Origin of the sequence: Spirosoma aureum (assembly GCF_011604685.1) — a bacterium.
Taxonomy (GTDB): Bacteria; Bacteroidota; Bacteroidia; order Cytophagales; family Spirosomataceae; genus Spirosoma; species Spirosoma aureum.
The window spans coordinates 642,501-1,103,873 of sequence record NZ_CP050063.1 but is presented as its reverse complement, the minus strand read 5'-3'; the positions used below and the strand labels follow the sequence as shown (position 1 = coordinate 1,103,873).

Annotated in this window: 377 protein-coding genes, 5 tRNA genes, 2 rRNA genes and 1 pseudogene (2 of these 385 running past the window's edge); 197 read left to right on the top strand and 188 right to left on the bottom strand. The window is 47.7% G+C overall.

Annotated features, from left to right (window positions below):
- The 5 genes from G8759_RS04500 to G8759_RS04480 all read left to right on the top strand — a co-directional run.
- Window positions 1-637: the 3' portion of an isoprenyl transferase gene (locus tag G8759_RS04500; protein WP_167205616.1), read on the top strand. The gene continues 101 nt to the left of window position 1, outside the view; 637 of the gene's 738 nt are visible here — the last part of the coding sequence; its start codon lies beyond the left edge, outside the window; it ends in the stop codon at window positions 635-637.
- Between the two features lie 102 nt (window positions 638-739).
- A complete protein-coding gene (bamA, locus tag G8759_RS04495; RefSeq protein WP_167205614.1) occupies window positions 740-3,331 on the top strand; it encodes an outer membrane protein assembly factor BamA in 2,592 nt (863 codons plus the stop codon).
- Between the two features lie 169 nt (window positions 3,332-3,500).
- Entirely contained in the window at window positions 3,501-4,112 is a 612-nt protein-coding gene (locus G8759_RS04490; RefSeq protein WP_167205611.1) for an OmpH family outer membrane protein, read from the top strand.
- A 19-nt stretch (window positions 4,113-4,131) separates the two neighbouring features.
- Window positions 4,132-4,794 (top strand): OmpH family outer membrane protein, encoded by a 663-nt coding sequence (locus G8759_RS04485; RefSeq protein ID WP_167205609.1) that lies wholly within the window; start codon window positions 4,132-4,134, stop codon window positions 4,792-4,794.
- A 268-nt stretch (window positions 4,795-5,062) separates the two neighbouring features.
- The gene (locus G8759_RS04480) at window positions 5,063-6,634 is read left to right on the top strand and encodes a hypothetical protein (RefSeq protein ID WP_167205607.1); all 1,572 of its coding nucleotides are present in this window, start codon (window positions 5,063-5,065) and stop codon (window positions 6,632-6,634) included.
- A 95-nt stretch (window positions 6,635-6,729) separates the two neighbouring features.
- Here the strand turns inward: G8759_RS04480 and G8759_RS04475 are convergent, their stop codons facing one another.
- Together G8759_RS04475 and G8759_RS04470 are read right to left on the bottom strand one after the other, a co-directional pair.
- Window positions 6,730-7,530: a lipoprotein signal peptidase gene (locus G8759_RS04475; protein WP_167205605.1), complete on the bottom strand. Its 801-nt coding sequence runs from the start codon at window positions 7,528-7,530 to the stop codon at window positions 6,730-6,732.
- A gap of 80 nt (window positions 7,531-7,610) precedes the next feature.
- On the bottom strand, window positions 7,611-8,867 hold the full coding sequence (locus G8759_RS04470; RefSeq protein ID WP_394353297.1) for a proline dehydrogenase family protein: 1,257 nt from the start codon (window positions 8,865-8,867) through the stop codon (window positions 7,611-7,613).
- Between the two features lie 255 nt (window positions 8,868-9,122).
- Here G8759_RS04470 and G8759_RS04465 point away from each other — a divergent pair, with 255 nt between their 5' ends.
- Window positions 9,123-10,226, top strand: coding sequence for a chorismate mutase (locus tag G8759_RS04465; RefSeq protein ID WP_162388713.1), 1,104 nt, complete (start codon window positions 9,123-9,125; stop codon window positions 10,224-10,226).
- A gap of 92 nt (window positions 10,227-10,318) precedes the next feature.
- Here the strand turns inward: G8759_RS04465 and G8759_RS04460 are convergent, their stop codons facing one another.
- Window positions 10,319-11,224, bottom strand: coding sequence for a DUF4249 domain-containing protein (locus G8759_RS04460; RefSeq protein WP_167205603.1), 906 nt, complete (start codon window positions 11,222-11,224; stop codon window positions 10,319-10,321).
- Window positions 11,225-11,232: 8 nt separating this feature from the next.
- A complete protein-coding gene (locus tag G8759_RS04455) occupies window positions 11,233-13,653 on the bottom strand; it encodes a TonB-dependent receptor (RefSeq protein WP_167205601.1) in 2,421 nt (806 codons plus the stop codon).
- A gap of 224 nt (window positions 13,654-13,877) precedes the next feature.
- Between G8759_RS04455 and G8759_RS04450 the strand changes: the two genes are divergently transcribed.
- Window positions 13,878-15,218, top strand: a complete 1,341-nt coding sequence (locus tag G8759_RS04450) for an NAD(P)/FAD-dependent oxidoreductase (RefSeq protein ID WP_167205598.1) — start codon at window positions 13,878-13,880, stop codon at window positions 15,216-15,218.
- A 67-nt stretch (window positions 15,219-15,285) separates the two neighbouring features.
- Here the strand turns inward: G8759_RS04450 and G8759_RS04445 are convergent, their stop codons facing one another.
- Window positions 15,286-15,468, bottom strand: coding sequence for a hypothetical protein (locus tag G8759_RS04445; RefSeq protein ID WP_167205596.1), 183 nt, complete (start codon window positions 15,466-15,468; stop codon window positions 15,286-15,288).
- A gap of 194 nt (window positions 15,469-15,662) precedes the next feature.
- Here G8759_RS04445 and G8759_RS04440 point away from each other — a divergent pair, with 194 nt between their 5' ends.
- From G8759_RS04440 to G8759_RS04425, 4 genes are all read left to right on the top strand, one after another.
- Window positions 15,663-17,837 carry a S46 family peptidase gene (locus tag G8759_RS04440; RefSeq protein ID WP_167205594.1) on the top strand — a complete coding sequence of 725 codons (2,175 nt, stop codon included), beginning with the start codon at window positions 15,663-15,665 and terminating at the stop codon, window positions 17,835-17,837.
- A 217-nt stretch (window positions 17,838-18,054) separates the two neighbouring features.
- A complete protein-coding gene (locus G8759_RS04435) occupies window positions 18,055-18,615 on the top strand; it encodes an RNA polymerase sigma factor (RefSeq protein WP_162388707.1) in 561 nt (186 codons plus the stop codon).
- 15 nt (window positions 18,616-18,630) lie between these two features.
- Window positions 18,631-19,254 carry a hypothetical protein gene (locus G8759_RS04430; RefSeq protein ID WP_167218689.1) on the top strand — a complete coding sequence of 208 codons (624 nt, stop codon included), beginning with the start codon at window positions 18,631-18,633 and terminating at the stop codon, window positions 19,252-19,254.
- A complete protein-coding gene (locus tag G8759_RS04425; RefSeq protein ID WP_197933090.1) occupies window positions 19,238-20,293 on the top strand; it encodes a hypothetical protein in 1,056 nt (351 codons plus the stop codon). The genes G8759_RS04430 and G8759_RS04425 overlap by 17 nt, the downstream gene beginning before the upstream one ends.
- Before the next feature lies 1 nt (window position 20,294).
- Here G8759_RS04425 and G8759_RS04420 read toward each other — a convergent pair whose 3' ends face one another.
- Both G8759_RS04420 and tpiA read right to left on the bottom strand, forming a co-directional pair.
- A complete protein-coding gene (locus tag G8759_RS04420) occupies window positions 20,295-20,813 on the bottom strand; it encodes a cupin domain-containing protein (RefSeq protein ID WP_167205591.1) in 519 nt (172 codons plus the stop codon).
- Between the two features lie 156 nt (window positions 20,814-20,969).
- A complete protein-coding gene (gene tpiA / locus G8759_RS04415) occupies window positions 20,970-21,734 on the bottom strand; it encodes a triose-phosphate isomerase (RefSeq protein WP_167205589.1) in 765 nt (254 codons plus the stop codon).
- 239 nt (window positions 21,735-21,973) lie between these two features.
- On the opposite strand from tpiA, the gene G8759_RS04410 reads away from it, so the two are divergent.
- A complete protein-coding gene (locus G8759_RS04410) occupies window positions 21,974-23,239 on the top strand; it encodes an aspartyl protease family protein (protein ID WP_167205586.1) in 1,266 nt (421 codons plus the stop codon).
- Window positions 23,240-23,268: 29 nt separating this feature from the next.
- On the opposite strand, the gene G8759_RS04405 is transcribed toward G8759_RS04410, so the two are convergent.
- Together G8759_RS04405 and G8759_RS04400 are read right to left on the bottom strand one after the other, a co-directional pair.
- Window positions 23,269-24,303, bottom strand: a complete 1,035-nt coding sequence (locus G8759_RS04405) for a sensor histidine kinase (RefSeq protein ID WP_167205584.1) — start codon at window positions 24,301-24,303, stop codon at window positions 23,269-23,271.
- 96 nt (window positions 24,304-24,399) lie between these two features.
- On the bottom strand, window positions 24,400-25,107 hold the full coding sequence (locus G8759_RS04400; RefSeq protein WP_162388701.1) for a response regulator: 708 nt from the start codon (window positions 25,105-25,107) through the stop codon (window positions 24,400-24,402).
- Window positions 25,108-25,393: 286 nt separating this feature from the next.
- Here G8759_RS04400 and G8759_RS04395 point away from each other — a divergent pair, with 286 nt between their 5' ends.
- From G8759_RS04395 to G8759_RS04355, 9 genes are all read left to right on the top strand, one after another.
- Window positions 25,394-26,545 carry an AI-2E family transporter gene (locus G8759_RS04395; protein ID WP_167205582.1) on the top strand — a complete coding sequence of 384 codons (1,152 nt, stop codon included), beginning with the start codon at window positions 25,394-25,396 and terminating at the stop codon, window positions 26,543-26,545.
- Between the two features lie 175 nt (window positions 26,546-26,720).
- A tRNA-Arg gene (locus tag G8759_RS04390) sits at window positions 26,721-26,792 on the top strand.
- A 463-nt stretch (window positions 26,793-27,255) separates the two neighbouring features.
- On the top strand, window positions 27,256-27,816 hold the full coding sequence (locus G8759_RS04385; protein WP_167205580.1) for an RNA polymerase sigma factor: 561 nt from the start codon (window positions 27,256-27,258) through the stop codon (window positions 27,814-27,816).
- 75 nt (window positions 27,817-27,891) lie between these two features.
- Window positions 27,892-28,989 (top strand): FecR family protein, encoded by a 1,098-nt coding sequence (locus G8759_RS04380; RefSeq protein ID WP_167205578.1) that lies wholly within the window; start codon window positions 27,892-27,894, stop codon window positions 28,987-28,989.
- 155 nt (window positions 28,990-29,144) lie between these two features.
- The gene (locus G8759_RS04375) at window positions 29,145-32,147 is read left to right on the top strand and encodes a TonB-dependent receptor (RefSeq protein ID WP_167205576.1); all 3,003 of its coding nucleotides are present in this window, start codon (window positions 29,145-29,147) and stop codon (window positions 32,145-32,147) included.
- Between the two features lie 46 nt (window positions 32,148-32,193).
- Entirely contained in the window at window positions 32,194-33,741 is a 1,548-nt protein-coding gene (tcuA, locus tag G8759_RS04370; protein WP_167205574.1) for an FAD-dependent tricarballylate dehydrogenase TcuA, read from the top strand.
- Window positions 33,738-34,895, top strand: a complete 1,158-nt coding sequence (locus G8759_RS04365; protein WP_197933089.1) for a 4-oxalomesaconate tautomerase — start codon at window positions 33,738-33,740, stop codon at window positions 34,893-34,895. The genes tcuA and G8759_RS04365 overlap by 4 nt, the downstream gene beginning before the upstream one ends.
- On the top strand, window positions 34,882-35,781 hold the full coding sequence (locus G8759_RS04360; RefSeq protein ID WP_167205572.1) for a DMT family transporter: 900 nt from the start codon (window positions 34,882-34,884) through the stop codon (window positions 35,779-35,781). The genes G8759_RS04365 and G8759_RS04360 overlap by 14 nt, the downstream gene beginning before the upstream one ends.
- Window positions 35,782-35,785: 4 nt before the next feature.
- The gene (locus G8759_RS04355) at window positions 35,786-37,066 is read left to right on the top strand and encodes an MFS transporter (protein WP_167205570.1); all 1,281 of its coding nucleotides are present in this window, start codon (window positions 35,786-35,788) and stop codon (window positions 37,064-37,066) included.
- A 51-nt stretch (window positions 37,067-37,117) separates the two neighbouring features.
- Here G8759_RS04355 and fbp read toward each other — a convergent pair whose 3' ends face one another.
- Window positions 37,118-38,149, bottom strand: a complete 1,032-nt coding sequence (gene fbp, locus G8759_RS04350; protein ID WP_167205568.1) for a class 1 fructose-bisphosphatase — start codon at window positions 38,147-38,149, stop codon at window positions 37,118-37,120.
- Window positions 38,146-39,753 carry a phosphoenolpyruvate carboxykinase (ATP) gene (pckA, locus tag G8759_RS04345; protein ID WP_167205566.1) on the bottom strand — a complete coding sequence of 536 codons (1,608 nt, stop codon included), beginning with the start codon at window positions 39,751-39,753 and terminating at the stop codon, window positions 38,146-38,148. Before pckA ends, fbp begins: the two co-directional genes overlap by 4 nt.
- Window positions 39,754-39,902: 149 nt before the next feature.
- Between pckA and G8759_RS04340 the strand changes: the two genes are divergently transcribed.
- The gene (locus G8759_RS04340) at window positions 39,903-41,408 is read left to right on the top strand and encodes a helix-turn-helix domain-containing protein (protein ID WP_167205564.1); all 1,506 of its coding nucleotides are present in this window, start codon (window positions 39,903-39,905) and stop codon (window positions 41,406-41,408) included.
- Window positions 41,409-42,538: 1,130 nt separating this feature from the next.
- Window positions 42,539-43,516 (top strand): OmpA family protein, encoded by a 978-nt coding sequence (locus G8759_RS04335; protein WP_167205562.1) that lies wholly within the window; start codon window positions 42,539-42,541, stop codon window positions 43,514-43,516.
- Between the two features lie 94 nt (window positions 43,517-43,610).
- On the opposite strand, the gene G8759_RS04330 is transcribed toward G8759_RS04335, so the two are convergent.
- Together G8759_RS04330 and G8759_RS04325 are read right to left on the bottom strand one after the other, a co-directional pair.
- Window positions 43,611-45,227, bottom strand: coding sequence for a tetratricopeptide repeat protein (locus G8759_RS04330; protein ID WP_232074127.1), 1,617 nt, complete (start codon window positions 45,225-45,227; stop codon window positions 43,611-43,613).
- A gap of 327 nt (window positions 45,228-45,554) precedes the next feature.
- Window positions 45,555-46,337 carry a phytanoyl-CoA dioxygenase family protein gene (locus tag G8759_RS04325; RefSeq protein WP_167205558.1) on the bottom strand — a complete coding sequence of 261 codons (783 nt, stop codon included), beginning with the start codon at window positions 46,335-46,337 and terminating at the stop codon, window positions 45,555-45,557.
- A 382-nt stretch (window positions 46,338-46,719) separates the two neighbouring features.
- Here G8759_RS04325 and G8759_RS04320 point away from each other — a divergent pair, with 382 nt between their 5' ends.
- Together G8759_RS04320 and G8759_RS04315 are read left to right on the top strand one after the other, a co-directional pair.
- The gene (locus tag G8759_RS04320) at window positions 46,720-47,691 is read left to right on the top strand and encodes an MBL fold metallo-hydrolase (protein ID WP_167205556.1); all 972 of its coding nucleotides are present in this window, start codon (window positions 46,720-46,722) and stop codon (window positions 47,689-47,691) included.
- Window positions 47,692-47,810: 119 nt separating this feature from the next.
- Window positions 47,811-48,173: a VOC family protein gene (locus G8759_RS04315; RefSeq protein ID WP_167205554.1), complete on the top strand. Its 363-nt coding sequence runs from the start codon at window positions 47,811-47,813 to the stop codon at window positions 48,171-48,173.
- 318 nt (window positions 48,174-48,491) lie between these two features.
- On the opposite strand, the gene G8759_RS04310 is transcribed toward G8759_RS04315, so the two are convergent.
- Window positions 48,492-48,998 carry a hypothetical protein gene (locus G8759_RS04310; RefSeq protein ID WP_167205552.1) on the bottom strand — a complete coding sequence of 169 codons (507 nt, stop codon included), beginning with the start codon at window positions 48,996-48,998 and terminating at the stop codon, window positions 48,492-48,494.
- 404 nt (window positions 48,999-49,402) lie between these two features.
- Here G8759_RS04310 and G8759_RS04305 point away from each other — a divergent pair, with 404 nt between their 5' ends.
- From G8759_RS04305 to G8759_RS04290, 4 genes are all read left to right on the top strand, one after another.
- The gene (locus G8759_RS04305) at window positions 49,403-51,556 is read left to right on the top strand and encodes a M3 family metallopeptidase (RefSeq protein ID WP_167205550.1); all 2,154 of its coding nucleotides are present in this window, start codon (window positions 49,403-49,405) and stop codon (window positions 51,554-51,556) included.
- Between the two features lie 459 nt (window positions 51,557-52,015).
- A complete protein-coding gene (locus G8759_RS04300; RefSeq protein WP_167205548.1) occupies window positions 52,016-52,366 on the top strand; it encodes a DUF6686 family protein in 351 nt (116 codons plus the stop codon).
- A 22-nt stretch (window positions 52,367-52,388) separates the two neighbouring features.
- On the top strand, window positions 52,389-52,739 hold the full coding sequence (locus G8759_RS04295) for a hypothetical protein (protein ID WP_167205546.1): 351 nt from the start codon (window positions 52,389-52,391) through the stop codon (window positions 52,737-52,739).
- Window positions 52,740-52,747: 8 nt separating this feature from the next.
- On the top strand, window positions 52,748-53,092 hold the full coding sequence (locus tag G8759_RS04290; protein WP_167205544.1) for a hypothetical protein: 345 nt from the start codon (window positions 52,748-52,750) through the stop codon (window positions 53,090-53,092).
- 73 nt (window positions 53,093-53,165) lie between these two features.
- On the opposite strand, the gene G8759_RS04285 is transcribed toward G8759_RS04290, so the two are convergent.
- The gene (locus tag G8759_RS04285; RefSeq protein WP_167205543.1) at window positions 53,166-53,534 is read right to left on the bottom strand and encodes a hypothetical protein; all 369 of its coding nucleotides are present in this window, start codon (window positions 53,532-53,534) and stop codon (window positions 53,166-53,168) included.
- A 468-nt stretch (window positions 53,535-54,002) separates the two neighbouring features.
- On the opposite strand from G8759_RS04285, the gene G8759_RS04280 reads away from it, so the two are divergent.
- The 7 genes from G8759_RS04280 (at window position 54,003) to G8759_RS04250 (ending at window position 63,002) form a co-directional block, all read left to right on the top strand.
- Window positions 54,003-54,338, top strand: coding sequence for a PadR family transcriptional regulator (locus G8759_RS04280; RefSeq protein WP_167205541.1), 336 nt, complete (start codon window positions 54,003-54,005; stop codon window positions 54,336-54,338).
- A complete protein-coding gene (locus G8759_RS04275) occupies window positions 54,335-56,983 on the top strand; it encodes an ABC transporter permease (protein WP_232074126.1) in 2,649 nt (882 codons plus the stop codon). The genes G8759_RS04280 and G8759_RS04275 overlap by 4 nt, the downstream gene beginning before the upstream one ends.
- A gap of 209 nt (window positions 56,984-57,192) precedes the next feature.
- Window positions 57,193-57,561 carry a LytTR family DNA-binding domain-containing protein gene (locus G8759_RS04270; protein ID WP_167205539.1) on the top strand — a complete coding sequence of 123 codons (369 nt, stop codon included), beginning with the start codon at window positions 57,193-57,195 and terminating at the stop codon, window positions 57,559-57,561.
- A 204-nt stretch (window positions 57,562-57,765) separates the two neighbouring features.
- Window positions 57,766-58,695 carry a PfkB family carbohydrate kinase gene (locus G8759_RS04265; protein WP_167205536.1) on the top strand — a complete coding sequence of 310 codons (930 nt, stop codon included), beginning with the start codon at window positions 57,766-57,768 and terminating at the stop codon, window positions 58,693-58,695.
- A 48-nt stretch (window positions 58,696-58,743) separates the two neighbouring features.
- Complete coding sequence (locus tag G8759_RS04260) at window positions 58,744-59,679, top strand: pseudouridine-5'-phosphate glycosidase (RefSeq protein ID WP_167205534.1); 936 nt, start codon at window positions 58,744-58,746, stop codon at window positions 59,677-59,679.
- Window positions 59,680-60,242: 563 nt separating this feature from the next.
- The gene (locus G8759_RS04255; protein ID WP_167205532.1) at window positions 60,243-61,721 is read left to right on the top strand and encodes a M48 family metalloprotease; all 1,479 of its coding nucleotides are present in this window, start codon (window positions 60,243-60,245) and stop codon (window positions 61,719-61,721) included.
- A 231-nt stretch (window positions 61,722-61,952) separates the two neighbouring features.
- Window positions 61,953-63,002 (top strand): sensor histidine kinase, encoded by a 1,050-nt coding sequence (locus tag G8759_RS04250; protein WP_232074125.1) that lies wholly within the window; start codon window positions 61,953-61,955, stop codon window positions 63,000-63,002.
- A gap of 190 nt (window positions 63,003-63,192) precedes the next feature.
- Here G8759_RS04250 and G8759_RS04245 read toward each other — a convergent pair whose 3' ends face one another.
- The 6 genes from G8759_RS04245 to G8759_RS04220 all read right to left on the bottom strand — a co-directional run bounded on the left by G8759_RS04245 (window position 63,193) and on the right by G8759_RS04220 (window position 68,432).
- Window positions 63,193-63,903: a hypothetical protein gene (locus tag G8759_RS04245; protein WP_167205530.1), complete on the bottom strand. Its 711-nt coding sequence runs from the start codon at window positions 63,901-63,903 to the stop codon at window positions 63,193-63,195.
- A 484-nt stretch (window positions 63,904-64,387) separates the two neighbouring features.
- Window positions 64,388-64,849 (bottom strand): hypothetical protein, encoded by a 462-nt coding sequence (locus tag G8759_RS04240; RefSeq protein ID WP_167205528.1) that lies wholly within the window; start codon window positions 64,847-64,849, stop codon window positions 64,388-64,390.
- 257 nt (window positions 64,850-65,106) lie between these two features.
- Window positions 65,107-65,682 (bottom strand): hypothetical protein, encoded by a 576-nt coding sequence (locus G8759_RS04235; protein WP_167205526.1) that lies wholly within the window; start codon window positions 65,680-65,682, stop codon window positions 65,107-65,109.
- A 187-nt stretch (window positions 65,683-65,869) separates the two neighbouring features.
- On the bottom strand, window positions 65,870-66,445 hold the full coding sequence (locus tag G8759_RS04230) for a helix-turn-helix domain-containing protein (protein ID WP_167205524.1): 576 nt from the start codon (window positions 66,443-66,445) through the stop codon (window positions 65,870-65,872).
- 202 nt (window positions 66,446-66,647) lie between these two features.
- The gene (locus G8759_RS04225; protein ID WP_167205522.1) at window positions 66,648-67,553 is read right to left on the bottom strand and encodes a helix-turn-helix domain-containing protein; all 906 of its coding nucleotides are present in this window, start codon (window positions 67,551-67,553) and stop codon (window positions 66,648-66,650) included.
- A gap of 108 nt (window positions 67,554-67,661) precedes the next feature.
- Entirely contained in the window at window positions 67,662-68,432 is a 771-nt protein-coding gene (locus G8759_RS04220; protein WP_167205520.1) for an SDR family NAD(P)-dependent oxidoreductase, read from the bottom strand.
- 204 nt (window positions 68,433-68,636) lie between these two features.
- Between G8759_RS04220 and G8759_RS04215 the strand changes: the two genes are divergently transcribed.
- Complete coding sequence (locus G8759_RS04215; protein ID WP_167205518.1) at window positions 68,637-69,707, top strand: helix-turn-helix domain-containing protein; 1,071 nt, start codon at window positions 68,637-68,639, stop codon at window positions 69,705-69,707.
- A gap of 107 nt (window positions 69,708-69,814) precedes the next feature.
- Window positions 69,815-72,040, top strand: a complete 2,226-nt coding sequence (locus tag G8759_RS04210) for an outer membrane beta-barrel family protein (protein WP_167205516.1) — start codon at window positions 69,815-69,817, stop codon at window positions 72,038-72,040.
- A gap of 239 nt (window positions 72,041-72,279) precedes the next feature.
- Here the strand turns inward: G8759_RS04210 and G8759_RS04205 are convergent, their stop codons facing one another.
- The 4 genes from G8759_RS04205 to G8759_RS04190 form a co-directional block, all read right to left on the bottom strand.
- Window positions 72,280-73,377: a DUF1326 domain-containing protein gene (locus G8759_RS04205; protein WP_167205514.1), complete on the bottom strand. Its 1,098-nt coding sequence runs from the start codon at window positions 73,375-73,377 to the stop codon at window positions 72,280-72,282.
- A gap of 299 nt (window positions 73,378-73,676) precedes the next feature.
- On the bottom strand, window positions 73,677-74,726 hold the full coding sequence (locus G8759_RS04200; RefSeq protein WP_167205512.1) for a sensor histidine kinase: 1,050 nt from the start codon (window positions 74,724-74,726) through the stop codon (window positions 73,677-73,679).
- Entirely contained in the window at window positions 74,723-75,772 is a 1,050-nt protein-coding gene (locus tag G8759_RS04195) for a sensor histidine kinase (RefSeq protein ID WP_167205510.1), read from the bottom strand. Before G8759_RS04195 ends, G8759_RS04200 begins: the two co-directional genes overlap by 4 nt.
- Window positions 75,773-76,092: 320 nt before the next feature.
- Window positions 76,093-76,731: a Pr6Pr family membrane protein gene (locus tag G8759_RS04190; protein WP_167205508.1), complete on the bottom strand. Its 639-nt coding sequence runs from the start codon at window positions 76,729-76,731 to the stop codon at window positions 76,093-76,095.
- 249 nt (window positions 76,732-76,980) lie between these two features.
- On the opposite strand from G8759_RS04190, the gene G8759_RS04185 reads away from it, so the two are divergent.
- Window positions 76,981-78,684, top strand: a complete 1,704-nt coding sequence (locus G8759_RS04185; RefSeq protein WP_167205506.1) for an AMP-binding protein — start codon at window positions 76,981-76,983, stop codon at window positions 78,682-78,684.
- 82 nt (window positions 78,685-78,766) lie between these two features.
- Here G8759_RS04185 and G8759_RS04180 read toward each other — a convergent pair whose 3' ends face one another.
- Window positions 78,767-79,234: a LytR/AlgR family response regulator transcription factor gene (locus G8759_RS04180; RefSeq protein WP_167205504.1), complete on the bottom strand. Its 468-nt coding sequence runs from the start codon at window positions 79,232-79,234 to the stop codon at window positions 78,767-78,769.
- 259 nt (window positions 79,235-79,493) lie between these two features.
- On the opposite strand from G8759_RS04180, the gene cysM reads away from it, so the two are divergent.
- The 4 genes from cysM (at window position 79,494) to G8759_RS04160 (ending at window position 84,995) form a co-directional block, all read left to right on the top strand.
- On the top strand, window positions 79,494-80,366 hold the full coding sequence (gene cysM, locus G8759_RS04175) for a cysteine synthase CysM (protein ID WP_167205503.1): 873 nt from the start codon (window positions 79,494-79,496) through the stop codon (window positions 80,364-80,366).
- 51 nt (window positions 80,367-80,417) lie between these two features.
- Entirely contained in the window at window positions 80,418-81,491 is a 1,074-nt protein-coding gene (locus tag G8759_RS04170; RefSeq protein WP_167205501.1) for a quinone-dependent dihydroorotate dehydrogenase, read from the top strand.
- Window positions 81,492-81,612: 121 nt separating this feature from the next.
- Window positions 81,613-84,213 (top strand): FtsK/SpoIIIE family DNA translocase, encoded by a 2,601-nt coding sequence (locus G8759_RS04165; protein ID WP_167205499.1) that lies wholly within the window; start codon window positions 81,613-81,615, stop codon window positions 84,211-84,213.
- A gap of 140 nt (window positions 84,214-84,353) precedes the next feature.
- Complete coding sequence (locus G8759_RS04160) at window positions 84,354-84,995, top strand: LolA family protein (RefSeq protein ID WP_167205497.1); 642 nt, start codon at window positions 84,354-84,356, stop codon at window positions 84,993-84,995.
- Between the two features lie 74 nt (window positions 84,996-85,069).
- Here G8759_RS04160 and upp read toward each other — a convergent pair whose 3' ends face one another.
- On the bottom strand, window positions 85,070-85,717 hold the full coding sequence (gene upp, locus G8759_RS04155; protein WP_167205495.1) for a uracil phosphoribosyltransferase: 648 nt from the start codon (window positions 85,715-85,717) through the stop codon (window positions 85,070-85,072).
- A 131-nt stretch (window positions 85,718-85,848) separates the two neighbouring features.
- On the opposite strand from upp, the gene G8759_RS04150 reads away from it, so the two are divergent.
- A complete protein-coding gene (locus G8759_RS04150) occupies window positions 85,849-87,645 on the top strand; it encodes a hypothetical protein (RefSeq protein WP_167205493.1) in 1,797 nt (598 codons plus the stop codon).
- Between the two features lie 114 nt (window positions 87,646-87,759).
- The gene (gene lpcA / locus G8759_RS04145) at window positions 87,760-88,335 is read left to right on the top strand and encodes a D-sedoheptulose 7-phosphate isomerase (protein ID WP_167205491.1); all 576 of its coding nucleotides are present in this window, start codon (window positions 87,760-87,762) and stop codon (window positions 88,333-88,335) included.
- 1,008 nt (window positions 88,336-89,343) lie between these two features.
- Here the strand turns inward: lpcA and G8759_RS04140 are convergent.
- Entirely contained in the window at window positions 89,344-89,538 is a 195-nt protein-coding gene (locus G8759_RS04140; RefSeq protein WP_167205489.1) for a hypothetical protein, read from the bottom strand.
- Window positions 89,539-89,744: 206 nt separating this feature from the next.
- On the opposite strand from G8759_RS04140, the gene G8759_RS04135 reads away from it, so the two are divergent.
- Window positions 89,745-90,248, top strand: coding sequence for a DUF6265 family protein (locus G8759_RS04135; RefSeq protein WP_167205487.1), 504 nt, complete (start codon window positions 89,745-89,747; stop codon window positions 90,246-90,248).
- Window positions 90,249-90,269: 21 nt separating this feature from the next.
- On the opposite strand, the gene G8759_RS04130 is transcribed toward G8759_RS04135, so the two are convergent.
- Window positions 90,270-90,833, bottom strand: coding sequence for a hypothetical protein (locus G8759_RS04130; RefSeq protein WP_167205485.1), 564 nt, complete (start codon window positions 90,831-90,833; stop codon window positions 90,270-90,272).
- Window positions 90,834-91,099: 266 nt separating this feature from the next.
- On the opposite strand from G8759_RS04130, the gene G8759_RS04125 reads away from it, so the two are divergent.
- The gene (locus G8759_RS04125) at window positions 91,100-91,528 is read left to right on the top strand and encodes a GNAT family N-acetyltransferase (protein ID WP_197933088.1); all 429 of its coding nucleotides are present in this window, start codon (window positions 91,100-91,102) and stop codon (window positions 91,526-91,528) included.
- A 41-nt stretch (window positions 91,529-91,569) separates the two neighbouring features.
- Here the strand turns inward: G8759_RS04125 and G8759_RS04120 are convergent, their stop codons facing one another.
- Window positions 91,570-94,857, bottom strand: a complete 3,288-nt coding sequence (locus G8759_RS04120; protein WP_167205483.1) for a S41 family peptidase — start codon at window positions 94,855-94,857, stop codon at window positions 91,570-91,572.
- 133 nt (window positions 94,858-94,990) lie between these two features.
- A complete protein-coding gene (locus tag G8759_RS04115; RefSeq protein ID WP_167205481.1) occupies window positions 94,991-95,440 on the bottom strand; it encodes a hypothetical protein in 450 nt (149 codons plus the stop codon).
- A 79-nt stretch (window positions 95,441-95,519) separates the two neighbouring features.
- Between G8759_RS04115 and G8759_RS04110 the strand changes: the two genes are divergently transcribed.
- Window positions 95,520-96,005, top strand: a complete 486-nt coding sequence (locus G8759_RS04110) for a VOC family protein (protein WP_167205479.1) — start codon at window positions 95,520-95,522, stop codon at window positions 96,003-96,005.
- A 20-nt stretch (window positions 96,006-96,025) separates the two neighbouring features.
- Here the strand turns inward: G8759_RS04110 and G8759_RS04105 are convergent, their stop codons facing one another.
- Window positions 96,026-96,874: a 3-keto-disaccharide hydrolase gene (locus tag G8759_RS04105; RefSeq protein WP_167205477.1), complete on the bottom strand. Its 849-nt coding sequence runs from the start codon at window positions 96,872-96,874 to the stop codon at window positions 96,026-96,028.
- Between the two features lie 110 nt (window positions 96,875-96,984).
- Between G8759_RS04105 and G8759_RS04100 the strand changes: the two genes are divergently transcribed.
- Window positions 96,985-98,082, top strand: coding sequence for an SMP-30/gluconolactonase/LRE family protein (locus G8759_RS04100; RefSeq protein ID WP_167205475.1), 1,098 nt, complete (start codon window positions 96,985-96,987; stop codon window positions 98,080-98,082).
- A 36-nt stretch (window positions 98,083-98,118) separates the two neighbouring features.
- On the opposite strand, the gene G8759_RS04095 is transcribed toward G8759_RS04100, so the two are convergent.
- The 3 genes from G8759_RS04095 to G8759_RS04085 all read right to left on the bottom strand — a co-directional run bounded on the left by G8759_RS04095 (window position 98,119) and on the right by G8759_RS04085 (window position 100,863).
- On the bottom strand, window positions 98,119-98,715 hold the full coding sequence (locus G8759_RS04095) for a 3-keto-disaccharide hydrolase (protein ID WP_162388621.1): 597 nt from the start codon (window positions 98,713-98,715) through the stop codon (window positions 98,119-98,121).
- Window positions 98,716-98,790: 75 nt separating this feature from the next.
- Window positions 98,791-99,921 (bottom strand): lactonase family protein, encoded by a 1,131-nt coding sequence (locus G8759_RS04090; protein ID WP_197933087.1) that lies wholly within the window; start codon window positions 99,919-99,921, stop codon window positions 98,791-98,793.
- A 45-nt stretch (window positions 99,922-99,966) separates the two neighbouring features.
- Window positions 99,967-100,863, bottom strand: a complete 897-nt coding sequence (locus G8759_RS04085; protein WP_167205473.1) for an aldo/keto reductase — start codon at window positions 100,861-100,863, stop codon at window positions 99,967-99,969.
- A gap of 209 nt (window positions 100,864-101,072) precedes the next feature.
- Between G8759_RS04085 and G8759_RS04080 the strand changes: the two genes are divergently transcribed.
- Entirely contained in the window at window positions 101,073-101,957 is an 885-nt protein-coding gene (locus G8759_RS04080; protein ID WP_167205471.1) for an OmpA/MotB family protein, read from the top strand.
- Between the two features lie 98 nt (window positions 101,958-102,055).
- Here G8759_RS04080 and G8759_RS04075 read toward each other — a convergent pair whose 3' ends face one another.
- From G8759_RS04075 to G8759_RS04055, 5 genes are all read right to left on the bottom strand, one after another.
- A complete protein-coding gene (locus G8759_RS04075) occupies window positions 102,056-102,925 on the bottom strand; it encodes an aldose 1-epimerase family protein (protein ID WP_167205468.1) in 870 nt (289 codons plus the stop codon).
- Window positions 102,926-103,011: 86 nt separating this feature from the next.
- The gene (gene rpsG / locus G8759_RS04070) at window positions 103,012-103,479 is read right to left on the bottom strand and encodes a 30S ribosomal protein S7 (protein WP_162388617.1); all 468 of its coding nucleotides are present in this window, start codon (window positions 103,477-103,479) and stop codon (window positions 103,012-103,014) included.
- 160 nt (window positions 103,480-103,639) lie between these two features.
- The gene (rpsL, locus tag G8759_RS04065; RefSeq protein WP_162388616.1) at window positions 103,640-104,071 is read right to left on the bottom strand and encodes a 30S ribosomal protein S12; all 432 of its coding nucleotides are present in this window, start codon (window positions 104,069-104,071) and stop codon (window positions 103,640-103,642) included.
- A gap of 190 nt (window positions 104,072-104,261) precedes the next feature.
- Complete coding sequence (locus G8759_RS04060; protein WP_162388615.1) at window positions 104,262-104,585, bottom strand: DUF3467 domain-containing protein; 324 nt, start codon at window positions 104,583-104,585, stop codon at window positions 104,262-104,264.
- A 66-nt stretch (window positions 104,586-104,651) separates the two neighbouring features.
- Window positions 104,652-105,044, bottom strand: coding sequence for a DUF3887 domain-containing protein (locus G8759_RS04055; RefSeq protein WP_167205466.1), 393 nt, complete (start codon window positions 105,042-105,044; stop codon window positions 104,652-104,654).
- A 236-nt stretch (window positions 105,045-105,280) separates the two neighbouring features.
- Here G8759_RS04055 and G8759_RS04050 point away from each other — a divergent pair, with 236 nt between their 5' ends.
- Window positions 105,281-106,039, top strand: a complete 759-nt coding sequence (locus tag G8759_RS04050; protein ID WP_167205464.1) for a hypothetical protein — start codon at window positions 105,281-105,283, stop codon at window positions 106,037-106,039.
- A gap of 52 nt (window positions 106,040-106,091) precedes the next feature.
- On the opposite strand, the gene G8759_RS04045 is transcribed toward G8759_RS04050, so the two are convergent.
- From G8759_RS04045 to G8759_RS04035, 3 genes are all read right to left on the bottom strand, one after another.
- Window positions 106,092-107,747: an OmpA family protein gene (locus G8759_RS04045; protein ID WP_167205462.1), complete on the bottom strand. Its 1,656-nt coding sequence runs from the start codon at window positions 107,745-107,747 to the stop codon at window positions 106,092-106,094.
- A 145-nt stretch (window positions 107,748-107,892) separates the two neighbouring features.
- Window positions 107,893-110,187, bottom strand: coding sequence for an ATP-dependent helicase (locus G8759_RS04040; RefSeq protein WP_167205460.1), 2,295 nt, complete (start codon window positions 110,185-110,187; stop codon window positions 107,893-107,895).
- Window positions 110,188-111,312: 1,125 nt separating this feature from the next.
- The gene (locus tag G8759_RS04035; RefSeq protein WP_167205458.1) at window positions 111,313-112,719 is read right to left on the bottom strand and encodes a sulfatase-like hydrolase/transferase; all 1,407 of its coding nucleotides are present in this window, start codon (window positions 112,717-112,719) and stop codon (window positions 111,313-111,315) included.
- A gap of 961 nt (window positions 112,720-113,680) precedes the next feature.
- Here G8759_RS04035 and G8759_RS04030 point away from each other — a divergent pair.
- The 4 genes from G8759_RS04030 (at window position 113,681) to G8759_RS04015 (ending at window position 118,388) form a co-directional block, all read left to right on the top strand.
- The gene (locus G8759_RS04030; protein WP_167205455.1) at window positions 113,681-114,202 is read left to right on the top strand and encodes a DinB family protein; all 522 of its coding nucleotides are present in this window, start codon (window positions 113,681-113,683) and stop codon (window positions 114,200-114,202) included.
- A gap of 86 nt (window positions 114,203-114,288) precedes the next feature.
- Entirely contained in the window at window positions 114,289-116,496 is a 2,208-nt protein-coding gene (locus tag G8759_RS04025) for a S9 family peptidase (RefSeq protein ID WP_167205453.1), read from the top strand.
- A gap of 103 nt (window positions 116,497-116,599) precedes the next feature.
- A complete protein-coding gene (locus tag G8759_RS04020; RefSeq protein WP_167205451.1) occupies window positions 116,600-117,466 on the top strand; it encodes a phosphodiester glycosidase family protein in 867 nt (288 codons plus the stop codon).
- Between the two features lie 241 nt (window positions 117,467-117,707).
- Complete coding sequence (locus G8759_RS04015; protein WP_167205449.1) at window positions 117,708-118,388, top strand: NUDIX hydrolase; 681 nt, start codon at window positions 117,708-117,710, stop codon at window positions 118,386-118,388.
- A gap of 53 nt (window positions 118,389-118,441) precedes the next feature.
- Here G8759_RS04015 and G8759_RS04010 read toward each other — a convergent pair whose 3' ends face one another.
- The 4 genes from G8759_RS04010 to G8759_RS03995 form a co-directional block, all read right to left on the bottom strand.
- Window positions 118,442-119,071, bottom strand: coding sequence for an LON peptidase substrate-binding domain-containing protein (locus G8759_RS04010; protein ID WP_167205446.1), 630 nt, complete (start codon window positions 119,069-119,071; stop codon window positions 118,442-118,444).
- A 22-nt stretch (window positions 119,072-119,093) separates the two neighbouring features.
- A complete protein-coding gene (locus G8759_RS04005) occupies window positions 119,094-119,879 on the bottom strand; it encodes a cysteine hydrolase family protein (RefSeq protein WP_167205444.1) in 786 nt (261 codons plus the stop codon).
- A 24-nt stretch (window positions 119,880-119,903) separates the two neighbouring features.
- Window positions 119,904-120,113, bottom strand: a complete 210-nt coding sequence (locus G8759_RS04000) for a hypothetical protein (RefSeq protein WP_167205441.1) — start codon at window positions 120,111-120,113, stop codon at window positions 119,904-119,906.
- A gap of 93 nt (window positions 120,114-120,206) precedes the next feature.
- A complete protein-coding gene (locus tag G8759_RS03995; protein WP_167205439.1) occupies window positions 120,207-121,100 on the bottom strand; it encodes a DMT family transporter in 894 nt (297 codons plus the stop codon).
- A gap of 237 nt (window positions 121,101-121,337) precedes the next feature.
- Between G8759_RS03995 and G8759_RS03990 the strand changes: the two genes are divergently transcribed.
- The 13 genes from G8759_RS03990 (at window position 121,338) to G8759_RS03930 (ending at window position 133,589) form a co-directional block, all read left to right on the top strand.
- A complete protein-coding gene (locus tag G8759_RS03990) occupies window positions 121,338-121,880 on the top strand; it encodes a YceD family protein (RefSeq protein WP_167205437.1) in 543 nt (180 codons plus the stop codon).
- Window positions 121,881-121,986: 106 nt separating this feature from the next.
- The gene (gene rpmF / locus G8759_RS03985) at window positions 121,987-122,181 is read left to right on the top strand and encodes a 50S ribosomal protein L32 (RefSeq protein WP_162388958.1); all 195 of its coding nucleotides are present in this window, start codon (window positions 121,987-121,989) and stop codon (window positions 122,179-122,181) included.
- Window positions 122,182-122,327: 146 nt separating this feature from the next.
- A complete protein-coding gene (plsX, locus tag G8759_RS03980; protein ID WP_167205435.1) occupies window positions 122,328-123,269 on the top strand; it encodes a phosphate acyltransferase PlsX in 942 nt (313 codons plus the stop codon).
- A 96-nt stretch (window positions 123,270-123,365) separates the two neighbouring features.
- A complete protein-coding gene (locus G8759_RS03975; RefSeq protein WP_162388960.1) occupies window positions 123,366-124,349 on the top strand; it encodes a beta-ketoacyl-ACP synthase III in 984 nt (327 codons plus the stop codon).
- Between the two features lie 99 nt (window positions 124,350-124,448).
- Window positions 124,449-125,012, top strand: coding sequence for an elongation factor P (gene efp, locus G8759_RS03970; protein WP_162388961.1), 564 nt, complete (start codon window positions 124,449-124,451; stop codon window positions 125,010-125,012).
- Window positions 125,013-125,098: 86 nt separating this feature from the next.
- Window positions 125,099-125,584 (top strand): acetyl-CoA carboxylase biotin carboxyl carrier protein, encoded by a 486-nt coding sequence (accB, locus tag G8759_RS03965; protein ID WP_167205433.1) that lies wholly within the window; start codon window positions 125,099-125,101, stop codon window positions 125,582-125,584.
- Window positions 125,585-125,671: 87 nt separating this feature from the next.
- Complete coding sequence (gene accC / locus G8759_RS03960; RefSeq protein WP_167205431.1) at window positions 125,672-127,015, top strand: acetyl-CoA carboxylase biotin carboxylase subunit; 1,344 nt, start codon at window positions 125,672-125,674, stop codon at window positions 127,013-127,015.
- A 98-nt stretch (window positions 127,016-127,113) separates the two neighbouring features.
- Complete coding sequence (locus G8759_RS03955; protein ID WP_167205428.1) at window positions 127,114-128,745, top strand: sodium/sugar symporter; 1,632 nt, start codon at window positions 127,114-127,116, stop codon at window positions 128,743-128,745.
- A 10-nt stretch (window positions 128,746-128,755) separates the two neighbouring features.
- Complete coding sequence (locus tag G8759_RS03950) at window positions 128,756-129,847, top strand: serine hydrolase domain-containing protein (RefSeq protein WP_167205426.1); 1,092 nt, start codon at window positions 128,756-128,758, stop codon at window positions 129,845-129,847.
- Between the two features lie 83 nt (window positions 129,848-129,930).
- Window positions 129,931-130,785: an inositol oxygenase family protein gene (locus G8759_RS03945; RefSeq protein ID WP_167205424.1), complete on the top strand. Its 855-nt coding sequence runs from the start codon at window positions 129,931-129,933 to the stop codon at window positions 130,783-130,785.
- 57 nt (window positions 130,786-130,842) lie between these two features.
- Entirely contained in the window at window positions 130,843-131,145 is a 303-nt protein-coding gene (locus G8759_RS03940; protein WP_167205422.1) for a hypothetical protein, read from the top strand.
- A 100-nt stretch (window positions 131,146-131,245) separates the two neighbouring features.
- Window positions 131,246-132,622, top strand: a complete 1,377-nt coding sequence (locus tag G8759_RS03935) for a sodium:solute symporter family protein (RefSeq protein WP_167205420.1) — start codon at window positions 131,246-131,248, stop codon at window positions 132,620-132,622.
- 172 nt (window positions 132,623-132,794) lie between these two features.
- The gene (locus G8759_RS03930; RefSeq protein ID WP_167205418.1) at window positions 132,795-133,589 is read left to right on the top strand and encodes a metallophosphoesterase family protein; all 795 of its coding nucleotides are present in this window, start codon (window positions 132,795-132,797) and stop codon (window positions 133,587-133,589) included.
- A gap of 24 nt (window positions 133,590-133,613) precedes the next feature.
- Here G8759_RS03930 and G8759_RS03925 read toward each other — a convergent pair whose 3' ends face one another.
- From G8759_RS03925 to lhgO, 4 genes are all read right to left on the bottom strand, one after another.
- The gene (locus G8759_RS03925; RefSeq protein ID WP_167205415.1) at window positions 133,614-134,060 is read right to left on the bottom strand and encodes a DinB family protein; all 447 of its coding nucleotides are present in this window, start codon (window positions 134,058-134,060) and stop codon (window positions 133,614-133,616) included.
- Between the two features lie 50 nt (window positions 134,061-134,110).
- Window positions 134,111-134,563 carry an NUDIX domain-containing protein gene (locus tag G8759_RS03920; RefSeq protein WP_167205413.1) on the bottom strand — a complete coding sequence of 151 codons (453 nt, stop codon included), beginning with the start codon at window positions 134,561-134,563 and terminating at the stop codon, window positions 134,111-134,113.
- A 105-nt stretch (window positions 134,564-134,668) separates the two neighbouring features.
- Complete coding sequence (locus tag G8759_RS03915; protein WP_167205411.1) at window positions 134,669-135,106, bottom strand: Dps family protein; 438 nt, start codon at window positions 135,104-135,106, stop codon at window positions 134,669-134,671.
- 141 nt (window positions 135,107-135,247) lie between these two features.
- Window positions 135,248-136,444: an L-2-hydroxyglutarate oxidase gene (lhgO, locus tag G8759_RS03910; protein ID WP_167205408.1), complete on the bottom strand. Its 1,197-nt coding sequence runs from the start codon at window positions 136,442-136,444 to the stop codon at window positions 135,248-135,250.
- 309 nt (window positions 136,445-136,753) lie between these two features.
- Between lhgO and G8759_RS03905 the strand changes: the two genes are divergently transcribed.
- Window positions 136,754-137,152: an OsmC family protein gene (locus G8759_RS03905; RefSeq protein WP_167205406.1), complete on the top strand. Its 399-nt coding sequence runs from the start codon at window positions 136,754-136,756 to the stop codon at window positions 137,150-137,152.
- Between the two features lie 119 nt (window positions 137,153-137,271).
- On the top strand, window positions 137,272-138,033 hold the full coding sequence (gene map, locus G8759_RS03900) for a type I methionyl aminopeptidase (protein ID WP_167205404.1): 762 nt from the start codon (window positions 137,272-137,274) through the stop codon (window positions 138,031-138,033).
- Window positions 138,034-138,214: 181 nt separating this feature from the next.
- Here map and G8759_RS03895 read toward each other — a convergent pair whose 3' ends face one another.
- The gene (locus tag G8759_RS03895) at window positions 138,215-139,501 is read right to left on the bottom strand and encodes an anthranilate phosphoribosyltransferase (protein WP_167205402.1); all 1,287 of its coding nucleotides are present in this window, start codon (window positions 139,499-139,501) and stop codon (window positions 138,215-138,217) included.
- Window positions 139,502-140,222: 721 nt separating this feature from the next.
- On the opposite strand from G8759_RS03895, the gene G8759_RS03890 reads away from it, so the two are divergent.
- Entirely contained in the window at window positions 140,223-143,792 is a 3,570-nt protein-coding gene (locus G8759_RS03890; RefSeq protein ID WP_167205400.1) for a DEAD/DEAH box helicase, read from the top strand.
- A 108-nt stretch (window positions 143,793-143,900) separates the two neighbouring features.
- Here G8759_RS03890 and G8759_RS03885 read toward each other — a convergent pair whose 3' ends face one another.
- On the bottom strand, window positions 143,901-144,836 hold the full coding sequence (locus tag G8759_RS03885; RefSeq protein ID WP_167205398.1) for a CPBP family intramembrane glutamic endopeptidase: 936 nt from the start codon (window positions 144,834-144,836) through the stop codon (window positions 143,901-143,903).
- A 96-nt stretch (window positions 144,837-144,932) separates the two neighbouring features.
- Here G8759_RS03885 and G8759_RS03880 point away from each other — a divergent pair, with 96 nt between their 5' ends.
- Entirely contained in the window at window positions 144,933-145,709 is a 777-nt protein-coding gene (locus G8759_RS03880) for a glucose 1-dehydrogenase (protein ID WP_167205396.1), read from the top strand.
- Window positions 145,710-145,711: 2 nt separating this feature from the next.
- Here G8759_RS03880 and G8759_RS03875 read toward each other — a convergent pair whose 3' ends face one another.
- The 3 genes from G8759_RS03875 to G8759_RS03865 all read right to left on the bottom strand — a co-directional run bounded on the left by G8759_RS03875 (window position 145,712) and on the right by G8759_RS03865 (window position 147,683).
- Window positions 145,712-146,644: a polysaccharide deacetylase family protein gene (locus tag G8759_RS03875; RefSeq protein ID WP_167205394.1), complete on the bottom strand. Its 933-nt coding sequence runs from the start codon at window positions 146,642-146,644 to the stop codon at window positions 145,712-145,714.
- A 34-nt stretch (window positions 146,645-146,678) separates the two neighbouring features.
- On the bottom strand, window positions 146,679-147,092 hold the full coding sequence (ybeY, locus tag G8759_RS03870) for an rRNA maturation RNase YbeY (protein WP_167205392.1): 414 nt from the start codon (window positions 147,090-147,092) through the stop codon (window positions 146,679-146,681).
- Window positions 147,093-147,161: 69 nt separating this feature from the next.
- The gene (locus G8759_RS03865; RefSeq protein ID WP_167205390.1) at window positions 147,162-147,683 is read right to left on the bottom strand and encodes a GNAT family N-acetyltransferase; all 522 of its coding nucleotides are present in this window, start codon (window positions 147,681-147,683) and stop codon (window positions 147,162-147,164) included.
- 87 nt (window positions 147,684-147,770) lie between these two features.
- Between G8759_RS03865 and G8759_RS03860 the strand changes: the two genes are divergently transcribed.
- The 4 genes from G8759_RS03860 (at window position 147,771) to bioA (ending at window position 152,062) form a co-directional block, all read left to right on the top strand.
- A complete protein-coding gene (locus tag G8759_RS03860; protein ID WP_167205388.1) occupies window positions 147,771-148,817 on the top strand; it encodes a zinc-binding dehydrogenase in 1,047 nt (348 codons plus the stop codon).
- Between the two features lie 182 nt (window positions 148,818-148,999).
- Window positions 149,000-150,178, top strand: coding sequence for an aminotransferase class I/II-fold pyridoxal phosphate-dependent enzyme (locus G8759_RS03855; RefSeq protein WP_167205386.1), 1,179 nt, complete (start codon window positions 149,000-149,002; stop codon window positions 150,176-150,178).
- On the top strand, window positions 150,175-150,816 hold the full coding sequence (gene bioD / locus G8759_RS03850) for a dethiobiotin synthase (protein WP_167205383.1): 642 nt from the start codon (window positions 150,175-150,177) through the stop codon (window positions 150,814-150,816). The genes G8759_RS03855 and bioD overlap by 4 nt, the downstream gene beginning before the upstream one ends.
- Entirely contained in the window at window positions 150,764-152,062 is a 1,299-nt protein-coding gene (bioA, locus tag G8759_RS03845) for an adenosylmethionine--8-amino-7-oxononanoate transaminase (protein WP_167205382.1), read from the top strand. Before bioD ends, bioA begins: the two co-directional genes overlap by 53 nt.
- A 57-nt stretch (window positions 152,063-152,119) precedes the next feature.
- Here bioA and G8759_RS03840 read toward each other — a convergent pair whose 3' ends face one another.
- A complete protein-coding gene (locus tag G8759_RS03840; RefSeq protein WP_162391888.1) occupies window positions 152,120-152,785 on the bottom strand; it encodes an AlbA family DNA-binding domain-containing protein in 666 nt (221 codons plus the stop codon).
- 251 nt (window positions 152,786-153,036) lie between these two features.
- On the opposite strand from G8759_RS03840, the gene G8759_RS03835 reads away from it, so the two are divergent.
- A complete protein-coding gene (locus G8759_RS03835; protein ID WP_167205380.1) occupies window positions 153,037-153,513 on the top strand; it encodes a sterol desaturase family protein in 477 nt (158 codons plus the stop codon).
- Window positions 153,514-153,618: 105 nt separating this feature from the next.
- Here G8759_RS03835 and G8759_RS03830 read toward each other — a convergent pair whose 3' ends face one another.
- Window positions 153,619-153,840, bottom strand: a complete 222-nt coding sequence (locus G8759_RS03830; protein WP_009284883.1) for a DUF2795 domain-containing protein — start codon at window positions 153,838-153,840, stop codon at window positions 153,619-153,621.
- A 353-nt stretch (window positions 153,841-154,193) separates the two neighbouring features.
- Here G8759_RS03830 and G8759_RS03825 point away from each other — a divergent pair, with 353 nt between their 5' ends.
- Window positions 154,194-154,928: a copper homeostasis protein CutC gene (locus G8759_RS03825; RefSeq protein WP_167205378.1), complete on the top strand. Its 735-nt coding sequence runs from the start codon at window positions 154,194-154,196 to the stop codon at window positions 154,926-154,928.
- Here G8759_RS03825 and G8759_RS03820 read toward each other — a convergent pair whose 3' ends face one another.
- Both G8759_RS03820 and purU read right to left on the bottom strand, forming a co-directional pair.
- Window positions 154,929-156,593: a sodium:solute symporter family transporter gene (locus G8759_RS03820; RefSeq protein WP_167205375.1), complete on the bottom strand. Its 1,665-nt coding sequence runs from the start codon at window positions 156,591-156,593 to the stop codon at window positions 154,929-154,931.
- 169 nt (window positions 156,594-156,762) lie between these two features.
- Window positions 156,763-157,575, bottom strand: a complete 813-nt coding sequence (gene purU, locus G8759_RS03815; RefSeq protein ID WP_232074293.1) for a formyltetrahydrofolate deformylase — start codon at window positions 157,573-157,575, stop codon at window positions 156,763-156,765.
- Between the two features lie 110 nt (window positions 157,576-157,685).
- Here purU and G8759_RS03810 point away from each other — a divergent pair, with 110 nt between their 5' ends.
- From G8759_RS03810 to G8759_RS03770, 9 genes are all read left to right on the top strand, one after another.
- Window positions 157,686-158,651, top strand: coding sequence for an isoaspartyl peptidase/L-asparaginase family protein (locus G8759_RS03810; protein WP_167205371.1), 966 nt, complete (start codon window positions 157,686-157,688; stop codon window positions 158,649-158,651).
- Between the two features lie 93 nt (window positions 158,652-158,744).
- Window positions 158,745-160,562: a glycosyltransferase gene (locus tag G8759_RS03805; protein WP_162388992.1), complete on the top strand. Its 1,818-nt coding sequence runs from the start codon at window positions 158,745-158,747 to the stop codon at window positions 160,560-160,562.
- Between the two features lie 75 nt (window positions 160,563-160,637).
- Window positions 160,638-161,162, top strand: a complete 525-nt coding sequence (gene mog / locus G8759_RS03800) for a molybdopterin adenylyltransferase (RefSeq protein ID WP_167205369.1) — start codon at window positions 160,638-160,640, stop codon at window positions 161,160-161,162.
- 733 nt (window positions 161,163-161,895) lie between these two features.
- Window positions 161,896-164,199, top strand: a complete 2,304-nt coding sequence (locus G8759_RS03795) for a TonB-dependent receptor (RefSeq protein WP_232074124.1) — start codon at window positions 161,896-161,898, stop codon at window positions 164,197-164,199.
- 68 nt (window positions 164,200-164,267) lie between these two features.
- A complete protein-coding gene (locus G8759_RS03790) occupies window positions 164,268-165,650 on the top strand; it encodes an HmuY family protein (RefSeq protein WP_167205367.1) in 1,383 nt (460 codons plus the stop codon).
- A gap of 59 nt (window positions 165,651-165,709) precedes the next feature.
- Entirely contained in the window at window positions 165,710-166,585 is an 876-nt protein-coding gene (locus G8759_RS03785; protein WP_167205365.1) for a heme/hemin ABC transporter substrate-binding protein, read from the top strand.
- Window positions 166,586-166,590: 5 nt separating this feature from the next.
- A complete protein-coding gene (locus G8759_RS03780; RefSeq protein ID WP_167205363.1) occupies window positions 166,591-167,700 on the top strand; it encodes a FecCD family ABC transporter permease in 1,110 nt (369 codons plus the stop codon).
- Window positions 167,701-167,712: 12 nt separating this feature from the next.
- A complete protein-coding gene (locus G8759_RS03775; protein ID WP_167205361.1) occupies window positions 167,713-168,534 on the top strand; it encodes a heme ABC transporter ATP-binding protein in 822 nt (273 codons plus the stop codon).
- The gene (locus G8759_RS03770) at window positions 168,531-169,556 is read left to right on the top strand and encodes a hemin-degrading factor (protein WP_167205359.1); all 1,026 of its coding nucleotides are present in this window, start codon (window positions 168,531-168,533) and stop codon (window positions 169,554-169,556) included. Before G8759_RS03775 ends, G8759_RS03770 begins: the two co-directional genes overlap by 4 nt.
- A 97-nt stretch (window positions 169,557-169,653) precedes the next feature.
- Here the strand turns inward: G8759_RS03770 and G8759_RS03765 are convergent, their stop codons facing one another.
- From G8759_RS03765 to G8759_RS03725, 9 genes are all read right to left on the bottom strand, one after another.
- Complete coding sequence (locus G8759_RS03765; RefSeq protein ID WP_167205357.1) at window positions 169,654-170,754, bottom strand: ABC transporter ATP-binding protein; 1,101 nt, start codon at window positions 170,752-170,754, stop codon at window positions 169,654-169,656.
- A 2-nt stretch (window positions 170,755-170,756) separates the two neighbouring features.
- Window positions 170,757-172,061 carry a glycoside hydrolase family protein gene (locus G8759_RS03760; RefSeq protein ID WP_167205353.1) on the bottom strand — a complete coding sequence of 435 codons (1,305 nt, stop codon included), beginning with the start codon at window positions 172,059-172,061 and terminating at the stop codon, window positions 170,757-170,759.
- A 42-nt stretch (window positions 172,062-172,103) separates the two neighbouring features.
- Complete coding sequence (locus G8759_RS03755) at window positions 172,104-172,913, bottom strand: carbohydrate ABC transporter permease (protein ID WP_167205349.1); 810 nt, start codon at window positions 172,911-172,913, stop codon at window positions 172,104-172,106.
- A gap of 77 nt (window positions 172,914-172,990) precedes the next feature.
- On the bottom strand, window positions 172,991-173,842 hold the full coding sequence (locus G8759_RS03750; protein WP_167205346.1) for a carbohydrate ABC transporter permease: 852 nt from the start codon (window positions 173,840-173,842) through the stop codon (window positions 172,991-172,993).
- Window positions 173,843-173,908: 66 nt separating this feature from the next.
- Window positions 173,909-175,237, bottom strand: coding sequence for an extracellular solute-binding protein (locus G8759_RS03745; RefSeq protein ID WP_167205344.1), 1,329 nt, complete (start codon window positions 175,235-175,237; stop codon window positions 173,909-173,911).
- Between the two features lie 363 nt (window positions 175,238-175,600).
- On the bottom strand, window positions 175,601-176,083 hold the full coding sequence (locus G8759_RS03740; RefSeq protein WP_167205342.1) for a heme-binding domain-containing protein: 483 nt from the start codon (window positions 176,081-176,083) through the stop codon (window positions 175,601-175,603).
- Window positions 176,084-176,262: 179 nt separating this feature from the next.
- Window positions 176,263-176,985: an ABC transporter ATP-binding protein gene (locus G8759_RS03735; protein ID WP_167205340.1), complete on the bottom strand. Its 723-nt coding sequence runs from the start codon at window positions 176,983-176,985 to the stop codon at window positions 176,263-176,265.
- Window positions 176,986-176,996: 11 nt separating this feature from the next.
- The gene (locus tag G8759_RS03730; protein ID WP_167205338.1) at window positions 176,997-177,521 is read right to left on the bottom strand and encodes a hypothetical protein; all 525 of its coding nucleotides are present in this window, start codon (window positions 177,519-177,521) and stop codon (window positions 176,997-176,999) included.
- Window positions 177,522-177,597: 76 nt separating this feature from the next.
- Entirely contained in the window at window positions 177,598-180,633 is a 3,036-nt protein-coding gene (locus tag G8759_RS03725; protein WP_167205336.1) for a tetratricopeptide repeat protein, read from the bottom strand.
- 216 nt (window positions 180,634-180,849) lie between these two features.
- Here G8759_RS03725 and G8759_RS03720 point away from each other — a divergent pair, with 216 nt between their 5' ends.
- Window positions 180,850-181,842, top strand: a complete 993-nt coding sequence (locus G8759_RS03720; protein ID WP_167205334.1) for an aldo/keto reductase — start codon at window positions 180,850-180,852, stop codon at window positions 181,840-181,842.
- Window positions 181,843-181,894: 52 nt separating this feature from the next.
- On the opposite strand, the gene malQ is transcribed toward G8759_RS03720, so the two are convergent.
- The gene (malQ, locus tag G8759_RS03715) at window positions 181,895-183,487 is read right to left on the bottom strand and encodes a 4-alpha-glucanotransferase (protein ID WP_167205331.1); all 1,593 of its coding nucleotides are present in this window, start codon (window positions 183,485-183,487) and stop codon (window positions 181,895-181,897) included.
- A gap of 288 nt (window positions 183,488-183,775) precedes the next feature.
- Here malQ and atpD point away from each other — a divergent pair, with 288 nt between their 5' ends.
- The 8 genes from atpD to G8759_RS03675 all read left to right on the top strand — a co-directional run bounded on the left by atpD (window position 183,776) and on the right by G8759_RS03675 (window position 190,569).
- Window positions 183,776-185,302, top strand: a complete 1,527-nt coding sequence (gene atpD / locus G8759_RS03710) for a F0F1 ATP synthase subunit beta (RefSeq protein ID WP_167205329.1) — start codon at window positions 183,776-183,778, stop codon at window positions 185,300-185,302.
- A 111-nt stretch (window positions 185,303-185,413) separates the two neighbouring features.
- Window positions 185,414-186,085, top strand: coding sequence for a hypothetical protein (locus tag G8759_RS03705; protein ID WP_167205327.1), 672 nt, complete (start codon window positions 185,414-185,416; stop codon window positions 186,083-186,085).
- Window positions 186,086-186,121: 36 nt separating this feature from the next.
- Window positions 186,122-186,367, top strand: a complete 246-nt coding sequence (gene atpC, locus G8759_RS03700) for an ATP synthase F1 subunit epsilon (RefSeq protein ID WP_167205325.1) — start codon at window positions 186,122-186,124, stop codon at window positions 186,365-186,367.
- Window positions 186,368-186,543: 176 nt separating this feature from the next.
- Complete coding sequence (locus tag G8759_RS03695) at window positions 186,544-187,653, top strand: sensor histidine kinase (RefSeq protein ID WP_167205323.1); 1,110 nt, start codon at window positions 186,544-186,546, stop codon at window positions 187,651-187,653.
- Window positions 187,650-188,357, top strand: a complete 708-nt coding sequence (locus G8759_RS03690) for a LytR/AlgR family response regulator transcription factor (RefSeq protein WP_167205321.1) — start codon at window positions 187,650-187,652, stop codon at window positions 188,355-188,357. Before G8759_RS03695 ends, G8759_RS03690 begins: the two co-directional genes overlap by 4 nt.
- A 127-nt stretch (window positions 188,358-188,484) precedes the next feature.
- On the top strand, window positions 188,485-189,231 hold the full coding sequence (locus tag G8759_RS03685; RefSeq protein WP_167205318.1) for a dioxygenase family protein: 747 nt from the start codon (window positions 188,485-188,487) through the stop codon (window positions 189,229-189,231).
- A gap of 61 nt (window positions 189,232-189,292) precedes the next feature.
- Window positions 189,293-189,823, top strand: coding sequence for a hypothetical protein (locus G8759_RS03680; RefSeq protein ID WP_167205316.1), 531 nt, complete (start codon window positions 189,293-189,295; stop codon window positions 189,821-189,823).
- Between the two features lie 2 nt (window positions 189,824-189,825).
- Complete coding sequence (locus G8759_RS03675; RefSeq protein ID WP_167205314.1) at window positions 189,826-190,569, top strand: pirin family protein; 744 nt, start codon at window positions 189,826-189,828, stop codon at window positions 190,567-190,569.
- A 94-nt stretch (window positions 190,570-190,663) separates the two neighbouring features.
- Here G8759_RS03675 and gcvP read toward each other — a convergent pair whose 3' ends face one another.
- Complete coding sequence (gene gcvP, locus G8759_RS03670) at window positions 190,664-193,582, bottom strand: aminomethyl-transferring glycine dehydrogenase (protein WP_167205312.1); 2,919 nt, start codon at window positions 193,580-193,582, stop codon at window positions 190,664-190,666.
- 394 nt (window positions 193,583-193,976) lie between these two features.
- Here gcvP and G8759_RS03665 point away from each other — a divergent pair, with 394 nt between their 5' ends.
- The 5 genes from G8759_RS03665 (at window position 193,977) to G8759_RS03645 (ending at window position 199,223) form a co-directional block, all read left to right on the top strand.
- Window positions 193,977-195,800, top strand: a complete 1,824-nt coding sequence (locus tag G8759_RS03665; protein ID WP_167205310.1) for a hypothetical protein — start codon at window positions 193,977-193,979, stop codon at window positions 195,798-195,800.
- 114 nt (window positions 195,801-195,914) lie between these two features.
- A complete protein-coding gene (locus G8759_RS03660; protein ID WP_167205308.1) occupies window positions 195,915-196,751 on the top strand; it encodes a glycosyltransferase family 2 protein in 837 nt (278 codons plus the stop codon).
- Window positions 196,752-196,757: 6 nt separating this feature from the next.
- A complete protein-coding gene (locus G8759_RS03655; RefSeq protein ID WP_167205306.1) occupies window positions 196,758-197,525 on the top strand; it encodes a DUF268 domain-containing protein in 768 nt (255 codons plus the stop codon).
- A 4-nt stretch (window positions 197,526-197,529) separates the two neighbouring features.
- Window positions 197,530-198,321, top strand: coding sequence for an FkbM family methyltransferase (locus G8759_RS03650; protein ID WP_167205304.1), 792 nt, complete (start codon window positions 197,530-197,532; stop codon window positions 198,319-198,321).
- A 29-nt stretch (window positions 198,322-198,350) separates the two neighbouring features.
- Entirely contained in the window at window positions 198,351-199,223 is an 873-nt protein-coding gene (locus G8759_RS03645; RefSeq protein WP_167205302.1) for an alpha-1,2-fucosyltransferase, read from the top strand.
- 28 nt (window positions 199,224-199,251) lie between these two features.
- Here G8759_RS03645 and G8759_RS03640 read toward each other — a convergent pair whose 3' ends face one another.
- The 3 genes from G8759_RS03640 to G8759_RS03630 are packed head-to-tail and all read right to left on the bottom strand — an operon-like array spanning window position 199,252 to window position 202,407.
- Window positions 199,252-199,641, bottom strand: a complete 390-nt coding sequence (locus G8759_RS03640) for a DUF2304 domain-containing protein (RefSeq protein ID WP_167205300.1) — start codon at window positions 199,639-199,641, stop codon at window positions 199,252-199,254.
- Window positions 199,641-200,321 carry a glycosyltransferase family 2 protein gene (locus G8759_RS03635; RefSeq protein WP_167205298.1) on the bottom strand — a complete coding sequence of 227 codons (681 nt, stop codon included), beginning with the start codon at window positions 200,319-200,321 and terminating at the stop codon, window positions 199,641-199,643. Before G8759_RS03635 ends, G8759_RS03640 begins: the two co-directional genes overlap by 1 nt.
- On the bottom strand, window positions 200,314-202,407 hold the full coding sequence (locus tag G8759_RS03630) for a DUF7657 domain-containing protein (RefSeq protein WP_167205296.1): 2,094 nt from the start codon (window positions 202,405-202,407) through the stop codon (window positions 200,314-200,316). Before G8759_RS03630 ends, G8759_RS03635 begins: the two co-directional genes overlap by 8 nt.
- Before the next feature lie 125 nt (window positions 202,408-202,532).
- Between G8759_RS03630 and G8759_RS03625 the strand changes: the two genes are divergently transcribed.
- Window positions 202,533-203,546, top strand: a complete 1,014-nt coding sequence (locus G8759_RS03625) for a lysylphosphatidylglycerol synthase transmembrane domain-containing protein (RefSeq protein WP_167205294.1) — start codon at window positions 202,533-202,535, stop codon at window positions 203,544-203,546.
- Window positions 203,547-203,586: 40 nt separating this feature from the next.
- Here the strand turns inward: G8759_RS03625 and rhaM are convergent, their stop codons facing one another.
- From rhaM to G8759_RS03605, 4 genes are all read right to left on the bottom strand, one after another.
- On the bottom strand, window positions 203,587-203,901 hold the full coding sequence (gene rhaM, locus G8759_RS03620; RefSeq protein ID WP_167205291.1) for an L-rhamnose mutarotase: 315 nt from the start codon (window positions 203,899-203,901) through the stop codon (window positions 203,587-203,589).
- Between the two features lie 13 nt (window positions 203,902-203,914).
- Window positions 203,915-206,773 carry a glycosyl hydrolase gene (locus G8759_RS03615; RefSeq protein WP_197933086.1) on the bottom strand — a complete coding sequence of 953 codons (2,859 nt, stop codon included), beginning with the start codon at window positions 206,771-206,773 and terminating at the stop codon, window positions 203,915-203,917.
- A complete protein-coding gene (locus G8759_RS03610) occupies window positions 206,770-207,900 on the bottom strand; it encodes a glycoside hydrolase family 88/105 protein (RefSeq protein ID WP_167205289.1) in 1,131 nt (376 codons plus the stop codon). Before G8759_RS03610 ends, G8759_RS03615 begins: the two co-directional genes overlap by 4 nt.
- Before the next feature lie 555 nt (window positions 207,901-208,455).
- Window positions 208,456-210,084, bottom strand: coding sequence for an amidohydrolase family protein (locus G8759_RS03605; RefSeq protein WP_167205287.1), 1,629 nt, complete (start codon window positions 210,082-210,084; stop codon window positions 208,456-208,458).
- Between the two features lie 80 nt (window positions 210,085-210,164).
- On the opposite strand from G8759_RS03605, the gene G8759_RS03600 reads away from it, so the two are divergent.
- The gene (locus G8759_RS03600) at window positions 210,165-211,115 is read left to right on the top strand and encodes a hypothetical protein (protein ID WP_167205285.1); all 951 of its coding nucleotides are present in this window, start codon (window positions 210,165-210,167) and stop codon (window positions 211,113-211,115) included.
- 20 nt (window positions 211,116-211,135) lie between these two features.
- Window positions 211,136-211,927, top strand: a complete 792-nt coding sequence (locus G8759_RS03595; RefSeq protein ID WP_232074123.1) for a hypothetical protein — start codon at window positions 211,136-211,138, stop codon at window positions 211,925-211,927.
- Between the two features lie 5 nt (window positions 211,928-211,932).
- Here G8759_RS03595 and G8759_RS03590 read toward each other — a convergent pair whose 3' ends face one another.
- The 10 genes from G8759_RS03590 to G8759_RS03545 all read right to left on the bottom strand — a co-directional run bounded on the left by G8759_RS03590 (window position 211,933) and on the right by G8759_RS03545 (window position 228,405).
- The gene (locus tag G8759_RS03590) at window positions 211,933-212,808 is read right to left on the bottom strand and encodes a metallophosphoesterase family protein (RefSeq protein WP_167205283.1); all 876 of its coding nucleotides are present in this window, start codon (window positions 212,806-212,808) and stop codon (window positions 211,933-211,935) included.
- Window positions 212,809-212,904: 96 nt separating this feature from the next.
- Window positions 212,905-213,627 (bottom strand): hypothetical protein, encoded by a 723-nt coding sequence (locus G8759_RS03585; RefSeq protein WP_167205281.1) that lies wholly within the window; start codon window positions 213,625-213,627, stop codon window positions 212,905-212,907.
- A gap of 4 nt (window positions 213,628-213,631) precedes the next feature.
- Window positions 213,632-214,873 (bottom strand): glycerophosphodiester phosphodiesterase, encoded by a 1,242-nt coding sequence (locus G8759_RS03580; RefSeq protein ID WP_232074122.1) that lies wholly within the window; start codon window positions 214,871-214,873, stop codon window positions 213,632-213,634.
- 20 nt (window positions 214,874-214,893) lie between these two features.
- Window positions 214,894-215,643, bottom strand: coding sequence for a hypothetical protein (locus tag G8759_RS03575; RefSeq protein WP_232074121.1), 750 nt, complete (start codon window positions 215,641-215,643; stop codon window positions 214,894-214,896).
- 124 nt (window positions 215,644-215,767) lie between these two features.
- Window positions 215,768-219,163 carry a VCBS repeat-containing protein gene (locus tag G8759_RS03570; protein ID WP_167205277.1) on the bottom strand — a complete coding sequence of 1,132 codons (3,396 nt, stop codon included), beginning with the start codon at window positions 219,161-219,163 and terminating at the stop codon, window positions 215,768-215,770.
- Window positions 219,164-219,257: 94 nt separating this feature from the next.
- Window positions 219,258-221,111: a RagB/SusD family nutrient uptake outer membrane protein gene (locus G8759_RS03565; RefSeq protein ID WP_167205275.1), complete on the bottom strand. Its 1,854-nt coding sequence runs from the start codon at window positions 221,109-221,111 to the stop codon at window positions 219,258-219,260.
- 18 nt (window positions 221,112-221,129) lie between these two features.
- The gene (locus G8759_RS03560) at window positions 221,130-224,414 is read right to left on the bottom strand and encodes a SusC/RagA family TonB-linked outer membrane protein (RefSeq protein ID WP_167205272.1); all 3,285 of its coding nucleotides are present in this window, start codon (window positions 224,412-224,414) and stop codon (window positions 221,130-221,132) included.
- A 439-nt stretch (window positions 224,415-224,853) separates the two neighbouring features.
- Window positions 224,854-226,323, bottom strand: coding sequence for a TonB-dependent receptor (locus tag G8759_RS03555; protein ID WP_167205270.1), 1,470 nt, complete (start codon window positions 226,321-226,323; stop codon window positions 224,854-224,856).
- Window positions 226,324-226,514: 191 nt separating this feature from the next.
- Entirely contained in the window at window positions 226,515-227,948 is a 1,434-nt protein-coding gene (locus tag G8759_RS03550; protein ID WP_167205268.1) for a S41 family peptidase, read from the bottom strand.
- A 103-nt stretch (window positions 227,949-228,051) separates the two neighbouring features.
- Window positions 228,052-228,405 carry a YraN family protein gene (locus tag G8759_RS03545; protein ID WP_167205266.1) on the bottom strand — a complete coding sequence of 118 codons (354 nt, stop codon included), beginning with the start codon at window positions 228,403-228,405 and terminating at the stop codon, window positions 228,052-228,054.
- A 101-nt stretch (window positions 228,406-228,506) separates the two neighbouring features.
- On the opposite strand from G8759_RS03545, the gene lipB reads away from it, so the two are divergent.
- From lipB to rnr, 4 genes are all read left to right on the top strand, one after another.
- Complete coding sequence (lipB, locus tag G8759_RS03540) at window positions 228,507-229,256, top strand: lipoyl(octanoyl) transferase LipB (protein ID WP_167205264.1); 750 nt, start codon at window positions 228,507-228,509, stop codon at window positions 229,254-229,256.
- 28 nt (window positions 229,257-229,284) lie between these two features.
- A complete protein-coding gene (locus tag G8759_RS03535) occupies window positions 229,285-229,689 on the top strand; it encodes a hypothetical protein (protein WP_167205261.1) in 405 nt (134 codons plus the stop codon).
- An 81-nt stretch (window positions 229,690-229,770) separates the two neighbouring features.
- Window positions 229,771-230,508 (top strand): 3'-5' exonuclease, encoded by a 738-nt coding sequence (locus G8759_RS03530; protein ID WP_167205259.1) that lies wholly within the window; start codon window positions 229,771-229,773, stop codon window positions 230,506-230,508.
- Between the two features lie 128 nt (window positions 230,509-230,636).
- Window positions 230,637-233,099: a ribonuclease R gene (gene rnr / locus G8759_RS03525; RefSeq protein WP_167205257.1), complete on the top strand. Its 2,463-nt coding sequence runs from the start codon at window positions 230,637-230,639 to the stop codon at window positions 233,097-233,099.
- Window positions 233,100-233,244: 145 nt separating this feature from the next.
- Here the strand turns inward: rnr and G8759_RS03520 are convergent, their stop codons facing one another.
- Window positions 233,245-235,578, bottom strand: coding sequence for a carbohydrate binding family 9 domain-containing protein (locus tag G8759_RS03520; RefSeq protein ID WP_167205255.1), 2,334 nt, complete (start codon window positions 235,576-235,578; stop codon window positions 233,245-233,247).
- Between the two features lie 156 nt (window positions 235,579-235,734).
- Window positions 235,735-237,924: a tetratricopeptide repeat-containing sensor histidine kinase gene (locus G8759_RS03515; RefSeq protein WP_167205253.1), complete on the bottom strand. Its 2,190-nt coding sequence runs from the start codon at window positions 237,922-237,924 to the stop codon at window positions 235,735-235,737.
- Window positions 237,925-238,400: 476 nt separating this feature from the next.
- On the opposite strand from G8759_RS03515, the gene G8759_RS03510 reads away from it, so the two are divergent.
- The 3 genes from G8759_RS03510 to nth all read left to right on the top strand — a co-directional run bounded on the left by G8759_RS03510 (window position 238,401) and on the right by nth (window position 239,980).
- Entirely contained in the window at window positions 238,401-239,000 is a 600-nt protein-coding gene (locus G8759_RS03510) for an RNA polymerase sigma factor (protein WP_162389048.1), read from the top strand.
- Window positions 238,975-239,226, top strand: a complete 252-nt coding sequence (locus tag G8759_RS03505) for a hypothetical protein (protein WP_167205251.1) — start codon at window positions 238,975-238,977, stop codon at window positions 239,224-239,226. The genes G8759_RS03510 and G8759_RS03505 overlap by 26 nt, the downstream gene beginning before the upstream one ends.
- A gap of 106 nt (window positions 239,227-239,332) precedes the next feature.
- Window positions 239,333-239,980, top strand: a complete 648-nt coding sequence (nth, locus tag G8759_RS03500) for an endonuclease III (protein WP_167205249.1) — start codon at window positions 239,333-239,335, stop codon at window positions 239,978-239,980.
- Window positions 239,981-240,032: 52 nt separating this feature from the next.
- Here the strand turns inward: nth and G8759_RS03495 are convergent, their stop codons facing one another.
- Window positions 240,033-240,452 carry a nucleoside-diphosphate kinase gene (locus tag G8759_RS03495; RefSeq protein WP_167205246.1) on the bottom strand — a complete coding sequence of 140 codons (420 nt, stop codon included), beginning with the start codon at window positions 240,450-240,452 and terminating at the stop codon, window positions 240,033-240,035.
- A 134-nt stretch (window positions 240,453-240,586) separates the two neighbouring features.
- Here G8759_RS03495 and G8759_RS03490 point away from each other — a divergent pair, with 134 nt between their 5' ends.
- From G8759_RS03490 to rdgB, 3 genes are all read left to right on the top strand, one after another.
- On the top strand, window positions 240,587-241,618 hold the full coding sequence (locus tag G8759_RS03490) for a DHH family phosphoesterase (protein ID WP_197933085.1): 1,032 nt from the start codon (window positions 240,587-240,589) through the stop codon (window positions 241,616-241,618).
- A gap of 116 nt (window positions 241,619-241,734) precedes the next feature.
- Window positions 241,735-242,655: an FKBP-type peptidyl-prolyl cis-trans isomerase gene (locus G8759_RS03485; protein ID WP_167205242.1), complete on the top strand. Its 921-nt coding sequence runs from the start codon at window positions 241,735-241,737 to the stop codon at window positions 242,653-242,655.
- A gap of 71 nt (window positions 242,656-242,726) precedes the next feature.
- The gene (rdgB, locus tag G8759_RS03480) at window positions 242,727-243,308 is read left to right on the top strand and encodes an RdgB/HAM1 family non-canonical purine NTP pyrophosphatase (protein ID WP_167205240.1); all 582 of its coding nucleotides are present in this window, start codon (window positions 242,727-242,729) and stop codon (window positions 243,306-243,308) included.
- Between the two features lie 84 nt (window positions 243,309-243,392).
- Here the strand turns inward: rdgB and G8759_RS03475 are convergent.
- The 4 genes and pseudogenes from G8759_RS03475 to G8759_RS03460 all read right to left on the bottom strand — a co-directional run bounded on the left by G8759_RS03475 (window position 243,393) and on the right by G8759_RS03460 (window position 247,878).
- Window positions 243,393-245,506, bottom strand: a pseudogene (locus tag G8759_RS03475) (peptidylprolyl isomerase).
- A 70-nt stretch (window positions 245,507-245,576) separates the two neighbouring features.
- On the bottom strand, window positions 245,577-246,293 hold the full coding sequence (locus G8759_RS03470; RefSeq protein ID WP_167205238.1) for a DUF3291 domain-containing protein: 717 nt from the start codon (window positions 246,291-246,293) through the stop codon (window positions 245,577-245,579).
- 294 nt (window positions 246,294-246,587) lie between these two features.
- Window positions 246,588-247,139 (bottom strand): sll1863 family stress response protein, encoded by a 552-nt coding sequence (locus tag G8759_RS03465; protein WP_167205236.1) that lies wholly within the window; start codon window positions 247,137-247,139, stop codon window positions 246,588-246,590.
- A 118-nt stretch (window positions 247,140-247,257) separates the two neighbouring features.
- Window positions 247,258-247,878: a thioredoxin family protein gene (locus tag G8759_RS03460; protein WP_167205234.1), complete on the bottom strand. Its 621-nt coding sequence runs from the start codon at window positions 247,876-247,878 to the stop codon at window positions 247,258-247,260.
- A 426-nt stretch (window positions 247,879-248,304) separates the two neighbouring features.
- On the opposite strand from G8759_RS03460, the gene G8759_RS03455 reads away from it, so the two are divergent.
- The 5 genes from G8759_RS03455 to G8759_RS03435 all read left to right on the top strand — a co-directional run bounded on the left by G8759_RS03455 (window position 248,305) and on the right by G8759_RS03435 (window position 255,064).
- Complete coding sequence (locus G8759_RS03455; protein ID WP_167205232.1) at window positions 248,305-248,916, top strand: TetR/AcrR family transcriptional regulator; 612 nt, start codon at window positions 248,305-248,307, stop codon at window positions 248,914-248,916.
- A gap of 64 nt (window positions 248,917-248,980) precedes the next feature.
- Complete coding sequence (locus G8759_RS03450) at window positions 248,981-250,351, top strand: TolC family protein (RefSeq protein ID WP_167205229.1); 1,371 nt, start codon at window positions 248,981-248,983, stop codon at window positions 250,349-250,351.
- A 36-nt stretch (window positions 250,352-250,387) separates the two neighbouring features.
- On the top strand, window positions 250,388-250,822 hold the full coding sequence (locus tag G8759_RS03445; protein WP_167205227.1) for a DUF3995 domain-containing protein: 435 nt from the start codon (window positions 250,388-250,390) through the stop codon (window positions 250,820-250,822).
- The gene (locus G8759_RS03440) at window positions 250,819-251,901 is read left to right on the top strand and encodes an efflux RND transporter periplasmic adaptor subunit (protein ID WP_167205225.1); all 1,083 of its coding nucleotides are present in this window, start codon (window positions 250,819-250,821) and stop codon (window positions 251,899-251,901) included. Before G8759_RS03445 ends, G8759_RS03440 begins: the two co-directional genes overlap by 4 nt.
- Before the next feature lie 85 nt (window positions 251,902-251,986).
- Window positions 251,987-255,064 carry an efflux RND transporter permease subunit gene (locus tag G8759_RS03435; protein WP_167205223.1) on the top strand — a complete coding sequence of 1,026 codons (3,078 nt, stop codon included), beginning with the start codon at window positions 251,987-251,989 and terminating at the stop codon, window positions 255,062-255,064.
- 53 nt (window positions 255,065-255,117) lie between these two features.
- Here the strand turns inward: G8759_RS03435 and G8759_RS03430 are convergent, their stop codons facing one another.
- From G8759_RS03430 to G8759_RS03420, 3 genes are all read right to left on the bottom strand, one after another.
- Window positions 255,118-256,209 carry a T9SS type A sorting domain-containing protein gene (locus G8759_RS03430; protein WP_167205221.1) on the bottom strand — a complete coding sequence of 364 codons (1,092 nt, stop codon included), beginning with the start codon at window positions 256,207-256,209 and terminating at the stop codon, window positions 255,118-255,120.
- Window positions 256,210-256,279: 70 nt separating this feature from the next.
- Complete coding sequence (locus G8759_RS03425) at window positions 256,280-257,452, bottom strand: AIR synthase-related protein (protein WP_167205219.1); 1,173 nt, start codon at window positions 257,450-257,452, stop codon at window positions 256,280-256,282.
- A gap of 198 nt (window positions 257,453-257,650) precedes the next feature.
- A complete protein-coding gene (locus tag G8759_RS03420; protein ID WP_167205217.1) occupies window positions 257,651-258,616 on the bottom strand; it encodes a Gfo/Idh/MocA family protein in 966 nt (321 codons plus the stop codon).
- Between the two features lie 106 nt (window positions 258,617-258,722).
- Between G8759_RS03420 and G8759_RS03415 the strand changes: the two genes are divergently transcribed.
- Window positions 258,723-259,574: a DUF481 domain-containing protein gene (locus G8759_RS03415; protein WP_232074120.1), complete on the top strand. Its 852-nt coding sequence runs from the start codon at window positions 258,723-258,725 to the stop codon at window positions 259,572-259,574.
- A gap of 43 nt (window positions 259,575-259,617) precedes the next feature.
- Here the strand turns inward: G8759_RS03415 and G8759_RS03410 are convergent, their stop codons facing one another.
- The 4 genes from G8759_RS03410 to G8759_RS03395 form a co-directional block, all read right to left on the bottom strand.
- Window positions 259,618-260,463, bottom strand: a complete 846-nt coding sequence (locus G8759_RS03410; protein WP_167205215.1) for a LysM peptidoglycan-binding domain-containing protein — start codon at window positions 260,461-260,463, stop codon at window positions 259,618-259,620.
- 18 nt (window positions 260,464-260,481) lie between these two features.
- Window positions 260,482-260,979, bottom strand: a complete 498-nt coding sequence (purE, locus tag G8759_RS03405; RefSeq protein ID WP_167205213.1) for a 5-(carboxyamino)imidazole ribonucleotide mutase — start codon at window positions 260,977-260,979, stop codon at window positions 260,482-260,484.
- A 132-nt stretch (window positions 260,980-261,111) separates the two neighbouring features.
- A complete protein-coding gene (locus tag G8759_RS03400; RefSeq protein ID WP_167205211.1) occupies window positions 261,112-262,314 on the bottom strand; it encodes a DUF1501 domain-containing protein in 1,203 nt (400 codons plus the stop codon).
- A 97-nt stretch (window positions 262,315-262,411) separates the two neighbouring features.
- Entirely contained in the window at window positions 262,412-263,848 is a 1,437-nt protein-coding gene (locus G8759_RS03395) for a DUF1800 domain-containing protein (RefSeq protein ID WP_167205209.1), read from the bottom strand.
- 651 nt (window positions 263,849-264,499) lie between these two features.
- Between G8759_RS03395 and G8759_RS03390 the strand changes: the two genes are divergently transcribed.
- On the top strand, window positions 264,500-268,522 hold the full coding sequence (locus tag G8759_RS03390) for a S8 family serine peptidase (protein WP_167205207.1): 4,023 nt from the start codon (window positions 264,500-264,502) through the stop codon (window positions 268,520-268,522).
- Window positions 268,523-268,606: 84 nt separating this feature from the next.
- A complete protein-coding gene (locus tag G8759_RS03385; protein WP_232074119.1) occupies window positions 268,607-271,375 on the top strand; it encodes a S8 family peptidase in 2,769 nt (922 codons plus the stop codon).
- 116 nt (window positions 271,376-271,491) lie between these two features.
- Here G8759_RS03385 and G8759_RS03380 read toward each other — a convergent pair whose 3' ends face one another.
- The 7 genes from G8759_RS03380 to fucP form a co-directional block, all read right to left on the bottom strand.
- A complete protein-coding gene (locus G8759_RS03380; protein WP_167205205.1) occupies window positions 271,492-272,487 on the bottom strand; it encodes an ankyrin repeat domain-containing protein in 996 nt (331 codons plus the stop codon).
- 179 nt (window positions 272,488-272,666) lie between these two features.
- Complete coding sequence (locus tag G8759_RS03375) at window positions 272,667-273,350, bottom strand: DUF1963 domain-containing protein (RefSeq protein WP_167205203.1); 684 nt, start codon at window positions 273,348-273,350, stop codon at window positions 272,667-272,669.
- 15 nt (window positions 273,351-273,365) lie between these two features.
- Window positions 273,366-273,779 (bottom strand): SGNH/GDSL hydrolase family protein, encoded by a 414-nt coding sequence (locus G8759_RS35780; protein ID WP_232074118.1) that lies wholly within the window; start codon window positions 273,777-273,779, stop codon window positions 273,366-273,368.
- Window positions 273,779-274,324: an SGNH/GDSL hydrolase family protein gene (locus G8759_RS35775; protein WP_232074117.1), complete on the bottom strand. Its 546-nt coding sequence runs from the start codon at window positions 274,322-274,324 to the stop codon at window positions 273,779-273,781. Before G8759_RS35775 ends, G8759_RS35780 begins: the two co-directional genes overlap by 1 nt.
- Before the next feature lie 40 nt (window positions 274,325-274,364).
- Entirely contained in the window at window positions 274,365-275,381 is a 1,017-nt protein-coding gene (locus G8759_RS03365; RefSeq protein ID WP_167205201.1) for a zinc-binding alcohol dehydrogenase family protein, read from the bottom strand.
- Between the two features lie 77 nt (window positions 275,382-275,458).
- The gene (locus G8759_RS03360) at window positions 275,459-276,247 is read right to left on the bottom strand and encodes an L-fucose dehydrogenase (protein ID WP_167205199.1); all 789 of its coding nucleotides are present in this window, start codon (window positions 276,245-276,247) and stop codon (window positions 275,459-275,461) included.
- 20 nt (window positions 276,248-276,267) lie between these two features.
- Window positions 276,268-277,521, bottom strand: coding sequence for an L-fucose:H+ symporter permease (gene fucP, locus G8759_RS03355; RefSeq protein ID WP_167205197.1), 1,254 nt, complete (start codon window positions 277,519-277,521; stop codon window positions 276,268-276,270).
- 169 nt (window positions 277,522-277,690) lie between these two features.
- Here fucP and G8759_RS03350 point away from each other — a divergent pair, with 169 nt between their 5' ends.
- On the top strand, window positions 277,691-278,566 hold the full coding sequence (locus G8759_RS03350) for an AraC family transcriptional regulator (protein ID WP_167205195.1): 876 nt from the start codon (window positions 277,691-277,693) through the stop codon (window positions 278,564-278,566).
- Window positions 278,567-278,596: 30 nt separating this feature from the next.
- Here G8759_RS03350 and G8759_RS03345 read toward each other — a convergent pair whose 3' ends face one another.
- The 3 genes from G8759_RS03345 to G8759_RS03335 all read right to left on the bottom strand — a co-directional run bounded on the left by G8759_RS03345 (window position 278,597) and on the right by G8759_RS03335 (window position 282,255).
- The gene (locus G8759_RS03345) at window positions 278,597-279,253 is read right to left on the bottom strand and encodes a GDSL-type esterase/lipase family protein (protein WP_167205193.1); all 657 of its coding nucleotides are present in this window, start codon (window positions 279,251-279,253) and stop codon (window positions 278,597-278,599) included.
- Between the two features lie 166 nt (window positions 279,254-279,419).
- Complete coding sequence (locus tag G8759_RS03340) at window positions 279,420-279,965, bottom strand: hypothetical protein (protein WP_167205191.1); 546 nt, start codon at window positions 279,963-279,965, stop codon at window positions 279,420-279,422.
- Window positions 279,966-280,158: 193 nt separating this feature from the next.
- Entirely contained in the window at window positions 280,159-282,255 is a 2,097-nt protein-coding gene (locus G8759_RS03335) for a PAS domain-containing sensor histidine kinase (protein ID WP_167205189.1), read from the bottom strand.
- A 341-nt stretch (window positions 282,256-282,596) separates the two neighbouring features.
- On the opposite strand from G8759_RS03335, the gene G8759_RS35770 reads away from it, so the two are divergent.
- Both G8759_RS35770 and G8759_RS03330 read left to right on the top strand, forming a co-directional pair.
- The gene (locus tag G8759_RS35770) at window positions 282,597-283,295 is read left to right on the top strand and encodes a TonB-dependent receptor plug domain-containing protein (RefSeq protein WP_232074116.1); all 699 of its coding nucleotides are present in this window, start codon (window positions 282,597-282,599) and stop codon (window positions 283,293-283,295) included.
- A gap of 2 nt (window positions 283,296-283,297) precedes the next feature.
- Entirely contained in the window at window positions 283,298-284,605 is a 1,308-nt protein-coding gene (locus G8759_RS03330; RefSeq protein ID WP_232074115.1) for a TonB-dependent receptor plug domain-containing protein, read from the top strand.
- A gap of 97 nt (window positions 284,606-284,702) precedes the next feature.
- Here G8759_RS03330 and G8759_RS03325 read toward each other — a convergent pair whose 3' ends face one another.
- Together G8759_RS03325 and G8759_RS03320 are read right to left on the bottom strand one after the other, a co-directional pair.
- Window positions 284,703-286,235 (bottom strand): FAD-dependent monooxygenase, encoded by a 1,533-nt coding sequence (locus G8759_RS03325; RefSeq protein ID WP_167205187.1) that lies wholly within the window; start codon window positions 286,233-286,235, stop codon window positions 284,703-284,705.
- Between the two features lie 40 nt (window positions 286,236-286,275).
- Complete coding sequence (locus tag G8759_RS03320; protein WP_167205185.1) at window positions 286,276-287,097, bottom strand: AraC family transcriptional regulator; 822 nt, start codon at window positions 287,095-287,097, stop codon at window positions 286,276-286,278.
- A gap of 367 nt (window positions 287,098-287,464) precedes the next feature.
- Between G8759_RS03320 and G8759_RS03315 the strand changes: the two genes are divergently transcribed.
- Window positions 287,465-288,316 carry a sugar phosphate isomerase/epimerase family protein gene (locus G8759_RS03315; RefSeq protein WP_167205183.1) on the top strand — a complete coding sequence of 284 codons (852 nt, stop codon included), beginning with the start codon at window positions 287,465-287,467 and terminating at the stop codon, window positions 288,314-288,316.
- A 361-nt stretch (window positions 288,317-288,677) separates the two neighbouring features.
- The gene (locus G8759_RS03310) at window positions 288,678-289,658 is read left to right on the top strand and encodes a ThuA domain-containing protein (RefSeq protein WP_167205181.1); all 981 of its coding nucleotides are present in this window, start codon (window positions 288,678-288,680) and stop codon (window positions 289,656-289,658) included.
- A gap of 86 nt (window positions 289,659-289,744) precedes the next feature.
- Here G8759_RS03310 and G8759_RS03305 read toward each other — a convergent pair.
- Window positions 289,745-289,817 (bottom strand) — tRNA-Met (locus tag G8759_RS03305).
- Between the two features lie 144 nt (window positions 289,818-289,961).
- Here G8759_RS03305 and era point away from each other — a divergent pair.
- The 4 genes from era (at window position 289,962) to G8759_RS03285 (ending at window position 293,814) form a co-directional block, all read left to right on the top strand.
- Window positions 289,962-290,882, top strand: a complete 921-nt coding sequence (gene era, locus G8759_RS03300) for a GTPase Era (protein ID WP_167205179.1) — start codon at window positions 289,962-289,964, stop codon at window positions 290,880-290,882.
- A 108-nt stretch (window positions 290,883-290,990) separates the two neighbouring features.
- A complete protein-coding gene (gene der / locus G8759_RS03295) occupies window positions 290,991-292,298 on the top strand; it encodes a ribosome biogenesis GTPase Der (RefSeq protein ID WP_167205177.1) in 1,308 nt (435 codons plus the stop codon).
- A gap of 74 nt (window positions 292,299-292,372) precedes the next feature.
- Window positions 292,373-293,296 (top strand): DMT family transporter, encoded by a 924-nt coding sequence (locus G8759_RS03290; RefSeq protein ID WP_167205175.1) that lies wholly within the window; start codon window positions 292,373-292,375, stop codon window positions 293,294-293,296.
- Between the two features lie 209 nt (window positions 293,297-293,505).
- Complete coding sequence (locus G8759_RS03285; RefSeq protein WP_162389109.1) at window positions 293,506-293,814, top strand: ArsR/SmtB family transcription factor; 309 nt, start codon at window positions 293,506-293,508, stop codon at window positions 293,812-293,814.
- 89 nt (window positions 293,815-293,903) lie between these two features.
- Here the strand turns inward: G8759_RS03285 and ruvB are convergent, their stop codons facing one another.
- Together ruvB and G8759_RS03275 are read right to left on the bottom strand one after the other, a co-directional pair.
- Window positions 293,904-294,932, bottom strand: coding sequence for a Holliday junction branch migration DNA helicase RuvB (ruvB, locus tag G8759_RS03280; protein WP_167205173.1), 1,029 nt, complete (start codon window positions 294,930-294,932; stop codon window positions 293,904-293,906).
- A 100-nt stretch (window positions 294,933-295,032) separates the two neighbouring features.
- Complete coding sequence (locus G8759_RS03275) at window positions 295,033-298,707, bottom strand: PKD domain-containing protein (RefSeq protein WP_232074114.1); 3,675 nt, start codon at window positions 298,705-298,707, stop codon at window positions 295,033-295,035.
- A 235-nt stretch (window positions 298,708-298,942) separates the two neighbouring features.
- Between G8759_RS03275 and G8759_RS03270 the strand changes: the two genes are divergently transcribed.
- The gene (locus G8759_RS03270; protein WP_162389111.1) at window positions 298,943-299,974 is read left to right on the top strand and encodes a PorP/SprF family type IX secretion system membrane protein; all 1,032 of its coding nucleotides are present in this window, start codon (window positions 298,943-298,945) and stop codon (window positions 299,972-299,974) included.
- Between the two features lie 109 nt (window positions 299,975-300,083).
- Here G8759_RS03270 and G8759_RS03265 read toward each other — a convergent pair whose 3' ends face one another.
- The 6 genes from G8759_RS03265 to lpdA all read right to left on the bottom strand — a co-directional run bounded on the left by G8759_RS03265 (window position 300,084) and on the right by lpdA (window position 308,953).
- The gene (locus G8759_RS03265) at window positions 300,084-301,325 is read right to left on the bottom strand and encodes an aspartate kinase (RefSeq protein ID WP_167205171.1); all 1,242 of its coding nucleotides are present in this window, start codon (window positions 301,323-301,325) and stop codon (window positions 300,084-300,086) included.
- An 80-nt stretch (window positions 301,326-301,405) separates the two neighbouring features.
- Entirely contained in the window at window positions 301,406-303,340 is a 1,935-nt protein-coding gene (gene dxs / locus G8759_RS03260; protein ID WP_167205169.1) for a 1-deoxy-D-xylulose-5-phosphate synthase, read from the bottom strand.
- 313 nt (window positions 303,341-303,653) lie between these two features.
- Window positions 303,654-304,577 (bottom strand): rhomboid family intramembrane serine protease, encoded by a 924-nt coding sequence (locus tag G8759_RS03255; RefSeq protein ID WP_167205167.1) that lies wholly within the window; start codon window positions 304,575-304,577, stop codon window positions 303,654-303,656.
- Window positions 304,578-304,579: 2 nt separating this feature from the next.
- Window positions 304,580-305,359 carry a rhomboid family intramembrane serine protease gene (locus G8759_RS03250; protein WP_167205165.1) on the bottom strand — a complete coding sequence of 260 codons (780 nt, stop codon included), beginning with the start codon at window positions 305,357-305,359 and terminating at the stop codon, window positions 304,580-304,582.
- 38 nt (window positions 305,360-305,397) lie between these two features.
- Window positions 305,398-307,377, bottom strand: coding sequence for a DNA mismatch repair endonuclease MutL (gene mutL, locus G8759_RS03245; RefSeq protein ID WP_167205163.1), 1,980 nt, complete (start codon window positions 307,375-307,377; stop codon window positions 305,398-305,400).
- Window positions 307,378-307,552: 175 nt separating this feature from the next.
- Window positions 307,553-308,953: a dihydrolipoyl dehydrogenase gene (lpdA, locus tag G8759_RS03240; RefSeq protein ID WP_167205161.1), complete on the bottom strand. Its 1,401-nt coding sequence runs from the start codon at window positions 308,951-308,953 to the stop codon at window positions 307,553-307,555.
- A gap of 580 nt (window positions 308,954-309,533) precedes the next feature.
- Here lpdA and prfB point away from each other — a divergent pair.
- Window positions 309,534-310,611, top strand: a protein-coding gene (gene prfB / locus G8759_RS03235; RefSeq protein WP_167205159.1) for a peptide chain release factor 2 whose coding sequence is annotated in 2 segments (ribosomal slippage) — window positions 309,534-309,593 and window positions 309,595-310,611 — 1,077 coding nt in all. Because the reading frame shifts where the segments join, the coding sequence is not laid out codon by codon here.
- Here prfB and G8759_RS03230 read toward each other — a convergent pair.
- Window positions 310,583-310,735, bottom strand: a complete 153-nt coding sequence (locus tag G8759_RS03230; protein ID WP_167205157.1) for a hypothetical protein — start codon at window positions 310,733-310,735, stop codon at window positions 310,583-310,585. The genes prfB and G8759_RS03230 overlap by 29 nt on opposite strands.
- On the opposite strand from G8759_RS03230, the gene G8759_RS03225 reads away from it, so the two are divergent.
- Window positions 310,734-311,456: an SGNH/GDSL hydrolase family protein gene (locus G8759_RS03225; RefSeq protein WP_394353288.1), complete on the top strand. Its 723-nt coding sequence runs from the start codon at window positions 310,734-310,736 to the stop codon at window positions 311,454-311,456. The genes G8759_RS03230 and G8759_RS03225 overlap by 2 nt on opposite strands.
- A 6-nt stretch (window positions 311,457-311,462) precedes the next feature.
- Here G8759_RS03225 and G8759_RS03220 read toward each other — a convergent pair whose 3' ends face one another.
- From G8759_RS03220 to G8759_RS03195, 6 genes are all read right to left on the bottom strand, one after another.
- Window positions 311,463-312,161 (bottom strand): DUF2306 domain-containing protein, encoded by a 699-nt coding sequence (locus G8759_RS03220; RefSeq protein ID WP_167205155.1) that lies wholly within the window; start codon window positions 312,159-312,161, stop codon window positions 311,463-311,465.
- A 135-nt stretch (window positions 312,162-312,296) separates the two neighbouring features.
- The gene (locus tag G8759_RS03215) at window positions 312,297-313,205 is read right to left on the bottom strand and encodes a LytR/AlgR family response regulator transcription factor (protein ID WP_167205153.1); all 909 of its coding nucleotides are present in this window, start codon (window positions 313,203-313,205) and stop codon (window positions 312,297-312,299) included.
- A gap of 18 nt (window positions 313,206-313,223) precedes the next feature.
- The gene (locus G8759_RS03210; RefSeq protein ID WP_167205151.1) at window positions 313,224-313,847 is read right to left on the bottom strand and encodes a rhomboid family intramembrane serine protease; all 624 of its coding nucleotides are present in this window, start codon (window positions 313,845-313,847) and stop codon (window positions 313,224-313,226) included.
- 90 nt (window positions 313,848-313,937) lie between these two features.
- Entirely contained in the window at window positions 313,938-314,909 is a 972-nt protein-coding gene (locus tag G8759_RS03205) for a polyprenyl synthetase family protein (RefSeq protein ID WP_167205148.1), read from the bottom strand.
- A 62-nt stretch (window positions 314,910-314,971) separates the two neighbouring features.
- On the bottom strand, window positions 314,972-315,799 hold the full coding sequence (locus tag G8759_RS03200; RefSeq protein WP_232074113.1) for an outer membrane beta-barrel protein: 828 nt from the start codon (window positions 315,797-315,799) through the stop codon (window positions 314,972-314,974).
- A 141-nt stretch (window positions 315,800-315,940) separates the two neighbouring features.
- Entirely contained in the window at window positions 315,941-316,375 is a 435-nt protein-coding gene (locus tag G8759_RS03195) for a nucleoside deaminase (protein ID WP_167205146.1), read from the bottom strand.
- Window positions 316,376-316,657: 282 nt separating this feature from the next.
- On the opposite strand from G8759_RS03195, the gene G8759_RS03190 reads away from it, so the two are divergent.
- From G8759_RS03190 to G8759_RS03140, 11 genes are all read left to right on the top strand, one after another.
- Entirely contained in the window at window positions 316,658-317,218 is a 561-nt protein-coding gene (locus tag G8759_RS03190) for an RNA polymerase sigma factor (RefSeq protein ID WP_167205144.1), read from the top strand.
- Between the two features lie 205 nt (window positions 317,219-317,423).
- Window positions 317,424-318,524: a FecR family protein gene (locus G8759_RS03185; protein ID WP_167205142.1), complete on the top strand. Its 1,101-nt coding sequence runs from the start codon at window positions 317,424-317,426 to the stop codon at window positions 318,522-318,524.
- A gap of 187 nt (window positions 318,525-318,711) precedes the next feature.
- Window positions 318,712-322,356, top strand: a complete 3,645-nt coding sequence (locus G8759_RS03180) for a SusC/RagA family TonB-linked outer membrane protein (RefSeq protein WP_232074112.1) — start codon at window positions 318,712-318,714, stop codon at window positions 322,354-322,356.
- Between the two features lie 21 nt (window positions 322,357-322,377).
- Window positions 322,378-324,186: a RagB/SusD family nutrient uptake outer membrane protein gene (locus G8759_RS03175; protein ID WP_167205140.1), complete on the top strand. Its 1,809-nt coding sequence runs from the start codon at window positions 322,378-322,380 to the stop codon at window positions 324,184-324,186.
- 173 nt (window positions 324,187-324,359) lie between these two features.
- Window positions 324,360-325,904 (top strand): FG-GAP repeat domain-containing protein, encoded by a 1,545-nt coding sequence (locus tag G8759_RS03170; RefSeq protein ID WP_167205138.1) that lies wholly within the window; start codon window positions 324,360-324,362, stop codon window positions 325,902-325,904.
- 125 nt (window positions 325,905-326,029) lie between these two features.
- Complete coding sequence (locus tag G8759_RS03165) at window positions 326,030-326,938, top strand: DnaJ C-terminal domain-containing protein (protein ID WP_167205136.1); 909 nt, start codon at window positions 326,030-326,032, stop codon at window positions 326,936-326,938.
- 78 nt (window positions 326,939-327,016) lie between these two features.
- Window positions 327,017-327,319 (top strand): chaperone modulator CbpM, encoded by a 303-nt coding sequence (locus tag G8759_RS03160; RefSeq protein WP_167205134.1) that lies wholly within the window; start codon window positions 327,017-327,019, stop codon window positions 327,317-327,319.
- A gap of 96 nt (window positions 327,320-327,415) precedes the next feature.
- Window positions 327,416-328,030 (top strand): sulfite oxidase-like oxidoreductase, encoded by a 615-nt coding sequence (locus G8759_RS03155; RefSeq protein ID WP_167205132.1) that lies wholly within the window; start codon window positions 327,416-327,418, stop codon window positions 328,028-328,030.
- A gap of 18 nt (window positions 328,031-328,048) precedes the next feature.
- Window positions 328,049-328,789, top strand: coding sequence for a ferredoxin reductase (locus G8759_RS03150; RefSeq protein WP_167205130.1), 741 nt, complete (start codon window positions 328,049-328,051; stop codon window positions 328,787-328,789).
- A gap of 38 nt (window positions 328,790-328,827) precedes the next feature.
- Window positions 328,828-329,121, top strand: a complete 294-nt coding sequence (locus G8759_RS03145; protein WP_167205128.1) for a DUF6510 family protein — start codon at window positions 328,828-328,830, stop codon at window positions 329,119-329,121.
- A gap of 133 nt (window positions 329,122-329,254) precedes the next feature.
- Window positions 329,255-330,319 carry a DmpA family aminopeptidase gene (locus G8759_RS03140; protein WP_394353318.1) on the top strand — a complete coding sequence of 355 codons (1,065 nt, stop codon included), beginning with the start codon at window positions 329,255-329,257 and terminating at the stop codon, window positions 330,317-330,319.
- A 12-nt stretch (window positions 330,320-330,331) separates the two neighbouring features.
- On the opposite strand, the gene G8759_RS03135 is transcribed toward G8759_RS03140, so the two are convergent.
- A complete protein-coding gene (locus tag G8759_RS03135; RefSeq protein ID WP_167205124.1) occupies window positions 330,332-332,395 on the bottom strand; it encodes an OPT family oligopeptide transporter in 2,064 nt (687 codons plus the stop codon).
- A 99-nt stretch (window positions 332,396-332,494) separates the two neighbouring features.
- Between G8759_RS03135 and G8759_RS03130 the strand changes: the two genes are divergently transcribed.
- The 4 genes from G8759_RS03130 to G8759_RS35650 all read left to right on the top strand — a co-directional run bounded on the left by G8759_RS03130 (window position 332,495) and on the right by G8759_RS35650 (window position 335,164).
- Window positions 332,495-332,570 (top strand) — tRNA-Gly (locus tag G8759_RS03130).
- A gap of 507 nt (window positions 332,571-333,077) precedes the next feature.
- On the top strand, window positions 333,078-334,184 hold the full coding sequence (locus tag G8759_RS03125; protein ID WP_232074111.1) for a TolB-like translocation protein: 1,107 nt from the start codon (window positions 333,078-333,080) through the stop codon (window positions 334,182-334,184).
- A 78-nt stretch (window positions 334,185-334,262) separates the two neighbouring features.
- Window positions 334,263-334,817, top strand: coding sequence for an alpha-amylase family protein (locus G8759_RS35655; RefSeq protein WP_197933084.1), 555 nt, complete (start codon window positions 334,263-334,265; stop codon window positions 334,815-334,817).
- A gap of 179 nt (window positions 334,818-334,996) precedes the next feature.
- On the top strand, window positions 334,997-335,164 hold the full coding sequence (locus tag G8759_RS35650; protein WP_197933083.1) for a hypothetical protein: 168 nt from the start codon (window positions 334,997-334,999) through the stop codon (window positions 335,162-335,164).
- Between the two features lie 494 nt (window positions 335,165-335,658).
- On the opposite strand, the gene G8759_RS03115 is transcribed toward G8759_RS35650, so the two are convergent.
- From G8759_RS03115 to G8759_RS03085, 7 genes are all read right to left on the bottom strand, one after another.
- The gene (locus G8759_RS03115; protein ID WP_167205121.1) at window positions 335,659-336,804 is read right to left on the bottom strand and encodes an ice-binding family protein; all 1,146 of its coding nucleotides are present in this window, start codon (window positions 336,802-336,804) and stop codon (window positions 335,659-335,661) included.
- Between the two features lie 257 nt (window positions 336,805-337,061).
- Window positions 337,062-337,622 (bottom strand): helix-turn-helix domain-containing protein, encoded by a 561-nt coding sequence (locus tag G8759_RS03110; RefSeq protein WP_167205119.1) that lies wholly within the window; start codon window positions 337,620-337,622, stop codon window positions 337,062-337,064.
- A 599-nt stretch (window positions 337,623-338,221) separates the two neighbouring features.
- Window positions 338,222-338,305 (bottom strand) — tRNA-Leu (locus G8759_RS03105).
- An 82-nt stretch (window positions 338,306-338,387) separates the two neighbouring features.
- Entirely contained in the window at window positions 338,388-339,725 is a 1,338-nt protein-coding gene (locus tag G8759_RS03100; protein ID WP_167205116.1) for a dihydroorotase, read from the bottom strand.
- Window positions 339,722-340,693 (bottom strand): porphobilinogen synthase, encoded by a 972-nt coding sequence (hemB, locus tag G8759_RS03095; RefSeq protein ID WP_167205114.1) that lies wholly within the window; start codon window positions 340,691-340,693, stop codon window positions 339,722-339,724. Before hemB ends, G8759_RS03100 begins: the two co-directional genes overlap by 4 nt.
- A 105-nt stretch (window positions 340,694-340,798) precedes the next feature.
- Window positions 340,799-341,497, bottom strand: a complete 699-nt coding sequence (locus tag G8759_RS03090; RefSeq protein WP_167205112.1) for a response regulator transcription factor — start codon at window positions 341,495-341,497, stop codon at window positions 340,799-340,801.
- Between the two features lie 72 nt (window positions 341,498-341,569).
- On the bottom strand, window positions 341,570-343,474 hold the full coding sequence (locus tag G8759_RS03085) for a sensor histidine kinase (protein ID WP_167205110.1): 1,905 nt from the start codon (window positions 343,472-343,474) through the stop codon (window positions 341,570-341,572).
- A gap of 212 nt (window positions 343,475-343,686) precedes the next feature.
- On the opposite strand from G8759_RS03085, the gene G8759_RS03080 reads away from it, so the two are divergent.
- Both G8759_RS03080 and G8759_RS03075 read left to right on the top strand, forming a co-directional pair.
- Window positions 343,687-344,517: a T9SS type A sorting domain-containing protein gene (locus G8759_RS03080; RefSeq protein ID WP_167205108.1), complete on the top strand. Its 831-nt coding sequence runs from the start codon at window positions 343,687-343,689 to the stop codon at window positions 344,515-344,517.
- Window positions 344,518-344,727: 210 nt separating this feature from the next.
- Window positions 344,728-344,976, top strand: coding sequence for a hypothetical protein (locus G8759_RS03075; RefSeq protein ID WP_167205106.1), 249 nt, complete (start codon window positions 344,728-344,730; stop codon window positions 344,974-344,976).
- A gap of 1 nt (window position 344,977) precedes the next feature.
- Here the strand turns inward: G8759_RS03075 and G8759_RS03070 are convergent, their stop codons facing one another.
- The gene (locus G8759_RS03070) at window positions 344,978-345,478 is read right to left on the bottom strand and encodes a rhodanese-like domain-containing protein (RefSeq protein WP_167218655.1); all 501 of its coding nucleotides are present in this window, start codon (window positions 345,476-345,478) and stop codon (window positions 344,978-344,980) included.
- Window positions 345,479-345,754: 276 nt separating this feature from the next.
- On the opposite strand from G8759_RS03070, the gene G8759_RS03065 reads away from it, so the two are divergent.
- From G8759_RS03065 to G8759_RS03035, 7 genes are all read left to right on the top strand, one after another.
- On the top strand, window positions 345,755-348,820 hold the full coding sequence (locus G8759_RS03065) for a glycoside hydrolase family 3 N-terminal domain-containing protein (protein ID WP_167205104.1): 3,066 nt from the start codon (window positions 345,755-345,757) through the stop codon (window positions 348,818-348,820).
- A 150-nt stretch (window positions 348,821-348,970) separates the two neighbouring features.
- Complete coding sequence (locus tag G8759_RS03060; protein ID WP_167205102.1) at window positions 348,971-352,639, top strand: Ig-like domain-containing protein; 3,669 nt, start codon at window positions 348,971-348,973, stop codon at window positions 352,637-352,639.
- A 114-nt stretch (window positions 352,640-352,753) separates the two neighbouring features.
- Complete coding sequence (locus tag G8759_RS03055) at window positions 352,754-353,191, top strand: nucleoside deaminase (RefSeq protein WP_167205100.1); 438 nt, start codon at window positions 352,754-352,756, stop codon at window positions 353,189-353,191.
- A 58-nt stretch (window positions 353,192-353,249) separates the two neighbouring features.
- On the top strand, window positions 353,250-353,864 hold the full coding sequence (locus G8759_RS03050; RefSeq protein WP_167205098.1) for a superoxide dismutase: 615 nt from the start codon (window positions 353,250-353,252) through the stop codon (window positions 353,862-353,864).
- A 95-nt stretch (window positions 353,865-353,959) separates the two neighbouring features.
- Window positions 353,960-354,035: transfer RNA gene (locus G8759_RS03045), tRNA-His, on the top strand.
- A gap of 85 nt (window positions 354,036-354,120) precedes the next feature.
- Window positions 354,121-354,768 (top strand): carotenoid biosynthesis protein, encoded by a 648-nt coding sequence (locus G8759_RS03040; RefSeq protein ID WP_232074110.1) that lies wholly within the window; start codon window positions 354,121-354,123, stop codon window positions 354,766-354,768.
- Window positions 354,769-354,956: 188 nt separating this feature from the next.
- The gene (locus G8759_RS03035) at window positions 354,957-355,835 is read left to right on the top strand and encodes a MerR family transcriptional regulator (protein WP_167205094.1); all 879 of its coding nucleotides are present in this window, start codon (window positions 354,957-354,959) and stop codon (window positions 355,833-355,835) included.
- A 145-nt stretch (window positions 355,836-355,980) separates the two neighbouring features.
- Here the strand turns inward: G8759_RS03035 and G8759_RS03030 are convergent, their stop codons facing one another.
- Window positions 355,981-356,952, bottom strand: coding sequence for a YheT family hydrolase (locus tag G8759_RS03030; RefSeq protein ID WP_167205092.1), 972 nt, complete (start codon window positions 356,950-356,952; stop codon window positions 355,981-355,983).
- A gap of 52 nt (window positions 356,953-357,004) precedes the next feature.
- On the opposite strand from G8759_RS03030, the gene G8759_RS03025 reads away from it, so the two are divergent.
- Complete coding sequence (locus G8759_RS03025; RefSeq protein WP_167205090.1) at window positions 357,005-357,451, top strand: hypothetical protein; 447 nt, start codon at window positions 357,005-357,007, stop codon at window positions 357,449-357,451.
- Between the two features lie 54 nt (window positions 357,452-357,505).
- Here the strand turns inward: G8759_RS03025 and G8759_RS03020 are convergent, their stop codons facing one another.
- The 8 genes from G8759_RS03020 to G8759_RS02985 all read right to left on the bottom strand — a co-directional run bounded on the left by G8759_RS03020 (window position 357,506) and on the right by G8759_RS02985 (window position 366,474).
- Complete coding sequence (locus tag G8759_RS03020; RefSeq protein WP_167205088.1) at window positions 357,506-358,276, bottom strand: glycosyltransferase family 2 protein; 771 nt, start codon at window positions 358,274-358,276, stop codon at window positions 357,506-357,508.
- An 80-nt stretch (window positions 358,277-358,356) separates the two neighbouring features.
- On the bottom strand, window positions 358,357-359,313 hold the full coding sequence (locus G8759_RS03015) for a glycosyltransferase family 2 protein (protein WP_167205086.1): 957 nt from the start codon (window positions 359,311-359,313) through the stop codon (window positions 358,357-358,359).
- A gap of 82 nt (window positions 359,314-359,395) precedes the next feature.
- Complete coding sequence (locus tag G8759_RS03010) at window positions 359,396-360,220, bottom strand: hypothetical protein (RefSeq protein WP_167205084.1); 825 nt, start codon at window positions 360,218-360,220, stop codon at window positions 359,396-359,398.
- A 71-nt stretch (window positions 360,221-360,291) separates the two neighbouring features.
- Window positions 360,292-361,224, bottom strand: a complete 933-nt coding sequence (locus G8759_RS03005) for a glycoside hydrolase family protein (protein ID WP_167205082.1) — start codon at window positions 361,222-361,224, stop codon at window positions 360,292-360,294.
- A 72-nt stretch (window positions 361,225-361,296) separates the two neighbouring features.
- Window positions 361,297-362,976: a hypothetical protein gene (locus G8759_RS03000; RefSeq protein ID WP_167205080.1), complete on the bottom strand. Its 1,680-nt coding sequence runs from the start codon at window positions 362,974-362,976 to the stop codon at window positions 361,297-361,299.
- 57 nt (window positions 362,977-363,033) lie between these two features.
- Window positions 363,034-364,107, bottom strand: a complete 1,074-nt coding sequence (locus tag G8759_RS02995) for an NAD-dependent epimerase/dehydratase family protein (protein WP_162385908.1) — start codon at window positions 364,105-364,107, stop codon at window positions 363,034-363,036.
- 243 nt (window positions 364,108-364,350) lie between these two features.
- Window positions 364,351-364,629, bottom strand: coding sequence for a hypothetical protein (locus G8759_RS02990; RefSeq protein WP_162385909.1), 279 nt, complete (start codon window positions 364,627-364,629; stop codon window positions 364,351-364,353).
- A gap of 96 nt (window positions 364,630-364,725) precedes the next feature.
- Window positions 364,726-366,474 (bottom strand): M3 family oligoendopeptidase, encoded by a 1,749-nt coding sequence (locus tag G8759_RS02985; RefSeq protein WP_167205078.1) that lies wholly within the window; start codon window positions 366,472-366,474, stop codon window positions 364,726-364,728.
- Window positions 366,475-366,727: 253 nt separating this feature from the next.
- Between G8759_RS02985 and G8759_RS02980 the strand changes: the two genes are divergently transcribed.
- On the top strand, window positions 366,728-367,108 hold the full coding sequence (locus tag G8759_RS02980) for a BlaI/MecI/CopY family transcriptional regulator (RefSeq protein ID WP_162385911.1): 381 nt from the start codon (window positions 366,728-366,730) through the stop codon (window positions 367,106-367,108).
- Between the two features lie 30 nt (window positions 367,109-367,138).
- Window positions 367,139-369,340, top strand: coding sequence for a M56 family metallopeptidase (locus tag G8759_RS02975; RefSeq protein ID WP_167205076.1), 2,202 nt, complete (start codon window positions 367,139-367,141; stop codon window positions 369,338-369,340).
- 58 nt (window positions 369,341-369,398) lie between these two features.
- Here the strand turns inward: G8759_RS02975 and G8759_RS02970 are convergent, their stop codons facing one another.
- The 3 genes from G8759_RS02970 to G8759_RS02960 all read right to left on the bottom strand — a co-directional run bounded on the left by G8759_RS02970 (window position 369,399) and on the right by G8759_RS02960 (window position 371,761).
- Window positions 369,399-370,469 carry a ferredoxin--NADP reductase gene (locus tag G8759_RS02970; protein ID WP_167205073.1) on the bottom strand — a complete coding sequence of 357 codons (1,071 nt, stop codon included), beginning with the start codon at window positions 370,467-370,469 and terminating at the stop codon, window positions 369,399-369,401.
- 127 nt (window positions 370,470-370,596) lie between these two features.
- The gene (locus G8759_RS02965; protein WP_167205071.1) at window positions 370,597-371,451 is read right to left on the bottom strand and encodes a BadF/BadG/BcrA/BcrD ATPase family protein; all 855 of its coding nucleotides are present in this window, start codon (window positions 371,449-371,451) and stop codon (window positions 370,597-370,599) included.
- 58 nt (window positions 371,452-371,509) lie between these two features.
- Entirely contained in the window at window positions 371,510-371,761 is a 252-nt protein-coding gene (locus G8759_RS02960) for a cytochrome b5 domain-containing protein (protein WP_167205069.1), read from the bottom strand.
- Between the two features lie 107 nt (window positions 371,762-371,868).
- Between G8759_RS02960 and G8759_RS02955 the strand changes: the two genes are divergently transcribed.
- The 5 genes from G8759_RS02955 (at window position 371,869) to bla (ending at window position 375,848) form a co-directional block, all read left to right on the top strand.
- Window positions 371,869-372,318 carry a hypothetical protein gene (locus G8759_RS02955; protein WP_162385916.1) on the top strand — a complete coding sequence of 150 codons (450 nt, stop codon included), beginning with the start codon at window positions 371,869-371,871 and terminating at the stop codon, window positions 372,316-372,318.
- Between the two features lie 153 nt (window positions 372,319-372,471).
- Entirely contained in the window at window positions 372,472-373,503 is a 1,032-nt protein-coding gene (thiL, locus tag G8759_RS02950) for a thiamine-phosphate kinase (RefSeq protein ID WP_167205066.1), read from the top strand.
- 53 nt (window positions 373,504-373,556) lie between these two features.
- On the top strand, window positions 373,557-374,072 hold the full coding sequence (locus G8759_RS02945) for a DinB family protein (protein WP_167205064.1): 516 nt from the start codon (window positions 373,557-373,559) through the stop codon (window positions 374,070-374,072).
- Between the two features lie 50 nt (window positions 374,073-374,122).
- Complete coding sequence (locus G8759_RS02940; RefSeq protein ID WP_167205062.1) at window positions 374,123-375,007, top strand: cyclase family protein; 885 nt, start codon at window positions 374,123-374,125, stop codon at window positions 375,005-375,007.
- Window positions 375,008-375,098: 91 nt separating this feature from the next.
- Window positions 375,099-375,848 carry a subclass B1 metallo-beta-lactamase gene (gene bla / locus G8759_RS02935; protein ID WP_167205060.1) on the top strand — a complete coding sequence of 250 codons (750 nt, stop codon included), beginning with the start codon at window positions 375,099-375,101 and terminating at the stop codon, window positions 375,846-375,848.
- 5 nt (window positions 375,849-375,853) lie between these two features.
- Here the strand turns inward: bla and G8759_RS02930 are convergent, their stop codons facing one another.
- The 9 genes from G8759_RS02930 to G8759_RS02890 all read right to left on the bottom strand — a co-directional run bounded on the left by G8759_RS02930 (window position 375,854) and on the right by G8759_RS02890 (window position 387,186).
- Window positions 375,854-376,771, bottom strand: a complete 918-nt coding sequence (locus tag G8759_RS02930) for a serine hydrolase (protein ID WP_167205058.1) — start codon at window positions 376,769-376,771, stop codon at window positions 375,854-375,856.
- 69 nt (window positions 376,772-376,840) lie between these two features.
- The gene (locus tag G8759_RS02925) at window positions 376,841-377,377 is read right to left on the bottom strand and encodes a hypothetical protein (protein ID WP_167205056.1); all 537 of its coding nucleotides are present in this window, start codon (window positions 377,375-377,377) and stop codon (window positions 376,841-376,843) included.
- 159 nt (window positions 377,378-377,536) lie between these two features.
- Window positions 377,537-378,622 (bottom strand): mannose-1-phosphate guanylyltransferase, encoded by a 1,086-nt coding sequence (locus tag G8759_RS02920; protein WP_167205054.1) that lies wholly within the window; start codon window positions 378,620-378,622, stop codon window positions 377,537-377,539.
- A gap of 193 nt (window positions 378,623-378,815) precedes the next feature.
- The gene (locus tag G8759_RS02915) at window positions 378,816-380,312 is read right to left on the bottom strand and encodes a TolC family protein (RefSeq protein ID WP_232074109.1); all 1,497 of its coding nucleotides are present in this window, start codon (window positions 380,310-380,312) and stop codon (window positions 378,816-378,818) included.
- The gene (locus G8759_RS02910; protein WP_167205052.1) at window positions 380,309-381,409 is read right to left on the bottom strand and encodes an efflux RND transporter periplasmic adaptor subunit; all 1,101 of its coding nucleotides are present in this window, start codon (window positions 381,407-381,409) and stop codon (window positions 380,309-380,311) included. The genes G8759_RS02915 and G8759_RS02910 overlap by 4 nt, the downstream gene beginning before the upstream one ends.
- Window positions 381,406-381,729, bottom strand: coding sequence for a DUF952 domain-containing protein (locus tag G8759_RS02905; protein ID WP_167205050.1), 324 nt, complete (start codon window positions 381,727-381,729; stop codon window positions 381,406-381,408). Before G8759_RS02905 ends, G8759_RS02910 begins: the two co-directional genes overlap by 4 nt.
- A 2-nt stretch (window positions 381,730-381,731) precedes the next feature.
- Complete coding sequence (locus G8759_RS02900; RefSeq protein ID WP_167205048.1) at window positions 381,732-384,908, bottom strand: efflux RND transporter permease subunit; 3,177 nt, start codon at window positions 384,906-384,908, stop codon at window positions 381,732-381,734.
- A gap of 169 nt (window positions 384,909-385,077) precedes the next feature.
- On the bottom strand, window positions 385,078-386,010 hold the full coding sequence (locus tag G8759_RS02895) for a helix-turn-helix domain-containing protein (protein WP_167205046.1): 933 nt from the start codon (window positions 386,008-386,010) through the stop codon (window positions 385,078-385,080).
- A 255-nt stretch (window positions 386,011-386,265) separates the two neighbouring features.
- On the bottom strand, window positions 386,266-387,186 hold the full coding sequence (locus tag G8759_RS02890) for a bifunctional helix-turn-helix transcriptional regulator/GNAT family N-acetyltransferase (protein WP_167205044.1): 921 nt from the start codon (window positions 387,184-387,186) through the stop codon (window positions 386,266-386,268).
- A 162-nt stretch (window positions 387,187-387,348) separates the two neighbouring features.
- Here G8759_RS02890 and G8759_RS02885 point away from each other — a divergent pair, with 162 nt between their 5' ends.
- Both G8759_RS02885 and G8759_RS02880 read left to right on the top strand, forming a co-directional pair.
- Window positions 387,349-387,786, top strand: coding sequence for a peptidylprolyl isomerase (locus tag G8759_RS02885; protein ID WP_167205042.1), 438 nt, complete (start codon window positions 387,349-387,351; stop codon window positions 387,784-387,786).
- A 336-nt stretch (window positions 387,787-388,122) separates the two neighbouring features.
- Window positions 388,123-389,544 carry a hypothetical protein gene (locus tag G8759_RS02880; protein WP_167205040.1) on the top strand — a complete coding sequence of 474 codons (1,422 nt, stop codon included), beginning with the start codon at window positions 388,123-388,125 and terminating at the stop codon, window positions 389,542-389,544.
- 36 nt (window positions 389,545-389,580) lie between these two features.
- Here the strand turns inward: G8759_RS02880 and G8759_RS02875 are convergent, their stop codons facing one another.
- Window positions 389,581-390,387, bottom strand: a complete 807-nt coding sequence (locus G8759_RS02875; protein WP_167205038.1) for a TspO/MBR family protein — start codon at window positions 390,385-390,387, stop codon at window positions 389,581-389,583.
- A gap of 105 nt (window positions 390,388-390,492) precedes the next feature.
- Window positions 390,493-392,493, bottom strand: a complete 2,001-nt coding sequence (locus tag G8759_RS02870; RefSeq protein WP_197933082.1) for an OmpA family protein — start codon at window positions 392,491-392,493, stop codon at window positions 390,493-390,495.
- A gap of 199 nt (window positions 392,494-392,692) precedes the next feature.
- On the opposite strand from G8759_RS02870, the gene glpK reads away from it, so the two are divergent.
- Complete coding sequence (glpK, locus tag G8759_RS02865; RefSeq protein ID WP_167205036.1) at window positions 392,693-394,192, top strand: glycerol kinase GlpK; 1,500 nt, start codon at window positions 392,693-392,695, stop codon at window positions 394,190-394,192.
- Between the two features lie 182 nt (window positions 394,193-394,374).
- Here glpK and G8759_RS02860 read toward each other — a convergent pair whose 3' ends face one another.
- Window positions 394,375-395,643 (bottom strand): hypothetical protein, encoded by a 1,269-nt coding sequence (locus G8759_RS02860; protein ID WP_167205034.1) that lies wholly within the window; start codon window positions 395,641-395,643, stop codon window positions 394,375-394,377.
- Window positions 395,644-395,817: 174 nt separating this feature from the next.
- On the opposite strand from G8759_RS02860, the gene G8759_RS02855 reads away from it, so the two are divergent.
- Window positions 395,818-398,280 carry an ABC transporter permease gene (locus G8759_RS02855; protein WP_167205032.1) on the top strand — a complete coding sequence of 821 codons (2,463 nt, stop codon included), beginning with the start codon at window positions 395,818-395,820 and terminating at the stop codon, window positions 398,278-398,280.
- A 57-nt stretch (window positions 398,281-398,337) separates the two neighbouring features.
- Here G8759_RS02855 and G8759_RS36335 read toward each other — a convergent pair whose 3' ends face one another.
- The 3 genes from G8759_RS36335 to G8759_RS02840 form a co-directional block, all read right to left on the bottom strand.
- Window positions 398,338-398,469, bottom strand: coding sequence for an LCCL domain-containing protein (locus G8759_RS36335; RefSeq protein WP_394353317.1), 132 nt, complete (start codon window positions 398,467-398,469; stop codon window positions 398,338-398,340).
- Window positions 398,470-398,588: 119 nt separating this feature from the next.
- The gene (locus G8759_RS02845; RefSeq protein WP_167205030.1) at window positions 398,589-399,698 is read right to left on the bottom strand and encodes a mechanosensitive ion channel family protein; all 1,110 of its coding nucleotides are present in this window, start codon (window positions 399,696-399,698) and stop codon (window positions 398,589-398,591) included.
- 281 nt (window positions 399,699-399,979) lie between these two features.
- Entirely contained in the window at window positions 399,980-400,780 is an 801-nt protein-coding gene (locus tag G8759_RS02840) for a LytR/AlgR family response regulator transcription factor (RefSeq protein WP_167205028.1), read from the bottom strand.
- 446 nt (window positions 400,781-401,226) lie between these two features.
- On the opposite strand from G8759_RS02840, the gene G8759_RS02835 reads away from it, so the two are divergent.
- From G8759_RS02835 to G8759_RS02805, 7 genes are all read left to right on the top strand, one after another.
- Window positions 401,227-401,625, top strand: coding sequence for a hypothetical protein (locus G8759_RS02835; RefSeq protein ID WP_167205026.1), 399 nt, complete (start codon window positions 401,227-401,229; stop codon window positions 401,623-401,625).
- Window positions 401,626-401,676: 51 nt separating this feature from the next.
- Complete coding sequence (locus tag G8759_RS02830) at window positions 401,677-402,612, top strand: hypothetical protein (RefSeq protein WP_167205023.1); 936 nt, start codon at window positions 401,677-401,679, stop codon at window positions 402,610-402,612.
- A gap of 98 nt (window positions 402,613-402,710) precedes the next feature.
- The gene (locus G8759_RS02825) at window positions 402,711-403,187 is read left to right on the top strand and encodes a hypothetical protein (RefSeq protein WP_167205021.1); all 477 of its coding nucleotides are present in this window, start codon (window positions 402,711-402,713) and stop codon (window positions 403,185-403,187) included.
- Between the two features lie 21 nt (window positions 403,188-403,208).
- Window positions 403,209-403,727: a CsgE family curli-type amyloid fiber assembly protein gene (locus tag G8759_RS02820; RefSeq protein WP_167205019.1), complete on the top strand. Its 519-nt coding sequence runs from the start codon at window positions 403,209-403,211 to the stop codon at window positions 403,725-403,727.
- Between the two features lie 97 nt (window positions 403,728-403,824).
- The gene (locus tag G8759_RS02815; RefSeq protein ID WP_167205017.1) at window positions 403,825-404,244 is read left to right on the top strand and encodes a curli production assembly/transport component CsgF; all 420 of its coding nucleotides are present in this window, start codon (window positions 403,825-403,827) and stop codon (window positions 404,242-404,244) included.
- Between the two features lie 52 nt (window positions 404,245-404,296).
- Window positions 404,297-405,691, top strand: a complete 1,395-nt coding sequence (locus tag G8759_RS02810) for a CsgG/HfaB family protein (protein ID WP_167205015.1) — start codon at window positions 404,297-404,299, stop codon at window positions 405,689-405,691.
- A gap of 64 nt (window positions 405,692-405,755) precedes the next feature.
- Window positions 405,756-407,240: a carboxypeptidase-like regulatory domain-containing protein gene (locus G8759_RS02805; protein ID WP_167205013.1), complete on the top strand. Its 1,485-nt coding sequence runs from the start codon at window positions 405,756-405,758 to the stop codon at window positions 407,238-407,240.
- Window positions 407,241-407,356: 116 nt separating this feature from the next.
- Here G8759_RS02805 and G8759_RS02800 read toward each other — a convergent pair whose 3' ends face one another.
- A complete protein-coding gene (locus G8759_RS02800) occupies window positions 407,357-409,654 on the bottom strand; it encodes a tetratricopeptide repeat protein (RefSeq protein ID WP_167205011.1) in 2,298 nt (765 codons plus the stop codon).
- A 529-nt stretch (window positions 409,655-410,183) separates the two neighbouring features.
- On the opposite strand from G8759_RS02800, the gene G8759_RS02795 reads away from it, so the two are divergent.
- Entirely contained in the window at window positions 410,184-412,964 is a 2,781-nt protein-coding gene (locus G8759_RS02795) for an FG-GAP-like repeat-containing protein (protein WP_167205009.1), read from the top strand.
- 217 nt (window positions 412,965-413,181) lie between these two features.
- On the opposite strand, the gene G8759_RS02790 is transcribed toward G8759_RS02795, so the two are convergent.
- The 4 genes from G8759_RS02790 to G8759_RS02775 form a co-directional block, all read right to left on the bottom strand.
- Entirely contained in the window at window positions 413,182-413,595 is a 414-nt protein-coding gene (locus G8759_RS02790; RefSeq protein ID WP_167205007.1) for a hypothetical protein, read from the bottom strand.
- Window positions 413,596-413,685: 90 nt separating this feature from the next.
- Complete coding sequence (gene adhP, locus G8759_RS02785) at window positions 413,686-414,714, bottom strand: alcohol dehydrogenase AdhP (RefSeq protein ID WP_197933081.1); 1,029 nt, start codon at window positions 414,712-414,714, stop codon at window positions 413,686-413,688.
- Between the two features lie 257 nt (window positions 414,715-414,971).
- Window positions 414,972-416,075: a response regulator gene (locus G8759_RS02780; protein WP_167205006.1), complete on the bottom strand. Its 1,104-nt coding sequence runs from the start codon at window positions 416,073-416,075 to the stop codon at window positions 414,972-414,974.
- Complete coding sequence (locus tag G8759_RS02775) at window positions 416,053-417,669, bottom strand: sensor histidine kinase (RefSeq protein ID WP_167205004.1); 1,617 nt, start codon at window positions 417,667-417,669, stop codon at window positions 416,053-416,055. The genes G8759_RS02780 and G8759_RS02775 overlap by 23 nt, the downstream gene beginning before the upstream one ends.
- Window positions 417,670-417,859: 190 nt before the next feature.
- Here G8759_RS02775 and G8759_RS02770 point away from each other — a divergent pair, with 190 nt between their 5' ends.
- Window positions 417,860-418,186, top strand: a complete 327-nt coding sequence (locus G8759_RS02770) for a thioredoxin domain-containing protein (protein ID WP_167205002.1) — start codon at window positions 417,860-417,862, stop codon at window positions 418,184-418,186.
- Window positions 418,187-418,235: 49 nt separating this feature from the next.
- On the opposite strand, the gene G8759_RS02765 is transcribed toward G8759_RS02770, so the two are convergent.
- The 7 genes from G8759_RS02765 to ccoS form a co-directional block, all read right to left on the bottom strand.
- Window positions 418,236-418,949, bottom strand: a complete 714-nt coding sequence (locus tag G8759_RS02765) for a sulfite exporter TauE/SafE family protein (protein ID WP_167204999.1) — start codon at window positions 418,947-418,949, stop codon at window positions 418,236-418,238.
- A gap of 6 nt (window positions 418,950-418,955) precedes the next feature.
- Window positions 418,956-419,381, bottom strand: a complete 426-nt coding sequence (locus tag G8759_RS02760) for a FixH family protein (RefSeq protein ID WP_167204997.1) — start codon at window positions 419,379-419,381, stop codon at window positions 418,956-418,958.
- Between the two features lie 58 nt (window positions 419,382-419,439).
- Complete coding sequence (gene ccoG, locus G8759_RS02755) at window positions 419,440-420,903, bottom strand: cytochrome c oxidase accessory protein CcoG (protein WP_167204995.1); 1,464 nt, start codon at window positions 420,901-420,903, stop codon at window positions 419,440-419,442.
- Between the two features lie 12 nt (window positions 420,904-420,915).
- Window positions 420,916-421,752: a cbb3-type cytochrome c oxidase N-terminal domain-containing protein gene (locus tag G8759_RS02750; protein ID WP_167204993.1), complete on the bottom strand. Its 837-nt coding sequence runs from the start codon at window positions 421,750-421,752 to the stop codon at window positions 420,916-420,918.
- A 15-nt stretch (window positions 421,753-421,767) separates the two neighbouring features.
- Window positions 421,768-421,938, bottom strand: a complete 171-nt coding sequence (locus G8759_RS02745; RefSeq protein ID WP_167204991.1) for a hypothetical protein — start codon at window positions 421,936-421,938, stop codon at window positions 421,768-421,770.
- Window positions 421,939-422,019: 81 nt separating this feature from the next.
- Window positions 422,020-424,218 carry a cytochrome-c oxidase, cbb3-type subunit I gene (ccoN, locus tag G8759_RS02740; protein ID WP_167204988.1) on the bottom strand — a complete coding sequence of 733 codons (2,199 nt, stop codon included), beginning with the start codon at window positions 424,216-424,218 and terminating at the stop codon, window positions 422,020-422,022.
- A 15-nt stretch (window positions 424,219-424,233) separates the two neighbouring features.
- Window positions 424,234-424,401, bottom strand: a complete 168-nt coding sequence (gene ccoS, locus G8759_RS02735) for a cbb3-type cytochrome oxidase assembly protein CcoS (RefSeq protein ID WP_162385961.1) — start codon at window positions 424,399-424,401, stop codon at window positions 424,234-424,236.
- A 198-nt stretch (window positions 424,402-424,599) separates the two neighbouring features.
- Between ccoS and G8759_RS02730 the strand changes: the two genes are divergently transcribed.
- Together G8759_RS02730 and G8759_RS02725 are read left to right on the top strand one after the other, a co-directional pair.
- Complete coding sequence (locus G8759_RS02730) at window positions 424,600-425,025, top strand: hypothetical protein (protein WP_167204986.1); 426 nt, start codon at window positions 424,600-424,602, stop codon at window positions 425,023-425,025.
- Window positions 425,026-425,065: 40 nt separating this feature from the next.
- The gene (locus tag G8759_RS02725) at window positions 425,066-425,815 is read left to right on the top strand and encodes an acyl-CoA desaturase (RefSeq protein ID WP_167204984.1); all 750 of its coding nucleotides are present in this window, start codon (window positions 425,066-425,068) and stop codon (window positions 425,813-425,815) included.
- A gap of 29 nt (window positions 425,816-425,844) precedes the next feature.
- On the opposite strand, the gene G8759_RS02720 is transcribed toward G8759_RS02725, so the two are convergent.
- Both G8759_RS02720 and G8759_RS02715 read right to left on the bottom strand, forming a co-directional pair.
- The gene (locus G8759_RS02720; RefSeq protein WP_167204983.1) at window positions 425,845-427,032 is read right to left on the bottom strand and encodes an MFS transporter; all 1,188 of its coding nucleotides are present in this window, start codon (window positions 427,030-427,032) and stop codon (window positions 425,845-425,847) included.
- Window positions 427,033-427,068: 36 nt separating this feature from the next.
- Window positions 427,069-429,594: a heavy metal translocating P-type ATPase gene (locus G8759_RS02715; RefSeq protein ID WP_167204981.1), complete on the bottom strand. Its 2,526-nt coding sequence runs from the start codon at window positions 429,592-429,594 to the stop codon at window positions 427,069-427,071.
- A 154-nt stretch (window positions 429,595-429,748) separates the two neighbouring features.
- Between G8759_RS02715 and hemN the strand changes: the two genes are divergently transcribed.
- Window positions 429,749-431,113: an oxygen-independent coproporphyrinogen III oxidase gene (hemN, locus tag G8759_RS02710; RefSeq protein ID WP_167204979.1), complete on the top strand. Its 1,365-nt coding sequence runs from the start codon at window positions 429,749-429,751 to the stop codon at window positions 431,111-431,113.
- 168 nt (window positions 431,114-431,281) lie between these two features.
- Here the strand turns inward: hemN and G8759_RS02705 are convergent, their stop codons facing one another.
- From G8759_RS02705 to G8759_RS02680, 6 genes are all read right to left on the bottom strand, one after another.
- A complete protein-coding gene (locus tag G8759_RS02705) occupies window positions 431,282-432,094 on the bottom strand; it encodes a universal stress protein (protein WP_167204977.1) in 813 nt (270 codons plus the stop codon).
- 82 nt (window positions 432,095-432,176) lie between these two features.
- Complete coding sequence (locus G8759_RS02700; protein ID WP_167204975.1) at window positions 432,177-432,512, bottom strand: hypothetical protein; 336 nt, start codon at window positions 432,510-432,512, stop codon at window positions 432,177-432,179.
- Between the two features lie 285 nt (window positions 432,513-432,797).
- A complete protein-coding gene (locus G8759_RS02695; RefSeq protein ID WP_167204973.1) occupies window positions 432,798-434,264 on the bottom strand; it encodes a DUF1501 domain-containing protein in 1,467 nt (488 codons plus the stop codon).
- Window positions 434,265-434,325: 61 nt separating this feature from the next.
- Window positions 434,326-437,784, bottom strand: coding sequence for a DUF1553 domain-containing protein (locus tag G8759_RS02690; RefSeq protein WP_167204971.1), 3,459 nt, complete (start codon window positions 437,782-437,784; stop codon window positions 434,326-434,328).
- A gap of 183 nt (window positions 437,785-437,967) precedes the next feature.
- Window positions 437,968-441,450, bottom strand: coding sequence for a PVC-type heme-binding CxxCH protein (locus tag G8759_RS02685; RefSeq protein ID WP_167204969.1), 3,483 nt, complete (start codon window positions 441,448-441,450; stop codon window positions 437,968-437,970).
- Window positions 441,451-441,460: 10 nt separating this feature from the next.
- Window positions 441,461-442,714, bottom strand: coding sequence for a GDSL-type esterase/lipase family protein (locus tag G8759_RS02680; RefSeq protein ID WP_167204967.1), 1,254 nt, complete (start codon window positions 442,712-442,714; stop codon window positions 441,461-441,463).
- Window positions 442,715-443,332: 618 nt separating this feature from the next.
- On the opposite strand from G8759_RS02680, the gene G8759_RS02675 reads away from it, so the two are divergent.
- The 15 genes from G8759_RS02675 (at window position 443,333) to G8759_RS02605 (ending at window position 459,334) form a co-directional block, all read left to right on the top strand.
- Window positions 443,333-443,863: a DUF6252 family protein gene (locus tag G8759_RS02675; protein ID WP_167204965.1), complete on the top strand. Its 531-nt coding sequence runs from the start codon at window positions 443,333-443,335 to the stop codon at window positions 443,861-443,863.
- 286 nt (window positions 443,864-444,149) lie between these two features.
- Window positions 444,150-445,850 (top strand): dihydroxy-acid dehydratase, encoded by a 1,701-nt coding sequence (gene ilvD, locus G8759_RS02670; protein ID WP_167204963.1) that lies wholly within the window; start codon window positions 444,150-444,152, stop codon window positions 445,848-445,850.
- 85 nt (window positions 445,851-445,935) lie between these two features.
- Window positions 445,936-447,696: a biosynthetic-type acetolactate synthase large subunit gene (gene ilvB, locus G8759_RS02665; RefSeq protein ID WP_167204961.1), complete on the top strand. Its 1,761-nt coding sequence runs from the start codon at window positions 445,936-445,938 to the stop codon at window positions 447,694-447,696.
- Window positions 447,697-447,769: 73 nt separating this feature from the next.
- Entirely contained in the window at window positions 447,770-448,303 is a 534-nt protein-coding gene (gene ilvN, locus G8759_RS02660; RefSeq protein ID WP_167204959.1) for an acetolactate synthase small subunit, read from the top strand.
- 157 nt (window positions 448,304-448,460) lie between these two features.
- Entirely contained in the window at window positions 448,461-449,504 is a 1,044-nt protein-coding gene (gene ilvC / locus G8759_RS02655) for a ketol-acid reductoisomerase (protein ID WP_167204957.1), read from the top strand.
- A 129-nt stretch (window positions 449,505-449,633) separates the two neighbouring features.
- Complete coding sequence (ilvA, locus tag G8759_RS02650; RefSeq protein WP_232074108.1) at window positions 449,634-450,899, top strand: threonine ammonia-lyase; 1,266 nt, start codon at window positions 449,634-449,636, stop codon at window positions 450,897-450,899.
- A 52-nt stretch (window positions 450,900-450,951) separates the two neighbouring features.
- A complete protein-coding gene (locus G8759_RS02645; RefSeq protein ID WP_167204955.1) occupies window positions 450,952-451,269 on the top strand; it encodes a nucleotidyltransferase family protein in 318 nt (105 codons plus the stop codon).
- Window positions 451,250-451,600: a HepT-like ribonuclease domain-containing protein gene (locus G8759_RS02640; RefSeq protein WP_167204953.1), complete on the top strand. Its 351-nt coding sequence runs from the start codon at window positions 451,250-451,252 to the stop codon at window positions 451,598-451,600. Before G8759_RS02645 ends, G8759_RS02640 begins: the two co-directional genes overlap by 20 nt.
- 6 nt (window positions 451,601-451,606) lie before the next feature.
- On the top strand, window positions 451,607-452,494 hold the full coding sequence (locus G8759_RS02635) for a helix-turn-helix transcriptional regulator (protein ID WP_167204951.1): 888 nt from the start codon (window positions 451,607-451,609) through the stop codon (window positions 452,492-452,494).
- Between the two features lie 140 nt (window positions 452,495-452,634).
- Entirely contained in the window at window positions 452,635-454,035 is a 1,401-nt protein-coding gene (gene leuC, locus G8759_RS02630) for a 3-isopropylmalate dehydratase large subunit (RefSeq protein WP_167204949.1), read from the top strand.
- Window positions 454,036-454,049: 14 nt separating this feature from the next.
- Window positions 454,050-454,646 carry a 3-isopropylmalate dehydratase small subunit gene (leuD, locus tag G8759_RS02625; RefSeq protein ID WP_167204947.1) on the top strand — a complete coding sequence of 199 codons (597 nt, stop codon included), beginning with the start codon at window positions 454,050-454,052 and terminating at the stop codon, window positions 454,644-454,646.
- 103 nt (window positions 454,647-454,749) lie between these two features.
- Window positions 454,750-456,270: an alpha-isopropylmalate synthase regulatory domain-containing protein gene (locus tag G8759_RS02620; RefSeq protein WP_167204945.1), complete on the top strand. Its 1,521-nt coding sequence runs from the start codon at window positions 454,750-454,752 to the stop codon at window positions 456,268-456,270.
- Window positions 456,271-456,272: 2 nt separating this feature from the next.
- Window positions 456,273-457,352 carry a 3-isopropylmalate dehydrogenase gene (gene leuB, locus G8759_RS02615; RefSeq protein ID WP_167204943.1) on the top strand — a complete coding sequence of 360 codons (1,080 nt, stop codon included), beginning with the start codon at window positions 456,273-456,275 and terminating at the stop codon, window positions 457,350-457,352.
- A 262-nt stretch (window positions 457,353-457,614) separates the two neighbouring features.
- Window positions 457,615-458,754: a 2-isopropylmalate synthase gene (locus G8759_RS02610; RefSeq protein WP_162385985.1), complete on the top strand. Its 1,140-nt coding sequence runs from the start codon at window positions 457,615-457,617 to the stop codon at window positions 458,752-458,754.
- A gap of 118 nt (window positions 458,755-458,872) precedes the next feature.
- Window positions 458,873-459,334: a hypothetical protein gene (locus tag G8759_RS02605; RefSeq protein WP_167204941.1), complete on the top strand. Its 462-nt coding sequence runs from the start codon at window positions 458,873-458,875 to the stop codon at window positions 459,332-459,334.
- 183 nt (window positions 459,335-459,517) lie between these two features.
- Here the strand turns inward: G8759_RS02605 and rrf are convergent.
- A 5S ribosomal RNA gene (rrf, locus tag G8759_RS02600) occupies window positions 459,518-459,628 on the bottom strand.
- Between the two features lie 123 nt (window positions 459,629-459,751).
- A 23S ribosomal RNA gene (locus G8759_RS02595) occupies window positions 459,752-461,373 on the bottom strand (it continues 1,210 nt past the right edge of the window).

The window sequence follows — 461,373 nt, the reverse complement described above, 5'->3', positions numbered from 1 at the left end:
TGGCCATCGGAATGCCATTAAGGCTGTGCGCGAAGTAACGGAGGGCTGTGCCGAGCTGGGCGTTAAGTTTTTAACGCTGTATGCCTTTTCAACAGAGAACTGGAATCGACCAAAATTTGAAGTCGATGCGCTCATGACACTGTTGGTTCACACCATTAGGGGTGAAATAAAAACCCTCATGGATAACAACGTGCGACTGACGACCATCGGCAACACGGAGAGCTTACCGTCTGACTGCCAGCGCGAACTGGCAGAAGCGATGCGCGAAACATCGGGGAATACTGGTCTAACGCTGGTATTGGCATTAAGTTATAGTGGACGCTGGGAAATTCTGGAAGCAGTTCGGCAGATTGCTACAGATGTAAGCAATGGCAGGCTGGCAATGAGTGAAATAAATGAGTCGCTATTCGGAAGCTATCTCACAACGGACGGCATCCCCGATCCTGAGCTGATGATCCGAACGAGTGGCGAAATGCGTATCAGTAACTTCATGCTTTGGCAGCTGGCCTATTCGGAACTTTACATGCCCGATGTGCTCTGGCCCGATTTCCGGAGAAACCATTTGTATGAAGCCATTTTGAGTTATCAACAACGAGAACGCCGGTTTGGCAAAACCAGCGAACAACTAGTAAAATAAAGTTTTCAGTTTACAGTGCTGCCGTCTTCAGTTGCTCTGCAGAGCACCATTAACTGGAAACATTGCCCCTGAAAAACTGAAAACTGAAAACTGAAAATCCACTTGGAACACCGTATAAAACTCATACTGGGAGCCATTTTATTGCTCATTAGTTTATATCCGTCCACACTTAAGGCACAGGTACGGGTAGGCGTCGGGCGAGGTACAGAAACGCCACTCAGCAACGATGAACTGCTGAACTACGCCAGTCCCAAAGATTATGAAATTGCCGGATTAACCGTAACAGGTACTCGCTACCTCGACCCCAATTCGCTTGTATCACTGGCTGGTCTAAAAGTCGGCGATAAAATTCGTATCCCTGGCGAAGCAGTTGGCTCATCGGTCCGCAAACTGATGGAATCAGGTCTGCTCGATAATGTTGAGTTGTTCGCGAATCACGCTGGCGAAGGCAAAGTTTCCCTCATGTTCCGGGTTCAGGAACGCCCCAGGCTTTATAGAGTCAGTTTCCTTGGCGTCAAAAAAGGCGAGCAAGATCAGCTTAAAGACAAGGTAAAACTGAATCTGGGTAAGATTGTCTCCAATACAATCACCAAAAACACCCAGATGGCCGTCCGTAAATTCTTCGTAGACAAAGGCTATCTCAATACGAAAGTTAAAATTACGACCGTACCCGATAGTGCCCGTAACAACGCAACGATGCGGGTGCTGGTCGACAAGGGGCAGAAGGTAAAAATTGCAAAAATCACATTCGAAGGCCAAACTGAACTCGATGAATCAGCCGTTCGGATGAAAATGAAGAGTACAAAGGAGAAACGGTTCGGCCGTTTGTTCACACCGTCGAAATTCGTTCCTAAAAAATACGAGGAAGACAAGCAGAAACTGATCGAATACTATAATAAGCTCGGCTATCGGGATGCTGTTATCGAAAAAGATACCATCATTCATAACAGCGACAAAACGATCAATATCAACATGGCTCTGAACGAAGGGCATAGATACTACTACCGTAATATCGACTTTTCGGGCAATTACCTGTATCCGGCTACCCGGTTACGTGATGTGCTCGGCGTTCAGAAGGGCGATGTCTATAACCCGGAAGACCTGGAGAAAAAGCTGAATGGTAATCCCGGACAGGACTTGAGTTCGCTGTATATGGACGATGGTTATCTGTACTACAATGCCCAGCCTATCGAAAAAAGCATCGATGGTGATTCGATAGACCTCGAAATTCGAATTTTTGAAGGAAAGCAGGCCACGATCAATCGTGTTATTCTGAACGGCAACTCCAAAACCAGCGATCACGTTGTCATGCGCTCCATCCGGACGCTGCCCGGTCAGAAATTCTCTAAAACGAACCTGATTCGTACGCAACGGGAACTGGCTACTCTGGGCTACTTTGATCCCGAGAAAATTGGGATCAACCCTGTTCCGCAGAGTGATGGTACGGTAGATATTGAGTACACTGTTGAAGAGAAACCTTCTGACCAAATCGAATTATCGGGCGGTTGGGGTGGCTATGTGGGTTTCGTTGGCACGCTCGGTCTGACCTTTAACAACTTCTCAGCTCGTAATATTCCGAACTTTAGCGCCTGGCGTCCACTACCCGCTGGCGATGGACAGCGCGTTCAACTGCGTTTTCAGGCCAATGGTAGCCAATATCAGGTGTATTCACTCTCGTTCACCGAACCCTGGCTTGGTGGCCGGAAACCAAATGCACTTACCGTCAGTGCCAGCCACACCGTCTATAAAACGTTCTACGATCCAAGCAACCCATATAGTATTTATCAAAGTCTGCAAGGCCGGACCCCAACCGGATCGTATACCAATACCGCAATTACCCTTGGGTTAGGCCGCCAGTTGAAGGTTCCTGATGACTATTTCTCGCTGAGCAATTCGTTATCGTATCAACGGTACGACCTGAATAACCTGGATTTGTTCTATATCGGCTATAAAAACGGTATATCGAACAACTTCACATTTAACACAACCATCTCGCGAAACAGTATCGATAACCCGCAGTTCCCGCGTTCGGGTTCGTCGTTTACGTTAAGCGGCTCGTTTACGCCCCCTTACTCGGCTTTCCGGACAACCACAACGAACGAGAAGCCAGAGGACAAATACAAGTTTGTCGAATACCACAAATGGATGTTTGACGCAAGCTGGTTCCAGACGGTGTTTGGGAAGCTGGTCTTGAACACACGGGCTCATATGGGCTTTTTGGGAAGCTACAACAAGCGCACAACGATCGGGCCATTTGAGCGGTTTGTACTGGGTGGATCAGGTCTGGCAGGACAAGGTCAGTTTGCGCTGGCACAGGACATTATCGGTCTACGCGGTTACGATGACCGTAGCGTCTATACCGCCGATTATGACCGGGTTCCCGATGGCAATGCCCGCAGTCAGGGTGGGGTTGTTTATAATAAATTCGTTGCTGAATTACGGTATCCGGTTTCGCTTAACCCATCCGCTACCATTTTCGTGCTAACATTCCTTGAAGCCGGCAATAACTGGGCGAGTTATAAACAATACAATCCATTCGACCTGAAACGGTCGGTTGGTTTTGGTGCGCGGATCTTCATGCCTGCCTTTGGCCTGATCGGTATTGACTATGGATATGGTTTCGATAAGATCCCAGGCATCAAAGACAAGGCATCGGGTCAGTTCCACTTCACGATTGGTCAGCAATTCAGATAAGATTCAGACATTCTGAGCGTTAATTATAGATAACGATTTTTCTTTGCTGGTCTGGCTAACTGATTGAATAAGCACTGAATTAAACCTTATCGTGCATTCGAGATCAAATTAACCGCTTGGCTCTATAATTGACAATCAATTAGTTCGCGTAAAAATTGATCGGCTAATAATGAAAAAGGGCCTTTTTTTTATACTTTTGTGCGCCGTTTGTCTAGCCATACCCGCACAGGCACAAAAGTTTGGGTATGTAGATTCAGAATTCATTTTAGGCAAGATGCCCGAATACCAAAAGGCATTGAGCGAAATTGATAAGTTTGCAGATAAGTGGTCGAAGGATATTCAGGATAAATACGTCGAGATTGAGAAACTCCAGAAGGGGTATCAGGCTGAAGAAATCCTGCTGACCGAAGACATGAAACGCGACCGGCAACGAGTGCTTAGCGAAAAGGAACGTGAAGCGCGCGAATACAATAACAAGGTATTTGGCTATCAGGGACTGCTTTTTGAGAAAAAGAAAGAACTAATGAAAGCCCCGATGGAATTAATCAATCGGGCCATCGAAAAAGTATCCTTGCAGAAAAAGCTGGACTTTATGTTCGACAAAGCATCTGATTTTGTGATGCTGTACACAAATCCACGCCATGATTACACGGACTATGTGATGGAAGAACTGGGTCTGGATGCAGCCAATAAACCGAAACCAACTGCTGCTGCTCCCACTACCCCAACACAACCAGTAGGTAACAGTCCAGATAATAAAACAACCACAAAACCGAAGTAGTACAAACTAGTAAACTGAGATGAACAAAAACCTCGTCATGGCATTCGCAACAGCCCTTTTAGTGGGCGGTCTGAGTGCACAGGCACAAGCTCAAACAACAACGGCGGCTCCGACCACAACCGCAGCTGGCCCGCTGAAGTTAGGCTATACGAATATCGACTATATCCTGGCTCAAACGCCTGAAGCAAAAGACATCCAGAATCAATTGACCATCCAGCGCACACAGTCTGAAAACGAACTGAAGCGGATGCAAAAAGAACTGGAAGATAAATATGGTGCCTACGAAAAAGGCGCAGCTCAGATGACCGATGTCATCCGTAAAGACCGTGAAACCGAACTGCAGGGATTGCAGGCACGGATTCAGGAATTTGGCCGGACAGCTGAGCAATCTTTGCAAACAAAATACGGACAGCTGGTCAATCCGGTTGTGCAAAAAATTCAGAAGGCAATTGATGCTGTTGCGAAAGAAAACGCATACACGTACGTCTTCAATCTGGACGCAGGTGCCAACACGACGCCAATTCTGCTAGTTGCCCCCGAAGACAACAACATTACCGAGCTGGTATTGAAAAAGCTGGGTATTGACCCTGCTAAAATTGCAGCACCGGCAAACAATGCCAATAAACCGGCTAATGCTGGTACAGGATCAACGGCAACACCCGCTGCCCCTAAGAAAAACTAATTTATAAAGGCCAGATTTTGCCTGATAGTATGGTCGCTCCCTGATAAACAGGGAGCGATTTTTTATTGAACATTGCCTGATTCTCATGAAGGCTATACGTTGCTCCATTTATCCACAACATTATTTTTTCTCAGAAAAACATAATTATTACTATACATTATAGGGATTTAACTAAGAAAAGTATCAAAACTGCCATATTGAATTAGTCAGACGAAATCTTCGCCGTACTTTTACGTTTTCCAAAACAGACCACCTCTCATTGTTGCTTATGAACCGAACTGCCGGTACTATAGCGTGGGTGCTGATAATTCTTTCAGTTGTTAGTAGCTACGCGCAGGACTCAAAACCGCTTCAATTACTTCTGCCCACGCAAGCCAACTGGAACGTGGTAGCCGAAGGAAACACAATTCAATTTGACCTAAAAACAAATGCATCCTCAAGTGATACAGTAACTTATTCGTTCGGCCGCTATAAACAGGAGGGCATGCATCTTGACTCACTCGGTCATTTTAACTGGACACCTGGTTTTGACCTGGCCGACCGGATTCAAACGGCTAAACCATACCCGGTAAGCTTTGAAGTTCGAAATCGACGTGGCCAAACGGCTTCGCAAACCATCGATTTTAGCGTACTGCATGTCAATCGTCCGCCAACTGTTGGCGATTTACAGCCTTTTTATGTCAGTTATCGTACGCAGAACACCTACAAAATAGATCCAGAGGTCGTACACGATGACGATGGTGACCCGATTGCCTTCGTTCCAATTGCCGACCAGATGCCAGAAGGAAGTAAACTTTCCTCGCAGGGCGAATTAACCTGGACACTGTCATTGAATCAGTTCAATAAACTAAAGCAAAGCCCGCAGTATATTGAGTTTTGGGTTGAAGATCAGCCGGCCAAAACACGTACCAAAGGCCGACTTAAAGTACAGGTAACAGAAATGGACCTGCCTCCCATCATTGCGGTTATTCCTAAAGAGTCGCACTACAGGCTAAAAGAAAACGCAACCGTTAACCTCAAATTTTACCTTTCCGACCCGAACGGTGAAGATGACGTTTCTACGTTTGGTTTCCTGTCAGACAACCAGCAAATTCCTAAAACGGCCCTGGTGAAGAATACAGATAATCAATTTGAGTTTATCTGGCAGCCTGGCTATGACTTTGTAAAAGACCCTTACGACTCGCTGAACGTACAGATTACATTTTATGCGCTTGATCGGGCCAAAAACCGGGAAGAACGACGAATTACGTTCACAATTTTCAATACGGTCAACGAATTCGAAAAAGACAGGTATTACTATTCGCTTTATCGTCAGGCCCTCGTTCAGGCATGGGGCTTGATTGAGCAATTAGGTGATAAAGAAGAGCAGCTCAAGCATGATTACAAAAGAGCCAAAGGCGGCAAACGCAATCGGTCTGTTGCCAATGCCTCATTAGGGGCTGTTACAGGTGTCTCGCCAGCGATTACGGCAAATGACCCCAGTTCACAACGCCTGATTTCGGCTGTAGGTGGCACCGCTGTGCTAACTATGGGAACGCTTGAAGCAACCGAAGTTATTGGTAAATCGATGAAAGACCTGCTTGATCGCTATAACTACGTGCTGGGTAAAAAATCGGAGCTACAGAATAAGGGGGATGTGTTCTCCAGAGAGTTCTCTTTGAAATCATCCCGTAGAAATAACGAATTTGTTAAAAAGCTGGACGACTTCCGAAATACAATGAGCCTGAGTGGCCTGGTTGCACTGGAACTCGATGCCAACTGGCAGAGTAAGAAAGAAGCAACCGATAAAGCCATTAAACGCACCTTTAAGGACTTTACTCCGCTTGAAGAAACCCAATAGGTCAAACGAAACGAACACCCATTAAAAAGCCTGGAATTTCTCATGAAATTCCAGGCTTTTTAATGGGTGTTCGCTAAGGCCAGAATGCAGAAAGCTTAATCCCGATCCTTTTGCTCTTCCGATATAACAGATTCTGACGACTCGGGTGAAGCAGAGGCTTTTAATTCATCCTCTTTATCTGTCGCAGCCGATGGCTCATCAACATCGTTAGATTGATGTTCGTGCTGTTCATCGTCAGCCAGTTCAGACATTGGTAAAACCTCTGCCTGGGTAGCATCAGGCCCCGATATGGGCAATAATCCGTCTTCGATCGTATGGCCACCAAAAAAACGACGCTGAAATAGCAGAATCAGGCAGACACCAATAAAGATACAGGAATCAGCAATGTTGAAAATTGGCGTAGAATAGTACTGTCCGCCCCAAACAGGGACCCATTCAGGAATAAATCCCTCCCAGACATCAATAAAAACCATATCGATCACTTGCCCGTGAAACCAGGGTGTTGGCGATCCATACGGTGCATTGTTCAGAAAGACCCCATAAAATGTGCTGTCGATGACATTGCCAACTGCGCCGGCCAAAATCATTGCCATTGCCCATAGTAAACCATTCGGTGCTCCTCGGTGTGCCAGATGAACCAAATAATAACCGATACCAACCATGGCAAAAAGTCGGAATACGCTTAGCAGTAATTTGCCGTATTCATATCCCAATTGCATGCCAAACGCCATGCCTGGATTCAATACATAATGCAATTTGAGCCAGTCTCCAACCAGTTTTATTTGCCCGGCAAAGCCAGGAGCCATATAAAAATGAACGGCTAATTTCACACCCTGGTCAATGGCAATCAGAATCAGGGTGAGCAGAAAAAATTTTAGGGGACTTTTCTTAATCATAAAAGGCAGGCACAGCATTGCTGCTGTGCCGTTATAAAACAGTAAAGCACAGCAAAAGATACTGTGCCTATCCGCAAAAATCAATTACAACCTTTACGGCGTTTCAATTCATCACTAACCAGCGTAAACTCCCGGCTACTCTGCCCGGCGATGGATTTATTTTCATCGGCCCGACGGAACAGGTAAGGCATTACAGCTTCAACGGGTCCATAAGGCACATACTTGGCCACATTGTAACCCGCATTGGCAAGGTTATAGGATATATTATCACTCATTCCGAGTAATTGCGCGAAATAAATGTGCGGATCACCCGGTTCAATACCTAACCGCTTCATCTGCTGAATACAATACTCGCAACTGTATTCGTTGTGGGTTCCTAAACAGAATGACACAATATCCCGATTCTCCAGACAAAAGTCAATCGCTGCATTAAAATCCCGATCTGTATCTTCTTTCGTAGCCTGAATTGGGTCTTGATATTCCTCTTCGTGTGAACGAAGCCGTTCTTTTTCCAGATACGCGCCCCGAACTAATTTAGCTCCAAGGAAATAGCCTTTAGCATGGGCTTCGTTAACATCACGACGAAGACGATCCAGACTCTCCCAGCGATACATCTGATACGTATTATAAACGACTGGCCGCTCATGATTATAACGATCCATCATCTCATACGCCAGTGTATCGATCGTATCCTGAATCCAGCTTTCTTCGGCATCAATGAAAACACGAACATTACGTTCGTAGGCCCGTCGGCAAAGAGTATTGACGCGATTTAAAACCTGATCGAACTGCGTTTTTTGTTCTTTATTGAGCGAATCGCCGATTTGAACAGCTTCAAGGAGATCGGTCGAAGCAAGGCCCGTTATTTTGAAAACAGAAAATGGAATATCATCCGATTTGCTGGCCCGCTCAATTGTGCGCAGAATTTCGAGTGTTGTTTCATCGAAACTTTTTTCGTTCTCCTCACCTTCAACCGAATAGTCAAGGATTGTTCCGACATGAACGTCGTGCAGGTGCTTGATGGTTTTTTCAGAATCCTGAATACTTTCCCCTCCGCAGAACTGTTCAAAAATCGTATTTTTAATGAGGAATTTGATGGGGAGATGAAGGCGTAGGGCAATCTTTATAAAAAAAGTCCCTAAATTTACCAGCCATCCCTGATTCATCAACGCAAATAACCAGTAAGTCTTTCGTAGTTTGAAATTCGACTGGGAAGAAAAAGCAATCGAAGTGTCCTCGAAAGAGACAGGCTTTAGTTGGCTCGTACGCGGCCCAGCCTGAAATGAACCATTGAACCGTTCGACGGTCTCCGGCATTACATTACTTCGGTTCGACATATCAGTGCTCCGTTCTGACGGCGCTCCATCTATAGCTTAGGTTCGTATTCGTCTTACACGACCGAAATATATAACGAAATTTCGGTCAATAAGTTAAAATTACGAATACGACCTGTTTGATAAAGTAAAAACAGTTTTAGACAAATGAAGGAACTAGCTTGACTGACAGCTGGTTCCTTCTGCAAATATACTATAAATTTGCATTGAAAGTTCCCCATAGAGTAGAGGTGTTACTCGCAGATTAGCGTTTAGAGTATGAAAGTAGAATTAGCCGTAGAACCGCTTGGATCGTGGATTGAGACCAACGGCAAGCCCCTGATCATCGCTGGCCCATGCAGCGCCGAGACCGAAGATCAGTTAGTTGAAACCGCCCGCCAGTTAAAAGAACTAGGGGCCGTTCACGTCATTCGAGCTGGCGTTTGGAAGCCTCGTACCCGGCCGGGCAGTTTTGAAGGTATGGGCGAAGCTGCTCTACCCTGGATTCAGCGGGCCAAAGCCGAAACGGGTTTACCCTTTGCGGTTGAGGTAGCCACGCCTGAGCACATCGAACTGGCTCTGAAATATGGCGTTGACATTCTGTGGGTAGGTGCCCGCACAACGGTTAACCCATTCAATGTGCAGGAAATCGCCGATGCGCTGCGTGGTGTTGACGTACCTGTATTAGTGAAAAATCCGGTTAATCCGGATCTGGCGCTATGGGTAGGCGCTTTTGAGCGTCTGGCAGGAGCAGGCATTAAAAAACTGGGCGCTATACACCGTGGATTTGCTACGGGTGAAGCCAGCAAATATCGGAACGTGCCCATGTGGCAAATGGCGATCGAGCTGAAGTCCATTTTCCCACAATTGCCCATTATCGGCGATCCGAGCCACATGGCGGGTAAACGGGCTTATCTGAACGAGTTAGCTCAGATGGCAATGGACCTCAACTACGACGGTCTGATTGTTGAGTCACACATCGATCCGGATAAAGCATGGAGTGATGCGGCTCAACAGTTAACACCAGCAGCTTTTGGTGAGATGCTCGATCATCTGCAAATTCGCCAGGTTGAATCACAAAACCTTGAATTTCAAGGTTTCATGGAGCAATCACGGCGCAGCATTGATAACGTAGATCGGCAGATTGTTGAAATGCTGGCAGCTCGCATGGCTCTCGTTGAGCGACTGGCAGAGTATAAGCGCGACAATAATGTGACCTTATTTCAGCCTGATCGCTGGAAAGAAATTTTGAAAACCCGTACTGATTTAGGGCAAAAGCTGGGTTTATATCCTGAGCTTGTGGAAGAAATTTACAAAATCATCCACATGGAATCGATCCGGAAACAGACCGAAATCATCCATAGCGCTGTTCAGGGCGTCTAGTTTTTAGGTAACCAATATAAATGGGTAATCAGGGCAACTGGTCTCTGATTACCCATTTGTTTTTATAATCAATCACCCTGATTACCTGATAACTACTTCAGTTTAAGCAAAAATGTTGCATTATTATAACCGGCAAAACAACCCAATCCGCCCTGTATATTACTGGGAATCAGCACCGGTTCTGCAAAAGGATTATTACGTACCCGTCTTTGGCGCAGCACGGCTGACCAATATTGGTAATACGATTGCTCTACACTAAATAAATTGATGGTTACCGAAGCTGTTTTATATTGCTTGAAAAAGCCTACAGACTGATCGCTCGTCGACAAAGTCGATCCATTAAGATAAGCTCTTCCGGTAATCATCGCATTGCCATCAATTCCAGTATCTGAGAACAAACCTCGATTATCATCGTCAAACGACAGATTACTGAACTCCACCTGGTTTTTTACAACAAACAGAAAAACGCCTGCAGCCTGATAATAATTAGCCTGTCCAACTGGGTCCTTCCATCGAGGCTGCACAAAATAACGCTGATTTCTACCACTTGCCAGCGAGTCAAAAGTTACCGCACTTACGCTAACTGGTCCAGGTATAGTACAAGTGCTCGTCGCTCGTTCACCTTTAGGCGTTTGAACCGTAAGCGTATAGGCCTTCCCTACTACAATAGGCAATTGTTTGGCAGCTACACTATAATAAGGCTGATTATCTGCTTTATAACGTAGGCCAACCGATCGACTCCCATCCGACAGCGTAACGGTAGCGTCCATAACGTTCTCACCGTCGATCGATCCGCCAATACTATCGCCCACGACAGTGCGGGAGCGTGTTAGCTTTACCGTTAATAGAGAATCTTGTGGTGATAAGAAACTACTAACGACCAGTTTAGCCGTTTCGGCACCTAATTCGCCCGGATCAACTTCATTCCGCAGACTACCGCATCCCCAGAAAAGAGACGTAGTGAGTAGTAGACCAATCAAAAATAGGATAACCTTCATACGGTCAATCAGAATTTAAAATTGTAACTGACAGATGGAACAATTGGAAAAACAGAATATCGGAACAAAGCCGTACGGCCTGGGTCGGTTGCCGTTGAGTTCACGGCTTCAAGCCGGTAGAAATACGGGTTCCGACGATTGTAGAGATTATAAAAGCTGACCTCCCAGGTCCGTTCGTGATGTTTCTTCTGCTTATGAAACTGTATGCTTACATCGAATCGGTGATAGGCTTCGGCCCGGAAACTATTCTTCTGATTACCATAATCTTCGACAATACGCCCATTCTGGAAAAGGCCCTGAATCAGGCCACTTCCGCCATCTACAGACGAAAACGACATGCCTGGCCGGTCGGCATTGTATCGGCTAAGTGGCATTGTCAGAGCGTTGCCCGTACCATAGACCCAGGTAGCCGACAAGGTAATACGCTTATTTAGTTCATAGATGCCAACCAACGAAATATCGTGCCGCCGATCATAGCGCGGATAAAAGGATTGGCCGTTGTTTAGCTCGGCAAATTGCCACTGCGTCCACGAGAGTGTATAACCCGCCCAGCCCGAAAAACGGCCCACTTTCTTTTGCAACAGAAACTCAGCGCCATAGGACCAACCCCGCCCAGCCGTAACGTTGTCTTCCCAACGAACGCTGTTTGCCGAAGTCGGATCATTAATTAACAGAAAACTAGCGCCTTCTTTATAATTAATGATGTTGTTCATGTCCTTGTAATAGCCTTCCACCGTTAACGTTAACCCCTTATCGACAAAATCTTTGGCAACACCTACGGCTACCTGTTGCGATTGCTGGGGCTTTACGCGATCGGTAGTTGGCACCCACAAGTCTGTAGGTAACCCAATACCCGTATTCGACAGCAAATGAACGTACTGATTCATGAGCGCATACGATGCCTTGACCGACAGATCAGGTTTAATCATAAAAGCGCCAGACAATCGAGGCTCCGGCCGAAAATAGCCAACATCTTTCTGCTTGAAATAACTTAATCGTAACCCGCCATTCACGCGCCAACGGCTGGACGGACGCCAGGTATCCTCTGCATAAACACCCGACTCAACAACATCGATTGTACTGACATTACTAGTCAACTGGCTGATGGCGGAGTTCTGCAAAACAACCGCGCTGGGTGTAAATCGGTGGTAGGTACTTTGTAGGCCTGCCCTTACCGAATGGTCGGGCGATGGGTAATAATCCAGATCATATTTCAGAGAAAAATCACGGATACCGGAATTATACTGGAGCGAATAAAGCTGGTTGTCGGTGGTGCCGCGCTCTACAGAGGCAATTTGAAACTTGTAATCACTGAAAATCAATGAAGTATTTGAAAATAGCTTCTGATTGAACAGGTGGTTCCAGCGCAGCGTCCCGGTGGCATTACCCCAGCTTAAATCGGTATCTGAATTTTCTACTTTATCGCGGGAATGAAATTTGTCGCGGCCAAAATAGCCACTCAGATAAAGCTTGTCTTTAGCTCCAAGATCATAGTTGGCCTTGGCATTAAGGTCATAGAAATAATACCCAATTTTGGTTTGTCCCCGCGTTTCGGCATTGATCAGTGGAGCGGCCAGAATATCCAGGTAGGTACGACGACCCGATAGCAGAAACGATCCCGAACGCTGGCCCGTTTTTTTACTTCTCGTTAATGGCCCTTCGAGGGTAAGTCTTGAGGCAATAAGCCCAATACCGCCTTCGCCGTGGAGTTTTTCGCGGTTACCATCTTTTAGGTTCAGCTCAATAACCGACGATAATCGTCCGCCGAAGCGAGCAGGAAAGCCGCCTTTTATTAATTCGACACTTTTGATAGCGTCCCCATTGAACACGGAGAAAAAGCCGAACAAATGGCTGGCATTATAAACAATCGCATCATCCAGTATAACCAGATTCTGGTCTGGTCCACCGCCACGTACATAAATACCGGTTTGCCCTTCCGAACCTTTCTGTACACCCGGCATCAATTGTATTACTTTCAATACGTCTTTCTCGCCCAGAAAGGCCGGAATCTTCTTGACTTGCGCTATGGGTATGTCAATCGTACTCATCTGCGCGCTCTCACTGACTTTTTCACCTCTTGGCCCGGCCTTCACATCAACCTCCGCCAGTGCCTGCCCCGGCGTCAAATCCATGTTTATCGTCTGGCTGGTCCGCAATTGGCTCGTACGTAGAACCGTTTCGTAACCAACAAACGAATACGCTAACCGCAGGCTGTCCTGCATAGGCAACGTCAGTGAATAGAAACCGTAAGTATTGGTCGTTGTACCGGTCGTTGTGCCGGGCACATACACATTTACGCCAATCAGAGCCTCCTGGCTACCAATTTCGCGAACATAACCGCTAATCGTAGCTCGCCTGGACGGATTCTGCCCCTGTATACAATGGCAAAAAAATAAAAAGCTTATCAGACCACATAGACCTAAACGCATACAAACTAATCAAAAAGCAGATTGGACCGTAGGGAGGCTTGATAACGTTGGTCGGGAGAACAACAAAGCTACTTAATATATTAACCTTTTCTGCTAAAAAAACGTATATATAGTAGAAGGTTATCGTTTTCTGCTCGCTTACTTTCCGGTCGTTCTATGAAACAAAACACCTGATTATTAGGTAATACAAGCAGAAACAACCTCCGGACAAAAACTTCACGACGATGCTTCAATTCGATAAACTTTCGCTCAACATACCCGATACGGCTAAACCGCGCGTCGTCATTATAGGTGGAGGGTTCGGCGGCATGAATTTAGCCAAGAGCCTGAAAGGTAAGGATGTGCAGGTAGTGTTGTTCGATAAACAAAATTATAACGGTTTCTGGCCGTTGCTGTATCAGGTAGCAACTGCCGGTCTGGAGCCGGATGCCATCGCCGAACCTTTCCGAAAGATGTTCGATGGACACACCGACTTTCATTATCGGATGGTGCGGGTCAACAAGATTGATCCTGCCACCAAAACAGTGACTACGCTGATCGGTGACCTGCATTACGATTACCTGGTTATTGCTACTGGATCGAAATCTAATTTTTTCGGGAATGAGCAAATCCAGAAATACTCATTCCCGCTTAAAACCATTCCGGAAGCCCTCAACGTCAGGAGTCAGTTTCTCCAATGTTTTGAACAGGCCAGCGTCACTACCGATTCGGCGGAACGACAAAGTCTACTGACGTTCGTCATTGCCGGGGCGGGACCAACCGGTGTTGAAATGGCAGGATCACTGGCCGAAATGCGTAAACACGTCCTGCCAAACGATTATCCTGGACTCGATTTCAGTGAGATGAAAATCTATATCGTGGAGGGCTTAGGCAAGGTATTGCCGCCTATGTCGGATGAAGCGGGACAGAAAGCACAACGTTATCTCGAAGACCTTGGTGTTGTTATTAAATTAAATACGCTGGTCGAATCGTACGATGGCGAGACGGTAACCTTCAAAGGTGGAGAACAGATTAAAACCCAGACACTGGTATGGGGCGCTGGTGTTACAGGAGCACTGATTGAGGGGATTCCAGCCGAATCCATTGAAAAAGGACGAATTCTGGTCGATCCCATTAATCGTATCCAGGGGATGACCGATGTATTTGCCATCGGGGATATTGCCTTTATGAAGCTGGAAAAATACCCGAAAGGCCACCCCGGCGTTGCCCAGCCTGCAATTCAGCAGGGCGTTCATCTGGCCAAAAATCTGCGTCGACTAATGAAGAACGAGCCTACTGAGCCATTCGAATACTTCGATAAAGGATCGCTGGCCATTGTTGGGCGCAGTCGTGCCGTAGCCGACTTACCGGGCAATGTGCACCTCGGCGGGTTCATTGCCTGGATGGCCTGGCTGTTTGTTCACATCTGGTATTTAGTGGGGTTCCGTAGTAAACTGATCGTTTTCAGCAACTGGATCTATCGGCTCTTCACCTATCAGCGCGGAACCCGGATCATTATTCGGCCTTTCGTTCGAAAAGACGATAAGGTTGGGCAGGAAATTATGCTAAAAAATGAAATGAGTTAATAAATCTGGTGTCAAATGCGACGGGGCGCTTCTGAAGCGCCCCGTCGCATTTGACACAAAATCTGATCTACCAGCCCGGATGCCCATAGCCTCCATAAGGCCGGGCTGGAACCGGGCGAGCCGCATATGGATGATGATGCCGTCCGTGATAACTGCCGTAACGGTTACCATAATAGGCCGGAACACAACCGGCCACAGATACGAGCAGAACTAGCGCTGTCAGGAGTCCAAGCAATTTATTCGTTTTCATAACTAAGGATCTGTTTTTTTACGCAATTCATAGGTTAGATGCGTATGATCAGCAATCGATTAAAGGCGTACAATTAAGCTTCGGTTAAAAGTTTTTGACCTCTCAAATGACCCATTGCCGAAGGATAAAATAACTTCCGGTAAAACGTTTGCCCTTAAATTCACGTTTTATTGACTAATAGCTCCTTTTCTCTGATGCATAGGATCAACCTTCGCTCCACTTTGCTGACTGCTGCATTGATAGCCAACCTGGTCGGCCCACTCTCTGCACAAACGACTCAATCCTATTCTGTAACCGCGTCGGCAGATCAACCCGATAGCGCCATAGGTGGCCCGCTCGACCTGGGGAAAATGTGGACCTTCGACAGTCCACCCAAGGACTATTTTACGAAGACGTACAATTTTAAACCCGACGAAAAATGGTTTGATGAAGCCAGGCTGGCTTCCTTACGTTTTGCCGACTACTGCTCGGCATCATTCGTATCGGCCAATGGCCTGGTGATGACAAATCACCATTGTGCCCGCGAGTCGGGCACGGGCGTTACCCGTAAAGGCGAAGATCTGAATGCCACTGGTTTCTACGCAAAAACTCTAACCGAAGAGCGGAAAGTAGATGGCCTGTTCGTCGATCAGCTGGTCAAGATCGACGATATTACGAAACGGGTTCAGGACGCGATGAACGGTGCTGGTTCCGAACAGGCACAGTTGCAGGCTCGTGAACAGGCATTTACGACCATAAAACAGGAATATGGAAGCAAGGAAGGCTGGCAGGGTCTGGAACTTCAAACGATCACATTCTATGACGGTGGTCGATATGCACTCTATGGCTTCAAACGCTATACCGACGTTCGGCTTGTATTCATGCCCGAGTTGCAGCTAGGTTTTTTCGGTGGTGATTATGACAATTTTACGTATCCTCGCTATGCGCTGGACTGTTCTTTTTTCCGGGTTTACGATAATGGTAAACCACTGCAAACGACCCATTTCTTTAAATTCAACACGAACGGCATCCGCGACGGAGAACCCATTTTTGTGATTGGTAATCCGGGGCATACCGAGCGGCTCAAAACCGTAGCCGAACTCGAATTTGACCGGGATCTACAGACGCCAGCAACTATCCAGCTACTGACTAATCGGTCTGCGGCCCTGAAGGCCTATAATGCAACCGCCAAAAATGACAGTATTTTAAATGAGATTTTCAGCTATGATAATAGTCTTAAAGCGTATGGAGGCCAATTGGCAGGGCTGCGCGATGCGGGCCTATTAGCACGTAAGGCGACCTTTGAACGCCAATTTCAGGCCGCAGCAAAAGCCAAAAATCTCCCCACCGATCAATTGAAGACCTGGGATGATCTTGCCGCTAATACAGCACAGTTGCGGAGCTTATTCAGAGATGCCAACTATTTGGCTCCGAGCGAGCGAATGATGGGTGAACTGCTCACATTTGCCAACGTTCTAACACAATTTGGCGAGTTACTAACCTCGCGTCCGCAGGATGCCGAAAATGCACGCTCTCTGGTTGTTACACCAAACGTCAAAAGCGCTGTACTGGAAGAGGCCTACCTGGCCGCTCACCTGGCAGAAGCGCAAATTGGCCTGGGTAACGACGACCCTTACATAAAAGCGGCATTTGAAACAGCTTCCGGCAAAAATCGAACGCCTAAAGAAGCGGCTGCTTATCTGCTTAAAACCACAAAGTTGAAAGATCCGGCGTTTGTTAAAGAACTGGCTACCCGGCCGGGAGCCATAGCCGCTTCCAATGATCCGCTATTAGCCCTGGCTCGTATCGGTTTTCCCCGTTATGTAACGGCGGCACGGCAGGCACGGCAGATCACACAACGACAGGAAGTGCTGCGCGGTCAGCTGGGTCGAATGCTCTACGATGTTTATGGTTCTGCCGTACCGCCCGATGCAACCTTCTCGCTCCGGATTAATGACGGTGTCGTGCAGAGCTATGATTATAACGGAACAAAAGCGCCCATTCTAACCACATTTGCCGGACTCTATGACCGCAATTACTCGTTTGCAGATAAAGCTCCCTGGAATTTACCCGCCCGCTGGAAAAACCCACCCGCTGAATTGCTTAAACAGCCCATGTGTTTTATTTCCACGAATGATATTATTGGCGGAAATTCAGGTAGCCCCATGATCAATAAAAATCGGGAAGCGGTCGGACTGGCCTTCGATGGTAATATGGAAAGTTTGCCGGGAGAATTTATTTTTGTACCAGATGCCAACCGGACAATCTCGGTTCATACAGGAGGGATCGTAGCGGCCATGCGCTATATATACAAAGCTGATCGGATCGTCAGTGAATTAACCGGAACGCTCCCCGGCAGTTCAGCCAATAAAATTTCTACAAAAAAATAATTCAGTGTGACAGACAGGTTTTTGAGCTAAAAGCCTGTCTGTCACACTGAATCAGCTGTATATAAACGATAACAACGGAGCTAAATCTACTTTATTGCACGCCTGACACCATCTATTTAGCGTAGCTACATTATTTTTTACATATCAGTGCAACATTCGCTTTTTTCTTCCATCTTTTCTGTGATTACAACCTAAACCACAGAATACGCTGAAGCTGTTGGAACCAAAACCATACCCGGATCGCCATGCTGAACTGGTCAAACGCTGCCAACAGGGTGAGCGACGGGCTCAGTATGAACTCTACCAGCAGTACGTCAAAGCGATGTATAACGTCTGCCTGCGCATTCTCAACCATGAGGCCGAAGCAGAAGATGTATTACAGGAAGCGTTCATGGATGCATTCAACCACATCGGGTCTTTTCGGGGGCAGAGTACATTCGGTGCGTGGCTGAAGCAGATTGTGGTTAACCGGGCCATTAATCACCTGCGAAGCCGTCGGCTGGAGCTTGTCGATCTGGAATCAAATCGATTGGGGGAAGACGATGGACCCGACTTTGCCGATCCAGAGCCTTATGACGAAGAAGGAACTCAGCTGGAAGTCGAGCGGGTTCGGCGGGCGATGCAACAATTGCCCGAAGGATATCGCGTTGTCTTATCGTTGTATTTGTTCGAAGGTTACGACCACGAAGAGATCGGTAACGTATTGAAAATCAGCGAAACAACTTCAAGAACTCAGTATTTACGTGGAAAAAAAAGGTTGCTGGAACTATTGCAATAAACAACAAAGCCAATGATGAGAAAAGATAATTTAGAACGCTTCGTACGCGACAACCGTGAGGCCTTTGATGACAAAGAACCTCCGCTTGATTTGTGGCGAAAAATAGAAGCCGGGTTGCCTGAACAGCAATCGACCGGATCCACCATGGGTGAAACTCGGCCAACTAATACATCACCGTTTCAGACTATACATAAAAATCCGTCGCGGTTTGGCAGCATGCAAATAGGCTGGCCTGGCTTGGACTGGCGGGTAGCAGCATCCATTGCCGTGTTGTTGCTGGCCGGTAGCTTTCTATACATGAACTATCAGTATGGCGTTACCCATCAGCCCGAGGTGGTAGCCGTTGGACCGACCTATGCTAAAGAAGTGGTTCACTACACCCGCCTGATTGACGTCAAACGCGATGAACTGAAACACATGACCGAAGATAATCCCAGTCTCTATCAGGAATTTGCAACGGATCTGAATCGGCTCGAAAATTCATATCAATCCCTGAAAGCCGATTTGCCTAAAAATCCGAATCAGGAAATGCTGATAGAAGCAATGATTCAAAACCTGCAACTTCAAATCAACCTGCTCAATGAACAGTTGCGCGTTATTAAGCGTATTAAACAGCAAACTAATGAAAACCCTGTATAGCCTGCTGCTTGTCCTATGCCCTTTATTGACGTGGGCAGAGGATCCGATTGAAACCGGCGCGATTGAACGAAAGAAAACCATTATCAAGCTGTTCGATGTCGACGCTAAAGATAACCTGGTCGTTGACAATCAATTTGGCCAGATATCAGTTGGACTGTGGGATAAAAGTGAAATCCGCGTTCAGATTACCATCGTAGCCAATTCAGATTCTGATGAACGAGTACAACGGTTTTTAGACGCCGTCTCTATTGAAGAAAAACGGAATGGCAACCAGATCCTGATTCGGACGAATTTTAGCCAGAATAGTCTGTCGAACTGGAGCATGAATAGCTGGAAAAGCAACGGTGAACGGAACTTTGTAAAGATCAATTACGAGGTAATGATGCCCAAGCAAAACGCTCTGACAATTCGGAACAAGTTTGGCAATACGAGCATACCTTCGTTTCATGCACCACTCTCTGTTCACTGCCGTTATGGCAACTTCAGTGCCGATGAACTTACTGGTCGTCAGAACGATATTGATGTGGCCTATGGCAAAGCCGATATCCGTAATCTCGACGAGGGTAAACTGGACATCGCTTATGCAAGCCTTGATCTGGATCGGGTAAACGTTCTGACGCTGAATAATAAATTTGGTAAAATGACGATTGGTAATGTTGGCAAGCTCGACGCCGATATCAATTACTCAGGCGCCAAGATTGGAACTCTGCGCGAATCGGGACGGATTAAGCTTGATTTTTCGGGTGGATTCCGGATCGATCAGCTGCCGAAGACGGTCGACAATGTCGATATTCAGGCCAATTATTCCTCTGTTGCGCTCCCCATGGAAAGCGGGAACAACTGTGACTTCGACGTGACTGTCAGCTATGGAAATTTTAACTATTCATCAGGGCAGTCAATGCACTTTACGAGCCAACCCGAAGATAAAAACGGGCATTCTGGCCCACGATTGACCAAACAGTACATTGGCAAAATTGGTAGCGGCTCCGGCACTAAAGTCCGGGTTGTATCGAAGTTTGGTAATGTAAATTTCAGGTAATCTAAACCGCCTGTGGCCCAGGCGGTTTAGATAATTTCTCGATCACCTCCCGGTGTTGAGGATAGGCCTGAAGTAATGTATCCTGTTCGGCCATTTCAAAGTCAGCAAAGTCGAAACCGGGTGCAACAGTGCAGCCAACCAGCGAAAAAGCACTTCCATCAGCCGGTTTTGAGCCAAACCAGCAGCCGGCAGGCACAACAGCCTGAAACACATCACCCTGATCGATATTACTGCCTAGTCGTATGACGTTCAGTTCGCCGGCTGGCGAAATCACGAACACTTCCAGTGGTCCGCCCGCGTAGAAATGCCATATTTCGTCAGCCTGAATTCGATGAAGCGCCGAAACATGGTGGCTTTCCAGCAGGAAATAAATCGCGGTCCCGAACGTACGTGAACCCGTGAATCGATCGGGTAAAGCCGACTGTGGAATCGTTTCCGATGAGCGATAGGTTTCGGCAAAGTAGCCACCCTCAGGATGGGGTTGCATAGTAAATGCCCGGACAAAATAGGCTGCTGTCATACTGATCAGGTCAGACTCGATACGATTCCTGGTGTTTTTTAGATTGGCTTGGCCAGGTTATGAACCAATTTCCCGTCAGGGCCAGAGCATACATAGGTTTAGCCCATTGCTCCTCTATGTTCTCTGGCCCGCAGGAAAACAGGTTGGCGCAATTAATTACTGACGCGCCTTAACAACGGTCAGAAACTCCCGCGACTTGAGCGAGGCTCCACCAATGAGGCCTCCATCAACGTCGGGTTGTGCGAAGAGTTCGGCAGCATTTTTCTCATTAGCGCTACCACCATAAAGGATCGTGATGTCCTGAGCGATAGCATCCCCATATTGGCTGGCAATGTGCTGACGAAGCTCAAAGTGCATGTCCTGCGCCTGCGCCGACGAAGCCGTTAAACCAGTACCAATGGCCCAGATGGGTTCGTAGGCAATGACGATTTTAGCAAAAGATTCAGCCGACAGGTGAAAAAGGCTTTCAGTGACCTGATCTTTAACGAAACCAATATAATCCCCATTTTCACGCAGATCGCGTGACTCACCGCAGCAAAAGATTGGTGTCAGCCCGTTTTCGAGAACGATGTTTACTTTTTCTGCCAGGAGTGCATTGGTTTCGCCAAAATACTGCCGGCGTTCGCTATGGCCCAGAATAACATAGTCAACACCGATCGACTGGAGCATTGGGGCGGAAATTTCGCCCGTGTAGGCACCCGATGCCTTCTCATGGCAATTTTGTGCACCCAGTGAAACCTTACCGCCCGACGTGATATACTGACGCGATGCGGCCAGGTACAACGCAGGCGGGCAAAGCACCACCTCGACATCGCCCGTAACTTCATCACTAATCATATTGACAACCTCCGACAGCAGGGCTTTTGCTTCCTCGAAGGTTTTGTTCATTTTCCAGTTACCGGCAACTATCTTTTTACGCATAATAGAGGGAATAATGTGCTAATAATCAACTGATACGAATTAAACGAACAGGACTCATGTTCATCAATTACGGGCGAAATTAGGGGTTTTCAGCCGAACACTCCACCCGGCCCAGCGCTAAATTTTACGCAGTTGGCCAGATACTCCGTTGACCGTTTGTTAACTCAGTAAACCAGTCATCTATTTTTTGTGTTATTCAAGTAAAAAATACGTAATTTCAATGCCATAAACACATTTACATGAAAGCGGTGATCCTGATAATCTGCATGCTTTGCACCGGTCTGGTGGCTTGGGGTGATGATCACCATAAGCATACTCCAGATCGGGACCGCTACGGCTTTTATATCGCCGGTAATCGTTCATGGACCCGAATTCCTTTCCAGCTGCATTCAAATCTCATCATTGTACCCGTCCAGATCAATGATTCCGATACGCTGCAATTTATTTTAGATACGGGAGTTGGTAATACAATCATTACTGACCCCAGCATTTTCCGCAAACAGCCGCTCACACTCTCACGCAAAGTGAAGCTGACCGGCGCGGGAGAAGGCGGCAACTTAACGGCTTCTATCGCGATCAATACGAACCTGAGTATGGGTGGTATGCGTGCTTCGCACCATAACCTTGTTATTCTGGACGAAGATATTTTAAAGCTATCGGAATATGTCGGAACCCCGGTTCATGGCATTTTTGGTTATGAGCTCTTTGCCAATTTCGTGGTAAACGTTGATTTCCAGCGCCGGGAGCTTATGATCATGCAGCCGAAAAAGTACCGGTATAAAAAACGAAAAGGTGATCGATATCCGATCACCATTCAGGATACCAAAGCCTATACCGATGCGCTGGCTGTTTTCGACGGCGATAAATCAATGCCGCTTCGGGTAGTTTTAGATACGGGTGCTGGTCATGCGCTCCTGCTCGATCGTTCGAGAAGCACGTCAGCTATGCCATTGCCGGCAAAAGTTGTTCGGGCTCAATTGGGCCGCGGCTTAAATGGTGTTATTAACGGCAGTATGGGCCGAATTCAGAAAGTAAAATTTGGGCGTTATGAGCTGGATAATATTCTGGCGTCGTTTCCTGACAGTGCCGCTTTTGGCATGAAACTCGTCGATATGCCCGAACGTCAGGGAAATGTTGGCTGCGAGTTATTACGTCGGTTTAACGTCACGTTCAATTATCCGGATCGCTACATTGTCATGAAGCCAATCAAACGTTTAATGCGTGAATCGTTTGAGCACGACATGAGTGGATTAGAACTCCGCGCTAAAGGCGAGCGATTCCGTAACTATTACGTAGGCAAGATCATTGAAGGCTCACCGGCTGCTTTGGCTGGAATTGAGGAAGGTGATGAAGTTTTGTTTGTTAACAATAGCTCAGTTAGCGAACTGACGATCAGCGATATTTACAAAATACTCCAAAAAGGAGAAGGAAAAGAAGTGTCGGTGCTGGTCAGACGCAACGGTCAGATTTTCGTCGCCAATTTTGCCTTAAAACGACTGATTTAAGCGAACTCGAAGGGATAATCATGCCTCAGCTATTCCATTCGTTCTAACTTAAACCGAAATGTCGTGCCTCTTTCCAGTTTGCTCATCACCGTAATCTTGGCTTTGTGGGCATTCAGAATATGCTTGACGATTGCCAATCCCAAACCCGTGCCGCCCCGATCTTTGGAGCGGCTTTTTTCGACCCGGTAGAATCGTTCAAAAATCCGGCTTAAATGTTCGGGCGGAATACCGGGGCCATCGTCGCGAATTGAAATCAGCGTGTGTTTCTTATCTTCTTCCAGGCTGACGATAACCTTGCCGTTTTCATTACCATATTTTATCGCGTTTTCAATCAGGTTGGTCATGACCTGGGTAATGCGTTGCATATCGGCCTTGACCCAAACCGGGCCAGGCCGGTCGAGACGCATCTTAAGAGACGCCCGTTTCGCCTGTGCAATTTTCTCCAGTTGTTCAAACACCTCCTGAGTCACGTGAGCAATATCAATCCGCTCGAAACTCATTTTCACTTCGCCGGTTTCCAACTGCGAGAGCGCGACTAAATCTTTAACCAGCGCATCGAGTCCATCCAGGCTTTTGGCGGCTTTCGACAGAAACTTATCCCGAACATGTTCATCGTCTACCGCTCCGTCGATCAGCGTATGAATGAAGCCCTGAGCAGCAAAAATGGGCGTTTTTAATTCGTGCGAAACATCGGCCAGAAATTCGCGCCGAAATTGCTCCAGACGCTTTAGCTCATCAATCTCTTTCTGTTTTTTAGCGACATAGACAAAAATTTCGTCGTTGAGCTTTTTGAAAGGATTGGTGTTCTTGATTATTGTTTTACGGGAGATCGTAAAATCGCGGATCTTAAGTTTGTGGATCGTTTTGTACATCTTATTGACCTCCCGGAATACCAGCAGTTCAATCGCGTATAACACTAGAAAAAACGAGATGACAAACGACGATACACCAACCACAAACAGCATGTTGTTGGTTACGCCTTCTACAAATGTCAAAAACGCCAGCGTCAGCGCCGAAATTAACGACGCCAGCAACAGGGCAATAAATCGGGGACTTAGGGACATTAGACGAATAAGTGAATAAGTGTCTGCATGAGTTTCTTATTCATGCAGACACTGTTCAATAAACAGATTCGCCCATTCACTAATTCACTCATTCGCTTATTCGGGTTGGTCTGTAAACATATACCCTACCCCTTTGAGGGTTCGGATATGTGTATCCCCGATTTTCTCGCGGAGTTTACGAATATGAACGTCTACCGTACGTTCGAGGACATAGATATCTGCACCCCAGATTTTTTGAAGAAGTTCTTCGCGACTGAACACCTTATTAGGGTGCTGTGCCAGAAAAAACAGTAATTCAAATTCTTTTTTTGGAAGAATCACCGACTTATCGTCCTGAGTGACCGAATAATTTTTGCGATTAATCGTCAATTCGGCAATATTGATCTGTTCGCCTGGATCAGCTTTCTGCGCTTCCCGGCGGAAAAGAGCATTTACCCGGCTCATCAAGGCGCGTGGTTTGATGGGCTTGGTGATATAATCGTCGGCTCCTACATCAAAAGCGGCCACCTCGGAATATTCCTCTGAGCGGGCTGTCAGATAAAGAATGTAGGTCTGGCGTAACTCCGGAATGTCACGCAATTGTCGACCAGCCTCGATGCCGTCTAAATGCGGCATCATAATATCGAGCATAACCAGCTCGGGTAAATAAGACCGTGCAATTTCGACGGCTTTACGTCCGTCAGTTGCCGTACGGACATCATAACCTTCTTTGGCGAGATTGTATTCGAGCATCTCGACAATGTCAGCGTCGTCGTCTACGACTAAGATGCGATGCAGCGGTTGAGCAGCTTTAGCAGCACTCATGTGAAGCAGAGTTGGTGAGAAAAGCCTATTTTTAGCTTAGGCTGCCCCGAAGTTACGTGGCTTATCCACAACGTTACGCCTAAGGAACACATACTTAACAATAATTTAACAAGCCAACAAACTTTTTTGCGCTTACCTACTAACTGACTTCTAGTCGATTAGCCTTCTGCGTTACGCTATGCCACTTAAGAAACAAAGCCGTTGAAAATCAGTTAGCTCCTCATTAATCTATCGAATCACAAAAAGAAAATAACGATTAGTCTCTAAATAGCGTTTATGCAGCATCATGGATACTCGCGCACGGGAGGTTAAGCTCCCCTCATACGCTAAAATTGCCTGCGTATTACTGTCATTAGTTATCATTATTTACGGATTGCATGCTCTACAGGGATTACTGATTCCACTGGTCTTCGCAATTCTCTTCTCTGTTCTTCTCTTCCCATTAGCACAACGGCTCGAAAATTGGCGGGTGCCACGCATCCTGGCCATTGCGTTGTGTTTAATCCTGACACTGGCCGTTATTGTCGGTATTCTTTACGCTGTCTCTATGCAGATCAGCAGTTTTGCGGAAGTAATACCCCAATTAATTAAGCGGGGCAATGAGTATCTGGCACAACTTCAAACCTATGCCGATGAACGCCTGAACATCGATCGTCAGCGGCAAGTCAATGAAGTTCGCAAGTATCTGAACCAAGCCCTGTCTGAAGGTGGCACCATTCTGACCAGTACACTTTTAGCCACAACCAGTACATTGACGGATGTTTTTCTGGTACTATTATTCATTTTCTTCTTTTTGCTCTACCGCGACTTTTTCCGGTCGTTTTTCTACAGGGTATTTCATGGTACACGACGGTCGAAGATCGATTCGGTTCTAAGTGGCATTTATAATGTAGTGAAAGACTACCTTGCCGGATTAGTTCTTGTCATTCTGATCATTGGCACATTAATGACGGTGGGATTGCTTATTCTGGGCATTGACTACGCTATTTTCTTTGGCTTCTTCGGAGCCTGTTTAGTGCTCATTCCTTATTTTGGCATTTCACTAGGCTCGCTTCTACCAGCAGCTTATGCGCTCGTTACGGAAGATAATCCTCTGAAAGCACTGGGGGTGATAGGTGTGTTTCTATTTGTCCAAACTCTGGAAGGCAATTTTATTACACCTTACATCGTCGGTTCGAAAGTAAGTATCAATCCATTGGCAGCCATTATTGTGCTCATTTTGTGGGAAAATGTGTGGGGGTTTCCCGGCTTGGTTCTGGCTTTACCGATGACGGCCATTTTAAAAGTTATTTTTGATGCGGTCGAATCGCTAAATCCTTATGGCTTCCTGATCGGTGAAGCCGAAAAACCTCGCCCTCCTATCAAGAACTTTCAGCAATTGGCGGAACATTTGCCTAAACGGGCTAAAAAGATTGGTGAGATCGAAGAGAAAACCTAGCCCTAACTACTATGCACTCATTTATAGCTCGTTGCGCAAAAAATTACCTAATCGACAGCGAAGAAAGTCAGGTTGCATATGGGCTTAATCGTTCTCCGGTTAAATCATCTTAGGCATCCACTTGCGTTTTTAGCGCAAAAGCTAGTATATTTGCACTCCCAAATAGGGAAATCCTGCTTCCGTAGTTCAATGGATAGAATTTCGGTTTCCGGTACCGACGATAGGGGTTCGAATCCCTTCGGGAGCACAGATAGTACAATTTCAAAGCCTTGCAACTCTCTGGTTCGCAAGGCTTTTTAGATGATCTACAGTATTAAAGTAATAGGTAGATTTTATTCTGTTGGGAACAATTACTCAGAATGTTTCCACTTTACGGCTTTTGTTCGGCAATAAAGATGCACAGCTTATCCACTAATTCTGCAGCCAGGACTCGTTAAAGCCGATGAGCTTGAATGAGGTTATTGGTGAAGTGCTGCCAATAAATTGCTGTTTACCTATTTCGCAACTAATGATCAAGATACGTATTTATATTGGTTTCTGGGTTTTAGTACCGTGTCATACTGCATTTGATTTGTGTTATTTCCACTAGTTTACAAGACTGCTCTTATCATTTAGTAAAATCTCCTGAACGATATAGTCACCTTATCTTAAGTTATGTGACTTAAAAAGCCTACCTTTATTGGCAACTTTACATTATTCTTATTTTATCCATGAATAATGCAGAAAATGGTCAATATGTAGATGCTCTGATTCTTCAAGCCCTCAGGCAAAATGATGAGAAGGCGCTTCAGTATCTATTTAATACGTATTACAATCCACTTTTTCGGACTGGGATAAAATGGTCATTTGACAGTACCCTAACCGAAGAAGCCATTCAGGCGATCTTTCAGGATCTCTGGCAGTACAGGCACACACTAGGCGACGTGGTGTCGTTTGAAGCCTATCTGAAAGGTTCGTTAAAAAAAAGGCTTGCGAAAGCCGTAATCAAACTCCAGCGGACAGCTACAGAGCCGCTTGATGGGGTTTATCTACCTGTAACATCTTATGAAGAAATTCTCGTGGCACAGGAAGAAGATGCTATTCGGCGCAGTCAGCTTGTACAGGCGATGAATGAACTGACCTCTCGCCAGAAACAGATCATTACACTCAAATACTTTGAAGAACTGTCGTATAAAGAAATTTCAGAGCAGACAGGCCTCCAAATCGACAGTATTTATAAGACGTTACACGAAGCATTGAAGCGTTTAAAAACGCTGCTGAAGCCAATCTGAGCAATTAGTATAAATTTTCTACAATTTTTTCTACAAAAAACAGGAAGATTCAGACGATAAGGTTCCTCTGTATAGATGAAGACCAACCGATGCGTCGTGGTGAAACCAACGTACCCGCTTATTCTTGACGACCTGCTAACCAACGAAGGCTTTCTGAACTTTTATTTTCAAAAAAACGAAGCCGACGTTTGGGAGTGGAATGAGTTTCTGGAAGACCATCCCGATCAGTTGCCGACGGTCGATGCCGCTGTTTCGATCTTAAACCGACTCTCACTCAAGTGGTCGGAGGAATACATCCGCCAGCAATTCCTTCAGATGCAGGACAGCCTGACCAACACAATCCACCATCCGATCGCTCGGCCACTCTGGGACAACAACTGGGTGCGGTGGGGGCTGGCCGCGTCGGTGCTGCTCGCCGTAGGCATATGGACCTACGTGTACCAAACCACCATTCCTGCTTCGCTTTACACCCAGCAGGTAAGCCAGAAAGATCTTATCGAGCAAGTCAACCCCAACAGTGAGCCGCTCCGCGTCGACCTGCCTGATGGTAGTTGGATTCGGCTGGCTAAAAACAGCCGACTAAGCTATCCCGCCCGGTTCACAGGAGCAGTCCGGGAGGTATATCTGGATGGTGACGGTTTTTTCGACGTGGCCCGGAATCCGAAGCAGCCCTTTCTGGTCCATGCTGGCGAAATTGTAACAAAGGTATTGGGAACCAGCTTTTTGGTGAAGGCTCGAACTGATCAGGAAGGAGTTGAGGTGGTGGTTCGGACGGGTAAAGTATCCGTCTATCGCGAAACAGAGGTTAGCCGATCGGTGGCTGTCAAAAAGCTTCAGGGCGTTATTATCACGCCCAATCAACAGCTTGTTTACAACCGAAAGACTGACAGTTTTGCCCGGAGCATCGTCGGGAGTCCGCAATTGATTCAGCCCGAAGCAGTAGTCGTTTTCGATTTTCGCAATACACCAGCTTCCACTGTCTTTGAGCGTATTCAACGAGCCTACGGGATTCCCATTGAATACGATGCTGATCTTATGAGCGATTGCCCGGTTACAGCGTCGCTGGCCGACGAATCACTATACGGTAAGCTGAATCTGGTCTGCCGGGCAATCGAAGCTCAGTATGAAGTCGTCGATGGACAGATCATCGTCAATGGAAAAGGCTGTAAATAAATGTAAACAGTGTTAAAAAAAACGGCAACTCTGTTAGCGCAGAGCTGCCGATAGCAAGCTCCCCTAAACCCGTTTCCAGCGCAGTTAAGGGGGTTTTTACTCATCTCCCGATGGGCGTCAGGTTTTTATTGCCAATACTAAACCCCCTTAAATCTATGCATTTTTTCATTACCCGGCATTCACTGTTGCTCAAACTCATGAAATTGAGTTGCGCCCCGTTACTCGTCACTCTACTATTTTCCGGACTGACCTACGCTACCGAAATCAGAGCCCAGGAAGTACTTGACCGAACCGTAACGCTTCAATGCTACAATCAGCAGCTCGAACGTGTGCTGGCCCAGCTTGAAACGCTTGCGCAGGTAAAGTTTGTCTTCAGTTCCCGGCTGATTCAGAGCAATCGGCTGGTGACATTCAGTATTCGACAGGAACCTCTATCAAACGTACTGAATCAGTTACTACAACCCCTGCAACTGAGCTACGAAGTGAGCGGCAACAAAATTATCCTGAACCGTTCGACCGGCGCACACCCAAACGCACCTCGGCTCGCCAGTATGGAAACTATGACTGGAAAAGTATTGGACGAGCGGGGCGAAGCCATGCCGGGCGTCAGCATAGTGATCAAAGGAACCCAACGTGGTACGGTCACTAGTCCCGAGGGCCTTTTTAGCATCGACGCCAACATGGGCGAAACGCTAATCTTCTCGTACATCGGCTATAGTAGCCGGGAGCTGGTCATCGAAAGCTTTACTCCGCTCACCATTGGGATGAAACAGTCGGAAGCCAGCCTGTCGGAAGTCGTTGTGGTAGGATCGCGGTTTGCCCAACCCCGTACGGATGTCGACAGGCCCGTGGCTATTGACGTTATAAACGCCAAAGAACTTCAAACGTCAGGACAAGTCGATCTGGGGCAGGCTATTACGTTCGCAGCTCCCTCGTTCAACGCCGTTAAGTTCGGGATCAATGATGCGGCCCCTTTTGTCGATCCAGCTACGTTGCGTGGCCTGGGCCCCGATCAGGTGCTGGTGCTGGTTAATAATAAGCGTCGGCACAAAGTATCGTTTCTGAGCATCAATGATGGTGTCGGAAAAGGACAAGTGGGAACGGACATTAACGCCGTGCCAGCTTTATCACTAAAACGGGTCGAGGTACTGCGCGACGGAGCGGCTGCTCAATACGGCTCCGATGCCATTGCGGGGGTTATCAACCTCGAACTCAACGATGCCGCCGAAGGAGGTTCGGTCAATGTATTCACGGGAATCGGCTATTCCAAACCGAATCTGGACGTGACCAGACATACGCCACCTGCGCTTATCACCGACGGGGCCACGTATAACCTGAACGCTAATTTTGGACTAAAACTGGCCCGACGCGGCTTTGTTAACACCACGCTTACCTACTCGCACACGGATGGCTACGATCGATCGGGTTCATACAAAGCATCAAGCGGCTTCTTTGTCGCAGACCCCGTACAGGATGCACTGCTTGTCAAACAGAACAACATCGACCTGAAACAGGCCGTGCTGGGATCGGCCCGCAATACCACCTATGGGTTGTTCATCAACGCGGGCCTGCCGCTCAACAACAACTGGCAACTCTACGGCTTTGGCGGTTACACGCACAAGCACGTCGTAACGGGTGTGTTTACCAGGGCTCCGTCAAACACTCGCCGATCGGTGCTGTCTATCTTTCCGAACGGCTACAACCCGGAAGCACCAGCCAATCTGCTGGATTACTCGCTGACGGCTGGAATAAAAGGGAAACCGGGAAACTGGAATAGCGATTTCAGCCTCTCACAAAGCATGAACCAGGTCGACTGGTATGCCAATAATACGGTAAATCCCAGTTTGGGCGATCAGTCGCCGACGTCGTTCTACGTTGGGCAAACCCGCATAACACAATCCCTGTTCAATGCCGATATTGCCCGTACTTTCCGCCAGGGAAGTTATCCGAACTTCAACCTCGGTGCGGGTACGGAAATACGCTACGAAACCTACCGGTTGCGCTCTGGCGATCCGTCTTCCTACGAAGCTGGTCCACTCCGACAAACCAAAGATGTAGGGTCGTCGGGGCGGGAAGGCTTCAGCGACCGGGCAGCCGGTCAGTGGGGGCGCACCAATGTTGGGGTGTATGTCGAAGGAGAGAGCGATCTGACCCGGAAACTATTGGTAGGAGCCGCCGTACGGTTTGAAAACTACAGCGACTTCGGCTCCAACCTGTCGTACAAACTCAACTCCCGCTACAAGATCGCTGAACCATTTGCTGTTCGAGCCTCGTTCAGCCGGGGGTTTCGAGCGCCGTCCATGACGCAGACTTACTACAGTAACTACATTAATATCTCGTTCGATAACAACAACAATTCGATCATCAATCCCATTATTCCAGCTTCGTCGGTTCTGGCGCAAAAGTTGGGTGTCGACGGGCTGAAGCAGGAAATCTCGTGGGATTATTCGGCGGGGATCACTTCGAAAATCGGCCAGCATTTTACCCTTACAGCTGACCTGTATCAGATCGACGTTAATAACCGCATCATGCTCTCAGGCAATATCAATGTCTCAAAAATTACGCAGTTCGTAGCCGCTGGTTTCCCGCAATCGGCCAATGTATTCGTCAACGCCATCGACACGCGTACCCGTGGTTTTGAGCTGGTCACGACTTACAATCGGCTTTTGGGAGTGAAGAGTAAACTGGGTATAAATCTGGCCTACTCGTCAATGAATACAACATTGCGGGCAACGCGCAAAACCTCGACAGGCGTCGAGGTAGCCGATCAGGTAGCAACGCTGTATATCACCGAAGGGCTGCCCAAAGGCAAGTTTATTGGAACCCTTTCCTATGACTTCGGTAAAATCGGGCTGATGCTGCGCGGGTCACGATTTGGGCAGGTATCGGACCCACTGGCGACACTGGCCCAGAAACCCACCGATATTAATGCACCGACTTATCAGGTGTTTGGGGCCAAGACTCTGTTTGATGCATCAGTAACGTTCCGGCCTACCCGGAAGCTGTCGATCATCGGCATGGCTAATAATATTTTCGACGTCTACCCTAGCCTGCTTCAGGTACCTCAAACGGCTAACGAAGTGGTATTCTCACGACGGACCAATCAATTCGGTATGCAGGGACGGTTTCTGAATCTGACCGTTAATTACGCATTTTGATACCAGACCCCGGCCCGATTTGCCGGGGCCTCTACCTATCTATCTGATGACGATTATACCTAACCAGGGCGAATTGCCAGGTGTCGACGTATTAATTATCGGGAGCGGAAGTGCGGCCATGTGCGCAGGCATTTCGGCCCTCGAAAACGGTGCTCATGTGTTGATGGTCGAAAAGGCCGATGCCCTGGAGTGGGGAGGCAATAGCCGCTACACAGCCGGAGCTATGCGCTTCGCCTTCGATTCTTACGAGGATCTGAAGCCCCTGATCCGCGATCTGACCGACGATCGGTTGGCAAATACTGATTTCGGCAGCTACCCGAAAGAGCAGTTCCTAGCCGACCTCCAGTATTTTAACCAGGGCGAACCACCCACCGAAACCCAGCAGTTTCTGGTCGATGAAAGCCTGAGCGTCATGCAGTGGCTATCGAGTCATAATATTCGTTTCGACCCAAGCTATGCCCGGCAGAGTTTTCTGAAAGACGGGCGGCATACGTTCTGGGGCGGGTTGGCCCTTGACGTAGAAGGTGAAGGCGACGGGCTGGTACGAGCCGAACGGGCGGAGTTTGAACGATTGGGGGGAACGATCCTGTACAATTGCTCCGCGGAAGAAGTCGTGATGCAGAATGGAAAAATGGGGGGCGTGCGATGCCTGCGCTCCGGAATACCTCTCTGGATTCCGTGCCGGACAGTGGTGCTGGGCTGCGGGGGATTTGAAGCCAGTAAAGAACTACGAACGCAGTTTCTTGGCGATGCCTGGACCGACGCCAAGGTGCGGGGCACGCGCCACAACACGGGTAAGGGTCTCGAACTGGCCACTAAACTGGGGGCGGCTCTGCGAGGCAATTTTGGCGGATGCCATGCCGTGCCGATGGATAAGAACATGCCCGACTATGGCAACACCGACCTGCCGCACAACGAACGCAAGCACTACCGAAAAATATCATACCTGTACGGATTGATGCTCAACGCGCTCGGAGAGCGGTTCGTCGATGAAGGGTTGGATATGCGAAACTACACCTATGCCCAGTTCGGTAAAGCAATCATCGAGCAGCCAGGAAACGTAGCCTGGCAGCTTTTCGACGCCAGTGTCGAACCATATCTCTACGCTGACTATCGATTCCGGTTCGCAAGCGTAGTGGAAGCCGATACCCTGAGCGACCTGATCGGGAAACTCGACGGCATCGATCAGGCTACTGCCTTGAGGACCGTTGACGCGTATAATCGGGCCACTGAAATCAGTCATCACATACCGTTCGATCCCACCCGAAAAGATGGAAAACGAACCCAGGGCCTTTCTCCCGAAAAAACCAACTGGGCTAATCCGCTTACCACTCCGCCGTTCAAAGCCTATCCCGTTACATGCGGTATTACCTTCACGTACGGTGGCCTGGCCGTAAATCGAAACGGCGAAGTGCTAAACGCTACTGATGAACCGATCCCAGGACTGTTTGCCTGTGGCGAACTTGTGGGGGGCGTTTTCTTCCACGGGTACCCTGGCGGCTCCGGCCTGACTTCTGGTGCAGTTTTCGGGCGGTACGCGGGCAAGTCGGCAGCACAATACAGCCTTCAGAAACCATCTTCGCTAAACTCATGAAACGCCTTACCGCACTCCTGATTGGACTTCTGTACTGGAACGCCGGTATATACCCAATGCTGGCCCAGTGCCAAGCGATTGCACCACCCGCCAACGCCATTCCATGCGTGTTTATGCGTGGAGGCACATCGCGTGGCCCGTTCCTGGACCTACGCGATCTGCCACGCAACCGCGCCGAGCGCGACGCGATTCTACTGCGGATCATGGGGTCGCCTGACGCCCGGCAAATTGACGGACTGGGTGGAGCAGAAACCGTAACGAGTAAGGTCGTAATGGCCCAGCCGTCGACTCGCCCCGGCATCGACGTCGATTACCTGTTCGCTCAGATCGATCTGGAAAATCCACTCGTCGATACCCTCCCACCTTGTGGTAACATGATGGCGGGCGTTGGTCCGTTTGCCATCGAGAAGGGCTGGGTAAAGGTCACCAATCCCGAAACGAAGGTGATGATCTACAATATCAACACGAATTCTGTCATTGAGGAGATCGTGCAGACTCCCAACGGTCGGGTGCAGTATAACGGTACGGCCCGGATCGACGGTGTGCCGGGAACGGCGGCCCCCATCCTCATGAACCTGTTTGATCAGGTCGGTAGCAAAACAAAGAAACTTCTTCCCACTGGCCACCTCAAAGACCGAATCGACAGCCTGGACGTGTCGATTCTGGACGCGGGCACGGTGATGGTGCTGCTACGGGCCGATGCCATTGGCCTAACGGGGGGCGAAGACGAAACTTTTTTTAAAACGAACCGGGCATTGATGGAACGGCTGGAACGCATCCGCCGGGAAGCTGGTCGGCTGGCGGGGCTGGGTGACGTATCGAACAGTGTACTACCCAAGATTGGTATTCTCTCGACACCCCAGACTGAAGCAGCCAATATCCGGTCACGATATCTGACTCCACATAGCTTGCACCCCAGCCACGCGGTTACAGGGGCTATCTGTATCGGTACGGCCTTGAAGATCAAAGGCACCGTAGCCAGTGAAGTTGGCCGCGAAAACGGCAAACCGACCGAACTTGTCGTAATCGAGCATCCAGCGGGCGTGATCGAAGTCAACATTGAACTCGACAGACAGGGCGATCAGATTCAGGTTCGGAAGGTCGGTACGATGCGAACAGCCCGCAAATTAATGCAGGGATATGTCTTCTACTAACCCACCCTGTCTGAATGGAATCAGCCGATCCATTCAGTATATGGTTCTGAGCACGCTCTGCTTCACCATTATGCAGTCGCTGATTAAGCTGTTGCCTCAGTTCAACAGTGCCCAGCACATCTTTTTTCGGTCAATGATCGGCTGGTTGATGAGCGTGGCCTGCCTGCGCTATACCGGGGTATCGCTAGTGGGTAAAAATCAGTCTATGCTGGTTTTTCGGGGGCTGGTGGGGTCAATCTCGATGTTTTCATTTTTCTACATTCTCACTCACATTCCGTTTGGATCGGCGGTAGCGTTCAAATACCTGTCACCAATCGCCACTGCTGCCTTCGCGGTGGTATTTCTCGGCGAACGAGTGTCGAATCGGCAGTGGTTGTTCTACGCCATTACGTTTTCGGGAGTGTTGCTTCTAAAAGGGTTCAACCCACGCATCAGCGTGTTCGACATGGGCATTGGGCTGCTGTCGGCGGTGTCGGGTGGATTATTGGCCATTATCATCCGGCATATCGGCGACGACGATCATCCACTGGTCATTCTGCACTACTTTATGGCTATTTCAGCCATGCTGGGTGGAGTAGGCGCGTTGACTGACTGGCACACGCCAACGCTGGCCGATATAGGCTGGCTGCTGCTGATTGGTATAGTGGGGTTCTGGGCCCAGAACTTCATGACCAAATCCATCCAGGCACCTACCGAAGACATTAGCTTTCTAGCCATTATCCGCTATTCTGAAGTCTTTTTCGCCATTATCGTTGGGTACGTTGCGTTCGATGAGCACTATTCCTGGCAAAGTATTCTGGGTATGGTTTTGATTTTTACCGGCCAGCTATTGTCGTTTCGCCGACGGGCCCGGCCTGCTGACAACGCAAAACAGCTCGACCTCTAATATCATGAAAAAACGCTATCAACTCATTCTTGTATTCGTCGTTTTTGCGATTATCACCTACCTCGACCGCAATTCCATTTCGTCAGTAGGCGACGATATCACGCGCGAACTTGGCCTGTCTGACCAGCAGTGGGGCATAGTTATGTCGGCGTTTTCGCTGGCCTACGGAGCTTTTGAAATTCCAACCGGCTTGCTGGTCGACCGGGTGGGACCCCGTAAGACCCTTTTCCGCATTGTACTCTGGTGGTCGGCTTTTACGCTGTTGACAGGTCTTGCTACTGGCTTTTACTTCCTGTTGATCGTTCGGTTTTTGTTCGGGGCAGGCGAAGCAGGTGCGTTTCCGACCGTATCGGTAGCCATTGCCCGATGGTTCCCGTCGATCGAACGGGGCCGTATGCAGTCGATTGTCTGGATGGGTAGCCGAATGGGTGGAGCAATGGCACCTATTATGTCGATCCAGTTAGCCGAAAGTTTTGGCTGGCGGGGCGTGTTTTACCTGTTTGGCGGGTTGGGGCTGCTCTGGGCGGCTTACTGGTTCTGGTGGTTCCGCGACGAACCTCGCGACATCAAGGGGATCACTCCCGACGAAATTATCGAAATCGAAGCCAGTCGCACCGTAAAGGCCGTATCACACAAGCTACTTTCCTGGAAAATGGTATTCGGTAACTCCAGCATCTGGGCGCTGATGGGTATGTATCATTGCCTGCTCTACGGAGCTTATTTCTACATGTCGTGGATGCCCAAATATTTGCAGAACGGGCGGGGTATTCCCAAATCGCAGTTGGGATGGATGGTATCGCTTCCGTTCATATTAGGGATATTCGGCTGTCTGGCCGGTGGATTTGCCTCCGATTATTTCACAAAAAAACGGGGACTAACCTTTGGTCGTCGCTACGTGGGTATGTTTGGGCTAGTCATGGCGGGCATCTGCATGATTGCCGGTTCACTCACCAAAGATAGTAGCATCGCTATTGTACTGTTGGGGTTGGGACTTGCCTTTAAAGACTTCACGCTGCCCGTGTCGTGGTCGGCCGCGACCGACATTGGTGGGCAACATGCCGGGGCAGTGTCGGGTACGATGGGCCTGGCCGGACAGTTGGGATCGGCCATTATGGCTACTGCCTTCGGCTTCATCCTACACACCACAGGGAGCTACGAAATTCCGGTTCGGCTGATCGGCGGCATCGTTATAGTGGGCGGTCTGCTATGGTTCAGGATCGACGCCAGCCAGCAACTCCGCGACGAACCAGAACTGTCCGTAAAGCCGAAAGAAATTGTTGCCTGATGTCGCACTATCATAAGCGAAGACAGACCTGAAACTCAGGTCTGTCTTCGCTTATATTGTCGTAAGCAACTCGTCGATCAGATCAGGCGAACCTACATACAGCACCAATCGCTGGTGCAAATCTGTGGGGGTAATGTCGAGAATAGCCTGCCTGCCGTCGGTTGCTTTTCCACCAGCCTGTTCGGCAATGAACGCCATTGGGAAGCATTCGTACAGCAGCCTGAGTTTCCCTCCCGGTGATTTACGCGTAGACGGATAAAGGTAAATACCGCCTTTAATTAGATTTCGGTGAAAATCGGCCACCAGCGAGCCAATGTAGCGACCTGTCATCCGGCGTTGTCTGCAGGTATTCAAATACGTCTGGATCTTATCCGGGTATTCCGCTACGTTCCCTTCGTTGCACGAAAAAATCGAACCTGTCCGGGGCTGCTTTATATCAGTGTGAGAAAGAATATATTCGCCCAGCGACTGATCGAGTGTAAAGCCGTTGACACCCTGCCCGGTCGTAAACACCAGGATGGTCGATGAACCGTATAGTACGTACCCGGCCGCCACCTGCTGCCGACCACCTTGGAGCAAGTCGGCAAGTGTAGGTACGGAGCCGACGGGCGACACTCGACGGTAAATGGAGAAAATCGTCCCAATAGAAACGTTAACGTCGATATTGGAGGATCCATCCAGCGGATCGATGGCTACGACGTATTTACCATTGGGGTTGCCCGTCAGAATTATATCATCTTCTTCTTCCGAGATAATGGCGCAGACTTCGCCACCATTCTTGAGTGCACGAATAAACCGAATGTTAGCAATAACGTCGAGTTTTTGCTGCGATTCGCCCTGCACGTTATCCGTTCCGGTGGCACCCGTCACATCGATTAATCCCGCCCGATTAATTTCACGGTTAATAATCTTGCTGGCCAACGCAATGTCACGCAACAACTGCGACAGTTCTCCCGTAGCAAACGGAAATGCACTCTGTTCACTCAGGATGAAGCGATCCAGGGTGGTGCCAACCGGAAGAGCCAGATCCGGTTGGGTAGATTGCGCCGTTATGGGTACAACCGTATCTACAAAGGTAATCATACAGTAGCTGACGTAGGGTTGGTTATGGATTCTCGTTTTTCGGTAAACAGATTATTCAAATAGTCAGCTTTCGCATCATAAGCCACTGGGTCGGTCCAGGTCTGGCGTGGGTCCAGAATTTTCGCTGGTACGCCCGGGCAGGTTGTCGGCATGGACAGGCCGAATACCGGATGTTTTGCAAAGGGGCTGGCCATCAGCCTACCAGCCAGCGCGGCCCGGATCAGGGCGCGGGTGTGAGCCAGTTCCATACGCTGTCCTATGCCAAAACCACCGCCTGTCCAGCCGGTATTGACAAGCCACACATTCACATTGTGCCGACGGATTTTATCACCCAGCATTTGAGCGTACTGACTCACATGCAGAGGCATAAAGGCAGCGCCGAAACAAGCCGAGAACGTAGCTTCTGGTTCGGTAACGCCCATTTCGGTACCCGCCACTTTCGCCGTGTAGCCCAGTATGAAATAATCCATCGCCTGTTCGGGTGTCAATCGGGAAATAGGCGGAAGCACGCCAAAGGCATCGCAGGTCAGAAAGAAAATATTCCGGGGATGCGTCCCTACCGACGGCTCAACGGCATTGTCGATGAAGGAAATCGGGTACGACGTGCGCGTGTTCTGCGTCAGTGTTGTATCGGTGTAGTCGACGACGCGCGAGTTGCGGAGCGTACGCGTGTTTTCCACAATCGATCCGTAACGGATAGCATCGAAAATCTGCGGCTCCTGTTCCCGGGTCAGATCAACGACTTTAGCGTAACAGCCCCCTTCGAAATTGAAGATACCCGCATCGCTCCAGCCATGTTCATCATCGCCGATCAGGCCACGTTCGGGATCAGCCGACAGTGTGGTTTTACCCGTACCTGACAGCCCAAAAAATAAGGCTACGTCGGTTGGATCGCCCAGATCGACATTGGCTGAGCAGTGCATAGGCAGTATGTTCTTATGTGGCAGCAGGAAGTTAAGTGCCGAGAAAACACCTTTCTTGATTTCGCCCGCGTAGCCCGTACCACCAATCAGAATAACCCGTTTGGATAGATTCAGGATGGCAAAATTGCCGCCACGGGTCTGGTCTTCATCCGGAATCGCCAGAAAGTCAGGAATTGCCAGTATCGTAAAGTCAGGTTCAAAATCGACCAGTTCGTCATCTGCGGGTCGCAGAAACATATTGGTACAAAACAGATTATGCCAGGCCGACGTGGTCAGTATACACAGTTTCAATTGGTGCGCCGGATCAGCACCGGCCAGTGCGTAGCGCACAAAAACAGGATGATATTCCACATAATGGCGCATACGGCGGTGAAGCTGATCGAATCGTTTTTCGTCGAACGGAATATTCACCTTTCCCCAGTCAACCTTCGTATCGGTCAGGCTATCGCGCACAATATACCGGTCTTTAGGTGACCGGCCCGTATAGCGCCCCGTAGTGCACATCAGCGCGCCGGTGTTAGTCAGCATGCCCTCACCCCGACGTAGCGCGTACTCAACCAGTTCAGTTGGCGAAAGTTGAAAATGAACTTCTTTACTCGTCTGCACACCCAGAAATTTCAGGGCCTTATCGTTGGGCAACGTGTGCATTGACTGGGGACGACGAACAACTTTAGCGACCATAGAAGCTGGAGTTTCGGTGAATAAATCGTTTGCTCGACAAATATAATTAGCGATCATTACAAAAAAAGCGAATGTTCGCTAAATTATTTTTAATCGCTACAAATGATTGATTTCTGAACGTATTCTCTGTTAATAGCTATTTTTGCGATATGACAACTGACCGGGAGAAAGTAAGACTCATTTTTGGCCTGAAAATCAAGCAACTACGCAATGATCTGGGCTTATCGACCTATGACCTGGCCGACCGAACAGGTTTATCACCATCGTACCTGAACGAAATCGAAAAAGGGAAAAAGTACCCGAAGACCGAGAAGATATTTGCTTTAGCCAAAGCGCTCAATAGCAGTTATGATACCCTTGTATCACTTCAGGTCAGTAAGTCGCTGGAGCCGGTTGTTGAACTACTTAACTCCAACATTCTGACCGAATTACCATTGGATCTGTTTGGTATTGAGCCAGGCTACTTTCTGGAAGTGATGGCCAGTGCCCCGGCCAAGTTGAGCGCATTTATCAATACACTGATCGAAATTGGGCGAAATTACGATCTGAGCGTCGAGCAGTTTTATTTTTCGGCCCTACGGACGTACCAGGCCATGCACAATAACTATTTCGAGGAACTCGAAAAGCAGGCCGACACCTTCCTGACCGATTATCCACTGCCCGAATTGCCCGGCCAGTATGCCAGCTGGCTAATTCGGGTTCTGAATGAGGTCTATGGCTGTACCGTCGAGTTTTACGACGAAACCACACAGCCTGCTCTGATGTCGCTTCGATCGGTCTACCTGCCAGAACAACAAAAGCTGCTTGTAAACAGGGAGTTATCCACTGAACAACAAGTCTTTACGCTGTCGCGGGAAGTAGGTTATCACTGGCTCGGGCTAACCATCCGGCCGCTCGAATCATCTGTACTGGAAGCCAGATCGTTTGATGAAGTGCTGCATAACTTCCAGGCGTCTTACTTCGCCCGCTGCATTCTGATTCCCCGGCAGCAGCTACTCGACAAACTAAGAATAATGGTGCAGCAACCCGATTGGGACAACGAACGAATGCTACAGATGCTGGCTCAGTTTACAGTGACACCGGAGATGTTTCTGCTACGGGTTACCAATCTGCTATCGGGTGATTTCGGGTTAAATAATTTGTTTTTTCTGCGCTTCAATCAGTTACTCAATGGCCGGTTTATTATGGCCAAGGAATTGCACTTAAGTAAGCTACATACCCCTCATGGCATTGCCCGCGACGAACATTATTGCCGCAGACAGATGTCGGTGACGATTCTGAACGAACTTCGTCAGCTTCAGGAATCGGGGCAGTGGGATGGGCAACCTATTTGCCGGGCGCAGCGCATTTCATTCGTGACCAACAACACGACGTATTTTGTCTTTTCGATTGCCAAATCGTCGCCCCCCACCCCTGATAATAGCAGCATTAACATTGGCTTTCCCATCGACGAAACGCTGCTCGAGAAGATCCCCTTTATCGGTGACCCGAAGTTGCCAACCGTTCAGGTAGGCGAGACTTGTGAGCGTTGCCCTATCGCTGACTGTACCGTGCGGGCCGCCCCCCCGACTGTTCTGGCACACCAGCAACGAACGAAGACTATTCAGGCAACCATCGAGCAACTCCGGGCGGTGTCGGCATCGCCTGGCAAATGAGTTATTCTCAAATGGAACGGGCCGTGACGGAGAGTGCTAATAATGGTGGGATTCATCTTATGCAAGGCTTTGTTAATTTCTCGGGATTTGGCCTGAAGTGACAACAAGGTTTTATGTACATTATCCTGTTCCATTTCAACTTTTCGTGCGCCTGAACAAGACCATAATTTATTATTCTTATTGATACGATCTGCTCTAAAATGGTATTTTGAACAGATAATACAAAGAGTACATAACAAGCACAGAAACCCCCGCAATTAAAGTCGATGCGAAAAATATTTTTTTCTCTTCCGATTGATTAAAATCTTCTTTTATTAAAATAAATAAATAGCTTATTACAGAGTAAGATAAAAGCATAAGAGAGCAAATAGACAAATCCCGGAGTAATTTTGGAACACTAGTTATAGGCGATCTTGCAAGTACATATAACGATAATATAAAAAGTAAAATGAATGATAGCATAAAAGAGTCTCTAGTTATTCGCCGAAATATATTTCTAAACAAGTTTAATAAAACGATAATCAACGTTAAGATTTCAGTAAATATGACGTACTGAAATTTAAACTGATCATTGGTAAAAGTGACAACTAGTAAGACCAGAATTGCACTTAAGCTCACTGAACCCTTAAGTATGTTTGATAAGGTCATTTCGCATAATTGGTTAGGCCCGGCCAAGTTAACTATTAATTTAGTTAAATCTAATAACTGCCATACTTTTATCAGTTCGCATATCTCTAGAAGTTAGACAATTGCAAAAATCTTGATTGCTTTATATTTTTTCAGAAATTACAAAGTAGATACTATATTCTCTTTTATAGGATCAACTACCGGCCCCCAACAGTTCACATTTCGCAGACTATATATGTGCTAAATTCTGATCCCGAAATAGGTTTTATAATGGCGACTCACTCAACGCATTTTAGGATTTCATAACAGCCTAATTAGGTTTGGCTACTGATTTGCCCGTTGATTGTTATTCTCCAGATTTTGCTGATCTTCCTGAAGTATAGATTTGTATGCCTGTTTTTAATGTAGCTATTCGATTAACGGTGCTCTTTCCCGCATTAACTCTAAAGGCAATATCGAGATCGCTCTGGTGCGTCCTGGGTCTCATCACCTGCACATGTATCATGGCTTCGGCTCAAGAACGGGCCAAATCAGCAACAGCTTCTTATCACGTTTTCGGACGTTGCCATGATTATAATACGGCGCTGGGTCTGAAAGCCAGTCTATTTGCAGTGACTCAGCAAGGACGCTCGAAACTAGCAGAATGCCAGCCATCAGGTGATTTTGATGTTTTACTGTCTACCTCGGCCACTCACTTACGTATTGAAATGAGAGGGTATCAAACGGTGACCATACCCGTCCATTTTACAGCTAACATCCCGCCAGATGCTCGGTTTACTATTGGGAGTTTAACAGCAATGGCCAGGCAGAATTCCCAACCGATACCTCCCGACAAAGGCAGCCTGCTGGCTCTCTTTTTTTCTATGCCTGATAGCCTGACGATAAAGTATCGTTTAACCAGTCTGACTAAACCATCGAGTCATTTGCAGGCGACTATTGCCTATAAATATCCCATAAGCCGGTCGTTTCTGATTGCACCCGATGACTATACAGCCACTGTATCAACGATCGAGAATCGTTTACTTCTCAGCGAGAAAATGACCGTCAGGCCGGGGGTTACGTTTAAGGCAGTTCAGGTCATTAAGCCTTCTGAAGTAAGTACATTAAATGAGGCCGCGCCCAGATACACCGCGCAGAAACTCGCTTTAAGCATTAATATTCTGTATTTTGACCAAAGCAGTCACACACTACGGCCCGGAGTGAAAGTAGCGTTGGATTCGCTAGCGCATCTATTGGTAAAGCAGCCAAACCTGGTAGCAACTGTGACTGGTTACACGGACAATGTAGGGAAACGCGAATTAAATCTGATTCTAGCGGAATACCGGGCAAAAGCAGTCGAGAACTATTTAAAAGAGCGTGGTGTGCCCACAAACCAGATTAAGGCCAACTGGGAAGGACCCGATACAAAGGCCTTGCCTGAAGCATCGGAGGCTGTAAAAACAATCAGCAGACGTGCGGTTATCCAGCTTTCTCCCAGGTAATTCAATCAAAGGCTGACTTAGAAACCAGCCGTATCTTTTACCCTGCAATTGCCTGATAGCTGCTAGCAATAAGTGCAAAAAGCGTAGAAACGGCTCAGTAAACAGACGAAGTGGGAATATGCTCAGCTTTCGAAAAGGCTGATCGGTAACTGGCTTCAATTTGTGGCAGTTCAGCTCGTTTACCCTGAAGGCTAAGGGCTTTATGAAGACCTACTAAAGACCAGCCATTACCGGGATGATGAACCAGATCCTGACGGTATACTTCTTCAGCTTCGCTGGCTTTTTTCATGCCAAGCCAGTAAGCACCCAAAAATTGTCTGGCTGGCATGGGCCAGTCACTAGGTTCCGTGTAGATTAGTTGATCTTCCAGGCTAATCGCTTTATTCAGGCTTATTACAGCCTGCTCATATTTTTTGTCGGCAAAAAGTATGGAGGCTTCCAGAATATGATTAGCAATTTGGGCTACAGGAAGCGGGGCATTGAAAGGAATACGTCGCTTTTCAAGAATTGGATCTTTTAATCCTTCCACAAGAAGTTGCTGCTCTTGTTGGGCTTCAGCGATTTTCCCGATACCCACCAGAGCCATTCCCCGGGAGAAATGATCGAGCAGAGTTGCATACCCCCAGTCTGCAGCTGGCTTCTCCGACGCTAAAATCTCATTCCATTTACCCAGTCTGACCAGCGTTAGCGATGGCAGCATATACAGATACTGATCGTAAGTATTTCCGGCGACAGGAGAGACTGATTTGCGACACCGCAGGGCATCCCTTAGGCCAGTTTCGTACATCCCCCCGCTCAAGGCACAATAGGTTTGTACTGCAAAATAATGCGGTGAATGTTTCACCAGGCCGAGATTTGCTGCCAGTGAATCATACTTTAACAAATTCACATCTGCTTTGTCATTGACAATCACTCCTTCAGCGAAAAGCCCATTCCGCTGGTATTCATGGCTCGCCATGTGGACCATATGCGCAACCCCCGGAAGCTGGGTTTTGAGTTTATCGGCATTGGCCAGGGCCACCTGTGGATTTTTAGATGCTTCGGTAAGGTGGATATGATAATGTAAAGCCGCCGGATGATCCGGGTATTTTTTAAGCACATTCTCACTGATGTCTACTACTTCCTGAGTCCAGGCTTTAGGTTTACCATCGCTTGTCCAAAAATCCCAGGCATGTATCAACATGATGGCATCTACATAGAGCATTTTAATATCCGGATCGTCAAATTCAGCTACTAGTTGTTTGGTTGCGGACGCATAAGCCTGATTGAGTTCTTTCCGGTTAGCATCGGCCGGATCAGACGAATAGCGGGCATTCATCACCTGAATCAGCCTTTTCTCTTTCGGACTGGCGCGATTGGCGAGTTCGTTCATGCGTGTCAGAATAGTGGTCATACCTGGCGGAACGGTGTAAGTATGGGCCGCATTATAGTAAGGTCCTCCCGCCAATGCCTGCCCCCACCACGCCATTGGACAATTGGGATCCTGACGGGCAACTTCTTTAAACGAAGCCATGGCTTCCTTCATATGGTAGCTGTAATACATCGTCAGGCCCTGATCAAAATAGAACTGCGCACTATCGGTAGTCGTCGAAATCTTGTAGGAATAGTTTCCCCAACCCGGTAGTGGAACCACGAACTTGCCGTTTTCCATCGGATTGACGACACCATCGGACCCAGATCCGCAAAGCACTATACCAGTATTACTTTCCAAAACTGGTCTATGCGCTGAATTAAAGACAAATAAGGTCGATAAAAGGACAGCGACTAAAGTTATCTGGACGGTTTTTCGACGCTTCATACTAGCCTGATTTTATGAATATAGACTTACTAAGCAGTGCTGGCCGCAACATGTTATGGCCTTAAATTTCCACTATGTAAGGTACATACTGGTCTTAAGAATGTGTTAAGACTTTTATTAAGTGGAAGCCATTTATACGCTTTTTTAGATTAATCTGACTTATATACGCTATACTATTTACTAATACCAAAAAAGATAAGTAACTTATTTTGACCTTAAAATCAGTCACTTATGAATCAATTAATTTCCCAGACCAATACGTATAGCTTCTTCTACAGGCGTGTAGCCTACTTCTGAGCCTGAAATCGTCAACTCATTGCGGAGCAATAAGGGTGGCTGTGCTAAGAATCTTGGTTCTTTACCCCGGTGAGCCTGAGCCGCGTGAGCCAGAAAAGGATGACACAGATAAACCGTACCAGCTTTTCCGATGGCCATTGTTTCATTTCGTCGAGGTAATTGCGCCAGTTTACCGGCAAGCTCCATAAAAGAAAGCCCTGTTTCTCCTGTTTCTGCCAGTAATCGGGCAACATCCAGATGCGACCCTGTACGGATTCGGGTGGGGGCATCGTCTTCCGTACTATCCGAAAACAGAAACAACATGAGTAAAGCACGACCTTTTGACCGCACATTAATTCGCCATTCTAAATAGTTGGCAGGATCAGCCCCCGGAAAACTGGCATCTACATGCCAGCCCGTATCATCGGGCTCCTCGTTTGACGGAAAACGGACAGGAAACGTCCCCATATTTTTACAGGTAATCCACTTTCCGAAGCCGACTAACTGGTCAAATGCGCGATGAAGCACGTCCGTATTAGCCGCCCGAACAAAAGGCTCCTGGCCGTACATGCCAAGTCGTATTACGGGTTTTGTCCAGGTATCAGGGTTATTATGATCACAGGGCAAATCCTGCCAAAGGATGTCTCTCACTTCCTGCGCATTCTCTTCAGAAAATGCGTTATCGATGCGAACAAATCCATCACGAATAAATTGTTCAATTTGTTGTTTAGTCAAACCTTCCAGCATGGCTTTGTAGCTAAATGAAATTAGGAATTTCGCTCAGGGTCGTCAGCGGTGTGCCACTGCACGGCGGGCCCTGTTATTTTAGAGCGTCATGGTTAACCACCGTCGTCCGCAGTTGCAGTGTCACGGCTTGAAGCGAAAGTTCTGATACCATTAAGATTGCCGTTCGCTAAATAGTTTGTAGTGAGCATGGCAGATTTATTTTATTGGCATTCAGTACCGTAGTTGATTTAGCCATAAAGGTGTAACTGTTTTATTGCTAACTAATGCACGTAGACTCATGCTTACCTGCTTAACTACCTTCATATACTCTTACCTGTAGGAATGCGATCTTAAGAATAGGCCGGTTTATCTATTCATCAAATTTTATAAAAACACAAACCAGATGAAAGGTTTACGTGCTTTATACTGTCTGTTAGTTCTTACGTTGCCAGCAGGAGCGCAGGTTAAGGACGCAGGAGAACCCAAAGAGAACACTCAGTATATTGACACATTGGCCTTGTCAATGGGCAGTATCCCAGAAAAGCTAATCAAGATCCATGAGAACATTTACATTATCTCGCCCAATGGAATTGCCGGTAATACTGGGGTATTTGTGGGCGATAACGGAGTATATCTGATCGATAATCAGTGGTCTGTACTTGCCAACAGGATTAAGCAACTTCTACAGACCATTACGTCTAAACCCATTAAGGCAATTATTAATACCCATTACCATTTCGACCATACCAACGGCAATATTGCTTTTGGTGCTGAAAAGATTCCGATTGTCGCCCATGCCAACACCCGGCTTCGCATGATGGCTAAACAAGTGATTCGTGGTCACGTATACGAAGTTCAACAGCCCTATCCCGCTCAGGCACTTCCTACCATAACCTTTACCGATAAGGCTGAATTTCATGAAGGCAATGAAACCATTGAGTTGTTGTACTTCAAAAATGCCCACACCGATGGCGATGCAGTAGTCCATTTTAAACGAGCAGATATCTATCATACTGGTGATATTTTCGTCACCTACGGCCTACCCGTGATTGATGAAGACGCAGGTGGGAATATTTTTAGCATGATTGAAGCCGTTGATACGCTACTAGCTCGTGCAGACGATAATACCCGGTTTATTCCCGGACATGGTCCACTGTGTTCCAAAAAAGAATTACTTGTCTATCGAAACTTACTAGCTTTCATTCGCGATCAGGTAATGATCTTATACAGAAAAGGAAAACCATTGGCACAAATCATAAAAGAAACTAAGGATAAACTAGACCCAAACCTTTCTGGGACAAGTCAGGAAAAGTTCATTGCACAGGTGTATCGAATGGCGCAAAGCCATATTAAGTCCCGAGCAAAACGCGAATAGGTACGTTGAATAATTAGTTAATAATCCTACGTTTTATATAGAAAAAGCCCGCAAGCACCTTACCTCAATAATCTTCGCGCTTTGACTTCGAGTCGTGATTAAAACAAAAGCTAGCGGTTATGAAATTCACCAAAATAGTTCCGAATGTGTTTTACAAGGATATTAACGATGATTTAAAATTATTCGTCAATTGCCTTGAATTTACGATCGAACATAATGAATTAGGCACCGCCAAGCCATTTTGTGTGATTGAAAAAAATGGGTTACGTATTAGTCTTTTTGAAAATGCGAAGTTAGCTCAGGAACATAATCCTGAATTTAGATTAGTAACCGATGATATCGAAGCGGCCTACCAAAAGATAGCATCTACTTATCTTGAGTTTCTCCATCCCAATTTAAATAAAATTACACTTCCCCCCTGGGGAGCGAAAGAATTCGCTTTAATCGATAAGCAACTTGGTTTAATTATTCAACAATGGTAGAATGTGTGTCACGACTTCAGTTGGTACCCATCTATCTTCCCGTAGCAACAGGCGTTTTAGAAGCGTGAATAGCTATTCGGTACGACAAAAAATGCAGGGATTAACCACTCCTTGCTTTCATATTCTCGTTACGACAGTAGATATGCTTTTTTGCCCGAATGAGCGACACATTATTGCTATCAATAGGGGCAATAGAAGGAAAAACTTCATGGTCAATAAATTTAGTATAACTGTTGCATAAGTGCTGTGGCTGCTGCAACAGTAAACGGGTCGTTCAGTGAGTCGAGTAGTAGCGATGCTTTTGACATGCTAATCAGTTTAGAAACCATATCCTATAGCAAGACCGAACCAGGGTCCAAATGGATTGGTAATATGCCTATTCAATTCAATAATAGGCGTATAACCAGCTCGTAACAGTAGACCGCCAGTTGGTTTTTGGTACCGATAACTTAGACGAGGGACAGCTAACAACAAGTTTTTCCTTAAACCAAAGGGGGCAGATTCAATATTATTCCTGGTAACTCCCGTTAGCCCAATACCAAAATCACCATGATGATTGCCTTTTCCAACTAAAGTAAACAACTCACCGATCAGGATTAGATTGCCAGGGCTGTGTCCAAAATAGGAGGTGCCCACCCGAAATCCATAAGCCTGTTTTTCTTTCAAGAGCAAAAGTCGCTCGTAATTTATTGAGTAAAAACCGCCTGACCCTAAGCCTTCTAAGTAAATAGTATTGCGTGATCTAAAGGAGCTTTTTTTATCGGCCTTTTGAGCTTGCCCAATTAAGGGTAAGCACACGTAAAGAAGGATTAAAATTTGCCTCATAATCAGTTAACTTAAGAAGTAGATATAATGCTATTGTTGACACTAAAGTATGCTATAAGTAACCATAATTAGAAGAAATTAACAGTATTTAACGTACTTGACTACTTCCTGATTTACTGTCTATGTGTTGAAGCTGTTGTAAAACGCTGCAAGGTGATTTATAAGCTATCTATATAATCTCAGACTAAAATGTGCCCTTATAAGTATAGCTTAGAAAGGTAAATACAAGGAGTTAGTGCAACAGGGCCAGAATGAGTAGTAGTTTGAAATACGCGAGAATCGTGTTCTAAAGCTGCTTTCGGCATATTAAAACCTGGATGATATGGATATAATTGATAACCTTGTGAAAGGGGTATGTTATTTTTACAGAATATCTCTTGAATAGTGACAACCCTCTCAGTCAAATGAAATTTGGACTAACTCTATTAGCGCTGACTATCCTGATGACAGCCTTTGCACCTGACGTCGATCTGGTCGATTCCGCGACGAATCCGTTCTTTACCCCCTATAATACGCCGTTTGGTGTTCCGCCCTTCGATCAGATTAAGCCTGAGCATTTTGAGCCAGCGATCGAGGAGGGTATCCGGCAGCAAACAGCCGAAATGGCAACCATCACCAAACAGACAACGGCCCCAACCTTTGCCAACACCATCGAAGCGGTGGAAACCAGTGGTGATTTACTCCGTCGGGTCAATATTGTTTTGGGTAATCTCAATGGGGCAAATACCAATGATCAATTACAGAAAATTGCCCAGACGGTAGCTCCCAAACTAGCCAAACACAGCGACGATGTAATGCTCAATCCGGTGTTATTTAAGCGAGTGAAAACCGTTTATGAAGATCGTAGCAAACTCAAGCTGTCGGGTGATCAACTGCGGTTGCTCGAAAAGATGTATAAGAACTTTGTGCGGAATGGTGCGGCATTGACCCTTGATAAACAGGATCGCCTGCGGCAAATTAACGGCGAACTGTCTGTACTGACACTGAAGTTTGGCCAGAATCTGCTGGCTGAAAATAATGCCTATACGCTGGTCATCGACAAAGCTGAAGATCTGAGTGGTTTGCCCGCTTCAGTCGTAGCCGCAGCCGCTGAGGAAGCCAGGAAACGAAATCTGGCAGACAGCAAGTCGGCTCCGCAGTGGGTGTTCACCCTGCAAAATCCGAGCATTATGCCGTTTTTGCAATACGCTGACAACCGAAGCCTGCGGGAGAAAATTTTCCGGGCCTACCTCGAACGGGGCAATCACAATGACGAGCATGACAACAAGGCGATCATGGCAAACATGGTGGCTCTACGGGCAGAAAAAGCCCAGTTGCTGGGTTACGACAACCATGCCGCTTATGTCCTGGAAGAAAGCATGGCCCAAACCCCGGAGAAGGTGGCTCAATTGTTGAATCAACTTTGGTCGGCAACCGTCCCTGTTGCCAGGCAGGAAGCCGCCGACCTGCAGGCGATGATGAACAAAGAAGCGGTTACTGGCCAGGACAAAGGCGAGAAACTGGCCAGTTGGGACTGGCGCTATTATGCCGAGAAACTACGTAAAGAAAAGTTCGCCCTCGACGAGCAGGAATTACGCCCTTACTTCTCTCTGGAAAGTGTGCGGGAGGGTATTTTCATGCTGACCAACCGGCTCTATGGCCTGCTCTTCGAGCGTCGTACCGACGTGCCGGTGTATCACCCAGATGCCATGGCATATGAGGTTAAAGAGGCCGATGGACGGCCTCTGGGGTTGATCTATATGGATTTTTACCCAAGAGCCAGCAAACGCGGTGGTGCCTGGATGACCAGCTATCGGCGGCAGGAAGTCGAAAATGGCAAGAAAATAACACCGGTTGTTTCCATAGTCTGCAATTTTTCCAAACCGAGTGGCAATGCGCCCGCGCTGCTGACCTTAAACGAAACCAGTACTTTCTTCCACGAGTTTGGCCACGCTCTGCACGGGTTGCTGTCAAATGTTCATTATGGCAGCCAGTCAGGTACATCGGTGCCCCGTGATTTTGTAGAACTACCGTCGCAGATTATGGAAAACTGGGCCGTTGAACCCGAAATGCTGAAACTATTTGCCAAACATTACCAAACGGGCGCTGTCATTCCTGATGCGCTCGTCGACAAGATCAAACGGAGCAGTCTGTTCAATCAGGGCTTTGAAACCAGTGAGTATTTGGCTGCTTCGCTGCTCGATATGGCCTACCATACGCTTAAGCCTGGTCAGGCTCCATCGGATGTAGTAGCCTTCGAGAAACAGGCAATGGATAAGATTGGCCTGATCGATCAGATTCCTCCGCGCTATCGGAGCACCTACTTTCAGCACATTTTCTCGGGTGGCTATTCAGCGGGTTATTACAGTTACATCTGGTCGGCGGTGCTCGATGCCGATGCCTTCGAGGTGTTCAAACAAAAGGGGTTGTTTGATGCCAAGTCAGCCCAATCGTTTCGTAAAAACATTCTCGAACGGGGCGGCACCGAGGACCCGATGACACTATACCGCAAATTCCGGGGTGGTGAACCTGATATTAAGCCCCTGCTTCGCCGACGTGGGTTAATGAAGGACGTATAATCTAGGGAGGAGTATTAATCATTGCACAACGGGAGGCCTTTCAGGCCTCCCGTTGTCGTTTAGAACAATAAGAATCAGGGCATTAAACGAGAGGTAATTTATGATGAATCCCTGGCCTGAGTTATATAAAACTGACCAGGACATCATTAGGAAAGTGATTCAGAGAACTGGCTTTTGATTCACCCTCCAGGTTGAAACTCAATCTTATCCAAACAGGATTTACGAAATCTATTTATATTCAATCTAAATAATAATGGCGATTATTTGGAATAATTATAAATAAGAAATACGTTTGTGCCATAACCTCTAGTTTTTCGATGCCCTGAATCTACCAGGTTTTTGATCAAAGCTCTATGGGTATGTACCGTTGTTTGGTGGCGACTGACCCTTGTTTGGTCAGGTCGTCCGCTTAGGCACAAAACCGCTCAAATCAAAACTTCCTGATTAGTCGCTTTTGTTATGAATCACAACCATCACCACGACGGCGGATCGTTTAGAACTTTTGCCGAGAACGAATTTGGGTACGTAGGAATGTGTGAAGGTTGCCGCACGATCAACGTTGCGTTTCAGAATTCGCTGTTTTGCCTTACACTCGATCAGATTGGCGCCTTTACCAAACTGATCGCTGACCGGCTGACCATGCGTCCCTTTTGCACCACTCATGGTAAGAAGTTGATTTTGGCAACCCCAGTGCCAAACTACTTCCTGCTGTTTTCGGAAGCAGATTTGGCTAATCTCTGTTCGCTTCTAACCGAGGCAGCTCCTATACTGGAGGCCGAACGCATTCTGGAACTGAGCCGCCTGAACTGAGCCGTCAAAAATCCCAAAGTCCATGATCGCTGACTCACAATCTTCTCACCGTATCTTAGTCGATGAACCTGGTTTACTACTGGCTCAGTGCAGGTGCTGCGGAGAAATTGAGCTTTATTTCCAGGGTGTGGCATTGGCCCTTACACTAACCGATTTGCATGCGCTGGTTACCCGACTGGCGGGTTTACCAACAGCACCCCATTATGTAGTGAACCTGCTCGATGTGCGTGATACAACGGCACAGGTAGGTTTTCAGGCCGTTGGGTTACACCTGAATGCAAACGATCGGCATCGACTCCTTCGAGGATTAAATCTGGCCTGTTTGCGCCTGGATATGAATCTGTTCACGCAGAAACAGCTCCCTCTAAACTAACAAGTTGCATGCCCACTAACGAACCACTCTATGCCAGTTGTTACGGGTGCGTGCATTACTGTCCCTACGAAGGCCAGTTCAGGCTGTATTTTGGGGAGATCCAATGCGCGCTGGAAACAGAGATGCTACGGCAGTTTGACCGAAAAATTGCCCGGCTGGCAGCAGGCATCGAGCATTCACAAACCTCGTCGCCAGCGGTCTCCATTTGGCTCTGCCCTCCAGGTATGGACGGTCAGGCATTCCAATTCTACCCCGACGAGGTCCTGGACCTGGCCGATCTGTTATCCGGCTCGTTAACCTTGATCGAATTGAACGAATTTCTGGCTGAAAACGGCTTTACGCAAGCTAGCTGAGTTTCTGTTAGTATATGCTGACATATAATGAAGATGCATTGCTTACTTCTTGCCGTTAAGCAACTTCTGCTGATCAAAAGTCATAACGACTTAAGCGTTCATTATACAAGTCCAACGCTATATCACTACCATGAGCGTGCCGGACAGCCGATAGCATTAACTCATTACGCATGTTGAGACATACAGCCTGGGCCTCAAAGAGCAGTTCCCGGTTAATCCATTCGGTTGATTTGGCCAGTTTACACCCCTGGTTGATAACTGCGACTATGATTTCTGCCGATTGTTGCAAATCAAGCGTTGCCGCCCGAATGTCTTTTAACGCTTTGGTAAATTGGGCATAATACACTTGCTCAGTGTAAGTCACGCCCACTGCTCCATCAATCGATAGGAAAAGGAGTAGGTTTCTGGCCTGTTCAATATCAAGGGGCTGACTGATCGGCATTGCTTATGCGCTTACACGAGAAACAAATATAACGATTTTCTTGGTCCTCAATTGGTAGCCATGAAGCCATGGGCTTTGGCATAAGTCAATAAACCCGCAGTTGACAAGGTTGTTTGCCTGTCACGAATAAAGATAGCCAACTTACGCAACGAGCCTCAATCAAGGTTGTTCCAACAGCAACGGACGGGTATTTTCCGAGACACGTAAGTTAAGGAATTATATATTCATCAAATTAGCAGACATATCATCCTATTCATGTTTTAGGCGCATCATTGACGGAATTAGAATAACGACCAAAAGCCGTCCAGATCTGGACAGTTTACCGTCCGTTTTCGGACGGTAAACTGTCCCAAAGAAGCAGGAAATGGGCCTTTTTTGGCGCTTAAAGCCTATAAGAGTTGTTGGCCTCTGATTTGCTATGCAAAAGAGAAAGAAAAACTTTACTTCCTCAAGTGGTAATACTAACTTATGAAAGGCACCCAATTAGGCGAGTTCGAAGAGATCGTTCTACTAACGATTGCTTTACGCTACGATGATGCCTACAGTGTAGTCGTTGTGGAAAACCTAAGTCAACGGTTAGAGCGGCCCATAAGCTTAGGAGCCGTTCACCGAACCATGCAACGATTAGAAGAAAAAGGCCTGGTTATTTCCCGCTTTGGCGAAGCGACGCCCGAACGAGGTGGACGACGCAAACGTCTGTTTACGGTAACTCTAGCGGGTGAACAATCCCTGCGGGAAGCGCGACATATCCGGAATGAGTTGTGGGAAGGTATTCCCAAAAACGCTTTTGATCATCTTACATGAATCGAAAAAATAAAACACATCAGGATCCCCCGGGCTGGGCCGAGCGGCTGCTGGCACGAATTACGGCTCCTCATATTCGGGAAGAAATTTTGGGTGATCTGTATGAATTATTTCAAAAGCGGGGTCAGCGGTATGGATACACAAAAGCCCGGCTATTGTATGTGCTGGAAATGCTGTTGCTGTTACATCCCCGGCTTTGGCGTAAACAAGCCAAATCAGCCTATTTATACACAAAACCGAGTGATTATTCACCACCAAACCCAATGGCTATGCTAGGCAATTATGTTAAAATCGCTTCGAGAAAACTGAATCGGCACAAATCATACACGGTCATCAATGTGGTGAGCCTAAGCCTTGGGATTGCCTGTACTATTCTTATTTTCACATTGGTCAAATACCATCTGAGTTTTGATTCGTTCCATGCTAACAAAGATCGGATCTATCGTATTTATACAGAGCTTCATACAGAAAAAGTGACCTACAGCACGGGCGTTCCCAACCCGATGGGAGAAGCCTTCAGAAGTGGCTATAGTGTCGCGGATGAAGTCGGACGAATCGCCTTCTTTAAAAAACGCGTGGTTGCCGTATCACCGGAGAAAAAGTTTGAGGAAGATATTGCGTTTGCCGATCCTGATTTTCTTCGCATTTTCAATTTTCCACTGATCCAGGGCAATCCGCAAATGTCCTTGCAGGAACGTAATACGGCCCTGATCACCGACCGAATCGCAAAAAAATACTTTGGAACCCAGGATCCTATCGGCAAGCTTCTACGGGTGGATAGTTCCCTATCGGTCAGAATTACGGGCATTCTTCAGAACCTTCCACCCAACACTGATTTTCATACGGAAATCTATATTCCCTTCAGCAATTTGCAGGAACACAGCCCCTGGATAGTCGAAAAAGACTGGTGGTTAGGTTTCAATAAAGAAATGCAGTGTTTTATCCGACTCAAACCGGGTATATCGGCGGCTACGGTCGATTCAAGGATTCTTACGGCGATTACAAATAAATACTATGACAAAGAAATGGCGAAGCAGTTTCAATTTAAATTACAGCCGCTTTCCGATGTCCATTTTAATCCAAAACTGCGGGGATATACCGAGAAAAAAAATCTCTGGACCTTTGCCCTGATCGGTTTTTTCCTGGTCGTCACGGCCTGTGTCAATTTTATTAATCTGGCGACAGCTCAGGCGCTGGGGCGCTCCCGGGAAATCGGAGTTCGAAAAGCATTGGGCAGCCAGCGGGGGGCGATTTTCTGGCAGTTTATTACCGAAACGGCTCTCATTGCAGGATCGGCCCTACTTATCGCTTTCGGGTTGGCGTATGTGGCCTTGCCTTTTGTCAATCAATGGTTTGATATTGAGCTTTCGCTCAATCCATTAACAGATACGTATTTACTTGCCTTTTTACTTTTCCTACTGCTGGTCGTGATTTTCTGTTCAGGCGCTTATCCCGGTCTGATCCTGGCTCGTTTTCAGCCTGTACTGGCGCTGAAAGGTAAACTTTCCCAACAGGCGGTGGGAAGCTTTTCGTTGCGAAAGGGGTTGGTTGTAACCCAATTTGCCATTTCGCAACTGCTTATTATTGGCACACTGATCATTACCAATCAGTTACGCTATTCACAACAGGCCGACATGGGTTTCCGGAAAGATGCGATCGTCATTCTGCCGGTACCCGATAATAAAAAGTCAAAAATCAATACGTTAGGGACACAGCTGTCGGAAATGTCCGGTGTCGAAAATGTAACATTTTTTGATACCCCTCCCGCAACTGAATTCCTGGGAAGTACCTCGTTTCGGTTTGATTCCCGCCCGAAAGCAGAAGCCTTCAACATTTCCATTAAATCGGCAGATCATCAGTATATTCCTACGTTTAAAATACCCATTCTGGCCGGTCGTAACCTGAATCCGTCGGATACGATCCGGGAGTACCTGCTCAATGAAACGGCCGTAAAATCCCTTGGTTTAGCCTCTTTACAGGATGTGGTCGGCAAATCGGCTACGATCAATGGTCGATCCGGGACCATAGTCGGGGTCATAAAAGATTTCCATTTCAAGTCCTTTCGTGTCGCCATTGAGCCCCTTTGCCTGACGACCTGGGGCGAGGTTTACAACAGTTGCGGGGTAAAAGTGAATCCGGCTAATCTGGGGCCAACTCTATCTGCTTTTGAAAAAGCCTGGAAAGCAATGTATCCGTCTTCCATTTTTACATACCGTTTTCTGGACGAGGACATTGAGCGGTTCTATAAGCTGGACAACATGCTGCTTCAGCTCATTCAGGCGTTTGCCGCCATCGCGATTTTTGTGGGTTGTCTGGGTCTATACGGATTAGTGTCGTTCATGGCGGCTCAGAAAACGAAGGAAATTGGCGTACGTAAGGTATTGGGCGCGAGTGCTGCCAGTATCCTTTGGCTATTCGGGAAAGAATTTTTCCGTCTGTTACTGGTTGCCTTTATGCTGGCGGCTCCGTTGGCATGGTGGATTATGGACAAGTGGCTGAATAATTTTGTGTATCGAGTTGAGCTCGGTGCCGGCATTTTTATCTTGGCGATTCTCATCACGTTAATTGTCGCCTTACTTACTGTCGGTTTCCGAAGTGTGAAAGCCGCGCTGATGAACCCCATAAAGACGTTACGAACGGAATAGTCAGTAAGTGACTGCAACTCAAAAGTCAAATTGTGAAGGGTCGTTTTTTGCCTGTTCAAGCAAAAAACGACCCTTCACAATTTAGCTAAATAAGTTAACCAACTCCACCTTCAGACTAGTCAACAATCCAGCTTCGGCTGAGCCACGTATATCTTTTAATTATAAATCAGCTATGCGCAGAGCCTATACCGCACCATCGATGTTTATTCATGACTACTCTCAACGTAGCCGGATTAGAAAATCCCATTGCCCTTGAATCAATAGTATGGATTCAGGGAGATCGTAATTATGCCCGAATTTATTTTTCAAATCGCCCCACGTACTTAGCGACCCAAACCCTGAAATGGTTTGACGAACAACTCCCATCGTTTATCCGGATTCATAAATCAGCGCTGATTAATCCTCGCTATGTCGTTGGTTTTGAGCAGGAAGTTTCTCGAGTAGCTCAGGTACTTTTGCGTACGGGGCATCGCTTACCCGTATCGCGACGGCGGATCGATGCGGTTAGAGCCGAGCTCGGAATAAGTCCTTTTAATAGCTTTAAATCCAGCACTTCACAGCACGATAAGGAGTCTTAAATGCTATTCGATTGATCATCCACAGACTCAATAAATTTTGGTCGACGAGTCCTATATAATGAACTATCTTCTGGTTGCTCTCACTCAGATATCAGCAGATTCGTACTGGCCAGGATGCATAACCTGAATAATTTAATACTTTCGACAGTAAGAAGTACCTCCTGCCAGGCGCAGTTGTGACGTGACGACTAATTGTAGGTGAAAATGACAAAACCGGTTGTGTGCATTGGTGGGGCTTTTGTGGATGAATTATATTATGTGAATGAGCCCATATTACCCGCTACCACGAACATGGCTAGCGTTCTGCAAAAGGCAGGTGGAGTAAGTCGAAACCTGGCTCATCAGTTAGCTTTATTAGACGTACCGGTCGAATTAATTAGTGTGTTCGGTGATGACTCAGCCGGTAATTGGCTGAAAAATAGTTGTAGTAGTGCCGGTATACGCTTAAGCAGTAGCCTGTTTGCCGATGCTGGTTCTACTGGAAAATATACTGGTATTATCAATCACGATGGTTCGCTATATACCGCACTTCTTGCCAATAGTAGTGATCATTTGCTAACACCTGACTATTTAGAAAAACAGACTGACCTACTGGGTTCAGCCTGTTATTTATTGGCCGACACCAATCTGTCCGTCCAATCACTGCAATGGCTGGTTGATTTTAGTAATAGGTCAGGTGTACCTCTGATTATTGAACCGGTATCGGTTCCGCCAGCCAAAAAGTTGTTGCAGGTGACCCTGAAAGGAGTATTCCTGCTAACGCCGAACGAAGATGAATTACCAGTTCTTTGTAGTGCTGATGCGGTTACCACCGAGCAGCAGATTCAGGAATTAACTGACCAGGGTATCCAGGCAATCTGGCTCCACAAAGGGGCTGAAGGTTCTGTATTATACACAAACGATAACGCTACCCAATTGCATACGCTGGCCGTTGATATAATCGATTGCACCGGTGCCGGTGATGGAGCACTAAGTGGTTTTGTCTTAGGCAAATACTTGGGTTATTCCGATGAAGGATGCCTTAAGTTAGCCCACACGCTGGCTGGCGAAATTTTACGGGTAGAGGGCGCGATTGCTACGCATTTAACCCGGGAGAAATTAATTGAAAAAGCACAGGAGTATTATTCCCTGTAAGCCACCGCGAACAACGCATGAATGCATTTTTTGTCGATAACCCATAGGATGAAAAACTATTTAGCGATACAACCTGAAGTACAAGAGGCCATTGCCAGTGGCAAACCGGTAGTTGCTCTGGAATCAACGATCATCTCTCATGGAATGCCCTGGCCGCAAAACGTGGAAACCGCCATTCAGGTTGAAGAAACAGTACGGGCAAACGGGGCTATACCTGCAACGATTGCCATATTTAACGGCAAGTGCCGGGTGGGCTTACGTACAGATCAGCTTAGCTATTTTGGCCAGGAAAAAAACGTGTGGAAAGTTAGCCTGCGTGATATGCCCTATGTGCTTAGCCAGAATTTGTATGGGGCTACTACGGTGGCCGCTACCATGCGTATTGCCGCTATGGCGGGCATCAACTTATTCGTTACCGGGGGTATCGGTGGCGTGCACCGGGGAGCCGAGCATAGCATGGATATATCGGCCGACCTGACCGAAATGGGGCACACATCGGTGGCGGTGGTTTCTGCTGGCATTAAAAGTATTTTGGATATTGGACTCACACTGGAGTATCTGGAAACCAAAGGCATTCCCGTGGTAACCATTGGTCAGGACGAGCTGCCCGGTTTTTACAGCAACCAAAGCAATTTTGCCTCCCCCCTTCGCCTGGATACACCAGAACAGATTGCTGCCCTGCTCAAAACTAAATGGGGAATGGGTCTGGAAGGGTCAGTACTGATTGCGAATCCTGTGCCTGCTCACCAGCAGGTGCCTAAAGATGAGATCGAAGTTCATATACAGCAGGCTTTAGAGGCTGCCGATGCCCAACAGATTAAGGGTAAAAATATCACACCATTCCTGCTGAAATACATTGCCAGGCATACACAAGGTGAAAGCCTGCAGGCGAATATTGCTCTGATAAAAAACAATGCTGCAACTGGGGCAAAAATTGCGGTAGCGTTTGCAGCCAAGGAGTTGGAGTTCCCTGAAGAAAACTAGTGTTTAACTCCTGTCGGTTGAGTTATTGTACTGATCATCCTGTATACGTCTACTTTTTTCTGGTATCCAGTGGTGCCTGTCAGGAAACGACTGGAAGTACCGTTGAAGGTGCTCGTGCCAAGCACAGCAATTACCACTGGCTCAAATTTTCACCCCCGTAAAATTCAGGTTTTAGCAGACGCTAAACACGGGCCAATTTGCCCGCCCGTCAGTATGAAACCCTCATGACCGCCCATGCGAGCGGAAATTCAGGAAAATTGCCCTGACTTTTATTGAAGGCGTAGCGAACCCGTTGTAGGATTCTTATTAAAATCCCATTAAACAAAACACGGACCGGTCCGTGTTATAGGGTTGAGCGTTTTGATCTGAAATCTATGAATTACAGCTTTTTAGCGGTGATCCTGATTGCGATCTCTAACTGGTAGACATCCTGGAGATTTGGGCGGCTTTCGCTCTTTGCCTGAAATCTCCAGGATGTCTTACTGCAAAGCGCCCACAAAATACAGTCATGTCGATCAATACCCAACGGCGTGAATCTACCAATCCGTTATTCCTACACGATCATGAAAACGTACACATTTTGCTACCGATCTCTTGCTTTTATTGCCTTATTCATTGCATCAGCATGTGCCCGTAATCCGGTTACCGGTAAGCGGGAATTGAGCCTGATGTCAACCGAACAGGAACTGGCAATCGGCAAGGAATCGCACCCTTCGGTCGTCGCTACGATGGGGCTATATGAAGACAAAAAAATTCAGGCTTTCATGAACGAGAAAGGCAAGGCAATGGCGAACGTTTCGCACCGACCCGAGTTGCCTTACCAGTTCTTTATTGTCGACTCGCCGGTCGTTAATGCCTTTGCGGTGCCGGGTGGTTACGTGTATTTCACGCGTGGCATTCTGGCGCACTTCAACAATGAAGCCGAATTTGCGGGTGTGTTAGGGCATGAAATTGGTCATATTACCGCCAAACACGCAGCCCGTTCGCAGAAAAGTCAGTTACTAAGCACGATAGCCCTGATTGGCGGGGCCGTTTTAGCCCCTCAGGTGGTTGGGCAGAATATTGAAGCATTGCAGCAGGGACTGGGTCTTTTATCGCTGAAATACAGCCGCGACCATGAATCAGAATCAGACAAACTGGGCGTGGAGTACTCCAGTAAAATTGGCTATGATGCTCATCAAATGGCTGATTTTTTTGGCACACTCAAACGCATCTCCGAAAACTCCGGGCAAGCAGTGCCGCAGTTTATGTCTACCCACCCCGACCCAGGCAATCGATTCAGCCGGGTTCATGAACTGGCCAAAGACTACCAGGCGCAGCATCCCGCTTCTTATCGGGTAGAAGGTGACACGTATCTGCGGCTAATCGATGGTATTACGTATGGAGAAGATCCCAAACAGGGGTTTGTAGAAAACGGCCAGTTCTACCACCCAGAGCTGCGGTTTCAGTTTCCGGTGCCGCGTGGCTGGCAGTCTCAGAACTCACCCAGTCAGTTTCAGATGGCCGACAAGGATGGCAAATCAGCGATGATTTTAATGCTGGCGAAAGGTAATTCGCTGGATGAAGCTTCTCAAAATCTGGTAAAAGAACTGAGTCTGAACGTATTGGAATCCACCAAAACCACCATTAACGGCAATCCAGCCTATGTGCTGATTTCGCGGCAACAGACCCAACAGCAACAAGGTCAGCCGCAACAGGCACAGGACCCTAAAACGGCGCTCCAGATTGGCACCTGGCTGATTCAGTACAACAATGCGATATATGCCCTGCATGGGCTGTCGAGTGCTGCCGATTTCACGAATGCCTTCGGTACATTCAAGCAGGTAGCCGGGAATTTTCAATCCCTGACCGACCCCGACAAACTCAATCGCAAACCAGAGCGCATACAAATCAAGACGGCCCCTCGGGATGGTTCTTTCCGCGAGGTAATGATTGGGTTAGGAATGCCCGCCAGCCGTGTAGAAGAACTGGGCGTGCTGAACGGCCAAAAAGCCGACGACCGTATTGCACGGGGCAAACCAGTGAAAGTTATTGCTCGATAAAGCCTCATGTGATCTTTCAGCAAACGATAAGCCAGATTTATTGGAAGCTACGTTCGAATTTTGTCGGAATAGTTTAGAACAATCTATCTTTGGCGATCTTCATAAAGTTTGTATTTTTATACTGGCAGGACTTTCGCTCAGTAGCGTGCCACGGTTTTCAGGAACGTCATTAATAGCCGTGGCACGCTACTGAGCGAAACCCCAACTAGTAGCTTATAGAGCTGATTTTACGTGCAAACAATAATCTCGGTCGATCCGCAACGCGCTAAACCAAATGACAAATGGTTTCGGATCATCGGCATTCCGGTGGCGGTATTACCGTTTGTGTACTTCTACATTCGTGAGTACGGCTTTGCATGGCCACTGGTAGGGCTGACCTTTTGCTGGGGGCTGATAACAACGGGCGCATTGTGGGAATTATTACGCTGGTGGGTATTCCAGGCACGAGCCAACTATTTTCAAATTGATAATACCGGCCGGCGTGTTCTGCTCACGTTTGCCGGTTATGCGGTGCTGACAGCCCTGATGCAGCCCCTCGAAACCTGGGGCCTCAGCCAAATTGACCCAACAGGCCTGGTTCATACGCCAACGCTCCGCGTATACGTGACGCACATCGTCATGGCCATTTTGTTTGCCTTTATTGTAGGGGGCGTCTATGAAGTAATTTACTATCTGAAACTATATCGGTTAGCGTTAACGGATGCTGAAGTGCTCAAGAAGGCGAAGATGCAAACCGAATTAGACGCCCTCCGCCAGCAGGTCAATCCACACTTTCTGTTCAACAGCCTCAATTCACTAACGGCACTGATCACCGAAGATCCGCAGAAGGCCGAAACGTTCAGCGAGGAACTGAGTTCAGTATATCGATACTTACTCCGCTGTAACGACTCTCCGCTGGTGCCGCTCACGGCAGAACTAGACTTCCTTAACTCCTACTACCACCTGCTCAAAACCCGTCACGGCGATTCGCTTTTATTAATGACACATGTTCTACCCGGCAACGAAGATCGACAACTCCCACCCCTGACGCTCCAACTGTTGATTGAGAATGCCGTCAAGCACAACGTTGTTCTTCCCGAGCAGCCACTGACTATCAACCTGTACACCAATCAGGATAATCAATTGATTGTCAGCAACAACATACAGCGCAAATCTACGCGGGCGCTGAGCAATGGCATAGGGCTGAGCAACATTGTCTCCAAATACCAGATGCTGGGTCGACCCACTCCCATCATTGAAGACGACGGGAGCGAATTTCGCGTTACCCTACCACTGGTATAATTATCTATTGCGTGCAAACTGGTTTGACGGTTTGTCTCCTCGGCCTGATCAGGCTCAACGATAACATGGACGTTATCGAGTCAAGAATCACCAAGCTCAGCCTGGGTTTGCGAGCAACGCCAGGAGTTAACGACTCAGGCTACTGGTGGAAACTGTTTGGTTTGGGCGGCCCATGCCTAGTAAATCAGGATTAGTCAATCGTTACTTTTCTGACGCCCCAGACAGGATCATTGAGTTCGGCAAGAATCAATTTCAATCCGTCATAACCAGAGGAACCCGTATCTAGCCTAAAGATGACTTTGTTCTTCTGCTGTCCGTCAAGATAAAAATTATGAATGAAGCCTGTTTGACGAGTGCTATCCTGTTCAGCTCGAAGATTCCAAGCATTTACTAAATCGCCAAGGTGTGTCGATAAGGTTTCTATAATCAATGGATCTTTTAGTTGAACATGAAAACTAATGTCTAATGAAGCAATGAATGTTTCGTCAATTAAGACATAGCTCAGTTGTAGCCCAAGTTTCTTCGCCAAATCCTCTTTTACCGGATCCATTGGGAGGTTGGGAAGTACTAATTTTGACCATTTAAAACTAACCTCGTATGGCTGAATATCATCAGCAGGCAGTATGAGATTAGATTCATATTTATGCTTCCAAGTAATTATTGCCTCTCCAGCATAATTCACTACAAATCGAGGGCTTGCTTCTAAAACGGCTTCATTAGTCTGTTTATCATACCTCAAATTGTCCTGAAACTCGATGAAAAGATAAAGTATATCAAATTCTTTATTCGTCAATTTGGTATACTCTTTTCTTAATTCATGGTCCATAGAAGCTAAAAAAGACGGACTAGCTTTATAACGATCCTTAAAATCAGAGAGCCATTTGTATGCGTTTTTTGCCATGTTTTTAAAAGGACTAGGCGCAAAAACTTTGTAGCGCCTAGTCCGTTAAATTTTATTGTAAAGCTACACTAATCAAGATAGCCCCCGAAGCGGCCAAGGCAGTTGCTGGAACAGTAGACAGAATAATCAATTGATTTTCTATAGCATATAAAGCGCAAGTCTACGTGGGCGCTGAGCAATGGCTATTATGTTCACTCCTAGTAGAGTAAAAGAGTATCTAAAAGTGTACGTCGTCAACCGAAAATGGACAAATAGGGGCAGTTCACAAGTGGAGAGATTCCGCCTTTGTAGCTAACAAATGTTGGTAACGCGCGCGACAGCAAAGTAAATAGCCAGCTGCCAGCTCAAAAGAAGATTGTTTTGTCTTTTAGTGAGCTGGCTATTTAAAGATAAACTTAAAGACGATAATTGGTAGACACGCTTTGGTAGCTACAATGCATACTAAAGGAGCAAGCCTCTTATTAAAAGTGGCTTGCTCTTCGTGTTAAAAGAGCTCAGAAACTTTAGCATGAAAAAAGTAAAGACGCTGAGCGGTGACGTCTATAATCGCATATTGACTACCTTTAGAATCCTCCCCGAATCGTTTGTAAAACCCACTGTGGGTACTGATATTCGCATTCGTTGAGTCACAACATCCTCGTTGAGTCACGGCTCTTACTAACCGTTTCGAATCACCCAAACTGTCAGTGAAGACATAATTTTTTTGACTGGCTTGTGAGCGGAGCGATTCGATCTGATTCTTGCCCAGGACTAACTCGCCACAGATGATCCCGCCACCAAAAAAAATAGAACTTTGATCTGAGAATTCAGTTACCTGAACTTCGCCTGGAATCTCAAGCTCACTGTATTTTTCAGCGTGTTGCTGAGGTGTAAGCGGTTTCAGCCAAAAATAGAAGGCTACCAATAACCCAATTAAGAGTAAAAGACCTACGATTAATTTGTTCATCACGGATAGATAATATTAAACGATTTGGCACTAGAGGGAGCATTCTGGGAAATACCTCTCGTAGCTGTTTCAGCCCACCAGCCTCGATCAGTACCAATATATCTGATACCAACCCCAAAGCCACGTGGGTCAAAGCTATATTTGTCCCTTACGTATAAATGTTTATTCCTAGTAAATCTGTTTGACGGTATGACGAGCCCAGGTCAAATCCGGCGTGATCAGGCTCAATGAGAACACGGACGTTATCAAGTCAAGAATCACATGTTATCTCCTTTTTCGAGTTTGCGCTGAGTGCATTTTTCCGCTTCGTCGATGGAACGATCCCTGCCCCGGAAAGAGCCGTATTCAATATCAAGATCAGCATGATCACGCTGTATGATGTAAATATATGCTTTGGCGCCAATCCACTTATAGGTTGTGTATTTAGTGCCCGCAATCGTCTTTCTTTCCTCCGATGGCTGACCAAATTGCGCCCGGTAGGTCTCGTGGAGTTCCCTGTCAATCTGGTAACTGTATCGTTTATGCAAAACGACCCGGTACAAACTATCACGCACAAACTCAACTTCTACCTTATCTAAATGAATCGTACTGAGGGTCGTGTAAGGCTCCGTAATGATCTCAAATTTTTTTGTCGCCGTACACGGATCGTCAACTATCTGATTGAGTGTAACGAGTTTTTTTAGCGAGTCGTAGGGTGCATCTAGTTTTAGATTTTTATAGCCACCCTTTTTATCCACTTTGGTGTTTGGTCCTTTATCAACCGGTGTACAGGCCTGAGTAAGAGGGAAAAGAGTAATTAAACAGATACAGACTAGCCGCAGGAAGGGTTTCATCGGTTGAATCTAGGTGATGCCCGAAACTACCACCTTTGAGCGTATTAAAAAAGACGCTGTATCTTTTCATTGTTCGGCCTTTGCTGACGCCCCTGTTTGGCAGGCTCGCTCCTATAAACAACACGAATGTGGTGTGCTTCAGAGAGCGATGGTTGTATTTTTCACAAAAAAGAGCGCTCTGGTCGAACTAATGGAGAATGGGGAAAGCAATTGAATATATGTTTTTATTCCCCCGCCGAAGCTGGAAGGTAGCCATCAGAATAATCAGCGAATTGAACAGGCAGAGGGCGAGAATAATCGGAAGGGCCAGAAGCGGTGAAATGACAAAGGGTAATCCGCTGAAGACGCTGATCATCGAAATAAAAGCAAAACCGTAAGTAATACACGACCAGGTAATCTGGAAATTGATGATCCGTCTGCCCAGTTCATTCACTCCTTTTATCTTATCCCGCTTCATGATCCAGAGTACCAGCGGAATAAATAGGTTGCCGAGCGGAATCACCCAGAAAGAAAGGGTCGCCAGGTTCATCACCTGTAAAAAACCGGTGTCTTCTTCCTTGGTAAAATCCAGAAAATCCTCAACAGGTGTGTCTAAAGCTTTAGCAATCATACGGAGCGTCTGCCCGCGTGGTTCGGTCCTTCCGGATTCAATCCGTTGAAGCGTTCGCAGATTGATCGACGAAGAGTCGGCCAGTTCTTCCTGAGAGAGGCCTTTGCTTTTTCTGAGTGACCCAATTTTAGCCGCTAATAATCCCTTGCTCATCGTTCAGTTGTTTTTGAACAAATGTAGATTGAAAGCGATGTGTGTCAGCCGGTTCTATGCCGACATTTCTACGACATTTGTGTCCTCAGGCATAAAATGAGCACACCATCAGAGCTTTATTCTAGTCGGAGTCTACAATTTCCCTGTCGTTATCTTTCATTCTCCATCAAGCGATAACCTTTACCAGAAAGAATATTATCCGCTAATTCAGGTTTCTGAATTCTTTCGGTGACTTCCCCAACCTGGTTTTGAATACCTTCGTAAAGTGAGAGGGGTGTTCAAAACCAAGCTCGTAAGCAATTTCGCTGATGGATTTATTAGAACTCCATAACAAGGACTTCGCCTTTTCAATCAACGCCAGATGAATGTGCTCCTGGGTTGTTTTGCCAGTATACCGTTTGAGCAGATCCGACAAATAATTGGGCGATAAACTCAACAGAGAGGCAAAATATTTTACATCGGGTAAGCCCTGCTCGATCAGTGAGTTCTGCGAAAAATAGTCGATCAGTGCGGTTTCAAATTGCTGAACAATATCATGGCTTACTTTGGCGCGGGTGATAAATTGCCGGTCATAAAACCGATCGCAGTAATTGAGCAGCAACTCAATGTTACTTAGCATAAGCCCCTGCGAATGTTTGTCGAGGTTCTGCGAATATTCGCGCTTTATGTTTTGGGCACAGACGTGCAGTATGGTTTTCTCCTCGTCAGATACGTGCAGGGCTTCGTTGGCGTCGTACTGAAAAAATGAATACTGGTGAATTTTTCTCCCGAGCTCGGTTCGATACAGCAGATCGGCATGAAAAAATAAACCCCAGCCTTCGTTATAGGGAACACGGCGCGAGGTCGATATAGCCTGCCCCGGCGCGGTAAACATCAGGGTGCCTTCATCAAAGTCATAATACGATTTCCCATACCGCATCACGCCTTTCAGTTGTTTTAAATACACGGCATAGAATCCCAGCCGGTAAAAGGTTTCTTCTTCACGAATGTTCTCGCGGCTTATTTCTCTCAGATCAATAACCGAAACTAGCGGGTGCTTCGGGTTTGGGCAACTATAGAGTTTGTGCAGATCCGAGATAGATACGATATCAACAAATGTAGTCTGCATGATGTCGGAACAAAATTGGATAAATTGTCAATTCAACAACCGTACAGCTACTGAACTGTATGGTTGTTTTGTTAAAAAATTGCTGGTTCTGGGGCACACCTAACTCATTTACAGATACATGCCACCGGATACTTCGATGCGCTGGGCATTGACCCACTTAGCATCCTCCGAACACAGAAAGGCAACAACGCCCCCAATATCATCGGCCTGGCCAATTCGGGGAAGCGCCGTAATGGACTTTATATACTCCTGAACCTGTGGCGTTTCTCTCAATCGTCCTCCGTTAAAATCGGTAGCAATAGCGCCGGGTGCTACCACATTAGCCCGGATAAAGCGCGACCCTAATTCTTTAGCCATGTATTTTGTCAGGGTTTCAATGGCTGATTTCATACTGGCATAAGCGCCACTGCCCGGGTAGGAAAATCGGGTCAAACCCGTAGAAATGTTCACAATAGCTCCTCCATCGTTGAGATAAGGCAGTGCTTTCTGCGTCAGAAAGAATACACCTTTGAGGTGAACATTCATGAGTTCGTCAAATTGCTCTTCCGTTGTCATGGCAAATGACGGCACCGTTATTCCGTGCCCGGCATTGTTTATCAGAAAATCAAAGTGTTCAGCCTGGAATTTGTTGTTCAGCGTTTCCTGCAAGGTGGTCAAAAAAGCATCAAAGCTTTTCACCGTTCCTGTATTCAGTGGTAACGCGGCCGCCCGCTGACCGACAAGCTCGATCTCCGCTACAACCGCCAATGCCTCCTCTTTTTGCGAATGGTATGTAACGATGACATCGTTACCCTTTCTGGCAAGACTCAGTGCCATATCTTTTCCTAAACCCCGGCTTCCTCCCGTTACCAGGGCGATTTTTTTTGCGTCTGATTTCATTTTCGAAACATTGTAATGCTGCTACAAAGCTCCCGTTATCGTACCAGACGCATTTAACTATTTCTACTGATTTCTTATACTTTTCACGGTTGCTTCGGCAACTACTTAACCCTTGTGCGAGTCCCCGCTAGGATAGACGTCAACAGGCGCTTGAAATGAGGGTTTCAATCCGTTACATTTGACAGGGCAACCTGTTTAACAACGATGAATACCGGCAAAGAGATCCTATTCTTTTTCAGTGCATTGGGCGCGTTCAACGGGCTTATCCTGGGGTTATTTCTACTATTTTTTACCAAAAAAAAGTATCTGGCTAACTATTTTCTGGGGGCATTGCTGCTCGCATTGAGCATTAGAGTCGGAAAATCGGTTTTTCTTTATTTTGACGGGAAGTTGCCCAAAATCTATCTGCAAATCGGCCTTTCAGCCTGCTTTTTCATTGGCCCTTTTTTGTACTTTTTTGTGCGTTCGGCCATAAAACCGTTGGTAAAACTACCGAAAAGTTGGATCTGGACACTCGTTTTGCTGGCCGCCCTTACTCTGATAATTGGTATCGGGTTCCCTTACTCAGCTTATTCTGGACTTTGGAACAGCTATTTTGCCAAAATCATCTATCTGCAATGGTTCTGCTTCCTGGTGGCTTCAGGATTTGTAATCCACAGCCTGCTCGGAAAAGTTTTCATCCGGTCTTATCAAATGAAGCCAGCTGAAACCTGGATCTGCATGATCTTCACAGGCAATGCCATTATTTTCCTGTTTTATTTTTCCTCCCTGATCAACGCCCCGTTCGCATCCTATATCAGCGGGGCCATTGCTTTTTCCCTGATCCTTTACCTGGCTGTGACCATCCTTTTTTACAGAAAAAAAACCGACGAACTCTTCCTGCTTTTACCGGCCAAACCCATTGTTAAAAAATTGACCGAAAGTGACGCGGCACTATGGTTGTCCAAACTGGAAAAAGTGATGGTGGAAAAGGCTCTTTATAAAAATCCGGATCTGAAACTTCATGAATTGTCGGGCGAAATACAAATTTCCGGACATCAGCTCTCGGCACTCCTCAATGAGCACCTGGGTAAAAATTTCACGACGTATATTAACGAATTCAGGATAGCGGAAGCGTGCAGGATGATGACGATTGACCAGCGATTTACCCTCGAAGCGATCGGTTATGAGGTAGGTTTTAATTCTAAATCGACCTTTTTTGCCGCCTTCAAAAAGCTAAAAGGGGTTACGCCCTTTAATTACCAACAAGCTACCAATCAATCCATTAGCCTCTAGATCGGGTACGGTTTTATAAATCCATACTCCTGATTTCCTTTTACCGAACCTACGCCGTCGGTTAACTGCTGATTTTTGGATCAGACAAAATCCATCCTAAATCAGCCATGAAACCAGTTGGCTTGCTGTGTTTAACAGGTATCCTGCTTACTCTGACCCGTTCTGCAAGTGGTCAGCAGGTTTATTCCTTAACGGCCAGGGTAATCAATGCCGGTCAGGAACCCATTGCCGTGCATGCAAGGCTACTCTCCATTCCCGACTCTGCGGTACTAAAAAGCGGCTTATTTCCGGATGGCGTCGTATCTTTTCCGGCGATATCGCAAACGAATGCTGTGCTTCGATTAAGCAGCCTGTCATTTGCAGATACACTCATCCGCATTCACAATAATGGTCATTCACAACTGAATCTGGGTGTGCTAGTCATGCAGGAGCGTAATTTTCAATTACATGAAGTGCGTATCAGTGGCCAGGCGCCATTAGTCAGTCAGGGGAGCAACGGCAGTGTGGACGTCCAGGTTACCGGCACCATCCTGGCGGGCAGTACATCTGTAACCCAGATTCTGGAACGATCGCCCGGAGTCACCTTTAACGACGGGCGCATTAGTGTGGTTGGTAAGGGCGAAGCGCTTCTATTTCTGAACAGCCAGGCGATTACCTATGAGCAACTGGCTGCCATTCCAGTCAGCCAGATCATCCGGATAGAAATTATTGCCAACCCATCGTCCCGGTACGACGCTGAAGGCAAGGCAGTGATCCGGATCATTACCAAAGCGAATGCAGAAAAAGGCACGACCGGTTCTATTACCCAGCAATATACCTATTCAGATTTTGCCGGTGGAGAAAGCAATACGTTGTCAGACCTGAATCACAGAAAAGGCAAACTGACGATTGCTGCGAATTATACGCTTCGAGCTGGCCACGATCGTGAGATACTTCACACGACCCGAACCCGGCCTGCTACAACCAACTTTCTCCACTCCGATTTAACGACCGACTGGCAGAGAAAACTTCGCAATTATTCCAGTTATGGGGTCGGTATCCAGTACAACCCATCCGATAACACTTACTTTTCGCTGGGTTACAAGGGTAATCTGGATAAGTTAGGAGGCAGTCAGGACAGCCGGAATAGCATCACAGATGCGATTAACCAGGGTATTTACAACAGCAGGCTCGCCAAAAACGAAAAGAGGCTGAACCATTCACTGATTTTCAACTACAACCGGACGCTCGACTCTCTCGGATCAGCCTTCTTCATAGGTAGCCAGGTTACCCGTTTCCGTACGGACGTCCGCGACCTGATCAGCGAAAACAATGCCTTAAATGACAGCATTTTCTCACGGCGGCTCAAAAACAACCAGTCCTATTCCATTACTATTTTCAGTGCTCAGGCCGATTATACGAAGGCATTTGGAAGCGATAAAAAACTCGAAACCGGTTTAAAGCTCACGTATGCGACAACCGCGTCGGGAACGGACTTTCTCGTTGCTGCTTCCGGAGAATATTTTCAGCCTGACCCGAAATTATCCAGCCAGTTCGACTATACCGAGTGGTTACCGGCGGCTTATATCAATTATTCTGGCGCAATCAGTAAAAGCGTCCACTTTGGGGCTGGAATCCGGAACGAATGGACGCATTATACTCTCAACACAACAGCCGGAGCTGGGCAGATGATCCAGAAAAGCTATTTTAATGTTTTCCCCAATTTTTTACTTACCAAAACCGTTTGGGACGACCTGGCCTTCCGGCTTTCCTACGTGGCCAAGATCACCCGTCCCCGATACCAGGCACTGAACCCCTGGGTAATTTATCAGGATCCCTTCACGAGTATTCAGGGAAATCCCGGCTTGCGACCCGAGAAGGTCCACGCGTTTGAAATCGGCATGAATTACAGGCAATTTGATCTACGAGCAGGTTACAATTATACACTTGACCCCCGAAGCGGTGCCGCGCTGCGGGGCGATGGCCCAAATAGCTACGTGCTGAAAGGCATTAACCTCGAAAAAGATCATACCTTTTTCCTTTCCGGCTCGGCCACGTTGACGATTGGCTGGTGGAATACCACCAACACCGTCACACTGAGCCAAAGTAACTCAATTGATAATCAGTACGGTTTCGAACTGGTCAAGCCACGTCCCCAGCTTTATGCGTACACGAGCAATACATTTACGATCAAAAACCTGGTCAAAATACAGCTCCTGGCCTGGTATCTGGGCGACAAGTATTACGGGCTTTATTACAACAAGAGCAGGGCAACGGTTACGCTTGGGCTAGAAAAGGATTTCTTCAAAAACGCATGGAAACTCCGGTTTACAGCCAACGATCTATTTCATTAGACCAACGTGGCAGGTACATACAGCGTAGGCGAAACGGACATCTATTTCGACAGGACTTATCCGACTTCCAATTTCACTATCAGCCTTATGTATCGCTTTGGAAAACCACTCAAAACCGGTTACCGCAGCCAATCAACCGCCGAAACGGAGCAAAACCGGGCCAGATGATACGTTACGTACCGGTGAAGCCCCTACGTAATTAAACACTGATTCCCGGCTTTTTCGGGTGGTACGGTATTCTAAAATTGCAATCCAACAGTAGCGCCCGGCCACATCCGAACGCGCGTCCCGTTATCCGTTAAGTGGTCATAAACGGACCAACCCACCCATTCCGAACCAATACCTTCGGCTACTTCCAGTCGGGACACCTGTACATTGAAAGTAGGCGTCAACGTGAAGGCCATTCGGTTGTGAATAGGGAAGATGAAGCTGAACCGGGCCTGATTCAGCATATTGAGCTGGTCCCATGTCGTGTTTTCTTCATGAATCTGATACGAAATGGCTTCAAGGCTCAACTGGACTCGCTTGCCTATTGGCTGGTTTGTACCAATACCATATCCGTAACCCCAGCGGGTCCGATTAGTTGTCGGCACAGTAGCGCCAAGGGCGAAAATATTGTAGAACTGACGATTACCACCCATTTTAAAGGCTACATTGGCGTGTAGCGCATCACTGGCCCATACCTCGAAACGGCGGTAACCATTAGGAGAAAGACTGATCAACCCAATCTGGGGTCCATCGATATCCCGGGCAATGTTGATCAGACCGATCTGAGCGCCTTTGATCCGACCGGCAATGTTGACAATTCCGGCAATTTGAGGTCCAGTTACAGCGTTGGCAATGTTAGCAATTCCGGCAATCTGAACGCCACGAACATCCTGCCCAACCAGGTTAGCAATACCGGCAAATTGAGCGCCTTTCATCCCTTTTCCGACGACATTGGCAATTCCCCCAAATTGCGACCCGTGGGCATTGCCACCGACAATGTTGGTGATTCCGGCGAATTGAGCCCCCTCCAGCTCATTGCCTACACTGTTGACGATTCCAGCGAATTGAACGCCATCGACATAGTCTTTTTCGACATTGAATAGACCACTCAGTTCGACGCCGTCCAGTGCTGCGGCATAGCTGCCCAATGCATTTAAGGAGAAGCGGTTACTGACCTTTCCGCTCTCGAGTCCATTGGTACTTAACGGTGGAATAAAGCCAATCTGAGCAGCTCGTTTGGGATAACGATTCTGGCGGTCCTTTTGCTTATCGAGGGAAGTGGTATCCTGTGCATACGTCTGGCTGATGATCAAAAGACATGCGCTGAGATGCAGTAGTAACGTTTTCATACTTGTGTTTACGATTTATCAATCCGGGAAACCGACTGTCAGCTTCCCGGATATGACCGCTTCACTCGTTCCTACCCCTACGCGCAACGCTTAAAATTTGACACAATTTCTACAAATAACTGATTATCAAAATTATATATCTCAAATACTTTATAACGAGCCTGAAAAAACAATGGCGGAGCAACAGACTATAATCAATTCACAGATTCTTACGTTGGCTGAAAAATATTCGTACTGACTGGTCGGCATTATCGCTTTCGATAATACCTAGCGCTGATTACTCATCGGTGATGTTACCTTCATCCTACTTCTGCTACTCTTCCTTCGCTCATCAATGGCAGGCTTACGATGAACCACCCCGGCTGTTCTTCAATCACCAGTTTGCCTTCATTGAGCAATTCATATCGAGTGACCAGGTTACTTAACCCACCACCCGCCGTTTCGACGCGGAGGCTCTTCGGTTGAAGTGTATTGGCTACATACAGCCGTTGGTCAGCGGTTGTATAAATGCGGACATGGAGCGGTTTACCGGGTAGAATGACGTTGTAGCGCACGGCATTCTCGACCAATACCTGAAGGGTCAGCGGTGGAATCAGCCCCTGGCCCTCCGACGTATCAACCGACAGATCCAGTATCAGGCCCGTTTGATACCGGGTCTGTAATAAGTGAAAATACGATCGGATAAACGCAATCTCATCGTGTAAAGGAACCAGTTGGTGCTCGCTGGCTTGCAGCAGGTAACGAAAAACGGCCGTTAACTCACCCAGAAATACATCGGCCTGAACAGGACTGTCGCCAATCAGTGACGATAGTGAATTAAGGCTATTGAACAAAAAATGCGGATTGACCTGATGCTGAAGCGAAATAAGCTGACTTTGTAAAGATACTTTTTCCAGGGTACTGGTTTCCACTGTTTCGCGTTGCCACTCCTGCAAGATGTACCAGCCCTCATACAGAGCGAAGTAAATAAAGTGATAGAAAATCTGGATGCCAATATTCCGGCTCAGCTCAACGGGGGTGCTATAATATTGAAATGTACCCTCAATCAGAAAACGAACCAGATGGCGCAGGAGCCAGGCAAACCCGACTAACAGCGGTAAACTTGCCAACAGCCACAACAGGCGTTGGCGGGTATTCGTTAAGCCAGGGTATCGTTGCTGAATTCTGAGAACTACCCAGCGGGCAAGCTGCCAGCAGATAATACCAGACGTCAGCGCAATGGTAACGCTAACCAAAAATCTATTTAGAGGCAGATTAATATAGAGTTCAAGTCGAAAAAACACACTTACGAACACATAAAGCCCTATCGGACCGAGCAAACGTAGTCGGGTGTCGTCCAGGGATTTCATAGGGTCGCTTTAGCCTCCGATTGGTTAGTCAGTAAGGGCAGTGTGACCACAAACAGCCCGTTCGCTTCGTGGATCGTGATGTCGCGCTGCTCTAAAAGGCGGTATTTGGCGGCAATATTCGCCAATCCCACCTTGTTAGAAGGTACGGCTGTCTTTTTTCGCTGTAGATTATTCTGGACTACGAGTAACGACTCCTTCGCCATGATCTCGATTATCAATGGCCGTTTGGGCAGGATTACATTATGTTTGACGGCATTTTCAACAAGCAGTTGCAGTGTCAAGGGGGGAATTCTACGCTCTAACTGCCACTCATCGACGGCAATATGTAGCTCAATACCTGCACCATATCGGGTTTTCAGGAGCTGAAAATAGGATTTAATAAACTGCAATTCGAGCCCCAGTGTCGTTAGTTCCTGATCATTGGCCCTGAGTAGGTAACGATACACACTGCTGATCTCATCCACGAATGTTTCTGCCTGCCGGGGATTTTCGTAAATCAGCATCGACAGGGAGTTAAGGCTATTGAACAGGAAATGAGGATTAATCTGGCTTTTTAACGTATCAAGCTGATGGCGAAGTTTATTTTTTTTAAGCTGTTCGTTGTAGTTGTAAGCCTGTCGCCACGCCCCTAAAATGTAGCTACCTTCATAAATGATAAAATAGATGAAATGGTAAAATATCTGAATACCAATCGAATAGGTATAATTAGGAAACGTTTGTGTTATGTAGGAAGCGTTGTTGAATGCGATATGGGCAAGCTGTCGAATCAGCCAGGCAAAATTGACCAGCAGCGGCATGAGTAAGGCCATCCAGAGTAACCGCCGACGGGTATTGGCTAATCCGGGGTACTTTTTCTGCAATTGAATGACTACCCAGCGAGCAATATTCCAGCAAATGTATCCTGCTGTTAGACCGATCAGGTCAGACCGTACCACGATACCCGTTGATAGTTCAAGATACCAGTCCAGCCGAAAAAACAGCGTGCCCCCCAGAAATAAGACTAAAGGGCCAATAATCCGTATTTTCTTATCATTGAGAACGTTCACGGGTATTTTCAGACGATATGAAGCACAATAAGGATTGTTGTTTTTTAGCAGTATAAACGTTACCCGCCAGCAACAGGAAGTATTTCGTTACAGTAACACTATAATGCAGTTCCGGCCTTTTGGGGCATCCCGGATCCATTGCTGAATTTAGTTTACTGTCAGCATATTGACAAGAAAAGCCGTTAAGATTCATTATCAATAGTCGAAACACCTCCAGGACTTTCGCTCAGACGCGTGGCACCGCAGCTGCGAACGGTGGTTACTGATACTACTCCTGATAACTGTGGCACGCTTCTGAGTGAAAGCTCTATCCCCATTCCTTATGTATTCCGACTAAGAACCTTTCCTAACCCAACGAATAGCAGGGAAATAACTAGAAAAGCAAGCGTTAAAAAGACACTATTCTGCATCACCTGAGCATAACCTAATTTGCTTACGTCAATAAACGGGTAGGGATACAACCCCGAAAACTCTCCGCGAATTAAAATATAGACGATATAACCAAGCGGATAAAGTAACCATACAGGAACATTGGCCCAGGCTAGTTTTTCCTTGGGAACAAAAATGAACCAGTAAAACGCAAAGTAAATGGGCATCACCGAATGAAGCGCTTCATCAACAACGCGTTGCAAACCTTGCGGGGCCCAGAGCTGACGAAGTATTAAGTTATACACTAAACCGACAATAACAATATAAACGGCTATGGCGGTTGAGGTTTGCGGGCTGGAAAAAAAAATTCCCCGATCCGATTGGGGCCTTAACCATAGGAAAGTAAAACACAGCGCAACCAATATATTGGTAAGAATGGTAAAAAAGCTAAAGAACTGAACGATTGTCAGGGGAATGCTCATGACCCGGTTCAGAATAATCAGGTATAACTGAAGCCCGACTGCCAGCCACCCCATTAGGGCTCCAATTGCAACAAAAACCTGCCTATTAGCTGTGTATTGATCGTTCATAATCGTCTACATTTAGCGTATAATAAGTTCCGTTATCCTCAGATTATACTCTCTTGTCAAGCCAGTTATGATCCATAGACATTCCATAGAACCCCTAAATAGCCCGATTGACCACTCCTTCATTTTAACCGGCTACTAAGGATATGGGCGGTAAATTTTAATCAATATCCCCTTTTCGTAAATTCCCGCTGCGACAAAACCTTTCCTGATTTTGTTTTATTTTTGCTATAGAAACTCCAATCCTTGTACATGGAAACCCCCACAACTGATCAGAAATACCCGTGGCTTCGCTTTTACCCTAAAGGCGTTCCCTACGAAATAAATCCCGATGCTTACCCGTCACTGGCAGCTCTGATTGAAGAAGGTTGTCAGCGATTCAAAGACCGGCCAGCTTATGCTTGCATGGGCAAGCAAATCACGTATGGTGAACTGGACCACCTTTCTCAGCAGTTTGCCTCTTTTTTGCAGAATGACCTGGGCCTCAAAAAAGGAGACCGACTGGCTATTCAAATGCCCAACACCTTGCAATATCCAATTGCCATGTTTGGCGCATTACGAGCTGGTTTGGCGGTGGTCAATACAAATCCGCTATATACCCCCCGCGAAATGCAGCACCAGTTTAAAGATTCCGGGGCAAAGGCGATCGTTATTCTGGCCAACTTTGCGGCTAATCTGGAGAAGATACTCGACAAAACTGATATTCAACATGTTGTAGTTACTCAACTCGGTGATTTACTGGGCTTTCCTAAGAAGCAGATTGTCAATGCTGTCGTTAAATACGTCAAAAAACTTGTTCCTTCGTATAGCTTACCCAACGCCATTCCGTTCAACGATGCGTTAAACCGGGGAAGCCGCCATGCGTTTCAACCTGTAGCGATTAAAAGCAGCGACCTTGCCTTTGTGCAGTATACCGGTGGTACGACGGGCGTCTCGAAAGGGGCCATGCTTACTCAGCGTAACATGGTCGCCAATGTAGAGGGGCAACATGTATGGATAACACCATCAGGTATTCCGGAAGGGCAGGGCATTTTTGTCGCTGCGTTGCCACTCTATCACGTCTATGCCCTGACGACCAATGCCTTATCAGCACTCAAGAGCGGTTGTATGAATCTGCTCATTACGAATCCGCGCGATCTGAACGCCTTTATCGACGATCTTAAAAAATATAAAGTTTCCGCTTTTACAGGCGTCAATACGCTTTACAATGGCCTCCTGAATCATCCGCGTATCGGTGAGGTAGATTTTAGCAATTTGAAGGTAACATCGGCGGGCGGAATGGCTCTGCAAACGTCTGTAGCTGAACGCTGGACCAAGCTGACGGGCAACACACCCTGCGAAGGATATGGCCTAACCGAAACTTCGCCTGTTCTGTCTTCTAACCCCGTTGATGGTACGGTTCGGGTTGGTACGATCGGTATTCCGTGGCCCAGCACGACAATGAGAATTATTCTCGAAGATGGCACTGAAGCGCCGGTAGGGCAGCCGGGGGAGATTGTTGCCCGTGGCCCGCAGGTATTTCCCGGCTATTATAACCGCCCCGACGAAACAGCCCAGGTCATGATGGGCGACTGGTTTAAAACAGGCGACATTGGTGTCATGAACGAGGATGGATTCTTCAAAATCGTCGATCGCAAGAAAGACATGATTCTGGTGTCAGGATTCAATGTTTATCCCAATGAAATCGAAGATGTGGTTGCCCAGTGCCCCGGCGTCCTTGAGGTTGCCTGCATTGGTGTTCCGGATGAAAAATCGACCGAAATCGTTAAGATTTTTGTAGTCAAAAAAGATCCGGCTTTAACGGCTGATGATGTTAAAGCGTTCTGCCGCGAAAATCTGACGCCTTACAAAATACCAAAACAGATTGAATTCCGTACCGAATTGCCTAAATCGAATGTGGGCAAGATTCTTCGGCGACCCTTACGGGATGAAGAACTGGCTAAACAGAAGAAGTAAGCATAATCAGCTTTTACAAATACAGAAAGGCCCCGACAGTATTGTTCAGGGCCTTTCTCTTTGTGGGTGATGATGATGCCAATCAGGCAGCTAAAACGGCCTCTTTTGGTTTAACATTCAACAATAATACCTCTTCCTGAAACCCTTTTACCTGCTTAATAAACCGGCTCGCTTTACGGCGTGATACTTCAACCCGGTCACCATTTACCAGACAGGCACTTAGTTGGGGCCGGCCCGGCTGAAGCACATCCGGATAAATACCCTCCAGATACAGCAGGTTAATAATGTTCTTTTTATGAGGGCGAACAAAAACTTTTGACGACAGCCGCTCCTCCATTTTTTTGAGTGTTAACGAAACCATCAACTGGCTGCCATCAGAAAAATGAAACAGGGTATAATTTCCTTCACCCTCAAGCCGAACAATTTGGTGCATCGGCATTTTTTTACGGTAACCCCAGAATGGGAGAGTGAGGTCGGGCATGTCGAATTGCAGGGCAATTTGCTCGACATAAGCGCGGGATAGAGGCTTTTGTATCAAAGCTACTCTCATAATCGATATATTTAAAGGTGTGAATAAGGATACAGTTAAACCAGTAATGCAGACTCAGCTACACAGCATAGATTAACCTATAGCAAGTTTACAAATTTTTAATTATCAATTCATTACGTGATGAAAAAAAACGTTTTGAAAAAATTATCCTGTTGATTTACGTTAAAGAATATCACTTTTCCTGACCGAAAAAATCGCCCTGCGAACTTATTAAGTTCATTTGTCCTTAAAACGACAACATTACCACAGATTTATTGGCATGGCAACCCTGCTTGATTTAGTCGGCAATACGCCGTTGATAGAATTGAATCGCCTGAACCCCAACCCCAATGTTCGATTGTATGGCAAGCTAGAAGGCAACAACCCTGGCGGAAGCGTAAAAGATAGAGCCGCCGTTAGCATGATCCAGGGCGCTTTATCGCGGGGAGATTTAAAGCCCGGCATGAAGTTAATTGAAGCCACCAGTGGAAACACAGGTATTGCTCTGGCCATGATTGCACGCCTTTACAACATAGATATTGAGCTGGTGATGCCCTCAAACTCTACCCGTGAGCGTGTCTTAACGATGGAAGCATTCGGTGCGAAGGTTATTTTAACAGAAACCATTGAAGGCGCCAGGGACTTTGCCGAAGAACAGGTACAGAAAGGTGGTTACCTGATGCTCAATCAGTTTGCAAACCCCGACAATTACTTAGCCCACTACCGCACAACGGGCCCAGAAATATGGCGTGATACCGATGGGCAGATTACGCATTTTGTCTCATCGATGGGTACAACAGGTACTATTATGGGCACCTCGCGCTATCTGAAAGAGAAAAATCCGGCGATACAGATTGTTGGCTGTCAGCCAACCGACGGGTCGTCGATACCGGGTATCCGGAAATGGCCGGTGGAATACTTACCGAAGATTTTTGAGCCGCAACGGGTCGACCGTGTCATTGAGGTTTCGGCTGACGACGCTACGCAACAAACCCGGAAACTGGCTAATGTCGAGGGGGTTTTCGCGGGTATGAGCAGTGGCGGGGCCGTATGGGCTGCGTTGGAACTTGCCCAGGAACTGGAGTCAGGAGTTATTGTCTGTATCATCTGCGATCGGGGTGACCGATATCTTTCGTCAGACTTATTTGGCTAAACTTATCCGGGTTTAGTGGCCTTATAGTGTAGAGACAGTACCTTTGCAGCCATGTATAAGCGCATCATTCTGCCTCTGTTATTCCGTTTTGATGCGGAAACGATTCACCATACCGTAACGACGCTTCTTAAGTTTACCCTGGCTATCCCAGGCGTATCGGCGATTTGCCGCAGGCTATACGTGCTTGACGATCAGCGTTTACACCGAACGGTCTTCGGCCTTACCTTTCCGAATCCGGTAGGTATGGCCGCAGGCTTCGATAAAAATGCCGATCTGGTCAGCGAATTGAGCGATCTGGGATTTGGCTTTGTCGAGATCGGAACCGTAACTCCCCGGCCTCAGCCCGGCAACCCGCGTCCGCGCTTATTCCGGCTAAAAGCCGATGGCGGGCTCATCAATCGAATGGGATTCAACAACAAAGGGGCAGGTCCAGCGGGTGGAAGGCTCCGCCACTTTGCCCAAAATCGGGGTGGCCGAAACGTGATTATTGGCGGCAATATTGGCAAGAATAAAGATACACCGAACGAAAGTGCCCTGAATGATTACCTGATTAGTTTTCGGGAGTTGTTCGATGCGGTCGATTATTTTGTTGTCAACGTTAGTTCACCCAATACCCCAGGTCTGCGCGACCTTCAGGAAAAAGAACCGCTAACTCACCTCTTGACAGCGTTACAAACCGAAAATCGCCAGCGGCCTTCCTCTAAACCGATCCTGCTAAAAATAGCCCCAGATTTAACGAATGGGCAACTTGATGACATTATTAGCATTGTAGCCGAAACAGGTATTGCTGGCGTTATTGCCACCAATACGACCATAAGCCGCGATGGTTTGCAGACAAACCCGACGACAGTGTCGCAGATAGGTGCGGGTGGAGTTAGCGGGCGGCCTTTACGCGAACGGTCAACCGAAGTGATTCGATACCTTCATCAGCAATCGGGTGGAGCATTTCCGATTATTGGTGTCGGGGGGATTTTTTCTGCCGAAGATGCCCAGGAGAAACTTAGTGCCGGAGCAAGCTTGGTTCAGGTATATACAAGTTTCATTTATGAAGGCCCAGGCCTGGCTAAGCGTATTAATCGGGCATTTCTGAACGGAACGGTTACTTCGGCTCTGCCAACTGCTTGATTCGCCAAAATTTGCCATTTAGGACCGTTCCCGCGTTTTCCCCGAATTATGTGTTTTTCTACACGATTTTTCGTTAAAAAATGGGAAATTTACCACTGCCGCTTCAGCCCTACCCCAACGCATGGCACAACCAACGACATCATCACGACAGAATACAGTTCGTCAGCCTACCCCAGATCGCAACCGACAGAATGCGCCCCGGCCAAGCCGCGACAACGGCTCCGCAGGTCGGTTGCGGGAGCCGCGACCATCTTTTGACTGGGGAGCCGCGCTCGATAGTTGGTTTAGCGACCAGCGTTCAACCCTCACGTTAGGCGTTTTACTTATGCTGCTGGCTGTTGGTCTATTCATAGCCTTTATATCATACCTGATTACCGGCCAGGCCGATCAGAGTGTAGTTGGCGCTGCGTTTTCTCAGCCATTGGCCGAATCAGGTCCCGAAACCCGCAACTGGGTTGGTCTGGTAGGTGCTTTCGTTGCCCATGTATTTGTGTTCCGATGGTTCGGCGTTGGCGCATTGACACTGCCCATCATTATGTTTTTGGCGGGCTATAAACTTACGCTCCGGCGAGAACTGCTACCGCTAAGTCGGGCTACGGCGGGTTTGCTCTTTCTGTCGGTCTGGAGCAGTTTGCTGCTGGGTTATATTGTTCTCGTTACCGATTCTGCGGAAACGGACAGCATCTGGTGTGGCGGCATTGGCTATGAGTTCAACGTTGCCCTCTATAGCCTGTTTGGTTGGGGAAATCTGGCATTTATTGGCTTTGTCCTGTTTCTGTTCGTCGTTTATTTCTTCGATGTCAGAAATATAAAACTCCCCAGTTTTTCCGCGCCTAACCTGGCAGGTGGTGTTCGCCCGAAATCGCCCAAACGCCCTGACGATACGCTACAATCGTATGAAGAGAGCGAAGCGGATTATGAGGAAACGGTTCCGGATTATACGGCTCCAGTTGATTTTTCGCACTCAGTTCCTGTTCCTGAAGAGGCTATTTCTTCGCCTGACAGTCCATTGAATGATGCGCATCATCAGGAGGCATCCGTGCCTGAACTTATTGCGAAGACGACGGGCGTAACACTGACGATCAAGAATCGGGAATCGGTCACTGATGATCCGGTAGCTGAACCCGAAGAACTTGGCGCAACGCCAGCGCCAACCTTTGAACCAGACCCATTCGAAGACGATGATCTGGTTGCTACTCATGGGCTCTATGACCCAACTCTCGACCTGCCCCAGTACCAATACCCAACGAATGACCTGCTTACCGAGTACCAGAACACACGCAAGGCGCAGGTTTCGGAAGATGAGCTGACAGCCAATAAAGAGCGTATCGAAACAACGCTGCGTAATTTTGGTATTGAAATCGACTCCATTCAGGCATCGATCGGACCAACGGTCACGCTTTATGAAATTGTTCCGGCCAAAGGCGTCCGAATTTCTAAAATCAAAAGCCTCGAAGACGACATAGCCCTTAACCTGTCGGCGCTGGGCATTCGGATCATTGCGCCAATGCCCGGCATGGGTACTATTGGCATTGAGGTACCGAACAAGAATCGTGAAATGGTCTCGATGCGATCGGTTATCACGAGCGATATTTTTACGAGTAGTAAATTCGATTTACCGATCGTATTGGGCAAGACCATATCCAACGAAATTTATGTTGCCGACCTGGCCAAAATGCCGCACTTGCTGATGGCTGGGGCTACCGGTCAGGGTAAATCGGTCGGATTGAACGTGCTTCTTACCTCGCTGATTTACAAGAAACATCCGTCGCAGCTAAAATTGGTACTGGTAGACCCCAAAAAGGTCGAACTGACGTTGTTCAATAAGTTAGAACGGCATTTTCTGGCAAAGCTCCCCGATTCAGAGGAGCCGATTATTACCGACACGAAAAAGGTCGTAAACACGCTTAATTCGCTGTGTATTGAGATGGATAATCGGTACAACCTGCTAAAAGATGGCGGTTGCCGGAATCTGAAAGAATATAATGCAAAGTTTGTAAAACGTCGGTTGAACCCCGATAAAGGCCATCGCTTTCTGCCCTACATCGTCTTAATTGTCGATGAGCTTGCCGATTTGATGATGACGGCAGGCAAAGAAGTGGAGCAACCCATTGCCCGACTGGCGCAGTTAGCACGGGCTATCGGGATTCACCTGGTTGTGGCCACGCAACGGCCGTCGGTGAATGTCATTACCGGTCTGATCAAAGCGAACTTCCCGGCCCGTCTATCGTTTAAAGTAACATCGAAGATCGATTCACGAACAATTCTGGATACAGGTGGAGCAGAACAGCTGGTCGGTATGGGGGATATGTTGCTATCGTCGAACTCCGATATCATCCGCTTACAGTGTCCTTTTGTGGATACCAACGAAATTGAAGATCTCTGCGATTATGTAGGTAACCAGCGTGGCTATGATGAGGCATATGCGTTGCCGGAATTCATTGGTGATGATGGTGGTCAGAGCGACGACAAAGACGTAGATCTTGACAATCGTGACCCAATGTTTGATGAGGCCGCCCGGCTGATTGTTATTCATCAGCAGGGAAGTACGTCACTCATACAGCGCAAACTCAAGCTTGGCTACAACCGCGCCGGGCGGCTTATCGACCAATTAGAAGCGGCCAAAATTGTGGGGGCTTTTGAGGGTAGTAAAGCTCGCGATGTACTCGTTCAGGATCTGCAAATGCTGGAAGAAATACTGAAACGCCTGAAGGGAGACTAGACAGTCAATCAGTGCGTTAACAGTTCCTAATAAAATGGATCAAATTAAACTTTTCGTGTTGTTTTCTAGTCTAATTACAATAAGATAGCTCGTACGGTCAGTTGTCTTCACAACTTGAATTTAAGAGTAACTACATAAAAATGAAAAAAGTAGCATGGATGCTGGGGCTGGCAGTAGTGATGGCACTACCCGCAGTAGCTCAGAAGGATAAGCGCGCAAAGGGCATTCTGGATGCAATGAGCAAACAGTATAAATCCCTGAAATCATACCAGGCCACCTTCACCTATGCCAGTGTCGGAGCTGGGGCAAATGAATCCTATAAGGGAGACTTAAGCGTAAAGGATGCGAAGTTCCGGTTGAAATTAGGCGGCCAGGAGGTTTTCTCTGACGGACAAACGATGTCGACCTACATCAAAGAATCCAATGAAGTGAATGTACAGGATTATGAAGATGGCGCTGCTGGTGAACTAAATCCGACACAGATTTACACAATCTATAAACGTGGGTTCGATTACCGTTTTTTAAAGGAGCAAAAGCAGAACGGTCGTACCCTCGAAGTCATTGAATTGACCCCAAATCGGCAAAAGAGCCCAATTTCAACCATTCAGATTTCGGTAGACAAAGCTGACAAATCCGTTCGTAACTGGCTGATCATTAACAAAGATGGTAAGCGAACTACCTATACCATTACTAAGTTTACGCCGAACGCCACTGTATCCGATTCGGATTTCATCTTTGATAAATCAAAGTATCCAGGCGTTGAAGTCGTTGACCTCCGGTAATAAATGAGTGAGGATGTATGACGAATTTCTTCTGGAGGTCAGAATAGATCATACATCCTGAACCATACATCGCTTTATACTTTCCCTCCATAGGCCAGATCACCTGCGTCCCCAAGTCCGGGAACAATGTACGAATGTTCGTTCAGGTGACTATCGATAGCCCCCAGCCAGAGATGACATTGGGGTAATTGGCGCTGCACATGACGAACTCCTTCCGGGCTGGCTATGATAGCGGCAATATGCGTTTGCGCCGGAATTCCGTAGCGAAGCATAGCATGATATATTTTTTCTAGCGAACGGCCCGTAGCCAGCATTGGGTCACTTAGAATAAGTGTTTTACCGCCTATATCCGGGCTGACAATGTAATCCATTGTAATCTCGAACTCATCACTATCGCTGGCACTATACCCCCGATAAGCGCCTGCAAAAGCGTTTTCTGCCTGGTCGAAATAATTGGCTAATCCTTGATGAAAAGGTAGCCCCGCTCGCATTATTGTCGCCAGAACAGGCTGTTGTCTAAGCAGTTGTGTTTCAGAAATACCGAGTGGTGTTTTTATCGAGACATTATGGTAAGGAAGCGTCTTTGAAATTTCATAAGCCATCAGTTCGCCGATCCGCTCGAGATTCCGACGAAAGCGTAAACGGTCTTTCTGGATCGAAACATCACGAAGTTCGGCCACGAATTGATTAACCAGCGAGGGCTGTTGCGCAAAAACAAACATAGATAACAGGGGTCTTTCTCCGTAAATTAGCCGGATGACTGGCGTATATCCAAACCAATTGCCTAATTTGTCGCTCAGATAAAGCAAATTGTGTGGATGAACGGAGTAGAGTGAGCTATCCGGTAACTTGTATGCAGCGTTTTTTTTACGTATTTGGTTTTTTAGTTGTATCCTTTCCAGTCTGGTCCCAGAGTCCATTTGTACCTCTTAATGCGGACTATTATCACTTAATCGACCGACTGGAAATTCGGCAGGGTCATTGGGCCGACGGTTTTCATAGCTCCGTAAAACCCTATAACCGCCAGAGCATTATCCAGCTCACCGATAGTCTGCTCTCGAAACCTGGCCGACCCTTTTCTGATACAGACTACTTCAATTTTAATTACCTGCGGGATGATAGTTGGGAATGGACCCGGCCGTCGACTGACTCGTTGACCCGTGACCCTTTTACGAAGCATTTGCTGCCACCACCAGCTCCCGGTGATAGTAAAAAACCGCTAAGTGGAAAAATCCCTTTTCTTCGGTCATTTTATCGCAAAAAAGCCGATTTCTACAGTCTACAGACCCCTGATTTTGACCTCCATGTAAATCCCGTTGTCTATTTTGGTATTGGTGGCGAACAGGCTCCTGGTCAGGAATCGACTACCGATGAGGCATTAAGGTACCCATTTGTGAATACGCGCGGGCTGGAAGTAAGAGGTACAATTGGCAAAAAACTTGGTTTCTACACATTCTTCGCCGACAACCAGGCCATTTACCCTTATTATATTACGAAGGATTATGCCCCCATATACCGCCCGGAGGTAGGCGGAGGGTTTGCCCCCGGCGAAGGATTTACCAAACTTTACCGCCAAAACGGCGCAGACTTTCTGACGGCACGCGGCTATTTTACGCTCAATATTTTAAAAATTATAAACCTCCAGTTTGGCCACGACAGAAACTTCTTCGGAAATGGATTTCGTTCTCTACTGCTTTCCGATAATAGTGCCCCTTACCTATTCTTAAAATTAACGACGCAGCTAGGTCGCAAAATCCAGTATACAAATCTTTTTACCGAACTACAGAATACCCAGGAAAGTGTATTACCGAATATGCTCATTCCGCAGAAGTTTGCGGCTATGCACCATATCAGCATTAACATAAGCCCAAAAATCAATGTGGGCGTGTTTGAAGCTGAAGTATTTAGTCGGGATCGCCTGGATATAAATTATCTGAACCCAATCATCTTCTATCGCTTCGTAGAATCGTATAGAGGGAGTGCCGACAATGCCATGATCGGGATCGACTTCAAAGCGAATTTCCTTACTCAGTTTCTGGTTTATAGTCAATTCCTGCTAGACGAATTCAGGCTCAGTGAACTGATGTCCGGTAAAGGGAACTGGACGAATAAATTTGCGTTTCAGCTTGGGGCCAAATACATCGATGCCTTTAACGTCCCTAATCTCGATATTCAGACCGAACTAAACTTAGCCCGACCTTATACCTATTCGCATTTCAATACAACCTTTTCGTCGGCAGGGCAGGGCAATTACGCGCACTATAGCCAACCTATGGCTCATCCGCTCGGCGCTAACTTTGTTGAAGGACTTGGTATAGTCCGATACCAGCAGAAAAAATGGTCTGGAAACGGAATTTTTGGTATAATGATGTATGGAGCCGATATACCCGGCCGTAATTATGGTGGCAATATTCTGTTAGATTACTACAGTAATGTTCGAAATGAAGGAAACTTCATTGGGCAGGGCCGAAAAACCATTGTTACCTACGCCGACCTTCGGGCTTCCTACATGATTCGGCACAATATTTTTCTGGAAGGTCGCTTATTGTATCGCTTTAAAGACAGCGAATACCAGCCTGATAGCTATACCGACAAGTTAGCCAGTTTCGCGCTCCGCTGGAATCTTCCATATCGGAATTGGGTTTTTTAAAATCAGATTTTTGCCTTCAGTTTTGAGTTTTCAGTCTATAGTAGCCAACTTTGGCCTCCGTTTGCTGCTTCATCAACTGAACATTGGCAGTAGACAGTTCAAAACTGCATTTCAATGCTCGACATAATTCGCCACGAACTGACTGAAGCACAGTCTGTTTTAGATACATTTCTCAGCAATCCCGACAATCTTACAGCTATCGACCTGGCGGCCCGGCTTATGGCCGATGCGCTAAAAAAAGGCCGTAAAATTATATCCTGCGGCAACGGCGGTTCTCATTGCGACGCCATGCACTTTGCCGAAGAGCTTTCTGGACGCTATCGTGACGATCGGCGTTCGCTGGCCGCTATTGCCATTTCTGATGTGAGCCATATCTCCTGCGTGAGTAATGACTATGGCTATGAATTTGTGTTTTCCCGATTTATTGAAGGCCTTGGTAACGAAGGTGACGTTTTACTAGGTTTAAGCACAAGTGGTAATTCGGCCAATATAATCAGAGCTGTAGAAGCGGCCCGGTCGAAAGGGATGCACGTAATTTTGCTAACGGGAAAAGACGGGGGCAAGCTTGCCGGAAAAGCTGATGTGGAGATTCGTGTCCCTCATTTTGGTTATGCTGACCGAATTCAGGAAATCCATATAAAAGTCATTCACATCTTTATCCTGCTTATAGAAAAGCAAGTGATTGGTTGATAACTCCTCATTCGACCAGTAGGCATGTTGCCAGGTAGGACACTATGTTAATTATAAATTTTCAGCAACAGGTGTTACTAATTACTATTCTTTAAGGACTAAAGTGATCCGTTAGAAAATACACCTTTTGTTTTTTTATTTAGTGGTATAGAGAAATTATAGTATTTCAGCGAGATAGCCACTTTTTTTCAAAAATCAATATTATCACTCATTTTATCTATTTATATATATTGGGATAAATATCCCTATAGTTAATAATTTAATTTAAAAGTAAATTTCAATTACAGTGACTCAAAGTTAAAATAGATAAATTAGTTGTATTTTAATCTGAAGAATATAAACTATGATGGATTCTATCAACAAGAAGAAAATTATTTATTCTTAAAAAAAGATAGTTTAATCATATAAAAGAATCATCGTACAGCCAAACAAGAGAAAAGGGTACAATCAATAATTATTAAATAGTATAAACATGGTGTTACTTTGCCATTATGCTAAAATATTTCCTCACTACGCAGCTTCAATTTCGTTCTGAGCTCATTGATCATGCTAATTATCAGCCGCATTAGTATTCATTTAGCAAAATCGACCAAACATTATCTTTACTTATATCCATTTCCTTTTAACAAAACTTGAATTTTACAGAAATAAGAAATAGCCATATTATAAATAATAGTCATATATAAAATTCTCATTTATCATTTCCTTGAGTATACTTGGGCAATATTGATACCTTATAAATGGTATTCAATTAAAATTTTCGCTAACCACACCAATTTCTATGATTCATTAAGCATATCCTTTCTCCCTAATTCATATTCAACTCATGGCTAAATCCAGATGTCCACGTTGTCAGCATACAGCTTTTGAGCTACAACCGGCTCCGGTTAAGAATAGTGTATACCAACTGTATTTTGTTCAATGCACTGCCTGTGGTACGGTTGTAGGAGTAACTGACGATAGCATGCATTTGGTTGTCACTCTCTTAGAAACGCTTAATATAAAACTTTAATACTTTTCTGTCTGATAGTGGTGAATTTCAACCGTCAATGGAGTCTCGGGACGAAATATACTATTAACTACTGTTCTACCGGATAATTTTACGGTCAACCCCAACGATTCTGCTGCCACAATTAGCATTTCCAACTCTGCTACTTTAGCTTTTATCTCGTCAGCAATTTGTTGTTTATCTTTCGATTTCATGGCAGCTTTAAACAGGGTTGTTGATTGAAAATCAGTAAGCTATTTATCATATTCTCCATCATTAATCGTGCCGGGTCGTTTTTATTGCCGACCAGTTTATCAAAAAAACCAGTTTACGTGTCAACCCAACTTAAAAAGACGCACTATAACCGTATAAATTTTATCATTTATGCTTTCCTTTCTATTAACAACCCTCTTTCTTCCTAATGAAAACGTTTAAACTGGTTTTCTGCTGCATTCTATGCCTTCTGGCAACCTTTGTTACAAATGCCCAAACGGCTTCTAAAACCGGCACTTTAGCTGATATGAGTTTTCTGGAAGGGCACTGGCAGGGAACGTTCAGCGGTGGACCCATTGATGCGGTCTGGATTGCACCCGCTGGTGATAACCTGACGGGTTTCATCCGGATGATGAAAGACAACAAAGTTACGATGTACGAAATGTTGATCTTCGAACAAACCGAGCGCGGCCCAATTGCTCTGGTCAAGCACTTTAAGCCCGGCCTAATCGGGCAGGAAGAAAAGGACAAGCAGGATCGATACACGTTTATCGAAGCAAAAAAAGACTATGCTCTCTTCGAGAAAGAAGATGGATCGATTCGAATTATTTACGAAAAGCGGTCAAAAGACCAGCTGGTCATACAGCGGGGTCAATCCAAAGATGGCAAATGGGGATTCAGCGATTTATTTGTTTTCAATCGAGCCCGCTAACCTAATCTTATTTGGTGTGGTTTAATTGCGCACAAATGAATATTTTTTCCCGGGCTCAAGCAACGGGTGCGGACCTTCCAGATCTTTACCGGAAAGCGTGTAAGCAATATTCTCGAAAAATACTTCTACGATCCAGGGCTCAAACCGGAATTCAAAATAGTTATGTGCTTTTGAATCAATCGTGAAGGCCGAATAACGATCCGGGCATAGCTCGAATCGCAACGAAATTGCTTCGACAGGTAAGCTGGCGAAATGCATCTCACCGTCGGCATTTGCCATTTCACGGCGAATATCAGTACCATTTCCGGTCGTACATTCTACGTATCGAAGTAATTGTTTGTTGGGATCAACAATACGAATAGTAATTCCTTTATCCGGCGTTTTCCGACTGGTAACGAGCGCAAAATCTTTGGGCGGGCGAGGTCGGCTGGTTAATATAATCTGTTCATCTCGCTGTTTCCAGGTACCTGTCCCGAAGCGGTCGAGTGCGCCATACGCAAAGAAGAATTCGAACGTAGAATCGGCGTTCAATTTGATACCTGAGCCGACTTCTCGTACTCCGGTCAGGTAATACTCTCCGGTCATTGATTTCTGGGAAGATTGAGCACTTAATCTGGTTATGGGAAAACAAATAACCAACCAAAGCGCAAGTGTACGGGAAAAGGGCATGACTAATTTTTTTTCGCCTGAAAGCTACGGGTTATCAAATCAATACAGCTGCCACTCACTCATAGCACTTATCGAACGGAAGGATACACTTGACCGGATCCGGCCTGGTCATAGCCTGAAACATTATATTTATAGGTATTGAGCTACCAGCTAGAAGTCTATTTTAGCAAAACGAAGAACTCATGGATTGGCGGATTGGTGGCATGCAAACAGCCTATTTAGCCGATTTGCGGCAACTTTATCTGAATTCACGCGCTCAGACGTTCACCTGGCTGGATGTATCAACGTTTAAGCTCGATGACTTCGATAAAGCAACGCAGGATGAGGAATTATTGGTTGCCATATTGGGCAATAAACCCATTGGCTTTGTTTCGTGGTGGCCACCGGATAATTTCATCCACAATCTTTACATCGATCCGCGTTTTTGCCGTCAGGGTATTGGTAAAGCCCTGCTTACCCGATGTTTAGAGAAACTAGACCGACCGGCAACCCTGAAATGCTTACAGCAAAATACAAATGCCGTATCGTTCTATCAAACGCAGGGGTGGGTCATAAAAGAAGAAGGCACCTCTGACGAAGGTGCCTATTTTCTGCTGATATTACACGAATAGAGTTAGGGAAGAGGAAACGAACTGCACCTCCCCCCCACTTTTCATTTGCCGCTACTCAGTTTTGAGGCTTTAGCTTCGTTCAGTTCTTTCAGCAATTCGGCTACGGCAGTATCCAGCTGGCTATTCTTATCGGTATAGCTCTCGCCAATTGGCCGCGATACGGCAATATCTACAGGCCGTGGGGCCAGCTCCATATTTTTGCCGGTATTGTCTGTGATTTTAGAAAATGGTAGCCGCAGATTTGAGCCATCGATGAGTTGCGCGGCCGATGTATAGATAATCCACCCCGCCGTAGGTTCGCCAACTACCTTACCAACTTTAAGCGTCCGGTAGCCTTCCGTGAAATCTTCGGCATCGGAGAGCGAGTGCTGATTCGTTACCAGAATGGTAGGCGTTTCCAGTGCACGCTGACCCAACTGTGTCCTGGCCGGAGCCGACGGTAGTCCGCGTGAGGTCATGGTCATGTATCCTTTCCGTGTAAACACATCGAGCGCATACGCATTCACGAAACCGCCATTATTGTTCCGAACGTCAACCACCACTCCTTCCCGAGCGTGATTATCTGCGTCCAGATCGAGGCTCAGCTGCGCCAGCGATTCGGCCGACATATCGTACATGTGTACGTAGCCGAGTCGCCCCCCGCTGACCTTATCGACATACTGACGTTGCTGTTGTACCCACTGTTTGTAAAGCAGTCCTTTCTCTGTCGTTTGATTGACTGGCCGGATGGTCACCTCACGTGGAGTTCCATCAGCCGAAGGAGCCACCATAAGCGAAATTCGCCGGTTCACCTGGTTTTCAAGAAGCTGATCAAGGTTGGTCAAGGCTGTTATTTTCGTATCGTCGATAGCCACTAAGTAATCGCCGGGTTTAATTGTACCCGACAGGGCGGCAGGGCTTAGCGCAATGACCTCTGTGATTTTCAACTTGCCCTTACTTTCGTATTCGTCCCGGTCGAAACGAAGCCCAATGCGACCCGTAGTCGTTTGAACCGAACCCGCCGGAGCTGAGATACCCGAGTGCGACGCATTCAATTCACCTAACATCAGGCTAATCAGACGACGAAGCTCGTCGGGTGTACGGGCACCAGCGGCCAATGGCTCATACTCGGCCCGAACCGCTTTCCAATCGGCGCCGTGGAAGGTGGAATCGTAAAAACCTTTGCTCTGAATATCCCAGGCCTGCCGGAAAACCTGTACTTTTTCATCGCTGAAATCGACGTCCATTTCCGCTGTCACGTTTAGCGGTTTGGCTTCTCGCCTGTCCAGGGTTATAGACTGAATTCTGCCCTGTTCCAAATAGAAAATCTCTTTACCATCGGGCGAAAATTGCGCGCCGTTTTTATTTCCAGCGGTTGAGGTAAGTTGTCGCGCTACACTTTGCTCACGGCCTAGTTCATCAAGCGAGTAGGTATATAAATTCTGCTGACCAGCTACGGTTGCGATCAACAACAGCGTTTTTCCGTCTTTACTGATTGTATGTGCATCTACATCTACGCCAACGGGCAGCAGACTCAACCGCTGACGAATATCCTCAAAAACGATTTTTGCAGATCCTCCCTTCTCTACTTTAGCCGTATCGCCTAATACTCGTGCCGTGGTATCGCGGGTGGTTGTCTTGGCGGTGGCAGGTGTTGTTGGTGCAGGTTTCAGCGTCTTGGGAACTTCTTCATTAAATAAATCCCGAAACTGGTCTTCCCGGAATTTAGGCGAACGCGGAACCAGATCGATGCGGGCAATTTGCGCAGTTTCGGTTCGCTGGGTCGTTCCGAACAGGATGTATTTTCCATCGGGACTCCAGCTAACGTTACCGCCAAAGGTATTGGCCAGGAAGCTAACTGGCTTGCTTTCGCCACCAGCAGACGGAATCACTGAGATATTTCGAAAGGTTTTGGCTCCGTATGAAGCAAACGCAATCCATTTCCCATCGGGCGACCAGACAACAGACCCGTTAGACCCAAACGGCGGGCGACCCAGATAGGCTTTTTTCAACAGTCGGTCTTTTTTTGCGGACAAGTCAAGCACACGAAGCTCCTGACCATTTCGAACAAAGGCCAGCGATTTACCGTCCGGAGAGAATACAGGGGAACCATCATCCAGCGAACTGTCTGTCAGGCGGGTTTCGTCGCGCGTTGCGAAATCGTAACGGTAAAGATGAGCTACACCGTCGCGGGTCGATACATACACAAGGCTACGGCTATTAGGCGTCCATACGGGCTGCGATTCGTTGGCTGCGCTATGGCTAATTCGAGTAGCATCCCCCCCGTCTTTGGCAGATGCGGCAAATACCTCTCCATGAGCAATAAATGCAATTTTTTTCCCGTCGGGCGATAAAGCCATTTCGCGAAACTGATTGGTTAGTTTCAGGTGCTCAATGGCAGGGCTTGCGGCAACACCCCGAAGTCTGATCGAAACAGGAGCGGCCTGTCGGCTGGCTACATCGTATTTCCAGAGTTGAAAATCACGCTCAAAGACAATAGCCCGGCCATCGTAACTAATTGATGGCCACAACACCCGACCGCTGTTGAATGTGGTCAACATTGCGGGCTTGCCACCAAGGGGGAGTATCCATAGATTTTGCCCCTGGCTGCGATCCGACACGTAAAAAAGCGCTTTCCCATCCTGATTCCACATCGGCCACAGTTCCTTGGCCCCACCTTCGGTAAGGCGCTCGTAAGCCGAACCTGTTTTTTTTGCGTCGATACGATACAGCCAGATTTCAGACTCATCCAGATGGCTATGCCCTTTGCGCCACCATTGGTTTGATGCGATACCCCGCGCCGAAAAAGCCAGTGTTTTGCCATCTGGCGAAGGCATTCCATAAAACTCATTGGCATAACGGTCGGCCGTTATTGCCATCGGCGTCCCCCCAGAAACAGGCACCCGATAAATGTCGTTCATACCGGAAATATCGCGGCTGGTCGATTGAAAATAGACCATCTTACCATCACGCGACCACGCGTTGAGCACTTCAGCGCCATCATCGTAGGTAAGGCGTTTGATCGTTCCCGTTTCCAGTGCCAACAGGTAAATATCACCGTTGCCCGAGCGCGACGAAGCGAAGGCCAGGTATTTACCATCCGGCGAATAAAGTGGTCGCGATTCATTATCGGGATGTGATACCAGCAGTCGGGCTTCGCCCCCTGATGCAGGCACGGTCCAGATATCACCGCCCGATACAAACGCGATCTCGGCTCCATCGGGCGAAAGACTCGGCTCAGCAAAGGCAAATTTGGGGGCCGGCCCAACCGGTTGAGTCTGCCCCAATACCGGGGAGGTCAATGAGGCAGCCAGTAAAATGCGAAAAAGTAAAGTTGTTGACGTGCACATTCAAAGAGCTTGGTTAACTTTTGAGAGGAATCTGTTCGTTGACAAAAGCAGATACAGTACTTGTATCTGCAAACAAATTAACCTAAAAATAAGACCGCTTCGGCAGGAAGGCAAGTACCCAGACAGTATGATGCTACTTCAGATAATTATAGGCAATGATAACGCCAAACGCAAAAACGATATGCCCCAGAAACAGCGTGACTAAATAATGCTTTAGAGGTATTGCCGGTGGATTTGGATGAATAGCAAAGAATCCATACCAAAACGCAATAGCAACAAGCCCGCTGCCAATCCCCAGCCAAATGCCTGATTGTAAATCCGGACTACCAATTCCCCACGACCACAGTAAGCCATAACACAATGCGAACAGAATGCCAATAAAATAGTGGGCAATGATTCCGACTGAAATAGCCCGTGGCCGATCCGATAATTTTCCATCGGGCGATGTTTGAAAGGTCAGCATTGTCCCCAGAATTTTCACTACCTTCAGGACCCGTTCGGTCAGGAAAGTCATAGCATACATAAAGGCCGTCATGAGTGCTGTGCCGACTACACCAGCCAGACTAATATCAAGTATGTTCATTGGTCAGGATCTTTTGTATGTTATGCCTGTTCAGTTGTATTAACTTAAATTTAGCCGTATCTGCTTAATCCGTTAGGCTATGTCCTCTTACATAATCCCTGCTCAAACCCGCATTGGTCACGTTCATCTTAAGGTCTCAGATCTGGACCGTGCTCTGGCATTCTACTGCGATTTGCTTGGCTTTTCGCTCATAACCACCTATGGGAAAGAAGCGGCCTTTATTTCGGCCGGAGGTTACCATCATCATATTGGGCTGAATACATGGTATAGCAAAGATGCCCCGCCAGCCCCCGTTCGGGCAGCAGGTTTGTTTCATACGGCCATTTTATACCCAACCCGTCGGGATCTGGCGGTAGCCCTACAGCGGCTTATCGAGGCAAAGTACCCGATTACCGGTGCGTCAGATCATGGCGTGTCGGAAGCATTGTACCTCAATGATCCGGATCGGAATGGCGTTGAACTCTACTGGGATCGCCCAATGGATCAATGGCCTCGTAAACCGGATGGCTCCATTGACATGTATACGCATTCTCTGGACCTGGAAGACCTGCTGAGCGAGATTTAGTTTACTCTTCCAAAAGCTAGCTACTGCTGAAGCAGTTCGGGAGGTAACAGACTAATGGACTGAACCTGAATATTTCGGTAAAACACCTCAGCCCCTTCCGACTGTAGTTGAATCTTCCCTTTTGTAAGCGGAACAGTCTGGCCATTGACCAGATGGCGCGTATGTGTCAGAACCAGATTGACTTTTCCGTTCATCACATGTAGGCAGGTATCGCCAAAGCAGTAAAGTTCCAGCACATTCCATTGGCCAGAGGGCTTTTCACTATCAGGATTTTTAAGGCATGACCGGCCAACTGGTGTTTTATCCTGAAACGTTACCAGTTCAGCTCCGGGTTGATAAACGTAGGCCCCCTTTTCATTTTTGCGAGCTGTAATATCGGCCAGCACGTTCATGACACCCCAGTAGTCACCACAATCACCTTCCTGAACCTGCAACTCGAACGATTCCATCCACAGCATTGGTGTACCATGCGGGCCAACACTGTGGTAAAGTAGCCCACTATCGCGGGGACGGTCGAGTTTGGGTGGCCATTTCTGGGTTCCCCATTTGAACTCTAGCCGCAGATGGTAGTTTTCAAACTCGGCCAGTGTATTGATACCGCCAAAAGTTTCGCCCGATATCCGTAAAGCGGGTTTACCGTCTATTGTAACTACCGAAAACACATGGTTGGGGTCGTTGTTCAAGCCCAAAGGTGGCGTTTTACGATCCGGACTGTCTTTGACATAAGGTTTATCCAGGTATGTTTCCCAACCGCTAAAGTTCTTTCCGTTAAATAATGATTGCCAATTACCTGGCTTTTGAGACGGCTGCGCAACGGCAGAAATACAAACGAGCAGGCTGGCACAGGCCGTCAGAAAAAGTAATTTCATTGCTATAAGCGCTGGTTAAATAAGGGGATCCGCTTTAGGCTAAACGTTTTCAACTTTTACGCGAACATTCGGTTTACGTCGGCATAGTTCTACTTACTCGACGTTATACTATGAAACAGTTCATTATTCCCGTTCTACTCGGACTGGGCCTGGCCACTAGCTGCCAGAAAAAAGAAAACTCAAAAGGAGTCAATACCGGCGATCTCGATAGTGCGAAGGAAACCGTTTCGATGATCGGCAGTCCCAAACTACTCTATACATTGCCAGAAAAATACAACACACCCGATGGCATGGCACTGGCTCCCGACGGCTCCATTTTCCTTTCAGTTCCTAATCTGGCCGACAATAGTTATCCCGGCGTTCTGGTAAAGTTTGCACCCGACTCGGTTCAGTTCTTCACAGGCTTGCCCGTACATCCAGATACCAAACATGCCTGCCCAATGGATCTGGCGTTTGGGCCCGATGGCAATCTGTACTACGCCGACAATCAATTCGAAAACGACAAGAATTATAAATCCCGGTTAATGCGGGTGCGAATAAAAAATGGCAAAGCACAAGGTGTGGAACCGGTTGTTACGGGTTTTGGCTTATCGAATGCGGTCGTGTGGAAAGGCAATACGATCTATGTCACCGACAGCCAATGGGACATGCCCAACAATGACAAAGGCAGCGCCGTATTTCACTTTACGCTCGATGAGTTAAACAAAGGACGTATTTCACTGAAGACCAGAACGATAGACTCTCATATTCTGGCAACCTTTACAACGGAGGTCAACGAAACAGGAGTCGACAATGGCGCAGACGGACTGGATTATGACAGCAAGGGCAATTTCTACACGGGCTCTTTTGGCGATGGAACGCTCTATAAACTAACACTTAAACCCGATGGAAGCCTGGCCTCTAAAGCTGTAGTGAAGGTGAGCGAGAAGATTCCATGCGTAGATGGCCTGATCGTAGATCGTAAGACCGATCTCATCTATCTATGCAATTCCCGTATGAATGCGGTCATGCGTATTGCGCCGGATGGCAAGGTGACTACGCTCGTGCAGAACGGCGATACAGACGGTAAAAGCGGGCAAATCGACCAGCCCGCCGAAGTACTCCTGAAAGGTAACCGATTGTATATTACCGACTACGATAAACCAGAGAAGAAATTTGTCAACACCAGGGCCGACGATGTTCATACAATGTCGTACGTTGACTTATAACAGGTAGCGCGGCCGAAAAGCCGCGCTACCTGTTTACTATAATGGTTGCAATTTTAAGTTCTTCCAGCGGACCTTGATACCACCGCCATCGTGGATTTGCAGGGCTACTGACCCTTCACCCTTTCCGATTTTTTCGTCGTGAAGATCGACCATTTCAGTACCATTGAGATAGGTCTGAACATGATCGCCATCAACCCGAATGCGAAGTTTATTCCACTCTCCAGGTTTCAGAATATTTTCTTTCTCGTCGGGGATTTGTACGAGCCAGTTCCGGCCATAGGATTCATAAATGCCACCCGTGTCGTGGTTGGGTGGGGCTACTTCTACTTGCCAGCCACTAATTTTGGTGCCATCAATGGTGGAACGAAAAAACACACCACTGTTTCCGTTAGCCTCCTGTTTGAATTCGAGCGATAGGTCAAAGTTCTTGTAGAATTTTTCGGTTGCCAGATAGCCGTACTTCTTATCAGGACCGCTCTCGCAGATGAGTTCTCCATTTTCGACATACCACTTTTCTGTACCATAAATCTTCCATCCAGAAAGATCTTTTCCGTTAAAAAGATTGATCGTTTTAGTTGGAGCCGTGAAGGCCAGAACGCTCAGCACGAAGCCAATGGCAATAAAATACTTCATTTAGAACAGGGAGTTAGAGTTAATTTTTATAGTTGCAAAATCTCATTCTGTTGCGAATGAGCCCACAAAATTACGTTATCGGCTAGCCATAATCACACAAACCGGGGCCGGAACTTTCACCGACTGACCCGTGTAAGTTAGCTTGCCTGTTTTCTGATCGCGCTTAAAAATCGTGATATTGTCCGAATCCTGATGAGCCACGAAAACAAAATCCCCTTTAGGATCAATCAGAAAATTGCGGGGCGTTTTGCCTTCTGTGGGCTGGTCAGCCACCTTCGTTAGCTTTCCATCACTACCGATAGCGAAAATAGCCAACGTGTTAGCACCCCGGTTAGACTGGTATAAAAACTTGCCCGACGGATCAATGTGGATGTCGGCGCTGGTATTCTGGCCCGTAAAATCAGCAGGAAGCGTTTTAACATTATCCTCAATTACGGTCAAGGCACCCGTTTTCGGATTACGGGAAAGTACAGCCACGGTCGAGGTTAATTCTTCGACCAGATAAGCGTATTTCCCATTCGGATGAAATGTAAAATGGCGCGGCCCAGAACCAGGCTTTACACTGACGTAAGGCGTTGAAGCGGGTTTCACCGTACTAGTTTTGGCATCTACATCGAAGATATTGAGCTTATCAGTGGTCAAATCAGCTACGTAGACAAATCGATTATCGGGTGCCAGCGTTGCTGAGTGAACGTGTGCTTTTTCCTGACGCTTTTCATTCGGTCCTGTACCAGCGTCCTGAACGCTATCGGCGGCTGCACTCAATGTGCCGTCGGCGTTAATCGGCAGCACCGCCAAACTCCCACCCCCATAATTAGACACAAATGCCGTTTTTCCAGTCTGATCGATGCTGATATGACAGGGGCCTCCCCCAAGTGACGACTGGCCATTCAGAAATTGAAGCTTACCGGTTGCCTTGTCAATGGCGTAGGCGCTAACACCGCCAAGTTTATCGGCCCCTTCGTTGACCGAGTACAGGTATTTACCCGACGGATGAATGGCCAGAAAAGACGGGCTTTTCGCGTTTGAAACGGACTGAAGGGGTTGCATTGTACCCGCTGCCCGATCAAATTCAAAGACATAAACGCCTTCGCTCCCCCGAACAGAATACGTACCAACGTACATAATTTCTTTACCAGACTGGGCTTGTGCGGCCATACTTAACCCAAATGAAATTCCTAAAATACAGTTGCGTAATTGGTTCATATACGTAATGATGAGTCTGTGTAATAAGCAGAGATTTCACCTAAACTACCGATGTTGGTCGTATTGGTTAGCAGGAAGTGTGCTTGCTAACTGGTTCCATTCTGATTCCGTTAACGCTGGACTTTCTTCCGTCTGCATACACTCCGTCAATTGTTCCATTGTGCGGATACCTACCACCGCCGAAGCAACAACGGGATGATGTAACGCATAGTGAATGGCCGTAGCGACTGGGTTGCGCTCTGCATTGGATACAGCCGCAATTGATTCGGTAGCCTGTTGTACCTCATTGGTAGTATAGTTCAGGTAAGGAACAGCCGGTTTATTGATCAGCAAACCCTTCGCCAGGCTACCGCGAGCCAGAACACTGATCTGATGCTCATGCAACAAGTCTAAGCAGGCCTCTTCGGGCCGGCGGTCGAGTAAACTGTATTGCATCATTACGCTCACCATGTTCGATCGGGTAATCCACTCACGGATCACAGCCGGGCGAATGGACGAAATGCCATATTCCCGAATTTTCCCCTGATTCTTTAGTAGTTCAAACGCTTCAATCGTTTCGTCGATCGGGTCATCAAGTGTACCGCCGTGGAGTTGGTAGAGGTCAATATAGTCCGTTTGTAAACGGCGTAGGCTTTCATCAACGGCTTGCAGGATGTACGCTTTTGTTGGATTCCAATCCCAGCCAGAACCGTCGGGTCGCCACTGGTTGCCCACTTTCGTGGCTAATACGACTTGCTGTCTCATCCCGGCCAATGCTTTACCGACCATTAATTCATTCTGACCGTGGTCATATAAATCGGCGGTATCGAATAACGTAATGCCGGTGTCGAGGGCGCGGTGAATTAAGTGTGCGTTGTCAGTGTAGTTGCTCCCCAATGACATACAGCCATAAGCAATTTCGCTGACAACGAGATCGGAATTTCTAATTGATCGGTGGTTCATATGGCGTGCTTTCCCCTACAAAATCCATGATTTTTTCTTATTTTAGCAGTATAATAAGGAAATAATGCAAACAGAATTCTTTTACATGAACAATAGTATTAAAACCGTTAGCCAGAATCCTTTACTTTTGCAAAATAATTGGCTCTAGTAAAAGCTGGTATCATTAAAACCTAACTTTTCGTTACCCTTCAATATCCTCAATTATCTCTATGAAACGAGTTCTGATTGTTTTCGCAGCTGTGGCAATGCTGTCTTCCTGTAATAGCAAGAAGCGGCTGGCCGAAATCAAATCCTTACAAGAGGCCCGTGACAAGGCTGTTGCTTCTTTGAATGACTGCGATCAGCGTACGGCTGATCTTCGGTCGCAATTATCAGCGAAAGACACTGATCTGCAAGGTAAAGACAAACAGGTAAATGACCTTGTTGCTCAGATTGATTACCTTAAGAAGACAAATACAAACCTCCTCGACCGGATGTCTGATCTGTCGATTGTGAGCAAGTCTGGTGCTGAAAGTATTAAAAAATCGCTTGAAACACTGAACGAGCAAACGAAATACACCAATAACCTTAACTCCTCAATCCAACGTAAAGATTCGTTGAATCTGGCACTGGTGATGAGCCTGAAACGCTCACTGGACGACATCAACGATCAGGACGTTCAGGTTGAAGTGAAAAAAGGGGTTGTGTATGTGTCGCTTTCTGATAAGCTTCTGTTCAAATCAGGCAGCTATGAGGTTTTACCAGCTGCTGAAGTTGTACTGGGCAAAGTAGCCAAAGTGGTTAATGATCACAAAGAACTCGATATTCTGGTTGAAGGCCATACGGATGCAGTTCCCATTGCAACAAGTGCCATTAAAGACAACTGGGATTTAAGTGCATTGCGCGCTACGTCGGTTGTACGAACATTGCAAGGCAAATTTAGCGTAGCTCCCGAGCGGATGACCGCTGGTGGACGTTCAGAATTTTCACCGAAGGATGATAACACAACCTCTGTTGGCCGTCAGCAAAACCGCCGGACGGAAATTATCATTACGCCGAAAATGGATCAGTTCTTCAACCTGTTGTCGAGCGGCCAAGCTGGCGGAAGCAAATAGGTAGCTCTAGAACTCTTACGTAAAAAGCGGTTATAGCCTAGAAGCTATAACCGCTTTTTCTTTACAGATTTCCTTTTGCCTTCGTTCGTAGACTTTATTTACGCAATTGCAATCGTAAAGGAGGCATTGAAAACATGACCAGGTTCAACATGCTGGATGGCCTCTTTGGCCTCAATTGGCTTCTGTTGTCCTTCGCTATCGGCGCAACCTAACCACGGCTCTACACAAACGAACGGCGCACCTGGCTTAGCCCAGATGCCCAGATAAGGAAATGCCGGATAGTCGACGGTTACGCTGTGAGCATGCTTCTCGGTTCGGATGGCAACACGCCGGGACGCCAGGTTTTTGAAAACCAGCGCATCCTGATCGAAGAGGTGTTTTGTCAGCAACAGTCGACTTCCTTCGGTCGCCACGGGCTTTGTCTCTCCGTTGAAATAGCCTACCGACGATAGCATGTGTGTTTCCAGGGCTTCAGCCTGCTCAAACTCAATAAAGTAGTCTTCATAGGCTTCATCTGGTTTAAAAGGTACCGCAAACGCCGGATGCGCCCCAACAGAGAAGAAAACAGTTTTTTCGTCTTCGTTCACTACCCGATAAGTGATCGTAAGGGCGGGGCCGTTCAATTCATAAATGATCTGAAACTCAAATTCATACGGAAAGTGTATTCGTGTCGATTCGCTGGAGCGTAATGAAAAAACAGCATGGGTCGCCGTGGACTCCGTTGTTTCAAAGGTTGATTGTCGGGCAAAACCGTGTCGTTCGATCGGGTACGTTTTCCCATCGACCAGGAGCTGATTATTCAGGCAGCCACCGACTACCGGAAACAAATTTGGGGCATGCCAGCCCCAAACGCTCGGGTCGGCCTGCCAGAGGTGTTCAATACCAGTTGATTTATGAAAGATGGACGTTAATTCGGCTCCCTTGGGACGAATGGATACGCGAAGGTGGTGGTTTTCTAGAGTCGTCATATCCTGCAAAACTAAAAAAGCCGCTCAATGTTGAGCGGCTTTTTTAGAATTTGGTGACCACCGGGACTGTGGTCTGCTTGTCTGGTTTAGAACCGGAAGTGCGAGAACGCTTTGTTGGCTTCGGCCATACGGTGCGTATCGTCCTTCTTTTTCACAGCTGCGCCTTCACCTTTTGCGGCTGCGACGATTTCGGCTGCTAACCGGTCTACCATTGTTTTTTCACCCCGCGAACGAGCGTACCGGATAAGCCATTTCATGCCTACCGCGACCTTCCGATCAGCCCGTACTTCGGTTGGCACCTGGAAGGTAGCTCCACCGACGCGACGGCTTTTTACTTCAACTGATGGCATGACGTTGTTCAATGCCTTTTTCCACGTATCCAGACCACTTTCGTTGGTGCGTTTTGCGACCACATCAAGTGCATCATAGAAGATGGAGTACGCCAGGCTCTTTTTGCCTTCGTACATCAGGTTGTTAACAAATTTGGTTACGAGGACCTCCTTATATTTAGGATCGGGTAACACGTAACGCTTGGGCGGTTTCGCCTTTCTCATGATTTCTTCAGATTTTTGATCTTACTCTGAACGTAGCCCGCTCTGGAGGAGCTTTCCAACGCCCAGTCTTTGTTTAGTTGTACAGTAATAAAGATTTATAGTAATAAAGTGTATTGTCGAGTTATCAACTGTGTAGCTTTATGACTATCTGACTTTATGACTATTTTTTCTTGCCTTTTGCTGGCGGTGCACCTTTGCCACCTTTAGCTGGAGCCTGACCTGGTTTCGGACGTTTCGCGCCATATTTCGAGCGGCTTTGCAGACGACCGTTTACACCAGCCGTATCCAGAGCACCCCGAACGATGTGGTAACGAACACCCGGAAGATCTTTTACCCGACCACCCCGAATCAGCACGATTGAGTGCTCCTGCAGGTTGTGGCCTTCGCCCGGAATGTAAGCGTTTACTTCCCGTCCGTTCGTCAGGCGAACCCGGGCAACTTTACGAAGAGCCGAGTTTGGCTTCTTCGGTGTCGTGGTGTACACACGCGTGCACACGCCCCGACGTTGTGGGCAGGCGTCAAGAGCCGGCGATTTCGACTTGAATTCAAGCTTCTCGCGGCCTTTACGCACTAATTGTTGTATAGTAGGCATTCTTTAAATTGTTTACAAAAAACAGTCTTCCCGAAATTTGAGGTGCAAAGATACGGAAAACTGTTTGAATGCCAAAGCATAAGGCTACGACAAAATATAAAAGTCGCTGGATAAAAGAGGTTTATCGGGTAGACCCAGATTCTTCTCTTGTCCAGCGACTTTCAAGTAGAGTAAAACGCTATTTTGCCGATTACGCCTGCCCAACGGGTCCGCCAAAGCCACCCGTCGGAAATTTGAAGCTATCAGTAGGGTTATTGATATCACCATAGGCCTCTTCGAACCGGCTGATGTTTTCACGGAGGGCTTCCAGCAGTCGTTTGGCGTGTTCGGGAGTCAGAATGATACGGGCTTTCACCTTAGCCTTGGGTACACCCGGCATGAGACGAATAAAATCTAGAATAAACTCACTGTTCGAGTGAGCGATCATGGCTAAGTTAGCATATACACCCTCGGCGATTTCTTCGCTTAGTTCGACATCAATAGAGCCGTCGGGGTTTTGTTGTGGCGGAGTCATATAAAGCGCTATTTTTGACAAAAATACAGTAAAATGTACCTCTCCCTCTTCAGGACATGACTATTCTTACAGTGGCTTGAATAAAAACGTTTCAATCTTCCCCTGTTTATCCTGGCTGATGTAAAAATCGAGGGCCGACTGGGCAAACGTTGCCTTATAACGGGCAATCCCGTCTTTTACGCCCTGCGACTCCAGGGAATCCCATTTTCCTAACTGGCTTTTAAACTGTCCCATTATCTCTTTCATCTTCTCGAGAGAAATCTGTTGTTTAAACGCCGTACCCATCAAACTGTATAAGGAATCTGGCTGACTGTTGTTAATAAATTGCTGCGACAATTTAGCCAGCGAGTCTAACTTACTCATTTCCAGTACAGAAGTCGCAGGCGCTTTATCTGCCGTTTGTGCTGAAACTGCCAATGACGATAAACCAAAGGCAAGAAATAAAATAACCTGTTTCATCGGGTTAGAATTAGTGCGGGGTAAAAATAGGCCAAACAAGAAGGCAACCGACGGAAATTAGGACTACCTACCTTCTCTTCCTTTAAATGGATTATCTGCCGGATGAATGGTCGGGATTCTGTTTCCGCACGATAACGGTCTGGCTGTCCTAAATTTTCCCATACCATCCGATACGATATTATTCGGCAATAATGTATATTTACAGAATAATACTATATATATTGCCCTGTCGGCAAATGAATATACAATCTGATTTAATTCCTGGTATTTATAATTACTGTGATGCCTGGTGTGAGCGCTGTTTGTTTACCAGCCGGTGCCAAAGTTTTCAGATTCAACACGAAACAGGATTAACCAATCGTCCAAACGCTGGCGACGATCTGGTTCAGCAGCTGACTGAAGCACTCAACCTGACCAGAAAATACGTTGAGAATCTAACCCGCGTCCAGAACCTTACGGATAAGGATAGACCAACGAACGAACAAGCGCTTGCTCTGGAAGAAAAGGCCGTCCGACGAATCGACAACCAGGGCCACGTGGTGTCAAAACTTGCCAGCAACTATTTACGAACGACTGGCCTCTGGCTTGATGAGGAGAAAGGATTATTAGAACAAGCAGGCCAGCAGCAAATCAGAGATGTAGAGTTGGGATTACGAACGCAGGAAGAAGCGATGCCCGTGCTGCACTCGCTGAAAGATGCCTGGGAAATGATTCGGTGGTATCGAACATTAATTCCGGTTAAGACGCAATCGGCGCTCCGGGCGTTGGCCGAGCCCACCCACGATTCACAACTTACTACCTATCACCTTGGAAAGGCTAAGTTAGTACTGGTTAGTATCGATCGATCGTTACTGGCCTGGCAGACAATTATTCAGTTTTTTCCAGAAAAAACCGACGATTTACTTGATCTGATGGCTCTATTGAGTCGTCTGCGCCGGGAATTAGAGACGCTACTCCCCGACGCCAGGGCTTTTCAACGACCAGGTCTGGACTGACAAGCGGTTTTACAGTAGTTGACATCAACCCCTGTAAAACCAGAACCATAAATTACTTTTTAACGATTGCAATCTCCACCCGCCGGTTTTTCTGCCGCCCTTCGTCGGTATCGTTTGTGGCAACGGGTTTTGTTTCGCCAAACCCTTTACTGGCCACACGATCGGGCTCGATCCCCTTGCTGATAAAGTATTCACGAACGGCATCAGCGCGATCCTGCGACAGCTTAGCGTTTATTTCGTTAGAACCCGTGTTATCGGTATGCCCCCGAACTTCGATCACTAATTTAGGAGCTTCATTCAGCGTAGTCACCAGGCGGTCAAGTTCAGGGCCAGATTCGGGGCGAAGTTCGGCTTTGCCGGTATCAAAGAAAATATTATTTAGCCTTACGGACTCACCTATCTCGATCGGAACCAGCTTTAATTCCTGGCCTTTTATCTCCTGAAATCCCTTCGTCTGGGTCAAATCTACATTGTCACCTTCAGCAATAAAGTCTTTAGCAATGGCTCTCATGCTGTATTTCTGGCCATAAGGCAACACGATTTTATATTCGCCGGTAACGGGGTCAGAAGTCGCTTCGCCCGCTTCGGCGCCATCGGGCAACGTTTGATAGACAATTCGGGCTTCAATGGGTTTACCTGTTTTCTGATTGATTACCTTTCCACTGATGAGCGCTACCGGATCTGGACGGGTAACATCGGATTTACCGGCTACATCATCTCCTCCACCCAGCTTACCCGGCTGGTTAGTGGGTTGATCATCCGCCAATTTTACGCGAACGATATCGCCTTTGCCAAGTGTATTTTTGAAGGTCGTCAGGTAGGCATAATCGCCTGAGGCTGCTAAAGTGTAGTAAGCATCGTAGCCATCGGTATTGACTTTTGGACCAAGATTAACGGGCTTCGACCAGTGTTTCCAGGTTTTGTCAACGCGTTTACAGACATAAATATCATTACTCCCCAGCCCTCCTTCGCGATTGCTCGAAAAATAAAGTGTTGCCCCATCTGGAGCCAGAAACGGGGTTGTTTCGGTAAACTTGGTATTCACTTCTGAACCCAGATCCATCGGTTTTGTCCAGGAGCCGTCTTTCTGCCGAAAACTAACATAAAGATCGTCTTCTTTGCTGTTTTTTTTCTCACTGAACGCCATCAGCAGCACCTTTCCATCGGCAGACATGAATCCACAATCGAATTGGCCTTTGCTCATGTTCACGTAGTTCGGGATATCTATTTTCTGTGGCGGAGTCCAACCACTGGCCGTGCGTTTACTAATCGAAAAGCCACGCGTTTCGTAGGTACCGTTCACATACTGTCCTTTGATGAGCATAGTATTACCGTCGGGGGTAATGCTGTAGGCACAGTTATATTCGTCTTTATTGAGCGGGAAACCCATGCGCCGGGCCGGGCCCCATTTCTTACTGGCAGCATCGAAGTCAGAATACCAGATATCCTGACTTCCTTTAACGCCATGCGTATTATTTGGGTGGCTGATCCGGGCAAAATAAAGGGTCTTGCCGTCAGGCGAAATCATCGGATTAATCTCATTATATTCCGAATTGACCTGATTACCAAGATTTTCAACTTGGGTATTCGACGCACTGGCCGATTTTGTAGAATCTCGTCCTCGCGCAGGTTCACCGGCTTGACCACTGACCGTCAGGGAAAGCAGCAAAAAAATCAGACTGGCGGCAACAGTACCGTTGGCATTCATACTATAAAGCAAAGGATAGTGGGATAATCTGTAGTGAAAACGACGAATGAGACGAGTTTTGTATACACTGAATCGCTGACCGTATCTATTATAGGTTAAATTGACAGCCACTAATTCCATAATACAAATTGAGGTGTCTTTTAGTCTAACCCACCACCCGCAGCTTCGCAAAACTCAGCAACAGCACTTTCTCTCCGGCGGTCTCAAACTGGATGGTCGCTTTACGTTCGGTACCATTAACATCTACATTTTTCACCATTCCAAACCCAAATTTAGCGTGCTCAACACGTTGCCCAGCCGCAAGATCGGCCGTGCTGGTAGGCGCAAAATCGGGCGAAGGCGTGTGCGAGGCAGCCGATTGAGGAGTTTGAGACCGAGCGGTTTTCTGCGCCAGCGACCGCACAAAACTCATCGAACCAGTCGATGTGCTTTCGCTCTTATCCCGCTCCGGACGATCGAAGTCCAGCCGACTGGGGGCTGAACGTTGCTTTGACACTTTCAGATACTGTTGGTCCATTTCCAGCAGAAACCGGCTCGGTTCGCACATCTTCAGCCGACCGTAATGATAGCGGGTTTCGGCATAAGACATGGTCAGTCTTTTTTCGGCACGAGTAACGGCCACATAAAACAGACGCCGTTCTTCCTCCAGATCATTGCGACTTTCGAGCATCATCTGACTTGGGAACAGATCCTCTTCCAGACCAACTATGTGAACATTTTTGAATTCGAGCCCTTTAGCCGCGTGAATGGTCATCAGGGTTACCTTGTCATTGTCGCCATCGTCTTCTTTTTCGTCGGCAGTTGTCAATAGCGAGACCGATTGCAGAAATGCGCTGAGGCTTTTGTCTTCGTTATCTGGATTATCGACAAATTCCTTAATGGCGTTCAGTAATTCCTGAACGTTTTCGTAACGAGCCAGACCCTCAACGGTCTTATCATCGTATAATTCCTTCAGCAAACCCGAAGTTTTGGCAATGTGCGAAGCAACTTCAAACGCATCTTTCTGGTCGAGAAGTAGTTTAAAGCTCTTAATCAGGGTAGCAAAGCTTTCGATAGCGAAAGTCGACCGTCCAGCAATGTGCTTACCAATGTCGGCAACAATTTCCCAAATCGAATCCTCTTTTTCGGCGGCTATGACACTGATTTTGGCAACGGTAGTATCGCCGATACCGCGCTTGGGCAGGTTAATGATTCGCTTGAAGGCTTCTTCGTCCTGCTGATTGACCGTAAACCGAAGGTAGCCAATCAGATCCTTGATTTCCTTGCGCTGATAGAACGAAAGCCCACCAATAATGCGGTACTTGATACTTACCTTCCGAAGTGCTTCTTCAAACGCCCGCGACTGCGCATTAGTCCGATAAAGAATCGCAAAATCGTTGTTTGTGAGTGATCCGTTCATCTTGGCCTCAAAAATTGACGAAGCCACCAGTCGCCCTTCTTCATTGTCCGACGATGCTTTGATAATCTCGATCAGTGAACCCTCTTCATTATCGGTGAAAACGTGCTTCTCAAGTTGGTTCTTATTGCGGGAAATGATGGAGTTTGCCGCCTGCACAATGGTTTTGGTGGAACGATAGTTCTGCTCGAGCTTGACAATTTTGACGTTTTCCTTACCGTAATCGCGCTGAAAGTTGAGGATATTTTCGATGTTAGCCCCCCGGAACGCATAAATACTCTGGGCATCGTCACCGACGATACAGATATTCTGATGAACAGCCGCCAGTTTGCGTGTGATCAGGTATTGCGAAACGTTGGTATCCTGAAACTCATCGACCATCACATGCTGAAACTTATGCTGGTATTTGTTCAGAATGTCTAAATGGTCACGGAAGAGCACATTGGTATTGAACAGCAGATCGTCGAAATCCATGGCGTTGGCCGCAAAGCAACGAATTGCATACTGTTTGTAAATGCGACCAATGTGAGGCATCCGGGCCCCCTCATCGTCTGCCTGAATCACGGCATTGTTAATGTAATCGTCGGGGCCAATGAGCCGGTTTTTAGCGCCCGAAATCCGCCCAAAAACGCTATTGACACGGTAAACCTTGTCATCGAGCGCCATTTCCTTAATAATACTACGCAACAGCGACTTAGAGTCGTCGGTGTCATAGATGGAAAAATTGCTGGTATAGCCGATGGCTTTTGCTTCGATACGCAGAATTTTGGCAAATACGGAGTGGAATGTACCCATCCAGATGTTACGTGCTTCTGTGCCAACAACCTTTTCGATCCGATGACGCATCTCACCGGCGGCTTTATTGGTAAACGTCAGTGACAGGATCCGGAAAGGATCTACACCATTTTCGATCAGATGGGCAATACGATACGTCAGAACGCGTGTTTTACCCGAACCGGCACCAGCTATAATCATCAGCGGTCCATCTCCGTGCATCACGGCTTCCCGCTGGGGGTCATTCAATCCAGAAATGTAATCAACCATACAAAGACGTTGGACATCAGGCGCTGGATGCTGGATTTGACGAAAGTCCAGTGTATGATGTCCAGCATCCGGCGTCTTTATATAACAACCAAAACTACGAAAAAATTTGGTTACGGCCGGATTGAAACGTACACGATCCAAACAAGTCTATCAGCGGCTTGTAAACAGGTTTCGATACGTTTCCCGTAATTTCCACCCCCTGAATTCACCGAAGAAAAATAGCCCCAAACGGCCAATGCGTCAGCTTTAATCTGTTCTTTCGGCCTCTAGAAGCTACGGCATACATACGCTGATCGTATCTACGCGACCGTATTTCTGAACCTGACGCTTAAAGGCCTTTCCGCATGTATACCCTGAATGGCGGCTGGCTCCGCATTGCCGGTATCACCGTTGCTGATGATACTGACCATCGTCAGTAACGGTTTTCTCCAACAACCTCTCACAGAGCTTGTCTTGGTAAGACCACTGCTCTTTAAATTTGAGAATTTCATCAATGGCAAGTCCAATTTTTCAGGCAACTAACCTATAGGCAAACCTGTAAATAGTTTAGCGTTTCAGTGTGATAAGAGATTTTATCTTTTCGCACGGCATAATTATACCTTTTCCATCCCCCTTAATAACGCGAATATTGTTTCCTCAACTAAATAGCACTTAGTAGAGCTAAAAGCCGGGAAAGGAAGCCTTAATTTCGGCATTATTAAATTAGATTTATCTCTAGAGATTAACAATTTTTTACTAAAAATATACCTTAGGAAAAGACTTTAATGCAGGCGATGGGGAATAATTTAATCCAGTATATACGTATATGAAACTATAGCTACCAGGTTATAAAAAAAGATAAAAAAGCCATCCCAATCGATAAATTCATTTAATTATCAATTGGGATGGATTGGTTTGAAGTATATCGACACTTCAATTTCTTAAAGTACAATCTCACTTACGGCACTATTTGTTGTGAAGCATTTAGTGTCGTCTTTAGCTTCATAGCTCCCAGTTTGCAATCTCTTCTCGATACTGAATTTTGTACTCTTTCTAATTTACTTAGCTCCAAAATCCAGTAAGCGAAAAGAAATATGAATAAAACCAAACAGTCCTTTCATGGTGGCTATCAAATAGTCAAATTCATTACTTATCAGTAGTCGAATTCCAATCTTTTTTTAGGGGTTTGTCCACTACTAATGGTGCATCATCAGCATATGCGGCCATTTCCTGCGTTAATAATTTCATCATCTTGTCAATTAAGCCTTTTTTGCGCGACTGGTCAGATAGGTCATTTAATTCATAAGGATCCTCTTTTATATTAAATAATTGGGTATGGTTGATTAAAGGGTATCGGATTAATTTCCAATTTTCATTTCGGATGGATCTCATACAGTTTTTATATCCGGTATACATCAACTCTCGAACTTTCTGGCCCTTTCCAGTGATGATTGGCATCAGCGACTTACCTTCCACTTTATCCGGTAACGGAGCATTACCAACTCCGGCTATCGTAGGAAAGACATCCATTAGATAAACCAATGCATCTGATCTGCCTTTTGGAATTCCAGGGCCAAAAAATAGTAGCGGAACGTGCATTCCTCCAAATTCATACAAATTCTGCTTTCCAAATAAACCATGATCACCCATCGATAGACCATTATCCCCACTAAAGATGATAATAGTATTCTCCCACTGATTCGATTCCTTTAGCGCATCAAAGATTCGGCCTATATGGTAATCAAGCCCCGTAATACACGCATAATAGTCAGCCAATTGTTTTTTGGTGTCCTGTTCTGTTCTTGGCCAAGGGGCAAGTGTTTCATCTCTAACTTTCATATCACCATTATTGAAAGGATGTAATGGCTTAAATGAAGGGGAAAGTTTAATGGTATCTGCCTGATACATTTCGTGGAACTTGGCTTCAGCAATTCTTGGATCATGAGGAACTGGTGGAGCCAAATAGATATAAAATGGACTGCTTTCTTGGTTATTCGAACGTGTTTTAAGAAATTCAATGGTTTTATCGGCTAAATTTTTACTGCTCTCAACCCTTTGCTGCCCCCTTGCGTCATCAATTATGTTTGTTTGAAAGGCTTTTACACCTTCTATAAATTCATTCCCTCCTTTACCGTAATGCCAGGTTTGATAGCCCGCATGCTCCATAACCTTCGGTAGAAAAGTGTTGGAGTCACTGGCATTTCCCGCAGCGGCTTTTTGTCCAGGTATCCTTAACCAGGAACGACCTGTCAATAACATGGTTCTGCTCGGAAGACAAACAGCGCCAATCATTGAGCCCATGGTATATGCTCTAGAAAAATGAAATCCTTTTTCTACTAGCTTATCTAAATTAGGCGTATGTACATCTTTATTACCCAATAAATGGATGGCATCAGCTTTAAAATCGTCAGCATGAATATGCAAAATATTAAGTTTTGCTTTATGGTCATTTGATGTTGTATGCCCACTTTCGGATTTTATCGAAACGGTCTTCTGTGCCCATAATAACGGTGAATAAAAAAGCAGTAATGCGTAAAGTGTTACGGTTTTCATGTTTTTTTGAATTTACTATTTCCCGACTTGTCAACTACCGGAGCAATTAACTAGAGCGCCGTGTTTAACAATGAGATATAAAGTTAAGAACTCAAAAATAACTAACCAGTAATAAGCGCTTATACACGTATAATATTTAAGTTCGTGCAAATTCCAGGAGCCGAAAATTTATTTATTATTTTTAGTTATATAACTCATAACAACGCATTAAAACTATCAATTTTGGAGCGTTTATGTTTAAATTGTGGCCATTTGGCGAAGGGCAGGTCGGACAAAAAATTTCGTAATGATAGTTGCCGAAAGAGCTTCAACAATCGTGTAAAGTGTACGAATAATGTTGTGCTTAAAAAGATTAATAATATTTTGAAAAACAATCGCTCCAAATTAGCCTATATAAACTCTCAAATTAATGGATAATTTAGAGTAAGTAGACAAAAACTTGAAACGGCTGGATTCAATTTTAATTACCATACTTTCAACTTCAGCGCAAAAAATGGAGAGCTATTTATATTTTGCTATGAGTATGGCTATCAACTTCTTAAAAATGATGAGTTCTTACTTATAAAGCAAGAGGAACAAATGTGGTTATCTTAAAATAACTCACTTGACTGTTCAGCTATTAAGTTCAATATCTGATTAACGCCAAAATACATATTGATAAACTTAGGGCTACTGGAGGAGTCAAAATTGGCTTTACAATCTTTATTTTTACATGGATTGTAACAATCTGGCAGCTTAACCAAGTCATTATTTTTCACTATAGGGCAAAAATCTCAAACGTAAGTAACGCCTACTACTAATCAGCTTAGCTGCCATTCCTGCCAACCGGCTACATCCATTCAGGAAACAGATGGTCAGTTTATTGTCATAGTACCGCTGATTGCTAAAAGCTAACCCACCTTCAAAAATTGCTAACTTGTCGAAAGTTTTAGAACGTTCAGGAAGTTAATCGATCACCACCATGACCAAATCCGACATTCAGGTGATGCCAAAGTTTTTCGACCGATACATTAATCTGGCCGAGAATATCGACATCATCGAGGCTCTGACTCAAACCGCTACTTTTGCCAGCCTGATTCCGATTGAAACCCTGGAAGCCCTGGGCGACCTTCGTTATGCACCAGGGAAATGGACCGTTAAAGATATCCTGCAGCATGTTATTGACAATGAGCGAATTATGACCTACCGGGCTATGCGCTTTGCCCGTAACGACAAGACAGCCTTACCAGGATATGACGAGGAGTTGTTCGGGCAAAACGCTAATGCTACCCGACGGTCACTTATTGATCTATACGACGAGTACGCTATTCTCAGAAAGGCAAGTATCTGTCTGTTCAAAAGCTTTGATGAGGAGATGCTAATGCGTGATGGCACCTGCTTCAATCAAACTATTTCTGCCCTGGCACTGGGTTACGTTGTGGTAGGCCACGCCCTTCACCACGCTACCATTATCCGGGAGCGCTATCTGCCCCTACTTGATTAACCAGCAGGCTATTCGCAGAAAGGGGGTATAGATGAGCATTCTATACCCCCTTTTTTGTATTTTCGCCAATTATACCTGAATCAGCTATGCTAAAACAAACTTTCCTCTTTCTTTTTCTGACGGCACAGGTTGTGCATGCTCAGACCAAATCTAAAGTCATTGTTACTGACCTGACGCGAATTAAACAGGTGGGTGGCATCGAATTGTCCCCAGATGGCCAACAAGCTATTTATACACTGACAACCATTGAGCCAAACACCGATCAGAAGGAAGAGTATGAGTATAAAACGCATATTTACCAGACTGGGCTAAAAGCCGGAGATCCCAAAGCACTGACTCGGGGAAGTGAATCGGCACGCCAGCCTACCTGGTCGCCCGATGGTCAGCGCATTGCCTTTGTACGCACCGTGAAGGGGAAAGGTCAGATTTTCATCATGTCACTGAACGGCGGTGAAGCCTGGCAGCTAACCAATAGTACGTATGGAGCATCGAATCCAATCTGGTCGCCTGATGGCAAGCGGATTGCATTTTCAAGTGGCGTAACGACAACGCAGATGCTGGCCGATTCGTTATTGAATCCAGGCAAAAACGGCCCAGCCTGGTCGCTCGAAAAACCAGGCTTTGCCAATAACAACTTCATCAAAATAGACAAAAAGATTAAAGCGAACCCTGATGGATCGCTGGCCGAAATCCGGGCATACCTGAACAAAGACGTTGACGATAAAAAAGCAAAAGTTATCACCCGACTTAATTTTCAGGGCGAATCGACCACCGAGCCGGAGATCTCGTTCACCCATCTATACGTGATCGATGTAGCCGAAGGAGCAATACCCAAACCCCTGACGCGAGGTTTCTATTCGTTTCAGGCAGGTAGCTGGTTGCCCAACGGCCAGGGTTTATTGGCTGTAACTGATCGCGATTCGCTAAAACATCCCGACCGCGAGCAGGATAATGCGATCGTGTTTATTCCTGCCAATGGCGCTGGCACCCGAACGATCGTTCTGGCCGAAGCAGGTAAAAGCTACGGTTCTCCCGAAATCTCACCTGATGGCAAGCAATTAGCCTTTCTGGTCAGTCCGTCGGAAGGGGTCAATTTCGCACAAATTGGCCTGGCATCCCTGTCAGGGGCAATGGTATCGAACAGTCAGCTTGTTACCTTCGACCGGGCTGCTGGAAACCTGACCTGGACAACACTGCCTGTTTCGGGCAAAGGCAAAAAAGCGGCACCCGGCTATGCCATCTATTTCACGGCATCGGCAAACGGTGGCGCTCCTCTCTATCGGCTTGATCCGGCGACGCGACAGGTTACCCAGCTGACAACGTTTGACAGTGGCGTAACGGCTTTCGACGTGGTCGGTGATCAGGTTGTTTTTGCAAAAACCGAAGTCGTAAACCCATCGGAATTATACCTTACCAACGCAGAAGCCAAGGCACAAACCAAACTGAGCAATCATAATGACTGGGTTGTTCAGAGGCAGCTTAGCTTGCCCGAAAAGCGTACCTATAAAAACTCGCTTGGCCAAACGGTCGATTATTGGATCATGAAGCCTGCATTTGCTGAGACTGGCAAAAAATATCCGCTTCTGCTAAACATGCACGGTGGGCCAACAGCCATGTGGGGACCCGGTGAGGCTTCGATGTGGCATGAATTTCAGTACATGTGTTCGCAGGGCTATGGTGTCGTCTATGCAAACCCGCGCGGATCAGGTGGTTACGGCCTGAATTTCCAGCGGGCTAATATTAAAGATTGGGGCACTGGCCCTGCCGAAGATGTGCTGGCAGCTGCCACCGATGCCGCTAAAGAAGCCTGGGTCGATACGAGCCGGCAGGTTATTACGGGTGGGTCGTATGCGGGTTACCTGACAGCCTGGATCGTTGGGCACGACAACCGGTTCAAGGCAGCGTTTGCCCAGCGGGGTGTTTATGACCTTACCACATTCCTTGGCGAAGGAAATGCCTGGCGCCTGATCCCGAATTATTTTGCCTTTCCCTGGACCCCCGATGCCAAAGTACTGGATGCCAATTCGCCGTACACCTTCGTACAGAATATCAAAACGCCCCTCCTGATCAAACACGGTGAAAATGACCTTCGCACGGGGCCAATTCAGAGTGAAATGATGTACAAGAGTCTAAAAATTCTGGGCCGCCCGGTCGAATACGTCCGAATGCCGGGTGCCACCCATGAACTGAGTCGGTCGGGTAATGTTCGTCAGCGTATTGACCGAATGTTAAGAATTTATGAGTTCTTCGAGCGGTACGTTGGCCCCGATGCACAGGGACTGACACAGAAATAATTTAATTTGGCAAACCCACAGGAAGCCGAGATATTCGCGATTGCAGCATAAAAGCGCTGTGATTTCAATGACTATTTCGGCTTCTTTTGTGTCATACCAGATCATGTGTCAAGTCCGGGTTGCCTTGCTTTGCAGTATCGGTTTAGTAAGTACCGCTTCGCTGTATGCTCAATCCAAAACCGATTCGTTACAGGTCAAACATGCAAACTGGCGAAGTACCCGCCTTAATCGACATATCGTTTGGCAGGAAGCCCACTTCGACAGCTTGTTTAAAGCCCAACAAAATATAAATCTGATCGTCCTCAAAAACCGGCGCCGACGGCCAACGGTAGCCCTGGCTTCTGCGGGCGATAGCCTAAAACCAACCAGCTGGTTTGGGCAGAAATTCAATGCACTGGTGGCCCTCAACGGTACATTCTTCGACACGAAAAATGGGGGTTCGGTGGATCTGATCAAGATTGATGGGCAGGTTATGGATACAACCCGCGTGTCGGGCAAACCACTGGTCGAGCACCAACAGGCCGCTATTGTAATTCACCGCAACAAGGTTCAGATTGTATTTGGCGGGAATCGGCCCGGTTGGGATCGTCAGCTATCCGAAGAGCATATAATGACAACCGGCCCACTCCTGCTCCAAAATAGCAAACCACACCCGCTGATTAAAAATGCGTTCAACGATAACCGTCACCCGCGTACCTGCCTGTGTTTAGGTCCGGGCAAACAACTTATTCTGGCCACGGTTGATGGCCGTAATGCCAATGCCCAGGGAATGAATCTTCACGAACTGACCGACTTAATGCGCTGGCTCGGTTGCCGCGATGCCATTAACCTCGACGGGGGCGGTTCAACAACGCTCTGGATTCGTTCGGTCGGTCAGGGTAGCCAGGGCGTGGTCAATTACCCGTCTGACAGTAAACAATGGATTCATACCGGCGAGCGGCCTGTTAGCAACGTCGTACTGATTCGATAAGAAACCTTCACCATTTGGCAGGAACCGATTTTCCTGAGTAATTGGTTGTTATGCTTCCTGATTTTGCGGCCACGCTCTGAGCATTGACAGTGAACAAGATGCTATCCATTTATTTTCCGCCACTGCCTAACAAGTACTAGTCGATCCACACCGATTCCCTTTAGCTTTGTGTGTTGTCACCATTACAGCAACAGCTAAGGCTGCAAGGTTGAGCAACGTACTTCCGATTCGATAAACCAACATGAGTAAACATCAAGAAGCCCTTCAGGATGCGCCAAAATTCCGGTTCTGGAAAAGTCAGATGGAAAGCAATGGCATCAAGATTAACGCTATTAATGATTTTTATATCCGGCGTCGGCATAATGGCGAAGTGCTGTTTGCCATGCTTGAAGTAGATGCCGACACCCCCGAAGGCGATAAAATTCCGCCCGCCCTGTTTCTGAAAGGCCATGCGGCCTCAATCCTGGTTTCGCTGATTGATAAAGAGACGAAAGAGAAATTTGTGGTATTGGTACGACAGCGTCGCATTTCGGATGGCTCCCACACTTACGAACACCCCGCCGGGATGGTCGATGCCGGTGATGCTCCAGATGAAGTAGCCGCCCGCGAATTAGGAGAAGAAATTGGTTTGGCCGTTACAGCCGCTGATCTTACGAAGCTAAACCCACGGCTGTGGTTCCCGAGTACGGGTACCAGTGATGAAGCCATGCATTTTTTCTTTATCGAACGCGAACTGCCACGCGACGAAATCATGGCCTTCCACCATAAAGATATGGGCAATCAATCTGAATTTGAGCGCATTACAACCGTAGTAACAACATTACCCGAAGCGCACAAAGTAGTGAATAATGTCAACGGTCTGCTGATTCATTTCCTCTACCTGCAACACGTTGGCGATTATGAAACGATGAAATTGCTATAATCACCGTGGTGTCGGGTTCTCAAACCCGACACCACGGTGAACGGCAATCAACGTCAAAAATTGAGTGGATCGAGGTTCCTGAAATGGCCATTCATGCGAATGCGTTGCTTGGTGCGCTCCATATCGGCAACGACAGGCAACACATTATTGAGATGCTGGATCAGAAAAAGCTGACGCTCGGCCTCGGTTTCAAGCGTCAGGAGTTCATATTCCTGCTCAACGGACAGGCCAACTTTGTGAGCGACTTTATACGAGAAATTGGCGCTGGCAGAATCGTAATCCGTTTCAATCTGCAATAAATTGTAAAGCCGTTCCAGCCGTTCTGTCAGCGGAATGACATGAGCACTAAAGCCATCACCGGGTTCAACCAGTTCGACATCACCGCCAGCGTAGAGTTTTCCGGCTACTGGATTTTCAAAATTGACTAACCGAAAAACAGTTACCCCTTTCGATTTAATGTCCATCCGGCCATCGTCGTAGCGCTTGTGAAGGGTTGTTACGTGCATTTCGGTTCCGTAGCCTGGCAATTTGTTGTTGATAAAGGCCGGAATCCCGAATGTCCGCTCTTCTTCCAGACATTCATTAATGAGTTGGCGGTAGCGCGGCTCGAAGATGTGAAGGTTCAAATCTTCGCCCGGATAAACGATTAGATTAAGCGGGAACAGCGGTAACCTCTTTTCCATAGCGCCGAAAAGGTACGGGTTTTCAGCCAAAAATCGCGTCAGCCGTCACAAAACGCACGTTTCGTGAATGAGCTTCCGCATAAATCGAGTCAGCAAGATAGCCCAGGTTGGTCACATCCGACATGCAATCCGTTACAACGACAGTTTTAGCGATAAGACTCGGAGCAAAGTCCAGAATCTGTTTCAAACTGTTGGCTACGCAATGCGATTTAGCTTCCCCCATCAGATAGACCATATCAAAACGCTCAAGATCAGCGATTAGCTTCGTGTTAAGCTGCGTTTCAGGTACGTTCGGGTCAGGCACCTGCGCCCGAAAGATTCCAAAATGCTCTGACAATGGATGCAGTCCTTTCGGAACGGCCACATAATCGAGTTCTCGCTTCCGCGACCATACTTTTAGGGCATCGAGCAATGTATCGTGCAGGGCGGCACCACGCGAGCCGATCAGGCAATGTTCAGGCCATATAAAGTGCTGAAACTGGCCATCGGCCTCCAGATCATGAACATACTGACGAGCCTTTTCGACCGAAAAACGAGGCACCCAACGTCCTGCGTCTACGTCCTCGGCTGAAATGTGAGTAAAAGGGGCGGGATGTTGCCCATTTTCATCCTGCCAGAACAGTGGGTGAGCAATATCGAGCAGATGATGCATATCGAGCGTCACAACAATATGATCGATCTGATCGGCATGTTGGCGAATGAGGTTCGCCATACGCTCAACGTCCTGCTCAGCCCCTGGCACAAACAAGGCCCCATCGGGATGGCAGAAATCAAATTGTGTATCAATAATAAGGAAGGCCTTTGTCACAAACCCTGAGTTCTATCGGTCAATTTAACTGTCTTTACGGTGCGGAATCACGGTCCAATGTTTTACGCCGGGCTTGTGGTCGGCTATGATGCTAGCAGCAACCTCTTCCAGATTTTCTTCGTTTGTCGTAAAAAACAGGCTTTCCGGATGATCACTATCCTGCGTGATTTTTACTTCATAATATTCATTGTGGTGTTCAACAGCGTGCTTTTCTACGAGTTTGTACTTAGCCATACGACAAACATTTTTTGGTTAATTGCCTATAGTTCATGGCTTGACACCACGGCTATAAACATAGATACGATAACCTGATTTGCGAGCAGATGTTTACCCCAGAACGGTAATCAGCACAGCGCCAGCAACCATAATACCGGCTCCAATTAGCTTTCGAACGATACCCTGTTCGTTAAAAAACTGGTATCCGAATACTACACTTACCAGCGCCGACGTCTGGAATAATGCCAGAGCATAACCCACTGGCATACCGGCCAGAGCCACATTACTGGCCACCTGCGTAATGCCCACAGTCAGGAACAGGGCCAAGTACGTAATTTTCTGCGAAAACAGCAGCGTTGTCTGCTCCTGCCAGCGATTTCTCATAGTGAGCACGATCCAGATGAATGTAAAACCGAAGCCGAACAGGCACCAATAGAAAAAGGCGATAGCTGGCGTCGACAGGACAATTGCTTTTTTCAGAAATGCCCCATCAATGGCCGAAAATACCAGCGCTGCCAGCCTTAATTTCACTTCCTGTCGCTGAAATAGATGCCAGGAGAAGCCTTTGCGCTGTTGCTTATTACTCAGCACCACATAACTCCCTGCAACGATCAGCAGAACGCCCGCCAGACCCCACCAGCCCGGAATTTCGTTCAGCAAAAAAATGCCGGCAATAAGGCCTACTACTGATTTATACGCATTAATGGGTCCTAACACCGACAGATCACCGATATGAAGCGCTTTCACCAGAAATACATTTCCGACCATCGCAAACAGGCCTACAACCAGCATACTTTGCCAGAAGGCCATTGGCAAACCCGTAAAGCGAAGCTGTGGCCAGAATAGCAAACAAGTCAGTGCCAGGAATCCGTAAGTTGCTGAGATAACAAAGAGTGGATCAGCGGATCGATGCGTTAACTGCTTCTGAAATACATTCGAGAGCGGATTGGCTACGATTCGGATCAAAACGGCAAAGGTGGTAATGGTAATAATTGTTAATAGCATAGGTTGTTTGGCATAGATGCATCAGAAAAATATACAAAAAAAATGCGTAATAGCCATGCGGGAAGGCCTATGAGTCACTTTATTCGTTTGACGATTGCTGGTAGCTAACGATAATAAAACATTATTTCTCAAAGCAAAACAACCTTTTTTCTGCCTACCACTTTCCTGATTAACAAACGTTTCGTACCTTTGCGGTCTTATTTTTGGACCGGGCTGCCGGAGCGAAGGAGATACGAGGTGAATACACTACGCGCATACGACATCAACATTGTCGGGCTGGATAACAAACGCTACGAATACGACTTTACGTCGGGGGATGCGTTTTTTGCCGCGCTTGAGCAGGATTTGATCCAAAAAGGGAACGTTCAGACGCACCTGATTCTGGACAAGTCGGAGACAATGATTCGGCTGGCTTTTCATATTACGGGCGCCGTTGAACAGATTTGCGATCGGAGCCTTGATGAATATGATGAACCCGTCGACACGCAGCAGACGATGCTGCTGAAGTTTGGTGACCATAACGAAGAATTGAGCGACGAAATTGAACTGATTGAGCGTAACACGGCGACCATTAATATAGCCCGTTACATTTTTGAGTTCATCAGTCTGTCGCTACCCATGAAGCGCCTGCATCCCCGTTTTCGTGATGAGGATGACGAAATTGACGATGAGCAGAACGGTAAAGTAATCTATCGCTCTGATGCTGAAACGACTAATGAAGACGACCAGCCTGCTATTGACCCTCGCTGGGCGGCCTTGCGTAAACTGAGTGACAACTAAATAAATTGAGTTGTAGCGTTTAAACGTTGTAGAGCTTTTCGATTTATAGTCTCTACCACAGCCAACTCTACGACTTTGTAACTATACAACTTTACAACTTAAAAAAATGGCACACCCCAAACGACGCCACTCCAGCACCCGGCGCGATAAGCGCAGAACTCATTACAAGGCTACGGCCGTAACCCTCTCGACCGACGCCCAGACTGGCGAAGTTCATGAGCGTCATCATGCTCACGTTTTTGAGGGCAATCTATTTTACAAAGGGCAAATTATCATTGAGAATTACGCTAAAACAGCCTAATTATCATTCATTTATAAAGAGTATTTCGCTGACGTCTTCCCGAAGATGAACGTGAAATACTTTTTTATTGCCCGCTACCTCCCTATTTTTACGCATATTTTTATTGCAAACCAGCTTATCTGGGAGGTATTGAACAAACGGAGTCAATGAAAATTGCAGTGGACGCAATGGGTGGCGATTTTGCCCCCGAAGCTATTGTAGAAGGAGTTGTAATGGCCGCTGCTGAACTGCCGGAGAACGTAGCTATTGTGCTGATAGGCAAGCAGTCACTTGTGCAGGAATTAATCCAGAAACACGGTGCGGAAGCCGTTACCAATATCGAATTGGTCAACGCCGACGACGTCATTGAAATGAGTGAGCACCCAACCAAAGCGCTCTCGCAGAAACCCAATTCCAGCATCGGAGTTGGGTTTAAGCTTTTGAAAGATGGTCAGGTCAACGCTTTTTGCAGTGCCGGAAACACAGGGGCCATGCACGTAGGCGCACTATTTAGCATTAAAGCAATTGAAGGCATTTTACGACCGTGTATCGCCGGTTTTGTCCCACAAATTACGGGCGGTCATGCCGTTATGCTCGATATTGGAGCCAATGCTGACTGTAAACCTGAAATGCTGGCTCAGTTTGGCGAAATTGGATCGATCTATGCCCAGTACACGTTTGGTATTGAACGCCCACGTGTCGCTCTGATGAACATCGGTACCGAAGAGCAAAAGGGATCACTTGTGGCTCAGGCAGCCCATCAACTCCTGAAAGATAGCCGTAAAATTAATTTCGTAGGCAACATCGAGGGCGGAGATTTCTTTGCCGGACAGGCCGATGTCATTGTCACGGATGGCTTTACAGGCAATACGATGTTTAAGCTGGGTGAGTCGTTCTACACAATGGCAACCCAACGGGGCATCAGTGATGATTTTTTAGACAAAACCAATTACGAGTCAGTGGGCGGCAGTCCGATTCTGGGCGTCAATGGCAACGTAATTATTGCTCACGGGATCTCGTCCCCGTTGGCCATTAAAAACATGATAAGTCTGGCCATCCGACAGGTTGAATCAGACGCTTACACTAAAATTGCACAAGCCCTCAGTTAGTTTAAAGTTTACAGTCTATAGTTTTCAGTTGATACACCAGAAACTAAACTGACAATTATAAACTTTAAATTATAAACTTTTTTGTACCACCTACTTATGAGTAAAGCTGCCATAACAGGAGTCCACGGCTATGTCCCCGACTACGTGCTGACCAATGCCGAATTGGAGCGCATGGTAGATACAAACGATGAATGGATAACCAGCCGAACGGGTATCAAAGAACGCCATATTCTGAAAGGAGAAGGGATGGGTTCATCGCATATGGGAGCCAAAGCAGTAGCTGGTCTACTTGAGAAAACAAATACCAGACCTGAAGACATTGATCTGCTTATCTGTGCAACAACCACCCCCGACTACGTATTTCCCGGCACGGCGAACCTGATCTGCGATATGGTGGGAATTCGGAATATCGGTAGTTTCGATATTCAGGCCGCCTGTTCAGGATTTCTGTACGCATTAACCATCGGATCACAGTTTATCGAGACGGGCAAATACCGGAAAATAGTTATTGTTGGCGCAGACAAGATGTCGGCCATCATCGATTATACCGACCGGGCAACCTGTGTTTTGTTTGGCGATGGAGCCGGTGCCGTCTTGCTTGAACCGAACGAAGACGGCTTTGGCGTAATTGATTCGATCATCAAATCGGATGGAGTCGGGCAAAACCATTTGTATCAGAAAGCCGGCGGAAGCCGCTATCCGCCCACGCACGAAACCGTCGAAAAACGCTGGCATTACGTTTATCAGGACGGCCCTGCTGTGTTTAAATTCGCCGTCAAGAATATGGCCGATGTGTCGGCTGAAATCATGGAACGAAATCACCTGGCCGGCAGCGACGTTGCCTGGCTGGTGCCACACCAGGCCAATAAACGAATTATTGACGCTACCGCTCACCGAATGGGAATAGAGTCGGATAAGGTCATGATGAATATCCATAAATACGGCAACACCACCGCTGCTACTATACCACTTTGCTTATTTGATTACGAATCACAGCTAAAGAAAGGAGATAATCTGGTATTAGCTGCTTTTGGTGGTGGCTTCACATGGGGAGCTGCTTACGTGAAATGGGCGTATTAAAATAAGTTTACTGTTTTTTGGCAATAGTTTACAGTATTTTACTGGAACTAAAGGCCAAAAATTGTAAACGTCTACATTGAAAACTGTAAACTAGTAAGAATGGCAACGACCGCAGACATCCGCAATGGACTAGTCTTAAACTTCAACAACGATCTCTTTCAAATTACCGAATTTCAACACGTGAAACCCGGTAAAGGCGCAGCTTTCGTGCGTACAAAGTTAAAAAGCCTGACTACGGGCCGGGTAATCGATAATACATTCAACTCGGGTGTAACGATCTATCCTGTTCGGGTTGAACGCCGGAAATTCCAATACCTTTACAAGGACGAAGCTGGCTATAACTTTATGGATCAGGAGTCGTTTGATCAGATTAATATCGATGAAAAACTCATTGATGGAGCCGATCTGATGAAAGAAGGCCAGGAAGTTGAAATTCTGATCAATGCCGAAACGGAAGTCCCTCTTTCGTGTGAGCTGCCACCGTTTGTCGAACTGGAAGTGACCTATGCAGAACCCGGCATTAAAGGTGATACAGCCAACAGCCCCAAAAAGCGGGTTGAGGTAGAATCAGGTGCTAAAATTATGGTTCCGCTCTTTATAGAGTCTGGCGAAAAAATTAAGGTCGATACCCGCACACGGGATTATGTAGAACGCGTGAAATAAGTTTTTGACTTATGAATGATGAATGTGAACGATTCGCTATGGCAATTGTCAGTTCTTAATCATTCATAATTCATCATTCAAAAGCTATGAGCACAAAAGACATTCAGCAACTCATCGACTTCATCTCCCAATCTGGCCTAGATGAGGTAAATATCGAAACGACTGATCTTAAAATCAGCGTAAAACGGTACGGTTCGGGCGTACCCACCGCCCCGGCTACAGCTCCTTCACCGGCTGCGTTTGCACCTGTAGCACCACAACCACAGACCACAGCGCCATCGGCAGTTGCTGCCCCAACGGTTGCAGCAGCGCCCAAAGCTGAAACGTCAAACTACATAACCATTAAATCGCCGATGATCGGAACGTTCTACCGTTCATCTAATCCCGAAACGCCTTCATTTGTTGAAGTCGGTGATAGCGTCACTGAAGGTAAAGTAGTCTGCATCATTGAAGCCATGAAGCTGTTCAACGAAATCGAGTCGGAGGTATCTGGCCGCATCGTAAAAGTTCTCGTCGAGAATGCGACCCCGGTCGAATACGATCAGCCCCTGTTTTTGGTAGAACCTATTTAATTAGTGATTGGGCGAATGAGTGAATGAGCGAATAAATCGGCGCGAACAAAACATTCATTCATTCGCTCATTCACTCATTCGCTCATTATGTTCAAGAAAATATTAATCGCCAACCGAGGTGAGATCGCATTGCGAATCATTCGGACCTGCCGCGAAATGGGTATAAAAACGGTAGCTGTTTTTTCGACAGCCGACCGCGACAGCCTGCATGTGCGCTTTGCCGATGAGGCTGTTTGCATTGGCCCACCGGTTAGCAAACAATCTTATCTGAGTATCCCCAGCATTATTTCGGCGGCTGAAGTGACCGGAGCGGATGCCATCCACCCCGGCTACGGGTTCCTGTCCGAAAATGCTGAATTCTCGCAAATCTGCGCCGATTACGGCATTAAGTTTATTGGAGCCACCGCCGAGCAAATCAACGGTATGGGCGATAAGGCAACCGCCAAAGCGACCATGAGAGCAGCTGGTGTTCCGGTTATTCCGGGTTCGGAGGGGCTGTTGGAATCCATCGAACAGGGCAAGACCCTTTCGGCCGAAATGGGCTATCCCGTCATTGTGAAAGCAACGGCTGGTGGCGGAGGCCGAGGAATGCGGATTATTCGCTCGGAAAGCGAGTTTGAAAAAGCCTGGAATGATGCCCGTACCGAAGCCGGAGCTGCTTTTGGTAATGACGGACTTTATCTGGAAAAATTCGTCGAAGAACCGCGGCATATTGAAATTCAGATTGTTGGTGACCAATTTGGTAAAGTCTGCCATCTCTCAGAACGTGACTGTTCGATTCAGCGCCGTCACCAGAAACTGGTAGAAGAAACTCCATCGCCCATTGTTTCGCAGGAACTTCGGGAGCAAATGGGGGCAGCCGCCATCAAAGGTGCACAGGCAATTGGTTATGAAGGCGCAGGAACGGTTGAGTTTCTGGTCGATAAGCATGGAAAGTTCTATTTCATGGAAATGAACACCCGAATTCAGGTTGAACACCCCATTACGGAAGAAGTAACGGACTTCGATTTGATTAAAGAGCAAATCAAGGTGGCTGCCGGGGTCGAAATTTCAGGGCGGAACTACACTCCGAAACTCTATGCGATGGAGTGCCGGATCAACGCTGAAGATCCAGCGAATGGTTTTCGGCCATCACCGGGTAAAATTACCGTGCTGCACATGCCGGGTGGTCACGGCGTTCGCGTAGACAGTCATGTGTATACGGGCTACACCATCCCCCCCAACTACGACTCGATGATTGCGAAACTGATCGTATCAGGACAATCACGCGAGGAAGTCATTACGCGGATGAAGCGGGCATTGCAGGAATTTGTGATCGAAGGCATCAAAACCACGATTCCATTCCATATTAAACTCATGGACGATCCAAAATTCAAATCGGGTCAGTTCACTACGGCGTTTCTGGAAACGTTCGATTTCAGTACATTGTAGTACTAATTCGCAGGCGAAAACTGCCGTATCTGGTAAAAAAAACGGGTGTCTTGCTTTGTATACAAGACACCCGTTTTTTTTACTATTCCTACCCCCGCATGAATCACCTTGCTACTGCAGATTACATTGTTTTCTTCATTTACTTAGTCGTTGTTGTTGGCTATGGCTACTGGGTTTATCACCGCCGACGGCGCGACGAGGTCAACACAAACGATTTTTTTCTGGCTGAGGGTTCGCTAACGTGGTGGGCAATTGGCGCTTCGTTGATAGCCTCTAATATTTCGGCAGAGCACTTCATTGGAATGGCTGGTTCAGGCTTTGCGATGGGACTGGCGATTTCATCGTACGAATGGATTGCAGCAGCCACGCTGGTAATTGTGGCTGTCTATTTCATACCGATCTATCTTCGGAACCACATTTACACCATGCCGCAGTTTCTGGCGCAACGGTATAGTGATACCGTCAGCACTATTCTGGCTATATTCTGGCTTGTGGTTTATGTTCTGGTCAATCTTACGTCTATTCTCTATTTAGGTGCCATTGCGATTGAATCATTGGCCGGAATTTCATTCACGACCTGCACCTTTGGCCTGGCGATATTTGCCATTTTCATAACGCTGGGCGGCATGAAAGTAATTGGTTATACCGATGTAATTCAGGTCGTTGTGCTCATTATAGGTGGCTTAGTCGTAACCTATCTGGCCTTACAATTGGTAGCTCAGGAAACCTCCGGAACACAGAGCGTCTGGACTGGCTTAATGTCGTTACGCCAAAAAGCAGACGGGCATTTTCACATGTTTTTTGCGAAAGGTCATCCATATTATGACGTTTTACCGGGTATGGCACTGGTAACCGGTGGCATGTGGATCAATAACCTGTCGTACTGGGGCTGCAATCAATATATTGTTCAACGAGCGTTAGGCGCTGATCTGAAGACCGCCCGGAGTGGCATCTTGTTCGCTGCGTTTCTGAAACTGATGATCCCGCTGATCGTTGTTATTCCTGGTATCGCAGCCTATGTGCTCTACCAGAGTGGCCCATTCCGGGCGGCTATGACCGATGCATCGGGCGTGGTAAAACCCGACCATGCTTACCCTGTCTTGATGAACTTACTTCCGGTAGGTATGAAAGGGCTGGCCTTTGCTGCCCTGACAGCTGCTGTTGTGGCCTCTCTGGCGGGCAAATGCAACTCCATATCGACCATTTTTACGCTGGATATTTACAAGAAATTTTTTGATAAAAATGCCTCCGAGCAGAAGCTCGTAAATGTTGGCCGATGGGCCGTTATTGTGGCCTTCATCATAGCCATTGCCCTGGCCCCTATGCTACGGTCGCTCGATCAGGTGTATCAGTACATCCAGGAATATACAAACTTCATTACACCGGGTGTATTTGCCATTTTCCTGTTGGGTTTCTTCTGGAAACGGGCCACAAACCGAGCTGCGCTAACCGTAGCAATTCTCACGATCCCCTTATCGACACTGCTTAAATTCTGGCCGGAAGTGACGGAGATGTTCGGAGCACCAGCCGACCCAATTCCTTTTCTGCACCGCACAACCTGGGTATTTTGCATCGACGTAGCCCTGATGGTTGTCGTATCACTCACAGATTCTATCCAGGTTAAAGGATTGATTGTCGATCGAAAGATGTTCCGGGTATCGCCCTCGTTTGTTGTAGGTTCTATCGGAATTTTCAGTATTTTGGCTGTACTATACGCCGTTTTCTGGTAAACCAAAACGAATGGTAAAACTTCTGATGACAACCTTGCTGCTGGCATCAACTTCGGTTTACGCACAACTGCACGAACGGCTTGATTCCCTTATGCAAGCGACTACACAGGCTGCTCAACCGGGTACGGCTTTGTTGGTTGTTATTGGAGGGAAAGAGGTATATCGAAACGGTTATGGTCTGGCCAATGTCGAAACGAAATCGGCTATAACACCGACAACGAACTTTCGGATGGCCTCGGTCTCGAAGCAGTTTACAGCTATGGGCATTCTGTTGCTGGAGAAAGACAAAAAGCTGTCGCTGGACGATCCATTAGCCCGATTTTTTTCCGAATTCAATGGTAATGTCAGCCGAAAGGTTCGAATTCGGAATCTGCTCACTCATTCGTCGGGGATACTGGATTATGAAACGGTGATGAATCCAAACCAGAAGAAACAACTCCTGGATGCCGATGTACTTACACTACTGAAAGATCGTGATTCATTATATTTTGAACCGGGCAGTCAGTTTCGATATAGCAATTCGGCCTACTGCCTGCTGGCCCTGATCATTGAGCGCGTATCAGGACAGCCGTATGCATCATTTATTGAGCAGCATATTTTCCAGCCTTTAAAGATGGAGCAATCCGTTGTGTATGAGGCCGGGAAACCGATTCCTGACCGGGCAATGGGTTACGCACGCAACAAGACTGGCACATTTGTATTCTCCGACCAAAGTGTAACCAGTGCGACTAAAGGCGACGGTGGCATCTATACGTCTCTAAACGATTATCAAAAATGGGCCGATGCATTAAGGAATAATACGTTGCTTGATCTGCCTGCCGTATTGGCTCGGACCGGCCAGGCCATTCGGTCAACAACGGGTAGTTATTATGGTGCAGGCTGGTTCTATCGTCAGCCAGCCAATCCGATTCTGTTTCATTCTGGCAGCACCTGTGGATTTAACAACTTTGTGGTTGCAATACCCGAAAAACAGTTTTTGGTCGTTTATTTTTCGAATAGAGCCAATAATAAATCGAATGCGACAGCTTTGCTTCAACTGTTGGCCAGCGCTAGCCCCAGGGAAGTTGCTGACATGCTGGCTTTAGACGATCTGACCCAATAATAACTTGTGCGCTAACACCGCACCTATCTTACTGGTTAACAGGAATAAATTTGTAAATTTACCGTCAAAATTTTCATTTGGCCATGATTAGCGAAACCGCCCCCCTTACTAGCCTCGATCAGTGGGAAGACGATCTACTGAGTCGCTACCCCGAACCGGAGCATAAATCAAAAGAAGACTACCGGAACTATGACTCACCCGAGCGCGACACGGTTCGGGAGTTTTACCGGCTTAACCATACCTATCAAACGTACGATTTCGTACTGGAGAAAGAACGGGAGTTCCTGAAATTTGATAAGAAGGAATTACCAGTTTGGGGAGCGATGGAGTTTCTGAACACACTTGTCGACGATTCTGATCCTGACACTGACCTTGACCAGCTTCAGCACCTACTGCAAACCGCAGAGGCTATCCGCGCGGATGGTCACCCCGATTGGTTTGTACTGACGGGTTTCCTGCACGATATGGGCAAAGTATTATGTCTGTTTGGTGAATCACAGTGGGCCGTTGTTGGTGACACGTTTCCGGTTGGGTGCCAGCATTCAGATAAGATCGTTTACCCAGAGTTCTTCGTCAATAATCCAGACAGCCGCGACGAGCGGTACAACACGAAATATGGTGTTTATGAACCCAATTGTGGTTTGCGCAACGTGCATATGTCGTGGGGGCATGATGAGTACCTGTACCAGATCATGAAGGATTATATGCCCGAGCCCGCTCTGTATATGATGCGTTATCACTCGTTCTATTCGCAACACCGCGAAGAAGCCTACAATCACCTGATGGATGAGCATGATCATGAGATGTTCAAATGGGTGCGGAAGTTCAACCCGTATGACTTATATTCAAAAAGTCCCAAGCCACCGGTAGTGAGTGAATTGAAGCCTTATTATGAGGACTTAATCGCCAAGTATTTACCAGCAACATTGCGGTTGTAAGGTAAATAAGTAAGCTTGCTCAGGAAAATAGTACCCACCGAAAATAAATACTGGACTATGTATCTTGAAGAACGTATTGAGCAAGTGGAACGACAGAATGAAACAACGGCCGGTGCCATCGCCGACCTTACAGTTGACGTTCGGACTATTCGTCATGATCAAACTGTAGGATTTAAACAGGTTAACGCCCGGCTTGACAAGCTAGAGACTCGCCTTGAAAACGTTGAAGCAAGGCTTGAAAGAGTAGAGAATGAAATAATTATACTCAAGCAGGATGTCACTGAACTTAAGCAGGACATGGGTACCATGAAGCAAACCCTACAACTCATTTTGGCGTACCTGCACGAGAAATTGCCCTAAAATAAATAGTAGACCATAATCTGTGGCCAGGAGTCATCAAGGCACAAAGTACACAAAGAATCTTTGTGTACTTTGTGCCTTGATGTTTTAATCGTTACTGATGTTACTCTTCCTCATTTCACTTTACCTACTTTCCAATGTAGCTGTTGGAGCATGGGCCGCCCGGCGGGTAACAACGTCGCAGGATTTTGTGCTGGCTGGCCGACGGTTGCCTTTGTTGCTGGCGGCTTCGGTAACTTTTGCAACCTGGTTTGGTTCTGAAACCATCATGGGTGCACCAGCCATGTTTGTGGAGGGCGGTTTTCTGGCTGTCATTGAGGAACCATTCGGCTCTGCCTTATGCCTGTTTTTAGTCGGCGCTTTTTTTGCCAGACCACTCTATCGGCTCAATATCACCACCTTCTGCGATTACTTCCGAATCCGATTTGGGCGATCGGCGGAGTTGCTATCGGCCGTTATGGTTATTCCATCCTATTTCAGTTGGATTTCTGCTCAACTTGTGGCAATCGGTATCGTTCTAAGTGTTGTAACAGATGTTCCCCGCGAGTATTGCATCATTGCCAGCGCCACCATCGTCATGATTTACACGCTTCTGGGCGGTATGTGGTCTATCTCCGTCACTGACTTTTTCCACAATCTCATCATTATTCTGGCCTTGGCCGTGCTTGGTTTTATGCTCTGGAACGATATTGGTGGATGGGAAACAATCCAAAAACGAACACCTGCTGGCTTTTTCCGTTTTTTACCCCAATCGACCGGCAAAGACTGGCTGGCTTACATCGCGGCCTGGATAACGATTGGGTTAGGATCGATCCCTCAACAAGACGTTTTCCAGCGTGTTATGGCCGCGAAAACTGAGAATACATCGGTTAAAGCCTCTTATCTGGCATCGGCTATGTATCTGACAATAGCGATGTTGCCCTTGTTCATTGCACTAAGTGCTAAACTTCTTCATCCCGATTTGCCTAAAGATAACCAGCTTATTATTCCAAACATGGTCATGAGGCATGGAGGCTTACCTTTGCAGGTGCTGTTTTTTGGGGCGGTTACATCCGCCATTCTGAGTGTTTCCAGTGGGGCCATCCTGGCTCCTTCAACCGTATTTGGCGAAAACGTTGCTAAATTTTTCTGGCCTAATCTGAGCGATCAGGCGCTCCTTAAAATCATTCGATGGACGGTAGTCATTATCACGGTTATCTGCGTGCTGATGAGTACTACACGCGACACAAATATCTTTGATCTCGTTGGCGAATCATCAGCATTTAGCCTGGTATCCTTATTTGTTCCGCTCGCAGCCGGAATCTACTGGAAACGCGCGAACCTGACTGGCTGTTTGGCTTCAATGGTGGTTGGTTTTAGTGTTTGGTTACTTTGTTTATGGATAGAAACTGATTACTCGCCAATGCTCTGGGGTCTGCTGGCCAGTACGATTGGCATGGTTGCCGGCAGCCTGCTTAACCCAGGTAAACGCCAGTAATCTAATGTATTTGAGCAGTATACAATCAAATGCCTACTCAATCAGACGAATAGCTGTCAAATAATCACACGGTAAGGGCACCTATTCAATCAGGAATGGATTTATCAAGTATCATAGCCAATGATTCGCTCTGGTAACCGCAGAGCTGATTTCCCATTCCAGTAAGCCGTTTATGTTGAGAATAGCTATCCTAAGTGATGTTCACGCTAATCTACCCGCTTTAAAAGCAGTATTGAAAGACATCGATGATCGGAATGTAGATCAGGTATTTTGCCTCGGTGACCTGGTTGATTTTGCCCCCTGGCCGAACGAAGTAATAGAATTGATCCGGCAGTATCGCATCCCAACTCTGATGGGTAATCACGATGAACGAATTGCCTTCGATCACCCTGTAGTTTCACTGGCAAAGCATAATTTGACCGAAACGGAAGCCCGAGTAAAAGCTATTGATTATACCCGTTGGGCCATTAGCCAGGAGAATAAAGATTTTCTGACTAGCCTTCCCCGGCAGTTTCAATTGTCCTTTTCGTTTGCAGACCTGGCTGTCAATGTCCTTCTGGTACACGCCAGTACGCGATCAATTGATGAATACATCTATGAAACACATGACCTGGCCGATCTGGAAGCGATGATGGATGAGAAAAAGGCGGATGTACTGCTAATGGGCCATACGCATCAATCATACATACGCTTTCTGCCGGTTTCGTCCGATAAGCGCCCAGCGAAGGTGGCCATAAATTGTGGGTCGGTGGGTCGTTCAAAAGAGGCAAATCCGTTTGCAACCTATCTGATCATGACCGTTTCGGGTGAACAGTTGGCTTTTGGGCCGGATTCCCTCACGTTTGATCTTATCAACGTTAGCTATCCTATTCAGCAGACTATCGAGGGAATCTATTCAAGTCCTATCCCTGATTTTTACGCGGACTTCTTAGAAAAAAAATTGCAGAAGTTTACCAGCTATGCATAAGCTCACGAATTCTTTTCCAGTTGCTTATACATCCATCAATCGCCGATGGTAATTAATCTGACCAAGGTGATAGGTCAGGTGCGTTGCCAGATGTACCAAAAAATAGCCGGTTGTTGTTTTCGTTTCAAAAACCAGCATCGGGTATTCTTCGTCAAGCTTCTCGTCTAAGAGTGCATCCAGTGCGTCATTAACGACTGTAATGGTTTCCTCAACTTTTTTTATAAGCGCTGCTTTAGGAATGTCTTTAAGCGAGAACTCCAGTTCACGGTGGCGGATATAACCCGTTTTTCCCAGTTCGGCTCCGATATAGGTATTTAAATTGCCGACCAGATGCAGACAAAGATTACCGGCCGAATTAGCAATTCCCCGTTCGATATGCCAGATTACTTCCTCGTTCTGATAGGCGCTAATTTCCTGCTTTAACCGATTCAGGTCTCTGTTAAATAAGGTTTTCAGAATTTGTACAAGCATGGGATGGATGTATGATGTTCTTTCAAACGACTACAAATAAGCGGGTTTCGCTAGCCAAAATACTGCTGTTCAATTCGCCCGACGTAGCCCAGATAGGTTGCCGAACTAAACCACGGTCGAATCTTTTTGCCAATATTGGGGTATAGATTCAATTGCTCCAACTCCGCTATCGGTTTCCAGACTAATTCGAGCGCGGTTGTTTCAGCCGGATTTAGCACTGGCTCTCCTTGGAGGTTTCGGGCCGCGAAAACAACATGCAAAACATCGTCATTTCGTTCTGACAATAGCATTTCGCCAGCCAGAATCATCTCGCCGACATCAACCGAAACGCCTAACTCCTCCCGAAGTTCGCGAATAACGGTCCTGGGCAGGATCTCACCCCGGTCAGGATTTCCTCCTGGCAATGCATACACATCCTGACCGCCATAATTGTAGCGCATCAATAGCACTTCGGTTTGATTGGCGTTCTGACGCCAGATAAGAGCAGACGGGCGAACTTTCATGAAGGCAACTTATAAAAGAGCGGTCGTCTTTCCCAATTTGCTGCTGGAAAAGACGACCGCTGTAAAAAACCGAGTAGGGTCTAAAAGACCAATAAGGTTTGGAGTTTAGTTCAGATCCCGCGTTGTTTCGAACAGGAACCAGGTACGACGTTCGGTTTCGTCGATGTAAACTTCAAGCAGGCTTGCTGTCGCTACATCTTCCGCATCATCGGCAATTGTATGGGCATCACGCATGTTTTTAGCCATCTTTTTGTTCTCGACAATCAGATCCGTGAGCATATCTTTCGGAGCTACGAAATCTTCATCGTTGTCTTTTACACGTTGTAGCTGTGCAATGTGGGCTACGGATCGAATGGTGTTGCCGCCAATTTTCCGAACGCGTTCGGCCAGCGGATCAATCGTCGCAAAAATCTGGTCGGCCTGTTCGTCCAGCAACAGATGGTAATCGCGGAAATGACGCCCGGACATATGCCAATGAAAATTCTTGGTTTTTATATACAGCGCAAAGGCATCAGCAACAAGACGATTCAGCGATTCGGCCACTTTCTCTCTACCTTTCTCTTTTAGATCAGAGGGGTATCCAGCGCTTCATTCTGGTTTATAGGACTCATGATTCAGTTCGTTTAAGTCGAAATTCTTTCCTCAGAGAAACCTTATTTATATCCGATTGTTCGCCAAGATCACTTAAAAACGGGCTAATACTTTCTCCGATACGGTTTTGCCGATCGACAGTGACGACGTGGCAGCTGGCGAAGGTGCATTGACCACATTGATCGCCTTATCGCTTTCCAGAATAGCAAAATCGTCGAGTAGACCGCCCGTTCGATCACACGCCTGTGCGCGAACACCCGCACCACCCTCTTCGAGATCGGTTTCCTGAACTTCGGGTATCAACTCCTGCAAGGCTTTTGTAAAAGCTGATTTCGAGAACGAACGATACATTTCTCCCAGACCGGTTTGCCAGTATTTGGCCGCTACCTTCTGAAAACCCGGCCAGGCCAGCGTTTCAAATAGCTCTTTCAGGTTTATAGCTGACTTTGTGTAGCCTTCACGCTGGAAAGCCAGCACCGCATTTGGCCCTGCCTCTATGCCCCCATGAATCATTCGGGTAAAGTGAACGCCAAGGAATGGGAAATTCGGATCCGGGACGGGATAGATCAGATTTTTAACCAGATACTGTTTCTCGGGCCGAATCTTGTAATACTCGCCCCGGAATGGCACTATACGCACGTCAACGGGTTCCCGCTGCGTTAGCTGGGCAATTTTATCGGAATACAGGCCGGCGCAATTGACCACAAGTTTTGTCTCATAGCGGTTTTTATTGGTCACTACAATACTCAGGCTAGTGCCAGGTGTCACCTGCTCCACGCGTTCTGAAAGACGAATTTCGCCCCCTAATGCCTGAAATTTCTCAGCGTATTTGTCAGATACCTGTTTATAGTCAATAATGCCCGTTTGTGGGACAAACATACCCGCAACACCATTAACATGCGGCTCAATTTCACGCATCTCGGGCAGCGATAGCCGTTTTAAACCGGTCAGGCCATTGCGCTGACCTCGATCATAGAGCGTATCTAACTGAGGGAGTTCCTCCTGCTTTGTAGCCACCACGATTTTCCCACAGAGGTCATAGGAAATGCCCTCAGCATCGCAGAAGTCAATCAGCATATGATAGCCGTTAATGCAATTGGTAGCTTTCAGGCTTCCCGGTTTATAATACAATCCGGAGTGAATTACTCCGCTATTGTGTCCGGTCTGGTGCCGGGCAACAGCCGGTTCTTTCTCAATCAAAATGACCTTCAGTTCAGGTCGTTGCTGTTTTAGTTGCAGAGCTGTGGCTAATCCCACAATGCCACCGCCAATAATTACTACGTCTGTCATGCCAAAATGGCTAATTGCCAGCCGCAAAGGTACAGCGTAACGACAGTTTATCGCTAAAAAACGGCCACAACGAAAATTCCGGTACAGCCTCCCCATTGCTTTCGCCCTGATTTGACTGGCGTGTTACGCTTGTCAAGTGCTAAGATTGACTCCAATACCGTTAGAATGAGCAGTTGAGTATCCTGAAGCAACGATCGAACATTGACAATTCTATTTATCTTTGGTAGAAGACTTACCGTGATAGATAGCAGCGATAATGCCATCCCCGGGCATCATGGACAACCTGTTGGAAACATTCCCTTCACTAGCATGAAAATTTCGGCCAGTATAAAAAGTACGTTTAATCATCAGGAAACCGTAGTACAGACAAATGAATCGGCAACAACCATACAGATTTCGACAAAATCATCTGGTTTTGGATCATCTATAAATGGCGGGGAACTGCTGCTGCTGTCATTGGCTACCTGCTTCTGCAACGACATCTATCGGGAGGCAGGCAAGAGAAACATAGCCGTTTCGGGGGTAGAAGTCCTGGTTACAGGTGAATTCGGTGCCGAAGGAGAGCCCGGATCAAATTTTACGTATAAAGCCAATGTAGTGTCAGAGGCACCACCAGCTGAAATCGAAGAATTGATTCTATATACTGACCGAATCGCAGAAGTGCATAATACCCTTAGGAAAGGTCTGAGCATTACGTTGACGACATAAGGTAGGCGGTTGCAAAAGTCAGAACCTGTCCTAAAATTGTCCTACATTGGTAAGCTAACAGACACTTATCAGAACTTTTGCGCTATACATACCGATTATAGAACTAAAAGAATAAAGTTATGTCATTGAAATCTGAGGAGGACCTGATCGGTATGCAGCATATTAGCCAGATTGTCGGGTCAACTCTTAACCTTATGCAACAATATGCCCGCCCAGGCATGTCGACGCTTGATCTGGATCAATACGGTCGACAACTTCTGGAACAGCACGGTGCCCGATCGGCCCCTAAACTCACCTATGGCTTTCCGGGCTGGACCTGCATCAGCTTGAATGAGGAAGTTTGTCATGGTATTCCATCAGCGAAACGAATCCTTCAGGAAGGAGATCTGGTCAATATCGATGTATCGGCTGAACTAAATGGTTATTGGTCAGATAATGGCGGTTCCTTTGTGTTGGGGCAGGATATTCATCAACATAGTGCCCTGGTGGAAGCGTCGAAGCGAATTCTGGCCAAAGCTATTAGCCAGATCCGAGGGGGTGTACAAATCGCTGCAATTGGACGCTTTATTGAAACCGAAGCCAAACGAAATGGCTATCGGGTCATCAAGAATCTGGCCGGGCATGGCGTAGGCCGGAGCTTGCATGAAGAGCCGCATGAGATTCTTTGCTATTATGATCGGTCCAACAAAGATCGGTTCAGAAAGAACTCGGTTGTGGCCATTGAAACGTTTTTATCCACTAAAGCCACGTATGCACACGAGAAGGGAGATGGATGGACGCTAATCGCTAAGGACAGTTTTGCGGTACAGCATGAACACACCATTGTCGTTACCGATAAGCACCCGATCATTCTGACTGCCGCAAATCAATTATGGAATTAGCATCCCGATCCTTTCAGCATCAATTGCGCTAAAGACAGTGGTGGTTACAAAAGTCAAAGACACAACGAATCAGTCTATCAGCTGACCAGTATAAAACGATGTTGATTATCATGGGCAATGCAAAATGGTAGCCTGTTTAGTCCACATTGACTTTTGCAACAGCTCGATTAGTAGGCCCCGGTCACTTTAGTTGTCCTTCTACCCAATCCAGGCCACGACCGTAGAGTGCGTGGGCAAACTGAACCCGGTTATCAAAATCATTATTAGCCGTATGGCCTTCGGTCATGAATGCCCGAACCAGGCGGGCATTGTCGGATGCCAGCGGTTGTTCGTATTGGGCATCACTTTCTGTACGAAAAGGGGCAAATACAGGTGACTCCCCCTCAAAATGCTGATAAAACAGATGTCCTCGTGGCGTCCTGACGGCACACAAAATACCGCTTGATCGACTGGTCGACGGAGCAAGGCTTCCTTCCAGACCCCGTTTAAGAACAATAGCAGCGTCAAATCCGGCCATTAAAGCAAGTTCGGCCATCTTCATCTGGTAGGTGATATGAAATACCGACGTCACCAGAATTTGTGCGTGGCAAGGGTTCAGCACTTTTTCAAGTGTGGCCAGAAATGGGCGTTTTATGATGGTCTGCCGCCGATCGACCCACCGATTAAGGGCAGGCGAAAGCGCTTTCTGGTCGAGTACCCAGCCATATCGCTCCAAAGGTGTATCGAGTTCATGATTACTTTGTAAAAACTGGCACCCAAGATGCATGTATAAATCAAGGGCATTCAGCGTAAATTTCGGGCCACCCGAACGCCCAACCATCGAAACGGCTCCATACCCCCGCTTCTGAAAAAACTGCGCCAGCAACGGTGTTATCAGGTAGCTGTTATCAACGCCATCAAAAGGTTCGGCAAGCTGAACTAGGGGTCGATCGGCACAACTAATTGGGCCAAAACCGGGCGAAAATGTACGCTCAGCAGCCTTCATCAGACCATGATATTCTTCGTTGGTTTCGTGCCTGACCCGCATGATACTCGCTGCCAGCCCCCGAAACGTTTCACAATCTGTATCCGCATCGGCACCATCACTAAACAGATAATCACCTAACTGATGCGCTTCACTTACCTGTAAATTGTGGCCTCTTACTAACTTAGTGGCAATCGGATGCAAGCCAACCGGCAAATCAGGGCAAACCTTATTGATAAAAAAAGTGGGATGTGAAAACGCGCCCTTGCCAATTACCTCCTCCAGCGCCATTTCTTCCTTAGTCGGTCCTTTCGCGATCAATGCGCCCAGAAAAGCCCCCCGTTGAAGCGGATGCGACATTGGATCTTCCAGCGCAGCACGACATTCGGCCAGCAACTCAGGCGTAAGCGGCTTACTGCCGTACTTGCCAATGCCAATGTGCTTGATACCTCGACCAAGTGCCGTGTCGACGGGCGCGTCTAAAGCCAGATTAACGATTGACATGAGCGATATAGGGAGGGAAAAGGTATATACGTAAAAGTAAGCGGGAAGTAATGAACTACTTATTCCTGGGCAAATTGTGAGCTATAGCTATGAATAGGCCACTTCGCTTCCTTTATAGTTTGTAATCGCATAGCATTAAAGTGATTAGACATAAAGGATATCTGGTCAATTTTATTACTAACAAACCAGATACTTTATACCAGGATATAACTGCGTTAGCAGCTGGAAAGTGGTATTTCTTAGCAACTGGCCAACAAAATCTGTCATTGCTTACCGCTGGATTTTGTTCGTTGTTCTGGCTATCCGCATCAGAAAATAGGCAGCTTTCATAGCTCTTGGTTAAACAAGTTTACAACATTATGACATACACTCAAAATTTACAACATGCATTTCCTAATAAATAATATACATTATTTTGATTTCACATTATTTATCAGAATTTTATCAATTACATTATTTATTTGTTCAAAATGCGTCCATTAACAATTACCTTATTCAAACTACTTTGGGGTATCAACCGTTAGAGTACAGGTGGTAATCCGGCTGGCTGCGTCCGAAAACACTAGCTTCGACCCATAATTCGTTATCGTTTGACATAACAGGGCTGAATCAAATACCCGGTTATAGCCCATTCTAAAATTCCTGGTTGTGAATTTTTGATGGGCACACTTGCCAGAAGGCAAACCACCTATTTTTACACCTAAATCACTTTTCGGTATAGATGGCGGAACGCATCACCTACGGCAAAACGTGGTGGGGACAGCAATGGCTCAACGCCCTGACAAGCATTGACATGGCCAATCGGCTACCACGGGGCAAAACGTATGCCAATAAAGGAGCTGTACAGGGATTAACTATTTCTACTAATCAGATCTCAGCTTCCATTAAAGGGTCGGCTCCTCGTCCTTATCGGACCAAGCTGACCGTGCAATTGTTTACTGAAGCCGAAAAAGAAAGTTTGCTGACCGAAATCCGGGAAAACCCGGCCATATTGGCTCAACTCTTAAATCGGCAGCTCCCACCCGAACTGATCGAATTTGCAAATCGGCAGGGAACACAGCTGTTTCCGCACTCATTCCGGGATTTGATTATGGGCTGCTCCTGCCCTGATGAAGCCGTTCCCTGCAAACATCTTGCGGCTGTCATTTATGTGGTGGCCAACGAAATTGACCGCAATCCATTTCAGGTTTTTCTGCTGAAAGGACTCGATATTCTGGCCGAATTACAGAAAGGGCAGCCGGATTCTGTTACTGGCAGCATGAATACGGTTATCTCGTTTCGGGAAATAGGTACCGATGAGTTGCCCGACGACGAAGACTGGCATCCCGACGATAAAATCCGGGCCGGACTTGATTTTGCGACCATCCCTCCTTTGGCCGACCAGTTGCTGGGTTTATTATCAACCGATGTTACGTTTACAAAGAGTGACTTCCATAAGTCGCTGTCCAAAGCGTACAGACTCTTCAGCAAACCACTTCTGGAGAAGTCTTTACTACAGCCCCTTCCAGACGATGAACCTCATCCTGACCCGAGCGATAGCATTGAGCTGCAACTCGATGAGGTCATGAAGGTCAAAAAAATCAGCATGTTCAGCGAACACGGCGAACCGCGCTCCATTGCGGGCTTTGCCATGGGTGACCTGACTAGCTGGCTCGACCGGCTCACCGAAGCCGACTGGCCCGAGATGAGTGATTCGGTAAGAGCCTTGTACCTGACTCAGCAATTTTCGGCTGCCTTGCTCCGCCGGGGTGCTGTAGTGCCGCAACTGCTGAAGGTAGGGCCAACTGAAGATCAGTATCGGGTACGATGGCTACCAGCCATGCTCAACGAAACGATTAAAGACCTGACCAGTCAACTGGCAACCCAAATTCCACCAACGTTACTGACGGTACGTTGGCAAAAAGAATGGCTGGCCCTGCCCGACGATCAACAGATATTGACGTTATGCTCACTTTTTCTGCGTCGGGTAATCAAACCGAGTACGATCGAACTCTGGGAGCGTTGGCCCCTGGAAGATGCTGACCGACTGTTTTTTGGGGTTGAAACCCTACGTTTCGAGGGCTTTGGTCGAAAAGAAATGCCATTAGCCATACAACTTTGGCTCAATGATTTCTTTCTGACCCACAAACGATTTGTTCCCATTCTGGCCGTTGAAGACAGCGAATGGGGCGATGAATTCCGGTTGAGTCTACTCATTCGTGACCGCGAAGAAGTGAATACAACCGCAGCCCCAGAACAACCCATTCCGCTGCCAGAACTGCTTACGAAAAAGAAACATGAACGAATTCGGATGGCCGTATTACAGGATTTACTAGTGCTGTCGCGACACTTTCCTGATCTGGCAAAACTGACGAAAATGGGAGGCCCTGCTTACCTGTCGTACTCGCCCGATGAGTTTGTGAAGGTTCTGCTGGAAACCCTTCCCCGCATGCAACTACTTGGCATTGCACTCTGGTTGCCCAAGTCGCTTCAACACTGGGTCAGACCGCAGGTAGGTGCCCGGTTGAAAGCCAAAGTCACGGATAAAAATGCCTTCATGCGGCTGGAAGACATGCTCATGTTTGACTGGCAGGTTGCTCTTGGCGATGAGATGGTGGGTGTCAACGAGTTCCAGAAATTAGTTAGCACCTCGAAAGGCCTTGTTAAAATTAAAGATCAATATGTACTGATCGACCCCGCTGAGCTTACTAAACTGTATAAACAACTCGAAAATCCGCCTGAGTTGACCGGCTCTGACCTGCTTAAAGCAGCGCTGGCAGAAGAATACAAAGGCGCCCGAATCGGGCTAACTGCCGAGGTTCGCAAGCTGGTCAAGCAGTTTACGGACAGTGAAGCACAACCGTTGCCCGAAGCGCTGAATGCTATCCTTCGCCCCTATCAGCAGCGTGGCTATGACTGGCTTCTTAAAAATACAACCCTGGGTATGGGCAGCCTGCTGGCCGATGATATGGGCCTGGGGAAAACGCTCCAGATCATTGCACTCCTGTTGAAATTTAAGCAGGAAGGGCGCTTTAAGAAGCAAAAAGGGCTGGTTGTGCTGCCCACGACGCTACTTACCAACTGGCAGAAAGAGATTGCCCGATTCGCCCCCGATCTAAAAGCACGAGTCTATCATGGCGCCAATCGAAAACTACCAGCTACTACCACTAAAGCCGATGATTATGATTTGCTGTTAACGACTTATGGTGTAGTCCGATCTGACCTTGATACGCTCAAGAAATTGACATGGGCAACCGTCGTCATCGATGAGGCTCAGAACATCAAAAATCCGGACACAGAACAAACGAAGGCCGTAAAAGCACTGAAAGCCCCTATCCGAATTGCGCTCAGTGGTACACCCGTTGAAAACCGTTTGTCGGAATTCTGGAGTATCATGGACTTCGTAAACAAAGGGTATCTGGGAGGGCTAGGTAAATTCAATGAGGATTTCGGGAAACCCATTCAGCAGGAACGTGACCACCAGAAACTCGATCTATTCCGGCGTGTAACGAGCCCTTTCCTGCTCCGTCGTATCAAAACAGATCGCAGCATCATTAGCGACCTACCCGACAAAATTGAGAACGATCAGTTCTGCTCCCTCACAACCGAACAGGCAGCGCTCTATGAAAGCGTAGTACAGGAGAGTCTGCGGGCTATTGAGGAAAAGGATGGCATTGCGCGTCGTGGTCTGGTATTGAAGCTAATGACAGCTCTGAAGCAAATTGGAAACCATCCCTACCAATACCTTAAACGAGGCAATAGCCGGGGCACTGGTCCTTCGCCTGCACTGTCGGGCAAGGCTACGTTATTGCTCAATCTGCTGGAAAACATCTATGCCAGCCACGAAAAAGTATTGATTTTCACGCAGTACCGCGAGATGGGCGAACTACTTCAGCAGTTCATCCAGCAGACGTTTGGTACACAACCCTTATTTCTGCACGGCGGCTCTTCCCGATCAGAGCGGGATCAGATGGTAGAGCAATTCCAGCGTAACCGCAGCGATCACACGTTTATTCTATCACTCAAAGCAGGTGGTACGGGTCTGAACCTGACACAGGCGAACCACGTCATCCATTATGATTTATGGTGGAATCCGGCCGTTGAGGCTCAAGCCACTGATCGCGCCTTCCGCATCGGCCAGACCAAAAATGTACTGGTTTACCGGCTTATGAACCAAGGAACGCTCGAAGAAAAAATCGACGCGATGATCCGTTCGAAACGCGAACTGGCAAACCTGAGTGTCCAGACCGGCGAAACCTGGCTGGGCGATCTGAGTGATGCAGAACTGAAAGAATTGGTGATGCTGGGGTAAATTTCAAATAGCAAATTGGATGCGTTTATACCGTGAATCATCGATAATTCACGGTATAAATGCATCTGAATGACAGAGTGGCAAAATTATGCGTGAACAATTTTTCTATTAATTCCCCGCCCGCTGCAAAAAAGCGGCAATCTCCATGCCCCATGCGATGCCGATATGAATGAGCAAACCACCCCAAATACTCCGGGTACTTAGCGCCAGAACACCCAACAGATAACCACCAAACAGGGAAGAAATTGCCTCCCCCAACGGTCGGCCAAAATGAATGGCACAATACCAGACAATCATAGGCAAGACGGCCCCGCGCCCCAATACGCGACTCATACCGATGACCAGAAATCCCCGGAACAGCAGTTCAGTCGGAACGAAATCCCAACCATAGCAGAGTTCATAAACCAGAGCCGTGACCCATTCGGGCACGTCGAAAAACTCGTTGGCATTGGTGTCGTGATAAGTTGGATACGATGCCAGAAAATCCGGTTGAAAGGACGCCAGTGTAATGAGCGGTATCATCAATCCCAGCAGAATGGCGTACAGAATCAACCCTTTTCGCTTCGGAGCCATGCCATAGAAGCTGCTCGGATACGGATCTATGAGTTTATAAAACACATAAAGCGGCAATACAATCGTGAGCGCCGATTGCAGGTTATGCAGGCAGTAATACGCAAAAACATAAATCTGCCCGTCGAAAAGCTGACGACTCCATTCGCTGTGGGCATAAAATCCTGAGTAAGCCGAATAACAAAGGAGTGCCCAGCCGCTTCGAAGCCAGAATTCGCGGTTTCGCCAGATGTCGGGGCGATGGTGAAAATGGGCCCAGAGCCAGACACTAACGTAGTAGGTCGTGGCATATAGGGCGAAGTACATCACTGGCCAGCGTGGATCACCCTGAAACGTATCGATGTACGAATCTTCGAGATCAACATAATAATTAACGGTCAATAGTAAAGCGGCCCAAAGTGCTATAGACAGATAGAGGTCGGGCCGAAAGTCGGTGCGGAGATGATCACGAAGATCGCGCCAGAGGGTTTTCACTGAGCAGGAATGGCAGGAATTAGTGAATGATCTACGAATAGACTGCAAAATAGGGTTATTTTCGGCACGTCTTTCGACTTCATAGCTCAGCAATATATGTCAAATTTTGTCAATCAGGTAGCATTTATCACGGGTGCAGGTTCAGGCATTGGCCGGGCAACAGCGCTGGCATTTGCAAAGGCCGGAGCGCAGGTTATAGTAGCAGACATCAACGAAACCAACGGCCACGAAACAGTTCAGCTTATCAGGGAAACCGGCGTCGATGCGCTTTTTATAACCTGTAATGTTGCCGATCCGGCTCAAATTGAAGCGGCCATTCAGCAAACGGTCAAGGTATATGGACGGCTAGACATTGGCATTAACAATGCAGGTATTGGCGGACGATTTGCCCGGCTTCTTGACCAAACTTCCGACGATTTTAACCAAATTATGGCCGTTAACGTCGGCGGTGTTTTCTATGGCATGCAGGCGCAAATCAGGCAGATGCTGAACCAACCAGAAAATGACCATTCTGATCGGGGAAAAATTGTTAATGTATCCAGTATTGCGGGCGTCCGGGGCATGGCGATGGGCGCACCCTATAGTGCATCGAAGCATGCTGTTATAGGCCTGACAAAAACCGCTGCTCTGGAATATGCGAAAAAAAATATTCGGATCAATGCCGTTTGCCCGGTCTACACGCATTCGGCGCTGGTTGACGAGCTTATCCTGGCAGCGCCCATCATGGAAGAACGGATGCGCCGTGTTATTCCAATTGGACGTTTAGGTAAACCGGAAGAAATCGCCCAGGCCATTTTATGGCTCTGCGCCGAAGAAAACGCTCTTTATACCGGCCAGGCTCTTCAGATGGATGGCGGATTGACCGCTGGATAATCTCACAGTTTCCGGTTCGCCAGTTCATCAATCATCGCGGGCACTTCGGGTTCTCCTTTGAAAAAAGAGCCTTTTTTGCCCTTTGTCAGCGCCCAGCGGTGCAGCCACGAAATGCCGCCCTTCCCGCTAAACCGATCGACCGTCTGATAGGCTTCGTCCGTCAGGGCTTTATCCAGCGATACAAATGAATAGCCGCGCTGTTTGAGTACAGTCAGTAAATCATCCAGATAATCGGCATTGATGGTGTTGGCATGAAGGAGTATTGTTTGAGCAATCGGCCGTCCAAAAAGCGAATCACTTTGCGCTTCGTAATAGGCGATGCAATTGCCCATATACTCGACATAGCGTTTACCAACATTAGCCGCCAGCACCGTATCATTCAGTATCAGTGCATGGTCGTAGGCACGCGAAAATAACCAATCCGAATTATCGATGGTAACGGGCGCTTCCCGGTATCCGCGCTGGCGCAAAAACGCTTCAAGTGAGTCTTTCTTAGCGGGCGTATCGCCCCTGCGCAAATAGGGATGCCTGAAATAACGGAACGATTTGCCGCGTTTTTGAACCAGGCCTTTCACAACCTGCTCACCACCAATCACGTCAGCTTTAAGCTCGTCAAACGAAACGAGATTGTAATCTTTATGAGCGAATGTATGATTTCCGAGTTCCAGGCCCGCATCCAGCCACATGGTTATGAGCGCAACGTTGAGGGAATCTGGCTGGCCATTGGTCCGCAGAAAACCACTAATAACAAAACCAATGGCGGGCACCTGAAAGGTCGAGAAGTGAGTGAGCAACTTTTGGGTCAGCCGTTGCTGTGCTTCGGGGGTAGTGGCATATTTGGATACCGTCGGTAAATCATCGACCGTAATGGCGATCTGTTTCTGACCGGATGCAATAGTGGTCAGGAGGAAAAATAAGCAGGTCAATAAACGCATAGTAGGTATATTCGAAAAAACGGAGAATAAATTGTCAGGCATAGCGTAGCCACTCTTCCTCTTTTGCCCGCATCTGCGCTTCTTCCTCATCCGTTTTATCACCGTAGCCACAAAGATGGAGCAGGCCGTGGGCCAGAACCCGACGCATTTCCTGCTCAGCCGGAACACCTAGCAGAGTAGCATTATCGCCTACCCGATCGACGCTGATAAAAATATCACCCTCAATTTTGCCTTCTTCTTCGCTCTGGTCAAAGGTGATAATATCCGTGTAATAGTCGTGTTCGAGATAATCACGATTGACCTGAAGCACGTACTCGTCTGAGCAAAAAATATAATTTAAATCACCTACAGCATAGCCTTCGCGCTCGGCCTGTTGCTTAAGCCACTGGCGAATGACCTGCTTTTGTGGGAGTTTATAGGTAACGTCTTCGTTGAAAAACCGAATCATGTGTAGTGTACTGTTTAAAATCAGGGGCGCCTTTACCAGTAAAAACGATTACTATGCACCTCATCTGTATCAAATTAATTGGTTCACATCAGCCCATACGTACCGATAAGCATCCGAAAATCCTCCGTCCGGGCTGGCATGCGTTACCAGCTCGTGGTTTATTGCGCCTAAGTTCTGATAGAACTTTCGGGCACTTGTATTTTGGGGCAATACCCATAAATAGAAGCCTGAATCAGGTTTTTTGTCGTATGCCCAACGAGCCGCCAATTTGATGAGTGCTGTACCGATTCCCTGTCCTTTCTGCTCCCTACGAACATGCAGATTATCAAGTAGCGTTCCCCAATGGGGGTCGTTGTTGGCGTAGGCACAGGCAAAGCCGCAGATTACCCCCTCTGACTCAGCAACGATAACATTTTGATTAACTGCCGGTTGACCCAGTCGTTCCAGCCAAACCTGTCGCCTATTTTCAAGTACATTACCATTCAGAAATTCATCGCTCCAGATACCTGCGTAGTTTTGCTGCCAGCTAAGGCTATGTAGTCTGGCTATCTGCTCTGCATCATCAACAGTAGCTTCCCTATAGGTGATCATTACTAAGTCAGAATTAATTGAGCAAATATAAAGAGCAAGACAGGCCGAATTACGTTAGTCATTCATCACGCAATCACTCTTTGACTCATGAAAGCGATTTATCTCCCCGGCATACACCAGCCCATCCAGTATGTTGATATGCCAACACCTACCGCCGGGCCAGGCCAGGTCCTTATTCAACTCAAAGCTGCGGCACTCAATCACCGTGATGTATTTATTCAGGAAGGCTTGTATCCTGCCATTAAATTGCCCGCCATTCTGGGTTCCGATGGCGCCGGTGTCGTGGTTGAGGTTGGCGAAGGTGTTGACCGCGTCTGGCGTGGTCAGGCAGTTATCATCAATTGTGGACACAACTGGGGTCCAAACCCGAAATTCTATGGGCCGGATTTTCGTATTCTGGGAATGCCCGACAACGGTACGTTTGCCGAATACGTGGTTGTCGACGCCAAATACATTCATCATAAGCCCGCACATCTATCATTCGAGCAGGCGGCTGCGCTTCCTCTCGTGGGCCTAACCACCTGGCGTACACTCATGACCCGCGCCGGATTGCATGCAACTGGTAGCAACACGCCCGAAAAAGTACTGGTCACAGGTATTGGTGGCGGTGCGGCACTGTTCGCTTTACAGTTCGCAGTGGCAGCCGGTGCCGAAGTTTGGGTAACATCAGGCTCCGATGAGAAACTGGAACGGGCAAAAAAACTGGGAGCTAAAGGAGGGGTAAACTATCGGGAGGCCAATTGGGCTAAAACACTCATGGCTCAAACCGGCGAAGGTCCGCAGAGCGGCATAAACCGGGGCTATTTTGACGTGATTATCGACAGTTCCGGCGGGCCGGGATTTGCCCGACTCGTGGATGTGGCTGCGCCGGGCGGACGCATTGCGTTCTACGGGGGGACAACCGGGAATATCATGGATGTTGTACCAGCAAAAGTTTTTTTTAAACAACTAAGCATCTTTGGTTCGACGATGGGTACAGAACATGAATTTGCCGACATGATCTCATTTGTTGCTGAAAAACAACTCGTTCCAGTAATCGATAACGTATTTTCGTTAGCCGATACTGAACAGGCAATGCGTAAAATGACCGAAGGAAAACAATTCGGTAAGCTTGTTCTTAAAATCACTGAGTAACAATCATTTAGCATAAAGGTTTGTCCATCTGTCAGGCCATTAAATTATTTTTTATCGAAATAATTCTATTTAAGAATAGTTATCCACAAACAGAATGTGGATAACTATTACTTTATTCACATTTCCAGAATATTACGATTTTACAATCAATCGTATGACCAGCCCACTTTACCTTTGCGGTCATGTCTGAACTGACACATACCATTATAAATACACTCTCCGAACGGCTGGCGATCCGGCAGCAAAATGGCTTGTTGCGTCAACTCCACACGGCTGATAACCTGATCGATTTTTGCTCGAATGACTACCTCGGATTCGCCCGATCAGCCGATTTGAAACAAGCCATTCAGCAAGCAGACGCCAGCGCTTCCGATGCGCGAACGGGTGCAACCGGCTCTCGGTTGCTGGCAGGTCAAACGCACCTGGCCGCTGCTGTTGAAGATAAACTGGCCTCTTTTTATCAGACCGAATCTGCGCTGATTTTCAACTCGGGTTACGATGCCAATCTGGGACTTCTTGCCTCTTTGCCACAAGCGAATGATACGCTACTGACAGACGAACTTGTCCATGCCAGCATGATCGACGGGGCAAGACTCAGCTACGCGACTCGCCATCGTTTCCTCCATAACGACCTCAACGATCTTGAGTCAAAACTTCAGCAAACAACCAGGTCAGGTCAGTCGGGTCAGGTTTTTGTAGCTGTAGAATCGGTTTATTCAATGGATGGCGATTTGGCTCCATTAGCTGAAATCGTTGCGCTGTGTGAGCAATATGGTGCGGCTCTGATCGTCGACGAAGCCCATGCAACCGGCGTTTACGGCCCCAATGGCGAAGGTATAGTGGTGGCGTTGGGTCTGGCAGATCGGGTACTGGCTCGTGTGCATACGTTCGGGAAGGCATTGGGCGTTCATGGTGCAGCCGTTGTTGGATCTTCCGTTCTGCGCGATTACCTGATCAATTTTGCCCGGCCGTTTATTTATACAACTGCGCTTCCACCGCATAGTCTACTGGCTATCCGTTGCGCCCATCAACTTGTCCAACTTTCAGCAAACGCCCGAAAAAGCCTACATGAGCGAATTCGTTATTTTCATCAACGTGTAGCCAGTCAATTACCCGGAACTACCTGGACCCGTAGTTCGTCACCAATACAAGGTCTGATTGTGCCGGGTAATGACCATGCGCGACATATTGCCAGCGAAGCGCAACGGGCAGGGTTCGACGTACGAGCCATTCTGAGTCCGACAGTGCCTGTCGGACAGGAGCGATTGCGAATTTGTATTCATCTATTTAACTCGACCAAAGAGATCGATCAATTAATTTCGGTCTTTCAGTCGGCTCTCACCAACGCAGTACATCTATGATTTCAGCCCAATTACCCGCTCAGTTTATCATTGCTGGTATCGGTACCGAAATCGGGAAAACGGTTGTCTCAGCCATATTGGTTGAAGCCTTGCAAGCCGACTACTGGAAACCCGTTCAATCAGGAGCCGCAGACGATTCGGATACAGAAACTGTTCGCCAACTAATTAGTAACCCGACAACGCAGTTTCATCCGGAAGCATACCGGCTCTCGCAACCGCTTTCACCACATGCAGCTGCCGACCTGGACGGTGTTCACATCGATTTAAACGCGATTACGTTACCGCGGACCAGCAACGCGCTGGTGGTCGAATTGGCAGGCGGGTTAATGGTTCCACTCAACGAACATGAGCTGAACATTGATCTGGTTCAGCGGCTTGGGCTGCCAATTATACTGGTTTCCCGCAACTATCTGGGCAGTATAAATCATACATTACTGTCGATCGAGTGCTGCCGTAGCCGAAATATTCCAATTGCAGGAATCGTCTTTAACGGGCCAACCGTTACCACCTCCGAATCGTTTATTCTGACTTATACAACCATTCCCTGTCTGGGCCGAATCGGACAGGAAACTAGTCTTACCAAGGATGTTATCCGACACTACGCCAACCAGTTTACAGAGCTTATCGGAGCGCGATAAAGCTGTGATCTGGCATCCATTCACACAAATGCAAACGGCACCGTTACCAATCCCGATTGTGCGGGCAAACGGCTCGGTGCTCTACGACGCCGACGGTCGCGAATACCTCGATATGATTGCGTCGTGGTGGGTAAATCTGCATGGCCACGCACACCCCTACATTGCCCAGCGGGTTTCAGAACAGTTACAGGTGCTGGAACACGTCATTTTTGCGGGTTTTACGCATCAGCCTGCCGTCGAGCTGGCCGAGCGGCTGCTCAAGATCTTACCACTAAATCAGTCAAAAGTTTTTTACTCTGACAATGGATCGACAGCCGTCGAAGTGGCGTTGAAAATGGCATTCCAGTACTGGCATAATCTCGGTCTGCCGCGATTTAAAGTGGTTGCACTGGAGGGGGCGTATCACGGTGATACATTTGGTGCGATGGCTGTTGGCGGAAGAAGTGCGTTTACCGCTCCATTTGTCCCTTTTCTATTCGATGTGGCGTATTTGCCAGCGCCAATAGCCGGACAGGAAGAGGCCGTTATCGAGCAGGCGAAGGAGTTATTCACCGATGAGATCGCGGCTTTCATTGTAGAGCCCCTGGTGCAGGGGTCCGGCGGCATGGTTATGTATGAGCCGGGCGTTTTAAACGACTTGTTTCAGATGGCCCGCCAACAGGGGGCGCTCATTATTGCCGATGAGGTAATGACAGGTTTTGGCCGAACCGGCAAGCTGTTTGCAACCGATCAGTTGCCAGAAAAGCCTGATCTGATGTGTCTATCGAAAGGGTTAACGGGTGGAACGATGGCACTGGGCGTAACGACCTGTACGCAGGCAATTTACGACGCGTTTCTATCAAGCGATAAGACCAAAACCCTTTTCCACGGTCACTCCTTTACTGCGAACCCTGTAGCCTGTGCATCGGCTCTGGCCAGTATGGATCTGTTATTATCGGATGAAACGCAGGCCAGTATTCAGCGTATCACCAAAAGCCACACAGCGTTTAGCCAACGATTGAGTGTGTATTCAACGATAGCTAACATCCGACAGTGTGGAACACTACTCGCTTTTGACTTAACCCTTGGCGAGCAAACGTCTTATTTCAACAGTGTTCGCGACCGCGCCTATAACTTTTTGCTCGATCGAGGAGTGCTCATGCGCCCCCTGGGTAATGTACTCTATCTGATGCCGCCATACTGTACGACCGATGAACAGTTACAGTATACTTATACGAAAATAGAAGAGCTATTAAACAGCTTTTAATAAAACAAGGTCTGCGCCATTTCTTTAGAAAATGGCGCAGACCTTGTTTTTAGTTACCTACACGGATCGGGTCGTGTATTGATCGACCACATCACTCGGGTGAATTTCGAGGACGTTAGCTAATACAAGCAAAACAAGCGTTCGGGAGGCAATTCGGCGGGAAACTCCGGCAATGGAGGCAAACAGATCGACTGTAATGCTGTTGTGTTCGCCGAGATGCTGCATTAGCTTATGCTCTTTATCGCCATAGCTAAAGCGAATATCACGATCAGCCTGTTCTCCCTTTAGGATCTCGCGCACTTCGCGACTGGCCTGAACCGATTTATCGGCGACACGTACGTATGCCTTTTTATTTTCGGGCTCGGCCGGATCGGGGATAATGTAATGGGGGCGAGTTGGGCTGGGAGGTACCCGGATCACGAGAACTTCGCGTTCGTCGTAGAGTTGAACTCGCTCAATCGTGTAGCTAATCCGCGGGAAGCAGTATTTATTGATTGCCCGAACGAGCAGGTACTCGTCCTCGTCGGCGTATTTCAGCCCGACAATCTTCTTGTCGTCACCAATGCCTATCAGCATGATGCCGCCGTTTGTATTCGCGAAAGCGACTACACCCCGGATAATTTTCTCAGGATGGTTCGTTTTCAGTTTGAACTCTAAATTGCTACCCTCTCCCCGTCTAACCAGGTTTTTAAGCGCCTGATAGTCCATAACCGATGGGTTCATCTGGTTGAGTACTGAATTGGGATAAAGATACGGCTTTTCCCGAAACATGCAAATGGTTGTTACGTATCTCTATTTTTCGTTAAAAAGTCGGTCTGGTCAACCCAACTTTTCAATAAAACAAACCGTTATTACTTCGTTATTGGCGAGCTGATAGCTGGAGTAAGTAGTCATAAAAAATGGTTAACGCCATTCATAGGCAACGAATTACTCAAGCTACCCAGTTACCTTTGTACTACTTAAATAACACAAAAATGCTGCTAAACGTTGCCTTGGTTCTAGGGACTTTTCTGTTCATGGAGGGTGTAGCTTGGTTCACACACAAGTACGTCATGCACGGTTTTTTGTGGACCTGGCACCGCGATCATCACAACCATCATAAGGGTTTTTTTGAGCGAAACGACCTCTTTGCCGTTGTTTTCAGCCTGACAGCTATCAGTCTTATTATCATAGGCGTAAATGTTCCAGCCCTGGATTTTCTGGCCTGGATCGGGGCGGGTGTAACGCTATATGGTTTCTTTTACTTTGTGTTTCACGACATCATTGTTCATCGGCGGGTAAAAATGAAAGTTGATACCAGTGGTCGATACATGCAGCGAATCATGCGGGCGCATTACATTCACCACAAAGTTCATACGAAGGAAGGGGCCGAGGCATTCGGCTTTCTGTACGCGCCAAAAAAATACGACCGCACGATAAAGAGCGCACCAGCCAGCGCTAAAGAAGAATAATCAGGAACTGGATAATCAGGTTATTAGCTCAGCATATAAACAAAAAGGCGTAACTCAATGAATAAATGGGTCACGCCTTTTTGATGTGAAGACTGTCCGGATGGCTCAGTACTCGTCTTCATTGAAGAAGAAATCATCTTTGGTCGGATAATCCGGCCAGATTTCTTCGATGCTTTCATAAGGTTGGCCGTCATCTTCAAGCTCCTGTAAGTTTTCAACAACTTCTAGGGGAGCGCCAGAGCGGATTGAATAGTCAATCAGCTCGTCTTTAGTGGCAGGCCAGGGAGCATCTTCCAGGTAGGATGCGAGTTCGAGTGTCCAGTACATAGTGTCTTCAGTATTTAATGACTACTTTTCAATGAGGGTGCAAAAGTAAAAAAACAGTTAATATCCAAGCACTTTTCCGCAAAAATGTTTCAAAAGGTATTTATGACGGGATTTTAGGCCATTAACTGCCAGTGCCTACTTTTGTTTAGAACTTCCGGCAAATCTGGTCCAGAAGGGAATTTTCAGTCAAAATACATACTTTTTGATCTAAACTATATTTTCAGCTTTAATATTTCCGACATAAACGCTACTTTTTATTTAGCTGACTGCTTTCGGAGCCAACACGTTTTTCTTACGGAAGCAGAGCTCTAATAGGGCATGGCGCGGGAATAAAACATTTCGTATCGAATCAAATGCAAATTGAAGTTTGTGCTTACTCGTTTGAATCTTGTTTAACAGCCCAACAAGCCGGAGCCGACCGTGTTGAACTGTGTGGTGGCCTGAGTGAAGGGGGTACTACGCCCAGTGCCGGTTTAATTCAGTTAGCCCGTCAGCATCTTTCCATTCAGTTATTCGTTATGATCCGGCCACGGGGGGGTGATTTTTTGTACTCCGATACCGAATTAGCGGTCATGCGAGCCGATATTATTACGGCTAAATCAGCCGGAGTCGATGGCATCGTACTCGGCATCCTGCAAGCCGACGGAACGGTCGACGAAGTCAAAACCAGAGAATTCGTCGAGCTGGCCCATCCGATGCCGGTTGCTTTTCACCGCGCTTTCGATATGACCCGCGACCCAGTCGAAGCGTTGGAAGCCGTAATCCGTACGGGTGCCATACGAATCCTTACATCAGGTCAGCATCCTTCGGCAGAGTCGGGCTTGTCGGTCCTCTATCAGCTAACTGAACAAGCCGCCGGACGAATCGAAATTATGGCCGGTGTTGGTGTTTCGGGCCATAATGCAAGCCAGTTTATTGGCATTGGACTGGCGGCTTTGCATCTGAGTGGAAAAAGTAGCCAGCCAAGTCCAATGGTTTATCGACGGCCAAATCTACAAATGGCGTCGGCTGTACTGGGCGAATACGAACGTATCGAAGCCAGTGCCGACGCCATTCAGAGCGTAGTAAATCAGGTCAAACGGCAGTAATTACCAGAAGACAACGTACAGGATAGCAACCAGGAATAGAATCAGCCCGGCACCCATCGCAAATGTTGGCGCTACTTTAAACATACTGGCATCAATAGCCAACCCTTTTGTGCTGGGTTTCTGCAGCCCAAGAACAATCATTACGGCTACGCAGATCAGGAAAACGAAGCCCATTGTATCGAGAAACGGAATCGTATAAACGCCGTCGGCATTCTGGACCGCAAAGCCCAGTGGTTCCAGAAATTGCAGATTAACCAGGTCCGGCAGCACAAACTTGAAAAACAATGAGAGGAGAAAGCCGCCCACAATGGCAAACAAAGCCCCCTGAGAGTTCGTCTTTTTCCAGAAGAAGCCCAGAATAAAGGCGGCAAATACGCCCGGTGAAACCAGACCCGTCATTTCCTGAATGAACTGGAATCCTCCTTTTTTATCAATACCCATGAATGGCGAAATAAGAATTGCCATCAGCATAGCTACCCAAATGGTTATCCGACCAACCTGAACCAGTCTTTTTTCACTGGCATCGGGCGAGATGTATTTTTTGAAAATATCGAGGGTAAAAATGGTCGAAATCGAGTTAGCCTTACCCGCCAGGGAAGCCACTACGGCAGCCGTCAGAGCCGCGAAAGAAAGCCCTTTAAGTCCGGCAGGCAACAGATTGAGCAATACGGGATAAGCGTGGTCTTTGTTCACTTCGCCCGTAATATCCAGCATCTCCTTTTGGAACAAACCTTTCTGATAAAGCGTATAAGCGGCAATACCGGGCAATACTACAATTATTGGCATCAGCAACTTCAGGAAGGCGGCAAAAAGAATACCCTCACGAGCCGTTTTTAAATCAGCTCCGAGCGCCCGCTGCGTAATATACTGATTACAACCCCAGTAGTTCAGGTTCACAATCCACATACCACCAATTAGAACGGTCAGGCCGGGTAGTGAGGCATAATGCGGGTCTCCTTTATGAAAGATCATGTGGAAGTGATCTGCCGACTGGTCCAGCATCAGACTAAATCCTTTGAGTATTCCTTCTGTGCCATTCTGTGTGGAAACCAGATCAACGGCCAGATAGGTAGTTGCCAAACCGCCCAGGATCAGGAAGAAAACCTGAATTACGTCGGTATAACCAATTACTTTCATGCCGCCCAGTGTAATAATGACCGCAAAAACGGCCAGCCCAATCATACAGGCCGTGAAGTTCAGTCCTGAAATGGTCGATACGGCCAGTGCTCCCAGAAACAGAATCGAGGTCAGGTTAACCAACACGTAGAGAAATAGCCAGAAGATGGCCATGATCATGGCAACGGTGTTGTTGTACCGCTGGGTCAGGAACTGTGGCATCGTGAAGATGCGGTTCTTGAGGTAAATGGGCATAAAAAAAACGGCTACTACAATCAGCGTAGCGGCCGCCATCCATTCATACGTTGCAATTGCCAAACCCATCGCAAATCCATCTCCAGAAGCGCCAATAAACTGCTCGGCCGAAATATTAGATGCAATCAGGGAAGAACCGATAGCCCACCAGGTCAGTGACCCTTCGGCCAGAAAGAAATCAGTGGTAGATATATTAGCGGAGTGTTTTTTCTTATAAATCCAGTACCCGTAGGCACTAACGATAATGAAGTAAACAAAAAAGACTGTATAGTCTAATGTTTGAAGTTTTTGCATGATACAGCAGGGAACAGGAAGTCTAAGTTAATGGGATTTTTCAGGCCCGAAATATACCATATTCCTGATACAAAAAAGTGAGCTTTTCTGCGACTTTCTTAGTATCCCGGAGCCTAATCCCAGATAATACGTAAACTAACCATACAGATACCCTCTTCAGCCGGGCTATTTATAGAACGATAGCCCGGTTACCGGCAATAAAGACCCGATCATTGAACACCAGCTTCAGGGCTTGCGACAAAACAATTTTCTCTACGTCTTTCCCCTCGGTAGCCATGTCGGCAGCTGTATGCCTGTGGTCGACATCTTTCACATTCTGGGCAATAATCGGTCCTTCGTCGAGGTCATTATTGACAAAATGAGCCGTTGCGCCAATAATTTTGACACCCCGTTCGTAGGCCTGCCGATAAGGATTAGCCCCAATAAAAGCGGGCAAAAACGAGTGGTGAATATTAATGATCCGATTCGGAAACTTATTGACAAAACCAGCCGTCAGCACGCGCATGTACTTAGCCAGTACCAGGAATTCGGGTTCGTAGATAGACAGTGTCCTTAATATCGCTTCCTCGTGTTCTTCGCGGGTTTTGTCTTCGTGAGAGACGTAATGAAACGGAATTCCGAACTTACTGACCAGAGGTTGCAGAATATTGTAATTGCTCACCACGGCCAGAATGGTTGCATCCAGTTCATCAAACGCATAGCGAATCAGAAGTTCGCCAAGGCAATGATGCTCTTTGGTAACCAGAACAACTATGTTTTTCTTTCGTTTTGGGTTTAAACGAAACGTAATGCCAGGATCGGGTAAGGTCGCTTTTAATTCATTCAGTAAAGCAGCTGTATCGAAAGTTCCTTCAAATTCGGTTCGCATGAAGAATTGCCCCGATGGACTGACGTATTCGTCGTTATGAATGATGTTCAGGTTATGGCGAAAAAGAACGCCGGTTACATGATAAATCAGGCCCTTGTCATCAGGCCCATCCATCAGCAGAATATGCTTTCTGGAATCTTCCATAATTCGTTCGTAATAAATCGGCTAAAAGTAGTAAATGCCAACTGTTTATTCCTTTATTTTGGGCCAATAGTAGCTATATTATGATAAATCGACGCCGTTTTTTGTCTGTTAGCTCCCTGGCTGGCCTCTTTCCGACATTATCCTTCAAGACTTCTTCATCAACTCAGGTCGATGCTTCGGCAAACGGACCTCTGGTTTTCTCTACCTGGAAACAACCTAAAGCAAATGCAGCCGCTCAGGCGGTCCTTGATCGGGGTGGACGAGCCCTGGATGCCGTAGAAGCGGGCGTACGCATACCTGAAGCAGACCCGGAAGATATGAGTGTTGGCTACGGCGGGCGTCCCGACCGCGATGGCCGTGTTACGCTCGATGCCTGCATCATGGATGAGAAAGGGAATGCCGGTTCAGTTGTCTTTCTGGAGCATATCATGCACCCGATTTCAGTGGCAAGGGCAGTTATGGATAAAACACCCCACGTCATGCTCGCTGGTGAAGGAGCCTTGGCATTTGCTCTATCTCAAGGCTTTAAAAAGGAGAACCTGCTGACAAAAAAAGCGGAAAAAGAATGGCGGGAATGGTTAAAAACAGCGAAATACAAGCCCATTGCCAACATTGAGCGCCATGATACAATTGGCATGCTGGCCATTGATAAAAACGGAAATATTTCAGGTGCCTGCACAACAAGCGGACTGGCTTATAAAATGAATGGTCGTGTTGGTGATTCACCCATAATTGGTGCAGGTTTGTTCGTCGATAATGAAATTGGGGGAGCCTGTGCAACGGGGCTGGGCGAATTAGTCATGCGAACGTGTGGCTCATTTCTGGTCGTCGAACTAATGCGCCAGGGCCGAACACCCCAGCAGGCCTGCGAAGAGGCAGCTTTGCGGATCGTGAAAAAGCAGGATTACAAAGATATTCAGGTTGGTTTTCTGGCCGTAAATAAGCAGGGGGAAACAGGTGCATTCAGCATTCAGCCGGGCTTTAACTACACCATATCACAGAACAAACAGACAAAGGTTCTGGATGCTCGCTCATATTTGAAATAAACAAGTTTGTCTTTTATTGTTTATAGTATTTGATTGCACGTCCAAACTTCGTAATCTGTACTAGTACATAATACGCCAAAACTATCAGCTAATTTGGAATCGGTATTTTCAACATCAAAGCGGAAATTACTGCTTGAAATCGCCTGGGAAGTCTGTAATCAGGTGGGCGGTATTTATACGGTCATCCGGTCAAAAGTGCCGGCTATGGTCGAGAAATGGGATGATAACTATGTTGCGCTCGGGCCGTATTTCCCGCAACGGGCAGCCGCTGAATTTGAACCGATTACTGAGCCTGATGAAACAGAGATTGGGCAGACTGTTCGAAAGATGCGCCAGTTGGGCTATACCATTGAATATGGTTACTGGCTCGTAACGGGTCGCCCACGCGTGGTGCTATTCGACATCAATAGCATCAAACAAGAGCAGTTGAACTACATTAAAGGTCAGCTTTGGCAAAACCACCAGCTGTCGACAATAAACGTCGAAGATCTTGTTAATCAGACCATTGCCTTTGGTGAAATGGTCCGACAGTTCATTACACTACTGTCTGAAGATCATTCAAGGCGTGTCGATTTTGTCGCCCATTTCCATGAATGGATGGCTAGCACTGGCCTCCCCGATCTTCGCCGGGATAACGTTAGGGTAGCTACCGTTTTTACAACCCACGCCACGATGCTGGGCCGTTATCTGGCCCAGAACGAGGCTGGTTTCTACGGTAAACTACCCTTCTTTGACTGGAAGCGTGAAGCCCTGCACTACAATATCGATACGCAGGCTACCGTTGAGCGACTGGCTGCTCAGCAGGCTCATGTGTTTACGACAGTCAGTGATGTAACGGCCCGCGAGTGCGAAGTTTTTTTAGGCCGCAACCCTGACCTGATCCTGCCTAATGGACTGAATATTACCCGATTTGCTGCTACACACGAGTTTCAGAATCTCCACGTCCGCTATAAAGAGAAAATTCATGAATTCGTGATGGGTCACTTTTTCCAGAGCTATTCGTTTGATCTGGAAAAAACGCTTTACTTCTTTACGTCGGGCCGGTTTGAGTTCTCCAATAAAGGCTATGACCTAACCCTCGAAGCCCTCGCAAGGCTCAATTACCGAATGCGGGAGGCTAGCATGGATATGACGGTGGTGATGTTCATGGTTACCAAACAACCCTACACATCAATCAATCCTGAGGTACTGCACTCGCGGGCGCTGCTCGACGAAATTCAGGAAACGTGTGAGAGTATCGAAAAACAGGTTGGCGAACGGTTGTTTTTAGCTGCCGCGTCGAATACGGATAATACGCTGCCTGATCTGAACAAATTTGTGGATGAATACTGGCGTCTTCGCCTTCGACGCACGGTTCAAAGCTGGAAAACAAAACATCTTCCGCCTTTCGTAACCCACAATTTGGTGCAGGAAGATGACATGACGCGTTTCATTCGGCAGGCCAATCTTGTCAACAATGAGTACGACCGGGTCAAGGTCGTTTATCACCCGGATTTCATTGCGTCTACCAATCCGCTTTTCGGTCTGGATTATAGCCAGTTTGTACGTGGCTGCCACCTTGGTGTCTTTCCTAGCTACTACGAACCATGGGGTTACACACCGCTGGAATGCGTTGTTCGTGGCATACCGACCGTTACAAGCGATCAGTCAGGGTTCGGCGATTTCATTATGCAGATCATGCGGGACTACGAAAACCGGGGCATCTACGTTATCAACCGCCGGACGCAAAACTTCAACGAAGCGGCTGACCAGTTGGCCAGTGTGCTCTTCCGGTTTGTTCGGATGGCACAACGGGAGCGCATTGCTCAGCGTAACCGCGTTGAAAGCATCGCTGAAGTGTTCGACTGGAGCAATCTCCGCTCTTATTACGACACAGCGCATGACCTCGCGCTAAAGCGCAGAAAACCTTGATAAGCTGTATGACAGGTGCTCAATGATCTGGTTGGTAAATATCATTGAGCAGCTATCGTACATTCCCTATCGTTTATGATCAAAATCGGCATTATTAATGTCTCAGACCGGGCCAGCGCGGGTGTTTATGAAGATATTCCCGGCAAGGCTGTCGTTAAACTATTGACCGAATGGCTGACCTCCGCCTGGGAGCCCGTTTATCGCGTTATCCCCGACGAACAGGATCAGCTAGAGGCAACTATGATTGAGCTGGCTGACGTAGAAGGATGTTGCCTGGTTGTCACGACGGGCGGAACAGGTCCTGCTCTCCGCGATGTAACACCAGAAGCCACCGAAGCCGTGTGCCAGAAGATGTTGCCAGGGTTCGGCGAATTGATGCGGCAGGAAAGCCTTAAGTACGTCCCAACGGCGATCCTGTCCCGACAAACGGCTGGTATTCGTAATCAAACGCTCCTGCTCAATTTACCAGGCAAACCCACGGCAATAGGCCAGTGTCTATCAGTAGTTTTTCCGGCCATCCCCTATTGTATTGATCTGATTGGCGGCCCGTTTCTCACGACAGACGAGACGGTAATGAAAGTATTTCGCCCGAAGAGCTAAAGCCTCCCAGGATTTTACAGTTTTTTGACAAAACCGCAATGAGGCTTCATGAAGCCTCATTGCGGTTTTGCACTTTTAGTATTGTTTCTCCCCAATAGCCGTTATCCGATACAAATATTCTAAGCGTTTGATGCTATTGAAATACCTCGCTCATCACTTTAGCTAACGTACTTTTTGCAACCAGCAAAGCAAATGACATGATCTTGATACTAAAGTAGGACTTTCACCTGGAGCCGTCGTTCACAGCCGTGCTACGGTTACTCATTGCACAAACAAACCACCGTCCGCGGCTGCGGTGGCACGGCTCTCAGCCACGGCTCCAGGCGAAGCCCTAATATGTAATCTCTAACAGCTCCTTTACCTGTCAAAATCTATTGACAAAACCTTAACGACGATTGAATAGAAATGAATTTTATTTATAAAACTTAATTTCAAATAATATCTATTTAATGCTATACAAATTTAATATTCTATTAGATCTATTTAGTGTGTTTGGATTTGGTTCGATAAACCAGCTAGCCTTCCAGTCAATTTATTAAGACAAATTCTAAATAACTCTTGCTTCCAAGGCATGCTTTCTCTTCCTTTGTAATCTATTTTTAATGAGTCTAAATAATAATAAGACACATCAAGTTTTTCGTAATCGTAGAAACCAGCAACTAATCACCAGTTAAAATGGCCTCGATACGATACCCGTTTATACCAAGGCTTATTGCTCCCACTAGAATCAGCTATGAAAAATAAATACAGCAACTGTTTCTTACTACTGAAACTCTTGATGTGGATTAGCATCTCTACCATACAGGCTCAGCAAACAGCTGATTGCACCATTGAGGGTACAGTTCTTCTGACAGATGGCTCTCCTGGAGCCTTCGCTACCGTACGGGTCAATGGAGTCAAAAAAGGGATAGCCGCCGATCGAAACGGGCATTTTATTCTTTCCAACCTGAAGCCAGGAAATCACGAATTGCAGGTTTCGATGATCGGTTATGAATCGGTGCGACAAACTATTGAGGTAACGCAAGACAAGCCTAGCCAATTTACAACCCGCCTGAAAGCATTCAATACCCAACTTAATGAAGTAGTTGTAACAGGCCAGTATGAACCCCAATCGCTCAAAAAATCGGTTTATAATGTACGCGTAATTGACAGTGAGCGCATTCGCTTGCGGGCCGCCGTAAACGTTATGGGCGTGCTGAATAACGAATTAGGCTTCCGCTTCTCGAATGATTTGACGCTGGGCACAACTGACGTTCAACTGATGGGCATGTCAGGTCGCAACGTGAAAATTCTGCTGGATGGTTTACCCATGGTCGACCGGGGCGATACCCGCGAAAGCCTTAATCAGATCGACATCAATAATATTGAGCGCATCGAGATCGTAGAAGGCCCCATGTCTGTTTCGTATGGTTCAGATGCATTAGCGGGTGTTATCAATATTATCACCAAAAAGCCAGGCACCGAACAGCTCGGCGTTAGCGCCCGGATTCAGGAAGAAACCGCTAATAAAGAATATAATCTACTGACCAATCAGGGGCTTCATATTCAGAATGTGGGTGTTACATGGCAAAAGAAAGGCTGGAATGGATCGGCGGGCGTTACCAATAACACCTTTGGTGGCTGGCAGGGTCAATCACCAGGTCGGGCAAAAGATTGGCTACCCAAAGATCAATTGTTCGGACACGGGAAAGTTGGCTACCGCACTGAAACGGTCAATATCTATTATCGGCTCGACGCCCTCAAGGAAGATCTGTTAAGCCAGGGAACTGAAAATGTAAACACACATCAGGCCCGCGATCAGAAATACATTACCTATCGGTATGGGCATCAAATGCAGGGCGACTGGAAACTGAGCGAACGTCTACAGCTCAACGGCCAGGCTTCTTATACCGATTACCAGCGTCGGACACAGACGACGATTCTGGACTTAACAACCGGACAGCGAACTCTTTCGCTGGGCGAAGGCGAACAGGATCTATCAAAATTTGCCAGTCAAACGTACCGTGCCACAGCCTCCTATAAAATCTCCTCGTCAGTTTCGTTGCAGCCTGGCATCGATATTAATCTGGATGCCGCTTCTGGAGCGCGGATTCTGGGTTCACCGACCATTAACGATTACGCAGTTTTCGTTTCATCAACACTTAATCCAACTTCCCGTATCAGTATCCGTCCGGGTTTACGCTTCGTAAAAAACTCGGCCTACGACGCCCCACCGGCTATTCCTTCCCTTAACACCAAATTTGCGCTCACCAGCAATCTGGATCTGCGCTTAGCTTACGCCCGCGGGTTCCGCTCACCGGCTCTGCGTGAACTGTACTTTAATTTCTTCGATGCCAGCCACTCTATCCGTGGTAATCCAAATCTGAAAGCCGAAAATTCGAACAGTTTTAACGGATCGCTGGCCTGGCAGGTGAGTACTAAGTTCAAATCAACACTCGGCTTTTTCTACAATGATTTCAACAATCTGATCAGCTATGGAATCGACCCCAGCGATCCCAGAATATCGATGAACATTAATATCGATAAATTCAAAACAACTGGTTTCACACTGGAAAATGTCGTTGGCTGGAAAGATTTACAGGCTACAGTGGGCTTTTCGTACATAGGCCGCTACAACAACCTGCTGGCTACACCCGATACGGTCACTTACGCAAACGGGCGCTTAACATCATTCATGTGGTCGCCGGAAGTAAACACGAACCTCACTTATACGCTGAAGAAAATTGACACCAAGCTCAGCATTTTCTATAAATATTCCGGGAAGAAACCAAGTTACCTGGCCACTGCCAATGCAGATGGTCAGGTGTCGGCAACCCTGACCGAAATAGCTCCATTCCATTGGGCTGACTTCACGATAACGAAAACCATTACGAAATACCTCACGCTCACGACCGGGGTTAAAAACCTGTTCAACATTACCCGACTGGCGAATACATCGCCTGATACGGGCGGTGCTCATAGCTCAAGTGGCCAGGCACCGGTTAGCTACGGCCGCTCCTACTTTATGGGGCTTAGTTTTCAGTGGTACAAACAGTAAGCCTAATAGACCTTCCTCTCAGCCAATTACTCGTTAATAAACCTCAGTTTCCAAATAGTTCAAATCATATGAAAAGAGTCATTATCTACATGCTCGCTCTGGCAGTAAGTACATTAAATGCCTGTAAGGAGAGTGATCCACCGCTACCCGACAATCTGGTCCAGTTCGAAAGTGCCGAACAAGGTCTGGATGCTACGACTAAAGAAGCCATCATTAAACTTAAATTATCGCGAGCCGTCGACGCAGCTATGGCTGTAACCGTTCAGGTTAACCCGACCGGCATTACCTATGGAACGCAGTTTACAACCACTCCCGCAACCACCGGCAATACGCTTTCGCTAACTGTTCCAGCGGGTAGCAGCGACGCTTCGTTTAAACTCACGAAAGCCGATAATCTGTTCCTTAGCGGTACGGAAACCATCGATTTTGCTATTTCATCCGCAGCCAGTCCGGTTCTGGTGGGTACAACCAAACAACTGAAGGTTAAATTCACCTCGATCGTTTCGACAGGTACCGCCCTGACACTCGATGGTGGAACGGGCGGTTCCAGTGCTGTAAACGCCGTTTTTGCTGATTTGAGCAATAATGCCGCTACCTCAGTCAAAAGGGCTTCCTGGGATTTGGGTTTCTATTCGGGCGCTGATTTTCGGGTTATTCTAAACAACATGACGGGTGCCTCCGCTGTGGCAATGGCCAAGAATGATTTAACTCAGGTGACAGCGGCCGATACTGTTGGACTGGCACTAACGCTAGGCTTTGATCCGGCCGGTCTAAAATTAATCGACGATGTATCGGGCGATATTACAAAAACAGTCATTCCGAGTATTTCGGCGACTGATGCCGATAACAAGGTGTACATCATTAACCGGGGAACGGGTGGGGCAACGCCTGCCAAAGGCTGGGTAAAAATTCGGGTAATCCGCAACGGTACTACTGGTTATACGTTACAGTATGCCGGCATTAAAGAAACGACCTTCAAAACGGTTTCAATTCCGAAAGACAATGCGTATAATTTTAAATACGCATCATTCGATACGGGGGCTTTAGTGGATGTAGAACCAGCCAAAGCACGTTGGGACATTGAGTGGACTGGAGGTATCTACAAAACCAGCGACGGCACCAATGATATTCCCTATTACTTCTCCGATCAGGTGTATATCAACTTCCTCGGCGGTGTAACAGCAGCCGAAGTACTGACCAGCACCGTTTCGTATGATGCCTATGGCGAAAGTAACATTGCCACCACGGCCTTCAAGAGCGATAAGCACGTTATTGGCGCCAACTGGCGGGCCACTACGGGCACAATCGGGGTGAAAACGGATCGGTTCTACGTCATTAAGGATGCCGCGGGAAACGTCTATAAGCTCAAATTCGTCAGTTTCACCTCGCAGGATGGTGGCGAACGCGGTAAGCCCAAGTTTGAATTTAAGCTAGTTAAGCAAGCGTCGTAATGATGACCTGGCCGTGCTGCCTGTATTCACGGGCAGCACGACTTTTTACCGATAAAGCAATGAAAAAACTGTCTGTTTTTACTCTATGGCTCAGTTCGCTTCTACTGGGCTTACTGGTGAGCAATCAATCGGCCTACGCAACCCGTTCGCCCAAAGATGAACCCATTCGCATTGTTTCGCTCGACGGCACTGTCAGCGAAATTCTTTGTGATCTGGGCCTTCAATCACACCTGATCGGTGTTGATGTGACCAGTACATACCCCGAATTGCTCCAGAAACTGCCTAAAGTTGGCCATAACCGGACTATTTCAGCCGAGGGAGTGATATCGCTGAAACCGACGCTCGTGCTAACCTCGCAAAATGCGGGTACAAAACCAGAGGTGATCGAGCAAATCAAATCGGCGGGCATTAAAGTCATCACGTTTCAGCAGGAGTACAGCGTTGCTGGCACTAAAAAGCTCATTCAGGATGTAGCCAACACCTGTCAGGTTCCTTCACGGGCCAAGCCCTTGATCAAAAAGCTAGACGCTGACCTGGCCCAGGTCAAAAAGGCAATGACAAGCCCGAAGGTGTTATTTATTTATGCCCGTGGCACGGGTACCATGATGGTATCGGGCCGGGGAACTCAGGTCGACAAAATGATCGAACTGGCTGGTGGTGCCAATGCCACGCCCAATTTCGAGAACTACAAACCACTTACTGCCGAAGCCCTCGTTACGGCAAATCCTGACGTGATTCTGTTGTTCGATAGCGGTCTGGAAAGTCTCGGAGGTGCTGATGGTTTAGCAAAAGTACAGGGAGTTGCCCAAACGAATGCGGGCAAAAACGGTCGTATCATCACAATGGATGGTCATTTGCTGTCTGGTTTCTCTCCACGTTTAGGAAAAGCGCTACAGGAGTTAGCCCAGAAAATAACCCAGAAGCCTAAAGCTTAAGCTGGATGAATAGCGCAACTGCAACCATTAATCCGCCATCGTCCAGTACGCACCAGGTACCAAAGTCGGCGATCAAAACGACGGTCAATCCGTGGTTAATGCCTGCTTTGGTGGCTACCTTGTCGATAACCCTTGTCGTGTCAGTAGGTATTGGTGCGCTCCGGATAACTCCTTATGAGATTGGATTGATTATAGCTAAATCATTTGGTTATTCCGTCGATGTCGACAGTACAAAAGAAGCTATTCTGCTGGCGATCCGGTTACCCAGAGTCTGCCTGGCTGTTCTGGTTGGTGCCGGTTTAGCGATATCAGGAGCTGCAATTCAGGGGCTTTTCCGAAATCCGCTTGCCGATCCGGGTCTAATCGGCATTTCGTCGGGAGCATCGTTGGCAGCGGTGATGATGATTGTTCTTGAGGTTAAGTTTTTCCAGACACTCACGGGTGTGTTGGGTATCTACGCCTTATCGGTCGTTGCCTTTGTGGGTGCCTGTGCAACCGCATTTTTCGTGTATCGAATTGCCCGCATGGCCGGTAAAGATGTGATTACGACCATGCTGCTGACAGGTATTGCCATTAATGCCCTATCTGGGGCATTGACCGGTATCATGACCTATCTGGCCACTGATGAGCAGCTTCGTAACATAACGTTCTGGAGTCTGGGGAGCCTGGGAGGTGCTAGTTGGGCATCAGTGCTGGGAATTCTGCCCTTCACCATCGCTGCGCTGGTTGGTATTCCCCGGTTGGCAAAATCCCTGAACCTGTTGGCACTTGGCGAAAGTCAGGCCAGTATGCTCGGCGTTAACCTGAAAGGGATCAAGCGTCAGGTCATTATTTTCTCGACGATGGCCGTTGGCACGTCGGTGGCAGTTGCCGGTATTATTGGCTTCGTAGGGCTGGTCATTCCGCATCTGATTCGGATGGGAGCAGGTTCCGATCATCGTCGGGTGCTAACGGGTTCGGCTTTGGGTGGAGCCATTGTGCTGACACTGGCCGATTCGCTTGCCCGTACAATCGTAGCCCCGGCAGAACTTCCCATCGGCATTCTCACCGCTCTGATCGGCACACCAGTCTTTTTATGGATTTTATTTCGGGAACGACGCCGGGCGGGCGTATAAACTACTAGAACGATGCTCGAAGTCAGCCATCTATCCTACCAGATACGAAATCGAAAACTACTCGACGGTGTTTCATTTCGGGCCAATCCGGGCGAATTACTGGCAATAGTGGGCGCCAATGGGGCGGGCAAATCGACACTGCTCAAATTGTGTACGCGCGAACTAAACGTCTCCAACGGTGAAATCCGGCTTCTGGGCAAAGGAATCGATACGTATTCTGATAAGGAGCTTTCGCTGTTCCGGGCTGTGCTCCCACAGCAGAACTCAGTCGTATTCCCTTTTTTAGTGAGTGAACTGGTCCTGATGGGCCGGTACCCGCACTTCGATTTTCACCCGTCGGAGCATGACTATTTTATTGCCGAAATGGCGCTCAAAAAAGTGGGTATGTGGGATTTTGCATCACGCGTTTTCACCACATTGTCGGGTGGAGAGCAACAGCGTGTGCAGTTAGCCCGCGTGCTCGCTCAAATCTGGGATGTGCCGGAAGGTATACTCTTTCTGGACGAACCTACCACAGGTCTCGATCTGCTGCACCAGCACCAAATGCTGGAACTGGCTCGCGAGTTTACCCAAAAAGGATTTTGCGCGGTTGTCATCTTACACGACCTGAATCTGGCGGCTCAATATGCGGATCAAATCGTTATGCTCCGGGCCGGGCAGGTCGAAGCAATAGGATCTCCTCGCTCCGTCATCACCGTTGATACGATTAAGCGTGTCTTCAATTTAAATGTGTGGCTCATTGAACATCCCGATATGGATTGTCCGCTGGTGATTCCACAGCAAAATCAATTTTCTGATCGTAACCGACCAAATCAAATCGCCAAAACCAAATGATTACTACAAAAAGCCTTAAAGAACGCTGGGATTCGTTTAAAGAAGAAAACCCAAAAACAAGAATCCGCGATGCGGCTAAACAGCTGGGCGTTAGTGAAGCTGATTTATTAGCTACCCAGCTTGGCGAAACTGTGCAACGCCTGGAAGGTGATTTCCGGGAACTGCTCAAGGAAGTGCCGACTCTGGGTTATGTTATGGCGTTGACACGCAACGATAACATCGTTCACGAGCGAAAAGGTGTATATGAAAAAGTATCCTTCAGGGATCAGACCGGTTTGGTACTGGGCCCCGATATTGACCTTCGCCTGTTCATGTCACACTGGCATTTCGGCTTTGCTGTTGATGAAAATAGCCGCAAGAGCCTTCAGTTTTTCGATCAGGACGGTCTGGCAGTACATAAAATTTACCTGACCGACCGGTCCGACGAAGCTGCTTATGAAGCATTAGTGCAGAAATATGTAGCCCTTGATCAGTCAACGCCGATCGTTACACTGAGCTATCCGGAAAAAGAATCGGAAACACTGGAAGAAGCCATTGATGTGGCAGCATTTCAGGAAGAGTGGCTAGCCATGCAGGATACGCATGAATTTTTTGGTCTTCTCCGAAAACACAAACTTGATCGGGAGCAGGGAATTCGTCTGGCTCCAGAGGGTCACTCGGTGTCGATCTCAGTCGATCAGCTCAAAAAAATAATCGAAACCGTTGCCGAACGCAAAGTGCCGATCATGATTTTTGCGTCAAGTCCGGGATGTATCCAAATTCATACGGGGCTGGTTAAGAAACTGGTCAGTATGGGCCCCTGGTACAATGTGCTGGACCCTGAGTTCAACATGCACCTGCGCGAAGATCAGATCAGCCGCATCTGGGTAACCCGTAAACCCACAAAAGATGGTATTGTAACGGGTCTTGATCTGTTCGATAAAGACGGGAATAGCATTGCGCTGATGTTTGGCAAACGCAAGCCCGGCGTTCCTGAAATGAAAGAATGGCAGGAGGTCGTCAACGAAGTTATTGCTGCCTAACGCAACTTTTTGATTTTTCCCTCAGCATAGCTCATCCCGAATTGCGGTATTCCAATATGGAGACAGGGTTCGGGATGATTCATGTTCGTTCTTTTGATCAAATCGTCAGACCTGTCTGTGCCTCAAAAAAGTGGCATTTGTCAAGATTGACGAATAGATCAACCTGCTGACCGAAGGGAGCAAGGTACCCTGCTGCTAAACGAGCGATTAACTGCCCGTTATTAAGAAGGCAATAGACTAATGTTTCGTTACCCATGTTTTCAATAGCCTCAATCGTTACGGGCTGCCTATGAACATTTTGGGCAAAAACAGGCTGGTCACTAATGTGTTCGGCCCGGATGCCGAGCGTAATCGGCTGGCCTTTATACGGTAGTAGCCGATCAGCCTGAGGCACGTTTACCAACTCGATTTGTACTTGTCCGCCTGTACTGATAAAGCGAATGGGTGAGTCTTGGCTAATGTGGCCCGGTATGAAATTCATGGGGGGCGAGCCAATAAACCCGGCGACAAACTGGGTGGCAGGGCGATCGTATAAATTAATCGGCGTATCCTGCTGCACAACATCACCGTCGCGTAAGACGACAATTCGGTCGCCGAGCGTCATGGCTTCCACCTGATCGTGCGTCACGTAAATAATTGTCGCGTTCAGTTCGCGGTGAAGCTTTTGCAACTCGATCCGTGTTTGCCCCCGAAGTTTAGCGTCCAGATTGCTTAGGGGTTCATCGAACAAAAACACTTTTGGGTTGCGCACAATAGCCCGCCCAATGGCGACGCGCTGGCGCTGTCCCCCCGACATGTCTTTGGGTTTTCGATCGAGTAAGGCTTCTATCTCCAGCATTTTAGTTGCCCGATCGACTCGCTGGCGGATTTCGTTTTTGGGCAGACCCGCCAGTTTTAATCCGAAAGCCATATTTTCAAATACGGTCATGTGCGGATAGAGCGCATAGTTTTGAAACACCATAGCAATGTCACGGTCTTTAGGAGGCACATCGTTTACCCGCTGCCCATCAATGAGCAAATCGCCCTCAGAAATTTCCTCTAAACCCGCAATCATACGCAACAGGGTCGATTTGCCGCAGCCCGATGGTCCAACCAATACCAGAAATTCGCGGTCTTTCACCGTGATGTTTACATCCCGAATAACACGGGGGCCTTTCTCGTAAGATTTGGCCACATGCATCAATTTAACTTCTGCCATACTTAATGGTATTTGTTTGCCTGGGCGATAGCATCCGGGTAGTTCTCAAGCCGTTGAAATGTCAGTAGCGATTCAATCGTCGATTCGGCGCCAGAATTTTTATTGATCTGTGTGTCTGATGAGATACCGTCGAAGCCCAGCCCTCTCGCTTTATCGTACATGATAGCCCTGGCGGGATTGTTGCCCCAGAACCACCCCGCCAATTGCCCAGCCAGCTTGACATAGTTAGCGTCTTTCGTCTGGTCATACAATTCAAGCGCGGCCCAGACCATGGGTCTGACACCATAGGCAATCTGCGAAAAACGTGATTTTTTACCGAACGATACGCTCGTGCCCTGTTGGCTACTTTCAAACGACTCAAGAAAACCTTCTTTGAGCAGATACGGGTAAAAATTATCGACTTCCCGCCTGGCAACGGCCGTCCAGTCAGGACGATTCAGTGCTTTCCCTACTCGTAGCAAAGCATAGGATTGATCGCTGCCGTATGCATGCCACTTATTCTCAAAACTCATAATGGCTCCATAAGGTACTTGACCGGCTGTACCAAATTGCATTTGAACAATACCGTCACCTAATGTGCCAATCAGCTTCAGTACCTGGCCATCAGGTGTTTGTTGATAATAATTCAGTAAACCAAGCATCATAATAGCGGCCTGGTCAGTACCGGAACCGTAAGGCAACCAGACTGGAATTTTCAGTCCCTTAACAAACTGGTAGGTTTGTGGTTTACTGCCAAAATCCCGAATCATGTTGGCAACGAGCCGCTTGCTGGCAGTTTGTAGCCGTACGGCAAAAACAGGGTCAGCACTTTTGTAATACGGATAGGCTTCAGTCAGGCTCCAAAGCGCTCGCCATGACCACCAGTTCGGCTGGTTGATGCTTGTGCTACCAACCTTGTTTATCGACAGATTACCAAAAATGAAATTGTAGAAATAGCCATTTTCGGACTGTAGTTGCAGCACGAATTCATTTAGTTTACGCAGTTTGTCCTGTTTGTCGGTATTAGTGGCCAGATCAGGTTCATGCACTAAAAACAGCACGGTTCGGGCAATATCATCAATGCAGGCAGCCCCTTCGTCGTCGTCGGCAACCCATTTATAGTCAGGGTATTCACTATAAATATTGATCAAACCGACGGCTGCACCATTGAGTTTGACGGTCTGATACAAGTGGTCAAGATGACTGGTATTGACCAGTCGGGCGCTATCTGGATTAGGCTGAACAGATCGGATTTTACGATTGGGAGCGACGACCAATAGTGGGAGCTGAAGCAGGAAAAAACAGATGAAATAACAATAGATTTTCATACCGATAGAACGGTTTACTTAGTACGCAGATCATAAGCGTGGTCAATCTTTCAGGCCGGATGAAGCCATACTCCGAATGAAGTGTTTTTGAAAAAACAGGTAAACAATGAGAATGGGTAAGGCAAGCATCACGGCTGCCGCCAGCTTAACGCCTAATTGAGCATCGGCTCGTCCCCCAACCGAAAATAAGGTTACCATTTGGGGCATGGTCATGGTCGACTCGTCACGAATAACGATCAATGGCCAGAGCGCTTCGTTCCATAAGCCCATGAATGTTAAAATAATAACTGTCAAAACGGTTGGGATGATATTGGGCAGAAGAATCTGGAAGATGATTCGCAACTCACCACAGCCATCAATTCGTGCGGCATCGATCAGTGCCTGGGGTAGTCCGGCAAACGCCTGCCGGAACAGGAGTACCGCCAGGGAGTTCATGACGAATGGCACAATCAGCGCAAAGTAGGAATCGACCCAGCCCAGCTTCACCATGGTGATGTAATTAGGGATAAGCGTAATCTGAAAAGGTAGCGTCATTGTAAAAATGATGAGATAAAAAATCAGGTTTCGACCCCGAAAACGCAATCGAGCCAGGGCATAGCCGACCATAGCGCCCAAAATCAGCACCAGACCTGTTGTTATAAGTGCCACCAGCAAACTGTTGATGAAGGCGCGCCCTAGCGGTATTCGCTCGAAAACGGTCGAATAGTTACGAAGGGTCAGGTTAATAGGAAGCAATGTCAGCGAACCAATACCCAGCTCCGATGACAACGACGCGCTGATCATCCAGATAAACGGGTAAATAAATGATAAGGCAGCCAGTATGAGCAGCGTGTATCGGAGTAATTTCATCATTTTCAATGAGTGAAAGAGCGAAAGAGTCAATGAGTGAATGTGCCAGCCACTCTTTCACTCATTGACTCTTTCGCTCTTTACATTTCCTGTTCGACGTATCGTTTTTGAATGGCAACTACCCCCAGAATCAGCAGGGCAAAACAGAATCCTAATGTGGCCGAGTAGCCCATGTGATAATATTGAAATGCCTGTTTATAGATGTACATAACTGCCGACAGCGTACTATTCAGCGGCCCACCTTCGGTCATAATATAGGGTTCGATAAAGAGCGAAAACCCACCGATGGTTGACAGCACAACCACCATAAATATGGTTGGATTGATCATTGGCAGGGTGATGTAGCGAAATTTCTGCCAGTGAGTTGCGCCTTCCATATCCGCAGCTTCATAATATTGTACCGGCACGGTTTGGAGCCCTACCAGAAACAGAATCACATAAAGCCCGACGTTTTTCCAGGTGGCCATCAGCGCAATGGCATACATGGCAATAGCAGGCTCCTCAAGCCAGGCAACTTTCGGAAAAGACAGGACCGACAAAGCCCGATTCAGAATGCCCGCATTGAACCCCAATAGCTGTTGCCATAAAATCGTAACGACTACACCCGACACAATGACGGGAAGAAAAAAAGCGCCCCGAAAAAAAGCCTGCCCTCTAATTTTCTGGTTGAGAAATTCGGCCAGTGTTAGCGCTACCACAATTTGCAGTGGAATATGGATCACCAAAAACCGGAGGGTATTATAAATCGCCTGCCAGAAAAGCCGGTCGTTGAACAGCCGAACATAGTTTTCGACTCCAACAAACTTCATTGGCGAGATAATATTCCAGCTATGAAATGTTAGCACGACCGAGAACATCACTGGAAACGCTACGAACACGCAGAAATACAGAATGTAGGGCGAAACCAGCCAGTAGGGAATGAGTTTTTTCATAATAACAAAGAGCGAAAGAATGAATGAGTGGCTGACGCATCGAACAATGGAGCGTCAGCCACTCATTCACTCATTCATTTTTTCGCTCATTAGTAATACATCAACTGCCCTGGCGGCATCGCGTATGGCTGATTCAGGTGTTTTTCGGTCATACACGACGCAGGCTTCGTATTCCTGCGAAATAATGTCAAAAACCTCTACAATAACTTCGCAATTATCAACCCCCTTGATGTAACGTGACTGTCGGGCAAAGGGAAGAAGTTTCGGATTCTTTTGCAGAAACGAACTGAAATACGGATCGGTATCTACGTTGCGCCGATGCGGAAACTGACCGGTCAGCTCCATTAATCGCAAATCGCCAGGTTTATCGATCAGCGTTTTGATGAATGCCCAGGCTGCCCGCGGGTCAGGGCACGTGTTGAAAATAACGATATTTTTGGGATCGCCATACGTATAGGCCGGGCCAGTATGACTGTCGGGCACAGGCATTGGCCAGGTGTCATAATGCAGGGTAGTGTCTTTGTATCTTTCCAGAAAACCGACCTGCCACGGCCCTGTGAATGAGGTAGCTATACGTTGGTTCAGAAACGGATCGCGGGCAGATGTGAGCCGCTCTTTAGGATAATAACCATCCCGATACAATTGCTGCAAAAACCGAAAGACGTCTACCGCATAGCGGTTATTGAACGCGGCCCGGGATGGATGTCCCCGATTGTTTGTCACTAGCGGAGCACCGTTGGACGCAGCCAGATAAAGTGGATAAAAATTAAAGAATCGTTGATACCAGATGACTTTCACTTCAGTATAACCGAGCCAACGATCCATATAACCGTCGTGGTTTGCATCTTTTGTGAGCTGCTTTCCTGCATTCAGGTAACTGGAATAGGTGTAGGGCGGCCCTTTCAGATTAGGGCCGTTAACCTGCCCTGTGTTGCATAGGGTCATAATTGGATTCACTTTCCAGGGAACCTGGTAGATATGCCCATCCGACGAAGTAATCTCCTGAATTACAGAACTGTCGCAGCGAACACGCAGAAATTCCATGAAGCCGCTAATCGTATCAAGCGGGACCAGTACCCCGGCTTTGGCATACATTTCGACACTACCCTGCCACATATTGGCATAAATGTCGGGTGTGGTTTTTCCCACTACCGATGCCAGAATGATCTCCTCGCTCGACTGACCCTCAGGAATGGGCTGGTAGCGTAGCGGTTTGTCAGGATGGTTGCGTTGCCATTGTTCGGTGAACTCACGGGCGAATGTGATTTCTCCAGCATTGTTGGAGCACCAGAAAAGCAGTGGTCGCTTCGTTTCCACCTGCCGGCAGCCGCCCAACATCAACCCGAACAAACAGGCAATGAATCCGAATTTTCGCATAAACCATCCTTGAGACATACTATGATTTTACCGATTGGACAACTGGGCTTGTCTTTCGTTTTCACCAAGCAGTCAGACTTAAATTCTGAATGAGCACGTTATTGACACTAACCTTAGTGCTGTATTGAACTAATAAGAAATTAGTATTGCCCAACCAATACATCTAACGATATGTTATCACCCGTCATAGCTTTAGCCGAAGAATCATCCAATAGATCAGCCTCGATTGTATTTCTTTCCGCTATCAGATCATAATATTACCATTATTTAAGCGAAAAGTTTAATTATCGACCAAGAACATTTTTATATGAAAATAGGGTATAGCATAGCCTGCTCATTCGATTACAGACTATACTACACCCTATTGTGTTGCTTTACGGCTCAGTGGTGATGCTCCTCTTTTTCATCGGGCGGAGCCGGGATCTGGCTCCGAAGCTGGCTTGCCCAGTCGGCGATGAGCTTTGCTTCTTCTGGTTTCAGGGCTGCTTCGTGATGAATCCACAAGTAGGAGTCTAAGGGCATCCAGCCTTCGGTGACCGCTTCGCCTACTTCTTCCAGTTTGTGTCGGGCTTTCTTGGGCGAATACGAAGCAAACTCCGAGAAGTTAAGCTCATCTTTCCCCTCTTTGATATGATTATTGAGCCACCACGAAACGGGCTGAATGTTATCGTACCAAGGATAAGTCGTATTGTTGGAATGGCAATCGAAGCAAGCCCGCTTCAGCACGGGTTGTACATTAGCCGGAACCGCGTATTTGGTTGTGATGTCATTAGGCGACACACCTGTTGACTGATTTTTTTCGGGCCGAATAAACTGAATAACGACAAGGATTACCAGCAGACCAAGAAGTACTTTACGGAGCATAGTTTAAGAATTATGACCCAAGATAGTAATCAAAGGGCCTTTCGTAAAAAATCTCCTTTTCATTTCAGGAATTTCGCTCATGCACCTACTTGCCTTAGCAATGCTACGGTTTCAAATGACGCGCAAACTAACCACGGCCCGCCGTACGACCGTCCGCATTGTATGCGAAAATCCCGCACTTATTCCAGTGACTGCATTAATGCGTGGGCTTTCCGAATATTGGCATTCAGGCGATCTGTTTCGACAAGACCATCACGAAGCCTGACGATGCGGTGCGCATATTCGGCAATATCCTCTTCGTGAGTTACCATAATCACGGTGTTGCCCTTACTGTGAATCTGGTCAAAAAGATCCATAATCTCGTAGGAGGTCTTGGTATCGAGGTTACCCGTCGGTTCATCGGCAAGCAGGATACTGGGGTCGTTCACTAACGCCCGCGCCACAGCCACGCGTTGCCGCTGACCACCCGAGAGTTCGTTGGGCCGGTGACCAGCCCGGTTCTCTAAACCGACGTTTTTTAGGGCCAGCATTGCCTTTTCCGTACGGTCGGCTTTATTATATCCTGCATAAATGAGGGGTAATGCCACATTTTCAAGCGAGGTCTGGCGAGGCAACAGGTTGAATGTCTGAAAGACAAAGCCGATTTCTTTATTTCGCACTTCAGCCAATTCGTTTTCGCCCATGCTGCTAACATCCTGATTATTCAGGATGTATTGACCTGAGGTTGGTGAGTCCAGGCACCCAACAATGTTCATCAGGGTAGATTTACCGGACCCAGATGGACCCATAAACGCGACATATTCGCCCTTATTGATACTGATCGTGATGGATTTAAGAGCCTCAACGACTTCGGTTCCCATTACGTAGCGTTTGGCAATACTGCGAGTTTCGATAATATTCATGCTGGATGAAGTTAGCGGGTAGCAACAATAGCCGCTGTTGCAAGACGGCGACGGCGCTGAAAGTAATTTCGTATAAACAAACCTGTTAAAACAACAATATCGATAGTAGATGGCGAATTCTCTTCATTGATGAGAATATCTCCGGCATCCTGAAAAAATTTACGGGTCAAATCGTAACTGACAATTTCTTTCTCGGGTAATCCATAGGGGTCCACACGAATCATATCCCACTCCCGCATCAGCATATTATGACGCTTCCAGCGATAACTTTCGCCCGACACCAGTTTCAATTCGGCGCGTTTACCAAATGCAAAGTCAATCTGGCCGACAACCTGATTAGCTGCATTCAGGTCATGAATAGTAACCGAATGTACTAGAAAACCCCGAACATCAAACCGCAGATGAGTGGTCTTTAACTGTGCTTCTACATCACTGCTGATCATGTCGCGACGCATTCCGCCTACAATCTGTTCGTCCTGTATAATCACGACGTCACGGTTGAAGGCTTCTTTCACCCAACTCAATTTTCGATTCATAAACTCGGTTCAGGATAATGGAGAGATTGACACTGGCAAGGCTCAAAACCAAAACATTACAATGAACAAAGCTAACTTATTGAAGGAATTTTTGACGGCTGTTTTCGATTGACGCTAATTTTTCCTGATAAGTTGTCAGAAACGCCTGATAATCGGTGGGAGTTGTAGCCGCCCGAAGTTTTTCCAGGCCGTTTTCAGCATAATCACGAAGGCTCAGATCAAGACTAAGGTTAATGTAGGTCTTGAGCAATTCTGCATTATCGTCATTATAAGGCAGTGCTTTCACCACAACATCATAAGCTTCTCTGGATTGCTTCTGCTGTCTTTTAAGCTGAGCAGCTGCCGAAACAATTTGGGGATTTAGCGGAGCCAGTTGAATGGCTTCCTGATAAGACTGCTGTGCTTTGGAGAGCTGGTGCGTCCGGTCGTAGGTCTGGCCAAGCCAGTAAGCCCGTTCAGCCTGATAGTGCGGCAGAACAGTTTTATTCGCCATCGTTTCCGCCGAGCCAACACTACGCCGAAAGGCCGACAATCGCAGAGCCGCGATGGTACGCATCGACACGGCGACCGGGGTAATCTGATCCGAATCGGGCAACCCCGATAAAATCAACTGTGCATTTCGCCATTGCAAGTCATCGAGGTAATTATTCGCCAGGGCAACCCCCGAAACCGTTTTCAGGCTGGGGTCCTTTATGGTTTCCCAGTAGGCTCCCCGGTTAAGATCATCCAGTCGGTAAGTTGAATAAAATGCTTTTTCCAGATCCGTTTCGGGCTTACGCTCCGTATATAGAACCTGTTTTAAAGCGGCTACTGCCGGATCATTTGTTGAGGCCGTTTCCCAAAACGATTGCGCAATCGCCAGATCGTTCGCTTTTGTCAAAGCCACGGCGCGGTAGTAAATCGATGTCGTATCCGAATTGTAAGCGAATGTTTCGGCCGCCCTACGATAGAGCCCCTGCTCCAAAAACCACAACCCGGCTATGGAGCGATAAGCAGCTCCATTCTGTTCGTCGCCCTCTGCCAGCTGATTCATCAGACCGAACGCATCTACATGATTCTCCCGGTTGTATTCTGCTATCGCGCGGGCCAGCAATAAATCATCCGTAAAATCCTGATTGACAGGATCAGTAGACAGCCGTTGAATGGTTGCTGTCAGACTACTGTCGGATCGCTGGTTGGTTAGCGCGTAATTATATAAACTGGCAAATCGCCCGACGCTCAACCCCTGATTAGCGATCGGTTCTGTTAACCAGACAGGCTTTTCTGGCTGAGTGGTATCTGGTCGGTCAAACTGAGACTGAGCCACCATCAGAAGTACCAGGGCATTGGCCTGATAAGACTCATAAGTAGATTTTGCCGTGTTTTTAGCCAGAGTCGAATCAGCAGCCAGTACGCTGGGATTTCGTGCATAGAACGCCAACAGATTCGATTCGGGCACCTCATCGCGGGAAACATTTCCCGTTGCTGCTTTTAGATAGTAATAAGCAGAATCGGCCACACTCGTTCGGGCGTAGAGGTAGCCAAGATTATTCTGTAATTCGCCACTACCAGGAAATGCCCGGAGACCTCGTTGCAGGGTTTTAACGGCTTCAAAAAACAAATCCGTTTGCAGATAGGTCTGGCTTAGTCCAACATAATCCTGTGGATTTGGCTGTTTCAGTAGTGCCTGCTGGAAATAAAAAGCTGCTGCTGTCTGGTTATTCTGCGACAGGGCCAGCGATGCCAGTGAGTAATTGGACTTATGATTCTGAAACTCCTGTTCCAGCGCCAGATTATAAAATGCATTGGCCGATGTCGGCTCATTACTAACCCTGTAATAATCACCCAGCCCATTGTAATAACCAGCCACTCCCTGCCGGAATGTAATCAGCCCTCCCGATGCCAGCAAAACAACGACACCAACGACACCTACTATCCGAAACAGGCTTAATTCAAGCCGTTTAGGTTTGTAAAGGATTCGATAAACGGGCAGGTTCTGCTGGTAAATGGGCAGAAAATTTATAACGACATAAGCGACAAAACATAGTCCCATCGCTAAGTGCGTATAGACAATAACATCCTCAAACAGCTCCACCAGAGGGTCGTTGGCCGATGCAAACGCATAAGCCATGGTCAGCGTAGTCAGCAAGGCCAGCCCCGTGTATAGATACGCACCCGAATCCCGGAAGGAGACTGCGTCCTGCTGCTGAATCAACCGCTGAAAACCCCAGATACCCAGCATTACGGATGTCAGATATAAGATGAACGGACTGATAGCCAGTATATCCCAATCAATGGACCGGGTGTTTTTAAGCCAGATGAGAGCCAGATTGATTAGATACAAAAAACTGACGATCAGAAAGTTATTAAAACCCAGCGTTCGTCGTTGGCTTACTTGTGGAGAAGATCCTTCTGGTTTTCCCGCCGACGTAATCCAGACCAGTCCGGCAATAATTTCGGCCGCAATGAAAAATATAAAGCCAACACTGAACACCAGTAAGACCGGCATACCATAGCTTACCACGATCATAGCCGGAAAGGCTACGGGTGACAATGCGCCTAATAGAGCGGCTACAACGATTGTTAGCAGCGTAAAAACGGCTAGCCGCACGGTAATTGGATAATCGGCCCGAAAGGCATGAAAGTAATAACTCACCGATCCAAACACGAACGTCAGGATAAGGAAGAGGTAGTTGCCACCCAGGCCCGGAACCTCGAGCATCTCCCAACGAAAAAAGGCCAATCCAAGGATCAGGGCAGCCATACTGACTAAATAGCGTACTTGATCGAAGCGGGTAACAGCACTGATCAGTAGGATAAAAGCAATACTTATTCCAATTAAAAAAGCCGTAGCTACACCCGGCCGAATCTGCATAGCCGAAGCTACAAACTGTTCGGAAACGGCGTAGGCTTTGCTATTTACGGCGTAGTCGAGTAAGCCATCCGAAAAGGTTTGAAACGTAACGGGCAATTCATTCAGTTCGCTCAAAACATTCCAGTGAACAACATTGCCCAACCCCTGTGCCCAGGCAACAATGAACAGAATCACGCTTACAGCTACAAAAAAAAGACTTACTAAATACGTAGACCGATAAATCCGGCTCCACGCAGACCAGAAAAATAAGGATGACATGAAACAGAAACGTCTGTAATAGTTAGTTAGTGCCTGCTGGCTTCTTTGGATAGCTGTAGCTTTCCAAGGACCGCCAAAAGTAGAGTAGAACTTGAAAGAAAAACAACGTCTGTGCAGACCTACCTTTTAGATGTCCGGAATAACTTTAAACTAATAATCAACAAACGAGGCTAAACTTTTCTTTTACTGACCGATTTCATCTTTTACGCAGAACACATGGAATACAGACAACTGGGAGACTCCGATTTATCCGTTTCCGTTATCACATTTGGCGCATGGGCCGCTGGAGGCTGGATGTGGGGTGGTACCGAACAAACAGGAGCCATTGAAGCCATAAGAGCCTCCTACGACCTGGGCGTAACCGCTATCGACACCGCACCTGTCTATGGGCAGGGAGCCAGTGAGGAAATTGTTGGTGAGGCTATAAAAGGCCTCCCACGCGACAAAATACAGATCCTGACAAAGTACGGCATGCGCTGGGACTTGACCAAAGGCGATTTCGGGTTCAAAAGTCAGGACAATTCCGGGAATCCCATTGACATCTACCGGTACGCGGGCAAGGAAAGTATCATGAAAGAATGCGAAGACAGTCTGAAGCGGTTAGGAACTGACTATATCGATTTGTACCAAATGCACTGGCCGAACAAAACCACGCCCATCGAAGAAAGCATGGAAGCGGTGCTGCGGTTAATCGAACAAGGCAAAGTGCGTCAGGCGGGGGTGAGTAACTATTCGGTTGAGCAGATGCAGCAAGCGGAAACCGTGGTCAAACTAGCTGCTAATCAGGTTCCGTTTAGTATGCTCAACCAGTCAATTAATGAGTCGCTGGTTCCTTATTGCCTCGAACATAAAAAAGGCATTCTTGCCTATAGCCCCATGGAGCGGGGATTGCTCACCGGAAAAATCAAACCCGGTCATCGGTTTGCGGAAGGCGACCACCGGACCGGCTATCGGTTCTTTAAAGAACAAAACATTCTTCAGGCCAACGATTTATTAGAAAAACTCAAACCATTGGCCGATGAAAAAGATGCCAGCCTAAGCCAGCTAGTCATTCGCTGGACAATCGAACAACCGGGCATAACGGCTGCTCTTGCAGGCGCCCGTAACGCCGAACAGGCCATTCAAAATGCAAAAGCCATTGATATCAGCCTTTCGACAGATGAGCTGGTGTTTATAAGCCAGCAACTCCAGGAACTCGAGCTAGTGTAAATGATGGTGTAGTCGGGCGTATACTTGTCTGCCCGACTACACCATCAATCTTTTAGGACCCTTCCGTTCTTCCTGTCATTTCGGTGAGTTTCAGTAGTTTTTCGGCTACTTCCTCAGTCAGTTGTCCTGGCTGTAATCGCCATTGCCAGCTTCGCCCGCCCAAACCAGGTGTATTCATGCGGTTTGTTTCATCAAGGTTCAGGATATCCTGCACCGGCATGATGGCGAGACGGGCAACTGATTGCATCGTCAGGCGGCAAATCTGATCGGCTATGTTTTCGCTGGTAATAGGGAAACCAATATAGTCATTCAATTTCTGACGGGTTTCTTCAGTAATTTCCTTAAACCAGCCGAGTGTTGTGTTATTATCGTGTGTGCCCGAATAGACGACCACGTTTTCGGTATGATTGTGAACGCCATGGGAGGATGTAGGTAAATCATCACCGAAACCAAACTGAATGACACGCATACCCGGAATGCCATAATGACGCAAATGCGGTTGCATGTCGGCAGTACGCGCGCCCAAATCTTCGGCAATCACAGGTAAATTCACAAATTGTCGGTGCATGGCGTGCATGAATGCCTCAATAGGTGCTTTTACCCACTCGCCTACCTTAGCGGTTGGTTCACTTGCCGGAATTTCCCAATAGATGGCAAAACCCAAAAAATGGTCCAGGCGCGTCAGGCTGTAAAGCGACATTTGATGCCGTAACCGATGCATCCACCACGCAAAACCGGTTCGCCGATGTTCTTCCCAATCATAAATCGGATTGCCCCACCGCTGACCATATTCGCTAAAATAATCGGGTGGAGCACCCGCCACAAATAGCGGCTGAAAGTTGGCATCCAGTTTAAACAGTGTTGGATTTGCCCAGACTTCTGTGCTGTTGAACTGAACGTAGATCGGAATGTCGCCGATAAGGTGAATCTTTCGGGTATAGCAATAGGCGATCAATTCATTCCATTGCCGAAAAAAGAAATATTGCAGCACCTTAACTTCTTCAATCCGATCGTGAAGCAACTCCCTTTGACGGGCCAGCGCAGCCGGGTCACGCCGGACGATCTCTTCCGGCCAGCGCACCCAGGTCGACTCACCCGTTTCGTCCTGCAAAGCCGTAAACAATGCATAATCATCAAGCCAATCGGCCTGCCATGCACAAAATCGATCATAATCGCTGCGTTGGGCGGGTGTGGCATCACGGAGAAACGTATCAGCTGCCAGTTGCAGCAAAGGCCGCTTTTTAATCCAGGCGGCATGAAGGGTAGAAGGTGCCAGAATAAGCGGTCCGGCAAGTACCGCCGATGGCGCATCGCCCGATGTGGCGGGAGCTTCACTCACCGAAATATCGTGAAGTGGCTGTTCATTAAATACAGCCAGATCATCTGGACTTAGGAGGTTTTCATCAGCCAGTTTCTCCAGACTGATCAGCAATATATTTCCGGCAAAAGCCGACGGACTGCTATAAGGAGAAAACCCCGAACCAGGGTCTACAGGAGTCAATGGCAGTATTTGCCAATAGGTTTGCCCGGAAGCATACAGAAAATCAGCGAAGCGGTAGGCTTCTGGTCCTAAATCGCCTACGCCGTGTGCTGAAGGCAATGATGTGATGTGGAGCAACAGGCCGCTTGAACGTTGTTGAAGCATGAATAAGTCGTGGTTAATAAAGAGTAAATGGTTAGTCGATCGTAGTTGGTTAGTTATTGAATACTAGCCGCTAGTGGTAAGGCGATAACCACCAGCAACTAACTTTTGTACAAATCCGCTCTGGGTCAATTTTGTTTATTCCTTAGGATAAAAACCTAACTACCAAATGTATTCTATAGTCTAATAACCCGAAAATGACTAGCTTGTGTCTTGACCTTACGCAGTTTTTCTCCTACTTTTGCAGTCCCAAACAATGGGCAACATTTCAATAAGCTACATCATATACAAATGAGTACGGCAACGGCAGTCAATACGGGTAAGATTACGCAAATAATCGGGCCAGTTGTGGACGTGAGTTTTGAGGGCGAAGGCTCTCGGATTCCGGCCATTCTGGATGCCCTCAAAGTAACTAAAGCCAATGGGCAACAGGTCATTCTGGAGGTTCAACAACACCTCGGCGAAGACCGTGTTCGCGCCATCGCCATGGACTCGACCGACGGCCTTTATCGCGGCTTAGACGTCGTTGACCTCGGCCACCAAATCACCATGCCAACAGGTGAAGGCATTCGTGGACGACTTTTCAACGTCGTTGGTGACGCGATCGATGGTATTCCTCAACCTAAAACAACAGGCGTTGGATTACCCATTCACCGGTCGTCGCCAAAATTCGAAGACCTCGCTACCTCAACTGAAGTACTATTTACTGGTATAAAAGTAATTGACTTACTCGAACCTTATGCAAAAGGCGGTAAAATCGGCCTTTTTGGTGGTGCTGGTGTAGGCAAAACGGTATTGATTCAGGAATTGATCAACAACATCGCCAAGGCTTATTCAGGTCTTTCGGTGTTTGCTGGTGTAGGTGAGCGTACCCGTGAAGGAAATGACCTGCTTCGCGAAATGATCGAAGCGGGTATCATCAAATACGGTGAAGCCTTCAAACATTCGATGGAAGAAGGTGGCTGGGATCTTTCCAAAGTAGATATGGAGGAAATGACCAAAAGCCAGGCAACCTTCGTATTCGGACAAATGAACGAGCCTCCGGGAGCACGCGCCCGCGTTGCCCTGTCAGGACTGACCATTGCCGAACACTTCCGCGATGGTGATGGTGAAGGTGCTGGTCGTGATATTTTATTCTTCGTCGATAACATTTTCCGCTTCACCCAGGCCGGTTCGGAAGTATCGGCTCTGTTGGGACGGATGCCTTCGGCCGTTGGTTATCAGCCAACGCTGGCTACCGAGATGGGTGTCATGCAGGAGCGTATTACATCAACCAAGCGCGGTTCGATCACATCCGTACAGGCCGTTTACGTACCTGCCGATGACTTGACTGACCCGGCTCCAGCGACTACGTTTGCTCACCTTGATGCTACGACCGTATTAAGCCGGAAAATCTCCGAGCTGGGTATCTATCCAGCCGTGGATCCGCTTGATTCTACCTCCCGGATTCTGACCGCCGAAATCCTCGGTGATGAACATTACAACACGGCTCAGCGCGTAAAAGAGATTCTGCAACGTTACAAAGAATTGCAGGATATCATCGCCATTCTGGGCCTTGAAGAATTATCGGAAGAAGACAAACTCGTCGTTTCGCGGGCTCGTCGTGTACAGCGCTTCCTGTCGCAGCCATTCTTCGTGGCTGAGCAGTTCACTGGCTTGAAAGGGGTTCTGGTTCCTATCGAAGACACGATCAAAGGGTTCAACGAAATCATTGACGGTAAGCATGACCGTCTTCCTGAAGCTGCTTTCAACCTCGTCGGTACAATTGAAGATGCCGTAGCGAAAGGGGAGAAAATGCTGAAAGAAGCGGGTCAATAGCGATAATTCAGGGATACGGTTACAAACTTTAATCTTTTGTTAACTGTATCCCTGATACCAAATTCCCTTTCTTAAGTCTAATAGTCAAAAAACAAAAACGTCTTTAGTTTTATGAAAACGTCGATTAGATTAAGTTGGGGACTAGTCGTATTACCCTTAAGCTTGTTGTTAATGCCGGCAGCTTCTGCTCAGGTTGAATTTCCTGTAGCTCAAACGGCTTTAGTGGCTGGTGCGATCAACGAGGTTGCTATTGTACCGGCGTTGGCTCAGGATTCTTCGTCCACAACACACCTGGATAATGCCGTTGCAGCTCTGGACAAAGGCGATAAAACCACAACAACGCAGGAGCTTAAAGCGGGAATTGCTGGCCTGGAGGCCGAAGCCCAGGCAAAGCCTACTTCGTTCAAAGATAAGTTGCTGGCTCAGGCTGGCAAACTGAAAGCGTTGCTTCCGCTCATTCCGACCGGAGCTCTAGGCAATGGCGTACTCGGAAAAGCAGTTAGTCTGGCCAAACTTGCCTCGGGAGGCAATCAACTGGAGGGCATTCTGGCGGCTGGCTCGTTGCTGGGCAAAGGCAGTCAGCTAACAAGTGGTCTGGGCGGCATTGGTAGTGCACTGTCGGCGCTGGGCGGAGGAACCCAATCGACTGGCCAATCTCTGATTTCGACTGCTTTGGGATCCGTCAGTAAGTTAGACCAGGGCGGTTTGGTTGCTAAAGCCGCCGAACCAGCTGCAAAGACCCAAATCGGCAGCGTACTAAATTTCGTAAAAGGAGTTTTGTAATAATTATGACCGGGTCATAATTTATCATTCAATAGCATGACGTTAGACATTATTACTCCTGACCGCAAGGTCTTTTCCGGTGAAGCCAGTGCCGTTACATTTCCGGGTAGCGAAGGTCAGTTTCAGGTTCTGAACGATCACGCTCCGCTGGTTAGCACACTGGATCGCGGACCGATTGTCGTGCAGACGGCTGCCGGTCAACAGACGTTTACCGTTGATGGTGGCGTTGTTGAAGTATTACAAAACAAGGTGCTGGTACTTGCTGAAGCCGTAGTGGTCTAGGTAACGCATACCATTAGGGAATAAGTAGAAGCGTTCAGCTCACAATGGGCTGAACGCTTCTGCTTTTACTGAGTTTATACACGTACGCTGCTATTTACCGACAGATTCCAATCATTTACCGAGATTATACCCAAGCGATGGCCAGGTTCAGTAATTTTCCTTATCCATTCGCTCGCATGAACAGGACAGCATCACTTATTGCCATTCACCTTTTCGGCTGCCTGACCTTTCTGGCATTGCCTTACATTTTTGTTGAAGACGGCTTCTCAAAACTATCGGAATTAGCCTACAATCCGCACGAACAGCGTAACTTATTGTCCTATCTGCTGACGATTGCGTTTTTCTATACGAATTATTTCATACTGATTCCCCGATTTTTCTTCGGAAAAAACTACATTATCTATGGTCTTAGCGTTCTGGCATGCTTTCTGGTTATTGAACAAACACTGGCGGCAGTCAACCGGAGGGATATACTGCCGCCATCACGATCTCAGCCGCCACCTCCGCCACCTGATCGGATGGAGCAAAGACCTCCTTTTGAGATGGGCAATCACCCACCGATGCCCCCGTCTGGATTTCCGAAACCAGGGTCGAAACAGCCGGGCTTACCGCCGGAGATCAGTCAGACGTTTTTTCTGTTTTTAATCGGGTTTCTATTATCACTAGCCATCCGGGTTAGCAATCGCTGGCGCGAAACTGAACGCGAAAAATTGAATACCGAATTATCGTATCTGAAGGCGCAGATCAATCCGCACTTTCTGTTTAATACGCTCAACAGCATTTACTCGCTAGCCCTAGAGCAGTCGGATCGAACAGCCGAAGCGATTACCCGATTATCATCGCTGATGCGGTATGTGATTCAGGATGCAGCCGTTAAGCAGGTTCCACTGGCGAAAGAATTTGAGTACATCAGTCATTATGTAGCCCTGCAAAAGTTACGTCTGGACGAAACAGTGCAAATTGATTTTTCGATTACCGGTAGCCCCAATGGCCAACAAATTGCTCCATTAATTCTGATTTCCTTCATCGAAAATGCCTTTAAATATGGCGTAAATCCTAGTGAAGATTCACTTATCCAGATCAGCCTGACCATTCATGGAAGTGAGTTACACTGCCATGTTTTCAACAAAAAAGTACGTATTTCGCAGGACACCGTTACGACTAGTGGCATTGGATTGACAAATACCAAATCGCGCCTGGCGTTAGTCTATTCCAGTCGACACCGATTGCAGATTAGTAATCAACCCAACGACTTTACGGTCGATTTATACCTGACGCTGACATGATTCGAGCCATTGCCGTCGACGATGAGCCGCCTGCCTTGCGGATACTTGCCAATTTTTGCGGACGGGTTGATTTTATTGATCTACAAAAATCCTTTTTTCGCGCCGAAGAAGCACTGGATTTTCTGACGAACAATCTGGTCGACCTGATTTTTCTCGATATAAATATGCCCGCCCTGTCAGGGCTTGATTTTCACAAGCTCCTGCCCCAGCCCACGCTGGTGATCTTTACGACTGCCTACGCCGAATACGCTGTTGATGGGTTTAACCTGAATGCTGTCGACTATTTGCTAAAACCGTTTACGTTCGAACGATACGAGCAGGCGGCCCATAAAGCCCGCGATGCGTATCGGTTCAGACAACAACAAACGGAGCAGGATAAGCCGACCTTTCTGTACGTACGAGCAGATTATCGCTTGTATCAGGTTCCATTAGCTGATATCTTATTTATTGAAGGACTCGACGATTACCTCAAAATTCATCGCCAGAATGACAAGCCCATTGTGTGCCGTATGACCATGAAAACGTTGATGCAACGGCTTCCCGAAACCGGCACCGCCGAGCGTTTTATTCGGGTTCATCGATCGTATATCATTCCCATGAACCGTATTGAAGCCGTACAGAACAAGACCATTGTATTGGCAGGGCGTGAAATCCCGATTGGAGCCAGCTACGAAGCGGATTTCTTTCGTCAATTCGGCTCATAACTTCTGGCTTCAATCGGCATAGTTTACCGACACAATTGGCCCATTTACCTCAAATCGTACCCTGGCAACAACGATCCAGCTAAAGTCAGCGTATTAAGCTATAATTAACACCTGTCTACTGACTATTATGGAACGCAAAGAGTTTTTGAAAAGAGGATTCGGAAGTTTGCTTGGAATAGCGACTGTTTTACCCGCAATTAATGCCTGTAGCTCAACGGAGGTTAGCCCTACAACCTCAACGGGCACCAGCACGTCTACTGGCTCAACCAATGGGAGTTCGTCAAGTAACTGTTCGGTCACTCCATCGGAAACTGAAGGGCCTTTCCCTACTAAAGTCCCCGCCAAGTTTGTGCGTAAGGACATTCGCGATGACCGAACCGGCGTAGCCTTTACGGTCAACATTACGATTAAGAATTCGAACAACAGTTGTGCGGTTCTGGCGGGTGCTCTGGTTGATATCTGGCATTGCGACAAAGACGGTTACTACTCCGAATATGGCGGATCGGGTATGCAAAGTGTCAATTTTACAACCGTCGATTTTCTACGCGGGCGGCAAACGACCGATGCTAACGGCCTGGTTTCGTTCACCTCTATTTTCCCTGGCTGGTATTCGGGCCGTGCTCCGCACATCCATGTCCATATCTACAGCTCGACCGGGAAGTCGCTGCTGGTCACTCAAATTGCATTTCCCTACGACATCGCTAACACGGTATACACAACGGCACAATCGTATGGATATACCAAAGGCTCACAAGACACCAAGAATGAGTCCGACAACGTTTTTTCGGATGGTTTTACAACCGAGCTGGCTACTGTAGCCGGCAGTATTTCGGCAGGATATACACTCACCCATACAATTGTAGTCAGTGCCTAATCAATTGGCGTCCGAGACTTTGGGCTTAGGTTTTCCGAAATCTCGAACGCCGTTCAACGCAATGGCAAAAGGTCTTATTCGGCTCAGTTATCGTAAAATCATCGACGCATCGTCTCAAAAAATCTGGGATAAATATGTGTTCGATGACACCTATATGGAATTTTTCATGCAGGCCCAGTTTTATAATCAGCAGAATAAGTACACGACTTTTCAGGAGCTTCTGGACAACGTACCCAATGCCGATAAGCTGCATTATTTGACCAGCACGGCTGCAATCGGCTATATCAGGCAGTTGAATAAAATCATTCCGGACATTGCCAACAACGCCGGAAAATTGTGTCTGCCCTTCACGCAGTTTACATTTGAGATTATTCAGTCGCATGTACAAAATAAAGAGGCTCATCGAGTCGCTATTTCCTTTTATAGCGAACCGCTGACCTGGATCGATACCATTGGCAATCTGCTGGTTATTGCCTACGGGGATCAACGCGAAGGGTTACAAACCGGACAGGAAGTGCAGACCGACATGATCGCCCTACAACCGTATCTAAGCATTTCTTCTTTTCAACACGGTAGTAGCTTGCCTCAGTAAGTATGGATACGCAAACAGAAGCTCAAATCTACCTCTCCGACCAGCGAGGCTTTTCGCAACTCGACTCATTCCGGACTTATTATAGCTTTAATTTTGGCCATTATTTTCAAGAAAGCCGAAAACCATTTGGTGCCCTTCAACTCCTGAACGATGATACGCTCAAACCCGGGAAAAGCATCAGGATGATAGCCAAAACCCATACGACGGCCCTTGTTATTCCGATTGTTGGCGGACTTGAGTACAGAAGTGAATCGGGCGATGGCTTTCTGGAAGCTGGACAGGTTCAGATTTTTTCACTAGCGGCAGGTATGCATTATGAGCTTATCAATCCCTACGAAACGGAGCTCATCAACTTTATTCAAATCTGGCTTAGCGACGATAGTATACCCTCTACATCGTTTCCACAACAAACAGCCTTTGACTTGGCGGCTAAAAATAAGCTGCTGCCGATTTTATCATTCGATAGTAGCCATACTCAAATCAGCCGTGGTTATATTGGCCGATATGACGGTCGGCAGGAAGGCGTTTATCACCTTCAACAGGTAACTGAAGAGGTAGAGTCTACGGGAATTTTTGTGTTCATCCTGAGCGGAGCATTTGAAGTCCAGAATCGGTTACTCCACGAAAGAGATGGGCTGGCATTAACGAATCTGAAAGATGGGGCGCTGGAATTTGAAGCGTTGTCGAACGATGCTATTCTTTTACTCCTGGAGATTCCGATACATCCCGAAATTCATAGTGTGTAGAATATCCAATGTTCGACAAAAGCTGTTCTATATAAAATAAAGCCTGTCTGCTGGACGCAGGCAGGCTTTATTCCGAAAAAACTACTTAATTCTATTAAGCTTGTTGCTCCACACTGGCTTCTTCTGCCACTTCAGTTGCATACGCATCTGTTGGTACACAGGCACAAACCAGATTACGATCTCCGTAGGCTGAATCGATCCGGCTTACGCTCGGCCAGAACTTACGGGCACGAACCTGTGGCAACGGATAAACGGCTTTTTCGCGGCTGTAAGGCCGGGTCCAGTTATCAGACAGCGCCACTGTAGCCGTATGAGGAGCGTGTTTCAGCACGTTACTGATCCGGTCAGCAGCACCCGTTTCGATCTCGCGAATTTCTTCGCGAATGGCGATCAGGGCATCGCAGAAACGATCAAGCTCGGCTTTCGACTCCGATTCCGTTGGCTCAATCATCATTGTTCCAGCCACCGGAAATGAAACCGTTGGCGCATGGAACCCGTAATCCATCAGACGCTTCGCAATATCTTCAACTTCAACGCCTGCTACCGCTTTAAACGGACGGCAATCGATGATCATCTCGTGAGCAGCCCGACCGTTCGTTCCGGCATACAGTGCTTCGTAATGTCCATCCAGCCGCGCTTTAATGTAATTCGCATTCAGAATAGCACGCTTTGTCGCATTCGTCAACCCTTCTCCGCCCATCATTGCAATGTAGGCATAAGAAATCGTCAGAATGCTCGCAGAACCGTAAGGAGCCGCCGAAACCGCGTGAATAGCCTGTTCGCCACCAGTGTGTACGAGTGAATGACCGGGCAGGAAGGGGGCCAAATGGGCAGCCACGCCAATAGGACCCATGCCAGGACCACCGCCACCATGAGGGATACAGAATGTTTTGTGCAGATTCAGGTGGCAGACGTCAGCGCCAATCGTAGCCGGCGATGTCAGACCAACCTGCGCGTTCATGTTGGCTCCATCCATATAAACCTGTCCGCCATGCTGATGAATGGTTTCGCAGATCTCTTTGATGCTCTCCTCAAAAACACCGTGGGTTGACGGATACGTAACCATCAGACACGAGAGGTCATTGCTATATTGCTCAGCTTTCGCTTTCAGATCAGCGACGTCGATGTTGCCGCGTTCATCGCATTTAACGATAACGACTTTCATACCGGCCATAACGGCGCTTGCCGGATTGGTTCCGTGAGCCGATTGCGGAATCAGCGAAACATTCCGGTGGTAATTTCCCTGGCTTTCGTGATAAGCCCGAATAACCATCAACCCTGCGTATTCGCCCTGAGCACCCGAGTTCGGCTGCAACGACATGGCGGCAAAACCCGTGATTTCACACAGCCAGTCATTGAGGTCACTGAATAGCTGCTGATAGCCGGTGGTCTGATCTTTCGGCGCAAACGGGTGTAATTTCCCAATCTCGGGCCACGTTACCGGAATCATTTCGGCAGTAGCGTTGAGTTTCATGGTACAGCTACCCAACGAAATCATCGAATGAACCAGCGACAAATCCTTTTCTTCCAGCGATTTCAGGTAGCGCAACATCTCGTGCTCGGTATGATGCGTATTGAAAACCGGGTGGGTCAGATAGTCGGACTGACGCACGAGCCGTTCGGGCCAGGTGATTTCCAGATCAGCCAGAATGGCCTCCAAATCACATTTTACGCCAAAAATAGACAGTAGTTCTGTAAGATCGTCCAGCGTCTTAGCCTCATCGAACGATACGCTCACACGCTCACCATCAGACAGATAACGAAGGTTGACCTGCGCAGCTCTGGCTGATTTTCTTAACGATTCAACATCGCCAACTTTTACGGTAACCGTATCGAAATAATTATCTGTGCTCAGTTCGTGTGCGCTCCAGCGAAGAGCCGTTGCAAACACTTTAGCCAGACCATGTACTTTTTCGGCAATGGACTTAAGCCGTTGCGGGCCATGATACACAGCATAGCTACCAGCCATGACAGCCAGTAAAACCTGTGCCGTACAGATATTGGAGGTTGCTTTTTCGCGCCGGATGTGCTGTTCGCGGGTTTGCAATGCCATCCGAAGAGCGGGTTTACCTTCCGCATCCAGCGAAACCCCAATGATCCGACCCGGAATTTGACGTTTGAACGCATCACGGGTAGCAAAATAAGCCGCATGTGGTCCGCCAAAACCCATCGGAACACCAAAGCGTTGCGCTGAACCAACCACTACGTCAGCCCCCATTTCGCCCGGAGGAGTTAGCAATGTCAGAGCGAGCAGGTCGGCAGCAACAGCCGTTGTAATACCTAACTCATGAGCAGCCGAAATCAGATCAGTATAGTCAAACACTTCGCCATCTGAGGCTGGGTATTGGAGCAGAATACCAAAGATTTCACCATTGGTCAGATTTACGGTACGGTGGTCGCCAACAAGTACCTGAATACCGATCGGTGTCGCACGGGTCAGCAGAACGTCAATCGTTTGTGGATGACACCGCTCTGAAACGAAAAACGTACTGGCTGATTTCTTAGAAGCTGGTCGCATTGCATAGAGCATATGCATAGCCTCAGCGGCAGCAGTAGCTTCGTCGAGCAGTGAAGCATTCGCCAGATCCATACCGGTCAGGTCTGACACCACCGTCTGAAAATTAAGGAGCGCTTCCAGGCGGCCCTGCGCTATTTCAGCCTGATAGGGTGTATAAGCCGTATACCAGGCTGGGTTTTCCAGAATGTTACGCAGAATAACATTCGGTGTGATGGTATCGTAATAACCGGTACCGATGTACGATTTGAAGACTTTGTTTTGACCAGCCAGTTTCTTGAAATCCGCCAGAAATTGCGTTTCCGACTTGGGAGCGGGCAGATTAAGGGGGTGGGGGAGCCGGATTGCTGCCGGTACCGTCTGATCAATTAGTTCGTCGATGGATTCGACCGGCAACCCGGTCGCAGAAATAGTTTGGAGCATTTCGGCCTGGGCCGCGTCGGTTTGGCCGTGATGACGGTCCTCAAATGACTCCTGGTAACGAAGGTTTAACTTCATCGAAAGATAGCTTCTGTATAAGATGCAAATTTACACAACCATCCCGTAAAAAGAGGTATAACCAAACCACTTGTGGAAGGATTCTGTGTCAATCAAACGCAATTTTCAATGTGTGGGTTCTTTCTGTCGGCTATAGCGTACTAATTGGTTTTACCAACTGGGAATGAAGAAGTTACTTATTGCCTAAAAATAATTCCATCGTTTCTGGTATCACCTAAGCTGAACCCAAATCCATCTGGGTTATGTCTTATTACAACTAAACTTCTATACATCAGCAAACAGAAACGACACATCATCGATCGGTGATTCTACGATAACATACAGCTGTGCTTTCCTTGTCTACTAGTAGATAATGCGCTATACTTACCGCGTCAAATTTCTACTGATCTGCTCAATGGCAACGCTTACGGCCAAGGCTACTCCCATTTTCCGACGCTTATTTCCAGTTGAAAAACATCAGAAACAGGAAGCCCGATCAACCAATCTGTCCAGCCCAACCTGGTTCGCGCCCATGCTGGCGAGTTCGTCAGAAACATCGCAACGGACATCGGCCATTCAGTCTGTTTTCCTGGGTATTCTGATAGCTATTCCTATTTTTATCTACTATAAAACCATTTTCGAAAACGCCTATAACTTTCCTTACGAAGACGATTTCAACAGCGCTCTAAGCTTTATTTCTGAGTATGCCTTTGGTAAACTGACTTTTGGCGACAGGCTTAAATTGATTTTTTCGCAGTACAACGAGCATCGAATCGTGTTCGACCGGCTGGTTTTTCTGGCCGACTATGGATTATTTGGTGAATTGAATTTCAGCCATTTAATTATTGTAGGTAATGTATCGCTATTATTGATCTGCGTTCTTTTCCTGAAGGCATCGTTCCGTCAATTTTCCATTTCGCAAAAGCTCCTTTATCTAGTACCTGCTGCCTATTCGCTTTTCCTGTTTCAATACTGGGAACTCTCCACCTGGAGCATGGCAGCCTTACAGAATCTATACGTCATTCCGTTTGCCATGCTTAGTCTATATAGCCTGAGCAAACCCGGTCGAAATGCGTTTATTGCGGCTTGCGGAGCGGCTGTACTGGCCACCTTTACCAGTGGAAATGGCATGTTTACGTTCTTTGCCGGTGCCGCGTTGCTGGTTCTGACCCAATCCTATCGAAAGCTGGTCTTGTGGCTAGCGATTACTGCGGCTACGATTGCTCTTTATTTCTGGGGATATATCCGGCCGCCCTATCACCCCGACATTGCCGACTCGCTGATAAACCATACGGGTCGGGCTATCAGTTACTTTTTTACACTGACAGGCATGTTGCTGGGGCCGGGTCGCCAGAAATTAAGTATGCTGTTCGGTGCGCTATCCTTGCTGGTATCGGTTGGCCTGCTTGGTTATCTCTGGTATACAAAGCGGATTATTGAGCATTTGCCCCTTGTTGGCTGGCTGGTATTCCTTTACCTCACTTGTCTGTCGCTCATGGCTACGCGCTCAGGCATGGGCATTGGGCAAGCTGCTACGCCACGCTATGGCATTGTGGTCGTTATGCTGTTTGCTACCCAATCGGTACTGGCCCTTGAAACCTTCAGGCATCATTATCTGCGGTTAGGGGTGCTGGCAGGCTATGTAGGAGTAGCGTTGTTTGTTTATCTGTCGGCCATCAATCAGGAAAACCGTAAGCGGATTGAGGACCGAACGCGCAACCTGAAATTCAGCAGTGCTTTTTATAACGCCAATCCAGCGAATCTGTTTTTGCACTGGGCAAATCCGGCGATTGCCAACACAATTTTTACGGATGCTCGCCAAAAGGGAATTTTTCAGGTCCCTGCTATTACGTTTGAGGATCTTAAAAGTATGCCTGAGCCCTTTGATCCGGCACAGCTGCTACCCAGCCATAACGTTACGGTCAATGCCCAACCCTACGAAACCGGCGATTTCCTGATTCTATACCGGGCGTGGGCACAGATCGATGGATCATTAGCCAGAAACACATCCATTCAGGTAATTGCCCGTTCGGCAACCGACTGTTACGCATTTACTGCGCAGAAACACGCCTGGGAGGACCCGGACGACCACATACTGAACAGAAAATATACCCAGCCAGGATTCTCCTGCGTTCTTGACAAAAAATACCTGAAACCAGGGCAGTATACGCTATGGATCTACCTCAGAAACGGCGCGGAGAAGGTATATCAGCCGATGAACATCATACTGACTAAATAAAGCAGGAAGTTGCTCTCATTTTTTCTGGCTACATAAGCTTAAATTTACGATAAAATGTTGTTTGTTTACATAGCTTGATAGCATTGTGGCTTGATAGTTGAGAGACCGATTGCAATGAATTCTTCAGACACTCCGCTGGTATCGGTCATTATGCCCGTTTATAACGGTGAGCAGTATTTGGCCCAGGCAATTGAGAGTATCCTGTCGCAATCGTATTCGCGGTTGGAACTGTTAGTTTTTGATAATGGATCTTCTGACAATACAGCCCGTATTGTTGCCGACTATGCCCAGCGTGACCCGCGAGTAAGACCGCTTTGGGAACCAACTCCTTTAGGGTATGGGGGTGAAGTAGCCAGTAATATAGCCGCCCGTCAGGCAACCGGCACATTTATTGCCAAGCTTGATGCTGATGATATTGCCCGACCAGATCGTCTGGCCAAACAGGTCGCTTTTCTACAGGCTAACCCGGATGTGTTTCTGGTTGGCAGTAATCTGGAGTTGATCGATAGCCATGGAAATACGACAGGTATGCGTGCCTATCCGCTTTCACATGAAGCCATCTTTAATGAATTTTATTTACGCTTTCCCATTGCAAATCCTTCAGTGATGTATCGCAATGTCCTGAAAGAAGACTTGTATGTCATTCGCTTTTCACATTTCAATGACTATTACAGTTTATTCCTATTGATTAATAGCGGATTGCGCATGCAAAATCTGCCCGAGTGTCTGACGGCCTATCGCATTCATAACACCAATACAGTATTTACCAACCTGCGCATCAAGTGGCGTAGCAATGTAGCGATTAAAGAAAGTTTTATACGTGATTTTGGCTATGTAGCCCCGTTGAGCCAGCGGATCAAAATAGCTACCATTACCCATATAATCAACCTGTTACCTGAACGTATCCTTATCAAATCGATGAATAAGGCCCGTCAGTTGATTAAAGCCTGACACATTATGATTGGACGTATTCTTAAAATCGGTTCACAAATTGTTTGGGGTGGCATCAAAGCAACCCCTGACTACATAAATGATTATTTTAAGCTCAAAAAGCAGCTTGACGGCCATTCAGATTTTCCTATTCTTAGCTACTACCCTGCTGTTTTTGACCGATATGCCGAGAGTGGTGAGTTAATAAAGCACTATTTTTTACAAGACCTGTATGTAGCACAGCGGATCTTCAGGAATAACCCTGGCAAGCATATGGATATTGGCTCCCGAATCGATGGATTCGTTGGGCATGTTGCGGCCTATCGACCGATTGAAATTATCGATATTCGGCCATTGACCCGTAGTATCCCTAATGTCAGCTTTCGGCAGGCCGATTTAATGAACCTGCCGACCGACCTTATTCACTCGACTGACTCGATTTCGGCCCTCCACGCCATCGAGCATTTTGGTCTGGGACGTTATGGAGACCCTATCGATGCAAACGGCCACATTAAAGCGTTAGATAATATCCGTCAGATTATTAAGCCGGGTGGAACGTTCTATTTCTCATCACCTATTGGTCCACAAGGCATCGTTTATAACGCGCACCGTGTATTTTCGGTTGCATATCTGGTTCAGTTGTTTGAGCCTCATTACACCATCGAAAGATTTTCGTACATCGACGATAATGAACAGTTTTTTGAAAATGTAGACTGGCGCACCCAGGCGGCTCAGACTAATTTCGGCTGTGTGTATGGGTGTGGTATCTTTGAAATGACCCGCCGAATCGACTAAGCTCATGAAGAAGTTTTTACAATGGTTGCTGGCACCTATACGAATTACACTGCTACAACCCGTTTACGAAAAATTATATCTGTTTGTTATTTACGCCATGAATTATGGCGGAGGCTCGTTTACTGACGATAGCGGAGAAAAATATGTTGTCCGTTATGTAGCTAAGAAAACAGCCGGTCAACCCCGTGGCACAACAATCTTTGATGTCGGTGCGAATGTTGGTACCTATGCCCGAATGCTCATAAACAGGTTCGATGATCAGGTTGCCATTCATTGCTTCGAGCCATCACATGCTACTTACCAGACACTCAAAGCCAACCTCCCGGAACCGAATGTGATCAAGCATAATCTGGGACTAAGCGATCGTCCTGGTGAAATGGCGCTGTTTACAGATGCGGAACAATCGGGGATGGCGTCGGTTTATGATCGTGATTTACACCACATCAATGTTTCATTTGCCAAAAATGAAATAGCTACCTTCAGTACGGTCGATGAATTTTCTGCGGCCCAGAAGATCGAGCACATCGATTTACTGAAAATTGATGTGGAAGGTCATGAATTGGCTGTGTTGAAAGGAGCGGCCAAAATGATTCAGCAAGGCCGTATCCGTTTCATTCAATTTGAATTTGGGGGCACAAGCATTGACTCACGGACCTACTTTCGGGATTTCTGGAATCTGCTATCGCCAACCTACAATGTATACCGAATTGTAGGCAACGGTCTCCGCCGAATCGATAGTTATACAGAATACCTGGAAATATTTGTGACGGTTAATTTTCTGGCAGAGCATAAATGAGTTGTGTGCATACTGCCATCCCCTGATTTATGGTCATCTCAGTTTTGCTAGGCGGGTTAGGCAATCAGTTGTTTCAATATGCATTCGGGGTTCGATTAGCCCATCAACTCCAGACAGAACTACGCCTGGAACGGCACCTTCTGGAGAGTACTACGTTAGCCAGACTACGCCATTACACTCCAAGACAATACGAACTCGACACCTTTTCGATTCGCCCTAAGCAGGCTTCTATTCTGGATTTAATTAGCGTATCAGCGCGAGTAAATCTGCCGGGCATGAATACTATTCTGGTGAGGGAATCGGCTACAAACCCAGACGCTATAACGAAATTACCTGATAAGGTCCAAAACGTGCTTTGCTTCGGCTATTGGCAGTCTGAATCTTACTTTAAACCAGTAGCCGAAACGCTGAGAAAACAGCTGGTTTTTCGGAAAACACCATCGGCGGTTACGTTAGCAATAGCAAATACCATTCTTCGGAATCCCAATGCAACCTTTATTCACATCCGTCGGGGCGATTATGTCACAAATCCAACTGCCAATCAATACCATGGACTCTGTGATATAGACTATTACATTCGCTCGATTAGCTACCTGCGCGAACGAGTCTCAGACCTACATTTCTTTGTTTTTTCAGACGATCCGATTTGGGCCAAACGCGAACTGAGCCAACTAGGTAAAACGGCTACCTTTATTGACCATAACCAGGGAGCCGATAGTTGGCAGGATTTGTATTTGATGCGTTTATGCCACCACGCCATTATAGCCAACAGCTCCTTTAGCTGGTGGGGTGCCTGGCTCAATCCAGAAATAGAACGACTCGTAATCGCACCTGACCAGTGGTTTCCGGGGCAGCCCCTAATGAGCCAGCAGGTTATTTGTCCAAACTGGCATCGCCTGTAAGTTAGTGTGCCCTTCCATTACCTTCGTACTATCCCCGTCGTTTTGTTGGACCTCGTTCCGGCAGTTGTGATTTGATCCCGCTATAATTTTTAATGGCGTTCTGACGGATAATCTGCGTCAGAATAACATCGTGCTGAAGCAGCCTCCGATATAGAACGGCAATCAATAGTAGAAAACCTGTAAAGAGCAGATAAAACACAAGGTCGACGCCACGCCCCACCCCCAATCGGTTCGCAATATAGTAAGGCAGTTCAGGAATGGAAACAAACAAAATACCTACCACGACGATGGCCACAAAAAACAACCTATACAGTAACCGATTCCTGAAAAGCCGGAGCGAGGCTACTGCCACAACCAACAGCAACAGGGATAACAGTAGCTGAATCGGTGTAAAACTGAGTTGAATATCTGCGTTCATTAGCGAAAATATTTATTGATAAATACATCGATCAAGATATCGACGGCGCCCTGCCAGCGTTGCCCTTTCACCTGAGAATATTCAGTATAAATGATGTGAGTGGGGCATTCAACATAGCGAAGCTGATTCCGCCTTATTTGCATAAGGATTTCCGAAGCATGCGCCATTCGATTCTCTTTTAGTTGGATAGTATGCAGGGCATTCCGGTTCAAAACCCGGAAACCATTGTGCGCGTCGGATAACCACAGACCCGTAAGTAACCCATTTATAACTCGGGCCACGCGTAAAAGCAATCGGCGTAAGCGTGGTATAGCCAGCAAATCCTCCTGGCGCATGAACCGTGAACCTAACACAACATCAACCTTTCGGGTCTTCAGTACGTCGATAAATTGATCTATATCCGCTGGATTATGCTGTCCGTCAGCATCAAAATGAACAACAATATCGGCTCCCTGTTGTAGGGCAAAGTCCATACCGGTTTGCAAAGCGGCTCCCTGTCCTAGATTGATGTCATGTCGGAGGTAATAGATGGGTAAGTCACGCACGGCATTAGCCGTATCGTCGGTAGAGGCATCGTCAATGACAACAATATGATACTGGTCACCTAAAGATCGAATCGTCTGTCGAATAACTTTACCTTCGTTGAAAGACGGGATTAGGATATATATCTGCTCAGTCATTAGTACGGTAGATTTCGAGATTACCCAGTTTTGCAACTTGTTTCATGCATCGAATTTCGACCGGCTGCGGAACGCGATCGAAAATAATATAGCGTACATTAAGCTGCCTAAGTTTAGGCGAACAGGGGTCGAGCGCTACCTGATAGCCATCCTCATACCCATTCTGCATAATAACCGTATCGGGATGAGCCGGGTCGATATAAGTATTGTAAACAGAATGCGCATACCGGTTGTAGGCAGAGTCACGTTTGGCGGTTGGATCCAGCACGTGCATCGTTTTAAAATCGGGCTGATTCTTCACTCCGCTTAACTGATTAACGCCTGTAGCGGTAACTAAGTACGTGATATACTGGTTTCCAAGAACCACCCAACGGGCTTTCGGCTCTTTGAGGTGGAGTTCCCGCACTTTCTGGTAAAGGGCATTTTCAGTGATTGGCGACATGCCTTTACCAACCGGATTAATCTTCAGATTAGGCAATGTAAATAGAGCCACTGCACTTACTACAGCAATTTCTTTATACTGAAAATTAATGACTGGCAGTAACAGGAAATTAAGAACAATGAAAAATACCGTAGGCAAAAACAATTGATAGGTCTTATAGATACCCTGTGCATCTTCCAGATTCAGCCAGGCGGCATAAATCATAAAGCCAATTACGCCCACTGAAAGCAAAGCCGCAACGGAACTACTGACCTTGATTTTCTTTGCATGAATATAGCTCATGTAAAGTATAGCCAGTACTACGTTGGCGATACCGAACGGAATTTGCGTTCGACGCGTCGGGCTAACATCCAACAGGGTTGCTTTGGCCAGGAAAGCGGGGAAGCCAACTTCAATCCAAATTAGCAATACCAGAACGTACCCCAGAATAATAGCCAGAAGAGGATCAATTTTTCTTGTTCGGGTAAAGTAAATAAGCGTACCTATGGCAATGACGGGCGTGAATGTAATGAAATGCGATAATTCACAGATATTAAGCCACGTTTGTGGAAATCGTTGGTCAGAGAGTAACCATCCGGCATAATATTCCGAAAACCAGTTAGCAATAAAGCCCGTGCCACCGGTTTCACTGCGTTTGCCTGGATAAACTGTGTTAGACATGACATCGATGGTCGACTTTGCATCCAGATAATACATGTAGAAAACGACACCCATGACAGCAAAAGCTACAGCAAAAACACCCAGCTTCAGCCACAGTCTGCTTAGTAACAGTTCTTTATTGAAATGCCTCCAGGTGTAACCGACCAACAAAAAGACCAGCAGATAACCCAAGGGTACCTGATAAGGCGGATACAGCGTCAGGGCAAACATTGAGAAGCACCAGAAAAACAAAACACCTGCAATCAGGATGGTTCTTGTCTTTGTTGAAAAGAACATATATGCCGATGCGATCAACATACCAAATCCCGAATAAATACTGGTCAGGAGAAAGAAAGACCACCAGGCCAGACCGGGAGAGAAAATCAACCAGAAAGCACCTAATACCGAAAGCCAGAACTGATTACGTGTCAGCAACATAAAAGACAACATAACCGAAATCAACCCAAAACAAAGGATAAAATTCCATCGCCAGGCAAAACCGTGATCAACATCGAACAGGTAAAAACCCCAGTAATCAGGTCTAAAAAAAGAGATAAAGTGATTAATTGGAAAATAGCCAACCAGGGCTACCTTTTCACCACCAATAGCCGGATTTTCAAGCGGAAAACCCTGATTTGCCTGCGATAACATAAAGGGCGCCAGAATCGCCCATTCATCCATGCGTATCGGCTTGGGCTTACCAGCTATAATACCACGCCGGGCATCAGAACCATCAGGCATGGTCGTATTCCACATGCCAATTGACGAATAATTAATCTTCGCTAGTGTCAACAGAACAAATAGCCCAATACAGATTCCAATGAACCATTTGACTCGCCTATCGAATCGTATTAACTCAAAAGGTTGCTCAGAATCAGGTACATGTTTGGATTGAGGGGCAACAATAGCTTCTGTTAAAGCAGGATTTGCTGGCTGCGGCTTGAGCGGTTTTGTTGCCTGACTGGTTGTAGGGACAGGATTGGGGCCTTTCCTTTTCTTTGACATGAGTTAGGGTTATCTATCTGATACGGGTTATGGGTATTCTCATTTTTACCTAATCAAACTTACCAATACCATGCCAGTTTGCCAAAATCAAGCAATGTGTTTATTAAAATAGGTAATTTGCCCGCATGAATAACACGTTTGTGCGGCAGGTATTGCCGATTCTCTTAGCCATTGGTTTACTCTGGTACGTTTTAAAAGACGTACCGCTAAACGAATTATCGGCTCAGTTTCGACAGGCAAATTTTCGATGGCTGGGTGTTGCTGGAATCATCATAGGCATGTATCATATTGCCCGGGCTGCCCGCTGGCATCTTACCTTACAGGCGCTTGGCTACCAGCCTTCTCTATTTCGAACAACAATCGCTTTGCTGGCAGGTTCGATGGCTAGCATGATCATTCCTGGTGCGGGCGAACTTACCCGTTGTGGCACATTGCAACGAACTGACGGTGTTCCAATTTCTCAGGGCTTAGGCTCTGTGGTGGCCGAGCGGGTCATTGATTTACTCACGCTTGTTCTATTGATTGGGCTAACGCTTTTCTTTGAGTTCAAGCGCGTTGGTCAATTTATTACTGATTTATTCAGCCCTCTTCTATCGCGAATGACGTCCAGCGGCCAGTCCGGTGTTATTCTTATCGTATTAGCAGGAATCAGTATCCTTCTGTTTATTTTTTTCTACTGGCTGTTTCGGAATCAGACCTTTCGACAGCACCCTTTATCGAAACGATTAGGTGCTATTGCTCTCAATATGGGCAAAGGTTTTATAGCCATTCAAAAACTGAAAAGTCCCAGCTTGTTTATTGGCCTCACGATCGCGAGCTATGCATTGGCCTTCCTCGTTACATACATCCTCTTTTTTGCTTCTTCCCAAACCTTGTCACTTCCTCCGTCGGCTGCGCTAACCATTTTGACGGTGAGTTCATTGGGAGGTATCGCTGTCCCGACGCAGGGTGGCGTCGGGACCTATCATTTTCTGGTTAGCCGGGTCCTTATGCTTTATGGAATGGATGAAACAGCCAGCGTTGTCATGGCAACGTTTCTTCATGCAGCTCAAACCGGTTTTTCCCTCCTATTCAGCAGTATAAGTTTTTTAATCGTACCGATATTGATCCGGCAGAAAGCCAAGCAAGTAGAAGTATAAGTACGTTAGATTCCATAAGACCCACTTAATCCTGAACGGATCAATCTAAATGAAACACCGGCTCCAGTGGCTGCACAACTGGCGAATTATCTGGATTGACGTCCATCAGGTCGGCCATATACTGCCACCAACGCTGCATGACCGGCAGTTCAGGCAATCGGGTGGCCGAATGCCCTTCCATGCGTTTCTGGACGCCAAACAAGGTGCCACTCGCCCGATCCAGGAAAATTGAATAATCGCGGATACCTGCCTCTGTCAAAGCGGTCGATAATTCGGGCCAGATTTCGTCGTGACGGCGTTTGTATTCGGCTTCGACGCCCGGTTTGAGTTTCATTGTAAAAGCAATTTCTTCCATTGTTGGTTTAAGATTATTTCTCGACACTGTCGGCCTTAAATACCTTCACTGGCATAAGCGTTACGGGCCCGATCAACCCCGATTCTTTCGGAGTCCATCGTTCGGCTGTAAACAGGCCATTGGCATCCCGGTCTTCGCGGAGCCGGGGCGACATATTGACGTTATAGAATTTCTTCCATTCCACATGCCGTTTGTCCATGTCTATAATCCGATTGGCCATACCATTAGATACCGTAACAGTCAGTGTATTGATATTTTTCAGCCAGGCTTCCGGAATTAAAAGCTGATAGTTGGGGCCAATTACTGTTTTAACATCCTGATCATTGACCTGAATGCGGGCGCTCTCGGCCACTCGTCCCAGATTGAGTAGATACCCATCACCGGTTTCGGCCGGCTTCGCGAATGAGATGGTATAGGTAGCAGCTCCTGAAAATGTTTTCCCCGTATCACCCGCCATTTCGGTCCAGGATGCCAGCTTTTCTGTTTTAACGGTTGCGGGTAATGCTCCACCTCCTGACACAAATCGAATTGTCCAGGTACCCGTTATTTCCTGAGCTTTTCCTATCGTTTTCAAATAGGGATAGTCTGGATTACTGATCAGCTTAGTCGACGTTTCCAGAATGCAGGACTCACCGGGGGCAAGTTGTAGATAAACCTCATTCGTTGTGTTTCGGGTTCGCAGCGCGGCTATTCCCGTTTGTTCAGTCATTGGATTATACAAGGCGGCTGACTTTGAAGACTGTGCTCCAGCAAGCGGCATCCATCCATCAACGGGTTTATCGCCCCAATTGACAATGAAATAGTAATGGCCTGTTGCATGACGGCGTCGAATATACTGCAATCCATTATCCGCTAAAGTTTCACGCTTTACCCCCGCCAGGGTTAATAGTTCATCGGTATCATTTCCAATCAGAAAAGCCCCTTTGCCAAAAACTGCCCGACGAATACCGGCTTTTTCGGTATCGGCAAATGTTAACTGAGAAAGCAGCTTTTTAAACGCACTTCGCCGACTGTCAAGATTACCCAGGCCCGGCACATCGGCAGGCAACTGACCGTTCACAACAATTGTGGCTCCATTTTTAGCCAGGGCCATGAGTTGCGTAACTGTTTCAAGTGGTATGAATTCCGGAGCAGGCAGCAAGATGGTCTGATAGGCTACACCACCGGTTTGAAGGGTTCCATTCGTTGTTGAAACGTTCAGCAGTTGTTTGTCTGAAATGAAGTCGAAACCGTAGCCTTTCTGCCAAAGCGATTCGGAAATACTACCAACCGGCATTCCAGCAAAACCATGCTGAATACCATCGAAATGTTGTAGCAGCACTTTTCCGGGACGGGTGTAGGCGTCGTAAATCGGCAGGTACACCAGCACATCATTATTGGGTTTCCCTAGCTGCAAAAACGACTGACACCGGGCTACGTACTGATTCAGTTTACCGAAATCGGTCCAGAAGGTATTATTCGGATTGAAGTGTACAGCCGCATAAAACAACCAGCCCGGCCAGGCAGCCGACGCTGGTGAATAGTTTGTTCCGTGATAGAAGGTATGATTGACACCACCCAGAAGAAACCGATCCATGGCTTTTTTTACATCGCTGAGTTTCGACAGGAAGTGTTCATTTTCCCAGGTTGCCGACTCAGACGATGTCAGCGGTTTACCGGTAACATGTGCCGCCGATGACGCGAATTTGATTCGTAGAATTTCCGTTCCTTCAATTTCAGGAATGTCGGTAGCGGCATACAGATCAAGAATATTGGCCGGGGACCCATGCGCCTGATTTCGGATCAGGGCACCTTTCCCCTTCGCCCAATTGTGCCACGTTTGGGTGTAGTTTTCCAGCAATAGCTCCGAAATGGTTTCGCGGTAATCGCTCAATACCCGCTTATTGATGTCTTCAGCAGCTTTCCCGAACAGAGCTGGTAAATGCTGTTTGAGATTATATCCACGCCGTTGCTGAAATTCGGTGAACATTGCCGGGGTCCAATTTCCTTCACCCTGCGCATCATCTACCTCATACGAATCATTGAAAAATGCCCGGATTGGCAAACTCTTCCGCCCTTTAAAGGCTTCGTCAAAATGGCGCAGATAACGCTGTGTTGCAGCCTTCGAAAAATGATCGATTACGTCGCCTTCACCACCGGGTCCGGCTCGCTCGACCTGTTTACCATGCCAGCCCTCAAACACGGCATAGAGCATCCAGTTATCCGCCGGGGCTGTCCAGTTCAACTTGCCGGATCCATCGACGAATTTGGTCAGATCAATTGCCTGCCCTTTTTCTGAATAGGCCATTAGTGTCTGGAGTGGCAGCGGTTTCTCGAAGCGTACCTGATCGAACGCGTGAAATTGCAGATCAGGATTTTTTGCCACTGGTTCAACCAGTTCTTTACGGTCAATGGGCTGCCCAACGATCCGGAGAATGGGCTTCTGCAGATACGTAACGGCTTCGGTCAGACTCTCCCCGCTTTTCAGGCTATAGGTTTTGTAGGTGACATACTTGCAGGCGTCTTCCGGTGTGACCCATGGCCCACCAAACGGCCAACCCGATGCCTGCGCCATATCCACACCCATATTGAGTCGCTTAGCTTCGGCAAGTGTATGATCCAGTCGATCCAGCCAGGTCGGCGACAGAAAATTGATAAATTGCATTTCGGTCCCTTTTACGCCATAGATCGGTGTAATTTCGACTCCACCCAGGCCCGCTTTCTGATACTCTTCCAGCAATCGGGTCAGGTCTTTATCATTGACCGCACTTCCCATCCACCACCACCGGGTCCAGGGTTTAGTCTGTTGAGTGATGGCGGGCCAGCGCGGTTGAGCCAGCATCGATCCCGCTGTTGTGCCCATCAGCAACCATAGAAGCAGGAATTTTCTCATTTCAACTTACACAATTCGCTCCCTGCAAGCAGGAAACAACCTAATCCATAATCTTCAAAATCGGGTATGCTGTCGTAGGTTACAGGCTGTCCATCTTTGGGCTCCTTGCCCGTTCCCTGCACATAGCCCAACTTGCCATCGGGATGGACGCAGTCGGTAACCATCGCATTCCAGGCTTTGGTAATGATTGGTGAATAGATTTTACGATCCAGCAAACCTTTGTTAATCCCCCAGGCCATGCCATAAGTAAACAAAGCAGTTCCGGATAATTCTTTCCCGCCATAGTTCGTTGGATCGAGCAGGCTAACATTCCAGAAACCGTCTGGTCGCTGAATAGGCACCAGCGCCCGCATCATGTCGAGATACATTTGCTGATATTCGTCGCGGTGGGGTGCATTTTTGGGCATAATGTCAAGCACACGGACCAGCGCGGCCACTACCCAACCATTGCCCCTTGACCAGTAGCAATCCTTCCCGTTTGGCTCTTTGTAGGGAGGTACAAAATCTTTATCGCGCCACCACAGATGATCTTTCGGATTATATAGTCCATTTCCGCCATGCTGCGTTTTCGAGAACTGATAAATCTGATACATCTTCTCAAAATACGCATTGTCGGAATAGATAACGCCTAATTTGGCAAAGACGGGCATGGCCATTTGCAGGGCATCGATCCAGTTCCAGTCGTCTATTTTCCGGCTGGCCACCATTGAATCGATGGAGATTTTGATGTCATGGATGCGTTCCGGCTTCTTATCGATCAGGTACAGATCAATGTAGGTCTGACCACAGCATTGGTCATCAGCATTACGGGTTTTTGTCCCCGAACGCATTCCCCAATGGTGTTTTTCACCCCAATCGACGGCATAATCGTAATAGCGTGGCTGCCGATCGGTCTTATACAAATCCATCAATCCCTCGTAATAAACAGCCCTCGTCCAGATGTTACTGGGCCGGGTTTTATTCGTCACGATTTCCTTACCCGTGTCCGGCCACTTTTTCATAAAGTAGTCGTTGGCCAGTGTCATTTTAGCCAGTATTTCTTTCTTTTCGGGCAATTTCTGAGCATCAGCCCAAATACCTGTCAATACTATAAGTAAGCCTATACAGGCGATTTTTTTATAAAGCATCTTCCTGTTTGTTCAAAGGGATGGAATGTAATCTGCACGAAACGACGCAGGCAAAAGTAACTCCGTCAGGTGTTGTTACTCTCATGTACCCTCCTACCCCAAGTACCTATTAAGTTTTACTCAATTCATTCCAACGCTAAACGGTGGATTACGACCAGCGAACAGAACCAAGCGTTTTTTGATATAGAACGGAATACTGACGTCCACGCATTTGCGTCGGTGGCTCACCTGACTGGTCGCGGTACAACATCGACCCGGCAAATCTATTTTTTGCCGATGAAACTCCGTACAAAGAGATTAAGTATTATCGCCTGAAGCAGTCTATTAGGTATGGGCAATTCAGTTTCTCCCATTCGCTACGTAATCAAGCGTACGCATGGCAGAGTGGCTTCTATATGCTACGAGTTATAAAGCCAGCGGGCATTCAGGTCAAAGAAATCACTATACAGCATTCTATCTAATCCCTATTCTTGTAAAAAAAAGTATCATGGTTTTTGCCTGTAGCCGTGCCACGGTTTTAAACCGTGGCACGGCTACAGGCAAAAACCATGACGATTAATTCTTACCACCCGATATTTTTCCTGGCTTTGGTGCCACACCTGGCTGGCTTATTTCGAAATTTTCTTTCTGCTTGGCATCAGCGACCATCTTACGCACATCGGCCAGTAATTTCTTGGCATCATAAACGACACCATCTTTAACAGTATACGTTACGCCCCCAACCCGTTCAACTTCATTTTTGTCGTTCAGATGAATGGCTCCTGTGCCGTAAAGCACTTTCAGATTGGCCAGCGGATTTTGATCAATGATCACAAAATCAGCCAATTTACCTATCTCAACGGAACCGATCTGATCGGCCATTCCAAGCGCTTCTGCTCCTTTCAGGGTGGCCGCCCGGATTACCTCAAGGGGATGAAATCCCGATTCGCGCAGGAGTTCGAGCTCACGGATGTAAGCAAACCCATATAGCTGATAAATGAAGCCGGAATCGGAGCCAGCGGTTACGCGACCTCCCCGGTTTTTGTATTCATTGATGAACTCCATCCAAAGCTGATAATTCTTTTTCCAGGCAACTTCCTGCTCGGTTCCCCACGAGTGCCAGTACGACCCGTGGGAGATTCGGCTTGGACCGTAAAACCGCCACAGGCTGGGCATCGTATAGTCGTCGTGCCATTCGGCGCGTCGGGCCAGCATCAGTTCGCGGTTAGCTTCGTAGATATTGAAGGTGGGATCGAGTGTAAAATCCAGCGCGATCAGTTCGTCCATAACCTTATTCCACCGGTCGGTGCCCGGTTTTGCTGCTTGCTGCCAGAGATTACCAGCCTCTTCAAAGCGGTTCTGTTCGTTGCCATAATTGTAATTGGCAGGATAATTTTGAACCGTTTTATCATCGAACAAAGCTTCGGGTAAACCGTACCAGTGTTCCAGCGAGGTCAAACCAGCTTTCGCGGTAGCCAATGCGTTCATACGGGCAACTTCCAGTTGGGCATGGTGGCAAGCTGATCGCAGCCCTAATTTTTTGTTTTCTTCCAGAGCTGCCCGGAATATATTCGGTTCGGCACCGAAGAATTTAATGCCATCAGCCCCACGTTTGGCATTTTGCTGTACCCAGGCACGGGCCTGCTCGGGCGTACTGATCGGCTCTTTCGCTCCCTGCCCGAACACGGTATAGGCTTTGATACGTGGTGCCGTAATTTCATTCCGTTCACTTTTGGCGCGGTGCTCAAGCACCCAGTCGAGGCCGTTTCCGCATGATGGGTCACGAATGGTCGTAATACCGTGCCCAAGCCAGAGTTTAAAAACATATTCAGCATTGGCACCCTGCGCCTGCCCGCCAATGTGGCCGTGCATATCCACGAAACCGGGCATCAGATACATTCCTTCGCAGTTCAGTTCTTTATCGCCCGATGCCGCTTTTGGGCGACCTTTGGGATCAATTGGTACACCCGGATAACCAACTTGTTTAATCTGAACAATGCGGTTCTTTTCGACCACAATATCCATCGGGCCGACTGGTGGAGCACCAGTACTGTTCACAAGCGTAACGCCCCGAATGATTAGTTTCCCGAATGGGCCTTCGCCTTCCTGGCGCGCTGGCGATTTTTCAACCTGAGCCGTCAGGGAATGAAAAATAAAAAAAGTACAGTAAACAATTAATAGGAGTCGAGAGTAAGGTTGTATCATGACTGGGTAAATATTTGGTAAAGAGTTGTAAGATAAGCGAAACTGGCTGATTTTTGCCGGACCGAATTCCGTAGTAATCTATGTTTGTTCAGAAAAACTTCCTACTCATTGTCCTCGCCCTGGCCGTTGTATTCGCTTTCGCCATGAAAGCGACCATCTTCCAGCAACAACCGGCTGGTAATTCAGGCACAGCTAACCCAGCACCGGCAGATTTCGGTAGTTACTGGTTTACGGGTAAAGCGGAATTGAACAGCTATCGGCTCGAACAGGCACAGTATGGAGCGTTGAATCCGGGCGAAGCCGTGCTGATTTTCGTGACGGAAGATTTCCGGACCGACAAACAGGTAAAATCAGAAACACCAGAAAGCCACGATAAGTCGGTGCCAGTCCTTAAAACGAATCTATCAAAAAAATTCGTGACGGGTATTTACGATTATTCACTCTTTACGTCGGTCTTCACACCAATTAGCAATCCACTATTTCCAAACACGCTGAAAGTCAGCACATCAGGACAGGAATGGTGCGGTCATAGCTATATTCAGCTCAACTACCGCAACAATGGCTACCAGGTGAATGGGAAATCGTATTTCGAGAAAGAGGTTGACGAAGACTACACGGTTGAGAAAGCCATGCTGGAAGATGAACTCTGGAATCGAATCCGGATAAATCCGGACAAACTTCCTACCGGTGAAATTCAGCTTATTCCCGGTACGATGGCTGCCCGATTGCGTCACAAACGACTTGAGCCATTACCCGCAAAACTAAAAATAGACAAGTATGAAGGGGTTTTATATCCGGGCAAACTCCTCAAATCGTATGTCATCGAATACCCGACTGATGACCGGACACTGACAATAATTTTTGAGAGCCAGTTTCCCCACAAAATTGTCGGCTGGGAAGAAATCTACAAGAGCAAAGATAACCTTCTGACCTCCAGAGCCGTTTTAAAGAAAACTATTCTGACCGATTACTGGAACCACAACGCCCCCGCAGACAGCACGTTACGGCAATTATTGGTATCAACCCGGTAAGGTCAGGCATTTACTACACTATGAAACGTACGTTCCCCATTGCCACGCTTGGTTGGGCCATAATTGGCTTTTTCCTGACAGCTCTGCTGGCCTGTTCCAGTGATAAAGAGAAACCCAAAGTAGACACGGAAGGACCAACTTACACACTGATTTTTCTGGATAAGACCCGCAGCGTCAATATCAATAAGGCATTCGTAGCCCAGAAATACCAACAGGCGATTACTGACCTTATCGAACAGAATGTCCGGCAAAAAGGCGACCGGCTCGAGGTGTATTTTATCCATGAAAACACCTCGAAAGCCCGTGCTCTCAATGTATCGGTTCGCTCTGAAATGGATGACGTATCGGCGGCCAGCCCAACCGATCGCGAAACGGCCGAAACCGAATTTGCGATGGCTCTTTCGAAGGAGAAATCCCAGATTCGTCAGCGGGTTTTGCAACAGTTAGTTGCCCAGAACTCGGGATCATCGAATCAGGAAACGGATATTTGGGCCAGTTTGCCCGTCATTGCCAAAGCCAACGAGACCGGAGCCACGGTGAAAGTATATTACCTGAGCGATATGATCGAAAGCGTAAAAGGCACCGGCCGACGGGATTTTCAGGTAAAACCGCCCAAGGATAACGCTCAGGCCGACGAGTGGGCCAAACTGGATGCGGAACAATTGAAGCGATATACCCTTGGCAGTCCAGACATTACGATGGTACTGCCGTTTGAACCGAACGCATCCGTCAAGGAAAATAACCCGGCCGTAACGCAATACTGGCAGACGCTGTTCTCGGAATTGGGCGTCGGAACGGTGGCTGAAGAATGATTACGTCAGGATACGGGTACTTCGGCCTGTATCGTAAACTGATAGCCCTGATCAAAGCCCGAAAAATCCTTTCGTAAACAGTACGATGTTAGCACAAGGCCATCTCCCTCACGACGAACGGCAAGGTAATGGAATAAGGGTTTATACGTCGTCGCCATATCGGGAAGGCGGTTCGGCGACATATTCAATGGCTGTCGGAGACCTCCCCCACCGCCAATGACCAGAAACTCTTTTCCCTCAAACTGGTATCGCTCGAACGCGTGAGAATGCCCCGTAATAAACAGCCGTCCCTTTTGCGTTTTGGTATAGGCAGGCACAAATCGTTGCTGAACCAGCTTCGAGGAACCAACCAGTTTGCTGTTTGAGTACGGAGCGTGGTGGCAGGTAACGATAATAACATTCACAGTGGGGTCGGCATCAAGATCACGAAGCGCCTGTTCATACCAGGTTTGCTGTTTCACCAGATCAGCAACAGAAAGTATGCTGAAATTAGAGTTCAACATGACGACAGCGATGCCGTCGGTGGTTTTTATATAGCCTGTAGGACTGTGTTCAGGAAAGCGTTGCTGGAAATTTCGGGCACCTTTTCGAGGGCGGCCCATCACGTCGTGGTTACCCATGATCGCATAGACGGCGGTGCCCACTTCGGTACATTTCGCCAGAAACTGATCAATAATCCGCCACTTATTATTCCTGTAGCCCAGCGATACAATGTCACCGAGCCAATACAGTACGGCGGGTTTCAATCGTATGATTTCAGCAAAGATTGTGGTTGTCGCTTTGGTGTTCTGGTGCGCTCGCAGCACTAACCGCTCAACCCACATCGGGGCTTGCGTATCACTTAAAAATAGAATCTCTTTTTTATGATTTTCCTGATTCATAACGTCTTACTAAGTCAATTTTATCGGTGTCAAATTCGAATCTGAATCGGCATTCTAGCTTGCTGGCATAGTCCTGATTCAACTTCGAAAAGTAAACTACCACGAAAACGCACGCCAAACCAGTTGTAGTTCGGCAGTAAAGGCGGCATTTTCAACGGCTACTGCATCATACCACTTTAATTCGCCAGCGATTCTAAAACGACGCCCAACCGGATAGGTGTATGAAGCGGCCGCCATCCAGCCTAAACTAAGTGTATTTGACTCTACCTTTCCGGCATAATCCATCCTTGAATGGTTGACATAAGCACCCGTTCCGACGGTCACGGCCATTCGACGAACCAGATTACGCTCAAACCCTCTGACCCAGGCTAATGGCATTGAAAATACCAATAACACGGGCACTGCCGACACATATACATGGGTTCGTTCGCCCAGAACCTCCCCACGATAGCTATACATTGTTGTCCAGCCGGTTTCTATTCCCACCCGGAGCCGATGATCAGGATACCACATAACCCGGAGTGATGCAGGAACGCCAAACCGACTGATACGGGCCTGCTCCAGACCCGGTGGAACGCCCAGATGTGTCGAATAGTACGACAGGCCACCACCAGCCGTTACAACGATCGCATAATCCCAGCGACGGGTTCTTATCGAGTCAGGCAAGCGTGGTCTGATTCGCGTTGAATCGCCGGATAACCGACCATATCGGCGGGTTCGGGTCGAATCTGTCGAGCGTCGTCTTTCCTGAGCGTTTGCCAGATCGCTGATCAGTATCAGACAAACTATCAATCCGACTATATGTAAACGAATTTTCATGCGATTACTGGTCTACGTAATGATAATAGGCGACTACCGGCGAATAATTTGACAGAATACCATCAAATGAATTTTCGGCAATGAACTCACGGATAAATTCAGGCTCATCGAGTGTCCAGACGAATACGGTTCGTCCTTCAGCCTGCATGGCTTTTACTTCTTCTGTTTGCGGGCCAAGCGTCCAGCGGGGTGCCCAGATCCGGGCATTCAAATTTCGGGTAATCGACGTGTCCAGTTCACATAGAATAGGCGTATTCTCTTTATCGCTGAGCGCTTCGTAAGATTCAACGGCATCGGTACTTGGCAGGCCAATGACAATTCGGAGATTTCGCCGGGCCAGAATAGCTTTCTGCCGGTATTTTTGTTGAATGGCCTGTACTTTATCCATTGGCCCGATGTATTTCGTATCAAGCCAGACAAATTCCAGCGATGTGTTGCTGACAACTGTCTCCAAGGCCTCTTCCAGCGTTGGAATTTTTTCACCATTTATGAGCCGGACTAATGAACTTAGCTGCTGATAGGTATAGTTTTCGACCGGCCCGGCTAACCCGTTTTTCTGTACAAGCCTTAGGTTAAGCGTGTTGTCGTGATACAAGATAGGTACGCCATCTTTAGTATAACGCACATCGATTTCAATACCGGTTGCCCCAAGGCGTGAGGCCAGTTTAATGATTTCAACCGAATTTTCAGATGCAGGCAATAAATCGGATGTTCGACCCCCACTCCGATGCGCCATAATCGAGAATGGTCTGCGATTAAGTGGTCTGCTGTAGGCCAGTGTTAGCTTTTGCGCTGGCTCGGTCATCTGATCGCCATACACGCCCTCCATGACCAGTGTATCGCCTTCAACCAGACTTCCGGTAAAGGGCTGTAGCCGTCCACTATGTCTGACCCGAACCGCTAAACGGGCCAGCCCTGTTCGCGTATTTACCAATTTTCTCCAGTAACCAGCCATTGCCAGACTATCGGCTTTGGCATTGATTTCGAGATTGAAAAACCCGGCATCAAGTCCGGTAAAGACAGATAAATAATGCGTCGTATCAGTGCCTTCATTGGTATAGGTCCATTTCAGCGCCACCTGATCACCAAACAGGCCAGCGCCATCTGTAACTCTATAAACGCCTTCCATGGCGCTCCGAATAGCCGGCGTAAACTTACCAGCCCCCGGTTTATTGGTAAAGGTGTACGGTACAGGAGCTTCGTAGTCCTTCTGGCACCCAAACAAGAGCAGAAGCAACAGGCTCATTAATAAATACGGTGATCGCATCACAGGATAAAGCCAAAAATGAGTTGTGGGTATAACAGATTGCGGTCAAATGTGTCGTATAATGACCAGAGCTGCCAGTTAAAGTTGGAGTAAGCCGCTCTGAAACCTACCGATACATGACGATTATTATAAAAAGGCTGCTCCAGCATGAATGTAAACGCCACTCCATTAACCTGCCGCCGATTATAGACAACGGCCAGATTTCCCACCTTCGAGCGGTAGTACAGATCCATAATCGCTTCCGTTTTCACCGTTAACTCCAGGTCTCTCGTCAATCGATAACCAACTGATAGGCTAGGAAAACTCTGCACACCATAGGCCTGACTATTAAACACATCTTTAATCTGTAGAGCACCGAACCAGCCCGTTAGATCATAACCAGCAGCCAAATAAATCCGATCCGTAAGCGGAGTAGCCCAGCGTAACCCTAAAGCCAGATTGCTCTGCACGATCTGCGTCTGCAATCGACTTACTGCAAATAAATGCTTCGTTAAACCGCGCTGAAGATTGAAATCAATAGCAGGGACACTGACCCGGATCTCTTCGGTCAACTCAGGAGGTGTTGTCGTGAAAACAGCCCCAATGGACTTGCGCCATTTACCGGGTACAGGCGCTTGCGGAAAGTAAATTTCCGGCTGATCGGGCCACTCTGAAGCCGGCACTCGCTGTGCCATAACAACCGATGCAGTTAGCGCGATCAGACTCCCTAATCCGCAAATTTTCTTAAATGTATTTCGAATGGTGGCCACCTAGTTACGTGATAAAACAGACGCACTGATGGATGTAAACTACTTCAGATCGAATTATGTTAAGACAGACTGTCGGAAGAATGATATTTTCTTCCGACAGTCTGCTTTGATCGAAAAATAGGGCTCATAAGAGTTTAAGGCCCTCGTAAGCTCTCAACGGTTGTTGATTAATGCCAAACAGCAATGAATTACCAATTGGCACTACAGACCGAACATCGCCCGTTAGTTCAAATCCTGATTTTGATTGAGGTACTGCCGAAAAATTCCCCCGCCCATCGCCCCGCAGCAGAAGCCCGGCATTGGCATCGGAGCGGCCAAACCGTAATCGGGCCTTAGAGGTGTTTCCACATAAAAGCAGATCTTTACGCCCATCATGATCATAGTCAAGAGCGGTTAACGTGAAGATCGGGGCCTTTTGTACAGCCAGTGGCAACGGTTTTTCAGCGAGTTTGCCAGATGGTGTACTGGCGAAATAGGCTGTTTTCAGATAAGTAGCCGTCAGTTTTGACGCATCACGCAATTCTTCTTCTGTAAACACATCGGCAAGAGTAGCATTTGAATAACTGTCGTAATTCGTAAAACGATGCCTTAACATACCAACCTGTTCAAGCAACTCGTCGCGTGTGGCATGAGGGTAGCTTTTCCCTTGTACATACAGGCATAGAATCGGATCTATTTTCCCATTTTTATCGAAATCTTTATAATAGAGCTCGGCGGGTTCCTGTTCGCTGGCCCGGCATTGTGTATTCAGACCCTGATTACCAATCACCAGATCAGGACGCCCGTCGCCATTAAAATCATCGACTACTAATTTATTCCACCACCCGCGATACTCTTTGCCAAGATACGCCTGAGTCTGGTCTGTGAGCCGACCACTTTCCCACGAAAACACCGTAACGGGCATCCACTCGCCAATAACGACCAGCTCAGGCTTACGATCAGCATTAAGGTCGGTCCAGGCCGCATCAGTGACCATTCCGATTTGGGCGAGTAATGGAGCCAACTGAGCCGTTTTGTCGCTAAAATGCGGAAGTTTACCCTGGCCATCGTTGATGAGCAAATAACTTTTCGGCGATTCAGGGTATCGGCCCGGCACTACCCGACCACCAACAAACAGATCGGGGCGACCATCCTGGTTGACATCACCCACCCGCACACAACCCGCACTGGTTTGTAAGGCAGGCAGCGCGTTTGAGCTTTTCGTAAAATGCCCTTTTCCATCGTTCAGATAGAGTCGATCCTGCAACCGTTGGTCATCGGGCATTAAATCACCGTAATAACCGCTGCACACGTAGAGATCAGGAAAGCCATCGGCATTGGCATCGAAAAAAACAGCATCGGCATCGTTACAAGCCTTATCGGCCTCAAAAGCAGGTTGTACCAGTCGGCTGAACTGGCTGTTTGCCTGTTGGATAAATAACGTTCCAGCCTGCTCACCACTACCTCCGGCATAAACATCCTCGCGACCATCGCCATTCACGTCGGCCTTTACCAGACAGGGGCCATTAAACGACTGTGCATTGACCAACAGCGTTTGTCGCTTAAAATCGTTGGCCGTGTTTACTGGGTCAGCAAAAGCCATTGGGGCTTTCACTTCCTTAAAAATAGCGGGTGCAGCAGGCGGTGTACTGTATGTCGATTGAGCTTCTTTTTCGTGTATTGTCACGAGTTGATCTGCTTTCAGGTTCTTTAATACCTGTTGCTTTCCCATCGGCCAGACAACACGCAGAGAATCTATTGTTGTACTGGTGCCTAAGCCAAAATGGAGCCGTGGCGACATGCTCGACTGATAGCCACGGGTTGGCATCTGCTCGACATATTGCTGCTTCCCGGCATGGTATAGGGTTATTTTAGCCCCTACTCCCTGTGTATTGGCACCAGATCCCGTGAGTTGCACGGACAGATAATGATGGTTTCGTTCCTTACCGGTTTCGTTCTGAAGAACAAAGGCTGCTTGATTCGTGTTATTGACAACCAGATCAAGGTCGCCATCGTTGTCAAGATCGGCGTAGGCAGCACCCGTACTGTTCGATGTTTGCGTCAGTCCCCAATCAGCAGCTACGTTGGTAAACGTGACTTCCCCCGTTGCATCGCCCCCCCGATTGCGAAACATATAATTCATGACGTTCGACGATGGAATTTTATGCACCAGTTCGAGCACATCTTCGCGACTGAAATTAGCGGGTCTGTTCTGCATGTAATCGGTCATGTACTTCAGGAAATCCTGATTCGTATAATCCCGGACATAACCGTTAGTAATGTACAAATCCTTCCACCCGTCATTATCGTAATCGGCCAGCAGGGGCGACCAGCTCCAGTCTGTATTCGAAACGCCCGCCAACTGGCCAATTTCACTAAATGTGGGTACTGTTTTCCCTCCTTTCACCTCACCTCCTTCATTGATCTGTAACATATTGCGCATATGCTGATAATGAAAACCAGATGCTACAGCCAGGTCGAACTTTTCGTAGTTGTCGGGTGCCATCAATAATTTCTGCCGCCGATTATCTTCGGGCAGCATATCGAGCGTCAGAATGTCGGGCAGCGCATCATTATTGACATCCGCAACATCATTGCCCATCGAGAATTGGGATGTGTGGCGGATGCTATTTTTTAGCTGATTCGTAAATGTACCGTCCTGATTATTCAGGTACAGGTAATCGGGTATGGTATAATCGTTGGAGATATACAGGTCAGGCCAGCCATCAGCATTCAGGTCTGACACGCCTAGTCCTAATCCATAACTCAACACAGAACTGCTCAGCCCCGAACGTTCGGTAACATCCTCAAAACTCTTCCCGGTATTCTTTAATAAGCGAACGCCAATTTCCGGATTACTCTGTTTCAATAAGGCCGCTGTTGGTCCTGGATCAAGTACAGGTAAAAGACGCGGGTTATGATTCAGCAGAAATAAGTCCAGGTCACCGTCGCGGTCGTAATCGAAAAACGTGCCCTGCGTCGTCTGACCGGGTTTGTCCAGTCCCCATTGCGTCGTTTGATCTGAAAAGTGAGGAGTTCCCTGGGCATCGGGGCCATCGTTAATGAACAACTGGGGCACTCGCTTGAAAGGCGGCAAACTACCCGAATAGCAAACAAACAGATCAAGTCGCCCATCGCCGTTAACATCAGCCATTGAAACACCGGTTCGCCAAGGGCCTTCGCGCCCGGCAACACCGGCCGTTGCCGTTACGTCAGTAAACTTCATGTTTCCTTTGTTCAGGTATAACTGATTAGGAACCATGTTGCCGCTGAAGTATATATCTTCTAATCCATCACCATTCAGATCACCAACTGCCACCCCGCCACCATTGTAAAAATATTCATACATGAGCACATTTGTGTTCAGGCCCTCGGTCAGATTATTGGCGAATGTAATGCCAGTCTGTTCGGGTGTGAGCGATGTAAAGAGTGGAGACCCGTTGCTGGTTGCGCCTTTGTCGGTGGATGAACTACATCCAGATAATACTAAAACACCGGCAATGCAGAGCAAAAAATAGGTACGTAGGGCTGTGTAGCGCAATGTATTAAGAATAAAGTACAGCTAAATAAAGCAGAAAATGTCAGCGCTGACTAAGCAGTACTGACATTTTCATTAAGAATAAATACTCACTTTTTTACTCGTAACCGGGATTCTGCACTAATTTATTGTTCCGGTTTATTTCATCACGGCTAATTGGCAGGAAGTAGATTTTGTCGGCCCACTTCCGGTTTTCCTTACCCGTTCCCAAATCCTGCACACTATACGAATAGGTATAGTTGTCTTTACTGTATTTATAGGTCGTCACCGACTTGCCCGGTTTCAGCTTACCCGTGATAATGATGATCTGGGCCTGTTTTCCTAAGGCGGTTGGTGCCGTCATCCAGCGTCGAACATCATAGAATCGCTGTTCTTCAAACAGCATTTCGATATTCCGTTCGTTCTGATAACGTGCGACAAGCGCGGCTCCTGTTTCGGTAATAGCAGGCATACCCACCCGGAAGCGAACTCTATTGATCCAGGTTTTGGCTTCAGCCTCCTGCCCCAGAGCCATACAGGCTTCAGCGTAGTTTAATACAACTTCCGTAAACCGAATCTGGATAGATGGTACTTCCTGACGAATATTCTGATCGACGAGCGTTGGATCGGGGTCCATGAATTTCCGGATGGCGTAGCCTGTCCAGGTACCGTTCCAGTTTTCAATCGAGCTATTACGCGTATCCAGACCCGAATATTTGGTAGCACTACCAGCTGTACCCACCTCATATTCACCCATTTGGATCTGACCAGCCGGATCAATACCGGCACCATCTGGCGTGCGGGGTTTCCACTGAGCACCATCGTACAGAATCGACGCGTAGAAACGAGGGTCACGGTTTTCGTAAGGAGCCGCAGCATGCGTTGCGTTCTTCCAGTCGAACTTGGTGCCATCCATCATTTCATAGCTGTCTACCAGGTTCTGAGTCGGCTCGCTGGATGTCCAGCCATGATAGCCATTCGGCATGTTATTGCGCGGATACCAGGAACCCCAATCGTCGAACGAAGCCCGGATATAGTATTTCAGGAAAATACCATCCGCTTCACCACCGTTCCGTGACAGGTATAGGTTGATGTAGTTCTGCTGTCCTTCGGCGGCTGTAACGGGCGCGGTCAGATTTAGCTTGTAGCCATACTGATTCAGGTCCATAACTGCTTTGGCCGCGTCTTTCGCTTTCTGCCAGCGAGCTGTGCGGTCGCCACTAACATACCCCAGCAACTCAGGCTTGGTGAAACTGGCAATAACAGTCGACTTGGCTTTTGCGGTCGGAATGTCGTGCAGATCACTGGCTGCATACAACAGCACCCGTGCTTTCAGTGCTAAAGCTGCACCTACGGTTGCGCGGCCGCTCGTAAGGGTTTTTCCTTTCAGCAGAATAGCAGCCGAATCCAGATCACTCACAATCGCATTGACACACTCCTCATAGGTGTTCCGGGCAACGGTAAAGTCTGCCTCATTCAAGGTATAAGGCGACTTGATGATGGGAATCCCACCATAGTACCGCAGCAACTGATTGTAGAAGTAACCGCGCATGAAATACATTTCACCCTTCATCCGGTCGGCAATCCCACTGCTATTATCAAACTTAGGCTTGGCCAGATTTGCCAAAGCAATATTGGCTGCCCGAATTCGAGGATATACATCAGACCAGGCCATCGTATTTTTAACGGTCCCCAGATTTGAGGGGCTCACGTTTGCCTCGTTAACATCCTGTTTACCAAAGCTATAGAGAGCATTGTCGGTCTGACAGTCAAAATTCATCTGTTCCAGAATACCGTCGCGAAGGCCATTGTAAACATCGGTTACAAAAGCTTCAGACAAAGCCTGGTCAGTCCATACCGCATCACCCGACACTTTGTCGAGCGGTTTAGTATCCAGAAAATCACTGTTACAGGCAACCATCGTCACACCAACAACCAGGCTGAACGACAGGCACTTTAGTATATAATTCATAATGTGCTGATTGATCGTTTAGAAACTAACTGATACACCCGTGTTGATAACCCGCGCCTGAGGATAGTACTGTGCACTACCGCTGGTAGACTCAGGATCGAACAGACCTTTCATAGAAGGTGAGTAGGTAAACAAATTCAGGCCGTTTACATAAATGCGCAGGCTATTGAGGCCAATTTTGCTGCCAATTTTTCCAGGAAGCGTATAACCCAGTTCCAGGTTCTTTAACCGGGCATAGTCTGTGCTCTTCAGCCAGTAGCTGGTGCCGTTCGAGAAATACTGATTACTGCGGTCAACAATTCGTGGATCAACGGTGCTTGGGTTATCCACTGTCCAGCGGTGATCGTAGCTGTATTTGAGAAAGTTACCAATCGTACCCGATTCCGTTTGCAGGAAGATCTGCCCGCCAGTCGATGCCTGTACAAGAATACTCAAGTCAAAATTCTTGTAGCGCAGGGAGGCATTGAAACCGCCCTGAAAACGAGGCTGGTTGTTGCGGTCGGCCCTTACGCGGTCGTCGCCATTAATTTTACCATCACCGTTGATATCCTTGAGTTTCATATCGCCAGGCCGTAGTAAGCTGGCGCCAACACCACTGTAGTCCAGCTTGTTGGCATCGATATCAGCCTGGGTAGAGAAAATACCATCATACTGGTACAGAAGCGTACCATTCTGCTGGTTAGGATCATTTACGTTGCTTGGAATAGGCTTACCCGTCGAACGCTGCCATTCAGGAGCACCCGGTGTTTCATCCCAGAACGTAATTTGGTTCTTAGCATATCCACCATTCACGCTCACGCTATATTTCAGATCACCCACTTCACCGTTGTAACCAATCCGGAATTCATACCCTTTATTGGTCACCTTCCCAATGTTAGTAGCGGGTAATGTAGCACCTGTGGTTTGTGGAATCGAAGCACTCTTACGCCATAGGATATTCGACCGCTTGTTTTGGAAGACATCGAATTCGAAGAAAACTTTGCCATTAAATAACGATCCTTCCAGACCGATATCCGCATTGTTGGCTACCTCCCAGGTCAAGCTGGTATTTGGCACACCGTTTTCATAAAGGGTCTGCGCGACCTGGCCGCCCGTAACGTAACCCCAGTTCGAATTCACTACGTCACCATAGGCATAGGTAGGCAGGTAATCATATTCACGCAGAATATCGTTGAAATAAACCTGGTCGTTACCCAATTGACCCCATGATGCCCGCAGTTTGAGTGAGCTAACAGCGGGTAAGCTTTTCTTGAAGAAATCCTCTTCAGAGATCCGCCAGCCTGCCGATACACCGGGGAAGAAGCCCCAGCGGCTAGCCGCCGGAAACATATACGAACCATCGTACCGCCACAAGAACTCTGCGAGGTATTTTTCTTTAAAGTTGTACCCGGCCCGACCAAAATAGCTCATCCGGGCACGTTCCCATGCAGAGGTTGTGTTGCTGTTTTTCTCGGCACTACCACCAGCAAATAACTGATCGATGGCAGTTGAGGCAAAATACTTCCGGAAGCCCGAGAATCCACTTGAGTTGGATTGCTCCTTAGTGATTCCGGCCAGTAATGTTATCGCATGATCACCGCCAAACACATGATCGTAGCTCAGGATACCCGACAGCAGTGAGTTGAACTGATCATTCGTGTACTGGTTAAGTTGGGCCTGGGCGGGTCCTTTCTGCACACGCTGAAGGACAGGCTGTTTGTTGGCGTCGTAGGATGTATAATCCCAGCTGTAAACAAACCAGGGCGTTTCCCACCGTTTGCCCTGCTGAATGTATTTATCCAAGGCAACGCTACCGCTGAACTTCAAGCCCGGAACCCATGGGTTCGTGATGTTCACACTGGCATTACTTTGCAGATAATAGCGCGTGTCTTTGTCATAACCCGTGGCGCTGGTCGTGACAAGAACCGGCTGCTGGCCATTTTCAATATCAGGCGCAGGCTGTCCTGTCGGCCAGAAAGCCGGTTTATTGGGATAACCCCGCATTAGCATCCGGAAAATAGCCCCTGCCCCTACTGTTGGGAAAAACCGATTTTCCTGACGACCGACAACGCCAATTACTGTATTGATATACTTGTTGACTTTAGCATCCAGATTTAACCGGAAATCATACTGCTTATAGCCAGTTGCCGAATTTTTGTAGTAGCCATCCTGATTCTGGTAATTAGCCGATGCCAGATATTTAACATTCTCGCTACCACCAACTAACTGCAATGTATGCCGCGTTTGCGGAGACCAGGTTTTCAGTGCTTCGCCAAACCAGTCGGTATTAGGATGTGCCCAGGGGTCCGAACCATCCTGAAATTTTTTGATATCGTCAGGCGTAAAAGCAGCTTTGGCAATAGCGCCATTATCAGGACGAGTAAAGGTTCCTGTTGTATTGAAAGCGGTATTCGCATCTTTCCAGTACTGAGCAGGCAGGTTATACAAGTTGATCTCATTGTTCAACTGGGCATACTCGGCAGCCGTTGCCATTTTTGGAATGACGGTTGGCTGTCCCCAACCCTGATTAAAGCTGTAGGAAAGATCAGGCTTACCCGTTTTACCCCGTTTGGTGGTGATCAGGATAACGCCGTTAGCTGCCCGCGAACCATAGATTGCCGCCGACGCATCTTTAAGGACAGACATGCTTTCGATATCGGCCGGGTTAATCCGATCAAGCCCCCCTGCCCGGGCAGGCACACCATCAATAACGATCAGGGCATCATTATTACCAAGCGTATTAGATCCCCGAATACGAATTTTGGCACCGTCATAACCAGGCTCACCGCTGGCGTTGGTCGCAATGACACCCGGCATCCGGCCCGCAATGGAGTTACTCAGGTTAGTAGCTGGCGATTTTACCAGATCGGTCCCTTTCACAGTCGCTACAGAGCCAGTTACTGTTTCCTTTTTCTGCTCACCGTAACCAACGACGACAACTTCATTTAACATTTTATCGTCTGAAGCCAGCGTAATGCTAATGGTATTTCTACCGTTAATAGGTATTTCCTGCGTAGTATACCCAATGTAGGAGAAAACAAGTGTGGAATTCCCACTAGGTGCGTTCAAGGAATAATCGCCCTCTGCTGTAGTAACAGTACCTGTAGTGGTACCTTTGATGAGTATGCTAACACCCGGCAGTGATAAGCCCTGACCATCAGTAACTTTACCCGAAACTTTCGTCTGTGCGGATGCACTTATCGAACAGAGGAGGCAAAATATCAGCAGGATACCGGCAGTACTTCCGCGGGCCTGCCCAACATTTTTAGCAAAAGGTACCCTTTCCCCACAGAGGAACCTCTTGTTGGTAAATAGTTTTTTCATAAAATTATCCTGTTTTTGTTCAACAGGATAAAGTATATAGTACTAATCTTCTACTGACTTTATCTTAATCAGTATTTAGTTTTTTTTACCTTATTTTATCTTTAATAGGAATAAACACATCTATATCATGGTAAAAAAGAATCAGACAAGGTACAATAGGTCAAGTATTTATACTCTTATTTTTCTGAATAAATCACCTTAACTAAGCATAGTTTTTTGTTACAATGCGCTCCTGATCGGAAACATAATTTCCACTTGTCGAAGCCGATAAATGGCGCAAAACTGACAAATAAGTAGGTATGTATCAGGTATAAAACTGGCGCAGGCACATTCAAGAGGAGTACGTTCTCCCGCTGAATCTTTCCCAAAAACAGTCGTGCGGCTGACACTCACTAATAAGTGTCAGCCGCACGACTGTTATGATTAGCTATCTTTTCTGCTAGGTTCCGGTAACCTGTTCTTCCTGCTGTTGCCTTACTTGCTGTCCAATCGGTACGTACTCGACTTCGCAGGGGTAGCCAAACAGGCAGTTATCCTTGATTTGCCGGGCCACCCGCTCCGGAACCATCTCCTCCCATCCGTCCTCACCTGATTGTATCATTTCGAGGACGTGATCGGTTGAAATATGCAGGTTCGCTTCGTTGTAATCACGAATGTCCTCTATTTTATCGTTACGGGAGAGATAATTGAATAACGGCTCCAGGGTTGGTGGCAACTGAAATTCTTTACAGGAGTAAATCTTATTATTGCGCAGAGTGGGGTAAACAAATAGTTTGACCTTCCGGCTAAACAATGTAGCAAACGACTCTAAAATACCACCCGGCAGAAACTCGTAATGCCCTTCTTCAAAAATATATTCCAGGTTAGGAATACCAACGACCAGGCCAATTTTCAGGCGTGTCAGCTTTGCCAGATAGGCAACCAGCTTATAATACTCCAGGTAGTTAGAGATCATTACGGTCTGCCCCATCGAACACAAAATATCCACCCGGTCCAGAAAATCCTTCTCATCGATTCCCTGATCATTGGCTTTCAGGTTGTGAAGCGTCAATTCAGCCATCGAAACTACCCGATTTTCATCAACATCGGGCTCGGCTCTGAACTGCTTCAGGCCATTTTCGATCATATCCATCTGGACATTTGTAACCGGACGTAAGCGTCCACGCATGACCAGAATATTCTTTTTATAAAGCGCTTCGGAGGGCTGTAGTACCTGACCATCCGGACCGAAGAGTGCCGCATCGGTAAAGCTATTTTTTACCAGGTGCAGGCTCATCAATCGATTGTCGACATCAGCAAAATCGGGCCCGCTAAACCGAATCATATCAATCTGGATTCGCTCCGGCAAGAGATCGTCCATGAGCGATAAGACTAGCGTTTCGGGCGATTTAGCGTAATAGTAGCACCCATAAATCAGGTTGACACCTATAACACCCAGTGCCTGCTGTTGCAGAATATTCTCGTTATCCAGCATTCTGACGTGAATAATCACATCGTTGTAGCCACCCTGTGGGGTTAATTGAAAACGGCACCCGATCCAGCCGTGGGCGTCATTGGTCTTTTGATAATTGAGCGCAACTACCGTATTTGCAAACGCAAAAAACGTGGTGTCGGGGCCACGTTTTTCAGCTAATCGTTTCTCTAACAGGCTATATTCTTTAGTAAGCATCTTAACCAGCCGGGATTCAACAACATAGCGTCCACTTTCTTCGACGCCATAAATTGAGTCACTGAACGTCATGTCGTAGGCCGACATTGTTTTGGCGATGGTACCTGACGAACCGCCGGCCTTAAAAAACATGGCAGCTGTTTCCTGCCCCGCTCCAATCTCTGCAAAAGAGCCGTAAATACGGCGGTCAAGGTTGATTCGTAATGCTTTCTGTTTAGTGCCTATATTTTTCTCGTACATAGTATTGGCAGGTTGCTGCTGCTAAAGTTACGGATACAAAGGAACAAAAGCCATGCCCCTTGTACCCACAAACGTCGATTATGAAATTGTTGTTCTGCCGGTTAGACATTATTTGCTTTACCAACGTTTAGTCTGACAAATAAAAAGACAATCCAGGAGATTGTCTTTTGGGATTAAGCAAGGAAACCTTATTATTTAAGCAATTCTCCGGGCGTTTCTATAAACATATTACCACCTCCGGCCTTACGATCCAGTGATGATGAAATTCCGGTTAAAATCTCATCCGTTCCAACACCCCGACGGGCCGTTGTTCGTGTTCCCGTGATCTGGTAGATTGCTTCGCCTAGTAAAGGCTCACTTAGATTGCCGAATGCTTTCATGCCCAGCGATGGCTCATTCACCTCAACGGCGGGTACAAAACCCGTAGCGTAATCGGAAAAGCCCTGTGCATTCGCCGATTTGAAGGTCAGCGGTTGCATGCCCCATTTAATTCGTTTTGTATCGTCGGAGATTGTAATGGAACCAACGTTTTTGCCCACGGTAGTCGTGCCAATGGTGGTTACGGTCATAAATGGACGAAGACCGTTTATAATCAGCTCACTGGCCGAAGCCGTACTGCTCGTCGTTAAGACAAAGATCCGGCTCAGATTGGCTCCAATATTCGTAGCTTTTGCCGAAAATTTCTCTGTATTCCAACCGGCACCGTATTTCTTATCACGGTCGGCAGTTACGGTACTATTCCATTGCTGCGTATAGAATACTTTTGACCCGTCAATATTCTTACCCATGAGGCTGGCTAAGTTTGTTGACGAACTCACATAGCCTCCCCGATTATAGCGTAAGTCCAGAACCAGTTCATTGACACCTTTCTGTTTAAACTTACCAAAAATATTATCCAGTTTGGTGTCATACGTTTTATCGGCTTCACCACTGCTTTTGAATACGCCGGGAATGAACTGGTTGTAAACCACATAACCGACCGTTTTACCGCCAATTGTATAGGTGGTGTCGAGCAAAACGGGATCTTCCTGAAGCACGATAGGATTCACCTGTCTTGTCTGATCCGTATCTGTAGGCGTACCATTTACCAGTGTGGCCATGCCAAATGTTAACGCATCGGCAGCTAACAGACTCGCATAGTTAGTGCCCGTTAATGCCTGACCATTCACTTTCGTAAAAATATCACCGCGCTTAAACCCGGCAGCAGCGGCCGGCGATCCGGGAAGCACATACAAAACAGAACCCACAATATCAGTCCTGGACTGGCCTTTATAGTATAGGCGATACTCTATACCCGTCGACTTGGACTGCCCGCTCAATGATGCTTTCAGTTCGTCGGCGCTTGGCTGTATCCAGGAAAAGCGATCCCGATTGACATTGGCGGTGTTCGTATAATCATACAGCAGCGAATAAAAGAACTTGTCTGGGGCTAGCGATGTGTCGGGGTTTGCCGGAATCTTGTCGTTCCAGAGGTAGTAATACTTCATGTTAGACAAAATCCAGTCTTTTACATCCTTGTTGGAAGCAATTGGATTAACATCAGGGTCTTTTTTACAGGAATTAAGCATAAGCGTACCCGAAATCGTCAAAAGCAGAGCGGGACGCAGCAGAGAGTATCTCGTCATAAAGTTTGTGTGAATCAAGCGTAATTGCTTAATAATAACGCAAATACTACTAAAATAATTTAGTTGAAAACGAGATAGTACAATGCAGGTCCTTAAATCAGAATCAACAGAATGCATCTTCAATATGCGTGATTCGTAATTCATTGCCCGACATGGCGACGGCGATAATGTCGAAACGAATATCGTGAAACCAGTCATTAGCGAAGATGAAATGCTCGGCAGCTTTCATAACCAATCGAGATTTTGTGTAGGAAACAAATTCTTCAGGATTTCCATAACTAAGATTGGTACGCGTTTTGACTTCCACGAAGACAAGTAGCTTTCCTTTTTTGGCGATAAGGTCAATTTCTGCGTGTTGGTGGCGGTAATTTCTGGCCATGACTTCATAGCCTTTTTCCTGCAGATAGCGAACCGCTTCGGCTTCGCCCTGCTTGCCGGTTTCGTTGTGTTGGGCCATTAATAGATTGGGTTACAAGTTACGAATCGAACGAAATCTGCCATTCTGCTTGTTATTCAGAGAGCGGAGGCCGGTATGGCTGCTTCGTTTTTTGTAAAGCAATGAATAGTCGCGTCAATAAGCAAGTTGAGGTTCGGGAATTAGGATTGATTGAGTATCAGGCGGCCTGGGATGAGCAGGAACGTTTATTTGCCGACATTGTCAATCAGAAATTACTGAATCGATCGCGCTCGTCCGATGAGCAACAGCTCACATCGAACTACCTGTTATTTTGTGAACATCCGCACGTATACACCCTTGGCACGAGTGGTCATGAAGACAATCTGCTGGTAGACGAGGCTCGTCTGGCCCATGAATTTGGGGCTTCATTCTTTAAAATCCGGCGTGGTGGCGACATTACCTATCATGGCCCTGGTCAGTTGGTAGGTTATCCGATCCTGGATTTAGATAATTTCTTTACCGATATTCACCGGTACATGCGGTTATTGGAAGAGTCCATTATTCTGACACTAGCCGATTATGGCCTCAATGCTGGCAGAATTGATGGTCTGACGGGTGTCTGGCTTGATTATGACGGTGGCGCTAACCCGCGTAAAATTTGTGCAATGGGCGTAAAAGCAAGCCGTTGGGTAACGATGCATGGTTTTGCCTTGAACGTCAATACAGATTTGAGTTATTTTGGCCATATTGTTCCCTGTGGCATTACTGATAAAGCAGTCACGTCACTGGCCACAGAATTAGGCCGCCCTGTTCCACTGGACGAAGTTGCCAGTCGCGTTAGTGACCATCTGGCAGAGTTGTTTGAAATGAATCTAGTAACGCGGGTTTCTACCCGCACCTTGTTGGCATAAACGCGGGAGGAAATCCGCGTTACTGAACATGAAAAAAGACATCAATTTTTTGCCCGTTGAGGGCGTACAGATAGTAATTGCCCGTAAAGAGAATGAAGTAGGGGGATATGATTGGCAGGTATTTTTGATCAACCAGAACGATGTGCCGATCAAAACGGTGTTCGTAACGTCGAAAGGTTATGGCCTTTTAAACGAAGAGGAGCAGAAAACATCCACGTTGCGGCATTTTTTCGTCGAGATTCAACCCGGTGCCTATGAGGTTGTTGAATCCATCATGCCCGACGTTTTTCACCTGAATAACGAGTATTGGGTCAGCTACTTTATTGGCGATCAGATTTTCGACAAAAAGTTTATCTTCGTGCCAGACAGTATTGTCGAAGAAAATCTCGTTACTGTACCTGCGTTGGGTCTGGAGGGGATTTTGCATGAGTAAGTAGCGGTCAGAACGTCTATTGTCGCATCCTGTCTGCCGAAAAAGCCTATAGCGGGCAGGATGTCCGCATTCCTAAAACCTATGCCTCAAGCCGTCTCCTGGAAACGTCGACTAAAAAACTTCCTCTTTATTGATCTCAAAACAGTAGCCGGTGAACCGTCGTTACTGTCAGTAGAACCACGCTTACAGCGGCAGTGGGAAGAAAAAAGCCGCTATTTTAAGAGTGAAGAAGAAATTTCGGCCGCTGGCTGGTACGATCGCCGGGCTTCTTTCTTTGCCGAGTTCGGTAAAATCATCTGTATAGGCGTTGGTGGTTTATTTTTCGACGAAGGCGATAAGCCACACCTGAAAGTTAAACTCCTCAGTAACGACGACGAAGTGGCGATTCTGCAGGAATTTCTGACTATCGTTAATCGATATCCGCCTGGAGAATTAATTTTCTGCGCCCACAATGGAAAGGAGTTTGATTTTCCCTACCTGTGCCGCCGTCTGATGGTCAATGGACTGCCCTTGCCCACTGCCTTGCAGATTTCAGGCAAAAAACCGTGGGAAATCCTGCATAAGGATACCCTGGAACACTGGCAGTACGGCGATAAGCGACATTTCGTACCACTCGATTTGCTGGCCGCCGTGCTGAACATACCAACGCGCCCACTCGAATGGATGGGCGACCGCACCAGCGAAGTGTACTACCGGGAACACGACTGGCCCCGCATTGAGCAGTATGCACGCGACTCAGTGGTCATGCTCGTACAGGTGTATATGCGCATGGTAGGTGCCCCGCTCGTGGCCGACGAGCATATAGTCATGAGTGACTGACGGATTACATAAACACAGAGAGAAAGAGTCGGAACAGAGCACGCAGGGGCCTCTGTGAACTCTGTGAAATCGTTAGTCTGCTCTGTGTTTAACCATTTTCGCTCACCGTTAGAGTTGAGCAATTTTAGATGAGAAACGGAAAACCGAAACAAAATAAATATTCCCGGTCCGGCGAGACCCGGCCCGCAGGGGCAGGCTCGAGCACCGGAAAATCAGCCACGGCCCGCCCTCGGGAGAAGGGCCTGGATAAACAATCCAGTAAAGTCAGGCCAATTATACAGGCTGACTCTTATTTAGACGAATTGAAAAACGACCTCATGGCGTTTTTCCAAATTAACAATGCCCAGTCATTTACGCAGGATCAGGTTCTGGAACACTTCGACGTATTTGACCGGAAAATGAAACTGATCGTCCATGGTCTCATTGGTGAACTCACCGATGAAGGCTCTTTGATCCGTCAATCTGACGGTAGTTATCGTGCCGACGAAGATGCGAACCTCATTGAGGGCGTAGTCGATCACGTTAATTCCCGCTTCGCCTTTGTCATTCCGACATCGCCTACAGGCAGCCGGGCCGATCGTAACGACGATATCTGGGTATCGACCGAAGATCTTGCCGGAGCCGTTGATGGCGATAGGGTGCGTGTTGTTCGCTTTACAGACTCGCGAAACCGGGGACGCCGAATCGAGGGCAAAGTGGCAACCGTCATTGAGCGCGGCCGTACTGAACTTGTCGGTCGTATTGAGGTATGGCCGACCTACGGTTTCGTTATTCCTGATAGCAAGAAAATCTACGACGACATTTTCATTTCCAAGGAAAAACTCGGGGCTGCCAATGATGGTGATAAAGTAATTGTTCGTCTGACAAAATATCCCGATCCCCATAGCAGTAAACAGCGCTTTGAGGGCGAAGTCGTTACGGTGCTGGGCGTGGCCGGTCAGAACAATACGGAAATGCACGCTATTCTGGCCGAGTTTGGCCTGCCTATTCATTTCCCGGAGGACGTGGAGCAGGAAGCCGAAGCAATTCCGACCAAAATCCAGAAAAAGGATCTGGCCAAACGGCGCGACATGCGCGATGTGACAACGTTCACGATCGACCCGGTTGATGCGAAAGATTTTGATGATGCCCTGTCGGTGCAGATACTCGATAATGGCAATTACGAAATTGGGATTCACATTGCAGATGTTACCCACTATGTACTACCCGGCTCGAAGCTTGAAGAAGAAGCCTTTAAGCGGGCAACGTCGGTTTATCTGGTAGATCGTGTCGTGCCAATGCTTCCTGAAAAATTGTCGAATGGCCTGTGCTCACTACGGCCAAATGAAGACAAGCTTACTTTTTCGGCGGTATTTGAACTGACGCCCGACGCGAAGATCGTGAACGAATGGTTTGGCCGGACGGCGATTCACTCGAATCGCCGATTCTCGTATGAGGAAGCGCAGGACATTCTGAACAATAGTAAAGGTGATTACCTGGCAGAACTTCAACTTCTGAACGAATTGGCCTATAAACTGCGCGATGAGCGCTTCAAACATGGCGCCATAAACTTCGAGACGGTGGAAGTACGGTTTAAGCTCGATGAGAATGGGGTGCCGTTGTCAGTTTATCCAAAACTTCGACAGGACACGAATAAACTCATTGAGGAGTTTATGCTACTGGCCAATAAGCGCGTAGCTGAATTCGTGCATTCGCTGTCGAAACGCAACAAAGGTGGGCAGGAAAACACGATGGTTTATCGGGTTCACGAAGGGCCCGACGATCAGAAGTTGCAACAGTTCGCCGATTTTGCCGGTCGACTGGGTTATAAGCTTAAACTGGATGACGACCACTTATCCAGCTCGATGAACCGGTTTATGGCCAGCATCGAAGGAAAGCCGGAAGCGAATATGCTGCAACAATTAGCCGTCCGAACCATGTCGAAGGCACGGTATAGTACCGAAGATCTGGGGCACTTTGGGCTGGCTTTCCGACGCTATTCACACTTCACGTCGCCCATTCGTCGCTATCCCGACATGATGGCACACCGGCTGCTGCAACACTACCTGGACAAAGGGAAACCTGTTGAGCGCGATCCGCTGGAAGACCAGTGTAAACATGCCTCAGCGCGTGAAAAAATGGCTTCCGATGCCGAGCGGGCCAGTATCAAGTATAAACAGGTTGAGTTCATGAGTCGTATGGACCCCGGCCGGACGTTTGAAGGAGTCATTTCGGGCGTAACAGAGTTTGGTATTTTCGTTGAAATCACGGAAAACAACTGCGAAGGTCTCGTTCGAATGCAGGATCTGAACGACGATTTCTACGAATTTGATAAGGATAACTATCGCATCATCGGCCAGCGTCACAAAAAGATGTACACCTTCGGCGATCAGGTAGAAGTGCGTGTCAAGGACACAAACCTTGCCCGCCGAAGTATGGACTTTTTGCTGGTCAGCGACAAAGCCGGTCATGCTCAGGATACGGGGTCAAGTCGTCAGTCGGGCAGGCGCAGTACGGGTCGTGCTGCTTCGCAGGGACGGTCCTCATCACGGCGAAGTGATGGGCCGGCGGCAAAAGGTGAGAACCGTCGCGGAGGCCGGGGACGCCGGTAAGCCCGTTAACATTAGCCCTGAATCCCATTACTCTGACGAATGGCATTCTTGCTATACAGCCACGAAGTATGTGCTTATAATAGACAAAAAAGCCACTCCTCAATCCGGGAGTGGCTTTCGCGCTTTCTTAACCTAAAGTCACTAGTTAAAACTGTTTTAAATACGACAATTTGCCGATAATATGCTGTTCCTGCTGGCGATCCATCATCCGAACTGATCCGGCGTAGGTTCCATGGTTGTAAACAATGTAAAGAAACGATAATGGTTGAAACTCCCAGGCCAGGCGAATATTCCACACGTCCTTGTCGGTATACGTATTCCGCTGAAAAAAGCTAATCAACTGTAACCTCGGATTCACAGCCAGACGGCTTTCAATACTATACAGCTTAATTGTTCCCGAATACTCGCCAACATCTTTAAACTCATTCACCTCAGCGTTTAGGGTAAATGCCGCGTGCGGTGTTGGCGCGAGAATCAGCGAAGCCCGGCCATAATTTAATCGACCATCATAATACCGGCCCGTTTCCGCCGAAAATTGATACGATACCTTCTTCGACGGGTCACTGTTAAACATAGCCTGATAACGAACGTAGCGGTATTTACCCGATGCAATGCTGAGGTCTAGCGGCCGGTAATCGCCATCATCTAATCGCTGAAAGGTTGGTTTCACAAACAGCCCCAAATTACCTCCGTTCTGAAATGTCAGCCAGATTGGGTTGGCATTGTACTGAGCTTCCTGTAAATAGCCCGTTGAGGCTTTGTGATAAAGCTCTACAAAGAAGCCAGGCTCGAAATTACGAACCCATTTAGGTAGCCATTTCGCCCGGTTCACTAAATAAAAACCCGGAGTCGTGGCAATTACATCGCTGCGAGAGACAAAACCCATCTCAGGATTGAAGCTCTTCGTTACAATCGATTGGGTTAACCAACCGACCAACTGATTCGAGCGATAGGTAAGCTGGCTATAAGCGGCCATTCCCTGATCGCTATTATCCGATGTGATCGAGCCAATAACCATGGCACTATAGGCTAGTGACTGCCCCAGTCTGAAAAAACCATCAAGCGCAAACGTACCATTTTGGTGGCCTTTAAGGCTGTCTCCATCGTGCACGTTCTTGATCGTAAACAAGCCGCCGATACGATTCTGCTTGCCAACATTTTCGACATAACGCCCCACCGCAAAATCAGTGGCCGGGCTACCCGAAATACCGCGCTGCCGAATATACATTCCTCCATAGTTCCGGTTGAGCGATCGATATACCAGTCGCGCTCCAGCATCAATCGGAACGGGGGCGCTGGTGCCGTCGGGAAGGGTAGCAAGTCCAACCGTCCGGCTGAAAAACGGCTGAATCACCATGCTACCACCCTCTCCCGTATTTGCATTTCCGGGCAGACCAGCGCCAAACAAACTGGCATTTTCCAGAAAGAAAGCCCGCCGTTCGGGAAAAAGCACCGAAAATCGAGTGAGATTGTTGACTTGACGATCGACATCAGCCTGGGCAAAATCGGTATTCAGAGTAACATCCAGCACTGTGTTTGGATTGATCGCCCACTTAAGGTCGCCCCCTATTTTTAGCTTCGTATTTCCCCGGTTTCCTACTTCGGTGCCGTTGTAACGATCGTCGGCAATGAGTGTGAACGGCTGAATGCGAATATTTGGGGACGGGGGCGGTGGTTTCAGCCCAGTAATTAGTCCGGCATAGGCCATACGAGTCGACGTAAACGCGCGGGGATAGGGCGACCAGGCCGATAGTTCATTTGAGAAGCGTCGATTTCTGGAAAAATTAATTCCCCACGATTGCGTCGAGTCTGCCGATCGAGCATACCGTAACGTCTGCCACGGAATCTGTATTTCGGCCACCCAACCTGAGTCTGTTCGGCTCGTACGGACTTTCCAAAGGCCATCCCAGTCCATATCGTACAGAAAATCGTCAAAGGATAGCCAATCACGCTGAGTACCATATGGATTCGTTGAGAAAGCCATGGCATTGCGCTGATCGTTAAATCCATCGATCGATATACTGAACAGATCATGCGACTGTGCCGAAAAATCACGCTTGAAGTTTGGTACACGCAGCGCTTTTCGGCCCGATGAGTCCCGGTTTATGGCTGCAATGTATAGGAAGTTCCGGTTAAAGAGCACCCGAACGTCCGTATCAAAGGAAGCTGCCTTCCCCTGTTTCGGATCGACCTGGATAAATCGTTGAACGGATTTAGCCTCTTTCCAGGCAGTTTCTTCCAGATGGCCGTCAATTTTCAGGCGTTCACTAATTTCGGTCGCCTGAATAACCCGGCGCTTTTTTGCTGGAGAAAAAATAACCGATTGCCCGCCCACTGTAGTTGCATCTTCCCGAATCGAATCACCCTGAACGCCATCATCCTGTTCCGCATTAGGAACAATGACCGTAGAGGTCTGTGCAACTAGTTTACAGGGAAGTAGTAATACGATAAAAAAACAGCGTAACAGGGCGGGCGGCATAACAGGTCATGAATCGGCATGCCAAAAATAAGCGTGCAACAGGAGTCGCGTCTGTTTTTTTAGTCGAACGGTTCTAGATCAGGACAGACAGTAAGAGTCTGCTAATCGTATTCAAAACGACAATAACTATACTTATCAATCCGGGAAATGAAGCAGCTAGGCAGGCAATGGAGGAGCCATATCTGACGATGTGGGCAGAATAAAAATGAACGTAGTGCCTTCGTTAGCCCCCGAGTGGACCTCATAACGCCCTCGAATGGCGTCCATACGGGCCTGAATATTCCGCAATCCCATACCGCTGGCATCGGAGGGGTCCATACCGCAGCCATTATCTTTCACGATCATATTCAACTCCGTTGAGAATCGTCGGAAAATAATGTCAGCTTCTGTAGCCTCCGAGTGGCGCAGAATATTGCTGCATAGTTCGATACAGATCGAGTATAAGTTAAACTCGGTGGTTTTGTCCAGACGAGGAAGCTGCGTGTTGTCTAATCGAAACGTAACCTGTTGCGATGAGTTAAGCTTACTGACCAACCGTTTCAATGCTTCCGATAAACCCTGTTTTTCTAATTCGTCGGGTTGTAAATTATGGGACAGATAACGGACCTCGGCAAAAGCCTCTTTGGTCATTCCCAACAGATTGCGGTAAATCTGCTGTTCCCGTTCCGGCATTTGGGTTGGATTCAACGCAGACAGGCTAACTTTGATGGCCGCCAGCAGTCCGCCAAGACTATCGTGCAGGTCAGCAGCCATCCGCTTTCGTTCGAGCGTCTGCCCACGTAGCAGAGCCTCTTCAATTTCCCGATTTTTGGCACGTAGCTGATCATTCGCAAGCTTTAGCTCTACAGTTCGCTCGGCTACCTTATCTTCTAATCCCCGATTCAGCCCTTCAATTTCCTGCTTCTGACGGGCAATCAGCTGGCTTTTCCGGTAATAAACAGCCACGAAGATCAGTAGCATCGCCAATCCACTGACCAAAAATAAGCGCATTAGCGACTCCTGTTCAATCGTATGACTCAGTGATTCTATGCGAGCCCGCTGCTCAAGCCGGCTCCGTTGCGAATCGGCCCGCAGCCGCTCGGTCTCAATACGCTGGCGAAGTTGGTTCATCCGGTTTTCACCTGCAATCTGCTCCCGTTCAGCTTCAGCCCGCAGGCGGGCAATTTCGGCCTGTCTACGAACATCCATCAGCTCCCGTTGCTGAATCAACTGATTTTTCTCGGCTTCTTCGCGCACCAGCCGAATAGCATATTCATTTTGCAGGGCCAACGTTTCCTCTACTCGTTTTTGCTTGTTGAGGCTATCCTTAACCATGTTAAATTCTTCAAACTGAATTAGCGCTTTTTCGGTTTGACCATCTGCTCTATATGCATGGTATAGGGCTTGACTGGCCATTTGCCGTATCCGCAGGTTTTCCTGGCGACGGGCAACATCCATGGCTCGTTCGCCGTATGAAATGGCTAATGGAACATTTTTTATCTGCACAAAACACTCTGCCAAACGCGCCCATACAGATGCTTCACCGACCGCACTATTTAATTGTTTCCAGCCAACCAGCGCTTCTTCGTAATAAGAAATTGCCTTTTCGGGTTGATGACGCGTATTATAAAAATCGCCCAGCCGTTCGTCGGCATAAATAATATTCGAGAGTGACGTCGTTTCGCGATTAATCCGGCGACTTTCTTCAAACTGAATACGGGCGGCATCGAACTTCTTCTGCCGTTCATAGACCTCACCAATTTGTGTGACGACCTGAGCCATCAACAGTTTTCGATTCTGCCTGGAAACCAGCGTATTCAGCGGAAGCATACTCAAAGACGTCTGGTAGCTTTGGAGTGCTTTAGGATAATCGCGCAGCATGACATAAATATCGCCCATATTCATTTCTACCTGCCAAAGGGGCGAACTGGTTTTGGGTAATCCTGCGGCTAAGAGAGATGCCTGCTGATTAATTTGTAAGGCTTTCGGGTAATCGTTTTTCCGGACACGATAATAGAACTCTTCCAGCATCAACCCCCTGACCTGGTAAAGATCATTGTGAAGTAATCGGGCCTGATGGACGAGTTTTGTCGCGTAATAAAGACTGCTGTCGCTAGGGGCATTACGCCATTGTTTAAAGACAACAGCAAGGTAGCGTAATCCTTCCAGCTGTGTAGTATCATTACGTAACGTATGCGGTAAACGCTCTGTGGTTCGGATGTACTGTTGGCCCAGAGATCGTAGACTATCCATGTATTGATGATCGCTACGACGATCAAAGTTTGGGTCAGGCAATAGCGGCCGCGTTTGTGCCAGGCACAACCCAACACGACTGAATAGTATAATCCAGATTGCCAAACTTCTCATAGACCACCAAGCAAACAGAGACTCCGCTGATATGGATGTTAAAAGTAAATACTGAAAGCAGATAATCAAGCGTTTACCCCGAAAAACTTCTGTATTCGCAGGCTAAGTTATGGCTAACGATCCGCTTTTGCCTATTTTGGTTCAATAACCGTGAAATAAATATCTACTTTTTTTTCTATTAAAATTAAACACTTTGCTGTCGAAGTGAATCTATAGAATACTTTCTTGCGTAAGTACAAAGTTTTCTCTGAATAAGTATTTTAAACTAAAAATGCCGTTTTGCGATAAATTCCGCTGAATACGCGAAATTTCCCAAAGATTAACGATTGTTTGGCAAATTTTTTGCACTATTCATTTGCAAATGAGCCTGTAAACGCTTTACTTTGATTCCTGCATTACCAGAATTTATAAAAAAACATAACCCCCGCACACACTATCGGAACACAGCTCTACGTTACCTAATTGTCTTACTGAAAATGGAAAAAGCCCAGGTAAACGACAGTGAGTTGATTTCCCTGTACATCCGTGGTAATGAAAAAGCCTTTGCAAAATTAGTGCAGCGGCACAAATCGAAGATTTACACTACCATTTATTTGATCGTTAAAGATCAGTACGTGGCCGAAGATTTAATGCAGGACACCTTTATCAAAGCGGTGGACACCCTTAAATCTGGTAAATACAACGAGGAGGGAAAATTTCTACCCTGGATTATCCGCATCGCTCACAACTTGGCCATTGACTATTTCCGAAAAGATAAACGCTACCCCAGTGTGGTGTTTGAAGACGGAAGCAGTGTGTTTAATACGCTTGAGTTTGCTGAAGATTCGGTAGAGTCATTGCAAATTCGCCAGGAAACACACGAGCATTTGCGCGAACTGATTCAGCGATTGCCGGAACAACAGCGTCAAGTGCTCATTATGCGGCACTACGAGGAAATGAGTTTCCAGGAGATTGCCGATGCAACCGGAGTCAGCATCAACACAGCTTTGGGACGTATGCGTTATGCGCTGATTAATCTGCGCAAACAACTGAGCAAACGTTCGCTGAGTTATGATAAAAACATTTACCCAAGATGATGTAATCCGGTACGTCTATGAGGAGACCTCTCCAGAGGAGAACCTGCTCATTGAAGACGCCATGATGTCTGAACCGGAATTGATGACGTTCTTTCTCGAAGCCCTCGAACTACGGGCTTTGATGAATAAAATTGAACGCCAACCCCGAAAAAGTACGGTTCAGAACATTCTGAATTACTCCAAACACCATTCGGCAAACCCACCAACCCGTCTGCGACATTCGTAGCGAGTTAGTGGGTTTTGCTGTATTCCAGACATTGGACATCGGATAACAGATCGCAGCCTTGTTAATTGGTTTTGATCCGTTATCCGGTGTTTAAGGTCGTTTTTGTATGCAAAAAAAAGAACGCTTCCGGCGATTTCTCGATTATTTTACCCAGCATTATCCAGAGCCAAAAACAGAATTAAATTTCGGCAACCCGTTTGAGTTACTGGTTGCTGTTATTTTGTCGGCTCAGTGTACGGATAAACGGATTAACCAGATTACTCCAGCTCTTTTCGCTCGCTTTTCGGAGCCAGAATCGCTGGCCGCGGCCTCGGTCGACGAAGTATTTACCTACATCCGTAGCGTGTCATACCCCAACAATAAGGCAAAGCACCTGGTCGGGATGGCAAAGGCCTTAATGGAACACTTTGGGGGAGAAATTCCGGCAACCGTTGAGGAATTGCAGACATTGCCGGGCGTTGGCCGTAAAACGGCCCATGTCATTTTATCAGTCGTCTATAATGAACCAACAATGGCCGTCGACACGCATGTTTTTCGTGTCTCACATCGGCTCGGGCTTGCTCCTTTGACCGCTACAACGCCACTTGCTGTTGAAAAAGCGTTGATGGCCCACATTCCGAAACAATACGTTCCCAAAGCCCATCACTGGCTTATTTTACACGGACGATACATTTGCCTCGCGCGTACACCGAAGTGCGAGGTATGCGCCCTGAAGGAATTTTGCAAATATTATGAAAAGCGTTATGGATTATGACCAGGCTGATTACGCTTTAAATAGCCTTTAATCAGCCTGATCACCGTTCAGACTAAAACTGCTCTGTTGCGGCAAAAAAGAAGCCGCCCTCAATCGCTGCATTCTCATCTGAATCAGAGCCGTGAATAGCGTTTGCTTCTATCGACTTGGCATACAGCTTCCGGATTGTCCCTTCTTCAGCCTGTGCCGGATTCGTAGCACCAATCAACTTACGGAAATCGGCAACTGCATTTTCTTTTTCCAGGATCATGGGCACAATCGCTCCCGACGACATATAAGCCCGTAGATCGTTATAAAACGGACGTTCGCGGTGAACGGCGTAAAATTGACCAGCCCGCTCAGGCGTTAACTGAGTCTTTTTGATTGCAACGATACGGAAGCCTGCTTCTTCAATCAGTTTAATAATTGCTCCAGTATGCCCGCCTTCTACTGCGTCGGGCTTAATCATGGTGAACGTTTGGTTCGTAGCCATCAGGGATTATTTCCAAATTTTATTTGGGCGCAAAGGTAAGCACTTTACCCGAAATGCCATGTAGGTCAATAAGCCCACTGATATCCAAATTATTCGTACTTTTGGGTTTCGATTACGGCTTCGGCTGTTTGTTTATGCAAGATATTGAAGCAATTGGTGCAGTTATCGGACAACCGCTGAGTGGTGCCGCCCAAACTGTGCTGATTACAACTCACCAGAATCCTGACGCTGATGCTATGGGATCATCGCTGGGTTTGGCGGGTTACCTCCGCAAAAAAGGTCACCGCGTGACAGTCGTCACCCCTACCGACTACGGGCAAAATCTGTATTGGATGCCGGGTAATGATGACGTCATTGCCTTCGATGAGAAAGTTCGGGTAACAGTGGCCCAATTAATGGAAGAGGCCGATGTGATCTTTTGTCTCGACTTCTCAAGCCTGGACCGCATCCGCGATCTGGCGCCTATGGTGCGTCAGTCTCGCGCTCGTAAGATCCTGATCGATCATCATCTCGAACCAGAAGCATTCGCCGATCTGGCTCTTTGGGACCCAAGTGCTGCTGCTACTGCCGAACTTGTTTTCCGGCTAATTGTGCAGTTAGGCGACAAAGATCTACTCGACGTTCCTATTGCCGAGTGTTTGTATTCGGGGCTGATGACCGACACGGGTTCGTTTCGCCACTCGAATACAACTGGTGATGTTCACCGGATGGCTGCTGAGTTACTCGACCTTAAGATTGATGTAAGCAGTATTCACCGGCGTATTTTCGACAATGTGTCGCTTGATAAGTTTCGACTCTTAGGTTATGTCCTAAACGAAAAGCTCAAAGTAGTACCCGAATATAAATTTGCCTATATCACCCTAACTGACGCCGAATTAAAGCAGTATCGATCCAAAACGGGTGATACGGAAGGCATGGTCAACTATGCGCTATCGGTAGAAGGCGTGGTGATGGCCGCAATTTTGATTGACCGTAACGATGAAATTCGTCTCTCTTTTCGTTCAATCGGCGATTTTTCCGTTCGTGAGCTGGTAAGCAAACACTTTAATGGCGGAGGCCATCGAAATGCTGCCGGTGGACGATCTAAGTTGTCGTTGGCCGAAACTGAGAAAAAACTTTTAACAATACTCCCTCAGTATCAACAACAGTTGCTGGAGACTGTCTGAGAAATGGTTTGTGCCGGACCGCCGGAGCGGTTTGTTGTTCGTAGTTACCGACTGGCATAAACATTAAAAATCACAAACTGCGAACGTACTTTAAGCATAAAAACCAGTATTTTCTCATGTCTCTTAAAAATTTCGGGAAAGCCGCCCTGATTGTCGCTGTAGTAGCGGCTTGCGGTAAAAACCGCGTTCAGGTAACGGAAAACGGCCTGAAGTACCAAATCCATGAGCAGGCCGACAGCCCTCGGAAAGGAAAAGTCGGTGACATCCTCACCCTTCACCTGACTCTGCTCAACAACAAAGATTCTGTCTTGCGCGATACGCATAAAGAAGGAGCCCCCTTCCAGATGCTGCTGCAAGTCCCACCCTTTAAAGGAAGCTACGAAGAAGGCCTCACCCTGCTTGGCAAAGGTGACAGCGCTACTTTCTACGTAAGCGCCGATTCGCTGTTTACGCGGGCCATGCAGCCACTACCTCCGGGTGTACAGAAAGGTTCAGACATCGGTATCGCAGTAAAAGTTATGAATGTGCAGTCGGAAGACGAATACAAAAAGACTCAGGCAGCTGACTTTGAAAAGCAAAAAGGAGTCGATGCTAAAACCATCGAGAATTACGTCGCCAAAAATGGTTTAGCTGGTAAAGCCCAGAAAACCGAATCAGGCGTTTATTACGTAGTTACTCAACCGGGTGGTGGACCTACGCCCTCACGTGGCGACGTTGTACAGGTGCATTACACGGGCAAACTACTGGATGGCAAAGTATTCGACAGTTCTAAAACGAATCCGCAGGCAGGTGGCAAACCCGTGCAGTTTCCGGTTGGTGTCGGTCAGGTAATTCCAGGTTGGGAAGAAGGCGTCATGAAAATGCACAAAGGCGAAAAAGCCACGCTGATTATTCCATCTACAATGGCTTATGGCCCACGTGGTAATCAGGGTATTCCGCCAAACTCTGTATTGCTGTTTGATATTGAACTGGTCGATATTCAAAAAGGTCAGCCGGGTCAACCCGGACAACCAGGTATGCCGCAACCAGGCCGGTAATCAATTCCGTTATTTTTCGTTCTTACAAAAGCCGTTCGTAGTTTTACCTGCGAACGGCTTTTCTTTTGCTTATGGAGCTTTGCTTTGCAACAAACAACCAACACAAATTAGAGGAAGTATCGGCCTGGCTAGGCGATGCATTTCAACTCAAAACGCTCAGCGATATTGGCTGCACCGATGAATTACCCGAAACGACGGGAACCATTCCCGGCAATTCGCGTCAAAAAGCTGACTATGTCTGGATTAACTTTGGAGTCTCCTGTTTTGCTGACGATTCAGGGCTCGAAGTAGAATCTCTGAATGGCGAGCCGGGTGTCGATAGTGCTTTTTACTCCGGCAGTCGTGATGCGGCAAATAATATTAAAAAGTTACTGACGAATTTAGAGGGAGAAACGAACCGAAAGGCACGATTCATTACCGTCTTTACGCTGCTCCTTCATGGCATCGAGCATCAATTTGAAGGAATTGTTGAAGGGCAGATCTTACTGGAACCGCGTGGTGCAGGCGGGTTTGGTTACGATCCTGTTTTTTTACCCGATGGCCATGACCGTACGTTTGCAGAAATGAGCATTCAGGAGAAGAATGCAATAAGCCATCGGTCGCGTGCGCTGACCAAGATGGTTGCCTATTTGAAAGAACAGGTATTTTCGTAGTCTGGCGATAGTTCAATATCATAAAAAAATGGCCCATAGACTGCCTATGGGCCATTTTTTTATGTAGTATTGAGCTATCGCTTATTAATAGAACTTAGCGCGACGATCTTCTACTTTAGCGGCTTCTTTGATAGCTTCGTTAATGTAGAATCCTGTACGCGATGTATTGTTCTGCTGAATCTGTGTTTTGTAGAGTGCATAATCCGCAACGGCCGGAGCAGGCGTTAACTGAGTCGTTTCTACCATTAACACACCACCCTCACCAGCGAACGGTTTCGAGCGTTTTCCTGGCTTAAGGCCAAATGCAGTACCTAATGCCACAGGATCAACTCCGGCACTACGCAGGAACCCGGTTGCCAGATTTACGTCTTCTACAGTTTCGACCAAAGCACCCGATCCGTATTTCTGAGCAATCGCTTCGAATGTACCGCTGGCATTGCCAAGCTTACTGATGATCTGCTGACCTTTGAGTTCATTCCGAACTTTGGCAGTCAACTCAGCCCGGTAATCCTCAACCTTTACTTCATCTTTATCGGTCTTGTTGGTCAGCACAGCGATTACGTATTGATCACCAACTTCAAACGGTTCGGATACCGAGTTGAGATCGGTTTTGTCATCGAATGCCCAGCGAACGATCGAACGGGCATCTGTTAGTGCATTGATGTTGCTGGCGTTTTCGGGAACTCGATCGGCAGTAGCAACAACAATCGATTTATCTTCCTTCACTTTGGCCTCAAACGCTTCTTTGGTACGCACGTCAGCAGCGAACTGATCAGCCTTACGTAAGGCTTCGTCGCGTGTTGTCTGGCTTGGTGCGATCGTTTTCCCAATACCAGCAATGCGATAAAGCACATCGGTCTTAGGCTGCGTTACTTTAATAATGTGATAACCGAAATCGGTTTCAATGATACGGGGAATCAGGCCAGCGGATGTTGTCCCAAAAACAGCTGCTTCAAAGGGCTTCACCATTTGGCCGTTGTTTTTAAAATAGCCCAGGTCGCCACCATTCTGAGCCGATCCGTCAGCACTGTTGGTCTGAGCCAAAGCTTCGAAGCTTGCACCGCCCTGAATCTGCTTCAGAATACCCTCCGCTCTCCGGCGGGCATCAGCCTTAGCCGAATCGGTTTGAGCCGTTGCACGAATCAGAATGTGGCTGGCACGAGCCGTAAAGCTGGTATCTTTCTTGGTACCGCCATACTTGTAAATGAAGTATGTATTTCCTTCACGGAATGGGCCGTAAATACCGCCCGGCGAGAATGTCGGAATCGACGAACGAAGCTGTTCCGGCATTTCGCCGGCTGTTATGTATAGCGGCACCCGAACATCGCTGTTCTGAAGCGCAAAGGCAGAATCATTTTGCGCAGCGCCAAGACCGCGAGCCAGCGATTTGATCTGATTGTAAAGCGTGGCACTGTCTTCTTTTGACGGAGCCACCGAGAACGTTACATACTGAAGCGAGCGGGTGTTGGCACCTGGGTACTCGTCTTTATGCTTGTTCAGGTAATCCTGCAATTGTGAATCCGTTACCTTCACCGTCGTATCGTTGATGGTATAGTAGGGAACGAACAGGAGTTTCACATCTGCTTTCGAATTTTGAGCCTGATATTCTTTCTGCGCTTCGGCCGTTGTGGCAAACACTGACAGACGCATCAGACTCTCGTATTTCTCACGCAACCGATCTGAACTCAGATTTTTTTCAAAGCTTGCCCAGGCCGCCTGTTGTTGCGGAGGCAGGTTTTTTAACCCTTTCAGGTAATTGATTATAGTGCTTTTATCGAATACGCCCGTCTGGGGGTTCGTAAATGCCTGCCGAACGGCTGGGCTGATGTTATTACCCTGTACCATGTCTACCAGTTCTTCGGGCGACACTTTCAGGCCGAGCTTATCGAACTCTTTCTGATAGGCAATTTCAAACAGCAACTGGTTCCAGGCTTGCTCGCGGAGCTGGCCCATATCCTGTTCAGCAGGAGCACGGCCCGTTTGTTGCTCAAATTGCGCCCGAAGTTCGTCTACCTTGGCATTGAATTCTTGATAATCAATGGATTGGCCAGCAATTTCGCCAACCTTCTGTTGGTTTCCGCCGAACAGCAAACTACGGCCGCCGAGCAAATCCCCCCCACAATGAACAGAATCAGGCTGACGGCGATAATGCCTACGGCCAGTCCTGAACGTTCTCTGATCTTGTTAATGACAGACATTTCGCTTTATACGTACAATTTAGCCCGCAAAATAACAATTTTCCCCGCTGGAATACAAGCGGATTAGACACTAGTTAGTAGACATTACCTGCTGAATGTCTGCAAATAGCGCACCTTCTGCTTTCAGTACGGCAAAACGGGCAAATAATTCTTCCCGATACCATTGCCGTTGTCGTGTTAGCTGAACTATTTCTTTGTGACCACTCTGGCGATAGGCGTATTGTTCGATAGCCGCTGAACTACGCCAGATGCTGATCGTACATTGATGAACAAGTGGTACTTCTCCTATACCAATGCCAAACAATAGGTTATCCTGGTGATCGTGAAGCCGTTGACGAGCCTGTGGTACGTGTCGCCAGAAATCCAGCAAGGCATATGAATGAATAGTAGCCCGCGTGAGAACGGCTACCGGAGATTCAGGTAAATGACCCGGCGCAAAGGCTTGTGAAATCGGCAGAAATGGATTTTGGCCATTCCATAAGCCATGTGTACGCTGGGGCCGAAGGTAAAGTGTCCCCGAGTGAGCAACTCCCGCTTGGAGAAGTTGGTAGGTATGCGTTTGCGAAAATACGTCAGCGAAGGTGTCGTTCTCCCAAACGGCTAAAAAAACGTACGTTGAAAAATCGGGAACCAGACCAAAATTTTTCCCACTACCCATTAGCTTGCTGAACAGCAATCCATCTTCCCGAGCTGTTTTCATCAGGAAACGGCCCATGTTGGCAAACGCCTGAAATCGGGCAAGCGGTCGATAGTGAAAAACTGTGACCGTAATAACCGGTGATGACATAAGCATACAAACGCCTATAACTCCTACATGTTTTCTTTAGCAGAGAGAGCAACTTCTTTATGAAGCAGCCACAAAAAAATTAGGCAGGGGAGTCATCTCAAAAGGAGCACACAATAACCTGATAAGCTTCCGTAGAAAAATCACCACATAATTCCACAATAAAAAATGCCGACCACATTTGTGAACCGGCATTTTTTATTGTCATTCTATTATGCAAAGTCGGTCCGCAAAGTACCATTTGGTGGTTAATTAAACCCAAGGTATAGACCGTGACACGACTCTTTTTGCAAGCACTTAATTTTTGTCTTTATCCAGTTTATCCCCAGCCTTATCAAAAGCATCGCCTATTTCACGGCCAGCGCGTTTAAAACCAACTTTAATGTCTTTCCAGGCATCAGCTGACGCGTTTTTTGCCTTGTCGATATCGTTTCCTAACTCTTTACGTTCAACTTCAAGCCTGGCCAGTTGCTCTTTGGATTCTTCCTTTGCTTTTGCACCCTGGCGTTTCATATCCGCACGAATCTCATCAATTTTGGCGTCTATCTTCTCTTTCTGAACATTCATTTTAGCCACAGCCTCATCGCGTTCGCGTTTAAAATCGGCTGCTGCTTCGTCTTTTTTCTCGTCGGCCTTTTCAGCCGCATCTTTCAAATCTTCCTTCGCGTCGGCAGTAGCCTCTTTGGTATCCGCTTCAATCGCATCTCCCGTTTTTTCTAATGCGTCCTCAGTACGTGACTCTTTTTTACCATCCGAGCCACAGGCCTGTAGAAGGGCCAGCGACGCAATCAGCATAATTGTGCCAGCAATGTGTTTGAGTTGGGTTAAACCCAGTTGAGACTTTTTCATAACGATTTCGTGTAGTTTGATTGTCACAAACCGGATTGGCAAATGACGTGCCAGAAAAGAAAGGTAGTAGGAGGCAGAGAGCCCTACAAGACCAATGAAACGTACGTTCTTGCACTTATTAATTCTTCCATTTAATCGCGCAACCAATCGGCTTGGTCAATGGCGACTGAACAGGACGACCCGCTAGTAGACTGGTAACTGCCTCCTCAACGTACCGGCGTTGCACATTACCTCCATCCTGCGGGCTGTCGTCGATTGTACCGATGTATTCGAGAATAAATTGCCCACCTGTCTGTTTTAGAACAAACACTTCCGGCGTTCGGGTAGCTCCGAACGCTCGGGCAACGCTCTGCGTTTCGTCCATCGTGTAGGCATAAGAGTAGCCCTTATCGCGGGCGCGGTTCTTCATATTCTCAAATGAATCATCTTCATAGGCAGTCGGGTCATTGGGCATAATAGCCAGTACCGGATAACCCTGTGCAGCAAATTTTCGGTCTAACGCAATGAGTCGATCTTCGTACGCCTTCGAAAAAGGGCAGTGGTTGCTGGAAAAAACAACGATTAGTCCTTTTTGCGAGCGATAATCGCCAAGTGATATGGTTCGGCTATCGATATTCTTTAGTCGAAAGTCGGCTACCGCATCGCCAATGGTATAGCCTTTGGGTAACTGGGCGAATGTTTCGACCGATGCTCCCAAAGTTAGCCACAGTACTAGAGACAGGCGTAACCAACGGTTCATGATTAGTGGTTCTTTTAGCATTTGTCAGTTAGATCACGAATTCAGCCAAAAGATTAACCGGATGATTCCGAGGTGGAGCTTGCTTTCCCGCTGACAATCGTTTGTTGCCCAAATCTAACGAACCAACGAATAGTTCGTGTAACCAACACTTAATAATTTAACTAATAATAAGATTTGGAAAAGCTTACTCCATTATTTCCATTCGTAGATGTTCGTTGATAACGCGGTACATTAACATCAATATAAACTGGAGTACATCCTATTTTGAGTCGAGCGATCAGGATTAAATCAATTTATTGTCGGTTTAGATTCGATTACTTCTGACCTGGTACAGCAACCGTACGCTCAATAATTTTCAGGAAACATGTTATAAAATTTGCTCACTAAACAGTGTTCATTAAGTTTGCATCGTTAATATATTTCTCAATGGGCATTACAGAACGGAAAGAACGAGAGCGAGAGGAAATGCGTAAGCTAATTCTGGATGGAGCCCAAAAACTCTTTCTGGCGAATGGTTATGAGAAAGTCAGTATCCGAAACATTGCCGACGAAATCGAGTATAGCCCAGCTACCATTTATCTGTACTATAAAGACAAAAATGAATTGTTGTTTGCCCTGCACCAGCGTGGCTTCGTCAAAATGGTTTCTGAATTTCAGCCATTGCTACTGCTGAGCGACCCATTTGAGAAACTGGTTGGCATGGGGCGCTCTTATATCCGATTTGCTGTCGAAAACCCGGAACTCTTCGATCTGATGTTTATCATGACAGCCCCAATGGATAAACTGGATAAAGAAGATTGGGTTGAGGGTGATCAGGCATTTGGCCTCCTGATGCAGGTTGTTCAGGAGTGTATGGATACGGGTATTTTCCAGCAACACAATGTGCAGGCAACCTCTATGATGATCTGGAGTTCCATTCACGGCTATACGGCTTTGTTTCTGCGCAAGCGGCTGGGTATGTTTCCAGAATGCGACCGGCAACTGATCATGGACGATGCGTTCAATCTGTTTTGTGACACATTACGGCGGGGCTTATAAACAGCAAAAGCCGTAAATTTTTTTACTCATATGCTAAACACTGTTTATTAACTTATAGATGATCATGAAACTCATTCTCAGACGTATTCGCTATCTGGGGTTCTTGTTTCCCTTATCACTGATAGCCCAGCCCGTTCCGTCGACAGTTCTGGAAACGTATATTCGAGAAGGCCTGGCTAATAACCTGGCTCTTCGGCAGGAGTCGCTCGAAATCAACCGCGTCACCGAATCGCTCAATCAGGCGAAGTCGTTATTTTACCCTCGTGTTGCCTTCAATCCAACGTATTCCTTAGCAGCTGGTGGCCGTCGGCTGGAGTTTCCGGTCGGCGATTTGCTCAATCCGGCTTATAAAACACTTAATCAACTTACGGGTTCCGACCGTTTCCCGACAAACATCGAGAACGTCAATCAATTACTCGCTCCCAACAACTTTCATGACACAAAAATTAGTGTCAACTACGCTCTATTCAATACCGATATTCAATATAATTACCTCATCCAGAAAGAGTTAGTATCGGCTCAGGAAGCCCGAAAGCGGGTGGTCGAAAACGAACTACGGTACAACATTGCCACTGCCTATTACCAATACCTGCAAACGCTCGATGCCATTCAGATTTTCGAAAATTCGCATAAAGTGCTTCAGGAGCTGACGCGACTAAATGAAAAACTGGTAAGCAACAACGTGGCGACCCGAGAAGTCGTTACTTCGGCCCGCTATGAGATCAGTAAAGTCGATCAGCAATTGGCGGTAGCTGAAAAAAACCGCGAAACGGCACGCGCTTACTTCAATTTTCTGCTTAACCGCGACCTGACGGCGGCAATTGAGATCGATTCGTCGCTTGTAAAAATTCTCCCGGAGTCGAAAGAGAACCTTACCGATCTACAGCAAACGGCGCTACACGGGCGGCAGGAACTGGCTCAGTTAGGGGGTTCCTTGCGAGCTGCTCAGACGGCCGTGCGGCTCAATGAAGCCAATGCCAAAATACCGAATGTGTACATTGGCGGCAATACAGGGTTTCAGGGTTTTGGCTACTCGTTTCAGAATCAGGCCTATGTAGTTGCTCAGTTGGGTTTACAGTGGGACTTGTTTCGGGGCTATGAAAAGCGCTCGAAAATCCAGCAGGCAAAAATCCAGACAAACGCCCTTCAAACCCGACTGGCAGAAGTACAACGCCAGATCCAGCTACAGGTTTTACAGGCCTACTACGATCTGGATGCCGCTACCCAAAGTCTGGCAGCTACCCAAAGTGGGATGCTCAATGCCGACCAGACGTTTCGGGTTATCGACAGCAAGTATCGAAATGGGCAAGCTTTGCTCATTGAATTTTTACGCTATCAGAACGACCGATTGACGGCACAGTTTCAGCATTCAGTGGCTCGCATGGACGTACTCGTGAAGCGGGCCGCGCTCGACCGGGCGGTAGCCGTACAGTGATGTGAGCCTGCTTATCCATTTCTAAACTGAGTTACGATGATACCCGCTTCGTTAAATGCGCTGGTCCTGTTCCTGATTTGTGGTATTCATATTTATTGGGGATTAGGTGGTCGCTGGGGCCTACGGTCAGCCGTACCTGAGCGCAATGGAACAAAAACCCTGCAACCTGGGCCGTTCTCTACGCTGGCGGTGGCTATCATTTTTGGCTGCATGGCCTTATTTTATCTATACAAAATTGGCCGGCTCCCGGTTGCGGATTCACTCATTCCGGACTGGCTCAATCGATACGGGCTCTGGCTCCTGACGGGCATTTTTTTACTGCGGGCAGTCGGCGATTTTCGCTATGTCGGCTTTTTCAAACGCGTTCGAAACAGCCGATTTGCCTATCTGGACACCCGGATTTACTCTCCCCTGTGTCTTCTGCTGAGCATTAACACCTTTCTGCTTATCGCATTTTCCGTAAAATCATGAAAACACTACACATCTTCCTATCCTTCTCACTAACTGTTGCACTGTGGGCGTGTGGCAGTAAAGCCGAGCAAAAACCGGCTGGAACGCCCCTGACCGAAACGACAGCCGACGATGCGGTCGTTCCAATCAAACTTACGCCGGTAAGTACAGTCGTACGGGCCGAACCAGTGGTGGCTTCGGGATTGGTTTCATCAGCTCAGGAAGCCAGAATGTCTTTTAAAGTTGGGGGAATCATCGATCGGATGTTTGTGGAAGAAGGCCAGAGCGTTCGTAAAGGGCAATTGCTGGCCACACTCGATCTGACCGAAATCAATGCCCAGGTGAGCCAGGCACAGTACGCTAACGAAAAAGCAGAACGCGACCTTGGCCGGGTTAAAAGCCTGTATGCCGATACAGCAGCCACACTCGAGCAACTTCAGAACGCAACGACAGGCACAAACGTAGCGAAGCAGAACCTGACTATTGCACAGTTTAACCGCAACTACGCTCAAATCCGCTCAACAGTGGATGGAACGGTAACCCGAAAAATCACCAATGCCGGTGAATATATCGCTCCCGGCGGCTCGGTCTACCTGATTTCGTCAAGCCGCCCGAATGATTGGGTCGTGCGCGTTGGTGTATCGGATAAAGACTGGGCACGGCTTCGGCTGGGCAATAAGGCAAGTATCACGCTGGATGCCTACCCCGGCAAAACATTCAGCGGCACCATTAGTGAGCTTGCTCAGGCCGCCGATCCTGTCAATAAACTTTATGAAGTGGAAGTACACATCAGTCCTGCCGGGGCCAGGTTCGCTCCCGGACTCTTCGCCAAAGTAACGCTCGTCCCAGCACAAAGCAGGAGTTACGTTGTCGTGCCGGTTGAAGCCATTGTTGAAGGAAACGGCAAAGATGGCTTTGTGTATGTGCTAGCTGATGGTCACCAGGGCGCGGGGCCGTTTCACGTCCGCAAAACACCCGTTCAGGTTGGCTTTCTGGACGGCGATAAGGTGCTATTGACAAACGGGCTTACGGGTGTAAAAGAGGTTGTGACCGCCGGATCGGCCTATTTGACGGAAGAATCAAGCGTAGTTGTGAAATAACCATTTAAGAAAACGCAGGGCTGGCGAACGGACACACACGGAAATCACCGTAAAGTCCTTCGATCCTCTGTGTTCAGAAAAAGCTATGAACCTATCCGAATTTTCTGTCAAAAACTGGCAGTTCATGCTGGTGCTGTTTCTCGGCGTGGCTGCACTTGGCATCAACTCGCTGCTGAACATGCCTCGGGGCGAAGATCCTGAATTTACGGCACCCAGTTTTGCCGTAGCGGTCATTTACCCCGGCACCGACGCACTCGACATGGAGAAACTCGTTGTCGACCCCGGCGAAGCCCGATTCAATGCGCTTGAGAACATGAACCATGTCATTACCAATGTGGATGATGGCCTGGCCGTATTTCGGCTTGAATACGATTATAGTGTCGATCCGGACGAAAAATACCAGGAAATTATCCGGGAAGTAAATGCATTGAAAGCTGAATTACCGACCGATATCTACCGGATCGACATCAAAAAATTCTCACCGACCGACGTAAATATCGTTCAGGTGGCCCTCCTGTCGGAAGTGGCTTCATCAAAAGAGTTGGGTGAATATGCGGATAAACTGAAAGAGGAATTTGAGAAAATAAAGAATCTCAAAAATGCCGAAGACTGGGGCTATCCAGCCTCGGTTGTCCGCGTGGCGCTGAACATCGAAAAAATGGCCCAAAATGGCGTGGCTGTCAATCGTGTATTGGGAGCCTTACAAGCCGAAAACCTGAATATTCCAGGAGGAAGTATTCAGGCCGGGACGCGTAAATTTAACGTCAAAACAGCGGGTGACTACCGGTCGCTTGACGAAATTCGAAATACCATTGTTTCGACTAACGGCCAGAAAATTATCTACCTCCGTGATGTTGCCGACGTTGATTTTACCTACGAAGACGAAAGCCACATTACCCGACTGAACGGCCACCGGGCGGTTCTGGTTACGGCGGGCCAAAAAATCGGTGAGAATATCGCGAAGGTCGGTGAACAGTTGAACCCGATCATTGATCGATTTGCGAAAACGCTGCCACCACACATCAGTCTCGTTAAAAATTTCGACCAGACGGTTAGCGTCAATAAGCGGCTCGATCACTTTGTTCAGGATTTTGCGCTGGCTATCCTTCTCGTTTCGCTGACATTGCTCCCGTTAGGCTTCCGGGCTGCAGTGGTCGTCATGATCTCGATTCCCCTATCACTGTCCATTGGGCTGGCCGGGCTGGATTTTCTGGGATTCAGTATCAATCAGTTAAGTATTGTGGGGCTAATTGTTGCCCTGGGCATTCTGGTCGATGACTCCATTGTTGTCGTCGAAAACATTGAGCGTTACCTGCGTGAGGGCTATTCGAAACGGGAAGCCGCTATCAAAGCAACCCGTCAGATCACACTGGCGGTTATTGGCTGTACGGTAACGTTGATTCTGGCATTTTTACCGCTCCTGTTTCTTCCTGAAGCCTCCGGCGACTTCATCCGATCATTGCCGATGGCCGTTGTCACAACCATTCTGGCATCCTTGCTGGTTTCGCTGACAATTGTCCCATTCCTGTCGAGTCGAATCCTGAAAGAAGAGCACAATTCAGAAGGGAACATTTTCATGCGTGCCCTCAAGCGGTTAATCAGTGGCTCGTATAGTCGTCTGCTTCACTGGGGCCTCCGCCACCCGGTTGTAACGCTACTTTTTGCGGGTGTTTTATTTACAGGAGCTCTGTATATGTTCAAAATTGTGGGGTTTGGCCTGTTTCCAGCCTCCGAAAAACCTCAATTTCTGATCAATGTCGAAACGCCGGATGGGACCAGCCTATCGGAAACGGATCGCGTTGCCCGTTACGTAGAAGGCGAATTGAAACGGGAACATGATGTAAAATATGTTACGACGAATGTAGGACGCGGTCAACCCCGTATCTATTACAACATCGTTCAACGGAACGAATCGCCGAACTACGCCCAGTTTTATGTGCAATTGGTCGATATGGAGCCCGCCGAAAAGCGAGTTATGATCGATAAGCTTCGCGAGCGTTTCAAGCTCTATCCAAACGCCAAAATTGAGGTTAAAGATTTTGAGCAGGGTCCGGATCAGGAAGCTCCGGTCGCAATTCGGGTATTCGGCGAAAACCTGGATACGCTAAAGGTAATGGCATCGCGGGTTGAAACGGCATTCAAAAAAACGCCGGGTCTGATCTACGTGAACAATCCATTGGCTAACCAGAAAACCGACCTGCGCGTACGCATCAACAAAGAAAAGGCAGGGTTATTAGGAATTTCAATTGCTGATGTGAATCGCACGATTCGGCTTGCTGTTGCGGGGCTTAACGTTGGAACGTTCAAAGAACCCAATGGCGACGATTATACCATCAATGTAACATTGCCGAAAGGGAAAGTAGCGGACCAGCGCGTTCTCAGCGACCTGTATGTTAACACGTTAACCGGCTCTGCCGTACCCTTGCGGCAAATCGCCGACCTCGAATTCGAAAGCAGTACGAATCAGATCCGTCACTACGATAAAGACCGGTACGTTACGATTACGGGCTTTGTCAAAACGGGCTATTTGGTTGATAACGTATTCAATGACGTGCTCTCGAAGCTGGACAAAATGAAATTTCCCACAGGCTTCAGCTACCAGACTGCTGGTGAACTGGAGAGTCGCGCCAAATCATTTGGGGGCCTGGGCACCATTATTCTCATCACTATTTTCGGCTTTATTGCGGTTCTGGTGCTGGAATTTGGCACGTTTAAAAGTACGTTGATTGTGTTATCAGTGATTCCATTAGGAATTATCGGTGCGGTGCTGGCCCTCTATTTCACGGGTAATCCCTTTTCGTTTGTAGCCGTTATTGGGCTGATCGCGCTGATTGGCATTGAGGTCAAAAACTCCATTCTACTCGTCGATTTTACCAATCAACTCCGTCAGGAAGGAATGCCACTGATTGAAGCCATTGAACACGCTGGGGAAGTGCGTTTTGTGCCAATTGTTCTTACTTCGCTTACGGCGATTGGCGGCCTGATGCCACTGGCACTCGAAGGGAATCCGCTCTACTCACCCCTGGCATGGGTCCTGATTGGTGGTCTGATTTCCAGCACATTATTATCGCGTGTAGTGACACCCGTGCTGTATAAGCTGCTGCCGCCGAGCGTACAGGCCAAAACCGTAGCGGCCAGCGAACAGGAAGCTGTATTGGTGTAAAAACCTAGCCACCGGATCGTATTGAATCTGGTGGCTAAGTTTCTATTTAATCGCTATCGCACGACAACTTTCTGAATAAGCCGCCTGCCATTCAGCTCTGCCCGGAGCAGGTAAATTCCCGGAGCGAGGGGTTGAATGGGTTTCAATAAGATGGAGCCGTCGGATTGTGTGTCCGTTTCCAGAGGAAGTTCATGCCCTGCCAGAGTTGTCAGGTGAAACGTAGCCTTGGCCATATTGCGCATGGTTACTCGAATCATCTGCCCATCAATTGGATTTCCCAGCACTTCCATTGATGGCGTAAATTCATCCATAACCACCGCGACAATTTTGGAGTTTGACGCCTGACCATCCCTGTCAATTTGCTTTAAGCGGTAATAGTTAGCTCCGTCCAAAGGTCGTTGATCTGTGAAGCCGTAATAATGATGTTGGTCAGTAGTTCCTTTAGCCGCGATTTGGCCAAATGTTATAAACTCGCCCAGATCGTTACTACGTTGAACCTCGAACCAATCGGCATTACGTTCCTGCGCTGTCTCCCAACTAATCTGAACCTGATCACCCTGAGGCTTAGCAGAAAAGGAAACGAGCGAAACGGGGAGAGCCTGACCGTTAAGCTGAATTTGGTCCAACCGTAACGTTCCATTACTGGAAGCCGGACTACAGCCATAAATGCGAAAGATTATCTCCGACGTTTGATTAGTAAAATTATCCCCACTGAGTGTAATTGAGGCTATTTGGTAGTTTTCCGAGACAGTTTGTGAATAAATGTCGCTATTAAATCCATCGACACTCGATCTAACCGTAAGTTGTTGAGGCCCTTCTGATGAACGGGAACATGCAAACGATAAGGATGTAAGGGTAATTCGAGCCGTTCCTTGAGGCTGTATCGAAAATTGGGCGTACTTACTCTGATCACAACTCGTTGTTGACCAATGCTGTAGGCTAACCCCCAGCCCAGAATAACCCGACTGGTATCCGCCGAATAGCTTGTTGACACCTACATAGCTAACACTAGAAACACCAACCCGGCTATCTGACGAGGCTCCGATATCCGTATTTTCGAAACTCCAGATTGCGGTAAAAGGCGTTTGCTGAGCTTTCGCAAGCTGTGATACCAGAAGTAAAATAAGTGCGAACGATAGTTTCATAGCCAGATGTGGTCGAACAAGTGTCACTAACACCTGCAATCTAGCTACTTATCTCGTTTTCACAAGAGAATCAATACAAAAAAGTACCCTGTTCAGATTTTATAGTGACTTTCTTGCCCGAATAAGCCTCTACATGCCCAATGACCTGAGCGTCAATGCCAAACGATCTGGCTATATCGATAACCTGCTGAGCCAGGTTTTCGGGCAGGTATACTTCCAGCCGATGCCCCATATTAAAGACTTTATACATCTCCTGCCAACTCGTACCACTCTCCTGCTGAATCAGTTGGAATAAAGGTGGCACGGGAAACAGATTGTCTTTTATAACGTGCAGGTCATCAATAAAATGAAGTACTTTCGTCTGCGCTCCGCCGGAACAATGCACCATGCCGTGGATTTGCGAACGTAGCTCATCGAGTAAAGCTTTGGCAACCGGAGCATAAGTACGAGTTGGCGAAAGTATCAGCTGGCCAACCGTTACATTTTCGCCAGAACCAACGGCAATTTCGTCAGTCAGTTTTTTCGAACCGCTGTAAATAAGACTGCGATCAATAGCGGGATCAAAGCTCTCAGGATATTTGTCGGCGAGATAATGGGCCAGCACATCATGCCGGGCGGACGTAAGGCCGTTGCTGCCCATTCCTCCGTTATAGGTTGTTTCGTAAGTTGACTGGCCAAATGAAGCCAGTCCAACAAGAACGTCACCCGCCTGAATGCGGTCGTTGCTGATCACCTGATCGCGTCGCATCCGGGCAATGACCGTACTATCGACAATGACCGTACGAACCAGATCGCCCACATCGGCCGTTTCGCCACCGGTGCTGTAAATCTCTATGCCATAATCACGGAGCATCTGCAACACCTCCTCTGTTCCGTTGATAATTTCGGCGATCACCTCACCGGGGATCAGGTTTTTGTTACGTCCGATAGTAGACGACAGCAACATGGGGCCCGTTGCCCCAACGCAGATCAGATCGTCGGTATTCATCACGACGGCGTCCTGCGCAATGCCCCGCCAGACGCTTAGATCACCCGTTTCGCGCCAGTACAGATAGGCCAGAGACGATTTTGTTCCGGCCCCATCAGCGTGCATAATGGTGCAGTAATCCGGGTCACCAGCCAGTGTATCGGGTACGATTTTACAAAACGCCTTGGGAAATAAGCCTTTATCGAGTTGGGCTATAGCGTTGTGAACATCTTCTTTGCTGGCGGAAACTCCGCGCTGGGCATAACGATCAGTCATGCCGCAAAGGTAAGGACGAAGGCGGAAAGAGTAGAGCGATGGAATGGAGAAAAAACCATTATCCCCCTTTTGCATCGCTCTCGGTTACTGAATCAGGACTGTCGCCCGGCCCTCGCCCCAGACCCGCACCACGGTTAACCAGGACACTCAAAAATAACTGTGGCACGAGTCTGGGCCGAAGGCTGGGCGAATAACTTGTTAATAAACAATGGCAGCTTCGGCCCGAATCGCATCCAGTAATGTCATCAGATTAACGCTGTCATCCAGCGACCAGACGGGGCTTTCTGTCCGACCTTCGGCCAGGCATTGCATAACGTGTTGCGCTTCATAATCATAGCCGTGCGTATTCCGGTCGAAGTCAAAATCGGTTGGGTCCTGACCTTCAAGATGAAGCGTAATCCCTTTCGCTTCATGAAAACGGCTATGAATTCGAATCTGGCCTGATTCTCCCTGTATGATGCCTACGCAATCGGTTTTCGCCTGCAATGTGCTATCTAACAAAGCAAGCTGGCCATCATCGTAGGTCAGCACCATGCCACATTGCTCATCGACGCCGGTTGTTCCAAAAATGGCCGATGCTTTGATTGTTGCTGGTTTGCCCAACATCAGGTATGACAAAAACAGCGGATAGATCCCAATATCCATCAACGCTCCTCCCCCCAGTGCCTTGTTAAACAATCGTCCATCCGGAGAAAAGGGTGCCTTAAAACCAAAGTCTGCTTTTACCGACACAATCTTACCAATGGCACCCGATTGAGCCAGCTCATGCGCCCGGACAATCCCAGGCATGAACCGACTCCAGAGTGCTTCCATCAGGAATACTTTCCCGGAGCGGGCGGTGTCAACCATTTCCTTCACCTGTTTACCATCCATCGCAAACGGCTTTTCACCGAGTACGGCCACACCACCTTTCAGGAGCATCATGGCATTCTCATGGTGCTGCGTATGTGGGGTGGCCACATAAACCACATCCAGATCGGGTAAGGTTAGCAGGTCTTCATACGAACCAAAGGCATGAGTAGCTCCGTACTGCTGCGCAAATTCGTCGGCACGTTGTTGATTGGAAGAAGCGACGGCATACAGTTGCGCGTCGGGCAGTGTCAGCAAGTCCTGCACGAACTTATGGGCGATACGGCCCGGTCCTAAAATTCCCCAGCGGGTCATATGGATACCTGATTGAGTGAAGGGCAATTCAATAAATAGGCCAGTCGACCATCGGTCAAATCTATAGTTTTTTCCTAAGTTGCGGGCATTACCATCTCAACATCTCGTGAAAACCGCTCAATTTTTTGCTTTAACGATTGTCCTTCTTTTTTTTCATTCCCGCGTGTTTGCCCAGATTGTGGAGCAACCCGATCCGCTACGACCCTCTACGCCAGACTCCATCAAAACGACAAAAGCGGATTCGAGCCAGGTAGCAACCAGCAGCCAGGATTCAACCCAGGCACAACAAGCTGCACCACCTACGCCTACGTTTCGGTATCGCTTTACCGCCGATGGCACCCTTACATCCGGCAATGTCAACCGGGCTTTATTGCAGCTGACAAGTGCGATCGATTATCAGCTCAGTGACTATTTTAAATTGTCGAGTAATCCGTCATTCGTTTATGGGAAGCAAAATGGTCTCCTGGCCGAACGCGAATGGTTCGGCGATTTACGAACGACTTTACGCCACGAAAAACGATTGTATTATCTGGCCTTTGGCTCGTATGAGCGAAGTAATCTGCGACAGATCAATCATCGCTGGACTGTTGCGGCCGGAGCTGGCTTTAAGTTGCTCAATCGCAAACGAGCCTACATTTCGCTTACGGATGTTTTAATGCAGGAATATACCGACTTTCAGGAGCTGAACGACATCAACATTTTCCGTAATTCGGCCCGGCTTTATGGCGAATATACCTTTGATAAGGATCGCTGGACCGTTACGCACACGGCTTTTTATCAACCCGCTTTGGGGCAGTACAACATCCGATGGAATGCCAGTGTAAGCGTTCAGGTAAAATTAACGACAACCACCAGCCTGCGTACGACGCTTGCGAATGCGTATGAAAGCCTGATTGTGCCCGGCCGTCAGAATAACGACCTGCGATTTACAATAGGATTGGTCTATGAAAAAAAGTAGAGCGACAATACATTGCCGCTCTGGTTAACTGGTTTCGATAAAATTACTGCTTCTCGGGGAATGGAATGATGAGTCGTTCACCCCGCGTAGCAATGTCTTTTTCTTTCTTATTGGCCCGCATGATGGCTTCTTTACTGACGCCATATTTTTGCGCAACAACCCGCAATACGTCACCAGGGCCAACCGTATGAACAGCCATCACTTTTACGTTTAACTTCGTAATACCGGCTTTAACATCGCTTTCCGATACGCCGGGGTTCATATCTTTTAGTGTACTAACTTTCATGTTGTAGCGATTGGCTACTCCGTAAAAGGTTTCTCCGGCACCAACTGTATACGAACTGGAAACACCACCGGGTTTTATTTTTGGTCGGGTCACGGCTGGTTTTTCGGCAACGACTTCTTCTTTGGGTTTCTCGGCTTTAGGCTTTTCCTCTTTCGGTTTTTCTTCCTTTGGCTTCTCTTCTTTTTTGGCTACCTCCGGCTTTTCATCAGCAGGCTTCACAGCAGTCGCTTTTTCGTTCGGACCGGGCTTCCCGTCGGTGGTTTCCCGATTACCTTCCGCTACTTCTTCCGCCTGTGCATTGGCTTCAGGAGCATCGGCGGGCGGAGTCGCCTGCGACAGGTCGACCGGGGCTGGCTGCGACGACGTATCTACCTCTTCCGGTGCCATCAACATCTCACCGTTGTCCTGATTTACAGGCTGTTGCGACAACGTATCGAGTGCTACATTCGTCAGTTCGTCAGACCCATTGGTATCGTCGGAAATGTACTCATAGCCCACATAAAGCAAAGCCGCAATCAACCCGACCAGCACAATGAGCGTAAGGGCAGGCAGACTGGAATTTCCGGTCGGACGGGAGTTTGTCGTTTGATTATCGGTTTCCATTGAGTATATGGGTATAGGTTAGGGGCGGGCCGCCGGTGCGATGGTTAGCTGTCGACTCATCTCGGCCACTTTTTCTTTCAACTCCTCTTTGAACTGCGTCAGCTTTTGAGAAACCCGTTCATCAGCGCTTCCAATAATTTGCGCGGCCAGAATACCCGCATTACGGGCACCATCCAGCGCCATCGTTGCAACCGGGACACCAGCAGGCATCTGTAAAATAGACAGGACAGAATCCCAGCCGTCGATTGAATTGCTTGATTTGACGGGAACCCCGATTACGGGCAAGGTTGTCAGCGAAGCAACCATGCCGGGCAGATGAGCAGCGCCACCGGCACCGGCAATAATAACCCGCAAGCCCCGGTCACGGGCCGTTTTCGCATACTCGACCATTTTTTCGGGGGTGCGATGGGCCGAAACAATATCCATTTCCCAAGCAACACCCAACGTTGTTAACATGTCGGCGGCCTCCTGCATGACTTTACGGTCAGAGAGGCTACCCATAATAATGCCTACCATTCAGTGGAATACAAATTGACTCTTTGCGAAATAACGCAGTTTAGAGCAGACTTTTATGGAAAGACCGGTAAAATATTATTCTGGAAGTAAAGTTAGTGCTACCTAGCCCATAGACCTCTACAATTGACCTATCTATACAATCTTCAGCGACTCGAACTTCCGGCCCAGAATTGTCACATCATCCGTACCCAGATAGTCACGGAGCAGAGTTGCATAAATCTGGCGAAAATCGACAGAGTAGGTCAGATCACCGTCGGTTAAGGCCGTTAGGTTGGGGGCTTCGTTCAGCACCCGACGCGAAGGCATTCCTCCGCCAATCAGAAATACATTGTTAGCCGTTCCATGATCCGTACCATTGCTGGCATTCTGTTTTACCCGCCGACCAAATTCCGAGAATGTCATCAGCAATACGTCATTTTGCCGATTGGCGGCCTTCAGGTCCGTCATAAACGCGCCTACGGCTTCGGCATATTGACCCAGCAATCGCTCCTGCTGCCCCGGCTGGTTGATGTGTGTATCGAAACCACTGATTGAGATGTAATAGACGCTCGTTTCAACACCAGACTGAATGAATTGAGAAACGGTTTTGAGTCGATTACCCAGTTCATGATTGGGATAGGTCGTTGAGGAAGTCTGTATTTTTGCCTTATCATAGACGTATTCTGCCGAAGAAACCGTTTCAGCGAGCGTTTTATACAGGTACGACACGGATTCGTGCTCGTCGTGATGCGCCTGACCCAGCTTCGTAACCAGACCACTCCGAGTCTGATTGTACAGCTTTTTCGGGTCTAAGACAGCCATTCCGTTCAGATTATTCCCTTTCAGAGCAAGGCTCAGCGTATCGTCTACCTCAATGGTACGGAACGGTTGCTGCGTTTTCCCGGCACAGGCCGCATCCAGATAACGGCCAATCCAACCCGTATGCAGATACTGATCTGAATCGCTGGCTGTTTGCCAGATATCCATCGAGCGAAAGTGCGAACGGTCGGGATTTGGGTAGCCGACATTGTTGATCACCGTCACCAATCCTTCATCATAGAGAGCTTTCAACGAACCCATGGCCGGATGCAGGCCAATTTCGTCGTTTAAGGGCAATACTTTTTCGGGCCGGATGGCAATGGTAGGCCGCTCGCGGTAATAAATATCATTACGGAACGGTATGACTGTATTGAGGCCATCGTTTCCGCCCGATAGCTGCACGATCACCAGAATTTTACCCGTCGAGCCAGGCAGTTGCCCCATTGCCTGCGTTTCGTAGGCTTTCAGAAAATGCGGAATCAATAAGGTTCCCGCCGTTGTCAGGGCCGATTGTTGGAGGAAGTCTCTGCGGTTCATAATTTCTAAAGAGTGCAAGAGCGAATGAATGAAAGAACGAAACGAGAAAAGCTAGTACTGAGCTACCAGACCTTTCACTCTTTCATTCGTTCGCTCTTTAACAAAGTTGATATTCCGGCAAGCTCATCAGGGCTGTCGTCAATGCGTGGATGCGTTCGGGGCGGGTTTGAGCAGCCTTTAGCTGCGTTTCAATTAATGTCCGCTGTTCGGTGTTGAGCGGAAACGGTAACAATGCAGCCGCAATGGCATCGGTGAGGTCGGCATCCGTGGTCTTATAAAAGGCGGTTTCAAAGTCCTCCCAATTCGCTTTTACCTGAAAACGCTGACCACCCTTTCGGGCCAGGAGTTGTGTATTTACATCGCCATCTTCTTTAGACCGAACGGTCACCTCAGCGGCTTTCAGAACATAGCTCGGCAATTGCATCCGGAAAAGTAAACTTGACGAATCGATCCAGTTTCTGCCACCTGCCCACCCAGCCACATTCGGCGGATAAAACAGGATCTGACCTAATGTTCGCTGGACAAAAATCTGCGTTTGGGGCTGCTCGAATGTCAGACCGAGCGCATGACGCATTCCGACCAGCAATTCCACCGGTGATTTGATATGGGTGCCGATGTTTTTAGCCTCGTAGAACCAGTCAGACGTAAACATGCTTTCCATCAGTCCGGCAATGTCGTATCCGCTTTTATAGAACTGATCGGCCAACTCCTCGACCCGATTTTTATCGTCCGTTTCATTGACGAAAAACCGGTAGATTTTGCCCGTTACAAACCGCGCCGTCTGCTTATTTTCCAGCAGCATGGCAATCACGTCTTCCCCTTTGAAGGCACCTGTTTTACTAAAAATGGCCTTTTCGCCTTCGTCGTGAACGCGTTCCCGGAAAACAAACTGTCCCTCTGGCGTAAACTGCCAACCCGTAAACGCCCGTGCGGCTTCCTTAATATCATGTTCCGAATAGTTGCCTCGCCCCAGCGTGAACAGCTCCATCACCTCGCGGGCAAAATTCTCATTCGGGGCATTCTTCCGATTCTGCTGGTTGTTGAGAAATTGCAGCATGGCCGGTTCTTTCGAAACCGCCATCAGCAAATCACCGAAGCGACCAAGGGCGTTCTGCCGGATCGTATTGGCGTATTGCTGCATAAACAGCGGATTCTGACCCATTGTCCGGCAGGCGAAATGGCCATGCCAGAACAAGGCCATCTTTTCCCGAAAAGCGCCCTTTCCCGACGCCATCTGGTCAAGCCACTGGAGGTTAAGATCACGGACTTTTTCGGCATTCATCCGGATACGCTCCCTGAGCATGTCCCGATCAAGCTGGCCATTACGCATCAGCCCTCGTAACGCCCGCTTCGTTGTGTTTTCGTCGGGTTCAACGACCTTCAGTGCCGTAAACGATTCGCTATCCTTGATGAGCTGGCGTACCACTTTCCGGAGTGGTTTCCGAGCCGCGTCATTGAGTTCGCCGGGGGTAGCACCGAAGCCAGCCCGCGCAAACAGGTAACGGGTTTGTTGCAGTCTTGTCAGTTTGTCCATATGCCTTGCTCGCTGGCGATGCGGGTATGACAAACGAATCGAGTTAGCGTTTAATAATGAGGGAATTAAATTTTGCTGATAATGCGTGATGTTATCGCTTGGGGGCCGTTCATCAGGGCTAAATCCATCCTCTCTAACACACTTTTTGATAAAATTAGAGGAAATTCCGTTTTATTGAATCTGTGCAAAAGCTACCTGCTTAGCTTCTATAAATGGAGGATGGTCTTCTTAGCTATATGCCCAAATGGGGAATATAAGCACCAAAACCCCTAGAAGTATTTTACTAAATGGCTGATTATTCATATTTATTCTTTCCGAATGTTATTTCTTATTGATTTGTGCAAATCGCTTATTCTGGTAAGCGTAAAGTAAAGCTCCAAGCCAACTTAAAAATTACAAATGTCACCTAAAACGCAACTATTATAATTTGCTTACAAACTATAATTTATTATTTAATAAGCCTGTAAATAATTATTCTAAAAATTGGCATAATCAATGCTTGGAGATAAGCTGTCACCTTAACACCCGGGAAGTATGATTAAAAAACTAGTCAACCGACCTTATGTACAATACCTCCGCAACGGAATAGCCCTATTTCTCGTATCTACCATGTACCTTCGTTAGTCGACCTATCCGGTTCGGCAGTTTCATATGCAACGATTTTTACAGCTACTGTCGGGGTTGCTTTTATTCCTGACAACTACAGTTCTTACGGCTCAACCATTACCTCAATATACAGCGCAGCAACGAGCCAGCCAGCAGGCTCTTCAGAAGACGCTTACGGAATTTCAAGCCAGTAATTACCAGCAGGCCCTAACTCTGTCCCGCCGTCTGAACCGCCCAATCGAACAGCGGCATGCTGATGGTACAGTGTCTGTGTTGCGGGGCATTACGGAGCGTGGTGAATTGCTGTATGATAGGGCGTATAGTACCACTCGAGCGGGCCAGACTACCCGCACCAATGCGCTTTATGGAGGTGGGGGACTGGGGGTATCATTATCAGGAGAAACCCTTCAGGATAAGCTTGCCTTTTGGGATGGGGGCAAAGTGCGTAGTACCCATATTGAGTTCAAAACGGGGCGGGTTGCTCAGATCGATAACGCCAGTACGCTCGATGTACATGCCACTCATGTTGCAGGCATCATGGTAGCTGCGGGTGTCAACCCACAAGTACGCGGTATGGCCTACAGTACCAATCTACGAGCTTATGATTTTGCGAGAGGAAGTGACACTCCGGAAATGAGTGCCGCTGCGCCTAATCTCCTTGTCTCCAATCACTCCTATGGCGCAGTTGCAGGCTGGAATTATAATGACACTCGAATAACAAATATTAAATGGGAATGGTATGGAGATACAACAATTAATAAAACAGAAGATTACAAGTTTGGCCTTTATAGTAGTATTACTGCTTCATGGGATAGGATTGCCGTTAATTCACCGAATTATTTGATTGTAAAAGCGGCAGGAAATAGTAGAGGAGATAATGGCCCAGGCGATGGTCAACCTTACTATATACGCAGTAGTGATACAATTAGCACTACCCCTCGAGCTAGTCAGAATGGTTATGATTTAATAAGTACCTATGGAACAGCGAAGAATATTCTAACTGTGGCCGCTGTAAGTTACCTGACCAATGGCTACAACCAGCCTTCCGACGTTTCCTTAGCCGATTTCAGTAGCTGGGGCCCAACGGATGATGGTCGTATAAAGCCTGACATTTCGGGTGTAGGTGTGTCGGTGCTATCGACAAGCTCCGATAGCGATAGTGCTTATACAACATTGAGCGGCACATCGATGTCGTCGCCCAATGTAGCCGGGTCGATCTTGCTATTGCAGGAATTGTTTTCGCAGCGGAATAATGGGCGCTTTCTTCGTTCATCGACCCTCAAAGGGCTGGTTATTCATACCGCCAATGAAGCAGGACCAGCGCCCGGACCCGATTATCGCTTCGGCTGGGGATTGCTGAACATGGAAAAGGCTGGGCGAGTCATTCTGAACGCCGATCAAAGCCATCTGCTCGACGAGCGTACGATCAGTCAGGGCGAAACCTATTCTCTAACCGTAGTCGCATCGGGGCGTGGGCCACTCGTAGCAACCACCTGCTGGACCGATCCGGCCGGCACAGCCAGTTCCAGCCTGAACGATCGGACAATTAAACTCGTCAATGATCTTGATCTCCGCATTAGCGATGGGAAAACGACCTCGCAGCCGTGGGTGCTAGACCCAGCGAATCCGGCCAATGCGGCCACTCAGGGCGATAACATCCGCGACAATGTGGAGCAGATTCTGATTGCCAATCCCGTACCGGGCAAATCATACACACTAACGGTTACGCACAAAGGCACGTTAAATGGCAGTAAGCAGGATTATGCGCTGCTCATCAGCGGTATTGGCGGAAAAACGTATTGCGCATCCGCACCCACCTCAACGGCTGATACCAAAATCAGTCGGGTACAATTTGGGAGCATCAATCAGGCTGGTTCGGACGGATGTACGTCCTACACGGATTTTTCACAGGTAAAGACTTCCATTCAGGCCGGTCAGCAGGTTCCGCTGACGGTGTCGCTCGGCACGTGCGGGGGAGCGAAAAATGCCATCGTGAAAGCATTTATCGACTGGAATCAGAATGGCAGTTTCGATGATGCGGGCGAAACCGTCGCTACGTCAACTCTGCTGAATAATACAACCCAGTTTATCACAACGATTACCGTTCCGGCCAGTGCACAAAGTGGTCAGATTCTGCGGTTACGCATTGTGGCGAGCGAAACCGATAATGCAGCCAATGTTCTTTCCTGTGGCAATTATACCAATGGTGAGACCCAGGATTACGGGCTCAACGTCGTACGAACCGCCAATGATCTGAGTGCTGTAGAGATGATCTCGCCTGACGTTAATTTCTGCTCGAACAGCGACCTGATCATTGCCATTCGGATTCGTAATCTCGGAACGGCCGTTCAACGCAATGTGCCCGTAACCGTACGAATCTACGATCCCGGCGTTGCCGATGTAGCAACCTTAACCGGAACCATTCAACAAATCGGCGCTTTTCGGGATAGCATCCTGACCTTTCAGGTACCGGCCAGCACGCCATTGATGGCCGGTCACACCTACCGCTTCATCATTAACACGAACCTGGATGGTGATCAAAATCCGGATAACAATTTACTAACCGAAACCCGTACCACGGCCTCTAACCCCACGAACGGTCTGTTTACTGCCCTACGCTGTGGCAACGATACCGCCATTGCGTTGCACAACACGGGCGGAGGTGTGGCCTTCTGGTACGACGCACCAACTGGCGGCAATTTACTGGCGGCTGGCAATCAGACATCCGCTCCGTCTTTGCCAGCCGGTGGTCTGTTTTATGCTTCTCTGAATGAATTTTCTACCGTTATCGGTCCTGCTAATAAACAAGCCTTTGGTGGTGGCAGCTATGCCGGAAATTTTGGTCCGGCTCCGCTTATTACAACGAAAGTGCCACTGATGCTCGAAAGTGCCCGGCTTTACATCGCCAGTGCAGGTCAACTAACGTTTACCGTTCGTAAATACGATAATACGGCTATTTCGAGTGTAACGCTCGATGTGGCTCCAACGCGAAATAAAAGCCTGACCGCGACCGTGAATGGGCAACTTGTCGATGACCCGAATGATCAGGGAGCCGTTTACCCGCTTAACTTACGAATTCCCGAATCCGGTGATTACCAGATAACCATCGATTATGCTGGTGGCGCGTCTATATTCCGGAGTAATGTTGGTGTTGGTGGCTTTCCGTATCAGGTTAAAACGCAATCAGGAGCACCGATTGTCAGCATTAAAGGCTCGTTGTATAACAGCGGGACAACGATCGATACGCTTAAAAATGCCTGGTATTATTTTTACAACCTCAAAGTTCGTTCGCTCGATTGTCCGTCGGCCCAGCGAACACCCGTTACATCAACGACCGGAATTGCCGCAACAGCCAGCATTACACCCAATGGCTCGACCAGTATCTGTCAGGGAAGCAGTGTAACACTACAGGCGGCTACCGGCGTAGGCTACACATTCCAGTGGTTACGCAACGGACAAACGATTTCTGGCGCTACCAGCAGTACGGTTTTGGCATCGACAGCCGGAAATTATGCGGTGAAGGTAGCCAATGCGTGTTCGCCTGTACTGTCAAACGCGATACCCGTATCGATTCAAACGCCCCAGACACCGGTCATTACTGTAAATAGCTTCACCTTAACGTCCAATGCGACAACCAATATTCAATGGTTACTCGATGGCGTTCCCATTACGGGAGCAACGAGTTCAACATATGTAGCTGGAAAAACGGGTCGTTATTCGGTGCGGGGGAATGTGAATGGTTGCGGAGCGGCTACATCCAACGATGTTTATCTGGCAATTCTGGCTGCAGAACCCGTTGCAGAGGATAATAGTCTGTCTGTTTACCCAAATCCGGCTACCCGACAGGTAACGATTTCGTTGTCGTCGGCAACGGCATTTCAGCAGTTACCCGCCGTCCGGCTCACCGACATGCGTGGCCTGACACTCCGAACGGCTACGCTACAGCGTGACGGAAAAAATTATTCCATTCAGCTTGATGTAGCAGATTTGCCTGGCGGTATATTTTTTGTGGTTGTTTCAGATGAAAAAACTCAGAGCAACTGGGTGAAACGCATTTATAAACAGTAACGCGATCATCTGAAACACATTTATAACTTTAATCAACTGCCTATAAATAAGGCCCTTTATAGCGTATCGGGTAGCACAGGTTTTGTGCTGTACCTTATTTTGTGCTTATCAGGCAAAGTAACCTGTTCAGCCCAAATTAAAACAGGAAGTACCCAAAACTGGCAGATTGATTTAAGCCAGCAGTACGACAGGCAACGTAAACAAACGCTTCAACTGATCCAGAAGCATAAATGGCCCGTCCGCAAAAACTATTCCAGTAGTAAACAACTTGTACTTCAGGATGTCGATCCATTGGGATCGCCAATTTATTATACCCTCCATAATACAGAAGCGGCTCGCGGAACCCGGACACAAGCCCTCTACAAAGGAGGCAGCCTGAAGCTTGAATTATCGGGCAGTAGTACTTCGCTTACGGGTAAGATAGGTCTTTGGGATGGCGGACGGGCTCTGGCAACACACCAGGAATTAGCTGGCTCGACAGCTGGCGGAACGGTCGTTCAGCAGATGGATAAAGCCGATAATCTGAGCGATCACACAACCCACCTTGCCGGAACAGTAGTCGCACGCGGCATCAATCCACTGGCACGAGGAATGGCTTACGGAGCGCGTTTGTCCATCTGGGATTATACCGACGATCTGAGCGAGATAACCGCAGCGGCTCCTGATTTATTACTGTCTAATCACGCCTACGGTCCAGTGGTAGGCTGGGTTTATAATCCATCCCGGTCCGGTACTGACCCGAATCTAAAATGGGAATGGTGGGGCAATTCCACCATGAGCAATACAGAAGATTATCTGTTTGGTTTTTACACGGCTAAAGCCCGCGACCTCGACCGAATTGCCTACAACAGCCCATTTTACCTGATGGTCCGATCAGCGGATAACAAACGGGCCGAAACCGGACCACCATCGGGAACGGCCTATTTCCTGAAAAATACCAACGACAAAAGCAGCCTGCCCCGAAGTCGCAACGACACCTACGACGTAATTCCAGCCGAAGCAACAGCCAAAAACGTATTGACGGTTGGAGCGGCCGACGTTACCTTCAATATCCAAAATCAGCCCATTTCCATCGGTTCTACATCATTCAGCGGCTGGGGCCCAACTGACGACGGGCGTATAAAACCTGATCTTCTGGGAATAGGAACAGACATCTTTTCAACCTTGGCGTCTAATCCGTCAGCCTATGGCATATACACCGGAACCTCAATGGCGTCGGCCAATGTGACTGGCTCACTGGCTTTATTACAGGAACTCTATGCCCAGCAGAAGGCCCGAGCGGCCGGAGGAGCATCAAATGGCCAGTTTATGCGGTCGGCAACTCTACGGGGTCTGGTTCTCCATACAGCCGATCGCAACACACCAGCCGCCGGGCCCGATTACCGCCAGGGATGGGGTTTGCTCAATACCGAAGCCGCTGCCCGTGTCATCCTGAATACCGATCAGGCGCATTATATGCTGGAGAAAACGCTGGAATCAGGAGGTACATTTACGCAACGAATCGTCGCTCAGGGCGCTGAGCCTTTGATTGTAACCTTATGCTGGACAGACCCGGAGGGAATAGCAACTACGTTTGCCCCTGCTTCCGTAAATAGTCTGACACCTAAACTCGTTAATGACCTTGACGTACGATTAAACGACGGTCGTACAACCACGTTACCATTTGTTCTGGACCCTGAGAATCCGTCCCGCCCAGCTGCCTCCGGCGATAATATCCGTGATAATATCGAGCAGATCTATATTCCAAACCCTTCTCCAGGGCAGGCTTACTCACTTTCGGTTTCACACAAAGGTAATATGACCTATGCCGGGCAACCGTTTTCGATCATTATCAGCGGGCTACGCCGGTCTCCATGCTCATTCGCTGTAACGATTTCGCCCAGGGTCGATACCACGCTTTGTGCTGGAGAAAGTGTACTGCTCCGTTCAGATGCCCGGTCGGGCTTCACTTATCAATGGCTGCTTAACAATATAGCCATCGACAATGCGGTAAGTACGACCTATCGGGCTTCACAGACAGGCTCCTACGCATTTCGTGTAACCGACGCGAGTGGGTGTTTTGCAACATCTCCTCCGGTAAATATTCAGATGAAGTCGCCCAAAGCTATACTCAATCCGGCTACTGATCAATGGCTTTGTTCGAATGGGCAACCGCTTCAGCTTACAGCAATGGATATAGCAGACTCACAGATTGAGTGGCTTCGCAATGGAACGATACTGCCAAATGCCCAATCAGCCACGCTGAACATAACTGAACCTGGCCGCTATCAGGTCAGGATCAGCCAACAGGGATGTAAAGCGCTTTCGGATACTGTAGTCGTGCGTCAAAGCACGGTCAACGCCATCGCCCTGAAACCCGACGAACCAGACCTAATTCTGCTTAAAGGGGCTAGTGTGATTTTATATGCTCCTACCGAAACGGATTACCGATACCAATGGTATCGCGATAATACGATGCTTACCAACGCCGATGATGACCGCCTGTCGGTTAGCGAACAAGGCGTCTATAAAGTGCGTATTACCCAGCAAACTTGTGTGGGCTGGTCAGCCGAACGTACTGTACACCTTCCGGTTTTAACAAGTGTTTCTCCCCGGTCAGATTCTTCCTTTATGGCTTATCCTAACCCGGTTGAGCAAATCCTTGATGTTCAGTATGCGTATCCCAATGCCAGTGATGTACAGGTAAGCGTGTTCGACATGCAGGGACGAATTCGCCAATCACCGATCAGGCTGAAAGCTATAAATCAACTATTTCAGGGTACGTTGAACCTGAGCACTTTATCGGCAGGAATCTATTACCTGCGACTTAGCGATGGCGACCGAACACGTCTATGGCGGTTCCTGAAAAAATAAATAGGTAACTGTTTTAGGACTTTCGCTTAGAGCCGTGCCACGGTACTAATGCTGCTCCCGATAACCGTGGCACGGCTCTGAGCGAAAGTCCCATGTTTGTTGAAGAGACTCAGCCTCTACTTTTTTAGGCTTTTTATCAACGTCGTGAAGGTGTCTGGCGTAGAGCCTTCTGCGTCATAGATTTCGGCGCGACGGTGAATAAACTCCTGAAAAATAAGGTGCTGGGGCCCTTCTACGGCAGGCTCAGCTCCATTTTCCAGCAAGAGTATGCATGAATCCCACAGATCCATTCGCGCAGCAGCCAGTAAAGCCGAATGCCCGGCCAGCCAACTGGATGCCTTGGCCGGATAGATCACATTCGGATCGGCGCCGTGTTTCAGAAGTGATTTCAGCTTCTCCAATCGGTCGATGGGACAATCCATAATAGCAAATAAAATTGCTGCGTTTTCTCGTTTTGGATGCTTTGCATTCGGGTTAGCCCCCTTTTGCAGAAACCATTCCAGAAAACCAATTGAGCATTCGCGAATGACCAGGGCATGCGTGGGTACGTGGAGCGTATCGGCCGTTTCAATGGTGGCGCCTTTGTTCATCAGGAGTTCTAAATAAGGCAATAGTTCTTCTGGATTTCCCGCCAGGACGCCCTGAACCGTTGCAAAATCAAGCAGTGTGACATGGTCTTCACCACTCTCATTCAACTTAGGTACAGGCTGCTCTAACAAAGCCTGCAACCTGCTTTTATCCCGTTCATAAATGGCCTGTGCTATTTGCTGCCGTTCGGTATCGTGAAAATAAAAAGACCCATCGATGCGACCCATCTGGTCTTTCTGGCTTTTCTGACTGGTTATCAATTGACTGATTAACGTACCAACACCACCAAACGCAGGCAGGATCAGAAGAATCAGAACAGCTATTCGGCTAAAGTAGAAGGGCAGGAAATTGATCAGTAAAACCACTCCAAGCAGAATAAATCCAAAGAAAAGGTAGGCCGTTGCTATACCTCGTCCGGCTGCATCGGTCCCGGATTGTTTGAGAGTTAATACGGAAATGGTAAGCACCAATCCGTAAATGACCAATAACGACCAGTTGATGAGGGTAATCGTTTTTAGTGACATTGGCTTATGATAGTATACGCACGAAACGCTTCGTTGAAGTAGCGAAACAAAGGTGCGATGGACATAGCTAGCAACCGAGTGGTAATCAGCAACAGGAGGATTCGGGTAAACAAGTCGCGCTATTGAGTAATAACGCGTTAGTGCTATTTTTATAAATTTCTGGCTACCAACTGACTAGCTTAGTAGCATTGCCAGGAGAAAGCCCATTTATCCTGCCCACCATCGGTAACAGATCGGCCAAAATAACCAACTCCGTTATCACCCCATTGCCAGCGGGCTTTTTCGACACTATCTATCTGAAAGGCAAATGTTGGATCACTGGCATAGTCAGGCCAGCTTACTTCGCCCTGAATGAGCGTAGGCCATCCGCCAAATTTGACGCCTTCAGCGTTGAGAAAACGCTCTTCGTAGTCATCGTCGAGCTTAGCCGGGATATCAATAGGGCAATCGTCCCGATGCGGAAAATCCTGCTCGATAATCCGGGGAATCATTTGCATTGGTTTCATAGACGACCCAGTTCTGACTGGCGGCAGTAGTTCCAGTTCATCCATTGTTTTATACGCACGCAGGCACCAACTCGTGCCGTTTGCATCGTCCTGGCCGGGTATTTCATCGGCGTCGATAAAAACACTAATCAGGGCCAGATCGCTTAAGAGGTCAGGTTTGAACGGAAATTCGTCCAGATTGATCTGGCACAGCGGTATCATTGGTTTGCCATTGACATAAGGCCAGTCTTCATTCCTTCGCGCCAACAGGACTTTCCCGATCCAGGATGCTTTCGGATCATCGTTAGGGCGAAATCCGCCAACCTGCATACCGATAGCCTTTCGGGCTACTGCTTCAACAAACTGCTTTTTAGTCATTGAGAAAGGAGCATATCAGGGCATAAGTGCCCGAATCTGAGCATCAATTTCGGTGGCTTTGGCTTTAGCTTCGGGAAGCGGCAGACCCGTTTTCATGCCAGGCCGTTGGTGGCCCGATGCCGTCAGCCAGGCGTCTTTCATCACATTCTGGCGCTCTGCAATGAGTTTAAGTAATTGAGTCGAATTTGGAATTTGAGCCATCGCTGATTTCATGTCGGGTGCATTGGCAACGGCATTTTCGCCCAGCCCTAACAGAACATTTTTCGCCATAATCCAATGCCCAACCTCTCCTGGATGAACGCCGTCTTCGGCTAAAGCAAACCCAGCAATAGAAAAAGCTGAATCAACTTTGCGATGAGCTTCCAGAAATTGTTTCATGGGGTAATGAATATCGATCACATCCCATTTCTGGGCCGTTTTTTGGTCCATCAGCCAGTCTGAGTATCGATCAAGTACGGCAGCGTAACCGGTCCCCCCCCTTTCAGATCATCATAAATGGGTGGTGTGAGGTGAATAATTCTGGCTCCGGCTTTAACTACTTCGTTATGCAGCCAATTGATCCCCTCCCTGAATTTCTGGAACCGGCTTTGGTCAAAAGGCAGATAAATTCCATCATTCATGCCATAACAGGCGAATACTAAATCTGGCTTTGTTAACGCCAGCACTCGTGCCAATCGTTCGTGCAAATCAGGACGGGGAAATTTTCCGTCAGCATGACCATCTTCCGAGAGTCCGGAAACGGTTTCACTGGGGAGCCCAACATTGATGAACTCCAGCCCTTGCTTTGGGTAATGCGTGCTGATATAGGCATCTATGTCTGTGACATAAGCCCCGGCATACGTAATGCTATTTCCCAGAAAGACAACCCGGTGAACACTGGCTGGAAATGGCGATTGTGCGTAACACAAACTACCGGCCAGGCTTACCAGAAAAACAAGTGATACCGCAACGATCAATCGCCGTATAGTCGTCATTATAGTCCATGATTTATCCTATAAGCTGTTTGAGTGTCGCTTATACCATTGTCACCATCGCTTTAATGACCCCATTTGCCGGATTCAGCCAGTGCTCAAACTCGGCTTGTACCTGCTCAAATCCAACCCGGTGCGTGATATAAGTTTTGGGATCGACCAGACCTTTTTTCATACTGGAAATAACGTGCTCAAAATCAGCACGAGTGGCATTGCGGCTACTCATCAATGTAGCTTCCCGCTTATGGAATTCGGGGTGCGAAAAGCTGACATCCCCCTTTTGTAAGCCTACTAGTATATACCGCCCACTGTGGGCCAGATAGGAAAATGACGTGTTTATGGCCCGCAGACTTCCCGTTGCATCAATCACAACGGTTGGCATGTCGCCATTGGTCAGGTCTGCTAACTGGCCGGCTACATCTGGCGATTGAGCATTTACGGTATGCGCAACCCCTAGTCGGGTTCGGCAAAAGCTCAATCGCGACTCGTTGATGTCCAGCGCAATGACCGTAGCGCCCGCAATGCGGGCAAACTCCATCGTTCCCAGGCCAATAGGTCCTGCGCCAACAACCAGCACCACCTCGCCCGGTTGCACCTCAGCCCGACGGACGCCATGAGCGCCAATGGCCAGTGGCTCAACTAAAGCCAGTTCGTCGTGCGTCAGTCCCTCACCATGTACCAGCGAATAGGCCGGTACCGAAAGATATTCGACCATACCTCCATCGATGTGAACGCCAGAGACCTGAAGGCGGGCACAGCAATTGGGTTTACCTGACCGACAGGCAATGCAATACCCACAGTTAAAATAAGGAATAAACGTAACCGCTTCACCAGCCGCGAACTCAGGGGCGCCGTCGGCTTCGACAAGGTCACCTGCTAATTCATGCCCCAGAATCCGGGGGTAATTGAAAAATGGTTGTGTTCCTTCAAAAGCGTGCAGATCTGTACCACAGATACCAATTCGACGGATCTTGATAATGGCGTTTCCAGGCGTCAGGGCGGGCTTTGTCGCCTGTTGATAGGCAAATTGCCGGGGGGAAGTACAGACAAGGGTTTCCATAAACGTATTCGTTTGCTGCGTCAATGTTAAGTGTCACATGGGCGAGCCTGGGCAAAAGTCCAGGCTCGCCCGTAAGGTCAGGAGTTGGCTAACGCCCGATCTAAATGGACATAGCCACCATCCACATAAATGAGTTGCCCGGTAGTATGGCTCGACCGGTTCGACAGCAGAAACGCGGTCGTATTGGCTATTTCTTCCGCCGTTGTCATCCGGTTTTCCAGAGGAATGTGAGCTACAATAGATGCCAGTTTTTCAGCCGGATTGGGCAGGGTCTGAATCCAGCGCTCATATAAGGGAGTCCAGCATTCAGCCACAACAATGGCATTTACCCGAATACCGTATTTAAGCAATTCCACGGCCCATTCGCGGGTAAGCGCATTTCGCCCGCCATTAGAAGCTGCGTAGGCCGATGTATTCCCCTGTCCTGTATCGGCCGTTTTCGAGGTGATGTTAACAATAGAACCTTTACTCGCTTTCAGGGCGGGTAACGCATAATGAGCCATCAGGTAATAATGCACCAGATTTTTATGCAGCGATGCCATAAACCGATCATAATCACCACTCTCCAGGCCTACCCCATCATTTACTCCTGCATTATTAACTAATCCGTCGATACGGCCAAATCGGTTCAGCACCTCTTTGATGGCTTTTTCTGAATCTTCGGGTTGCGTTAGTTCAGCAACAACCTGAAACGCCTGCTGGCCTGCGGCTTCAATTGCGGCCACTACCCGCTGGTTATCGTCTTCATTGCGGCCCACCACTACAGGTATCGCTCCTTCCTGGGCCAATACGTTCACAATACCTTCGCCGATGCCTTTCGCACCACCCGTCACAATAATTACTTTATCCTGCAATTGTAAATCCATACGTTGTCAAGCATTAGCATTTAATGAGAAGCTGCCAGTGTTACGTTTCTGACAGCACTATTTTTGATGGCAAAATAAACGACGACCAAAAAGCACAACGCCGGAACGATGTAAGCCGTCTGTATCGTCGTCATATCCGAAACACGGCCCATAATGACGGGAAACACCGCTCCGCCCACAATGGCCATAATGACGAGCGATGAACCAATTTTTGTTTTGGCGCCCAGCCCCCGGATGCTCAGGGCGAAAATAGTGGGGAACATGATCGACATAAAAAACTCGACGCCGATCAGGGCATAGACCGGAATCATTCCGTTCGTAAGAACAGCAACAAGCAACAAATTGACATTGATGATACCATAGATTGCCAACAGCCGTGGGGGCGATACGTAACGCATAAGATACGTACCGAAAAAGCGGCCAACCATGAAAGCCAGGAGCGAAACAGACAGATAAAGCGCAGCGGTTTTTTCTTCAATACCAGCCACACGATCCGAGAAACGAATGAAAAAACTACTGATACACACCTGAGCGCCGACGTAGAAAAATTGAGCAATAACGCCGAGTACCAGATTTTTCTCGCCCAAAATTGACCCCTCCACCTGTTCCGCTGGCCCTTCATCATCTGCAATATCAGGAAGTGGCGTTCGCCATAGCACGATGGCAACAAGCAACACGACAATCCCAATCACCAGAAACGGAACCTCGACCGAAGCCGCTTCTTTAGCCAGATAGGCGTTCAGTGCTTCCGACGACATTGCCTGTTGCTGCTGCTCCGATAAGTTTTTACCCGACAAAATAAACGTTCCCCCCATGAGCGGGGCCAGAAAAGCGGCCAGGCCATTAAACGACTGCGCAAAATTCAGCCGCTGGGTTGCCGTTTCCGGATCGCCCAAAACCGTAATGTATGGATTGGCGGCCGTTTCCAGCAGTGTTAAGCCACTGGCAATGATAAACAGGGCTACCAGAAAGAAACTGAACATACGCAGTTCAGCAGCCGGATAAAACAGAAACGTACCGAACGCGAAAAGAATAAGCCCCAGTGTAATACCCGCTTTATAGCCAAAACGCTTCATGAGCAGGCCCGCAGGCAGAGCGATCAGAAAATAAGCAATGTAAGACGCCGAATCAATCAGGGCTGATTGTAAATCACTTAATTGGCAGGCTTTTTTGAGGTGTGGAATCAGAATCGGGTTTAGATTAAGGGCAAACCCCCAGAGAAAAAACAGCGTGGTGATCAGAATGACAGCCAGCCGGGTTTTACGATCAGACATACAGGTTAGGATTTACGGGTAGGTAGTTTACGGGCAACCAATCAGCCCAATTGAATAATACAAAGGAAAACTATTTATGAATTGAGCTAGAGCGGTAGATTATCCAATGAGTAAGAGATATTAACGTTAGTAGATAAAAACTGGCTAACTTGAGGTATATTTTTTGACAATGAAGCCCCACTTACTCAAAGTCCCTACCGAGCCTTCTCACTCGTTTAGCATTCGCCAGGACAAGATTCCCAACATTAATAACCGTTGGCACCATCATGCCGAAGTCGAGTTAGTTCACTTTCATCGAGGTGCCGGTACTCAGTTTGTGGGCGATCATGTCAAGCGATTTGGACCGGGAGACATCGTACTGGTCGGTGCGAACCTTCCTCATTACTGGCGTTATGACGATACCTATTTCACTACACAATCCGAAGAGGGGCCTTACGCAACAGTTATTCATTTTACCGAAGATTTCTGGGGCGATCGATTTCTAAACCTGCCCGAAAACAAACCACTTAGAACGCTTCTGGAAAAAGCACGTCGCGGCTTGCTTCTAACGGATGACTCAGGAAAAACGGTAGGGGCGTTGATGGAGGATTTACGGCAATCGGAAGGGCCTCACCGAATTATGGGGTTAATCAACTGCCTGCTTACCATTGCCCGCTCAGAAGACGTCCAGTTGCTATCTTCACTTGGCTTTCAGTACGACCGTTCAGACTCAGAAAACGAGCGGATCAATGCTATTTATGAGTATACGCTGAACCACTTCAGAGAAAAAATTTCGCTGGATGCCATTGCTGGTGTAGCTCGTCTCGTTCCTAATTCTTTTTGCCGCTATTTTAAATCAAGAGCGGGTAAGACGTACTCTCAATTTCTGATGGAAATCCGTATAGGGCACGCCTGTAAACTTCTCATTGATAAACAGGTAGACGTGAAGCAGATCTGCTACGAAAGCGGCTTCAATAATTCAAGCTGTTTTCACCAGCGCTTTAAGGCAGTAACGGGCAAAAGTCCACAAAGCTACCGGCTGGCTTATTCCGACAAACCGAATTGATGAGGCTTATTTGTTACTCAGGAAGGCGGGTTATTTAGTCGTAATCACTTTGTAAACTTCATTAGCGATCAGGCTTGCTCCTTCGGCAGTTGGGTGAATCCCATCAATGAACAGGGAGCTTTTACCAAGCATGAGTGTATATAAATCGATTGTTTCCAGATTATTTTCCTTGGCAATCGTGCGTATCAACGGTGCAATCTCATTTTTAACGACTGCCGAATCAACATCGAAGTTTTTGCTAAAAGCCGGGGGCGGTATACAGAGGTATATTTTAGGAGCGCTCGATAGTTTTTGAAATGACTTGATAAGATCTAGGTAGTCGTTTTTAAACTCGCTCTTATATTGCCAATTCTGCTTTTTTGAATCATTCGTGCCAAATTCAACGATGACGATAGTTGGTCTCCAATTCAGGGCATATTGATATTTCTGGGCACTCCAGTAAGGGATATCGCTCTTTTTGAGTACGGCGCACCCGCCGACTCCATAATTTAATACCTTATTGGGCGTCGAACTTTCCAGATTCTGGAGCTGAGTTGGGTACGTTTTATCAATGGGTAGCACATAGCCGTCGGTAATGCTGGTGCCAATACAGGCAATTTTTTCAGCTGGTGTCGTCGTGTCACTGGTACACCCAGACAAAAACAAGCCTATTGATCCTACCAGAAAACTTGAAAAAAATTTCTTCATAGCTGTCGGCTCCAGATTCGACTAGGCAGCCGTCGTTTAAATGGCTCTTCCCGAGAGCAAATTCAGTAGCAAAGATAAACCTGTAAATCAGGGATTAGAAAGTTAAATCCGTTGAGTACTCCTGCCCAGTCTATTTTTCACCTGGCAAACAGGGGAATGTGCTGGCTTAGAAATCTTTAACGTCTTTGAGTGGTTTAAATTCCTCTTTAGTAGACGTGCTGGCTTTTGACGGATCGGCTACACAAACCCGGCATAGGTACTGAACTTCTACAGACCATCCCTTATCGACGTTGCCAACAGAAAGAGTGATCTGGGTTCGTGGCGTTAGCCAGATAACGTTTCTGATATCACCCAGAAAAGATGCCTTGCCCGGTCCGTATTTTTCGGTCAAAAACGCTTCAAAATCAACCGATGCCGCAATAACATCTTCTTTGGTAATGGAGGCCGTCATGTAGTAGTAATAGGAGGCCGACAACAGTGAATCACCATTGAATTCGTATTCAAGCCCAACGGTCCGATCAGCCAGTGGTATGCGGGTATAGAGTATCTTGTCCCGTTTAATCGAAGGTTTTGCAGTCTCCGTTTCCCGAACTTGCTTTGGCGTAAAACCCCAGCGGATCTTGCGAAAATCAGCGTTTTGTTGCCCATAACTAACCATTGCTGAGCAACTAAGAACAATATAAACCAGGAAGGCTGCCCAATATAATTTCATAGTTATTTTGTCCATTTTGATGCTCTTTACGAGATTACTACCACTATCATCTATTTATCTTAAAGACTATTATCGGATATTGGCCAGGGTTTGCAAGATACACTGATAGCGATAAAGAAAGAGTTATTTTAATCGGGCACGCAGCAATATAGGTTCGTTTTTATCCGGTTGATGATTTACTGACAGGGTTATTCTATACTGGTAGATACACACTAAATACAGCCCCCTCCCCTGGCCGGCTACGGGCCGTGATAGCTCCACCATGATTCGCGATGACCTTTTCGCAGACGGCCAGGCCGATACCCGTTCCCGAAAACTGGCTTTTACCATGCAATCGCTGGAAGATCTGAAAAATGCGATCAAGATATTTCTCATCAAAGCCAATCCCATTGTCGGATACGCTGATACAATGATAGACAGTAGACGCACGGGTAGGCTTCACAGTGGCTGGTAAATCTCTGGCACCCACCTGACGGGTTTTTATATAAATCAACGGAGAAACTCCCGGTCTGTGAAACTTGAGTGCGTTGCTAATCAGGTTCTGAAACAACTGGCCCAGTTGTAATTTATCACCTTTAACCACTGGTAGCGTATCAATTTCAATAACTCCATTCGTTTCCTCAATTATCAGTTCTAAATCCGTTGAAACAGCATTGACTATGTCCATTAGAGAAACCAGTTCTGTTCTGTCGCGGTAGGTGGAGATACGGGAAAAGGCCAGTAAGTCTTTAATAAACAGAGACATTCGGTGAGCCGATGCCTGCATTCGCTCCAGGTATTCAACTCCATTACCTAATTGGTCTCCGTAGTTATTTTTGAGCAGGTCACCAAAGGACTGAACCTTGCGCAAAGGCTCCTGCAAGTCATGGGAGGCAATGTAGGCGAATTGCTGAAGGTTATCATTGGAGCGGGTAAAGAGCCGATTCGATTCAGCCAGCTCTTCATTGGCGAGCATAAGCTCTTCATTCATATTTGCCAGTTCTTCATTACTGGCAGCCAGTTCCTGAGTGCGTTGCTTTATCTGTTGTTCTAACTCAGCAGATAAAGCCCGGTAGCGTGTTTCGCTTTCTTCCACTTTTTGTCGGGCCTGTACCTGTCCGGTAACATCGGTAGCTACGACCAGTATACCGGAAACCCGGTCAGGGTCGTCCTGACCAACTTCGCGCTGAGGCTGATAGATCAGATTAACGTAAATAGTTTCCAGTTGATTATGGCGCAATACATCAACAGCCACTTCTTTAGCTATATACGGCTTATTCGTTGCAATAACCTGCCTGAGCAATTGATCAAATCCCTGTCCCGCTAGTTCAGGAAGCGCTACCAGCAACGGTTTCCCTACGATTTGATCAGGCCTCCGCCCAACCAGTTCACCGTAGAAAGGATTTGCCATCTGAAACGTCAACTCATTTTCACTAATAATGGCGATTGCAACCGGCGATTGCTCAAAGGAAGTGAGCACCTGCCTCTGAAGGGATTCTATTCGTTTTTGAGCGAGAACACGCTCAGTCACTTCAACTGCCATTTCTAAAATAGCATACACCTCGCCCTCCGCATTACGCAGCGGTTTAAAGGTAAAGTCAAAGTAATAAATACCAGCAATGCCATTAACGGGTAATTCCGCAGCCCTATTCTGAGCCTCATAGGTCTGGCCCGATGTATAGACGTCATCCAATATTTGCAGGAAGGGCTGCCCTGCCAGCTCAGGTACAGCTTCTCTCAACGATTTGCCTATTACGGTTTGGTCTTTCCCCCAGAAATTGATCATTAAGTCATTGGCAACCTCAATGATTAATTCACGACCAACAAACAGACAGGTAGCTACGGGCGCTTCCTCAATTAGTGTACGGAAACGTTCCTGATTCGCTTTGAGCTGCTGGCGGGCATCAACGCTTGCAGTAACATCCTGAGCAATTCCCGAAAAACGAACAATCCTGCCCTCGGTGTTCAAAAAGGTTTTTCCCTTGGCATGTATCCATCGCTGCTGCCCATCATCGGCCAGCGTTCGGAACGTAATATTATGCTGCCCATCGCCGTCGGGACTGAGCGATTTTTGATTGGCTAAAGCAACCCATTCCCGATCATCTGGATGCACCTGGGCCAATAAGGTGGCTGCTGACACAGAAGCGCCGGGAGCCAATCCGAATAATTGCTTACAGATTGGAGACCATTCAGCATAGCCCGTCTCCAGATTATAATCCCAGGTGCCTACTTCAGCAGCCTGCAAGGCAAAGGTCAATCGCTCGACCAATGCCGCATTCTCTTCGTTCAAAGGTGTATCAGAAGGTTGCATTGTCCACTGTTATCACATGCAAAATAACCACAAAATAGACAGCATGTTTGCTTATTCATCTGTTATAGATTGACTGGCCTACTCATACGCATTGTCCGTATAGTATTCATTGTCGGACTATAAATCTACGGCTACAAGTAGCTCTAACCAATTAAGCTGAAACGAATTACAGCCAATAGTCAAATCGATATTGATTAAATAGAATTGAGACTGGTGAAGTAAAGCCGTAGCCAGTCAGTCAAGGCCCCTGTTGACATTCGTCTCCTATCCGATCATCGTCCAATCAGCCAAAGCGTTATATTTGTAAGAAAATAACACTTTGGCAAACCGATCCTGACTGGATGAAAAACTTTACTTACTCCGCGTTAATTGGGCTTTTTCCCTTTATATCCCTTGTTTCCCAACCCGCTTTTTCTCAGCAGACAAACACCCTTGATTCTGGCCGGGTATTTAGTCTGGGCGAAGTGACCGTACAGGGTAGGCGTAGTGTTGACTCAGCCAATACCGCCATAAGCCGACGAATTGAAGCGTTTAACCGACTGGATGTGGGCCGGGCCCTGAATCTACTACCAGGAGTGACACTCTCCAGCGTAGGAGCGCGGAACGAGACAATGGTGTATGTGCGCGGGTTTGATTTACGACAGGTTCCCGTATTCATTGATGGCATTCCAGTCTACGTGCCCTATGATGGCTATGTAGACCTGGGTCGGTTTACAACCTTCGATCTGGCGGAAGTTAATGTGGCCAAGGGCTTTTCCTCTGTAACATATGGCCCCAACACGCTGGGCGGGGCAATTAATCTGGTATCTCGACGACCACAGCAGCGGCTGGAGTTCAACGGTCGGGCGGGTTTGCTCAGTGGCCAGGGGCATCGATTGAATCTCAATCTGGGTAGTAAGCTGGGGAAATTCTATGTACAGGCTTCGGCTTCGCAACTCAAACAGGAAACGTATCCACTTGCCAGCGACTTCACCCCCCAACCCCAGGAGAATGGCGGAGATCGGGAAAATGCTTACGCAATGATCGAAAATACAGCCTGAAAGTGGGATTCACGCCGAATGCCACCGATGAGTATACCATGAGCTATGTCAATCAGCACGGCACTAAGGGTACGCCCCCCTACGCAGGAAGTGACCCCAGGCAAACAGCCCGATTCTGGCAATGGCCGTATTGGGATAAAGAGAGCTGGTATTTTATTTCCCGCACGGCTCTAACGAGTAAGAGTTATCTAAAAGCGCGGCTTTTTTATGATCGCTTCAAAAACCTGCTGAGTGCTTTCGATGATAATACGTATTCAACCCAGAAAAAAGGGTCTTCCTTTAATAGCTATTACAATGATGATACGAAAGGAGGCTCACTTGAATACGGGAACCAACTAGCGGAACGCCATACCTTAAAAGCATCGGTTCACTATAAGCAGGATCGTCACCGGGAAAATAATGCAGGTGAACCTGTGCGTACATTTGAGGATCAGACCTTATCGATAGGTATTGAAGATGTGTATCGACTCACGAGTCGGTTATCGCTGGTGCCGGGTCTGAGTTACAATGCCAGGAAGAGTTTACGGGCGGAAAATTACGAAAGCACAACCAAACTCATTACGCCTTTCGCCGGCAATAACAGTACGGCCTTCAATGCGCAGGCCGGGTTATTTTTCAGTCCCTCCACCCAACGGCAAGTGAGCTTTACGGTAGCCCGTAAAACTCGTTTTGCCACCATCAAAGATCGGTATTCCTATCGCATGGGAGCCGCGATTCCGAACCCGGATTTAAAAGCGGAGTCAGCGCTCCATCTGGAAGCCGCCTATTCGGATCAGATAAGCCTGGCGCGCCCTGGCCGATCCCTGACTCTTCAGACCAGCCTGTTTTACAGTCGACTGACCGACGCCATTCAGCAGGTTAACAATGTACAACCGGGGGTCTATCAGTTTCAGAATACAGGACAAGCCGAATTCTATGGCGGTGACGTATCGGTGAAGGTTCCAATTAGTGCCGATGTTCAGGCGGGTGCGCAATATTCCTACATTCACCGGCAGAATTTAAGCAATCCCGACCTGAAATTTGTGGATGTGCCCGATCATAAAATTTTTGTGTATGCGCAGGCTCAATTCCTCCGCCGTGCGGCTCTAGTTGGTAGCGTTGATTATAATTCGGCCCGTTATAGCACCAGTTATGGGATACAGGCTGGTAGTTTTTTGGTGGCCAATGTAAAAGGATCGGTACGATTGCAACGCTATGTAAGTCTGGAAGGTGGCATCAACAATCTGTTTGATCGAAATTATGCGCTGGCCGAAGGGTTTCCCGAACCAGGTCGAAATTTCTTTGTGAATGTAGTGATTACTAATTTGTAATTAAGATTATCAACAAGTTCAACGCTTCTCCTTGTTGCACAAACGAAGCTAGTCCGTTCCACTTGCGAACCGGGTTCCTAGTGTATGGTTCGGGATATCAGCTTCCTGAACGACCAACAAACCAGCGGGCAGCAGCTTTTTGGAGTTCGCTGGTTTGTTGGTCGTTGTCAGAAGCCCAGGCTACAATCCCATCAGGGCGGATCAGCACTGCGCTTAAAGCTAATCGGTCTTTTGCATTACCTGAACTATACTTGATTCGGCCACCATATTCACTCGCCAACGCTTTAAGTGAAGGATTCCGGTCAAAATCAAGCAGTATTCCCTGTCCATCGTGCATTAAATCGCCAATTGTTGCACCGTCTTCGAACTCAAAATTGGGAACACTGTCGCCTACCAGCGGGTGGTCGCCACCGAGATTGTAGTGGGTGTTGACACCCCAGACCCGTCCGGCAAAATAGGTGGCCCCATCCGGTGTATTCATAAGGTCGCGGACAATTGCATTCAACGCGCGAGCATTTGGGTCTGGCTTCATGATTGCAACCTGGGCGCGCGACCAATCCAGAACCTGTGCACCAATCGGATGTCGTTCCGTATCATAACTGTCCAACAAGCCTTCCGGCGCTTTCTCTTGAAGGGTTGCTGCGAGCTTCCAGCCAAGGTTCATGGCATCACCCAACCCGAGGTTAAGCCCCTGTCCGCCCAACGGTGCGTGAATGTGGGCGGCATCGCCGGCTAAAAGTACCCGTCCGTTTCGGTAGGTTGTGGCCTGCCGCGCCCGGTCAGTCCAGGTAGTTACCGCATGTAAGGCGCTGATCGTAACATCGGTGTTCGAGACCCGGCGTAGTACCTCCTGAACGTGTTCAAGCGTGACTGGCCCTGAATTATGAAAGGATCCGCCATCAAAATCCTGTATCGCCAGGTAACCGGGCTGGGATTGAAGATACATGCCCGTTGGTGTCACATTTCGGCCTGGCTTAAGCTTCTCCGGGTCAGCGATGTCCACTTTAGCCGAGTAGCCGGTAAATTCTGGTTCCGTACCGGCGAATTCAAAACCGCCTGCCTTGCGAACCACACTACGGCTTCCATCGCAACCCACGAGCCATTTACCGTTAAAAGTCTGGTCGCCTGACTGAACGGTCACCCCGTCTGCGGTTTGATGAAAGTCCGTAACGGCAAGCCCCCGCTTGATTTGTACACCTAAGGATTCTGCTCGTCGGGACAGCACCGTTTCAAGTTCTTCTATTTCAGAAATCAAACTAGTATCGGTCGATCCTGGCAGGCGGTACTTCCACTGGGAGGTGTCAATATCGCCGTCATGAAATGGAATCCCGGCGAAGTGCCCTGCCTGGCGCCGTGGCCCTTGTACGGCATTTAAGTGGGGGTTTTTAAGGCGTTTATGTACTTCCAGTTCCTGTAGCAACCCACGGCGGTAAAGCGCTTCAATTGAAGGCGCTGAGAGTCCTCGAATCCCGAATGGCATTTGTTTTAAAAGCGAGTGTGGATTCTCTGCCTTTTCCAGTATCAGGACTGAACAGTTAGCCAGGGCCAGTTCACAGGCGAGAAATAGACCTACAGGCCCTGCGCCGGAAATGATTACATCGTAAATAGACTGATTTTGTGTAGCTTTCATAGTCAATGATTGAAACACAAAATTCTGAAATGCTCCTGTGTCAGGCTTGTATAAACGCGACAAAATCGTTGCTTACGACCTGTTTCCCTTTCTTTGCTTTTCGGGCGAAGGCCGCTGGCGAAATGCCGCTGTAACGCTTGAATTCCCTGCTTAAGTGGGATTGATCTGCATAACCCATTTCATGAGCTAAGCCGGCAAGGTTAGCATCTGGATAAAGCCATAACTGGTTTCGGACCTGTTCAAAGCGCATCAGACCAGACACGTCTTTAACCGTATAGCCCGACGATTGCTTGAAGTTCCTTTCCAGCGTACGAACCGTTGCATGAGCCGCTGCCGCTACCTGGCTTACCGGCATGGTGCCGTTCGCTTTCCTCATAGCAACACCCGCTTTGAACAGCATACTGTCAATAGAAATCCGCGACCGCGCATCCAGGAAATATTCATTTAGCTGAGCCATTGCTTCATTTATTGTGCCGGCATTGATATACTCTTCCAACGTGGATTGAAGCTGTGCGACAGGATGCTCGACAATGCGCACTCCGTCTTTACCGGATGGCAGTCCAAGCAAATCGAACACGGTCCAGGGAAAACACCTGATGCCAATGATTTCTAACTGGTTTTTCGAGTAAAAAAGAACAGGCTGATTGAGCAGCCCCACCATAAACGGTGATGGCAGTGGCTGCAAGTCTCCATTGTAAGAAATGCCGCAGCCGCTTCCGAAATGAAAAATCAGTTCAGCGTAGCCATCGGGTACTACTTCAAAACCCGATTGTTGTTCGCCGAAGTCTATTCTGTCGTACCAAAAACACTTTATGGCATCCCGTAGCTCTTCAGGAGGTTCAAATTCTACGTGTGCTTCCATTTTGAAAGAAAGCTTAATTGGAGTGTACTAAATACGAGAAATAAAGAACGATGCAGTGTTTCAGAGCATATTCCGAATTTATGCAAAGGTAGGGTCAACATTAATACTTTTTCGTTCATGAAAGGGTTTACCCGGTACCGACTGGATGATTAGACCCTCAGAATCAGTCAGTGGTTATTGCCAGTAAAGTAGTAACCTCAATGTCAGGAAACCAGCGAGGCAGGAGAACCCTATCACTTCAGTACATCGCAGGGAATAAGGCAAAAATCTATTGGGTCAAATCAGTAGATTTTTGCCTTATTTTTTTTGTATGTTACAACTGCTTTTGTCCGCAGGTTTTTCTAATGCTTGACTCTACCCTGCTTCTATGGCTTTTCCACTGACGATTTCCCGTAGCGAGTTCCTCAAAACAAGTGCACTTGCTCTTACACTGCCGCTTCTGAATAAACTGGATGCCACGGCCAAACCCCTGAAAAACATTGGACTGCAACTCTACACCGTCAGGAATGAGATGGAGAAAGATGTAGAGGGCACTCTGAAAAAAGTAGCCGCCATCGGCTACACCGAGATAGAAACGGGTAATTATTACGGTAAAACTCCGAAAGAGTTCAAGGCGTTTCTGAGCGGAATGGGATTGAGCGCGCCAAGTCTGCTGGCCATGACGAGCAGCATGAAGAGCGGCTGGCAAAAAGCCGTCGATCAGGCAGCCGAAGCCGGGCAATCGTTTATGGGCTGTGCCTATTTAGCCCCCAATGAACGTAAAACCGTCGATGATTATAAGAAGTTGTTCGACTTATTTAATCAGTCGGCAGAAGTTTGCCAGAAAGCCGGGCTTCAATTTATTTACCACAACCACGATTTTGAATTTCAGCCGCTGGAGGGTCAGATTCCTTATGAACTACTTCTGAAAGGAACAGACCCTAAACTGGTAAAACTGGAATTAGATGTATACTGGGCGACCAAAGCCGGGCAAGATCCAGTCGCCCTGTTCAAACAAAACCCTGGCCGTTTCCCCATTGTCCATTTGAAAGACATGGAAAAAACGGCCGAGCGCTCCTTTGCTCCAGTGGGTACGGGATCAATCGATTTTCAACGGATTCTGGATGCCCGTAAGATCGCGGGTATCGAACATTATTACGTTGAACAGGACATTTGCAAAGTGCCCCCGCTGGAAGCCATTGCCATCAGCTTTCAGAATGTCAAAAAGCTGAATGCTTAATATATACATTCAACTTTATACACATAATGTTAATTTTAATATATTTGTATCCACTAAACTCAGTAGTTTTATAATTTAGCCATCTGAGTGGGTTTTATTACCTATAAATGCATTTAGGAAACGTGTCGATTCCTGCTTGACCAAGTTACTTTGTGTCCAACTCAGCGCATAGTATGCCCATAATGAGTAGGACTCATCGGGAGAGAGTTCACTGGTTCTTTTCTGGGATGCGATGCAGAGTGATCTAATAAGGTAAAGTAGATTCAAGTCAGTACTTGTTTTGAAGTCTATAGCTCCTTCATTCGGATCGGCTACTGCCTTTCCAGAGCTAACATAACTCCGTAGCGTCAACCCAAATTTTATGAAATACCTATACGCTCTTTTAATATTAATAGTCATTACCGGCACAATCGTCCAGGCTCAATCACCCAACAAAAGAAAGCCTAACCTCATTCGGACACTGATTGTCGATGGACAAAATAACCATGAACAATGGCCTAAAATCACGTTCATGATGAAACGCTACCTCGAAGAAACGGGTAAGTTTTCGGTCGATGTAAAGCGGTCTTATTTTACCTGGAATGGCGATGAATTAATTGAAAAATATAAAATTCCGGGTCTCCAACCCACCAAAGCCCTACCCAAAGCCAGGGCGGACTCCAGCTTCCACCCCGACTTCTCGAAATACGATCTGGTTATCTGCAATTTTGGCTGGAATGCCGCTCCATGGTCTGACCAAACGCAGGTCGATTTTGAAAACTTCATTAAAAAAGGAGGTGGTCTGGTCGTCATCCATGCGGCTGATAACTCGTTTCCCCTCTGGCCCGCCTACAACAAAATGATCGGCCTGGGTGGTTGGGGCGACCGCACCGAAAAAGACGGTCCTTATGTGTATTATGATAACGAAGGGAAGTTAATCAGAGACACTCAGCCTGGACGGGCAGGATCGCATGGTGCCCAGAACGAATTCCTGATAACAGTTCGGGAACCCAACCACCCCATTACGAAAGGTATGCCGCTAACCTGGATGCACACCAAAGACGAGATGTATGACCGCCTGCGTGGGCCCGCCGAGAATATAACCGTGCTGGCGACAGCTTTCTCGTCAAAAGAGAACAAAGGCACTGATCGCAACGAGCCAATGCTGATGACCATCAACTACGGGAAAGGCCGGATTTTTCACACCCCCCTGGGTCATATCGATTATTCTGTCGAATGCGTTGGATTCATCACCTGCCTGCAACGGGGCGCTCAGTGGGCGGCCACCGGCAAAGTTGACATTCCTATCCCCGCCGATTTTCCAACACCAACTACCACCAGCAAACGGAACTTTGTTGAGTAAGTACTAGTGGTACCTAGTTTTTATAAACTAGGTACCAAGCGAAAAAGCCGTTACAGAATTTATCTGCAACGGCTTTTTTCTCTGAGTAGCGGGAGCTGGACTCGAACCAGCGACCTTTGGGTTATGAGCCCAACGAGCTACCAACTGCTCCATCCCGCGATGTTGGGACTGCAAAGGTACTACTCATTTCTAAAAAAACAACTACCTTTGTAAAAAAAGTTTATTCCTTCTCTGAAACGTTTTTTTTCGGGAGGGAGTTGTTTTCTAAAGCCGCTGGAAATCAGCCAGCGGGATCACCTACAAATGACTACAGAATTAATTGAAAAATTTCCGGCCGATCATAAGGCCGGCTTCGTCAGTATCGTTGGCAAGCCCAACGTCGGTAAATCTACCCTGATGAACCAGCTCGTCGGTGAGCGGTTGTCGATCATCACCTCCAAAGCCCAGACCACTCGTCACCGCATTATGGGTATCCTCAACGGAACGCACAATGGTCAGGAATTCCAGCTCGTTTATTCAGATACACCCGGCATCATTAAGCCACTCTACAAGCTCCATGAATCCATGATGAGCTTTGTGCGCGGTTCTCTTGAAGATGCCGATGTGGTGTTGTTCGTAACGGATATTTTTGAGCAACACGACGAAAACGATGTTATCGAACGATTGCAGAAATCAGAAGTCCCTATCCTGCTTCTGATCAATAAAATCGATCAGGCAACTCAGGCTCAGGTCGATGAGAAAATAGCCTACTGGCAGGAGCACTTCAAAGCACAGGAAATTATTCCTATATCGGCCCTCAATAACTTCAATATTGATCGGGTCTTTGAGGGAATTATCAGTCGTCTGCCACAACATCCGCCTTACTTTCCTAAAGATGAACTGACCGATAAACCCGAGCGTTTCTTTGCATCGGAGATTATTCGCGAAAAGATTTTCCTGAATTACAAGAAAGAAGTCCCTTACAGCAGTGAGGTGGTGATTATTGGCTTCAAGGAGAAAGAAGATATCATTGTTGTTCAGGCAGAAATTCTGGTTGAACGGGCCACGCAACGGGCGATTCTGCTTGGCGAAGGTGGTAAGATGATTAAGAAAACGGGCATTATGGCTCGCGAAGAGCTAGAGCGTTTTTTCGGCAAAAAAGTATTTCTGGAACAATTCGTAAAAGTAGAACCCGACTGGCGTCAAAAAGACCGGATGCTCAAACGCCTGGGATACGACGAATAAGTACTATCAGGAGCGAAGAGCGAACAGTTGGGCGTTGCTGACGCATCCAGTATTGTGGCGTCTGCAACGCCTAACAATTCGCTCCTCGCCCCTCTCTCCTTCAAAAAAATGGCAAATATTGTTGCAATCGTTGGCCGCCCAAATGTGGGCAAGTCCACGCTGTTTAACCGCCTGACGGAACAGCGGCAGGCCATCATGGATAATCAAAGTGGTGTTACCCGCGACCGTCATTATGGTACGGCCGAGTGGAATAATAAATACTTTACAGTTATTGACACAGGCGGCTATGTCGTCGGATCAGAAGATATATTTGAAGAATCGATCCGCGAACAGGTTGAAATAGCCATTCAGGAATCAACCGTACTCTTGTTTGTTGTTGATACACAAACCGGTATTACGGGCCTTGATGAAGATTTTGCCGATGTGCTGCGTCGGTCAAAAAAACCAGTTTACATTGTTGCCAACAAGGCAGAAACGGCTGATCGGGCGCATAGTGCAACAGAATTTTATGGGCTTGGCCTGGGCGAACCGTATCCGATCTCATCGATGACCGGTACCGGAACAGGCGATCTTCTGGATGAAGTAATCAAGCATTTTCCGACAGAAGGGGTGGCCGATCCGGATGCTGGTATTCCGCGTATAGCCATTCTGGGTCGCCCGAATGTTGGTAAATCATCGTTTCTAAACGTTCTTACGGGCCAGGATCGTAGTATCGTAACCAATATAGCCGGTACAACCCGCGATGCGATCAATACGCGCTATAAAGCATACGGAAAAGATTTTATTCTGACCGATACAGCTGGTATTCGACGGAAAGCTCGTATTCAGGACAACATCGAGTTTTATTCGACGCTTCGGGCACTGAAGGCCATGGAAGATTCGGATGTATGTGTCATTATGCTCGACGCCACGAGAGGCCTTGAAGCCCAGGATCTGAACATTATAGGGCAGGCGGTTAAGGCGAAAAAGGGCATCGTGATTATGGTGAATAAATGGGATGCTGTCGAGAAAGATCACCGGACGGCCGATGTCCTGCGCAAAGAAATGATTCAGCGGATGATGCCAATCGATTATCTGCCTATCATTTTCGCGTCGGTTCATGAAAAACAACGTATTTTCCAGGTGATGGAAAAAGCGATGGAGGTCTACGAAAATAAGAGCAAAAAGATCGCTACCTCAAAGTTGAATGATGCGCTTCAACCGGAGATCGAAGCCTATCCGCCCCCATCATTGAAGGGAAAAATGATTAAGATCAAGTACATGCTGCAGGTTCCAACTCCTTCGCCAACGTTCGTGTTCTTCTGTAATTTACCTCAATACGTTCAGGAATCGTACCAACGCTTTCTGGAGAATAAAATTCGGGCCCACTTCGACTTTACTGGTGTGCCAATCACGCTGTTTTTCCGGCAAAAATAGCTTTAAGTAGGGAGCACGTTCAGGTAATAATAAGTACGACCAGCACATGCTCCCTACTCTTTCTCTGGCTTATAATGACCCGCACTAGCTATTGGATTGGGGCTTTTCTTGTCTTTCTGGCAGCTTTTTGCTTTGCCATGAAAGGCGTACTCATTAAACTGGCCTACCAATATTCCATTGATTCTATTTCGCTGCTTACACTACGAATGCTCTTTGCGCTACCGTTCTATGTGGTCATTGCGCTTAATCTGGCAAAAAAATCTCCGCCTGTTCAGTTAACGATCCGACAGTGGATAACCCTGGCAATGCTCGGGATTACAGGCTATTATTTTGCCAGCTTTTTTAACTTTCTGGGGTTGGTTTATATCACGGCCAGTCTGGAACGAATTCTTCTGTTCGTTTACCCCACCTTTGTTTTGTTGATGAATGCATTGGGGTTTGGCCGACGGGTAACGCGATTGCAGCTATTCGCCCTCCTTCTGACCTACGGTGGTATTCTGCTGGCATTTGTGGGTAATATTGAAACTACTCAGCAAAAAAATGTACTGCTTGGCGCTTTCTGGGTTATTCTTAGTGGAGTAGTCTATGCCATTTATTTAGTTGGAAGTGACCGGATGATAGCGCGTGTCGGCTCTCAACGTTTTACCTGCTACGCAATGATAGCTGCTACCGTTCCAACTGTCATTCACTGTATGGTTGAAAATGGCCTGCATTTGGGAGGCTACCCAATGCCTGTTTATGCGCTGGGGCTTAGCATGGGCATTTTTGTAACGGTGATTCCGACCTTTATGATTGCTGAAGGGATTAAACGGGTTGGCTCCGGAAATGCGTCGATTATTGCCAGTATCGGACCCATCTTTACAATTATCCTGGCAACGACAATCCTGCATGAAACCATCAGTTTGGAACAAATCATTGGAACCCTTCTTGTGTTGACTGGCGTATTTTTGATAAGCTGGCGTGGTAACCGTCAGACAACAGCTGTTAGCAGTAGTTAGCCAAAAAATACCTGCAAGTAAGTACCAAAAATTGATAGAATAACCGGATAAATATCACTATACAACCTATAAATATATTCTCATGGTAAAATAGGATACAGAAATTTACCTTTAGATAAATTCTATCTCACTTTCAGGAACTTACTAATTCTTAGTGCAGGAATTAATCTAACTTTCATAAAACGCACACCTAAAAAATATAAACTTGTATGGCTACCGAAACTAATATGGACGAGGAAAAAAGAATTGACAAAGCAGCTTATGTGCTTAAGGCCGTGGCTCATCCTTTACGCATCAAAATTATTCAGATGTTGAATGAAAATAAGGAGTTGAATGTGTCAACGATCTATAAAAATCTGAACGCAGAACAATCTCTTATTTCTCATCACCTCATCAATATGCGCGATAAAGGTATACTGGATATTCGGCGTAGCGGTAAAAACATTTACTATTTTCTGGTAGATACAGCTGTAGCTGAGATCATTGAATGTATCTACAGAAGTAAAATTCTGAACTAGGAATTCAACAATTAAGGCAATGAGTAATTGAAGGTACCTTGTTTGCTCAGAAACAAATTGCCTTAACTACTCATTGCCCCGACACCTCTCTATCCAAACAGCTCGCCCGTCTTATAGTGCGGCATGATGCCCAGGTGTAGGTAAGCCTTCTCGGTCGCTTCACGCCCACGGGATGTACGCATCAGGAAACCCTCCTGAATCAGAAACGGCTCATATACTTCCTCGATCGTTTCGGCTTCTTCTCCACAGGCCGTTGCAATCGTTGTAATGCCGACTGGGCCACCTTTAAATTTCTCAATGATTGTCGTCAGAATCCGGTTGTCCATATCGTCCAGCCCGTTCTGATCGACTTCAAGTGCGCTCAGTGCAATTTCAGCAATCTCCACATTGATATACCCATTACCTCTAACCTGCGCAAAATCGCGGGTTCGACGAAGCAGGTTATTGGCAATACGGGGTGTTCCCCGGCTTCGGCGCGCAATCTCATAAGCTCCCTGCTCATCGATTGGCGTACTCAGGATGGCCGATGAACGTTGAACGATACTCGTTAAGAGTTTCGCATCGTAATACTCCAGCCGACAGCTGATACCAAATCGCGCCCGCAGGGGTGATGTCAGCATACCGGCACGGGTAGTGGCACCAATGAGCGTGAATGGATTCAGTTTGATCTGTACTGTTCGGGCATTAGGACCCGAATCGAGCATGATGTCGATCTTATAGTCTTCCATTGCCGAGTATAGGTATTCTTCCACAATGGGATTGAGCCGGTGGATCTCGTCAATGAACAGTACATCGTTTGGTTGCAGATTTGTCAGCAAACCCGCCAGATCGCTGGGCTTATCCAGAACTGGCCCGGAGGTCATCTTGATATTGGCATTGAGTTCATTGGCAATGATGTGCGACAGTGTTGTTTTGCCCAGACCCGGAGGTCCATGAAGCAACACATGGTCGAGTGCATCACCCCGCTGCATTGCCGCCCGGACAAAGACTTCGAGGTTTCCCAACACTTTTGCCTGCCCCGTAAAGTCGTCGAACGAGAGCGGCCGAAGGGCCCGTTCGATTTCCTTGTCCGTAGCTGACATACCCTCGCCTGTTCCTTTCAGAAAGTCGTTTCGCATGATTTTGATTAGTACAAACCCAGCCGAAAAAACCGCTTTTTTCAGGCCAATTTAAGCGGGTCGTTTACCTCAAATATACGAAAAAAAGCCCGGAAAAACACTACCTGATCAGCAGTACAGAACCTCGTTTTACGAGTTTTCCACGCTCCGGAAACGACTCACTTTTATAGACAATAACGTAGGGATATAACATGGGCGGATAGAGATATCCTTTGTATGTTCCATCCCATTTCTGTTCGGGATTATTCGCGACAAAAATCACTTCGCCCCATCGGTTATACACCCGGAGTTCATAGTCCGTTACGTAAGAGGAGAACACTTGCAGCAAATCATTGACTCCGTCGTTATTGGGCGTGAATGCTTCCGGAACGTTCATCCTTGGCTCACACTTATTGAGCGCCAAGGATGTACCGAGGGCGGTACATCCCTGCGGATCAGTTACAACCACCTGATACTGGCCCGCCCTGGTAACAGTAATCGCTCGGGTTGTATCATTGCGATTTAGCCATAAATAGCGTAATCCAGTAGCCCCATTCGCAATAATCTGTGCCTTACCCTGATCGCCTTCACAAAGTACAACCTCGCTCGGCAGTGAGAAAGCAGGGGCCGGCCGATCGGATACCTGAGTGCTACTACGGCCAACGCAGCCGGTTTGCGTATTGCGAACAATCAGGCTATATGAACCGGGCTGATTGACAATTATCGATGGCGACGACGCGCCGGTACTCCACTGGTATACATTACCCGGCTGTTGGGCATCGTCTGGTTGCAGCGTAACTGTTTGTCCAACACATTTCAACTGATTCGGACTTAATCGGGCAAAACCTGCGCTGTCAAGACCAACCTTAATGCTGTCTTCAATGGCTTTGCAACCATTGGCATCCGTCACCTGCACGTTGTATAAGCCCTGCCCGGCCTTATCGAACACGGGCGTGTTTGCCACTTGATTATTGTTCTGATCCAACCAGATATAGCTCACCCCCGTACCACCGGATATATTCAAAGTGATTGTACCGCTATTGGGTATGCTACACAGCGCGTCTTTAACAACGGACGAAAGTGCTAACTGATTGGCGGATGATTTTAAGGTAAATGCCGTATCCAGCTTACATTCATGGAGTGTATCGGTTACGCTGATCTTATAACCACCCTCGGGTAAGCCAGTCTGCTGATTGGTTGTGCCCGCCAAAACGGCACCATCCGAGCGCGTCCAGTCATACTGGTAGTCTCCAGCGGGGCTAGGCGTCAGTATGATCGATCCGTCAGCTGATGTACAGGCTTTAGGCCCCGTTAATGCTGCCGCTACTCTTAATTTCGGAAGTTCACTGACGCGAATCGTATCAGAGTTCTCACAAACGGCCCCATCAATTGGGTCCGACTGTGCTGTTACCGTGTATGTACCTGCCTTTGATACTGAAATCGTTCGTGTATCGCCACCATTGCTCCACTGAAAACGTTTCCAGGTCTGTTGTGGAACGGTCAGATTGACAGCCGTTCGATAGCAGAATAACGTATCGGGCCCAAGATCAAGCGACGGTACTGGCCTTATCTGCACATCAATGGTATCGCTTTTGAAACACTCGCCATTGGCCGCTAAACCAATTACATGATAAAATCCGGGCAAATCTAACTTCAGTGTTTTTTGCCGACTGACAACAGCCCCATTGACCACCCAGACATATACCTTGGCCTGTACTTTCAGGTCCAGCGTCAGTCCTTTTTTGTTACATATTGCCGTATCGGCCCCAAATTTTATGTCAGGCGGTGTTTCAAGAATCGTGAGCGTATCGTAAATGATCGTATCCTTACAAATACCACCAGAACTCGTTCTTGTGACGATATGAAAACTTACCGGATAGTCGCCGGGTTGCTGGTAGGTATGCGTTTGGGGTTGCAGTGCGGTTGTGGAAACCGGAGCGCTGCCATCACCAAAAGTCCAGGTGTATGTTTCCTTTAACTTAGGACAGTTCGGGCTTCCCTGAAATACCGTTGGCTGCCGGGCGCAGGTGTCGGAATACGTGAAACCAGGCCCGCTCGATTGATCGTTGAAATTGGCGACCAGGTTCGGTAACCCTAATTGGCTCGTTTGCCCGCCCAACGTTTGCCCTACGGGATTAAATATGAGGCTATCGAGTAAGCCTCCATTCGGATTTTCAATCGTTCCCAGCGAACTACTGCCCTTGATGGCCACGTATATTCGCCCATCCGGGCCAATCTGAATGGACCCATATTGACGGGTCGTACTACTATCCACTACTGTTTTGGAGCCGGTCAAGAGCGAGTCTTTCTGAGTCAGGTCATACTTTAAAATATAGGATGACCCTTTCAGGCTACCATCCGAGTTCGTATCGGCCAGCATCGTCACATACAGGCTCTTACCATCGGGCGAAAACTCGACACCGTATGCTTTGGGTGGGGCAGGCCCCAGGTCAAGCGTTCGGTTAAAGGTCATTTTACCTGTTGAATCGTTGAAGGTGTATAGATCGACCGAGTTTTTGGGAGGGCCGGGAATGACTACCGCCATAGGACGATCGCCCGTATTGCCACCCGTCGTATCAGCCGGGCCAATCTTGATATAGCCCTCAGCATTGGCCAGAGAATCAATGACCTGCCCACCCGTATAGGTTGTTACAACGGGATTTTCGCTGGTTGTCAGGTGCCGGATCTCGAATGTATTGGTGCCATATTGCCGGGTAATGACCCAGTAGGTAGAGTCACGATCGTTCCGAACTGATGCCGACTGTTCCGTACCTTTATTCGATAAGGGTATGTTTTTCTCGACAATAGCTCCTTTACCAGCATTCTGACGCATATCAACAACGCTATAGGTCAGTGTTTTCTGCCCGCGTATTTCAGAGGTTGTGTAGACGTAGTAGAGGTACTCACAACCACGGCAGGTTGGTTTAGGCACAATCAGGGCCGATTGCGTAGAGTTTTTATTACCATCCAGCGGAATCTGCACGGCCGTTGTATCACCCGGCACGAGCGATTTCATCGGTTTGCCGTCTTTGTCATAGATTGTTATCCCATCGGTGTAGAATAACAGAATACCCTTTGAATTGGCAATAGACGACGAGCCTTCAATCGTATTCAATTTACCGTCTGTAATCGGCTTAGGCGACCCTCCCCCGCTAAAGTCAAGTCCGGCATTGCCACCAAAATACCATTTAACCCCCTGCGACTCCTTTTTCTCTCCGCAGACATCGACATTGATACGGTCCTGATAGGTACACTGAGTCCGCGGATCCATAACTTCAATTGAGTAGCATCCTGAGCTATCGACCTGAATACTTTGGGTTGTGTCGCCTTTCGGGTACCACAGGTAATTGTAGTTTGGTTGCGTGCTACCCGCATACGGGTCAAGTGTAATCGTTTCGCCTTTACAGATGGTTGTATCGGTTCGCCAGTTCTGAAAGGCTTGAGGTCGGTTATAGATTGTAACTCTTTGCGAAGTCGTTTGTACGACACCATTTACCGTTCGAGTCAAACTAACTGTATAGCTCCCAGCCTGTTGATAAACATGTTGCTCAACCGAATCTTTTTGTGTCGTAGCCGTACCACCATCACCAAAATTCCAAACGCGGGTCGTTACACCCGTTAACACACTATCTGTAAATACGACAGAATCGGCTTTACATTCTACATCAGGAACGCAGGTTTTACCACTGATTTTAAAACCTGTAGTTGTCTGCGCCCAGGATGTAGTACGCCCTGCCAGCAAGAGTAGCATGGCCCCAAACCAAATGAAACTGAGACGGCCAATATAAGTTACCATGAAAAAACGCTGAATAAGCCCACCTGCACAAATTCATCCCCTGGCATAACAGACAACGGGGGCATTACGTTAGTATAAACGAAGTCGCTTCGTTAAAATTTTATCGTCTTATAACCGTTAAAATCGGCAGGAACTAAGCTAATTTTATCGGTTATTTATGTTCTCTAATACTCTTTTTTCATTTGGAATGTTGCAACCGCGAAGTTGGCCCAGTCTTTGCCCTTATATCGCAGCTATGAGTAAGAAATACGTATTGGCGGTTTTGGCGTTGGCTTTCAGCCAACTGGCCTTCGCGCAGGACCCGCAGTTCACCCAATTTTATGCCGCTCCTCTTTATCTGAACCCCGCTTTTGCCGGTTCAGCTCTGGCACCTCGCATTACGGCTAATTACCGAAATCAATGGCCCGCCATTACCAACTATGTGACAACAATGGTTGGTCTGGACCATTATTTCGACCGATTTAATAGCGGTGTAGGCCTTTTAATTCAGAATGATAATCAGGGTCAAGGCAGGATTCAATCTACCGAAATAGGGTTGCAATACTCATACCAACTTCAGGTCAGTGAATCGTCTTTTGTTCGATTTGGCCTACAGGGGTCGTATGTTAATCGGAATGTCAACTATTTTGGCTTAACTACTGGCGATCAGTTCACTGACCAGGGTTTTATCAGCGGTAGCGTTTCGCAGGACCCTACGTTGCTGGCAGGATCACCTAAAAATAAATATCTGGATTTTTCGACTGGGGCGTTATTTTACTCAGACTGGTTCTGGGTCGGTGCAGCTGCCCACCATATCAACCGGCCTGACCAGGGATTTTTTGTGAGTGGGCAGAATCGCCTGCCCATAAAAGGGAGCTTTCAGGCTGGATTACGCATTCCTCTGGGTGGTTTTACCGGCCTAGCGGATGAACAGGATCGCGAAATCAGTTTTTCGCCCGTTATCCTCTACAAATTTCAGGGCAAATACGACCAGTTGGATATTGGTGCATACCTAACCTACTCGCCTTTAACGATAGGGGCCTATTATCGGGGGATTCCTTTTAAGCGATACGAACAAACCATCAATAACCACGATGCGGTGGCCCTGCTCGCTGGTTGGCGTATGGAAAAATTTTCGATCGGTTATAGCTACGATTTCACCGTCTCGACGCTTGGCAATAGCGGTGGTTCACACGAATTATCGCTGTCCTACATCTTCGAAAAGCCGGAAGGTCGTCGGTCAGGTGTCAGAAAACGGGATAAAAAGCTTCCCTGCCCGAAATTTTGATAGTTGGACACTTGAGTTACCGGATCAATTCGTGTAACGGGCTAATTCATTCTTGGATAATCAGTTGATCGTCCCTGCTTATTACTTTCTTAGTTACTCACTTACCAACCTATCCCAAATCCTTTACAACCAGTTGTACGGTGTAGCGGCTTTTTTGCTCCAGAAGCAGCTTTTTGTTGACCAGTACCCGGCCAATTGTGCTCTGATCATAATAGCGAATGGTGATCAGTTCTAAACCATCGTTGTAGCTGACCCGAAAATCCTGTCTTAACTGAACCAATAGTTCAGGAATACGGTCCAGGTTATTATCAACGACGACCGAAAAGCTGATTGCCGTATTCTGCATCAGGTTGATTTTAACGCCTGCCTGAGCAAACCGCCCAAAAATTCGACTCAGATTATCTTCTGCGATGAATGAAAAATCATTGGGATGCAATGAAATCAGCACCTGATTGATCTTAAAAATAAACGATGGAATCAACAGGTGGCGCTCGTAATGACCAATAACCGTTCCTGGTGCATCGGGCTTTAAGAACGACCGTACGAATAGAGGAATGCCTTTGTTCTGTAAAGGCTTGATGGTTTTAGGGTGAATAACCGTAGCGCCGTAGTAAGCCAGTTCAATAGCATCCTGATAGGTTATCTTTTCTAATAATACCGTTTCATCAAACCATTTAGGGTCGGCATTCAGAACACCAGGTACATCCTTCCAGATCGTTACGCTTTCGGCGTTGAGGCAATAGGCAAAAATGGCAGCCGTATAATCTGATCCTTCACGTCCAAGCGTAGTTGTCCGGCCATCGGGTGACTGGCCGATGAACCCTTGTGTTACCGTTACGGCACCTGTGGTTACGGTATTATTTATACGTCGATTTGTTTCGTCCCAGTCTACCCGCCCCTCCCGAAATGTTACATCGGTAGCGATCAGTTGGCGGGCATCCGTCCAGCGGGTTGGTATGCCTGTGTTGGCTAGATAAGCCGCCACAATTTGGGTCGACATGACTTCACCCAGCGAAACGATCTGGTCATAAACTTCGTCATACAGACCCTTAAAAGGCTGTTTTAGGTAAGCTTCCAGGCTATCAAAGGTTTGATAAACGCTGGTAAAATCGCCCGTCAGGCCATGTATAATGCTCTCGTGGTAGGAGCGAATCGTTTGCAGACGAGCCTGAATTTGGCCGGGCTTGGGATTTGTATAAGCACGCACCAGATCCTCAAGCGCATTTGTCGTTTTCCCCATAGCCGACACAACTATTACAGCGTTCCTCCCCTGTGTCCGAACGATTTCGGCCAGATTCTGCACACCTGCTGCGTCTTTTACCGATGCTCCACCAAACTTGAATACTTTCATATCGAAATAAAAAAACAGGATTACAGAGTCAACAAGATTTATGATCCTGTTAATTCTGTAATCCTGCTAAAAAATTAGTTTTAAACCGCTACTGAACGCCCTGTGAAGAGCAATTCGCGTACGGCATCGGCAATACCCTTGGGATCGAACCCGCATTCATGGTGAAGCTCTCTCTGCTCGCCATGCTCAATTACTGCATCAGGAATACCTAATCGCTTAACACGAGCCATATAGCCATGATTAGACATAAATTCGAGGACTGCGCTGCCAAAGCCTCCCATAATACAACCATCTTCAACAGTAAGTACCCGGTCGAAACGGCTGAATATCTGATGAAGAAGCTCTTCATCGAGCGGTTTCACGTAGCGCATATCAAAATGAGCAGGCCGAATCCCCTCTTTAGCCAGCATTGAAGCGGCTTCAACGGCATAATTGCCAATGTGGCCAATTGTCAGAATAGCAACGTCTTCACCATCGGAAACCATTCGGCCCTTACCAACCACTTGTTTTTCAAGCGGGGTACGCCAGTTTGACATAACACCTTCACCTCGTGGATACCGGATCGTGAAGGCCCGCTTGCCCTGCTGTATTTCGTCGGACTGTGCAGTGTACATCATGTTGCGAAGCTCCTGCTCATTCATCGGCGACGCCACAATCATGTTAGGTATGCAGCGCATAAAAGCCAGGTCATAGGCTCCGTGGTGTGTTGGTCCATCAGCGCCCGCGAATCCGGCCCGGTCGAGGCAAAAAACTACAGGCAGTTCCTGAATACACACATCATGGATGACCTGATCATAAGCCCGCTGCATGAACGTCGAGTAGATGTTGCAGAATACCACTTCGCCCTGCGTGGCCATACCGGCCGAGAACGTAACAGCATGCTGCTCGGCGATACCGACGTCGAAGGCTCGCTTAGGCATAGCCTTCATCATAATATTCATCGATGAACCAGAAGGCATGGCGGGTGTAACACCCACAATACGCGGGTTTTGCTCAGCCAGTTCAACTAATGTATTACCGAAAACGTCCTGATATTTTGGCGGTTGGGGCGTATCATAGATTTTTTTCTGAATGACCCCAGTCACTTTATCGAACAGGCCCGGCGCGTGCCATTTAGTCTGGTCTTTCTCCGCCGGTGCGTAACCCTTACCTTTCACCGTAAGAACGTGCAGCAATTTAGGGCCAGGAATATTTTTGAGGTCGTCCAGTACGCTCACCAGATGATCGATATCGTGGCCGTCAATGGGGCCAAAATAGCGCAGGTTCAGCGATTCGAACAGATTACTCTGATCCAGCAGCGACGATTTAATACCAGACTCGACTTTAGATACGATTTCCTGTGCACTCTTGCCAAACTTGCTCATTTTGCCGAGCAGGTTCCAGACTTCGTCTTTCACCTTGTTGTAGGTCTGCGACGTCGTAATGTCAGTCAGGTATTCCCGCAGAGCCCCAACGTTAGGGTCGATGCTCATGCAGTTATCGTTCAGCACGATGAGCAGGTTACTGTCTGTTGCTCCGGCATGGTTCATGCCTTCGAATGCTTCGCCAGCGGTCATAGCACCATCGCCAATAACTGCAATGTGGTTCCGCTGTGGTTTTCCCTGAAGCTGCGATGCAACGGCCATACCCAAAGCAGCCGAAATCGACGTAGACGAGTGCCCCACGCCAAACGAATCATATTGGCTTTCTTTCCGTTTCGGGAAACCCGAAATGCCTTTATAGAATCGATTGGTATGAAACCGGTCGCGCCGACCGGTAAGAATTTTATGCCCGTAGGCCTGGTGCCCTACATCCCAGACTAACTGGTCGTCGGGGGTGTTAAAGACGTAGTGTAACGCTACTGTCAGTTCCACAACACCGAGGCTGGCACCAAAGTGGCCGCCGTATACCGAAACATCGTCGATAATAAATTGGCGGAGTTCGTCGGCAAGCTGGGGCAGGCGGGATTTATCGAGTTTACGAAGATCGTCAGGCGTATTGATGGTGGCCAGAAGACTGCCAGGGGTAATCAGCATGGTAGGTAGCAGAAAAGCGTCTGTATCACAATAACAAACGTATAGAATGCAATGTTTCCTTCGGCGGTTGACCCGGTAATTCAGGGAGCGAAGGTAATTTATTTTTATTAGATTTATAAATAATCTAAGCCCCCGGTCGTCTGAACATATACGCAGACGGTGGGAGCTTAGATTTTGAAAAGATTTATGTGTGCTGGCAGCTATCTTTTAACCTAAACTATATTCATTAAATCATAAACTGAATCTTAACGTACAGCTTTTAATTTAGGCGCACTTAGCGGTTAGAATAGGCTAAAATTTAGTAACCGGGAAACTAATTCCGCTGGCTGGCTCTGAAAAGCTTTTGTTTCTCTTCACGGGTTAGGCTTTCGTAACCTGAACGAGAAATTTTATCCAGGATCATATCTACTTCATCCTGATCGGGTGTTGAAATAGCTGTTGCCGATGTGCTGGTCGATGCATAAACGCTTCCCTGCGCACTGGCGCTGCTACGCTGCCGATAGGACACCTTCACTGCCGGTTTTGGTTTAAATAAATTGCTCCATCCATCGACCAACCAGTAAATAGGACGCCCCAGATCGGTACCATTTTGAAGCAGTTTCACGTAGAAAAAGCCCATTAACGCACCACCTAGGTGAGCAATATTACCGCCCGCATTTGGCCCTACTGATTGTGCAAACGATAAAACGACGAAGAAGAAAACAATATATTTAATCCGGACAGGTCCGAAGAAAAGCAGATGGAATGTGTAATTAGGAAGTAGAGTTGCGGCACCAACCGCTACAGACAAAGCCGCAGCCGACGCACCCAGCATTTGTGATCCAGCCAGTTGGTTCTGAAAATAAGGCACCAGATTATACATAGCCAGATAAAACAGCCCACCAGCAATGCCGCCCATAATGTACAGCCCTACTAACCGACGGCTACCTAAATATTCGTCAATCAACCGGCCGAACCAGTATAGAAACAGCATATTGAAAAGAATATGGAAAATCTCTTCATGTGCGAAAATATGGGTCATCAACGTCCAGGGCCTATGGAGGAACCCATTGATCGAGGCCGGAATAGCCAGATTATCAATGACAAGACCATAAATAGTTGTCGCACTCAGCAAATGCGACGCTACATATAAGGTGACCACGGCCAGATACACGACTGTATTGACCAGTATCAATTGCACCAACGTGTTGTTGGGCTTGCTGAATTCGCTCCGAAAGTCATCGAACAACCCGCTCATCACTAATAAAAAGTTTTCCGCTGTGAATTCCAGTATTTCACTAATATAAATGCAAACAACATGCCGCCAATATGAGCAAAATGGGCTACGTTGTCAGCTTGCGCCCGATAGACGCCGGAGTAGATTTCGTAGGCCCCGTAAAATATAACGAGGTACTTTGCTTTAATCGGTATAGGTGGAAACAATAAAAATAACTGAGTGTTCGGAAACAATAAACCAAATGCCATAATCACCCCAAAAATCGCGCCCGATGCACCTACCATCGGCTCGTTGACCTGATTAGTAAAAATCTGGTTCACAATAGCCAGGCTGTCCTGAATATTTTTAGAATCGTGTGGATAACTCTTGAATTTATCAATAAACGGCACTAACCGATCATAATAGGAACTGGCATGTTGATCTACAAACGCTGAAAACGCGTCGAAACCAGGACTATGCTGGTAATTCTGAACGGTTTCATATACGCTTTGCATCTCAAAATAGTTTACTCCTGAAAACAAAAATGCGGCTCCCAGCCCCGTAAAAAAATAAAAGAACGTAAACCGACGCGGTCCCCAGAACTGTTCAAGCATTGGGCCAAATACAATTAACCCAATCATATTACTAAACAAGTGGCCAAAACCACCATGTAAAAACATGTGGGTTAGCAACTGAATCGGATTAAACTGCTCAGACAGAAACGAATGCAATCCAAATTGCTCAATTACACTGTCATTTGTAACAAAAAAAACCAATACGTTGAGAATCAGTATAACTCGAACAACTGGGGTAAAAGAAAACATCGCTTCAGATTTTACAATTTACTTCTTTAACTGATTTCTTATCGAAAAAGTCCCGCAATTTTATCTAACGATAATATCGTCGTAACCGGTTCGCCAGTTGGTGTATAACTAGGATTCGATGAAGCAAACAATTGACCGACAAGTGCTTTCCTTTCGGTTAGGCTTAATCGGGTAATGTGCCGCTGAGACGACCGCCGGGCCAGCGACCTCGCCATCGACTCCGCCCGGTCTAATTTTAACCGGCCGGTATCGGCGCGAAGCTGAGCCAGGAGATTCGCAAACAGTTCCTCTTCGTTTTCTCCGGTTGTCAGTGTCGGCACGCCCCGAATCACAAAGGTATTCTGTCCTAGTTCGTCGAACTGAAAACCAAGATTAATCAGATCATCACGCAAATCTAGCGCCAGTTGGAAGTCTACTGGTGTAAGTGTAACTGTTTTTGGAAAAAGTAATTGCTGTGATACACCATTTCGTTTAGTCAGTGCAGCATGAAACTGATCATACAACACGCGCTCATAGGCTCTTCGCTGGTCAATTAGCATCACTCCAGACTTGATCGTAGCTAAAAGGTAACGGTTCTGAATCTGAACAATATTTTCGTCCTCAACAACCGCCGATGCATCCTGAAGCTGATTGGCCCGGCTACCCAGCGTCAAAGCCTCGCTTTCGACAGGCTCACCGGAAGTAGCTGGCTCAACCGGCTTTGCGGGTCCCAGCCAATCGCCGACTGGTTCTGTTGGTTTCGATTCAGCCGATTCCTCCAGGCTCTTAAACAAAGCCTGCCAGTTGTTACTACTGGGCTTTTGGGGCATGTCGAAGCTGCTACCCGCTGCTTTATCGAGCGAATCAGTGCGAAACGTTACGCGTTCCGTTTTCGGTTTCTGCTCGGCCGATTGACTGCCCGATGACCAGGAGGGCGTAATAGGACGGGGAATATCCGCTTTACTGTCGGAAGGTGATGGTCGACTTCCCCCGGACCGGCCGCCCGACAGAAAATTAACATCCGAGTCAAAATCAAGTGATGGCGACAGATTGTAGACGCCAACTGCTTTTCGAACAGCCGCCATCATGATCGCATAGACCGACCGCTCATCATCGAATTTGATTTCGGTTTTTGTGGGGTGAATATTGATGTCGATATGGGATGGATCGATATCGACAAATAACACGTAGAATGGATGGCTACCTTCCGGCAAGGTGCCTTCGTAAGCACCTACCACTGCATGGTGTAGGTAATTATGTTTGATAAACCGGTTGTTGACGAAGAAAAACTGTTCGTTACGTGCTTTTTTTGCCGATTCAGGTTTGCCGATGTAGCCACGAACGGTTACGTAAGGCGTTTGCTCTTCGCAGTAATTTAGCTGCTCGCGGTAACTCTTACCGAACATGTCAATAATTCGGCGGCTAAGTTTTCCGGCAGGCAGGTTATAAATCTCCTGATCGTTATGAAATAATGAAAAGCCAACTTCTGGATTAGCCAGAGCAACCCGTTGAAACTCATCGATGATGTGCCGCATCTCGACCGAGTTTGACTTCAGAAAATTACGGCGGGCCGGAACATTGAAGAAGAGATTCTTGATCAGCAGATTTGTTCCCGGCAGACACGAGATTGCTTCCTGTGCTTTTATATCAGAGCCTTCAATCCGAATCAGCGTACCCAGTTCATCTTCTGCCCGACGGGTACGCATTTCTACCTGCGCCACGGCCGCAATCGATGCCAGTGCCTCACCCCGAAATCCCATCGTACGGATTCGGAACAGGTCGTCTGACGAACGGATTTTAGAGGTTGCGTGCCGTTCGAAACTCATCCGGGCATCTGTTTCGGTCATGCCTACGCCATCGTCCACAATCTGAATCAGGTTTCTGCCCGCTTCACGGACAATTACCTGCACGGATTTGGCTTTTGCATCTACTGAATTTTCGAGCAACTCTTTTACAACCGACGCTGGTCGTTGTACGACCTCACCAGCCGCAATTTGGTTTGCAATCGAATCGGGCAGTAGCTGAATAACATTTAACATGACTGACTGATAAGGACCCTCCGGTGCGGTCATTTGCCGCTCTATACAAGATACAACAAAATTAACCTTAAAAAAAGCCCCTGTCCAACGCTTTTTTACGAAGGACAGGGGAAAATTACGGGCACAGGAAGCACAGAGCGACGTATTGTCTTTACCCTATGCTCGCTGCACCTTGCTATAAGTGGATCGCTTCGCCGTATGCGGCTTCCGTGGCATCTTTAATGGATTCCGACATGGTTGGGTGTGGGTGAACCGACTTCAGAATTTCTTCGGCGGTTGTTTCCAGCTTGCGGGCAGCCACGACTTCGGCAATCATTTCAGTTACGTTGTTACCGATAAAGTGCGCTCCCAGAAACTCACCATACTTGGCGTCGAAAATCACCTTTACAAAACCCTCTGGCGTACCGGCGGCTTTGGCCTTACCCGATGCGGTGAAGGGAAATTTCCCGACTTTCAGTTCATAACCTGCCTCACGAGCGGCTTTCTCGGTATAACCAACCGATGCAATTTCGGGTGTGCAATACGTACAGCCAGGAATATTGTTGTAGTTCAATGGCTCAACGTGCGGCAATCCGGCAATTTTTTCTACACAGATAATGCCCTCTGCGGATGCTACGTGTGCCAGCGCCTGGCCTTTCGTAACGTCGCCGATCGCATAGTAGCCTTCAACATTGGTCCGGTAATAGTCGTCGGTGACGATCTTGCCCCGATCAACCGTAATACCAACTTCTTCGAGGCCAATGTTTTCGATATTGGCTACGACACCAGCCGCTGACAATACAACGTCTGCCTCGAAGGTTTTTTCGCCGTCAGGCGTTTTCACAAATATTTTGCAGCCTTTACCGCTGGTATCGACCTTCGTTACTTCGGACTTCGTATAAATATCGATGCCCATCTTCTTGTACTGCTTGGCGAGTTCCTTAGAAATATCCTCATCTTCGACCGGTACTACGCTGGGCAGGAATTCAACAATCGTGACTTTGGTGCCCATGCTGGCGTAGACATAAGCAAACTCAACGCCAATAGCTCCCGAACCGATAACCAGCATCGAGTCCGGGCGTTTTTCGAGCGACATTGCTTTCCGATACTCGATAATCTTAACGCCATCGAATGGGGCGGCAGGCAATTGACGAGCACGGCCACCGGTAGCGATGATGATATGCTTGGCTTCATATTCGGTAACTTTGCCATCGGCAGCGGTCACGTCAATTTTCTTGCCTGGTTTCACTTTACCGACGCCATTGATCACGTCGATTTTATTTTTCTTCATCAGGAACTGGACGCCCTTGCTCATGCTGTCGGCAACGCCCCGGCTCCGCTTGATAACAGCCCCAAAATCGGCCTGCGACTCGCCCGAAATGGTAATTCCATAATCGGCAGAGTGCTTAATGTATTCAAAAACCTGCGCTGATTTAAGCAGCGCTTTGGTAGGGATACAGCCCCAGTTCAGACAGATGCCGCCGAGGCTTTCGCGCTCAATGACGGCCGTTTTCATACCCAACTGCGACGCCCGGATGGCGGCTACATAACCGCCCGGCCCGCTACCCACAACGATTACATCGTACTGTGAAGCCATTTTTTGTGTATTGGAGTTATGTCAGGATTCGTTAGGTGTAGTCAGGAGTAGCCAGCGAAGAAACTGTTGACAAATCCCGAATACACCTGCCCTTTTTATTTTGAGAACGCAAAGGTAGGTCGAAAAGTTGACACAGGAATACCTCGAATGAGGCTATCCTATTAGTTAGTTACTAGTCAGTTGCAGATACCCTCCTGCTGCATACTGCAAGGTTCCGGATAAGTTCAGATCCCAGGCTGTACTTTATACTACTGTTGCCGCCAAACTACAGGCTAAAGGGCTTGTTAGATACGATTCGAAGTCGTAATGGTCTGTTGGACCAGTGTCTGGAATCGTAATGGTGTGGTTGCGCTACCACCAGAATTATTCAGCACAGTTTACCAAAAAGCCAGCGAATTCCCGGGCAAACCCTCGAAACCACATACCCACTTTCTTTTGTTCTATCTTTGCAAAAAACAACAGATGCTGGATGTCGATGAATAGCTGCTGGAAGCTGGCTATAATCTTCATCTAAAATCCAGTGTCTGGAGTTCAATAGCCAATCGTTACGTTTACTATCAATTAACAATAAGACAAGTTCATGACAACTGACCAGTTGAACGACTTGAGGGCCAGAGTAGAGGCCTTGAGGGGGTATCTTTGACTACGCCACCAAACGCGACCAATTAGCCGAACTCGAACAGCAGACATTCCAGCCTGAGTTCTGGACCGATGCCGCTCGGGCAGAGGGTGTAATGAAACAGGTTCGCGGACTGAAAGGCTGGATTTCCGGCTATGATAAACTAGATAGTCAGTTCGGCGATCTCGAAACGTTATTCGAATTTTACGAAGCAGGCGACGTGCCCGAAGAAGAGGTCGATGCCGAAGGCCGTAAAGTAACGGATACGCTCGAAGATCTCGAACTCAAAAAAATGCTCGGCAACGAAGAGGATCAACTCAGTGCCGTGCTTGAAATCAATGCGGGTGCGGGCGGTACCGAAAGCCAGGACTGGGCTGATATGCTCTATCGAATGTACATGCGCTGGGCCGAAAAACACGGCTATGGCCTGAAACAGGTTGACTATCAGGAGGGAGATACCGCTGGCATTAAATCAGCAACGATCGAAGTCGATGGTGCGCTGGCCTATGGCTTTCTGAAGTCCGAAAATGGCGTACACCGGCTGGTTCGGATTTCACCATTCGACTCCAATGCCCGCCGACATACATCGTTTGCCTCCGTATTTGCCTATCCGCTGGTCGATGACACGATTCAAATTGAGGTGAATCCGGCCGACATCGACTGGGATACGTTTCGGTCGGGTGGTGCCGGTGGTCAGAATGTTAACAAGGTCGAAACCGCCGTTCGGCTGCGCCACCGTCCATCGGGTCTGATCATTGAGTGTCAGCAGGAACGGAGCCAGTTGCAGAACAAAGAAGTAGCCATGCGCCTGCTTAAATCGAAGCTGTATGAGATTGAAGTTCAGAAACGCAACGCTGCCCGCGCCGAAGTAGAAGCCGGGAAGCAGAAGATCGAATGGGGATCGCAGATTCGCTCCTATGTACTCGATGACCGGCGCGTGAAAGATCACCGCACAGGCTACCAGACATCGAATACGGAAGCCGTGCTTGACGGCGAAATCGATCCGTTTATTAAAGCGTTCCTGCTGGAGCAGGAGTAGCGTGAACCGGATTGCCGGGTAGCCCCGCAGGATTCTGTGATGAAAACGGCCTGATCACGAACAAATCCAGTTGTCCAATAATACCGTTTATTCGGTATAGACACTCAACTGGTAGTGAACTCATGGCCGTCCATTTAATCATTCAGATCTTTCGGGGCATCCCGGCTATTTTTCTGCTCATGGCCTGTGTTCAGCCATCTGACAACTCCGTTATGACCACGAACCCTGCCGCAACTCAATCAAAATATACTTTCCTGTCGCTCGGTGACTCATACACCATTGGTGAAAGCGTATCTGACAATGAGCGCTGGAGCGTTCAGTTGGCCGGATTGTTGCGAAAAAATGACGTCGACATCGCTGATCCCGATATTATTGCCCGGACGGGCTGGACAACGGCGGAATTGCAGGATGCCATTAAAGCCAGTGGTAATCAAAAAATATATGGCCTGGTTTCCTTGCTGATCGGGGTTAACAACCAATATCGGGGACAAAGCCAGAATCGCTATCAGACTGAGTTTCGGGAATTATTGCAAACGGCAATCAAATTCGCGGGAGGCAAAGCGGGTCATGTCGTCGTGCTTTCGATTCCCGATTGGGGCCAAAGCCCCTTCGCCAGGGGCCGGAACCAGAAACAGATTGCTGCCGAGATTGATACCTTCAATGCGATCGCTCAACAGGAATGCAAAGCGGCAGGCATCTCATATATAGACGTTACTCCGCTTACGCGTAAGGCTTCTGGCGATACTACCCAATTTGCAGTCGATGGACTCCATTATTCGGGGAAACAAATGCGCCAGTGGGCCGAAGCCGCTTTGCCCATCGTTAAAGATATCCTGAAACAATAGACTTCGTTATGCTGCGACAGATTCGGTCTCAGCAAATTTTGCCTTATAATACCGCACCGTCCGGCCGATCAGCATGCCACCGAGTAGACTGGGCGCAATCCAGCCAGCGGTTGCGATCCAGTCAGGTGCATCTGCCGGTACTATCCGACCAATATTCGTAACCAGTGCTGCGGTAAACGTAGCAATGTAAGAACCGCCCATCCGCGTAAAATGCTGAAAAAACCAGTGCATTTTTTCGGTAGGCTCAACCCCAAAACGGCGAACGTCCTGCATCGCAAAAACACCCGTTAAACCGCCAAAGAAGGTGAACAGAATCGGGAAGAAAGACGTACCATGCTGTATAGTCAGATACACCCCAAAACCGACCATCAGTACACTAACAGCCAGCGTAACATAAGTAAGAACCCGATCACTGTTTGTTGGGCCTGTCTTTTTCTGTTTGGTACCCCGCCAACCGGTCATACTCAGGTAAAAACTTAAAATGGCGATGCCCGTTAGAAACAGCCGCATCATCCTGAAAGGCTGAAGTACACACAGCAGCAAAGCTGTTATAGTCACCGTAATCATGCAATAGACATAGACAAGCCCGGCGCGATTGTGCAGGCGACTACCTTTTTTAGAAAACATTGGAATCAGGCCAACCAGTAAAGCCGTAAACCCAGTGGCAATGTGGATGATAAGCAACGAAATAATCAGCGTTTTCATAGCCGTAAAGCGTTTGTGTTCGACAGCAGCAAACCTACGGCAATGAACTCAACCACTGCGATTTAAAGGGTTTAATGGCAGTGCCTGGGATGTTTGGCAAGCAAAAACGATGTTTGGGATAAACGGTGGGACGTTTTACAAAGCCTTCAACTCGGCTACCAGCGTCTCGTTGTATTTTCGCGCAACGGGCACCTGAAACTGTCCTCCCAATAAGTGCAGCTTGTAGCCCTGTGCATTACCCGTTACGCGCTCAATACGATCGAGATTGACGATGTAGGACCGATGACATCGAACAATGTGTGGTAACGTAATCTGGCCTTCCAACCGGCTCAGGCTGCTCCGAAGAAGGGGCTTAACGGGCTGAAGCTGTCCGGTCGGGTTATGCTTCAGATAAACGACGGTGGAGTAATTGTCGCTCGATTCAATAAAAAGCAAATCAGCCGGAGATAGGGTAATGCTATCTTTCTCATTGTCGGCAACGAGTGTCAATACAGGAACGGCGGTTTCACCCGGCTGACCAATCGCTTTGTTTTCGTAGTTCTGAATACCCGATTCGGGCAAGTGAACCGGTAATTCCGCAGCTGCATGACTATATTTTTTGAGCTGGCGGATATAATTGAACAAAACGGTTCCCGTCACCGGAAATAAGCCAATCACGAACGTGACCAGGATCATACCCCACCAACCAACACCGCTTTTTTCCTCATCGACCAGCGATTCCAGATAAAATCGGTTCGCAATGGCAATCAGAAGAATGTTCGCCATCACCAGCAGGATTTCGCGCCCAACCGTCCAGTATGTATCCGAAAATTGATTGGGGAATAGCCGTGGCCAGATAATGAAGTTAAAGGTTGTTACAATAAACGTGATACCGCCAAACCCCAATAATTTGAACAATTTATTAGGCGTTTGCCAGTCACTCAGGCCAAACGGCTGAAAGACCAGTAGAAACAAGCCAATAAATAATCCGATAAGAGCGGCTCTCAGGGTCTGCTGCCTCAGCGAATCTTCAACAGGATAAGGTTGGCTGAATAGTTTAAACATACCGGTTCACGGCTATCGTTAAAACAACCGCCACCCGGCAATCTGGTCGATAAACTGCGGCAGAACGGGCGGATAAACTAAACACATAAACAGAACTCCGAATAAGGCCCCGTATAAGTGAGCATCATGATTGACGGTGCCTGCTCCCCGCTGGGATTCGTAGTAGGAATAGATCAGATATAGCGGGCCAAAGATGAAGCCAGGAATACCAATGGGAATAAAAAACAGGTAAAGTTTGGTAAGGGGGCTAATCAGAATACCGGCAAAAATGATAGCCGATACACCGCCAGATGCGCCCAGCGAGTTATATCTGGAATCTTTGCGGTGTTTCAAAAAGGTTGGGATACTGGAAATGACAATAGCAATCAAATAAAAACCGACGTAATAGATTGTTCCACTCGCCCCAAAAAGACTGGCGAACACCTGTTCCATAAGCCCGCCAAACGCATAGAAGCTAATCATGTTAAAAATCAAATGCATCCAGTCGGCGTGTAAGAATCCCGCTGTCAGCAGGCGGTAATATTGCCCCTTCTGGGCCACCTGATATGGATTCAGTATCCAGCGATTCATCACACTGTAGTCGTTCCAGGCCCATAGGCTAATACCAGCCGTGACGATAATAATAATAAGAGTTATGCTCATGATATTGGTTTATAGCTTCCGGCTCACGTTTTGTCGTTTTTGTTCATTCTGGCTAGAATTACAAATCACAACCAGTAACCCATCTGCCGATTAACTTTCCCGTTCGATTAATTGCCGGGTAAATTGAAGTAAAAATGCCTTACGTGCAGGATCAGCGTTGATTTGTTCGAAGTTAGCAAATCCCTGCGCAAAGTAACTGTTAATACGTGCTTCGGTAATCTGTCGGATACCCAACTGATCGTAAATGGTTGTAATGGCCCGTACTTTTTCGGCTTTGTCGAAGTCGGGGTGGGTTAGCCAGCCGATCAATTCGTCTTTGACGGAACCGGTAGCTTGTTCGAGCGCTTCGATGAGCAGAAATGTTTTTTTATTCGCAATAATATCTCCGCCCACCTGCTTTCCGAATTTAGCCGGATCGCCATATACATCCAATAAATCATCTTTTAGTTGAAAACCAATCCCAATATTTACCCCACCGGCATAAAGATGGGCATTGGTTTCGTCATCGGCTCCGCCAATTAACCCGCCTAGCTCAAGTGCGTATCCGAGCAGAACCGACGTTTTTAGCCGGATCATATCAATGTATTCCGCTTCGGTAACGTCCCAGCGTTTTTCGAAATTCATGTCCATTTGCTGGCCTTCACACACTTCGGCAGCTGTTCGTGTAAACCGGGTCATGGCTGGTTTCAGTTTATCGGCCTCAACATCCAGCAGTAATTCGTGCGCCTTAACCAGCATAACATCTCCCGATAAAATGGCGATGTTGTGATTCCATTTTTCATGCACGGTCGGTTGGCCACGACGCAAAGGAGCCTGATCCATGATGTCATCGTGCATGAGCGTGAAGTTGTGAAAAACCTCAACGGCGAGCGCGGGCCGGATCGCCTTTTTCCAGTCGTCGGTGAAGAGGTAGGCCGCCATCAGCGTCAGTAATGGGCGCATCCGCTTGCCACCGAGGCTCATAATATACCGGATCGGGTCGTAAAGTTCGGGGGGATACTGTCCGTATGGTGTACGTTGAAGTTCGTTTTGAAGAGCATCAATAAAAATAGCTGGACTCATTCGACAAGGGGCAGCATTCCGCTGAGTTTTGCGCCAAAAATAAGGCAAATACCCCCAAAACCCTAACCGCGTCGGCTTCGGCGGTAATGTTGCTGCTTAGCTGTACTGACAACCCAGATCAACCGGGCCGATAAAATAAAATAGCCATCCCGCCTGGTGTTATTACCCCGTTTGGCACCTGCCAGATTCGGAGTCTTGCCCAGCTCAAGCCGTCGGTCGGATAAAGCTGCTGCCAGGGGTTCCATACGGCTTCGGTCTGGATAGACAGTACTCACATCATCAACATAATCGCTCAACACATGCGTATAAACGCCTTCGAGGTGCCATTTGAATCGCTCACCAGCCACGATTGGTACGCCTATTCCATACCGAAGAATGACAGGCAACCGATTATAGTCTACGCCTTCAGTATGCAATGGAGCCAGGCTATAAGTTTGCCCTTTATAGGTTGTTTTGGGTGTTATGCAGGTGAAGCCGACACCAGCCATGACATACGGAATAATAATATGGTTTCGATCGTCGGGGTGCCACAAATCCATTTGCACGCCCGCCCAAATCTCAGGGTTCAGGCTCCTGAACGATAGATTGTTGTAAGAAAGGTGGGTATCCTGCTGGCTCCCATGAATGTAATAGAGTTGGGCTTCGGCCCGGAAGGTAAATCGATCGGAAAACCGATAAGCGGCTGCAATGCCCATTGCCACGCCTAGCCGTAAATGAGCCAGATCGCCCCGCTCGTTCATGTCTCCCAGATAGCGTGTTGTGCCCAGACCTGCGTTCAGTAGCCAGGCACCCGGCCTCTCCTGCCAATACGTAGAGCGTTGCGCATAAAGATGGGCAGGCCAGGCAATGACGAGTAGTGCGAGCAATGCACTAATTTTTATACTTTTCATGGGGCAAGATTGTTACGGTGTCGTTTTCACGGACAAAATAGCAATCTTACCTTACAAATGAAAAGTGTCTGATTTTAATTTTATTATTTATTTATAAATATAAAACCAGTAAGTTATTTAGTATTTAATAATCATATTTGATCATAGTTCACCAATATCTTCATTCCAGAGGGTAGGTTTCTCCGCAATAAATTGATTCATCATATCGACGCATTCGGGCAAATCGAGGTCTATTACTTCTACACCGTGCTGCTCCATAAACTCCCTTGCGCCAGCGAACGTCCGCGATTCACCGACAATGACCCTGGGAATTTTGAATTGAACAATGGTTCCGGCGCACATGTAACAAGGCATGAGCGTCGAATAAATGACTGTATTTTTGAACGAACCAACCCGTCCGGCATTATTAAGGCAATCCATTTCACCGTGTAGAATTGGATTGTTCTCCTGAACCCGCTTGTTATGGCCCGACGCGACTAATTCGCCATTCTTGATCAGCGCCGAACCGATTGGAATACCGCCTTCACTCAAACTTTTACGGGCCTGACGGATAGCCTCCTGCATAAATTCGTCCATAATTGAAAGGTGTATAAATTGCTGATTAATGATTGATGTGGCCTGATTCCCTTTCGATATAGTTTGCAACTCAGGCTACTCATACAAACCTATAAGGGTTAATTTATTCAGTACTAATCTACTCTCCTACTAACGAGGCACATCGAAAGGAATAACCTGTTCAACTAGTACTATTTTGTCAAAAAATATGTAATAAATGTCAATATTCAGTCATTTCTACGCGTTTGTTAACTGAATAATCCCAAAAAAGCTTTGTTTTGGGATTTATTTGCTCAGCGTGCCATGAATGAATTATTCTCGACTAATTTTTCTTCTGATGAATTGCTCTGGGAGCGATTCAAAAATGGTGATCGTCTGGCATTTGAGCAAATCATTTCGGTTCATTATGCCTCGCTCTTCCGGTTCGGGAGCCGCTACAGCAAAGATACAGGCTTGATTGAAGACTGCCTGCACGATATGTTCGTCTACCTGTGGGAACGTCGATTACACATCAGCGGAACCGATAGTATCAAAAAATATTTACTCAAATCGTTCCGTCATAAAATTCTGCTGGAACTACAGCGAACCCAGCGTCGGGGCTGGGTCGATGAAGATGAAGCGGTAGATATGTCTCCCGACCAGAACTTTGAAGACTTTTTTGTCTTTATCGAAACGGAACAACTGTCGGCAAAAAAAATTAAGACATTAATCGACCTCCTTCCTCAGCGTCAACAGGAAGCCCTTCATTTACGCTACTACGAAGAACTTGATATTGAACACATTGCCCAAGTAATGAGCATCAATCGGCAGTCGGTCTCCAATCACCTGCACAAAGCGCTGAATTTTCTGCGGGAACATTGGTAGCCGTAAAATGCCGGAGGGTTGTAAAATGCAGAAGCGTGCCACGGTTCAAAACCGTGGCACGCTTCTGCATTTTACAACCCTGAACTTTAGAAAACAGGAATGAAAAAAATTTCAGATCGTTCCCTAAAAAAAATCAGAAATACAGGGTATGAAGCGATGGCTGGCTAATTATATCAGTAAAGCAATCAAAAAATAGACATTTTCTATGAAATCATTTGATCATTTTGAGCTATATGATTTCCTGGAAGACGAATCATTCCGATCGTGGGTGTTTGAGAGAGCATCGACATCGGTAGTTGAGTGGTGGGAGCGGTTTCCGGCGGTGTATCCAGAAAAAGCCTTTCTAATGATTCAGGCCCGGGAAACATTGCTGGCAATGCAGGAAGACGCGTTGGTACCGGCACAAGACCGAATGCGCCAGAACATCCGGCAGATTATGCAGGATACTGAACCGGTTGTAGCAGTACACTCGGAACCTTTCTGGTCGTATCAGCGAATGGCCTGGGTGGCGGCTGCGTCGGTAGCTTTGTTTGTGTTAGCCTGGTTTGCCTGGACTTATAATCAGGACAAACCCGTAACCGTATATAAAAAACTGGTTGCCGCTGCAACGCTGCCTATGAAGGAAGTCGTAAATACAGGTTCTAAGACCCATCTGGTACTTCTGGCCGATGGGAGTTCAGTATTACTACAACCGAATAGCCGTATTAGCTATCCCAAAGCGTTTAATCAGCATAGCCGTCGTGAGATTTACCTGGTGGGAGAAGCTTTTTTTGAAGTAGCGAAAAATCCAGACAAGCCGTTTTTTGTCTATGCTGATAACTTGATTACCAAGGTGCTAGGCACCAGCTTTACGGTTCGTGCTTTTGATAAAAAAGCCATTGATGTGATTGTTAAGACGGGTAAGGTGTCTGTTTTTACCCGCACGGATAAGGAACGGGTCGAAAAGCAGGAGTCTCGCCAGTTGATTGGTCTGGTGCTGACACCGAACCAGCGGGTTCTATTCAATCGGGATGAAGGACGGCTGCTGCGTTCACTGGTCGAATCGCCAACGCTGGTCGATATGCCCATTCAGCAGTCCATGTTTGAGTTCAACGGAACGCCGATCAATCAGGTTTTTGCCTCGCTGGAAAAAGCCTATGGCGTTGAAATAATTTTTGATGCCGAGGTCATGAAAAATTGTTATCTGACAGCCTCGCTGGATGATGAGCCTCTATTTGAGAAACTAAATATGATTTGCCGGACACTGGATGCGCAGTATGAAGAAATGGACGGCAAGATTCTAATTAACACGAAAGGATGCCAATAAAAATACTTAACACTATGTCTTAGCCTATGCCCAAAAAACACATCCATTAACGCCACAAAAAAGAGTCAGCAATGCGCCAACATCACTGACTCAAGAGTCATTCCCCACTTGCTCTCTTCGAAAAAAGCACCCCTGTTGGGGTAAGGGAATTTTATTGCCGATTTAAACCGACAACCAATTCAAAAGTATGACAATTTGGATACAAATGCAGCACAGGCTGCTCAAAATTATGCGAGTCAGTTTTTACCTGTTTTTCGTAGTGACAGCGTTCGCTTCGATGGCACGGGCGCATGACACGTATGGTCAGGAATTACTTAATAAGCGTGTAAGCCTTCAGCTCTCCAACCTGACCGTTGAACAGGCAATCAACCGCATTGGTAAAGAAGCGGATGTGAAGTTCATGTATAACCCACGAATCTTCAATCAGCAACGGATCAGTGTACTCTCGTTTTCCAACGAAAAGCTATCGGCTGTACTCGATGCCGTGCTTGGGCCCGCTGCCATTGCCTATGAAGTAGGAGGAGCGACAATTATTCTGAAACGGATAACCAATTCCCCTCAGGCGTCATCAGATGGACGCGCGCTATCCATCCCAAACGTCGAAAAACTCGTTCCGCCCATTACCGTCACGGGCCGGGTTCTCGATGAAAAGGGCGCAGGTTTGCCGGGTGCTACGGTGCTGCTGAAAGGAACAAGCAATATCGGCACAGCAACCGACGCCGAAGGACGGTTCTCTCTGAACGTACCCGACGGTAGCGGAACGCTGGTCATTTCGTCGATCAGCTACACAACCCAGGAAGTTGCGATCAATAATCGGTCAACTTTGCCCGACATTCAACTGTCGTCGGATGTAAAGTCACTGAGTGAAGTGGTCGTTGTTGGGTATGGCACCCAGCGCAAGAAAGACCTGACGGGTGCCGTTGCCGTCGTTAACGTTTCTGAACTTCAGCAACAGCCTACCTCGCAGATTACCAATCAGTTGCAGGGCCGGGCTTCCGGAGTTACCGTATTGGGTTCTGGTCAGCCGGGCGAAGCACCACAGGTTCGCATCCGGGGCCTGAATACGTTCGGCAATAATCAGCCGCTTTATGTTGTCGATGGCGTACCAACGCAAAACATCAACGACATCAATCCCAACGACGTTGCCTCGATGCAGGTCTTGAAAGATGCCGGTTCGGCTTCAATTTACGGTTCACGGGCGGCCAACGGGGTTATAATCATCACGACCCGGCGCGGAACAGGTAAGGTAAAAGTGCAGTATGATGCCTATTATGGCGTACAGGTTCCCAAAAGTGGCAACGTATGGGATCTTTTGAATCCACAGGAAACGGCCCAACTGAAGTTTAATGCTTTACGCAATGCCAACCCAAACACGCCGATCAATGATCCGCTGTATGGCAGTGGAATGACGCCTGTATTGCCCGATTACATTGCCCCGCAGGGAGTTAAAGAAGGTGATCCTTCGGTCAACCCTTCGCTCTACAATGTGAACCCAACCTACAACGACGCAGCTCAGTATAACGCCTTCAACCGGATTACACGAGCGAATAAGGCGGGAACGGACTGGTTCCATGAGATTTTCAAGTCAGCCCCGATTATGAGCCACAACCTGGCCGTTAGTGGTGGTGGACCGCAGGGAAATTACCTGTTTTCCTTCAACTACTTCAATCAACAGGGAACGCTGATCAACACCTATCTAAAGCGATATACGATCCGTTCGAACAGCCAGTATAACATTCGGGAGAACATTCGGGTAGGCGAAAACCTTGCCTTTTCGGTGTCCGATAACCCCCGTATCAATGCGCTTACAGAAGGAAGTGCCATTGGGATGGCCTTTCGTGAGCAGCCTATTATCCCAGTCTACGATATCATGGGAAATTATGCGGGTGGCTATGGTCAGGGATTGGGCAATGCCAATAACCCGGTGGCGGTTCAACAGCGGACAGCGAACAACCGGGGCTTAAGCAACCGGCTTTTCGGCAATATGTACGCCGAGATTGACTTCCTGAAAGATTTCACTGCCCGCACCAGCTTTGGTGGCGAGTTGTTCATGGGAAATTACCACTCCTTCACCTACCCTACCTATGAGAATCAGGAGAATACAACGACCAATTCGTATACAGAAAATACGTTTAATGGGTCGAATTGGACCTGGACCAATACGGTGCAATACCAGCACAACTTCAACAACACGCACGATCTGAAAGTACTGGTCGGTACGGAAGCGTACCAGAATCAGGGGCGCAACGTAGGTGGAACAACGCAGAGTTATTTTTCCTTCGACCCGAATTTTACCAATCTCTCAACAGGTTCGGGCACACCAACGAACTACAGCAACCGTTATGCTGATGCCTTGTTCTCGCTGATTGGCCGGGTCGATTATTCCTTAAAGGACAAATACCTGTTTGGAGCTACCATTCGTCGTGATGGGTCTTCCCGCTTTCTGAACAATCAATATGGCTGGTTCCCGGCAGTGAGCGCGGGCTGGCGGATTTCGCAGGAAAGTTTCATGGGTGGCCTGACCTGGCTGAATGATCTGAAAATTCGGGGTGGTTACGGTGTAATGGGCAACCAGTTGAACGTTGATCCAGCCAATGCGTACACAACATACGGTGGCGACCGTACATCTTCTTATTATTCCATCAACGGATCCAATTCGGCCAACACACTCGGTTTCCAGCGGACACGCATTGGCAACCCCGACGCGAAGTGGGAAAAGAATATCAATGCCAACATTGGTTTTGACGCCAGCCTGTGGAAAGGCAAGCTCGACCTGACCGTCGATTACTACCACAAAGAAGTTCGCGACCTGTTGTATACGCTCGAACTGGCCGGTACGGCTGGTTTAGGAACAGCTCCTGCCGTTAACGTTGCCAAAATGCGGAACCAGGGCCTCGACATTGCCGCATCCAGCAACTTTAACATCACAAACGATCTGAAACTGAACGCGACACTGACGTTCACTACGTACAACAACAAGATCGTTTCGCTGGCTGAAGGAATCGACTATTTCGATCAGGAAGGTCGTCGGTTCAACGGTAGCTACATTGTTCGAAATGCGGTTGGCCATTCAATTGGTCAGTTCTTTGGGTATAAGACCGCAGGATTCTGGAATTCGCAGGAAGAAATCAATACCGCCAACGCCCAGGCTCAGCAAGCGACCGGGAATCCCGGAGCAGTTTACCAAAGTGACGTGGCCGTTGGTCGTTTCCGGTATGCCGACATTAACGGTGATGGGCAGATTACCGATGCCGACCGGACTTATCTGGGGAATCCGAATCCGAAGTTCAGCTACGGCCTGAACCTGGGAGCTACCTACAAGAAGTTTGACTTTAGCATCTTCTTCTACGGAACACAGGGCAACGATATCTGGAACAACGTACGCTGGTGGACCGACTTCAACGCAAACTTCCAGGGCGCAAAGAGCAGAACCGCTTTGTATGATTCCTGGACACCCGAAAATCATAACGCCAAAGCACCCATTCAGGAAACGGTTGGCTCATTTAGTTCGGCGAACATTCCCAACTCCTATTTCGTCGAGAATGGGTCTTACCTCCGGGCTAAGAACGCACAGATTGGCTATACGCTGCCAGCCAATACGCTCAAGAAACTGGGTATCGAGCGTCTGCGGGTCTATGTACAGTCGGCGAACCTGTTCACGATCACGAAATACTCAGGTCTGGACCCGGAAATTGGTACGACAGCCAATACCAACAACAGTTCAGGTGGCAGCTTAAATCAGTCTTTCTCGAACACCACGTCATTTGGTATCGACGAAGGGGTTTACCCGAACCAGCGGCAGTTCCTGTTTGGCCTGAATGTGACGTTCTAATTCTTATTAACCTGATACACGATGAAAATACCACAATATATAGCAGTCCTGGCAGTCACGGCCGTCGGATTGACATTTGACTCCTGCCAGAAAAGTCTCGAAATACCGGCTCAGGGCGCCTTGAGTGACCAGACGTTAGCTACCCGCAGTGGCGTTGATGCCCTCCTGACCGGTGCTTACGCAGCACTGGATGGTCAGCAATATGTCAACTCTTCCGCTCAAAACCTGAGCGGCTCCGATGCCTGGCAAGCCTCTCCCAGTAACTGGACTTACGGCAGCATTGCCGGTGGCGAGGCCCATAAAGGGAGTGATGGTAGTGACCAGCCAGCCGTTGATGCCATTGCCAAGTTCACTGCTGATGCCAGCAATGGGTTCTTTAACGGAAAATGGCGTACTGTCTACGAGGGTGTTAACCGCACGAACTCGACCCTGCGTTTGCTTGCCCAGGCGAAAGATGTTACCGATGCAGACCGTGCCAGTTTTTCGGCTCAGGCCCGTTTCCTGCGGGGCCACTATTACTTCGAATTAAAGAAGATGTGGAATAAGGTGCCCTGGATTGATGAAACCGTGGAAACAGCCTCAGCCAGCTCTCAGGCGAATACGGAGGATGTTTGGCCGAAAATTGAGGCTGATTTCAAATATGCGATGGACAATCTGCCCGCTACGCAGTCGGATGTAGGCCGGGTCAACAAATGGGCCGCGGCAACCTATCTCGCAAAAGCTTATCTGTACGAGCATAAATTCGCCGAAGCCAAGGCACTATTCGATCAGGTCATTAGCTCAGGCGTTACCAGCAACGGTCTGAAATATGCGCTGGTGACCAAGTATCACGACAATTTCGATGCGGCTACGGAAAATAATTCAGAATCGGTATTCGCCATTCAAATGGTAGCCAACGACGGAACGGGTACAATCGCCAATGCCAATCAGGGCGATATGCTAAACTTCCCATACGGCAATAGTCCGTTCCGCTGCTGTGGTTTCTTCCAGCCGTCGCAGGATTTAGCCAACTCATACCGGACCGATGCTACCGGACTACCGTATGTGGATGATTACAACAGTCACCCCGTAAAGAACGATCAGGGCGTTGCCTCGAATCAGCCGTTTACACCGGATGCCGGTACATTAGACCCCCGGATCGACTGGACCATTGGCCGTCGGGGCATTCCGTATCTGGATTGGGGGAACCATCCCGGTGCCGACTGGATCCGGAGCCCAGGACAGACTTACGCGGGTCCTTATTCCCCGAAGAAAAATATTTACATGCAGGCAACGCAGGATCAGTACGCGGATAACCATTCGTGGGCACCCGGAACGGCCATTAACCTGAATGTAATCCGTTTTGCCGATGTGCTGCTCATGGCGGCTGAAACAGAAGCGCAGTTAGGCAATTTCGAGCAGGCTCAAACCTATGTCAATCTGGTACGCGCGCGGGCGGCTAATCCGGTCAACTTCGTGTATAAGTATGCCAATGATGCGGCCCCACTTTCGGGCTATTCAACGACCCCTGCGGCCAATTACAAGATTGCGGTTTATCCGGCGGGTAAATTCGCGGGGTTGGGCAAAGACGGTGCCTTGAAAGCGATTTACTTTGAACGTAAACTGGAGTTAGCCACAGAAGGGCACCGGTTTTTCGATCTGGTTCGCTGGGGAACCGCCGAAACAACCCTGAATGCGTTCTTTACCTACGAAAGCACCGTAACAACGGATATTCGGGGTGGTCATTTTACGGCCGGAAAGAATGACTACTACCCGATTCCACAGCGGCAAATCGATCTGAGCACATCCAGCGGCAAGTCGTCTCTAACGCAGAATCCGGGTTATAATTAATGGCAGATTTCACGCAGATGTTCGTCGATAAAATGCCGATTCTGGCCGTAGTATTTCATTTTCTGCGTCAATTGGCTTCTCATTCGCGTACATCTGTGTGAAACCTTTATCATCAGAAAGAGGGCAGTCTTTGTGCTGCCCCTTTTTGTTTATACCCGGTTAAACTCAATCAAATGCAAAGACTATCTTTTCTCGTTTATTATAGTTGGTTGGTTGCACTGGCGGGGGTCGGTCTTGTCGCTGTCAGTTGCCAATCCGGCAGCGATTCGTCAACGACTACCCAGAAAACACCGGCTACAAACGGCGAAAAACTAGTCCAGCAGTATTGCAGCACCTGTCATTTACCCGTTTGGCCCGATGCCCTTAACAAAGAAACCTGGAGCAAACGGGTACTGCCAGCAATGGCTCCCAAACTAGGGCTGGAGGTCTGGCAAAAGACCCATTATTATCAGGCACCGAATGCCACAATATCGCTCGACGACTGGACTAATCTTGTCGCTTATTATGAAAAATTAGCCCCCGAGAAACCTAAAAAAGCGACACCGCCAGTTCCGTTAGTCAGTGACTGGTCAATTTTCAAACTGGTCAAACCCGCTGAAATCAGAGCGGAAATAGCCACGACAACGATGGTTGCTATTGATTCGGCCAGCCAACAGATTTACTCCAGCAATGAAACCAGTGCCGGGCTTTATCAATGGAATTCGTCATTAAAATCATCCCTTGTTCGCACATTGCCCTCTCCTGCTGTTCAGGCGAGTTTTAGTACCGATAAAACGGGCTCTCATCATGCGGTACTTACCTGCCTGGGAACGATGCGGGCGGTTGATCGGCCGATGGGTGAGATCCTGGACGTTACGCTCGGCAAAGCGACAACGACTTCACCAACTTCACTCGCCAATCAACTCCCCAGACCTATTCAGTCAACACCGGGCGACTTCAATCACGATGGTCTGACGGACTGGCTTGTTTGTGGCTTCGGGCACAATTCAGGTGGCTTGTACCAACTCAAACAACGCCCCGACCACCAGTTCGACAAGGTTGTCATCAGGGAAGTACCCGGTGCAACCCAGATCATTACGGGTGATTTCAACCAGGATGGCTGGCTGGATTTTATGGCATTGTTCGCTCATGCCGACGAAGGGATCTGGTTATTTACGAATGACCGAAAAGGTGGCTTCTCGGAACAAAACATACTTAAGTTTCCGCCTGTCTACGGGTCAACCAGCTTTCAGCTGATCGATTTTAATCGGGATGGTCAATTGGATATTCTGTATACCTGTGGCGACAACAGCGATTATTCCCGAATTTTTAAGCCCTTTCACGGGGTTTACCTCTTCACGAACCAAGGCAACAATCAGTACAAACAAACCTATTTTTATCCCATCAACGGCTGCACAAAAGCCATCGCTGCCGACTATGACAACGATGGCGATCTGGACATGGCAACGATTGCTTTCTTCGCCGATTTAAAAAACAATCCTGCCGAAACATTCATCTATTTTGAGCAACAAAAAACCGCTCAGTTTCTTCCCCATGCGGTTCCGGTGAGTAAGTATGGCCGCTGGATCTGCATGGACGTAAACGACTGGGATCACGACGGAGATCTTGACATAGTGTTAGGGAATTATTCACAGGGATTTCTGAATGAAGTTGGCTTTAAACCTAATTGGAACGGCTATCTGCCATTGATTGTGCTGGAAAATACCCGTACTCCATAACCTGTAAGCCACCCTGATTATCTGACCAGTAAAAACGGGATACTTTATTTTCTCACCACAACCTTCCCTACCATTTCTGTGTTTATTGGGTTGATTAGGAATCAACATCCCACCCTCAACATAACATGGACTTTATCGATTATTACAGCGTCCTGGGCATTCCCAAAACGGCGTCGGAGGACGATATCAAGAAAGCGTACCGGAAACTAGCCAGAAAGCATCACCCGGACCTGAACCCGAACGATGCAGAAGCCAATAAAAAGTTTCAGCAAATCAACGAAGCGAATGAGGTTCTGGGTAATCCGGAAAATCGTAAAAAATACGATCAATACGGGAAAGACTGGCAACACGCCGAACAGTTTGAAGAAGCCAGACGCCAACAGCAAGCACGTCAGCAATACACGCAAGGTGGAGTCGGAGAAGACTATGATTTCTCGGGCGGTTTCGGTGGAGCCGATTTTTCTGACTTTTTATCGTCACTGTTTGGGCAGGAAGGCGGCCCAGGAGCGGGTAGACGACAGGCAAATTTTCGTGGGCAGGACTACCAGGCCGACCTGCACCTTAGCCTACGCGATGCCTATACAACGCATAAACAGACGCTGACAGTAAACGAAAAAAACATTCGCATTACCGTTCCTGCGGGGATCGAAAATGGCCAGAAAATAAAACTGGCTGGCTACGGGGCACCGGGCGTTAACGGTGGTCCTAATGGCGACCTCTATATTACGTTTGTGATTACCGAGGATAGCCGATACAAACGCAAGGGCAGTGACCTATACGTCAATGAAGAAATTGATCTGTATACTGCCCTGTTAGGTGGCGAGAAAATTATTGAAACGCTGGACGGGAAAGTGAAGGTGACCGTGCCAACCGAAACGCAGAATGGCGCCAAAGTCAGGTTGAAGGGTAAAGGATTTCCCGTTTACAAGCAAGATGGGATATTCGGCGACCTATATGTTCAGTGGCAGATAAAACTGCCCACAAACCTGACGGATGAACAAAAAGAACTATTCCGAAAATTAGCCAGCCTGTAAAATGAGTTTTCGTAATAGGATTGTCAATTGTATGAAAATCCCACAGCCCTATACCGAAAGCTGAAAAACCGTTTTCCTATGCAACCCAACAACCTAATTTCCGTCACGGAATTCTGCGTGCATCACCATATTGAAGTTTCGTTTGTTCACTTACTGGAACAGCAGGGCCTGGTCGAAATCATTACGATTGAACAGACAATCTATCTGGAACCAACTCAACTGGGCAGGCTGGAAAAACTAGTCCGGCTACACCAGGATCTCGATATTCACCCTGATGACCTGGATATTGTGAGCGATCTGCTAGAACGGGTGGAAAGTTTACAGAGCCAATTGACGCAATTGCAGAATAGATTGATCTTCTATGAACAATTAGATCATTAACAGGTATTTAAGTCGTGTTTCGGCAATCAACCATGCGTTGATATTGCTTATACATGCCAAACGAATTACCTTGTAAAACCATAAACGATCTCAATCATGGCTTCATTCTTCAACAAAGGCTTCGGGCGAAAACGCGAGTCGGTGTCCAGTGAACGAATTCCGCCGGGGCAATACGAAACCCGCGACTTTCCGGTACTAACTGCCGGGCCAACACCGCGTATTCCGCTCACTACCTGGTCGTTTGCGCTGGAGGGCCTGATCGAAACGCCGATTCAATGGTCGTGGGAGCAATTCAATGCGCTTCCCCAGCAATCATTTACCAACGACATTCACTGCGTGACGAAATGGTCGAAACTGGATACGCATTGGGAGGGTGTTAGCATCGATACGCTACTCGAACATGTTAATCTGAAGCCGGAAGCCAGCCACGTGATGGCGTACTCCTACGGCGATTACACGACCAATATTCCGCTCGACGACCTTCGCCATGGAAAGGCATTTGTTGGCTTACGCTTTGAAGGACAACCGCTGGCTCCCGAACATGGAGGTCCTGCCCGATTGGTCATCCCGCATCTGTATTTCTGGAAAAGTGCCAAATGGATTAAAGGATTACGGTTCATGGAAGGTGATAAGCCGGGTTTCTGGGAGCGCGGTGGCTACAGCATGTATGGCGACCCCTGGAAAGAGCAACGGTATCGCAGCGATGATTGAGCTCGTTCACTAAATTGTATGGAAAAGATTCAGTGGCAGATTGCACGGGTAAAGGCCATTGTGCAGGAGACGCCCCATGTAAAAACCTTTACCCTGCACTTACCTCAGTGGATACCACATCTGCCAGGCCAGCACTATGATCTTCGGCTAACGGCCGAGGATGGCTATCAGGCCGAACGGAGCTATTCGATCGCATCGCCCCCCGAAAAAACCGGCGAAATCGACCTTACCGTTGAATTGATTGAGGATGGCGAAGTGTCATCCTACCTTCACGAGGGAATCGAACCTGGCGATCCACTGGAAGTTCGGGGGCCTATCGGTGGCTATTTTGTCTGGAAGGATAACATGGCTAATGAACCGCTGTTGTTGATTGCTGGTGGCTCCGGAGTAGTACCCCTGATGGCCATGCTTCGACATCGGGCTAAAATCGGCGCTGCCAATCCAACCACATTACTGTTTAGCGTTCGGACGGCCGACGATGCCATTTATCGGGATGAGCTGGAACAATTGGCGAAACAGGATTCCCAGTTTGAGCTGATTCTTACATTTACCCGGAAGGCTCCACCCGGCTGGACAGGTTATCAGCGTCGGGTTGATCAGGCGATGCTGACTGATGTGCTGAAGCGCTTTGCGTCTCACCCCAACGGTTTCGTTTGTGGGCCAACCTTATTAGTCGAGCAGGTGGCGAATACGTTATCCGATTTGGGGTTACCATCCACGAAAATCCGAACCGAGCGGTTTGGGCCTACCGGAACGTAGTACCTGATCGTCTCACTTCATTTCAGGCAGAATGTACCATGATCACAGATACGGATACCATAGATCGGGCGCTGCGGTTAGATGGCAACGCAGTGGCCGGTGAATTGCAGATGCTGCTAAATCTGGACGTTACCATACTTCAGATGACGTGCAGCCATTGCCACAAAGAAGGCATTTTTGCGAATCTATTGGCTTATGTCCGTGGGCCAGGTCTGGTGCTACGCTGTCCCACCTGCGACGGCCTCATCCTGCAACTGGTAAAGTCTCCTTCGGGATCGATCCTTACCGTAGAAGGATTAGCGGCAGACATAAAGAGCACCATCATCCCGTAAAGGGCTTGTGCGATTCTATGCGGCAATGCCGTAAATTAGCCTGCAAAAGGCACTTTAACTGCTCAACGGAATGCCACTTGTTTACCGCTTATTCATACTAACTACGCTATTTTTCAGTACTGCTCAGTCCGTAATGGCCCAGACATCCAAACGCCCCCGCGATTATGGTATTAAACTGGGCGTACTTCCCACTGGCCCGTTCAATGCGATAACAGATGTGCCAGGAGTCCGGGTTGGGCAGGTAACACTCAAAGAGGGGCAGTCCATTCAAACGGGTGTTACGGCTATTCTCCCACACGATGGCAATCAGTTTCAGCAGAAAAGTCCAGCGGCTATTTATATCGGTAATGGATTCGGCAAACTGACTGGCTACAGTCAGGTCGAAGAGCTTGGCACACTCGAAACGCCCATTGTTTTGACGAATACCCTGAGCGTACCAACCGCTGCCGATGCGCTAATTGACTATACATTGTCCCAAAAAGGCAATGAGCAGGTTCGTTCCGTGAATTCAGTGGTCGGTGAAACGAACGATGGCTTTCTGAACGACATTCGTGGTCGGCACGTGACGAAGCAGCACGTTCTGGATGCGATTCGGCAAGCCAAAACCGGCCCCGTCGAAGAGGGTAATGTCGGAGCAGGAACAGGAACTGTTTGTTTTGGCTTTAAAGGCGGTATCGGAACCGCATCCCGAAAATTACCCGCATCCCTGGGCGGCTATACGGTTGGGGCACTTGTCCAGACGAACTTTGGCGGGGTTCTACAAATTGCGGGCGTACCGGTGGGTGTCGCCTTGGGACGCTATGATTTTAAAAAAAATCTGGACGGCTCCTGCATGATGATCGTACTGACCGACGCGCCTTTAGACGCCCGTAACCTCAAGCGCCTGGCAAAACGGGCGTTTATGGGACTGGCTCAAACAGGGGGCATTGCGTCGAACGGAAGTGGCGATTATGTCATTGCGGTCTCAACTGCTTATCAGATTTCGCATGAAGCCGCCACTTCGCTCGATGAACTAAAGGTACTGCGCAATGACAACGTTTCTCCTTTGTTTCTGGCAGCCATTGAAGCTACCGAAGAAGCCATCATCAATTCATTATTTGCCGCCCAAACGCTCACCGGTGATCAAGGGCATCAGGTTGAGCAACTACCCATCGAAAAAGTAGTGGACTTACTAAAGAAGGCAGGGCAAGCCCGTTAATACGCCAAATCGTTACCGTTTACTTTCTGCCACGCGCCAGAGAATGCCCGCTAATCCGGCAAACGCCAGTGCACCCAGTAGCATATATCCCCCTTCGCCTAATGCACCCGCCAGAGCTGGTTCAAGCGTTAAGGCTGTCAGTCCGTTATAGATTGACTCATTAACGGATAGTAAGGCGATTGCTACACCGGCCAGCGCTCCCCCGGCCACCAGTCCTGTTGCGAAGAGATTTCCTTTGCCCAGGTCAGCATCTTCTTCTACGGTTCCTTTCCGCTTGGCATTCCAGTCGACAATGGCTTTAACGAGACCACCACAGAAGATCGGCAGAGTTGTCGAGAGCGGCAGGTAAAGACCTACGGCAAACGCTAGTGCACTAACTCCGCATAACTCAAAGACAAAAGCCGTAAAGGCGCCAACCAACACGAACTGCCAATCCAGATTGAACGATAAAAGCCCTTTAATGAGCGTAGCCATGAGCGTTCCCTGTGGTGCAGGAAATTTATCAGAACCTATGGCATGTGTAATCCCCTGGGCCAGCAGATCGGGCGTTGGCGTATCCAGGATTTTCACGGTGGCACCAACGACCAACGACGATACGATAACGCCGATAAACAAGGCCATTTGCTGGTATTTAGGCGTTGCTCCGACCAAATAGCCCGTTTTTAGATCCTGTGACGTTCCGCCAGCATTGGCAGCCGCCACACAGATCATGCTTCCTACAACCAGAACGGCGGGTTCATAGACCTTTCCCGTTAAACCTAAAGCGATAAAAACGAGGGATGTTCCCATAATCGTAGCAATGGTCATTCCCGAAACGGGCGAAGAACTCGACCCAATCAACCCAACAATCCGACTGGCAACTGTCACAAAAAAGAAACCAAAGACAATCACCAACACCGCAATTAGCAGCTTGGTCAGTAGCGAATCGCCGGGAATCTGTGGTAACACAACCATCAATGCGGCCAGTACGATGCTACCAACAATAACGATTCTAACGCTCAGATCCCGCTCAGTTCGTGGTGTACGGTCACTTTCACTCAGTGCATCTTCCGTTTCAATCGCGTTGATCGATGATTTACTAAAACTTTGCCGAAATGAAGAAACAATGGTTGGAATGGTTTTAATCAGCGTCATAAAGCCCCCCGCCGTAACAGCTCCGGCCCCAATTTGCCGGATATAGGCCCGGTAGATAGCCGCTGCCGTATCGGCGAAGGTATGGGTTGCAGGGTTCCAGCCACCCGGTCCGCCTGCGGTTTGTAGATTGTCCAGATAACCAAGTTTCTGAAGTTGTAGAGCAATGGTATCGCCCGGAACAACCGACGCCAGTAGTGGAATGAGCGCCAGCCACGCCAAAATACCTCCTCCGACCAATACGGCCGAAATCCGGAAGCCAATAATATAACCAACACCCAGATACTCCGGGGTGATTTCGCCCGCAACCTGCGCAGACGGAAAGAAGCGATTCGCCTGTTTCGTTGCCCAGACCGGTACCTCAGCCACAACGTGTAATACTTTTTGTAACAGAGCATAAAGCAAGGCGATACCCAAACCCTGATAAGCCGTTTTAGCGAAATCTCCCCCTTTTTCACCCGCAATCAATACCGACGCACAGGCCGTACCTTCAGGATAGGGCAGTTTGCCATGCTCTTGCACGATAAGCGATCGACGTAGGGGAATCATCATTAAAGTACCGATCAGCCCACCCAGAATAGCCAGTGTCAGAATAGTCCAGTAGTTAAAAAAGTCGGCCCCACTTCCACCGGTCAGGAACAGAAATCCTGGCATTGTGAAGACTACGCCCGAGGCAATACTTTCTCCTGCCGAACCGGTTGTCTGAATAATGTTATTTTCGAGGATGGTGGTATTGAGAAACCGACGTCCGAGCGAAATGGCCAGTACCGCAATTGGAATAGAAGCCGATACGGATAGACCGGCCTTGAGTGATAAATAGACGGTAGCCGCTCCAAAAAGAACGCCAAAAACCGCCCCCGTAATAATCGCTTTGAGGGTAAACTCCGCGGGCGATTCCTTATCAGAGATGAATGGCTTGTGGGCAGGGGTTGGGTTGGGAGTCATAGAAAAGCTATTTTGCCCAAAAGAAAGGAAAAAATACCATCTATCGAAAAGACTTGACAAAGTCCGTCATTTTATGGATGTTTGTCTTACCAAAAACAAGCGGGAGTAGCTCAGTTGGTAGAGCGGCAGCTTCCCAAGCTGCAGGCCGTGGGTTCGAGACCCATTTCCCGCTCCAAGATTCCGAACTCACCGTCAAGCACTTACGAAAAAACCGTAAGTGCTTTTTGTTTTTCATAGGGCCGCTAATAAAACAACTACCCGCATTGCGCTATCTGTTTAGGCAAATTGGATCGAACATTAATATTGTTAAATATTGAATACTGCTCTATCGGATCTGGTAAAGAATCCTTTTCCTTAGTCAGAAACCGATAAGCCGGGGGGAGTAAAAAAATAGATATGACTGGAGGAGGATTCAGCTGGCAGTCCCAAGCATGGCTCGGGAGGACGATTTTGCAATGGACAAATATGTAACTAACCTTTATTGTACCGTTGAGAACGACCCAAGCCAAACTTTATTCATTCTGAAATGACGTAACTACTGACGACAGGTCGCTATTAAGTCCATTCTCTTTCGATTTGGGCTCAAAAAATGTATGATACTGATAAACAGGCGAGCTAACCGCCGTGCGGTAGCTGTAGACCAAGGTTCAGCCAGAATCGATCAACCCAAACCCTTATTGACATGAATGGATTAGCCTTCTTTGTCGCCATTTCTTTATGTATAGTATCGGCCGTTAGCGTTCCGTTTCAGGGCAGAAACATTGCTTTTCAGCTTTACAGTGGGAAATCTGTATCGGATGATACCCTGAAAAAACGAAAAGTGGGCAACCCACTCGACCATTTACCCAAAAACATCGACGTGCTAACTGGCTTCGGCGAACGAGCTGATTTTTCGCCCGATAGCAAACGGATTGCGTTCATGACCAAAAGTTTTGGCGATGCGATGGTGCTGGATTTGGCCACTCGACAGATTAAATGCCTGACCTGCAACGTACCGGCTGCCGTTTTTCTACGAGTTATGCACCTGTCGAATGGCGATTATATCCTGATTGGCCCGGAGAAATTTGAAGATATCCGTATCAGCCGATCCAGAGATAATGAGCTTTGGTACCTAAGCAAAGTACCGGGTTCAAAACCAATTAAGCTGGGTGTACTTATGAGCGAAGGAATGGCTATTTCGAAGAAAAGTATGAAAATCGCCTATTCGCAAGTGCATGATCAGGTTCCTCAACTAGCCGAACACGCATCCCGTCTAACCGTTTGTGAAGTCGATTTGTCGGGTGGTACGCCCAAACTGATTAACCAAAAGACGGTTTACGAAGGAGCCGGGTATCCATATGAAGCCCAGGACTTTTTTGATAATGACTCGAAAATGACCTTCGTTCGGTACGAGCCCATTCGGGATGCCGCCGGTAAACAAATCGGCCAGTTGGCATCTGTAATGACCCTCGATCTGAAAACGAACGAAGTTATCAACCACTCTAAGAAGCCTACTACCTACAACGAATGTGAAGGGATTTTTCCCGGAGGTAAGTACACGCTGGTAGAAGCCGACCGGCAGTGCGATTGGCTAGGCGGAAAGCGAGGTGGATCGAACATCGACATCTGGAAACTGAAGCTCGACGGAACCGGGAAGGACTTTGTTCGACTCACCAATTTCAATGACTTTGAAGGCGGCAAGGCGTCCAACCCGGTCGTATCCAATGACGGAAAATACATGGCTTTTCAACTGGCGAATACCGCCGATCCTGCTGGGGTTGGGTATGGTCTGCTGCTTTATAAGTTTTAAGCAGAACGAAATTCAATCTGTTCACCCTTGCTGCTTGTTTCACCACGTACCCAAGCAGATTCTCCTCAATCCGTATGAATGAATGATACTGAAAACAGTAGACGGAGTTTTTTGAAAAACACGTCGGCAGGTACAACTTTTTTAGCCACTAGTAGTCCCTTTGTTACGCTGGATGCACTAACTAGACAAACCATACATTCAGATACGAAAGTACTTCCCTGGTACAAAACCGTCACACGCTGGAGACAAGTCAATATTACCGAAAAAGATCCCCTGCACTACGCCATCGGTTGGTGGCGAAACTACTGGAAACGAACCGAACTTGGCGGGATCATCGTCAATGCTGGGGGGATTGTAGCCTATTATCCAAACAGAATCCCGTTCCATCATAAAGCCGAGTACCTGGGTGATCGCGATTTGTTCGGAGAGCTTTGCAAGGGGGCTCACGAAGACGGTCTGGCCGTTTTTATCCGTATGGACTCCAACCGGGCACATGAAGATTTTTACAAAGCGCATCCCGGTTGGTTTGCCATTGACGGACAAGGCAAACCCTACAAGTCCGACGATCTATACATCTCCTGCATCTTCAGCCTTTATTATCAGGAACATATCCCCGCTATTCTGGCAGTCTGATTGCCACCGGCGAATCCAGCCTGTACGATGAGTGGGGTGATGCTCGCCCGGATTAGGCCCTGGCTGGTCTGTTCGGGGTTCACGCACCAACGACCATAGAAAAGTCTATACCGGAACAAAAGCTGGCTCGCGATACCTATCACACCTATGTACGGCTGACCCCTGAGCTACATGCTCAGGTGAAAGGACCGCATACGAGTCAGGAATCAAACGTAGGAACGACTAAACGCCACCCCATTCTGAAAGGCTTTGAAGAAACCGATAGTTTGCCGTATGGTGGACTCCTTGATCCACAGCGTGTTGACCCTGGAGCAGACGTGTTGATGACCTACATCCCCAGTTTCTGACCTATCCTCCAGAAAAAGCCTATATGCCGACTGCAAAAACCGGCATTCCGGCCTTGGTGGTTAGGACCACCCCTATTTACATGAGATCGCCATAAGTCTTAATAATTACAAGCGTTCCGTACCGGCCGTTTTGTTGCTCGATGTAATTTTTGGCTTGCTCTTCAGTTTTAAAAGGATCTAGCAAATGTTCATTGGGGTAATTCGAAACCGATCCTGCATCTTTGGGATAGGCGGTGATAAGTGGATAGAGTGAATATGGTAATGGTTCGTGGGATCCGTTCTGCCGTTGAATCTTGAAAATATAAAATAACTCCTGCATGGCTCTCCTATTAATGTAAATATAAAATCTTGTAAAGCTCTTTGCTTCGCTCGTCTTTATTACGGTTTCACTGATCAGATACTTGCATAGCAAAGCCTGTTTAATCTAGAGCAGTTCAATGGTTGTACTATGCTATTTCCTTGTTTTCCGACAATTTCAAACGGCTTTATAAGGTTTACAATGCGTTGATATTTCTAGCGTAAATATTGTTTGCCGGGTTATTATCGTAGGTTTTCGAGGCATCATCTGCCACGTTCACCGTTATGTTAGCTGTACCGTTCGAGTTAGCTACGGTTCGAGTGATAGTAAACCCAATGATCGAATTTCCTGGGCTGGCAGCAATAAATTGCCCAGGCTTGATCGTCAGTGTGAGTTGCAAACCATTATTAGAAGTAACCGCCCAATTCGTATTATTAACAGCAATGGTACTTCCTCCGGACACATCAATGGATGTTAGGCTGCTGTTAAAGGCCAGGGTATAGCCAAACGGGGCAGTAATCGTAAAGACAATATTTCCGCTGGATGTCGGCTGCCCTGCTACTTCATATATACCCATCGTAAAGTTTTTCACTAGATCGGCTCCAGATGTCGTAAAGTTATTGGAGGGTAAGTTAATGATTGGCGTTAAATCGGGAAGCAACACGTTGCCCGTGACTGTAACATTATTATTGTTTAAGGTAATTGCTCCAGCCGTTGACAGGCCGCGTCCTTCGAGTGAAGCCTGTGTAGCCAGGACAATGGCACCCGTGGCCAGTATTGTACCCTTGAATGTAGAACCCGTTCCGAGCGTGGCCGCTCCATTTATTTGAAAAAATACATTATTGGCAGTAGCACCATTCGTCAGTAGAATGGTTGAGTTCGTGGCAGTCGTTAAAGCACTATTTAGCTTAATAATGAATATCCCGGGCCCACTTAAGGTTAAGGTACCATTTAGCGTAGTAGGATCAGCCAGGTTCTGACAGGAAATGCCTGCGGTGAGTGTCAGGCTACTTAATTCTGCGGGTATCGTAGTGCCGCAAACGGCAGGGGTCAACGAGTTGTAGGCAGCCACCACATCGATTGCCGCCTGTGCTGCTTCCGGACTGGTTGGCAGACGTATGTTCCCAATAACTGTTCCGGGACTTGGAAATCCACTGAAGGCACCAACATTGGTGCCAATGTCACCGGTTACCAATGAAGCGCCGGAATTGGTAAAGGCTCCGTTTGCGGTAAATAAGGCAAAGGTTGCGGCTGTTCCCAAGTTGGGTGCCTGCCCGAAACTTGCCGATACAGTTGATAACAGAGTTACACTTAGACAAGTAAGTAATAGGTTTTTAATCATTATTGCGGATTTATAAATTATTGCTCTACTAGTCAGCAAAGTAGAGGAATAAAGCCGCGCAAAGAGTTACACAATTAAATAATATAGTTGCTAAATTCACACATATTGTACAAAATCATACACTATTAAACTGAGCCTCAGGCTTTGGTATATACTATCGGACCGCTGGATGCTTAAATTTACAGAGAAGGGTTCTTCAAATCCTGCACCAAGCTATGGTGTGTGTATTTTGCGGAGAACTGGGCAACAGAACCTTATCAAAGATCCTCGAGGGGAGTCCTTTTTTTTTGTTTAAGCTGCTTAAAGAAACTAGGCGTCAGGCCGGTGACCTTTTTGAATTGATTGGATAAGTGGGCTGCGCTACTATAGTTCAGTTTATAGGCTATTTGGCTCAGATTGAGTTCATCGTATAACAGTAATTCTTTGATGCGTTCAACCTTGTGGGCAATAATGAAATGCTCAATGGTGATGCCGGTTGATTCGGAAAAAAAGTTAGCCAGGTACGTATAGTCGTAATTGAGTTGTTTACTGATATAATCCGAGTTTTTCGTCTTGGGCAGATGATCGGTATGGTGCACCATGTGGACGATGACTTTTTTTATTTTTTCAATCAAGATTGCTTTTTTATTATCCATTAACTCGAGTCCTGATTTCACTAAAGCAAGCTTCAACTCATCCCGCTGTGCCTCTGTAATATCCATCTTAACCTCTACCTCCCCTAAGCCTACTACCCCATGAGGTAGCCCGAGTTGACCCAAAATTTCTTCCACAACCAGTTTGCATCGCCGACTGACCATATATTTGATGTAGATGTTCATGCTTATCCCTTTTTTTACGCAGATTGGCAATGTATTCGTCTAATGCTTGATAGGAGTTCGTAGAGGGATAAAACAGAGGACATTATATAGTAATACCATTTAACAGGGTATTTGTCTTTTCAAAAGAGGGTAACTTTATTAAGCGTAGGAGTTGGAGCGTACTTTGTTTAATAGACTAAGTAAATTATGCCTCGGACAAGGACTGATCCGTAATAAAGTTGCCCGAGTAGCGGCTTGCTGATCCTTTCCAGATGGAGCTCAGATGCCAGCTATACCAATTGGCAATACCCCTCGACTGATTATTCGATAAGCTGTAGGTTGGCCGGGTCATCAGGTAAGCATTGGGGCTGCTCTCACTTGTCCTGGTTCCATCAGGATTACCCTTTGCCCTGTTGCCGTCTCGGGTGGGCGCAGTATTCTGAGGAACGGGTACGGATGGTTATTTACACTCATATAGTGAGAGAGCTAAGCAAACTAATAGCCATAAGCGAATCGTGCGTCTCATAAATAGCTCAACTTATTTTTTCGCATTCCGTACACTGTCGCTAAACAAAAAGTCGCAATCAACTGACTAAACAGCTAATTGCGACTTTAATGTGTGCCGAAGGCGAGACTCGAACTCGCATGTCCGTAAAGACACACGCCCCTGAAACGTGCGTGTCTACCAATTTCACCACTTCGGCAGAACGTTTCCCCTTATTTGGGAATGCAAAGATACGGCGTTTCAACCCGACTGCGCAAGATTTTTGCTATATTTTTTTCACTCTACCGGTTAAAGTTCATCCGCTCTCCCGCCCGATCCGTCAAGAATTCGCCCGCAGCATACACGAGTTCACCAGAGACGATCGTATGCGTTATGCTGGCACCAAACGTATGACCCTCCAACGGCGACCAGCCACAATGGTACAGAATATTTTGCTTCGAAACCGTCGTTGGTCGATTTGGATCGACAAGGACTAGATCAGCCCAATAACCCTCACGTATGTAGCCACGGCGATCGATTTGAAAACAGTCGGCAGGAGCGTGGCACATTTTACGCACAACTGTTTCTATCGATAATTTACCCTGATCGACAAAATCAAGCATCAACAGAAGCGGGTGCTGTACCAGCGGTAAACCCGATGGCGCCTGCCAATAGGGTTGCTGTTTTTCGGCCCAGGTGTGCGGAGCATGATCAGTGGCAATAATATCCAATCGGTCATCTAACAAAGCGGCCAATAGTGCCTCTTTGTGATGAGGAGCTTTTATGGCCGGGTTGCACTTGATTTGATTGCCCAGGCGTTCATAATCGTCAGCGTCGAACCAAAGATGATGCACGCACACTTCAGCGGTAATGCGTTTTTCGGTCAATGGCCGGTCGTTGGCAAATAATTTTAGTTCGTCGGCCGTCGAAATGTGCAGAATGTGTAGCCGTGCGTTATGCCGTTTAGCCAGTTCAACAGCGAGTGACGACGATTTCAAACAGGCTTCTTCATTACGAATCAATGGATGAAGTTTTGCCGTAGCCGTATCGCCGTATTCCGTTCGGTAACGTTCCGTATTCGCACGGATGGTTGCCTCATCCTCGCAGTGGGTAGCAATAAGCATTGGGCTCTCCCGAAACAAACCGTCCAGAACCTGCTCATCATCCACAAGCATATTGCCCGTCGATGAACCCATGAAAACCTTTATACCGCAAACCGTTTTAGGATCGGTGCGCAAAACTTCGTCGAGGTTATTGTTCGACGCACCCATGAAAAACGAGTAGTTCGCCAGCGACGTTTGCGCTGCAATGGCATACTTATCAGCCAATAGTTCCTGAGTCAGCGCATTCGGAACGGTGTTAGGCATTTCCATAAAACTGGTAACACCGCCTGCTACACCCGCCCGCGACTCCGAATGAATAGTGGCCTTATGGGTTAGTCCAGGTTCGCGAAAGTGCACCTGATCATCGATGACACCGGGCAACAGGTACTGTCCGCTGGCATCAATTACCCGACTGATTCCTGCATCAGATAATCTCTGTCCGATCTGTGCGATGAGGCCATCTTCAATCCGGACGTCTGCTTCAACGATACGCCCTTCATTGACCAGCCGGGCATTTCGAATTAAGAGTTTACTCATAAAAGACGGGCAGCTTCTTTCGCAAAATACGTTAAAATTACACTGGCACCGGCCCGTTTAATCGACATGAGAGCCTCCATCATAGCCCGTTCGCCGTCGAGCCAGCCATTCTGGGCTGCGGCCTTAATCATAGCGTATTCGCCACTGACGTTGTAGGCTGCAATTGGCAAATGAAAATTATCGTTCAACAGTTTAATAATGTCCAGATAGGCCAGCGCGGGTTTTACCATCAGGAAATCAGCCCCTTCCGCAAAATCAAGCTGCGCTTCGATAAGGGCTTCGCGGCTATTGGCAGGGTTCATCTGATAGGTTTTTTTATCACCAAACTTCGGAGCCGAATCCAGCGCATCCCGAAAAGGGCCATAGAAAGCACTGGCGTATTTAGCTGAGTACGACATAATAGCTACCTCATGGAAACCGCCTTCATCAAGTACCTGACGCAAGTAGCCAACACGTCCATCCATCATGTCGGAAGGGCCAACAATATTGGCTCCGGCCTGTGCCTGGGCCAGGGCCATTTTGCCCAATACCTCAAGTGTTGGATCGTTCAGGATTTTACCGTTTTCAACAATACCATCATGTCCGTCTGAACTATAGGGGTCCATAGCCACATCGGTCATAACCATCACGTCAGGAAAGCGATCTTTAATGGCACGAATTGCCCGAAGGTAGAGCCCATCCGGATTATAGCTTTCGGTAGCATATTTATCCTTTTTGGACTCGGGCAGATTGGGAAACAGATCAAATGTTTTAATGCCTAAATCAACGCACTCCTGTATTTCGTCAAGCAACAGATCGAGCGATAAACGATGTATGCCTGGCATAGAAGCCACTTCGGAACGAACATGTTGCCCTTCCATAATAAAAACAGGCAGAATAAAATCGGTGACAGACAGGCGTGTTTCCTGGACCATGTCACGAATGGCAGCGGATTGACGGCTCCGACGCGGACGACGTATTAAATTCATGGTATTCTGGTTTCGATATCCGAATGTAGGTTCCCGGCATCTGGTTGTCGACCGATCGTTGTTTGCTCGAACACCGTAAACCGTATAGCCTAAAACCGAATACCGTTAAGCAATCAGTTTAAACCCTTCGCCGTGTACATTAACGAGCTGAACACTTGTATCATCTTTGAGATACTTACGGAGCTTCGTCACATACACGTCCATGCTGCGGGCGTTGAAGTAAGAATCATCGCCCCAGACCATTTTCAACGCAAAGCTACGGCTGACGGGCTGATTCAGGTTCTGTGCCAGCAATTTTAATAACTCAGATTCCTTGCTGGTTAGTTTCTGCGGTTGTAATTCATTTTCGCTCTCCGCTGACCGACTCAATAACTGATGTGGATAATCAAACGAAAACGATCCGATTTTATATGTCGTCGGCTCGGTAGCGTCAGTCAAACGCTGGTATCGGCGAAGAATAGCCTGTATTCGGAGTAACAGCTCCTCCATACTGAACGGCTTTGTCACATAGTCGTCGGCCCCGACCTTAAACCCCTGAATGGTATCTTCCTGCATCGATTTGGCCGTCAGGAAAATAATGGGCACTTCGCGTTGAGCCATCCGCACTTCCTTTGCGAGTGTGAAACCGTCTTTCTTGGGCATCATCACATCGAAAATACATAAATCATAGGCACCAGCCATGAATTTTTGCAGGCCCTGATTACCATCGGTAACACGGTCGGTAGGGTAACCTTTCATAATCAGGTATTCCTGCACCAGTTGGCCCAGATTCGGATCGTCTTCAACGAGAAGTATAGTCGGCATAGAGAATGTATGGCGTATGATCTATCAAGCAGGAATGCCACTATGTATAAAAAAGGCTTCCTGCCTGATAGATTATGCCTCTTGTTTATATGGTAAAATCACCTCAAACGAGCTTCCTTTGCCTAATTCACTCTCAACATGAATCTGGCCGTGGTGCTCATCAATCATTTTTTTTACGTAACTCAACCCAAGGCCAAAGCCCTTTACATCGTGACGGTTGCCGGTTGGAACCCGATAAAATTTTTCAAAAATCCGGCTTACCTGATCTTTCGTCATCCCTAACCCATGATCGGCGACCGTGATGCTTACGCCTTCCGGCAGGCTACGCGTAACGAGCGCAATGTGTGGGCTTTCGGGTGAGTATTTAAGGGCATTATCCAGCAGGTTATATAGAATGTTTGTTACGTGAACCTCATCGGCTTCAATGACTTCCCGATCGGCATCAAACTGCAAATCAAGCTCACCTTCGCGCTGCTCAATCTGCAAACTCATGTTGTTCAGTACTTTCTCGATTACATCATGCACATTGACTGAGGACAATTTCAGTTTTATTTCGCCCCGATCCAGCAAGGCCATTTGCAGTACTTTCTCGACGTGAGAACCTAGTCGCCGGGTTTCATCACGGATAATGCCCATGTAGCGCGAAAGTCGTTCATTTACGGACGAATCATCCGAACCCGCGCCCATTGTCACTTGCGGATGACGCACCTGTTCCTGCGCCATTTCAACGGCCAAGGAGATAGTCGAAATAGGCGTTTTAAACTCGTGGGTCATGTTATTGATGAAGTCATTTTTGATATCGGCCAGTTTTTTCTGTCGAACGATGGTGCTGATGGCGATATAAAAACAAGCCAGGATTACCAGAATCAGCACAGCGGATGCGCTGAATGTAAACCATAACTGACTCAGAATAAACTCTTTCTGCGTAGGGAAATAAATATAGACGTAGTTGCCCGTTTCGAGCATGTTGTTGGGAAACAAGGCCGCCTTATACCCCCCCTCTCTGAATTGCTGAGGATTCATGCCCAATGATGTGAACAGAAAAGCAGGCTGCGATTTTGTGCGAACCCCAAAGGCGAACGGAATGCTGATACCCCGTTCCTGTAATGACTGATGCAATAATGTATCGAGAGCCAGCCGATTAATCCGATCCTCAATAGGACGATCGGAGAGCAGCAGCCCTTTAAGCACATCTTTGATCATATTCGACTGCTCTCCGGCTTTGTGCGGAGTGAAACTGGCCGGGCGACTTACTGCTAGATCTGTTTGTGCAGAATCCTTTTGAGCGGCCTTCTGTAATTTTCGTTGCTGAGCGACCTGTCTGAGTCGATTTCTGACCGCTTTTATCCGGGCCAGCGAATCCTGTCTTCGGGCCGTTGCGACCTGCCCATTAATCTGATTCAGCTCGTTAACCAGTATCTGATCGACCCATTGGTTAAACTGCTGCTGTTGAGCCAATTGTGTTTGCCAGTCACCAACCGCCATCAATTCGTCCTGCTGCCGAAAAAACTCTTCCACAACAGCCATCTGCTCAGCAGAAAGCGGGTGCGCAACCGGGTGCAAAACATCCGACTGAACAACCACTGCACCAGCCGGTGCCATTCCATACGGTATCCGCTGGGGGTCGGGCTGAGGATTTACGGCCCTGTTGGGATTAGAAGCGACTTTGTTCTGAGTTAGAGCAGGCGTCTTTTTCGCAACAGCGACCTCTTTAACCGGCGTTTTTCCTTCTTTTTTGGCAATCGCCATCAGGCGATCCTGATGCTCGCGGGCCTGAATACGCTGCTTGGTCAGGTACCAGATCTCCTGCCGTTCGAGTGTTCGAACCACTTCCTGCAAAGCATCGGTAACCTTATAGTCGAACTGTTCTTTCTGCAAATGCAGCGCACTGCTAATCCAGTACCATTGCAGACCAACAAGGCCCAGCAATCCTACTGCCATCAGTGCAACAATCCATCGTATGCGTTGTGTCGACATTTTTTTCGGCCTTCATGCAACCTTTGGCCTTTTTTTTCATCTATGGGTAAACAAGCTGATCTGAATTGGCCCAAATCAAGTCAGTTTTGATCGGGTTATCCGTAAAAGTACGAACACCAGCAGGCAGTCATTGAGCCTTTAACAAACTTTAACAACCCGGCTCTCAATGGCTTTCAGCGCATTCCGTTATTCACTCATTAACGTGTATTATCATGAAAAAAACAGTAATTCTGCTACGACGGTTCGTTCCGGCCCTGTTCATTATTGGCAGTGTGAGTGGAATCGCTACCGCTCAGAAAGCTGGTTCGTCGACTAAGAACGATGAAGTTAATGTTCGGATTATCGAACGGAACGGCGATGAGGTCCGCGAAACTGAACGAACGTATCATGTTAATGGCCTGACTGACCCCGAACGTGACCGCCTGGTAATGAAACTGGTAGACTCCCTCAAAACCGCACGGAAAGATAAGGGTGGCAAACGCCAGATGACGATCATTGTCGAAGATAATGATGGCGATCGGATTGTGAAGCGGGAACGCATTACACCCCGTATAAAGCGTGCTCCGAACGACATCTATGTACAACGTGGTAAAATCCCTCGTTTACAGAATGATCAATGGGGCAAAGATGGCCAAACCTGGCGTTATGAGTTCCGTCGGGGTGCCGACTCCCTGGCTGACCGGCTCAATCGGTTCAAGATGCAAATACCACGCGATTGGGATCAGCAACTTGTTCGCCCTTTCGAAGACTGGTCGCGTAATTTTACGAGCAAACCATCGACGATTCGCGGTCTGGACGCTTATCCAAATAACCCCGATCGTGGTCAGTTGAACGTTCGTTTCACCGCTCCGGCCAAAGGCGATGTAAGCATCATTGTTACGAACCCAAAAGGCAAAGAAGTAGCCAGACGTGAGATCAAAGATTTTTCCGGCGAATTTGTTGGCCAGATTGATTTAGGCAAGAATACGCAAGGTGCTTATTTCATTACCGTGACTCAAAATGAAGACGGCGCGGTAAAACGAATCGTTATCGATAATAACTAAGTAAGGCATAGAGCTTAGGACTTTCGCCGTGGAGCATAACACTGAGCGAAAGTCCTAAGGCAAATAAGTAACCGATAAGCTAGAATCTACCTAATAATCGATCTATTTTCTTCTAGTATCGAAAATATTTTTGAAAAATTTAGTACTATGTATTGCAAGATACCAAATAAAGCCCATATCTTTGTGTTGTCAATAAAAAACAACAAATCAATGAAGACCTTACTGATTGTCGGAACGTTACTGGTAGGAATGAGCGGACAGGCTATGAGCATGGGCCATCCGCACAATATTTTTGCTGCCCGGAAACAGATGCGAGCCAAAGCATCGGCCCTGGTGCACAAGCCGAAAGTATCGTCAACCACGTCGTGCTGGCAGCCGCTGGCCAACATCAACAAAGCTGAACTCAGTAAGCGTTTGCTGACCGCTTTGGCAAGTGTACGCCCTTCGCGTTCATACTAGTTTACTCGTACACTTTTTCTCCACGGTTCAGCCAGACACCCCACAGTCGTGAATAGGCATGAACACGCTGAGTGGGTTTTCCCTGATTATCGACAACCGGGTTACCCTGATTAACCCATTCGAACAGGCTACCGTATAGGTTATGCACATGCTGATAACCGGCCGCCACTAATTTCTCTCCTACTCGTTCGCTCCGGTAGCCAACTGAACAGTACACTACCACAGGTGTTGCTTTAGTAATAGCCTGAACCCGCTTCAAGTCAAAGTCATCATAGCCGACCCAACGTGCGTTTGGTAAGTGGCTCACATCAAATTCGGCTTTACTCCGGGTATCTAATAAAACCGCTTCGGGCATTTTTTTCAGTTCTGTCACATTGATTAAGGGAACTGTTTTTTTATACATCGCTTCGAGCATCGTCTTATACGCTTTACTGGTAGTCTGCGCCGAACCCGTCAGGGATGTCGTTAAGACCGCGCACAAGAAAATCCACACTTGTTTCATTGTCATTCCGCTGCAACTGGTCTACTTTTTGTTTTAGCTTACTAAGGAAGTATTGATTATCAACGAATTCTTTACTTTTTACGATGTGAAGATAATCATTCCTATTTTTTAATTTTGTATTAATCCTAGTCCGGAAACAATTAGCCTATATTATTTCGTTAAAAAGTTAGATAATTCAAACATGGGCTATTGATTTAGATGGGCTTTGGCTACTTTTATGTTTTGGCACTAAACCACCGATAGCTGACTGTACCTTTTTTACCCAATTGAGTACCCATGCGGAACAATATTGTACGACCGATCCTGCTCGTCGGTCTGCTGTCCGTCAGTTTATTGACTGCGTTTGGCTTAACGAAGCCAGGACGTAATTTATGGACTCGGCTTACACCGTCGTCACATTCTCATAAGGCGAAACCCAAACGGGTGGTCGCGCCGGTTTTGCGTGTGTATCCTCATGCCCGGCCTGTTGAGGTGTTTACAATGTCGGATAGTGGGCAGCATTGGGTCGATAGCGTATTCCAGACGCTAACTGCCGAACAAAAAATCGGGCAGTTTTTTATGGTGGCTACCTTCTCGAACCGCCATGATAATCACTACCAGTACATCGAACACCTCATTCAGACGAATCATATTGGCGGCTTGATTTTCTTTCAGGGCGGACCTTATCGGCAGGCTGTTCTGACAAATCGCTATCAGGCCCTATCAAAAGTCCCACTCCTTATCGGAATTGATGGCGAATGGGGACTTGGCATGCGGTTAGACAGCGCCATGGATTTCCCGAAGCAGATGGCGCTCGGAGCGATTCGAAACAATGAATTGATTTACCGCATGGGAGCCGAAATTGGCCGACAGTGCCAGCGGCTAGGTATTCATATCAACTTCGCTCCGGTATCCGATATTAACAGCAATCCGGCAAACCCGGTTATTGGTGTTCGTTCGTTTGGGGAGTCGAAAGAAAATGTGGCCTTAAAGGCATCAGCCTATATGCGTGGTTTACAACAAACCCACGTTATTGCCACAGCCAAGCACTTTCCCGGCCACGGCGACACGAATGCCGATTCACACCACACGCTCCCAACCGTTAGCCGCTCATCGGAGCAGATGCGCGAGATTGACTTATATCCGTTCCGGAAACTAATTGCGGATAGCCTGATGGGCGTTGTAACGGGCCATTTGCACGTGCCGGTAATGGACAACACACCTGCTCTGGCCGCTACATTATCGGAAAAAATCGTTACAGAATTACTGAAGAAAGAACTCGGTTTCCGGGGGTTGGTTTTTACGGATGCGCTGAATATGGGCGGTATTAGTCGATCGCCCAAGGCGATGGACGTTAATTTACGGGCCTTAATGGCCGGGAATGACATTCTGCTCTATCCGGAAAACGTTCGCGAGGCTACACAGAATATCCTGAATGCCGTTCAGCAGGGCATTATTTCGCAGGAATTTCTGGATGAAAAGGTTAAGAAAATTCTCCGGGCCAAGTTCTGGGCAGGATTGAGCAAATACAAGCCGATCAATCTGGCCGGTTTATCAGCCGAGTTGAATTCGCCCGAGGCCCAGTTGCTGAAACAGGAGCTCTGCGAACAATCGGTTACAGTAGCCACAAATCGCGATAATCTGCTGCCGATCGGACGATTAGATACCGTGAGACTGGCATCGATTGCGATTGGTGCCGATGTTGATAACCCGTTTCAGAAAACACTAAATCAGTATGCTCCTTTCCAGACACTGGTTTATCCGAATAAGCTTGTTACAGAAACGGAACTGAATGACGCACTGGCTCAGGTCAGTACGGCGAATACGGTTGTTGTAAGTTTCCATAAAATGAGTGAGTCGGCTTATCGGAAATTTGGTATTACCAAAATGTCGCTCGATTTAGTAACCCGCCTGAAACAACGCGGTGCTAAAGTAATCGTTACGGTCTTTGGCTCTCCGTATAGCCTTACTCAGTTTGCCGACGCCGACGGGTTAGTCTGTGCCTATCAGGAAATGGAGGAAATGCAGCGCGTTGTACCACAGATTTTATTTGGCGGCCTGGGTTCGCGCGGCATGTTACCCATCTCGACTGGCGATCTGAAAGTGGGGCTTGGCGAAACCGTAAATCCCGAAGGTCGATTATCTGCCGGTTCGCCAGAGAGCGTTGGCATGAAAACAGCAACACTGGCAAAGATTGACGCTATTGCCCAAAACGCCGTTCGTAACCATGTCGTGCCAGGCTGTGAAATTCTGGTAGCCCGAAAAGGGAAAGTTGTGTACAGCAAGAACTTTGGCGCATTAACCTACAGTGCCGGTGCCGAAAAAGTTACGGACGAAACCTTATACGATCTGGCATCGCTAACCAAAGTGCTGGCTACTCTTCAAAGTGTAATGGTTCTTTACGACCGAAAACAAATTGATTTGAGCCAAAAGGCATCGTTCTACCTGCCCGAACTAAAAGGAACCAATAAACAGAACATTGTCATACAGGATTTGCTCTGGCACCAGTCAGGCATGGTATCCTATTACCCGACTACCTGGGACCGAACACGGACACCGGGAGGTGGCCTGAAAGCCGAGTATTACAGTGCAACACGTGATACGTTGCATACGCTCCAAATAGCCCCAACTCTCTGGGCTACACCTGCCCTGAAAGATTCAGTCTGGAAATGGGTGATTCAGTCGCCCATGTCTCGCAAGGTAGATGAATCAGGAAAGCCTGCTTACGTATACAGTGATCTGAATTTTCTGACGCTACAAAAAATTGTGGAACGGGTTAGTAAACAACCCCTCGATGTGTTTGTGACGGAGAATGTTTATAAACCACTGGGACTGCATCAGCTTGGTTTTACTCCACTTCAACGGCTGAAAAATCCGCATTGTGCACCAACCGAACAGGATACCTACTATCGAAACCAGTTGTTGGTAGGTACGGTGCATGATCAGATGGCAGCTGTTCAGGGGGGTATTTCGGGACATGCCGGACTATTCGGGAACGCACATGATATTGCCACCCTGTTACAGATGAACCTGCAGAAGGGCATGTATGGCAATGAGCGCATTTTTCAACCGATGACGGTTCCTTACTTCACGCAAACGTTAAGCAATCGTAGCCATCGGGCATTAGGTTGGGATAAACCCAATGCAGAAAGTACGAGCAGCGTTTATCTGGCCGAACAAGCCTCTCCCCGATCATTTGGGCACACTGGTTTTACGGGCAATGTTGTTTGGGTAGATCCTGATGAAGAACTGATTTTCGTTTTTCTCTCAAATCGGATTTATCCTACTGCGGGCAATAATTCGATTAATACGACTAAGCTGCGCCGGCATATTCATGAATTGATTTACAGTGCAGTACAGTAACCTAGGGCACTTTCCCCACAATAAAAATGCCACTGTAAAAAGTGGCATTTTTATTGTGGTAGTTCCTAAACGCTATGATTGATGGCCACGTATACGAACAATACAAATTCCCTAACTTTAAGTCCTTAACTGCCTTATTCCAATAATTCTATGAAGGGACGTTTAATTTACTCCTATCTCTTCATTTGCTTGTGTCTTACCGGGCCAACAATCCGTAGTGTTGCCCAGACTATCACGACAAATGCGTTGTCTGTAAGTGCCCTCTGCGGAAGTTCTGGCGGCACTCTATCCGTTTCATTTTCTACTACTGGCATATTCCTGATTGGCAATGTATTTACGGCCCAGATTTCCGATCCGAACGGTGTATTTTCAGGTACAACCACTCCAATCGGAACGCTCGCTCTGGTGCCGGTCCTACCAACAACCGCTACGATCACGTCAACAATACCTAAAACATTAACCGCCAGCGCAAACTATAGAATCAGAGTCATTTCCAGCACACCCGCCCGAACCAGCACAAACACACAAACACTATCAATCCAGGCTATTCCCAATGTGCCGACGGTTAGTAACAAATCGTATTGTGTAGGTGAAGTAGCTGGTCCCTTGTCGGCCACAGCTGTTTCAGGCGCAACGTTAAATTGGTATGCAGGTCCTGTTGGGGGCAATGCCTCATCGCTTGCACCTACACCCATTACTACAGCAGTGGGTTCCACAACTTACCACGTTAGCCAGACCCTTAATGGCTGCGAAAGTAGCCGAGCCTCGCTTGTCGTAACGGTCAGTGGTAGTCTGGCAGCTCCCAAAACGGCGGCTCCGGCAGCAATCTGTCAGGGTGTAGTATCAGCAGCACTTACGGCTACCGCTTCAGCCGGTGCTACCTTGCGGTGGTGGGGAACCAACGCCAGCGGAGGCTCTTTTTCGACAACACCAACGGTTCCAAGTAGTCAGGCTACAGCGACTTATTACGTCAGTCAGATAATAAACAGTTGCGAGAGCCCCCGAGCCTCTATTGTCGTAACCGTAAAACCTGCTCCAACTACGCCGTCTGCTCCTTTAGCATTTACATACTGCCAGAGTGTAACGGCAACTCCTTTGTCGGCAACGGCTTCTGCCGATGGCACCTTAAACTGGTATGGCACCAGTGCAGCCGGAGGTGCCGCATCTTCGACACCAACAACACCCAATACCGGCACGACTGGAACAACTTTTTATTACGTAAGCCAAACTGTAGGTGGTTGTGAAAGCCCACGAGCCATTATTTCTGTACAGGTAAAACCAAAACCAGCGGCTCCAATTACTACCAGTCCGATTATTTTTTGCCAAAACCGAGTAGCAAATCCCTTAACGGCTATCTCAACGCCCGGTGGCACCTTAAACTGGTATGGCACCAACGCCACGGGTGGAACGGCATCAGCCACAGCACCAACACCTTCTACAAGTGTTACTGGCTCGACCGTTTATTATGTTAGTCAGAGTATTAATGGCTGCGAAGGCCCCAGAGCTAGCCTAACCGCTACAGTAAATCCAGTACCGAGCAAACCCATTGTTGCAGCCGCTGGCCCTTATTGCGAAGGAAGCAAACCAAACTCATTAACCGCTACAGGTCAAAGCCTGAGCTGGTATGGCACAAACCCGGATGGAGGAACGCCATCATCCATTGCAACAGTGCCGAATACTACTGTTATCGGTACAGCAAATTATTACGTCACACAAACCATTAATGGATGTGAAAGCGACCGGGCGGTAATTCCGGTGGTCGTAAAAGATGCACCGAATGCACCTGGCACGGCTCCTCTTGAGTTTTGTCAAAACTCGGCAGTACCGGCTTTAACGGCCACTTTTGTTGCCAATGCAACAGCCAGCTGGTACAATGATCCCGCCAGCAGCTCGGGGTCGCAGACACCTCCGTTGTTGCAGAACAGCACGCCAGGGCAAACAACGTATTACGTGAGTCAGAGTCTGGATGGCTGCCCAAGTCCAAAGGCAAGTTTAGTGGTGACAGTAAAAGCGACACCTTCCGTTCCTGGAGTAAGTTCAGTCAGTTACTGCAATAATGTGCAGCCGCAACAACTAACGGCAAATGGCACGAATATTAAGTGGTACGACGCATCAGATAAGCTTATCAATGGTATTCCTACGCCTGCCACCAATAATGTGGGCGATCAAACCTTTAAAGCAACCCAAACGGTAAATGGTTGTGAAAGTGGTAAAGCCATCTTAACCGTCAGTGTCAAACCACTGCCTGCATTGCCCGGTGTAACTAATCTAACTTACTGTCAGGCGCAGAAAGATCAGCCTGTTCAAGCGATTCCTCCGTTAACGGCAAATGGTCAGAACCTTCGCTGGTATAATGCTGATGGGAATGTGTATCAAAGTGCCCCTACACCTCCTGTTACGCAGTCAGGTACATTCAGTTTTCTGGTAACTCAAACAGTTGACAACTGTGAAAGCAGCAAGGCCACGATTCAGGTATCAGTACGGACAACGCCTGCTCCAACCGTTCCAAAACCCGTAGTGTCATACTGTCTTGACGAAAAAGCAGCCCCGCTGGAGGCTGTTGGAGAGCCAGGCAGCACGTTGCGGTGGGTTGACCCTTATGGACGGGAAACAACAAGCAACCCTGTTCCGCCAACGCTGAATGTTAATGTAGAGCCAGGTGGTGATATTTATTATGTTTATCAGATAAATAATGGCTGTTATAGCGGTCGCTCCATTGTCAAGGTCATTGTCAATACGATACCGACTTTATCGCTAACCGGATCTGCCAGCATTAATTTAGGACAGAAAACACCCCTTCGATTAAAATTCACGGGGAATCCACCTTTTAGTTATACCCTGACGGGAGGTAACTCAGGCATATCAAACTCCACCGATACAACTATTTCGGTCTTGCCACGAGGCAATACAACCTATCAGGTCAATGCTGTTACTAACAGTTGCGGTGTCGGTTTACCCGGTAACCCAGCCACTGCTATCGTACTCGTTCAGGCACCAACCATTACCACCAGTGCCATCAATAATAACACCTTGTGCGCTGGTTCAGCACTGAACGTGCCGTTTACAACGATTGGTTCCTTTACCAGTGGGAATATATTCCGGGCCGAGTTGATCAGTGTGGCTGATACAAGCAAAAAATTCGAACTTCCTACAAGCAGTGCCACTAGCCCTGTTACTTCCGCCCTATCGGCTACATTGGCCAGCGGTCAGTATTATGTTCGTGTAAAAGGATCGAATCCGGATATTGGGATTCTGGGAACAAATAGCCCTACAACGATAACGGTTCGATCGAAACCAACTGCTACATTAACGGGCAATCAGACCATAAATGCAGGTACGCCTGCCAACTTAACCATCAGCTTTGGTGGTGACGGCCCCTGGACAGTAACCTATGCAGATAGTGTCCGTTCATTCTCGGCAACCACAACAACGAATCCATATATTGCGGAAGTGAGGCCCGCCCGAACGACAACTTATAAAATCAATAATGTGAGCAATACCTGTGGAGCAGGGACCATGTCGGGTACGGCAACAATTTTAGTACAGACCGTACTGGGTGTTGAAGATACCTCTCTTGACCCATTGGTTCGCGTATATCCAGTCCCTACAGCAACGACATTAACTATAGACATTGATGTATCATTGACGCGGGATCCGGCAGAGCTCTCACTCACGGATCTGCGAGGTCGACCTATCCATCAATTGACTACCCGATCCCGACAAACGGAACTTGATCTCAGTAGCCAACCAGCGGGAGTCTATCTGCTTCGTATTCAGATCGGTGACCGGCAATCAGTCCGAAAGGTACTTAAACAATGAATGAGTAATTGAGGTAAAGCGGTAATTTGCAAACTGGGTGATTCAAAAAGCCACCTACCAGGTATTCTCCAATTGTCGTTTAACTTGATTACTCAATTACTTAATTACAAATTGATGTTTTCCGACGACTACTTCATGGAAATTGCACTGAACCTGGCTGAAGAGGCAGCCGAAGAAGGCGAAATTCCTGTTGGAGCTGTTGTGGTTTGCCGAAACCGGATTATAGGAAAAGGTCGTAATCAGACGGAGCAGTTTAAGGACGTTACAGCTCATGCTGAAATGCTTGCCATAACGGCCGCAACGCAATATCTTGGCGGAAAATACCTTACCGATTGTACACTCTATGTTACACTGGAACCCTGCGTTATGTGCGCAGGAGCCTTATTCTGGACACAACTTGGGCGGCTTGTTATCGGCGCTCCGGACCCTAAACGAGGGTATAGCCGTATTGAGACTTCGTTACTTCACCCTAAAACTCGTCTCGAAACAGGTATTCTCGCCAGCGAAAGCCAGGATTTATTGACTAAGTTTTTTCGACGCTTAAGAACATAAACCAAGGGAGTCGTGTTACTCCAACCGTAAAGAACATCCATTTTAACTCTTTAGTCCAATGGCTTTTGTATTAGACCCACTACCCTACCCCAGCGATTCGCTTGAACCAAACATAGACAAGCAAACCATGGAAATCCACCATGATAAGCATCATAATGCCTATGTTACGAATCTGAACAACGCTATCGCCGGGACAGAGCTGGAAAATAAATCGATCGAAGAATTGCTCCAAACCGTAAGCCAGGCTCCCGTAGCCGTGCGCAACAACGGTGGCGGGCACTATAATCATACGTTGTTCTGGAACACTATTTCTGGCAGTGGTGGTGGCCAGCCAACCGGCGATCTGGCTGAGGCTATCAATCAGAAATTTGGTTCTTACGACGCGTTTAAAGAAGAATTTACCAAAGCCGCTACCACTCGTTTTGGCTCAGGCTGGGCATGGCTTATAGTGACGCCGGAAGGTCAGCTGGCCATTACCTCAACGCCAAATCAGGATAATCCACTGATGGATATTGCCGACGTAAAAGGATTCCCTATCGTTGGTCTTGATGTATGGGAGCATGCTTATTACCTTAAGTATCAAAACCGCCGGCCCGAATATATTGCGGCTTATTTTAACGTAGTCGACTGGAATGCGGCTGAAAAACGCTACCAGCAGGGCAAACAAGCGTAATCTCAATGCTGAATGATGGCTGATGAATTACAAAAAAAAACGTCGTTCATCGTTCATCATTCAGCATTAAGTTCTATATTTGCACTCTCAAAAATGGTGATTGTAGCTCAGTTGGTTAGAGCGTCGGATTGTGGTTCCGAAGGTCGCGGGTTCGAGCCCCGTCTTTCACCCTTCACAAAAGCCCCCCGAAAATTCGGGGGGCTTTTTTTATGAACCAGGCCGTGTTCATACAGGTTATTATCCGTTAATGTCACTGATGCTCGCCATAACAACCCGATATCACCAAACTGTTCGAACGGTGTTGATACTGGCTTATATAGCAGGCATTATCGGTATGCAATTACCTGCACTGGCTCATTACTTCCGGCCTTTAAGTCCGGTTACACTCGCTTGCTCGCTGGTTGTTTTACTCGTCTACCATACCGATTGGCGTCCTGCTTTCTACCTATATCTTATCCTCACGTTAGCAATCGGTTATTTTATTGAAGTAATTGGCGTTCACACAGGTAGTATTTTTGGCCATTATGCCTACGGATGGGGGCTGGGTGCCAAAGTATGGGCGGTTCCTCCTGTAATTGGTATCAACTGGCTAATTCTCTCTTACTGCTGCGGATCAGTCTGTAATCAGCTTTCTCTTCCGACCTGGCTTAAAATTCTGGCAGCCGCTACACTGATGGTTGTATTGGATCTATTTATCGAACCGGTAGCCGTTCAGTTAAATTTCTGGACCTGGTTCGACAAACCAGTGCCTTTACAGAATTACATTAGCTGGTGGCTTATATCGGTGGTATTATTCACTTTGTGGTATGCATTACCTTTCGATAAAGAAAATCGCCTGGCGAAATGGCTTCTTATACTTCAGTTTATATTCTTCATTGGACAATTCTTGTTTATCTTTTTCTAGTATAGTGTTAAACAAAAATCAAATTTTATTGTTTTACAAATACAGTGATGGTGCGGTGGGCGTGTTAGCCTGTATTTGTTTAGCGACAAACTACTAGTATTTTAGAGGTTAATTTAAGCCAAAACGCTTACTAGAACTTTTCATAGGTATTAGTAGCATAACCCTATTAATTCGTAAAAACTTGTTCCATGAGTAGTTACTCCATCAAAGATTTAGAGCAACTGTCGGGCATAAAAGCCCATACACTGCGGATCTGGGAACAGCGTTACAATATTATTACGCCCAAACGGACGGATACCAATATCCGGACCTACGACGATCAGGACCTTAAGCTCGTCCTGAACATTTCATTACTAAAAGATCACGGCTATAAAATTTCTGAAATTTCAAAGTTGTCGGTAGAAGAGATGTACCGCGAAGTGGTCAAAATCTCGGATCGTCAACTTAGTTACCCCGACCAGATTCATGCGCTCACGATCTCGATGATCGATCTGGATGAGGACCGTTTCGAAAAAATTATCAGTACCAACATTTTGCAATTCGGTTTCGAGAACACGATGATCCATATTATCTATCCGTTTTTGGGCCGGATCGGTACACTTTGGGTAACTGGCTCGATTGGCCCGGCGCAGGAACATTTTATTACAAACCTGATTCGGCAGAAAATTATCGTTGCCATTGATGGTCAGGTAAGTAAGCAACGGCCCGACGGTAAAAAATACATGCTCTTTTTGCCGGAAGGTGAGCTTCACGAAATCAGTTTACTGTTTGGCAACTATATTATCCGGGCTCGATTTAACAAAGTAATTTATTTAGGGCAAAGCCTACCCTTCAACGAATTAGTCTTTGCCTACAATCTCCATAAGCCCGACTACATTTTTACTGCCTTAACCTCCGTACCTGCTAATCATGAGGTTCAGCCGTATGTTAACCGTTTGGTTAAAACATTTCCAGATGCTCACCTGCTCATGACCGGCTATCAGGTAGTCGGGCAGGACATCGATATTCCTGAAAATGCGACCATTATTAACCAAATTGAAGATCTGATTCGTATTGCCAGTACGTAACGCCAATGGCTGCGGCTCAACACTTTTACCCAATAATTTCCTCTATATCAGCAAATTGCCAACAATTATATCGCTAAATACTGCGATTTGGTTTCAGTTAGGCTAATCCGAATTAGGCCTTATTGGCGTAAATGCTTTCAGTGCTTTATCGGCTGATAAATCCCTGTGCAAAAGCCAGTGCTCGCCGTTCAGCATACGTATACGGATCGCGCAAAACAAGAAAACCAACGTGACCGCCCGTTTTAGGTGTTTCAAGAAATACGAACGGATGTTTCTCTGCCAGCCATCCCGGCGAACATTCGGGCGATAACAGCGGGTCGTTTTGCGCATTCAATACTAATGTTGGCACAACGATATCTGGCATAAAATTAACAGCGGAAGCCTGGTTATAAAAGTCGCTGGCGTCTTGATAGCCATTAACAGGGGCAGAGAAAAAGTCATCAAAATCACGCCAGCGTTTAACCTGATGTAATTTCGCCATATCCAATCGGCCTGGGAATCGATCTGCTTTCTGGTTCAGCTTAGTAATGAGCTTTTTCATAAATCGGTTCCGGTAAAATCGATTCGACGGTCGGTCGAGCAACAAAGCACTAGCCCCCAGATCGGTAGGGGATGATATAGCAATGCCCCGTTTAACAACAGGTGGGAGCTTTTTCCCATGAACACCGAGGTATTTCAAGGTAATATTTCCACCCATGCTGTAGCCAACAAGCACAATTTCTTCATACGATTTAGTCTGTAATGCATGTTCGACAACTTCGGCAATATCTCCGATTTCACCGTGATTGTAAAGCCGGAAAGCACGGTTCATTTCGCCACTACACGAACGACAGTTCCAGGCCAGCACATCGAAACCGTTTGTTGAAAACAATCGGGCTGCCCCAAGAATATATTGCCGCTGGCTATCTCCTTCCAGACCATGGGTTAGAATAACCAATCGTTTTTTCCCAGTAACAATCCAGTCAAGATCAAGAAAATCGCCGTCAGAAAGGGTCAGCCGTTCGCGCTCGTAGGTAACGCCGGTCACTCTACGGGTCAGGCTTGGGACAATCGTTTGCAGATGGCCATTGTACAGATAAGCGGGTGCTCCGGAATAAGACGAATTTAGCAGTGGCATATTATAAACAACAGCTACTTTTAAGACGTTGTTTCAAGACAGCTTTCTTTTTATGCACCTTGCCAAATACGTTTCGGTCATTATTGCCAGCACCATCAAATTCATTGGCGGGCCATTAACTGGCGCGACACTGGGGCTATCCTGGCTTGAAACGTCTATTTGTACCACCTTTGGTATGATGCTCAGCGTTATAGTGATCACGTATGCGGGAGCTGCCATCCAGGCACTTGTGGACCGTTACCGCAAACAGCGACCCAAACTATTCACCCGCCGAACACGCTTTGCCATTCGAATCTGGAAACGCTTTGGCTTAATGGGTATCGCCCTATTAACGCCTTTGATTCTAACTCCCATCGGCGGAACAGCACTGGCAGTCTCTTTTCGCGTGGGGCGCGGACAACTTCTCCTCTACATGCTTATTAGTGGTATTTTATGGGCCATTATTCAAACACTGGCCGTATACCAGATTCCAGGATTGAAGGGCCTATTTATACGATAAGCCAACCAATTCACTGGTTGGCTTATCGGGTGTAATCAGTAAACAATCAATCGGCTACCGGCTAACTGTCTGCGCGACTGGCGTAGCGGGTTTCTTATTGAAATCGCCACGGGAGAAATATTTTTCGATCAGGCAATACATCAGAATGAAGAAGTAGCGGCTACCCATCTCTTTGATCTTCAATTTTGATTCGCCGTATTTCCGGTTTGTCCAGCTATTAGGCACAACAGCATAGCTGTAGCCTCGCACCATAGCCTTGAGTGGAAGTTCAACGGTTAGGTTAAAATGAGGGGCCAGAAATGGCTTTATACCCTCTATGGTCTCGCGCTTATACAGTTTAAACGCGTTAGTCGTATCGTTGTACTTGATTCCCATCACCATCTTTACAATGAAGTTGGCAACACGATTAATGAACTTCTTAAGTGGTGGATAATCAATTACTTTTCCGCCTTTACCCCAACGCGAACCGAATACAGCATCGACGTTGGTTTCGAGCATTTTGTTATAAAACTTCACCAGATCCTCCGGGTCATCGGACATATCGGCCATGAAAACGGCGACACAATCGCCCGAAAACCGTTCGAGACCATACCGAACCGCATAACCGAAGCCGTTGGGGCCTGGATTTGTGAATGGCACTAGTGTTGGAATTTCAGTAGCCGCCATTTCCTCCAGGACACGTAGCGTTCCGTCTTTCGAATTATCGTTGGTAACACAAATTTCGTGCGGGATGCCATGTTTGGCTAACGTTTGATACAATGCACGCAGTGTTGGAGGAAGCGACTCTTCTTCGTTATAAGCCGGTATAACAACGCTTAATTTCATAAGTATAGCTACGGATTCAGCCCGTATGTTTATGGCTAATTTTCGGTATTATATAATCGCTGAGTTACAGTCAACAGCACTTACCGATGTGGTAATAACCGAATTGTACTGTATAGTTTTGCCAGCGGCTGAGGAACAATATAATTCCGAATTACATCTTTCGTCTTTTGCCAGTCGGGTTTTCCTAAGTAAAGATATTTCAAGGCCAGTTGAGCACGACGAAAATAACTGTTTTTATACTGTTTTGCATCGAGCATCATCCGGTAATACCGGGCAATGTTCCGGCGTAAAACACGGTCGTATCGATAATCCAGTTCCCGGTTAATATCGCTATACATTTGGATACGATTCCGCAGAAATGTCTCATCAGCATAGTTATCTGCAAAGCTGGCTCCTCCCCGGTTTTTACGATAAACCGACATCACATCGGGAATATAACCAATTTTCCCAAGTTTAGCCTTCAGGATCAGTCTTGGAATATCGCCACTCGACGACTCCCGAAACCAGGCAGGATATTCCTTAATGTTGTTCCGAAACATGGTGCTGGAGGTAGCCATAAACCAGATTTCGTCTTCACCAATCAGATCGTCCATTGTATAGTATGGCTTCATAACAGGGCCATTCAGTAAATGGGAAGGCGATCCGTCTTCGTACGTAATGAGCGCGTTATTAAAAACCGTCGAATAGTCAGGATGTGCGTCCAGTAAGTCGGCCTGTTTCTGAAGCTTGAGTGGATCAGTCCAATAATCGTCCCCATCCATCAAGGCATAGTACTCACCTTTAGCTAATTTCAGTGTTTCAAGACAGTTTATTCCTCCGTTTTTCCCCATATTATAGGGGTGCAAAACACCAATAATTAAGCCAGGATGCTTCCGTTCGTATTCCTGAATAATCTCCCGTGTCCCATCCGTTGAGAAGTCATCACCAACTAAAATTTCAATAGGAAATGTCGTCTGCTGTGCGAGCGCACTATCAATAGCGGCACGAATAAATTTATGCTGATTGTAAGTAATAATCAGAACACTGACTTTAACCATAGAGAGTAAGTTTTCAGGTTACGGTTTACTGCGGATCGCGCGAGCGGTTACTACCACCTGGTAACAAACCGTAAACCATAAACTAAACAGTTGCCTTGGAAGGAGAGTTTCTGGCCGATTGGATCTGGGTTTTCCAGCCTTGTGGCTCATTCTTTTCTGCTGGTGTTGCCCAAGGATCATAGAACGGCAGAATAGATACCCAACGTCCGGCTGGATCATCCCAGTTAAAACGATCGGCAAAACTGGATGGACTGACCCAATGAGGCAGATCGTAGCGGAATAGAATCATATCGCCAAGATCATGGTAACCTTCTGTTTCAACAATATGGTTGTTGATCACATAACCGGTTCCACCAGATGTATAATCTTTGCCGTATTGATTCAGGGCCAGGATCATACCTACTTTTTGCGGGTTAAGCGGATGCCAGTGTCGCCCAAAGAAACTGCCTCCTAACGGATAATGAGTCACTTGTGGGTGAAAATACGGTTCGCCTTTGCGAATACCGAAGGCTTCCTCGTTTCCGGTCAGGCTATTCCAGAAATTACGCATTGGGTCAAAAACACTCAGTAGCGTTTGCTTGAATGTTGACTCCAGCTCTACAATAGCGTCGAATGTATGGTCGTGAAATAACTGGGGAGCCTGTTGGATCTTGGCAATGTGTAGCCGTTGTTTATGCTGGTTATTGTCAAACGTATCTGGTCCTTCTGCCAAAGGTGTTTGAGCGGCCCATTGGCGGGTACCCTCAATAACCTTGGTCAATAGTTCAGCGGGAATGCCGGTTTTGACAATGACAATGTTCGGCTCATTTACCAATCGCATCACATCATCATAAGAAATTTCAGGAACGATTTGGCCATCTCTGAATTCGGCGTCCACTTTAATTAAATATTTTGCTGCTTCTTTCATGGTTGCATACGTGTGAATTCAATACAAAATAGCTCGCAATCTACCTAAAATCCAAATGCATTACATACGATTTAGTATGTGGTAGGCTGAGTTGCATACCCAAATCCTGATGCACCAAAGCCATTACCATTATACAACATAACCCATTGGTCACGATGTGGAAAAATATGGCAATAATCCATCATAAGTGAATCCCAGCCCTCTGCAGAACGTTCAATACCTGCCCGTTCATCCTTACGTTCCCACGTAATACCGTCGCTGGATTCGGCATAACCGATACGGTAACTACGCTGCACATCGGTACGGTAATTGGTCGCGTTTCGGTACGAAAAATACATTTTGTACAAATTTCCGTCTTTGTAAACCGTCGGACGCCCGATCGCATCTGTAAACTCGTCGTAGCCAACGCACACCTGTCCTGTGCGCTCCCACTTGATACCATCCGTCGACTCGGCGTACTTTACATCATAAAATGGTTCAGGGTGACCGTTGATAACCTCAATTTTGGTACAGGAAAGATACCACATCCGCCATCGGTCACCTTCACGGATTACACAGGGTTGGGCGGCCCATACCTGATCGTAAATAGAACGGTCAAGTAAAGGCCCATCGTATTTTCGCTGGAATGTCAGACCACCATCGCGACTGATAGCCAGACCTATACCCAGGCGATAGCTCGCAGTTTCGCTCTTATTCCATCCTGTATAATACAGCCAGATTTCGTCATCTACGGGCAAAAACCAGGAAGGCATCGTGCCTGTTTCATCAAACATGCCAACGGCACCTTTTGTTAAGCAGGGCTTATTATGAATATACGTTACTTCGGATAAATTATTGGGATTTAGCTCAACAAATGATACAGCGGACGCTATATTTTCGTCACGTGTGGAAAAATAGACACGTAATTTGTCAGCCATAGGATAACCAAAAGGCACCTGAGCGTGCGTTCGGCTGAATGCTTGAGAACCATCGGGTTTATAAATGAGTCCTTGTTTTGTCCACATAAAAAAACTGTTTTTGACTGATCAGTTTTGGGCTTGGCTCAGTACGAACATAGCTCAAAAATATGAATTATTTTAGTGAGATTCCGGCTGACTATCAGAGGATAAGCCCTTAATCCGGTCATTACGGATGTAAATCCGGGTGTCATTAACGAGCCCTACGTATTTGTAGTGCGCATTAACAAATTGCCCGAGTGGCTTAATAAGTTCGTGCCCCTGTGTTTTGCGGTCATTCATCCAAAGGTTCTGGCTACCAACCGCATCAACAAACACCGGCGGAACCGAACGCTTAAAATCGCTGACATATCGTTTTTGATAGTCGGCTAGCATCGGATGGTTGAACGCACTCCGGATGGTATGATTTTCGGCCACTCCCTGTGGCATTTGCGTCTGAATGTAATAATCACAACGCCATCCCCAAACGGCCAGTTTTTCGCCGGGACGGGCATATTTCAACACTTCTTTGGCTACCGGTGATTGCTGTACGGCCCAACCAGCCTGGTTTTCAGAAGAATAGGGATTTACGGGCACTTTTTGCAAAAACCTCTGGCCGGTCTGTACGCCAAATAAAAGCAGGAAAACCCCGGTAGAAATCATGGCAACCCATAGGCCGGTACGCTCAACAACAGGAAGCTGCTGCCAGCCAAAAGCCAGAATGAATAGCAGCGGTCCGGTTAAGAAATACAGATAATGTACATATTCGGAGCCCGTTCGGGTGATGGCAAACAGTGTTGCCAACAATAATAAACCAACGAAACCACCTATTTGAATAGAATTTATACTCAACTGCACCTTCCGTCGAAAGGCCATCACCAGGCCCCCTATCCCTATTAAGGCCACAAACTTAACAAGCCAGTCAAATTCGCTTCCCTTCTGAAAAAAGTCGGGTAACCGCATCAGGCTTTGCCACTGATTCGTGTTGCCTGCATAGCGGAAGTTTCCCACAATGTAGAACGTTATGAAATCATCGTAGACGCCGTTTAGTCGAGTCAGAATAATGACCAGGACTGGGAATGCGACTCCGGCTGCCCCTAGCACAGCAAGACGCCCAATCTTAGCCGGAATGCTCAGACTCCTGCGTATCAACACGTCGATACCCACAAATAGACCGACTACGGCCGCAAGAGGAACGGCTTGGAGTTTCCCGAAAGGAACCATTCCCAGCAACAAACCAATCAGGCTAATCCGAAACAATGATGGTACTCTTTGCGTCAGTTGAGTAGCATAGAGGTAATAACTCCAGCTTAGCAATAGTAGGGCTATGAGCTCACTATTGTAATGTAAGAAGTCGCCATTCTGGGTTAATCCAAGCATGAATACGAATGGCAACAAAGCCAGTCGGGCTGCCTTCTCGCTAAACCATAATTTTGCAGTTTTAAACAGTAACCACAGACATACCGCAATTAAGGCGTATGCGGTCAGGTGAGCCGTAATGTAGTCGAACGGCAAACCCAGAAAACTTGGTAAAATAAGAAAATAGCTATCCAGCGGGCCTCCTGTCGTACCATCTACCGACCGAAAATAGACCGGATCATGCCGCAGCGTAAGCGCCTGCGTGATCATCTGGCTCTCGTCAGGATTGATTTCGTAGTCGAATACAATACTGGGTAACCGAAGCAGAAATAGCATTAGCAATGCTAAGGCAACGAATAGCCGTTGGTTAATCTGATGTCGGGTAGCCACCCAGATCAGCACCCAACAGAGGGCATAAACAGGAAACCAGTATAATGTCGGGTAGGTATCGAAATGCGGCATGGACGTACTACGAAAAATGCCAGTCGAATACACTGGCATTTTTCGTACAAAAAAATATTATTTCAGGACCGATAACCGGGCAGCCATGCTGTCGTGAATCTGCACCATCGTTTCTTTCAAATCATATGTCCAGTTCCAGCCCGGATAATGTTCCTTGAATTTGGTTAGATCCGAAATGTACCAGATATGATCGCCACTGCGGTTGGTCTCCGAATACTGATAATTCATCTTGTTGCCCGAGATCTGCTCACACAACGCAATGGCTTCCAGCATCGAACAGTTTGCATAACGGCCTCCACCTGCGTTATATACTTCGCCTGGACGCGGATTCTGATAAAAATGCCAGAACATATTCACCAGATCCCAGCTATGAATGTTATCACGAACCTGCTTGCCTTTATAACCGAATATGGTGTATTGATTCCCGGTAATGGCACACTTCATCAGGTAGGATAAGAAGCCGTGCAACTGAGCGCCTGAATGGTTAGGTCCCGTCAGGCAACCACCCCGGAAAACGCCTGTATTCATCCCAAAATAGCGACCATATTCCTGCACCATAATGTCAGCCGCCACTTTAGAAGCACCAAAAACGGAGTGTTTGGTGTGGTCAAGACTCATGTATTCGTCGATTCCATTCTCAAAATAAGGATGGCTGTGGTCAATTTCCCAACGTGTTTCGGTCTCGATCAGAGGCAGGAAGTTGGGGTTATCGCCATAGACTTTATTGGTCGAGGTAAAGATAAATACAGCCTCCGGGCTATGTAAGCGGGTCATCTCAAGCATGTTGAGTGTACCAACGGCATTAACCCCGAAATCGGTGAAGGGTTCGCGAGCGGCCCAGTCATGGGATGGCTGAGCTGCCGTGTGCAATACTAATTTAATGTCGGTGCCATATTCGCGAAAAATAGGCTCCAATTGAGATACTTCGCGGATATCGGCGGTGTAATGTTTATAGGAAGCGTAGGTATCAGACAGGCGATTCCGGTTCCACTCGGTCGATCCATCGGCTCCGAAGAAGTACTGGCGCATGTTATTATCGATACCGATGATCAGGTCGAATTTATCGGCAAAAAAGGCAACGGCCTCGCTACCGATGAGTCCAGCCGAGCCTGTTACTAATGCAATATTCATAGCGTCTATGCTGTTTGTGGCGATTTACTTATTCAAAAAGTACTATAAACTTCTGTATTTCAATCGGACAAAGTAACGCAAAAAAAATAGATAGTACTATGCCTTATACTCAAAAGCGACGCATCGGTTAGGTTGACCGATGCGTCGCTTTTGAGTACAGATTATATAGAAACACTCAGCTAGTTGCGACTAAGTTCACGTTCTAGCAGCTTTTATTGCCTGAGGGTACTATTTACTGATGAATTAGGCTCCCTGGCTATTAGCACCCGCGCCGAATAGTTTCTCACGGATTTTCTGGGTCCGCTGCTCCAGTTCCGGGTTTGGGGTATACTTGTATTTCGTCTGCACAGCGGCCGAATCCTTACCGGTTCCGTATACTTCAGGATCACCAGCACGATAATTACTCCGGAAATCGCCTGCCCGGTAATCGGCCTGACGGATCGTGTTATTTTTCTGATAGTCACAGGATGCCAGCGACAGCACGGTTGCTACCATTAATCCTGCACTGAATACGCGTTTCATAGCCACTTGATTACGAATTGATTCTGCAAACTTACGAAAGAGTCGTTAGTCGTAGGCTGTTCGTCGTTAGATTTTTACCAATTTTCTCTCAATTCCTTACTTCTTGAGCGTCTCGATCTCTTCCCAGACAAATTCCATCAACTCCCGAATGTGCTCACGAGAGAAATCGAAAGGTACATTAGCGGCTGCGTAGATCTCGCGAATGGGTGCTTTATAACCCAGGCTTAATGCATTTTTATAGCCCGCCAAACCCGCTTCTGGGTCGCGCCGGTAGTTCCGCCAGACACCAATGGCCCCCAACTGAGCGATACCATATTCGATGTAATAAAACGGGACTTCGTATAAATGCAGTTGGCGCTGCCATACATATTCTTTCAGCTTCTCAAGACCTGACCAATCAACAACATTATCGGCAAATTTTTCGTAAATCGTCAGCCAGTTTTCGCGCCGGTCCGCAGTAGTATGGGTTGGATTTTCGTAAATCCAGTGCTGAAATTTATCGATTGTCGCTACCCAGGGCAATGTCTCGATAATGGATTCGAGATGCTGGAGTTTAGCACGTCGCAATTCATCCGGATTCGTAAAGAACACGTCCCAATGATCCATTGACAGTAGTTCCATGCTCATAGATGCCAGTTCAGCTACTTCCATTGGCGGATTTCGGAAAGCTTTCAGCGGCAATTCACGGGTAAGAAATGAATGAACGGCGTGCCCTCCCTCGTGAACCATAGTAACCAGATCGCGTAGGCTCGATGTTGCGTTCATGAAAATAAACGGCACACCGATTTCTTCGAGGGGATAATTATAGCCGCCAGGCGCTTTTCCCTTCCTCGACTCCAGATCGAGGTGGCCCATTGCCCGCATAATACGCAAATCGTCGCCCAGCGACCGATCGAGCCGATCAAAACAGGTAATTGTTTTTTCGAGCAGCTCAGCACCCGTTTCAAATGGTTTTAGTGGTGCACGACCTTCTACATCTACTTTTGTATCCCACGGACGCAGTGGGTTAACCTGGAGCCGCTGTTTCCGTTCTTGAGCCAATCGATCCAAAAGTGGCACAACCGCATCAGCGACTGACTCATGAAAATTAAAGCAATCCTGGGGCGAATAGTCGAATCGGCCCAGGGCTGCAAACGAAAAGTCACGAAAATTGGCAAATCCGGCATTAACCGCTACCTGATGGCGTAGATCACGGAGCCGGTCGAAAAGCTGGTCAAGGGCATCATGATCCTGATAGCGTCGTTCCCAAATCGTACGCCAAGCATTCTCCCGAACGGCCCGATCAGTCACCTGAAGCAGATCACTGGCTTCCGGCAGCGTCATTTCACGTCCATCGATGACAACGGTCATAGCGCCGGCAATGGCGCCATATTTCCGCTCTTCGGTCTGAATCTCCGTTTGAAGCGGAATATTTTCATCCCGAAAGATTTCAATGGCTTTTTTCATGCCACGTACCATTACGGAATACCCGTCATCAGTCAGTTGGCTCAAATACGGACTGTTAATGGTTTTGATGTCAAGATCATTTCCATAGGCCGTCATAGGGGGCTGAATTTCAGCTATAAAGAAGTTGAGTCGGTTCACTAGTTCTTCATTAGCCGTATCGCAGGTCATCTGAATATAACGCCACGCAAAATTTTCGGACAAATACGATTCTAACTCACTCCGATCGAGCAGCCACTGCTTCAGATCGCCAGTATTTTCGATAGGCCGGTTCAGCAGTTCATCATAAAATGGCTTTACGTCGTCCCAGCTCTTCAGATCTGTTTTATCATTAAAGCGGTCTTCGCCCATGAAATTACGCGCTGGACGAGTTGGAATCGGCAAGGTTTCGTTTGGGGTCATACAGTAATTCGGCCAGAAGGCCGTTAGGGTCTATCGTTTACGTTTGGCAAAGCAAGGGACTTTCTTGTCCCATTACAAATTTAGGGCATTCGCTGCGAAGCGTGCCGCCGTTACTAATTCTGCTCCTGATAATGGTGGCTCGCGTCTGAGCGAATGCCCTAAAATTAAGCAATTGTAAAACTTTTTTGTTCATTTACTTGCAACTACGAAAAGCTTCGTATATGTTTGCTACGAAACTATTCGTAGACACTTTATGAAGCCAACTGATGCTGAACTGGAAATCCTGCATGTACTCTGGGCCAGTGGTCCGAGCACTGTTCGTCAGGTTCACGAGCATTTGAGTCAGAGCCGTGATATTGGCTATACAACCGCTCTCAAACTCATGCAGATTATGTATGAGAAAGGTTTATTAAGCCGCGAAGAAGAACCCGACCGCCGACCGAACCGATCACACACCTATTCGGCGGCAGTCAGTGAAGAAGATACACAGCGGGGGCTTGTCAATCGCTTTGTTGAAACTGCATTTCGCGGATCGGCCTCCAAACTCGTCATGCAGGTATTGGGCCAGCACAAGACATCGCGCGAGGAGCTGGATGAAATTAAAAAATTACTTAATGATTTGAATCGGGATTGATTGGATTTAACTGATTAACAAAGTTTTGTCATGAACAGCATCACTTATCATCTGTCGAGTCCAGTCATCTATGCGTTGGGCTGGACTCTATTCCACGCCCTCTGGCAGGGTTTCGCTCTGGTATTGTCTACAGCCCTACTATTGCATATGCTCCGTAGCCACACAAGTGTGGTCCGTTACCGGGTAGGCGTACTGGCACTGCTTGCTCAGGTAGTGGCCTCCGTTGGCACCTTTGGCTGGTACTATAAACCGATCATACCCAGCACGCCCACTCCTGACGCTACGTTGCCAATGCGATCATTTGCTATCCACTGGCAAACCGTATCGCAAACATTACCCTGGCATAAGCAGATTCAGTTCTTTCTTGATGCACACCTGAGTCAGTTTGTGTTGATTTATCTAATCGGCGTTGCCCTGTTTGGCCTACGTCTTACCGGCGGCTGGCTTTATTTGCAGCACCTCAGCCGAACCGCTACCCAACCCGTTTCAGATCGCTGGTGGGAGCTTGCCAATCGGCTTCGGTCAACGCTGCTTATCCGATCAATTGTGCACGTTCGTGAATCAGCCCGGATAGCTGTTCCTATGGTCGTTGGCACGATAAAACCCGTTTTGCTACTTCCTATCGGCCTGGCAACGAACCTGTCGATGCGTGAAATTGAAGCCGTGCTAGCTCATGAACTGGCGCATGTTAAACGGCATGATTATGCGGTAAATCTCCTACAGTCCGTTATGGAAGTACTTTATTTCTTCCATCCAGCCATCTGGTGGCTATCAGCGCGCGTACGGGAAGAACGGGAACACTGTTGCGATGATCTGGCGGTAGAGGCCTGTGGGGGCGATGGTCGCACGTTAGCACAGGCGCTGGCCCGCGTTGAAGAACTTCGGCTGTTACAATCGAGTATGACCCCTTCACTGGCAATGGCGTTGACCACAAAGCGTCAACTACTTCTTCACCGGGTTCGGCGCATGCTGGGTGTACCAACGCGCCCAGTTGTCTCAAACGGTAGTCTGGCGGGGTTAACGTTAGCCACACTTTTACTGGTCAGCGCATCGGTTTACGCCATCCAACAACAGCCTAAACCACGGCATAAGCAGCCACAGGCTACGCGTAAACATAAAATCGACGGCAATTCGGAGTACGGTATGGCCGATAGCAAGAAAGTCAGCTACGTAATCTGGAAAGGTCAGAAACTACCGGCAGCCCGCGTTGCCCGGCTGCAACGACAGCTCGATCAGGTTGAGACCGGCCAGCTTTCGCTCGACAATATTCCGCAGACAGATCGAGATATTCTGTTGACGATTATCGAGAAAAACAATGGGTTCGATTCGGGCATGCACGCGTTAAGCGAAGGCCTGGCTCATATCGATTATGATAACATTGCTGTTTCGACCGAGACTGGCATAGAGGCTTCACTAGCTACCCTCAATAAGATCAACTACGATAACATTACCAATCAGGCATTGGCTTCTTTATCGCAGTTGCAACCACTCTCCGATTCGCTCGATCGGCTGCGCACGTTGCACCAGGGCCAAATTGACAGCCTGAGTCGGCTCATGGCACTGCAAGCCAAACAAATGGAAGCCCTACACCGCCAAATGGAGAAGCTTCGGTTCCCGATTGAAGAGTTTGGGCGCAATCAGGAAACACTCGAATGGCGCAAACAACGACTCCTGGAAGAACGGCAGCGAATTCTTGACAAACGGCAGCACATCCTGAATTCATCCGATGATGGAAAGGTGAAAGGTGATCCGGCAGCTATTGAAAAGCAGCTTGAACAGCTCGAACCAGAAATAAAAAAACAGGAGCTTGGCATTGGCGAATTAGATAAACAGCTCGAAGAAGCCCGGGAAAAGCTGGAAACAACCCGGCAACCCATGGAAAAGCTGGAACGGGAAGCCGAACAGTTAGACCGACAAATGGAAAAGCTTTCCAGAGAAATGGGCAGATACAGTGAAGGTATGGCACGGATTTCCCTGGATGACATGGATCACAGCGGTTTTTCGTATAGTCGATCAACTGCCCCTACCCGGATGTTCCGGGCTCCGCGGGCACCAAGAGCAGTGCGTAGCCGTCTGGCAACACCCGCGGCTCCGGCTGCACCATCGGTCCGCGTATCGCCGGTGCCAGCACCCGCGATTGCACCCGTGCCCTCTATTGCCCCAGCACCGGCCCGGTCAGCTACTCCACGTGCTGTCCCTAAGGTTGCTCCGGCCCCGAAGCCCAATAAATAAAAATGAAGCCCGACTCAGCAAGAGTCGGGCTTCATTTTTACAGCACTTCTGGAGAAGATTACTCTATTTCAATCACGACATCTCTGCCAACGGGGTGAGCCACGCAGGTTAGTACATAGCCCGCTTTCAGTTCGGATTCCGACAGACCATCTTCTTCGTCTAATTTCACTTTACCCGAAATACAGCGGCCCATACAGGCCGTACACATACCCGCCTGACAGGAATAAGGCAGGTCAATATCCAGATCCAGAGCGGCTTCCAGAATGGTCTGATGCGGCCCTACGGCAAATTTATACTCGCTGCCCTCATACAGAACCGTAACTTCAGGCGCACCGTCATCACCAGCGGCCAACGGCTCTTCGACAACCTCGCCAGCCGCAACGGGTGTAGTCATATAACTTTCCTTATAGACACGATCGGTGGGGATGCCAACCAGCGATAAGGCAGAACGGGCTTCGGCCATCATGCCATCGGGGCCGCACAAATAAAAGCTCGCATTCTGACGATCGGCATACGGCAGCGAATCAATCAGTTTCGTAATCGTATGCTGATTCAAACGACCTTCAGGACCCGTCCAGCTATGGGTTGGCTGGCTTAGCACATGCGTCACCCGAAAGCGCGAGGAACCGTAAGCCTGTTCCATAGCGTCCAGATGTGCCTTGTAAATAATCGTTTCCTGACTACGGTTGCCATAGATGAGCCAAATGCGGCTATTCGGCTCAACGTGCAGTGCCGATTTAGCCATCGAAAACAGCGGTGTAATACCGCTTCCTGCTCCTATCAGAACCAGAGTCCGTCGATTTTTGGTGTCCAGTTTTGGCACAAAGGTGCCCATTGGTTCCAGCGTTTCGAGAATATCGCCCGCTTTGGCGTGGTCATACAAATAATTGGAGACCAACCCACCTGGCACCCGTTTCACCGACACCGCCAGCGATACATCGACATGAGGAGAAGATGCCATGGAGTAGGATCGTCTTACTTTCTGTCCATTTATGTTCAGCAGAAACGTCAAAAACTGACCCGGCTGATAGCGTACTTCTTCGTTAAGCGGATGCCAGAAGGTGATTGTTACAGCGTCCGGCGTTTCCCGAACAACCTCTTTTATTTTTAAAAAATACCGATTTGCCATTACTATTCAGGTTGTTGCCAGTTTATGATCTCCGGTTTTAGTTTACGGTTGTCCGGCCTACCACTACCAGAATGCCCAAAACTGTAAATCCAAAACTGTAAACCTATAAACCAATCACAAAGGTACATCACACAGCTTGCCTATGAAAATCAACCAACTTAGTGGCAGGTGCTTTTAGGATACGACCCATTGTTAAACCGGTTTGTTTGACGGCTTTCTGCAATTGTTCTGCAAAATAATGAGCAATTGATCCCACAAAGTGAACCGGCTGCAGATCGGCTTCAGGAAAACCAGTTACGTAGGTCGACAGGAATAAAGAGAAAGCATCTGTTACCAGCCGGTCGATATAGGCGTCTGCGATATGCTCGGACAGAAACGGAGTAAACGACGCGAAATAACGATTCGGAAATGGTTTTTGGTAAGCATTTTCCAGCAGCGTCGAGCGGTCGAGTGCATACCGTTTTTGAAAAGCAGCTTTCAAATGAACCGGTAGGCGCTCCTGAAAAAAATCCCGAACAATGGTTTTTCCCAAATACCCACCACTCCCTTCGTCGCCAAGCCAGAATCCCAGCGTTTGAATACTGCGCGAAATAGAGTGTCCATCATAGCAACAGGCATTTGATCCGGTTCCTAAAATACAAACGATTCCCGGCTCACGCCCGGCTGCTCCTCGTGCGGCACCCAACATATCACTATTTACCTCAACGACTGCCAGATCAGGAAGCACTGCCCGTAAGGCATCTGATATGATGTAATTTACGGCCGGGCCGCTGCACCCCGCACCATAGAAGAAGGCAGACGTTATGGTCGCATCATTCAGTTCAGGCAGCAACTGAACCTGTAGCGTACTAATAATCTGTTCTGTCGTTTGATAATAGGGATTAAAACCGTTCGTTTGAATAGCGCGGGTCACCCCATCAGCGCTAACAAGTCGCCAATCGGTTTTGGTAGATCCGCTATCAGCAATAAGAATATCGTTCATGACTTAGTAGTTACGATTTACGATCTTTAGTGAAGCCTTGCGGCCCAAAACCATAAACCTAATAGACCAGACGCCCGACGACTGGGAATTTAGCAAACACCCAGTCAGCATGTGGAGCATCGACAAGTTCGTCGGTCAGATCCTGACCAGCCCAATGTTCGTAATGTTTGCCGTTTCGCCAGAGTCGTGAGGTCGATACGTCGTAGATAATACCAGCATAGGCGCACCAGATCTCATCACGATCGGAACCATTACGAAGGGCCAGTTGGGCTCGGGTATAATTTCTTGGTAAAAGCGGGTCAATAGACATTCGTGATCCGTTCAGTCAAACCAGCAATTATTGAGGGCATGAAATTTGCGGGTGACAACAAAAATAGTGTAACTTTAGCCACTTCTGTTTATATGCAACAATTTACAATGAGAAAGACTACCCTTATCGCTTTTCTTTCCCTAACGGTGCTTGTCAGTCTGCTAACGGGTTGTGGTGGAACCAAAACTCCTCCCGTTTCTGAACGCATCGCTAAAGTGTGGACAGCCAATAAGATCGAATGGGACAATGTAACGGTTTATACGAAAGGGGCAACGAGCAATCCGCAGCCCGGTTACTCCAATTATCGGCTTGATTTAAGTGCACCGCCGACCGTCTCGAACACGGAGTTCGAAGGAAGCAAATTTACTGGACAATATTCTGTTCCTACAGAAACTAGCCTTGTACTATCGAATTTAACCCCTCCACCAACTGGTGATAACGGGACGATCGAATTTACCATCAACTCGATCAGCGACTCAGAATTAGTGATAACCCGGACGAAAACCAGTCAGAAGACAGGTAATAAAATAGTGAAATACACGCTCTCAAATCCGTAGGTTTCGCAATCTTTTTTTTATCTAAGCCGTTCCATAGGTCAAGTGGAACGGCTTTTTTCTATTATCCGTTAGCAGCCCCGGCAGCGGCCCGTACCAATAGCTGCCGGCGAAAGTTCTTTACGATCACTTGCTGGCTGTTAACTGCTTACAATTATGACTGATCTTAATACCATTGGCGAATTTGGCCTGATTGAACGTATCCGACAGGCAACGCCAGCTCCGAAACACGCTGATACCGTTCGTGGTATCGGCGACGATGCGGCTGTTTTTAACTGGGGAGATGATTATGGCCTCCTGGCTACCGATATGCTCGTTGAGGGCATTCATTTCGACCTCATGTATGTTCCATTAAAACACCTGGGCTATAAAGCCGTAGCCGTTAATGTGTCAGACATTGCAGCGATGAATGGCCTGCCACTTCAGCTTACCGTATCTATTGGGCTGAGCAGCCGGTTTCCGGTCGAAGCTGTCGATGAATTATACGAAGGCATTCGAATGGCTTGTGAGGCCTATAATGTCGATTTAGTGGGTGGCGACACAACAGCCTCGCGGTCGGGGCTGATTATTTCGATATCGGTGCTGGGCAAAGTCCCTAAAGACCTGATTACTTATCGGAATACCGCTCAGCCTAATGATGTAGTCTGCGTTACCGGCGATCTGGGAGCGGCTTACCTAGGCCTTCAATTACTGGAACGAGAGAAGCAGGTTTACCTGGCCGATCCGAACATGCAGCCCAATTTATCGGAAGAACGGTCGTATCTGATCCAGCGTCAGCTCCGACCCGATGCCCGCACCGACATTGTTCATGAACTTCGCGATCTGGGCATTCGCCCCACGGCGATGATTGATATTTCGGACGGATTGGCGTCTGAGTTGCTTCACATCTGCCGACAATCAGGTACAGGTGCTGTTATTTTTGACGAAAACATCCCGGTTGATGATCAGACGCACTTAGCCGCTGATGAATTTAAAATCAGCCCGATCACGGCTGCCCTGAATGGTGGAGAGGATTATGAATTACTCTTCACAGTACGCCCACAGGAGTTTGACAAATTGTCGACCAACGCCCGAATAACGGCTATCGGCTACCTAACGGCCAATCCGGATCAGGTTGTTTTGGCGACCAAAGCAGGCCAGCAGACACCCATTCGTGCACAAGGCTGGGAGAGTTTAGCGAAGTCATAAAACGTCAGGCGCACCGCCTGAGTGGTGCGCCTGATTCTTAGTATCAGGCTAGTATGGATCACTACAAAAGTTTAATTGAGTACAATATCCAGTCAAACCAACGTGTTTTAGCTCAATTACGGGATTTCCCTCAGCCTGATTTTGAGAAAGAACTGGGTGGCAGTTTTCCTTCGCTAAAGTTAACCATTCGGCATTTACTTGAATCAGACTGGCTTTGGCTCAAACGATGGCAAGGGGAGCCGTTGGCTATGCTTCCTGCTCATTGGATCACGAACTCCGTAGAAGAGATTCAGGCAATTTGGGAGCCAATTCAGGATGATATAGAGTCCTATTTTTCAATATGCCTGCCAGACCAACTGGAACGAAGCGTTCGGTTTACGACGAAAAAAGGCGATACCTACGCGCTCCTGCTGTGGCAAACAATTAATCATGTGGTTAACCACGGCACTTACCACCGGGGACAAATCACAAACATGGTCAGAATGTTGGGGTATCAGCCTGTAGTGACAGAACTGTTTCTCTTTTTCAACGAAAACAATCGAGTGGAGCAATCAAATACGCTCAGTTAGCAGACCGTAGAACGCCTGATTTATTATCAGTCGGCCAAATCAATCACAAAATGCAAAAGCGGGTCAAATTCGATTTTGAGTTATATTTCACCAATGGTGGCAGCCTAAAGGGAGAAGACTTTCGATTAGATCTTGAAGGCGAAGACATTTCAGAGCAGGCTTTAATTGACTATATCATTGCCGATCTCTGCCTATTGATGGTCGGCAAGGCCAAGATTCTCAACAAAGAAATCCTGACGGAAGCCCACAAAAGAGCCTCCATTCGTGAAGCGAAACAAAGCCGGTTGATCGATCTGAGCCACACCATCGAAGACGGGCTTGTCACCTACAAAGGTCTTCCGGCCCCCATTATCTGCGACTACCTGAGCCGTGAGACCTCCCGGCAGTTTTATGAAGCGGGTACCGAATTTCAGATTGGCAAGATTGAGATGGTTACCAATACCGGTACGTATATAGATTGTCCTTTTCATCGGTATGAACAGGGCAAAGACCTATCAGAAGTGGGGCTGGAAGCGTTTACGGATTTAGATGGCACCGTTATTCATGTTCCTTATACCGAAACGTTGGCCGTCACAGAGAGCCATTTACAAAACTATGAAATCAGAAATCGCGCCGTTCTGATACGTACCGGCTGGGATCAATTCTGGAATACCGAAACTTATTACGAAAACCACCCATTCCTGACGGCTGGGGCCGCTACATATCTGCGTGATTGTGGTGTAAAGCTGGTTGGTATTGACTCACACAATATTGACGATACACGTGGTAAAAGCCGTCCAGTACATACTACTTTACTGGGTGCCGACATTTTAATTGTCGAGCACCTCTGTAACTTATCGTTGCTGCCAACCGACGGCTTTACGTTTAGTGCTGCCCCGCCAAAATTTAAAGGCGTCGGTACATTTCCGGTGCGGGCTCTGGCTAAGCTTAACTGACGCGACCGATCGCTCGTATTATCGCCTGTATTCTTATGTTTTTGGCTAGGTTTACGTTCAATAGAAAAGTCCAGATCAACTTACGTCGCTTATGCGGTATTTATGTTTTGCGCTGATCAGTTTCCTGATTGGACAATCCCTCTTCGCTCAATCGCCAGAGTTCCGGGTCGAATCGATCAAGCCCTCCATTTACGTTCACACGTCCTACATGCTGTATAGTGGCCAGCCTTTTCCGTCAAATGGCTTGGTCATTGAAACGAAAAAAGGCGTTGTTCTGGTCGATACACCCTGGGATACGCTCCAGACACGCCAGCTTCTCGACTGGATCAGTACCAACCTGAAACGACCCGTCTTATTAGCTATCATTACTCATGCTCATGATGATCGGCTGGCCGGTACAGAACTGCTACGGCGGCAAGGTACCAGAGTGATTTGCACACCTTTAACGGCCAGACTGGCCAAAGCGAAAAACCATCCGGTCCCTGACGCCATTTTACCGAATGATACCACGCTGTACATAGGTGGCGTACGAATTGAAACCTACTTTCCGGGCCCCGGCCATTCTCCCGATAATATCGTCGTGTGGTTACCGAAACAGAAACTTCTCTTCGGGGGGTGTTTGGTTAAAAGCGTTGAAGCCAGTGGATTAGGCAATATTGCCGACGCCGATCTAAGCGAATGGCCTGCGACAATCCGTCGCGTACACGAACGCTTTCCCAAGATCGACCTACTCGTTCCGGGGCATCAAAGCTGGAAAACAAACGATACGTCGATCGCAATTCCATTCGGTCATCCGGCCTTGCAGCGTACAATAAATCTATTGGACCGTAAAGGCGGTTGATACAACTACCCTTTCACATATTGATAAATCAACTCCGAAACCGTTGCCAGGGTATCTTCGGCCGCCTGATCGTTTTTGAGATCTTTCGATAAAAGAACCAGGACATATTGGCGGCCATCGGGCAGGAAAACAATGCCCGAGTCGTGGGAAACGCCCTTGATGGAGCCAGTCTTGTGCGCAACCTTGACCTCTTTCGGTAGTTTGGCCGGGATTTTCGACGTAAAGCGCTGGTCGAGCAATATGTTAATCATTGCTTTTGACGCTTCCGGATTGACTGCCTGCCCGGTAGCAATTTTCTCAAAAATCACCATTAAATCGTAAGCAGTTGTTGTGTTGTTAAGCCCCTGCTCAAAGGCTTTCGAATCTTCAACACCGCGCCGGACCTGTATGTCTTTTGCCCCCAATTCACGCATCGTTTGCGTTACTTTTTGGGCATCTGCCTGTTCAATAACCAGGTTTGTCGCCAGGTTGCTGCTCAGAATAATCATGTCGTAAACCAGCGACACCAGCGTCCGTTTCGTTCCAACTTCCTTATAAATATTGGTATCACTATCCGTCTGCGCCTTCAGGCTATACGGACTCCCATCGACAATACTTTTAAACTCGGTTTTTATGGGGATAGAGTCAGATAACGACAGCCGTTTCTGGGCCACTTGCTTATACACCTCAATCATGACGGGTGTTTTCATGGTACTAGCGGCATGAAAGACATCATGTTCCCGAATGAACAGCTCTTGCCCCGTACCTAAGTCTTTAAAAGCAACGGCAAAGACACCACTCTGCTTCGCCAGCTCCTGATTGATTTGCTGCCGCAACTGATCGAGTTTTGTTGCTCTGGACTGGCAAACAGCAACTACTCCCAAGCCCGACAAACACAATAAAATAACCGTCAGCCCGATAGGCCGGTAAGGTAAAAGCGCCATATATACAATATGATTTATAGTCAGCCAATTTAGCCAAATATGGGGCATATCAAGCGAAAAACAGCGATTTTATCGTACTCGAAAAAACTTGAGGTAGCAGTCGCCGTCGCATTTTGGCCTCAATAGCAATGTATCCTGCTTGAACAGCACACCCTGGCGGAAGTACTGATTAGCCCGATTGGTATTGACATATAGCTTGACCCCTAATCCGTCCTGTTCCGTTGAATCAACACGATAGAGTTTTATAGGATTATAGTAACTCATTTCATCACCACTGGCCGTCAGTTTTCCATCAGGGGCAAAGGTGAGCGTTTGAGCGGGAACCGCTCCGTATCTCCGACGGGCAAAGAATAATGTATCGCGGGAGGTAAGTGTCGAATCGCGCACTACCTTCACTTCGCGTTTATCGACAATGATTACGCCGTAGGTATAATTTCTCGTATACAGTAGTGAATCCTTAGGAAACTGCCGCTCATAAAGCTGCCAGGTACCCGTAATACGCGGGTCACCCGCACCGGGCGAAAAGTCCTGATAGGGATCTTTACAGTCGGCCAGAAAACCGACTACCAGCAGGCAAACAGAGAAGGATAGGAAGATTTTTTTCACAAGTCAGTTGGCAGTTCGCAAAACTAACGAAAGCATTTTCCTCAGGATTGCTCTGACTACATTGTTTTTATCAGATTGACGGGTTTATCAGTCTGGTATTCATTACAAAAGCCTGGCAGAGGGCCATACATACCTCTCTGCCAGGCTCATATACTAAAACTATACAAAATGTGTGCCTCTTTCTTTAGCGTCGGCAACAAAGGCTTTAACTTTCTGCTCGTCTTCTTTCCGGCAGATCATCAGCACATTGTCATATTCGGCTACAATAAACCCATCCAGCCCATTGATAGCTACCAGCCGATCTTTAGGCGTTTTAATGATGCAGTTTTTGGTGTCGTACAGTAAAACATGGCCATCGATCACATTGAAGTCGTCGTTCTTGTCCGATACTTCATACAATGATTTCCAGGTACCCAGATCCGACCAGCCAAAGTCGCTCAGCACAACAAAAACGTTCTCCGCTTTTTCCATGATACCGTTATCAATGGAAATGCTCTTCGTCAATGAGTAGGCTTTGTCAATAAAAGCAGCCTCGCTTACTGTATAATAATCTTCTTTCCCTTCGTCAAAAATCTCGGCAACTTCGGGCAGATACTTTTTGAAGGCGCTGATTATTGACTGCACATTCCAGACGAAAATCCCGGCGTTCCAGACAAATTCGCCACTTTCAACAAATTGTTGCGCCAGTTCAAGATGCGGTTTCTCAGTAAACGTTTTTACCCGCAATGGATGTTGCTTTGTGTTTGCCTGATCCGGCTCCGGGATGTACTGAATATAACCATATCCAGTATCGGGGCGGCTCGGCTGGATGCCCAGCGTTACCAGAATATCCTGATTTTTTGTGGCTTCCAGAGCGGTAAGAATCGTGCGCTGAAACTCTTCCTCCTTCAGAATAATATGGTCGGCTGGAGCGACTATGATGTTCGCTTCCGGGTCGTGCTGGGCAATTTTATAACAGGCATAGGCAATACAGGGAGCCGTATTGCGCGCAATGGGTTCACACAGTACCTGGTCATCGGTAAGCTGCGGCAGTTGTTGCTGGCACAGATCCTTGTATAAAGAACTGGTAACGATGAAGATATTTTCGGGAGGGCAAACACCGTTGAAACGGTCGGCAGTTTGTTGAAGAAGTGTTCGGCCAGTGCCTAGAACATCATGAAATTGCTTTGGATAACTTGTCCGGCTAAAGGGCCAAAACCGCGTTCCGACGCCCCCTGCCATAATGATAACATACGTATGATTCATTGGTAATGCTCGTAAAAGAATAGGGACAATGTGGTAAAGTTGCTACTATCTTACCTAAAAACGCCATAATAGTTCAGGATTCTTAGGGAATGATAAACGTAATAGCCTAACCGACTAACAAAAATAATCGAACAAATAGCCAACTCCGCCATCTATTCGATTATTTATGTTACTCAAATGAAAAATACCTAAACTACCAATCCCCGCCGACGGCTCTTAGTAGAGCTACGGCATATTGCGTTTCCTGGCTTCTAAGCTGGACCAGTTGCTGCTCAGTCGTTAAAATTGTCCGTTGCGCATCCAGAACCTCCAGATAAGTTGCCAGTCCACGAACATATAATTCACGGTTGTATTGTTCTGTTCGGCGGGCCAGGGTTAGTGTTTGCCCCTGCAAATCTATTTGCTGACGTAACAGGGTTAAATTATCTAGAGCCGTTTCGGCATCACGTTGCGCAAGTTGCAACGCCTGAAAATAGGTCTGCTGGCTGGTCTGCGTGAGCTGTTTGGAAAGCAGGATGTTCTGACGCGCCCGATGGCCTTCGTACAACGGGACCGATGCATTAATACCAACAATGTACGTTGCACTGCTGGGTGTAAACCACGGCCCAAGTCGGCCCGACAACACCCCGCCTGATCCAACCAGGGTTACTCTTGGCAATGTACTGGCCTGTTGAAGGGTAACCTGAGCAGCGGCAATCTGATTCTGACGTGTAAACTGCAACAGGTCCGGACGGCGCTGTAATTGATCAACCTGAACAGCCGCATATGGATAGGTCGGCACCGTTGCTGGCAACGTTCCGGCCGGAACAGAAAACTGCGAAGGGTCCTGAGCACACAATTGGGCAAGACCATTGACCAGCTCAGTACGTGCTCGCTCAAGCCCTTTAAGCGTCACTTGCAGGGTCGCATAATCTGTTTCGGCCCGTTGCACATCGATCTGATTGATCAGCCCAACCCGAAACCGTTCACGAATAATGGACAGTGTTGTATCACGAGACTGAATATTCCGGCGGAAAACGGCCTGTTCAGCATCGTTTCCCCGAATAAGCATGTAGGTACGGGCAATATCGGAAGCCAGCGTGAGCCGGAACGACTGAAAATCGGCATCGCTGGCCTGCGCCTGCAAATCAGCGACGGCAATGCTGCTTCGGATCCTTTTAAATAAATCCAGTTCATAGCTGGCATCGATCGGTAGCAGCTGAAGCGTATTCAACTGAAAACGAGGAAGCTGATCTGGTGCCGCCGTTGCAACCGAAAGAGGGCGGTGTTCAGATAGGCTCTGTGTTGTAGCGAGCAATGAACTCCGTAGAGACGGCGACAAAAATGATTGCGCCACTTTAACCCGAATCCGCGACTCTTCCAAACGACTTAAAGCCGCCTTTAAATTCGGACTATTATCCAAACCCAGTTGAATAAGCGACTCAAGCATAGGATCGCCAAACCGCTTGAAGCCACTGATTGTCAAGGCGGGCACCGGCGCATTAGGATCTGGTGTCTCAATGGAAGACATGGCAGGAGCAACCGTACCCGTCGACCCCGTTGGAGACGAACCCGGTTGCACGGTTACCGACCCTCCCGGCGCATTAAGAGGTGTTGTTTGAGCCTTTGCTGTATAACAATAAATCGGAGCGACAACGGCAACAAATCGGAGTACCGACCGCAAAAAACTATACATTATACTTTTATTCATCGTTGGGCTACAGTTTTTTCAGCAACTGGTTTGCGAAAGCGGACCTTCTGGCCATCGCGGAGCCGATCATTAGGATTGGTTACGACACGTTCCTGACCCGTCAGACCACTCGATGCTTCGAGCGTTGTTCCATAATCACGACCAAGTGTAATCGGCACAAATCGTACGCGCTGATCCGACTCGACAACCACAACCCGTGGGCCATCCGAGGTCATCTGCAACGCATTCGCCGGAATCAGAACGGGCGAGTTGGCTGCAATCATATCAAATCGTACCTGACTGTATAAACCCGATGGTAATTCCTGCTTTGGATTCGGAATCGCGACTTCAGCCAGCAAAGTTCGCGAATCGCTGCGCAACGTACCCGATGTTCGGACAACTTTTCCCAGAAATGTTCGATTTTTCAACTCTGGTATGACAACCGTTGCTGGCATGCCCACCTTCACAGACTGATAATAGGTTTGTGGCACATCGACGAAAACCCGCAACGTACCTAATTCGGAGATTGTAAAAAGCGGTTGTCCTGATCCCGGCGACACCAGTGTTCCGTTTTCAGCCGTCCGAGCCGTAATGACACCACTAAAGGGAGCACGCACCTGCTGTAAATCTTTCAGGGCCTGCAAGCGACCCAGGGTTGCCTGTGCTACAGCAACCGCCGACTGACGGGTATCGACATCCTGCTTCGCAACGGCGCCCGGCAACTGAACGCTCTGTAAGCGTTCCAGATTCGTTTGTGCCAGTTGCTGGTCGGCTTTGGCCCGGACAATATCCTGATCAAGTTCAGGCGCATCGATCGTTGCCAGAACCTGGCCTTGCTTTACCTGCGCACCGATATCGACATACCAGCGACGCAAAAAACCCTGGGTTCGGGCATAAAGGGGTGTCTGACGATAGGGCTGAATCTGGCCGGGCAACGTCAAACCGGTCGTGTCAGACGAGTGTTTGAGCGACACAACGTTCACAATCGGTTCGCGATTTCGTTCTTCAGTGGCCGCAGCTTTCAGCTCCTGGCTGTTCTTTATGCGCGGCAGTACACCCGCAAACACAAACAGCGCGATCAATAGCAACAGGGGAATGATAACTCGTAACGCTTTCATACAGGTTGATTGATAGGCAATTGGTTCAAACGTTCTACGGTCAAAACGGCATCTTTGTTAAGTGGGCCATAGAGATGCGGAAAACGTTCGTTGTTAGTCGAAACCTCATATTTTAACTCATGGAGCAACTGGGCCGGATCGACATGGAGCAGTAATAAATCAGGTACGTTCTGATAATACCGCTCCATCACACCTGGCACCTGCTCTTTCGTAGACAGATGAATGAAGCCTTCAGTCCGTAAACTGTCGGCTTCATAGGTCAATTCTGTTTCGTAGTTCGTCCAGACCGACGCTGGAACGATATGATAAATCAAGTCCATTGTTACGCTTCAGCAGGTTGGGACTTTGTTGTTTTACGAGCCAGATAGCTAAACACAACCGGTACAAACAACAAGGTCGTGAAGGTTGCCAGAATCAATCCGCCAATAACCGCCCGGCCAAGTGGAGCGTTTTGCTCACCCCCTTCACCCAGACCAAGTGACATGGGTAACATCCCGATTATCATGGCAATAGCCGTCATCAAAATCGGACGAAGCCGCGTCCGCCCTGCTTCAAGAGCCGCTTCATAGGCATTTCCAGCAACTTCTGGCAAATGATCTTTAGCAAAGCTAACCAGCAAAATACTGTTGGCCGTTGCGACTCCCACACTCATAATGGCCCCCATCAACGACGGGATACTGAAGGTTGTTCCGGTCAGGAAAAGCATCCAGACCATGCCGCACAAAGCACCTGGCAAAGCGGTAATGATAATGAATGGATACCGGAACGACTGGAAATTGACAACCATGAGCAGGTATACAAACAAAGCCGCGAAGACGATACCTAATCCAAGGCGGCTGAAGGCGCTTTCCATACTTTCAACCTGTCCCCGGAGCGTAATCACATTACCTGGCTTGAGCTGGGTTTTATATTCTGCTGTGAGTGCTTCCAACGCTTTCGCCACCGACCCCAAATCCGTTTTTTCAACAGATGCATAGACATCATAACTCGGTTGGGTGTTCACGCGGTTGATAATGACGGGTGCCATTGTCCGCTTCACCGATGTAACGTTACTGAGTAGCTGGGGCGTTACCTGACCTGGTACAATTGGCGTCCGCAGCAATTTTTCGTACGAATCGAGCTTATAAGGGGGCGTCTGTACAGCAATCAGATACGGGAATCCCGTATTCGGATCAGGCCAGAAGTTGGGGCGCGTCTGACCCGTACCGCTGAGCGAGATGTTCAGGTTCGATGCTATCCGTTGTTCCGTCAGGCCAAACTGTCCGGCCCGTTCGCGGTCAACATCCAGAAATAGTTCGGGCGCATCCAGCACCTGATGCAAATGCACGTCGACTGCGCCAGGAATCTGGGCAATTTTATCCCGCATTTCGCGGGCTACTTTAAGATTATTGGCCCGGTCGAAGCCCGAAACCTGCACATCGATAGCCGACGTCAAGCCGAAATTCAGGATCTGGCTAACAATATCGGCTGGCAGGAAGAAATAGGTAACATCAGGCATCTCCTCCCGCAACCGCGCCCGCAACTCCCGCACATAGTCATCGGTTGGGTGCGATCGTTCTTCGTTGAGCGAAATGAGCAGTTCTGCATCCGATGACCCTACCGACGAATTATCCGTGAAGATAAAGTTATAGCGTTCTGAGGTCAGACCAATGTTACTGATGATCGACCCAACTTCATCTTCCGGAATAACCTCCCGAACAATTTCGGCCGTTTGTGCAGCGACCTGTTCAGCCGTTTCGAGTCGTGTACCGGCTGGTGCCCGCAAATGCAGTTTTATCTGCCCGGCATCGACTCTTGGGAAGAAATCACGGCCAACAAATGGTACTAAAACAACCGTGAACGCTACAATAGCGACAAACAAGGCCAATACTGCCCGACGGTGATTGAGCACCCATTCCAGCGCACTCATATAACGGGTCTGAAAGCGGTCAAATCCGGCATTGAATCCTTTATACAGTTGGCCAAAGAACGATGTCCGTTGCGTGGTTGCGTGTTCCGAGCCGCCAGCTCCATGCGATTCTCCGCGTAACATCAGGTCAGCCAGCGCCGGAACCAGTGTCCGCGAAAGCAGGTACGATGCCAGCATGGCGAATACGACGGCTTCGGCCAGCGGCCCAAACAGGAATCGGGCCGGGCCTTCCAGAAAGAGTACCGACGTAAATACAATACAGATCGTTAGGGTAGAAACAAGGGTCGGCGTAGCAATCTGCTGGGCACCTTCCAGAATAGCCTGCCGCAAGGGCATACCTAATTCCTCATTCCGGTGAATGTTCTCAATCGTTACGGTCGCATCATCGACCAGAATACCGATTGCAAGCGCCAGGCCGCCCAGCGTCTGGATATTCAGGGTTTCGCCCAGTAAATAGAGTGTAATCAGTGACGCCAGAATTGACAACGGAATGGAGATTGCAACAATCAGCGTACTGCGCCAGCTTCCCAAAAACAAGAGAATCATAGCTGCCGTAAGCAGAGCCGCGATCAAGCCTTCAACCAACACGCCTTTGATCGATGCACGCACGAATACCGACTGATCGAACAGTTCCTGAATCCGGAGGTTCGACGGGGCTGCTGCACGAACCGTAGGGAGAATCTGGTTACGAATCTTATCGACGATCTCTGTGGTTGATGCGTTACCTGTCTTAACAATACTCATCAACACCCCTTTGCTGCCGTCCTGCTTGACGATATTCGCCTGCACAGCGGCTCCATCGTGCACATTGGCCACATCGCGCATGTGAACGGTCGAACCACCAACGATCTTGATGGGTACGTCGTTTAAGGTTGTAATAACGTCCGGCTTTGAATTCAGGCGAACGTTGTATTCGCGCTCGCCGAGCCGGAGCGAACCACCCGGCAGTGTCAGGTTCTGATTGGCAACGGCGCTCAGGACTTCTTCGGGCGTTACGTTATACGCAACCAGCTGATCGGGCTCCAGATCGACCATAATCTGGCGGGTTTTACCGCCGAATGCCTGCGATAAGCGGCTGCCCGGAACGGTCGAAATCTGAGGACGAACGCGAGTCTGAGCATAGTCCGTTATCTGGGGTTCGGTCAAACTGTCCGACGATAATCCTAATTGCAGTACTGGTACATCAGTGGCGTTATAGCGCACGATGAGGGGCGGCTGCGTGCCGGGCGGCATCCGAACCAGAATGGTCTGCGATATGGCCGTTACCTGCGCAATGGCCTCCTCAATCTTTACCGTTGGCTGAAAATAGATTTTCAGCACAGCCGTCCCATTATAAGTCTGCGATTCGAGCCGCTGAATATCACTAACGTTGTTGATGATGGAAGTCTCGGAGAAGTTGGTGATCATCTTCTCCATTTCATTGGTCGACAGTCCCGTATATCCCCATAATACGGATACGACCGGAATGTTGATCTTGGGAAAAATATCGGTTGGCATTTGCGTAACCGATAGCCCGCCCATGATCATAATCAACAGCGCCATCACGGCGATGGTGTATTTTTTTTCAAGTGCTAAGCGAACAATCCACATGATAAAGCAGGCAAGTAATTTGTACTCACAGAATTAAGTTTTAACTCTATCTAGTAATGGGTCAAAATTAGATGCTTGCCTATCGCCAAAACAGGTAGGTTTGGTAGATTCACTGGTAAAAAATGCAGATTCCTAAAATTAGCTCTGGAATAACTACCAGTAAAGCACGTTATGCTGCTATTGCGTACAGTTGTTCGCGGTAGGCACGGGGTGTTAGGCCGGTTATGCTTTTAAAAAATTTGGTAAAATTCGAAGGGTCTTCGAAACGGAGCTGGTACCCAATTTCGGCCACGGTCAGATCTGTATTTCGAATTAAATTCTGAGCTTCGAACGCTGTTCGCTCGCGAATGTGCTGAAGCGCTGTTTTACCCGTATATTTTTTTAGAATATCGCTCAAATAATGGGGATGGATATGCAATCGATCAGCCGCTTCGTGTACGGTCAGGACAATCGGCGTTTCCTGATTGGGATCAGGCAAATAGTACATCTGTAACAAACTCTGAAACCGCTCAACTAAAGACACAGGCTGCGAATAGTCGATGGCCGAGAGCGTTTCACGGTAAATATGCCGGCTCTTAATAAACAATGCCTGAAGCAAATGATACACCAGATCCAGCCGATCTGCTTTGGAACGCGTTGGGTGACCAAATTCAGTATCGATCGACTCAAATTGATTGTGCAATTCGTTTGATTCATCCGGCGTAATGTGAATCAACGGCTGCGCGCCCTTGCGGAAAAAGGGGTACTCCCGCATTGGATCGGAAAGAACCGACCGTTTGGCCACGTATTCCGACGTAAACATCAGTACATAACCGTGCCACTGATCATTCTTACGGATTGCCCGAACCGTCCAGGGACGCAGGAAATACAAGGTGCCCGGTTGAATGTGATAAGGAACGCCATCAAGATGAATCGAGCCAGTGCCTTCGGTCACTAATGCTGCCACATACGTACTACTCCGGAAAGGCGGAATCACCTCACCCGGACCGCCGAATTGTTCGAACGGAAAAATACCAAAACAACGATTTGTCGAGTCAATCGATTTGACTGCCTTCAAAAAATCAGGCAGATTATCGTAGTAGGGAATTGGTTGAGTTTCCACGGCAGACTGGCGAAAATACAAACACGAAACAGCAACGACGAGCGACTAGTGAAACCTACGCAGTAATACTACTCACCAATCAAAAACAGCACTAAGTATAATTGAATAAAATCAAGAAGTTGATACGATGCGATTTTCGTTTTTAACTTACTATCAGGCAATTTAGTTGCATTATTCTAAAAAAACGAATCAAAAGTATTGACTTATTCAAAGAATAAATTTATCAACCAGCTCTGAAACATACTGCACAAGCCATTAAGACTGTAGACTCACTTCGTAGCGTTGTTCCTGAATATTTTGACCCCATAGCCGAACTGGTTCGCGCTCTTCGGTTAGAACAAAACCTACCCGTTTATATAAATGGTGGGCCGTTACCTGATCGGCAGTTGTCCATAAATACAGACTGGTATAGCCTCGCTCCCGACAAAACGCCAGGGTCTGGTCGACTAGTTTTTTGCCAATACCTTGCCCTCGAAATGCCTTATCCAACAGAAACCACCGCAATTGCCCAACTCGATCAGGGCGACCGACAACAGCAATAGACCCTATAAACTTATTGTCTGCTTCGGCTATCCACAACCGATCTTTATCAGGTGAATAATGCTCGGCAAACTCGCCCAGTGTTTTGGCCACATAACCTTCAAAGCTTACATCATACCCAAACTCGGGTGCATACCAGACACCGTGGTGCTGCACTACCAATCCGGGATCGCCGGGCCGCAGGTCATGTCGGATCGTTGCAGACGGCAAATCAGCGGGGGTATCTAACAACGCCTGAATCGTTTTCATACTGCCCACCAAATGCTCCAGTTGGCTGGCGGTCAAGTGGTTCGTTAACGTATTTAGCTCCTGCTCCGATGCATGATTCAAGGCTTGAAACAGCTGTTGCCCAGTATCTGTCAATGTCAGATAACTGGTTCTGGCATCAGTAGCAGATCGATTACGCAGGAGAAAGCCCTCCCGCTCAAAGTGCTTAATAATCCGACTGAGATAGCCAGCATCTATGTTAAGCTGATCTATCAGGTGCGTTTGGGTGCAGTCAGGCTGGTTATTGATTTCGAACAATATTCTGGCTTCGGCCAGTGAAAGGTTACTGTTCAGTATGTGACGATCAACAATACCAATAATGTTCGTATAATAACGGTTAAAAGCACGAACGCTGGCAATGGAGTCCATAGGCAGTATTAATCATGTCATCGCAAGATTAGTTACAATACTTGACAAAGTCAACTAATTGTGACTAGACTATGAGTCGCTGCGTTTCAGGATTTTATTTCATGTGCTACCAAGACCAGAATTCATCGTAATTTTGCAGTCACAACAAAATTGATTCTAGTCATGCCAAAGGCACAAATGAATACCGACAAGGGAACAATGTTGATCGAATTTTTCGAAAAAGATGCCCCTAAAGCGGTTAATAATTTCATCACGCTCGCTAAAAAAGGATTTTACGATGGTGTTGTCTTCCACCGTGTCATTCCTAACTTCATGATTCAGGGTGGTGACCCAACCGGTACTGGCGCTGGCGGACCTGGTTATACAATTGATTGCGAATTAACGGGCGAAAATCAGTATCATGACCGTGGTGTTTTATCGATGGCACACCGTGGCCGCAATACAGGGGGTTCGCAGTTTTTCATCTGCCACAACCGCCAGAACACGCAACACCTCGACCGCAACCATACCGTTTTCGGCAAAGTTGTGGAAGGATTGGATGTGATTGATGAGATTCGTCAGGGCGATAAAATCAACAGTATCACCATACTGGAAGAGTAACGATTTCTAACTGCTGACACAGCCACCCTAACAGAGTTCTCTGTTAGGGTGGCTTTTTTATTTTCTACCTGACCAGATTAGGATTTTCGCTCAGGGTATCATCTCCAATAATAGTATAGAAATGGGCATACTTTAAGGTTCCAACCTCGTCGAAATGATAGAAAATAACCGCTTCTCGGCGCTTTTCTAAAGCCTAAATAACTTCAGTTCTAATAAATCACAATAAAACATATACCATAGATTAATTAGTATATCATATAGTCAATAATATACAATATGTTTGTAAAGATTATTGTGCTAATCAATTCTTTATTCCGCTCATCTAACCCTATTTATATGAAGTTATTTTTATACCCTAAGCACTCACTCTGCTTACTGGTAGTCGTATTTCAATTGTATGCAGATAGCATAAAAGCTCAGGCTCCTGCGAACTTAACGGCAGACGTCGTTTTAACAGCTACAGCAGAAACCGATTTTGCGCCGTTTGCTTTCTTCTCGTCCACATCTCAAATTGCGGCTGCTTTCAATAAAGCACGGCGCACAGAAGAAACACAACTAGGGCTGACTCCCAACTCCCTGGGTACCTTAGTACTACCGGCTGGCTATGCTACTTTTACGGATAATCAGCGGGCTTTGTTTCTGATAAATGCTGAACGTCAGGCCAGAGCAGGCATTAACTATGGAAATGGCCCCGTGTTGGGCAAACCATTGGAAGGCATAGAAACAGCCCTGGACAATACCGCACAAGGGCATGCTGATTACTTATTTACAACCAATACATTTGGTCATACAGGAGCAGATGGCAGCACACCTTTTCAGCGGGTCGAAGCGACTTATCCCGCCAATTGCCTGCAACGAAATGGAGCGGGGAGCTATACAATGGGCCGTTCCGAAAATGCTTATCAGTCCTGCGGGGCTGGAGCAACGTATGTGGTGGAACAGGCCATTTTTAGCTGGCTCTATCAGGATATAGGCTCGGCATGGGGGCACCGTGAAGCTGTTTTGATCCAGAATGTAGATGCCAGTGGGCATACAGGCTTTAATGATGATCGATCTCCAGCGGGCAACGAAGGGTTCTTAGGAATCGGTGTCAAAATTGGCACCGGCTATACCCCCTGTGGCGCCTTGCCAGCCCGGCTGGTTATTATGAATATTGCAGACCCAAGCGGTGATGCAGTTTGTACGTTTAGCCTTGAAAACAGCGCATTACCAGTAAGTTTAACTTTATGGAAAGGCCACCTTGAGCAGAACACGGTCAGGCTCGAATGGGAAACAGCCTGGGAAAAAAATGCCGACTATTTTTTGATACAGCATAGTACAGATATAGAGCATTTCGATAGCCTGGGAAGTGTAAAATCAAGAGGTAATACCACTCAACGACAAGCCTACGTATTTACAGACGAAACCCCATCTTTAGGCGACAATTACTATCGTTTGATCCAGGTTGACACCGATGGAACTAGTCAAGCTTCACGCATAATTTCTATTCATCGTGACAGCAATACATCGGCCGGTGGTTTATCGGCTTACCCTAACCCAATTGATAAAAGCACCCCATTCAGGCTGCTAATCGATGAAGCTATGGCAACTGATGTACATCTGGTAGACGTGTTAGGTGTAGAAATTCCTGTAAACCAATCGCGTATTAATAAACAGGAATTGCTGATTCAGCCCAAAATGCAACCGTCAACAGGCCTCTATTTTATAATAGCCTACATCAATGGAAGGCGTCATTTCACCAAGTTAATGATCCATTAGCCCTATTTATCGAATAGGCAACCTGATGGCCATAACTCAGCTATACGCGGGAGTTTTTCGGGAGATCAATCCTATAATCGCCAGCACTACCGCTACAATTGCCCCGGCCCCGGCCACCAGCGGTAGTTGCCCATTTCCTGCCTGCTCTACGGCTATAGCCACGTAAGCCCAGGCAAACACCAGGATATAGGCAACACTCCGGTATCGGTTAAATACCACTGCTCCAACAAGCAGTCCGACGAATAGTATCGAGATGGCCCATGTTTGTTCGCTTAGCCCCATCAGGCTAAAATCCGTTGCTTTCAGATAAACCGCTACAGTCAGGATTGTAGCTACAGTCAGCCAGCCGAAGTAGATTGAAAATGGAATACGGGCTATCCAGGTTTCTGCGGGAGAGGCTGCTGATTCAGGCAATGTTGCATCGGGATCAGTAGGTAGCAGTGATTCATGCCGACGTTCAAGGAGTTGTTGCTCGATAACAACCAGTGAGAAGAGCATAATCAGAATAACAATTAAGGCCAGGCCGATGCGTTCATTGTTGAACAGTGGGCTCCAGATCGCATTGCAGAACGCGTTCAGAATAACCCACCAGCCGATTGACCGAAAGCGCGGATTCGTTCGCTGTGCAGGTAGCGCCTGAAAAATTGCGAATGCCAGTATCCCCAGAAAAATGATTCCCCAGATCGAAAAAGCATAACCCGCAGGCGTAATCATCGTGTGATATTTATCGGATATATTGGCGTTGGTTCTCCCTCCAAACGCGCCTGTATTGGATAGGTAGTTCATCACAATCAGCGAGATGATGCTGAAAACGACGAGAAATTGGCGAAGTTTATCGTTCATGGCGAGTAAATGGTTAAACAGTTAAAAGGGTAATTGGTAAACGGGCCAAATTGTTATGGCGCTGCTTACCAATTACCCTTTTAACTGAATGACAGGCTTATCCGTCTACATTTCCAGGATCTTAAACTCCGTCCGGCGGTTACGCTGATGTTCTTCTTCAGTTTTGGCGGTTTTAACAATCAGTTGGGTTTCGCCGTACCCCTTCGCAACCATCCGGCTTGCATCGATGCCTTTCGATACGATATAGTCTACGGCGGATTTGGCCCGGTTCTGCGACAGTTTCATGTTGTATGCATCCGGTGCCCGCACGTCGGTATGTGAGCTTAACTCAATCTTTAGCGTCGGGTTGTCCTTCAGAATTGTGACCAGTTTATCGAGCTCCTCGGCGGCATCCGGCCGGATGTTGTACTTATCGAGATCGTAGTAGATATTTTCCAATACGAACGTTTTGTTAAGCGTTGCCTTATCGAGCAGGATAGCTACGTTGAATGTGGTGTCGGTTTCGGGTTTAGTCAGGAAAATATCCGGAATGCTCTTGCCCTGCATCGTGAACTGCTCCCGGCGGGTCAGATAGCCTTTGCGTTCTGCCAGTATAGTGTAGTCTTTGCCTTCCTGCAATGGATATTTACCAAAGGTGCCCGGCTGGCCCGTTGTCACTTCGGCAATGGGTTGCCCCGTAGCGTCGTCCAGAATACGAACCCGCGCCGAATCGAGCGGGGCAACAGGGGTTTCATTCGCTGAAACGGTTCCAGCCAGGAAATAGCGTACCATTTTAGGTCCATTGCGTTTGTTCTGTACAATAGTCGTCGTATCAGCAGCAGGCCCCTCCTGAAAGAAATAAATGTCATCGTCGCCCTTGCCACCGGTTCGGTTCGATGCCAGAAATCCCTTAGTCGGGTCGGTATAAATCAGGCCAAAATCGTCGGCGGGTGAGTTGATCGGTTGCCCCATGTTTTCGACCCGTGTAACTCCGCCCGAACGCGTTGCGACAAATACATCTAATTTGCCGAGTCCAGGATGCCCGTCAGAAGAAAAATACAATTTGGCGTTCTGACCAACGTATGGAAACATCTCATCACCGGGTGTATTAATGTCACGGCCCATATTGACCGGACGGCTGAACCGGCCCGAAGCGTCGATACTGGTTCGGTACAGATCAATACCACCGGCTCCGCCAGCCCGGTTTGATGCAAAGTAGAGCGTTTTCCCATCTGCAGAGAAAGCGGGGGAGCCATCCCAGGCGGTCGAATCGCTGATGGGCAACCGAAGTGGCTGACTCCAGGTATTGTTATCGCCCAACCGGCTGATAAAGAGATCAACATCCTGACCACCTTTGCGTTTGCCATTATTACCGCGAGCCAGAATCATGGTTTTGCCATCTTTCGAGAAAGCGGGCGTTCCTTCGTTCACATCACCCTGAAATACGTTGTTGCTGAACAACTCAGGCTGCCCTGCCGATACGAGATTTCCGGTCTCATCGGGGTTTTGATTTAGCTTGGCTTTATAAAGGCCCAGCATGGGCAAGCCATTGTTTTTATAAACCTGCTCCTTTTTCGAAGCCGTATAAACCAATTCCTCCCCTCGCACAACGGGCGCAAATTCCGTTCCCGGCGAGTTAAGATTACCCATGTTCTTCAGGGTAATGAGCGACTTGTTTTTCGCGATTATGTCGATGGCCTTTAACGTTTCGATTTCGCGTTTTGCCTTATCGAGTACGGGTTTGGCCGTCGTTCTGGGCGCGTTGGCTACGTACTGCTGCAACTGCTCCAGGGCAGCCGGATAGTTACCCTGTGACTTCAACGCATACGCATAATTGAAGCGGGCTTCGGGTTCAGTAGTTTTAGCTTCGATGGCTTTCTGATAGAAAGGAACAGCATCGCCAAATCGATTCGACAAGCGATAGGATTCGGCCACGTAGTAATTCAATCGCGCCGGATCAATGCTCCCTTTGGCAGCCTTCTCGAATTGAGTTAAGGCTAGATTGTACTCCCCGGCGTCGTAATGACGAACGCCTTTTTTGTACGCCTGCATGGCTGAATTGCAGCCCGCCAGTCCGGTAGCCAACCCCAGCGCTACCAGCAAAACAGACAACGTATTGATTCTCATATAGATAATGAAGCAAAGGCATTTTCGCGCCCAAGATAGGCAAATTTGGGCGAGTCTTACTTTTAACGAATACAATCTGTATTTATTGAGGATTGTTCAAGAAGGAAAAACTTGCCCTATCGCATTGGCAAGTTACAAACCATTACCAGTAAATTGCCGACCCGAATCCATTTATGTGTTTTTGACTATTCCTATCCTTATGCCCACTTATGTAGCCGCCATTGACCAGGGCACAACCAGCACCCGCTGCATTGTGTTCGACCGGCAGGGCCAGATTGTATCGCTGGCCCAAAAAGAACACAAGCAGATCTATCCACAACCAGGCTGGGTTGAACACGACCCAGAAGAAATCTGGCGTAACACCCTGGAAGTCATTGCACTGGCCCGTATTAAGGCGAAACTATCCGTGCACGACATTGTAGCCGTTGGTATCACAAACCAGCGCGAAACGACCGTTGTCTGGAATCACAGAACGGGCAAACCCTACTACAATGCCATCGTCTGGCAGGATATGCGAACGGCCGATCTGGTTATAGAATTTGCCAAAGAAGGAGGTCAAGACCGCTTTCGGACTCAAACCGGTTTGCCGCTGGCCACGTATTTCAGCGGTCTGAAATTGAAGTGGCTGTTGGATAATGTGCCTGGTTTAAGAGATGATGCCGAACGGGGCGATGCGCTTTTCGGCAACATGGATACCTTCGTCGTCTGGAATTTGACGGGGGGCATACATGGCGGTCTGCATCTCACCGACGTGACTAATGCCAGCCGAACGCAACTGATGAATCTGCGAACGCTGAACTGGGACGATGAATTACTGGAAACCTTCACGGTTCCGCGCACCATGTTACCCCAAATCAGGCCGAGCAGCGAAGTATATGGTACCGTCTCCTCGGAGGTATTGCCGGGGGTTCCGGTTGCGGGTATTCTTGGTGATCAGCAGGCTGCGCTGGTTGGTCAGACGTGCTACGAACCTGGTCAGGCAAAAAACACCTATGGCACCGGTTGCTTCCTGCTGATGAACACAGGTACTGAGCTACGGGAGTCGACCTACGGCTTACTGACAACGGTGGCTTATCAGTTTAAGGACGAGCCGGTTCATTACGCACTCGAAGGTAGTGTTGCCATTACGGGCGCCCTGGTTCAGTGGTTGCGCGATAATCTGGGCATTATCAAGAAAAGCACCGATATCGAGTCGCTGGCCCGCTCGGTAGATGATAACGGCGGAGCCTATTTCGTACCTGCCTTTTCTGGCCTATACGCTCCTCATTGGAAAGCTGATGCCCGGGGTGTTATAGCTGGACTAACGCGCTTTGTGAACAAAGGCCATCTGGCACGAGCTGTTCTGGAGGCAACGGCTTACCAGACCGTAGACGTTGTGCGGGCAATGGAGCAGGATGCTGGTGTTTCCCTCAAATCACTGCGCGTCGATGGTGGCATGGTGGTCAACTCCCTGCTGATGCAATTCCAGTCCGACGTGCTCAACGGGCCGGTTGTTTGTCCGCAAATGACCGAAACAACCGCCCTTGGCGCTGCCTATGCAGCCGGACTTGCCGTAGGCTACTGGAAAAATCTGGACGATTTACGTCAGAACTGGGGTGTTGCCCGTACTTACAAACCAAACATGGACGATGCCCAGCGAAAACGACTCATGCACGGCTGGCAAAAAGCTGTCGAACGGTCATTTGGCTGGGAAGATTGAGCCTTGTCAATGAGAGCGTAGCGGCAGACTAACAGAATGGGTTTACGGCCTATTGATCCGTAAATTTGTCTGTAAAGCAGTCGATGAGGTGATGTGATGTCGGTATTTCAAAACCGACATTGTGAGGTCAGGTATAAGTACCTGACCTCACAATAAATAAGGCAGATAATCGCTCTGAATCGTTAAAAAGCCTGAAATACTACCTTATTGCTCGTTTGCAGTTTAATATCTTTCACGGCACCCGTACCCAGAAAACCATATGCAACCCCCACAATAGATACCTTCTTTTGGGGAAGGGCGGCTTCGTAGGCTAATTCATCATTGATGTAATAATAGAGCTTGTGTCCGTCGCTTTTGCAGGACACATGTACCCATTTTGAAAAATCAACGCCAAACCGAGACAAATCCGTCTTTTTCCCGGAGATCATATTCGTACCATCGAGTAGGGTAAGCTCCGATACACAACCTTTGGCAGAAAGGGGTATCGTAATGGGCATATCGTTGGTTATCAACACAATCCAGGTGAGTTGGCACGCAGCAGCCCCCTCTCCATATTCATTTTTCACGTCGCTGGCAAACGAGAAATTGGCCAAGGCGATGGGATCAAAGTTCCCGACATTGAAATACTTGACCAATGGAACCTGAGGCTGTAAAGCCACATTTTTCTGCTGAATGTCTGCAACAGGTAGTTTCATCATATCCGGGCCGATAAACTCAGGCGGCTTCAGGTAGACGGGTATCGGTTTCGTTGCAATGCAGCCAAGCCATCCATTGGTCGGAATGATCAGCGGATGTTCTTTCACAACCTGCTTACCGATCAGCAACTTAGCCACGTAATACCCTGGTTCATAATAAATAGATGTGTGCGTCTTGCCATCTTTATCCACCAGGGTTTGTAAATGAGGGTCCCACGATTGTTGAATATAAACCGAATCAGTGGGTGATGCCGAGGAATTATAGGTGAAAATAACCGAGTTGGGAATGCTTCGGGTCAATGGTTTACTGCTAAAGCTATACTGATTTACATTCAGTTGAGACGGTTTTTGCTCAAATGCAACGACACCGATTAGGGCAATAAGGAGAACAAGGCCCACAATCCAGCTAAGTTTCACCCAATTGATGGATGATTTGACGGGTAGAACCGGCAATTGACCGGCAGAATCAGGAGGCAAATTACTAGTCGCCTGTGACTTAATGAAGGTTCGCCAATCCGAATAACCGGCAAATTGAGCCAGTGTATTCAAGGTCGTATTGCTCGGCAAATGCTGGTAATCGACCCGGCCCCAGATCCGTCGCAGTGTGCTTGCGCTCAACGAAACACCCGTCTCATCTAGGATACGTTGCTGGAGATTGTCAAAATCGACACTTATCCAGGATTCGCTCGCTCCCCAGTCGAGTTTTCGTTCAATAAGCTGTTTGCATCGGAGCAAATCGGTCGAATCGGAAAGCATTGTCAATCAATGTGATAAAACTTGAAAAAACTTGATCGGCAAATGAATTGCAAGGTACTGAGCCGTGTGGTTAGGTTTACAATCAGCGATGCGCTTTCGCTTGTTCGCTAAAGGTACAAAAGTCCATAGCTAACGAATTCTTACTTTTTAAAAGCAACAATCCTAAAATCTGCCATGTTTCGAAATTACCTAACCATTGCGCTGCGCAATTTTCGGCGTCAGAAAGGATTTAACCTGCTCAATATTACAGGCCTCGCTATTGGTCTGGCCAGCGTAACGATCATTTACCTGTTTATTATTGACGAACAGGATTTTGATCGCTTTCATCCCGACTCCGATAACCTCTATGTGCTGGGAACGCACCGAAAATCAAATGGATACGAGTACACATCGGCTTACGCAGCGGGCGCCTGGCAGAAAGCAATTCTGGATCGGTTTCCGGATGTGATCGGTGGAACGCAGGTAATTTCGATGGGCTATCCAGCCTCGTTTCGCGATCGAAAAACGGATAAAATCCTATTGTCGGAGAATGTGTTCTGGGTGAATTCCGATTTTAAAGACGTCTTTCATTTCCCATTGCTCTATGGGAATCCCAAAACGGTGTTCGAGAAACCAAATGGGATCGTGCTTAGCGCAACGATTGCCCGGCAATTTTTCGGCGATCAGAATCCGGTTGGTAAGCCGCTCGAAATAAGTCATATCTACTCAACGGACAATAAATACGTTCCGTTGACAATAACCGGTGTTCTTGACGATTATCCGAGTAATTCGCACATCCAGCCCGATTACCTGATCAGCACGGGTATGCTGCGTTCAATGATGACGGCCAACAACAAAAACTGGCTGGAAAACTGGGGAGCCGGGCCGGGCTGGTTTCTGACCTATCTCCATACCAAGCCCGATGCCGATATCGATAAAATCAAAAAATTGTTCAATCAGGTCGTACAGGCTAATCTTCCCAAAGATCCCGCCAGTTTGACTGAGCCCGTAATTCTTCCGCTAAAAGGTGTGCATTTCAATCAGGATCTGCGGTCGAGCTATAACAACAGCCGGATTGGCGATATTAAATACCTGTACATTTTTGCCTCAACTGCCCTGCTCGTGATCATCATTGCCAGCATCAACTACATGAATCTGGCTACGGCTCGGGCCGTTCGACGAGCGAAAGAAATTGGATTACGGAAAGTGCTGGGCAGTAATCGTCGTCAGTTGGTGTTGCAGTTTCTGGGAGAATCCCTGATCACTACGTTCATTGCGCTGCTGGCTGCGCTTGTGTTGGTTGTCGTCTTATTGCCCTTGTTTAACGTCATTGCGGGTAAGAATTTTACGCTGGCTCATCTGGCACAGGGGAAGCTGATCGGTGTTACGCTAGGGACTACGTTGCTGGTTGGCCTGCTTTCGGGCAGTTATCCCGCCCTGTACTTATCGGGCCTGTTGCCCATCAGTGTATTAAAAAATGCCCGGTTCACCAGCCGTAGCTCCGACTGGCTTCGGAAAGGGTTGGTTGTCCTGCAATACACCATTACGATCCTGTTGATTGTCTCGACGGGTATTATGATGAAGCAGATGAATTTTATTCATCGCTCGACATTAAGCCAGAGTGGCGATCAGTTGCTTTCGATTCGCTGGTCAGGGATGGCTTCGCTGGATAAATACCGCTCCCTGAAGCAACGCATTCTGGAAGACCCCGAATTACAGGTCGTAACGCTGGCCAATCACTTACCGAATCAGGATTATTTTGGCTCACTGGATCATGATGTTACGTTTCCGCAACTTGGTAATCAGCCACACCGATGGGCAGGTATGAAAGGTGACTTTGACCTCCCGAACGCCTTTAATCTGGAGCTGGTCGCGGGCCGAAAATTCAGGTCGGATAACCCAGCCGATTCCAGCGCGTATCTGCTCAACGAAAGTGCCGTCAAAGCGCTGGGTCTTCCGCTGGATAAAGTGCTGGGCATGCGCCTGACCGTAAAACGACCCATGGAAGAATCGAATCAGAAGAGGGAAGGAACCGTGATCGGCATTGTCCGCGATTTTCCTTTTCGGTCCATACATCATACCATTTCACCCTTAGCGATCAGCGCCCGACCTGACCCCGAAGATCAGATTATGTACATAAAATTGCCCAATGGCAAGTTTCAGGAAAAGATAGCCGAGGTCGAGAAAAAGTGGAAGCAGGTACTGCCCGATGCTGGCTTCGATCACTGGTTCATGAGCGAGGAGTTTGGTCGGATGTATGAAGGCGAAAACCGGATGTCGGGTTTATTTAAGGCATTTTCTCTGCTGTCCATTCTGATTGCCTGCCTGGGCTTATTCGGTCTGTCGTCGTACCTGGCCGAACGGCGTACCAAGGAGATCGGTATCCGCAAAGTGATGGGGGCTTCGTTGCTCCAGATCCTCAGACTATTGTTTACGCCTTTCCTCAACTTACTGGCCGTTGCCTGCCTGATAGCCGTGCCGTTGGGTTGGTTCATGATGTATCGCTGGCTCGAAGATTTTACGTATCGTGTGCCTATCGATGCGTTCATTTTCCTACTAAGCATCCTTCTGGTTGTCATACTAACAGCCATAGTGGTCAGTTACGAAACGGTACGGGCTGCCTTAACAAACCCGCTGAACTCAATTCGACAAGAGTGAAAAGAGCGTATGCATATACAAAAAGCCCTGCTTTTCTTGCCATCTGGCACCGTAAACTCACCGAACAAAAACGAAACTTCCGGACCAACCGCTATAATTTTCACTATTGACACCATTCCGGGAGCTACCGTTGTAGGATTCCAGACCGGGGCGAATCTCAACCTTAACCGTCCTACCGGCGTATGAAATCAGGCCGGCATGTACAGCCCACGTACAGACCGAACATCAGTCTGATCCCATCGAGAACCACCGGATGGTCATCTACCAAAACAATTCGGATAGGCATAAGCTTACTAAATTTACATTGGCTATACTTCTTTGGGCCGTAATTCTTCGGCCAGCATCAGGCGCGTTTGCGGAAGGCTTTGCGGGTATTCATCACGAATGAAAGCGATGAGTTGCTCACGCAGGTGACAGCGTAGATCAAACGCAGAAGGAGCATCCGGGGCAGACGCAAGTATCCGCACCTGAATACAGGTCGGCGTTGTATCGGTAACCTGAACGGCAAAACTTTCACCTGTCCAGAGCGGGTCATTTTCAGCTATTTCGCGAGCTTTTTCGCGGATTTTGTCGACGGGTACGTTGTAATCCAAGTATAGAAAAATGGCCCCAATAATAGACGCGTCGGAGCGGGTCCAGTTTTCGAACGGTGTTTCGACAAAGTACGTGATCGGTAAAATTAACCGACGGCGATCCCAAATCCGAACGATGACACTGGTGAGGTTGATTTCTTCAATGCGTCCCCATTCCTTTTCGACCACGACGGCATCATCTAATCGTATCTGTTGATTGAAGGCAATCTGAATGCCAGCCAGTAAGTTAGCCAGTGTTTTTTGAGCCGCAAAACCAATTACGACCGATACAACCCCCGCCGAAGTCAGCACGCTGAGCCCTACTTTTCGGCTACCCTGAAATGAGATCAGTATTAATGATATACCAATGAGAATGATCCCAATGGCGACCAGACGCCTGGCAAACCGCACTTGCGTGACAAACTTTCGCTGCGACAGGTTAACATCTTTCGTTGTATCGTATTGCCGGATCAGGATTAACTCCCCAACTTTCAGTATCTTAACGCTTAGCCAGGTTGCTGTTATCAAAAATAAAACCTCAGCCGTTTTATCGGCAATCGGATGCCGACGCAAAAAACGCTCTGGCTGAATATTGGTAGCCAACAGAAAAAACAAAGAGGGTACAAACGCCCAGAATGCCCAACGCACATGGGTTTTGAGAAAATCCAGTGTTTGAAATGCCCGGCGACGAACAATGAATCGAATGATCTGAGTAACGACAAGATCGACTGCCAGCCCCAATACGATAGCCGTTGTCAGTAAAACCCAACCCGATATATCCCGGTTCGGGACGTACCCGAACCAACGGACTATAGCTCGTATCCATGACTCTACTTGTTGCTGCATGACCTCTTGCCCCGATTTAGATGATTTACAAAAATTTGTAATCACAATCACAAAAATAAGGGCCATGAACTAAGTGGGCCTTATCCGGGGCATTTAATCTTATCAATAACCCATGAGCCGACACAGTTTCAGTGCTCAGCGGACGAAATAGAGAATGATGGGCTGAGTTAATTAATCCGGGAAGTTTATAAACTGACTTTGGTTATACTCATATGGTCGTTGTATCTCTTCAATCGGGCTGGCAGTCTAGTTGGTTTAGCAAGGGCTATGAACAACTTATTTTATCGAAATTGAAAGTGATCAATGAACTGCCGCCTGTAGTGCCGCCCTAAGGGTACTCTATGCTGGCCAATAATGACTTCATGCTCAGTGAATAAGTCGACTTTTTGAATATTTATGGCAAAGGATCGATGTACGCGAACTAAAGTCTCCAGATTGAGACGTTCCAATAAAGAGCTCAGTGTTAGCCGGAGAACAAACTTCCGGTTGGTTGTAATTAGTGTAACGTACATGTTGGCTTCCAGCAGAATAATGTCTTTGAGGGGTACTTTGACAAATTGATAATTATATTTTATGAATATGTTATCGTCAATCATAAAGATTGCCTCACGCCCAAGCTTGTGTTTTTTCAGATCAGTTTTATCTTCCAGTTCAGCCTCCTCCAGCCTTTCCGCAGGCAACTTCGCAACACTTTTATCATTTAATGAGCCAACCACCGCATTAATTGTCTGAAATAGTTCATCAAAGCTTACTGGCTTATGCAGGTAGGTTACTGGATTTGCAGGATTAGTTTGGGCTGATGGCGGTAGTTGTTCGGAGGCCGGATCGGTTAGGTAAATGATGGCAAGCGGATTTAGTAGCCTGAGTTGGCGTACTGTTTCAGCACTACTCCAGCTCCCTTTTAACTCAACGTCACAAAATGCCAGATCAATGGCTGTTTGTTTGTGAATACCTACTGCCGCTCGACCTGTTGTGGCGGTTTTGACAGCATAACTTCCTGATTTTTCCAAAACCTGCGCCAGATAAGCCGTCGACGAGGTATCATGGCTGATGAGCAGCACTTTACGTTTATTATTTTTCATGGTGTGTTAGTTTATGCTTTTGATAATCAAGCATTTGCCTTGTTGAAGGACGAGGAGTAAAATAGGGCGTCGTAAAGGATAAAGTCAATTCATACTTATACGCGTTTTATTTTGCGGTAACAAAAAGCCATTTTATTAGCCGTACGGCATACAGCTTACGTACAAAAAAAAGCTGTTTAATAACCAAAACAGGTCGTTTACTACCCTTTTCAAGCACGACGTTCTTTTACCTTTCACCTTTGTTTCGTCTTCAGGGTAATACAAAACCCACTAACCCATTTAAGCAGTAACTCAACCGACCGCAGTACGCCGAATAAGTAAAACCCTGTTCGGCGGCCCATAAACAGTACGATTTTGGGGTGGCCGGATGAGTAATTGTTTCTGTTGGTTAGCGAGTTGTGAACCATTGTCGACACTATCCTATACACCATTAGTGATCTTCCGGCATGAAAAAACTAGCTCTCTCCAGCCTGGCTATGCTATCTGCATTTGCCTCAACTGCCCAGAACCATATATCCATTAGTCAACAGGGTTCTCCGGGCAACCACGCCATGGTTTCGCAATCGGGCAGTGGCAACAGCGTCATTATCAATCAAAACAGTACTGATTCGAGCAGTAGTGGGCAAACCGGTAACCGGATTAGCCTACGGGTGGATAAAAACACCCAAACGACGATCAATCAGCGCAGTGACGGCCCAAACTCGGTCGAACTGTCGCAGGAAGGTCAATCCTCGGCGATTATTAACCAATCGTCAGGAACGGACAACAATACGGTGACGCTGCTTCCTGGCCAGAAGCCGGTCACCCATCAGCCCCGCACTCCCAAACGGCGTCAACGCCGGTAATTATGCACGCTTCTATCTAGTTTATGTTTCACTTATTATTTTCTATTCACAATGAAAAAAATACTATTGACAGGTGCAACCTTACTGGTTGTTGCCGCAACAAGTTTTGCTCAGTATAATGAAGCCTTCCTGAATCAGGCCGGTCTCTATAATGATGGCAAAGTGTACCAGACTGGTCAGCTACACGATGCATACATTTATCAGAACGGTAACGGTACTAGTTCGTCGTTCAATAAATCAACGTTAGCCCAGGAGGGTTATGACCAATTTGCCGAGTCCAGACAAAACGGGCACGGCCATGAGGTCAATTCGTTCCAACGCGGAGATCAGATTAACTGGGCTTATTTTAAACAGGAAAAGGCGAACTCATCGGCCTTCTCGCGGCAATTTGGACGTAGTAACTACATCTCCTCCAGCCAGATAAGCGTAGATGGAACAGCGGCAAAAGCAGAGTTCCTGCAGGAAGGTAATCGCAACCGGATTTTTCTGGACTATCAGTCGGATCAGATCGTGGGTTTTGACATTACCAACTCATTTATCCGGCAAAGGGGTAATGATAACCTGGCGAGACTTACGCAGATCGGTGATGCGAACACGGGCGAAATTTACCAGAATAATAACTGGAACGAAGCCATCGGTGAGCAATACGGAAGTCGCAATAAACTGCGTATCGACCAGCAGGGTTCACCTACCTGGTTTGATCGCAATTACGCGTATGTTCGGCAGGAAGGCGATTTAAACCAGACCAAGACCTATCAGGATGGGGTTAGAAACACCATCAGACTGGTACAGGCTTTTGGTCCAAATAACTACGCCGATATAAATCAGTATGGATCAGATCACCTCGTCAGAGGGTTTGATGGCATTAATGCACGTCAGGATGGAGCGAATAACCGCCTGGAATCGCTACAAACAGGCAATGGTCAGACGCTGTACATCAACCAGAACGGTAACTCTAATCTAGGGTTTGTTCGGCAGAGCAACTAACTCACACGGGTGCAACTCAGGCTGTCGCCATGGGCAACAGTCTGAGTTTTCTTCGCTCTTTCAGACTTTTATCCACCCTCAAAGTTCATTCAAAAGCTATGATACGGCTTCTACTGACTTTTTGCTTAAGTATTATTGCGCTGAGCGCGTCGGCTCAGTCAGACGTGTTCTGGAAACAGACCGGCAGCGGAACAAACACTCTCGTGCAACAGGCCATTGTGTCGGGAAACGCAGCCGTGGGCTCGACCGTACTCATCGACCAGGCCGGTACAGGGAATAAGCTACTAACCAGTAGTCAGGGAAGTGCCAACGCGATGCTGTTGCGACAAACAGGGAATCAGAATCAGCTCGAATTAAACCTGATTGGCAACGGCAATCACTATACCGTCGATCAGATTGGCAATCAAAACGTGCTGACCATGCCTGACGTGCGCTCAAACAATGTCGACGTCCAGCTCATTCAGCGGGGTGATGGCAATCAACTGATCCGGGAAGGTAGCCTGTCTGTTGGTGTGCCCATGCGAATCGAGCAAACGGGCGGCATGAAAGTGATCCTGACCAATAATCATCTCTGATCTGCCGTGCGACTGTATCTGATGATACTATGGATAGCCCTGGGGCTGTTGACGGTTTCGGCCCATGCCCAGAGCCCAATAGATGAGTTTGCTGAAATCATGGTCGAAGATTCGCTCGTAGAGGAAATGATGGACGAAAATGGCCCTTCCAGTATTGTTCTGGATATTACCCGAACAAAAATTGGCCGGGATTTTTATGAATCTTTCTACCAGCAGTGGAGTAGTTTACCACTTAGTTTAGCGGCAAATGTATTCACCGATTCAACCGTTGTCAATTCGAACGCATCGGCGGTTTTCAATCTGAGCGAGTTTGTCGTAACGATAGAAGAGATGCCCTCGGCTGGTAATTCACTGGCGAATATCATTTCGGTCAGCGTTGACAACGAGCTACTCTGGCAGCAATTTGTTCCTTCCCGGCGCGATGTTATCGACGAGTACGCTACCTATGCTGTAGAGATTGTTCGGGGTTATTTTGCAACTATACAAACGGTAACCAATCAGCTGGGCGACGAAGACCAGCGCGGTACGGGCATAAAATAAGTGGCATCGGCAATAGCCGGGCAATGATTATTCAGCCGGTCTGAACCGGCTTTAGTACACATGCAATTCACACCACATTCAACTGAAACTTCATCTCATGGTACAGTCATTACCTATTTGTTTTTTGCTCCTGCTAAGTCTGGCGGGGCAGGCACAATCATTTGTGTATCATCCAAACAATCCATCGTTTGGGGGCAATACGTTCAATTATGCATGGATGCTTAGTTCGGCACAGGCGCAGGATAAGCTCAAGGATCCATCGACGCCTAAAGCGACAACCTCGTCGAGCACACAGAATAGTGCACTAACAAGCTTTTCTCAGACACTTCAGAATCAACTCCTTAGTCAGTTATCACGCAATCTGTTTACGAGTCAGTTTGGTGAACAGGGGCTGAAGGAAGGAACGTTCCAGTTCGGCGACTTACAGGTGATCGTAGCCAACGGCACTGACGGCATAAATATCCAGATTACGGATGGGAAAGGCGGGCAAACGACGATTACAGTACCCTATTTTTAATGGGTAATAGCCATGTTGAGTAGTCCTATTTCGCTCTAAACCGACCTTTTTCATGTTTACTAACTTACTAAAATGGGCAGCCTACGGGCTGGCTCCAGTGGCCTGTTGCTGGCTTTTGAGCGGCTGTAGCGCCTATATGCACCAGCCCAAAGGTATCCGCCCCGCCCGACTGGGCGAAGAAACTCCCGTAACAGGTTCGTTACGGACACTTCCCGAACCGAATGAAAAAATCTACGCAGCGGTCTATAAATTCCGCGACCTGACAGGCCAGTATAAACTGACCGAAACCGGATCCAACTTCTCAACCGCCGTTACACAGGGAGCAACCAACATTCTGATGAAAGCCCTGGAAGAAAGCAATTGGTTTGTTCCGGTCGAACGGGAGAATGTGAGTAATCTGCTAAACGAACGGAAAATTATCCGGTCGAGCATGGCGCAATTTAAAAATGAAGACAATAGCCTGCCTCCTTTGCTGTTTGCCGGGCTTATTATGGAGGGTGGAGTCGTGTCTTATGATGCGAATACGGTTACGGGCGGAGCTGGCCTGCGCTACTTTGGCACGGGTGGATCTACACAATACAGGCAAGACCGGGTTACTGTTTACCTGCGGGCGGTGGCAACCAAAACCGGAAAAATTCTCAAAACGATATACACATCGAAAACGATTCTGTCGCAGGCTGTAGATGGCGGGGTGTTTCGGTTCGTCAATTTTAAGCGATTACTCGAAGCAGAAACGGGTTTTACCACAACCGAACCAGCACACTTAGCGGTTACAGAAGCCATCGAAAAAGCGGTTCATTCAATGGTTCTTGAAGGAATTCGCGACAGTTTATGGACTTCATCGCCCCGGTCGACTGCGCGAACCAAAAACATGTTGAATGCTTACGAGGAAGAACGGTCAGAAATGGTTCAGACCGATGTATATGGCGCCCGTGAACAGATGGCCGTTCCAAGAATCATTGTCCAGCCCTACGGTTCGGCCTGGCGCTATCAGGGTGATTATTCCTCGCCACTCAACAAAATCGGGTATGGTGCTTCGCTGGAAGTCTACTTGACTCCCTATCTAGCCATTCAGGCAAATGCCTCGACTGGCACACTGGCAACCAAGCGTTTTCTGTCGATAGATGTCAACGAGTTTACGGGCAATATTTTATTTAGAGCCCTACCTAACCAGCGATTTACACCGTTGTTTTATGCCGGTGCTGGCTATACGATTCGAAAACTGGGTATCATGCTGGAGCCAGCCAACCAGCGGTATTTCACCCTTAGTGGAGGGGGAGGTCTCGAATACCGTTTGTCAGGAACATTGGGGCTGCGCGGAACGCTTGAATATCATCAACCTTTTACAGACGTGCTGGACGGCCTTGCGGCTGGTACCCGTAACGATTATTATGTTCGGGCCAATGCCGGATTAGTTCTGGTTCTAGGCCATTTTGGTCGTCCCTGAAAACGACCAGCCTATCCTCATGTATTGGTTCCATAACCACACCATCCTTCAATCTTATCTATTTATGAATAACCTAGTTTTGCGTATACTGGTAGGGGTTGTTCTGTTAACAACCTGTGGCTGTAATGAGGATTTGTTCATTGATCCAAGTACCTATAGTTCCATTCGTGGGCAGGTTTTGTTCAGCAGTACCCGAAAACCAGCCGCTCACGTATTAGTCAGACTTAGCCCAACCAGCCGTAGCCTGGATACTGATTCGTTAGGCTATTTCCGATTCGATAGCGTACTGACAGGCAAGTACACTTTGCAGGCCATGTTAACGGGATTTCTTAACGAATTTGCGGCTATTGAGGTTGGCGACCAGCAGCTGACCGCCGTAACCCTGTTGCTACGCGACGACAAGAGCCAGAACAAACCCTCGACAACACCTACTGTCATTGCTCCAAAGTCGGGCTCCGATACCCTTAAAACATCGTTAACATTACGCTGGAAGGCCACGGATCCCGATAAGGATTCGCTCACGTATGATGTTACGGTATTTCAGGATGGCGTGGCCGAGCCTGTGGTGCAATCGCTGGATCAGAAAGCGGATTCGCTTCAGGTAAAAAACCTGGCTTATAACGCAGTTTATTACTGGCAGGTGACGGTAAAAGACGGTTTTAACGCTGTGAAAGGTGATATTTCTACGTTTCGAACCAGGCCTTTTCCAGAGTTCCCGTATGTTTACGTGAAGCCAGTAAATGGTCGGTTACAGCTGTTCACCTCTACGGGAACAGGAGAAGAGATTCAATTGACCACGCAAGGCAGTAACTGGCGACCAGTCGCCAGCCCTAACAAGCGAGAGATAGCCTTCATCTCGAACATGAAAACGGATCTGCACCTGTTTATCATGAACAGAGACGGAAGTAATTTACGCCAGATTACCAGTATTCCATTGGCGGGCATTATACCTACGGATCTGTCATTTTGCTGGTCGCCGGATGGCACTCAATTACTCTATCCGAGCAATAACAAACTGTATGCGATACAAACGAATGGTACCGGCCTTCGCATCGTTTCGAAGTTAGCATCGGGTCAATTTTTTTCAGGCTGTGATTGGGCCGAGCAGGGCAATCTGATTGTAGCCCGATCATCGAGCAGTGACCTCTATGACAATAATCTGGTCCTGATAAGTTCGAAGGTCGATTCGGTTACGCTGCTGATTGCCCCGAAAGGTCGAATCAGCAATCCTGTTTTTTCAATTGATGGCAAACAGTTGTTATACAGCTATGATATTAGTCAGTTCCAGAACGAACAAGGTCGCCAGTTAAATGCCCATATTCAATTACTTACGCTACAAACGGGAGTTATTACCGATCTGTCGGGCAGTGGAAAGCCAGCCGGGACAAACGATATCGACCCACGATTTTCGCTGAATGGGGCTAAGATTATTTTTACAAATGTCGATAACGCCAATGAAAACCAGCGGGGGGCTTATGTGATGGATCTTAGCGGAATAAGCCGCAATCTGGCTGTTAACCAGGCTCAAATGGCCTGTTGGCGACAATAGATAAACCCAGATCGCAGATTTGGAAGCGCTTTGTCGGCTGGAATAACCTGAAACAAAAGGGTACTAACGAATTGCTTTTATAGCTGTTAGTACCCCTTTTCGTTGTGTGCGTCTGCTTATACCAGGCTATCGGCGGTGGTGAGAGGCAACAGGATTGTAACAACTGTAAATTCCCCTTCCACAGAATCAATTGTCATCTGCCCCTGCAAGTGCTCTACCACATCTTTACTCATGAACAAACCAAGTCCGGTTCCTTTTGCCGTTGGTTTTGTTGTAAAAAAGGGACTGAAAAGCTGGCTCAATTCCTTAGCTGGAATACCCCTGCCATTGTCTCGCACCTGAATTTGTACATGATCATCGATCTGTTGCGTCTGTACATCGATTTTAGCGGCAAACCCACCTACCCGACGGCTCTTTTCCATCAGCGAATAACAGGAATTGTCGATCAGGCTGACCAGTACCTGCGTAAACTCATGGGGTAGCAGATTTACTTCCAGCGGCTGAGGAGCCAGTGAAAAGTTTAGGGCTATGGGTAGTGAACTAGCGTTACTTTTCAGGGCTATTGTTAGAGAATCATTAATCTTGTGTTCCAGAAACGAGTTAATTTCAACAACAGCCATATCTGATGATCGCTCTTTGAGCAGTTTCTGCATATCCTGCAAAATCCGGGCAGTACTGCTGCCGTGCTCATTGATCTTGTCCAGATTCTGACTCAACATAGCCCCCGAATCTTCCAGATCCTCCCGATCCGTCTGGGAGTAGCTGGTTTGATACTGTTGGGTCACCGTTACCAGTTCATTGAGAAGCTCTTTGGCAGCCAGTGCGAAGTTGTTGATATAATTAAGCGGGTTAAGAATACGGTCGACAATACCTTTGGTCAATTTACCCATCGTTGCCATCTTCTCGGCCTGCACCAGTTGACGTTGTGTTTTGCGAAGTTCAGTCAGGGTTTTTTGCAGTTGTTCCTTCTGCTCTTCAAGCTGGTTCTTCTGGTTCTGAAGCTGAAGTTTCTGAGATTCCAACAGCGTGTTGGCTTTTTTCTTGGTGCGGTAGGCATAGAAAGAAACCCCCGCTAGTAGAAGCGTCAGTGCCAGGCCAGCCAGTAGGGCCAATTGACGGGCTTTAGCGATGGCATTCTGTTTTTGTTGTTCGGCCTCAACAGCCTGCTGTTTCTTAGCGAACTCATAATTCATCGTCAGCTCAGTGGCTTTCCGGATATTTTCTTTGCCCCGAACCGAATCAGTAATGGCAGCAGCTGTCTTATACGTGGCTAAGGCCTTGTTATAGTTGCCCGTTTTTTCGTAGCAAGTTGACAATTCAGCATAAATTTCGCCCGTCTGAGTATCATAGATGTCGGCATCTTTAAGAACGGCAAAGCTTTTTTCATAATAAGGAATAGCCTCGGCATACTTGCCCTGCATTTTCAGAATCGTCCCCATCGTTGAATAAGTCTGATGGATATTGAGCGGTTGCTGGGAGGCATCGGCAATGGCCATAGCCTGTTTGTTCAGCTTTTCGGCCTCAGTAAACTTTTTTTGCTCCGCTAAATTGGTAGCACCCGTCGATAAACTGGAAGCCTGAATACCATCATCGCCCATTTCTTTACCCAAAATGGCCGCTTTCATTGCAAACTCATAGGCTTTCTGGTTGGCATGCTGGCCCGTGTAGATACTGGCCAGATTCGTGTAGGAATAGAGTTCTATGCTCTTAATGCCTTCCTGTCTGGCTAGTTGTAAGGCTTTATGGTATCGTTGCTCAGCACCTTTCAAGTCATCCATTCCCTTATATAGATTGGCCATATTAACCAGACAAAATGCCTGGTCACGGAGGTTATTTTCTGATTCGGCCAGGGTCAGCGCCTTTTGTTGAAACCGTAATGCCTGCGGCCGGTTCGACAGCATATCATAGGCGATGCCAACGTTCAAGTAAGTATTTCCCAGATTCGCCTTGTAGCCATTCCGTTCAGCAATAGCAATACCCTTCTCAAAAAATGTGATGGCACTGTCGTATTTGCTTTGCATGCCATACATGGTACCATAGGCATTATACACTTTAAGTAGATAAGCCGAATCCTTTAAGGAACCATACAGGGTTTCGGCTATCTTTAGATTTTCTTTAACCGCCGAATAATTTCCTTTAAAATTAAAGCAGTGTGCTATGCGTAATCGGGCCGTTGCCTCACCCAGTTTATAGTTAATCCGTTTAGCATCGTTAATATTCCTCTGGCTTAAGCTTATCGCCGAATCTAAGTTGACGTCTGTTAATAAAGCAATTTTTTTGTTGATCAGGTTTATTCGTGCCGTATCGGTAGGTGCCTGGCTGATGAGCCGATTCAAGCTGTCTAGTTTAGGGGTTTGTGCCCCGACAAGTTGAAGACTAACCAAAACCAAGAATAGCGTAAAAAACGGTTTCATGTAATTATGAGATTAATAGAGGCTATTCACTAATGAATCGTTTAATAAGATCCCTAGTGATTTTTTCAATAACCATTGGGAATAGATAAGCGAAGTAGGTACTTTTAAAAGATTCACTAATAGGCAAGTTAATAGGTAAAATTCAGTTTTATGGGTATTGTTGTATTAAAAAAAAACAGCAATTGACTATCTAAGAACAGATGTATTGTTAGAGACAATACATGATTTAAGCATCATAGCTATTGTCAATGAGAGCAGACTAGCCAGTCGCTCTCTATTAGTTACAACTAAGATACCTTCAGGCATAAATAAACCAAAAATCGTTCTATCTGTAGCATATTGCTAATTTAATAACTAGTGGTTAGTACAATTGCAAAACACCGGAGCCTCTTAATCTCTCCTTCCAGCAAAAAGTAAAAACTCGTATTTCCCCCCTTTTATATATAACCAAAACGCTCTCTTTATGAACTTTTTTTTACCCAGAATCAGGTTTATCTGTCTAGGCAGCCTTTTCCTCCTCTATTGGTCTATGCTGGCTTCAACAGTCCAGGGCCAGGGATTCGTCAGACAATTGTCAGGTGATCCATTTGCTCCTGTTAATACTAGTGGGCCTGGTGCCTCTCCCTCATTAGTCGATTTAGATGGCGATGGCGATCTCGATCTGGTTATAACGAATTTTGATGGAACGATTCAATATTACACGAATACAGGGGCCCCTCCCCAAAGTGAGCAAACTGTCTTTGTTGCCGCTACCAGTCCAATTCCTCCACCTAGTGGAGGCTCTATCCAAAACCTCAAATTTTCCTTTGGTGATCTGGATGGCGATGGTGATCTGGATGCTGTAACGGGTGGCCTGGACGGTATCATTACCCCTTATATTAATAACGGTACAAAGACCAATCCGATCTTCGCTCAATCGTCTTCCCGTACGATTACTGCTGCTAGAGGGAATACTGGCGCCCGTGTAGCCGCGTTGTTTAACGATGTCAGTTATCCCAACGAAGGCTATGCTTATGTAAGTTTAGCTGATTTTGATGCCGATGGCGATCTCGATATGCTAGTCATTACAGGCGTGGCGATCCATTATCTGCGCAATGTTGGCTCCCCAGGAGCTGCCAACTTTCAGGAGATTACCGGCTGTGACAGCCCCTTTTATGGCATTGTCCGTAGTGGTAATTATTCCAATCCAGTTGTGGGTGATATGGACGGCGATGGTGATCTGGATGTGGCTCTATCAGGAGTTCCTATTTTGTATTACCGCAACATTGGCACACCTTCAGCCCCTCGTTTTATTCAGATAGTCGGTGAAGCCAATCCGTTTGATGGTATCAATTTAGGATTTGGTTCTCAATTAGAGCTAGGCGATCTGGATAAAGACGGCGATTTAGACGCCGTAGCAGGCCAATATTCAGGCTCTGCAGCGTATATTAAAAATGTGCTTCATATTGTTCAGCAGCCTACTCCTGCCAATGTAGTCACCTGTGTTGGTAGCTCGGTCAGCACGACGGTACAGGCCGATGGCGATGGGACCGTCTATTATCAATGGTATCGGCATGCACAGACTACGGATGTACCGGTTTATGGTCAGAACTCAGCAACCCTACAGTTATATAATGTTCAGGCTTCAGATGCCGGGGTATATTACGCCCAGATAATCAGTGGAGATGGCAATTTATTCAGCGATGCCTTCAACTTGGTTGTTCAGACTGCAGCCATCACCCAGCAGCCAGCGAGTACTTCCAATGTGGCAGTAGGGACAAATGTTGTCGTACCAGTTTTAGTGAGCGGGCCCATTACCAATTTCCAGTGGTACCGCAACGGACAACCAGCAGCCAATCAAAACACATCGACGCTTACGCTGAACAGTGTCACCCCAGGCGATGCGGGGTCGTATGTATTGGTGGCAACCAGCCCCTGCAACAGTGTAACGTCAAATGCCTTCTCGCTCAGCGTTTCCTGCTCACTGTCCCCTCCCACCCTGGCGGCCAGTACGCTATCGACAACCAACGAGCCTATTTCTGTTACGGCTTCGGGCTGTTCTGGAGGAACCATCAACTGGCAGCCACAAGGTGGCACAGGAACGGCGAATGGTTCAGTATATACGTTTAGCCAGCCGGGCAGCTATACGTTAACAGCCACCTGTACTCAGAATGGCTGCACGAGTGCGGCTTCCAATGCAGTGGCCTTGAGCATTCAGGGTGGAACCTTTGCTATTACTACGGTCAACACGCTTAACTGCGAACTGTTCGACGCAGTTAAAGGTGGGTATTACGTTACTTTCGCACCACAGTACACCGGTCAGAATTCAAAACCCATTTCGTTCTCTGTCGTTAACGAAAAGCTGGTAACGAACGATCCTCCACCTTATACGATCCGTTTGTATACGGATAATCCAGCAATTACGCTGGTCGCTTCGCAGCAATTTAATAATGAAACCAACTTCCGCTATGAATGGTGGGCTGCCTGCCAATCGGGTAGTACGCCAAACAACCCTCCGACCACTTCGGGCATTGCTGATCAGACGATTTTGGTGGGACAGCCTTATCAGCTGGATCTCAAAAACTACTTCTCAGACCCCGATCTGCAGTCGCTCACGTTTGCGGCACAGGGTCTGCCTGGTGGCTTAAATCTGTCTGGCAGTGTCATAAGTGGTACGCCTACCAGTTCAGGTACTTCGCCTGTATCCATTACAGCTACTGATCCGGGTGGGCTCTCAGCCAATGCCAGTTTCCAGTTAACAGTGACGTCTGGGTCTGAAACGTCTGGGTTCACCATCACGGGCGTCTCAACTATAAACTGCGAATACCTAAGCTCATCTTCGCGTCGAGTTACTTTTAATCCACAGTATGCTGGAGTCTCCGGAGAGCCAATTAGTTTTTCGATCGTTAGCGAAAAAGCGCCGACGACTAATCCTGGGCCGTATACACTGGATTTATACACTGATAATCCGACCATTACGCTAAGTGCTAAACAAGGTAACACATCGGCAACGTATGCGTATAACTGGCTGGATGTCTGCTCCATATCATCCCGAATTGGTGCGACGGAATCTGGCAAAAAGCTACAGGTACGCGTATTGGGAAATCCTGTTTCTGGCAAATCGATTGACGTTGAGATCAGTGGTGTATCAGGCCAGGCAGTACAAGTGGAACTGCTGGACCTGCAAGGAAAACAGCTGCACCATCAGAGTATTCAGGAGGCTGGCTCTTCAGATCGCGTGAGCATACCATTAGGCTACGGCAGGGGTTTACTGATGTTACAGGTCCATACCGAGAAGGAACATCAGCAGGTCAAGTTGGTCAAACCCTAGTTATTTAATTGTATTAACTCCCCAGGCCCGAACCGTACAGGTTCGGGCTTTTTTTGTCAATTACCTCAATAGGTAATCGCATAAAGTACGCTATCTACCATAGCCCTTGATTTTGCGGATCGGCTGGCTCAATCCCGTGTGGTCACGTTTAGTTGCGCCAATAATCCTTCCAGATAATTCGGTAGGAATGGCAGCTAAAAAAGGCTATTTTCATAGCTTAGGCCATTTGGTTAAAACCGTCGTACGCCGTCAGCCGACATAATTTTGTCGTTGTCTGCCTCAGGAAGGTTTCAGTATCGGCCGACCAGGTGAATGTTTGCTCGTTCATGAGCAGGTAATCATACGACCGTAACAGCAAGTGCATTTTGATCGCCAACTGAGGAGATGAAAAAAGCGTTTCTGCTTTTAGCTTGCTCAGTTGTGGCAGCATATCCAGCCAACGTTCGAGTCGGGATTCGGCCTGCTGTTTAGCCGCCCGAAACGTCTCCTTATTGAGCACAGCACATTCCTCGATGTCATACGGATGCACGACCGTCAGGTGGAGTGCGTTATCTGGATTAGACTCCAGCCAACGACGCAGGACAAGGGCTGAGTCGACCGAGCAATCTGTAAGAAAAAAAGCTGTTTTCATAGCGACTATCTGGAAATGCTTGACCGTTCAAAGCTAGTTTACCCAATTGCTGTATTTTATGAGCGGGCTTAGGCATCGACCTGATAGTCATCATTGCATATCAAGCACAATCCGCCCATCTACCCGACCAGCCTTCAAGTCATTTAGCACCTTATTAATGGCTTCCAGTCGCTCAGTATGGTAGTGTACTTTCACTTTACCTTCAGCAGCCAATGCCATGCTCTCGACCAAATCCTGACGCGTTCCAACGATCGACCCTCTAATCGTTTTGCGATTCAGGGTTACGTCGAATATGTTCAAATCGAAGTCCCCGGGGGGTAAACCAACCAATGCCAGCGTACCATGTCGGCGTAACATTGCTACGCCCTGCGCGAAAGCAGATCGCGAAACGGCGGTCACCAGCACACCCTGCGCTCCGTCAATTTGATCATGGACAATAGCCACGGCGTCTTCCTCTGCGGCATTGATAACCAGATCGGCGCCTACGGCTTTGGCTAACTGCAGTTTGTCATCGCTAATGTCGACGGCTACAACATGCATTCCCATTGCTTTTGCATACTGAACGGCCAGATGACCCAATCCGCCGATACCTGAAATAACTACCCATTCGCCGGGACGAACTTCCGTTTCTTTGAGACCTTTATAAACGGTTACTCCAGCACACAAAATGGGCGCAGCATCGAGAAACGACAGCGAATCCGGGATCTTCCCAACATAATTAGCATCGGCCAGAACATAGTCGGCATAACTTCCCTGCACTGAATAACCCGTGTTCTGTTGAGAATGGCACAACGTTTCCCAGCCGGTATAGCAATATTCGCAGTGACCACAGGCAGAATAGAGCCAGGGTACGCCCACCCGATCACCTTCGCGGATGTTTGTTACGCCTGCCCCAACCGCCACGACTGTGCCTACACCTTCGTGACCCGGCACTAATGGCAAGGTTGCTTTAACGGGCCAGTCGCCATCGATTGCATGTAAATCGGTATGACAAACACCGCAGGCAGCTACTTTAACCAATAATTGACCAGGGCCTACAACTGGCACAGGTAGCTGTTCAATCTGTAATGGCTGGCCATACGCATGGAGGACTGCGGCTTTCATTGTTGACGGAATCATATCGGAGTAGTAGGTAAGTAATGACGCAAACCTAGGGACACCCTGAGCCATTGGCCATGAGAATTATCAGCCTCTTTACAGACGCTCATCATAGGCCAAAGGCCAGCGCGACTCGACAGATAGTCAATACGATAAAGCCCGGCCACTTCATAATCGCAGCCGGGCTTTATCGTAAGCACTCAAGATATGACGAACCGTGAAAGACACACGGTTCGTCATTTTATCTAAATCTGATGGCTCGTTTGAGCAGCCCAGCGCTACCAGTTGGCCCGGCGCAACTTATCGGGTTGCAACACGCGAATACCCGACCCAACCAGTTCAATCAGCCCATCCTGTTTGAACTCACTCAGTGTGCGAATCAATGACTCGGTCGCTGTACCAACTACCGATGCCAGATCATCCCGCGAGAGTTGAATCAAGCTTTGTGCCTCACGGTCCAATGACTCGGCCTGACTTGTTGAGTCAGCGGCATGTTTTTCATAAAGTCGCAGTAGTGCGTCGGCCACCCGTCGACGCAGTGAGCTATAAGCCATGGCTACCAGCTGTTTCTCCTTTTCACTGACTCGCCCAGCCAGTAACTGTATGAACTGCTGGCTCACTTCATTATTGGCCAGCAACAATTGTTTAAACTCCTCATTGGGAATATAAACCAGTTCTGAATCCTCCAGCACGACGGCAGAATCCGTATAGTCTACATTTTCAAGTAAGGCCATATAGCCGAAAAATTCGCCAGGGTTATAGAATCCAGTAATCAGCTCCTTGCCATCAGCATTGCTCCGAACGGTCTTGATTTTGCCTGATTTCAGGAAATATAGCCGGGTAGGGTCGTCGCCTTCCGTGTAGATATACTGCTTTTTTCGTACCGAGTGAACCTTACGACCTGTTAATAAACTTTCCAGACTTCCCGACTGTCGTGCCTGTTCTAAAAAATCCGCCGAATCATTGGTTTCAGCAGGGTCGTCATCAGACGCCTGATAGTGTGGCCCAACATGCTGGAATCGGTTGAGTCGCCCTTCGATAGCGCTGAGCAATTCTGATTCATCAAAGGGTTTTGTCAGATAATCGTCAGCACCTAGTTCCATGCCTTTACGGAAGTCAGTTCGCTCGGTTTTGGCCGTCAGGAAAATAAACGGGATGCCGGACAGATTCGGGTTTTTATTAAAAATATGCAACACACCATACCCATCAAGTACGGGCATCATGATGTCACAAATGACCAGATCAGGCCTGGAAGCTAAGGCTTTCTCGACACCAGCTTTGCCATTTTCAGCCACGTGTACTGTATAGCCGGTTAATTCGAGAATTTCGGCGGTATTTTCACGGATGGCGTCGTTATCCTCAATCAGCAGGATCGTTTTCATACGGTAATGTTAAGGTTACGATTGTTCCGATGTTCAATTCGCTCTGGAGCGAGACGGTGCCTCCCATCAGGTCGATGTATCGGGCTACGATGTGCAGGCCCAGGCCAGTACCCGGTTTATTTGCCGCATTTTTAGCCCGGAAGAACCGTTCGAATAAGTGTTCCTGATCGTCGGGCGAAATCCCAATACCCTGATCCATTATGGTTAATGTTATCAGCGTATCGGTACATTCGCCCCGCACGGTAACAATTGATCCCGCATCGGAATACTTAATGGCGTTGGAAAGCAGATTTACGATCACCTTTCTGAGTAGCGATGGATCAAGCCAGACCCGATCCGGACAGTCAATAAAGGGTTGAATTATCTGTCCGGGTTTGAGCATACCCTGCATCTCAGCCATAATGTCCTGAATAAGTTTTGACAGATCGACGGCCACAGGCCGGGCCTCAATTTTACCCTCTTCGAGCCTGCCAACCGACAAAAACTCTTCCAGAATATCGTTGAGGTGATTAACCGATGACCGGATACGTTGCAGGTGTTTCTGGCGCTTATCCTGTTGCTCGTTGTCGGCGTATTTTTCAATCAGGGTTGCCGAGGTGAGGATGGTTGTCAGTGGCGTACGAAATTCGTGTGATGCCATCGATACAAAACGTGATTTCAGTTCGCCCAGTTCGCGCTCAGCCGTCAAGGCTTTGTCGAGCTCATCTTTCGACTGCTGGAGTTGTTCGAGCGTATTCATGAGCGCATGAGTGCGTTCCGCCACTTTCTGCTCCAGCTCAACGTTGAGCCGTTCAATGCGGTCGCGATGGGCCAGGAGTTCCCGTTCAGCTTCTTTTTTAAACGTAATGTCAATGATGTAGGCCACGGCATAGAGTTCATTATCCAGCCGAAAATAGCTAAGGCTAATTTCGACGGGAAACACCGAACCATCCTTCCGGCGCGCATGCAGATCACGATTATGGCCCATTGCTCTGACTTGTGGATTATCGGCAAACGACTGCCGAAGCCGCTCATGATACTGGCTCACATCAGTCGGTACGAGCACCTCTATTGGCTGGCCCAGAAGTTCATCGTCTGGGTAGTCAAACAACTTTCTGGCCAGTTTATTGACCGACACGACCCTACCTAGCTGGTCAGAAACGATGATGCCGATGGTAGCATGAGTAAATACGGCTTCGTAGCGCTGAACGCTCTGGATTAGTTCCTGCTCCGCCTGATGGAGCCGTCTCTGGTTGGTCAGTCGTACTAAAAAATAAGCGTTATGCTCGTCTTTAACGGGCATAATAACCAACCGCCCCCAGAATCGTGTACCATCCTGACTACTCCGTTCGGTCTCCTGCTCGTAATAACCCGCTTGTTTGACTTCATGGATCAAATTAACCCGCTGCTCGTCCGTTTGTGGAGCAATCAGCAACGATTTAGACCAGATAGGATCATCCAGCAACGTCTTTTCCGACAGGAATCCCAGCATACGAACGCCCACCTGATTGACACGTATAAACCGCTCATTTTCGGTATCGTATACGCCAATAAAATCGTCGCTCTGTTCAAAAAGCAGGTCAATGAGGGCATTTGTGGGCTGGTTTGAAAGCATATATAAAATGGCTCAGGTTAGGAGCCATAACTAAATGGAGATTTGCACTAAACTAACATGAGTTTAAAGCAATTCTGTCGAAAATCAACCTTTTTTTTGACCGGCATCATATAGTTCTACTCGTCAGAATGTCAATTTTACATCCAATTCTACTGTTCCGATTTTCAAGTACTGACTGTATCCATTTATTATGAAACTTAACATGCCTGATCCAATTCTGATCCCTGCTAAAACGACGGTACTGCTGGTATTCCTGCCATCGATATCCAGGCGCGAGGCTATTGGCCAACCAGCGTCGTTCATGCAGTTTGTTCAGTCACTACAACAACAGGTTGGCGAGTCGGTTCGTGTCTTAAGGATCGACGAACCTATGCATCCGGAAGTGGTACGGAGCTTCGCCATAACTCACTTACCTGCGTTTGTTCTGGTGCAGCAGGGCGTTGAGTTATGGCGGTATGAAGGCGCGTCGGATGAAAATTCATTCTCGGCCGTTTCTCAACGGTTGCTACATAATTAAACATGCCTTTCTTCATCATTGCTTATTCTGGAGAATCAACTTAATGGACTTATGGTGTCAACTGGGCCGTTCTTCCATGACAGAGCGGTATCTCACCGCCGTCCTTAACACTACTAACCGGATTATACACCCCCCGAATCAGGAGCAACAGGCCTAGTGCTACGGTAACAACGGGCATAAACAATGTAAACCGTCTGCGCAGCGCTGCCGGGAACAGATTAGGAAGAAAACGTACCGTGAGAAGAGCCGGAATTGTTCCTATTCCAAACAGAATCATATAAGCCGATCCAGTAGCCGGGTTACTTGTCGTAATGGCTCCGGTCAGGGCTACATACACAAATCCGCAGGGTAACAACCCGTTTAAAAAACCCAGCCACACAAAAGCCCGCAGCGTAGGCTGGTGCAAAAATCGAGTCATTGGCTGAACGATCCAATGTGTCGCACCGCTCATAGTAAGCCCCGGCAATAAGCCCTGATTAACCAATGTCCAAAACAACAGAAACAGACCAGCCGCAATAGAAACGGGGCGCTGTAATCCTGCGAGCCACAAACCCTCACCGATAGAACCCATCAACAGACCCAGTCCGGCATAGGCCGTTACGCGTCCACTATGATACAAACCTATTGCCAGCCCACGCTGCGACCGAGGCAGTCGCCCAATGGGTAAAGCCATAGCCAATGGGCCGCACATACCAACGCAGTGCAGGCTACCGACCACCCCCGTCGCCAGAGCCACTGTCCACCAGATCGGTTGTAGATTCATGGGTGGTTATAAAGACAGTTTCTGTTCGGTATAATAGTCGCGATGCCCGTCAGACCAGGTAAATTGAATGCGCCAATAACCACGCGCCAGCCTGGCCGTTGACATAACTTGGCGACTGACGTGACTGGCTGGAAGGTGCACGCTAAAATCCATCCGGTTGTCAGATGGACGGTAAAAATGAATTTCGCCGTTATGGAGCGTTGTGGGCAGTACGAAGGTCAGCTGTTGTTTGTCGGCCTGATAGTCGATCGCAACGGGCTCTTGCTGGCTGGCATGAACAATTCGATTTATCTGTTGCTGGTAAGCGATTTCGGTCTGGTAATAATCATCCCGTACCAGATCGATGTGCTGACGACACATCTGGTAAATCATCGTGCCAATGAATCCGGCAAACAGGACAAAGGTGAGTATGATTGCTTTTCCCCAGTTCATAGTAGTTAATGCGTGAAAGGATGCATGAGCGCAAGGGTGAAAAATACCAGTCATTCACTCAATGGACGGGGCCTAAAAAGGTTGTTTCCAGTTGTTTTACGACCTGATTGCCGACTAAAATGTCAACCTGAAGTGGCGTACTATTTTGGCGGATACTTTTTTCGGGCAGGTTAATAAAGAACATACCCTTTGTTAGTTCGCCGGCCGGAACGGTGGAGAGAGGCTGAACAAAAATCAGCTTAGCGTCAGAACGGCTCAGTCGGAAACGCACGGAAATTGGCCGGTACGTTTTGTTCATAACCTCTACCAGATAGAGGTTCGACACCTGTTTCCCGGTTTCACGCTGAAACAACTGCCCCGGCGCCCGAAGTATCGTCACGTCCAGCGCTGGGCGGCTGACAAGCAGAAAACCAAGAATGGCCAATAAAACGATAAGCACTCCGCTATAAGCCAATATCCGGCTGGTGAACCGAAACGGTTTCCCCTGTTCAATACCTTGTTGCGAATCCATCCGGATCAGTCCAAGCGGCCGGTTTATCTTGTGCATTACCTCATCGCAGGCATCAACACATAAGGTGCAGTTGATGCATTCAAGTTGCGTACCGTTGCGAATGTCGATGCCGGTAGGGCAAACCTGTACACACAGTTTGCAGTCGATGCAGTCGCCTTTGGGCTCGGAGTGTGGGGCAATTGGCAGCGGGTAAAACGTATTTTGTAAAGCTGTGCTCCCGACTCCTTGCTCCTCACCCCGCACCTTTTTCCCACGTGGCTCACCCCGAATGAAATCATAGGCAACAATCAACGAATTTTTATCCAGCAAAACACCCTGTAATCGTCCATAAGGGCAGATCGTGGTACAGACAATTTCACGAAGTCGAGCAAAAACAAGATAGAATACACCTGTGAACAGCCATATCGACGCAAGGCCGCCTATGTGTGCATTCGGGTTGTCGGCAATAAGCGTCAGCCACTGGTCACGGCCAATAAGATACGCCAGAAATGTATTACTGATAGCGAATGAAATCAGCAAAAAGACACTATGCTTCAGGCTTTTTTTAGCTACTTTTTCGACTGTCCAGGGGCTGGCATCGAGCCGTTTGCGGGCGTTATAGTCGCCCTCGATCCAGACTTCGATTTTACGAAAAACCATTTCCATAAAAATCGTCTGTGGGCAAGCCCAGCCGCACCATACCCGCCCAAACACTACGGTAAAGAGGGTAACGAATACGATAAAAGTGACCAGCCCAAAAGCGACCAGATAAAAATCCTGCGGCCAGAATGATACGCCAAAAAAGATAAACCGGCGTTCAAGTACGTTGAATAGAAAAAGCGGATGCCCATCTACCCATACGAACGGTCCGGCAAACAACGCTACCAGTAGTACCAGCGCTACCCCCGTCCGCCAGCGGGTAAACCGACCCGTAACACTACGCGGGTACAACCACCGCCGACCACCCGTCGAATCGGTCGTTGGCAGCACATTGCGAAAATTGGATGAAGAAGGTACTACGCTGATTTTCATTCGGTTCATCAATTATCGCAGAGCTACCGGTACGGCACCTGCTATTTTCTCACCCTGCGGCTCTTTCGCACCAGCCGGATTTGACCCTTGCAGCGACAGAATGTAACTGGCAACCTGCTGTACCTGAAGCGGATTAAGCTGCTTTTTCCAGGAAATCATTCCCTTTTCGGGCACACCCTCGGTAATGGTATGAAAAACAGCCTTAACGTCACCGCCATGCAGCCAGTACGCATCGGTTAGGTTCGGACCGACTTTACCCTCGGCGTTGTCTCCGTGACAGGCAACGCAGTATTGGGTAAAAAGCACTTTCCCCGATTCAACGCCTTTGGCATCTTTCAGCAGGGTTACAGTATTTTCATTAATGGAACCCGCTACTTTCCTGATGTATTCCTCCCGTTGCTGGTCGGCAATAGCCATTTCCTGCGTGTACTCCTGCGCCATGATGTCGCCCGATCCGATGACATGAAAGATGAACAGGTAGATCACCGAAAAGACAATCGTGCTGTAAAACAGCCACATAAACCAGGGTGGTGTTGGATTATCGAGTTCGGCAATGCCATCGTAGGCATGTTCCATCACCAGCTCTTTTTCCTGGCTCAGTGAATGCAGGCCCGATAGGCGTTGCCATAACGAACGGGTATCGACAGGTTTTTTAACGGGTTCGGGTTCTACTGCTTTTTTGAGGATAAGCAACAGATAGAATGCGACCAGCCCAATTAGTACCATACCAACCAGCACGATCACTCCCAGGATGAGCATCACTAAATCCTGCCCCGACGAGATGGCCCAGATTGATTGAGCTGGTTTTAGGGAAAGAAGTCCGCTATCGATTAAAATAAATAGGTTCATCGGTGGAGAGTGGTGTTAATCGGTGGAGGAATCATCGAGCGGCATCCGACCCATTTGCCGGATGTGGGCTTTATCGACCAGTAACAAATACAGGCCAACCAGCACAAAAAAACTTAAGAAGGTAACGAATGAGCCGACCATATAGACGTCAGCGCCGGGAATTCTGGAGATGAATTGCTTGAACATAATTTCCTGATTAAAAAGAATGTAAACTGACGTCGTCTTTTGCTAAGTCCTTGTCAATCACCCTTATTATCCATTGTTCACTTATTTGCCCGATGGTTCCATTTTCTTGATATCCGTTCCGAGTCTCTGGAGGTAGGCGATCAGGGCCACGATCTCGCGGTCGGATTTTACGTTAATACCATCGTTAGCTAACTGACTGCTTAGCTGTTGAGCCTGTTTCCGTAGGTCTTCGTTCGCGTAGGAAATGGTCATGTCGTCGTAGGGAACACCTACCTTTTGAAGAGCCTTTAGTTTATCCGACGTATTCGAGATGTCCAGTTTATTTTCCAGCAGCCACGGATACGAGGGCATAATGGATCCTGGCGACATCGACGTCGGATCGCGCATGTGGTGATAATGCCAGGAGTTGGGGTATTTACCGCCGATGCGATGAAGATCGGGCCCGATGCGCTTGCTTCCCCACAGAAACGGGTGATCATACACAAACTCGCCCGCTTTGGAGTACTCGCCGTAGCGTTCTGTTTCGCTGCGGAACGGTCTGACCATCTGGCTATGGCAATTGACACAGCCTTCCTTGATATAGAGGTCGCGGCCCTGTACTTCGAGGGCGGTATAAGGCTGCACAGACGCAATGGTTGGCACGTTGGAGCTTACCATAAACGTGGGCACCAATTCTACAAGCGAACCAATGAGAATGACGATCAGCGAACCAATCAGCAATGGAATGGGCTTCCGCTCAAACCAGCGATGCCAGTAGGTATCGCTTCCGGTTGGCACATACGCTTTTACCAGAGCCGGTGCTTCGGCGGGTTCATTAGCAACCAGTTTTCCGGCGGCCATCGTCTTAAAGAGGTTAAACGCCATCAGGATCGCCCCCAGCAGATAGAACGTACCACCAACTGCCCGCATCTTGTGCATAGGAATCAGTTGTAGGGTTGTTTCCAGAAAATTGGGGTATTTCAGAACGCCTTCGGGTGTAAACTCCTTCCACATCATTCCCTGCGTGAAGCCTGATATGTACATGGGAACAGCATAAAACAAGATGCCCAAGGTACCGATCCAGAAGTGAACGCCCATCAGTTTTCTGGAGTATAACGGAGTGCGATATACGCGCGGAATAAGCCAGTATAGAACAGCGAACGTCATAAACCCATTCCAGCCTAAAGCACCTACGTGCACGTGAGCGACTACCCAGTCGGTGAAGTGGGCAATGGCATTTACATTCTTGAGCGCAAGCATCGGCCCTTCAAACGTGGCCATACCATAGGCGGTAACTGCCACAACCATGAATTTCAGGATGGTATCTTCGCGCACCTTGTCCCAGGCTCCGCGCAGTGTCAGCAGCCCGTTGATCATACCACCCCACGACGGAGCAATGAGCATGATAGAGAACACAACACCCAGCGATTGCGCCCAGTCGGGCAAAGACGTATAGAGTAAATGGTGTGGACCTGCCCAGATGTAGATAAAGATCAACGCCCAGAAGTGCAGAATTGATAATTTATAGGAGTAAATGGGCCGGTTGGCCATCTTGGGCAGAAAGTAATACATCAGACCCAGAAAGGGCGTTGTCAGAAAGAAAGCTACCGCGTTGTGACCGTACCACCACTGCACAAGCGCGTCCTGCACCCCGGCATAGACGTAATAACTTTTGAATAAACTGACCGGCATCTCATACGAATTGACAATATGCAGAACGGCCACGGTTACGAATGTGGCAATGTAAAACCAGATGGCTACGTAAAGATGCCGCTCCCGCCGGTTGATGATCGTACCGAACATATTTATACCGAACACAACCCAGATCAGCGTAATGGCAATGTCGATTGGCCATTCAAGTTCTGCGTATTCGTGTGAGGTAGTCAACCCTAGTGGCAGCGTGATCGCAGCTGCCACAATAATGGCTTGCCAGCCCCAGAAGTGGATTTTGCTCAGCAAATCGCTGAACATCCGGGCTTTGCAAAGCCGTTGCAGCGAGTAATAAACGCCCATAAAAATGGCGTTGCCGACGAAGGCAAAAATCACCGCATTGGTGTGCAATGGACGAATCCGGCCGAAGGTAGTGTACTGATTGCCGAGGTTGGCCGATGGTGTAAATAACTGACTGGCAATCAGCACGCCAACCAGCATACCAACAACTCCCCAGACAATCGTAGCGATAGCAAAATTACGAACCGTGCGGTTATCGTAGTTGAAGTACTGCACGGCAGGAGCAGTTCCCTGCCCCAGAAGGGACCGGTCGGACGAGATGATTGTGGGCGGTTTCTGCGAAACATTCATAGCGGTAACAGGCGGTTAAACGGTCGTATCCGTAGCAGTTGGTTCATTGTCATCAAGTAGTATGCGCATGGAGGGCGTATATAAATCGTCTTGCTGACCCGTTCGTATCGACCACAGAAAAGCGCCGAGAAATCCCAGGGCCATCAGCAGGCTAATGCCGATCATAAAAAAGATAATGTGCATACCCCAAAGCGTTTGATGAGGCAAATGTGCGGAGTATCTGACCGGCCGTATATGAGATTTATCAGGAAATTGGCTGATAGAACTCAGGATAATAAAGAGCTAATAAAACTCAGTTGAAAACCTGACAACCATCAGTAACGGTCTTTTTTGAAGCGGCTACTTTTACCGTCAGGAGTTTTTCTCGACTCCGTTTAGGCTATGACAGACACACGTATTACGCTCCCTCAGGATGATGAACCCTTAATGGTCCAGACCTGCCGTTGCCAGCACCAGACTTGGACAATGACGATTGCTCAGAACGAACAGGAAATAGATCAGCTCCTGGTGATTTTGTCCGATTTGCTGGATTATCAACATTATCAGAGCCTGCGCCAGCGTGCGGTTGATTACTACAGTGATCTGAACCACCTGAAAAGTCGATTTCAACGCTTAAAGCTCGATATGATCTGTGAAGGAGTGGCTTGTAGTCCTTCGGAACGTCTGGCCTGCCGCGAACCGCGGATTGGCCTATACGCTACCCTCGCCGTCGATGCCCATTTGCGCTCCCTAATGGATGAACTAAGCCGGATAAAAGCTGGCTGTTATCAGTTTTTATCGGTTATGGTAACTCTGAATCTATTTTAATTCGGTGGCGCTTAAACGCCCTGTCCTCCTGTTTTTTCTAATGATCATTCTCGCTTTCTTTCTGGCGCACTGGTACTTATCAGTGTTAATGCAAACTCTCTTTCTTCATCGCTACGCGGCCCATCAGATGTTCACCATGAGCAAAGGCTGGGAAAAAGTATTTTACGTCCTGACTTTCATCGGGCAGGGATCATCCTTTCTGAGTCCACGCGCTTACGGAATCATGCACCGCCTACACCATGCCCACGCCGATACGGACCAGGACCCACATTCGCCGGAGTTTTCAAAAAATCTGTTCGATATGATGTGGAAGACCCGCATCTATTACAATGACATCCTGAATAACCGGGACACGATTCCGGCAAAATTCAAAAAAGGAGTACCAAACTGGCCCTGGATGGAACGCTTCGGTGATCGATGGCCGGTTCGGTTGGCCTGGGGAACAGCCTACACCTTGATCTATATCCAGTTTGCAACATCGCCGTGGTTATTTCTATTATTACCTGTGCAGTTTCTGATGGGGCCAGTCCATGGAGCGATTATTAACTGGTATGCTCACCGTTACGGATATACCAATTTCAAGCTGGACGACACGGCAAAAAACCTCTTACCGTTCGATTTCCTGATGATGGGCGAATCATACCACAACAATCACCATAAATATGGCGGTCGGGCCAACTTTGGCGGCTTCCGCTGGCACGAGTTCGACCCGGCCTACCCGCTGCTAAAGGTGCTGAATGGGCTTAAGATTATCAAGTTGCGCACAGGACGCGACGAAGCCTATATGTGATTCTATCTAATACTACCCGATAGCCAGCGCTACAAACGATCAGGACTCGCCATTTGGCGCATCGCCCAAAGACCCAATATCGGTCCGGGAAGCAGCACGTAAAAAAGCCCGCCCGATATACCAAAATAAGCGACCAGCCAGTCCATCAGCTGGATGGATATCACTGTCAATAGAAAACCAAAACAGGTAACGAGCGTTAGAATACTACCCCGATTGTCGACCGCAGCGTGACTGGCCACCAGCGTTGAAAATTGCGGAGAGTCACCAGCGGCTGCAACTCCCCAGACAAGCAGAAACAGCCCGAACAGATAGTACGGTGCAGCCACCAGAAACGGCGTCAGGGCGATACAAAGACCCGATGTGAGCAATAGACATTGGGCAACTCGCGCGCTTCCGATCCGTAAGGCAAAATAGCCACCACCCACACAGCCCGCAGCTCCCGCAGCGATAGCCCCGAACGCCCATAACGAAGTCGTTATGGCTGCGTCGGGATGTTGATGTCTGTAGTAGCCAATCAGGGTTGGCAGAAAAGCCCAAAGCGTATACAGCTCCCACATATGGCCAAAATAACCCAGCATAGCCGGGCGAAAGGCTGAGGGCTTCCATAGTGAAAGCAGTGCCTGGAAGCGAAAGAAATTACCGTTGGCCTGTATGGATTTTGCGGGGACAACGACAGCGAGCAAAACTCCACCGCTAATAGCCAGCAAACTGACCGATACGATTAGTGTACGATACGGCAAGCTACTCCCCAAACCTCGTATCAGGTGCGGGAAGGCTGTTCCCAGCACCAGAGCACCGACCAGAAAACCCATTGCCCGGCCTAGAACGGGCCTGAATCGATCGGCTGCAATTTTCATACCCACCGGATAAACACCTGCCAGAAAGAAGCCGGTCATGAATCGGCTGACTAAAACCGTTTCTGCTTTTAGCGGGAGAACCAGCCAGATCAGATTGACCGCAGCCGCTAACGTTACGGAGATGAGGAAAACATGGGTTGAGCGAAAACGATCGGGTATGGCCAAGACCGCGTAGATCAGTGTGCCGGAGATAAAACCAATCTGGACGGACGAGGTAATCCAGCTGGTAAGTCCCGCCGTCTTTAGCAGATGTTGAAGTTCAGGAAGAATGGCATTACCAGCAAACCAGAGCGAAGTGCCGGCAAATTGAGCAAATACAACGACCAGTAATTGAGCATTGATACGGGAAGAGGTGAGCATTCCCAAAGATAACCATTCAAGTCGATCAGACGTCTATCAGGCTATTTGGGTAGATTTCCATCGGCTATATCCCCGCATACCCAGCGTAGCAATCGCCAGCATGGTAGCCGAACTGATGGGCATGAGAATTGCGGCTACCACGGGCGATAAGTTGCCCGTCAGCGCGTAGGATAAACCGACGAAGTTATAGAGGAGTGAAATACCAAAACTGAACCGGATCACGCGCATTCCGAAACGGGTGTATCGTAACATAGCAGGCAGTTGATTCAACGAAGATGCTTCCAGAATGGCATCGCTGGCAGGTGTGAACTGAATCGTATCATCGGTAATGGCCATGCCAACATCGGCCTGTTTCAGCGCTCCGGCATCGTTCAGCCCATCGCCGACCATCAATACCCGACGTCCCCGAGCCTGTAGATGCTGAATAAACGCTAACTTTTCCTGTGGACGACAATTGAAATGCATCTGCCCGGCTTTGGGAAACCAATGTTTTAACTGCGTCTGAGCAGATTTAGTATCGCCCGAGAGCAGATAAAGTCGGTATGGCCCACGCAAATCCTGTAACATCGTATCAATTCCTGCCCGGTAGTGAGAAGAAAATTGAAAGCACCCCCGGTACGTCTGCGCAATAGAAATATGGACCGTTGTTCCAGCGGGATCATCCGTATCAACCGATGTATTGTAATCCGTATTGACAAAGGAGCGCGATCCTACTTTCATGAACCAGCCATCGACGAGTCCCTGAACACCATGACCTGGAAATTCAGCAAATCCGTCAATTGGAAATGGCTGACTATCTGCCAGATAAGCCGTTAGCTTACGACTGAGCGGGTGGACCGACTGTTGGACCAACGAGGCAATAAGTGCTCGTTCGTAGGCCGTTAATGGTTGCAAAAACGACTCCTGAACATCGTGTTGCTCCGTATTGGTTAGCGTGCCGGTTTTATCAAAAACGATCGTGTCGCAGGCAGCCATTTGCTCAATTACGCCTGCGTTTTTCAGATATAATTTATGCTGACTCAACTTACGGAGCCCGCTGCCGAGTGCAAATGGGTATGATAATGAAAGCGCACACGGGCAGGCGATGATGAGTACGGCCGTAAAAGCATTGATTGCACGCGACAGATCTTCATGATACCAGTATAGACCGACCAAGGTTGCGACCGTAATGACTGTCAGGGTAAAATACTTTCCGACGATGTCGGCAAAGGTGAGCATCCGGGATGAATTCTCTTTTCGGAAGGCATCGTTATTCCACAATTGGGTTAAGTAGCTTTGCGATACATCGCGTACTACCTCCAGCTCGATGGCTTCACCCAGTTGTTTGCCACCCGCGTATACTAACGCGCCCAGCCGCTTCGCTTCCGGCTCCGATTCGCCGGTTACGAAACTATAATCGATCATGGCCTTGCCTTTATAAAGAAGACCATCGGCGGGAATCAGTTCGTGATTACGTATACGAATGCGATCGCCTTTGCGTAACTGGGATACGAGTACAATTTGTTCTGAAGAAGTGAGACTAGCCTGGGGGATAATTGTATCAATTGGCGCTTTTACCTCTTGCTCCTCGCTCTTTGCATTTTGCTCTTCCCTCCGCCCAAGTAGTGTCACGGCAAGCGGGAAATAGGATTTGTAATCTCGCTCGAACGATAGAAAATCGTGGGTTCGTTGTTGAAACCACTTCCCACATAACAGAAAAAAAATCAGGCCCGTCAGCGAATCGAAGTAGCCCGCACCCGTCAAAAACAGAACTTCGTAGGTGCCCCGAAAAAAAGCTACCAGAATACCCAGCAAAATAGGAAAGTCAATGTTAATCGCCCCTTTTTTCAGGCTTTTCCAGACGGACTCGAAATAGCCCGACGCGGAGTAGATGACGACTGGCAAAGCGAGCAGGATATTAAGAATACCAAACAACTGCGTGAACGCGGGATCGTCGAGGCCAAGGTATTCAGGAAAACTGAACAGCATGATATTACCTGCACAAAATCCAGCAACAGCCAGTCGGTATAAGAGCGGCCGGTCCGATGGTTGTTGCTGCTCTTTAACCACATCGTTGAGGCTGATCAGCGGTTCGTACCCGATGGAACTGAGCAGTTCAACAAGCTGGCGCAGCGTTAGCTTATCGGGTTGATAGGTAAGATGAACCTGTTTTTTCAGAAAATCCACCCGTGATTGCTGAATGCCGGAATTTAATCGGTAAAGGTGTTCAAGCAGCCAAAGGCATGAACTGCAATGAATGGTCGGAATGTAAAATGTAACTTTGGCAATCGACTCGTTGGAGAACTCCAGCAGTTGTGCTATGATATCCGGATGGTCCAGAAACGCAAGTCGCGATTGTTCTGGCTGCGATCCGTTATTGGCTTTGAGCGTATTACCTCGCCGAAGGCTCTCTCCTCCCGATTCTATCGTATAATATTGACAAAGCTGATGCTGGCTCAGAATCGTATACACCGTTTTGCAGCCTTCACAACAGAAGCGCTTGTCGTCGACTAGTATGTTATTTCCTGCACAATCGTTACCACAATGATAGCAACTGGTCGATGGAATCGTTGCTGTGCTCATACCTCTGAATTTTGAAGCAAGTTGGCATGGTATATCTAGCCAAACCCTGACCACCATCAGCCGTTGGCCTGATACGGCTCAGGGTTTGACACTCATAACCGATCCATTTTTGCGGGGAGTACAGGGGCCGATAAAACGGCTCCCTGAAACGACGATGAACTCACTAATTCAGAAATACAATGTACCCGGTCCGCGCTACACCAGCTACCCGACCGTACCGTTCTGGGACGAAACCACGTTCAGCGAAACCGTCTGGGTACGCCACCTGCAACAGGCATTTTCAATCAGCAACAGCACTACCGGTATCAGCCTGTACATTCACCTGCCCTACTGCGAAAGTCTGTGTACGTTTTGCGGCTGCAACAAGCGTATTACCCGCAATCATGCTGTTGAAGGCCCTTATGTGGATGCTTTACTGACCGAGTGGAATCTATATTGCGATATATTGCCAGACCGGCCCCGCATCGCCGAACTTCATTTGGGCGGAGGAACACCCAGTTTCTTTTCTACCGGACAGCTCAACCGATTGCTGACAGGTATTTTTAATCGGGCCACCCCAACCGAATCGCCCGATTATGGCTGGGAAGGACATCCGAACAACACAACCAGCGAACATCTTCAGTTATTATACAATTTTGGCTTCCGGCGGGTGAGTTTTGGCGTTCAGGACTACACGCCAATTGTGCAGCGGGCGATTCACCGCCTTCAGCCATTCGGGAATGTTCGACAGGTAACCGGCTGGGCTCGCCAAATTGGGTATACCTCGATCAGCCATGATTTAGTATTTGGCCTGCCTTTCCAAAAGCCCGACTCCATTATCGATACAATTCATAAAACGTTGACCCTTCAACCCGACCGCATTGCCTTTTATTCGTATGCCCATGTGCCCTGGATTGAAGGAATAAATGGCCAGCGGGGATTTCGTGACGAAGATCTGCCCACGGGAGATCAAAAACGGGTTTTATATGAAACCGGAAGAGAGTTGCTGGAGCTGGCAGGTTACATAGAAATCGGTATGGATCATTTTGCGCTTCCTCATGATTTGCTCTATAATGCCGTACAGATGGGCACCCTCCACCGAAATTTCATGGGCTATACAACGACTAAAACACGCGTTTTACTCGGTCTTGGCGCATCCTCCATCAGTGATGTCTGGTCGGCCTTTGCTCAGAATGAAAAAGACCCTAATCGCTACATGAACCGAGTTCTGGCAGGTGAACTACCATTATTGCGCGGCCACATTCTCGATGATCAGGATCAGTTTTTGCGTCAACAAATTCTGAATATCATGTGCCAGGGTCAGACCCGGTGGCCGTTGGGCAGCTGGTCGAAACGGGAATGGGAAACGTTAAACAATCGACTGAAGGAATTCTGGCTCGACGGCTTGCTGGATTACGATGTTGAAGGACTATCCGTGCGCCCGGAAGGTCGACCGTTTCTGCGCAATATCTGCATGGCGTTCGACGAACGACTTAACTATGCTCAGCCTCAAACCCGGTTATTCTCGCAAACTGTCTAATCAGCTCACAGTCAATACAAACTATCCTGATTAAATTTCGAACGAATGGACCATTCCCGGCCAATCACACAGAGTTTATTGCGTGTTATAAAAATCGATCCGGTCAATCTGCTTTGTCAGATTGACCGGATCGGTGAGTTTAGAAGCGAAAGGCCTGTTCTATAAAAATCAGACAACGGCCAAAAGTGGAATATCGGTCAACCGGGCCATACGCTGTGTTTCACCTTCTGAAAACAATTTCCAGAGCCAGCTTCGGGTTTGGGGTAGCATCATAATCAGATCAGCTTTATTGTCGTGAGAAAACTGGAGTAGCGTATCATACACTTCGCTTCCTTTTACCAGGCTCATGGTATGCGGCACCTGAAGCAATAGTCGCCGGAAATGTTCAGCTCGCTCTCTTAATTCAGGGCTATTTGGTGTCTCAGAAATGCAAAGCACATTGATCAAACTGTCTGAGGCCCGTGCGAATTCCAGTGCAGTCTCTAAGGCTATTGCGTTTGGCGGTATTGCCAGGTCGACTCCCAGTACAATATTTTTCATGCCCGCATAGCCAATGCCGGGTGGAATCAAGAGAAGTGGCACTTCGGTTTCTTCTACCATTCCGGTCGCGATGCTACCCAATAGCTGCGTACTTTTAGGCGCAGTTCCTACTGTCGACATAATGAGCAGGTCTGCATTTTTCGCTTTCGTTACAGCCCGAATAGCGTTCATTGTATGCCCTTCCTGTACCAGACAGTGAATAGGAACAGCCGCTACTTCGCTTAGTTCATCGGCCAGATGCTTGAGCTTCTTTTCGCTGGTTTCCCGAATGGCATCTTCGCTCAGTGGGAAATCGCCGGTTTTAGCTGGATTATCGGGCCAGAAATGAAACGCATTAAGCAGAATCAATTCGGCCTTCCAGTCACGAGCCAGTTGAACAGCAAACCGGGCGGCCTGATTGGCATTGCGGGAAAAATCAGTAGCAAGAACAATCGTTTTCATAACAATACAAAGCTGGTGGCCAGATACACGGGCCGATGAATAGTGGTGAATTAGTCGGTTTAGGGATACGCCAAGTGCTTCTTTACGATAAAATGTCGAGTAGAATGATGGCCAGATGAATTACCGTACTCATGGCAAATGATGGGAAAATGTACTTCATCGGCAATACGGATAACACGGGAATCAACACGGCTAAAAAACACAGATTGCTGACTAAAAACTGCCAGTCGCCACCACCCATATAAGCCATGACCAGTAGCAAAGCAGGAGATAGTATACAGCCCTGAATGGCGACAAACGTAGCGGCCCAGCCAATTCGGTTGAACTCAGACCTAGCGACAAAGTTTTTATAGGTGGTAATCCAGTTAGCCTCCTGAGAATGCGTATAAGCAGTTGTTGAGTGTGTGAGCGTTGCCATTGTCTTAAGCGTTAGATTATGCTACAAAACAACAGCCCGCAACCCTTCTGCTATATGACACAGATCAGCCATTAACCTGATTATGATTAGGTTAATGCGGCACAGCCAGTCAAACGAACTAGCTATCAGAGCTTTATAAATTACGTTCTGGCTAATCCGTATTTTCTTCTGCAACCAGTTGATCGGATATTAATGATGTGACGGTTGGCGTCAGGTAATAAAACGAATCGCGGCAATCCGAGCCTACACCACGAATTGCCGCAACGAAACAAATGCTATATAACTCTACGCCAGCAATGGCTTGACCACTTTCCCATGAACATCCGTCAGGCGATAACGTCGGCCCTGGCTTTTGAAGGTCAATTTTTCATGATCGACACCGAGCAGATGAAGCACAGTTGCCTGAAAATCATGTACATGCACCGGATCACGGATCACGTTATAGCCAAAATCGTCCGTTTCACCGTAAACCATCCCTTTTTTTACACCGGCTCCTGCCATCCAGACCGAGAACGCACGGGGATGGTGATCCCGTCCATAATTATCTCTTGTCAATTTACCCTGCGAATAGGCCCCACGCCCGAACTCACCACCCCAGATCACGAGCGTATCGTCCAGTAAACCCCGTTGTTTCAGATCCATAATCAAGGCCGCCGACGGCTGATCGACGCTCTTCGTCTGAATCTTGATATCGTTGGGCAGATTTCCGTGCTGATCCCAGCCCTGGTGGTATAGCTGCACAAATTTTACGTCTTTTTCAATCAGCTTCCGGGCTAACAGGCAATTGGCCGCAAATGTGCCGGGCTTGCGACTCTCCGGGCCATACATATCAAAAATATAGTCTGGCTCTTTAGAAATATCCAGCGTTTCAGGCACGGAAGTCTGCATGCGGTAGGCCATTTCGTACTGTGCCATCCGGCTGTTGATTTCGGGGTCCAATACGTGTTTAAACTGTTCCTGATGCAGTTTTGTCAGATAGTCGAGCATCCGACGGCGGCTGGTTTTATCGATGCCCGGCGGATTATTGAGGTAATAAACCGGATCTGGTCCCGACCGAAACACGACACCCTGATGCACTGACGGCAAAAAACCATTACTCCAGAGTTTGGCATAGAGCGGCTGATCACCATTGCGGCCTTTAGAGAGCAGAACGACAAAAGCTGGAAGGTTCTGGTTATCGGAACCTAGTCCATAGCTAATCCAAGACCCGAAACTGGGTCGGCCTGCCTGCTGGCTTCCTGTTTGAAAGAACGTTACGGCAGGATCATGATTAATGGCTTCGGTGTGCAACGAACGTATAAAGGTCAGATCACCGGCAATCCGGGCCGTATGTGGGAGCAATTCACTGATCCACATCTGACCGGGTCCATATTGAGCAAATTTATACTTCGATGCCGCCAGTGGAAAACGACTTTGCCCGGCAGTCATACCCGTCAGACGCTGTCCTTTCCGTACCGACTCGGGTAAATCCTGCCCCCACATGGTTTCAAGTCTGGGCTTATAATCGAACAGCTCCAGCTGCGAGGGCGCTCCACTCTGAAACAGATAAATGACCCGTTTCACCTTCGGTGGAAAGTGAGGTTTACCCACCGCCGGATTTTCGCCGGGCCGGTCTGCCGACGTGGTGGTGCCGCCAAACAAGTTAGTGGGATTCAGTAGCGACGCCAGCGCAATCGTACCCAGCCCTGCACTGGCCTGACCGAGAAATGTCCGGCGGCTTTGTTGATCATGTATTTCGTCCTGAATATCCATAAGAGTCGTCACTAGTAGTCCTTACCGCAGGTCACGAATGGACACCGCACAGAACGTATGACTATCGTTTTATAATCGCTTCGTCGAAATTCATTATTGTACTCGTTACGACTGTCCAGGCGGCTAGCTCGGCCGGATTGCGTGTTTTATCAACAGGATATTCACCCACCGCCAGCAGTTCCGTGGCTCGTTTTGGGTTCTTCCTGAAATCGGCCAGTTCTTCCGCGTAGAGCTGCGTCATCAGATTAAGCTCTTCTACTCGGGCGGGGCGGCTGATAACTGCTTTAAACAAGGATTCGATCACCTCTTTCGTCTGCTCCTCCTTTTTCTCTTCGCCCAGTTTTTTCTGTGCCAGTACTCTGGCAGCTTCAACAAACTGCGGATCATTGAGCGTTACCAATGCCTGTAAGGGTGTGCTGGTTTTCTGACGCTTCACAATACAGGTATGCCGTTCGGCGGCATCGAAGTTGAGCATCATGGGCGGGGGCGAACTCCGCTTCCAGATCGTATACATCGACCGCCGATAGAGGCTGTCATTATGATTCTGCACATATTTTACGGCGTTACGCGTAGCCAGAGCCTCCCAGATCCCAGCCGGTTGGTAAGGATGAACACTTGGCCCACCAATGCGCTGATTTAATAAACCACTGGCAGCCAGCGCATTGTCACGAACTTGTTCTGCCGACATCCGATAGCTTGGCCCCCGCGTAAGGAAAATATTATCAGGATCTGTTTCCCGTGCTTTTTCCGGCACGCTCGATGACTGTCGATAAGTCGCTGACATAACGATCAGTTTATGCATCGCTTTGACATTCCAGCCAGATTCCCGGAATTTTACAGCCAGATAATCCAGTAATTCCGGATGTGTCGGCAGCGCGCCCTGATTACCAAAATCATCGCTGTTTTTAGCCAGTCCCTGTCCAAAATATTGCTGCCAGAACCGATTCACCATTACCCGTCCGAACAAAGGATTTTCGGGCATCAATAACCATTTGGCCAGACCAAGCCGGTTTTTAGGCAATTCGTCAGGAATAGGATTCAGGCTATGCAATACGGCAGGTGTAACCACTTCGCCCGGCGCATCGTAGGCCCCTCGCTTCAACAGATGCGTTTCGCGCGGCACCGACCGCTCCTGCATGACCATGACCTGATCTGAATTCGTGTAAAGCATCAGTTGCTCGCCACGAAGTTTCATTGCTTTAGCATACTCATCACGATATATTGGGTCCTGAGTAGTCACGTAATAGGTGTACAGACCTGTTCGTTGCACGGGGCTCCGATTGGTTGTAGTCGTACGCAGGGCTGCGGTGAGCGCGTCGGGCTGGCCAGCCAGTTTGGGCATTTCGATTGGTGCCAGGCAACGGTCGTAAATGCGCAACTCATCAACTGCAAAATCTTTGTAGAAATAATCGTGCATCCGGCCCACATAGAATGTATGCTGTGCCCAGTGTGTACGATCTTTCCCATACACCATGCTATGAATAAGATTATCGGCCACCACTTTCGTGCGCACAGCTTTGCCGTTCAGGTAAAGCGTCAGGCCGCTGGCACGCCCCATACCATTGTAGGTAAAGGCGACCTGAAACCACTGATGAACCGGAACTTTATCAACCGACTCAATATCGATTGCATTAGCTGGCCAAACATGGTTCAATGTAAGTTTTAGTCGCCCATCAGTCAGCAGATCGAGCTGGTAACCGCGCTGGCCGTCCATGGGTCCGGTCGTGCGCCCCATGAGCGTGAGAGCCATTTGCGGCTTAGCCAGATTAAACCAGCTGCTTATTGTAAACGGCTGATTCTGTTCAAAAGCACCAAATCCCCAGGGAAGCTCGATAAAGCTGTCGCCCGGCAGGTAACGGGCTTTCCCAAAGCGGCCAGGAACGGCATAAGGCACCTTATCGGGGTCGCCACCGAGCCGCGCCGGAAGCGTATCATTTACCGTATTGGCAAATGCATTACGCGGGTCTTTCCAGAGTTCTTCCTTTGTTTTACGTTTAGGAGCTTCCTTTTTTTCAGGTTTCTTACTGTCTGGTTTCGCCGTTTGAACCTTCTTCTCTTCTTCTTTTTTACGCTTAGCGTCTTCCAGTTTTTTCTTTTCGTTCTCGGCTTTCACATACACACTGATGTCAGTCCGATCTGCTTCGTCGAATGTATAATGCGCAATCAATCCTGAATCGGTTGACGAGCTTAACTGTTGCGGTGCATTCGCCAGCCACTGCCCAAACCGTTGTTGATAATCAGGACGATTCGGGTTTAACTTTTGCTCTAGGGGCGTCAGTTTTTCCCGGATGAATTTCAGCTTAGCATCCGTTTCGGGCTTGGTGAGTGTAACGGTTGGTGCAGCTTCGCCATTGTAGGGAATCTGTCCACGCTCATTGTTACTATTGAAGAAGGCAAACAGCGAATAATAATCCTTTTGACTTATCGGGTCGTATTTGTGATCATGACAGCGAGCGCATTCGACCGTCAATCCCAACATGGCTTTACCGAACGTATTAGCCCGGTCGGCTACGTATTCAACCCGGTATTCTTCATCGACAATACCGCCCTCCTGGCTTTGCTGGTGGTTCCGATTAAACGCCGTCGCTATAAGTTGATCCCGATTCGGGTTGGGCAATAAATCACCAGCCAGCTGCCAGGTAATGAATCGATCGAAGGAAAGATTACGGTTATAAGCCCGGATGATCCAGTCTCGATAAGGCCAAACCGTTCGCAGTCCATCGTCCTGATAACCATGCGTATCGGCGTAGCGAGCTACATCGAGCCATTCTACGGCCTGTCGTTCGCCATAATGCGGATTGTTTAGCAGCCGGTTTACAACTTTTTCGTAAGCAGTTGGAGAATTATCGGCCAGAAACGCATCGACCTCAGCAGGAGTCGGTGGTAGACCCATCAAGTCAAGGCTTACGCGACGAAGCAGCGTTGTTTTGTCGGCTTCGGGTGCGTGGCCTGCTTTCTGAGCCTCCTGCTTAGCCAGTACGAAACGATCGATATCGTTTTTGGCCCACTTTTCATCCTTAACCTTCGGTACTTCGGGCATCGTTGGCGCAATGAGCGACCAGTGCTTTTTGTATTCGGCTCCCTGCTCGACCCAGCGCAACAGCAAGGCTTTTTCCTCGGCATTCAGGCTTAAATTCGATTTTGGGGTAGGCATCATCTCCTCAGGATCAGTACTGATGATGCGACGTACTAACTCACTCTCGGCCAGATTTCCCGGTACAATGGCCGTATGGCCGCTTTTCGCCAGGGCTTCATAAGCACCCTCGGGCGTGTCCAGACGTAAACCGGCCTGTTGCTTTGCTTTATCGGGACCATGACACGCAAAACAACGATCCGAAAGAATAGGCTTAACGTGCAGGTTGTAATCGACTTTTTCGGGTAAATGAACCTCCGCAGCCACCAATTCGGCTGGTTTCTCAACCGATTTCTGACAGGACGCAAGCCAGACTGACGTACAGAACAACCCAACTGTTGAGCTGAACAGAATACACCGAAATCGTATGTCAGACCAGACAGGCATACAAGTGAATCAATTGACTATGATACTATTTTACAAAAATAGTGAAGATAGAACCAATAGCACAGTACTATTTTACCCGGTTATCATTCAATTTTTACGTTTGACTTTTGTTTCAGGCCCCAATAGTAAGCTGCATTAGTGGCTATTAAGTCGGTTTGCAGGCTTCTTCTCCCTCGACCTGTTCTATCGCCCAATAACGAGCCTCGTTTGAGCGGGTGAACTCTGCGCATCCAGGAGTTGAATGCTAAGTGGACCCTCTTTGCGCTGGGTTCTGTCGATAGCCACCGTGATGGAGTGAACACCCTGAGCAAAATCGGCAACGATTCCCTGATCGGTGAGTTTTAGCGGTTTTGAGCCTACCCAGGCACTTAAACCAGCGGTTGAGTTAAAAGCCAGATTTACATTGCCTTTGCTAATCACTTCAATATCGAATCGAACGAAGCTGTATTGTTTACCGGCGCTCACCTCAACGACCGTCAGTTCATCCAAAGGCAGGTCGCCGGAAACTTTGCTATAGGCTGGTTGCCACGACACTTTTGCATTATCCTTTGCAACGTAGCCTGGTCCTTCGGTCAGGATTTTCCTGGCCAGTTCTTTAGTGGCAGAAACGGTGTTCCAGCGACGTACGAATCGGGCTGTGGGGACACGAAATTTCCCCGACTCGCCCATTTTCGACAGAAATCCAATCAGGTTGACAAACTCTTCTTTGTCTAAAGTGGCTGTCAATCCCGGAGGCATCAGCGAACCCGGTACTTTTTCAATGGCATTGACCTGGCTTTTGGGAATGGCAACTTCTAAACCACTCACATCGCGTATCACGAGTTCGGAGGTGCCGTTACCAACAAGATACCCCATTTGCTCACTACCATCTTTTTTCACTATGCGCTGAAGTTCATATCCTTCCTTGATGGATAGATTTGGGTACAGAACGGATCGGATGATGGTTTCGGCGGGCGAACTTGTTCCCAGGCTGCTCAAATCCGGCCCAATGCGTCCACCAGCCCCACCAATCGCATGACAGGTAAGGCAGGCAAGGTTGCTTTTCCGAAATACCAGTTCTCCTTTAACAGGATCAGCGGTTTCTTTTGCTGTTTTCGACAAACTGCTGATTTCCTGGGACGTAAGCTCCTGAGGCATCTTTTCGGGGAGCAAAACACCACCTGAGGCCTCCAGTGCCTGTGTCAGGAGCTTAACATCTTCGCCATTACGGCGGTTGTAAGGCAGGTTACGTTGCACGATTTGCCGACCTTCCTTTGCCCTGCTTTCTGGTATCTTTTTGGCTGTCAGCTCATCAGCCAGCGCCCGAACGCCCTGCTTATTGGCTAAAAATGCCTGAAAAAGTTCAGTCACGTCCGTTTGTGCCGGTAAAGTCCGCAACAGGTCAGCACTAATTCTGGCCCCTTCCGAAACGTTTAGAGAAACCAGTTGAGAAGCCGCTGCCAGCCGCAGATCAACCGGATTTTTTCCGCTGGTCATGTCAACCAGTGATTTTCTGACCTGCTCATTCCCCAAAGCAGCCAATGCCCCCAGAGCGGCTTTTCGCTTGCTTTTGTCTTCTTTTTGAGCCATACTGACCAGGGCTGCGTTCTGCTCATCCAGATGCCATAAACCAATCAGCCGGATGGCGCCTGTAGAGACGGCTTCATCATCGTTATCGATAAAACCAGTAATCCGATTCAACTTGCCATCGGGTTTTATGCCTCGTCGAGCAGCTTCTTCGAGCGCGCCCAACTGAGTCGCCACTGATTTATTCGAACCAGTATTCGCCTGAACAGCTTTATCAAAAAGAATCGTCAAATCGGCAGCGCTACCGAATTTAGCAAGCGAACCCAGCACGTCCTTCTGGTATTCTTCGGGAACCCGATTCTGTTGATACAACTGAGCCAGTCGAGAAACCGCAGCAGGATTACTGACCGACTTGAGCGCAAAGGTGGTTTTGCGGAAATCACCAAAGAATTCGGGATCTGTTTTCAGACGCGACATCCAGAACGGTTCCAGTTCACGGACCGTCTGCCAGAGGGCAAAGTCCAGAAATTCGTCCATTGGATTTTCCAATACGGATAAAGCCGTACGGGCTGCCTCGGCAGTTTGTACTTTCCGAAGGGCAATCACGGCTTCAAGACGCACCTGAGGATGCTTGTCTGCTACGGCCGTAGTAAGCAGACTTGGCACATTGGTCAATTTAGGAAACCATAATTCAAGTGCCCGCAACGCAGCTGACCTGGCATTGTGCGTTTCTGCCTTTAACAGCCGGAGCAGAAGTGGTTCGTTCACCACGTCAAGCGTTTGATACACCCAAAGTCCTTCCAGCAGTTGGTGCTCGTAGTCACCATCCTTTTTATCTAAATCCTGAATCCATTTTTCGAGGGCCGGGATCACGTCTTTGGCTCCGCGCGCTTTCAGGACCTGCTTGGCCTGTGAGCGAGTCCAGTTCTCCGGCAGTTTTAGTGCTTCCAGAAGCTCACTGACACTGGCTTTACTTAACTGCGTTTTTTTAACCAAAGGCCGGTTTTTGGCAATAATCCGCCAGATACGGCCATGCTCATGATCCCGACGCGGATCATGAAAATCGACCTCACCATGCTGAATGATGGGGTTATACCAATCGGCTACATAAATAGCGCCATCCGGGCCAACCGAAATATCTACAGGGCGAAAGGCAACGTGATCCGTCCATAATAAATCCTCGGCCTGCTTGGAGGCATACCCGCTCCCCTGTTCTTCCAGCTTAAATCGGTTGATGCGGTTAGCCCGAAAATCATTGGTGATGACACTTCCCTGCCAAGATTCGGGAAGGTGCCTGCCCGAAATCACATCCAGGCCGCTGTGCTTGGGCTGGCCCGGATTAAGCCCTCGAAGAATTCGGGCAGCACCCGGCGAAGTTAGAAATGTGGCACCCGGAAATGCATAATTGATTCCTTCAAAACCAGCCCCATCGGTTAGAAAGGATTGTCCCCAGCGATCAAACTGCAAGCCCCACGGATTGACCAATCCTTTGGCGTAGATATCCAGTTCGAGTTTTTTAGGATTTAACTGCCAGACACCACCACCTTCCAGACGTTTGATTCCTGACGGCGTTTCAACGTGACTATAGATATAGATGGACTGATTGAAATAAAGCAGACCTTCGGGCCCCCATCGGAAGGTATGAATAAGGTGATGTGTATCGGCGGTGCCAAAGCCGTTTAAAATCCGACGCTTTTTATCGGCTTTCCCATCACCATCGGTATCCGCGAAATGGAGAATTTCCGTCGAATTAGCCACATAGACTCCACCATCGCCCGGCAGAATACCGGTAGGCGTTATCAAACCTTCGGCAAAAATAGTTGATTTATCGGCCTTGCCATCGCCATCGGTATCTTCCAGGACAAAAATCTTGTCGTTTGCCTCCTCGCCCGTTTTCAGGTGCGGATAGGCCGTACTGCTCACTACCCACAGTCGGCCATCAGCATCCCAGTTCATCTGGATGGGCTTGGCCACCAGCGGTTCAGCCGCAAACAGCGTTACCTCGAAACCGTCGGCAACCTTGAACGACTCAAGTTCACGCTTTACATCTGGATCAGGATCGACTTTTCGATCAATCTGATTGGCAGATGAGGTGATCAATAAGATGATTGGGATAATTATCAGTCTACGGAAGAACTTCAGGGACCAGCTTGTTTTCATGACGTTCTTATTACTTCAGAAGGGTAAGTTGATAAACTCTTGACTTAGGTGCGCGAATTAAGGCGATCTGTCCTTCTAACCATTTGATGATCAGGCTTTGTTCTTCCAACCCCTTCGCATGCCGGCCTTGCTCATGGGAACGCATACCAAGAATATAGGTCGTATTCGGCGGTCGGTACTGAAAGAAAAATAGATCGTTCTTTTTCAAAACCATCTGTTGCAATTCGTGCACCTGCTCAAATGAAGGCCCCTGTCTGATCTCGATTCCCTTTTCCCATTGTTTGGCTGATGCAGTTATTACCTCCGAATTGTCGATCGTAAGGGTATAAAATCCTTTTTTCAGTCCCGGTATTTTAACCACCTGTCCAAGACCCGGTAAGCCGGATTCGCCAGAAGGCAGCGGCAGTGGAAGGTAGCGTTCCTTGATCGTAAATTTCAGGTCGGTAGCATTAGCTCCAGGATCCAGAATTTTAGCCGGATTTGTAGTTTCCGCGGCATTTTTAGAAATCATTATGGCAACCGGCTCAGTTCGTGGTCCCAAGCCCAGTCCTTTTTCGAGAATACTCGCCAGATTATAGTAGCCGGCTTCATTCAGGTGAATGCCGTTTTCGGTAAGTGCTATCTTTTTACTGACTTCCTGAATCGGTTTGAAAATATCGACGTACCGCTTTCCACGCTCCGAAGCTATTTTCGCTATAGTGGCAGCATACAGTTCCAGCATGGCATTGCGTTTCGCCACGCTTTCAGCCGAGTCGGCGGATAGGATTGGAATGGGCGATAGCAAAACGGCTTTTGCCCCAAGCTGGTCAATTTTGTCGATCAGTTTAGTTAGTCCTTCTTTAAAAGCGGGAAGACCAGCCTCACCGTCCTGCGCTTCAATGCCACCATACGCGACCAAAACAACTGTTGGTTGTGCTTTTGTAAGGTGTTCCATCAGCAACTCATAGGCAGTAGGCGGATTTGTAATCGTGCTGCGGGCAACACCGAACACATTATCGCCAGTCCAGCCAATGTTCCGGTAAGTAACATCCCGGTCTGGCCATCGGGTAGTCAGGGCCAGCTCAATATAACCGTACTGAAAATCATTTTCGAACAGAGAATTCCCCAGAAAAACCACCCTATCGCCATTCTTAAGCTCAAAAGGCGAATTAAGGGATTCTGTCACAGACTGGAGTTTATTCTGCGCAAAGGCCAATCCGTGAGGGCGATAAAGAAGCATGAATAAACTGTACCCGAGGATGGCTACTACCTTACGCTTTCTCATACATTTTTTTGTTAATATAAACAGCCTGATCATCAGCAATATTCTCACTAAGGTGTGTCGAAGCGATTACACATTTTCACTTTCTGGTAACTTCGCCTAAAGCATAACTCATAAACTCCTGGCGATTCGATCGATCAACGCTGAGAGGTTAAATGACCTTAGAACCAATCAGGCATTGACAGTTCATCTCTTCCTCCTGTAATCTACTGAAGGTTAAACCAATACTTGACGTACCGTTGAGGCAAATTCGACCTTAGCAATCAGTTTAATTTCGCTGAAACCCGGCTGAGTTCATCATTTGAAGAAACTATACGTAGGAAAGTTTCTTCAAAACCTGATTTACTCAATGAAAAATTATGCGAAGTATCGAATTAGGGGTTTCCCTTTTAGAATACAACAGTGAGCAATTCCAACCTGTAGCTTAAGTTTTACCTGTATTTTGTTGCAACTCCGGCATCACCAATGCCTAAATCAAGTCGATCATGCTTTGGAGGGTGACCTTTAAGTATACTGCACAATAGGATACACTTTATTAACTAAGAGCTGAAACATGTTGTCAACGATTTTTTAGAACCCTATTTCTTTGTGCTGATTTTTAGTCGCTAACCTTTCTATACAATGAAATTTTTCCTCAAATCTCTCCTACTGGTTGCCTGGGGATTTTTAATGGCCGCAGGTTGTAAGCCCAAAGAAGACGACTTGCCAGCACCGACCACAGAAGGGCTCAATACATTTGGCTGCAAAATTAATGGTAAGGTTTGGGTAGCCAATGGCATTCGTAACGACCAGGGACCAGCGGCCAAGGCAATCGAAGTAGAATTCAGGCAATTAAGTGCCACCACTTTTTATCTGTTTATTCATACCAATGCCAGCACCAAAGACCGCGTTCAATTAACCCTGCCCAAAGGGGTAATTGGTACAAATAAGTTGGCAAATGGCTATAATGACCCCTTCGCTATATACTACGATAATCAGTTCAGGCTATTTAATACAACAGAGTCAAATCCGGGCAAACTAGTGATCACACGACTGGACACCGTCAATCGGATTGTGTCGGGCACCTTTGAATTTGACGGGCAATATATCGTGAATAAAGAGATCGTGCACGTCACCGAAGGTCGATTCGATATTAATATGAATAATCTGTAATCAGTTCTTACTCAAATGTCAAGTCGCGCTAATATAACTTGACAGAATAATTCACATAACTATTGATGTGTACTTAGCTCTATGCTTTAGGAAACAATAGGAATAACTAATCTTATAATTTTTAATCATATATGGCGTATACATGCCTTTTCGTTTTGTGAATACGTTTTCCACAGCTTACGAGGGTTAATCAGTAATTAATCCGATTTTTCTTGCCTTTCAGGAAAACTTCATTTTTATTTACGGCGTTATTACACTATCAGCGAAATTTCGCTAATTGTTTAAGATGATCGCCGAACCACAAACCGCCGAATTAAATCGTTTTAGTCGTACCCTTACGCAGGAAATCAGTAATCCAGCCGCCAAAGCCATGCTCTATGGCGTAGGCCTTACTGAAGACGACATGCAGAAACCCCAGATTGGCATCGCCAGTACGGGTTATGAAGGCAACACCTGCAACATGCATCTCAATGGCCTCTCCGTTTACGTGAAACAAGGCATTCAGGCAAACGGACTCGTGGGGCTGATTTTTAACACGATTGGCGTATCTGATGGCATGACCAACGGCAACGATGGCATGCGTTATTCGCTACCAAGCCGTGATCTCATCGCAGATTCTATCGAATCGGTCGTTGCTGCCCAGTGGTACGACGGTGTTGTAACGGTAGTTGGCTGTGATAAAAACATGCCCGGTGCTATTATGGCGATGGCCCGGCTCGACCGGCCAAGTATCATGGTGTACGGCGGTACGATCCGGTCCGGACATTATAAAGGACAAAAATTAGACATCGTTTCGGCTTTTGAAGCCCTGGGCAAACGATATGCCGGTAATATTTCTGACGAAGATTACGAAGGAGTCATTAAAAACTCAATTCCGGGCGCTGGTGCCTGTGGAGGTATGTATACGGCTAATACAATGGCCAGCAGCATTGAAGCCATGGGGTTAAGTCTACCTTTCAGCAGTAGCTACCCTGCCACGCACGAAGGCAAACAGGAAGAGTGTAAAAAAATTGGTGCAGCAATGCGCATTTTGCTGGAGCGTGGTATTACTCCTAAAGAAATTATCAATCGCAAATCACTCGAAAATGCACTGACAGTCGTTATGGCACTTGGTGGTTCAACCAACGCGGTGTTGCATTATCTGGCGATTTCGAGGGCTGCTGGTATCCAGCTCACACTTGATGAGATCCAGGCCATTAGTGACCGGGTACCGTTTCTGGCTGATCTGAAGCCAAGTGGCAAATATTATATGGAAGATATGCTTGCTATTGGCGGTGTTCCGGCTGTTATGAAGTATCTCTATCAGAATGGCCTTATCCACGGCGATTGCCTGACTGTAACGGGCAAAACCATAGCCGAAAATCTGGAAGAGATTCCAACGCTGGATTTTGATACGCAGACAATTGTACGGCCCTTAAGTAATCCGATCAAGAAAACGGGTCATATTCAGATTCTAAGGGGTAACCTTGCTCCTACAGGATCAGTTGCCAAGATTACAGGGAAAGAAGGCCTGAAATTTGATGGTACTGCCAAAGTATGTGAGCATGAAGGCGAAGTGATCGATGCCCTGCAAAAAGGTGAAATTCTGCCCGGTCAGGTCATCGTTATTCGCAATGCCGGCCCTAAAGGTGGTCCTGGTATGAGCGAAATGCTGAAACCAACCTCCGCTATTATGGGCGCTGGCCTCGGCGATAAAGTTGCGCTGATTACTGACGGCCGCTTTTCGGGAGGTACGCATGGCTTTGTGGTGGGTCACGTCACACCTGAAGCCTATGAAGGCGGACCGATTGCCCTCGTTAAAGATGGCGATCGGATCACAATCGACGCAGTCTCCCGCCAGCTTACGTTACACATTTCAGATGATGAATTCGCTGATCGCCGAAGCCGTTGGACACAACCAGCTCCCCCATTCACCAAAGGTGTATTGGGCAAATACATCCGAAGTGTAAAATCAGCCAGTGAAGGCTGCGTAACAGACGAAGATTAAGCTATTCTTCATTGTCTTTCAGAAGACCTATTCGAATAAAATTGAGCGAAACAACAAGCTAAAGACTTAAAACTGACTATACGTCATGGAAGCAATCGCCAGCATCGCACCAGAAGTTATCGAAACAACACCGTCGGTTTCACATACGGTACCGAAATTAATTTCAGGCTCGGAAGCACTCATGATGGGTTTGGTAGCCGAAGGAGTCGATACCATTTTTGGTTACCCTGGTGGTGCCATCATGCCCGTCTATGATGCCCTGTATGATTATCAGGACCGCATCAACCACATTCTGGTTCGCCACGAACAGGGAGCTGGTCATGCGGCACAGGGTTACGCCCGGATGCAGAGCCGGGCGGGTGTTTGCCTCGTCACGTCAGGACCAGGAGCCACGAATCTGGTTACAGCCATTGCCGATGCCCTGATCGATTCGACGCCAATGGTTTGCATTGTCGGTCAGGTCGCCAAGCGGCTTCTTGGAACCGATGCTTTCCAGGAAGCTGATGTGATGGGTGTAACCATGCCGATCACAAAATGGAATTACCAGATAACCAATGCCGATGAGGTGCCGGAAATTCTGTCGAAGGCGTTTTACATCGCTCAGTCGGGTCGGCCGGGGCCGGTGTTAATCGACATGACGAAAAGTGCCCAGTTGGAGTTGATGACCAAGCCGTTTGTTTACGAACGGTGCCAGAGTATCATCAGCTACCGTCCACGTCGGATACCAAAGCAGGAACAGGTCGAGGCAGCCGCTCGTTTAATAAACAACGCCAAGCGCCCTTATGTGCTTGTTGGCCACGGTGTGCAAATCGCCAAAGCTGAAGATGAACTACGATTATTCGTCGAAAAAACGGGCATTCCTGTTGCAACTACGTTACTTGGCCAGTCAACCATTTCAACCGATCACCCGCTTTATGTAGGCTGGTTAGGGATGCACGGCAATTACGGTCCTAACGTAATGACCGATCAGGCCGATGTGATTATTGCCATTGGTATGCGGTTTGACGATCGCGTAACTGGTGATGCCAGCAAATATATCAAACAGGCAAAAGTCGTTCATATTGAGATCGATCCGTCTGAAATTGATAAGATCATTCGGGCCGATGCCCCGGTTGTTGGCGATGCGAAAGAGGCACTTAAAGCCTTGACCGCCCTCGTTCAACCTAACGATCATACAATCTGGCGTAATGAGTTTCGTAAATATGATACGATCGAGTATGAGCAAATTACACTGCCGGAATTAACCAGTACAGAAGGTAAAATCCGGATGGCCGAAGTGATTGACATGCTCTCGAAGAAGACGAACGGCGAAGCTGTTTTAGTTACCGACGTAGGGCAGCATCAGATGATGGCATCCCGCTATTATCAGTTCCGTCGGCCAAATAGCTTAGTCACATCGGGGGGCATGGGTACAATGGGATTTGCTCTGCCAGCCGCTTTCGGTGCGCAGGTTGGAGCACCTGATCGCCAGATTGTAGCGATTATCGGCGACGGCTGTTTCCAGATGACCTTGCAGGAGCTTGGCACCATTGTTCAGAATAAACAACCCGTTAAAGCGATTATCCTGAATAATAATTTTCTGGGCATGGTCCGTCAGTGGCAACAGTTGTTCCATGAGCGTCGGTATTCGTTCGTTGAACTGCAAAACCCTGATTTCATCACCATCGCCAGAGGTTTCGGTATGGATGGCCAGACCTGTGAGAAACGGGAAAGCCTGTCGGATGCCCTTGATACCATGCTCAATCACGATGGGCCGTTTCTGCTCGAAGTAATTGTTGAGAAAGAGGAAAACGTGTTCCCGATGGTTCCCGCCGGAGCCAGCGTTGCGCAGATTCGACTAAAATAACGTGGTGTCGGACGGCTGACGGTCCGACATACATCCAAAACCGTGTCAGGTTTTAAACCCGACACCACGAACTATGACGACTTACACCATTTGCATATTCACTGAAAATACGATCGGATTGCTGAACCGCATCACGATTATTTTCACGCGCCGACGCATCAACATCGAGAGTCTGACGGTTTCAGAAACTGAACGTAAGGGCGTTTCCCGGTTTACGATTGTGATCAAACACGAATCGCGTGAAGAAGTGGAAAAACTCGTTCGCCAGATTCGCAAGATCGTGGAAGTGATGGCAGTTTTCGGCTATCTCAACGAGGAAATCGTGTATAACGAAATTGCGCTGTTCAAGGTATCGACACCATTAGGCAGCAAACCCCTGGACGTTGAGACTATTAATCAGCAGTACAAAGCCTGGGTGGTTTACTGGGGGCTCGACTATGTTGTCATCGAGAAAACTGGTAATGACACTGAGATTTTTGAGTTTTTTGGGTACATCAAACAATACGATATTCTCGAATTTGTTCGCTCGGGCCGGGTAGCGGTGGGCAAAACGGAGAAAGGGCTGGTCGAGTATCTACCCGAATCCGAATGGGCTTACTATCTGTAGTCTTTTCCGTCATCGACGATAGGAGGAATCTGAAGTCGCTTATTAGTCAGGTTTAACCGAATACAGGAACGGATTTCGCCTGATGTTCGAATGGCAGAAAAGCAAATTTGCACAATCAATCATAAACCTAAAATACGAGTACCAAAACCAATTAAACATGGCAACGATTAATTTCGGAGGAGTTGAGGAGCAAGTTGTTACGCGGGAAGAGTTCCCGTTAGAAAAAGCCCGCGAAGTGCTGGCCAATGAAGTCATTGCGGTTATCGGCTACGGTGTACAAGGTCCTGGCCAGTCGCTGAACATGCGCGACAATGGTTTCAACGTTATCGTTGGACAACGTAAAGGCAAAACCTACGACAAAGCCGTTGCCGATGGCTGGGTGCCAGGTGAAACGCTGTTCGAAATCGAAGAAGCGCTGGAAAAAGGCACCATTATTTGCTTCCTGCTTTCCGACGCTGCTCAAATTGAACTATGGCCAACCGTGAAAGCGGCTCTTAAACCAGGCAAGTCACTGTACTTCTCACATGGTTTTGGTGTCACGTATAAAGAGAAAACAGGGATCGTACCACCCGCCGATGTCGATGTATTCCTGGTAGCGCCTAAAGGCTCAGGCACATCGCTACGCCGGTTATTCGTAGAGGGTAAAGGCCTGAATTCCAGCTTTGCCATTTACCAGGATGCCTCCGGTAATGCTCGTACAAAAGCCATTGCTATGGGTATCGGTGTTGGTTCTGGCTATCTGTTCGAAACCGACTTCTACAAAGAAGTAACGTCTGATCTGACCGGCGAACGGGGTACGTTGATGGGTGCTATTCAGGGTATTTTTGCGGCTCAGTATGAAGTGCTGCGCGCCAATGGCCATAGCCCTTCTGAAGCGTTCAACGAAACAGTTGAAGAACTGACTCAGTCACTGATGCCACTGGTAGCCGAAAATGGCATGGACTGGATGTACGCAAACTGCTCGACTACAGCCCAGCGCGGTGCCCTCGACTGGTGGAAGCCTTTCCGTGATGCAACCAAGCCTGTCTTCGAAAAACTGTATAACTCCGTTAAATCGCAGGAGCAGGCTGAAATCAGCATTACCCGCAACTCTCAACCTGATTATCGCGAGAAACTGGAAGTTGAACTGTCTGAACTCCGTGATTCGGAGATGTGGCAGGCTGGAGCTGCTGTACGGTCATTGCGTCCAGAGCGTACCTAAGGATACATATATAGCAACGGTTCGCCATCGCAACGGACCACTGTTGCGATGGCGAACCGTAATGAATAAGGCACAATGAATACTATAAATTCGTTGTGCCATTATCCTGGACTCAACTCATTATTCATTGTGCCTTATTCATTAAACGAAGCCGCTTTTCCTGATCTCGATACGATTTATCTGGCAGCAGAACGGCTAAGAGGCATTGTTGCGCATACTCCTCTGCAAGAAAATATCAATCTGTCTGACCGCTACGGAGCCAATGTTTTCCTGAAGCGGGAAGATTTGCAGGTTGTACGGTCTTATAAGATTCGTGGGGCCTACAACAAAATGGCAAGTTTACCGGCCGAAGCCCTGGCCAAAGGCGTTGTGTGTGCCAGTGCAGGCAACCACGCTCAGGGAGTTGCGTATGCCTGTCGGAAGATGGGTGTGCACGGCATTATTTTTATGCCTACAACCACGCCGAATCAGAAGATCAAACAGGTAAAGCTATTCGGGAAGGAGTTTGTCGAAGTAGTGCTTACCGGCGATACCTACGACGATGCATTCCATGCTGCCATGGAGTTCGTTAAAACCAACGAAAGCATTTTCGTTCATCCCTTCGATGATGTACAGGTCATTGAGGGCCAGGGAACGGTTGGACTGGAGATTTTCAAGGACTCCAATTTTAAGATCGATTACCTGCTGATGGCCATCGGTGGCGGTGGATTAGCATCAGGCCTTTCGACCGTATTCAAGCAGCTAAGCCCCAAAACCAAACTGATAGGTGTAGAACCGCTGGGTTCACCCTCCATGAAAGTTTCTATCGACGAAGGACACGTAATAGCACTTGACCGGATCGACAAGTTTGTGGATGGGGCTGCCGTGAAACGACCGGGCGATATAACCTTTGAGATCTGTCGCAAAAATCTCGACAGTGTGTTGCTGGTTCCCGAAGGTAAAGTCTGCACCGCTATTCTTAAGCTCTACGACGAAGACGCGATTGTAGCCGAGCCTGCGGGTGCGCTCACGATTGCGGCACTCGACATGCTGAAGGACGAAATCAAAGGTAAAAACGTCGTCTGTTTAATTAGTGGTGGAAATAATGATATCACTCGGACCGAAGAAATCAAAGAACGGTCATTGCTGTATGAAGGACTGAAGCACTATTTCATTATTCGGTTTCCACAACGGGCCGGAGCCTTCCGCGACTTTCTGAATGTGTTGGGTCCAACCGACGACATCAGTCGCTTTGAGTATATCAAGAAAACAAACCGGGAAACCGGCCCGGCAGTGGTTGGTATCGAGCTGAAGAGTCGCGAAGATTTTGAGCCACTTATCCAGCGAATGCAGGCGCAAAACATCGTCTTTGAGTACCTGAACGACCAGCCCGATTTATTTCAGTTTTTGGTGTAGATTAGCACCTGGAGTCAGCTCCTGTTAACTGATTTTTTTGACTTGAAAAGCGATGATAACTGCCGTTCAAAATAAACAGCAAGCTTTCGAGCGTATTCAGTCGCATCAGTCGGCCCTGAAACAGTTTGGTGCAGCCCGACTTGGATTATTTGGTTCATTTGTGCGGGGCGAACAAACCGAAGAAAGCGATATAGACTTTGTTGTAGAGTTTCAGGAAGGCAAAAAAACGTTCCGTAATTTCATCAACATGGTCTACTACCTTGAGAAGGTAATGGGACGGGAAGTAGAGCTTCTTACGTGGGAAGGTATGGCTTCCTTTGTGAAACGTGAAGCCGAAAAAGAGATTGAATATGTACCCTTCTTCAATTGAATTTCTGCAACATATTCAAGCCGAATTGTCCTACATTCTGACCTATTCAGAAGGCGTTACTTATAAAGAATTCTTAGACCACCCATTTCTATCCAAAGCATTTATCCGAAGTTTCGAGGTTATTGGAGAAGCCTGTAAAAATATTCCAGACGAAGTTCGGTATAATCATCTTGAATTTGACTGGAAAGGTTTTGCCGGAATGCGGGATAAGCTAATTCATCACTATTGGGGAGTCGATTATGAGCTAATGTGGGATGCTATCCAACAGGAAATCCGACCCAATAAAGTATGGATCGACATCATTATCGAGCAGGAGATAAATAAGCGTTAACCAGTTATGCTCCGCGTCCCATCCTCCATTCAGCCCAACCAGTTTCAGTCTCTGACGATTCAGCGTCCTGTCCCAGATGGGTCCGACGCTTCAGAAATGACGTTTGTGGCCTATCGTAGTGACGTATATCCTGAACGGAACGAGGTTTTTTTTGAAGAACATGCCGTCATTGTGGTGCTGGAAGGAGAAAAGAAGTTCAGTTCGCCAACCCAGGAGCTGCACGTGCGCAAAGGCGACATTTTGTTTTTTCAGCGAGGCTGCTACTCCATGAACGAATCCATTGACTCAAGCTATCGAAGTCTGGTGTTTTTCGTGAACGAAAAATTGTTGAAAGAATTTGTCAGTCAGCACCTTACGTTATTTAAAGATAGCCCAACGTCACTACCGGCATCCTTTATTCTATCATTTTCATCGTCGCCCACCTTCACCACATTTATTGATTCACTACTACCCTATTTTGGGGCTAAAACGCCTTTTTTGAATGAATTGCTACGACTCAAGTTTCAGGAGTTATTACTGCATCTGCTGGAACTTGATACAGTAGGAAACCCACCAGGACAACTACAGGCAATTCTATTACATATTTACGAAGGCCTTAAAACCGACCTCGATTATCTGATGAGCACATATTTACTTAAGCCGTTGTCGATGAGCGAATTATCCAGATTATCAGGAAGAAGTCTGTCGGCCTTTAAACGTGACTTTGAGGATCATTTTCACACCTCACCCGGCCATTGGATTCGACAGAAACGGCTTGAACACGCTCATTTTCTCTTACGCAACACCGATAAAAATGTATCGGAAGTAAGTCGGGAAATCAGTTACGAGAGCGTCTCTCATTTTATTAAAGCCTACAAGCAGCAATACGGTTTTACTCCCAAAAGGTCCGAATGAACTAAAATCGCTATTTACTGGACGAATGACGAGATGAATGATTGGATAAGTTTAAGCAATTTTGTAGCCAAGTTTCTCGGCTCCATTGATAACTGAGAAACAGTGACAGTTTGTACAGATAATTGTTTTCCTATACAGCTATGAGTACCCCAAAGACCCTGTTCGACAAAGTGTGGGATGAGCACGTCATCCGGCAGGTTAAAGATGGCCCCGATGTATTGTTTATCGATCGGCATTTTATTCACGAAGTAACAAGCCCCGTGGCTTTTCTGGGCCTTGAAAGCCGGGGTGCATCCGTTTTATTTTCTGGGCGCACCTTCGCGACTGCCGATCACAATACGCCAACGCTCAACCAGCACCTGCCGGTAGCAGACCCACTGTCAGCTAATCAGTTGGCTGCTCTGGAGCGGAATGCTACTCATTATGGTATCTCGCACTGGGGCCTGGGCCACCAGAAAAACGGGATCGTACACGTAGTTGGTCCCGAAAATGGGATTACACTACCGGGCATGACTATCGTTTGTGGCGATTCGCACACCTCAACTCATGGTGCTTTTGGCGCTATCGCGTTCGGTATTGGTACGTCAGAAGTCGAGATGGTTCTGGCAACACAGTGCATTATGCAGCCCAAGCCGAAGAAAATGCGGATCACCGTCAACGGCAAAGTGGGTAAAGCTGTTCTCCCGAAAGATGTAATTCTGTACATCATTTCGCAGACATCGGCCAGCGGAGCTACGGGATATTTTGTGGAATATGCCGGGGAGGTTTTTGAGAATATGAGCATGGAAGGCCGTATGACGGTTTGTAACATGACCATTGAAATGGGTGCCAGAGGAGGTATGATTGCCCCCGATGAAACCACGCTCAATTACCTGAAAGGCCGCGATCTATCACCCAAAGGTGAACAATGGGACAAACTGGTACCGTATTGGCAAACGCTTAAAACCGACGAAGGAGCTACTTTTGATCTCGATCTGACCTTCGACGCAGCCGATATTGAACCTCAGATTACATATGGCACTAACCCTGGTTTAGGCACTGGCGTAACGCACCAGATTCCAATGGCCGATGCCGTAAAAGACGGTTCTGCGAGTTACAAAAAATCGCTACAATACATGGGCTTCGCCGAAAACGAATCTATGCTGGGCAAGCCCGTCGATTTTGTATTCTTAGGAAGCTGTACGAATGGCCGCATTGAAGATTTCCGGGCATTTGCCTCCATTGTGAAAGGTCGTCAGAAAGCTGATCACATCACGGCCTGGTTAGTACCGGGTTCGCACGTGGTTGAGAAGCAAATTAAAGACGAGGGTATTCTGGATATTTTGACCCAAGCAGGTTTTGAATTGCGCCAGCCGGGTTGTTCAGCCTGTCTCGCCATGAATGAAGATAAGATTCCAGCGGGCAAATACGCCGTTTCGACCTCAAACCGCAACTTCGAGGGACGCCAGGGTCCTGGCGCTCGCACACTGCTGGCCAGCCCATTAGTAGCAGCCGCAGCCGCCGTTACAGGCGTAGTAACAGACCCCCGTCAACTCATCTAGCTTGCTTATTAACAATGGCTTACGAAAAATTCACCATACTCCGAAGCAGTGCCGTTCCTATGCCAAATGAGAACGTAGACACTGATCAAATTATTCCTGCCCGTTTTCTCAAAGCCACTGAACGTAAAGGTTTTGGCGATAACCTCTTCCGCGATTGGCGTTACAATAGCGACAATACCCCAAAGGCAGATTTTGTCCTGAATATGCCTACTTACTCTGGTAAGATTCTGGTTGGGGGGAAAAACTTTGGCAGTGGATCCAGCCGCGAACACGCAGCATGGGCCATCTATGACTATGGCTTCCGCTGTGTAGTTTCGAGCTTCTTTGCTGATATATTCCAGAACAACTCCATCAATGTCGGTATCCTGCCGGTACGGGTAAGCCCTGAGTTTCTGGAAAAAATCTTTGCAGCTATTGAAGCCGATCCAAAGACAGAACTAGAGGTAAATCTGCCTGCACAAACCATTACGCTTCTAGCTACGGGTGAGAGTGAAAGCTTTGCCATTAACGAATACAAAAAGCATAATCTCACCAATGGCTACGATGATATAGACTACTTGTTATCGATGAAGAATGAAATCGCAGCCTTCGCCGAAACAAGACCATTTTAAAGAGTGAATGAGTGAATGAGCGAAAGAGTGATCAGGAGGTCAATACTTTTTCGCTCATTCACCGCTCCGGCGGACCGCTCTTTCACTCTTTCACTCTTTAGACATGAAACGTCGCTACATAGAAATTATGGACACGACACTCCGCGATGGTGAACAAACCAGCGGTGTGTCGTTTTCAGCATCTGAAAAACTGGCTCTGGCGCAATTGCTGCTTACCGAGGTCAAAGTAGATCGCGTTGAGGTAGCTTCAGCACGCGTATCGGCAGGTGAGTTAGAGGCTGTTCAACAGATTACCGGTTGGGCAGCGGGAGTGGGGTTACTCGAAAAGATTGAGGTGTTAACCTTTGTGGATGGGCAAGCCTCACTCGACTGGATGCATGCATCGGGTGCGAAGGTCATGAATTTGCTCACAAAAGGCTCGATCAATCACCTGACCCACCAGCTTAAGAAAACACCCAGCGAACATTTTGCCGATATCGAACAGGTTATTAGCAAAGGGCAAAACCATGGTTTAGTGGCAAACGTTTATCTGGAAGATTGGAGTAACGGCATGCGAAACTCGCCTGATTATGTGCTTCAATACCTCGATTTTCTAAAAACCCAACCCATCCGTCGGGTGTTACTCCCCGACACACTTGGCATACTGACCCCTGCCGAGACGTATGATTTCGTCAGCCGACTGGTCATCCGTTATCCCGAACTGCACTTCGACTTCCACGCCCATAACGACTATGACCTCAGCATTGCCAACGTGATGGAAGCCATTCGGGCGGGTGCACAGGGCATACACCTGACCGTTAATGGGCTGGGCGAGCGGGCGGGCAATGCCCCCATGGCCAGCGCAATCGCGGTATTGCGTGACTTTATGCCGGAAGTAAAAATGGGCGTGGTCGAGAAGTCGCTGTATCAGGTTAGCAAGATTGTCGAGACATTTTCGGGGCTTCGCATTCCCGACAATAAGCCGGTTGTCGGCGACAATGTATTTACTCAAACCGCTGGTATTCATGCCGATGGCGATAAGAAAAACAACCTGTATTTCAACGCCCTGTTACCCGAACGATTTGGCCGGAAGCGTAGTTACGCGCTCGGTAAAACATCGGGGAAAGCCAACATCGAGAATAATCTCCGTGAATTAGGCATTCAGTTATCGGAGAACGATCTCAAAATGGTTACCCAGCGCGTTATTGAACTGGGTGATCAGAAAGAGGTAGTTACTCGCGAAGACCTGCCTTACGTTATCTCCGATGTGCTGAATACCACCGCCATTGCATCGCGGGTGGAAATACTCAATTACGTATTGACGCACTCAAAAGACCTAAAACCATCGGCCACGCTACGGGTACGTATCGACGACGACCAGTTTGAGGAAAATGCGCAGGGCGATGGTCAGTATGATGCGTTTATGAACGCACTGAAGAAGATCTACGGTAAAAAGAAACGCACATTGCCCATATTGACCGATTATGCGGTACGGATTCCAACGGGAGGCCGAACCGATGCGCTTTGTGAAACAATAATTACCTGGAAATACAAAAACCGCGAATTTAAAACCCGGGGACTCGATTCTGACCAGGCCGTGTCAGCGATCAAGGCAACCCAAAAAATGCTGAATACACTGGATTAAACATGGCAAAAAAACACATTCTTGTAGTCCCTGGTGATGGAATCGGGGCAGAAGTAACAACCGTAGGAAAGCAGGTTCTGGAGTTAATCGCTCAGCGATTCGACCATGACTTTACCTACGACGAAGCTCTCATCGGTCACGTTGCCATCGAAGCAACCGGCTCTCCGCTACCCGAAGAAACATTGACCAAAATGCGGAGTGCTGATGCCATTCTTTTCGGTGCAGTAGGCCACCCCAAGTACGATAATGACCCTTCTGCAAAAGTTCGCCCAGAACAGGGGTTACTTCAAATGCGCAAAGAGTTGGGCTTATATGCGAATCTACGCCCGATCAAGCTGTTTGACGAACTTCTCGACGCATCGAGCATTAAGCCCGAGATCCTGCGAGGGGCCGATATCCTATTCTTCCGTGAACTGACTGGCGATGTTTACTTCGGCAAACGCGAACGGCTCGACGATGGCAATACGGCATACGACACTATGATTTATAGTAAATATGAAGTAGAGCGTATTGTTCGGAAGGCATTTGAGGCTGCACGTACCCGTAGTAAAAGGCTGTGTTCAGTCGACAAAGCCAATGTATTGGAAAGCAGCCGCTTATGGCGCGAAGTAGTGCAGGCGCTTGCCCCCGAATACCCCGACGTATCGGTTGAGCACCAGTTTATTGATGCAGCAGCCATGTTACTCATAAAAGATCCTAAACGATTCGATGTTGTCGTAACAGGGAATTTATTTGGCGATATTCTGACCGATGAAGCCAGTCAGATTGCCGGTTCGATGGGGATGCTGGCCTCAGCTTCCGTGGGCGACAGTACCGGAGTTTATGAACCCATTCATGGCTCTGCACATGATATTACGGGCAAGGGATTAGCTAACCCATTGGCTTCTGTTCTCTCGGTAGCATTGCTCCTGGATATTTCCTTTGGCTTTAAAGCTGAAGCACAAGCCGTCATTGACGCCGTTGATGCCGTATTGAAAGCTGGTTATCGTACACGTGATATTGCCAATACAACCACGTCTCCAGATAAAATTCTGGGCACTCAGCAAATGGGCGAGCAAATTCTGCAACAATTAAAAGGCTGATTTATAGACAAACCGTCTTATTAAAAAATTAGTAACTTGCTTGCAAAATTACTAAAAACGGCTACTTTTGTAGCGTATTTACGCAAACAGCGAAATTTCGCAAATATAAATGACGCCTACTTGTTTGAATAACCGACTGCAAAAACTAAACGTTTTTTAAGAACGGAGAAGGATATTCCATGCAAAGCAAGCCCTTTCTCCACCAGAAAGGGCTTTCCTTATTTTAACCAGTGAATCACTAACAGTCCAATCAATACCGGGTATGAGCCAACGAGTTTATATTTTCGACACCACTCTGCGCGACGGTGAACAAGTGCCGGGTTGCCAGTTAACCACCGAAGAAAAAATTGTGGTGGCTAAAGAGCTGGAACGTATGGGGGTTGATATTATCGAAGCAGGTTTCCCAATATCCAGCCCTGGCGATTTTAAATCGGTAGTCGAAATCTCGAAGTCTGTTACAGAGCCAACCATCTGCGCCCTCAGCCGGGCTGTTAAAGGCGACATAGATGCAGCCGGAGAAGCCCTCAAATGGGCAAAGCGTGGCCGGATTCATACTGGTATTGGCTCGTCAGATATCCATATTCGCAACAAATTCAGTAGCACGCGCGAGAAGATTCTGGAGCAGGCTATTGCAGCGGTTAAACACGCTAAAACATACGTTGAAGACGTCGAGTTTTATGCGGAAGATGCAGGTCGGGCTGATCTTGGTTTCCTTGCTCAATTAACCGAAGCAGTTATCAAGGCTGGTGCTACTGTGGTAAATATTCCAGATACGACGGGCTATTGCCTGCCTGATGAATATGGTAAAAAAATTGCCTACATCTATGAACACGTTTCAAACGTTCATCAGGCAACTATATCAATTCACTGTCACAATGACCTTGGTTTGGCTACAGCTAACACCCTTGCTGGTGTTATGAACGGCGCTCGCCAGGTTGAAGTTACCATGAATGGCATTGGCGAACGTGCAGGTAATACGTCGCTGGAAGAGGTTGTTATGGCGATAAAGATTAAAAAAGAACTGGGTTTATACACAAATGTTGACTCAACCCGGCTTTTCCCAGTTAGCAATCTGGTGTCTCAAATGATGCGCATGCCTGTTCAGGCAAATAAAGCAATTGTTGGCCGTAATGCATTCGCACACTCTTCGGGTATTCATCAGGACGGTTTTCTGAAACATTCTGAAAACTATGAAATCATGAATCCTCATGACGTTGGCGTGCCAAAATCGTCTATTGTACTCACTGCCCGTAGTGGCCGCCATGCGCTCAAGCATCGGCTTGAACTACTCGGCTACCGCTATGACAAACCAACTTTAGATGGTATTTACACTCGTTTTCTGGATATGGCTGATATCCGAAAAGAGGTGAATGATAAAGATCTTATGGAGTTAGTCCGTTAAAAGTGAGCCCGCCAAATGGTGGGCTTTTTCATTTCTAAGAAGCGAACAAAAGCAATAGACACGCTGTTTGGCCAGTAATAGTGAACAAAACTATTCGTTACTCTAAAGCGCTTTAGCTATGGCACGCCCAACACCAGAATTGATTGATGCCCTCCGTAAAACTGCTCGTAAACTTGCAAATGGTGCTCCTTATCAATGGGGTCACATGGGAGGATGCAATTGTGGTAATCTAGCTCAGGAACTGACAAAACTGAATAGAGATCAAATTCACCGCTATGCTATGGAGCGCTATGGCGACTGGAACGAACAGGTTGAGGATTATTGTTCAACCAGCCAAATGCCAATTGATCTTGTCATCAATGAAATGCTTAATGCTGGCCTGTCGCTTGAAGACTTAAAACATCTTGAAAAACTTGATGATAGACAGGTGCTTCTTCGGTTTCCTTTAGAGGCTAGATATTTAAAACACAACATTCGCGATGATGTAGTTTCTTACATGAATGCCTGGGCTGATTTACTCGAAGAGCAATTATTGAGTAAAATAACACTTCCCATAATTCAGGAAATGGCTCTAGCCTAAAGCAGGAATTGTTCTATAATGACAAAAAAGCTACCTGTTGAAGGTGGCTTTTTCTAGTTGATTTGATTCCGTATTGTTGACTTCACTTCCTGATGGCTGTGACTGTATCGGCTAGCCCTTGGGTTGAGGGGGAACTACCAAAAAAAAGTCTCTGACCTTGCGATCAGAGACTCCAATTTCATCAGGTGGCACCTTCCTACTCTCCCACTTGTGACAGCAGTACCATCGGCAGTACGGGGCTTAACGGCTCTGTTCGAAATGGAAGAGGTGTCCACCCGCCTTACCAGCACCAACCTGTTGACTCGTTATGACTAGTGCCCGCCTGAACGACGCACCACCCAAAGATCGTTTGTCTTTTTTCCCACAGAGAGAAACCGCGATATCTACACACTTGATTTACTAGTCTCAGTAGCACTTCTACTTACGCGTCCGGGCTCATTAGTACGACTCAGCTCTATACATCTCTGCACCTACACCTGTCGCCTATCAACGTGGTCGTCTCCCACGGCCCTTTATACCGGATGACTCATCTCGGGGCCAGTTTCGCACTTAGATGCCTTCAGCGCTTATCTGTTCCCAACGTAGCTACTCGGCCGTGCCTGCGGCCAAACAACCGATCCGCCAGCGGTTGGTCCATCCCGGTCCTCTCGTACTAAGGACAGACCCCCTCAGTCATCCCACGCCCACCACAGATAGGGACCGAACTGTCTCACGACGTTCTGAACCCAGCTCGCGTGCCACTTTAATCGGCGAACAGCCGAACCCTTGGAACCTTCTCCAGCCCCAGGATGTGACGAGCCGACATCGAGGTGCCAAACCTCCCCGTCGATGTGAGCTCTTGGGGGAGATCAGCCTGTTATCCCCGGCGTACCTTTTATCCTTTGAGCGATGGCCCTTCCATGCGGAACCACCGGATCACTATACCCGACTTTCGTCCCAGATCGGCCTGTGTGCCTCACTGTCAAGCTTGCTTCTGCTATTGCACTCCGCTGCCGATTACCGTCCGGCATGAGCAAACCTTGGGAAACCTCCGTTACTCTTTCGGAGGTGACCACCCCAGTCAAACTACCCACCAAACACGGTCCTGGTTGCCCAGTTAGACCGCCAGTCAGCCAAGGGCGGTATTTCAAGGTTGATTCCACGATGCCTGGCGACACCGCTTCGCAATCTCCCGCCTATCCTACACATGCCTGACCGGCGATCAATGTTAAGCTGTAGTAAAGGTGCACGGGGTCTTTCCGTCCCGTGGCGGGTAAGCGGCATCTTCACCGCTACTACAATTTCACCGAACTCATGGTTGAGACAGTGCCCAGATCGTTACACCATTCGTGCAGGTCGGAACTTACCCGACAAGGAATTTCGCTACCTTAGGACCGTTATAGTTACGGCCGCCGTTTACTGGGGCTTCAGTTCAAACCTTCGCTTACGCTAAGCTCCCCCCTTAACCTTCCAGCACCGGGCAGGTGTCAGACCCTATGCGTCAACTTTCATTTTGGCAGAGTCCTGTGTTTTTGGTAAACAGTCGCCTGGGCCTCTTCTCTGCAGCCTCCCATCACTGGGTAGGCCCCCCTTATCCCGAAGTTACAGGGTCATTTTGCCGAGTTCCTTAACCATGATTCTTTCGCGCACCTTAGAATATTCTTCCCAGCTACCTGTGTCGGTTTACGGTACGGGTATCCATACGCTTGACGATCCCTAACTTTTCTTGGAAGCCCCTTCAGTCCTTCGCTTCGTCCGAAGACTCCGCTCAACGCCCACTTCCGTCCGGACGTAGAACCTCCAGCACTCCGTCATTAGGAATCCTGCATAGATAGTACAGGACTATTAACCTGTTCCCCCTCAGGACTCACGATTCCGCTGCCCCTTAGACCCCGACTAACCCTCCGATGACTGCCATCGCGGAGGAAACCTTAGCTTTTCGGTGTGAGGAGTTCTCATCCTCATTCTCGTTACTTATGCCTACATTTGCTTTTCTATGCGGTCCACCATCGCTCACGCGACAACTTCACCCCCCATAGAATGCTCTCCTACCACAATAC

Coding starts and splice junctions, on each gene's coding strand:
- G8759_RS03520 (WP_167205255.1), bottom strand. CDS start 235,578: ATGCCGCCCGCCCTGTTACGCTGTTTTTTTATCGTATTACTACTTCCC.
- G8759_RS03290 (WP_167205175.1), top strand. CDS start 292,373: ATGACCCGCACTAGCTATTGGATTGGGGCTTTTCTTGTCTTTCTGGCA.
- efp (WP_162388961.1), top strand. CDS start 124,449: ATGGCAACGACCGCAGACATCCGCAATGGACTAGTCTTAAACTTCAAC.
- G8759_RS04245 (WP_167205530.1), bottom strand. CDS start 63,903: ATGGCAAAAAACGCATACAAATGGCTCTCTGATTTTAAGGATCGTTAT.
- G8759_RS03770 (WP_167205359.1), top strand. CDS start 168,531: ATGATTACTACAAAAAGCCTTAAAGAACGCTGGGATTCGTTTAAAGAA.
- G8759_RS03175 (WP_167205140.1), top strand. CDS start 322,378: ATGAAAATACCACAATATATAGCAGTCCTGGCAGTCACGGCCGTCGGA.
- G8759_RS02605 (WP_167204941.1), top strand. CDS start 458,873: ATGGCACGCCCAACACCAGAATTGATTGATGCCCTCCGTAAAACTGCT.
- G8759_RS04030 (WP_167205455.1), top strand. CDS start 113,681: ATGACCAAATCCGACATTCAGGTGATGCCAAAGTTTTTCGACCGATAC.
- cysM (WP_167205503.1), top strand. CDS start 79,494: ATGGCAACCCTGCTTGATTTAGTCGGCAATACGCCGTTGATAGAATTG.
- G8759_RS03275 (WP_232074114.1), bottom strand. CDS start 298,707: ATGGTAACTTATATTGGCCGTCTCAGTTTCATTTGGTTTGGGGCCATG.
- G8759_RS02960 (WP_167205069.1), bottom strand. CDS start 371,761: ATGTCTATTGACCCGCTTTTACCAAGAAATTATACCCGAGCCCAACTG.
- G8759_RS03445 (WP_167205227.1), top strand. CDS start 250,388: ATGATACCCGCTTCGTTAAATGCGCTGGTCCTGTTCCTGATTTGTGGT.
- G8759_RS03170 (WP_167205138.1), top strand. CDS start 324,360: ATGCAAAGACTATCTTTTCTCGTTTATTATAGTTGGTTGGTTGCACTG.
- G8759_RS02845 (WP_167205030.1), bottom strand. CDS start 399,698: ATGCAGCAACAAGTAGAGTCATGGATACGAGCTATAGTCCGTTGGTTC.
- G8759_RS04325 (WP_167205558.1), bottom strand. CDS start 46,337: ATGCTGGAAGGTTTGACTAAACAACAAATTGAACAATTTATTCGTGAT.
- G8759_RS04100 (WP_167205475.1), top strand. CDS start 96,985: ATGAAACAGTTCATTATTCCCGTTCTACTCGGACTGGGCCTGGCCACT.
- G8759_RS03510 (WP_162389048.1), top strand. CDS start 238,401: ATGGAAAAAGCCCAGGTAAACGACAGTGAGTTGATTTCCCTGTACATC.
- G8759_RS04240 (WP_167205528.1), bottom strand. CDS start 64,849: ATGAACAAATTAATCGTAGGTCTTTTACTCTTAATTGGGTTATTGGTA.
- G8759_RS03185 (WP_167205142.1), top strand. CDS start 317,424: ATGAAATCATTTGATCATTTTGAGCTATATGATTTCCTGGAAGACGAA.
- G8759_RS02620 (WP_167204945.1), top strand. CDS start 454,750: ATGAAACGTCGCTACATAGAAATTATGGACACGACACTCCGCGATGGT.
- G8759_RS04270 (WP_167205539.1), top strand. CDS start 57,193: ATGACTACTCTCAACGTAGCCGGATTAGAAAATCCCATTGCCCTTGAA.
- thiL (WP_167205066.1), top strand. CDS start 372,472: ATGACTGATCTTAATACCATTGGCGAATTTGGCCTGATTGAACGTATC.
- G8759_RS03090 (WP_167205112.1), bottom strand. CDS start 341,497: ATGCCGACTATACTTCTCGTTGAAGACGATCCGAATCTGGGCCAACTG.
- G8759_RS03605 (WP_167205287.1), bottom strand. CDS start 210,084: ATGATACAACCTTACTCTCGACTCCTATTAATTGTTTACTGTACTTTT.
- rnr (WP_167205257.1), top strand. CDS start 230,637: ATGAGAAACGGAAAACCGAAACAAAATAAATATTCCCGGTCCGGCGAG.
- G8759_RS02720 (WP_167204983.1), bottom strand. CDS start 427,032: ATGCTCACCTCTTCCCGTATCAATGCTCAATTACTGGTCGTTGTATTT.
- G8759_RS03410 (WP_167205215.1), bottom strand. CDS start 260,463: ATGGAAACCGATAATCAAACGACAAACTCCCGTCCGACCGGAAATTCC.
- G8759_RS35770 (WP_232074116.1), top strand. CDS start 282,597: ATGAAAAACTTTACTTACTCCGCGTTAATTGGGCTTTTTCCCTTTATA.
- G8759_RS03270 (WP_162389111.1), top strand. CDS start 298,943: ATGAGTAAGAAATACGTATTGGCGGTTTTGGCGTTGGCTTTCAGCCAA.
- mutL (WP_167205163.1), bottom strand. CDS start 307,377: ATGTTAAATGTTATTCAGCTACTGCCCGATTCGATTGCAAACCAAATT.
- map (WP_167205404.1), top strand. CDS start 137,272: ATGTCATTGAAATCTGAGGAGGACCTGATCGGTATGCAGCATATTAGC.
- G8759_RS03420 (WP_167205217.1), bottom strand. CDS start 258,616: ATGACCCGCTGGGGAATTTTAGGACCGGGCCGTATCGCCCATAAGTTC.
- G8759_RS03790 (WP_167205367.1), top strand. CDS start 164,268: ATGAAAAGAGTCATTATCTACATGCTCGCTCTGGCAGTAAGTACATTA.
- atpD (WP_167205329.1), top strand. CDS start 183,776: ATGAGTACGGCAACGGCAGTCAATACGGGTAAGATTACGCAAATAATC.
- gcvP (WP_167205312.1), bottom strand. CDS start 193,582: ATGAAGTTAAACCTTCGTTACCAGGAGTCATTTGAGGACCGTCATCAC.
- G8759_RS03165 (WP_167205136.1), top strand. CDS start 326,030: ATGGACTTTATCGATTATTACAGCGTCCTGGGCATTCCCAAAACGGCG.
- G8759_RS02985 (WP_167205078.1), bottom strand. CDS start 366,474: ATGACCCCAAACGAAACCTTGCCGATTCCAACTCGTCCAGCGCGTAAT.
- G8759_RS03645 (WP_167205302.1), top strand. CDS start 198,351: ATGGTCATCTCAGTTTTGCTAGGCGGGTTAGGCAATCAGTTGTTTCAA.
- G8759_RS04115 (WP_167205481.1), bottom strand. CDS start 95,440: ATGAACATACTTGATATTAGTCTGGCTGGTGTAGTCGGCACAGCACTC.
- G8759_RS04045 (WP_167205462.1), bottom strand. CDS start 107,747: ATGAATGCCAACGGTACTGTTGCCGCCAGTCTGATTTTTTTGCTGCTT.
- G8759_RS03775 (WP_167205361.1), top strand. CDS start 167,713: ATGCTCGAAGTCAGCCATCTATCCTACCAGATACGAAATCGAAAACTA.
- G8759_RS03470 (WP_167205238.1), bottom strand. CDS start 246,293: ATGTCATCACCGGTTATTACGGTCACAGTTTTTCACTATCGACCGCTT.
- G8759_RS03760 (WP_167205353.1), bottom strand. CDS start 172,061: ATGAAAATCTATTGTTATTTCATCTGTTTTTTCCTGCTTCAGCTCCCA.
- ilvN (WP_167204959.1), top strand. CDS start 447,770: ATGACGACTTACACCATTTGCATATTCACTGAAAATACGATCGGATTG.
- G8759_RS02880 (WP_167205040.1), top strand. CDS start 388,123: ATGAAGTTATTTTTATACCCTAAGCACTCACTCTGCTTACTGGTAGTC.
- G8759_RS03950 (WP_167205426.1), top strand. CDS start 128,756: ATGGTAAAACTTCTGATGACAACCTTGCTGCTGGCATCAACTTCGGTT.
- nth (WP_167205249.1), top strand. CDS start 239,333: ATGCAAAAAAAAGAACGCTTCCGGCGATTTCTCGATTATTTTACCCAG.
- G8759_RS04310 (WP_167205552.1), bottom strand. CDS start 48,998: ATGAGGCAAATTTTAATCCTTCTTTACGTGTGCTTACCCTTAATTGGG.
- G8759_RS03730 (WP_167205338.1), bottom strand. CDS start 177,521: ATGAATCGAAAATTGAGTTGGGTGAAAGAAGCCTTCAACCGTGACGTC.
- G8759_RS04110 (WP_167205479.1), top strand. CDS start 95,520: ATGTCCTCTTACATAATCCCTGCTCAAACCCGCATTGGTCACGTTCAT.
- bioA (WP_167205382.1), top strand. CDS start 150,764: ATGTTATCCGACACTACGCCAACCAGTTTACAGAGCTTATCGGAGCGC.
- G8759_RS03810 (WP_167205371.1), top strand. CDS start 157,686: ATGATAAATCGACGCCGTTTTTTGTCTGTTAGCTCCCTGGCTGGCCTC.
- G8759_RS03560 (WP_167205272.1), bottom strand. CDS start 224,414: ATGAAAAAACTATTTACCAACAAGAGGTTCCTCTGTGGGGAAAGGGTA.
- G8759_RS03840 (WP_162391888.1), bottom strand. CDS start 152,785: ATGAACCCATCGGTTATGGACTATCAGGCGCTTAAAAACCTGGTTAGA.
- G8759_RS03400 (WP_167205211.1), bottom strand. CDS start 262,314: ATGAACCGCAGAGACTTCCTCCAACAATCGGCCCTGACAACGGCGGGA.
- G8759_RS04425 (WP_197933090.1), top strand. CDS start 19,238: ATGAAAACCCTGTATAGCCTGCTGCTTGTCCTATGCCCTTTATTGACG.
- G8759_RS04220 (WP_167205520.1), bottom strand. CDS start 68,432: ATGAAATCAGACGCAAAAAAAATCGCCCTGGTAACGGGAGGAAGCCGG.
- G8759_RS03230 (WP_167205157.1), bottom strand. CDS start 310,735: ATGAGTTCACTACCAGTTGAGTGTCTATACCGAATAAACGGTATTATT.
- G8759_RS04490 (WP_167205611.1), top strand. CDS start 3,501: ATGAAAAAGGGCCTTTTTTTTATACTTTTGTGCGCCGTTTGTCTAGCC.
- G8759_RS02690 (WP_167204971.1), bottom strand. CDS start 437,784: ATGCCTGTCTGGTCTGACATACGATTTCGGTGTATTCTGTTCAGCTCA.
- G8759_RS04365 (WP_197933089.1), top strand. CDS start 33,738: ATGAAACGCCTTACCGCACTCCTGATTGGACTTCTGTACTGGAACGCC.
- G8759_RS02820 (WP_167205019.1), top strand. CDS start 403,209: ATGATACTATGGATAGCCCTGGGGCTGTTGACGGTTTCGGCCCATGCC.
- G8759_RS04060 (WP_162388615.1), bottom strand. CDS start 104,585: ATGACTCCGCCACAACAAAACCCCGACGGCTCTATTGATGTCGAACTA.
- bioD (WP_167205383.1), top strand. CDS start 150,175: ATGATTTCAGCCCAATTACCCGCTCAGTTTATCATTGCTGGTATCGGT.
- lpcA (WP_167205491.1), top strand. CDS start 87,760: ATGCTCGACATAATTCGCCACGAACTGACTGAAGCACAGTCTGTTTTA.
- G8759_RS03945 (WP_167205424.1), top strand. CDS start 129,931: ATGATTAGCGAAACCGCCCCCCTTACTAGCCTCGATCAGTGGGAAGAC.
- G8759_RS03325 (WP_167205187.1), bottom strand. CDS start 286,235: ATGAAAGCTACACAAAATCAGTCTATTTACGATGTAATCATTTCCGGC.
- G8759_RS04485 (WP_167205609.1), top strand. CDS start 4,132: ATGAACAAAAACCTCGTCATGGCATTCGCAACAGCCCTTTTAGTGGGC.
- G8759_RS03135 (WP_167205124.1), bottom strand. CDS start 332,395: ATGACTCCCAACCCAACCCCTGCCCACAAGCCATTCATCTCTGATAAG.
- G8759_RS03515 (WP_167205253.1), bottom strand. CDS start 237,924: ATGAGAAGTTTGGCAATCTGGATTATACTATTCAGTCGTGTTGGGTTG.
- G8759_RS03225 (WP_394353288.1), top strand. CDS start 310,734: ATGGCCGTCCATTTAATCATTCAGATCTTTCGGGGCATCCCGGCTATT.
- G8759_RS04470 (WP_394353297.1), bottom strand. CDS start 8,867: ATGTCGAACCGAAGTAATGTAATGCCGGAGACCGTCGAACGGTTCAAT.
- G8759_RS03755 (WP_167205349.1), bottom strand. CDS start 172,913: ATGATGAAATTACTCCGATACACGCTGCTCATACTGGCTGCCTTATCA.
- G8759_RS02825 (WP_167205021.1), top strand. CDS start 402,711: ATGATACGGCTTCTACTGACTTTTTGCTTAAGTATTATTGCGCTGAGC.
- rpmF (WP_162388958.1), top strand. CDS start 121,987: ATGGCACACCCCAAACGACGCCACTCCAGCACCCGGCGCGATAAGCGC.
- G8759_RS03430 (WP_167205221.1), bottom strand. CDS start 256,209: ATGAAACTATCGTTCGCACTTATTTTACTTCTGGTATCACAGCTTGCG.
- G8759_RS03150 (WP_167205130.1), top strand. CDS start 328,049: ATGGAAAAGATTCAGTGGCAGATTGCACGGGTAAAGGCCATTGTGCAG.
- bla (WP_167205060.1), top strand. CDS start 375,099: ATGCGGTATTTATGTTTTGCGCTGATCAGTTTCCTGATTGGACAATCC.
- G8759_RS03865 (WP_167205390.1), bottom strand. CDS start 147,683: ATGATCACCTATAGGGAAGCTACTGTTGATGATGCAGAGCAGATAGCC.
- G8759_RS02675 (WP_167204965.1), top strand. CDS start 443,333: ATGAAATTTTTCCTCAAATCTCTCCTACTGGTTGCCTGGGGATTTTTA.
- G8759_RS02730 (WP_167204986.1), top strand. CDS start 424,600: ATGACAGACACACGTATTACGCTCCCTCAGGATGATGAACCCTTAATG.
- G8759_RS04230 (WP_167205524.1), bottom strand. CDS start 66,445: ATGAGCAAGGGATTATTAGCGGCTAAAATTGGGTCACTCAGAAAAAGC.
- G8759_RS03650 (WP_167205304.1), top strand. CDS start 197,530: ATGAAGAAGTTTTTACAATGGTTGCTGGCACCTATACGAATTACACTG.
- G8759_RS03085 (WP_167205110.1), bottom strand. CDS start 343,474: ATGTCGACACAACGCATACGATGGATTGTTGCACTGATGGCAGTAGGA.
- G8759_RS04440 (WP_167205594.1), top strand. CDS start 15,663: ATGCATAGGATCAACCTTCGCTCCACTTTGCTGACTGCTGCATTGATA.
- purU (WP_232074293.1), bottom strand. CDS start 157,575: ATGGATGGGCCTGATGACAAGGGCCTGATTTATCATGTAACCGGCGTT.
- G8759_RS02940 (WP_167205062.1), top strand. CDS start 374,123: ATGCAAAAGCGGGTCAAATTCGATTTTGAGTTATATTTCACCAATGGT.
- G8759_RS03285 (WP_162389109.1), top strand. CDS start 293,506: ATGGCTACCGAAACTAATATGGACGAGGAAAAAAGAATTGACAAAGCA.
- der (WP_167205177.1), top strand. CDS start 290,991: ATGGCAAATATTGTTGCAATCGTTGGCCGCCCAAATGTGGGCAAGTCC.
- adhP (WP_197933081.1), bottom strand. CDS start 414,714: ATGATTCCGTCAACAATGAAAGCCGCAGTCCTCCATGCGTATGGCCAG.
- G8759_RS03010 (WP_167205084.1), bottom strand. CDS start 360,220: ATGAAAGAAGCAGCAAAATATTTAATTAAAGTGGACGCCGAATTCAGA.
- G8759_RS03180 (WP_232074112.1), top strand. CDS start 318,712: ATGACAATTTGGATACAAATGCAGCACAGGCTGCTCAAAATTATGCGA.
- G8759_RS04215 (WP_167205518.1), top strand. CDS start 68,637: ATGAATACCGGCAAAGAGATCCTATTCTTTTTCAGTGCATTGGGCGCG.
- G8759_RS03785 (WP_167205365.1), top strand. CDS start 165,710: ATGAAAAAACTGTCTGTTTTTACTCTATGGCTCAGTTCGCTTCTACTG.
- G8759_RS04300 (WP_167205548.1), top strand. CDS start 52,016: ATGAATCACAACCATCACCACGACGGCGGATCGTTTAGAACTTTTGCC.
- G8759_RS03930 (WP_167205418.1), top strand. CDS start 132,795: ATGTTGAGAATAGCTATCCTAAGTGATGTTCACGCTAATCTACCCGCT.
- G8759_RS04050 (WP_167205464.1), top strand. CDS start 105,281: ATGAATATACAATCTGATTTAATTCCTGGTATTTATAATTACTGTGAT.
- G8759_RS04275 (WP_232074126.1), top strand. CDS start 54,335: ATGAATCGAAAAAATAAAACACATCAGGATCCCCCGGGCTGGGCCGAG.
- G8759_RS03205 (WP_167205148.1), bottom strand. CDS start 314,909: ATGAGTCCAGCTATTTTTATTGATGCTCTTCAAAACGAACTTCAACGT.
- G8759_RS03080 (WP_167205108.1), top strand. CDS start 343,687: ATGAAAAAAACAGTAATTCTGCTACGACGGTTCGTTCCGGCCCTGTTC.
- glpK (WP_167205036.1), top strand. CDS start 392,693: ATGCCCACTTATGTAGCCGCCATTGACCAGGGCACAACCAGCACCCGC.
- G8759_RS04180 (WP_167205504.1), bottom strand. CDS start 79,234: ATGAGAGTAGCTTTGATACAAAAGCCTCTATCCCGCGCTTATGTCGAG.
- G8759_RS04015 (WP_167205449.1), top strand. CDS start 117,708: ATGAGTAAACATCAAGAAGCCCTTCAGGATGCGCCAAAATTCCGGTTC.
- ccoG (WP_167204995.1), bottom strand. CDS start 420,903: ATGAAAATCAGCGTAGTACCTTCTTCATCCAATTTTCGCAATGTGCTG.
- G8759_RS03975 (WP_162388960.1), top strand. CDS start 123,366: ATGAGTAAAGCTGCCATAACAGGAGTCCACGGCTATGTCCCCGACTAC.
- G8759_RS03340 (WP_167205191.1), bottom strand. CDS start 279,965: ATGAAATTATATTGGGCAGCCTTCCTGGTTTATATTGTTCTTAGTTGC.
- G8759_RS04125 (WP_197933088.1), top strand. CDS start 91,100: ATGGATTGGCGGATTGGTGGCATGCAAACAGCCTATTTAGCCGATTTG.
- G8759_RS04430 (WP_167218689.1), top strand. CDS start 18,631: ATGAGAAAAGATAATTTAGAACGCTTCGTACGCGACAACCGTGAGGCC.
- G8759_RS03495 (WP_167205246.1), bottom strand. CDS start 240,452: ATGGCTACGAACCAAACGTTCACCATGATTAAGCCCGACGCAGTAGAA.
- G8759_RS02725 (WP_167204984.1), top strand. CDS start 425,066: ATGATCATTCTCGCTTTCTTTCTGGCGCACTGGTACTTATCAGTGTTA.
- G8759_RS03350 (WP_167205195.1), top strand. CDS start 277,691: ATGAAGCCCCACTTACTCAAAGTCCCTACCGAGCCTTCTCACTCGTTT.
- G8759_RS03925 (WP_167205415.1), bottom strand. CDS start 134,060: ATGCTTGTACAAATTCTGAAAACCTTATTTAACAGAGACCTGAATCGG.
- accC (WP_167205431.1), top strand. CDS start 125,672: ATGTTCAAGAAAATATTAATCGCCAACCGAGGTGAGATCGCATTGCGA.
- rpsG (WP_162388617.1), bottom strand. CDS start 103,479: ATGAGAAAGGCGAAACCGCCCAAGCGTTACGTGTTACCCGATCCTAAA.
- G8759_RS03160 (WP_167205134.1), top strand. CDS start 327,017: ATGCAACCCAACAACCTAATTTCCGTCACGGAATTCTGCGTGCATCAC.
- G8759_RS03695 (WP_167205323.1), top strand. CDS start 186,544: ATGAACAGGACAGCATCACTTATTGCCATTCACCTTTTCGGCTGCCTG.
- G8759_RS03505 (WP_167205251.1), top strand. CDS start 238,975: ATGATAAAAACATTTACCCAAGATGATGTAATCCGGTACGTCTATGAG.
- G8759_RS03020 (WP_167205088.1), bottom strand. CDS start 358,276: ATGAAATTAAGCGTTGTTATACCGGCTTATAACGAAGAAGAGTCGCTT.
- G8759_RS04460 (WP_167205603.1), bottom strand. CDS start 11,224: ATGAAGGTTATCCTATTTTTGATTGGTCTACTACTCACTACGTCTCTT.
- G8759_RS04025 (WP_167205453.1), top strand. CDS start 114,289: ATGCTAAAACAAACTTTCCTCTTTCTTTTTCTGACGGCACAGGTTGTG.
- lhgO (WP_167205408.1), bottom strand. CDS start 136,444: ATGACAGACGTAGTAATTATTGGCGGTGGCATTGTGGGATTAGCCACA.
- G8759_RS03600 (WP_167205285.1), top strand. CDS start 210,165: ATGTTTGTTCAGAAAAACTTCCTACTCATTGTCCTCGCCCTGGCCGTT.
- purE (WP_167205213.1), bottom strand. CDS start 260,979: ATGGTAGGCATTATTATGGGTAGCCTCTCTGACCGTAAAGTCATGCAG.
- G8759_RS02795 (WP_167205009.1), top strand. CDS start 410,184: ATGCTGGCTTCAACAGTCCAGGGCCAGGGATTCGTCAGACAATTGTCA.
- G8759_RS02805 (WP_167205013.1), top strand. CDS start 405,756: ATGAATAACCTAGTTTTGCGTATACTGGTAGGGGTTGTTCTGTTAACA.
- G8759_RS02810 (WP_167205015.1), top strand. CDS start 404,297: ATGTTTACTAACTTACTAAAATGGGCAGCCTACGGGCTGGCTCCAGTG.
- G8759_RS04295 (WP_167205546.1), top strand. CDS start 52,389: ATGATCGCTGACTCACAATCTTCTCACCGTATCTTAGTCGATGAACCT.
- G8759_RS04265 (WP_167205536.1), top strand. CDS start 57,766: ATGACAAAACCGGTTGTGTGCATTGGTGGGGCTTTTGTGGATGAATTA.
- G8759_RS02700 (WP_167204975.1), bottom strand. CDS start 432,512: ATGGCAACGCTCACACACTCAACAACTGCTTATACGCATTCTCAGGAG.
- G8759_RS03390 (WP_167205207.1), top strand. CDS start 264,500: ATGCAACGATTTTTACAGCTACTGTCGGGGTTGCTTTTATTCCTGACA.
- G8759_RS03145 (WP_167205128.1), top strand. CDS start 328,828: ATGATCACAGATACGGATACCATAGATCGGGCGCTGCGGTTAGATGGC.
- G8759_RS03320 (WP_167205185.1), bottom strand. CDS start 287,097: ATGGAAGCACACGTAGAATTTGAACCTCCTGAAGAGCTACGGGATGCC.
- G8759_RS03200 (WP_232074113.1), bottom strand. CDS start 315,799: ATGAAAAGTATAAAAATTAGTGCATTGCTCGCACTACTCGTCATTGCC.
- G8759_RS03535 (WP_167205261.1), top strand. CDS start 229,285: ATGAAAAAAGACATCAATTTTTTGCCCGTTGAGGGCGTACAGATAGTA.
- G8759_RS02780 (WP_167205006.1), bottom strand. CDS start 416,075: ATGAAAACGATCCTGCTGATTGAGGATAACGACGCCATCCGTGAAAAT.
- accB (WP_167205433.1), top strand. CDS start 125,099: ATGAGCACAAAAGACATTCAGCAACTCATCGACTTCATCTCCCAATCT.
- G8759_RS02680 (WP_167204967.1), bottom strand. CDS start 442,714: ATGAGAAAGCGTAAGGTAGTAGCCATCCTCGGGTACAGTTTATTCATG.
- G8759_RS04200 (WP_167205512.1), bottom strand. CDS start 74,726: ATGAAATCCCTGGACGACACCCGACTACGTTTGCTCGGTCCGATAGGG.
- G8759_RS03895 (WP_167205402.1), bottom strand. CDS start 139,501: ATGTCAATCGTTAATCTGGCTTTAGACGCGCCCGTCGACACGGCACTT.
- G8759_RS04375 (WP_167205576.1), top strand. CDS start 29,145: ATGCATTTTTTCATTACCCGGCATTCACTGTTGCTCAAACTCATGAAA.
- rhaM (WP_167205291.1), bottom strand. CDS start 203,901: ATGGAAGAAATTGCTTTTACAATGAAACTCAAACCGGGCGTCGAAGCC.
- G8759_RS03660 (WP_167205308.1), top strand. CDS start 195,915: ATGAATTCTTCAGACACTCCGCTGGTATCGGTCATTATGCCCGTTTAT.
- G8759_RS03380 (WP_167205205.1), bottom strand. CDS start 272,487: ATGTCACTAAAAACGATTACCCTCATCAACTGGTCGTTATTGGTCATT.
- ilvB (WP_167204961.1), top strand. CDS start 445,936: ATGGAAGCAATCGCCAGCATCGCACCAGAAGTTATCGAAACAACACCG.
- G8759_RS35780 (WP_232074118.1), bottom strand. CDS start 273,779: ATGGACCAAAAAACGGCCCAGAAATGGGATGTGATCGATATTCATTAC.
- G8759_RS02955 (WP_162385916.1), top strand. CDS start 371,869: ATGAGAAAGACTACCCTTATCGCTTTTCTTTCCCTAACGGTGCTTGTC.
- fucP (WP_167205197.1), bottom strand. CDS start 277,521: ATGTCTGATCGTAAAACCCGGCTGGCTGTCATTCTGATCACCACGCTG.
- G8759_RS03585 (WP_167205281.1), bottom strand. CDS start 213,627: ATGAAAATTCGTTTACATATAGTCGGATTGATAGTTTGTCTGATACTG.
- G8759_RS03435 (WP_167205223.1), top strand. CDS start 251,987: ATGAACCTATCCGAATTTTCTGTCAAAAACTGGCAGTTCATGCTGGTG.
- G8759_RS04405 (WP_167205584.1), bottom strand. CDS start 24,303: ATGTCCCTAAGTCCCCGATTTATTGCCCTGTTGCTGGCGTCGTTAATT.
- G8759_RS04305 (WP_167205550.1), top strand. CDS start 49,403: ATGAAATTTGGACTAACTCTATTAGCGCTGACTATCCTGATGACAGCC.
- G8759_RS04205 (WP_167205514.1), bottom strand. CDS start 73,377: ATGAAAACGTTACTACTGCATCTCAGCGCATGTCTTTTGATCATCAGC.
- G8759_RS04090 (WP_197933087.1), bottom strand. CDS start 99,921: ATGAACCAATTACGCAACTGTATTTTAGGAATTTCATTTGGGTTAAGT.
- G8759_RS04400 (WP_162388701.1), bottom strand. CDS start 25,107: ATGAGTGCTGCTAAAGCTGCTCAACCGCTGCATCGCATCTTAGTCGTA.
- G8759_RS04020 (WP_167205451.1), top strand. CDS start 116,600: ATGTGTCAAGTCCGGGTTGCCTTGCTTTGCAGTATCGGTTTAGTAAGT.
- G8759_RS03640 (WP_167205300.1), bottom strand. CDS start 199,641: ATGAACGCAGATATTCAACTCAGTTTTACACCGATTCAGCTACTGTTA.
- G8759_RS04120 (WP_167205483.1), bottom strand. CDS start 94,857: ATGTGCACGTCAACAACTTTACTTTTTCGCATTTTACTGGCTGCCTCA.
- G8759_RS03100 (WP_167205116.1), bottom strand. CDS start 339,725: ATGAGTAAACTCTTAATTCGAAATGCCCGGCTGGTCAATGAAGGGCGT.
- G8759_RS03070 (WP_167218655.1), bottom strand. CDS start 345,478: ATGAAACAAGTGTGGATTTTCTTGTGCGCGGTCTTAACGACATCCCTG.
- G8759_RS02645 (WP_167204955.1), top strand. CDS start 450,952: ATGATAACTGCCGTTCAAAATAAACAGCAAGCTTTCGAGCGTATTCAG.
- G8759_RS04095 (WP_162388621.1), bottom strand. CDS start 98,715: ATGAAGTATTTTATTGCCATTGGCTTCGTGCTGAGCGTTCTGGCCTTC.
- leuC (WP_167204949.1), top strand. CDS start 452,635: ATGAGTACCCCAAAGACCCTGTTCGACAAAGTGTGGGATGAGCACGTC.
- G8759_RS03265 (WP_167205171.1), bottom strand. CDS start 301,325: ATGAAAGTATTCAAGTTTGGTGGAGCATCGGTAAAAGACGCAGCAGGT.
- G8759_RS04340 (WP_167205564.1), top strand. CDS start 39,903: ATGACAACTGACCGGGAGAAAGTAAGACTCATTTTTGGCCTGAAAATC.
- tpiA (WP_167205589.1), bottom strand. CDS start 21,734: ATGCGTAAAAAGATAGTTGCCGGTAACTGGAAAATGAACAAAACCTTC.
- G8759_RS04235 (WP_167205526.1), bottom strand. CDS start 65,682: ATGAAACCCTTCCTGCGGCTAGTCTGTATCTGTTTAATTACTCTTTTC.
- G8759_RS03210 (WP_167205151.1), bottom strand. CDS start 313,847: ATGAGCATAACTCTTATTATTATTATCGTCACGGCTGGTATTAGCCTA.
- G8759_RS03375 (WP_167205203.1), bottom strand. CDS start 273,350: ATGACTAAAAAGCAGTTTGTTGAAGCAGTAGCCCGAAAGGCTATCGGT.
- G8759_RS03590 (WP_167205283.1), bottom strand. CDS start 212,808: ATGAATCAGGAAAATCATAAAAAAGAGATTCTATTTTTAAGTGATACG.
- G8759_RS02875 (WP_167205038.1), bottom strand. CDS start 390,387: ATGAACGATAAACTTCGCCAATTTCTCGTCGTTTTCAGCATCATCTCG.
- G8759_RS04475 (WP_167205605.1), bottom strand. CDS start 7,530: ATGATTAAGAAAAGTCCCCTAAAATTTTTTCTGCTCACCCTGATTCTG.
- G8759_RS03795 (WP_232074124.1), top strand. CDS start 161,896: ATGAAAAATAAATACAGCAACTGTTTCTTACTACTGAAACTCTTGATG.
- G8759_RS04285 (WP_167205543.1), bottom strand. CDS start 53,534: ATGCCGATCAGTCAGCCCCTTGATATTGAACAGGCCAGAAACCTACTC.
- G8759_RS02815 (WP_167205017.1), top strand. CDS start 403,825: ATGGTACAGTCATTACCTATTTGTTTTTTGCTCCTGCTAAGTCTGGCG.
- G8759_RS03545 (WP_167205266.1), bottom strand. CDS start 228,405: ATGGCCCAACACAACGAAACCGGCAAGCAGGGCGAAGCCGAAGCGGTT.
- G8759_RS03890 (WP_167205400.1), top strand. CDS start 140,223: ATGGCGGAACGCATCACCTACGGCAAAACGTGGTGGGGACAGCAATGG.
- G8759_RS04210 (WP_167205516.1), top strand. CDS start 69,815: ATGAAACCAGTTGGCTTGCTGTGTTTAACAGGTATCCTGCTTACTCTG.
- G8759_RS04320 (WP_167205556.1), top strand. CDS start 46,720: ATGAAAGGTTTACGTGCTTTATACTGTCTGTTAGTTCTTACGTTGCCA.
- G8759_RS03940 (WP_167205422.1), top strand. CDS start 130,843: ATGTATCTTGAAGAACGTATTGAGCAAGTGGAACGACAGAATGAAACA.
- G8759_RS03005 (WP_167205082.1), bottom strand. CDS start 361,224: ATGTGGACAAAACAAGGACTCATTTATAAACCCGATGGTTCTCAAGCA.
- upp (WP_167205495.1), bottom strand. CDS start 85,717: ATGTTTGTTTTTGCGCAACAGCCCTCGCTGGTTAATCAATTCGTGGCC.
- ccoS (WP_162385961.1), bottom strand. CDS start 424,401: ATGCACATTATCTTTTTTATGATCGGCATTAGCCTGCTGATGGCCCTG.
- G8759_RS03680 (WP_167205316.1), top strand. CDS start 189,293: ATGGCAAAAGGTCTTATTCGGCTCAGTTATCGTAAAATCATCGACGCA.
- hemN (WP_167204979.1), top strand. CDS start 429,749: ATGAACTCACTAATTCAGAAATACAATGTACCCGGTCCGCGCTACACC.
- G8759_RS03000 (WP_167205080.1), bottom strand. CDS start 362,976: ATGCCGCATTTCGATACCTACCCGACATTATACTGGTTTCCTGTTTAT.
- G8759_RS02840 (WP_167205028.1), bottom strand. CDS start 400,780: ATGAAAAATAATAAACGTAAAGTGCTGCTCATCAGCCATGATACCTCG.
- G8759_RS02860 (WP_167205034.1), bottom strand. CDS start 395,643: ATGCTTTCCGATTCGACCGATTTGCTCCGATGCAAACAGCTTATTGAA.
- G8759_RS04165 (WP_167205499.1), top strand. CDS start 81,613: ATGGCACAACCAACGACATCATCACGACAGAATACAGTTCGTCAGCCT.
- G8759_RS03630 (WP_167205296.1), bottom strand. CDS start 202,407: ATGTCAAAGAAAAGGAAAGGCCCCAATCCTGTCCCTACAACCAGTCAG.
- G8759_RS04410 (WP_167205586.1), top strand. CDS start 21,974: ATGAAAGCGGTGATCCTGATAATCTGCATGCTTTGCACCGGTCTGGTG.
- G8759_RS03015 (WP_167205086.1), bottom strand. CDS start 359,313: ATGGTTAAAGTCAGTGTTCTGATTATTACTTACAATCAGCATAAATTT.
- G8759_RS03830 (WP_009284883.1), bottom strand. CDS start 153,840: ATGTACTGGACACTCGAACTCGCATCCTACCTGGAAGATGCTCCCTGG.
- G8759_RS02640 (WP_167204953.1), top strand. CDS start 451,250: ATGTACCCTTCTTCAATTGAATTTCTGCAACATATTCAAGCCGAATTG.
- G8759_RS02975 (WP_167205076.1), top strand. CDS start 367,139: ATGAACAGCATCACTTATCATCTGTCGAGTCCAGTCATCTATGCGTTG.
- G8759_RS02945 (WP_167205064.1), top strand. CDS start 373,557: ATGGATCACTACAAAAGTTTAATTGAGTACAATATCCAGTCAAACCAA.
- G8759_RS04080 (WP_167205471.1), top strand. CDS start 101,073: ATGAAACGAGTTCTGATTGTTTTCGCAGCTGTGGCAATGCTGTCTTCC.
- G8759_RS04315 (WP_167205554.1), top strand. CDS start 47,811: ATGAAATTCACCAAAATAGTTCCGAATGTGTTTTACAAGGATATTAAC.
- G8759_RS04035 (WP_167205458.1), bottom strand. CDS start 112,719: ATGAAAACCGTAACACTTTACGCATTACTGCTTTTTTATTCACCGTTA.
- G8759_RS03440 (WP_167205225.1), top strand. CDS start 250,819: ATGAAAACACTACACATCTTCCTATCCTTCTCACTAACTGTTGCACTG.
- ilvD (WP_167204963.1), top strand. CDS start 444,150: ATGATCGCCGAACCACAAACCGCCGAATTAAATCGTTTTAGTCGTACC.
- G8759_RS04010 (WP_167205446.1), bottom strand. CDS start 119,071: ATGGAAAAGAGGTTACCGCTGTTCCCGCTTAATCTAATCGTTTATCCG.
- G8759_RS03610 (WP_167205289.1), bottom strand. CDS start 207,900: ATGCTTTATAAAAAAATCGCCTGTATAGGCTTACTTATAGTATTGACA.
- G8759_RS03705 (WP_167205327.1), top strand. CDS start 185,414: ATGAAAACGTCGATTAGATTAAGTTGGGGACTAGTCGTATTACCCTTA.
- G8759_RS03745 (WP_167205344.1), bottom strand. CDS start 175,237: ATGTCTCAAGGATGGTTTATGCGAAAATTCGGATTCATTGCCTGTTTG.
- G8759_RS03335 (WP_167205189.1), bottom strand. CDS start 282,255: ATGCAACCTTCTGATACACCTTTGAACGAAGAGAATGCGGCATTGGTC.
- G8759_RS04335 (WP_167205562.1), top strand. CDS start 42,539: ATGGCTTCGGCTCAAGAACGGGCCAAATCAGCAACAGCTTCTTATCAC.
- G8759_RS04130 (WP_167205485.1), bottom strand. CDS start 90,833: ATGACCGGAGAGTATTACCTGACCGGAGTACGAGAAGTCGGCTCAGGT.
- G8759_RS03820 (WP_167205375.1), bottom strand. CDS start 156,593: ATGCAAAAACTTCAAACATTAGACTATACAGTCTTTTTTGTTTACTTC.
- G8759_RS03875 (WP_167205394.1), bottom strand. CDS start 146,644: ATGCGTTTATTGACCTGCTTATTTTTCCTCCTGACCACTATTGCATCC.
- ccoN (WP_167204988.1), bottom strand. CDS start 424,218: ATGAATGTTTCGCAGAAACCGCCCACAATCATCTCGTCCGACCGGTCC.
- G8759_RS03060 (WP_167205102.1), top strand. CDS start 348,971: ATGAAGGGACGTTTAATTTACTCCTATCTCTTCATTTGCTTGTGTCTT.
- mog (WP_167205369.1), top strand. CDS start 160,638: ATGATCAAAATCGGCATTATTAATGTCTCAGACCGGGCCAGCGCGGGT.
- G8759_RS02890 (WP_167205044.1), bottom strand. CDS start 387,186: ATGGACTCCATTGCCAGCGTTCGTGCTTTTAACCGTTATTATACGAAC.
- G8759_RS03555 (WP_167205270.1), bottom strand. CDS start 226,323: ATGTACGAGAAAAATATAGGCACTAAACAGAAAGCATTACGAATCAAC.
- G8759_RS03155 (WP_167205132.1), top strand. CDS start 327,416: ATGGCTTCATTCTTCAACAAAGGCTTCGGGCGAAAACGCGAGTCGGTG.
- leuB (WP_167204943.1), top strand. CDS start 456,273: ATGGCAAAAAAACACATTCTTGTAGTCCCTGGTGATGGAATCGGGGCA.
- G8759_RS03690 (WP_167205321.1), top strand. CDS start 187,650: ATGATTCGAGCCATTGCCGTCGACGATGAGCCGCCTGCCTTGCGGATA.
- G8759_RS03735 (WP_167205340.1), bottom strand. CDS start 176,985: ATGAATATTATCGAAACTCGCAGTATTGCCAAACGCTACGTAATGGGA.
- G8759_RS04055 (WP_167205466.1), bottom strand. CDS start 105,044: ATGAAACAGGTTATTTTATTTCTTGCCTTTGGTTTATCGTCATTGGCA.
- G8759_RS03855 (WP_167205386.1), top strand. CDS start 149,000: ATGTCTGAACTGACACATACCATTATAAATACACTCTCCGAACGGCTG.
- G8759_RS03455 (WP_167205232.1), top strand. CDS start 248,305: ATGGGCATTACAGAACGGAAAGAACGAGAGCGAGAGGAAATGCGTAAG.
- G8759_RS04360 (WP_167205572.1), top strand. CDS start 34,882: ATGTCTTCTACTAACCCACCCTGTCTGAATGGAATCAGCCGATCCATT.
- G8759_RS03550 (WP_167205268.1), bottom strand. CDS start 227,948: ATGACGAGATACTCTCTGCTGCGTCCCGCTCTGCTTTTGACGATTTCG.
- G8759_RS03065 (WP_167205104.1), top strand. CDS start 345,755: ATGCGGAACAATATTGTACGACCGATCCTGCTCGTCGGTCTGCTGTCC.
- G8759_RS03780 (WP_167205363.1), top strand. CDS start 166,591: ATGAATAGCGCAACTGCAACCATTAATCCGCCATCGTCCAGTACGCAC.
- G8759_RS03880 (WP_167205396.1), top strand. CDS start 144,933: ATGTCAAATTTTGTCAATCAGGTAGCATTTATCACGGGTGCAGGTTCA.
- G8759_RS04380 (WP_167205578.1), top strand. CDS start 27,892: ATGAAGACCAACCGATGCGTCGTGGTGAAACCAACGTACCCGCTTATT.
- dxs (WP_167205169.1), bottom strand. CDS start 303,340: ATGCTGATTACCCCTGGCAGTCTTCTGGCCACCATCAATACGCCTGAC.
- G8759_RS02705 (WP_167204977.1), bottom strand. CDS start 432,094: ATGAAAACGATTGTTCTTGCTACTGATTTTTCCCGCAATGCCAATCAG.
- hemB (WP_167205114.1), bottom strand. CDS start 340,693: ATGAATTTAATACGTCGTCCGCGTCGGAGCCGTCAATCCGCTGCCATT.
- G8759_RS02760 (WP_167204997.1), bottom strand. CDS start 419,381: ATGAACTGGGGAAAAGCAATCATACTCACCTTTGTCCTGTTTGCCGGA.
- G8759_RS03530 (WP_167205259.1), top strand. CDS start 229,771: ATGCCTCAAGCCGTCTCCTGGAAACGTCGACTAAAAAACTTCCTCTTT.
- G8759_RS04455 (WP_167205601.1), bottom strand. CDS start 13,653: ATGCGTTTAGGTCTATGTGGTCTGATAAGCTTTTTATTTTTTTGCCAT.
- G8759_RS03565 (WP_167205275.1), bottom strand. CDS start 221,111: ATGAATTATATACTAAAGTGCCTGTCGTTCAGCCTGGTTGTTGGTGTG.
- G8759_RS04355 (WP_167205570.1), top strand. CDS start 35,786: ATGAAAAAACGCTATCAACTCATTCTTGTATTCGTCGTTTTTGCGATT.
- G8759_RS04190 (WP_167205508.1), bottom strand. CDS start 76,731: ATGAACGATCAATACACAGCTAATAGGCAGGTTTTTGTTGCAATTGGA.
- G8759_RS04085 (WP_167205473.1), bottom strand. CDS start 100,863: ATGAACCACCGATCAATTAGAAATTCCGATCTCGTTGTCAGCGAAATT.
- G8759_RS03460 (WP_167205234.1), bottom strand. CDS start 247,878: ATGAACCGTTGGTTACGCCTGTCTCTAGTACTGTGGCTAACTTTGGGA.
- G8759_RS02835 (WP_167205026.1), top strand. CDS start 401,227: ATGAAAAAACTAGCTCTCTCCAGCCTGGCTATGCTATCTGCATTTGCC.
- rdgB (WP_167205240.1), top strand. CDS start 242,727: ATGGAGCTTTGCTTTGCAACAAACAACCAACACAAATTAGAGGAAGTA.
- G8759_RS04040 (WP_167205460.1), bottom strand. CDS start 110,187: ATGGTTGATTACATTTCTGGATTGAATGACCCCCAGCGGGAAGCCGTG.
- G8759_RS03595 (WP_232074123.1), top strand. CDS start 211,136: ATGAAACGTACGTTCCCCATTGCCACGCTTGGTTGGGCCATAATTGGC.
- G8759_RS02900 (WP_167205048.1), bottom strand. CDS start 384,908: ATGTGGATTGTTCGCTTAGCACTTGAAAAAAAATACACCATCGCCGTG.
- G8759_RS03655 (WP_167205306.1), top strand. CDS start 196,758: ATGATTGGACGTATTCTTAAAATCGGTTCACAAATTGTTTGGGGTGGC.
- G8759_RS03255 (WP_167205167.1), bottom strand. CDS start 304,577: ATGAGCGGGTTGTTCGATGACTTTCGGAGCGAATTCAGCAAGCCCAAC.
- G8759_RS03450 (WP_167205229.1), top strand. CDS start 248,981: ATGAAACTCATTCTCAGACGTATTCGCTATCTGGGGTTCTTGTTTCCC.
- G8759_RS02610 (WP_162385985.1), top strand. CDS start 457,615: ATGAGCCAACGAGTTTATATTTTCGACACCACTCTGCGCGACGGTGAA.
- era (WP_167205179.1), top strand. CDS start 289,962: ATGACTACAGAATTAATTGAAAAATTTCCGGCCGATCATAAGGCCGGC.
- malQ (WP_167205331.1), bottom strand. CDS start 183,487: ATGCTTCAACAACGTTCAAGCGGCCTGTTGCTCCACATCACATCATTG.
- G8759_RS03075 (WP_167205106.1), top strand. CDS start 344,728: ATGAAGACCTTACTGATTGTCGGAACGTTACTGGTAGGAATGAGCGGA.
- G8759_RS03485 (WP_167205242.1), top strand. CDS start 241,735: ATGTCTCTTAAAAATTTCGGGAAAGCCGCCCTGATTGTCGCTGTAGTA.
- G8759_RS02765 (WP_167204999.1), bottom strand. CDS start 418,949: ATGAATCTACAACCGATCTGGTGGACAGTGGCTCTGGCGACGGGGGTG.
- G8759_RS03750 (WP_167205346.1), bottom strand. CDS start 173,842: ATGAAAAAACTCATTCCCTACTGGCTGGTTTCGCCCTACATTCTGTAT.
- G8759_RS02930 (WP_167205058.1), bottom strand. CDS start 376,771: ATGGCGCTTTTACCTTACCGGCCTATCGGGCTGACGGTTATTTTATTG.
- G8759_RS03765 (WP_167205357.1), bottom strand. CDS start 170,754: ATGGCAGAAGTTAAATTGATGCATGTGGCCAAATCTTACGAGAAAGGC.
- lipB (WP_167205264.1), top strand. CDS start 228,507: ATGAATAGTCGCGTCAATAAGCAAGTTGAGGTTCGGGAATTAGGATTG.
- G8759_RS03140 (WP_394353318.1), top strand. CDS start 329,255: ATGGCCCAGACATCCAAACGCCCCCGCGATTATGGTATTAAACTGGGC.
- G8759_RS02915 (WP_232074109.1), bottom strand. CDS start 380,312: ATGAATAAAAGTATAATGTATAGTTTTTTGCGGTCGGTACTCCGATTT.
- G8759_RS04105 (WP_167205477.1), bottom strand. CDS start 96,874: ATGAAATTACTTTTTCTGACGGCCTGTGCCAGCCTGCTCGTTTGTATT.
- G8759_RS03920 (WP_167205413.1), bottom strand. CDS start 134,563: ATGAAAGTTCGCCCGTCTGCTCTTATCTGGCGTCAGAACGCCAATCAA.
- G8759_RS03115 (WP_167205121.1), bottom strand. CDS start 336,804: ATGATTAAAAACCTATTACTTACTTGTCTAAGTGTAACTCTGTTATCA.
- G8759_RS04170 (WP_167205501.1), top strand. CDS start 80,418: ATGTATAAGCGCATCATTCTGCCTCTGTTATTCCGTTTTGATGCGGAA.
- G8759_RS02920 (WP_167205054.1), bottom strand. CDS start 378,622: ATGAATCATACGTATGTTATCATTATGGCAGGGGGCGTCGGAACGCGG.
- G8759_RS04445 (WP_167205596.1), bottom strand. CDS start 15,468: ATGAAAACGAATAAATTGCTTGGACTCCTGACAGCGCTAGTTCTGCTC.
- G8759_RS03110 (WP_167205119.1), bottom strand. CDS start 337,622: ATGAACATCTACATCAAATATATGGTCAGTCGGCGATGCAAACTGGTT.
- G8759_RS02770 (WP_167205002.1), top strand. CDS start 417,860: ATGAAACTTAACATGCCTGATCCAATTCTGATCCCTGCTAAAACGACG.
- G8759_RS04420 (WP_167205591.1), bottom strand. CDS start 20,813: ATGACAGCAGCCTATTTTGTCCGGGCATTTACTATGCAACCCCATCCT.
- G8759_RS02745 (WP_167204991.1), bottom strand. CDS start 421,938: ATGTTCAAGCAATTCATCTCCAGAATTCCCGGCGCTGACGTCTATATG.
- G8759_RS03490 (WP_197933085.1), top strand. CDS start 240,587: ATGCAAGATATTGAAGCAATTGGTGCAGTTATCGGACAACCGCTGAGT.
- G8759_RS04185 (WP_167205506.1), top strand. CDS start 76,981: ATGGAAACCCCCACAACTGATCAGAAATACCCGTGGCTTCGCTTTTAC.
- G8759_RS04000 (WP_167205441.1), bottom strand. CDS start 120,113: ATGGCTAAGTACAAACTCGTAGAAAAGCACGCTGTTGAACACCACAAT.
- G8759_RS03625 (WP_167205294.1), top strand. CDS start 202,533: ATGAATAACACGTTTGTGCGGCAGGTATTGCCGATTCTCTTAGCCATT.
- plsX (WP_167205435.1), top strand. CDS start 122,328: ATGAAAATTGCAGTGGACGCAATGGGTGGCGATTTTGCCCCCGAAGCT.
- G8759_RS02970 (WP_167205073.1), bottom strand. CDS start 370,469: ATGGCAAATCGGTATTTTTTAAAAATAAAAGAGGTTGTTCGGGAAACG.
- G8759_RS04480 (WP_167205607.1), top strand. CDS start 5,063: ATGAACCGAACTGCCGGTACTATAGCGTGGGTGCTGATAATTCTTTCA.
- G8759_RS03425 (WP_167205219.1), bottom strand. CDS start 257,452: ATGACTGATCGTTATGCCCAGCGCGGAGTTTCCGCCAGCAAAGAAGAT.
- leuD (WP_167204947.1), top strand. CDS start 454,050: ATGGCTTACGAAAAATTCACCATACTCCGAAGCAGTGCCGTTCCTATG.
- G8759_RS04465 (WP_162388713.1), top strand. CDS start 9,123: ATGAAAGTAGAATTAGCCGTAGAACCGCTTGGATCGTGGATTGAGACC.
- G8759_RS03935 (WP_167205420.1), top strand. CDS start 131,246: ATGTTACTCTTCCTCATTTCACTTTACCTACTTTCCAATGTAGCTGTT.
- G8759_RS03125 (WP_232074111.1), top strand. CDS start 333,078: ATGAATGGATTAGCCTTCTTTGTCGCCATTTCTTTATGTATAGTATCG.
- G8759_RS03040 (WP_232074110.1), top strand. CDS start 354,121: ATGCTCGCCATAACAACCCGATATCACCAAACTGTTCGAACGGTGTTG.
- G8759_RS02995 (WP_162385908.1), bottom strand. CDS start 364,107: ATGAATATTGCATTAGTAACAGGCTCGGCTGGACTCATCGGTAGCGAG.
- G8759_RS03685 (WP_167205318.1), top strand. CDS start 188,485: ATGGAACGCAAAGAGTTTTTGAAAAGAGGATTCGGAAGTTTGCTTGGA.
- G8759_RS02635 (WP_167204951.1), top strand. CDS start 451,607: ATGCTCCGCGTCCCATCCTCCATTCAGCCCAACCAGTTTCAGTCTCTG.
- pckA (WP_167205566.1), bottom strand. CDS start 39,753: ATGGTCGCTAAAGTTGTTCGTCGTCCCCAGTCAATGCACACGTTGCCC.
- G8759_RS02715 (WP_167204981.1), bottom strand. CDS start 429,594: ATGAGCACAGCAACGATTCCATCGACCAGTTGCTATCATTGTGGTAAC.
- G8759_RS02775 (WP_167205004.1), bottom strand. CDS start 417,669: ATGCTTTCAAACCAGCCCACAAATGCCCTCATTGACCTGCTTTTTGAA.
- G8759_RS03615 (WP_197933086.1), bottom strand. CDS start 206,773: ATGAGAAAATTCCTGCTTCTATGGTTGCTGATGGGCACAACAGCGGGA.
- G8759_RS03190 (WP_167205144.1), top strand. CDS start 316,658: ATGAATGAATTATTCTCGACTAATTTTTCTTCTGATGAATTGCTCTGG.
- G8759_RS04290 (WP_167205544.1), top strand. CDS start 52,748: ATGCCCACTAACGAACCACTCTATGCCAGTTGTTACGGGTGCGTGCAT.
- G8759_RS02750 (WP_167204993.1), bottom strand. CDS start 421,752: ATGAACCTATTTATTTTAATCGATAGCGGACTTCTTTCCCTAAAACCA.
- G8759_RS03995 (WP_167205439.1), bottom strand. CDS start 121,100: ATGCTATTAACAATTATTACCATTACCACCTTTGCCGTTTTGATCCGA.
- G8759_RS03035 (WP_167205094.1), top strand. CDS start 354,957: ATGAGTAGTTACTCCATCAAAGATTTAGAGCAACTGTCGGGCATAAAA.
- G8759_RS03465 (WP_167205236.1), bottom strand. CDS start 247,139: ATGAAAAAGTCTCAACTGGGTTTAACCCAACTCAAACACATTGCTGGC.
- G8759_RS04160 (WP_167205497.1), top strand. CDS start 84,354: ATGAAAAAAGTAGCATGGATGCTGGGGCTGGCAGTAGTGATGGCACTA.
- G8759_RS03195 (WP_167205146.1), bottom strand. CDS start 316,375: ATGGACGAATTTATGCAGGAGGCTATCCGTCAGGCCCGTAAAAGTTTG.
- G8759_RS03720 (WP_167205334.1), top strand. CDS start 180,850: ATGGAATACAGACAACTGGGAGACTCCGATTTATCCGTTTCCGTTATC.
- G8759_RS02905 (WP_167205050.1), bottom strand. CDS start 381,729: ATGGACTTGATTTATCATATCGTTCCAGCGTCGGTCTGGACGAACTAC.
- G8759_RS03365 (WP_167205201.1), bottom strand. CDS start 275,381: ATGGAAACCCTTGTCTGTACTTCCCCCCGGCAATTTGCCTATCAACAG.
- G8759_RS02790 (WP_167205007.1), bottom strand. CDS start 413,595: ATGAAAACAGCTTTTTTTCTTACAGATTGCTCGGTCGACTCAGCCCTT.
- G8759_RS02800 (WP_167205011.1), bottom strand. CDS start 409,654: ATGAAACCGTTTTTTACGCTATTCTTGGTTTTGGTTAGTCTTCAACTT.
- G8759_RS04260 (WP_167205534.1), top strand. CDS start 58,744: ATGAAAAACTATTTAGCGATACAACCTGAAGTACAAGAGGCCATTGCC.
- ruvB (WP_167205173.1), bottom strand. CDS start 294,932: ATGCGAAACGACTTTCTGAAAGGAACAGGCGAGGGTATGTCAGCTACG.
- G8759_RS03055 (WP_167205100.1), top strand. CDS start 352,754: ATGTTTTCCGACGACTACTTCATGGAAATTGCACTGAACCTGGCTGAA.
- G8759_RS03315 (WP_167205183.1), top strand. CDS start 287,465: ATGGCTTTTCCACTGACGATTTCCCGTAGCGAGTTCCTCAAAACAAGT.
- G8759_RS03835 (WP_167205380.1), top strand. CDS start 153,037: ATGCTGCTAAACGTTGCCTTGGTTCTAGGGACTTTTCTGTTCATGGAG.
- G8759_RS04150 (WP_167205493.1), top strand. CDS start 85,849: ATGCAGCGTTTTTTTTACGTATTTGGTTTTTTAGTTGTATCCTTTCCA.
- ilvC (WP_167204957.1), top strand. CDS start 448,461: ATGGCAACGATTAATTTCGGAGGAGTTGAGGAGCAAGTTGTTACGCGG.
- G8759_RS03860 (WP_167205388.1), top strand. CDS start 147,771: ATGAAAGCGATTTATCTCCCCGGCATACACCAGCCCATCCAGTATGTT.
- G8759_RS03220 (WP_167205155.1), bottom strand. CDS start 312,161: ATGAAAACGCTGATTATTTCGTTGCTTATCATCCACATTGCCACTGGG.
- G8759_RS02855 (WP_167205032.1), top strand. CDS start 395,818: ATGTTTCGAAATTACCTAACCATTGCGCTGCGCAATTTTCGGCGTCAG.
- G8759_RS02830 (WP_167205023.1), top strand. CDS start 401,677: ATGAAAAAAATACTATTGACAGGTGCAACCTTACTGGTTGTTGCCGCA.
- G8759_RS04395 (WP_167205582.1), top strand. CDS start 25,394: ATGGATACTCGCGCACGGGAGGTTAAGCTCCCCTCATACGCTAAAATT.
- G8759_RS04225 (WP_167205522.1), bottom strand. CDS start 67,553: ATGCAGACTACATTTGTTGATATCGTATCTATCTCGGATCTGCACAAA.
- G8759_RS03725 (WP_167205336.1), bottom strand. CDS start 180,633: ATGTCATCCTTATTTTTCTGGTCTGCGTGGAGCCGGATTTATCGGTCT.
- G8759_RS02885 (WP_167205042.1), top strand. CDS start 387,349: ATGCCAAAGGCACAAATGAATACCGACAAGGGAACAATGTTGATCGAA.
- G8759_RS03310 (WP_167205181.1), top strand. CDS start 288,678: ATGAAATACCTATACGCTCTTTTAATATTAATAGTCATTACCGGCACA.
- G8759_RS35775 (WP_232074117.1), bottom strand. CDS start 274,324: ATGACGACTATACGGCGATTGATCGTTGCGGTATCACTTGTTTTTCTG.
- G8759_RS03345 (WP_167205193.1), bottom strand. CDS start 279,253: ATGAAGAAATTTTTTTCAAGTTTTCTGGTAGGATCAATAGGCTTGTTT.
- G8759_RS03030 (WP_167205092.1), bottom strand. CDS start 356,952: ATGCCACTGCTAAATTCGTCTTATTCCGGAGCACCCGCTTATCTGTAC.
- G8759_RS02965 (WP_167205071.1), bottom strand. CDS start 371,451: ATGAACGATATTCTTATTGCTGATAGCGGATCTACCAAAACCGATTGG.
- atpC (WP_167205325.1), top strand. CDS start 186,122: ATGACGTTAGACATTATTACTCCTGACCGCAAGGTCTTTTCCGGTGAA.
- G8759_RS04280 (WP_167205541.1), top strand. CDS start 54,003: ATGAAAGGCACCCAATTAGGCGAGTTCGAAGAGATCGTTCTACTAACG.
- G8759_RS03675 (WP_167205314.1), top strand. CDS start 189,826: ATGGATACGCAAACAGAAGCTCAAATCTACCTCTCCGACCAGCGAGGC.
- G8759_RS03025 (WP_167205090.1), top strand. CDS start 357,005: ATGCACCTTGCCAAATACGTTTCGGTCATTATTGCCAGCACCATCAAA.
- G8759_RS04135 (WP_167205487.1), top strand. CDS start 89,745: ATGAAAACGTTTAAACTGGTTTTCTGCTGCATTCTATGCCTTCTGGCA.
- G8759_RS03905 (WP_167205406.1), top strand. CDS start 136,754: ATGAAAATTTCGGCCAGTATAAAAAGTACGTTTAATCATCAGGAAACC.
- G8759_RS03635 (WP_167205298.1), bottom strand. CDS start 200,321: ATGACTGAGCAGATATATATCCTAATCCCGTCTTTCAACGAAGGTAAA.
- G8759_RS03395 (WP_167205209.1), bottom strand. CDS start 263,848: ATGGACAAACTGACAAGACTGCAACAAACCCGTTACCTGTTTGCGCGG.
- G8759_RS03050 (WP_167205098.1), top strand. CDS start 353,250: ATGGCTTTTGTATTAGACCCACTACCCTACCCCAGCGATTCGCTTGAA.
- G8759_RS04140 (WP_167205489.1), bottom strand. CDS start 89,538: ATGAAATCGAAAGATAAACAACAAATTGCTGACGAGATAAAAGCTAAA.
- G8759_RS04255 (WP_167205532.1), top strand. CDS start 60,243: ATGAAAACGTACACATTTTGCTACCGATCTCTTGCTTTTATTGCCTTA.
- G8759_RS03360 (WP_167205199.1), bottom strand. CDS start 276,247: ATGGATTTACAATTGCAGGATAAAGTAATTATTGTGACGGGTGGTGCG.
- G8759_RS03250 (WP_167205165.1), bottom strand. CDS start 305,359: ATGTTTTCTTTTACCCCAGTTGTTCGAGTTATACTGATTCTCAACGTA.
- G8759_RS04075 (WP_167205468.1), bottom strand. CDS start 102,925: ATGACGACTCTAGAAAACCACCACCTTCGCGTATCCATTCGTCCCAAG.
- G8759_RS35655 (WP_197933084.1), top strand. CDS start 334,263: ATGAATGATACTGAAAACAGTAGACGGAGTTTTTTGAAAAACACGTCG.
- G8759_RS04450 (WP_167205598.1), top strand. CDS start 13,878: ATGCTTCAATTCGATAAACTTTCGCTCAACATACCCGATACGGCTAAA.
- G8759_RS03955 (WP_167205428.1), top strand. CDS start 127,114: ATGAATCACCTTGCTACTGCAGATTACATTGTTTTCTTCATTTACTTA.
- G8759_RS03665 (WP_167205310.1), top strand. CDS start 193,977: ATGGCAACGCTTACGGCCAAGGCTACTCCCATTTTCCGACGCTTATTT.
- G8759_RS02685 (WP_167204969.1), bottom strand. CDS start 441,450: ATGAAAACAAGCTGGTCCCTGAAGTTCTTCCGTAGACTGATAATTATC.
- G8759_RS02910 (WP_167205052.1), bottom strand. CDS start 381,409: ATGAAAGCGTTACGAGTTATCATTCCCCTGTTGCTATTGATCGCGCTG.
- tcuA (WP_167205574.1), top strand. CDS start 32,194: ATGACGATTATACCTAACCAGGGCGAATTGCCAGGTGTCGACGTATTA.
- G8759_RS02695 (WP_167204973.1), bottom strand. CDS start 434,264: ATGGATATTCAGGACGAAATACATGATCAACAAAGCCGCCGGACATTT.
- G8759_RS03580 (WP_232074122.1), bottom strand. CDS start 214,873: ATGAGCCTGTTGCTTCTGCTCTTGTTTGGGTGCCAGAAGGACTACGAA.
- G8759_RS03740 (WP_167205342.1), bottom strand. CDS start 176,083: ATGCTCCGTAAAGTACTTCTTGGTCTGCTGGTAATCCTTGTCGTTATT.
- rpsL (WP_162388616.1), bottom strand. CDS start 104,071: ATGCCTACTATACAACAATTAGTGCGTAAAGGCCGCGAGAAGCTTGAA.
- ybeY (WP_167205392.1), bottom strand. CDS start 147,092: ATGATTCGGTTTTTCAACGAAGACGTTACCTATAAACTCCCACAAAAG.
- G8759_RS04385 (WP_167205580.1), top strand. CDS start 27,256: ATGAATAATGCAGAAAATGGTCAATATGTAGATGCTCTGATTCTTCAA.
- G8759_RS02980 (WP_162385911.1), top strand. CDS start 366,728: ATGAAGCCAACTGATGCTGAACTGGAAATCCTGCATGTACTCTGGGCC.
- G8759_RS03825 (WP_167205378.1), top strand. CDS start 154,194: ATGCAAATTGAAGTTTGTGCTTACTCGTTTGAATCTTGTTTAACAGCC.
- G8759_RS02990 (WP_162385909.1), bottom strand. CDS start 364,629: ATGAAACGCGTATTCAGTGCAGGATTAATGGTAGCAACCGTGCTGTCG.
- G8759_RS02870 (WP_197933082.1), bottom strand. CDS start 392,493: ATGAGAATCAATACGTTGTCTGTTTTGCTGGTAGCGCTGGGGTTGGCT.
- G8759_RS03215 (WP_167205153.1), bottom strand. CDS start 313,205: ATGTTTAAACTATTCAGCCAACCTTATCCTGTTGAAGATTCGCTGAGG.
- lpdA (WP_167205161.1), bottom strand. CDS start 308,953: ATGGCTTCACAGTACGATGTAATCGTTGTGGGTAGCGGGCCGGGCGGT.
- fbp (WP_167205568.1), bottom strand. CDS start 38,149: ATGATTACCTTTGTAGATACGGTTGTACCCATAACGGCGCAATCTACC.